At 71.9% G+C, this 461,373-nt stretch carries 390 protein-coding genes, 4 tRNA genes, 3 pseudogenes and 1 riboswitch (1 of these 398 cut by a window edge); of the genes and pseudogenes, 205 read left to right on the plus strand and 192 right to left on the minus strand.

Going from position 1 to position 461,373, the window contains the following annotated elements; translation table 11 throughout:
- A protein-coding gene (locus tag FHU30_RS09675; protein ID WP_253874225.1) for an alpha/beta hydrolase crosses the window boundary here: on the plus strand, positions 1-509 show its 3' portion. It extends 433 nt beyond the left edge of the window; 509 of the gene's 942 nt are visible here — the last part of the coding sequence; its start codon lies beyond the left edge, outside the window; the stop codon is at positions 507-509.
- 101 nt (positions 510-610) lie between these two features.
- Here the strand turns inward: FHU30_RS09675 and FHU30_RS09680 are convergent, their stop codons facing one another.
- A complete protein-coding gene (locus FHU30_RS09680) occupies positions 611-952 on the minus strand; it encodes an MmcQ/YjbR family DNA-binding protein (RefSeq protein ID WP_253874227.1) in 342 nt (113 codons plus the stop codon).
- A gap of 55 nt (positions 953-1,007) precedes the next feature.
- On the opposite strand from FHU30_RS09680, the gene FHU30_RS09685 reads away from it, so the two are divergent.
- Positions 1,008-1,589, plus strand: a complete 582-nt coding sequence (locus FHU30_RS09685; RefSeq protein WP_253874229.1) for a TetR/AcrR family transcriptional regulator — start codon at positions 1,008-1,010, stop codon at positions 1,587-1,589.
- Positions 1,590-1,666: 77 nt separating this feature from the next.
- Positions 1,667-2,902 carry a Cmx/CmrA family chloramphenicol efflux MFS transporter gene (locus FHU30_RS09690; protein WP_253874231.1) on the plus strand — a complete coding sequence of 412 codons (1,236 nt, stop codon included), beginning with the start codon at positions 1,667-1,669 and terminating at the stop codon, positions 2,900-2,902.
- A 35-nt stretch (positions 2,903-2,937) separates the two neighbouring features.
- Here FHU30_RS09690 and FHU30_RS09695 read toward each other — a convergent pair whose 3' ends face one another.
- The gene (locus FHU30_RS09695; RefSeq protein WP_253874233.1) at positions 2,938-4,995 is read right to left on the minus strand and encodes a M6 family metalloprotease domain-containing protein; all 2,058 of its coding nucleotides are present in this window, start codon (positions 4,993-4,995) and stop codon (positions 2,938-2,940) included.
- Positions 4,996-5,179: 184 nt separating this feature from the next.
- The gene (gene rraA / locus FHU30_RS09700; protein ID WP_253874234.1) at positions 5,180-5,662 is read right to left on the minus strand and encodes a ribonuclease E activity regulator RraA; all 483 of its coding nucleotides are present in this window, start codon (positions 5,660-5,662) and stop codon (positions 5,180-5,182) included.
- 85 nt (positions 5,663-5,747) lie between these two features.
- Here rraA and FHU30_RS09705 point away from each other — a divergent pair, with 85 nt between their 5' ends.
- A complete protein-coding gene (locus tag FHU30_RS09705) occupies positions 5,748-6,836 on the plus strand; it encodes a serine/threonine-protein kinase (RefSeq protein ID WP_253874236.1) in 1,089 nt (362 codons plus the stop codon).
- Between the two features lie 23 nt (positions 6,837-6,859).
- Here FHU30_RS09705 and FHU30_RS09710 read toward each other — a convergent pair whose 3' ends face one another.
- Positions 6,860-7,783, minus strand: a complete 924-nt coding sequence (locus FHU30_RS09710; RefSeq protein WP_253874238.1) for a hypothetical protein — start codon at positions 7,781-7,783, stop codon at positions 6,860-6,862.
- Positions 7,784-7,849: 66 nt separating this feature from the next.
- A complete protein-coding gene (locus FHU30_RS09715) occupies positions 7,850-8,314 on the minus strand; it encodes an Lrp/AsnC family transcriptional regulator (protein WP_372503858.1) in 465 nt (154 codons plus the stop codon).
- Positions 8,315-8,496: 182 nt separating this feature from the next.
- Between FHU30_RS09715 and rocD the strand changes: the two genes are divergently transcribed.
- The gene (rocD, locus tag FHU30_RS09720; protein ID WP_253874242.1) at positions 8,497-9,690 is read left to right on the plus strand and encodes an ornithine--oxo-acid transaminase; all 1,194 of its coding nucleotides are present in this window, start codon (positions 8,497-8,499) and stop codon (positions 9,688-9,690) included.
- Positions 9,691-9,863: 173 nt separating this feature from the next.
- On the opposite strand, the gene FHU30_RS09725 is transcribed toward rocD, so the two are convergent.
- Together FHU30_RS09725 and FHU30_RS09730 are read right to left on the minus strand one after the other, a co-directional pair.
- Positions 9,864-10,832, minus strand: coding sequence for an MATE family efflux transporter (locus FHU30_RS09725; RefSeq protein WP_253874244.1), 969 nt, complete (start codon positions 10,830-10,832; stop codon positions 9,864-9,866).
- Between the two features lie 59 nt (positions 10,833-10,891).
- Entirely contained in the window at positions 10,892-11,920 is a 1,029-nt protein-coding gene (locus FHU30_RS09730; protein WP_253874246.1) for a glycosyltransferase family 4 protein, read from the minus strand.
- 267 nt (positions 11,921-12,187) lie between these two features.
- On the opposite strand from FHU30_RS09730, the gene FHU30_RS09735 reads away from it, so the two are divergent.
- Together FHU30_RS09735 and FHU30_RS09740 are read left to right on the plus strand one after the other, a co-directional pair.
- Positions 12,188-12,829, plus strand: a complete 642-nt coding sequence (locus FHU30_RS09735; protein WP_253874247.1) for a PadR family transcriptional regulator — start codon at positions 12,188-12,190, stop codon at positions 12,827-12,829.
- Positions 12,826-14,442: a DHA2 family efflux MFS transporter permease subunit gene (locus FHU30_RS09740; protein WP_253874249.1), complete on the plus strand. Its 1,617-nt coding sequence runs from the start codon at positions 12,826-12,828 to the stop codon at positions 14,440-14,442. The genes FHU30_RS09735 and FHU30_RS09740 overlap by 4 nt, the downstream gene beginning before the upstream one ends.
- Positions 14,443-14,536: 94 nt before the next feature.
- Here the strand turns inward: FHU30_RS09740 and FHU30_RS09745 are convergent, their stop codons facing one another.
- The 4 genes from FHU30_RS09745 to FHU30_RS09760 form a co-directional block, all read right to left on the minus strand.
- Positions 14,537-15,073 (minus strand): flavin reductase family protein, encoded by a 537-nt coding sequence (locus FHU30_RS09745; protein ID WP_253874251.1) that lies wholly within the window; start codon positions 15,071-15,073, stop codon positions 14,537-14,539.
- Positions 15,074-15,085: 12 nt separating this feature from the next.
- A complete protein-coding gene (locus FHU30_RS09750; protein ID WP_253874253.1) occupies positions 15,086-15,577 on the minus strand; it encodes a DUF6113 family protein in 492 nt (163 codons plus the stop codon).
- A 102-nt stretch (positions 15,578-15,679) separates the two neighbouring features.
- The gene (gene mshB / locus FHU30_RS09755; RefSeq protein WP_253874255.1) at positions 15,680-16,570 is read right to left on the minus strand and encodes an N-acetyl-1-D-myo-inositol-2-amino-2-deoxy-alpha-D-glucopyranoside deacetylase; all 891 of its coding nucleotides are present in this window, start codon (positions 16,568-16,570) and stop codon (positions 15,680-15,682) included.
- 124 nt (positions 16,571-16,694) lie between these two features.
- Complete coding sequence (locus FHU30_RS09760) at positions 16,695-18,134, minus strand: serine/threonine-protein kinase (RefSeq protein ID WP_253874257.1); 1,440 nt, start codon at positions 18,132-18,134, stop codon at positions 16,695-16,697.
- Positions 18,135-18,319: 185 nt separating this feature from the next.
- On the opposite strand from FHU30_RS09760, the gene FHU30_RS09765 reads away from it, so the two are divergent.
- Positions 18,320-20,401: a S9 family peptidase gene (locus tag FHU30_RS09765; protein WP_253874259.1), complete on the plus strand. Its 2,082-nt coding sequence runs from the start codon at positions 18,320-18,322 to the stop codon at positions 20,399-20,401.
- Between the two features lie 216 nt (positions 20,402-20,617).
- Here the strand turns inward: FHU30_RS09765 and FHU30_RS09770 are convergent, their stop codons facing one another.
- Together FHU30_RS09770 and FHU30_RS09775 are read right to left on the minus strand one after the other, a co-directional pair.
- Positions 20,618-22,366: an ABC transporter ATP-binding protein gene (locus FHU30_RS09770; RefSeq protein ID WP_253874261.1), complete on the minus strand. Its 1,749-nt coding sequence runs from the start codon at positions 22,364-22,366 to the stop codon at positions 20,618-20,620.
- 52 nt (positions 22,367-22,418) lie between these two features.
- Entirely contained in the window at positions 22,419-24,107 is a 1,689-nt protein-coding gene (locus tag FHU30_RS09775) for an ABC transporter transmembrane domain-containing protein (RefSeq protein WP_253874263.1), read from the minus strand.
- 142 nt (positions 24,108-24,249) lie between these two features.
- On the opposite strand from FHU30_RS09775, the gene FHU30_RS09780 reads away from it, so the two are divergent.
- The 8 genes from FHU30_RS09780 to FHU30_RS09815 all read left to right on the plus strand — a co-directional run bounded on the left by FHU30_RS09780 (position 24,250) and on the right by FHU30_RS09815 (position 34,174).
- A complete protein-coding gene (locus tag FHU30_RS09780; protein ID WP_253874265.1) occupies positions 24,250-25,470 on the plus strand; it encodes a PP2C family protein-serine/threonine phosphatase in 1,221 nt (406 codons plus the stop codon).
- 354 nt (positions 25,471-25,824) lie between these two features.
- Positions 25,825-26,478, plus strand: a complete 654-nt coding sequence (locus FHU30_RS09785) for a succinate dehydrogenase cytochrome b subunit (RefSeq protein ID WP_308211251.1) — start codon at positions 25,825-25,827, stop codon at positions 26,476-26,478.
- A gap of 2 nt (positions 26,479-26,480) precedes the next feature.
- Positions 26,481-28,421, plus strand: coding sequence for a fumarate reductase/succinate dehydrogenase flavoprotein subunit (locus tag FHU30_RS09790; RefSeq protein ID WP_253874267.1), 1,941 nt, complete (start codon positions 26,481-26,483; stop codon positions 28,419-28,421).
- Complete coding sequence (locus FHU30_RS09795; protein ID WP_253874269.1) at positions 28,421-29,173, plus strand: succinate dehydrogenase/fumarate reductase iron-sulfur subunit; 753 nt, start codon at positions 28,421-28,423, stop codon at positions 29,171-29,173. Before FHU30_RS09790 ends, FHU30_RS09795 begins: the two co-directional genes overlap by 1 nt.
- A gap of 399 nt (positions 29,174-29,572) precedes the next feature.
- A complete protein-coding gene (sdhC, locus tag FHU30_RS09800; protein WP_253874271.1) occupies positions 29,573-30,403 on the plus strand; it encodes a succinate dehydrogenase subunit SdhC in 831 nt (276 codons plus the stop codon).
- A 10-nt stretch (positions 30,404-30,413) separates the two neighbouring features.
- Positions 30,414-32,399 (plus strand): fumarate reductase/succinate dehydrogenase flavoprotein subunit, encoded by a 1,986-nt coding sequence (locus FHU30_RS09805; protein WP_253874273.1) that lies wholly within the window; start codon positions 30,414-30,416, stop codon positions 32,397-32,399.
- Positions 32,396-33,166 carry a succinate dehydrogenase/fumarate reductase iron-sulfur subunit gene (locus FHU30_RS09810; protein WP_253874275.1) on the plus strand — a complete coding sequence of 257 codons (771 nt, stop codon included), beginning with the start codon at positions 32,396-32,398 and terminating at the stop codon, positions 33,164-33,166. The genes FHU30_RS09805 and FHU30_RS09810 overlap by 4 nt, the downstream gene beginning before the upstream one ends.
- A gap of 324 nt (positions 33,167-33,490) precedes the next feature.
- Positions 33,491-34,174: a Crp/Fnr family transcriptional regulator gene (locus FHU30_RS09815; protein ID WP_253874277.1), complete on the plus strand. Its 684-nt coding sequence runs from the start codon at positions 33,491-33,493 to the stop codon at positions 34,172-34,174.
- A 169-nt stretch (positions 34,175-34,343) separates the two neighbouring features.
- Here the strand turns inward: FHU30_RS09815 and FHU30_RS09820 are convergent, their stop codons facing one another.
- A complete protein-coding gene (locus FHU30_RS09820; RefSeq protein WP_253874279.1) occupies positions 34,344-35,186 on the minus strand; it encodes a hypothetical protein in 843 nt (280 codons plus the stop codon).
- 504 nt (positions 35,187-35,690) lie between these two features.
- Between FHU30_RS09820 and FHU30_RS09825 the strand changes: the two genes are divergently transcribed.
- Positions 35,691-36,725: a LysR family transcriptional regulator gene (locus tag FHU30_RS09825; protein WP_253874281.1), complete on the plus strand. Its 1,035-nt coding sequence runs from the start codon at positions 35,691-35,693 to the stop codon at positions 36,723-36,725.
- 67 nt (positions 36,726-36,792) lie between these two features.
- Here the strand turns inward: FHU30_RS09825 and FHU30_RS09830 are convergent, their stop codons facing one another.
- Positions 36,793-37,380, minus strand: a complete 588-nt coding sequence (locus FHU30_RS09830; protein ID WP_253874283.1) for a helix-turn-helix domain-containing protein — start codon at positions 37,378-37,380, stop codon at positions 36,793-36,795.
- 139 nt (positions 37,381-37,519) lie between these two features.
- Between FHU30_RS09830 and FHU30_RS09835 the strand changes: the two genes are divergently transcribed.
- Both FHU30_RS09835 and FHU30_RS09840 read left to right on the plus strand, forming a co-directional pair.
- A complete protein-coding gene (locus FHU30_RS09835; RefSeq protein WP_253874284.1) occupies positions 37,520-38,080 on the plus strand; it encodes a hypothetical protein in 561 nt (186 codons plus the stop codon).
- 12 nt (positions 38,081-38,092) lie between these two features.
- On the plus strand, positions 38,093-38,692 hold the full coding sequence (locus tag FHU30_RS09840) for an OmpA family protein (protein WP_253874286.1): 600 nt from the start codon (positions 38,093-38,095) through the stop codon (positions 38,690-38,692).
- A gap of 264 nt (positions 38,693-38,956) precedes the next feature.
- Here FHU30_RS09840 and FHU30_RS09845 read toward each other — a convergent pair whose 3' ends face one another.
- Positions 38,957-39,811, minus strand: a complete 855-nt coding sequence (locus tag FHU30_RS09845; protein ID WP_253874287.1) for a serine/threonine-protein kinase — start codon at positions 39,809-39,811, stop codon at positions 38,957-38,959.
- Positions 39,812-40,167: 356 nt separating this feature from the next.
- Between FHU30_RS09845 and FHU30_RS09850 the strand changes: the two genes are divergently transcribed.
- The 12 genes from FHU30_RS09850 (at position 40,168) to FHU30_RS09905 (ending at position 55,528) form a co-directional block, all read left to right on the plus strand.
- Positions 40,168-40,971 (plus strand): hypothetical protein, encoded by an 804-nt coding sequence (locus tag FHU30_RS09850; RefSeq protein ID WP_253874288.1) that lies wholly within the window; start codon positions 40,168-40,170, stop codon positions 40,969-40,971.
- A gap of 108 nt (positions 40,972-41,079) precedes the next feature.
- Positions 41,080-42,675, plus strand: coding sequence for an LCP family protein (locus tag FHU30_RS09855; protein WP_253874290.1), 1,596 nt, complete (start codon positions 41,080-41,082; stop codon positions 42,673-42,675).
- Positions 42,676-42,968: 293 nt separating this feature from the next.
- Entirely contained in the window at positions 42,969-43,307 is a 339-nt protein-coding gene (locus FHU30_RS09860) for a DUF4282 domain-containing protein (protein WP_253874292.1), read from the plus strand.
- Positions 43,308-43,467: 160 nt separating this feature from the next.
- Complete coding sequence (locus FHU30_RS09865) at positions 43,468-45,648, plus strand: protein kinase domain-containing protein (RefSeq protein WP_253874294.1); 2,181 nt, start codon at positions 43,468-43,470, stop codon at positions 45,646-45,648.
- Positions 45,645-46,844 carry a response regulator receiver protein gene (locus FHU30_RS09870; protein WP_253874296.1) on the plus strand — a complete coding sequence of 400 codons (1,200 nt, stop codon included), beginning with the start codon at positions 45,645-45,647 and terminating at the stop codon, positions 46,842-46,844. The genes FHU30_RS09865 and FHU30_RS09870 overlap by 4 nt, the downstream gene beginning before the upstream one ends.
- 489 nt (positions 46,845-47,333) lie before the next feature.
- Positions 47,334-49,208 (plus strand): AAA family ATPase, encoded by a 1,875-nt coding sequence (locus FHU30_RS09875; protein ID WP_253874298.1) that lies wholly within the window; start codon positions 47,334-47,336, stop codon positions 49,206-49,208.
- A 25-nt stretch (positions 49,209-49,233) separates the two neighbouring features.
- Complete coding sequence (locus FHU30_RS09880) at positions 49,234-49,944, plus strand: 4Fe-4S single cluster domain-containing protein (protein WP_253874301.1); 711 nt, start codon at positions 49,234-49,236, stop codon at positions 49,942-49,944.
- Between the two features lie 23 nt (positions 49,945-49,967).
- Positions 49,968-51,227 (plus strand): FHA domain-containing protein, encoded by a 1,260-nt coding sequence (locus tag FHU30_RS46965; RefSeq protein WP_253874303.1) that lies wholly within the window; start codon positions 49,968-49,970, stop codon positions 51,225-51,227.
- 153 nt (positions 51,228-51,380) lie between these two features.
- Positions 51,381-51,542, plus strand: a complete 162-nt coding sequence (locus FHU30_RS09890) for a hypothetical protein (RefSeq protein ID WP_253874305.1) — start codon at positions 51,381-51,383, stop codon at positions 51,540-51,542.
- Positions 51,543-51,735: 193 nt separating this feature from the next.
- Positions 51,736-52,476, plus strand: coding sequence for a hypothetical protein (locus FHU30_RS09895; protein WP_253874307.1), 741 nt, complete (start codon positions 51,736-51,738; stop codon positions 52,474-52,476).
- Positions 52,477-52,537: 61 nt separating this feature from the next.
- Positions 52,538-53,263 (plus strand): hypothetical protein, encoded by a 726-nt coding sequence (locus FHU30_RS09900; RefSeq protein ID WP_253874309.1) that lies wholly within the window; start codon positions 52,538-52,540, stop codon positions 53,261-53,263.
- A 192-nt stretch (positions 53,264-53,455) separates the two neighbouring features.
- The gene (locus FHU30_RS09905) at positions 53,456-55,528 is read left to right on the plus strand and encodes a DUF8189 domain-containing protein (RefSeq protein ID WP_253874311.1); all 2,073 of its coding nucleotides are present in this window, start codon (positions 53,456-53,458) and stop codon (positions 55,526-55,528) included.
- Positions 55,529-55,693: 165 nt separating this feature from the next.
- Here FHU30_RS09905 and typA read toward each other — a convergent pair whose 3' ends face one another.
- On the minus strand, positions 55,694-57,550 hold the full coding sequence (gene typA / locus FHU30_RS09910; RefSeq protein ID WP_253874313.1) for a translational GTPase TypA: 1,857 nt from the start codon (positions 57,548-57,550) through the stop codon (positions 55,694-55,696).
- Positions 57,551-57,821: 271 nt separating this feature from the next.
- A riboswitch (cyclic di-AMP (ydaO/yuaA leader) is annotated at positions 57,822-57,991 on the plus strand.
- 8 nt (positions 57,992-57,999) lie between these two features.
- On the opposite strand from typA, the gene FHU30_RS09915 reads away from it, so the two are divergent.
- Positions 58,000-59,001, plus strand: coding sequence for a C40 family peptidase (locus FHU30_RS09915; protein ID WP_253874315.1), 1,002 nt, complete (start codon positions 58,000-58,002; stop codon positions 58,999-59,001).
- A gap of 183 nt (positions 59,002-59,184) precedes the next feature.
- Here FHU30_RS09915 and FHU30_RS09920 read toward each other — a convergent pair whose 3' ends face one another.
- The 3 genes from FHU30_RS09920 to FHU30_RS09930 all read right to left on the minus strand — a co-directional run bounded on the left by FHU30_RS09920 (position 59,185) and on the right by FHU30_RS09930 (position 61,752).
- Positions 59,185-59,580, minus strand: coding sequence for a (deoxy)nucleoside triphosphate pyrophosphohydrolase (locus tag FHU30_RS09920; protein ID WP_253874317.1), 396 nt, complete (start codon positions 59,578-59,580; stop codon positions 59,185-59,187).
- Between the two features lie 52 nt (positions 59,581-59,632).
- On the minus strand, positions 59,633-60,403 hold the full coding sequence (locus FHU30_RS09925; RefSeq protein ID WP_253874319.1) for a Mut7-C RNAse domain-containing protein: 771 nt from the start codon (positions 60,401-60,403) through the stop codon (positions 59,633-59,635).
- 77 nt (positions 60,404-60,480) lie between these two features.
- Positions 60,481-61,752, minus strand: coding sequence for an amidohydrolase family protein (locus FHU30_RS09930; RefSeq protein ID WP_253874321.1), 1,272 nt, complete (start codon positions 61,750-61,752; stop codon positions 60,481-60,483).
- 62 nt (positions 61,753-61,814) lie between these two features.
- On the opposite strand from FHU30_RS09930, the gene FHU30_RS09935 reads away from it, so the two are divergent.
- The gene (locus tag FHU30_RS09935) at positions 61,815-62,468 is read left to right on the plus strand and encodes a MarR family winged helix-turn-helix transcriptional regulator (RefSeq protein WP_253874323.1); all 654 of its coding nucleotides are present in this window, start codon (positions 61,815-61,817) and stop codon (positions 62,466-62,468) included.
- A 17-nt stretch (positions 62,469-62,485) separates the two neighbouring features.
- Here the strand turns inward: FHU30_RS09935 and FHU30_RS09940 are convergent, their stop codons facing one another.
- The 13 genes from FHU30_RS09940 to FHU30_RS10000 form a co-directional block, all read right to left on the minus strand.
- A complete protein-coding gene (locus tag FHU30_RS09940) occupies positions 62,486-63,553 on the minus strand; it encodes a C40 family peptidase (protein WP_253874325.1) in 1,068 nt (355 codons plus the stop codon).
- Positions 63,550-64,203 carry a hypothetical protein gene (locus FHU30_RS09945; RefSeq protein WP_253874327.1) on the minus strand — a complete coding sequence of 218 codons (654 nt, stop codon included), beginning with the start codon at positions 64,201-64,203 and terminating at the stop codon, positions 63,550-63,552. The genes FHU30_RS09940 and FHU30_RS09945 overlap by 4 nt, the downstream gene beginning before the upstream one ends.
- Positions 64,203-67,274 carry a type IV secretion system protein gene (locus FHU30_RS45930; RefSeq protein WP_301322939.1) on the minus strand — a complete coding sequence of 1,024 codons (3,072 nt, stop codon included), beginning with the start codon at positions 67,272-67,274 and terminating at the stop codon, positions 64,203-64,205. Before FHU30_RS45930 ends, FHU30_RS09945 begins: the two co-directional genes overlap by 1 nt.
- Positions 67,271-69,775 (minus strand): ATP-binding protein, encoded by a 2,505-nt coding sequence (locus FHU30_RS09955; protein WP_253874329.1) that lies wholly within the window; start codon positions 69,773-69,775, stop codon positions 67,271-67,273. The genes FHU30_RS45930 and FHU30_RS09955 overlap by 4 nt, the downstream gene beginning before the upstream one ends.
- 808 nt (positions 69,776-70,583) lie before the next feature.
- Positions 70,584-75,074, minus strand: a complete 4,491-nt coding sequence (locus tag FHU30_RS09960; RefSeq protein ID WP_253874331.1) for a TcpE family conjugal transfer membrane protein — start codon at positions 75,072-75,074, stop codon at positions 70,584-70,586.
- 90 nt (positions 75,075-75,164) lie between these two features.
- The gene (locus tag FHU30_RS09965) at positions 75,165-75,455 is read right to left on the minus strand and encodes a hypothetical protein (protein ID WP_026414008.1); all 291 of its coding nucleotides are present in this window, start codon (positions 75,453-75,455) and stop codon (positions 75,165-75,167) included.
- 63 nt (positions 75,456-75,518) lie between these two features.
- Positions 75,519-76,532 (minus strand): conjugal transfer protein, encoded by a 1,014-nt coding sequence (locus FHU30_RS09970; RefSeq protein ID WP_253874332.1) that lies wholly within the window; start codon positions 76,530-76,532, stop codon positions 75,519-75,521.
- 437 nt (positions 76,533-76,969) lie between these two features.
- Positions 76,970-77,929, minus strand: coding sequence for a hypothetical protein (locus FHU30_RS09975; protein ID WP_253874334.1), 960 nt, complete (start codon positions 77,927-77,929; stop codon positions 76,970-76,972).
- Positions 77,930-77,967: 38 nt separating this feature from the next.
- Positions 77,968-79,236, minus strand: a complete 1,269-nt coding sequence (locus FHU30_RS09980; RefSeq protein WP_253874336.1) for an MFS transporter — start codon at positions 79,234-79,236, stop codon at positions 77,968-77,970.
- A gap of 79 nt (positions 79,237-79,315) precedes the next feature.
- Complete coding sequence (locus FHU30_RS09985; RefSeq protein ID WP_253874338.1) at positions 79,316-80,245, minus strand: alkaline phosphatase family protein; 930 nt, start codon at positions 80,243-80,245, stop codon at positions 79,316-79,318.
- A gap of 131 nt (positions 80,246-80,376) precedes the next feature.
- A complete protein-coding gene (locus tag FHU30_RS46970; RefSeq protein ID WP_253874339.1) occupies positions 80,377-81,519 on the minus strand; it encodes a helix-turn-helix domain-containing protein in 1,143 nt (380 codons plus the stop codon).
- Positions 81,520-81,896: 377 nt separating this feature from the next.
- Positions 81,897-82,988 carry a redox-regulated ATPase YchF gene (ychF, locus tag FHU30_RS09995; RefSeq protein ID WP_253874340.1) on the minus strand — a complete coding sequence of 364 codons (1,092 nt, stop codon included), beginning with the start codon at positions 82,986-82,988 and terminating at the stop codon, positions 81,897-81,899.
- A 66-nt stretch (positions 82,989-83,054) separates the two neighbouring features.
- Positions 83,055-84,146: an alpha/beta hydrolase gene (locus FHU30_RS10000; protein WP_253874341.1), complete on the minus strand. Its 1,092-nt coding sequence runs from the start codon at positions 84,144-84,146 to the stop codon at positions 83,055-83,057.
- Positions 84,147-84,278: 132 nt separating this feature from the next.
- On the opposite strand from FHU30_RS10000, the gene FHU30_RS10005 reads away from it, so the two are divergent.
- Both FHU30_RS10005 and FHU30_RS10010 read left to right on the plus strand, forming a co-directional pair.
- Positions 84,279-85,610, plus strand: a complete 1,332-nt coding sequence (locus tag FHU30_RS10005; protein WP_253874342.1) for a DNA recombination protein RmuC — start codon at positions 84,279-84,281, stop codon at positions 85,608-85,610.
- Between the two features lie 50 nt (positions 85,611-85,660).
- Positions 85,661-86,185 (plus strand): DUF6542 domain-containing protein, encoded by a 525-nt coding sequence (locus tag FHU30_RS10010; RefSeq protein WP_253874343.1) that lies wholly within the window; start codon positions 85,661-85,663, stop codon positions 86,183-86,185.
- Between the two features lie 165 nt (positions 86,186-86,350).
- Here the strand turns inward: FHU30_RS10010 and FHU30_RS10015 are convergent, their stop codons facing one another.
- Positions 86,351-87,310: a 4-hydroxy-3-methylbut-2-enyl diphosphate reductase gene (locus tag FHU30_RS10015; protein ID WP_253874344.1), complete on the minus strand. Its 960-nt coding sequence runs from the start codon at positions 87,308-87,310 to the stop codon at positions 86,351-86,353.
- Between the two features lie 316 nt (positions 87,311-87,626).
- On the opposite strand from FHU30_RS10015, the gene FHU30_RS10020 reads away from it, so the two are divergent.
- Positions 87,627-88,397, plus strand: a complete 771-nt coding sequence (locus FHU30_RS10020; protein ID WP_253874345.1) for a DUF8129 domain-containing protein — start codon at positions 87,627-87,629, stop codon at positions 88,395-88,397.
- A gap of 172 nt (positions 88,398-88,569) precedes the next feature.
- On the opposite strand, the gene FHU30_RS10025 is transcribed toward FHU30_RS10020, so the two are convergent.
- Positions 88,570-89,532: an ArsR/SmtB family transcription factor gene (locus FHU30_RS10025; RefSeq protein ID WP_253874347.1), complete on the minus strand. Its 963-nt coding sequence runs from the start codon at positions 89,530-89,532 to the stop codon at positions 88,570-88,572.
- Between the two features lie 57 nt (positions 89,533-89,589).
- On the opposite strand from FHU30_RS10025, the gene FHU30_RS10030 reads away from it, so the two are divergent.
- Positions 89,590-90,858, plus strand: a complete 1,269-nt coding sequence (locus tag FHU30_RS10030) for an MFS transporter (RefSeq protein ID WP_253874349.1) — start codon at positions 89,590-89,592, stop codon at positions 90,856-90,858.
- 138 nt (positions 90,859-90,996) lie between these two features.
- Here FHU30_RS10030 and FHU30_RS10035 read toward each other — a convergent pair whose 3' ends face one another.
- The gene (locus FHU30_RS10035) at positions 90,997-92,226 is read right to left on the minus strand and encodes an MFS transporter (protein WP_253874351.1); all 1,230 of its coding nucleotides are present in this window, start codon (positions 92,224-92,226) and stop codon (positions 90,997-90,999) included.
- A gap of 49 nt (positions 92,227-92,275) precedes the next feature.
- The gene (locus FHU30_RS10040) at positions 92,276-92,716 is read right to left on the minus strand and encodes a MarR family winged helix-turn-helix transcriptional regulator (RefSeq protein ID WP_253874353.1); all 441 of its coding nucleotides are present in this window, start codon (positions 92,714-92,716) and stop codon (positions 92,276-92,278) included.
- A 102-nt stretch (positions 92,717-92,818) separates the two neighbouring features.
- On the opposite strand from FHU30_RS10040, the gene xseA reads away from it, so the two are divergent.
- On the plus strand, positions 92,819-94,048 hold the full coding sequence (gene xseA, locus FHU30_RS10045) for an exodeoxyribonuclease VII large subunit (protein WP_253874355.1): 1,230 nt from the start codon (positions 92,819-92,821) through the stop codon (positions 94,046-94,048).
- Positions 94,049-94,118: 70 nt separating this feature from the next.
- Entirely contained in the window at positions 94,119-94,358 is a 240-nt protein-coding gene (locus tag FHU30_RS10050; RefSeq protein WP_253874357.1) for an exodeoxyribonuclease VII small subunit, read from the plus strand.
- A gap of 13 nt (positions 94,359-94,371) precedes the next feature.
- Here the strand turns inward: FHU30_RS10050 and FHU30_RS10055 are convergent, their stop codons facing one another.
- Together FHU30_RS10055 and FHU30_RS10060 are read right to left on the minus strand one after the other, a co-directional pair.
- Positions 94,372-95,112: a DUF4245 domain-containing protein gene (locus FHU30_RS10055; RefSeq protein WP_253874359.1), complete on the minus strand. Its 741-nt coding sequence runs from the start codon at positions 95,110-95,112 to the stop codon at positions 94,372-94,374.
- Between the two features lie 20 nt (positions 95,113-95,132).
- A complete protein-coding gene (locus tag FHU30_RS10060) occupies positions 95,133-95,753 on the minus strand; it encodes a TetR/AcrR family transcriptional regulator (protein ID WP_253874361.1) in 621 nt (206 codons plus the stop codon).
- Positions 95,754-95,893: 140 nt separating this feature from the next.
- Here FHU30_RS10060 and glpX point away from each other — a divergent pair, with 140 nt between their 5' ends.
- A complete protein-coding gene (gene glpX / locus FHU30_RS10065) occupies positions 95,894-96,928 on the plus strand; it encodes a class II fructose-bisphosphatase (RefSeq protein ID WP_253874363.1) in 1,035 nt (344 codons plus the stop codon).
- 89 nt (positions 96,929-97,017) lie between these two features.
- On the opposite strand, the gene FHU30_RS10070 is transcribed toward glpX, so the two are convergent.
- Positions 97,018-97,287 carry a hypothetical protein gene (locus FHU30_RS10070; protein ID WP_253874365.1) on the minus strand — a complete coding sequence of 90 codons (270 nt, stop codon included), beginning with the start codon at positions 97,285-97,287 and terminating at the stop codon, positions 97,018-97,020.
- A gap of 232 nt (positions 97,288-97,519) precedes the next feature.
- On the minus strand, positions 97,520-98,086 hold the full coding sequence (locus tag FHU30_RS10075) for an ABATE domain-containing protein (RefSeq protein ID WP_253874367.1): 567 nt from the start codon (positions 98,084-98,086) through the stop codon (positions 97,520-97,522).
- An 84-nt stretch (positions 98,087-98,170) separates the two neighbouring features.
- Here FHU30_RS10075 and FHU30_RS10080 point away from each other — a divergent pair, with 84 nt between their 5' ends.
- Both FHU30_RS10080 and FHU30_RS10085 read left to right on the plus strand, forming a co-directional pair.
- Positions 98,171-98,665 carry a carboxymuconolactone decarboxylase family protein gene (locus tag FHU30_RS10080; protein WP_253874369.1) on the plus strand — a complete coding sequence of 165 codons (495 nt, stop codon included), beginning with the start codon at positions 98,171-98,173 and terminating at the stop codon, positions 98,663-98,665.
- Positions 98,662-99,099, plus strand: a complete 438-nt coding sequence (locus FHU30_RS10085) for an HPP family protein (protein WP_253874371.1) — start codon at positions 98,662-98,664, stop codon at positions 99,097-99,099. Before FHU30_RS10080 ends, FHU30_RS10085 begins: the two co-directional genes overlap by 4 nt.
- Positions 99,100-99,174: 75 nt before the next feature.
- On the opposite strand, the gene FHU30_RS10090 is transcribed toward FHU30_RS10085, so the two are convergent.
- The gene (locus tag FHU30_RS10090; RefSeq protein WP_253874373.1) at positions 99,175-100,140 is read right to left on the minus strand and encodes an undecaprenyl-diphosphate phosphatase; all 966 of its coding nucleotides are present in this window, start codon (positions 100,138-100,140) and stop codon (positions 99,175-99,177) included.
- 117 nt (positions 100,141-100,257) lie between these two features.
- Here FHU30_RS10090 and FHU30_RS10095 point away from each other — a divergent pair, with 117 nt between their 5' ends.
- Positions 100,258-100,809 (plus strand): hypothetical protein, encoded by a 552-nt coding sequence (locus FHU30_RS10095; protein ID WP_253874375.1) that lies wholly within the window; start codon positions 100,258-100,260, stop codon positions 100,807-100,809.
- A 63-nt stretch (positions 100,810-100,872) separates the two neighbouring features.
- On the opposite strand, the gene FHU30_RS10100 is transcribed toward FHU30_RS10095, so the two are convergent.
- Entirely contained in the window at positions 100,873-101,283 is a 411-nt protein-coding gene (locus tag FHU30_RS10100; RefSeq protein ID WP_253874377.1) for a MarR family winged helix-turn-helix transcriptional regulator, read from the minus strand.
- Positions 101,284-101,376: 93 nt separating this feature from the next.
- On the opposite strand from FHU30_RS10100, the gene FHU30_RS10105 reads away from it, so the two are divergent.
- Entirely contained in the window at positions 101,377-102,027 is a 651-nt protein-coding gene (locus tag FHU30_RS10105; protein WP_253874379.1) for a TetR family transcriptional regulator, read from the plus strand.
- A gap of 66 nt (positions 102,028-102,093) precedes the next feature.
- Positions 102,094-103,449: an SMI1/KNR4 family protein gene (locus tag FHU30_RS10110; RefSeq protein WP_253874381.1), complete on the plus strand. Its 1,356-nt coding sequence runs from the start codon at positions 102,094-102,096 to the stop codon at positions 103,447-103,449.
- On the opposite strand, the gene FHU30_RS10115 is transcribed toward FHU30_RS10110, so the two are convergent.
- The gene (locus tag FHU30_RS10115) at positions 103,418-104,032 is read right to left on the minus strand and encodes a DUF1707 SHOCT-like domain-containing protein (protein ID WP_253874383.1); all 615 of its coding nucleotides are present in this window, start codon (positions 104,030-104,032) and stop codon (positions 103,418-103,420) included. The genes FHU30_RS10110 and FHU30_RS10115 overlap by 32 nt on opposite strands.
- A 349-nt stretch (positions 104,033-104,381) precedes the next feature.
- On the opposite strand from FHU30_RS10115, the gene FHU30_RS10120 reads away from it, so the two are divergent.
- Positions 104,382-105,632: an MFS transporter gene (locus tag FHU30_RS10120; protein WP_253874385.1), complete on the plus strand. Its 1,251-nt coding sequence runs from the start codon at positions 104,382-104,384 to the stop codon at positions 105,630-105,632.
- Positions 105,633-105,769: 137 nt separating this feature from the next.
- Here the strand turns inward: FHU30_RS10120 and FHU30_RS10125 are convergent, their stop codons facing one another.
- Together FHU30_RS10125 and FHU30_RS47610 are read right to left on the minus strand one after the other, a co-directional pair.
- Complete coding sequence (locus tag FHU30_RS10125; protein WP_253874387.1) at positions 105,770-106,003, minus strand: hypothetical protein; 234 nt, start codon at positions 106,001-106,003, stop codon at positions 105,770-105,772.
- A 96-nt stretch (positions 106,004-106,099) separates the two neighbouring features.
- Positions 106,100-108,094: an aminotransferase-like domain-containing protein gene (locus FHU30_RS47610; RefSeq protein ID WP_372503859.1), complete on the minus strand. Its 1,995-nt coding sequence runs from the start codon at positions 108,092-108,094 to the stop codon at positions 106,100-106,102.
- On the opposite strand from FHU30_RS47610, the gene FHU30_RS10140 reads away from it, so the two are divergent.
- From FHU30_RS10140 to FHU30_RS10155, 4 genes are all read left to right on the plus strand, one after another.
- Entirely contained in the window at positions 108,093-109,001 is a 909-nt protein-coding gene (locus FHU30_RS10140) for a DMT family transporter (RefSeq protein ID WP_253874388.1), read from the plus strand. The genes FHU30_RS47610 and FHU30_RS10140 overlap by 2 nt on opposite strands.
- A 43-nt stretch (positions 109,002-109,044) precedes the next feature.
- Positions 109,045-110,685, plus strand: a complete 1,641-nt coding sequence (locus tag FHU30_RS10145) for a fumarate hydratase (RefSeq protein ID WP_253874390.1) — start codon at positions 109,045-109,047, stop codon at positions 110,683-110,685.
- Positions 110,686-111,126: 441 nt separating this feature from the next.
- Positions 111,127-112,443, plus strand: a complete 1,317-nt coding sequence (locus FHU30_RS10150; RefSeq protein ID WP_253874392.1) for a serine/threonine-protein kinase — start codon at positions 111,127-111,129, stop codon at positions 112,441-112,443.
- 122 nt (positions 112,444-112,565) lie between these two features.
- Positions 112,566-113,957, plus strand: coding sequence for a class II fumarate hydratase (locus FHU30_RS10155; protein ID WP_253874393.1), 1,392 nt, complete (start codon positions 112,566-112,568; stop codon positions 113,955-113,957).
- 210 nt (positions 113,958-114,167) lie between these two features.
- Here FHU30_RS10155 and FHU30_RS10160 read toward each other — a convergent pair whose 3' ends face one another.
- The 3 genes from FHU30_RS10160 to FHU30_RS10170 are packed head-to-tail and all read right to left on the minus strand — an operon-like array spanning position 114,168 to position 115,095.
- The gene (locus tag FHU30_RS10160; RefSeq protein WP_253874395.1) at positions 114,168-114,401 is read right to left on the minus strand and encodes a hypothetical protein; all 234 of its coding nucleotides are present in this window, start codon (positions 114,399-114,401) and stop codon (positions 114,168-114,170) included.
- Positions 114,398-114,787, minus strand: coding sequence for a hypothetical protein (locus FHU30_RS10165; RefSeq protein ID WP_253874397.1), 390 nt, complete (start codon positions 114,785-114,787; stop codon positions 114,398-114,400). The genes FHU30_RS10160 and FHU30_RS10165 overlap by 4 nt, the downstream gene beginning before the upstream one ends.
- Complete coding sequence (locus FHU30_RS10170; protein WP_253874398.1) at positions 114,784-115,095, minus strand: hypothetical protein; 312 nt, start codon at positions 115,093-115,095, stop codon at positions 114,784-114,786. Before FHU30_RS10170 ends, FHU30_RS10165 begins: the two co-directional genes overlap by 4 nt.
- A 312-nt stretch (positions 115,096-115,407) precedes the next feature.
- Here FHU30_RS10170 and FHU30_RS10175 point away from each other — a divergent pair, with 312 nt between their 5' ends.
- A complete protein-coding gene (locus FHU30_RS10175) occupies positions 115,408-116,676 on the plus strand; it encodes an NsdA family TPR-like regulatory protein (RefSeq protein ID WP_253874400.1) in 1,269 nt (422 codons plus the stop codon).
- Positions 116,677-116,834: 158 nt separating this feature from the next.
- Here the strand turns inward: FHU30_RS10175 and FHU30_RS10180 are convergent, their stop codons facing one another.
- The 15 genes from FHU30_RS10180 to eccD all read right to left on the minus strand — a co-directional run bounded on the left by FHU30_RS10180 (position 116,835) and on the right by eccD (position 142,119).
- Positions 116,835-117,950 carry a methyltransferase domain-containing protein gene (locus FHU30_RS10180; RefSeq protein WP_253874401.1) on the minus strand — a complete coding sequence of 372 codons (1,116 nt, stop codon included), beginning with the start codon at positions 117,948-117,950 and terminating at the stop codon, positions 116,835-116,837.
- 489 nt (positions 117,951-118,439) lie between these two features.
- Complete coding sequence (locus FHU30_RS10185; protein ID WP_253874403.1) at positions 118,440-118,817, minus strand: autophagy-related protein 17; 378 nt, start codon at positions 118,815-118,817, stop codon at positions 118,440-118,442.
- Positions 118,818-119,065: 248 nt separating this feature from the next.
- Positions 119,066-119,389 (minus strand): apolipoprotein A1/A4/E family protein, encoded by a 324-nt coding sequence (locus FHU30_RS10190; protein ID WP_253874405.1) that lies wholly within the window; start codon positions 119,387-119,389, stop codon positions 119,066-119,068.
- A 242-nt stretch (positions 119,390-119,631) separates the two neighbouring features.
- The gene (locus FHU30_RS10195) at positions 119,632-119,922 is read right to left on the minus strand and encodes a hypothetical protein (RefSeq protein WP_253874407.1); all 291 of its coding nucleotides are present in this window, start codon (positions 119,920-119,922) and stop codon (positions 119,632-119,634) included.
- A 127-nt stretch (positions 119,923-120,049) separates the two neighbouring features.
- Entirely contained in the window at positions 120,050-123,322 is a 3,273-nt protein-coding gene (locus tag FHU30_RS10200) for a right-handed parallel beta-helix repeat-containing protein (protein WP_253874409.1), read from the minus strand.
- A 23-nt stretch (positions 123,323-123,345) separates the two neighbouring features.
- Positions 123,346-124,644 (minus strand): hypothetical protein, encoded by a 1,299-nt coding sequence (locus tag FHU30_RS10205; protein WP_253874411.1) that lies wholly within the window; start codon positions 124,642-124,644, stop codon positions 123,346-123,348.
- A gap of 163 nt (positions 124,645-124,807) precedes the next feature.
- Positions 124,808-135,328 (minus strand): WXG100-like domain-containing protein, encoded by a 10,521-nt coding sequence (locus tag FHU30_RS10210; protein WP_253874413.1) that lies wholly within the window; start codon positions 135,326-135,328, stop codon positions 124,808-124,810.
- Positions 135,329-135,345: 17 nt separating this feature from the next.
- A complete protein-coding gene (locus FHU30_RS10215; protein ID WP_253874415.1) occupies positions 135,346-135,669 on the minus strand; it encodes a WXG100 family type VII secretion target in 324 nt (107 codons plus the stop codon).
- The gene (locus FHU30_RS10220) at positions 135,669-135,962 is read right to left on the minus strand and encodes a YbaB/EbfC family nucleoid-associated protein (protein ID WP_253874417.1); all 294 of its coding nucleotides are present in this window, start codon (positions 135,960-135,962) and stop codon (positions 135,669-135,671) included. The genes FHU30_RS10215 and FHU30_RS10220 overlap by 1 nt, the downstream gene beginning before the upstream one ends.
- The gene (locus FHU30_RS10225; protein WP_253874419.1) at positions 135,862-137,955 is read right to left on the minus strand and encodes a hypothetical protein; all 2,094 of its coding nucleotides are present in this window, start codon (positions 137,953-137,955) and stop codon (positions 135,862-135,864) included. The genes FHU30_RS10220 and FHU30_RS10225 overlap by 101 nt, the downstream gene beginning before the upstream one ends.
- Entirely contained in the window at positions 137,955-138,413 is a 459-nt protein-coding gene (locus FHU30_RS10230) for a hypothetical protein (protein WP_253874425.1), read from the minus strand. Before FHU30_RS10230 ends, FHU30_RS10225 begins: the two co-directional genes overlap by 1 nt.
- A gap of 1 nt (position 138,414) precedes the next feature.
- Complete coding sequence (locus FHU30_RS10235) at positions 138,415-138,711, minus strand: WXG100 family type VII secretion target (RefSeq protein ID WP_253874426.1); 297 nt, start codon at positions 138,709-138,711, stop codon at positions 138,415-138,417.
- A 116-nt stretch (positions 138,712-138,827) separates the two neighbouring features.
- The gene (locus tag FHU30_RS10240; RefSeq protein ID WP_253874427.1) at positions 138,828-139,169 is read right to left on the minus strand and encodes a WXG100 family type VII secretion target; all 342 of its coding nucleotides are present in this window, start codon (positions 139,167-139,169) and stop codon (positions 138,828-138,830) included.
- A gap of 180 nt (positions 139,170-139,349) precedes the next feature.
- Positions 139,350-140,720, minus strand: a complete 1,371-nt coding sequence (eccB, locus tag FHU30_RS10245; protein WP_253874428.1) for a type VII secretion protein EccB — start codon at positions 140,718-140,720, stop codon at positions 139,350-139,352.
- A 10-nt stretch (positions 140,721-140,730) separates the two neighbouring features.
- The gene (gene eccD, locus FHU30_RS10250; protein ID WP_253874430.1) at positions 140,731-142,119 is read right to left on the minus strand and encodes a type VII secretion integral membrane protein EccD; all 1,389 of its coding nucleotides are present in this window, start codon (positions 142,117-142,119) and stop codon (positions 140,731-140,733) included.
- A 171-nt stretch (positions 142,120-142,290) separates the two neighbouring features.
- Here eccD and eccCa point away from each other — a divergent pair, with 171 nt between their 5' ends.
- Entirely contained in the window at positions 142,291-146,283 is a 3,993-nt protein-coding gene (eccCa, locus tag FHU30_RS10255; protein WP_253874432.1) for a type VII secretion protein EccCa, read from the plus strand.
- 44 nt (positions 146,284-146,327) lie between these two features.
- On the opposite strand, the gene FHU30_RS10260 is transcribed toward eccCa, so the two are convergent.
- The 8 genes from FHU30_RS10260 to abmR form a co-directional block, all read right to left on the minus strand.
- Positions 146,328-147,476, minus strand: a complete 1,149-nt coding sequence (locus tag FHU30_RS10260) for a S8 family serine peptidase (protein ID WP_253874434.1) — start codon at positions 147,474-147,476, stop codon at positions 146,328-146,330.
- Positions 147,477-147,611: 135 nt separating this feature from the next.
- Positions 147,612-148,091 carry an aggregation-promoting factor C-terminal-like domain-containing protein gene (locus FHU30_RS10265; protein WP_253874436.1) on the minus strand — a complete coding sequence of 160 codons (480 nt, stop codon included), beginning with the start codon at positions 148,089-148,091 and terminating at the stop codon, positions 147,612-147,614.
- 235 nt (positions 148,092-148,326) lie between these two features.
- Entirely contained in the window at positions 148,327-148,776 is a 450-nt protein-coding gene (locus FHU30_RS46975; RefSeq protein WP_308211254.1) for an aggregation-promoting factor C-terminal-like domain-containing protein, read from the minus strand.
- Between the two features lie 309 nt (positions 148,777-149,085).
- On the minus strand, positions 149,086-150,294 hold the full coding sequence (locus tag FHU30_RS45940) for an aggregation-promoting factor C-terminal-like domain-containing protein (RefSeq protein ID WP_301322941.1): 1,209 nt from the start codon (positions 150,292-150,294) through the stop codon (positions 149,086-149,088).
- A 449-nt stretch (positions 150,295-150,743) separates the two neighbouring features.
- Positions 150,744-152,138 (minus strand): RNA 5'-3' helicase PhoH2, encoded by a 1,395-nt coding sequence (gene phoH2 / locus FHU30_RS10280; RefSeq protein WP_308211255.1) that lies wholly within the window; start codon positions 152,136-152,138, stop codon positions 150,744-150,746.
- A 131-nt stretch (positions 152,139-152,269) separates the two neighbouring features.
- Positions 152,270-153,142 (minus strand): isoprenyl transferase, encoded by an 873-nt coding sequence (locus tag FHU30_RS10285; RefSeq protein WP_253874437.1) that lies wholly within the window; start codon positions 153,140-153,142, stop codon positions 152,270-152,272.
- 45 nt (positions 153,143-153,187) lie between these two features.
- Positions 153,188-153,745 (minus strand): hypothetical protein, encoded by a 558-nt coding sequence (locus FHU30_RS10290; protein WP_253874438.1) that lies wholly within the window; start codon positions 153,743-153,745, stop codon positions 153,188-153,190.
- 94 nt (positions 153,746-153,839) lie between these two features.
- A complete protein-coding gene (gene abmR / locus FHU30_RS10295) occupies positions 153,840-154,361 on the minus strand; it encodes an ATP-binding transcription factor AbmR (RefSeq protein WP_253874439.1) in 522 nt (173 codons plus the stop codon).
- A gap of 116 nt (positions 154,362-154,477) precedes the next feature.
- Here abmR and FHU30_RS10300 point away from each other — a divergent pair, with 116 nt between their 5' ends.
- Together FHU30_RS10300 and FHU30_RS10305 are read left to right on the plus strand one after the other, a co-directional pair.
- On the plus strand, positions 154,478-155,992 hold the full coding sequence (locus FHU30_RS10300) for a DHA2 family efflux MFS transporter permease subunit (RefSeq protein ID WP_253874440.1): 1,515 nt from the start codon (positions 154,478-154,480) through the stop codon (positions 155,990-155,992).
- Entirely contained in the window at positions 155,973-156,617 is a 645-nt protein-coding gene (locus tag FHU30_RS10305) for an acyl-CoA-like ligand-binding transcription factor (RefSeq protein WP_253874441.1), read from the plus strand. Before FHU30_RS10300 ends, FHU30_RS10305 begins: the two co-directional genes overlap by 20 nt.
- Positions 156,618-156,642: 25 nt before the next feature.
- Here the strand turns inward: FHU30_RS10305 and FHU30_RS10310 are convergent, their stop codons facing one another.
- Positions 156,643-157,815, minus strand: a complete 1,173-nt coding sequence (locus FHU30_RS10310; RefSeq protein ID WP_253874442.1) for a C40 family peptidase — start codon at positions 157,813-157,815, stop codon at positions 156,643-156,645.
- 227 nt (positions 157,816-158,042) lie between these two features.
- Positions 158,043-160,043: pseudogene (locus FHU30_RS10315) on the minus strand (thioredoxin domain-containing protein).
- Positions 160,044-160,128: 85 nt separating this feature from the next.
- Between FHU30_RS10315 and FHU30_RS10320 the strand changes: the two are divergent.
- The 3 genes and pseudogenes from FHU30_RS10320 (at position 160,129) to FHU30_RS10325 (ending at position 161,653) form a co-directional block, all read left to right on the plus strand.
- Positions 160,129-160,761: a recombinase family protein gene (locus FHU30_RS10320; RefSeq protein ID WP_253874444.1), complete on the plus strand. Its 633-nt coding sequence runs from the start codon at positions 160,129-160,131 to the stop codon at positions 160,759-160,761.
- Positions 160,734-160,874 (plus strand): annotated as a pseudogene (locus FHU30_RS47615) (recombinase family protein); the annotation flags it as partial. The gene FHU30_RS10320 and the pseudogene FHU30_RS47615, both read left to right, overlap by 28 nt.
- Positions 160,875-161,053: 179 nt before the next feature.
- Positions 161,054-161,653 carry a Uma2 family endonuclease gene (locus FHU30_RS10325; protein ID WP_253874445.1) on the plus strand — a complete coding sequence of 200 codons (600 nt, stop codon included), beginning with the start codon at positions 161,054-161,056 and terminating at the stop codon, positions 161,651-161,653.
- 6 nt (positions 161,654-161,659) lie between these two features.
- Here the strand turns inward: FHU30_RS10325 and FHU30_RS10330 are convergent, their stop codons facing one another.
- From FHU30_RS10330 to FHU30_RS10340, 3 genes are all read right to left on the minus strand, one after another.
- Positions 161,660-163,018, minus strand: a complete 1,359-nt coding sequence (locus tag FHU30_RS10330; RefSeq protein ID WP_253874446.1) for a dihydrolipoyl dehydrogenase family protein — start codon at positions 163,016-163,018, stop codon at positions 161,660-161,662.
- Between the two features lie 28 nt (positions 163,019-163,046).
- Positions 163,047-163,958, minus strand: coding sequence for a glycoside hydrolase family 16 protein (locus FHU30_RS10335; protein ID WP_253874447.1), 912 nt, complete (start codon positions 163,956-163,958; stop codon positions 163,047-163,049).
- Positions 163,959-164,043: 85 nt separating this feature from the next.
- Entirely contained in the window at positions 164,044-164,994 is a 951-nt protein-coding gene (locus tag FHU30_RS10340) for a ribonuclease Z (protein WP_253874448.1), read from the minus strand.
- Positions 164,995-165,088: 94 nt separating this feature from the next.
- Between FHU30_RS10340 and FHU30_RS10345 the strand changes: the two genes are divergently transcribed.
- On the plus strand, positions 165,089-165,562 hold the full coding sequence (locus FHU30_RS10345) for a pyridoxamine 5'-phosphate oxidase family protein (RefSeq protein ID WP_253874449.1): 474 nt from the start codon (positions 165,089-165,091) through the stop codon (positions 165,560-165,562).
- Between the two features lie 64 nt (positions 165,563-165,626).
- On the opposite strand, the gene FHU30_RS10350 is transcribed toward FHU30_RS10345, so the two are convergent.
- From FHU30_RS10350 to mca, 3 genes are read right to left on the minus strand one after another with little or no spacing between them, the layout of a single operon-like run.
- Complete coding sequence (locus tag FHU30_RS10350; protein ID WP_253874450.1) at positions 165,627-166,943, minus strand: low temperature requirement protein A; 1,317 nt, start codon at positions 166,941-166,943, stop codon at positions 165,627-165,629.
- Between the two features lie 13 nt (positions 166,944-166,956).
- The gene (locus FHU30_RS10355; RefSeq protein WP_253874451.1) at positions 166,957-167,268 is read right to left on the minus strand and encodes a BAR domain-containing protein; all 312 of its coding nucleotides are present in this window, start codon (positions 167,266-167,268) and stop codon (positions 166,957-166,959) included.
- Positions 167,268-168,125, minus strand: coding sequence for a mycothiol conjugate amidase Mca (gene mca, locus FHU30_RS10360; protein ID WP_253875292.1), 858 nt, complete (start codon positions 168,123-168,125; stop codon positions 167,268-167,270). Before mca ends, FHU30_RS10355 begins: the two co-directional genes overlap by 1 nt.
- Positions 168,126-168,300: 175 nt before the next feature.
- Here mca and FHU30_RS10365 point away from each other — a divergent pair, with 175 nt between their 5' ends.
- Complete coding sequence (locus FHU30_RS10365) at positions 168,301-168,867, plus strand: DUF4307 domain-containing protein (protein ID WP_253874452.1); 567 nt, start codon at positions 168,301-168,303, stop codon at positions 168,865-168,867.
- A gap of 211 nt (positions 168,868-169,078) precedes the next feature.
- On the plus strand, positions 169,079-169,576 hold the full coding sequence (gene greA / locus FHU30_RS10370; RefSeq protein ID WP_253874453.1) for a transcription elongation factor GreA: 498 nt from the start codon (positions 169,079-169,081) through the stop codon (positions 169,574-169,576).
- Between the two features lie 94 nt (positions 169,577-169,670).
- Here greA and FHU30_RS10375 read toward each other — a convergent pair whose 3' ends face one another.
- The gene (locus tag FHU30_RS10375) at positions 169,671-171,008 is read right to left on the minus strand and encodes a helix-turn-helix domain-containing protein (RefSeq protein ID WP_253874455.1); all 1,338 of its coding nucleotides are present in this window, start codon (positions 171,006-171,008) and stop codon (positions 169,671-169,673) included.
- Positions 171,009-171,147: 139 nt separating this feature from the next.
- On the opposite strand from FHU30_RS10375, the gene FHU30_RS10380 reads away from it, so the two are divergent.
- The 4 genes from FHU30_RS10380 to FHU30_RS10395 all read left to right on the plus strand — a co-directional run bounded on the left by FHU30_RS10380 (position 171,148) and on the right by FHU30_RS10395 (position 174,648).
- Positions 171,148-171,552, plus strand: coding sequence for an ATP-binding protein (locus tag FHU30_RS10380; RefSeq protein WP_253874457.1), 405 nt, complete (start codon positions 171,148-171,150; stop codon positions 171,550-171,552).
- Positions 171,553-171,554: 2 nt separating this feature from the next.
- Positions 171,555-172,607, plus strand: coding sequence for a protein-L-isoaspartate O-methyltransferase family protein (locus FHU30_RS10385; RefSeq protein ID WP_253874459.1), 1,053 nt, complete (start codon positions 171,555-171,557; stop codon positions 172,605-172,607).
- Positions 172,608-172,771: 164 nt separating this feature from the next.
- Positions 172,772-174,010 (plus strand): sensor histidine kinase, encoded by a 1,239-nt coding sequence (locus tag FHU30_RS10390; RefSeq protein ID WP_253874461.1) that lies wholly within the window; start codon positions 172,772-172,774, stop codon positions 174,008-174,010.
- Positions 173,998-174,648 (plus strand): response regulator transcription factor, encoded by a 651-nt coding sequence (locus FHU30_RS10395; protein WP_253874463.1) that lies wholly within the window; start codon positions 173,998-174,000, stop codon positions 174,646-174,648. The genes FHU30_RS10390 and FHU30_RS10395 overlap by 13 nt, the downstream gene beginning before the upstream one ends.
- Positions 174,649-174,704: 56 nt before the next feature.
- On the opposite strand, the gene FHU30_RS10400 is transcribed toward FHU30_RS10395, so the two are convergent.
- Entirely contained in the window at positions 174,705-175,175 is a 471-nt protein-coding gene (locus tag FHU30_RS10400; RefSeq protein WP_253874465.1) for an Lrp/AsnC family transcriptional regulator, read from the minus strand.
- A gap of 116 nt (positions 175,176-175,291) precedes the next feature.
- Between FHU30_RS10400 and hppD the strand changes: the two genes are divergently transcribed.
- The 8 genes from hppD (at position 175,292) to FHU30_RS10440 (ending at position 185,314) form a co-directional block, all read left to right on the plus strand.
- On the plus strand, positions 175,292-176,383 hold the full coding sequence (gene hppD / locus FHU30_RS10405; protein ID WP_253874467.1) for a 4-hydroxyphenylpyruvate dioxygenase: 1,092 nt from the start codon (positions 175,292-175,294) through the stop codon (positions 176,381-176,383).
- 337 nt (positions 176,384-176,720) lie between these two features.
- A complete protein-coding gene (locus tag FHU30_RS10410) occupies positions 176,721-177,227 on the plus strand; it encodes a DUF4190 domain-containing protein (RefSeq protein WP_253874469.1) in 507 nt (168 codons plus the stop codon).
- Positions 177,228-177,309: 82 nt separating this feature from the next.
- Positions 177,310-178,146 (plus strand): RDD family protein, encoded by an 837-nt coding sequence (locus FHU30_RS10415; protein WP_253874471.1) that lies wholly within the window; start codon positions 177,310-177,312, stop codon positions 178,144-178,146.
- Positions 178,147-178,241: 95 nt separating this feature from the next.
- The gene (locus FHU30_RS10420; protein ID WP_253874473.1) at positions 178,242-179,900 is read left to right on the plus strand and encodes a M1 family metallopeptidase; all 1,659 of its coding nucleotides are present in this window, start codon (positions 178,242-178,244) and stop codon (positions 179,898-179,900) included.
- 162 nt (positions 179,901-180,062) lie between these two features.
- Positions 180,063-181,790, plus strand: a complete 1,728-nt coding sequence (locus FHU30_RS10425) for a M1 family aminopeptidase (protein WP_253874474.1) — start codon at positions 180,063-180,065, stop codon at positions 181,788-181,790.
- A gap of 159 nt (positions 181,791-181,949) precedes the next feature.
- Entirely contained in the window at positions 181,950-183,380 is a 1,431-nt protein-coding gene (locus FHU30_RS10430) for a M1 family metallopeptidase (RefSeq protein WP_253874475.1), read from the plus strand.
- Positions 183,381-183,578: 198 nt separating this feature from the next.
- On the plus strand, positions 183,579-184,541 hold the full coding sequence (locus FHU30_RS10435) for an ATP-binding cassette domain-containing protein (protein WP_253874476.1): 963 nt from the start codon (positions 183,579-183,581) through the stop codon (positions 184,539-184,541).
- Positions 184,538-185,314, plus strand: a complete 777-nt coding sequence (locus tag FHU30_RS10440) for an ABC transporter permease (RefSeq protein ID WP_253874477.1) — start codon at positions 184,538-184,540, stop codon at positions 185,312-185,314. The genes FHU30_RS10435 and FHU30_RS10440 overlap by 4 nt, the downstream gene beginning before the upstream one ends.
- Positions 185,315-185,333: 19 nt before the next feature.
- On the opposite strand, the gene ilvA is transcribed toward FHU30_RS10440, so the two are convergent.
- From ilvA to FHU30_RS10455, 3 genes are all read right to left on the minus strand, one after another.
- A complete protein-coding gene (gene ilvA, locus FHU30_RS10445) occupies positions 185,334-186,548 on the minus strand; it encodes a threonine ammonia-lyase (RefSeq protein WP_253874478.1) in 1,215 nt (404 codons plus the stop codon).
- 67 nt (positions 186,549-186,615) lie between these two features.
- Positions 186,616-187,575 carry an ROK family protein gene (locus FHU30_RS10450; RefSeq protein ID WP_301323021.1) on the minus strand — a complete coding sequence of 320 codons (960 nt, stop codon included), beginning with the start codon at positions 187,573-187,575 and terminating at the stop codon, positions 186,616-186,618.
- A 47-nt stretch (positions 187,576-187,622) separates the two neighbouring features.
- A complete protein-coding gene (locus FHU30_RS10455; RefSeq protein WP_253874479.1) occupies positions 187,623-188,789 on the minus strand; it encodes an FIST signal transduction protein in 1,167 nt (388 codons plus the stop codon).
- A gap of 164 nt (positions 188,790-188,953) precedes the next feature.
- On the opposite strand from FHU30_RS10455, the gene FHU30_RS10460 reads away from it, so the two are divergent.
- The 4 genes from FHU30_RS10460 to FHU30_RS10475 all read left to right on the plus strand — a co-directional run bounded on the left by FHU30_RS10460 (position 188,954) and on the right by FHU30_RS10475 (position 193,600).
- Positions 188,954-190,342: a sigma 54-interacting transcriptional regulator gene (locus FHU30_RS10460; RefSeq protein WP_253874480.1), complete on the plus strand. Its 1,389-nt coding sequence runs from the start codon at positions 188,954-188,956 to the stop codon at positions 190,340-190,342.
- 15 nt (positions 190,343-190,357) lie between these two features.
- Positions 190,358-192,448 (plus strand): vWA domain-containing protein, encoded by a 2,091-nt coding sequence (locus tag FHU30_RS10465; RefSeq protein ID WP_253874482.1) that lies wholly within the window; start codon positions 190,358-190,360, stop codon positions 192,446-192,448.
- A gap of 207 nt (positions 192,449-192,655) precedes the next feature.
- Entirely contained in the window at positions 192,656-192,937 is a 282-nt protein-coding gene (locus FHU30_RS10470; protein WP_253874483.1) for a hypothetical protein, read from the plus strand.
- Between the two features lie 165 nt (positions 192,938-193,102).
- Positions 193,103-193,600: a hypothetical protein gene (locus tag FHU30_RS10475; RefSeq protein ID WP_253874485.1), complete on the plus strand. Its 498-nt coding sequence runs from the start codon at positions 193,103-193,105 to the stop codon at positions 193,598-193,600.
- Between the two features lie 40 nt (positions 193,601-193,640).
- Here the strand turns inward: FHU30_RS10475 and FHU30_RS10480 are convergent, their stop codons facing one another.
- Together FHU30_RS10480 and FHU30_RS10485 are read right to left on the minus strand one after the other, a co-directional pair.
- Positions 193,641-194,741, minus strand: a complete 1,101-nt coding sequence (locus FHU30_RS10480) for an alpha/beta fold hydrolase (RefSeq protein WP_253874487.1) — start codon at positions 194,739-194,741, stop codon at positions 193,641-193,643.
- 195 nt (positions 194,742-194,936) lie between these two features.
- Positions 194,937-196,103, minus strand: a complete 1,167-nt coding sequence (locus tag FHU30_RS10485) for a cystathionine gamma-synthase (protein ID WP_253874489.1) — start codon at positions 196,101-196,103, stop codon at positions 194,937-194,939.
- A gap of 193 nt (positions 196,104-196,296) precedes the next feature.
- On the opposite strand from FHU30_RS10485, the gene FHU30_RS10490 reads away from it, so the two are divergent.
- Positions 196,297-198,471, plus strand: a complete 2,175-nt coding sequence (locus tag FHU30_RS10490) for an MMPL family transporter (protein WP_253874491.1) — start codon at positions 196,297-196,299, stop codon at positions 198,469-198,471.
- A gap of 127 nt (positions 198,472-198,598) precedes the next feature.
- On the opposite strand, the gene FHU30_RS10495 is transcribed toward FHU30_RS10490, so the two are convergent.
- Positions 198,599-199,981: a cystathionine beta-synthase gene (locus FHU30_RS10495; protein WP_253874493.1), complete on the minus strand. Its 1,383-nt coding sequence runs from the start codon at positions 199,979-199,981 to the stop codon at positions 198,599-198,601.
- Positions 199,982-200,172: 191 nt separating this feature from the next.
- On the opposite strand from FHU30_RS10495, the gene FHU30_RS10500 reads away from it, so the two are divergent.
- The 7 genes from FHU30_RS10500 (at position 200,173) to FHU30_RS10530 (ending at position 211,096) form a co-directional block, all read left to right on the plus strand.
- Positions 200,173-201,180: an SGNH/GDSL hydrolase family protein gene (locus FHU30_RS10500; RefSeq protein ID WP_253874495.1), complete on the plus strand. Its 1,008-nt coding sequence runs from the start codon at positions 200,173-200,175 to the stop codon at positions 201,178-201,180.
- Between the two features lie 99 nt (positions 201,181-201,279).
- Complete coding sequence (locus tag FHU30_RS10505; protein ID WP_253874497.1) at positions 201,280-202,611, plus strand: outer membrane protein assembly factor BamB family protein; 1,332 nt, start codon at positions 201,280-201,282, stop codon at positions 202,609-202,611.
- 250 nt (positions 202,612-202,861) lie between these two features.
- A complete protein-coding gene (locus FHU30_RS10510; RefSeq protein ID WP_253874499.1) occupies positions 202,862-204,082 on the plus strand; it encodes an acetyl-CoA C-acetyltransferase in 1,221 nt (406 codons plus the stop codon).
- 305 nt (positions 204,083-204,387) lie between these two features.
- The gene (locus FHU30_RS10515) at positions 204,388-204,615 is read left to right on the plus strand and encodes a DUF4287 domain-containing protein (RefSeq protein ID WP_253874501.1); all 228 of its coding nucleotides are present in this window, start codon (positions 204,388-204,390) and stop codon (positions 204,613-204,615) included.
- A 385-nt stretch (positions 204,616-205,000) separates the two neighbouring features.
- Positions 205,001-210,160, plus strand: coding sequence for an HD domain-containing protein (locus FHU30_RS10520; RefSeq protein ID WP_253874503.1), 5,160 nt, complete (start codon positions 205,001-205,003; stop codon positions 210,158-210,160).
- Complete coding sequence (locus FHU30_RS10525; protein WP_253874505.1) at positions 210,153-210,482, plus strand: hypothetical protein; 330 nt, start codon at positions 210,153-210,155, stop codon at positions 210,480-210,482. Before FHU30_RS10520 ends, FHU30_RS10525 begins: the two co-directional genes overlap by 8 nt.
- Positions 210,479-211,096 carry a hypothetical protein gene (locus tag FHU30_RS10530; protein WP_253874507.1) on the plus strand — a complete coding sequence of 206 codons (618 nt, stop codon included), beginning with the start codon at positions 210,479-210,481 and terminating at the stop codon, positions 211,094-211,096. The genes FHU30_RS10525 and FHU30_RS10530 overlap by 4 nt, the downstream gene beginning before the upstream one ends.
- 120 nt (positions 211,097-211,216) lie before the next feature.
- Here FHU30_RS10530 and FHU30_RS10535 read toward each other — a convergent pair.
- The 3 genes from FHU30_RS10535 to FHU30_RS10545 form a co-directional block, all read right to left on the minus strand.
- A tRNA-Leu gene (locus FHU30_RS10535) sits at positions 211,217-211,289 on the minus strand.
- Between the two features lie 184 nt (positions 211,290-211,473).
- Positions 211,474-212,943, minus strand: coding sequence for a class I SAM-dependent methyltransferase (locus FHU30_RS10540; protein WP_253874509.1), 1,470 nt, complete (start codon positions 212,941-212,943; stop codon positions 211,474-211,476).
- Between the two features lie 114 nt (positions 212,944-213,057).
- Positions 213,058-214,452 carry an NAD(P)/FAD-dependent oxidoreductase gene (locus tag FHU30_RS10545; protein ID WP_253874511.1) on the minus strand — a complete coding sequence of 465 codons (1,395 nt, stop codon included), beginning with the start codon at positions 214,450-214,452 and terminating at the stop codon, positions 213,058-213,060.
- Positions 214,453-214,654: 202 nt separating this feature from the next.
- Between FHU30_RS10545 and FHU30_RS10550 the strand changes: the two genes are divergently transcribed.
- Positions 214,655-215,305 (plus strand): DUF4232 domain-containing protein, encoded by a 651-nt coding sequence (locus FHU30_RS10550; RefSeq protein WP_253874513.1) that lies wholly within the window; start codon positions 214,655-214,657, stop codon positions 215,303-215,305.
- A 364-nt stretch (positions 215,306-215,669) separates the two neighbouring features.
- On the opposite strand, the gene FHU30_RS10555 is transcribed toward FHU30_RS10550, so the two are convergent.
- The gene (locus tag FHU30_RS10555; RefSeq protein ID WP_253874514.1) at positions 215,670-216,488 is read right to left on the minus strand and encodes a uracil-DNA glycosylase; all 819 of its coding nucleotides are present in this window, start codon (positions 216,486-216,488) and stop codon (positions 215,670-215,672) included.
- A 168-nt stretch (positions 216,489-216,656) separates the two neighbouring features.
- Between FHU30_RS10555 and FHU30_RS10560 the strand changes: the two genes are divergently transcribed.
- Positions 216,657-217,319, plus strand: a complete 663-nt coding sequence (locus FHU30_RS10560) for a DUF2510 domain-containing protein (RefSeq protein ID WP_253874515.1) — start codon at positions 216,657-216,659, stop codon at positions 217,317-217,319.
- A gap of 13 nt (positions 217,320-217,332) precedes the next feature.
- Here FHU30_RS10560 and FHU30_RS10565 read toward each other — a convergent pair whose 3' ends face one another.
- Positions 217,333-218,022 (minus strand): TetR/AcrR family transcriptional regulator C-terminal domain-containing protein, encoded by a 690-nt coding sequence (locus tag FHU30_RS10565; protein WP_253874516.1) that lies wholly within the window; start codon positions 218,020-218,022, stop codon positions 217,333-217,335.
- A gap of 44 nt (positions 218,023-218,066) precedes the next feature.
- Between FHU30_RS10565 and FHU30_RS10570 the strand changes: the two genes are divergently transcribed.
- Positions 218,067-219,737 carry a CocE/NonD family hydrolase gene (locus FHU30_RS10570; protein ID WP_253874517.1) on the plus strand — a complete coding sequence of 557 codons (1,671 nt, stop codon included), beginning with the start codon at positions 218,067-218,069 and terminating at the stop codon, positions 219,735-219,737.
- An 11-nt stretch (positions 219,738-219,748) separates the two neighbouring features.
- Here FHU30_RS10570 and FHU30_RS10575 read toward each other — a convergent pair whose 3' ends face one another.
- The 4 genes from FHU30_RS10575 to eno all read right to left on the minus strand — a co-directional run bounded on the left by FHU30_RS10575 (position 219,749) and on the right by eno (position 223,432).
- Positions 219,749-220,672, minus strand: coding sequence for a Ppx/GppA phosphatase family protein (locus FHU30_RS10575; protein WP_253874518.1), 924 nt, complete (start codon positions 220,670-220,672; stop codon positions 219,749-219,751).
- The gene (locus FHU30_RS10580) at positions 220,669-221,262 is read right to left on the minus strand and encodes a DUF501 domain-containing protein (protein ID WP_253874519.1); all 594 of its coding nucleotides are present in this window, start codon (positions 221,260-221,262) and stop codon (positions 220,669-220,671) included. Before FHU30_RS10580 ends, FHU30_RS10575 begins: the two co-directional genes overlap by 4 nt.
- A gap of 302 nt (positions 221,263-221,564) precedes the next feature.
- Positions 221,565-222,068, minus strand: a complete 504-nt coding sequence (locus FHU30_RS10585) for an FtsB family cell division protein (protein WP_253874521.1) — start codon at positions 222,066-222,068, stop codon at positions 221,565-221,567.
- A gap of 80 nt (positions 222,069-222,148) precedes the next feature.
- On the minus strand, positions 222,149-223,432 hold the full coding sequence (eno, locus tag FHU30_RS10590; protein ID WP_253874523.1) for a phosphopyruvate hydratase: 1,284 nt from the start codon (positions 223,430-223,432) through the stop codon (positions 222,149-222,151).
- Between the two features lie 262 nt (positions 223,433-223,694).
- Between eno and FHU30_RS10595 the strand changes: the two genes are divergently transcribed.
- The 4 genes from FHU30_RS10595 (at position 223,695) to FHU30_RS10610 (ending at position 228,020) form a co-directional block, all read left to right on the plus strand.
- Positions 223,695-224,744, plus strand: a complete 1,050-nt coding sequence (locus FHU30_RS10595; RefSeq protein WP_253874525.1) for an ABC transporter substrate-binding protein — start codon at positions 223,695-223,697, stop codon at positions 224,742-224,744.
- Positions 224,741-225,535, plus strand: coding sequence for an ABC transporter ATP-binding protein (locus FHU30_RS10600; protein WP_253874527.1), 795 nt, complete (start codon positions 224,741-224,743; stop codon positions 225,533-225,535). The genes FHU30_RS10595 and FHU30_RS10600 overlap by 4 nt, the downstream gene beginning before the upstream one ends.
- Positions 225,525-226,490: an ABC transporter permease gene (locus FHU30_RS10605; protein WP_253874529.1), complete on the plus strand. Its 966-nt coding sequence runs from the start codon at positions 225,525-225,527 to the stop codon at positions 226,488-226,490. Before FHU30_RS10600 ends, FHU30_RS10605 begins: the two co-directional genes overlap by 11 nt.
- A gap of 102 nt (positions 226,491-226,592) precedes the next feature.
- Complete coding sequence (locus FHU30_RS10610) at positions 226,593-228,020, plus strand: sensor histidine kinase (protein WP_253874531.1); 1,428 nt, start codon at positions 226,593-226,595, stop codon at positions 228,018-228,020.
- On the opposite strand, the gene FHU30_RS10615 is transcribed toward FHU30_RS10610, so the two are convergent.
- Positions 228,017-228,772, minus strand: a complete 756-nt coding sequence (locus tag FHU30_RS10615; protein WP_253874533.1) for an alpha/beta fold hydrolase — start codon at positions 228,770-228,772, stop codon at positions 228,017-228,019. The genes FHU30_RS10610 and FHU30_RS10615 overlap by 4 nt on opposite strands.
- Positions 228,773-228,871: 99 nt before the next feature.
- Between FHU30_RS10615 and FHU30_RS10620 the strand changes: the two genes are divergently transcribed.
- Positions 228,872-229,717 (plus strand): hypothetical protein, encoded by an 846-nt coding sequence (locus FHU30_RS10620; protein ID WP_253874535.1) that lies wholly within the window; start codon positions 228,872-228,874, stop codon positions 229,715-229,717.
- Between the two features lie 55 nt (positions 229,718-229,772).
- Here the strand turns inward: FHU30_RS10620 and FHU30_RS10625 are convergent, their stop codons facing one another.
- A complete protein-coding gene (locus FHU30_RS10625) occupies positions 229,773-230,753 on the minus strand; it encodes an ArsR/SmtB family transcription factor (protein ID WP_253874537.1) in 981 nt (326 codons plus the stop codon).
- A gap of 61 nt (positions 230,754-230,814) precedes the next feature.
- On the opposite strand from FHU30_RS10625, the gene FHU30_RS10630 reads away from it, so the two are divergent.
- Both FHU30_RS10630 and FHU30_RS46980 read left to right on the plus strand, forming a co-directional pair.
- Positions 230,815-231,990 (plus strand): MFS transporter, encoded by a 1,176-nt coding sequence (locus FHU30_RS10630; protein ID WP_253874539.1) that lies wholly within the window; start codon positions 230,815-230,817, stop codon positions 231,988-231,990.
- Between the two features lie 171 nt (positions 231,991-232,161).
- Positions 232,162-233,337 (plus strand): thioredoxin family protein, encoded by a 1,176-nt coding sequence (locus FHU30_RS46980; RefSeq protein ID WP_253874541.1) that lies wholly within the window; start codon positions 232,162-232,164, stop codon positions 233,335-233,337.
- A 7-nt stretch (positions 233,338-233,344) separates the two neighbouring features.
- Here FHU30_RS46980 and FHU30_RS10640 read toward each other — a convergent pair whose 3' ends face one another.
- From FHU30_RS10640 to FHU30_RS10665, 6 genes are all read right to left on the minus strand, one after another.
- Positions 233,345-234,103, minus strand: a complete 759-nt coding sequence (locus tag FHU30_RS10640) for a Rieske (2Fe-2S) protein (RefSeq protein ID WP_253874543.1) — start codon at positions 234,101-234,103, stop codon at positions 233,345-233,347.
- Entirely contained in the window at positions 234,100-234,687 is a 588-nt protein-coding gene (locus tag FHU30_RS10645; protein ID WP_253874545.1) for an RNA polymerase sigma factor, read from the minus strand. Before FHU30_RS10645 ends, FHU30_RS10640 begins: the two co-directional genes overlap by 4 nt.
- A 37-nt stretch (positions 234,688-234,724) precedes the next feature.
- A complete protein-coding gene (locus FHU30_RS10650) occupies positions 234,725-235,633 on the minus strand; it encodes a metallophosphoesterase family protein (RefSeq protein ID WP_253875296.1) in 909 nt (302 codons plus the stop codon).
- Between the two features lie 5 nt (positions 235,634-235,638).
- Positions 235,639-236,064 carry a cupredoxin domain-containing protein gene (locus FHU30_RS10655; RefSeq protein WP_253874547.1) on the minus strand — a complete coding sequence of 142 codons (426 nt, stop codon included), beginning with the start codon at positions 236,062-236,064 and terminating at the stop codon, positions 235,639-235,641.
- A gap of 67 nt (positions 236,065-236,131) precedes the next feature.
- A complete protein-coding gene (locus tag FHU30_RS10660) occupies positions 236,132-236,446 on the minus strand; it encodes a DUF397 domain-containing protein (protein WP_253874549.1) in 315 nt (104 codons plus the stop codon).
- Complete coding sequence (locus tag FHU30_RS10665; protein WP_253874550.1) at positions 236,443-237,264, minus strand: helix-turn-helix domain-containing protein; 822 nt, start codon at positions 237,262-237,264, stop codon at positions 236,443-236,445. Before FHU30_RS10665 ends, FHU30_RS10660 begins: the two co-directional genes overlap by 4 nt.
- 165 nt (positions 237,265-237,429) lie before the next feature.
- On the opposite strand from FHU30_RS10665, the gene FHU30_RS10670 reads away from it, so the two are divergent.
- The 7 genes from FHU30_RS10670 (at position 237,430) to FHU30_RS10700 (ending at position 243,085) form a co-directional block, all read left to right on the plus strand.
- Complete coding sequence (locus FHU30_RS10670) at positions 237,430-237,663, plus strand: hypothetical protein (protein WP_253874552.1); 234 nt, start codon at positions 237,430-237,432, stop codon at positions 237,661-237,663.
- A complete protein-coding gene (locus FHU30_RS10675; protein ID WP_253874553.1) occupies positions 237,660-237,992 on the plus strand; it encodes a hypothetical protein in 333 nt (110 codons plus the stop codon). Before FHU30_RS10670 ends, FHU30_RS10675 begins: the two co-directional genes overlap by 4 nt.
- Positions 237,993-238,023: 31 nt before the next feature.
- Complete coding sequence (locus FHU30_RS10680) at positions 238,024-238,941, plus strand: hypothetical protein (protein ID WP_253874554.1); 918 nt, start codon at positions 238,024-238,026, stop codon at positions 238,939-238,941.
- A gap of 150 nt (positions 238,942-239,091) precedes the next feature.
- Positions 239,092-239,304, plus strand: a complete 213-nt coding sequence (locus tag FHU30_RS10685) for a hypothetical protein (protein ID WP_253874555.1) — start codon at positions 239,092-239,094, stop codon at positions 239,302-239,304.
- 162 nt (positions 239,305-239,466) lie between these two features.
- On the plus strand, positions 239,467-240,387 hold the full coding sequence (locus tag FHU30_RS10690; RefSeq protein ID WP_253874556.1) for a hypothetical protein: 921 nt from the start codon (positions 239,467-239,469) through the stop codon (positions 240,385-240,387).
- 262 nt (positions 240,388-240,649) lie between these two features.
- A complete protein-coding gene (locus FHU30_RS10695) occupies positions 240,650-241,888 on the plus strand; it encodes an IS256 family transposase (RefSeq protein WP_372503872.1) in 1,239 nt (412 codons plus the stop codon).
- 468 nt (positions 241,889-242,356) lie between these two features.
- Positions 242,357-243,085, plus strand: a complete 729-nt coding sequence (locus FHU30_RS10700; RefSeq protein WP_253874558.1) for a CPBP family intramembrane glutamic endopeptidase — start codon at positions 242,357-242,359, stop codon at positions 243,083-243,085.
- Positions 243,086-243,168: 83 nt separating this feature from the next.
- Here FHU30_RS10700 and FHU30_RS10705 read toward each other — a convergent pair whose 3' ends face one another.
- The gene (locus FHU30_RS10705) at positions 243,169-243,714 is read right to left on the minus strand and encodes a hypothetical protein (RefSeq protein WP_253874559.1); all 546 of its coding nucleotides are present in this window, start codon (positions 243,712-243,714) and stop codon (positions 243,169-243,171) included.
- Between the two features lie 84 nt (positions 243,715-243,798).
- On the opposite strand from FHU30_RS10705, the gene FHU30_RS10710 reads away from it, so the two are divergent.
- Positions 243,799-244,386, plus strand: a complete 588-nt coding sequence (locus FHU30_RS10710) for a dihydrofolate reductase family protein (RefSeq protein WP_253874560.1) — start codon at positions 243,799-243,801, stop codon at positions 244,384-244,386.
- Between the two features lie 20 nt (positions 244,387-244,406).
- Here FHU30_RS10710 and FHU30_RS10715 read toward each other — a convergent pair whose 3' ends face one another.
- Complete coding sequence (locus tag FHU30_RS10715) at positions 244,407-244,763, minus strand: tetratricopeptide repeat protein (protein WP_253874561.1); 357 nt, start codon at positions 244,761-244,763, stop codon at positions 244,407-244,409.
- A 50-nt stretch (positions 244,764-244,813) separates the two neighbouring features.
- The gene (locus FHU30_RS10720) at positions 244,814-246,229 is read right to left on the minus strand and encodes a glycerophosphodiester phosphodiesterase (RefSeq protein WP_253874562.1); all 1,416 of its coding nucleotides are present in this window, start codon (positions 246,227-246,229) and stop codon (positions 244,814-244,816) included.
- Positions 246,230-246,364: 135 nt separating this feature from the next.
- Here FHU30_RS10720 and FHU30_RS10725 point away from each other — a divergent pair, with 135 nt between their 5' ends.
- From FHU30_RS10725 to tatA, 4 genes are all read left to right on the plus strand, one after another.
- Positions 246,365-246,646 (plus strand): hypothetical protein, encoded by a 282-nt coding sequence (locus FHU30_RS10725; RefSeq protein ID WP_253874563.1) that lies wholly within the window; start codon positions 246,365-246,367, stop codon positions 246,644-246,646.
- 130 nt (positions 246,647-246,776) lie between these two features.
- Positions 246,777-247,712, plus strand: coding sequence for a threonine/serine dehydratase (locus tag FHU30_RS10730; protein WP_253874564.1), 936 nt, complete (start codon positions 246,777-246,779; stop codon positions 247,710-247,712).
- A gap of 25 nt (positions 247,713-247,737) precedes the next feature.
- Positions 247,738-248,280 (plus strand): isochorismatase family protein, encoded by a 543-nt coding sequence (locus FHU30_RS10735; RefSeq protein ID WP_253874565.1) that lies wholly within the window; start codon positions 247,738-247,740, stop codon positions 248,278-248,280.
- Between the two features lie 47 nt (positions 248,281-248,327).
- Complete coding sequence (gene tatA / locus FHU30_RS10740; protein WP_308211257.1) at positions 248,328-248,582, plus strand: Sec-independent protein translocase subunit TatA; 255 nt, start codon at positions 248,328-248,330, stop codon at positions 248,580-248,582.
- 179 nt (positions 248,583-248,761) lie between these two features.
- On the opposite strand, the gene FHU30_RS10745 is transcribed toward tatA, so the two are convergent.
- Complete coding sequence (locus FHU30_RS10745; RefSeq protein WP_253874566.1) at positions 248,762-249,103, minus strand: hypothetical protein; 342 nt, start codon at positions 249,101-249,103, stop codon at positions 248,762-248,764.
- A 363-nt stretch (positions 249,104-249,466) separates the two neighbouring features.
- On the opposite strand from FHU30_RS10745, the gene FHU30_RS10750 reads away from it, so the two are divergent.
- Positions 249,467-249,829, plus strand: coding sequence for an ArsR/SmtB family transcription factor (locus FHU30_RS10750; protein WP_253874568.1), 363 nt, complete (start codon positions 249,467-249,469; stop codon positions 249,827-249,829).
- Positions 249,813-252,653: an HAD-IC family P-type ATPase gene (locus FHU30_RS10755; RefSeq protein WP_308211258.1), complete on the plus strand. Its 2,841-nt coding sequence runs from the start codon at positions 249,813-249,815 to the stop codon at positions 252,651-252,653. The genes FHU30_RS10750 and FHU30_RS10755 overlap by 17 nt, the downstream gene beginning before the upstream one ends.
- Positions 252,654-252,677: 24 nt before the next feature.
- Here the strand turns inward: FHU30_RS10755 and FHU30_RS10760 are convergent, their stop codons facing one another.
- Complete coding sequence (locus FHU30_RS10760) at positions 252,678-252,929, minus strand: hypothetical protein (protein ID WP_253874570.1); 252 nt, start codon at positions 252,927-252,929, stop codon at positions 252,678-252,680.
- 137 nt (positions 252,930-253,066) lie between these two features.
- On the opposite strand from FHU30_RS10760, the gene FHU30_RS10765 reads away from it, so the two are divergent.
- A complete protein-coding gene (locus FHU30_RS10765; RefSeq protein ID WP_253874572.1) occupies positions 253,067-253,369 on the plus strand; it encodes a hypothetical protein in 303 nt (100 codons plus the stop codon).
- On the opposite strand, the gene nhaA is transcribed toward FHU30_RS10765, so the two are convergent.
- The 6 genes from nhaA to mfd form a co-directional block, all read right to left on the minus strand.
- A complete protein-coding gene (gene nhaA, locus FHU30_RS10770; protein ID WP_253874574.1) occupies positions 253,351-255,309 on the minus strand; it encodes a Na+/H+ antiporter NhaA in 1,959 nt (652 codons plus the stop codon). The two genes, FHU30_RS10765 and nhaA, sit on opposite strands and share 19 nt — an antisense overlap.
- The gene (locus tag FHU30_RS10775; RefSeq protein ID WP_253874576.1) at positions 255,309-256,253 is read right to left on the minus strand and encodes an NADP-dependent oxidoreductase; all 945 of its coding nucleotides are present in this window, start codon (positions 256,251-256,253) and stop codon (positions 255,309-255,311) included. Before FHU30_RS10775 ends, nhaA begins: the two co-directional genes overlap by 1 nt.
- 93 nt (positions 256,254-256,346) lie before the next feature.
- Positions 256,347-258,554, minus strand: coding sequence for a transglycosylase domain-containing protein (locus FHU30_RS10780; RefSeq protein WP_253874577.1), 2,208 nt, complete (start codon positions 258,552-258,554; stop codon positions 256,347-256,349).
- A 138-nt stretch (positions 258,555-258,692) separates the two neighbouring features.
- Positions 258,693-259,703: a nucleoside triphosphate pyrophosphohydrolase gene (locus tag FHU30_RS10785; RefSeq protein WP_253874579.1), complete on the minus strand. Its 1,011-nt coding sequence runs from the start codon at positions 259,701-259,703 to the stop codon at positions 258,693-258,695.
- Between the two features lie 3 nt (positions 259,704-259,706).
- Positions 259,707-260,375: a SurA N-terminal domain-containing protein gene (locus tag FHU30_RS10790; protein WP_253874581.1), complete on the minus strand. Its 669-nt coding sequence runs from the start codon at positions 260,373-260,375 to the stop codon at positions 259,707-259,709.
- 10 nt (positions 260,376-260,385) lie between these two features.
- Positions 260,386-263,898: a transcription-repair coupling factor gene (gene mfd / locus FHU30_RS10795; protein ID WP_253875300.1), complete on the minus strand. Its 3,513-nt coding sequence runs from the start codon at positions 263,896-263,898 to the stop codon at positions 260,386-260,388.
- A 257-nt stretch (positions 263,899-264,155) separates the two neighbouring features.
- On the opposite strand from mfd, the gene FHU30_RS10800 reads away from it, so the two are divergent.
- From FHU30_RS10800 to FHU30_RS10820, 5 genes are all read left to right on the plus strand, one after another.
- The gene (locus FHU30_RS10800; RefSeq protein WP_253874583.1) at positions 264,156-264,764 is read left to right on the plus strand and encodes a TetR/AcrR family transcriptional regulator; all 609 of its coding nucleotides are present in this window, start codon (positions 264,156-264,158) and stop codon (positions 264,762-264,764) included.
- Complete coding sequence (locus FHU30_RS10805) at positions 264,761-266,323, plus strand: MFS transporter (RefSeq protein WP_253874584.1); 1,563 nt, start codon at positions 264,761-264,763, stop codon at positions 266,321-266,323. Before FHU30_RS10800 ends, FHU30_RS10805 begins: the two co-directional genes overlap by 4 nt.
- Before the next feature lie 197 nt (positions 266,324-266,520).
- The gene (locus FHU30_RS10810) at positions 266,521-267,336 is read left to right on the plus strand and encodes a class I SAM-dependent methyltransferase (RefSeq protein WP_253874586.1); all 816 of its coding nucleotides are present in this window, start codon (positions 266,521-266,523) and stop codon (positions 267,334-267,336) included.
- A gap of 109 nt (positions 267,337-267,445) precedes the next feature.
- Complete coding sequence (cysC, locus tag FHU30_RS10815; protein WP_253874588.1) at positions 267,446-268,960, plus strand: adenylyl-sulfate kinase; 1,515 nt, start codon at positions 267,446-267,448, stop codon at positions 268,958-268,960.
- 88 nt (positions 268,961-269,048) lie between these two features.
- Positions 269,049-270,020, plus strand: a complete 972-nt coding sequence (locus tag FHU30_RS10820; protein WP_253874590.1) for a sulfite exporter TauE/SafE family protein — start codon at positions 269,049-269,051, stop codon at positions 270,018-270,020.
- On the opposite strand, the pseudogene FHU30_RS46985 reads toward FHU30_RS10820, so the two are convergent.
- The 4 genes and pseudogenes from FHU30_RS46985 to FHU30_RS10840 all read right to left on the minus strand — a co-directional run.
- Positions 270,015-270,746: pseudogene (locus FHU30_RS46985) on the minus strand (hypothetical protein); the annotation flags it as partial. The gene FHU30_RS10820 and the pseudogene FHU30_RS46985 sit on opposite strands and share 6 nt — an antisense overlap.
- 31 nt (positions 270,747-270,777) lie before the next feature.
- Entirely contained in the window at positions 270,778-272,064 is a 1,287-nt protein-coding gene (locus FHU30_RS10830) for an MATE family efflux transporter (RefSeq protein ID WP_253874591.1), read from the minus strand.
- The gene (locus FHU30_RS10835; protein ID WP_253875330.1) at positions 272,064-274,133 is read right to left on the minus strand and encodes a GumC domain-containing protein; all 2,070 of its coding nucleotides are present in this window, start codon (positions 274,131-274,133) and stop codon (positions 272,064-272,066) included. Before FHU30_RS10835 ends, FHU30_RS10830 begins: the two co-directional genes overlap by 1 nt.
- A gap of 142 nt (positions 274,134-274,275) precedes the next feature.
- Positions 274,276-275,412, minus strand: coding sequence for a glycosyltransferase family 4 protein (locus FHU30_RS10840; RefSeq protein ID WP_253874593.1), 1,137 nt, complete (start codon positions 275,410-275,412; stop codon positions 274,276-274,278).
- A 161-nt stretch (positions 275,413-275,573) separates the two neighbouring features.
- Here FHU30_RS10840 and FHU30_RS10845 point away from each other — a divergent pair, with 161 nt between their 5' ends.
- Together FHU30_RS10845 and FHU30_RS46990 are read left to right on the plus strand one after the other, a co-directional pair.
- Positions 275,574-276,719 (plus strand): DUF1972 domain-containing protein, encoded by a 1,146-nt coding sequence (locus FHU30_RS10845; RefSeq protein WP_253874595.1) that lies wholly within the window; start codon positions 275,574-275,576, stop codon positions 276,717-276,719.
- Between the two features lie 227 nt (positions 276,720-276,946).
- Positions 276,947-277,783, plus strand: coding sequence for a phosphotransferase (locus tag FHU30_RS46990; protein ID WP_253874598.1), 837 nt, complete (start codon positions 276,947-276,949; stop codon positions 277,781-277,783).
- A gap of 55 nt (positions 277,784-277,838) precedes the next feature.
- Here the strand turns inward: FHU30_RS46990 and FHU30_RS10855 are convergent, their stop codons facing one another.
- Both FHU30_RS10855 and FHU30_RS46995 read right to left on the minus strand, forming a co-directional pair.
- Positions 277,839-279,488 carry a PQQ-binding-like beta-propeller repeat protein gene (locus FHU30_RS10855; protein ID WP_253874600.1) on the minus strand — a complete coding sequence of 550 codons (1,650 nt, stop codon included), beginning with the start codon at positions 279,486-279,488 and terminating at the stop codon, positions 277,839-277,841.
- 163 nt (positions 279,489-279,651) lie between these two features.
- Positions 279,652-282,933: a LamG-like jellyroll fold domain-containing protein gene (locus FHU30_RS46995; protein ID WP_253874602.1), complete on the minus strand. Its 3,282-nt coding sequence runs from the start codon at positions 282,931-282,933 to the stop codon at positions 279,652-279,654.
- A gap of 209 nt (positions 282,934-283,142) precedes the next feature.
- On the opposite strand from FHU30_RS46995, the gene FHU30_RS10865 reads away from it, so the two are divergent.
- Positions 283,143-283,718 (plus strand): hypothetical protein, encoded by a 576-nt coding sequence (locus tag FHU30_RS10865; protein ID WP_253874603.1) that lies wholly within the window; start codon positions 283,143-283,145, stop codon positions 283,716-283,718.
- Between the two features lie 3 nt (positions 283,719-283,721).
- The gene (locus tag FHU30_RS10870; protein ID WP_253874605.1) at positions 283,722-285,479 is read left to right on the plus strand and encodes a right-handed parallel beta-helix repeat-containing protein; all 1,758 of its coding nucleotides are present in this window, start codon (positions 283,722-283,724) and stop codon (positions 285,477-285,479) included.
- Between the two features lie 69 nt (positions 285,480-285,548).
- Here the strand turns inward: FHU30_RS10870 and FHU30_RS10875 are convergent, their stop codons facing one another.
- Positions 285,549-286,457: a sulfotransferase gene (locus FHU30_RS10875; RefSeq protein WP_253874607.1), complete on the minus strand. Its 909-nt coding sequence runs from the start codon at positions 286,455-286,457 to the stop codon at positions 285,549-285,551.
- 47 nt (positions 286,458-286,504) lie between these two features.
- Here FHU30_RS10875 and FHU30_RS10880 point away from each other — a divergent pair, with 47 nt between their 5' ends.
- Positions 286,505-287,911, plus strand: coding sequence for an O-antigen ligase family protein (locus FHU30_RS10880; RefSeq protein WP_253874609.1), 1,407 nt, complete (start codon positions 286,505-286,507; stop codon positions 287,909-287,911).
- Here the strand turns inward: FHU30_RS10880 and FHU30_RS10885 are convergent.
- On the minus strand, positions 287,855-288,880 hold the full coding sequence (locus FHU30_RS10885) for a YncE family protein (protein WP_253874611.1): 1,026 nt from the start codon (positions 288,878-288,880) through the stop codon (positions 287,855-287,857). The genes FHU30_RS10880 and FHU30_RS10885 overlap by 57 nt on opposite strands.
- A 95-nt stretch (positions 288,881-288,975) precedes the next feature.
- Between FHU30_RS10885 and FHU30_RS10890 the strand changes: the two genes are divergently transcribed.
- Positions 288,976-289,578, plus strand: a complete 603-nt coding sequence (locus FHU30_RS10890; protein WP_253874613.1) for a dTDP-4-dehydrorhamnose 3,5-epimerase family protein — start codon at positions 288,976-288,978, stop codon at positions 289,576-289,578.
- Here the strand turns inward: FHU30_RS10890 and rfbD are convergent.
- The 4 genes from rfbD to FHU30_RS10910 all read right to left on the minus strand — a co-directional run bounded on the left by rfbD (position 289,575) and on the right by FHU30_RS10910 (position 293,049).
- Complete coding sequence (gene rfbD / locus FHU30_RS10895) at positions 289,575-290,402, minus strand: dTDP-4-dehydrorhamnose reductase (RefSeq protein WP_253874615.1); 828 nt, start codon at positions 290,400-290,402, stop codon at positions 289,575-289,577. The genes FHU30_RS10890 and rfbD overlap by 4 nt on opposite strands.
- The gene (gene rfbB, locus FHU30_RS10900; protein WP_253874617.1) at positions 290,399-291,379 is read right to left on the minus strand and encodes a dTDP-glucose 4,6-dehydratase; all 981 of its coding nucleotides are present in this window, start codon (positions 291,377-291,379) and stop codon (positions 290,399-290,401) included. Before rfbB ends, rfbD begins: the two co-directional genes overlap by 4 nt.
- A gap of 62 nt (positions 291,380-291,441) precedes the next feature.
- Positions 291,442-292,509 carry a glucose-1-phosphate thymidylyltransferase gene (locus tag FHU30_RS10905; protein WP_253874619.1) on the minus strand — a complete coding sequence of 356 codons (1,068 nt, stop codon included), beginning with the start codon at positions 292,507-292,509 and terminating at the stop codon, positions 291,442-291,444.
- A 153-nt stretch (positions 292,510-292,662) separates the two neighbouring features.
- Positions 292,663-293,049: a hypothetical protein gene (locus tag FHU30_RS10910; RefSeq protein ID WP_253874621.1), complete on the minus strand. Its 387-nt coding sequence runs from the start codon at positions 293,047-293,049 to the stop codon at positions 292,663-292,665.
- A 251-nt stretch (positions 293,050-293,300) separates the two neighbouring features.
- Between FHU30_RS10910 and FHU30_RS47000 the strand changes: the two genes are divergently transcribed.
- Positions 293,301-294,218 carry an ArsR/SmtB family transcription factor gene (locus FHU30_RS47000; protein ID WP_253874622.1) on the plus strand — a complete coding sequence of 306 codons (918 nt, stop codon included), beginning with the start codon at positions 293,301-293,303 and terminating at the stop codon, positions 294,216-294,218.
- Positions 294,219-294,343: 125 nt separating this feature from the next.
- Here the strand turns inward: FHU30_RS47000 and FHU30_RS10920 are convergent, their stop codons facing one another.
- The 10 genes from FHU30_RS10920 to FHU30_RS10965 form a co-directional block, all read right to left on the minus strand.
- Positions 294,344-295,606: a sulfate adenylyltransferase subunit 1 gene (locus FHU30_RS10920; RefSeq protein ID WP_253875302.1), complete on the minus strand. Its 1,263-nt coding sequence runs from the start codon at positions 295,604-295,606 to the stop codon at positions 294,344-294,346.
- A 29-nt stretch (positions 295,607-295,635) separates the two neighbouring features.
- On the minus strand, positions 295,636-296,553 hold the full coding sequence (gene cysD, locus FHU30_RS10925; RefSeq protein ID WP_253874624.1) for a sulfate adenylyltransferase subunit CysD: 918 nt from the start codon (positions 296,551-296,553) through the stop codon (positions 295,636-295,638).
- A gap of 29 nt (positions 296,554-296,582) precedes the next feature.
- Positions 296,583-297,476, minus strand: coding sequence for a 3'(2'),5'-bisphosphate nucleotidase CysQ (locus FHU30_RS10930; protein ID WP_253874626.1), 894 nt, complete (start codon positions 297,474-297,476; stop codon positions 296,583-296,585).
- A 192-nt stretch (positions 297,477-297,668) separates the two neighbouring features.
- A complete protein-coding gene (locus FHU30_RS10935) occupies positions 297,669-299,189 on the minus strand; it encodes a sugar transferase (protein WP_301322944.1) in 1,521 nt (506 codons plus the stop codon).
- 145 nt (positions 299,190-299,334) lie between these two features.
- A complete protein-coding gene (gene pth / locus FHU30_RS10940; RefSeq protein ID WP_253874628.1) occupies positions 299,335-299,910 on the minus strand; it encodes an aminoacyl-tRNA hydrolase in 576 nt (191 codons plus the stop codon).
- A gap of 158 nt (positions 299,911-300,068) precedes the next feature.
- Entirely contained in the window at positions 300,069-300,701 is a 633-nt protein-coding gene (locus FHU30_RS10945) for a 50S ribosomal protein L25/general stress protein Ctc (RefSeq protein ID WP_253874629.1), read from the minus strand.
- A 580-nt stretch (positions 300,702-301,281) separates the two neighbouring features.
- Positions 301,282-302,262 carry a ribose-phosphate diphosphokinase gene (locus FHU30_RS10950; RefSeq protein WP_308211260.1) on the minus strand — a complete coding sequence of 327 codons (981 nt, stop codon included), beginning with the start codon at positions 302,260-302,262 and terminating at the stop codon, positions 301,282-301,284.
- A 34-nt stretch (positions 302,263-302,296) separates the two neighbouring features.
- Positions 302,297-303,802 (minus strand): bifunctional UDP-N-acetylglucosamine diphosphorylase/glucosamine-1-phosphate N-acetyltransferase GlmU, encoded by a 1,506-nt coding sequence (glmU, locus tag FHU30_RS10955; RefSeq protein ID WP_308211261.1) that lies wholly within the window; start codon positions 303,800-303,802, stop codon positions 302,297-302,299.
- Positions 303,803-304,040: 238 nt separating this feature from the next.
- Positions 304,041-304,112, minus strand: a tRNA-Gln gene (locus FHU30_RS10960).
- 103 nt (positions 304,113-304,215) lie between these two features.
- The gene (locus FHU30_RS10965; RefSeq protein WP_253874631.1) at positions 304,216-305,088 is read right to left on the minus strand and encodes an ADP-ribosylglycohydrolase family protein; all 873 of its coding nucleotides are present in this window, start codon (positions 305,086-305,088) and stop codon (positions 304,216-304,218) included.
- A gap of 206 nt (positions 305,089-305,294) precedes the next feature.
- Here FHU30_RS10965 and FHU30_RS10970 point away from each other — a divergent pair, with 206 nt between their 5' ends.
- Positions 305,295-306,299, plus strand: a complete 1,005-nt coding sequence (locus FHU30_RS10970) for an acyl-CoA desaturase (protein ID WP_253874633.1) — start codon at positions 305,295-305,297, stop codon at positions 306,297-306,299.
- A gap of 17 nt (positions 306,300-306,316) precedes the next feature.
- The gene (locus FHU30_RS10975) at positions 306,317-307,258 is read left to right on the plus strand and encodes a TetR/AcrR family transcriptional regulator (RefSeq protein WP_253874635.1); all 942 of its coding nucleotides are present in this window, start codon (positions 306,317-306,319) and stop codon (positions 307,256-307,258) included.
- Between the two features lie 85 nt (positions 307,259-307,343).
- Here FHU30_RS10975 and FHU30_RS10980 read toward each other — a convergent pair whose 3' ends face one another.
- Together FHU30_RS10980 and FHU30_RS10985 are read right to left on the minus strand one after the other, a co-directional pair.
- Positions 307,344-307,706, minus strand: a complete 363-nt coding sequence (locus tag FHU30_RS10980) for a VOC family protein (protein WP_253874637.1) — start codon at positions 307,704-307,706, stop codon at positions 307,344-307,346.
- A gap of 101 nt (positions 307,707-307,807) precedes the next feature.
- A complete protein-coding gene (locus FHU30_RS10985; protein ID WP_253874638.1) occupies positions 307,808-308,620 on the minus strand; it encodes a trans-aconitate 2-methyltransferase in 813 nt (270 codons plus the stop codon).
- A gap of 75 nt (positions 308,621-308,695) precedes the next feature.
- Between FHU30_RS10985 and FHU30_RS10990 the strand changes: the two genes are divergently transcribed.
- Positions 308,696-309,193: a MarR family winged helix-turn-helix transcriptional regulator gene (locus FHU30_RS10990; protein ID WP_253874640.1), complete on the plus strand. Its 498-nt coding sequence runs from the start codon at positions 308,696-308,698 to the stop codon at positions 309,191-309,193.
- Positions 309,194-309,239: 46 nt separating this feature from the next.
- Here FHU30_RS10990 and FHU30_RS10995 read toward each other — a convergent pair whose 3' ends face one another.
- The 7 genes from FHU30_RS10995 to FHU30_RS45965 all read right to left on the minus strand — a co-directional run bounded on the left by FHU30_RS10995 (position 309,240) and on the right by FHU30_RS45965 (position 315,460).
- Positions 309,240-309,473 (minus strand): hypothetical protein, encoded by a 234-nt coding sequence (locus FHU30_RS10995; protein WP_253874642.1) that lies wholly within the window; start codon positions 309,471-309,473, stop codon positions 309,240-309,242.
- The gene (locus tag FHU30_RS11000; protein WP_253874644.1) at positions 309,473-309,694 is read right to left on the minus strand and encodes a hypothetical protein; all 222 of its coding nucleotides are present in this window, start codon (positions 309,692-309,694) and stop codon (positions 309,473-309,475) included. The genes FHU30_RS10995 and FHU30_RS11000 overlap by 1 nt, the downstream gene beginning before the upstream one ends.
- A 78-nt stretch (positions 309,695-309,772) precedes the next feature.
- Positions 309,773-311,542 (minus strand): ABC-F family ATP-binding cassette domain-containing protein, encoded by a 1,770-nt coding sequence (locus FHU30_RS11005; protein WP_308211262.1) that lies wholly within the window; start codon positions 311,540-311,542, stop codon positions 309,773-309,775.
- 8 nt (positions 311,543-311,550) lie between these two features.
- A complete protein-coding gene (locus FHU30_RS11010; protein ID WP_308211263.1) occupies positions 311,551-312,468 on the minus strand; it encodes a 4-(cytidine 5'-diphospho)-2-C-methyl-D-erythritol kinase in 918 nt (305 codons plus the stop codon).
- Between the two features lie 96 nt (positions 312,469-312,564).
- On the minus strand, positions 312,565-313,665 hold the full coding sequence (locus tag FHU30_RS11015; RefSeq protein WP_253874646.1) for a glycoside hydrolase family 26 protein: 1,101 nt from the start codon (positions 313,663-313,665) through the stop codon (positions 312,565-312,567).
- The gene (gene rsmA, locus FHU30_RS11020) at positions 313,616-314,569 is read right to left on the minus strand and encodes a 16S rRNA (adenine(1518)-N(6)/adenine(1519)-N(6))-dimethyltransferase RsmA (RefSeq protein ID WP_253874648.1); all 954 of its coding nucleotides are present in this window, start codon (positions 314,567-314,569) and stop codon (positions 313,616-313,618) included. Before rsmA ends, FHU30_RS11015 begins: the two co-directional genes overlap by 50 nt.
- Positions 314,570-314,659: 90 nt before the next feature.
- Complete coding sequence (locus FHU30_RS45965) at positions 314,660-315,460, minus strand: resuscitation-promoting factor (RefSeq protein WP_308211264.1); 801 nt, start codon at positions 315,458-315,460, stop codon at positions 314,660-314,662.
- Between the two features lie 240 nt (positions 315,461-315,700).
- Between FHU30_RS45965 and FHU30_RS11035 the strand changes: the two genes are divergently transcribed.
- From FHU30_RS11035 to FHU30_RS11045, 3 genes are read left to right on the plus strand one after another with little or no spacing between them, the layout of a single operon-like run.
- A complete protein-coding gene (locus FHU30_RS11035) occupies positions 315,701-316,708 on the plus strand; it encodes a hypothetical protein (RefSeq protein WP_253874650.1) in 1,008 nt (335 codons plus the stop codon).
- Between the two features lie 9 nt (positions 316,709-316,717).
- Positions 316,718-317,254: a CopD family protein gene (locus FHU30_RS11040; protein WP_253874652.1), complete on the plus strand. Its 537-nt coding sequence runs from the start codon at positions 316,718-316,720 to the stop codon at positions 317,252-317,254.
- A 20-nt stretch (positions 317,255-317,274) separates the two neighbouring features.
- A complete protein-coding gene (locus FHU30_RS11045; RefSeq protein ID WP_253874654.1) occupies positions 317,275-317,703 on the plus strand; it encodes a hypothetical protein in 429 nt (142 codons plus the stop codon).
- Between the two features lie 61 nt (positions 317,704-317,764).
- Here the strand turns inward: FHU30_RS11045 and FHU30_RS11050 are convergent, their stop codons facing one another.
- Positions 317,765-318,595: a TatD family hydrolase gene (locus tag FHU30_RS11050; RefSeq protein WP_253874655.1), complete on the minus strand. Its 831-nt coding sequence runs from the start codon at positions 318,593-318,595 to the stop codon at positions 317,765-317,767.
- Positions 318,592-320,388 carry a methionine--tRNA ligase gene (gene metG / locus FHU30_RS11055; RefSeq protein ID WP_253874656.1) on the minus strand — a complete coding sequence of 599 codons (1,797 nt, stop codon included), beginning with the start codon at positions 320,386-320,388 and terminating at the stop codon, positions 318,592-318,594. Before metG ends, FHU30_RS11050 begins: the two co-directional genes overlap by 4 nt.
- A gap of 240 nt (positions 320,389-320,628) precedes the next feature.
- Between metG and FHU30_RS11060 the strand changes: the two genes are divergently transcribed.
- Positions 320,629-322,260, plus strand: coding sequence for an ArnT family glycosyltransferase (locus tag FHU30_RS11060; protein WP_253874657.1), 1,632 nt, complete (start codon positions 320,629-320,631; stop codon positions 322,258-322,260).
- A 12-nt stretch (positions 322,261-322,272) separates the two neighbouring features.
- Here FHU30_RS11060 and FHU30_RS11065 read toward each other — a convergent pair whose 3' ends face one another.
- Together FHU30_RS11065 and FHU30_RS11070 are read right to left on the minus strand one after the other, a co-directional pair.
- Positions 322,273-324,075, minus strand: a complete 1,803-nt coding sequence (locus FHU30_RS11065) for a hypothetical protein (protein WP_253874658.1) — start codon at positions 324,073-324,075, stop codon at positions 322,273-322,275.
- A 438-nt stretch (positions 324,076-324,513) separates the two neighbouring features.
- On the minus strand, positions 324,514-325,866 hold the full coding sequence (locus FHU30_RS11070; RefSeq protein ID WP_253874659.1) for a glycosyltransferase family 2 protein: 1,353 nt from the start codon (positions 325,864-325,866) through the stop codon (positions 324,514-324,516).
- A gap of 311 nt (positions 325,867-326,177) precedes the next feature.
- On the opposite strand from FHU30_RS11070, the gene FHU30_RS11075 reads away from it, so the two are divergent.
- Positions 326,178-327,848: a hypothetical protein gene (locus FHU30_RS11075; RefSeq protein WP_253874660.1), complete on the plus strand. Its 1,671-nt coding sequence runs from the start codon at positions 326,178-326,180 to the stop codon at positions 327,846-327,848.
- Positions 327,849-327,935: 87 nt separating this feature from the next.
- Here FHU30_RS11075 and FHU30_RS11080 read toward each other — a convergent pair whose 3' ends face one another.
- Complete coding sequence (locus tag FHU30_RS11080; protein ID WP_253874661.1) at positions 327,936-328,238, minus strand: hypothetical protein; 303 nt, start codon at positions 328,236-328,238, stop codon at positions 327,936-327,938.
- 114 nt (positions 328,239-328,352) lie between these two features.
- Entirely contained in the window at positions 328,353-329,198 is an 846-nt protein-coding gene (rsmI, locus tag FHU30_RS11085) for a 16S rRNA (cytidine(1402)-2'-O)-methyltransferase (RefSeq protein ID WP_253874663.1), read from the minus strand.
- Positions 329,199-329,295: 97 nt separating this feature from the next.
- Here rsmI and FHU30_RS11090 point away from each other — a divergent pair, with 97 nt between their 5' ends.
- Positions 329,296-330,861, plus strand: coding sequence for a dolichyl-phosphate-mannose--protein mannosyltransferase (locus FHU30_RS11090; RefSeq protein ID WP_253874665.1), 1,566 nt, complete (start codon positions 329,296-329,298; stop codon positions 330,859-330,861).
- A 226-nt stretch (positions 330,862-331,087) separates the two neighbouring features.
- On the opposite strand, the gene FHU30_RS11095 is transcribed toward FHU30_RS11090, so the two are convergent.
- The 3 genes from FHU30_RS11095 to FHU30_RS11105 all read right to left on the minus strand — a co-directional run bounded on the left by FHU30_RS11095 (position 331,088) and on the right by FHU30_RS11105 (position 333,632).
- Entirely contained in the window at positions 331,088-331,711 is a 624-nt protein-coding gene (locus tag FHU30_RS11095; protein ID WP_253874667.1) for a DUF305 domain-containing protein, read from the minus strand.
- Positions 331,712-331,769: 58 nt separating this feature from the next.
- The gene (locus FHU30_RS11100; RefSeq protein WP_253874669.1) at positions 331,770-332,165 is read right to left on the minus strand and encodes a DUF6153 family protein; all 396 of its coding nucleotides are present in this window, start codon (positions 332,163-332,165) and stop codon (positions 331,770-331,772) included.
- Positions 332,166-332,420: 255 nt separating this feature from the next.
- The gene (locus FHU30_RS11105) at positions 332,421-333,632 is read right to left on the minus strand and encodes an MFS transporter (RefSeq protein WP_253874671.1); all 1,212 of its coding nucleotides are present in this window, start codon (positions 333,630-333,632) and stop codon (positions 332,421-332,423) included.
- Positions 333,633-333,729: 97 nt separating this feature from the next.
- Here FHU30_RS11105 and FHU30_RS11110 point away from each other — a divergent pair, with 97 nt between their 5' ends.
- Both FHU30_RS11110 and FHU30_RS11115 read left to right on the plus strand, forming a co-directional pair.
- A complete protein-coding gene (locus FHU30_RS11110) occupies positions 333,730-334,728 on the plus strand; it encodes a LacI family DNA-binding transcriptional regulator (RefSeq protein WP_253874672.1) in 999 nt (332 codons plus the stop codon).
- 28 nt (positions 334,729-334,756) lie between these two features.
- The gene (locus FHU30_RS11115) at positions 334,757-335,788 is read left to right on the plus strand and encodes a magnesium transporter CorA family protein (RefSeq protein ID WP_253874673.1); all 1,032 of its coding nucleotides are present in this window, start codon (positions 334,757-334,759) and stop codon (positions 335,786-335,788) included.
- A gap of 59 nt (positions 335,789-335,847) precedes the next feature.
- On the opposite strand, the gene FHU30_RS11120 is transcribed toward FHU30_RS11115, so the two are convergent.
- A complete protein-coding gene (locus FHU30_RS11120; protein WP_253874674.1) occupies positions 335,848-338,874 on the minus strand; it encodes an AfsR/SARP family transcriptional regulator in 3,027 nt (1,008 codons plus the stop codon).
- Between the two features lie 321 nt (positions 338,875-339,195).
- Here FHU30_RS11120 and FHU30_RS11125 point away from each other — a divergent pair, with 321 nt between their 5' ends.
- Positions 339,196-342,081, plus strand: coding sequence for an AfsR/SARP family transcriptional regulator (locus tag FHU30_RS11125; RefSeq protein ID WP_253874675.1), 2,886 nt, complete (start codon positions 339,196-339,198; stop codon positions 342,079-342,081).
- 283 nt (positions 342,082-342,364) lie between these two features.
- Here FHU30_RS11125 and FHU30_RS11130 read toward each other — a convergent pair whose 3' ends face one another.
- Entirely contained in the window at positions 342,365-344,023 is a 1,659-nt protein-coding gene (locus tag FHU30_RS11130; protein WP_253874676.1) for a penicillin-binding transpeptidase domain-containing protein, read from the minus strand.
- Between the two features lie 109 nt (positions 344,024-344,132).
- Between FHU30_RS11130 and FHU30_RS11135 the strand changes: the two genes are divergently transcribed.
- The 6 genes from FHU30_RS11135 (at position 344,133) to FHU30_RS11160 (ending at position 352,368) form a co-directional block, all read left to right on the plus strand.
- Positions 344,133-345,086 carry a LysR substrate-binding domain-containing protein gene (locus tag FHU30_RS11135; RefSeq protein ID WP_253874677.1) on the plus strand — a complete coding sequence of 318 codons (954 nt, stop codon included), beginning with the start codon at positions 344,133-344,135 and terminating at the stop codon, positions 345,084-345,086.
- Positions 345,087-345,145: 59 nt separating this feature from the next.
- A complete protein-coding gene (locus tag FHU30_RS11140) occupies positions 345,146-346,009 on the plus strand; it encodes a serine hydrolase (RefSeq protein WP_308211265.1) in 864 nt (287 codons plus the stop codon).
- Between the two features lie 687 nt (positions 346,010-346,696).
- Positions 346,697-349,357: an AAA family ATPase gene (locus tag FHU30_RS11145; protein ID WP_253874678.1), complete on the plus strand. Its 2,661-nt coding sequence runs from the start codon at positions 346,697-346,699 to the stop codon at positions 349,355-349,357.
- Between the two features lie 456 nt (positions 349,358-349,813).
- Positions 349,814-350,710 carry a toprim domain-containing protein gene (locus tag FHU30_RS11150; RefSeq protein WP_253874679.1) on the plus strand — a complete coding sequence of 299 codons (897 nt, stop codon included), beginning with the start codon at positions 349,814-349,816 and terminating at the stop codon, positions 350,708-350,710.
- Between the two features lie 389 nt (positions 350,711-351,099).
- Positions 351,100-351,930 carry a helix-turn-helix domain-containing protein gene (locus FHU30_RS11155; protein WP_253874681.1) on the plus strand — a complete coding sequence of 277 codons (831 nt, stop codon included), beginning with the start codon at positions 351,100-351,102 and terminating at the stop codon, positions 351,928-351,930.
- Between the two features lie 57 nt (positions 351,931-351,987).
- Positions 351,988-352,368, plus strand: a complete 381-nt coding sequence (locus FHU30_RS11160) for a VOC family protein (protein ID WP_253874682.1) — start codon at positions 351,988-351,990, stop codon at positions 352,366-352,368.
- 48 nt (positions 352,369-352,416) lie between these two features.
- Here the strand turns inward: FHU30_RS11160 and FHU30_RS11165 are convergent, their stop codons facing one another.
- Entirely contained in the window at positions 352,417-352,953 is a 537-nt protein-coding gene (locus FHU30_RS11165) for an RNA ligase 1 family protein (RefSeq protein ID WP_253874684.1), read from the minus strand.
- A gap of 64 nt (positions 352,954-353,017) precedes the next feature.
- Between FHU30_RS11165 and FHU30_RS11170 the strand changes: the two genes are divergently transcribed.
- Complete coding sequence (locus tag FHU30_RS11170; protein ID WP_253874686.1) at positions 353,018-354,091, plus strand: lipocalin-like domain-containing protein; 1,074 nt, start codon at positions 353,018-353,020, stop codon at positions 354,089-354,091.
- A 141-nt stretch (positions 354,092-354,232) separates the two neighbouring features.
- Here FHU30_RS11170 and FHU30_RS11175 read toward each other — a convergent pair whose 3' ends face one another.
- Positions 354,233-355,495, minus strand: a complete 1,263-nt coding sequence (locus FHU30_RS11175) for a helix-turn-helix transcriptional regulator (protein ID WP_253874688.1) — start codon at positions 355,493-355,495, stop codon at positions 354,233-354,235.
- A 205-nt stretch (positions 355,496-355,700) separates the two neighbouring features.
- Here FHU30_RS11175 and FHU30_RS11180 point away from each other — a divergent pair, with 205 nt between their 5' ends.
- From FHU30_RS11180 to FHU30_RS11210, 7 genes are all read left to right on the plus strand, one after another.
- Positions 355,701-357,788, plus strand: coding sequence for an ATP-binding protein (locus tag FHU30_RS11180; protein WP_253874690.1), 2,088 nt, complete (start codon positions 355,701-355,703; stop codon positions 357,786-357,788).
- Positions 357,778-358,404: a roadblock/LC7 domain-containing protein gene (locus tag FHU30_RS45970; protein ID WP_301322946.1), complete on the plus strand. Its 627-nt coding sequence runs from the start codon at positions 357,778-357,780 to the stop codon at positions 358,402-358,404. The genes FHU30_RS11180 and FHU30_RS45970 overlap by 11 nt, the downstream gene beginning before the upstream one ends.
- Position 358,405: 1 nt before the next feature.
- Positions 358,406-358,762: a DUF742 domain-containing protein gene (locus tag FHU30_RS11190; RefSeq protein WP_253874692.1), complete on the plus strand. Its 357-nt coding sequence runs from the start codon at positions 358,406-358,408 to the stop codon at positions 358,760-358,762.
- Positions 358,743-359,375: a GTP-binding protein gene (locus tag FHU30_RS11195; protein ID WP_253874694.1), complete on the plus strand. Its 633-nt coding sequence runs from the start codon at positions 358,743-358,745 to the stop codon at positions 359,373-359,375. Before FHU30_RS11190 ends, FHU30_RS11195 begins: the two co-directional genes overlap by 20 nt.
- Positions 359,362-360,705, plus strand: coding sequence for a cytochrome P450 family protein (locus FHU30_RS11200; RefSeq protein WP_253874696.1), 1,344 nt, complete (start codon positions 359,362-359,364; stop codon positions 360,703-360,705). Before FHU30_RS11195 ends, FHU30_RS11200 begins: the two co-directional genes overlap by 14 nt.
- On the plus strand, positions 360,702-361,937 hold the full coding sequence (locus FHU30_RS11205) for a cytochrome P450 family protein (RefSeq protein ID WP_253874698.1): 1,236 nt from the start codon (positions 360,702-360,704) through the stop codon (positions 361,935-361,937). Before FHU30_RS11200 ends, FHU30_RS11205 begins: the two co-directional genes overlap by 4 nt.
- A 189-nt stretch (positions 361,938-362,126) precedes the next feature.
- Positions 362,127-363,044: a MerR family transcriptional regulator gene (locus FHU30_RS11210; RefSeq protein ID WP_253874700.1), complete on the plus strand. Its 918-nt coding sequence runs from the start codon at positions 362,127-362,129 to the stop codon at positions 363,042-363,044.
- 22 nt (positions 363,045-363,066) lie between these two features.
- Here FHU30_RS11210 and FHU30_RS11215 read toward each other — a convergent pair whose 3' ends face one another.
- The 8 genes from FHU30_RS11215 to FHU30_RS11250 all read right to left on the minus strand — a co-directional run bounded on the left by FHU30_RS11215 (position 363,067) and on the right by FHU30_RS11250 (position 370,792).
- A complete protein-coding gene (locus FHU30_RS11215) occupies positions 363,067-363,750 on the minus strand; it encodes an SMI1/KNR4 family protein (protein WP_253874702.1) in 684 nt (227 codons plus the stop codon).
- A gap of 201 nt (positions 363,751-363,951) precedes the next feature.
- Positions 363,952-364,025, minus strand: a tRNA-Ala gene (locus FHU30_RS11220).
- Positions 364,026-364,084: 59 nt separating this feature from the next.
- The gene (sepX, locus tag FHU30_RS11225) at positions 364,085-364,750 is read right to left on the minus strand and encodes a divisome protein SepX/GlpR (RefSeq protein WP_253874704.1); all 666 of its coding nucleotides are present in this window, start codon (positions 364,748-364,750) and stop codon (positions 364,085-364,087) included.
- Between the two features lie 244 nt (positions 364,751-364,994).
- Positions 364,995-365,618 carry a GNAT family N-acetyltransferase gene (locus FHU30_RS11230; protein ID WP_253875317.1) on the minus strand — a complete coding sequence of 208 codons (624 nt, stop codon included), beginning with the start codon at positions 365,616-365,618 and terminating at the stop codon, positions 364,995-364,997.
- A 428-nt stretch (positions 365,619-366,046) separates the two neighbouring features.
- Positions 366,047-366,883, minus strand: a complete 837-nt coding sequence (locus FHU30_RS11235; RefSeq protein WP_253874706.1) for a class II fructose-bisphosphate aldolase — start codon at positions 366,881-366,883, stop codon at positions 366,047-366,049.
- Positions 366,871-368,124: a 1-phosphofructokinase family hexose kinase gene (locus FHU30_RS11240; RefSeq protein ID WP_253874708.1), complete on the minus strand. Its 1,254-nt coding sequence runs from the start codon at positions 368,122-368,124 to the stop codon at positions 366,871-366,873. Before FHU30_RS11240 ends, FHU30_RS11235 begins: the two co-directional genes overlap by 13 nt.
- The gene (nagA, locus tag FHU30_RS47005) at positions 368,121-369,911 is read right to left on the minus strand and encodes an N-acetylglucosamine-6-phosphate deacetylase (protein ID WP_308211266.1); all 1,791 of its coding nucleotides are present in this window, start codon (positions 369,909-369,911) and stop codon (positions 368,121-368,123) included. The genes FHU30_RS11240 and nagA overlap by 4 nt, the downstream gene beginning before the upstream one ends.
- Positions 369,911-370,792, minus strand: coding sequence for an SIS domain-containing protein (locus FHU30_RS11250; RefSeq protein ID WP_253874712.1), 882 nt, complete (start codon positions 370,790-370,792; stop codon positions 369,911-369,913). Before FHU30_RS11250 ends, nagA begins: the two co-directional genes overlap by 1 nt.
- A gap of 89 nt (positions 370,793-370,881) precedes the next feature.
- Here FHU30_RS11250 and FHU30_RS11255 point away from each other — a divergent pair, with 89 nt between their 5' ends.
- Positions 370,882-371,661, plus strand: coding sequence for a DeoR/GlpR family DNA-binding transcription regulator (locus tag FHU30_RS11255; RefSeq protein WP_253874714.1), 780 nt, complete (start codon positions 370,882-370,884; stop codon positions 371,659-371,661).
- 1,126 nt (positions 371,662-372,787) lie between these two features.
- Here FHU30_RS11255 and FHU30_RS11260 read toward each other — a convergent pair.
- The 5 genes from FHU30_RS11260 to galU form a co-directional block, all read right to left on the minus strand.
- Positions 372,788-373,495, minus strand: coding sequence for an SIS domain-containing protein (locus tag FHU30_RS11260; protein ID WP_253875318.1), 708 nt, complete (start codon positions 373,493-373,495; stop codon positions 372,788-372,790).
- A 136-nt stretch (positions 373,496-373,631) separates the two neighbouring features.
- Positions 373,632-374,114 (minus strand): MogA/MoaB family molybdenum cofactor biosynthesis protein, encoded by a 483-nt coding sequence (locus tag FHU30_RS11265; protein WP_253874716.1) that lies wholly within the window; start codon positions 374,112-374,114, stop codon positions 373,632-373,634.
- Between the two features lie 33 nt (positions 374,115-374,147).
- Positions 374,148-374,645, minus strand: a complete 498-nt coding sequence (gene moaC / locus FHU30_RS11270; protein ID WP_372503873.1) for a cyclic pyranopterin monophosphate synthase MoaC — start codon at positions 374,643-374,645, stop codon at positions 374,148-374,150.
- Between the two features lie 2 nt (positions 374,646-374,647).
- Positions 374,648-375,856 (minus strand): molybdotransferase-like divisome protein Glp, encoded by a 1,209-nt coding sequence (gene glp, locus FHU30_RS11275; protein ID WP_253874720.1) that lies wholly within the window; start codon positions 375,854-375,856, stop codon positions 374,648-374,650.
- A gap of 22 nt (positions 375,857-375,878) precedes the next feature.
- Entirely contained in the window at positions 375,879-376,805 is a 927-nt protein-coding gene (gene galU / locus FHU30_RS11280; protein ID WP_253874722.1) for a UTP--glucose-1-phosphate uridylyltransferase GalU, read from the minus strand.
- Positions 376,806-376,823: 18 nt separating this feature from the next.
- Between galU and FHU30_RS11285 the strand changes: the two genes are divergently transcribed.
- The 10 genes from FHU30_RS11285 to FHU30_RS11325 all read left to right on the plus strand — a co-directional run bounded on the left by FHU30_RS11285 (position 376,824) and on the right by FHU30_RS11325 (position 388,857).
- Positions 376,824-377,429 (plus strand): 5-formyltetrahydrofolate cyclo-ligase, encoded by a 606-nt coding sequence (locus FHU30_RS11285; RefSeq protein ID WP_253874723.1) that lies wholly within the window; start codon positions 376,824-376,826, stop codon positions 377,427-377,429.
- A gap of 295 nt (positions 377,430-377,724) precedes the next feature.
- Complete coding sequence (locus FHU30_RS11290; protein WP_253874724.1) at positions 377,725-378,717, plus strand: 2-hydroxyacid dehydrogenase; 993 nt, start codon at positions 377,725-377,727, stop codon at positions 378,715-378,717.
- A gap of 248 nt (positions 378,718-378,965) precedes the next feature.
- Positions 378,966-380,456, plus strand: coding sequence for a potassium/proton antiporter (locus FHU30_RS11295; protein ID WP_253874725.1), 1,491 nt, complete (start codon positions 378,966-378,968; stop codon positions 380,454-380,456).
- 164 nt (positions 380,457-380,620) lie between these two features.
- Complete coding sequence (locus tag FHU30_RS11300; protein ID WP_253874726.1) at positions 380,621-380,959, plus strand: FmdB family zinc ribbon protein; 339 nt, start codon at positions 380,621-380,623, stop codon at positions 380,957-380,959.
- Positions 380,960-381,160: 201 nt separating this feature from the next.
- The gene (locus FHU30_RS11305) at positions 381,161-381,979 is read left to right on the plus strand and encodes an S-methyl-5'-thioadenosine phosphorylase (protein ID WP_253874727.1); all 819 of its coding nucleotides are present in this window, start codon (positions 381,161-381,163) and stop codon (positions 381,977-381,979) included.
- 303 nt (positions 381,980-382,282) lie between these two features.
- Entirely contained in the window at positions 382,283-383,482 is a 1,200-nt protein-coding gene (locus tag FHU30_RS47620) for an SAF domain-containing protein (RefSeq protein ID WP_372503860.1), read from the plus strand.
- 53 nt (positions 383,483-383,535) lie between these two features.
- Positions 383,536-383,943, plus strand: a complete 408-nt coding sequence (mscL, locus tag FHU30_RS11310) for a large conductance mechanosensitive channel protein MscL (protein WP_253874728.1) — start codon at positions 383,536-383,538, stop codon at positions 383,941-383,943.
- 1,814 nt (positions 383,944-385,757) lie between these two features.
- Positions 385,758-386,669, plus strand: a complete 912-nt coding sequence (gene sigJ / locus FHU30_RS11315; protein ID WP_308211285.1) for an RNA polymerase sigma factor SigJ — start codon at positions 385,758-385,760, stop codon at positions 386,667-386,669.
- A 4-nt stretch (positions 386,670-386,673) separates the two neighbouring features.
- Positions 386,674-387,855 carry an NAD(P)-binding protein gene (locus FHU30_RS11320; RefSeq protein WP_253874732.1) on the plus strand — a complete coding sequence of 394 codons (1,182 nt, stop codon included), beginning with the start codon at positions 386,674-386,676 and terminating at the stop codon, positions 387,853-387,855.
- 378 nt (positions 387,856-388,233) lie between these two features.
- Positions 388,234-388,857, plus strand: coding sequence for a hypothetical protein (locus tag FHU30_RS11325; RefSeq protein WP_253874734.1), 624 nt, complete (start codon positions 388,234-388,236; stop codon positions 388,855-388,857).
- A gap of 51 nt (positions 388,858-388,908) precedes the next feature.
- On the opposite strand, the gene FHU30_RS11330 is transcribed toward FHU30_RS11325, so the two are convergent.
- Positions 388,909-389,358, minus strand: a complete 450-nt coding sequence (locus FHU30_RS11330) for a phosphatase domain-containing protein (RefSeq protein WP_253874735.1) — start codon at positions 389,356-389,358, stop codon at positions 388,909-388,911.
- 499 nt (positions 389,359-389,857) lie between these two features.
- Here FHU30_RS11330 and FHU30_RS45975 point away from each other — a divergent pair, with 499 nt between their 5' ends.
- Together FHU30_RS45975 and FHU30_RS11340 are read left to right on the plus strand one after the other, a co-directional pair.
- Positions 389,858-390,724, plus strand: a complete 867-nt coding sequence (locus tag FHU30_RS45975; protein WP_301322947.1) for a nucleotidyltransferase domain-containing protein — start codon at positions 389,858-389,860, stop codon at positions 390,722-390,724.
- The gene (locus FHU30_RS11340; RefSeq protein ID WP_301323059.1) at positions 390,660-391,658 is read left to right on the plus strand and encodes an S-4TM family putative pore-forming effector; all 999 of its coding nucleotides are present in this window, start codon (positions 390,660-390,662) and stop codon (positions 391,656-391,658) included. The genes FHU30_RS45975 and FHU30_RS11340 overlap by 65 nt, the downstream gene beginning before the upstream one ends.
- A gap of 475 nt (positions 391,659-392,133) precedes the next feature.
- Here FHU30_RS11340 and FHU30_RS11345 read toward each other — a convergent pair whose 3' ends face one another.
- The 3 genes from FHU30_RS11345 to FHU30_RS11355 form a co-directional block, all read right to left on the minus strand.
- On the minus strand, positions 392,134-392,901 hold the full coding sequence (locus FHU30_RS11345; RefSeq protein WP_253874738.1) for a hypothetical protein: 768 nt from the start codon (positions 392,899-392,901) through the stop codon (positions 392,134-392,136).
- Between the two features lie 447 nt (positions 392,902-393,348).
- The gene (locus FHU30_RS11350; RefSeq protein ID WP_253874739.1) at positions 393,349-393,822 is read right to left on the minus strand and encodes a hypothetical protein; all 474 of its coding nucleotides are present in this window, start codon (positions 393,820-393,822) and stop codon (positions 393,349-393,351) included.
- 8 nt (positions 393,823-393,830) lie between these two features.
- The gene (locus tag FHU30_RS11355) at positions 393,831-394,853 is read right to left on the minus strand and encodes an NsdA family TPR-like regulatory protein (RefSeq protein ID WP_504928360.1); all 1,023 of its coding nucleotides are present in this window, start codon (positions 394,851-394,853) and stop codon (positions 393,831-393,833) included.
- A gap of 148 nt (positions 394,854-395,001) precedes the next feature.
- Between FHU30_RS11355 and FHU30_RS11360 the strand changes: the two genes are divergently transcribed.
- Positions 395,002-395,787 carry a transposase family protein gene (locus FHU30_RS11360; RefSeq protein ID WP_253874741.1) on the plus strand — a complete coding sequence of 262 codons (786 nt, stop codon included), beginning with the start codon at positions 395,002-395,004 and terminating at the stop codon, positions 395,785-395,787.
- Here FHU30_RS11360 and FHU30_RS11365 read toward each other — a convergent pair.
- Positions 395,674-396,009 (minus strand): helix-turn-helix domain-containing protein, encoded by a 336-nt coding sequence (locus tag FHU30_RS11365; RefSeq protein WP_308211269.1) that lies wholly within the window; start codon positions 396,007-396,009, stop codon positions 395,674-395,676. The genes FHU30_RS11360 and FHU30_RS11365 overlap by 114 nt on opposite strands.
- Positions 396,010-396,812: 803 nt before the next feature.
- Between FHU30_RS11365 and FHU30_RS11370 the strand changes: the two genes are divergently transcribed.
- From FHU30_RS11370 to FHU30_RS11390, 5 genes are all read left to right on the plus strand, one after another.
- Positions 396,813-397,577 (plus strand): hypothetical protein, encoded by a 765-nt coding sequence (locus FHU30_RS11370; RefSeq protein WP_253874743.1) that lies wholly within the window; start codon positions 396,813-396,815, stop codon positions 397,575-397,577.
- 146 nt (positions 397,578-397,723) lie between these two features.
- Positions 397,724-398,224, plus strand: coding sequence for a hypothetical protein (locus tag FHU30_RS11375; protein ID WP_253874745.1), 501 nt, complete (start codon positions 397,724-397,726; stop codon positions 398,222-398,224).
- A gap of 9 nt (positions 398,225-398,233) precedes the next feature.
- Positions 398,234-399,061 carry a phosphotransferase gene (locus FHU30_RS11380; protein ID WP_253874747.1) on the plus strand — a complete coding sequence of 276 codons (828 nt, stop codon included), beginning with the start codon at positions 398,234-398,236 and terminating at the stop codon, positions 399,059-399,061.
- A 198-nt stretch (positions 399,062-399,259) separates the two neighbouring features.
- Complete coding sequence (locus tag FHU30_RS11385; RefSeq protein WP_253874749.1) at positions 399,260-399,754, plus strand: ATP-binding protein; 495 nt, start codon at positions 399,260-399,262, stop codon at positions 399,752-399,754.
- A 738-nt stretch (positions 399,755-400,492) separates the two neighbouring features.
- The gene (locus FHU30_RS11390; RefSeq protein ID WP_253874751.1) at positions 400,493-401,614 is read left to right on the plus strand and encodes a hypothetical protein; all 1,122 of its coding nucleotides are present in this window, start codon (positions 400,493-400,495) and stop codon (positions 401,612-401,614) included.
- Positions 401,615-401,918: 304 nt separating this feature from the next.
- On the opposite strand, the gene FHU30_RS11395 is transcribed toward FHU30_RS11390, so the two are convergent.
- The 3 genes from FHU30_RS11395 to FHU30_RS11405 all read right to left on the minus strand — a co-directional run bounded on the left by FHU30_RS11395 (position 401,919) and on the right by FHU30_RS11405 (position 405,012).
- Entirely contained in the window at positions 401,919-402,737 is an 819-nt protein-coding gene (locus FHU30_RS11395; RefSeq protein ID WP_253874753.1) for a replication-relaxation family protein, read from the minus strand.
- A 414-nt stretch (positions 402,738-403,151) separates the two neighbouring features.
- A complete protein-coding gene (locus FHU30_RS11400) occupies positions 403,152-404,102 on the minus strand; it encodes a hypothetical protein (protein WP_253874755.1) in 951 nt (316 codons plus the stop codon).
- A gap of 136 nt (positions 404,103-404,238) precedes the next feature.
- Entirely contained in the window at positions 404,239-405,012 is a 774-nt protein-coding gene (locus tag FHU30_RS11405) for a transposase family protein (RefSeq protein ID WP_253874200.1), read from the minus strand.
- A gap of 666 nt (positions 405,013-405,678) precedes the next feature.
- Between FHU30_RS11405 and FHU30_RS11410 the strand changes: the two genes are divergently transcribed.
- The 3 genes from FHU30_RS11410 to FHU30_RS11420 all read left to right on the plus strand — a co-directional run bounded on the left by FHU30_RS11410 (position 405,679) and on the right by FHU30_RS11420 (position 411,656).
- Positions 405,679-407,679 (plus strand): recombinase family protein, encoded by a 2,001-nt coding sequence (locus tag FHU30_RS11410; RefSeq protein ID WP_253874757.1) that lies wholly within the window; start codon positions 405,679-405,681, stop codon positions 407,677-407,679.
- A 1,344-nt stretch (positions 407,680-409,023) separates the two neighbouring features.
- Complete coding sequence (locus FHU30_RS11415) at positions 409,024-410,631, plus strand: HAD-IA family hydrolase (RefSeq protein WP_253874759.1); 1,608 nt, start codon at positions 409,024-409,026, stop codon at positions 410,629-410,631.
- A gap of 191 nt (positions 410,632-410,822) precedes the next feature.
- Entirely contained in the window at positions 410,823-411,656 is an 834-nt protein-coding gene (locus FHU30_RS11420; protein ID WP_253874761.1) for a hypothetical protein, read from the plus strand.
- A gap of 63 nt (positions 411,657-411,719) precedes the next feature.
- Here FHU30_RS11420 and FHU30_RS11425 read toward each other — a convergent pair whose 3' ends face one another.
- Positions 411,720-412,442: a GntR family transcriptional regulator gene (locus FHU30_RS11425; RefSeq protein WP_253874763.1), complete on the minus strand. Its 723-nt coding sequence runs from the start codon at positions 412,440-412,442 to the stop codon at positions 411,720-411,722.
- 107 nt (positions 412,443-412,549) lie between these two features.
- Here FHU30_RS11425 and FHU30_RS11430 point away from each other — a divergent pair, with 107 nt between their 5' ends.
- From FHU30_RS11430 to FHU30_RS11540, 23 genes are all read left to right on the plus strand, one after another.
- Positions 412,550-412,693 carry a hypothetical protein gene (locus FHU30_RS11430; protein ID WP_253874765.1) on the plus strand — a complete coding sequence of 48 codons (144 nt, stop codon included), beginning with the start codon at positions 412,550-412,552 and terminating at the stop codon, positions 412,691-412,693.
- Positions 412,694-412,800: 107 nt separating this feature from the next.
- Entirely contained in the window at positions 412,801-413,100 is a 300-nt protein-coding gene (locus FHU30_RS11435) for a WhiB family transcriptional regulator (protein ID WP_253874767.1), read from the plus strand.
- A gap of 1 nt (position 413,101) precedes the next feature.
- Complete coding sequence (locus tag FHU30_RS11440) at positions 413,102-414,256, plus strand: DUF4097 family beta strand repeat-containing protein (RefSeq protein ID WP_253874769.1); 1,155 nt, start codon at positions 413,102-413,104, stop codon at positions 414,254-414,256.
- Entirely contained in the window at positions 414,253-414,690 is a 438-nt protein-coding gene (locus FHU30_RS11445) for a transcriptional regulator (RefSeq protein WP_253874771.1), read from the plus strand. The genes FHU30_RS11440 and FHU30_RS11445 overlap by 4 nt, the downstream gene beginning before the upstream one ends.
- Position 414,691: 1 nt before the next feature.
- The gene (locus FHU30_RS11450; RefSeq protein WP_253874773.1) at positions 414,692-414,868 is read left to right on the plus strand and encodes a hypothetical protein; all 177 of its coding nucleotides are present in this window, start codon (positions 414,692-414,694) and stop codon (positions 414,866-414,868) included.
- Positions 414,865-415,413: a hypothetical protein gene (locus FHU30_RS11455; protein ID WP_253874775.1), complete on the plus strand. Its 549-nt coding sequence runs from the start codon at positions 414,865-414,867 to the stop codon at positions 415,411-415,413. The genes FHU30_RS11450 and FHU30_RS11455 overlap by 4 nt, the downstream gene beginning before the upstream one ends.
- Positions 415,410-415,706 carry a hypothetical protein gene (locus tag FHU30_RS11460; RefSeq protein WP_253874777.1) on the plus strand — a complete coding sequence of 99 codons (297 nt, stop codon included), beginning with the start codon at positions 415,410-415,412 and terminating at the stop codon, positions 415,704-415,706. The genes FHU30_RS11455 and FHU30_RS11460 overlap by 4 nt, the downstream gene beginning before the upstream one ends.
- Positions 415,703-416,155: a hypothetical protein gene (locus tag FHU30_RS11465; RefSeq protein WP_253874779.1), complete on the plus strand. Its 453-nt coding sequence runs from the start codon at positions 415,703-415,705 to the stop codon at positions 416,153-416,155. Before FHU30_RS11460 ends, FHU30_RS11465 begins: the two co-directional genes overlap by 4 nt.
- 8 nt (positions 416,156-416,163) lie before the next feature.
- The gene (locus FHU30_RS11470) at positions 416,164-416,505 is read left to right on the plus strand and encodes a hypothetical protein (protein ID WP_253874781.1); all 342 of its coding nucleotides are present in this window, start codon (positions 416,164-416,166) and stop codon (positions 416,503-416,505) included.
- Entirely contained in the window at positions 416,502-416,768 is a 267-nt protein-coding gene (locus tag FHU30_RS11475) for a hypothetical protein (protein WP_253874783.1), read from the plus strand. The genes FHU30_RS11470 and FHU30_RS11475 overlap by 4 nt, the downstream gene beginning before the upstream one ends.
- A complete protein-coding gene (locus FHU30_RS11480; RefSeq protein ID WP_253874785.1) occupies positions 416,765-417,973 on the plus strand; it encodes a hypothetical protein in 1,209 nt (402 codons plus the stop codon). Before FHU30_RS11475 ends, FHU30_RS11480 begins: the two co-directional genes overlap by 4 nt.
- Positions 417,970-420,201, plus strand: a complete 2,232-nt coding sequence (locus FHU30_RS11485; RefSeq protein WP_253874787.1) for a hypothetical protein — start codon at positions 417,970-417,972, stop codon at positions 420,199-420,201. The genes FHU30_RS11480 and FHU30_RS11485 overlap by 4 nt, the downstream gene beginning before the upstream one ends.
- Positions 420,202-420,348: 147 nt before the next feature.
- Positions 420,349-421,089: a hypothetical protein gene (locus FHU30_RS11490; protein ID WP_253874789.1), complete on the plus strand. Its 741-nt coding sequence runs from the start codon at positions 420,349-420,351 to the stop codon at positions 421,087-421,089.
- A gap of 55 nt (positions 421,090-421,144) precedes the next feature.
- Positions 421,145-421,447, plus strand: coding sequence for a hypothetical protein (locus FHU30_RS11495; protein WP_253874791.1), 303 nt, complete (start codon positions 421,145-421,147; stop codon positions 421,445-421,447).
- Positions 421,448-421,483: 36 nt separating this feature from the next.
- Positions 421,484-421,699, plus strand: a complete 216-nt coding sequence (locus FHU30_RS11500) for a hypothetical protein (RefSeq protein WP_253874793.1) — start codon at positions 421,484-421,486, stop codon at positions 421,697-421,699.
- 32 nt (positions 421,700-421,731) lie between these two features.
- Entirely contained in the window at positions 421,732-422,757 is a 1,026-nt protein-coding gene (locus FHU30_RS11505) for a DUF5131 family protein (RefSeq protein ID WP_253874794.1), read from the plus strand.
- Positions 422,758-422,891: 134 nt separating this feature from the next.
- Positions 422,892-423,281 carry a hypothetical protein gene (locus tag FHU30_RS11510; protein ID WP_253874796.1) on the plus strand — a complete coding sequence of 130 codons (390 nt, stop codon included), beginning with the start codon at positions 422,892-422,894 and terminating at the stop codon, positions 423,279-423,281.
- Positions 423,278-424,879, plus strand: coding sequence for a DNA cytosine methyltransferase (locus tag FHU30_RS11515; protein ID WP_253874798.1), 1,602 nt, complete (start codon positions 423,278-423,280; stop codon positions 424,877-424,879). Before FHU30_RS11510 ends, FHU30_RS11515 begins: the two co-directional genes overlap by 4 nt.
- Positions 424,876-425,052 (plus strand): hypothetical protein, encoded by a 177-nt coding sequence (locus FHU30_RS11520; RefSeq protein ID WP_253874800.1) that lies wholly within the window; start codon positions 424,876-424,878, stop codon positions 425,050-425,052. The genes FHU30_RS11515 and FHU30_RS11520 overlap by 4 nt, the downstream gene beginning before the upstream one ends.
- Positions 425,049-425,975, plus strand: coding sequence for a bifunctional DNA primase/polymerase (locus tag FHU30_RS11525; RefSeq protein ID WP_253874802.1), 927 nt, complete (start codon positions 425,049-425,051; stop codon positions 425,973-425,975). Before FHU30_RS11520 ends, FHU30_RS11525 begins: the two co-directional genes overlap by 4 nt.
- On the plus strand, positions 425,972-427,951 hold the full coding sequence (locus FHU30_RS11530) for an AICE element replication initiation protein (RefSeq protein ID WP_253874804.1): 1,980 nt from the start codon (positions 425,972-425,974) through the stop codon (positions 427,949-427,951). The genes FHU30_RS11525 and FHU30_RS11530 overlap by 4 nt, the downstream gene beginning before the upstream one ends.
- Before the next feature lie 122 nt (positions 427,952-428,073).
- A complete protein-coding gene (locus FHU30_RS11535) occupies positions 428,074-428,247 on the plus strand; it encodes a helix-turn-helix transcriptional regulator (RefSeq protein ID WP_253874806.1) in 174 nt (57 codons plus the stop codon).
- Positions 428,247-429,659, plus strand: coding sequence for a tyrosine-type recombinase/integrase (locus FHU30_RS11540; RefSeq protein WP_253874808.1), 1,413 nt, complete (start codon positions 428,247-428,249; stop codon positions 429,657-429,659). Before FHU30_RS11535 ends, FHU30_RS11540 begins: the two co-directional genes overlap by 1 nt.
- Positions 429,660-429,794: 135 nt before the next feature.
- Here FHU30_RS11540 and FHU30_RS11545 read toward each other — a convergent pair.
- Positions 429,795-429,867, minus strand: a tRNA-Arg gene (locus FHU30_RS11545).
- Positions 429,868-430,462: 595 nt separating this feature from the next.
- On the opposite strand from FHU30_RS11545, the gene FHU30_RS11550 reads away from it, so the two are divergent.
- Positions 430,463-431,497: a D-alanyl-D-alanine carboxypeptidase family protein gene (locus tag FHU30_RS11550; RefSeq protein WP_253874809.1), complete on the plus strand. Its 1,035-nt coding sequence runs from the start codon at positions 430,463-430,465 to the stop codon at positions 431,495-431,497.
- A gap of 195 nt (positions 431,498-431,692) precedes the next feature.
- Here the strand turns inward: FHU30_RS11550 and FHU30_RS11555 are convergent, their stop codons facing one another.
- The 5 genes from FHU30_RS11555 to FHU30_RS11575 form a co-directional block, all read right to left on the minus strand.
- Positions 431,693-432,403 carry an ABC transporter ATP-binding protein gene (locus FHU30_RS11555; RefSeq protein WP_253874810.1) on the minus strand — a complete coding sequence of 237 codons (711 nt, stop codon included), beginning with the start codon at positions 432,401-432,403 and terminating at the stop codon, positions 431,693-431,695.
- Entirely contained in the window at positions 432,396-433,343 is a 948-nt protein-coding gene (locus tag FHU30_RS11560) for an ABC transporter ATP-binding protein (RefSeq protein ID WP_253874811.1), read from the minus strand. The genes FHU30_RS11555 and FHU30_RS11560 overlap by 8 nt, the downstream gene beginning before the upstream one ends.
- Complete coding sequence (locus FHU30_RS11565; RefSeq protein WP_253874812.1) at positions 433,340-435,982, minus strand: FtsX-like permease family protein; 2,643 nt, start codon at positions 435,980-435,982, stop codon at positions 433,340-433,342. The genes FHU30_RS11560 and FHU30_RS11565 overlap by 4 nt, the downstream gene beginning before the upstream one ends.
- The gene (locus FHU30_RS11570) at positions 435,979-439,320 is read right to left on the minus strand and encodes an FtsX-like permease family protein (RefSeq protein ID WP_253874813.1); all 3,342 of its coding nucleotides are present in this window, start codon (positions 439,318-439,320) and stop codon (positions 435,979-435,981) included. Before FHU30_RS11570 ends, FHU30_RS11565 begins: the two co-directional genes overlap by 4 nt.
- Before the next feature lie 128 nt (positions 439,321-439,448).
- On the minus strand, positions 439,449-440,339 hold the full coding sequence (locus tag FHU30_RS11575) for a LysR family transcriptional regulator (RefSeq protein ID WP_253874815.1): 891 nt from the start codon (positions 440,337-440,339) through the stop codon (positions 439,449-439,451).
- A gap of 188 nt (positions 440,340-440,527) precedes the next feature.
- On the opposite strand from FHU30_RS11575, the gene FHU30_RS11580 reads away from it, so the two are divergent.
- The gene (locus tag FHU30_RS11580; RefSeq protein ID WP_253874816.1) at positions 440,528-441,895 is read left to right on the plus strand and encodes an MFS transporter; all 1,368 of its coding nucleotides are present in this window, start codon (positions 440,528-440,530) and stop codon (positions 441,893-441,895) included.
- Between the two features lie 23 nt (positions 441,896-441,918).
- Here FHU30_RS11580 and FHU30_RS11585 read toward each other — a convergent pair whose 3' ends face one another.
- Positions 441,919-442,560, minus strand: coding sequence for a TetR/AcrR family transcriptional regulator (locus tag FHU30_RS11585; protein ID WP_253874817.1), 642 nt, complete (start codon positions 442,558-442,560; stop codon positions 441,919-441,921).
- 75 nt (positions 442,561-442,635) lie between these two features.
- Here FHU30_RS11585 and FHU30_RS11590 point away from each other — a divergent pair, with 75 nt between their 5' ends.
- The 5 genes from FHU30_RS11590 (at position 442,636) to FHU30_RS11610 (ending at position 446,533) form a co-directional block, all read left to right on the plus strand.
- Positions 442,636-443,403: an ABC transporter ATP-binding protein gene (locus tag FHU30_RS11590; RefSeq protein ID WP_253874819.1), complete on the plus strand. Its 768-nt coding sequence runs from the start codon at positions 442,636-442,638 to the stop codon at positions 443,401-443,403.
- 9 nt (positions 443,404-443,412) lie between these two features.
- Complete coding sequence (locus FHU30_RS11595) at positions 443,413-444,174, plus strand: ABC transporter permease (RefSeq protein WP_253874821.1); 762 nt, start codon at positions 443,413-443,415, stop codon at positions 444,172-444,174.
- 91 nt (positions 444,175-444,265) lie between these two features.
- Entirely contained in the window at positions 444,266-444,616 is a 351-nt protein-coding gene (locus FHU30_RS11600; protein WP_253874823.1) for a YciI family protein, read from the plus strand.
- A 132-nt stretch (positions 444,617-444,748) separates the two neighbouring features.
- Positions 444,749-445,981, plus strand: a complete 1,233-nt coding sequence (locus tag FHU30_RS11605; protein ID WP_253874825.1) for an RNA polymerase sigma factor — start codon at positions 444,749-444,751, stop codon at positions 445,979-445,981.
- Positions 445,982-446,065: 84 nt separating this feature from the next.
- A complete protein-coding gene (locus FHU30_RS11610) occupies positions 446,066-446,533 on the plus strand; it encodes a DoxX family protein (protein ID WP_253874827.1) in 468 nt (155 codons plus the stop codon).
- A 109-nt stretch (positions 446,534-446,642) separates the two neighbouring features.
- On the opposite strand, the gene FHU30_RS11615 is transcribed toward FHU30_RS11610, so the two are convergent.
- Both FHU30_RS11615 and FHU30_RS11620 read right to left on the minus strand, forming a co-directional pair.
- On the minus strand, positions 446,643-447,944 hold the full coding sequence (locus FHU30_RS11615) for a lipase family protein (RefSeq protein WP_253874829.1): 1,302 nt from the start codon (positions 447,942-447,944) through the stop codon (positions 446,643-446,645).
- 234 nt (positions 447,945-448,178) lie between these two features.
- Positions 448,179-448,919 carry a poly-gamma-glutamate hydrolase family protein gene (locus FHU30_RS11620; protein WP_253874831.1) on the minus strand — a complete coding sequence of 247 codons (741 nt, stop codon included), beginning with the start codon at positions 448,917-448,919 and terminating at the stop codon, positions 448,179-448,181.
- A 63-nt stretch (positions 448,920-448,982) separates the two neighbouring features.
- Between FHU30_RS11620 and FHU30_RS11625 the strand changes: the two genes are divergently transcribed.
- On the plus strand, positions 448,983-449,750 hold the full coding sequence (locus FHU30_RS11625) for an SDR family NAD(P)-dependent oxidoreductase (protein ID WP_253874832.1): 768 nt from the start codon (positions 448,983-448,985) through the stop codon (positions 449,748-449,750).
- A gap of 55 nt (positions 449,751-449,805) precedes the next feature.
- On the opposite strand, the gene FHU30_RS11630 is transcribed toward FHU30_RS11625, so the two are convergent.
- Positions 449,806-451,224 carry a serine hydrolase domain-containing protein gene (locus FHU30_RS11630; RefSeq protein ID WP_253874834.1) on the minus strand — a complete coding sequence of 473 codons (1,419 nt, stop codon included), beginning with the start codon at positions 451,222-451,224 and terminating at the stop codon, positions 449,806-449,808.
- Positions 451,225-451,511: 287 nt separating this feature from the next.
- Between FHU30_RS11630 and FHU30_RS11635 the strand changes: the two genes are divergently transcribed.
- The 5 genes from FHU30_RS11635 (at position 451,512) to FHU30_RS45980 (ending at position 461,055) form a co-directional block, all read left to right on the plus strand.
- On the plus strand, positions 451,512-452,192 hold the full coding sequence (locus FHU30_RS11635; RefSeq protein WP_253874835.1) for a TetR/AcrR family transcriptional regulator: 681 nt from the start codon (positions 451,512-451,514) through the stop codon (positions 452,190-452,192).
- A gap of 75 nt (positions 452,193-452,267) precedes the next feature.
- Positions 452,268-455,732 (plus strand): AAA family ATPase, encoded by a 3,465-nt coding sequence (locus FHU30_RS11640; protein ID WP_253874836.1) that lies wholly within the window; start codon positions 452,268-452,270, stop codon positions 455,730-455,732.
- A 469-nt stretch (positions 455,733-456,201) separates the two neighbouring features.
- Positions 456,202-457,647, plus strand: a complete 1,446-nt coding sequence (locus FHU30_RS11645) for an outer membrane protein assembly factor BamB family protein (protein WP_253874837.1) — start codon at positions 456,202-456,204, stop codon at positions 457,645-457,647.
- Positions 457,648-457,730: 83 nt separating this feature from the next.
- Entirely contained in the window at positions 457,731-459,215 is a 1,485-nt protein-coding gene (locus FHU30_RS11650; protein ID WP_253874838.1) for a PQQ-binding-like beta-propeller repeat protein, read from the plus strand.
- A 133-nt stretch (positions 459,216-459,348) separates the two neighbouring features.
- Positions 459,349-461,055: a serine/threonine-protein kinase gene (locus tag FHU30_RS45980; protein ID WP_301322949.1), complete on the plus strand. Its 1,707-nt coding sequence runs from the start codon at positions 459,349-459,351 to the stop codon at positions 461,053-461,055.
- The last annotated feature ends 318 nt before the right edge of the window (positions 461,056-461,373 follow it).

Below are 461,373 nucleotides of genomic sequence, written 5' to 3' on the forward strand. Positions count from 1 at the left end.
CAGTTGCCGGTGCCTCGGCGGGCGGATGCCTGTGCGCGGCGCTCTGCCTCGCCGCCCGCGACCGGGGCGGACCGCGCATCGCCTTCCAGACCTTGCTGATCCCCTGCCTGGACGACCGGTGCGACACGCCATCGATGCGCGCCGTCACCGACCCGCGCTTCACGAACGGCGGCCTTGTCTCGCGCATGTGGGACGTCTACCTCGGCGCCGACCGCGAGCAGGGACGCGGGCACGAGCACGGAAGCGGACACGTTTCGCCGTACGCCGCGCCCGCCCGCGCGGACGACCTCTCCGGACTGCCGCCCGCGTACGTCCTGACCTGCGGAGCCGACCCGCTGCGGGACGAGGGCCTGGACTACGCGCGCCGCCTCATGGAGGCCGACGTGCCGGTGACGGTGAAGGACGTCCCGGGCGCATGGCACCTGTTCGAGGCGTTCGCTCCTGATTCATCCCTCGCGCGCGAGACCACCGCGCACTGGCTCGCCGCATTGCGCGACGCGCTGAAGTAACGCCCCTCAACGGCCACTGCAGTAACGCACCCCAGCGGCCGCTGCAGTCACGCACTTCAACGGCCGCTGCGGTAACGCGCTTCAAAGGCGGCCGCGGACCCTCAGAGGCCGAGGTGGTCCGCGGCCACGCGCTTCGGGACGACCATCCGCCACGCGTCGATGACGAGTTCGCGCATCTCGTCGGGGTCGAGCGCGGCCGTCCAGGACTCCACCCAGTTGAAGCGCTGGTCGGACACGCTGGGCATCAGGAACTTGGACGGGTCGGACGCGATGAGCCCCTCGCGCTCCTCCTTGGGGAAGGCGAAGCCCATCATGGTCTCGTCCCGGGAGAACGCCACGTAGACGATCGCGCCCACGCGGAACTTCACGCGATCCCTGATCAGGTGCTCCGTGGTCCGCGGGAGGGGCAGGGCCACGCGCCGGACGTCGTCAACCGTCACCATGGTCCCAGTATGTCGTTATGGAATCTAGGTTCCAAAACGTGCTACCGTCGTCCGCATGGCACGACCGAGGACGTTCGACGAGACCCGCGCGGCCGAGGCGGCGGCGGACGCGTTCCGCAGGACGGGCTACGAGGGCACGTCCACCGACGCGCTGTGCGCGGCGACCGGGCTGCGGCGCAGCAGCATCTACAACGCCTTCACCAGCAAGCACGACCTGTTCCTGCGCGCGCTGAAGCAGTACATGCGGACCGCGACGGATCGCACGGTCGAGCTCATGGAGGACGACGCGGCGTTCGCGACGTTCCGGGAGAAGGCCGGCGAGTTGCTCGACCGGATCATCCGCGAGGAATGCGAGGACGGGCTCGGCTGCCTGGTGGTCAACACGAGCATCGAGCTCGCCGCGCGGGACTCCGAGATCGGACTGCTGCTGGAGCGCGACTACCGGCGGCGGTTCGAGACCGTCCGCGCGGCGTGCGCGCGAGCCGTCCGGGACGGGGAGATCTCCCCCGACAGGTCGCCGGACGCGCTGGCCCACTTCGTCCTGACCCAGGTCAGCGGCCTGCGGATCGCATCCCGGTACGGAGCGTCCCGCGCCGACCTGGAAAGCGTCGCGGCGACCGCGCTGGCCGCTTTGTAGGCAGAAGCACGATGCCCGACCCGGGCTTCGTGCGCCCTGGTTTTGGAATCTGGAATACAGAATGAGGTGAACGAAGGATGCCGCTGGCCGTCTGGGTCCTCGGGTTCGCGATCTTCGCGCAGGGGACGTCGGAGTTCCTGCTCGCCGGGCTGCTGGAGCCCATGGCGCGGGACCTGCACGTGACCGTGCCGACCGCGGGCCTGCTGATCTCGGCCTACGCGGTCGGGATGGTCGCCGGCGCGCCGGTGCTCTCGATGGCGACGCTGCGATGGCCCCGGCGCAGGGCGCTGCTGCTGTTCCTGACCGTGTTCGCGGTGGCGCATGTCGTCGGGGCCCTGACGCCCGGCTATGCCGTGCTGTTCGCGTCGCGGCTCGTCGGCGCGATCGCGTGCGCCGGGTTCTTCGGAGTCGCGATGGTGACGGCCGTGGACCTCGTGCCGGGCGAGGTCCGGGCGCGCGCGCTCGCCGTCGTCATCGGCGGGATCACGGTCGCGACCGTCTTCGGCGTTCCGGCCGGGACGTTCATCGGGCAGTACCTCGGCTGGCGCGCCGCGTTCTGGGCGGTAGCGGCCCTGACCGTCCCGGCGCTCGCGGGCGTCTACCTCACCCTGTCCGGCGGACGGAACGTGGGGCGAACGCCGGCGTCCAGGACCGGAACGCGCGAGCAGATCGGGGACGAACTGCGCTCGATGAAACGGCCCGCCCTCTGGATCGCCTACGGGACGACCGCATTGTCGTTCAGCTCGATGATGGCGACGTTCGGGTACCTCGGGCCGCTGCTGACCGGGCCGGGCGGCCTCGGCGAACGCTGGGTCCCGATGGTGCTGGCGCTGTTCGGCGTCGGGTCCCTGGTCGGGATCACGATCGGCGGCCGGGTCGCGGACGCGCACCCGTTCGCGACGCTCTACACGGGCCTCGCCGGGGTCGTCGCCACCTCGGCGGGGATCGCCCTGACCGCCGGGCACCCGGCGGCAGTGACCGTGCTGGTCTTCCTGATGGGCGTCGCCGGGATGGCCACGAATCCGGCGGTGAACGTCCGCGTGCATGCGACGGCGGGACCGGACAGGACGCTCGCCGGCGCCTCGGTGACCTCGGCCTTCAACGTGGGCAACGCGATCGCGCCCTGGCTCGCCGGCCTGGTGGTCGACGCCGGGCTCGGCTACGCGAACGTCCCGTGGGTCGGCGCCGCGATGGCGGCCGGCGCGTTCGCCACCGTCGTCTGGGCGTCGAGGCTCGACCGGCGTCCGGCAACGCCGACGCCGTCGGCCGAGAGGCGAACCCTCGAACCGGCGGCGACGGATCGTCCAGTCTGAGCAGGCCGTAAAGCGGCCTCAGACGGGGAACGCGGTCAGGCGTGGCAGGTGGACGTGCTGGTCTTGGACGGGTCGGACTCGGACGCGGCGCGCAGCGAGATCGACGCGTGCCGGTCCGCGCCCGCGCCCGGCTTCGCCCAGACCTCGACCTTGGTCGCGCGGCCGTTCTGCGCGGTGGCGAGGGAGTTGGGCAGCCAGGTCGTCCAGCCGCGGGCGGACGTCGCGGAGGTCAGCCGGAAGACGTCGGACGCGGTGTACCCCGCGCCGCCGCTGCCGGTGTTGTGCAGGACGACCGTGCAGCGCCGCCAGCCGTCGGAGCCGGCGCGCGCGCCGCCCGGGGTGAGGCGGACGCCGCGGGACTGCGGGCCCGCGCCGTCCAGCGACCGGACCGCGACCGTGTAGGACAGGACGCCCTTCCTGTCGCGCTTGAGGTTCAGCACGTAGAAGTGCAGCCCGTTGGCCTGGTCGACGTACTCGTACTGGCTGCCGGAGTTGTTGCCCGCGTGGTACAGCGCGTCCGAGAGCTGCCGGTAGTCACCGATGGTCATCTTCTGCGGCGTCCCGTCCGGCAGGACGAAGTCGACCTTGTTGATGTCCTCCGGGTGCGCGTCCTTGATCCAGATGAACGGCGCGCTGTCCTTGTCCTTGGTCTTCGACAGCAGGACGCCGGAGTCCGGGGTGAACGAGTCGAAGCCCGTCCGGTCGACGACCTCGACGGTGTAGTTGTCGTAGCCGCCGCCGTCGCAGAGCGCGTCCTTGGACGTGTCGCACTTGGGGCTCTTGTCCCCGCCCGCGCCGAGCTTCACGTTCACGCCGGTGAGGCCGCCCGATCCGGGGACGGACTCGCGCGCGGTCACGTTCGCGACGACGAGGCCGCCGGAAGCGAGCGTGTCCCGCTGCACCTGGAGGACGTTGTTCGGGTCCACCATGTTCAGCTTCATCTTGTTGCGGAGCATGTGCTCGGCGCCCATGGACGCCCCGGCCGTCGCCGGGATCAGCCAGCGGCTGTGCGGTCCGCCGGGCCCGTTGAAGCTGCCTCGGCTGAGCATCTCCCACGGCCCGGAGTACGAGCGGCGCGGCGGGATGCCGTACGGGTTGTTGTAGTTGTCGCCGATCCCGAGGATGTGGCTGAACTCGTGGGCGAAGACGGCCATGCCGCTGCTCTCCGCCTGGATCGAGTTGCCCGGGATCGCGTTCGGCCACAGGTTCGCGCCGGCCTTCCAGGACGTCCATGGGACGTACCGGGTCTTCACCCAGTTCGGCAGGGCCGGGTCGGGCGAACCCCACTCGCGCGGGACGTCGTCCTTGGACGTGAACTTCATCTGGCCGAACTCCTGCCAGGTGCTGCTCTCGTCCTGACCGGCCGACAGGAAGAACACCATGTCGTACTTCTTGGCGTTCTCCTCGCCGATGTCCTTGATCCAGGCGGCGGTGGCGTCCGTGCGCAGGTCGCGCTGGCACGTGTCGCCCGCCGGGCAGCCGGTGCCGCCCTGGAACGAGTCGATGCCGTACTCGTGGCTCTTGTGGTCCAGGCGGTACGCGCCGAAGCCGGTGAGGTCCACCCCGTACCGGCCGCCGGAGTCCTCCATCCAGTACTCGTGGAGGGTGTGGCCGTGGTTGAGGGCCTGCGGCTTGTTCAGGAAGTCGCGGTAGAACTGCGCCACCTGGGCGCGCGGGACGTCGCCGACCGACGTCGGGTTGCCGTAGATGGTGGAGTTCTTCGGCTTGGTGATCGCGAAGTCCTCGTCCGGGTAGTCGACCAGGACGACCGCGCCCTTGAACGTCTTCACCGAGCCCTTGCGGTTCGGATCGGCCCAGCTCGTGCCGGGGACGGGCTTGTAGTCGTCCCAGGTCATCGTGTCGGGCAGCTCGTAGTTCTGCGGGTCGATCGGCTTCGGTGCGCCCGCCTTCAGCGCGCGCACCTCCGGACCGCGCTGCCACGGCTGGGTCTGCGGCCAGTGCCGCATCTGCCACGGGTTCGGGGTGGGCTTCGGGACGGACGGCGACGGCTGGGCGGACGCGGGCCCCGCCACCAGCCCGATGGCCGCCAGCGCCAGCGCCGCGGGCACCAGGACGATCTTCTTCGCGCGCATGGTTCCTCATGTCTCAGGGGGTCGCCTGAGACCGTAGGACCGGCGCATTCCAAGATCAATGTCCGATTCGGACGAACCGTCCCCCGCAACCCTGGCAAGCCACGCCGGTTTACCTCCCGCTAACCGGAGGTAAACCGCTCCGGACCCCGGACACCCCGCGCGGAGGGCTCCCGGCCGGTGCCGGTCAGGCGAGGAGGTCGCGCGTGGCGAGGACGATGCCGTCCTCGTCGCTGTAGAGCCAGTCACCGGGCGCGAACCGGACGCCGCCGAACTCGACCGGGACGTCCAGCGCGCCCGCGCCGTCCTTGGCCGACTTGCGCGGGTTGGAGCCGAGCGCCTTGACGCCGAGGTCGAGCGCGCGCAGCGCCACCACGTCCCGGACGGCCCCGTTGATCACGACACCGGCCCAGCCGTTGTCGGCGCCCGACTTGGCGATCATGTCGCCCATCAGCGCCGAGCCGAGCGAGCCCGCGCCGTCCACCACCAGCACGCGCCCCTCGCCGGGGGTGGCCAGCACCTTCTTGACCAGCCCGTTGTCCCGGAAGCACCGCACGGTCGCGACCCGCCCCCCGAACACCGCGCGCCCGCCGAGACTCCGGAACTGCGTCTCGCACGACCGCAGCTCGTCCCCGAAGTCGTCAATCAGATCAGCCGTCGCGAACTCCATGCCCGGCAGCCTACCGACCGGTAACGCCCGCGTCCCGCCCGGGATCCCGTGACAGCGGGGCGGCGGTTCGGCTAAACACTCGGACATGTACCTCCCTCATCAGGTCTTCGCGCCTCTCCAGGCGGGCGACCCCCCGCTCGTCGGGGGCTACCGCGTGCTGGCCCGGCTCGGCGCGGGCGGCATGGGCCGCGTCCTGCTCGCCACCGCGCAGAGCGGGCGGCGGCTCGCGATCAAGGTCGTCCGGCCCGAGCTCGCCGGCGATCCCGGGTTCCGCCGGCGGTTCCAGGAGGAGGTCAAGGCGGCGCAGCGGGTGCGCGGGAGCCGCGTCGCGCAGGTGGTCGACGCGCATCCGGGCGCGTCGACGCCGTGGCTGGCGACCGCGTACGTCCCCGGACCGTCGCTGGCCCAGGCCGTCACCGCGCACGGTCCGATGCCATGGGCAACGCTGCGGGTCCTGTTCGCTGGGATCGCCGAGGGCCTGGAAGCCGTGCACGCGGCCGGAATGATCCACTACGACCTCAAGCCGTCCAACGTGCTGCTGGGGGCGGACGGTCCGGTGGTCATCGACGCGGGCATCGCGCGCGCCGCTGATGCGTCACCGGCGGCGCGCGCCGGATCGCCGCGGTTCATGACCCCGGAGCAGGCCCTCGACCACGATCCGACGCCCGCGATGGACGTGTTCGCGCTCGGCTCGGTCCTGCACTTCGCCGCCACCGGCCGGACGCCTTTCGGGGACGGCCCATCCGGTCTGGCCGGTCTGGCCGGTCCGGACGGCCCGGACGTCTTGCTCCGCATCGCGCACGAGGAGCCGAACCTCGACGGCTGCCCGGACGACCTGCGCCCGCTCATCGAACGGTGCCTGGCCAAGGACCCGTCCGCGCGTCCCGCGCCGAGCGGGATCCGTACCGCGCTCGGCTTCGAGGACGACGTGTCGGCCCCGAACTGGCTCCCGGCAGACGTCGCGAGCGTCCTTCCTGCCTACGCCGGTGAGCCTCCGCGTCCCGTGCCGCCGCCCGGAATGACGCCGACCACCCCGTACACGAGCTACATGCCGTCCGGTACCGCGCCCTTCGGAGCACGACGGATCGCAGCCCGGGTCCCGGTGGCAGAACCCCGCGGAACGTCCTGGGATCTTGAAGCGCCGCCTCGGAGCACCTGGCCGGGGTCTAGCTGACCTTTGCCCGCCGCGACACGTGCCTACGAGCTTGCGGGGACGGGCTTGGGGGTGGTTGGGCGGCGGGTTCGCGTGGCGCTGGTGAGGCCCCAACCGGTCAGCAGCGCCAGCAGGACCAGGCCGGTTCCGGCCGTTGCGGTCTGCCAGGTCGCTTTCTGGTCGGCCTTGGTGCCGATGTGGCTCTTGACGGCGCCGGGCGACAGGACGAAGTGGACGGGGACGTGCTCGCCGAGCTTCGGGAAGGACATGCGGTAGAAGCTCGACGGGCAGCCGTCCACTGAGACCTCGCGGCGGGTGCCCGCGTCGTCGTAGGCGACGAGGCAGTGCTGGTGCTCGCTGCGGGTGCCCTTGCCCGTGGTCCAGGCGCGGACGAACTCGCCCTGGACGTCCTTGCCCTTGTACTTCAGGTAGAGGGGCGAGGTGGCGCCGACGACGCCGATCATGACCAGGATGATCGGCAGAATTGCCAGCCACGCGTGCAGGTGCCCGCGGGAGGCGATGAAGCCGCAGGTGAACACGGTGAGGAAGAACGTGCCGAGCATGACGACCGCGAAAACCCAGTACGCGGTCGCGGTCATCACGAGCATCCCGGCCGGGACGACCACCAGCGGGAGGCTCCAGATCAGGGCCCAGGAGGCGATCGCCGCGCCCGGGCCCATCGGGGGCCGTCCGGGCGGCTTGCCGCTTTTTCCGATCTCGGCGGCGAACCTCCGCTGCCGGCGCTTGGCCTCGGCGGCGTTGGCCTCGTCCTCGGGACGCGGGGGCCGGTAGCCGGTCCGAGTGTGCAGGGCGAGGACGCTCTCGACCAGCGCTGCGCCCTCCCGCTCGGACGCCAGGCGGGTCAGGCCGAGCAGGGGCCCGAAGCCGTGCTGGACGAGCTTGGCCTGCTCCTTGCCGGTGAGCCTGCTCAGCGTCCTGCGCACCGATCGGGGGGTCGGCTTGGCCATGGGCCGTCCTTCGTCCAAGGGAGGGGCTGATCGAAGATACGCCCCTCCCTCCCCGTCCGCCACAGGTCAGGCCGGGGTGGCGGCCCCGGTGTCGGTGGGCCGCCCGATCAGGCGGGACAGCACGATCGCGGTCTTGGTGGCGGTGATGTTGGGTTCGCGGCGGAGCCGTTCGAGGGCCTGCTCCAGGTGCTGGATGTCCTGCGCGCGGACGTGCACCAGGGCGCTGGCGTCGCCGCTGACGGTGTAGGCGGCGACGACCTCGGGATGCTTGTGGACGCTGTCGTAGATGTCCTCCGGGGACGTGGCTCCGGTGCAGAACACCTCGATGAACGCCTCGGTCGTCCAGCCGAGGGCGGCCGGGTCGACCACGGCGGCGAATCCGGTGATCACGCGTTCCGCGCGGAGCCGGTCCACGCGGCGCTTCACCGCGGGGGCCGAGAGCCCGATCCGGTCGCCGATCTGGGCGTACGAGGCGCGCCCGTTCTCCAAGAGCTGCGCAACGATTCGACGGTCCAAGTCGTCAAGACGCAACAAATAACTCCCCCCGAGAGCTCATTCGGCACTGTGTGCAGGTAGATCCCGAACATACGCTGGTCGTTGGGCCCGCGCACCACGTTCGCGCGACGCCCACCCCCCATCCGGCACCGGCCGACCTCCGGTGTGGCACACAGTCCCGGCGACGAGGCCGGGCCGACACGGGTGAAGGAGCGTTCGTGACCCGATCCGAGCAGCTGCGGGCGATGTCCGAGGAGCACAGCGCGCACAACTACCACCCTCTCCCGATCGTCATCGCCGAAGCGGACGGGGCCTGGGTCACCGACGTCGAGGGCAGGCGCTACCTGGACATGCTGGCCGCCTACTCCGCGGTCAACTTCGGGCACCGCAACCCTCGGCTGACCGAGGTGGCCAAGGCGCAGCTCGACCGGGTGACGCTGGTCAGCCGCGCGTTCGACCACGACCAGTTCGGGCCGTTCGTGGCCGAGCTGGCCGAGCTGTGCGGCAAGGACATGGTGCTGCCGATGAACAGCGGCGCCGAGGCGGTCGAGACCGCGCTGAAGACCGCGCGCAAGTGGGGCTACGAGGTGAAGGGCGTGCCCGCCGAGCGCGCCGAGATCGTCACCTTCGAGGGCAACTTCCACGGCCGGACGACCACGATCGTCAGTTTTTCCACCGACCCCGACGCGAAGGACTCCTACGGTCCGTTCACGCCCGGGTTCCGGACCGTCCCGTACGGGGACGTGGACGCGCTCAAGAGCGCCATGAACGCCAACACCGTCGGCGTGCTGGTCGAGCCGATCCAGGGCGAGGCGGGCGTGAACGTGCCGCCGAGCGGGTTCCTCAAGGCCGTCCGCGAGCTGTGCACCGAGCACAACGCGCTGATGATGGCGGACGAGATCCAGTCCGGCCTCGGCCGCACCGGCACCACCTTCGCCGTCGAGCACGAGGACGTCGTCCCGGACGTCTACATCCTCGGCAAGGCCCTCGGCGGCGGCATCATGCCGGTGTCGGCGGTCGTCGCGGACTCCGGGGTACTCGGCGTGTTCAAGCCCGGCCAGCACGGCTCCACCTTCGGCGGCAACCCGCTGGCCTGCGCGATCGCCCGCGAGGTCATCGCGATGCTGAAGACCGGCGAGTTCCAGGAGCGGTCCCGCGAGCTGGGCGCGCACATGCACCAGCGGCTGGGCCGGCTGCCGGCCGACCGGGTCCGCGAGGTGCGCGGCCGCGGCCTGTGGGCCGGGATCGAGCTCACCGGCCCGGCGCGTCCGGTCAGCGAGCGGCTGAAGGAGCTGGGCGTCCTCGCCAAGGAGACGCACGAGACCACGATCCGGCTCGCCCCGCCGCTGGTGATCTCCCGCGAGGACCTCGACTGGGCGATCGACCAGCTGGAGATCGCCCTCAAGGGCTGATCACCACCACGCCTTGGGGCCGCCGCCGGCCAACGAAGTCCGGCGACGGCCTCTTGCCATTCCCCCACCGCCATCGCCGCACGGCCATCGCCGTGCGGTCGTCCCCAGGCGGTCGTCCCCAGGCGGTCATCCCCGCGCGGTCATCCCGGCGGTCGTCGCCGGGGCGCGGTGGGTCAGGAGCCGGGCGCGGGGTCCAGGACGGGGTCCGGTTCGGCGGCGCGTGGCACGAGCAGGACGGACGTCGCGGCGAAGTAGCCGAACGCGGCGATCGCCAGCCCCGCCGCCGCGCCCGGAGCGCCGCCCCAAGCGGCCCCGGCGCCCGCCACGACCACCGCTCCCGCCGCTGCCGCGACGCGCAGGGCGTCCAGGCCCGGGACGTCCTGGAACGCGCGCAGCGCCGCGGACGGCCCGACCGCGGCCCCCGCCAGCACCCGCTCCACCGCCACCAGCCCGAGAAGCGGGACGACCGCGCTCCAGGTCGTCCCCAAAAGGGCGTGTCCGGCGGACGACGGAAGCGCGGCGAGCCCAGCTCCCGCGACGAGCCCGGCCAGGGCGAGCGTGATCGACACCAGGGCCGCGGCCCGGGCTCGCCGCTCGGGCCCGACCCGTCCCAGCTCCGCGAGGGCCAGCGAGCGTCCGGCGGCGATCACCACGCCGACCGGCCCGAACAGCACGCGGACCGCCCAGAGCGCCCCGACCGCCCCCAACCCGGCCAAGGCGCCTGCCAGCAGCAGCACTCCGTACCCCGAAGCGGCGACGGCGGCGCGCGCCACGACCTCGGCTCGTCCGCTCCCCGGCCGGAACCCGTCCAGCGAAGGACGCCGCGAGCCGCACGATCCCGCGATCAGCGACCCGCCCAGAAGCAGCCCGCCGATCGCCCACTCGGCGAAAGAGCGCGGCAGCTCGTGCAAGAGCAGGAGCCCCGCGCCCAGCACGGCGCCCCACCCCAGGTCACACAGCGCCCGCCCTAGTCGGCGATCACCACCGGACGCCGCCCGGACAAGTTCGGCCACCAGGAGGTAGTGGCCGTAGAGGAGCGCGAAGGCCCCGAGCTCGGTCGTGGAAAGCCGCCGCCCAAGGAAGACGACGAGCGCCAGGTTCGTGAAGCAGGCGGCCGCCCGCCACCGGTCATCCGGCGGCAAGCCCAGCAAGGACGACCGGAGCGGAGTGCACGAGGTGGCATGGCGCGGGCGCCGCGGGGTCATCGGGCCAGGGAGGTGAAGACGGCGAGGTGGCGGCGGGCGGCCAGGTCCCAGGTGAAGGTGGCGGCGCGGGCAAGGCCGAGGGTGCGGAGCTCGGACGCGCAGGACGGGTCGTCCAGCAGTTCGGCGAGCGCGCGGGCCAGGGCGTCCGCGGAGAGCTCGGGGAGGACGCGGGCGGCTCCCCCGGCGACCTCGGGCAGCGCGCCGCGGTCGGAGACCAGGACCGGCGTGCCGCAGGCCATCGCCTCCACGATCGGCATGCCGAAGCCCTCGTGCTCGGACGGCAGCGCCAGCACGGACGCGGCGCGCAGCAGCGGCGCGACCAGGCCAGCGGGCACCGCGCCCAGGATGCGGACGTTCGGGTACGGCTCGATCGCGCGCATGACCTGCTCGTCCCCGGCGCACGGCACGCCCGCGAGCACCAGCGGGACGTCCAGCCGCGCGGTCGCCTCGGCGAGCATCGGGACGTTCCGGCGCGGCGCGAGCGCTCCCAGGAACAGCACGAACCGCTCGGGAAGCCGGAGCGAGGCCAGCACCTCGCCGTCCCCTATGGAACTGGTGTGGAAGCGCCTGGTGTCCACGCCGTGCGGGATGACATAGAGCCGCGTGGTCGGGACGTCGAAACGCGCGCAGATCTCGTGCGCGGCGAACTCGGACACCGTGACGACGGCGTCCGCTACCGAGACCGTGCTCGCCACCCGCCGATGCCAGAGGCGCTCCCATACGGCAGGACGACCCGGACGACGCGGAGGCAGCCCATTGATCGTCGCGACCATCGGCACGCGCGCGCGCACGAGGGCGCCTGTGTCGTCCGGGTAGTGGAGGAGGTCGAACTTCTTGCGCTTGGGCCAGACCAGCCCGTCCGCTACCGCGTAGGCAAGGGGACGCACCGGACCGCGCGCGCCGCGCGGAACCAGCATCCCCGCCTGGACGCCCATGGGCCGCAGCCGTTCGTACAGGGACCGGGCATACGTGGTGCTGCCGCCGACATGGCGCTCCAGCGCCTTCCCAGATACCCCGACCCGCATAGTCTCCGGACGCTATAGAGGCGGACCGGAACTCCCCGCGCAGGCGCGCGAGCCGTTGGCCTGTCTTGGATCGCCGTTGGCGGACCCCTGTCCGACCCGCACCCCGGCGCGCCCCCTGCACGCGTTCGGCGCGTCCCGGCGAGGCCCGCACGCGGCGGCGACAAGGTGAGACGACCATCACGTAGGCGGGACCCGGAAAACGCACTGACAGTCAGGTCTTTCCGGATTAGTCTAAGTGGACTAATCCACATCAACCAAAGACAGCTGATGTCCAGAAATCTGACCCCCCTGGCGCTGGCCGTGCTGCGCATGCTGTGCGACGGGCCGATGCATCCCTACGAGATGCAGCAGCGCATCCGGTGGCACGCCTACGACCACGCGGTGAAGGTGACGCACGGGTCGCTGTACCACACCGTCGACCGGCTGGCCTCGTCCGGGCTGATCGAGCCGGTGGAGACCAACCGGGACGGCCGCCGGCCGGAGCGGACCGTGTACGCGGTGACGCCGTCCGGCCGGGACGCGGCGTGCGACCGGCTGGCCGACCTGCTGGCCGCGCCCGCCGAGGAGTTCCCGCTGTTCGGCGCGGCGCTCGCGTTCGTCAACCTGCTGCCCGAGGACGAGGTCGCCCGGCACCTGCGCAGCCGCGTGGTGATGCTGGAGGCGCTCGTCGCCGGCCACCAGGCGTCGTTCGACTCGCTGCGCAAGCGGGGCCTGGACCGCTACAAGCTGCTCGACCTCGAACTCAGCCTGGCGCGGCAGCGCGCCGAGCTCGACTACGCCCAATCCCTGGTGGACGACCTCGAAGCGGGCCGCCTGACGTTCACGGACGCCGAGGACTCGCCCTGCTCGCAGCGACACCCCTACGAGAACGCGCCCGGCCACGGGGCGCGCACTGAGGAGAACCCATGAGCAAGTGGCGCGGAAACCCCTGGGCGGTGCTGATCACGCTGTCCCTCGGGTTCTTCATGACGCTGCTCGACCTGACGATCGTCAACGTCGCGATCCCGAGCATGATCGACAAGCTGCACGCCTCGCTGGACGAGGTGCTGTGGATCACCAACGCCTACATCCTGGTGCTGGCCGTCCTGCTGATCACGGCGGGCCGGCTCGGCGACCTGTGGGGCAAGAAGAACCTGTTCGTCATCGGCGTCGTGGTGTTCACGCTGTCGAGCCTGGCGTGCGGGATCGCGCAGGACCCGACGCAGCTGATCGCCGCCCGCGCGGTGCAGGGCCTCGGCGCGGCGCTGCTGATGCCGCAGACCATGTCGATCATCATCGCGACGTTCCCGCCGGCCAAGCGCGGCGCGGCGCTCGGCGTGTGGGGCGCGGTGGCGGGCGTCTCCACCATCGCCGGCCCGACCGTCGGCGGCCTGCTGGTGACCAGCTTCGACTGGCGGTGGATCTTCTTCGTCAACCTGCCGATCGGGATCATCGTGCTCGCGATGGCGCTGCCGATCCTGCCGGGGCACACCCCGGGCGTCCGGCACAAGTTCGACGTGCTCGGCGTCGTGATCGCGACCGCCGCGCTGTTCTGCCTGGTGTTCGCGCTGACCGAGGGCCAGAAGTACGACTGGGGCGCCGGGATCTGGGCGCTGATCGGCGCCGCCGCGGTGCTGCTGGTGCTCTTCCTCGTCCAGCAGCGGTCCCGCCAGGACCGCGAGCCGCTGGTGCCGTTCGCGCTGTTCAAGGACCGCAACTTCGCGATCCTGTGCTTCGTCGGCGCGGCCGTCTCGGTCGGCATGCTGGGCATGTTCCTGCCGATGAACATCTACCTCCAGTCGGTGCTCGGGTTCAGCGCGCTGAAGGCGGGCCTGGTCATGGCGCCGTCCTCGGTGGTGTCGATGTTCCTCGCGCCGGTCGCGGGCAAGCTCACCGACAAGGTCGGCGGCCGGTTCATCCTGATGGGCGGGCTGGTGCTGTACGGCATCGGCATGCTGTGGATGCTGGCGGTCGCGGGCACCGACACGTCCTGGACGGCCTTCCTCGGCCCGCTGGTCGTCTCCGGCATCGGCGTCGGCGGCGTGTTCGCGCCGATGGCGACCGAGGCGACGCGGAACGTTCCGCCGCGCCTGGCCGGGGCCGCGTCCGGTGTGAACAACACGATCCGCCAGGTCGGCTCCGTGCTGGGCGCGGCGGCGGTCGGCGCGATCCTGCAGAACCAGCTCGCCTCGTCCCTCAAGAGCGAGGCGGTCACCCGGGCGCAGGGCCTGCCGCAGCCGTACCACGACAAGTTCGTGGCGGGGTTCTCGCAGGCGGCCAAGGGCGGCATGGAGGTCGGCGCGTCCCAGCACAGCGCGGGCCAGAAGCTCCCGCCCGGGACGCCGGCGAACGTGGCGCACCAGATCCAGGGCCTCGCGGGCCAGGTGTTCAGCCACGGCTTCGTCCACGCGATGAAGCCGACGATGCTGATGCCGGTGGTCGTGGTCATGGTCGGCGCCGCCGCGTGCCTCGCGGTCAAGCGGTACCGGGCGCCCGAGGCGTCCGACACCGTCCAGCCGGAGGCCGCCCCCGCCGCGCACTGACCCGCCGAGCGGACGGCTGAACGACCGGCCCGGCACGACGCATCCCGCGTCGTGCCGGGCTTTTCCGTGCCGTCAGTGCCGTCCGGACGAGCCTTCAGCTCGCGGCGATGCGGCGGTAGCGGCCGTCGTGGAAGATCAGGGGCTCGGCGCCGGGGTTCGGGACGTCGAGCGACAGCACCTCGCCGACGACGATGCTGTGGTCCCCTGCCTCGTGGACGGCGTGCGTGCGGCATTCGACGGCGGCGAGCGCGTCGGACAGGATCGGGACGCCGGTCGCGGGGCCGCGGTGGACTCGGTAGCGGTCCAGCTGCCCGGCGATCGGGCGGCCGCGGGTCGCCAGGTGCTCGGACGCGCCGCGCAGGCCGTCCGGGAGCACCGAGACCGCCCAGGCGCCCGCGGCGAGGACGGTGTCGTGGAAGCGGGCCGTCCGGTCGGCGCAGAACATGACCAGCAGCGGGTCGAGGGACACCGAGGTGAAGGCGTTGACCGTCATCGCGTGGTCGACGCCGTCCGCGACGGTGGTCACGACCGCCACGCCGGTCGCGAACCGTCCGACCACCTGGCGGAACAGCCGTGGGTCGGGCGCGGCGGCGAGGGCGTGGGCTTCGGGGCAGGGGGGCTCGATGCTCACAACACCCTCACACTACCCGCGGGTATCGCCACCGCCTCCGGTGAGCCACTGGCCGGTGAGCCACTGGCCGGGCTCCCGCCTGGAGGGCACGACGGCTATCGCGACCAGGGCCGCGACCATCCCGCCGATGATGTAGACGTACCCCGCCATCGTGCCGGGGATCACCAGATCGCCCTCCGCCTGCTTGGACGACATGACGAAAGTCACGATCATCCAGGCGGCCGCGGGGGCGACCCCGCCGAGCTTGCCGCCCATCCCGAACCCGGCGCCGAGGACGAGCCCGAACAGCAGGACGCACAGCCCGACCGACGGCAGCGGCAGCGACGCGACCGACCAGTCCTGGCAGAACGAGCCGACGGTCCCGGCCACGGCGCCCAGCGCGGCGAGCATCCCGTAGGCCAGGCCGGAGACCAGGGCGTACAGGGCGGGCGGCGGCCCGGTGGCCGGAGCGGGCGGCGCGGCGCGCTCACCGGTCCGCAGCGAAGTGGCGTCGTCCTCGTTCACGCCGCCAGCCTAGCCAGGCTCCGGGCGGCTCCGTCCGCCGAAGCCGCCAGACCGTCCCGGCGAGCAGAGCCCCGGCGGCGGGCAGGGCCGGGCGGTGAGGTGTCAGGTCAGGCCGGCGAAGAGGTCGGTCTCGCGGCCGCCGGGGCCGGACGGGCCGCGCTCACCGTCGAGCAGGACGTAGTACTCGGTGCCGAACGCCTGCTGCGCGAGGTTGTTCGACAGCGCGAAGAACGGCCCGGTCCCCTCGGGCGCGACGACGATCTGGGTGCGGTGCGCGCGCAGCGCCGCGAGCTTGCGCGCCAGGTAGGGGCGGGCGTCCACGACGCTGGTGATCGCGTCGTCCGGGACGCCGGAGCCCAGCTCGTCCAGGGTGGCGACGCGCGGGAACGGCAGCCGCGCCTCGCGCATCACCGCGATCGCCCGGACCAGGACGGTGCGGGGCGTCGCGTACGCGTACAGCTTGGCGACCTTCCAGGGCTCCCGGCCCTCGCCCGTGAAGGACGGGTCGGCGGCCAGCGCGAAGGCGCGGTGGGTGACGCGGTGCGCCTGGATGTGGTCGGGATGCCCGTAGTTGCCGCGGTCGTCGTAGCTGACCACCACCTGCGGCCGGACCTCCCGGACGATCTCGGCGAGCGCCCCGGCGGCCTCGTCCAGGTCGGCGCGCCAGAAGCAGTTCGGGTCGTCGTTGCTGGGCGCGCCCATCATCCCGGAGTCGCGCCAGCGGCCCGCGCCGCCGAGGAACCGGTGGTCGGCCACGCCGAGCGCCGCGCAGGCGGCGGCGAGCTCGCCGATGCGGAACTCGCCGAGCCGGTCCTCCTTGTCGGCGGCGAGGTGGCGCAGCTCGTCCGGGATGACCTCGCCCTCCTCGCCCAGCGTGCAGGTGACGAGGGTGACGTGGGCGCCCTCGGCCGCGTACTTGGCCATGGTCGCCCCGGTCCCGATGGACTCGTCATCGGGATGGGCGTGCACGAACAGGATGCGCGGCTCCTTCATGACCATTGAGCCTACTAACGCGTGGGACCGTTCTCGGCTCCCACCCTTCCCCGGTACGTGCGCGAAACGTCACGCTCCGGACGTGACCGTCGTCACGTCCGGAGCGTCCCGGCCCTGGAGGCGCTCAGTTGCCGCCCGCGCCGCCCGCGCCGCCGCCGCTGGCGGGCGGGGAGGTCGGGCTGTGGGACGGCGAGTGCGACGGGCTGTGGGTCGGGGTGTGCGTCGGCGTGTCCGTGGGGGGGTCGGTGGGCGTGCTCGTGTCGGTCGGGGTGCTGGTGTGCGTCGGGCGGTGCGTCCGAGTGTGGCTCTCGCTCGGCGAGGACGGCTCGGTGGAGTCGTCGGTGTTGCTGTCGGACGGGGTGTCGGTCACCGACGAGTTCTGGTTGCCGGGCGTGTTGCCGTGCCCGCCGCCGCCCATGTTCGCGACCGCGATGCCGACCACGGCCGCGAGGACCAGGATCGCGACGACGGCCGCGATGATCGGGCCCTTGGACTTCTTCTCCGGCTCCCAGTCGCCGCGCCGACCGCCGCCACCGCCGCCGCGGTAAGCGTCCTCGTACCCGGCGACCGGAGGCAGGGTCGCGCCACCGCCGCCCATCGCGTGGGTCGGGGCGTAGCCGCCCTGGTCGTACGCGCCCGCCGGGGCCATCCGGGTCGCGGCGGCGCCACCGGCGGCCGCCGCTGCGCCGCCCGCCAGCAGGGCGGTCGCCTGGGCCGGGTCGTCCAGCGCGGTGGCGCCCGGCACGCCGCCGGTGCCGCCAGGGCCGCCGCTGCCGATGAGCGCCATCATCAGCTGCTGCGCGGTCGGCCGCCGCGCCGGGTCCTTGACCAGGCAGGCGGCGATCAGGTTGTGCAGCTCGGGCGGCAGGCCGTCCAGCGAGGGCGGCTCGTTCATCACCCGGTTGATCACCGCGACCACGGTGTCGTCGCCGAACGGCGGGCGCCCGGTCGCGGCGAACACCATGGTCGAGCCCCAGGCCCAGACGTCCACGGCCTCGGTGAGCCGCTGCCCGGCGACCTGCTCGGGGGCCATGTAGGACGGGGTGCCGATCGCCTTGGTCGCGTTGGTCTGGCCCGCGTCCAGGGCGCGCGCGATGCCGAAGTCGATCACGCGCGGGCCGTCCGGGGCCATGATCACGTTGTGCGGCTTGAAGTCGCGGTGCACGATGCCCGCCTGGTGGATCGCCACCAGCGCGGTCGCGGTGCCGATGGCGAGCCGCTCCAGCGCCGCCCCGGTGATCGGCCCCTGCTCGGTGACCTGCCTGTACAGCGACGGGCCGGGCACGTACTCGCTGGCGATCCACGGCTGGTCGCCCGCGACGTCGGCCTCCAGCACCTGCGCGGTGCAGAACCGGGCGACCTGCATGGCCGCCTGGGACTCCCGCACGAACCGGTGGCGGGCCTGGTCGTCGGCGGCGAGGTCGGCGCGCAGCAGCTTGATCGCCGCCTTCGCGCCGGACGGGTCCACGCCGAGGTAGACGACGCCCTGACCGCCCTCTCCGAGACGTTCGGTCAGGTCGTAGGACCCCAGCCGCCGGGGATCTCCCGGCTGCATGTCCGGCATGGAACTACTCCTTCGGCGGGCGACTGGCGACGCTTCGGCGCTGGGCGAGGTATGAGCTTACGCGAGCACGCGTCCGCCCACCCCGCGTTCACCCTGCGGGACCATACCCATATAAAAGCCGCAAAGCAGCGAGTCGGCCGGGCTCCCGCCCGGAAGGATCGGGGGCGGCTGGCAGACTTCGCACCATGAGCATCAGCTATCCGCGGCAGACCGCCCGCACCCGCCGCTTCACCCTGGGCGTCCCGCGCGCCTTCCAGATCGCGCCCGACGGGTCCCGGGTGGCGTTCCTGCGGACGAAGGCGGGCGACGACCCCGTCACCTGCCTGTGGACGCTCGACCCGGCGACCGGCGCGGAGACGCTGGTCGCCGACCCCGCCGCGCTGTCGGTGGCGGGCGAGGCGAACCTGCCCGCCGAGGAGCGCGCCCGGCGCGAGCGGGCCCGCGAGGGCGCGGGCGGCATCGTCGGCTTCGCGACCGACTCGGCCGTCCGGCAGGCGGTGTTCAGCCTCGGCGGACAGCTGTTCCTCACCGACCTGGAGTCCGGCGAGACCCGCGAGCTGCCCGCGCGGACCCCGGTGTTCGACCCGCGGCTCGACCCGGCCGGGCGCCGCGTGGCCTACGTCTCCGCCCGCACCGTCCGGGTGATCGGCGCGGACGGCACGGACGACCGCGCCCTGATCACGCCCGAGAGCGAGCAGATCTCCTACGGCCTGGCCGAGTTCATCGCCGCCGAGGAGATGCAGCGGATGCGCGGCCACTGGTGGTCACCGGACGGCTCGACCCTGCTCGCCGCCCGGGTGGACGAGACGCCCGTCCAGCGCTGGACGATCGCCGACCCTGCCAACCCCGACAGCCCCGCCACCGAGATCGCCTACCCGGCCGCCGGGACGCCCAACGCGATCGTTTCGCTCGTCCTGCTCAAGGCGGACGGCGAGGGCCGCGCCTCGGTGTCCTGGGACCGCGGCCAGTACCCCTACCTGACCACCGCGTCCTGGGACTCGCGCGGCCCGCTGATCGTCGTCCAGACCCGCGACCAGCGCGCCCAGCGGGTGCTCACCGTCGACCCGCTGAACGGCGAGACCGCGCTGCTGCACACCGGCCACGACCCGGTCTGGACCGAGATCGTCCCCGGCGTCCCGGCCCGCACCGGCACCGGCGACCTCGTCTGGACGATCGAAGACCACCAAGCTGACACGCGGCGCCTCACCATCGGCGGCGAGGCCGTCACCCCGCCCGGCCTCCAGGTCCGCTCGGTGCTGGGCGTCGAGGGCGGCACGGTGCTGTTCACCGCGTCCACGGAGCCGACCGAGATCCACGTGCACCGGTACGCCGACGGGGAGGTGACGCAGCTCACCTCGGGCCAGGGCGTCTTCTCCGCGGTCGCGTCGGGCGACCTGACCGTGGTCACCGGCTCGCGGCTGGACGCCCTCGGCACGCTCACCGAGGTCCGCGGGCCGTCCGGCACCTTCCCGATCGAGTCCCGCGCCGAGACCCCGGTGATCACGCCGCGGGTCGAGCTGCTGCGCGCCGGCGAGCGCGGCGTCCGCACGGCGGTCGTCCTGCCCACCGGCTGGACACCGGAGCAGGGCCGGCTGCCCGTCCTCATGGACCCCTACGGCGGCCCGCACGCGCAGCGCGTCCTGGCCGTCCAGCGCGCCTACTGCGAGCCGCAGTGGCTCGCCGACCAGGGCTTCGCCGTGGTGATCGCGGACGGCCGGGGCACCCCGGGCCGCGGCGTCGCCTGGGAGCGCGCGGTCCGCGGCGACTTCGTCACGCCCGTCCTGGAGGACCAGGTCGCCGCGCTGGAGGAGGCCGCCCGCCGCCACCCCGCCGCGCTCGACCTCGACCGCGTCGCCGTCCGCGGCTGGTCCTTCGGCGGCTGGCTCGCCGCGCTCGCCGTGCTGGCCCGCCCGGACGTCTTCCACGCCGCCGTCGCCGGCGCCCCGGTCACCGACTGGACGCTCTACGACACCCACTACACCGAGCGCTACCTCGGCCTCCCCGAGGAGGAGCCGGAGTCCTACGCCGCCAACTCCCTCATCGAGCTGGCCGCGAAGCTCACCCGCCCGCTCCTGCTCATCCACGGCCTCGCCGACGACAACGTGGTGGCCGCGCACACCCTGCGCCTCTCCTCGGCCCTCCTGGCCGCGGGCCGCCCCCACACCGTCCTCCCCCTGTCGGGTGTCACCCACATGACCCCGCAGGAGGTCGTCGCCGAGAACCTCCTCCACCTACAGGTCGACTGGCTGCGGAAATCCCTGGCCTAAAAAACCAAGCCGTGTGTCCGGGGCCTAGACGGCCCCGGACACACGGCGTAGCAACACCCGTCCCGCAAACGCCACACCGCACCACACACAGGAAGCACACGCGAGGCCCTGGTGTGCTGCGCGGGCTGGAATGGCTCGCATGCACGTGCCAGGGCGCGTGAGACGCGACGCTGCGGGTGTGGTTTGCCGTTGCCGCGTGTACCTGGGTGGGGCTGGTTAGGGGTTGTCGGCGGGTTGGCGGTCGCCGTGCCAGGAGGTCCAGAGGGCGGCGTAGCTGCCGTTCTCGGCCAGCAGGTCCTCGTGGGTGCCCAGTTCGGTGATGCGGCCGCCTTCGACGACGGCTACGCGGTCGGCGTCGTGGGCGGTGTGGAGGCGGTGGGCGATGGCGACGACCGTCCGGCCGTCCAGGACGGCGGCCAGCGAGCGCTCCAGGCGGCGGGCCGCTCTCGGGTCCAGCAGGGACGTCGCCTCGTCCAGGACGAGGGTGTGCGGGTCGGCGAGGACGAGCCGGGCCAGCGCGAGCTGCTGGGCCTGCGCCGGGGAGAGGTCCTCGCCGGCCGCGCCGACCTGGACGGTGAGGTCCGGGCCGTCCCAGTCGACGGCTTCGAGGGCGGCGCGGATCTGGTCGTCGGTGGCGTCCGGGTTGGCCATCACCAGGTTGTCGCGCAGGGTGCCGCGGAAGACGTGGTGCTCCTGGGTGACCAGGGCGACGTGGCCGCGCAGCTCGTCCAGCGGCAGCTCCACGAGCGGGACGGGCGCGTCGTCGCCGACCTCGACCGCGCCGGAGCGCGGGCCGTCGATGCCCGCGACCAGGCGGCCGAGGGTGGACTTGCCCGCGCCGGACGGTCCGACCATCGCGAGCCGCTCCCCCGGACGCAGCGCCAGGTCCACGCCGTGCAGGACGTCGTGGCCGGGACGGTAGGCGTACCGGACGTCGCGGACCGCGATCCGCTCGCCGTCCGGGCGCGCGGAGGTCGGGACACGGTCGGCCGGGACGTTCCCGACGCCGAGCAGGCGGGCCAGGGACGCGCCGCCGATCTGCACCTCGTCCATGCGGGTGAGGAGCATGTCCACGGGGCCGATCAGCTGCTGGACGTACAGGGTCGCGGCGGTGACCTGGCCGAGCGTGGCGTGGCCGTGCGCGTGCAGGAGGCCGCCGATGACCAGCGTCCCGACGACGGGCAGCACGTAGCCGCCGTCGACGACCGGGAACAGGACGGTCCGGAGCCCGAGCGTGTAGCGCTCGCGGGAGAAGGAGCGGGCGATGTCGGCGTCGCCGCGGGCGATCCGGCGGCGCTGGAGGCCGAACGCCTCGACCGTCCGGGCGCCCTGGACGGTCTCGGCGAGGCCGTCGGTCAGCTCCGCCCAAGCCGCCTCCTCGCGCAGGTAGCCGTCCCGGGCGCGCTTCAGGTACCAGCGCATGCCGAGCACGATGGGCGGGACGCCGAGCAGCACCGGCAGCGCGACGAGCGGCCCGGTCAGCACGAGCGCGCCGAGCGTGAGGACGACCGTGACGCTGCCGATGACCATCTCCGGGACGGCCTCGCGGACCACGCCGGACAGCTCCCCGACGTCCCGCGAGGTGCGGCTGACCAGGTCGCCCGTCCCGGCCCGCTCGACCCGCGACAGCGGCAGGCCGAGGACGCGTCCGACGAACTCCTCGCGCAGCTCGGCCATGACCCGCTCGCCGAGCCGCGCGGACGCGAAGTAGGCGTACCGGGTCAGGACACCCTGGACGATGACGAACCCGGCGATCGCCGCGCCGACCGCGTCGATGTGCGCGGTGCCGGTGCGGACGCCGTCCACCAGGCCGCCCAGCAGCCGCGGCGCGACCAGCCCGGAGATCGCGGCGAGGGCGTGCAGGGCCAGCGCCCCGGCCAGGGCGCGCGGGTGCCGGCGCGCGAGCGCGACGGCGTACGCGCGCACCTGGGCGCGGGTGGCGACGGGCAGGATGGCGGTGCTCATCCGGGACCTCCGGGACAGGCGCCCTCCGGGGACGGGCCGCGCGAGCGGCGGATCATGAGGCTCCCCGGGTGACGACGGCGGCATAGCGGGGTTCGGTGTCGAGCAGGTCGCGGTGCGTGCCCTCGGCGACCACCTCGCCGTGCTCGACGAACGCGACGTGGTCGGCGCGGTCGAGGACGAGCGGGCTGGTGGTCGCGATCACGGTCGTCCGGCCGGACCGGGCGCGCCCGATCCGCTCGGCGATCGCGGACTCGGTGTGCGCGTCGACCGCGCTCGTCGGCTCGACCAGGACGAGCACGTCGGGGTCGGCGGCGAGCGCCCGGACGAGCCGGAGCCGCTGCCGCTGGCCGCCGGAGAACTCCCGTCCGGCCTCGGCGACGTGGCCGTCCAGGCCGTCCACCTCGACGATGTCGTCCGCCGCGGCGGCCTCGATCGCGACGTCGAGCCCGGACGCGCCAGAGGCCCCGGACGGCGGGCTGAGCGTGTTGCGCAGGGGGCCGGAGAACAGGCGGTCCTCGTTGACGGCGACCAGGACCTTGCTCCGGACGTCCGCGACCTCGGCCAGCGGGACGCCGTTGTAGGTCACGTCGCCCTCGGCGTACCGGCCCAGCCGGTCGGCCACGGCGGCGGCGTCGCGCGGGTCGGCGGCGGCCACGGCGGTGACGCGCCCCGGCCGGACGACCAGCCCGGACGCGGCGTCCACCAGCTCGGCCGGGCCCTCGACGGCCCGGGTCCCGGACAGGGTGATCTCGGGCTCGACGGCCAGCAGCCGGCAGACGCGCCCGGCGGCGACGCGGCCCTTGGTGACCTTCTGCGCCATCTCCCCGATCGTCCGCAGCGGCTCGACCAGGAAGACCGCGTAGCCGTAGAACGCGACGAGCTGACCGATGGTGATCCTGTGGTCCTGGGCGAAGTGCGCCCCGACCCAGGTCACCAGCGCGACCAGCAGGCCCGGCAACAGCACCTCGGCGCCGCTGATCCGCGACTCGGCCCACGCCACCCGCACCCCGGCCCGCCGGACGTCCTGCGACCGGCGCCGGTAGCGCTCGGCGAACAGGCCCTCGCCGCCGACGCCGCGCAGCACCCGCAGGCCCGCGACCAGGTCGGTGGCCGTCGAGTTCAGCTCGCTGACCAGCTCCCGGTGCGCGTCCTCGCGGCGCTCGTAGGGGCGCAGCAGCGGCGCGGCGAGCGCCAGGATCAGCGGCACCCCGACCAGCACGACCAGGCCCAGCGGCCAGGACGTCACGAGCAGCAGGACGGCGACCACCGCGATCGCGACGACCGAGCCGGTGCCGCGGCCGACGATGTCCAGGACGTCGCCGAGCCGGGCCACGTCGGAGATCCCGACGCTGACGACCTCGCCCGCGGTGAGCCGCTTGGGCAGCGTCGCGCCGAGCCGGGTCGTCTGCCGCGTGACGATCTGGATCGTCCGGTAGGCGGCCGACAGCCAGTTGAAGACGGCCAGCCGGTGCCGGGTGACGCTCGACACCATCTGCAGGACGCCGAGCGCCGACAGCACGCCCGCCCAGCGCAGCAGCGCGCCCGTGTCCTCCCCGGCCACCCCGTCGTCGATGGCGCGACCGATCACGGCGGGCATCAGGGCCGGGGAGAGGAAGAACAGCGAACCGAGCACCGCGACGCCGATCACGCTCCGCCTCTGCACGCGCACGAGCCAGAGCAGGTAGCGCGTCGGGGAGGTGTGGTCGGGGGTGCCCGGGTCCGAAACCGGCAACTCCTTCACCCTGCGAAGGTATGCGGCGGCCTCCGGCCCGCACGACTCATTTTTTCGCCGCCGGACGCCCTGGCGGCACGGGCTTCCGGCCCATTACGGGCATCCTGGGAGGTGCGCGGCACGCGCGGGACCGGCTAGCCTCCCTCGGGTCGTGACCACTCCCCGCCGTCCCGCCCTCCCGCCCGGCCAGCCCGAGACCGTCGAGTTGCTGGCCGTTTTCGGCGACCCCGCGGACGTGCTGATGGTGGAGAAGATGCTCACCGAGGCCGGGCTGGACGTCGCGCTGACCGTCGCCGCCTCGGTGGACGAGGCGCGCCGCAAGGTGTCCCGCCGCACCCAGTGCATCCTGATCGACCTGTCCGGGCCCGAGGACGACCGGCTGACCGGCCTGCGCCGGATGCTGGCCGTTTCCGGAACCGCCGCGGTGATCGTGCTGACCGGGGTGGACGACGTCACCCTCGGTGTCCGCGCGGTCGCCGCCGGAGCCGAGGACTACCTGGTCAAGCGGGAGATCGACGGTCCGCTGCTGGCCCGCGCGGTGCGCTACGGCATCGAGCGGCGGCGCGCGGACGAGAGCGAGCGGCGGCTGGTCGAGGCGCGGCTGATGGCGGCCGAGAACGCCCGGCTGGAGCGCGGGCTGCTGCCCGTCCCGCTGATCGACGACCCGTCCCTCTCGCACCACACCCGGTACCGGCCCGGCCGGTCCCGCGCGCTGCTCGGCGGCGACTTCTACGACACCGTGCAGACCGAGGGCGGCGCCGTCCACCTCATGATCGCCGATGTTTCCGGGCACGGACCGGACGAGGCGGCGCTCGGCGTCCAGCTCCGCATGGCGTGGCGGACGCTCGTCCTCGCCGGGCACACCGGCGAGCAGCTGCTCGGCACCCTCGACACCGTCCTCGGGCACGAGCGGCGCAGCGACGAGACGTTCACGACCCTGTGCATGGTCACGGTCGCCCCGTCCCGCCGGACGGCCCGCATGTACCTGGCCGGCCATCCCGCGCCGCTCCTGTTCAGCGGCTCCGGTCCCGAAGCCGATTCCGGCTCCGGCGGGCGGGTCATGGCGCTGCCGGACTACGCGCACGGCCCAGCGCTCGGCCTGGTGCCGGACGCGGACTGGCCGATGACCGAGGTCGAGCTCGGCGAGACGTGGAGCCTGATGCTCTACACCGACGGCCTGATCGAGGGCCACACCGGGGACGGCACGTCCGCCCGGCTCGGCACCGAGGGCCTGGTGGACCTGGCCCGCCAGGCGTCCGGGCGGGGCCTGGTCGGCCGCGCGCTGCTGGACGACCTGGTCTCCGGCGTCGAGCGCCTCAACGGCGACGCCCTCACCGACGACCTCGCCGTCGTCCTCCTCTCCCACCACTGACCGCCCATCGGCTGTCCTCGCGCCGCCGAACCCGGCCGCCGCCAGACCTCGCGCCGCCGGACGCCGACCGACCTCGCGCCGCGGGACACCCGACCGACCGGGCTGTGACCCACGTCACCTGCGGTTTTATCTACTACAGCGCGTAGAGCATGATGTACTACGGCCTGTAGTTCCCGAGGGCCGTGTGAACTCTGTCACGATGCGTGATCACCGAACGGTCACGACACCCTGGTCGCAGCGGGTCATAGCCGCTGGCTATGGAAACGAGTGCCTCCATGACTTGGCCCTCTTCGCCCAGGTCGCCCTACTTTCTGAGCCGTGGCTATAGCGAGTACTGCGATCTACAGATCGACCGTGGGCAAGAAGGCGGTCATGGCGGTGACGGGGGCGATCCTCGTCGGCTTCCTGATCGCGCACATGATCGGGAACCTCAAGATCTTCCTTGGCGCCGGCGACTTCGACCACTACGCGCACTGGCTGCGCACGATGGGCGAGCCCGCCGTCCCCCGGCGCACCGTGCTGACCCTCCTTGAGGTCGTGCTCGGCGTCTCCGTCCTGCTGCACATGTGGTCCGCGGTCTCGCTGGCCCGGCGCGCGAGCGCGGCTCGGCCCGTGAAGTACCACGGCAAGAAGAAGTCGCACGCGCAGGGCTACGCCACGCACACCATGCGCTACGGCGGCGTGATCATCCTGCTGTTCGTCATCTGGCACCTGCTGGACCTGACGTTCTACGCGGTGAACCCCAAGGGCTCTGACGCCACCCCGTACGACCGGGTCGTCGCCGACTTCGACGCCTCCCGCTGGTACATCACCGTCTGGTACGTCCTCGCCGTCCTGCTCGTCGGCCTGCACCTGCGGCACGGCATCTGGAGCGCCTTCCAGACCCTCGGGCTGCGCTCGCCGCGCAACAACAACGCGCTGCGCGCCCTCGCCGGAGGCATCGCCGCCGTCGTCACGATCGGCTTCATCGCCGTGCCGATCTCCGTCACCTTCGGATGGGTGAGCTGACCATGACCGACGCCATCTTCGAGACCGGCGACCCGATCGCCGACACCAAGGCCCCGGCCGGCCCGGTCGAGAGCCGCTGGACCACCCGCAAGTTCGAGGCCAAGCTGGTCAACCCGGCCAACAAGCGCAAGAAGAAGGTCATCGTCATCGGGACGGGCCTGGCGGGCGGGTCCGCCGGCGCGACCCTCGGCGAGGCCGGCTACCACGTCGTCCAGTTCTGCTTCCAGGACTCGCCCCGCCGCGCCCACTCCATCGCCGCGCAGGGCGGCATCAACGCCGCCAAGAACTACCGCAACGACGGCGACTCGGTGCACCGCCTGTTCTACGACACCGTGAAGGGCGGCGACTTCCGCTCCCGCGAGTCGAACGTGCACCGCCTCGCCGAGATCTCCACCCAGATCATCGACCAGTGCGTCGCGCAGGGCGTCCCGTTCGCCCGCGAGTACGGCGGCCTGCTCGACAACCGCTCCTTCGGCGGCACCCAGGTCTCCCGCACCTTCTACGCGCGCGGCCAGACGGGCCAGCAGCTGCTGCTCGGCGCCTACCAGGCGCTCATGCGGCAGGTGGACGCCGGGAACGTCGAGCTGCACGCCCGGCACGAGATGCTCGACCTGATCATGGAGGACGGCCGCGCCCGCGGCGTCGTCGTCCGCGACCTGATCACCGGCGAGATCAAGCACTACACCGCCGACGCGGTCGTGCTGGCGTCCGGCGGCTACGGGAACGTGTTCTTCCTGTCCACCAACGCCATGGGCTCCAACGTCACCGCGTCCTGGCGCGCACACAAGCACGGCGCCTACTTCGCCAACCCGTGCTACACGCAGATCCACCCGACCTGCATTCCCTACTCCGGCGAGCACCAGTCCAAGCTGACGCTGATGTCGGAGTCGCTGCGCAACGACGGCCGCGTCTGGGTGCCGAAGAAGGCCGGCGACGAGCGCGCCGCCGCCGACATCCCCGAGGACGAGCGCGACTACTACCTGGAGCGCATCTACCCGTCCTTCGGCAACCTGGTGCCGCGCGACATCGCGTCCCGCGCCGCCAAGAACGTCTGCGACGAGGGACGCGGCGTCGGCCCCGGCGGGCAGGGCGTCTACCTCGACTTCGCCGACGCGATCGCGCGGCTCGGCCGCAAGACCGTCGAGGCCAAGTACGGCAACCTCTTCGAGATGTACGAGCGCATCACGGGCGAGAACCCCTACGACGTGCCGATGCGCATCTACCCCGCCGTCCACTACACGATGGGCGGCCTGTGGGTCGACTACGACCTGCAGTCCAACATCCCCGGCCTGTTCGTCATCGGCGAGGCCAACTTCTCCGACCACGGCGCGAACCGGCTCGGCGCGTCCGCCCTCATGCAGGGCCTCGCGGACGGCTACTTCGTCCTCCCGACCGGGCTCGGCGACTACCTGGCCCGCAACACCGGCCTGGACGAGGTCTCCGAGACCGCCATCGCCGAGGCCGAGGAGCGGGTCTCCGCGCAGGTCGAGAAGCTGCTCTCGATCAACGGCACCCGCACCGTCGACTCCTTCCACCGCGAGCTCGGCCACATCATGTGGGAGTACTGCGGCATGGAGCGGACCGAGGAGGGCCTGCGCAAGGCCCTGGAGCTGATCCCGGCGCTCCGCAAGGAGTTCTGGGAGAACGTCAAGGTCACCGGCAAGGGCGAGGAGCTCAACAAGGAGCTGGAGAAGGCCGGCCGCGTCGCCGACTTCCTGGAGCTCGGCGAGCTCATGGTCGTGGACGCCCTGCACCGCTCGGAGTCCTGCGGCGGCCACTTCCGCGCCGAGTCCCAGGACGAGGACGGCGAGGCCAAGCGCGACGACGAGCACTTCTCCTACGTCGCGGCCTGGGAGTGGGGCGGGGCGGGCACCAAGCCCGTCCTGCACCGGGAAGCCCTCGAATTCGAATACGTTCACCCGACGCAGAGGTCGTACAAGTAATGAAGCTCACCCTGCGCATCTGGCGCCAGACGGACCCGAACGACGAGGGCCGGATGGTCGAGTACCCGATCGACGACATCTCCCCGGACGCCTCGTTCCTGGAGATGCTGGACGTCCTCAACGAGCGGCTGATCACCGAGGGCGAGGAGCCCGTCGCGTTCGACCACGACTGCCGCGAGGGCATCTGCGGCATGTGCTCGCTGGTGATCAACGGCACCCCGCACGGTCCGGAGCGGGCGACCACCACCTGCCAGCTGCACATGCGCAAGTTCAAGGACGGCGAGGTCATCGACGTCGAGCCGTGGCGCGCCCGGGCCTTCCCGGTCGTCAAGGACCTGGTCGTGGACCGGTCCGCGTTCGACAAGATCATCCAGTCCGGCGGCTACATCACCGCGCCGACCGGCACCGCCCCCGAGGCGCACTCGGTCCCGGTGCCCAAGCCGGACGCCGACGCCGCCTTCGAGGCCGCCGAGTGCATCGGCTGCGGCGCCTGCGTCGCGGCCTGCCCGAACGGCTCGGCCGCGCTGTTCCTCGGCGCCAAGGTCACCCACCTCGGCCTCATGCCGCAGGGCCAGCCCGAGCGCTGGGACCGCGTCGTCTCCATGCTGGAGACCCACGACGACGCCGGCTTCGGCGGCTGCACCAACACCGGCGAGTGCACCGTCGCCTGCCCCAAGGGCATCCCGCTCGACGTCATCTCGTCGCTCAACCGGGACTTCCTGAAGGCCACCGTCGGCGGCAAGAAGAAGTAGACAAGGGCAGCAGCCGGAGGTGGCACGAAGAAGTAGGCCGTCCCGCTCTCCGCGAAGCCGCGCGACGCTCTCGACGAAGCCCCGCGACCGATCCGGTCGCGGGGCTTCGTCGCGTTTCGGCATCGCTATAGCGCAGTGTCCGAGTTAAACGATCATGCCCGTTCGCGCTCGTCTCGATTCCGCTCAGCCATAAATGCTGGTTATGAGTGAGATGCGGCCGGGAACGGGCAGAACCGCAGGCGGGCATGTGTGCAGGGTCACACGGTGGCGTCGTTGTTATGTGTGTCACAGTCGCGGGACCGTGGCGTAGGGTCACATCCCCCGGAGGCGCGAGAACGGGGAACCACCCCAGCGGGGAGACGACCCCGAGACCCCGACCCGAGCTCAGGAGAGCGATCGATGAGCACAGTGGAGGCGCCAGGCAAAGCGCGCGCCCAGATCAAGGAACGCACGCTCCGCCGGGACAACTGGCGCGTCTATCCGGTCACCACCCTGGTGATCTTCACGGCGTGGGTGGTGTACGCGACCATCCGGGCCTTCTGGGGAGCGGCGTTCTACGTCCCCCAGTACCACTACCTGACGCCGTTCTACTCGCCCTGCTTCAACGAGATCTGCAGCAACGTGCACGCCAACGGGCACACCGGCGACGCCGCCGAGTTCGGCACGTTCCTGCCGTCGGCGACGCGCGGCTGGATCCCGTTCGCGGCGGTGTCGCTGCCGTTCCTGCTGCTCTTCCGGCTGACCTGCTACTACTACCGGAAGGCCTACTACCGCTCGTACTGGGCGTCCCCGCCCGCGTGCGCGGTGGCCGAGCCCCACAAGAGGTACTCGGGCGAGCGGCGGTTCCCGCTGATCGGCCAGAACCTGCACCGCTACTTCTGGATGGCCGCGTTCCTGATCTCGCTGGTCAACACCTGGGACGCGGTCCGCGCCTTCCACGGCAAGGACGGCGGGTTCGGGATCGGGCTCGGCACCCTGGTGCTGCTCGCCAACGTGGTGCTGCTGTGGATCTACACCCTGTCCTGCCACTCCTGCCGGCACATCGTCGGCGGACGGCTGAAGAACTTCTCCAAGCACCCGGTCCGGTACTGGATGTGGGGGCAGGTGTCGAAGCTGAACAAGCAGCACGGCCGGTACGCGCTCATCACGCTCGGATCGCTGGTGGTGGCGGATCTCTACGTCGCGCTGGTCTCCAGCGGCACCATCACCGACCTGCGAATCTTCAACTGAGGACCCCCAGATGACCGAAATCGAGAGGCACGCCTACGACGTCGTCGTGATCGGCGCGGGCGGGGCCGGGCTGCGCGCGGCGATCGAGGCGCGGCTGCAGGGCAAGAGCGTCGCCGTCATCTCCAAGTCGCTGTTCGGCAAGGCGCACACGGTGATGGCCGAGGGCGGCGCGGCCGCGGCGATGGGCAACGTCAACCCGAACGACAACTGGCAGGTCCACTTCCGCGACACGATGCGCGGCGGGAAGTTCCTCAACAACTGGCGGATGGCCGAGCTGCACGCCAAGGAGGCCCCCGACCGGGTGTGGGAGCTGGAGGCGTGGGGCGCGCTGTTCGACCGCACCAAGGACGGCAAGATCTCGCAGCGCAACTTCGGCGGGCACGAGTACCCGCGGCTGGCGCACGTCGGCGACCGCACCGGCCTGGAGATGATCCGGACGCTGCAGCAGAAGGTCGTCGCGCTGCAGCAGGAGGACCACCGCGAGTTCGGCGCCTACGACGCGCGGATCAAGGTGTGGGCCGAGACGACCGTGACCCGGCTGCTGAAGGACGCGGACGGGCGGATCTGCGGCGCGTTCGCCTACGTCCGCGAGTCCGGGAGGTTCGTGGTGTTCGAGACCCCGGCGATCGTGATGGCGACCGGCGGGATCGGCAAGGCGTTCAAGGTGACGTCCAACTCCTGGGAGTACACCGGGGACGGGCACGCGCTCGCGCTGCTCGCCGGGGCGTCGCTGCTGAACATGGAGTTCGTCCAGTTCCACCCGACCGGGATGGTCTGGCCGCCGTCGGTGAAGGGGCTGCTCGTCACCGAGTCGGTGCGCGGCGACCGCGGCGTGCTGCGCAACTCCGACGGCAAGCGGTTCATGTTCGACTACATCCCCGAGGTCTTCAAGGACAAGTACGCGACGACCGAGGAGGAGGGCGACCGCTGGTACGACGACCCGGACAACAACCGCCGCCCGCCGGAGCTGCTGCCGCGTGACGAGGTCGCGCGGTCCATCAACTCCGAGGTGAAGGCGGGACGCGGGTCGCCGCACGGCGGCGTGTACCTGACCGTCGTGGACCGGATGCCCGGCGGCGCGGAGGAGATCCGGCGCCGGCTGCCGTCGATGTACCACCAGTTCAAGGAGCTGGCGGACGTCGACATCACGGTCGAGGCGATGGAGGTCGGCCCGACCTGCCACTACGTGATGGGCGGCATCGAGGTCGACCCGGACACCGGCGCGGCCCTCGTGCCCGGCCTGTTCGCGGCGGGCGAGTGCTCCGGCGGTATGCACGGCTCGAACCGGCTCGGCGGCAACTCGCTGTCGGACCTACTGGTGTTCGGCCGGCGCGCGGGCCTCGGCGCGGTCGAGTACCTGGACGGTCTGGACGCGCGTCCGGCCGTCCCGGACGCGGAGGTCGAGGCGGCCACCGCGGAGGCGCTCGCCCCGTTCGGCCGTCCGGACGGCGAGAACCCGTACGCGGTGCACGGCGAGCTCCAGGCGACGATGAACGAGCTGGTCGGCATCATCCGCACCGAGTCCGAGCTCGTGGAGGCGCTGGAGAAGCTGGACAAGCTGCGCGCACGGGTCGCGAAGGTCGGGGTCGCGCCGGTCGCGGTCGGCGCGGGATCCGACGACGGCGACGGGCGCGGCTACCACCCCGGCTGGCACCTGGCGCTGGACCTGCGCAACATGCTGCTGGTCTCGGAGGCGGTCGCGCGGGCCGCGCTGGAGCGGCAGGAGAGCCGCGGCGGGCACACCCGCGACGACTACCCGGTCATGTCGGCGGACTGGCGCAAGGTGAACCTGATCTGCCGGCTGTCCGGCGACGCGTCCGACCCGGTGACCGGGGCGTCGGTCGAGCTGCGCAGGCAGCCGATGGAGCCGATGCGCGACGACCTGATCGGGCTGTTCGAGACCGACGAGCTGAAGAAGTACCTCACCGCGGCCGAGCTGCCCGGCGGCGGCGCGTCCGAGGCGGCGGAGGCGGCGGGCGAGGAGGACGGCCAGTGAGCTACGAGGCCAAGTTCCGGGTGTGGCGCGGCGACGAGGGCCGCGGCGAGCTGCGCGACTACACCGTGGAGGTGAACGAGGGCGAGGTCGTCCTCGACATCATCCACCGGCTGCAGGCGACGCAGGCCCCCGACCTCGCCGTCCGGTGGAACTGCAAGGCGGGCAAGTGCGGCTCGTGCTCGGCCGAGGTGAACGGCATGCCGCGGCTGATGTGCATGACGCGGATGTCCACCTTCGAGCCGGACGAGGTCGTCACGGTCACGCCCGTCCGCACCTTCCCGGTCGTCCGCGACCTGGTGACGGACGTGTCGTTCAACTACGAGAAGGCGCAGCAGATCCCGGCGTTCGACCCCGGCGACACCAAGCCGGGCGAGTTCCGGATGCAGCAGGTGGACGTGGAGCGCTCGCAGGAGTTCCGCAAGTGCATCGAGTGCTTCCTGTGCAACAACGTCTGCCACGTCATCCGCGACCACGACGAGAACAAGCCGAACTTCGCCGGGCCGCGCTACCTGATGCGGATCACCGAGCTGGAGATGCACCCGGCGGACGTGGACGACCGGCGCGAGATCGCGCAGGAGGTCTTCGGGCTCGGCTTCTGCAACATCACCAAGTGCTGCACCGAGGTCTGCCCCGAGGGCATCAAGATCACTGACAACGCGCTGATCCCGATGAAGGAGCGCGTCGTCGGCCGCCGCTACGACCCGGTCGTCTGGCTGGGCTCGAAGCTCGGCATCGTGAAGAAGGGCCAGGACACCCCACCCGCGTGATCCTGGGGCGCTGCGGCGGCGTCCGGCGACGGGCGCCGCGGCGGCGGTCGGCGCGCGTTGAGGCGGTCGGCTGGCCTCGGGGCGTCGGGGCGTCCGGCGACGGGGCGGTGGTGACGGCGGGCGGCGTGCCCCCGTCACCGCCGCCCGTCGCCACCGCCGTTCCCCGTGAACGCCGTCGGCCACCGTGACAACTGGGCCACCGTGCCGCGCTCCACCCTCGCTCTTGGACGCGGCGGTGAATAGGTAGAAGTACACAGAACCGGGTCTTGATTTGTTCTGGCGTCGTGGGTCCCCTGACGTCGTCCCGCGTCTTAGCGTGGAGGGATGACCGCCTTGGAGCCGGGCTCCTTCCTCGCCGAGCTCACCCCCGCCGAGCGCACCGACCTCGAATCCCGCGGCGGCGTGCGCGCCTTCGACCGCGGTGAGGTGCTGTTCCACGAGGGCGAGGACGGCGCCTGGGTGGCCGTCCTGCTGACCGGGCGGGTCAAGGCGTTCTCCACCCGCGAGCAGGGCGGCGAGGCGGTGCTCGGCGTCCGGGGGCCGGGCGCGCTGCTGGGCGAGGTCGCGGCGATCGACGAGCTGCCGAGGTCGGCGTCGGTGAAGACGCTGGAGCCCGCGCGGGCGCTGGCCGTCGCGACCGAGGACTTCCGCGCCTACCTGTCGTCCAACCCGCGCGTCTCGTTCATCATCATGAAGATGCTGTGCCAGCGCTGGCGCGAGGCGGACCGCGGCCGCGTCGAGTTCGGCATGTTCGACGCCACCGGACGCGTCGCGCAGCGGCTCGTCGAGCTGGCCGAACGGTTCGGCGTCCCGTACACGGGCGTGAACGGCGCGAGCGTCCAGATCACGCTGAACCTGACGCAGGAGGAGCTGGCGGGCTGGGTCGGCGCGTCCCGCGAGGCCGTCAGCAAGGCCCTGCGCACGCTGCGCCGGCACGGCTGGATCGAGACGGGCCGGCGGAGCGTCATCGTCCACGACATCCAAGCCCTCCGCCGCCACGCCCGCTGACCCCGAACGACTCTCGCTTCGCCGTCACGCCCGCTGACCTCGAACGTTTCGCGACATGGTGCAGCGCCGGACCGGGATACAGGCCGGAGGGCGCCTCTCGCGGACGGGGCGGGAATGCAGGACGCCGCGTCCGGGGGAGCGGACGCGGCGCCTGGCGTGCGGGCCTCGGTCAGGAGGCGATCGGGGAGGCCGGGACCTTCGCCGACTTCAGCGACGGCAGGACCTTGCCCGCCGTGATGCCGCGGTCGCGGGCGAACGCGTCGGTGACCTGGCCGAACATGTAGTTCTTGACCCCGATGACGACGTCGATGTCCGCCTTGTTGGCGCCGCTCGGGCTGGGCAGGCCGACGAGCGTGTTCATCACGCCGGTGAGCAGGCCGCAGTTGGTCGCGGCGGGCACCGGGAACGCCGTGTCGGTGATCTTCGCGGGGATGACCCAGGCGCCGTTCACGTTCTTCAACGACAGGTCGGACAGGTTCGGCGTGATCGAGACCGGTGCCGCGTCGCTACCGATGTAGCAATTGTCGCCGAGCAGGTTCGCCTTGGTGTACTCCGTCTTCACCTTCAGCGGGATGCTGTCGGGCAGGACGTACTTGCCGAGCGTGATTGCTCCGGCCTGCTGGACGCGCACCTGGAAGCCGTCCAGGCCGAGCGGCGCCGATTCCTTGGGAATCGAGATCGGGTCGCTCCTGAAACCGCCGTCCGGGGTGCGGATCTGCAGCTTCCACTCGTGCAGCCCCACCGCCACCGGGACGGTGATCGGCGAGGTGATCTTCTGGGTGAGGCCGCCCAGCTTCATCTCGCCGCCGGTCATCACGATGGCGACGCAGTTCCACAGCCAGGACTGCGCGCCCTGGGGGATCGCGGGGCAGTCCTTGAAGTCCGCGCTGCTTGGGGTGTAGCCCGAGGCCCCATCGGCGTGCGCCGCGACGGCGGGCCCGGCCGCGAGCGCGGCCCCGAGACCGGCGGCGCCGAGGGTCCGGGAGAACACCCGGTGGGACAGACGCTTCATGCATGCTCCGAGCACGTGGGGCGGTGGCGGGGCGGACGTGGGGTGATCCGGGAGCGGGTGTGGGGTGGAAAACGCCCGCACGGCGGGCGGGGCAGACGAAGCATAAGTACGGCCTTACCAGGCCCGATACTCCCTGTCGCGAAAGTTTCTCAAGTTGCGGATGTATCAGAAGTGACAAGAAACGCCCGCCGCCTCCATGCCACCCACACACCCCACTCCCCAAAGTGATCAAGAAACCCCGCCCCCGCCCGACCGTCCCGTCCGACCAGAGCGCGCGCCAGCAAGGCACCCGAGCGGAACGCGCGAGCGGGACGCCCTGGAGGCCGGGCGGGAGACCGGGGCAGAGCGGGGCGGTCGGCAGGCCGGGCAGGCCGGAGGGGGCCGAGGCCGGGGGGCCGGGGCTGCGGGGGTGGCGTTGGCGGGAGGCGGGGGTGACCTGGGGTGGAGGCGGGTGGCGCCGGGTCGGGCGGCGGGTCGCGGACGGGCTGCCCCTACCCTGTGAGCGTGCAGTTGCAGCAGCTCGCCTACTTCGTCGCGGTCGCGGAGGTCAGGCACTTCACCCAGGCGGCCGAGCTGCTGCGCGTCGCCCAGCCGTCGCTGTCCAAGCAGATCAGGGCGCTGGAGACCGAGCTCGGCGCGTCCCTGTTCAGCCGGGCGCGCGGCAACATCACGCTCACCCCGGCGGGTGAGGCGCTGCTTCCGCTGGCCAAGCGGATCCTCGCGGACGTCGACACCGCCCGGCTCGAAGTGCAGGAGCTCGCCGGGCTGCGGCGCGGGCGCGTCCGGCTGGGCGCGACGCCGTCGCTGTGCGCGGGCCTGCTCGGGGACGTGCTGCGGCGCTTCCACGACGCCTTCCCCGGCATCGAGCTGCTGGTCGAGGAGGGCGGCTCGCGCGACCTCGTCCGGGACCTGACCCGCGGCTCGCTCGACCTGGCCCTGGTCATCCTCCCGCTGCACGGCGATCCGCCTCTCTCGACGACGGCGATCCTGCGCGAGGACCTGGTCGTCGCCTCCCCCGCCGCCGAGCCCGAGAACCGGGCCGAAACGGGCGTGGGCGGACGGCTCGCCGACCGCGGCTGCCAGCTGCCGCGCCGTCCCTACCTGCACATCTCCGACCTCCGGGACCGTCCGCTGGTGATGTTCCGGCCCGGCTACGACCTGCGCGAGGCCACCATCAGCGCCTGCCGCGCCGCCGGGTTCGAGCCGCGCTTCGCGGTCGAGGGCGGCGAGATGGACGCCGTGCTCCGCTTCGTCGAGGCGGGCCTCGGCATCGCCGTCGTGCCGAGCATGGTGCTGGCCGGACGTCCCGGCCTGCACGGCACTCCCCTGATCATCACCGACGAGGACGACCCGGCCCGCGGCGGCCGGCGAGCCCACCCCGACCACGGCCTGCGCCGGACGATCGCCCTGGCGCACCGCAAGGACGTAGACCTCACCCACGCCGCACGGGCCTTCCAGGAGACCCTGGAGAACTTCCTCGTAGAAGCCGGTTTGGCAGGCGCACTCCCCTCGGGTGTCGAAACCCTCCTCACCCCCTGACCCACGAGTTCTCGCCCCCAGGACGGTTCGGGGTCGGGCCGTCGCGGCGGGTCCCTGGTGGTGGGGGTCATCGCTGGAGGGTGCGCTTGAGGTGGGCTTCTGCGTCGGCGGCGCGGCCGTTGCCGTAGACGCGGAGCACTTCGGCGATCTCGGGGAAGTTCACGTCGATCGTCGCGGCGGCGGCCTCGATCTCGGCGGCGGACGCGACCTCCCTCAGCAGCGCCTGGAGGACGCGGGCGGGTGACTCGGGCGGCGCGGCCTCGTGCCACGCCACGTCCATCACGCCCCCGCCCCGCCCGGACGACGTCGCGCGCCCCTGACCCTCCGCGCGCAGGGTGGACGTGGTGGTCGGTGACTCCTCGCGGATCTCGTCCAGGCGGGCGCGCAGCTCGCCGGGCGGGACGGTGTCTGCCTCGGCGGCCAGCTCCTCGACCGCGAGCAGCCGGTGCAGGACGGCCGGATTGCTGATCTTGGCGCGCTGGCCGGACATCAGCTGGGACAGCATCGGCGCGGACAGCCCGAGCACGCCGGCCAGCCCCGACTGGGACAGCCCCATCCGGTCGAGCACGCGGCGGAACCGGTCGCCGAGCGGCTCGCCGTACCACTCGGTCTGCAGCGCCCGGTTGCGCTCGACGGCGTCCTGCGTGGCGGGCATGCCGAACCTCCCACTTGACGTTCGCAACTGCAAACGCTAGATTCCCATTCGCAGAACATCATACCTCGTGATCGAGGGTCGGCACGGAGGATGGAGTTTGCAGATGCGACTCCGTCGTGATCAAGGAGGGAAGGAAGGCATGCGAGGAACGCGAACGGCGACCGTCCTGCTGGCGGCCGCCCTGCTCATCGGCGGGGTCTCCGGCTGCTCGGGGCTCGGCGGAAAGTCGGACGGGCACACGTCCGGTGTCCGAGCAGCGAACTCGGTCGGACTCGGCAAGCCGTCCGTCGAGACTGCGGGCAAGGTCGTCGTGAAGGGCACGTTCGACTCGCCCTTGGCCGCGGGCGCGAAGGTCGACATCGCCATCAACAGCCTGCATGTGGACGGCAGGCTCGCGACGCTGATCGCGCAGTTCACCCCGCACGTCCCGAACCCGTCGTCGAGCCTGAGCCTCTTCTCGCTGAACGGCCACAACGGCATCGACCCCGCGCTGATCGACCCCGTCAACCTCAAGCGCTACGTCGTGGTGAAGGATTCGGGCGGCCACGAACTCCAGACCAGCGAGATCTTCGCCACCCTCGCGAACGAGCAGCCCACCCAGGTCTTCTTCACCTTCGCCGCGCCACCGGAGAACGTGAAGTCGGTGAACGTCCAGCTCGGCACCTGGCCCACCTTCCGCGCCATCCCAGTGGAGCGCTGACCCGTGCGCCACATGACCGTCACCATCGTCCTCGGCATCCTGCTACTCGCTGCCCCATCAAACGCGTCCGCCGCCACCCCGACCTCGGCCGCGATCGGAGGCCGGTCTCCGTCTCCGTCCCCGTCCGCATCTCCGGTGCCGGACGGCGAGCTGGCGAAGTCCGTCCTGGACGTCAACGCGAACGCCTCGGTGTTCGACATCGACATCGCCAAGTCCGTGTCCCCGCTCGAATCCGAGCAGGCACAGGGCTCGAAGGTCACCGTCAGCCTCTCCGCCGACGTCATGTTCGACTTCGACCAGGCGACGCTGACCGACGCCGCCCGCGGCAGCCTCACCCGCCTGGCCGCACGCCTGCGCAACGCGTCCGGCACGATCCAGGTCGGCGGCCACAGCGACGCCCTCGGCGAGGACGCCTACAACCTCACCCTCTCCCAGAAGCGCGCCGACGTCGTCGCCGCCGAACTCCGCCGCCTGATCGGCGGTAAAGCCGACATCACCGCCAAGGGCTACGGCTCGTCCCGTCCCGTCGCCCCCAACACCGCCAACGGAAAGGACAACCCCGATGGCCGCGCCAAGAACCGCCGCGTCGAAATCACCTTCGAACCTGCCTGACCACCGCTTACCCCGCCACGAACCGAGCCACCATGAGCGTGGACCAGAACCCCAGAGGCGCGGGGCCAGCCCTGCCTCAATCCGTGAAGACCAACCCGCAAGGCATTCGCGCCGAGACGACAGGAGGGGGTGCAGCCGGCGCGCAAGCTCTCAGAGCCGCCCTCCGGTGGCCAGAGCCATCACGCGCGCCAACCATGCCTGCCTGCGAACACTCATCCGCATGGCGCCCATACTCCTTGCGGTCCTGGGCACTCGGCTGCGGCATCAGAGCTGGGGAGACGGGCCCAGGTGGTCGAGGATCTGCAGGGGTTCGCCATCGAGGGTGCGCGCGGGGAGATCGAGGGTCAGTCCGCACTCGGCGAGTTCGTGCCGGGCTGCCTCAGCGGAGACAGGACGGGCTGCCGGGTCCGGTGCGGCAAGGCGCGCGACCAGGGTCCAGAGCTGCGGCGGGACGCCCGGCGGCAACGGCCCGATCCGTTGCCGCGTCTCCGGGTCCCCCGCGCCGGTCAGCATGCGCCACGCGACCATGCCCGCCGCGTACAGATCCTGGGCGGGCCCCGGACGCGCCCACTCCAGCACCTCGGGCGCGAGATATCCGGGCGTCCCCACGACGAACCCGGTCGTGGTCAGCCGCTCCGCGTCGTCCCCGAGCGCGATCCCGAAGTCGCTCAACCGGATCAAGGGCGCGCCGACCGGGCTGGGCTCCAGCAACACGTTCGCGGGCTTGACATCGCGGTGAACGACGCCCTGCGCGTGGATATGGCCGAGCGCGGAGAGCAGCTGATCCAGGATCTCCGCCGCGTAGGACGCGGGAAGCCGCCCGTAGTCACCGAGCAGCGCCTCCAGCGACCCGCCGCGCACCAGCTCCAACGCGAGCAGCACATCGCCGTCCGACGTCGGGCACCAGGCGTACGGCGTCACGACATGCGGATGCGCGAGCCGCAACGTCCGTTCCCGCATGGCGCGCAACACCGCAGTGCCGTCCGTGCTGCGGACGAGCTTGGCCGCGCAATACCGCCGCTCGTCCCGGTCAAAGGCGCGCCAGACGCGTCCGCTACCGCCCGCCCCGATCCGGTCCAGCATGGCGAACCGCCCGCCAACCACCCAACCCCCATGCACCCCCGAATCGTACGCATCCACCCCCCACCCAGCCGACCCCACGACCCTCCGGTCCCCCAACCTCCGGCCCAGGTTTCTCGCCCACCCCCACAACCCAGCCCTCCGCCTCCTCACCAGCACCCCCTCCCACACCCCCTGGCTGTGCTCCCTCCCAACGCCCCAGGCTGTGCGCGGGCTCCCTACGCCCCAGGCTGTGCGCGGGGTGGGTGGGGTGTTCTTAGGGGTGGGGGTGTGGTCTGCTCACGGGTGGGAGCGGGGGTTGTTGGGGTGGGGGCGTGAACCGTTCGGTGGGTTCGGTTGTCAGTAAGAGGTAGGAGGACGCCTTGGTGGTGTCCTCCCTCGGTCAGGAGCATGCGATGTCCTATGGACCTCCCCCTTATCCGGGGCCCCGGTACGCGGAGTCCCCGGTTCGTCCACCCCTTCCACAGACCGTCCAGATCGCGTTCTACCTGATGCTGGCCGGGGCCGCGATGCAGGTCCTCGGGTTCATCGTCACGGTCGTGCGGATCAGCGCGCTGCGCGACCAGCTCCGCAGGCAGCTGATCGACAACGGGACCGCGCCGACCGACTCGTCCCTGAACACGCTGGTCACGGTGGTCATCGCCATCGCCGGGGTGTTCGCGGTGATCGGCGTCGGCCTGTGGATCTGGATGGCGTTCACCAACCGGGCGGGACGCCAGTGGGCCCGCATCACCGGGACGGTGTTCTTCGGCATCTTCACGCTGAGCACGCTGGCCAGTCTGGTCACGCTGGCCGCGGGAGGATCGAGCCGGATCAACGTGGGGTCCAGCACGCCCGCGAGCTTCGCGGTCAGCGCGATCTCCTGGCTGATCGGGCTCGTGACCGTCGTGCTGCTCTGGAACAAGGGGTCCGGCGCTTATTTCAGGCCGGTCCACGCGCCCTACGGGCAGGCGCCGGTGGGGTATCCGTACGGGCAGAGTCCGCAGCCCGTCCAGCCCCAGCCGTACGACATGCAACCGCCGTACCCCGTCGAGGCGCCCCCGCCCGGGCCGCCCCAGGCGCCTCCGCCCGCCGGGGGTCAGGCCCCCTCGTCCGGTCCGGGGCAGTCTCCCCCGGCAGGGCCCGGCCAGGCGCAGCCCGGCGGGCAGCAGGGGGAGGGGCCGCCGCCTCCGCCGCCGAACTGGCAGAATCCGGCCTAACTCTGACAGGGCACCACGAACCCGACTAGGGAACTTTGCCCACTTTGGCCCCATAATCTGGCAGGGCGACCCCGCGCCCCACCAGTGCTGACCTCGAAACGGGACCGAATGAGCCACGAAGACCCCGGCCGCGAGCACCCGCGCGCCGACCTCCCCGAGGACGCGTCCGCGCCGGAGACCCCCGCGACCGCCGAGGGCACCGCCAAGGCGTCCGGGCTGGAGGCCGTCGGGCTGGAGTCGGCCGAGGCCGAAGCCAAGGCCGACGCCGAGGAGGACGAGAGCCGCACCGGACGCCTCGCCCGCCGCAAGGCCCGCAACCGGCGGGTGCTGCGCTGGGTCGCGGCCGGCATGGCGGGCGCCGTCCTGCTCGCCGGGGGCGTCGCGGCCTGGCTCTACCAGGACCTCCGCGGCAACATCCGCCAGGAGCACGTCAAGGGCAGGCTCGGGGAGAACCGCCCGGCGAAGCTGAACAAGTCCCTGAACATCCTGCTGATCGGCTCCGACACCCGCGAGGGAGAGAACGGCCGGTACGGCTCGGCCGCCGAGATCTCCGGAGCGCGGTCGGACACCACGATCCTCCTGCACCTGTCCCCCAACCGCGACCAGGCCGTCGGGATCAGCTTCCCGCGCGACTCGATGGTGCAGATGCCCACCTGCAAGCGCGACAAGGGCGCGGACGTCCCGGCGCACTTCGGCATGATCAACGAGGCGTTCGCCTACGCCGGGCCGACCTGCACCTGGAAGACCCTCGAATCCCTCACCGGCATCCACATCGACCACTTCGTCCAGGTCGACTTCATCGGCTTCAAGCGCATGGTGGACGCGCTCGGCGGCGTCGAGATCTGCCTCGACAAGCCGGTGGACGACCCGCGCGCCGAACTGCACCTCAAGGCGGGCCGCCAGACCGTGAAGGGCGACGACGCCCTCGGCTACGTCCGCGCCCGCTACTCCCTCGGCGACGGCTCCGACCTCGAACGCATCCAGCGCCAGCAGAAGTTCATGGCGTCCGTCGTGAGCAAGGCGTCCAGCTCGTCCATGCTCACCGACCCCGCCAAGACCTACGGCTTCCTCAAGGCCGCCACCAAGTCCGTCACCACCGACGACGAGCTCGACCTCGGCACCATGAAGAAGATCGCGGACGGCCTGAAGGACATGAGCGCCGGACAGGTCCGCTTCGTCACCGTCCCGGTCGAGCCCTACGCCCCCGACCCGAACCGCGTCCAGTGGGACCAGACGCAGGCCAAGGCGCTCTTCCAGGCCGTCCAGCACGACAACGACCTCCCCGCGGCCCCGCCCACCCCCCAGACCGCCGGCCGCCCCCTCCCCGCGAACGCCCCGAAAACCGCGAACGCCCCGAAACCCGCCAAGGTCCACGTCGCCGTCGTCGACGCCGGCGCCAAGCCCGAGGACGTCACCCGCATCGTCCAGCAGCTCCACCGCCGCGGCTTCACCGTCGACGCCAAGGTCGACAAGGCCGCCCCCGCCCAGCAGACCACCCTCTCCTACGCCCCCTCCGCCGAAGCCCAGGCCACCCGCCTGGCCCGCATAGCCCCCACCGCCGTCCTCACCCCCGACCCCAGCGTCCCCCCGGGCACCCTCCGCCTCACCCTCGGCGCGAACGGCCTCCAACTCCTCCCCCCGAAGGCCCTCGACTCCATAACCGGCGGCATCAACCCCACCCAAAACCCCTGCACCCAAAACTGAGGCATATCGGCTGGTCGCCGAGACGCCACCGCGCCACGAGGCCGCCGGAGGCGCTTGGCTGGCAGGCCTTGCGGGCGTGCGCGCTCTAGAGTCGTTCCAACGGTCAGGAACACCTCCAGGAGACGGCGATGACGCACCCTTCCGACCCCGGTCAGTCCCAGCCGCCGGGCGCCTCGGGCCGCCCATATGGTCCGCCTCCGCCGGCCCCCTCCCCTCCGCAGCAGGCGCAACCGCCGTCCTACCAGCAGCCCGGCCCCGTCCCCGGGCCGCGACCGGATCAGGGTCAGCCGCGGATGACCGGGCCGCAGCAGACGTGGACGCCGCCGCCTCGCCAGCAGGGCATCGTCGCCGCGCTCCTGGACGCCAACTTCGACACCCTGGTCACGCCGAAGCTGATCAAGTTCTGGTACATCCTGGCGCTGCTGCTGATCAGCGTGCAGTGCGTGGCGTTCCTGCTGCTCGGGCTGCGCATCGCGACCTGGGACAACTTCTGGGCGTGGGGGGTCATCATGGCCGTCGCCTCGCCGTTCGTCTGGCTCTTCGAACTGCTGATGGTGCGGATCCTCATGGAGGCCGTCATGGTGCGGTTCAAGGGCGTGGAGTACCTGCACGTGATCAAGGACAAGATCTGACGGTCGGGTCGGGTTGGGTTAGGTGAGGTGGGCGGCGCTGGTGGGTGAGAGCGGCGAGGGGCCGGACGGCGGGCTCGGTCGGGCTGAGACTCGGCGGGATGCGGGGGTTACCCGGCGGGACGTTCCGGGGCCGCGTGAGGGTGGCGGGGCGCTGGTTCGGTTGCCGGACGAGTTGGCCTCGCGGTTCTCGGTGGTGGCGGAGCTGCCGGTGCAGGGGGCCGAGTCGGATCTGCTGCTGGTGCGGGACGGCGGCGGGCGCGAGCTGGTGATGAAGGTGTTCCGGCGCGGATACCACGCGGACCGGGACGTCTGGGCGAAGCTGCCCGCGCTGGGGTCGCCGCATGTGGTGCGGATCCTGGAGACGGGGAGCGCCGGCGGACGGGACTACGAGGTCGCCGAGTACGCCGAGCACGGGAACCTGCGGACGGTCATGGACGGTCCGCTCGACGCGGGGACGGTCGGCGAGGTCGTCGGGCAGCTGGCGGCCGGGATCAAGGCGCTGCACGACGCGGGGATCGTGCACCGGGATCTGAAGCCCGAGAACGTCCTGGTCACGTCGGTTGAACCGCTGCGGACGGCGATCACCGACTTCGGGCTGAGCCGGGTGCTGGAGCAGAGCGTGGTGTTCGCGTCGTCGTCGCGGACGCTCGCGTACGCGGCGCCGGAGTCGCTGTCGGGGCAGGTGTCGCCGGCGCGGGACTGGTGGTCGCTCGGGATGGTCGTCCGGGAGATGGCGACGGGGCGGCCGCCGTTCCTGGGGCTGAGCGAGACGGCGGTGGTCGATCATCTGGCGACGCGTCCGATGCCGGTGGACGACGTGGCCGACCCGCGGTTGCGGCTGCTCGTGCGGGGGCTGCTGACGCGCGACCCGCGCCGCAGATGGACGTTCGAGCAGGTCAGCGCATGGCTCGACGGGGAGGCGCCGGAGGTCGCGGAGGAGGTCGGGGGGCCGGGGCTGCCGTTCGACGGGCGGCGGTTCACCGACCGGAAGGAGCTCGCGCGGGCCCTGGTCGAGCGCTGGGACCGGGCCGCGGTCTACCTGTTCGGGCGCGGTGAGGCCGGGGAGGCGTGGCGGGCGCTGCGCGAGTGGCTCGCGGAGATCCCCGACGACAGCCGCATCGAGCTGGTCGACCGGTACCTGACATCGGACCTGAGCGCGGACGGGAAGCTGCTGCACCTCGTCCGCTGGCTCGATCCGCAGCTGCCGCCGCACTACCTGGGACGGCGCGTCACGGCGGACGATCTGCCCGGTCTGGCCGCGCTGGCGAGCGAACCGGGACATCCCGACCACCGGACGGCGTGCCTGCTCGGCAAGGGGCTCTGGGACGAGCGGCTGCTGGACGTCCTCGCCGGGTTCGAGGGCGCGCACGAGCTGGCGCAGGTCGATGTGCAGTGGCGGCGGCACGTGGCGGCCTGGAACGACCTGGCGCGGTGGCTGCGTTCGCAGGACGCGCTGCCGCTGTCGGCGAAGGCGCGGCTGCCGGAGACCGGCGTGTCCGAAACCCCGGTTGCGGGCGAGGTGCCGCCGGACGAGCCGCCGGTCGTCCTGCTGACGCTGCTCGCGCTGGCGGCGCGTCCGGCGGAGACGGCGGAGGCGCTCAGGCGGGCGCTGGCGCGGGAGCACGGGCAGGACGTCCCGTGGTTCGCGTGGCTGGTGGACGGCGCGGCCGACGATGATCCGCTGCGGCTGCTGGCGGTCGTCCGGACGCAGCCGGAGGCAGCCGCGGAGGCGCAGACGCGGCACCGGGACCGGCGCGCCGAGGAGATCAAGGCGGAGGAGATCCGCCGCCTTCGGGACGAGCAGGAGCAGCGGCGGCTGGCGCAGAGGAGCTCGGCCGTCACCCGGGCGGTCGGATGGTCGGTCCCGATCCTGCTGTTCTGGCTGGCCGGAAGCTGGGTCATCGCCGAACTGTCGGGAAGCGGCACGAAGACCGGTCCGACCGGATGGTTCGTGATGCTGGGGTTCGTCGCCGTCCTGGCGTGGGCGGCGGAGTGCGCGGCCGAGGTGTTCGTCGCGCGCGCACAGGGAGGCGAGTACCTGCCGCATGGCCCGTGGGCGCTGCTTTCGCGCGCACTGTCGGCGAGCGGACGCGGCATGAACAAGGTCGGGCAGGCCATGCGCGGCACTCCGGGCAAACGCGGATTGGTACCGTTCGCGCTGGTCTTCGGCGTCATGTTCGCCCTGCTGCTGATCGCGCTGGCCGCCGCGACCCCCGCGGGCGGCCTGCTGTGGATGCTGGTCATGCCGGTCGCGGCCGTCGCGCACGGCGTGGCCGCCGGCGTCCGCCTGCACCGCTGGCGCGCGGCCCGCGCTACCACGTTCGACGGAAGGACACCATGAGCAGCGGCGTCGAGGCCGACATCGTCCTGGACGCGGCGGTCGTCCTCACCCTGGGGATGAACCGCGCGCTCGGCCGCGCGAGCGGCCTGGCCGGACGCGGCGCGGAGGCTCTCGCCGAACGCGCCGCCGGACGTGCCGAGGCGCGCGGCCGCCGCCTCGCCGAGGTCCGGGACCTGGAGCGCGCGCTCCGCGAGGTCGTTGAGCGCAACGCCCGCATCCGGGCCCTGGACGAGCTGGGCGCGGAGAACCTCCCGGCTCCGCTCGCGCCCAGCGAGGACGACGCGGCCGACGACCTGACCGCCTGGTGCGCCGCCACCGACACCCGTCTGGACGAGGCCGAGACCGCCCTCTCCAGAAAGATCGCCGCCGACCTCGGCACCCAGATCTTCGCCGCCACCCCCCTCACCACGGACACATCCGCAACCCCGACACGCGACGCCTCCACACGCCCGGCGGCGTCCTCGTCCGAACGCGGATCATCCGCAACGGAACACAAATCATCTGCAACGGAACGTTCGGCGTCCGGGATCGACGAGGCACTCGGGCGCGTCCTCGCACGACTGCTCCCCGATGCGACCGAGGACGAGCGCCGGGACGTCGTCGAGGCGGCGAAGCTGCTGTCCGGAACCGGGACCGCGCAGGACGCCGAAACCGTCCTGACCGAGGTCCGGTTGCGCGTCCAGAGTGCGAACGAGAACGCCCGCGTCCGCCGCGAGGAGCTGAAGCAGGCAAGGGCGCGGCAGGACGCGCGCGAGCAGGCCGAGGCCGAGCGTCAGTACGTCCTGTCGGAGGTCACCAGGGCGTTCGAGGACCTCGGCTACGAGGTCCAGCAGAGCTTCGAGACCGTCACCGCCGACAACGGCTCGCTCGTGCTGTCCAAGGGCGACTGGCCGGACCACAGCGTCCGGATGCGGCTGGACGGCGACGCGAAGCTGCGCGCGAAGATGATCCGCGAGACGCCCGTCCTGAGCGAGAACGACCGGCGCGTGGACGTCGAGCGCGAGCAGGAGTGGTGCGACGCGTTCGAGGCGGCCAGGGAGCGCCTGGAGGACGCCGGGATCGGCTCCGACGTCACCTGGCGGCTCGCGCCGGGCGTGGAGCGGCTCCCCGTCCGGGCCGAGACCCGGCAGACCGGAACCCGCACCCCCCAGGCACGAGCCCGCGAACGCCAACGCGAACACAACCCCGACCAGTGACCCGCCCCACCGATGATCGGCTCAGCCGTTGGCCCGCCTGGACACCGATGCCCCCCCGGCAGCCTCCTCGGCCAAACAGGTGACCAGATCCGGAGCTTGCTGAACCAGGCAGGTGGCCAGACGGTACAGGCGGCCGGACCGGCCTGTGACTAGACCGGGCAGCCGCCCTTCTGGACAGGTGGCCGGACGGGACGGCAGACCGGGCCGGGCCGGTGACCGAACCAGGCAGGTGACCGAACCAGGCAGGTGACCGAACCAGGCAGGTGACCGAACCAGGCAGTCGCCCTTTTGGGCAGGTGGCCGGACTGGGCAGGTGAGTGGAGCGGGTAGCGCCCGTCCGGGCGGGTGGGCGGGGTGGGTGGTTGGGTGGATCGGGGTGGGTGGGGGCTCGGTCGGGCGGGTGAATGCGGTGAGGGGTGACCGGGGCGGGGCGGGGTGGACGATAATCGCTGGACGACGAGCCCCGACGGACTACCGGAAGAAGTGAGCGTGAGTATCGAGTCCCCCACCCTCGGCGGGCGGCTGCCCGGGTGGCCGCCGTTCATCCGCGAGCTGGACGCGACGCTGGCGGTGCACTCGCAGTACGTGCTGTCGGGGAACCTGTACGACAGCTTCCTCGCCCCCGGGGACGGCACCGCGCCCGCGCGGCTGCTGCCGCTGCGCGACCTGATGTGGGAGTCGCTGCGGTCCAGCGGCTTCTCGTTCATGGTGGTCTACGACGCGGTGGACGGTGTCCAGATCCATCCGGCGTCGGCGGCGGACGAGGCGCAGCGGCTGCTCGGGAAGGTGAAGCCGGACGACAAGCCGTCGCTGGAGGCGCTGACCCGGCTGCTCGCGGCGGTCGCGCGTCCGGCGGAGGACGTCCGCGCCGCGTTCCTGATCGACTCGGCGTCCCGGATCGCGCGGACACCGACCGACCTGGAGCCCGCCGAGCGAGACTTCTTTCGGTTCTGCGCGCGGCTGTCCCGGACGGCGCGTCCGGTGCGGGTGGCGGGGCAGCGGCCGAAGCCGCTCTACAACCCGGTCGTCTGGCTGGTGGACCGGCCGGGCGACCTGCCGCCGTGGCTGACCGCCGAGAACGAGAACGTGCGCGAGATCACCATCCTGCGCCCGCACCTGGGCGACCGCCAGGAGACCGCGCGGCTGCTGGCCCGCGCATTCGGGGTGTCCGACGTCGGAACGGACGAGGTCGCGGCGCGCGCGTGCGACGCGTTCGCCGAGCAGGCGGACGGCCTGACCCTCCAGTCGATGATCGAGGTGACCCGGCTGGCGAAGGAGCGGAACGTCTCGCTCGCCGACCTGCCGGACGCGGTGCGCACCTACAAGCTCGGCGTCCTCGACAACCCGTGGAGCCGCGGGCACCTGCGGCGGCGCGTCCTGGAGGGCGAGAAGAAGGTCCCGGAGCGGGTGATCGGGCAGCCGCAGGCGGTCACCAAGACCCTGGACATCCTGAAGCGGGCCGTGCTCGGGCTGTCCGGGGCGCAGGCGACCCGGTCCGGGTCGCGGCCGCGCGGCGTGCTGTTCTTCGCCGGGCCGACCGGTGTCGGCAAGACCGAGCTGGCCAAGGCGATCACCGAGCTGGTGTTCGGGGACGAGTCGGCCTACCTGCGGTTCGACATGAGCGAGTTCTCCGGCGAGGGCTCCGGGGACCGGCTGATCGGCGCGCCGCCCGGCTACGTCGGGCACGAGGCGGGCGGCGAGCTGACCAACGCCGTCCGGGAGGACCCGTTCCGGGTGATCCTCTTCGATGAGATCGAGAAGGCGCACCCGCGGATCCTGGACAAGTTCCTGCAGATCCTGGAGGACGGGCGGCTCACCGACGGGCGCGGCAACACCGTCCACTTCTCCGAGGCGATCCTGGTGTTCACCTCGAACCTCGGGATGTTCGTCCCGGCGCACGACACCGGCGGCGGCCCGGCGCCGCGCGTCCGCAACGTGATGCCCGGCATGCCGTACGAGGACGTCGAGCAGCGGATGAAGGGCGCGGTCGCCGACCACTTCACCGAGGTGCTGAACCGGCCGGAGCTGCTCAACCGGTTCGGCGACAACATCGTGGTGTTCGACTTCATCGGCGCGGAGGCCGCGGACCGGATCTTCGACCTCCAGTTCGCCAACATCTGCCGCCGGGTGACCGAGGAGCACCGGCTCGTCCTGTCGGTGAAGGGCGAGCCGCTCGGCACGCTGCGCGAGTGGTGCACCGCCGAGCTGGACAAGGGCGGACGCGGCATCGGCATGGCCCTGGAGTCGTTCTTCGTCAACCCGCTCGCCCGCGCGCTGTTCGACCGCGACCTCACCCCGGACGAGAAGATCACCGTCACCGGCATCCGCCGCGAGGGCAGCATCGTCCACCTGGACCTCGCATGAGCGGAAGCGGTGTGAGGGGACGGATGTGACGGATCTCCTGCTCGCCAAGGCGCATTACCCCGTGACCACGCTCGGGCCCGGGACGCGGGCGGGCATCTGGACGCAGGGTTGCACGCTGCACTGCCAGGGGTGCCTGTCGCGCGACACCTGGGAGGCCGACGCCGCCAAGGCCGTCCCGGTGGACGCCGTCCTGGGCTGGCTGCGGTCGCTGCCCGCGCCGCTGGACGGGGTGACGATCTCGGGCGGTGAACCGTTCCAGCAGCCGGAGGCGGTGCTGGAGCTGGTGCGGGGGGTGCGCGCCTGGCAGGCGGAGCTCGGCCATGAGAGCATTCCGTTGGACATTCTCGTCTACAGCGGATATGTCTACACACGGCTCTCGCGCTCCCTCGCGGCCCGCGAGATCCTGAACAGGTGCGACGCCGTCATCACGGGGCCGTACGTCGACCGGCTCAACCCGGAGGGGCGACACTCACCCGGAGGGTCCCTACTCTGGAGGGGGTCGGCCAACCAGCGCGTCGTGCCGCTGTCCGAGCTCGGGCGGCGACGCTACGCGGAGGCGGCCGGCGAGGAAGCGAACCGGGACGACGTGCCCCGCATGCAGGTGTCCGTGGACGAGGGGCCGGAGGGAAGGCGGGTGTACTACATCGGGATCCCGCGACGAGGTGACCTCGATCACCTCATGACGACGCTGGAACAGGCCGGAGTGCGCGCGGGGGAAGTGTCGTGGAGACCATGAACTGCCCATACTGCAATGAACCGGTGCAGCCGGGAGACCTGCTCTGCCTGAGCTGCGGCGCGAACCTGGCCCGTCCGGGTGCGCAGCAGCAGCACCAGCACGGCGGCCAGGGCTACGGCGACCAGGCCCCGCCCCGCACGACGCCGCCGCCCGCGCCCGGCCAGCACGGCCAGCACGGCGGCGGACAGCCCGGCGGCCCGCCGCCGTACGGGCAGCAGGGCGGTTACGGACAGCCCCCGCAGCAGGGCGGGCAGCCCCCGTACCAGCAGGGCGGCCAGCCCGACTACGGCCAGCCGCAGCCGGATTACGGTCAGCCGCAACGTCCCCAGCAGCCGTCGCAGCAGTCGGACCCGTGGGGCCCGCCCCAGCAGCAGTCGCCGGACCCGTGGGGTCCCCCGCAGCAGCAGGGCAGCGGCTTCGGCCAGCCCCCGCAGCAGCACGGCGGCGGCCAGCCCGACTACGGCCAGCCGCAACAGGCCGGTCAGCCGGACTACGGCCAGCCGCCCCAGCACGGCGGCCAGCCCGACTACGGACGCGGCGGGCAGCCCGATTACGGTCAGCCCCAGCACGGCGGGCAACCCGACTACGGCCAGCCGCAGCACGGGGGCCAGCCGGACTACGGACAGCCCCCGCAGCACGGCGGTCAGCCGGATTACGGACAGCCCCAGCACGGGGGCCAGGCCGACTACGGTCAGCCGCCCGCCCCGCAGCAGCAGGACCCGTGGGGCTCCCCGCCCCCGCCCGCGCCGCAGGACCCGTGGGGCTCGCCGCAGCCCGGCTACGGCCCGCCGGCAGGCCCGAACGGCCCCGGCGGCCAGCCGTACGGCCGGGAGCAGACGCTCCTGCCGTCGGACGGCCAGGGCGGGCGCCGTCCCGACAACACAGCGATGATGTGCCCGTACTGCGAGGCGGTGCTGAGCAACCCGTCCGCCGCGCAGTGCGACTCGTGCCTGCGCCCGCTGCCGGGCAAGGGCGCGCCGACGCTGCGGGTGCAGTTCCCGACCGGCGAGCTGAAGATCGCGATCGGGCAGACCCTGGTGCTCGGCCGGGACGCGGGCCAGTCCCCCGTCGCGGCGACGTTCACGCCCTACGACAACGTCTCCCGGCGGCACTCGACGCTCTGGCTCGACCAGCAGGGCACCGCCTGGGTCCGCGACGAGGGCTCCACGAACGGCACGTTCATCAACGGCGAGCGCCTCCCCCCGCGGGTGGACGCCCCGCTCCGCGACGGCGACCAACTCCGCCTGGCCGCCGACGTAGCCGGCACCGTCACCCTGAACTAGCCCACGAAAGCACCAAGTAGTCCACGGAAGCGCCGGGGCCCGCAAAGGACCCCGGCGCTTCCGCACCCCCCAACACCACGCGCGGAACCGCCAGCGGCGGGCGGCGCGTTCACCTTCAAGGGCGTCACCGGGTGCGCCCACGGCTGGTTCCGCGTGCGGTTCGCCGGAAATGCGCGTCCGAAGACGGACGCCAAGGGACACTTCACCGGACGTTTTCGTCTCTACAAGGGCGCGACCTTCGCCTACATCTACGACGGCGACAAGACCCACTACTACGACTCGCCGCTCAAGGGCACCTACGTCTCCGTCCGCTGACGGATGGCATGACCGGCACGAGGTGGCCTGGACGCTCCACGAGGCGGCCGCGACGCCTCGCGGGACGGCGGGCCGGAGCGGTTCGCGTGGCTTTGCAGTTTTGTGATCCGTGTGGGGGCAACCGGGGTGTGAGCTGCGGCGTCTTGCATTCGCGCCTCCGCACCGGGCGCGCGAACGATCAGGAATGAGACCCATGCGCACTGCCTCCTTGGCGCTCGGCGCGGCGACGGTCACGGCCCTTTCGCTGGCCGTCCCCGCCGCCGCCCATGCCGCCCCCGCCGTCCCCACCAAGATCACCGGCCTCACGGTCAGCACGAAGGCGACCTGGCAGCTCAGCCTGTCCGGCAAGCTGACCACGCGGGCCGGGCAGCCGGTGGGCGCCGGACGCAAGATCGTCATCGAGACGGCCGACGACGCGCGCAAGCACTGGCGCGCCATGCCGAAGGCCCTGTTCACCAAGGCCGACGGGACGTTCGCCACCGACGCCCGGCACACCGCCGTGATCTTCGAGGACGGCTACTACCGCGTCCGCTTCGCGGGCGGCCCGACGTTCGCCGCCACCGTTTCCGGCGAGGTCCGGGACCGCCGGATCGCGACCCGCGTCGCCGGCTGGAAGGTCTCCACGACCCGTCCGCGCCGCGGCTCGTCGTTCACCGTCCGCGGCTACCTCCAGGAGAAGCCCGGGACGTCCTGGAAGGCCCTCAAGGGACGGCACGTCTCCGTCGAGTACTGCCTCAAGGGCGGCGACTGCCTGAACGACATGTCGCTCTGGCACGCGTTCTCGAACTACAAGTCCGACTCGAAGGGCTTCTTCCAGACCCGCGTGCACGTCGGCGCGAAGGCGAAGCCGATCTACGTCGCGTACACCTTCTACGGCGACTCAACCCATTACGTCACCTACCTGGTCAAGCCGGTCCTCATCTCGCCCCGCTGACCACTCGCGGACCCGGCCCGCACCCCCGTCTCCCCCGCCGCATCCGATGAAAGTGATGTCCATGCGCAAGTCCCTGCTCCTCGCGAGCACGGCCGCCGCCGCGGCCTCCCTCGTGGCGGCCCCCGCCGCCAACGCGGCCGCCACGCCCGCCGCGAAGACCCCGACCAAGGTCACGTTCGGCATGTCCACCACGTGGGACGCCAAGCTGAAGATCTGGGGCAAGGTCACCGCGACCGGCACGACCGTCCCGGCCGGGAAGTGGCTGGTCGCGGAGTGCTACTCGTACCAGTGGCACAAGTGGCAGGCGGTCAAGCCCGGCAAGGGCCAGAAGCCGCTGATCACGCAGGCCGGCGGATCGTTCTCCAGCGACCTGACCGTGTACTGCTCGCACGGCAAGTACCGGGTCCGCTTCCCCGGCGACCCGACGCTCGCGCCGTCCACCAGCCCGATCGTCCTGGACAAGCGCATCAACGCGCTGACCTTCGGCTGGAAGGTGACGCCGAAGTCGATCCGCAAGAACGGCTACGTCTACTTCTCCGGGACGCTCAAGCACGACCCCACGCCGGGCCACTATGTCCCGTTCAAGGGCCAGCGCGTCTACCTGTACGTGAAGTTCAAGGGCGAGAAGAAGTGGTACTGGTTCGCCCGCCCGAAGACCGATTCGAAGGGGCACTTCAGCGGCCGCTTCCGCATCCCGCGTGATGCCTCGTTCAGCTACGAGTATTTCGGTGACAAGACTCACTACTATGACTCGCCTCTGAAGGCGACGTTCGTTAACGTTCGATAGAGCGCGTTCCGTAGTGGCATCGCGGCGGTCCGGAGTTTCCGGGCCACCGTTGTCCATTCGTGACCTGAGAAGCGCAACCTTACGGCTGACTCGTGCATCCTCCAATATGCATGTTTGTGGCAATTTCATAGCTCGGCGTCACGCGAACGGCACGGTCCGTTCCGGCGAGCCGCTGAACGGCCGGGAGGTCGGTTGAAACGGGGGATCCGCGCCGTCGAGGCGATCCTCGCCCTGGGCGCGCTCGGTGTGATGTCGACGCTGGTCGCCGCGTTCCCGGAGGGCCACAGCAAGGCCAGCAGCACGCATCGCGGGCTGGCCAAGGACGCGCGCGGCGCGTTCGCGGACGGCGTCCACCCGCCGGACGGGCAGGGCGCGCTCCCCGCCGAGCCCGCGGGCGGGACCGGCGGGCGCTGGTCCGCTCCCGGCGGCCGCTTCATGCAGGTCGTCGCGCACGAGGACGACGACTCGCTGTTCCTGTTCCCGGACATGATCCGCTCGGCCGCGGTCGACGCGACGACGGTGTACCTGACCAGCGGCGAGGCCAACGGCCGCCGCTACAAGAACCGCTGCGTCTACGGCATGCACCGCGAGGACGGCGCGCGCGCCGCCTGGGCGCGCAATGCCAAGATGCCGAACCAGTGGACGCGGACGCCGCTGCGCCTCCCCAGCGGCCAGACCGTCGAGCTGGACACGCTTAACGGCTCGTCCGAGATCCGCCTGGTCTTCTTCAAGCTGCACGAGGCCGGGGACCGTCCGGCGATGGACCACACCTCGTCGCTGGAGGAGCTCCAGCACGGCGTCGGCGCGGCGACGACGCTCGGTTCCGAGCACACCGACGGGACGGGCTGCGACCCCCGGTACGTCCGGCAGCGGTACACCAAGCAGCAGCTGGAGAACGCGCTGCTCTGGCTGATGCAGCGGTTCGGCCCGACCGTGGTGACCGCGCAGGACCCGAAGTCGCCGCCGGTCCAGGGCAAGTTCACGCACATCGTCGGGGCGATGGGCGACCACACCGACCACCGCGGCGCGGGCCGCCTGGTCGCCGAGGCCGCCGCGCGCTACACCGGGCCGCAGCGGGACGGGAACGTCCTGGTCCGCTTCTACCGCGACTACAACGTCCGGACGTCCCCGCCGAACCTCGGGCCGATGGGCCCGGTGAAGAAGCAGCTGTTCCTGACCTACCTCGGCGCCAACGGCGTGAACGACCCGGGGCCGAGCCCGAACAACCCGACCTTCTACAACCTGTTCTACTCGCGCCAGTACACCCGCTGGACGAACGGGACGAACTGGGCCGTCCTCGACGGCGCCCGGCGGCTCAACGCGTTCGCCGTCCTGGACGGCCGGATCGCGCAGTGGCAGCAGGCCCGGCCCGGCGGCCCGTGGACCGGCCCGCGGTTCGGCCCGGCCGGCGGCCTGTCGCCGTACGTCACGGCCGTCCGGGACCAGCGCGGCGTGATCCACCTGTTCGCGCTGCGCCTGTCCGACGACGCCATCGTGACCGCCTCGCAGACGCCGGGCGGCGGCTGGACGGCCTGGTGGTCGCTCGGCAACCCCGATCCCGGCGCGGGCCTCATGGTCGGCTCCCCCGCCGTCGCGGTCTCCCCGAACGGCGACATGGCCGTCGCGGTCCGGAACCTGGACGGCGGCGTGAGCGTGAAGGAGCGCCGCGGCGGCGCCTGGGCCGGCCGCTGGGCCTCCCTCGCCGCCAAGGGCGTCCGGGACGGCGTCGCCGCCGTCGCCGACGCGTCCGGCCGGGTGGAGATCTTCGCGCCGACCGACACCGGCGTCGCGCGGTGGCGGCAGCAGGAGCCGGGCGAGCCGTTCGTCCGGGTCGACGGCGGCACGGGCGGCCCGCCCGCCGGGCCGATCACCGGCGTGGTGGACGCGACCGGCGCCGCGCGGATCTACTACCCCGCCGCCGGGGCCGCCTCGACGCTGACCCAGTCCGACAACGGCCAGCGCCCCGACGCGCTCGGCGGCCCGATGACGTTCGAGGGCACCGCCGCCGCAGGCAGCGGGCAGCGGACCGTCCTCGCGGCCCGCTCGACCGACGGCGCGCTCGCCCTGGGTGTCCAGAACGCCCCGTACGGCCCGTACGCGTGGTCCACGCACCGGGCGGACGTCATGGGGTCGCCCGCCCTCGCCTACGACGCCGACGGCCGTCTGGTCGTCCTGGCGTTCGGCGGCGACGCCCACCTCTACACGATGCGCGCGACGACCCCGTCCACCGCCACGTCCTTCACCGACTGGACCCGCGCCGGCTGACCCACCCGCCCGCACGGCTGACCCCAGCCCGCACAGGCCGACCCCAACCCGCACAGGCCGATCCCGGCCCGCGTCGGCAGACGCGTGCCCGCGTCGGTTCGGTCGGAACGCGAAGAACGGCCCCCGCCAAGCTGGCGGGGGCCGTTCTCTGGTTCTGGGCGGGGGTCAGCCGGCGTTGCGCTTGGCGCGGGCGCGGATGCGCTCGCGCTCCTTGCTGTCCAGGACGATCTTGCGGATGCGGACGAAGCCGGGCGTGACCTCGACGCACTCGTCGTCCCGGATGAACTCCAGGCTCTCCTCCAGGGTGAGGATCTTCGGCGGGGTCAGCGTCTCGGTGGTCTCGGCCGTGGAGGAGCGGACGTTGGTCTTCTGCTTCTCCTTGGTGATGTTGACGTCCATGTCGTCGGCGCGCGAGTTCTCGCCGACGATCATGCCCTCGTACACCTCGGTGGTCGGGCCGACGAAGAAGGTGCCGCGCTCCTGGAGGTTCAGGATGGCGTAGGACGTCGCGGCGCCCGCGCGGTCGGACGACAGGGACCCGGTCGGGCGGGTGCGCAGCTCGCCGAACCACGGCTCGTACTTCTCGAACACGTGGTGCGCCATGCCGGTGCCGCGGGTCTCGGTCATGAACTCGGTGCGGAACCCGATCAGGCCGCGCGCCGGGACCAGGAACTCGATCCGGATCCAGCCGGTGCCGTGGTTGGTCATGTGCTCCATGCGGCCCTTGCGGACGGCCATGAGCTGGGTGACCGCGCCGAGGTGCTCCTCGGGGATGTCCACGGTGAGCCGCTCGACCGGCTCGTGCTTCTTGCCGTCGATCTCGCGGGCGACCACCTGCGGCTTGCCGACGGTCAGCTCGTAGCCCTCGCGGCGCATGTTCTCGACCAGGATGGCGAGGGCCAGCTCGCCGCGGCCCTGCACCTCCCAGGCGTCCGGGCGCTCGGTCGGCAGCACCTTCAGCGACACGTTGCCGACCAGCTCGCGGTCGAGCCGGTCCTTGACCAGGCGGGCGGTGACCTTGGTGCCCTTCTCGCGGCCGGCGAGCGGCGAGGTGTTGGTGCCGATGGTCATCGAGATCGCGGGCTCGTCCACGGTGATCAGCGGCAGCGGGCGCGGGTCCTCGGCGTCGGCGATGGTGTCGCCGATCATGATCTCCGGGATGCCGGCGATCGCGATGATGTCGCCCGGCCCGGCCTCGTCGGCGGGCTTGCGGGTGAGCGCCTCGGTCATCAGCAGCTCGGTGATCTTGACCCGCTCGACGCTGCCGTCGTGCCGGCACCAGGCGACCTGCTGGCCCTTCTTGATCGTGCCGTTGTGCACGCGGCACAGCGCGATCCGGCCGAGGTAGCTGGAGGCGTCCAGGTTGGTGACGTGCGCCTGGAGCGGGGCGTCCGGGTCGTAGGACGGCGCCGGGATGGTCTCCTTGATGACCGTGAACAGCGGCTCCAGGTCCTCGCTGTCGGGCATCTCGCCGTCGGCGGGCTTGGTCAGCGACGCGCGGCCCGCGCGGCCGGACGCGAAGACGATCGGGAACTCGATCTGGTCCTCTTCGGCGTCCAGGTCCATGAACAGCTCGTAGGTCTCGTCGACGACCTCGTCGATGCGGGCGTCCGGCCGGTCGGTCTTGTTCACGACCAGGATGACCGGGAGCCGCGCCTCCAGGGCCTTGCGCAGGACGAACCGGGTCTGCGGGAGCGGGCCCTCGCTGGCGTCCACCAGCAGGACGACGCCGTCCACCATGGACAGGCCGCGCTCGACCTCGCCGCCGAAGTCGGCGTGGCCGGGGGTGTCGATGATGTTGATCGTCATCCCGGCGTGCCGGACCGCGGTGTTCTTGGCCAGGATCGTGATGCCCTTCTCACGCTCCAGGTCGTTGGAGTCCATGACGCGGTCGTCCACGTCCTGGTTCTCGCGGAACGCGCCGGACTGCCAGAGCATGGCGTCGACCAGCGTGGTCTTGCCGTGGTCGACATGGGCGACGATGGCGACGTTCCGGAGGTCGTCGCGCGTGGAGAAGGGCATGCGGTCTCGCCTTGGGTTCGAGTTCGGGATCGGCCGCAGACGTGCGACAGCCCTAGTCTACTCGGCCGTCCAAGGAACCCGTCCGTCCACCGGGAGTCGCCCGGGTGAAGACCCGGGTCCCGGCGGGCGTCCGGACCCCCGTCCACCCTCGCGCCCCATTGGTACCAAACGTTCACACGTGGACACTTTGCGTGACTGTTTGGCCATTTTTGAACTTCCTTTGTAGTCTGCCCCGCAGATCCGGCCGTGCCGAAGCCCCGCCCCCGGGGCTGCGACCGGACCGCCGAGTCCCGCAAGGGAACCGGGGACCCACACCCCTGGGGTGAATCGGCGCACGTCACGGAGCGTCCCCAAGAGGGACGGCGAGGTGCCGTGCGGCGTAGGGCGACTCCTGGCCCGAACCCGTCAGCTAACCCGGTAGGCGGCACACGAAGAGGAGAACACCGGCTTTGGCCAAGGACCCCCAGCGCCGCCGCGTGACACTCGCGGCCGCCACCGTCCTCGCGCTCGGACTCGGCGTCGCCGCACCCGGCCCCGCCCAGGCCGCGCCGCCCGCCGCGCCGCCCTCCCCGTCCGCAACGGGCAAGCCCACCGAGTCCGACCTGAAGAAGCAGCTCCAGCAGCTCCAGGACGAGGCCGAGAAGCTCACCGAGCAGTACAACAAGTCCCGCGTGGACCTGGGCAAGGCGCAGAAGGCGGAGCAGGACGCCACCCGCCGGGCGGACGCGCTGGAGGCGCAGGCCGCCCCGGCCCGTGCCGCGCTCGGCCGCGTCGCCGCCAACCAGTACATGAGCGGCGGCGGCCCGGACATGATCTTCGCGTCCGGCGACAACGGCGGCCTGTCCGACACGGCCTACCTGGCGCAGAACCGCGCCGGCGCGGTCGAGCGGCTGCAGACCCTGATCGACCAGGCCAACAAGGCCAAGTCCGACGCGCAGGCGCAGACCGCCAAGGTCAAGCAGGCCGCGGACCAGGCCGACGCGGCCCGCAAGACCACCAAGGGCAAGATCGACCAGGTCCAGAAGCTGCTGGACAAGCTCAACATCACCCGCACCAAGGACCCCACGTCCGGCTACACGGTGACGGTCAAGGGCAGCGGCCTGCCGCAGAAGATGCTGCGCAAGGCCCTGACCAAGCTCGGCTCCCCCTACGTCTGGGCGGCCGCGGGCCCCACCACCTTCGACTGCTCCGGCCTGGTCATCTGGGCCTACGCCCAGGTCGGCAAGCCGGGCCTGCCGCACTACACCGGCGACCTGTTCGACCTCGGCACCAAGGTCAGCCGCGACTCGCTGCAGCAGGGCGACCTGGTGTACTTCGGCTCGGACCTGCACCACATGGGCATCTACGCCGGCGGCGGCCTGTTCCTCCAGGCCCCGCAGACCGGCGATGTGGTGAAGGTCTCCAAGCTGTCGGACCGTTCCGACTACGCGGGCGCCAACCGCATCGAGTAATCCCCCTCCCGGACAGGCCCTCGGGCCGGTCCAGGAAGCCCCACGCCGAAGACCGGTGCCCGCGAACAGCGGCCACCGGTCTTCGCCGTTACGCCCCGGCCCTGTCTCAGCAGGACAGGCAGAGCGCGGTCGTCAGCGGGACGAGCAGGGCGCGCTCGCGAGGCCGTTCCGCCGGGCCTGTCGTCAGCGCGCGAGGTAGGGCGCTATGGCCTCGACGACCGGGAGGTCGCCGGGGAGCCAGTCGACGTCGTAGAGGTCGTCCAGGGCGAGCCAGCGCAGCGCCAGGTGCTCCAGGGCCTTGGGCTCGCCGCCCGCCACGACGGACGCCGTCCAGACGCGCAGGACGGCGCCGCCGAGCACCAGCGGCCAGTCGCCGCCGACCCGGTCGCCGAGCCGGACCTGGACGCCCAGCTCCTCCTGGCACTCGCGGACGAGCGCCTGCTCGTCGCTCTCCCCCGGGTCGACCTTGCCGCCCGGGAACTCCCAGCCGCCGGCCAGCTCCGGCGGTTCGGCCCGCTGCGCCGCCAGCAGCCGGCCGTCCGAGATGATCGCCGCTCCCACCACCACGCTCACGCTCATGGACCGCCATCATGCCGCGTCCTTGACCTTCCCGTGGCGTCCGGGGCGAGCCCTAGGTGGATGACGGAGCGGAGCGCCAGGTGGACGACGGGGCGGCCGCGCGGGACGCGGCGACGGTCTCCAGGGCCGTCTCGACGATCGCTTCGAGGTGGTCGCCGTGCGCGCCGCGCCAGTAGACGCGCCCGCAGTCGGGGCAGCGGCCGTAGGCGTCGTAGCTGCGCCGCGTGCCCTCGGCGAGCTCCCGCTCGATCTCGGCCTTGTCCACCGGGACGAGCACGCCGTTGCAGGCCGTGCAGCGCGTCCAGGGCGCGAGCGGCGGCGCGAACCGCTCCAGCAGGTCGCGCAGCTGGTCGTCCGGACGGGGCGTGCGGACGTACGCGCCGAACCACAGCGCGCGGCGCATCAGCAGCCCGCGGTCCTGGCTCAGCAGGACGCGCCGCTCGGCGTTCGCCTGGACGACCAGCTCCGGGTCGTCCATGTCGTTGTGGTAGGCGGTGTCGAGGCCGAGCAGCCGCATCCGGCGGGCCAGCGTGCCGAGGTGGACGTCCAGCAGGAAGCGCGGGGCCGCCTGCCCCGGCTCCAGCGGGACGTCCTGCGGCCGCGCGACCGGCGCGACCCGCACGACCGCGCCGGAGGGCGGGCGGTGCGACGCCTCGACCGCCGCGCCGTCCACGGTCAGCGTCCCGACCTCGGGCAGCGGGACGCCGAGGGACTCGATCACGTGTCCCAGGCTCGACGTCCCGTCCCAGGCGACCCGCTGCCGCTCCCGGCGGCGCGACGCGGGCAGGAACAGGAGGAGTTCGGGCGCGATTTCCAGTGTCATGTCCGGCTCGTCCACGCCGCCAGCATGTCACGCCCACCCCACCCGCCACCCCTCTATTTCCGCCCCGGCCGTGGGGTTCAGTTCGCGGCTGTTGCTTGGGCGATGTGTTCGGCGGTTGCGGTGAGGTGGTCGAGGGCGGAGCGGACGTCGGCGAGGAGTTCGCCGTCGCGCTTGACAGTGCGGCCCCCGACCAGGACGGTCTCGACGGCGCGGGTGTCGGCGTAGAGGACGGCCGCCGCGACCGGGTCGTGGACGGGGGCGATCCCCGGAAGGTCGGTGCGGAGCAGGACCAGGTCCGCCTGGAGGCCCGGTTCGATCTTCCCGGTGACGCCGTCCAGGCCCGCGACCCGGGCGCCTTCGGCGGTCGCCATGTGCAGCGCGTCGGCGACAGTGAAGCCCAGGCCGGCACCGTCCGGACGGGCGCGTTCGGTGAAGTAGGCGGCGCGCATGAGGGTGAACATGTCGCCGGGAGCGCTCGTGACCGCGTCGGCGCTGAGCCCGGTCGGGACACCTGCGGCGCGCGAGCGTCCGGTGACGGGGAGGCTGAAGTCCATGGCGGTCTCGATCGCGGGCGAGACGGCGACCGTCCCGCCGTGGTCGGCGATGCGCTTGAACTGCTCGTCGGTGTAGTCGTTGGCGTGCACGTACATCGTGCCGGGCGTCCACAGGTCGTTGGCGTCGAGGAAGGCGTGCCCGGCGGTCGCGGCCTCGGCGCCGTGGCCGCCCATGTGCGTGGTGATCATCACGCCCAGGTCGCGCGCGGCCAGCCATTCCTCGCGGGCGCGGTCCAGGTCGCCGAAGTCGGGGCCGAGCGCGGCCACGGCCATCCGGAGGAGGCCGTCCCCGCACGCGTCCTTCAGGCGCCGCGACTCGGCGGCGCGGGTCGCCTCGCCGGCGGTGTGGCAGTACCCGAAGACCGCGCGGATCCCGGCGTCGTGCAGGGCCTGGACGTTCGCGTCGGCCTGCTCGGGCGTGCTCAGGACGTGCGACCAGTCCACGACGGTCGTGACGCCGGAGTCGAGGGCCTCCAGCGCCGAGCCGAGCACGCCCGCGTGGATGTCCTCGGGACGGAACGCGGGGGCGGTCCGTCCGATCACTCGGTCGAGGTAGGCGGACAGCGTCGTGTCCGGCAGGACGCCGCGGACCGCGCCCTGCCACATGTGCCGGTGCGTGTCCACGAAGCCGGGCAGGACGATCCGCCCGGACGCGTCGATCACCTCCGCGCCGTCCGGAACGGGCAGGTCGGGACCGACGGCGGCGATCAGCCCGTCCCGGACGAGGACGTCGGCGATACCGAGGACGCGCGGGGCGAGCACCAGCCCGCCCTTGATCAGCAGAGGGGTTGTCATGCGCGAAAGCTTAGAGAGAAGCTTTTCAGAAAGCAATATCGCCGCCGAGTATCCTCGACCGCGTGCAGAACCACCCGGACCCCCTCGCCGCCGAACAGGGCGGCTCGGACCTCCGCGACGACCAGGCCCGCGCGAGCGATCGCGGCCTTCGGGACGAGCAGGGCCTTCGGGACGAGCAGGGCCTTCGGGACGAGCAGGGCCGGGGAAGCGGCCGGAGGCTCCGGGACGAGGTCGATCCGCTCGTGGACGGGTGGCGCGCCGAGGGGCTCGACGAGACGCTCATCGCCATGCTGGAGGTCGGCAAGCGGGCCGCGCGGCTGCAGGGGCTCGTCCACCAGGCCGTCCGCTCCGACCTGGCCGAACTCGGGCTCACCTATGCCGAGTTCGAGGTGCTCGCCGTCCTGCGCCGCGCGGGCAGCCCCTACCAGGTGCGCCCGACCGACCTCACCAAGCAGGCGCTGCTCACGTCCGGCGGCACCAGCAACGTCCTGCAACGCCTGGAGAAGGCCGGCTACGTCGAACGCGGCACCGACGAGGGCGACGGCCGGGGCCGCTGGGTCCGCCTCACCGCCGACGGGCTCCAGATCACCGACCGCGCGATGGACGCCAGCGGAGCCGCCCACGAGGACGTCCTGGGCCCCGTCCCGTACGAGAAGCTACGCGCCGCCGCCGACGCCCTCCGCGACGTCCTCGCCCCCATCACCCCCCGCCGCTGACGCACGCGGCTGGGCGGTCAGCCTGGTTGGTTGGCGGAGGCGAGGTGCGCCAGCTGGTTCTTGAGCTGCTTGGTGGCCAGCGGACGGGTCACGCCGATCCAGTCGGCGCGGTTGTAGGGCGTCACGCCGATGTTCGGGACGCAGGACGAGCAGCGGGCGACGACCATCCGGTTCTTGCCGATGACCATGCCGACGTGCCCGGGGCTGTCCGACGACGTGCCGGGGCCCGAGTTGAAGAACACCAGGTCACCGGGTTGCTCCTGGCCCTTGGGGATCTTCTGGCCGAACGGCCACTGCTCGAACGTCGTGCGCGGGATGGTCAGGCCGACCGACCTGTACGCGGCCTGCAGGAGGCTTGAGCAGTCCCACGCGTCCGGACCGGCCGCGCCGAAGATGTAGCGCTTGCCGCGCTGCGCCATGGCGAACGCGATGATCTGCCGGATGATGCCGGACGCGTTGGCGGGGAGCTCGTCGTCCTGGCAGTCCACGCCGTTCGACTGGACGACCTTGAAGTTGCCGTTCGCGTACTTCCCCGCCCAGTCCAGGACGAGGCTCACGTAGTCCCAGGAGTGGTTGTACATGAAGATCGCGGTCTTCATCCGCTCCGGGGCGCCGTTGTGCTTGAGGTACGCGCCGGCGGTGTAGATCGCGTCCGCCGGGTCGTAGAGGTTCTTCTTGCCGTCGTGGTCGCCGTCCACCGCGAACGAGTCGAACGTGGGCTTGAGGAACTGCATCGGCCCGCCCGCGCCCGCGTAGTTCGTGCCGCTGGAGACGCCCGTGCCCTTGGCCGTCCCGTGCGCGGTCTCGACCTCGCCGATCCCGGCGAGCACGTTCCACGGGATGCCGTACTGCTTGCCCGCCGCCTGGTACAGCACCAGGTAGTTCGACGGGATGCCGCGGGCGTCGTCCGACGCGCCCGGCTGCCCGGACGCGCCGGAGGTGTCGACGCAGCCGCCGCTGCCCGCGCCGCCCCCGCCGAACATGAACTGGCTCGCGCCGAACAGCACCGGGATCAGCAGCAGCGCGGCGAACAGGGAGCCGGCGGCCACCAGCGCCGTGACGGCCAGCACGCGGGTGCGGGTCATCCGGTCCCTCCTCCGCCGGTGTCGCCCGCCTGGCCGACGTCGGCGGGCTCGAACGCGGAGACCTTCAGCGCGTTGCCGTCACGCGCGATCGTCACCGCCCACTGCTTGCCGTCGGTGCTCGCCTTCCCCGACTGCGTGATCTGCTGCTTCCCGGTGACCAGGAAGATGATCGAGTTGTTGCCGATGTCGCGGACCCGGTCCAGCGTCGCGGTGCAGGTCGCGACAGTCTGCGCCTGCTGCCGCTGCTGCTGGATGCCGGGCGCCGCGAACCCCTGCGCGATCTGCTGCGCGACCTGGTCGGTGACCAGCGGCTGCAACCGCGCCGCGTACGCCTGCGGCTGCTCGTCGAACCGGTACGTCCCGTAGGCCGCGACGAACCGCTGCGCGGTGTCGGCGCCGGTCGCGAACTCCTGCTGGGAGAACGGCAGCAGCCGGTAGATGTCGAAGTTCCCGGGGGTGATCTGGGAGGTGATGCCGGGGGGCGGGGAGGCCGGCGCGGCCGGGCCGCCGCTGGTCGCGGGCGCCGGACGCGCCGCGTGGTGGCTCGGCTTGTGCTGCGGCGACGCCGCCGTCAGGTACACCCCGACGGCGGCCAGGACCACCACCAGCACACCGAAAAGGATCTTCCGCTGCCGGTCGGACAGGTTCATCACTCGTCCCGATCGACCGGACGCAGCCAGAACGGGATCGGCGGTTCGCCGCCGCCCTCGCCGGAGCGCCGTCCGCCCCACAGCGGCGGCGGCTCGGGCGCACTCCCGCCGTTCCCGTCACTGCGCGGCTGCGGCACGCTAGCGTCCCCTCCACCGGACGCCCCGGACCCACCGGACGCCCCGGACCCGCCGGATCCGCCCCCGGACGTTCCTGACGAGCCGCCGCGACCGCCGCCACCGGAGCCACGTCGTCCGCCGGTGTCGCCGCTGCGCCGTCCGCCGCCGTCTCCGTTGCCGGAGTTGCGCCGTCCGCCACCGAACCAGCTCCGCCCGCCGGACGAGGAGCCACCGGACTCCCCACCACCGGACGCCCCGGACCCGCCGCTTCCGCCGCCGTCCGAGTCACCACCGCCGAACCAACCACGTCCACCAGAAGCACCGCCGCCGCCGGACGCACCACCGCCGCCGCCGGACGCGCCTCCGGACGCGCCGCCGTCGCCGGAGCCGCCGCCCCAGGGCCCAGAGCCTCCACCGGCTCCCCCGGCCCCGGCCGCGCCGCCTCCGGCACCCGCCGCACCACGCGCAGGCGACCGACGCGACCTACCGCCGCCGTCCGCCCCACGCGACCGCCGAGACCCGGCCCCAGCCGCGCCCGCGCCGCCCCCGGCCGCGCCGGCACCACCACCGGAAGCACCCGCGCCGCCACCAGACGCGCCAGCGGAGCCACCAGCGCCCCCGCCGGACGAACCGCTACCGCCACCACTGGCGGCGCCTGCGGCTCCACCGGAGCCGCGCAGACCGCCACCTCCGCTACCGCCGCCGTTCGAGGCACCGGCGCTCGGACGAGCCGTCCACGACGTCGGCCCGGACCCGCCACCGCGCGCCCGCGCCCCGACTCCGGCCCCAGCGGCACTACCGCCACCCGACCCGGACTCGCCCGAAGTGCCACGTCCCGCACCGGCTCCGGCCGAAGCGCCGCGTCCCGCGCCAGAACCGCCCGCAGCACCCAGCCCCGGGCCCGCGACACCGCGTCCCGCGACGGCCGCAGAACCACCGCCCGACGCACCCGCGCGTCCGCCCGAAACACCACCTCCCGTGGACGGACGAGCCGTCCACGAAGTGGGACGTCCAGCACCGGTCCCGGATCCGGACGCCGCTTCGGTCGCACCGCCGTCGCCGTCCGCGCGCACGGAACCGCTCAGCGATCCGGCGCGCGTCGGGAGGTTGAGCGGTGGAGCGTCCCGCCGCAGCCGTCCGGTCTCGGCGGCGGCCGCCGCGGCGGATCCACCGCGTGGTTTCGCCGCGAGGACGGGCGCCGAGTCGGGCGAGGGCGCGTCCGCGACCCCGACCGCCCCGGCGCGCCGGTCGGCGACGGTGACACCCGCCGCCGTCCCCGCCGGCTCGGCGGCCGCGTCCGACGCCGCGTCCCGCTTGGCCCAGCGGCCGAGCCGGTACCCGGACGCGCCGGGCACCACGGCCGCCGCGACGCCGACCGTGTTCTTCCGCGCCTCGGCGACCGACTTGTCCAGGTGCGCCTCGCTCTTCTCCCGCGCCCCGACCGCCGAGTACCCGACCGCCGAGAACAGGTGCTGGAACGGCTTGCGGTACACGAACGCCGCGCACGTCACCAGCGCGATCAGCAGGATCTGCAGCCCCCACGGCAGCGTCTCGCCGAGGATCAGCCCGTACGCCCACAGCAGCAGCGACAGCACACCGATCAGCGCCGCCTGCTTCAGCAGCATCGACAGCAACAGCTCAAGCCAGCGGATCGCGATGACGCGTCCGATCCCCGGATGGATGCCGATCCCCAGGAAGATCGGCCCTGCGACAAGCAAGAGCAGGAACGCGATCTTCACCACGATCAGCGCGATCGCGATCACTAGAATCAGCAGCCCCGCGACCAGCGCCGCGAACAACCCGCCGAACGCCACCGCCAGCCGGCTCGTCCAGTTCTTGCCTTGGAACAGCGCGTACGAGCCGGAGTAGTTCTCCTTGACGTTCTTCGACACGTCCTTGTACGCGTCGGCCTTCTTCGCCAGGTCGACCTTCTGCTGCCCGTACGTCTCGGGCAGGTCCACGGCCTGCGACGCGAGCAGCTTGTCCGCGTTGTCCTTGACGATCTTCGCGTTCGGGTCGGTCGTCCCGAACTCGCCCATCAGCCACGGCTTGCACACCAGCGCGACCCACAGCCCGTTCGCGTTCCGCGTCGTCGCGTCCGGCTGCGCCGCCGGCGGCTGCGCGGGCTGCCCCGCGGGCGGCGCCGGCGCCGGGATGCACGTCGACCCCTTGGTGTCGCTCTGCGGCAGCGCCGCGTTGAACGCCGCGCTCGTCGCCCCCGACACCTTCGTCCCGAGCGTGGTGAAGTCCGCCGGTCTCGCGATCAGCCAGATCAGCGCGACCATCGCCGCGACCATCCATATCACGCCCTCGGTGACCTTGCTGGCCCGCTTGCGCACCAGCCCCCACCACGCCAGCGTGATGGCCCCGAGGATCACCACCCACGACCAGTACCGGGCGTTGAACGTCTTGCCCATCTGGCTGATCACACCGTCCACGGTGTTCTTCAGCCAGCTCAGCAGCGACTCGCTCGCCGCCGCCTGGTACACGCTGATCGTCGTCCGGTCGATCGCCCGCACCAGCGTGAACGTCGTGTTCGCGAGGGCGTTCCCCATCATCGCCATCGCGTCCGAGCAACCCATGTCGACCGCGTACCACGACTGCCCGGCCGTCCCGTACCGGTCGTAGTACGTCAACTGCGAAGGCGGCGTCGCCTTCAACTTGTCGTCCGGATAGTTGGGCGGCTTGATCATCCCATCCGCCCCAGCCCCATACTGCTCCGGCGCCGGACTGTCGGACGGGCGGCAGGGGTCCCCGCCGAACGGTCCCGCGCTCGCGATCGGGGTCAGCCCGAACATGAACAGCGCCAGGATGAGCGTCAGCAGCGCCGACCGGCGCGGTCCCCGCCTGCGCCTGCCGTCCCCGCGACCCAGGTCGAGCCCCTGCGCGGGGCTCTGCTGGATGCGAAGGCGGCGGGTGCCCGGGGGGTGGAGGCGGGGGCGGCGGGTCGTCATGGGGCGGCCTCCTCGGTGTGGGCCCCCGCGGCGGTCAGGTCGGACGATCCGGGGTGCTGCCGGGTCGGGTTGGTGTCGAGCCAGGCGCGCAGTTCGGGCGAGACGAGGTCGACGCCGATGCGGCCGGCGCGGCCGTCGAGGTCGCGGAAGACGCACTCGCCGTTGCCGAGGTTGCGCAGGACGGCCTTGTGCTCGTCGGACGGCTCCACCCCCAGCAGGGCCATCACGTTGCCGACCTCCACGCGCTCGGTCGAGCGGAAGGAGAACACCGAGGACAGGCAGTTGGTCACCTGTTCATTCAAGAGGTCCCCGGCGTTCTGCGAGACCAGGATCAACGCAGTGTTGCGAGAACGCCCCATCCGCGACACTTCCGGCACCAGCTTGGCGCCCTCGGGTGTCGATGTGATGGCCCACGCCTCGTCCAGGAAGATCGCCTTCGGGAGGCGGCGGTCGAGGCCGTGCATGAGCCGGCGGGCGAACTGCGACACCAGGTACATCAGGGCCACCGAGAGGCGCTGCTCGTAGGAGTAGTCCTCGCGGCTGATCGACACGTCCGGGAGGGTGAGGCCGCCCAGGGTGAAGACGGTCGTCCAGCCCTCGGTGTCGATGCGCTCGCCGCCGGACGGGTCGAAGCACAGCCGCGCGAGGCGCATCTCCGACATCGAGCGGAGTACGGCGCCGAGGTTCTTGGACGCCGGGTCCGGCGCGGACTCCAGGTGGTCGACGACCTTGCCGAGGGACGGCCGGTCGCCGTTCGCGACCGCGCCGACCGCCTGGATCATCGCGGACTCGCGCTCCTCCGACATGCGCGGGAGGAGGAGGCGGAGGGTCTCGGTCGCCATCGTCTTCTTCGCGGCCAGGTCGTCCCCGAAGGAGAACGGGTCGAGCAGGCCGGGCGCGGCGGATCCGAGGGGCAGCGTGCGGGCCTTGCGGCCGCGCGCCTTGAGCAGCTCGACGAGGGACTCCGCGTCGCCCTTGGGGTCGATCGCGGCGACCGTCACGCCGCGCAGCGACATCTGGTAGATCAGCAGCAGCGCGAGGGTGGTCTTGCCGCCGCCGGGCTCGCCGGTGATCGCGACCGCGGTCGGACGGTTCCGGGCCGCCGCGACCAGCGGGTCGAAGTGCACGATCGAGCGGGCGCGGCCGAGCGTCTCGCCGATGTACGGGCCGATCCAGCCCTCGTTCACCTCGTCCGGACGGTCACCGAGGTCGACCGTCGCGGTCGGCATCCCGCCCGCGATCGTGCGGAGCGGCTGCCGCTGCGCGTATGCGTTCAGCCGGATGCGGTCGCCCGGAAGGGACTCGGAGAACAGGCTGAACTGGTCGCCGGTCGAGTTCACCACGTCGATGCCGATGTCGCGGTAGTGCTCCACGACGGTGTCGACGCGCTGCGCGAGAAGTTCGGCCGTGGGCGCGGACACGATGAGCCGGTGCCAGCCGTACACGAACGGCAGGCGCTCCTTGGTGATGCCGTGCTCCAGCAGGCGCGCCGCGTCGATCTGCTCGGCGAGGGCGATCGGCGCCTCGACGCCTGCCTCGCGGATGTGCTGGTCCATGTCGCGCGCGTGCGCGAGCTTGCGCGAGACGTCCTTGGACGCCTTGGCCGGCGGGATCAGTTTCATGCGCGCGCTGATCTCGACCGGGAAGGACAGCGCGTCCGCGTAGTGGAACCAGGGCTCGCCGTCCGGGAACGGCATCAGGTCCGGGAACCGCGCGAACGACAGGTACGCCACGAACGACTCGGCCGTCGCGCCCACACCCGCGCCGTTGAAGTTCGGCTGCTCCATCCGCAGGAAGGAGCGTCCGTTATGGATCGCTCCCTCGACCAACGCCTCGATCTCACCCCGCCCCCACGTCCGGCGCGGGACGGCCGAGGGCGGCGGATCGGTCAGCGACCCGGTCACCGCATGCTGGAACAGCCACGCGACCTCGGTGGACGTAGCGTGCCGCGCGTACAGCGCCGATCCGCCGAGCGCGCGTCCGATCCGCTCGGCCTGCTCGGTCCAGCGCGCGACCTCCTTGGCGTCGATCGCGTCGTCCTCGATGCCGAGGGCCGACTCGCTGCGCTTGTAGAAGTTCAGCAGCTGCGCGATCGCCCCGCCGGACAGCTGCGCGCCCATGCCGCGCGGGCCGAGCCGGACGCCGAGGTAGATCTCCTTCGTCCAGAAGACCTTCGCCCAGACGTGCCGGTAGGTCTCCTCCAGGTAGTCCGCCCAGCCGGGGCCGCCGTCGGACGTCCGGTCCAGCGCGCGCGCCCACTCCGCCGCCGGGTACGTGCGGTGCGCGATGCGCAGGTGGATCTCCGCGTCCTGCATGCGGATGCCGGCGAGCGCGATGGTGATGTTCGTCGCGAGGGCCTCGCGCTCCTCGCCCGTGGTGAACTCGTACGACACCGTCGGCAGCCGGAAGTACGCCCACGCGGCCGTGTCGGTCAGCAGCACCCGGTCATCGAAGTACCGAACGGGAAGCCGGGTGGACCGCGCCTTCGTCATCCTGCTCATCAGACGCCCCCCCGAACCCGCCGCACCCGCCCGGCCTCCAGCCGCGCACGAGTCGGCCCCGACCACGCACCCGTCCGCTCCGGTCGCCTATGCATCAGCTCCGGCAGGACGTGCTGCCGCTCCGGCCACGCCAGCCTGGCCTCCCGTCGCGCCAGCGGGAGCTCCGGCCACGCCTGCCCCTGCCCCTGCCACGCCAGCGTGAGCTCAGGCCACGCCTGGCTGTGCTCCCGTCGCCCCAGCGGGGGCTCCGGCCGCACCTGCCCGGGCTCCGCCCGCACCAGCGTGAGCTCAGGCCACGCCTGGCTGTGCCCCCGTCGCCCCAGCGGGAGCCCCGGCCGCACCTGCCCGGGCTCCGCCCGCACCAGCGTGAGCTCAGGCCACGCCTGGCTGTGCCCCCGTCGCCCCAGCGGGAGCCCCGGCCGCACCTGCCCGGGCTCCGCCCGCACCAGCGTGAGCTCAGGCCACGCCTGGCTGTGCCCCCGTCGCCCCAGCGGGAGCCCCGGCCGCACCTGCCCGGGCTCCGCCCGCACCAGCGTGAGCTCAGGCCACGCCTGGCTGTGCCCCCGTCGCCCCAGCGGGAGCTCCGACCGCGCCTGCCCGGGCTCCGGCCGCACCGGCGTGGGCTCCTGTCGAGCCAGCCTGGGCTCATGCCGCAACCGCGTGGGCTCCGGTTTCGCCGGCGGGGGCTCATGCCGCGGCTGCCTGGGGTCCGGATGGGCCGGTGTGGGCTCCGGGTGCGCGTGCCTGATGTCCGGTCGCGCTGGCCTCCGGTCCGGTCGCGCTCGTCCGGCCGGACCTGGCTCGGGGCTCATCGGGCGGCCTCCTGCTCCTGCTGCTGCTGCTGCTCGGTGTAACGCTCGGGCACGACGGCGAACCCACCGGCGACCACACCGGCGAGGGCGAGGTAGGCACGCCGCGTCGGCGCCCGCAACGCCTTCAGTTCGTTGCGGGGCGCACGGTCCATGCTGAGGTGATCGTCCCACGGGATGCGGACGAGCGCGCGGCAACGTCCCCGCGCCACCTCCTCGGCTTGTTCAACATCATCCATGCTGCGCCGGCTGACCCCGTTGATCACCGTCACCGCGCGCCGGCGCAGCTCGCCGTAGCCGTGGCCGTCCAGCCACTCGTAGGTCATCGCGACCGCGCGCGGGGCGTCCGCGCTGGCCGGCGCGACGAGGACGACCTGGTCGGCGTACGGCAGGACGCGCGCGACGACGGCGGCGGCAGCGTCCAGCAGCGTCACCGAGTAGAACCTGTCGATCGTCCGGACGGCGAGGGCGTAGTCGCGGTCGTCCAGCGCCTGGAGCGGGTTCTTCCCGGCCGCGATGACGTCCAGGCCGGACTTGGCCTGCGAGGTGTAGCGGCGCATCGCGGTCAGGCTGCCGATCTGGTCCGCGCGCGTGATGAGCCCGGTGAGGGTCTCGTTGGTCTCGCTGCGCGTCCTGCGCGCGAGCGCGCCCGGCCCGGGGTTGATGTCCACGGCCACCACGGGCTCGCCGTTGTGCTGCGCGAACGTGTGGCCGAGCATCAGCGCGGTCACCGTCTGCCCCGCGCCGCCTGTACATCCGAGGACGACGATGTGCCGCGACCCCTGGAACGGCTGCTGGAGCCGCTGCTCGTACTCGGCGTCCGCGTCCGCGTGCCCGCCGCCGACGGCGTGGAACAGCCTCCGCAGGCCGCCGCTGGTGAGCTCGTGCTCGGGATCGGGCGGCGTGATCGCGGGCTCCGGCGTCCGCGGCGCCTCCGGGGGCGGCGGCAGGGGCCGCGGCCGCACCGGCGACGCCGGCCCCGACCGCTCCGCCCGCGAAGGCGGGACGTCCTGCACCGGCGGAGGCGCGGCGGGCGGCGTCACCCGCGCGGACGTCTCGGCTCTCTGCGGCTGCTGCGGGGACGGCGCGGGCGGCGGCCCCGGCGGCGGCACGTCCTGCCGCTGCACCGGCGGCCAGGGCGCGGGCCGCGAAAGCTCCTCCGACCAAGTCCGAGGCTCCCGCCCCCGAACCGGCCGCCACTCCCCTTCCGCATGCGCCCCCTCACCCCGCACACGCTCACTCCGCGCACCCTCAGCCCGTGCGTCCTCCGCCCGCGCGTCCTCAGCGCGCACGCCTTCACTCCGCACGCCCTCAGCCCGCGCCGCCTGGGCCCACGCGTCCTCGGCCCGCGCGTCCTCATCCGAACCGACCCCGGCCCGTCCGAACGCTCCGGGCACGGCCCGCCCTGCCGCGCCGGGCACCGCCCGCTCTGCCGCTCCGGGCGTCGGCCGCTCTGTTGCCCCGGGTGCCGGACGCTCCGTCCGCCGAACCACGTTCCCGCGCGCGACGAGCTTGTCCCCCTCCTCGGGAACCCCCCGGGAAGGCTCTCGCTCAGCCGCGACCTGCGGAATATCAGGCCGAGTAGGCGCCCCGGACGCCCCCTCGCCTGCTTGCGCATACTGCGAAGGCGACGACGACGTAGGCCGCGCGGACTGCGCGGACGCGTCCTCACCCGCCCGATGCTGCGCAGCCCCACTCGCACCCGCAACACCCTCCGCACCTTGCGCGCTGGAAGCGTCCTCGCGCGTCTGCCGTACGGAAGGCCACGCCTCCACCGTCGGCCGCCGCTCCTCCCGAGTGTCTTGGTGCGCGGAGGCGTTCTCGTCCACGCGCGCAGCGCCCTCCTCCGCACGCGAGGCACCCTCACCCGCCCGCACGTCGGACCCATACGCCTGCGCAGCCTGTCCCTGCGCCTGCGCCTGCGCGGGCGGGGCCTCGTCCATACGTCGAACGCTCTCGTCCGCACCCGAGGCATCGTCGCCAGCCCGCGAACCGCGGTGAGGCGCAATCGGAGTCGCGGATTGGGCGGACGCACTCACACCCGCAATGCCCTCCGAACCTTCCGCGCTGGACGCGTCCTCGCGCGGCTGTTGCTGCAAGTAAAGGTTCGCCTCTGCGGCCGGGCGCTGCCACTCATGTGTATCTTGCCGCGCGGGCGCGACCTCGCCCGCATGCGCGGCGCGTTCGTCCGCGTGCACGTGGTGCTGCGGCGCGACATCGCCCGCGCTTGTCTGCGAGGGCTGCGCATCGCGGGTGGAGTGCTGCACACGCGCGTTCCCGCCGACCTGCGCTACCGCCTCGTCCGTCCGCGCGGTATGCGGAGGCATTGGTGGCGTGGCGGACGCGGACGCAACACCCTCGGCGACCTGCGACTCGGACGCGTCCCCAGGAGATGGTTGCTGCGCGACGGGCTGCGCCTCCACCAGCGCACGCTGCCCCTCACGAGTGTCCGGGTGCGCGCGCACGCCCTGGTCCGCTTGCGCGGCGCGTTCGTCCGCCTGTGCGGTAGCTGGAGGCATTGCAGTGGACGGCGCGGTCGCGGACGCAACGCCCTCCGAGTCCTGCGACTCGGACACGTCCCCACGAGGTGATTGCTGCGCGACAGGTTGCGTCTCCACCGGCGCGCGCTGCCCCTCACGGGTGTCCGGATGCGCGCGCACGACCTCGTCCGCGCGCGCGGCCATCTCGCCCGCCTGCGTAGGAGCCGCCTCGCCCACGCGTCGAGCGGCCTGGTCGGCATGCGCGGCGCGTTCGTCAGCGTGCGCGTGGTGTTGCGGCGCCACATCGCCCGCGCCTGTCTGCGAGGGCTGCACTTCGCGGGTGGCGTGCTGCGTACGTGCGTTGCCGTCGGCCTGCGCTGCGGCCTCGTCCGCCTGCGCGGTATGCGGAGGCATTGCAGCGGACGGCGCGGACGCAACGCCCTCCGCGACCTGCGACTCGGACGCGTCCCCACGAGGTGATTGCTGCGCGGCGGGCTGCGCCTCCACCGGCGCGCGCTGCCCCTCGCGAGTGTCTGGGTACGCGCGCACAACTTCGTCCTCGCGCGCGGCGGTCTCGCGCGCCTGCGTGGGGGGCTGCCCGTCCGGGCGTGGGGCGGTCTCGTCCGCGCGAGAGCTTGAGCCTGCCTGCGAACGTTGCAGAGGCGTTGGGGACGCGGACTGCGCGGACGCACTCGCCGTCTCCGCGCCCTGTGCACCAGACGCGTTCCCCTGCGGCTGTTGCTGCGAGGCAGGGCCCGCCTCGGCAGATGCGTGCTGCTCCTCACGGGTGTCTGGACGTGCGCGCACGGCCGCGTCCGTGTGGGGGGCGGGCTCGTTCGCGTGGGAGGAGTCCGAGGGTGGCTGCGGACGTTGCAGCGGCGTTGGCGGGGCGCTTGGGGGGGCGGGCTGCGGGGATGCGCTTGCGGGCTCTGCGTTCTGTGGACTGGATGCGTCCCCCTGCGGGTGTTGCTGCGAGGTGGGGGTTGCCTCGGCGGGTGGGCGGTGCTCCTCGCGGGCGGTGGGGTGTTGGGGGATGTCGGGGCGGGTGGGGGTGGGTTGGACGGGGATGTCGGGGCGGGTGGGCGGGGGGGTGTCCTGGCGGCGGCGGGTTAGGCGGCCGAACATGGACGGGGGGCCTTCGGTGCCCTGGGGGATGCCCGGGTCCCGGTCGGGCGTGGTGTCCGAGGGGGGCTCCTGGGGGTGCGGGGGCTCGGTTTCGGACGGGCCCTGGGGGAGGTTCCGGGTGATACTCGTCCAGAAGTCGGCGGGGGCGCCGGGGCGGCGGACGCCGGAGGCGAGGGCCCGCTTGCCGGAGCCGCGGGCGGGGTTCTCGAGTTCGGGGGTCGCGGGCGGGTGGTCGAGGTCGTCCGCGGTGAAGGTCGCGCCCGCGACGTGGACGTCGGCGTCCAGGGGGACGGGGTGCGGACGGGGCTGGGGTTCGGGGAGGGGCTCGGGGCGGGCTTCGGCCAGGGGCGGTGCCTGCGCCGGGAGAACGGGCTCGGCCAGCGGTGGCGCGTCTGCCAGGGGTGGGGCTTCGGCGGGGACGCGGCGGACGGGCGGGACGGCGATCGGGGTGGGTGTGGTCTCCTCGACCAGGACGTCCGGCTTGCGCCGGCGGGCGGCGGCCTTGGCGGGGGCGGGGTCGCCGCGGCGCCAGACGCGGGCCACGACGACGACCTCGCGGGGTTCGCGGATCGGGGTCAGGCGGCACCAGGTGCGCGGCTCGGCGAGGTAGCGGGTGTGCGAGAGCAGCAGTTCGGTGAGCCGCTTGCCCTCGATGACCGGACGCGTCGCGAGCCATGTCAGCACGCCCGGGGGGACGATGTAGAGGACGTGCCAGGGGGTCTTGAACGGGACGCCGACCAGCCGCAGCATCAGGATCCACGGGATGAACACCCCGGCGAACACGCCGATCTGGACGAGCGGCAGCGGCATGGGCAGCCGCAGGTCGTACAGCTTGTACAGCCGCTTCTCGATGCGCCAGATGTTCGTGTACGTGGGTAGATCCACGCCCCTGCTCCCCTTTGCTGCGCCGGGCACGGTGTCGCCTGCCGGGTCCCCGGACGGGAGGGGGACCCCTGGACCTCGGACCTCGCGGGACTAGGTCAGGTTCACCCCCAGCGCCTTGGCGATCGCCTTCGCCGTCGTCTCGATGATGTTCGGGACGTAGAAGACCACGCCGATCGCGACGGCCAGCACGATGAACTGGACGAAGCGCGTGATCTCGCGGGTGAACAGGAAGAAGATGGCGACAATGGAGACGATCACCAGGAAGAGGGGGCCGAAGATCTGCCGCAGCCAGTCGGCGAGCTGGTCCGTCCTGAGCTGGTCGTTGTTCGCGGGCGCCGCCAGAATCTGGTCGGGAATCGACGCCATGAGGTGATGCAGCATCGACTGCTTACCTTCCTGGTTCGGCCGGGGCCGGTTCTTGTGTGAGGGTCACTTCGGGGACTTTCATGAGGCGTTCGGTTGGGCCGTGCCGCGAATGTCGTGCACGTACCAGGTGCCGTTCTTCTTCACCATGGACAGGTCGTAGGTCTGGTCGAGCTCGCCGCCCGCGGCGCCGCCGGGGGCGGGCATCTGCCAGCCGACGGTGACGGTGACGGTGCGGCTGTCGACCGGGCCCTTCGGCGCGATGACCTCTCTGACCTGCACGAAGGTGACCGTGTCGGCGAGGCCCCGGATCGGGGGGCCGTCCGAGAAGCGCTGCAGCGCGGCCTGGTCGCCGTGCGCGTAGGCCGGGAAGAAGGCGGCCATAACCGAGGCGAGCTCGGTTTCGAGGGCGCCGTCGCGGTCGCGGACCCCGGCCTGCGGGAGGCCGGCCTTCGCGGGCGGGGGAAGCAGCGCCGGGCGCGCGGAGACGACCATCGCGCCGTTCTTGGAGTAGACCGGGACGGCGAGCCGGAACCACTTGCCCTGCGCGCCCGCGAGAACGGTGACGATGGCGTTGTCGGTGTCGCGGACGTCCACTCCGGCGACCTGGACGGACTGCACCTGCAACTGGCCGACGTTGTTCCAGCCGAACTGCGCGGACGCGCCGTCCGGCACGAACGCCTGCAGTTGCTGCGCGCGCGCGTCGGCGGTGCGCGGGTCGTAGTTCAGGTAGACGTTGGCGAACTGGAGCGCGAACGCTCCGGCGGCGGTGGTGGGGAAGCCGCTCGCGGACGCGCCGGAGCCGCCGCCGGAGGAGGTGTCCTTGGCGGTGAACCGCTCGAACGGCGCGCGGACGCCGTTCACCACGATCACGATGATCAGGGCCCAGAGCACGGCGCGGCCGAGCCAGACCCACCAGCGCCCGCCGGATCCGCCCCAGCGGCCGCCGCGCGCCGGCCGCCCGCCGCGCCGCGGGCGCCGTCCGGAGGCCGCCTCCCACGGGTCGTCGGCCGGTCCGAGGGCGTGCTCGGACGGTCCGGCGCCGTCGACGCCGGCGGGCTGGTGGCCGTCTGTCACGGCCGACCTGCGAGCCATCCTGCCTCCGCTCGCGCCTCCCCTCGGACGGCGCGCTCTGTGTGTGCCTGATCCCTGCCGATGTGGCCCATTCCGAACCCACCTCGGGCCCAGCGTAACCACGAGCGTCAATTGTTCCAGCGCAACGCGGTGAAGCACAGTCCCGGCGCGCGGTTGTGGATAATGCAATCCACCTCAGCAGGAACGGGGAGGATTGCCAAACGGTGACGATCCCGTATCGCCGACTCCGAACGGCGCGCGAGGGCCCGTTTCGGACAAGCACCCCGGTACAGGAGGTGCTTGGTTACCCGCGGCGATCTCGCCACGAAATCTCTTTGCGCCAAACCCGGCACGGTGCCCACTCCACGACACACCGCATCAGACGCCACCTCAGCGGACGTCCAGCACGGCGGATTCAGCGCGCTGGACGTCCGCGCGGCGGGTTCAGCGCGGCGGGTTCAGCGCAGTGGGGACGGCGAGTATGCGTCGTGCAGGAGGAGCTTCGGGGTGCCGGTGCCGTCCGCGGGGACGGTCCAGACGTCGGAGTTTCCTCGTCCGCGCGCGATGGCGTAGGCCACGGTGCGGTCGTCGAGCCATGCCGCCTGGTCGTCCACGGAACGGGTCTCGGCGAGCGGCGTCGCGCGCATCGTGGCCAGGTCCAGGACGGACAGTCGCCAGCCGCGCGAAGGGTCACCGCCCACGGCGGACTTGAACGCGACGCGCTTGCCGTCCGGTGACAGTGAGGGGCACTCGACGTTGTCGTGCAGTGTCCGGATCGTCCGGGCGGCCAGGTCGCCTTCGACGAGGTAGCGGTGCCCGCCGGTGGACATGGTGGCGTAGAAGCGGCGGTCGTCGCGGGTGAAGGTGACGCCCCAGAAGTTGGCGTCGGGGACGCGCCGCCGGACACCGCCGACGCTGATCGCCCAGTCCTCCAGAGTCGGGACGAGCGCCTGCGTCCAAGTGTCCAGGATGCCGACGCGGGTGGAGAAGCGCCCGCCGTTGTACGAGTCGCCGGTGACGAACACCGTCCAGGCGACCATGCGTCCGCTGGGCGAGACGCGGGCGCGGTTCGGGATCCCGACGAGCGGGATCGTCCGCTTCTCACGCAACGCGGAGTCCAGGACGACGAGCTGGTACGTGGTGAAGCCTTTGGCGAGGCGCAGGCACAGGCCCGTCCCGTTCGCTGCGTAGAGGCGTTCGCACGTCAGCCCTGTGAGCGCGTGCCGTCCGCCCGATACGGACACGGCCCTCCCCCGGCTCTCAGCGGACGAACTGAGCGCTACCAGCCCCGGCCCTCGCGCAAGCGACAGGCGCGCGTCCCCAACAGCGCGACCGTCCCGCACGGCCGACACCACGGAGAAGACGGCGACGACGGTCAGAACCACCGTCCCGACGACCGCGACCACCGCTCGCTTCACCGAACCTCCACTTCACTGAACCTCTGCTTCCGCGCGCTTCACCGAACTTCCGCTTCCGGTCGCGTTCGGTTGCCGGAGAGCAGCAGGGCCGTCGCCGTTACCGCGACGACCACGACTACAGCCGCGCCCTGCATCGCGGTGGACGCACCCCAAACGCTCCACGCCGCGCCGAATCCCACTGACGACAGCAGGTAGGCGAGCGCTTGGCCGCTCTGCACGAGTGCGAGGCCGGTCGTCCGCATCGCTTCAGGGACGGCCGGCCCGGTCAGCGCCATCAGCACTCCGTCGGTAGCGGCGTAGTACCCGCCGTACAGAACCAGTGCGAGAACCGTCCAACCCGTCCCGCCGAGCGGGTTGGACAGCAGCAGGTAGACGACGAACAGCGCGGCATAGCCACCGAGGACGACGGGCAGGCGTCCTATGCGGTCGGCGAGCATCCCGAACGGAGCGGCGAGAACGAGGTAAGCAAGGTTGGTCCCTACAGCAAGGATCGGAAACCACGCGGCCGTCACCCCCTGCCCACGCATGAGGATCAGGTAAACGAATCCGTCCCCGACCGTGGACAGCCCCAACAGGAACGCAGCACAGGTCAAGCGACGCACAGCAGGCAGCCGCAACAACCCGACAGCAGCACGCCCCGAAACCGCGGCACGCGACGGCGGCGACGCGGACGCCTCCGCAGGCTTCTCGCGGACGGTCAAGAAGAGCAGCAGCACTCCTGCGCACGCGATACAGAAGCTCGTCGTGAACAGGGCATCGAACGTCCGCGCTGTAGCCGCCCCCATGAGCGTGAGGAGCCCGAGCGCGACGAGCGGCCCGGCGAACGCACCCGCGCTGTCCATCGCGCGGTGGACGCCGAACGCGCGGCCGAGGCGCGCCTCCGGCGTGGCCGCGGTGATCATCGCGTCCCGGGGCGCGGTGCGCAGGCCCTTGCCGAGCCGGTCGGCGACGATCACCGCGCCGATCGCCGGGACGGACGCGCCCGCCGCCACGAGCCCCAGTTTCGCGACGGCGGACACGCCGTACCCGGCCCCCGCGACGCCCTTGCGCCGGCGCGTCCGGTCGGCGACGTAGCCGCCGGCGACGCGCAGCAGGGCGGTCGCGCCGGTGTACATGCCGTCCATGACGCCGTAGACGACCGGTCCCATCTGCAGGGTGAGGACCAGGTACAGGGGCAGTACCGCGGTGACCATCTCGGACGAGACGTCCGTGACGAGGCTGACCGCGCCGAGCGCGAGGACGGTCGGGCCGACCGCGGCGCCCGCCCGCGGCCCGACCCGCCGCAGCCCGATCGTGGACAGGTACATGCGCCCTCCCGCGCGTGGAGCGGCCGGCGGCCGGCGGCGGCGCGCGCCGGCCGGCCACCGGCCGGGTCGGGACGGCGGGTCAGCCGGCGGTCCAGAAGTCGGTCAGGGGCGTGCGGCTCGCGGCCGAGCCGAGAGCGGGCAGGCCGTACAGGTCCTCCAGCGTGCGCAGCAGCGTGTAGTGGTCGATCTGCGTGCCCGAGGCGTACCCGGGCTTCACGTACTGGCCGCCGAACGAGGTGTAGATCTGGTTGACGGAGGTGAAGTTGTCCTCGTCGAACGTGGCGACGAGCAGGCTGTTGTGGGTCCGGGCCCACTGGACGTAGCCGTCCAGGTGGTTCTTCAGCCAGGTGTCGCCCGTCTTGATGGAGCAGTCGTGCATGTCGTCGCACATGTTCGGGATGACGAACGACAGCGTCGGCAGCTTGGTGTAGTCGGTCGGGAAGGACGAGAACGGCACGTTGTAGGACGCGCCGCTCACGGTCGGGAAGCTCGCCCACGGCGCGTGCTTGCGGGCGTAGTTCCCGCTGGTGCATCCGGTGTACCCGGCGCTCGGCAGGCTCTCCGAGTAGCCCTTGAACGACAGGCCCGCGCTGATGAGCTGCTGCCCGAGGTTGTCGCCCGTCAGGTTCGTGCACGTGTCGCCGGTGACGCCGTGCTGCGAGCCGGAGAACAGGCCGATGTAGTTCGGCTGGCTGGGATGCGTCAGCCCGAACGAGTTGGTGGACAGCGTGCCCGCCTTCGACAGCGAGTTGAGGTAGGGCGCACTGGAGCTGCCGTTGACGCTGCTGTAGTTCTTGTTCTCGAACATGACCACGATGACGTGGTCGGGCCGGTGCACGGCGGCCGGCGCGGCACCGCGCGCGGACGCCGGAGCGGGAGCGGGGGCGACCGCGGCGGCGGGGACGGCGGCGCGCGGGCTCGCCGAGCCCTGGTTCGCCACCACGGCGGTCGCCGCCGCCGCGGTGGCCGCGGCGGCGAGGGTCAGCGCCGCGAGTCGGGTCGGACGCATCGGGGGACCTCCTGCGGGGAGCGGGCTGGAGACCCCAGGTGTAACCCGCCCGTCCCGTCCGCGATGTCCCACTTCCGCCACTGACAAGAATTCGCCACACGCCGGCCCGCGGACCTTGCCCGCGTCGGCGGTCAGAGCCAGCCGTTGCGGGCGGCGTGCAGGGCCAGCTGGAAGCGGCTCAGCGACCCGGCGCGCGTGTTGAGCTGCTCAAGGTGCCGTGAGAGCGTCCGCCGGCTGATACCGAGCAGTTCGGCGATGGTCTCGTCCGTGACGCCGGTGGCGAGGAGTTCCAGGATGCGGCGCTGCATCGGGTTCAGCGCGGCGGGGGCGCGGTCGTCCCGGTGCATGGGCAGCGCGACCCGCCAGGACGTCTCGAACAGGCCGATCAGCGCGGACAGCAGGCTGGACGGGTGGACGAGCAGCAGCGAGTCGTTCACCTCGGCCTCGACGAAGGACATCGACACCAGCGCCAGCCGGCCGTCGAAGACGGTCAGCTTCACCGGGACGGCGGGCAGCACCCGCGCCTTCTCCCCGGCCGCGACGCAGGGCCGGATGTTGACGCCGTAGTACGCGGAGTCCTCGACGGCCGACTTGGAGTAGACGACCCGGTACTCCACCCCCCTGGCGAGGTTCTCGATCTCGACCGGGTTCGCGCCGCGGCGGGTGTGGTACGGCGGGGAGTCGAACCGCAGGACGCTGCTCTCGACGGCCTCCTCGATGTTCCAGATGCGCTCGGCGATCGCCGTCCCGGTCACGACCTCCACCAGGTCGTGGGTGGCCTGCGGGCTGACCGAGCGCCGGTAGTCCCGGTAGGCGTTGGCCGCCGCGAGGTGCGCCCGGCGCAGCTCGGCCGTCCGGGCGTGCGCGAGATGCTCCAGCGCGATGGACGGCTCGACCGGCGCATGCTCGACCTCCGTCCCCGCGCCCCCCTCCCCGGACGCCTCGGACGTCCCGCTCGTTACGGCCACCTCGCCCGAAGTTCCGGACGTCCCAGACACCTCGCTAGACGTTCCGGCCGTTCCGGACGCCTCGCCCGAAGTTCCGGACGCGCCGGACACCTCGCTGGACGTCCCAGCAGCGGTGACGAGGCCCAGGGAGCGCAGTTCGCCGAGGCGGCGCGCCACGTCGGGGACGTCGTCGGGGGCGCGGCCGAGCTCCTTGGCCAGCCGGACGGCGTCACCCGGGCCGGTCGCGAGCAGCGCCAGGTAGATCTCGGCCTGCGGGCGGGAGAGCCCGAGCCTGCACAGATGGGTGGACAGGTCCGCGTCGTGCACCGCGACACCTCCGGTGGGGGCGGCCGGAAGGCACCGCCGGGCACCGGGCAGGAGTGGCGGACCGGCGGCTCACGCACATCGTGACACGCCCGCCCCCCGCGTGACAGATGCGCGCCCCTCCGCCCCGCGTATGACAAGTGCGTGCCCCGCGCCGGGCGCGGCAGACGCGCGAAGCTCCGTGCCCTTCTGCGCCATTGGCCGCTGTGCGCCACCATGACCGGCGCGCCTGGAGTACACCGGTCTGGCGCTCGGTGTCGCGAGGGTCAGCGCTTCTCCCCATCGGCCGTGAGGCGGCCCTCCCCCTGCCTCCGGCCGGGCGGCCGGTCCCGGCCCCGCTCCGGGACCGGCCGCCGCCCGCCGCCTGCGACCCGCAGGGGTCAGACGTTGAAGCGGAACTCGACGACGTCGCCGTCCTGCATGATGTACTCCTTGCCCTCCATGCGGACCTTGCCCTGGTTGCGGGCCTCCGCCTGGGTGCCGGCGGCGATCAGGTCGTCGAAGGAGACGATCTCGGCCTTGATGAAGCCGCGCTGGAAGTCGGTGTGGATGACGCCGGCGGCCTCGGGCGCGGTGGCGCCCTTCCTGATCGTCCAGGCCCGGGTCTCCTTGGGGCCGGCGGTCAGGTAGGTCTGCAGGCCGAGGGTGTCGAAGCCGATCCGGACCAGCTGCGACAGGCCGGACTCCTCCTGGCCCATGCCCTGCAGCAGTTCGAGCGCCTCGTCGTCGGGCAGCTCGATCAGCTCGGCCTCGATCTTGGCGTCCAGGAAGATCGCCTCGGCGGGCGCGACCAGCTCGCGGAGCCGGGCGCGCAGGGCCTCGTCGCCGAGCTCCTCCTCGTCCAGGTTGAAGACGTAGAGGAACGGCTTGGCGGTCAGCAGGTGCAGCTCGCGCAGCAGCGCCAGGTCGATGCCGGCCTTGGCGGCGCCGGCGAACAGCGTGACGCCCTCGTCCAGGACCTTCTGCGCGTCCTGGACGGCCTGGACGACGGCGAGCTGGTCCTTGTCCTTCTTGGTGCGCGCCTCCTTCTCCAGGCGCGGCAGGGCCTTCTCGATGGTCTGCATGTCGGCGAGGATCAGCTCGGTGTTGATCGTCTCGATGTCCCGGGACGGCGCGACGTCGCCGTCCACGTGCGTGACGTCCGGGTCCTCGAAGGCGCGGATGACCTGGCAGATCGCGCTGGTCTCGCGGATGTTGGCGAGGAACTTGTTGCCCAGCCCCTGGCCCTCGGACGCGCCCTTGACGATGCCCGCGATGTCCACGAACTCCATCGTGGCCGGGAGGATCCTGGCCGAGCCGTAGACGCCCGCCAGCTTCTCCAGCCGGGGGTCCGGCACCCCGACCACGCCGACGTTGGGCTCGATGGTCGCGAACGGGTAGTTCGCGGCGAGCGCGTCGTTCTTGGTCAGCGCGTTGAACAGGGTGGACTTGCCGACGTTGGGCAGTCCGACGATTCCGATGGAGAGGCTCACGGGCGCCAAGTTTATGGGCCCCGGCGGCCACTCGGTTACGTGGCCGCGTCCGGGACCGGTACGGGACTAGGCGTTGGCCAGAAACTCGGCTATATGCCGGAAGGCGGCCTTGCCCTCCGGGACGTACTCGCAGAACACCGGGAAGACGTGCACGAGGCCGTTCCACTCCTGGTAGACGCTGTCCACACCGGCGGCCTTGGCGCGCTCGTGCGCCTCACGCGTGTCGTCCCTGAGAATCTCGCTACCGGACGCCACGAACAGCATCGGCGGCAGGCCCGTCAGGTCTGCGCGCGCGGGGGCGTAGAGCGGGTCGTCCTCCGGCTTGCCGTTGCAGAAGTCACGTCCGAGCCAGGCGAGCTTCTTGGCAGGGATGAGGTAGTCGGTGCGGGCGTTCGTGCGGTGCGAGTCGGCATCGCAGAGGAGGTCCACCCATGGGGAGAGGCACACCGCCGCCTTGGGGAGAGGCAGTTCGCGCTCTTTCAGGGCCAGCAGTAGGGCCAGGGTCAGGTGGCCCCCGGCGGAGTCTCCCCCTACGACGATGTCCTCCGGCTTGTAGCCGCGTCCTAGCAGGAACTCGTAGGCGGTGACCGCGTCCTCTAGGGCGTCCGCCGGGGTGTGCTTGGGCGCGAGCCTGTAGTCGAGGGCCAGGACGGCCCGTCCGGTGGACGCCGACAAGCGCCAGTTGAACGGCCGGTACAGGCCCGGGCTGCCGAAGAAGTAGCCGCCGCCGTGCAGGTAGAGGAAGACCTTGTCCTCGTCGGGCGCGCCCGCGCGCACCCACTCCGCTGTGCAGGCGCCCAGCTCCTGGGGCTCGACCGTCACGCCGCGCGGGAGCGCCCCGGTGTGGACCAGCAGGCTCGACAGGCGGTGGACGAGCAGCAGCCCGGCGTCGGTGGACGGGCTGTACGCCCACAGGTTCCGTCCGATCGCCCGGATGAACTGGTTGGCCACGCGCGCCCGGAGGGTCGGCGGGCCGCCCGGCTCCAGCGCGAGGACGCGGGCGATCCGGCGCTCGACCCGGGTCGTCGCCACCACCCGGACGGTCCGGCGCGCGGGAACCGCGCCCGGTTCGGCGGGAGAGGCGGCGGCGGGGATGCCCGACGTGTCGGCGGGGACGTCGGGGGCCGAGTCGGGGGCGGGACCGGAGGCGGTCGGCATGGCCACTCCTCGCGAGGGGGACGTAAGGGATCTAACTAACAATGAGTCTAATAGTCCGGACATCGCGGGCGGCTCGCCGGGGGAACGGCGCGTCGCGCCGGTGCGCACCGGTTCCGCTGCCACGATTGGCGGATGGATCCCGCGCTGCTCGTCGGCCTGCTCATCGGGGCCGCCCTCGGCGTGGTGGTCGGGTACGCCCTCGCCACGAGCCGCCAGGGTGCGCTGATCGCCCGCGCGAAGGCGGCCGAGGAGAAGCTCGCCTACGCCGAGGACCGGATGGCCGAGCACTTCGAGAACCTGTCCGCCAAGGCCCTGGACGCGTCCAACCAGCGGTTCCTCGAACTGGCCGACGCCCGGCTCAAGGTCGCCGGCGCCGAGGCGGCGGGCGAGCTGGACCGCCGCAGGCAGGCCGTGGAGCACCTGGTCGCGCCGCTCCGCGAGACCCTCGCCAAGGTCGAGGAGCAGCTCCGCGAGGTCGAGACCGGACGCCGCGAGTCGCACGCCATGCTCGCCAAGCAGGTCGAGTTCGTCCGGCAGAGCGGCGAGCAGCTCCGCACCGAGACGCGCACCCTCGTGCGCGCGCTACAGCGGCCCGAAGCGCGCGGACGCTGGGGCGAACTCCAGCTCCGCCGCGTGGTCGAGCTAGCCGGAATGACCCACCACTGCGATTTCGACGAGCAGGCCAGCTCCACCACGGAGAACGGCGTGATCCGGCCAGATCTGGTCGTCCGCCTGGCGGGCGGCAAGAACATCGTCGTGGACAGCAAAGTCTCACTCGCCGCCTATCTGGAGGCCGCTTCCACGGGCGACGCGTCCGCCGAGCGCGACCGGCTGGACGCGCACGCGCGGCACATCCGCGACCACGTGGACCGGCTCGCCGCCAAGAGCTACTGGCAGGGGTTCAGCCCGACGCCGGAGTTCGTCGTCCTGTTCGTCCCCGGGGAGGCGTTCCTCGCGCCCGCGCTCGACCGCGACCCGGCGCTACTGGAGTACGCGATGCGGCGGCGCGTCCACATCGCCACCCCGACCACGCTGATCACCATGCTGCGCACCGCGTCCTACGCCTGGCAGCAGGAGGCCCTCTCGCGCAACGCCCGCGCCGTGTTCGACCTGGGCAAGGAGCTGTACGAGCGGCTCGGCACCATGGGCCGCCACGTGGACGAGCTGGGCCGCACCCTCACCGGGGCCGTCCGCGCCTACAACCGGACGGTCGGCTCGCTGGAGACGCGCGTCCTGGTGACCGCGCGGAAGCTGAACGAGCTGGGCGTGGTGGAGGACAGGCTGGAAGCCCCCGCCCCCGTCGAGGACGGCCCCCGCCCCCTGTCCGCGGCCGAGTTCGCCCCGGAAAACGATCTTCGCGAGGAGACGCGCGCGCACGAGCGGCCCGACCCGGCCGCGGAAGCGGTAGGTTTCGGCGGACGGGCCATCCCTGATCAGACTGATCGGCGAGAGAGGTGGCAATGAGTACTTCGTCGGTTCGTGAGGCGCCGGACGGCGCCGCGGCAGGGGGTCCAGTGCGCCGGAACGCCTCCTCGCGGCGGGCGCCGCGACCCGCCGCCCCGGCCGGGCCGGTCACCCTCACCGGACGCGGCGGCGTGGCGCTCGTCCTCGCCGCGGCCCTGCTCGGCGCGCTGCTGGCCCGCTGGGTCGGGGTCGGGATGCTCGCCGGGGGCCTGTTCATCGCGGGCTGCGTGCTCGCCGCGCTGCTGACCCGCCCGGCCGACCTGCCGACGCTGGTCGTCAGCCCGCCGCTGGCCTGCTTCGCCGCCACGGTCGTCGCCGAGCTCGCCGCCGACGACGGCCCGCTCACCCGGACGATGTCGCTGGGCCTGCTCGCCGCGCTCGCCGCTATCGCGCCGTGGCTGTTCGCCGGGACGCTGATCGCGGTCGCCATCGCCGTCCCGCGCGGCCTGCCCGGCGCCTTCGGCGACCTGCGCGCGCGCCTGGCCCGCGGCCGCACCCTCGCCGAGGACGACGACGTCGACCCCGTCCGCTGGGAGGAACCGAGCCGCCCCCTCCCCCACGGCGACGTCGACTGACCAACACCCGGCGGCAACCGCAACCGGCGCGAACGCGTTAACAACCGTGCGGGACGAAGCCGAAGGCGAGCCCCGCACGGTTGATCGCGAAGCGATGCCGCGTTCGCACGAGCATCCGGGCCGCGCCCCGAGCCGCTAGGCGAGGGACGCGGCCCGGAGGCTCAATCAAGCACTGCGAAGATCCTTGCGGAGTTCGTGGGGGAGGGCGAAGCGCATGCTTTCCTGGACGGACTCGATCTCCTCGACCTCGCCGTAGCCGCGCTCGGCGAGCCAGGCGAGGACGCCGCTGACCAGCTCCTCCGGGACGGACGCGCCGGAGGTGACGCCGACCGTGGTCACGCCCTCCAGCCAGCCCTCGTCGATCTGGTCGGGGTAGTCGACCAGGCGGGCGTCGTCGGCGCCGTGCTCCTTGGCCACCTCGACCAGCCGCACCGAGTTGGACGAGTTGGTCGAGCCGACCACGATCACCAGGTCGGACCGGGCGGCCATCTGCTTGACCGCGACCTGCCGGTTCTGGGTGGCGTAGCAGATGTCGTCGGACGGCGGGTCCATCAGCTTGGGGAAGCGCTCGCGCAGCTTCTCGACCGTCGCGATCGTCTCGTCCACCGAGAGGGTGGTCTGGGACAGCCAGGCGACCTTCTCCGGGTCGCGGACGACGACGTTGGCGACGTCGCCCGGGCCGTCCACCAGGTGGATGTGGTCGGGGGCCTCGCCGGTCGTGCCGATGACCTCCTCGTGCCCCTCGTGCCCGATGAGCAGGATGTCGTAGTCGTCCTTGGCGAACCGGACGGCCTCCTTGTGGACCTTGGTCACCAGCGGGCACGTGGCGTCGATGGTGCGCAGGCTCAGCCCGCGCGCCTCCTCGTGCACCACGGGGGCGACGCCGTGCGCGGAGAACACCACGATCGCGCCCTCCGGGACCTCCTCGGTCTCGTCCACGAAGACCGCGCCGCGCTCCTCCAGCGTCCGGACGACGTGCACGTTGTGCACGATCTGCTTGCGCACGTAGATCGGCGCCCCGTACTTCTCCAGGGCGATCTCGACCGTCTGGACGGCCCGGTCGACCCCGGCGCAGTAACCGCGCGGTTTGGCGAGCAGGACACGGCGCTGGCTGGTGGAGGTCATGCCTCTATCGTACGAGCCGTCCCAGGGGGCCCGAACCGCCCGCACGGGGGCATCGCGCCCCCACGCGACCCAACTCTCACCCCGGCGCCGGACGCACCGCCCGTCCTGCCCGCTCCGGGCCGGGGAAGCCCATGTGAAGCCCGCTGCCCGCGCCGCGGAGGCGGCACTGTGACCCAGCCCACGGCCTTCTTGGACGGAAATCCATTAAGGCGGGGTGACCGTTATCGCACCGATGCGGCAAAGTTGTGGTGGACAGACGGTGCACACCCAACCGGCCCCGGCCAGGCCGGCTGGGGCAGCAGGAGGAGTGACAACGATGACGAGATCGCCGCGCCGCCTCAAGGAGCAGGTCAGGGACACCGTCGGCGAGCAGGTCCGCGACCTTCCGCTGCACGCCGTCCGGCTGGCCATGTTCGGCGTCGGCCGGGCCCTGCTGCTGAGCGACCGGGTGACCCGGGACTACAAGGAGATCACCGAGGGCGGCGGGGTGAAGCCGGTGCTCGGCCGGCTCCGCCAGGACGTGCAGCACACCGCCGTCTCGGTGGTCGGCACGGTGGTGGAGCGCGTCCGCGGCGGCGAGGAGGAGCCCGCGCCGCGCACGGCCCGCGCCCGCACGGCGGCGGCGCGTCCGGCGGCCCGTCCTGCGGAGCGCCCGGCCGCCCGCGAGAAGGAGATCTCGGTGGGCAAGCCCGCCGCGTCCGCCAAGCCCGCCGCCAAACCGGAGCCCGAGGCCGCGAAGCCCGCCGAGCCGAAGGCCGCCGAGGCCAAGCCCGCCAAGCCCGCCGAGGCGAAGCCTGCTCAGGCGAAGCCCGCCGAGGCCAAGCCGAAGGCCGCGGCGAAGCCGAAGCGGGCCGAGCCCGCCAAGCCCGCCGCGACGTCCAAGGCCGCCGGATCCGCCGGTGAGGCCGCCGAGCTCCCGGTGCCGGACTACGACACCGCGACGCTCCCGCAGCTCCGCGCCCGCCTGCGCGGCCTCTCGGCCGACCAGGTCAAGCTGCTGCGCGAGTACGAGCGCGAGCACGAGGCCCGCGCCGACATCATCCGCATGTACGAGAACCGGATCGCCAAGCTCAACGGCTCGCACTGACCCGCACCGATCCGCAGCTCAGGCCCGTCCGAAACCCCTTTCGGACGGGCCTGAGCGCGTCCAGGCCCTCCTCTCGGGACCTGAGCGCGTCCTGGAGAACGTCCTTCCGGGACCTGAGCGCGTCCGGACGTCCTTCGGGGCCTGAGCGCGTTCAGGAACGTCCTCCAGCGGCTCAGCGGACGAGCTGGTCGCCGAGCGGGCTGCGCATGTAGACGACGGAGCGGCCGTCGCGGGTGCGGTTCAGGAGGCCGCCGGCGTGCAGGGCGGTGAGGTGGCGGCTGACCGCGCCCGGCGTGACGCCGAGGCGGCGGGCCAGCTCGGTGGTCGTGGACGGCGCGGCCAGCATGACCAGCAGCCGGGTCCGGGGCAGGCCGATCAGCTCGACGAGGGCGTCCGGCCCTTCGGGTTCGGAGTGGTCCCAGAGCGCGCCGCGACCGCGCGCGGGATAGGTGATCAGCGGCGGGCCGTAATCGTCGATCATGGAGACCGCGCCGCGCAGGAACAGGCACGGGACGAGCACCAGGCCGCGTCCCGCGACGTCCACCACGCGCTCGGGCGCCAGCCCGGACGGGATGGCCAGCCGGACCATGCCCTCGGACCAGGTGACCCGCTCGTCCAGCTCGGCGAACAGCGCGGCGGCGCCGCCGAAGGTCAGCCGCCGCGCGCGGTGCACGAGGTCGGCCTCCAGGACGGCGAGGATCCGCGGCCAGTAAGGGGCGAGACAGGCGTCCCAGTACTCCTCGAACGCCGTGCAGATCCGGTCGAGGAGGGCCGCCGGGTCGCCGCTCAGCACGGGCGGCACCGGGACGTGCCGGTAGGCGACGACGATGTCCCGCCGGACGTCCTCCGGCGGCGTCCGGCGCAGCACGGCCAGGTCTTCGGCGATGTCGGTGACCAGGCCCTCGGGACGCGGCGTCAGGAAGTCGGGCGTCCAGCCGTGCGGCGCGAACAGGGCGTCCAGCAGCTCGACGTCGAGCCGCGCGTAGGCGGCGGCCGTCTCGCGCGCGTAGGGCAGGTGCTCGGGGTGCCGGGCGGGGAAGACTCGCGGGCGCAGGCTGAAGACGAGGTCGAACAGCGGCGACATCCCGAAGGACGTCTCCGCCAGGTCCTGGACGCCCAGCCGGAACTCGTACATTGACCCATAGGGTAAATCCATTCCGTCCCGATATGCCGCGGGGTTGGGATGGACGGCATGACGACGACCTCCCCCGGGTCGCCGAGCATGGCGAGCCTCGCCCGGCATCCGGTGATCCGCGTGCTGTCCGTGGCGATGCTCGTCAACACGCTCGGCAACGGCCTGTTCATGACCACCAGCGCCCTGCTGTTCACCCGCGCGGTCGGCATGTCGCCTGCCCAGGTCGGCTTCGCGCTGGCGCTGGGCGGGGTGTTCGGCATCGCGGCGGGCGTCCCGATGGGACGGGTCGCCGACCGGTTCGGGTCGCGTCCGACGGTGGTGGCGCTGCTAGGCGCCGAGGGCGTGCTGATCCTCGGCTACACCCAGGTCCACTCGTTCTGGGCGGCGGTGCCGCTGATCTGCGGCGTCACGTTCCTGGACCGGGGCGCGAGCGCCGTCCGGAACGCGCTGGTCGCGCACGCGCTGCCCGCCGAGCTGCGGATGCCGGGCCGCGCCTTCCTGCGGATGATGACCAACGCCGGGGTCGGCGTGGGCGCGGCGCTGGCGTCCCTGGCGCTCGTCGTGGACACCCCGTTCGCCTACCGGACGATCGTCGTCCTGGACGCGGTGACCTTCGTCGGCGCCGCGCTGCTGCTCACGAGGGTGCCCGGGGAGCGTCCGGCCAAGGGCGCGGCGGCGTCCGGCGGGCGGGCGTTCGGCGCGCTGACCGACGTCCCGTACCTGGTGATCACGCTGCTGTCCGGGGTGCTGGTGCTGCAGCAGGGGATCATGGAGGTCGGCATCCCGCTGTGGGTGACGCGCGACACGCACGCGCCGCGGCTGCTGGTGTCGGCCTGCCTCGTCCTGAACACGGCCATGGTCATCGCGCTCCAGGTGCGGCTGACGCGCGGCGCCGAGGACCCGGCCCGCGCCGCCCGGATCTGCCTGCGCGCCGGGACGCTGATGGCGGTCGGCTGCCTGCTGTTCGGGCTGGCCAAGGGCCCGGACGCGTGGACGGCGTCGATCCTGGTCCTCGCGGCGCTGGCGCTCCAGACGGTCGGCGAGGTGCTGTGCGCGGCGGGCACCTGGGCGCTCAGCTACGAGCTGGCGGACGAGCGCGCGCACGGCGTCTACCAGGGCGTCTTCAACAGCGGCTTCGCCGCCGGGGTGCTGCTCGGCCCGCTGGTCGTCACGCAGACCGCGCTCCGGTTCGGCATGACCGGCTGGCTGGTCTTCGGCGCGGTCTTCCTGGTGGCGGCGTTCGCCTTCATCCCCGCGACCCGCTGGGCCGCCGCGAACCGCCCGTCCTGGGAGCCCGTCCCCCGGGAGCAGGAAGTCACCGCCTGAGCAGAGCGGACGAGAACGGCCCCGGACGTCCGGGGCCGTTCTGTGCGCAGGGGCCGCGCGGGGGCCGGTCCCTGCGCCGCTCATACCTTCACGGGGAGTCCTGCGCGGGTCATACCTTCACGGGAGGCTCAGCGCTGCTCACGCCTTGGCCGGAAGCGCCTCGTCCTGGAAGGTGTGGTCGATGTCGACGCGCTCCAGGGACTCCAGGTGCCGCCGCCGGACGACCAGGATGCCGATCGCGACGGCGCAGCAGGCCGCGCCGATGTAGTACGGAGTCGAGTCGCTGAACCGCTCGGCGAGCTTGCTGCCGAAGTAGGGCGCGATGCCGCCGCCGAGCCAGCGGACGAAGTTGTAGCCCGCGGACGCGACCGGGCGGGGGTTGTCGGAGACCTCCATGGCCGCCTCGGTGAAGGCGGTGTTGTTCAGCCCGATCGGGATGCCGGACAGGATCGTGGAGACGATGATCCCGGTGTGCCCGAGCGTGGCGAGGCCGAGCTGGAACACGATCAGCAGGGCCAGTGCCAGGTGCATGACCCGGACCGTCCCGATCCGGCGCTGCAGGGCGGGCGCGCCGAACACCGAGGCCAGCGCGACCATGACGCCCCAGCCGAAGAACACCAGGCCGATGCCGTGCGCGTTCATGTGCAGCACGAACGGCGTCCAGGCGAGGACGGTGAAGAACGCGTAGTTGTAGAAAAGTGCGGTGAACGCGGTGGTCTTGAGGCCGCCGTGCCCGAGCGCGCGGATCGGCGCGGACAGCGGGGTCTTCTCGGCGGGCTTCGGCGTCGGCTTCAGCAGCGTGGCGATGAGGACGAACCCGACCGCCATCAGGATCGCCGTCCCGAAGAACGGGAAGCGCCAGTTCATGTCGCCGAGCAGCGCGCCGACGAGCGGGCCGAGCGAGATGCCGATGCCGAGCGCGGCCTCGTAGAGGATGATCGCCGACTCCGCGCCGCCGGACGCCGCGCCGACGATCACGGCGAGGGCGGTCGCGACGAACAGCGCGTTGCCGAGCCCCCAGCCCGCGCGGAACCCGACGAGCTGCCCGACGGTGTCGGACGTCCCGGCGAGCGCGGCGAACAGCACGACCAGGGTGAGCCCGATCATCAGCGTCCGCTTGCCGCCGATCCGGCTGGACACCCAGCCGGTGATCAGCATCGCGACGGCGGTGATCAGGAAGTAGCTGGTGAACAGCAGCGACACCTGGCTGGGCGTCGCCTTCAGGTTCTTGGCGATGGCGGGGAGGATCGGGTCGACCAGGCCGATGCCCATGAAGGCGACCACGGCCGCGAAGGCGGTGGCCCACACCGACATGGGCTGCCGCAGGAGGCCGGGCTTGGCGGCGCCCTCCACTGGCTGTGCGTGCATGGAACCTTCCTTTCGAAGGGGTGCCCGCCCCTCCCCGCCCGGACGCCGGTCAGCCGGCGGGCGGACGGTCGGGGTCGGCGAAGAGCCTCCCGAGCAGGGGCAGGGCGGCGCTCAGGGTCTCCCGCTCCGGCTCGGACAGCTCGGCGAACCGTTCCACGAGGAGGCCGATGCGGCGTTCCCGGGTGCGGTGCAGCTGGACGCTCCCCTCCCGGGTGATGCCGGCGGTGACGACGCGGGCGTCGGAGGCGTCCCGGCCGCGGGCGACCAGGCCGTCCCGCTCCAGCCGGTTGACCAGGGCGGTCATCGTCGGGAGCTTGACGCCGTGCTCGGCGGCCAGCTCGGTCATCCGGCGGGGCCCGCCCTCCAGCGAGCCGAGCACCGAGGCCTGCTGGCTGGTGACGGCCTGGTCGGCGTTGACGCGGCGCAGCATCAGCACCATGTCGCGGAGCCTGGCGTTCAGCGCCTCGGCGAGCTCGCGGTCGGACTGCATCGGTCTCTCCTCAATTACTTAGCCATACTAAGTTAGTTTGTCTAACTTTTCAACCCCGGTGACCTGCATCGTGCCGCGTCGCGCACCGCCTAGGCTGCCGACATGGCGATGGAGACCTCGGCGGAGTCCCCCGTTCCCGTCCGGACGGTGTTGCAGGCGGTCGGCGGCTGGATCGGGCGGCTCGGCCGGATCTGGGTCGAGGGGCAGATCACCGAGCTCAACGCGCGGGGCGGCACGGTTTACGTCACGCTCCGCGATCCGGTGGCGAACATGTCGGTGCCGGTCGTCGGCCGCCGCGAGACCTTCGCCGCCGCCGGGCCCGCCGTGACCGACGGCGCCCGGGTGGTGATCCACTGCAAGCCGGACTTCTGGGTCAACCGCGGCCGGTTCTCGCTCAGCGCGATCGAGGTCCGCCCGGTCGGCGTCGGCGAGCTGCTCGCCCGGCTGGAGCGGCTCAAGCAGCTGCTGGCGTCCGAGGGCCTGTTCCGGGCCGAGCGCAAGCGCGCGCTGCCGTTCCTGCCCGGGCGGCTCGGGCTGATCTGCGGCCGCGACTCCGACGCCGAGCACGACGTGCTGCAGAACGCGCGCCGCCGCTGGCCCGCCGTCGAGTTCACCGTCCGCAACACCGCGGTGCAGGGGAGCAACGCCGTCCCGCAGATCATGGACGCGCTGCGCGAGCTGGACGCCGACCCGGACGTCGAGGTGATCGTGATCGCGCGCGGCGGCGGGTCCATGGAGGACCTGCTGCCCTTCTCGGACGAGGCGCTCGTCCGGGCCGTCGCGGCCGCCCGCACGCCCGTGGTCAGCGCGATCGGGCACGAGCAGGACAGCCCGCTCCTCGACCTGGTCGCCGACCTGCGCGCCTCCACGCCGACCGACGCGGCCAAGCGGGTCGTCCCGGACGTCCGGGAGCAGCTGCAGCTCGTCCGGCAGCTTCGGGACCGGGGGCGGCGCGTCCTGGTGGGCGGGGTCGAGCGGGAGCTGCACTGGCTGTCGGCGATGCGGTCCCGTCCGGCGCTCGCCGACCCGGTGCGGGAGATCGAGCGGCAGGCCGAGCGCGTGGAGGCGCTGCGTGACCGCTCGCGGCGCTGCCTGTCGTCCGCGCTGGACCGGGCGCACGACCAGCTCTCTCATACGCGCGCGCGTCTGCTGGCCCTCTCCCCTGCCGCGACGCTGTCGCGCGGGTACGCGATCGTCCAGCGGGAGGACGACGGGGTCGTGCGGGACGCGTCGTCCGTCGCCGAGGGCGAGGCGCTGACCGTCCGGCTGGCCGAGGGACGCCTGTCCGTCACGGTCACCGACCGCGAACTCCCGGACGCCGAAACTGGCTGAACCGGCTGAGTCCGGTGGGACGTCCCGGCATTGCCGCGAGGCGGTTCGGCATTGGCCCTAGGCTGGGCCTGTGGCGGAGAAGACCGAACAGAGTTACGAGCAGGCCCGGGACGAGCTGACCGAGGTCGTCCGGAAGCTGGAGGCCGGCGGCCTCACGCTGGAGGAGTCGCTGGCCCTCTGGGAGCGCGGCGAGAAGCTGGCCGCCGTCTGCGAGGAGTGGCTGGAGGGCGCCCGCGCCCGCCTGACCGCCGCCATGAACGCCGAGGGCGACGCCAAGGACGATTCGTCCGACCCGTCCGCCCCCTTCTAGCCGGGCCCGCGCCCTAGGAGCGCTGGGTGGGGGCGGGGGTGACGATGCTGGTGTCGTTCTTGTCCAGCGGCTTGAGGGACGCGGCGAGGACGGCCAGCTCGTCGTAGGTGGCGGTGCCCGTGACCACGATGCTCACCCCGTCCTTGAGGGTGCGGGCGAGCGAGTTGGCCTTCTTGTCGCGGCGGTAGTAGGTGTCCCAGGTGATCCCGGCCACGGCCCTGGTGCCGATCGCGGCCTTGCTGTTGGTCATCCGCGGGACGTAGTCCTTGGCCTTCTCGTTGCTCTCCTCAAGCGCCGCGTACTGCCCGGACGGCGTGACGAACCCGAGGTGCCACGCGACCGGCTTCCCCTTCTCACCGAGCCCGTGCAGCCGCGCGCTGGTCGCCCGCCAGCCCGCCGGGAGGCCCTTCGGACCCCACGCCTGGTACGGGCCGCTGTGCGCGAGCGCCCACTCCTGGGAGCCGTAGTCGACCGTCGGGAGCAGCTCCTTGTTCGACCGCGGCGTGATGATGAAGATCACTCCGACCAGCAGCAGGCACGCCGCGATCGCCGTGGCGAACCCGCCGAGCCCGCTGGTCAGCCGCTTGTAGAGCCCCGGCGCGACCTGCACCGTGCCGCGCTGACCCGCACCGGCGGCGGGCACGGCGGAACCGCCGTCCGGCGCGGCCGCAGGGGCGGGCGTGGTGGCGCCGTCCTCCGCGGACGGGCGCGGGTGCTCGGACGTCGTCGTCGGGGCAGGGCTGTCGTCGCTCACCCCACCAGGATCCCGCACGGTCAGCGCTGCTCCGTACGGGGGTTCCTGATAGTGCCGACAATGGCCATGATGTCGTCCGCGAGCCGCCGCGACCCGTCGGCGTCGTCGCTCAGCGACACCTCCGACACCGCGCCCGCCATCGCGCCGGTCAGGACGACGACCAGCGCCTCGTCCACCCCGCCGTCGGCGGTGTGGAACAGCGCGGCGTTGCGCCGGGCCCACTTGTTCAGCCGCTGCCGCATCACCCGGTCGAAGCCGGGCGGGCCGTCGCCGGAGATGAACAGGCGCGAGACGTCCCGCTCCTCGATGCAGCCGTCCAGGTAGGCGCCCGCGCCCGCGATGAACTGCCGCATCGGGTCGGACTCGCCCGCCTCGCGCACCGCGTTGATCGCCTTGCGGGTGCGCTCCTGCTGCCGCGCCTGGAACTCCTCGAACAGCGTGAGGTACAGGTCGGCCTTGCCGTTGAAGTGGTGGTAGAGGCTGCCGACGCTGGCCCCGGCCTTGGCCACGATGTCGGTGACCGCGGCCTGGGCGAAGCCCGCCTCGCAGAACACGTCCCGCGCCGCCGCCAGCAGGGCTCCGCGCGTCGCCGCGCCCCGGTCCGAGGTCCGCGGCGGGGTCGTGTCGATGTCGCTGCTCATGAGCATAGAGATTACGCCGGACGATCCCTGGACACGATCCCGACGGGGGCCTCCGTCCGCTCTGGTCTGGTCCAATTTGGACGGCGGCGCGGGCCGCACGGAGAATCCGGATGAGCCATCGACCGAAAGGGCGTCCCGCCATGTCCGACGACACCACCGTCTCGTCCCCCCTCGTCACCGAGCCCGCGGCCCCGGACCGCAACCTGGCCCTGGAGCTCGTGCGGGTGACCGAGGCGGCCGCGATGGCCGCCGCGCGCTGGGTCGGCCGGGGGGACAAGAACGGCGCCGACGGGGCCGCGGTCAACGCCATGCGGCAGCTGATCAACACCGTCTCGATGAGCGGCGTCGTGGTGATCGGCGAGGGCGAGAAGGACAACGCCCCGATGCTCTACAACGGCGAGGCGGTCGGGGACGGCTCGGGCGCCGAGTGCGACGTGGCCGTGGACCCGGTGGACGGCACCCGGCTCACCGCGCTCGGCATGAACAACGCCATCGCCGTCCTCGCGGTCGCGCCGCGCGGCTCGATGTACGACCCGTCCGCGGTCTTCTACATGGAGAAGCTGGTCACCGGCGCCGAGGCGGCGGACGCGGTGGACATCGAGCGCCCGATCGCCGACAACATCCGCGCGGTGGCCCGCGCCAAGGGCTCCTCGGTGGACGACGTGACGGTCGTCATCCTGGACCGCCCGCGGCACGAGGGCATCGTCAAGGAGATCCGGGAGACCGGCGCGCGGATCAAGTTCATCCTGGACGGCGACGTCGCCGGCGCGATCATGGCGGCCCGCGAGGGCACCGGCGTGGACCTGCTGCTCGGCATCGGCGGCACCCCCGAGGGGATCATCGCCGCCTGCGCGATCAAGGCCCTCGGCGGCGTCATCCAGGGCCGGCTGTGGCCCAAGGACGACCCGGAGCGGCAGAAGGCCCTGGACGCCGGGCACGACCTGAACCGCGTCCTCACCACCGACGACCTGGTCTCGTCCGACGACGTCTTCTTCGCCGCGACCGGCATCACCGACGGCGAGCTGGTGGACGGCGTCCGCTACAGCAAGGGCCGCGCCATGACGCACTCGCTCGTCATGCGCTCCCGCAGCGGCACCATCCGGACCATCCACAGCGAGCACCAGCTCAACAAGCTGCGCGCCTACAGCGCCATCAACTTCGACTCCGCGGTCTGACCCGCGCACGTGCGCAAGCCCTGACCCGCGGACGTGCGCGAGCCCGGCGTGCGTACGCCGGGCTCGCGCGCGTCGTGCCGTGGACCGCGCTACTTCACCGTCCCGCAGGCCGCCTGGATCTGCTTCTGGATCTTCAGCGGGAGGTTCTTCACCTTCACCGCCTTGTAGCGCTTGTAGAACGGGGTCTTGACGATCTTGGCCTGGGCGGCGGGCGTCAGCCCGGCCACGCCCTCGGCGACGGTGTGCTCCCTGACCTTCCCGTAGTCGCACCCGGCCGGCACGGCCGCGCGGGCGGGCGCCGCGGCACCGCCCAGCGCCAGGGCGAACGCGGCGGCGGTCCCCAGAACACGCATCTTCATCTCAGAACTCCCTCGATCTCGAAGCACGTGGCAACGCCATCTGGCTACCCAGCGACATAGATCAACTACCCTCGGTCACGAAACCTCGCAGAAGATCTCCCTGCGCCCCCGCGGCAAACCCGCATCGAGCAGGCGGCACCACCCCAACCGAACGATGCGGGCCGAGCGCACAAGCCCAGGCGATGCCGGATCAGACGGACGCGGGCGGCGGCGTTACGGGGGGCTTCGGCGATCAGGTCTGGCGGCGGTAGTGGCGGGCGGCGCGGGCGCGGTTGCCGCATCGGGTCGAGCACCACTCCTGCTGGGGGTGGCGCTTGATGAAGTACAGGACGCAGCGCGGCGCGGGGCAGACCTGCACCAGCGCGGGAAGCGGGCCGGCGAAGAAGTCGACGGCGGCGTTGGCCAGGGCGGCGGCCAGGCGGGCGGCGTCGCCGTCCACGGTGGGACGGGCGTCCTCCTGCCAGGTGTCGTGCCATTCCAGGGTCCTGACCAGGGGCGCGGCGGCGGCGTTCACGCGCGCGAGGGCCTCGGGGAACGGCGGCAGGTTCGGGGCGTCCGCCGAACTGAGCGGCGACGGCGCGACGGCGCGGGCGAACAGGGCGCGGACGGCCTGGCGCAGCTCGGCGATCTCGGCGCGGACGGGCTCGTCCGCCGTGAACCGGGAGGCGTCCAGGTACGGGGACAGGTCCTGGTCGCGGACCCAGGCGGTGAGGCCCTCGGGGGTGGCGAAGGCGTCGGTCAGCCCGGCGCGGGTCGCGCGGATCGTACTCGCCAGACGCAGGGCCAGAGGGTCGTCCATGTCTCAACTCTAACGGGTTCCCGACCGTTGCGGCGTTATGTTATAACGGCTTTCATCGATGGAGCCCGTGAGAAAGTTGGCGTGATGATCAAGCCGGTGCAGAACGACCCGCGCCTGGACGACCTGGCGAAGCGGCTCCCCCGCGTGCCGAACATGCTCCGCGTCATGGCGAACTCCCCCGCCGTGCTGGACGGCTACCTCGGGCTGGCCCGGTCCCTGAAGAAGGGAAGGCTGCCCGCCGCCACCAGCGAGCGGATCGCGCTGACCATCGGCGCGGCGAACGGCTGCGACTACTGCGTCGCCGCGCACACCTACAGCGGCAGCACGGCCGCGGGGCTGAGCGAGGACGAGATCGAGGCCGCCAAGGCGGGCACCTCGGCGGACCCGCGGGAGGCGGCGGCCGTGGCCTTCGCGCGGGCCCTGACCGAGTCGCGCGGCAACGCCGACCCGTCCGCCGCGCGCGAGGCCGGCTGGAGCGACGAGCAGATCCTGGAGATCATCGCGCTGGTCGCGCTCCAGACCCTGACGAACTACACCAACAAGGTCGCCGAGACCGAGAACGATTGGCCCCCGGCGTGAACACGGTGGTGCGGGCGTCGGGGCTGACGGTGCTGTTCCTGGCGCCGCTGGCGGTGGCGCAGGCGCTGTCGGCGGAGCCGCTGCTGGCGCCGCCGCTCGCCGCGTCCGCCGCGCTGGTCGCCGCCACTCCGGCGGTTCCGGCGGCGCGTCCGGCGACGGTGCTGCTCGGGCACCTGATGTCGGTCGCGGCGGGGCTTCTGGTGGCGCTGACCCCGGCGTCCGCACCGGTCGCGGCGACGATCGCGGCGGGCCTTGCGGTGGCCGCGATGACGGCGACCGGACGCTTCCACGCGCCCGCCGTGGCGTCCGCCGCGCTGGCGGGGGCGAGCGGCTCCCTGCCCAACGCGACCGCGCTGCTGGCAGGAGCGGCCGCGATCACGGTCCTGGCGTCCGTCCCGCTGCTGCTCCCGAAGCCGAACGTCCAGGAGACCTGAGCGGACGAGCCTGTTTCCGGACCCCGGGGGCGTCCGGAAACAGGCCGCCGGGACGGGCCGCCTTCTCGGGGATGATCAGGTGGCGGCGAGGTAGGCGGCGCTGAGGAGGCCGGCTGCGCCGCAGTAGATCGCGAACGGGGTCAGCGTCCGAGTCTCGAAGTACTTCACCAGGAACCGGACGGCCAGGTAGGCGGCGACGGCGGCGGCGACGCTGCCCGCGAGGATCTGGCCGTGGATGCCCTTGCCCTCCGCGCCGGTCAGCTCGGGCAGCTTCAGCACGCCCGCCGCGAGGATCACAGGCGTGGCCAGCAGGAACGAGAACCGCGCGGCGTCCTCATGGGTGAGGCCGCGGGTCAGGCCCGCGACCATCGTCGCGCCCGAGCGGCTGATGCCGGGGAGCAGCGCGAGGATCTCGGCGGCGCCGATCAGGAGCGCCTCCCACCAGCCCAGCCGGGCCAGCCGCCGGTCGGACGCGACGTCCGCGTCCTCGACGATCGGCAGGTCGGCGCGGGTGGCGCGGGACGACGCGTCCCACGCCGGTGCCCCCTGCCGGGCCGGGACGGGCGCCGCCGGTGCGGGCGGCGCGGCCTTGCGGCGCAGGCGTTCGCCGACGAACAGGAGCAGGCCGTTCGCGGCCAGGAACAGCGCCGCCGGGATCGGCTTCCCGAGGACGGTCCGGAACACGTGGTCCAGCGCGAGCCCGGCCGCGCCGACCGGGACGGTCGCGACGATCAGCAGCCACGCGAGCCGCTGGTCGGACGTCGCGATCCGGCGGTCGCGCAGCGAGGTGAGCAGGCCGACCGTGATCCGGATCCAGTCCCGCCAGAAGAAGACCACCAGCGCCAGCGCCGTGGCCACATGCAGGCCGACCAGGAACGCCAGGTAGGGCGACTGCGAGGCGGACACGTCCAGGTCCCTCGCCCAGCGCCCGCCGACCAGCGCGGGGATCAGCACGCTGTGCCCCAGGCTCGACACCGGGAACAGCTCGGTCACCCCTTGGAACAGCCCGACCACGATGGCCTCGGGATACGTCAGCGACATGCCCGAAGCCAAGCACCGCGATCCACGCCTTTCCAGCGGAACAGGCGAACACCGGATGAACTCGGGCTCCGGCCGCGTCAGCCCGGCGCGCGGCGCGGAACGTGCCAGGATCGGCGGATGGAGGCCGAGGACGAGCGGCGCGCGGAGGCCGAGCAGGCGCGGCGTGTGGAGGCCGGGGACGAGCGGCGCGTGGAGGTGGCGGCCGAGCGGCTCAAGGAGCGGATCTACGCCACGATCACCATGGTCGCGGTCACGATCGGGCTCGCCCTCGGCGGGCATGTCGGACCGGCCGGCGCGGCGCTGTCGGTGCTCGGCACGGCGGCAGGCCTCTGGATGGCCACGCTGGTCGCCGACGGCCAGGCGTACAGGACCGTCCACCGCGAGCTTCCGATGTGGCCGGGAGTGCGGCGCTCGCTGTACGTCACCAGCCCGCTGCTGCTGTCGGCGGTGAGCCCGCTGCTCCTGATCGGCGCCGCCGCGCTGGACCTGATGCCGCTGCGGACGGCCCTGCTGACCGCCACCGGCCTGGACGTCCTGTCGCTGTTCCTCTGGGGCTACGTGGGCGGCCGCCGGATGGGCGACCGCCCGATCGTGGCGCTGGTCGCGGGCGTCCTCGACTGCGCCGTCGGCGCGATCGTCGTCGCCGTCAAAGTCCTGGCCGGCCACTGACCCGCCCCGCCCCGGTAAAGCGGGTTCGGCTGCGGCAGGGCCGGGCGGATTCAGCGGCCGAGGTCAGGACAGTTCGGCGTTGGCGCGGTCGGTGATGGTGGTCAGGACGCGCGCGGCCACGGCGAGATCCTCCGGCGCGATGCCGCTGTAGAGGCGGTCGATGATCTGCGCCGTCTCGGCGGCGAGCTTCGCCTGGACGTCTCGTCCCGCGTCGGTGAGGGCGGAGACGGACGGGTCGGCGAGGCCCTGCGCGGGCAGCGAGTCGGCCACGGCGGACGCCTCCGCGCGGTCGATCTTGAGGCCGCCGGCCAGCTGGTCGATCACCTGCTCGCGGTCCTTGCCGGAGGCGAGGGCGTTCAGGGCGAGCGACTGGCGGAAGGTCAGGCCGAGCGCCGGGAGCCGGGACTCCAGGACGGCGCGGGTGGCCTGGTGGGCGCGGCCGATGATCTGGCCGTTCAGGGTGGGGACGGGCATCGCGTTCTCCTCACGGGCGAAATCGTTAACGAGAACCTAATGGAACTCAGTGTCATTTAGCAACGGTTCACGGAATCCGGTACGGTGAGCGGCATGAGCCCACCGAAGGCGCGCGAGGACGGCATGCGCGAGCTGCCGCTGCGCGAGCGGAAGAAGCTGCGGACGCGCCGGGCCCTCGCCGAGGCGGCGCTGCGGATGTTCACCGAGCGCGGCTTCGACGCGGTCACGCTCGAAGAGCTCGTGGACGCCGTCGAGGTCTCCAAGAGCACCTTCTTCCGGACGTTCCCCGCCAAGGAGGCGGCGGCGATCGAGGCCGAGGCCGAGATCTGGACCGCCTACCTCGAAGCCCTCACCGCGCCGGAACGCCTCCCCGAGGGGCCGGCGCTCGACGCGCTCCGGACGGTGCTGGGCGAGGTCGTCGGGGAACTCGGCCGGGAGTGGGGCGAGCGGTACGCGGCGACGCGGCGGCTCGTCCTGACCGCGCCGTCCCTGCTCGCGTACGCGGGAAGCCACCGGCACGGCGTCGAGCGGGAGCTGACCGCCCTGCTCGCCGCGCGGCTCGGCCTGCCGGAGGACGACCTCCGCCCGCAGACCCTCGCGCAGCTCACCACGACCGCGTGGAGCGTCGCCGCCCGCGGCTGGGTCTTTTCGGACGCCCCTTTCGACGCCCTGCTGGACCGGGTGGGACGGGCCTTCGCCGCGATCCCCGGAAGCCTGGAGCTGACCGTCCGCCACCCGGGATGATCGAAGTGTCGCCGCGGAGCGGCAGAATCGCGGGGCGATCTTGATTCCGGACCCGGAGGCCCGCCCATGCCCGCGCTCGACGACTTCGCCACCTGGGAACCCCTGCTGAGGCTCATGTGGGAGGCGCTGGACACCCCGAACGGTGATGGCAAGGCATCCGGCTCGATCTCGAAGGGCGGCTGGAGCGTCCCGGTGAAGCGGCCTCCGATGGTCCCCGGCCGGGCCATGCAGGTCGAGGACATGCGCGCGGAGCACGACGCCGTCGAGCGCGTGATGGGGGCGCTCGGCGAGCCGGGCGTGATCTCGTTCGTCGCCGAGTTCGAGGCGTCCGGACGGACCGTCCTGCGCCTGATCAACCCGACGGAGGCCGCGCAGCCGGGCCTCTCGAACGCCGCGCCGGACGAGTTGGTCCTGGTAGCAGGGTCGCGTCCGGAGCCCTGGCGCCGCCTGCCCGAGCCGAACCCGGACGCCGTGCCCGCCCCCACGGCCGACGCCGCACTTGTTGAGCGGACGCTCCGCGAGCGGCTCCCCGACGCGATCGCCGCCACGGACGAGGAGATCGCCGCCGCCGAGGCCCGTCTCGGCATGCCGCTGCCCGACGAGCTCAAGGCGGTGTACCGCGTCACGCGCGCCCGGTGGAGCGACTTCAACGGCGACTACGAGGCGATGACGCGCCACGCCGACGCCGTCCGCGCGGAGCTCTACTCCCTGGACTCGCTGCGCATCGCGGACGCGGCGTCCCGGGACGCGCCGTGGCAGTTCGCCGCGACGGAGGCGGCGGTCACGCGTCCGGACTCCGCCGTCCAGGGGCTGCCCGGTTCGCCGGGATGGCTCGCGTTCGGGGAGAACGGCGGCGGCGACGTCTACGCGATCGACCTCACACCCGGGCCGGCCGGGCGCCTGGGCCAGATCATCTTCCTCAGCCACGAGGAGAACATCGGCGCGGCCCTGGTCGCCGACTCGCTCACGGACATGATCGTCCACGACGCGGAGCCCGTCTGGGCGCAGCCCGCGGACGGCACGCCCGAGATCGCCTACGTCAACGTCCGGAGCATCCCGGACGTCGCGTCCGCGGCGCATCCCGACCTGGAGGTGCTGAGCCTCGGCGTCTGGGAGGCCGAGCCGACGAGCCTCGCCCCGGTCTTCGGCTGTCCGAAACTCCGGACGCTGTCCGCCTACCCCGGCACGCTCGCCGACCCATTGGAGATCAACCGGCTCGCGAACCTGGAGTACCTCTCGCTGCCGGTCGCGTACTGGCGCGTCCTGCTGGACGCGGACGCCGTGCCGCGGAGCCTGCTCGCCGCGGGCTTCGAGGGCTACGCGGACGACCCGCTGGACCGGGTGGCCGTCGCCAACGAGCTGCTCGCGCTGTTCGCGGCGGGCCCGCAGATCACTGAGACCGTCGTCGAGGGCGTCCTCTAGCGCCGAGCCGCGCCCGGGCGCGCTCGCGCAGGGTGCGCTTCGGCGCGTGCGCGGACACCGAGCCGAAGATCAACGTGCCCGCGATCTCCACGGTCGGGCCGTCCGCCTCGGGACGGGTGCGCAGGTCGCGGGTGGTCAGCGCGCTGCGGCCGGTGACCGTGACGTGCACCCCGTCCGGGACGAGCAGCCGGACGCGCCCGGCGACCAGCAGCGAGTCCAGGACGATGTGCCGGCGCTGCAGGACGGCCTCGCGCAGGTCCAGCTCGACCGTGCCGAACAGCGCGACCAGCGGCAGCTTCACCGGGACGACCCAGCGGCCCTCCCGGCGGGTCCGGCCGAACAGCACCGACACCGGGCGGTCGTCCACCAGGATCGGCTGCGACTCCTCGGGGCTCAGGTCGGCGGTGAGGCCGGTCAGCTCGCCCAGCGTCCGGGCGGTGTAGGCGTGCGAGGTGCGCTCGGCGTGCTCCGCCATGGTGATCCGGCCGTCGGCGAGCGCCTCGCCGAGCACCGCGACCACGCGCTCCCGGTCGGCGTCGGACGCGCGCAGGTCACGCACGCGCGGCGGGCGGCTCCTGTCCACGCCGCCAGCGTAGCCGCCCACCCCCGCCACGCCGAAGCCCTGCAGCCTCCCGCCCCGAACCCCCGCCTCCCGCCCCGAACCCCCGCCTTCGGGCCGAAGCCCCGCCTTCGGGCTGAAGCCCCGGGCGGTCCGTCCGGAGCCGTGGCCGCCGGGCCGGAGTTCTGCCGTGGCCGCCGAGCTGGAGTTCCGGCCGTGGTCGCCGGGCCGGAGTTCCGGCCGGTCGTGGCCGAAGAGCAACCTTTTCGCTATGTTCGCGGGCGTTGACCGCCGAGCATCCAGGTCTCTACCCTCATTTGAAACTCTTTCATGTTTTTCGGCCGCCCGGATTCGCGGTTGGGAAGGGGCGGATATGACTACGGAAGCCGCCGCGGCAGGGGCCGTGACCGGCCGGGACCGCCAGGCCCGCATCGCCGCGTACGCCGCGTTCGCCGTCCAGGGGCTGTGCTTCGCGACCCTCGTCGGGCGCGTCAACCAGCTGCGCGACGCGCACCACATGACCGACGACCAGATCAACATCCTGGTGCTGTGCGTGCCGATCATCGCCGGTGTCGGCAGCGCGGTCGCCGCGCCGCTGATGGGCCGGCTCGGCAGCGGCCCGGTGCTGCGGATCGCGCAGCCGCTGGTCTGCCTGTCCGTCCTCGCCGTGGGCCTCACCGGCCACTCGCGGCTGCCGCTGTACGTCCTGATCGCGCTGTTCGGCCTGTTCGTCGGCGCGGTGGACGCGTCGATGAACGCGCAGGCCGTCCGGGCGGAGCGGGCCTACGGGGTCAGCATCCTCACCGGCTTCCACGCGCTGTGGAGCGCGGCCGCCGGGCTCGGCGCGGTCTGGGCGTGGGCGGCCAACGAGTACGTCTTCCACGGCTCCCTGACCAAGTCGCTCGCCGTCGGGTTCGCGATCCCGGCCGTGCTCGGCATCGCGGTGTCCGCCGCGACCGGGACGCGCCTCTACCGCCGTGCCGAGGAGGCCGCGGACGTCGCCGCGGAGGCGGTGAAGTCGGCCGCCAAGCTCGTCCCGTGGCGCCCGGTGCTGATCATCGGCATCGCGATGGCCTGCTTCTACATCGCCGACTCGATGCTGTCGAACTTCGGCACCCTGTTCTTCGACAAGGACCTGCACAGCAAGTCCGTCGCGCCGCTCGGCCTCGCCGCCTACCAGGTGATGATGGTCGTCAGCCGCGCCGTCGCCGACTTCGGCGTCCGCCGCTTCGGCGCGACCCTGGTCGTCCGGGCCGGGACGGTCGTGGGCGCGCTCGGGCTCGTCCTGGTCGTCGCCGCGCAGAACGCCCCGATGGCCATCGCCGGGTTCGCCGTCACCGGCCTCGGCATGTGCGTGGTCGCCCCGATCTCGTTCTCGGCGGCGGGCAAGGTGGACGGCAGCGGCCTCGGCATCGCGGTCGCGCGGGTGAACATCTTCAACTACGTCGGGTTCGTGGTCGGCGCGGTGATCGTCCTGATCGTCCAGCCGATGTCCAGCTACCAGACCAGCTACATCGTCCCGGCCGTGCTGGCCGTGGTGATCATCGCCCTGGCCCGCGGGTTCGAGCCCGCCGAGGCCGCGGGCGCCCCCGCTCCCGTGGCGGCCGAACGCCCGGTCGCCTGAGTCCCGCCCCCCGTCCCTGCCCCGCGTCCGTCGCGCGCGACCGCACCCCGCTCCGCGCGCGCCGGACGCGGCCACGACGAAGGCCCCCGCACCGGGTGCGGGGGCCTTTCGCGGTCTTCTGCGGGGTTCGTGTGGGGTCAGGAGTTCTCGCTGACGGCCATGACGGCCTTCTCGCCCTCGACGCGGGCTTCGTCGGGTGACAGGTCCTCGGAGGCGCGGTCCAAGGCCGTGATGGTGGCTTCGATCGCGGCGCGGGCGGTGACCGCGTTCTCCTGTGCGCGGTCGAGGTCGCCCAAGCCGATCAGGTCGAACGACACCTGCGCGTCGTGGACGGCCATCTTCAGCTGCCGTGCGGCCTCGTCCAGACTCATCCGTACCTCCTTAGGCGGGAACCCCGTATCTACCCCTGAGCATCGCCTGTAACCGCTCTGCCAGCCCGTTCACGCAAGGGCTGAAGGTCGTTTTCGTCACTCTCGTGCGCGCGCGACGGCGTCGCCCAGAATGCGGGCCGCCTCGTCCAACCTGGCCTCGTTCAGGGCCGCATACCCGAGGACGAGCGCGGGATGCTTCTGACCTTCGCTCCACATCTCCGTCGCGCCGGAGACCCGAACTCCGGACGCAGCGGCCACGTCGATCACGGCCTTTTCGGACGCGCCGGAAGGCAGTTCCAGATACAGGTGGACGCCCGCCGAGATACCCCGGACCACGGCGTCCGGGACGTGCTCGCGAAGCGCCGCGACCAGGGCGTCCCGCCGGGACCGGTAGCGCCGCCGCATCGCCCGCAGGTGCCGGTCGTACGCGCCGTCCGCGAGGAAGCGCGCGAAGGCGTGCTGGTCCAGGACGGGCCCGCCGAGGTCGCTCAGCTCGCGGTGCTCGCGCAGCTCGGCGGCCACCCACGGGGGCGCGACGGCCCACCCGAGCCGCATCCCGGGCGCCAGCGCCTTGCTGACCGATCCGAGCAGGACGGTTCGCTCGGGCGCGACGCCCTGCAGGCAGCCGACCGGATCGCCGTCGTAGCGGAACTCGGCGTCGTAGTCGTCCTCGATGATCACCGCGTCGGCGGCGCGGGCCCAGTCCACCAGCGCGGCGCGCCGCCCGGGGGCCAGCACGACGCCGGTCGGGTACTGGTGCGCCGGCGTGACCAGCACGGCGGACGCGCCGGACCGCGCGAGCGCCGCGACGTCCAGCCCGTCCCCGTCCACCGGTATCCGGACGATCCGGGCGCCGGTCGCTTCGAGCATGGGCAGCTGCCGGTCGCTGGTCGGATCCTCCACGGCGAGCGTCCCGCGCCCCGCCGCGACCAGCGCCCGGACCGCCGACGACAGCCCGAGCGCCACCCCGTTCATGATCACGACCTGGCCCGCGTCCGCAAGCGCCGCCCGGACCCGCCCGAGGTACCCGGCCAGCTCCGCCCGCAACTCCAGGACCCCACCGGGATCCGGATACGTCAACGCACGATGCGGCACGTCCTGCAAGGCCGCCCGATAAGCCGCCAACCACCGAGACCGCGGAAACGCCGCCAAATCCGGCCGCCCCGGCGTCAAATCAAACCGCACCCCAGGAACAACCGCCTCAGCCCACCCATCCAACTCCCCCGAACGCCCATCCGCCGCGCGAACAAGCCACCCTCCCGAGGCATCCTGCGCTCTCATCGCCGTCCGCGCGCCCGAAGCACCCCCCGAACCAGGGACCGCACACGCGTCCGAGGCGCCCCGCGATGCGGCAACGGGCCGCGTCCCCGAGCCGTCCCACGCTTTCGTCCTGGTCCGCGCATCCGAAGCACTTCCCGGATCAGGGTCTGGCAGCGCGTCTGAGGCGCCCGGCGATCCGGGAACGGGGCGCGTCCCCGAGGCGTCCTGCGGTCCCGTCGCCATCCGCGTGTCCGAAGCGCCCCCCGAATCAGGGAGCGCACGCGCGTCTGAGGCGCCCCGCGATGCGGGGACGGGCCGCGTCCCCGAGGCGTCCTGCGGTCCCGTCGCCGTCCGCGTGTCCGAAGCACCTCCCGGATCAGGGACCGGCCGCGCCTCTGAGGTCCTCCGCGATGCGGGGGCGGGCCGCGTCCCCGTGACGTCCTGCGCCGGACGCGGGCTCGGCTCGGGCCGCGGGACGGGGACGGGGCGGGCGTTGGGGGCCACTCGGGTGCCGTCGCCTCGGCGGGCGACGAGGAAGCCTTCGGCGATCAGCTGCTCGTACGCGGTGACGACCACGCCTCGGGAGATGCCCAGGTCACGGGCCAGATCGCGGCTGGACGGCAGGCGCGTGCCCGCCACGAGCCGTCCCGCCCGGATCGCGTCGCGGCAACCGGCCGCAAGCTGCGCGGCAAGGTGCCCGGCCGAACGATCGAGCGCAACATGCAGGTCGGTCACGAGGTGGTCCTTGTCACGTTCGGGGGTTGGTCCTCGTAAAGGGGCAGGGATTGGCCCTGTTTCCAGGACCAAGGGGTTTCTAGCGTTGCATGCCATGACGTTCTCGGCCAACACCCGCGGGGCGGCTCAGGCCGCGCTCGCGATGTCCCTTGTCGGGTCGCTGACCGCCGTGTCCGCGACGATCGCCGACTTCCCGGTGCTCGGCGGGCAGGCCGTCCGGTATGCGGGCGCGGCGGCGATCCTGTTCGGTATCGCGCGGCTGGACGACCGGCGTTCGGGGCGCGCGCCGGTCAGGCCGTCCCGGCGCGATCTCGCCCTGCTGGCGGCGCTCGCGGCGACCGGGCTGGCCGCGTTCAACGTGTTCATCATCCTGGCGACGCACGACACGAGCCCGGCGACGATCGGGACGGTCGTGGCGACGGTCCCGATCGTGCTGGCGCTGGTCGGGCCGCTGCTGTCCGGACGGCGGCCGACCGCGGCGACCGTCCTCGCGGCGTGCGTCGTGGCGTCCGGGGCGGGGCTGGCGAACGGGCTGGGCGGCGGGACGGTCCGGGGCCTGCTGCTCTCGCTCGGCGCGCTGGGCGGCGAGGTGTGCTTCTCGCTGCTCGCCGTCCCCCTGCTGCCGCGGCTGGGCCCGATCCGGGTGTCGGCGTGGTCGGCGGCGCTCGCGGTCCCCATGCTGCTCGGCTCCGGTCTGATCATGGACGGGCGGCACGTCCTGCGGATGCCGACGGGCGCCGAGCTCGCGGGCCTGATCTACCTCACCGTCGTCGTGACCTGCGTCGCGTTCCTGCTCTGGTACGACGCGCTGGGCGTGATGGGCGCCGACCGGGCGGGGCTGTTCGCCGGGATGATCCCGGTCGCCGCCGTCCTGACGACGGTGGTGCTGGGCGTGGCGGCGCCGCGTCCGGCGGAGGTCGCCGGGGCGGCCCTGGTGGCGGTCGGCGTGGCCCTCGGACTGCGGCCGGTACGGGGGCCGGAGGCTCGGTTGAACACGGCGTAACCTGTAGGGCGGCCCCCAACCGGACACCTCACGAGGATCTTCGATGCCTGAGTTCTCCTACACCGACCTGCTGCCGACCGGTCCGGACGAGACCGAGTACCGGCTGCTGACCACGGACGGCGTCTCGACGTTCGAGGCCGGCGGCCGGACGTTCCTCCAGGTCGAGCCGGAGGCTCTGCGGCTGCTCACCGAGACCGCCATGCGCGACATCGCGCACCTGCTGCGGCCCGCGCACCTCACCCAGCTCCGCAAGATCCTGGACGACCCGGAGGCCTCCCCCAACGACCGCTTCGTGGCACTGGACCTGCTGAAGAACGCGGGCATCGCGTCCGGCGGCGTCCTGCCGATGTGCCAGGACACCGGCACCGCGATCGTGATGGGCAAGCGCGGCCAGCACGTCCTGACGTCCGGGCGGGACGAGGAGGCCATCTCGCGCGGCGTGTACGACGCCTACACCAAGCTGAACCTGCGCTACTCGCAGATGGCGCCGGTCACCATGTGGGACGAGAAGAACACCGGCAACAACCTGCCCGCGCAGGTCGAGCTGTACGCGACCGACGGGGACGCCTACAAGTTCCTGTTCATGGCCAAGGGCGGCGGCAGCGCGAACAAGTCGTTCCTGTTCCAGGAGACCAAGGCCGTCCTGAACCCGAAGCGGATGATGTCCTTCCTGGAGGAGAAGATCCGCTCGCTGGGCACCGCCGCGTGCCCGCCGTACCACCTGGCGATCGTCGTGGGCGGGACGTCCGCCGAGTACGCGCTGAAGACCGCCAAGTACGCGTCCGCGCACTACCTGGACGCGCTGCCCACCGAGGGGTCCCCGCTGGGCAACGGCTTCCGGGACGTGGAGCTGGAGGCGCAGGTGTTCGAGCTCACGCAGAAGCTCGGCATCGGCGCGCAGTTCGGCGGCAAGTACTTCTGCCACGACGTCCGCGTGGTCCGGCTGCCGCGGCACGGCGCGTCCTGCCCGGTCGCGATCGCCGTCTCGTGCAGCGCCGACCGGCAGGCCCTCGGCAAGATCACCGCCGAGGGCGTCTTCCTGGAGCGGCTGGAGACCGACCCCGCCCGCTACCTCCCGGACACCACCGACGAGCACCTTTCGGACGACGTCGTCCGGATCGACCTGAACCGTCCGATGGACGAGATCCGCGCCGAGCTGACCCGCTACCCGGTCAAGACCCGCCTCTCGCTCACGGGCCCGCTGGTCGTCGCGCGAGACATCGCGCACGCCAAGATCAAGGAGCGGCTGGACGCGGGCGAGCCCATGCCGCAGTACCTGCGCGACCACGCCGTCTACTACGCCGGCCCCGCCAAGACCCCCGAGGGCTACGCGTCCGGCTCGTTCGGCCCCACCACGGCCGGACGCATGGACTCCTACGTCGAGCAGTTCCAGGCCGCGGGCGGCTCCCTGGTCATGCTCGCCAAGGGCAACCGCTCCCAGCAGGTCACCGACGCCTGCAAGGCGCACGGCGGCTTCTACCTCGGCTCCATCGGCGGCCCCGCCGCCCGCCTCGCCCAGGACTGCATCAAGAAGGTCGAGGTCCTGGAGTACCCCGAGCTCGGCATGGAGGCCGTCTGGAAGATCGAGGTCGAGGACTTCCCCGCCTTCATCGTCGTCGACGACAAGGGCGAGGACTTCTTCGCCGACACCACCGGCCCCGTCCTCAGCATCGGCCGCCGTTAACCCGTCCGGACGGCCGTCGCCCCGCCCCGGCGGCCGTCCGACCAGCACAACCCGTCATCGAGGCCGTCCTGGCAAAGGCCATCACATCGAGGTGCCCTGCCTTCGCCGCAGAGTCCGTCCCTCAACCCGGCCCGTCCCTCAACGCGGCCGTCCCGTGGGCGCGGGCCTTTGGTCGGCGAGGTGCGTCCGGCGGCGCCCCGCGTCCGGCCGCGGTGGCCGCCGGCCTCTTCGCAGGCCAGGGCGGGATCCGAGGGGGACGTTCCGGATGTTCTCCGAGGGTTCGGCGAGGCTTCACCTGGCCCGTCGGAGCTGGGGTGATCGCGGGACGCGGGGGAACGGGACCGGGCGAAGGTGACGGACCGGATACATATCGGCGGAAATTCCAAGTTGGTGCCGAGGTGTAGCCGCTGGGAACCTGGTCACTCCGGTATCTTTTCGGCCATGTCTCAGTCAGAGCGCCTCGTGTTGGCGACGCGCTACCGGCTGGTCTCGGAAATCGGTCAAGGCGCCAACGGAACCGTCTGGAGAGGCCACGACGACCTCCTCGACCGCGCTGTCGCGATCAAGGAGCTGCGGCTGCCCGCGGACCTCTCCGAGGACGACCGGGTGGTGTTCTACCGCCGGACGCTGCGCGAGGCGCGCGCCCCGGCGCAGCTGCGCTCGACCTCGATCGTCGAGGTCTACGACGTGGTCATCGAGCAGGGCCGCCCGTGGATCGTGATGGAGCTGATCGAGTCCCCCAGCCTGGAGGACCTGATCGAGCGGGACGGGCCGCTCCCGCCCGACCGCGTGGCGCACATCGGGCGCCAGCTCCTGACCGCCCTGGAGGAGGCGCACCGCTCGGGCATCGTGCACCGCGACCTCAAGCCGTCCAACGTGCTGCTGGACGGCGACCGGGTGGTGCTCACCGACTTCGGCCTGGCGTTCTCGTCCGGGTCGGTGAAGCTCACCAAGACCGGCCACTTCATGGGGTCGCCCGCCTACGTCGCGCCGGAGGTCGCCGCCGGGGAGAAGGCCACGCCCCGCTCCGACCTGTGGTCCCTCGGCGCGACCCTGTACGCCGCGGTCGAGGGCAAGCCGCCCTTCGAGCGCGAGAACGTGATGGCGACGCTGAGCGCCCTCGCGAACGAGTCCCCGCCTCCCCCGCTGCGCGCCGGGCCCCTGGCCCCGGTGATCGACGGCCTGCTGGTGAAGAACCCGACCCGCAGGCTCACCCACGCCCGCGCCGCGGACCGCCTGGAGCGCGCCCTCAACGGGCCGCGCTCGGCGCGCCGCGCCGCCGTCCCCGCCGCCCCCCGCTACCGGCTCATGATCGTGATCGCCCTGATCGGCGCGACCGTCGCGTCCTGCGGCATCGGCGCGACCGCGCTCATCGTCGGGATGATGAAGGAGAAGCCCGGCCCGTCCCCCACCCAGCCTCCACCCAAGACCGGCGGCGCCGGCCAACCCGGATCCGGCACTCCGTCCGGCGCGGCGACCGCGACCTTCCTCGTGCGCGCGCGGGAGGAGGGCTGCAAGATCTTCGTATCCGTGCCCGGCTCCCGGCTGACCGTCCTCACGGACGAGACGCTCGCCAAGGGCGACGCCCGGCAGTACAACCAGCCGAAGCTGACCGCCGTCCTGACGAACTCGGCGGCCTGCGAGGTCTGGGTGAACGGCCAGCGCAAACCCGAAGGACGCGCCGGAGAACGCCGCACCTACACCGTGGACCGGGCGATCCCCGGCGACGGCACCGCCGACTCCGGCACCGGGGGCTGATCCCGGCCCGGCGCCCGCGGCTGTCTGATCGATCACGTCCGGGAATGGACGGGCCGCCGCGGAGGCTGCGCTCTGACGAGAGTTAACGTCGGAGGACAGCGTCGCAGCGGAGGTGGCTTTCCATGGACTACCGGATCGAGCACGATTCCATGGGCGAGGTTCGGGTCCCGGCCGAGGCGAAGTGGCGGGCGCAGACCCAGCGCGCGGTGGAAAATTTCCCGATCTCCGGCCGCGGCCTCTCACCTGCGCACATCGCCGCGCTCGGCCAGATCAAGGCGGCCGCCGCCCGGGTGAACGCCGAGCTGGGCGTCCTGGACGAGGACGTCGCCGAGGCGATCCGTGAGGCGGCGCTCGACGTCGCCGCCGGAAAATGGGACGACCAGTTCCCGATCGACGTCTTCCAGACGGGTTCCGGCACGTCGTCCAACATGAACGCCAACGAGGTCGTCGCAACGCTCGCCTCCGAGAAGCTGGGACGGGACGTCCACCCGAACGACCACGTGAACGCCTCCCAGTCCTCGAACGACGTGTTCCCTTCGTCCATCCACATCGCGGCGACGGGCGCGGTTTTGAACGACCTGATCCCCGCGCTGCGGCACCTCGAAGCATCCCTCACCCGCAAGCAAGCCGAGTTCGCCGACGTCGTGAAGTCGGGCCGCACGCACCTCATGGACGCGACGCCCGTCACCCTCGGCCAGGAGTTCGGCGGCTACGCGGCGCAGATCCGCTACGGCGTCGAGCGCCTGGAGGCCGCCCTGCCCCGGCTTGCCGAGCTGCCCCTGGGCGGGACGGCCGTGGGCACCGGCATCAACACCCCGCCCCGGTTCGCGTCCCGCGTGATCGAGGAAGTTTCCGCCGCGACCGGGTGGCCGTTCACCGAGGCCCGCGACCACTTCGAGGCCCAGGGCGCCCGGGACGGCCTGGTCGAGACGTCCGGCGAGCTGAAGACCATCGCGGTCTCCCTCACCAAGATCGCCAACGACCTGCGCTGGATGGGCTCCGGCCCGCGCGCCGGCCTCGCCGAGATCCGCCTCCCCGACCTCCAGCCCGGCTCGTCGATCATGCCCGGCAAGGTCAACCCCGTGATCCCCGAGGCCGTCGCCCAGGTCGCCGCCCAGGTCATCGGCAACGACGCCGCGATCACGTTCGGCGGCGCGTCCGGAAACTTCGAGCTGAACGTCATGCTCCCGATGCTGGCCCGCAACGTCCTGGAGTCGATCAGCCTCCTGGCCAACGTCTCCCGCCTCCTCGCCGACCGCACCATCGACGGCATCGAGGCCGACACCGACCGCGCCCGCGAGTACGCCGAGTCGTCCCCGTCCATCGTGACGCCCCTGAACCGCTACATCGGCTACGAGGAAGCCGCCAAGGTCGCCAAGCAGGCCCTGGCCGAACGCAAGACCATCCGCCAGGTCGTCCTCGAACGCGGCTACATCAAGTCCGGCAAACTCACCGAACCCCAACTCGACGCCGCCCTCGACGTCCTCTCCATGACCCACCCACCCCAGCCCTAACCAGAGAGGAGGGCGCCCACTCCCCCGGCGCCCTCCGAACTCCCCGCTCCGCTCTCCTCAAAAGGCCCTCGCTCCGCTCGGACAGCCCTCATTGGGGCTCCCGCCCCAAACCCCGAAGCCGGGGGCTCCGCCCCCAGACCCCCGGAACCACCCATCGCCCGAACCCGTGGCCAGTGGGCGCCGTCCTGCGTCCCACAGGCCACGGGAGCGTCAGCGGAGCCCACTCAGGAACCGCACCACCACCAACTCCAGCGCCGCGAACTCCCCACCGGGCTCGTACGGTTGCCACATCTCGCGGCTCTGTGACCCATCCGGCGTCACGCAGAACCACCAACCGTCCCAGCCTTGGCCCTTCGGGCTGATCTCGGCCAGCCGCACGCCATTCGTCGCCGCGCACACGACGTATCCGGAACGGTCAGTCCGCCGATAAATCTCCGCAGTCATCCCCAGGTCTCACTCCCGAGGAAGAACCAGCGCAACCAATTGCGCATGCGCCGCCGCCAAGACAAATGCAGGACCGAAACCCGCGCCGGACACTCAGCCAGGCAGCCCGTCACGACCGAGTCGTGAACGAGCACACCAGCGGACCGCGCCGACGGATCAGCGCGCCGCACCGGCAGATCCGCGGGCCGCGCCGAGGGCAGCGAAGCGCGAATGGACTCGGCGAGCTGACAGGCATCGCGGGCTTCGACGAGGCGCCCGCGCAGCAGGGCCCACCACGAGCCGGTGAACTCCCCGTGCCAGGTCATCACGTTGGGAAACTCCTCGTGCAGGACGGCCAGCACCTCGTCCGGATCGACGTCCGCCGCCGACCAGGGCAAGGCACTCATCGCCGGTCCCCGTCCCGCTGCGCGGCCAGCCGTCCCTTGATCTCGGTCACCGCGTTGAACATCTGGTCATGCGGCGCGAGCGGCGTTCCGTCCGCATCGAAGAACCACAGCTCGTCCCCATCGGTGGGACGCTCACGACACACCACCCGCACCGACGGAACTTCACCGGACCCCGACCACAATTCGTCCTGCGGGTCCGTGACCAGCGCACTCGTGTCGCTCAGCTCGGTGAACAGCTTGTGCGCGAGAAGGTGTTCCTTGAGCGCCGAAAGCCGCTCGGACGGTCGCGCAGGCCGGCTTTCAGGCACAGGCCCAGTCGAGCCCGCCCCTTCATTACGATCGTTCACGGGTCGGACCTCCAGAGTCCGATCAAGGCCCCGGACCTCCCCGGTGTTAGCGCACCGAGGCCGGGGCCGCCTTGTGTCTCCGGACGGACGCGAGCAACACACGACTTTTCGACCCGCCGACGGATCCCTCGAAAAATCAGTAGTGGTCGGTCGCACCCATCACCGACAGTGAACAGCTGCGCGTGCTGCGAAACCATGGGGAGAATGGGGGAGGTAAGGGGAGGCGGTAGCCCGTCCATCCCTCCCTCGGTTCGGTGAGAGGTGCATTGCGACATGCCCACCGACAAGATCAAGCGAGCCATCGGCGCGCGACTTCGCGCCGCTCGCGAGGCACCTCCGTATTGGTCGCGGGCCGAGATGGCGCGCCGACTCCGGGCGGCTGCCGACCCGGCCGACCGGCAAGGTCTTCCCCATGTCGCATCCCTCGCCGACATGGTCAAGCAATGGGAGCGCGGAGACCACACGCCGGGCGCCCGCTACCGGCCCCTTTATGCGGTCGCGACGGGACTGGCGGAGGACGCACTGTTCGGCGACACCCCAGGCAAGGCGATGGCACTGCCGGCCGAACTCGCACTGGACGACGAAACCGAGGCACTTGAACTCGCGCGGCGCATCGCCGCCAGCGACGTGGGAAACGAGACACTCACCGGCCTTGAGGCCGCAGTGGACGAACTGGCCATCGCCTATCCCCAGACTCCGCCCGCGTCGCTTCTGACAGGCACCCGCCGCCACCTGATCTACGTGACCAGCCTCATGGACGCTCGGATGACGCTTGCCGAACGGCAACGTCTGCTCGTGATCGGCGGATGGCTGTCCTTGCTCGCCGCGACCTGCGGGATCGACCTCAAACAGGACCCCGCGGCAGCGGCCCGGCTGAGAACCGCCGAACAACTCGCCCGCCATGCCGGACACGACGAGATCCTGGCATGGTGCCTCGAAACCAAGGCTTGGCAAGCACTCACAGCCGGAAACCTGGCCATGACGGTCGAGCTCTCACAAGCCGCGCAAGAGATCGGGCCAACCGGAAGTTCGGCCTACATCCAAGCCATCGCGCAGGAGGGCCGCGCATGGGCACGTCTCGGTGACGGCCGCCGAACCCGGGAATCGCTCAGCCGTGTCGAGCAACTCGTCGCACCGCTTCCGATGCCGGACCGTCCCGAACACCATTACCGATACGACCCGGCGAAGAGCGAGGCTTACATCGCGACCACGCTCTCATGGCTCGGCGACCCCGCCGCGGAGCGCTATGCGCGCCATGTTCTCGGACGCCTCGAAGGCGCTGACGGCTCACCTGCCCGCCCGCGCAGGGCCGCTTCAGCCCGCCTCGACCTTGCACTGGCCCTCCTCGCCGCTGATCAACCAGACGAGGCCGCACACACCGCGCTGGAGGCGGTCACAAGCGGACGCCTCGTCCCGTCCAACTACTGGCGAGCAGCCGAGGTCCTGAGCGGCGTCCAGAACTGCGACGCCCCCGAGGCCACCGAACTGAACGAGGCATACCAAGCCCTCTGCAACACCGGAGTCTCGACTCACCAGCCATGAGCGCGGTCACCACCAGACGGCGCAAGGACCACCCCTCACGACCTGGCCACTGCCGATGGCCGATTGGGCGCCCGGTTCGCCCCCGGCCGGTCCTGCCCAGCGCGGATCGCGCCGGTGGACGATAGCGTGTCGCCTGGCGTCGCGGTGTTCTGGCCTGGTCATGCGCGTAGCGGGGTGCGTGGGGAGTCGAGCCAGACGTGTTGGCCGTGGGGCGTGACGCTCAGGCCGAAGCGGTCTCTCGTGGGGCTGCCCAACGCCACCCAGTGCAGGAAGGCGTCGTGCACTTCGTCCCACAGAGCGCGGCGCCCGGACTGGCGGACGGCGGAATCCTTGTAGCCGGGGTCATAGTGGACGTGCGCGGAGGAATCGCTGCTCCAAAGCCACAGATCGAAGGACCCGTCGTCCTCGGTCTGGTGGTTACCGAACAGGTCGGGCACCAGCCCCGCGATCGCCACGTCGGCCCCGGTTGAAGCACGAACCACGCGGCGAGGGTCAAGCGCCGTGAACGACTTGCGCGACTCTCCGCCGGCAGGCGCGGCCGGTGGACGTTGGCTCCGGAGCATCACGAATCCGCAACCACCGTGGAATCGGCCAACGGCCGTCCCGCCTTCACCGACGGTGAGCCTGACGCAGTGCCCCGGCTCCCACCCCGGCATCCAGGGAAAAACGACCAAGCCACCCGGCCGCGTCTGCTCCACCCATGCATGAGGCACGTCGCGTACGCCAACTGTGACATGGACCCGGTCATAGGGCGCTCCCTCAGCCCACCCCTTTGCGCCGTCCGCATGGATCAGGTGCGGAGTACGCCCGGCTGCCAAGAGGTTGGCGCCGGCCACGACGTGCAGAGCCTCGTCGATCTCGATGCTGTACACGTTGTCGTCGCCAAGCCGAGACGCCAGCAGGCCTGCCGTCCAGCCGGTGCCGGTACCGATCTCCAGCACCTCGTCCCCGTCGTACGGATCGAGCAGCTCCAGAAACGAGAACACAATTCCCGGAGCCGACAAGGAAGAGGTGAATTCACCCGGCCCGGACGCCACACTCGCCGAGCCATCGGCGAACTGCGTGATGATAGCCGAGTCGGAGTAGGCAGAATGCACCCATTTGTCGCAGTCCGCCGCTCGATCAATGAGGTAACCGTCGCCCTCCTCCGGCAAACACCACGCCTGGTCAGGAACGAACAGGTGTCGAGGCACGGCCCGCGCCGCTCCCCGCCACTCCTCTCCGAGCCCCGCCATCCGGTCGATGAGCGACTCGAACCCCTCAGCCTGCGTCACTTGCCCTTCTCATGTTTTCCTCCCTTGTCGGGACGGTCCCCGTTCTTGCTCGGCATGATCGGCTGAACCGGCTTGTCCTGGGGCTTGTCACCCTCATGCTTCGCCATAAGGTAGCTCCATCCAGCGGCCCTCAAGCTCCTGCGGAACTCTTCCGAACTGGTGCAGCTGCCAGATTACGCAACGACCACCTGCGACACGATTACTTCGACGATCCGATTCAGTCACCAACAATAAGAGGAACCGGTCTCAACTGGCCACCTCCCTCGAATTTGGACGAACCCAAATTAGCCTCGTCGGTCACCACAGAGGCTCTTCGCGGGCCGCGATCATGAACTCTGGAATTAGGCGGGCCGTCGGGGGTCTGGGGGCGGAGCCCCCAGCTTGGGGTTTGGGGCGGGAGCCCCAATGAGAGGCCCGAGCGGAGCGAGGACCTTTTCACAAGGCGTTGTGGGGGGCTCTTGAGGGGGCGGCGGTCCGGACAGCGCTTGTCTAGCCGGGGCTGTGGTGGGTTTTTAGGTGGTCTCGGGCGTCTTGCTCCAGGCGTTCGAGGAGTCTGGTCATGGGCTGCATCGTTGCGAGCAACTCGTTGCGCAGGCCGTCGAACTTGGCGCTCATCTCCGAGCGGAGGCCGTCGATGCGGGCGTTCGTGCCGTCCATCTTGGCATCCAGTTCGGTCCGCGTGCCCTTGACCTCCTTGCGGACGCCGTCGATCTTCGCGTCGAGTTCGGTGCGGGTGCCGTGGGCCTCCCTCCGGGCACTGTCGATCACCGCGTTGAGTTCGGCGCGGACGAGGCCCATCTGGCGGAAGATGACGGCCAGGAGGGCGAGGGCGGTCGCTACGAGCATGGCGAACTGGGACAGGTGCATGGCTGCGTTCCTTTCATCACTGAATGCTGACGTGACGATGGTCCGAAAGCGTCACTGTTGATCACAAGCCGACGCCGGAACTGTGGATAACTTCGTCCCGCCCGTGCTTTTCCGGGGGTCTGGGGGCGGAGCCCCCAGCTTGGGGTTTGGGGCGGGAGCCCCGATGAGACGGCCCGAGCGAAGCGAGGACCTTTTCACAAGGGCGCGGCGAAGCCTGGCGGGCAGTGCCTGCGCCCGGACCACAGCGCCTAGCCGGAGCTGTGGTGGGTTTTTAGGTGGTCTCGGGCGTCTTGGTCCAAGCGTTCGAGGAGTCTGGTCATGGGCTGCATCGTTGCGAGCAGCTCGTTGCGCAGGCCGTCGAACTTGGCGCTCATCTCCGAGCGCAGGCCGTCGATGCGAGCGTTCGTGCCGTCGATCTTGGCGTCCAGTTCGGTGCGCGTGCCGTTGATCTCTCCGCGGACGCTGTCGATGCGGGCGTTGAGTTCGGCGCGGACGAGGCCCATCTGGCGGAAGATGACGCCCAGGAGGGCAAGAGCGGTCGCCACCAGCGTTGCGATCTGGGGCAGGTGCATGACTGTTTTCCTTTCATCACTGGTTGCTGACGTGACGATGATGCGAAGGCGTCGTTGTCGATCACAAGCCGACGCCTACACTGTGGATTACTTCGTCCTGTCCGTGCTTTTAGGGGGTCTGGGGGCGGAGCCCCCAGCTTGGGGGTTGGGGCGGGAGCCCCAATGGGACGGCCCGAGCGGAGCGAGGACCTTTTCACAAGGGCGCGGCGGAGGCTGGAGTCCCTTCGCCTGGACCACAGCGCCTAGCCCGGGCTGTGGTGGGTTTTCAGGTGGTCTCGGGCGTCCTGGTCCAGGCGTTCTAGGAGCCTCGCGATGGGCTGCATCGTCGCTAGAAGCTCGTTGCGGAGGCCGTCGATGCGGGCGTTCGTGCCGTCGATCTTGGCGTCCAGTTCGGTGCGCGTGCCGTTGATCTCTCCGCGGACGCTGTCGATGCGGGCGTTGAGTTCGGTGCGGACGAGGCCCATCTGGCGGAAGATGACGCCGAGCAGGGCGATAGCGGTGGCTACGAGCATGGCGATCTGGGACAGGTGCATGGGCGTGTCCCCTTCGTCACTGGCTGTTGATGTGACGATCATCTGGGAACGCGGGCATTGATCACAAGCCGATGCCTGAGCTGTGGATAACTGCGTCCTGCCCGTATCTGAGCGATGTTTGTGGGGGTTAGGCGGGGGTCAGGTCTTTGGGGAGTAGGAGGGTGAGGTCGGTCAGGGAGGGGGCTGGGAGGAGGGCTATGCGGCCGGCCTGGCGGGTGATCATGCGGTCGAGGGTCTGGCGGGCGTAGCGGGCGTTGCCGAAGGTGCGGTCTCTCGGGACGGTGGCGAAGTGGGCGCGGAGGGCTTCGCGGGTTTCGGGGGAGAACTCGTAGCCGACGGTGGTGGCGGTGCGGGCGGCGATCTCGACCAGTTCGTCGTCGGCGTAGTCGGTGAAGGCGATGGTGTGGGCGAAGCGGGAGGCGAGGCCGGGGTTGGACGCGAGGAAGCCGGACATCTCGGTGGCGTAGCCGGCGGCGATGACGACGACTTCGTCGCGGTGGTCCTCCATGAGTTTGACCAGGGTGTCGACGGCCTCCTGGCCGAAGTCGCCGGTGCGGCCCTCGGGGGTGAGGGTGTAGGCCTCGTCGATGAACAGGACGCCGCCCCGGGCGCGGTCGAAGACCTCGCGGGTGAGCTGGGCGGTGTGGCCGATGTAGCGGCCGACCAGGTCGGCGCGGGCGACTTCGACGAGCTGGCCGCGGGGCAGGACGCCCAGGGCGCGCAGGAGTTCGCCGTAGAGGCGCGCGACCGTCGTCTTGCCGGTTCCCGGAGGGCCGGAGAAAACGAGGTGGTGGCCCACGGACGGGACGGGGAGCCCGGCGGCGCGGCGGCGGGACGCGGTGGCGGCGAGGTTGACGATGTCGGTGACCTGGCTCTTCACGCCGTCCAGGCCGATCATGGCGCGGAGTTCGGTGAGGAGGCGCGTGGCCTCGTCGGCCTCGGGGGCGCCGGACGGTGCGGGGACGCCGAGGTCGGCCGGTTCTAGGCGGACGAGGTCGGCGGGCAGTGCGTCGGGGCGGGCGGCGAGGCGCTGGGCCTGGCGTTCGACCATCTCCTCGAAGACGCGGCGGGCGGCGCGGCCGTTGCCGAAGTCGTCGCCCTTGTGGAGGGCGGCGAAGTGCGCGAGGAGCGCGCCGCGGGTCTCGGCGGCGAGCTCGTAGCGGTGCTGGACGCAGAGTCGCTCGACGATCGCGACGAGCTCTTCGTCGGAGTAGTCCGGGAAGGTGATCGTCCGGGTGAAGCGGGAGGTCAGGCCCGGGTTGGACGCGAGGAAGCGTTCCATGTCGGCGGCATAGCCGACGGCGATGACCACCACGTCGTCGCGGTGGTCCTCCATGAGTTTGACCAGGGTGTCGACGGCCTCGCGGCCGAAGTCGTGGCCGCTGCCGGGCTTCTGCGCGGTGAGGGTGTACGCCTCGTCGATGAACAGGACGCCGCCGACGGCCTTCTGGAACGCCTCGGTGGTCTTGATGGCCGTCCCGCCGATGACCTGCGCGACCAGGTCGGCTCGGGACACCTCGACCAGGTGGCCGCTCTTGAGGACGCCGAGTTCGGCGAGGATGCCGCCGTAGAGGCGGGCGACAGTGGTCTTGCCGGTGCCGGGCGGGCCCGCGAAGATCAGGTGGCGGCTCATCGGCGGCGCGGGGAGGCCGACCTCCTCCCGGCGGCGGGCCAGCTCGATCAGGTTCACCAGGCCGGTGACCTCGCGTTTCACCGCGTCCAGGCCGACCAGGGCGGCGAGTTGCTCGCGCAGCGCCAGCGGCTTGGCGGGCTCCTCGGCGGGCGCCGGGACGGCGGACGAGGCGGGCGTCTCGACCGTGTCCCCGTCGCCGTTGCCGAGGACGGTCAGGTTCTCGGCGCTCAGGTTCGCGCTCGGCTGCGTCTGCCGGAGCCCGGCGCCCGAATTGTCCCGGACGACCAGGTCCCGCAGCGCGACAGGTTCGGTGCTGTGGACGAGCAGCCCGTCGCCGCCGTTGCCGAACACCTCGGAGTCGCTCACCGCGGCGCGCGCGCCCGCGACGACCAGCACTCCGGCCAGGCGCGCGCCGTGGATCCGGGTGCGGGCGACGACCGCCTCGCCGCCCGCGCCGATGCGCAGGCCCTCGGCGCCGGCGGTGTCCAGGTCGCAGTCGCGGACGGTCGCGTGCGCGTCCTCGATCCGCAGGCCGGCGCCGCCCGCCTCCCGGACGGTCAGCCCGGCGAGGTGCGGCCGCGCTCCCCCGGCCGCGCGGACGCCGGGACCGCCGGTGCCGGTGATCTCGCCGTCCTCGACGCGGCCGTGCCCGCCGTCCAGGTCCAGGCCGGGACCGCCCGGCGCGGTGATCATCGGACGGCGCAGCAGCGGGTTCGCGCCGTCGGTCACGAGCACGCCGGTCCCGGCCGGGCCGGTGACGCGGAGCAGGTCGAACTCGGCGGCACTCTCCCCGGACAGCACGACCCCGTCGCCCGTCCCGCCGTCCACGGTCAGGTCGGAGAACACCGGCGAGGCGGCTTCAGTGACGACCACACCGGCGCCGGCATCTGCAACCCGGCAGCGCTCGAAGCGGCCCCGGGAACGGGAGGTCACTTCGATACCGGTGTCCGAGGTTCCGGACACTTCGCAGTCCACGAGCAGCGGATCGGTACCGCCCGCTAGGCGAATGCCCGGGGCGGACGCGCCCGCTACACGGATCCCCTCCAGCCTCGCGCGCCCGCGCGTAGCGAGGTGGACACCGGCGTCCGCGCACTCGCGCACGATCGTCCGCCGGACGGTCGTGGACGAGTCCTCCTCCAGCGCGATCGCGGGCTTGGCCGTCCCGGTGATCTCGCAGTCCTCGACGGTGCCGCGTCCGTGCCCGTTGGCGCACAGGCCGTTGCCGCGCGCGTCGCGCAGCACGCAGCGGCGGACGAGCGGGTCGCCGTGCCCGCCGATCACCACGGCGGACGTGCCGAGGCCCTCGACCACGCAGTCCTCAACGACGCTCTCCCCCGGCGCGGTCACCACGACGCCCGCGCCGGACGGGTTGGAGATGCGGCAGCCGCGCATCGCGAGGGTGCCCTCGTCGCGGCAGAGCACGGCCGTCCAGGACGCGCCGGTGATGCGGCAGTCGTCGATCGCGGCCTGGCCGACCGCCACGTCCACCGCGGGGGTGTCGGCGTCCTCGCCGGTGACGGTCAGCCCGGACAGCATCACGGCCTCGGCGGCGAGCAGGAACGCGCTGCCCTCGGCGGCGGCGATCTCGACCGTGCCGGGGCCGTCCGCCGCGAGGATCGTCACGACCCGCGTCACGACCAGGCTCTCCCGGTACCGTCCCGGCCCGACCGCGATGACCGCGCCGGACGGCGCGGCGGCGAGGGCCGCTTCGAGGGTGGAGTGGTCGGCGTCCGGGCCGGTGCCGACCCGCAACCGCTGCCGTGTCATTCAGGTGTCTCCGAAAAGGGGGTTCAGGGCTTGCAGATGGCACGCATGGCGCCCGCGGCGAGGTGCGCGCCGCTCCGGCTGCCCCAGTCGATGCCGCGGTCGTGCAGTTTCACGGTCAGGGACCCGCCGCTCACCGGGTACGAGCCGACGTCGACCCAGCTGTCCTGGTTCGAGGTCTGGTCCACGGTGAAGGCGGACCCGCCGACCGTGTAGTACGCGGGCGCGCCGCCGACGTCCTTGATCCCGCCGGACGGGACGTACACCGACAACTGGCAGGTCCCGTTCTGGACCTGCCCGGTGTCGAACGTCCAGAGCACCGAGTTCTCGCCGTCCTTGTTAGAGGCGCCCGTCATCGGGACGGTCGAGAACCGGCCGCTACATCCATTGCCCGGGGAGCTGCCGATGCGCGTGTGCCAGTCCTCGTTGTGCCCGATCAGCCGGTAGCCGCCGCCGGTGGAACTCGGGCAGCCGGGGCCCGCGAGCGCCGTGACGGAGACCGAGTGCGCCTTGTCGCCCTTCGGCGCGCCCGCGTTCGGCGCGCCGCCGGGCTTCTCGGGCGTCCCGTCGCCCGCCTTCCCGCCCGCTCCGCCGGACGGGCTGGTGGACGGCGCGCCGCCGCCCCCTCCGCCGCCGTTCCCACCGTTCCCGCCTCCGCCGCCCGTGCCGTCCGTGGGGGCGGGGCCGAGCTTGGGGTCGGTCACGCCCGGGACGTAGCCGGAATCGCCGGGCTTGTGCAGGCCGCCGAACGCGACCGGCTGCTCCTTCTTGCCCGAGTGGTCGCCGCCGCCCACGGTCGCCACGGCCAGCGGCACCGCGAGCAGGACGAGCCCGACGAGCACCGCCCCGGCCAGCGCGGGCTTGCTCGGCTTCCCGACGGCCTGCTCCTTCGGCTTCGCGGCGGCCGTCGTGGCGAGCGCGAACCCGCGTGCCTTCGCCTTGCCTTCGGCTTTCGCCTCGGCGTCGGCATCGGCTTCGACGTCCGCGACGGCCTCGGCTTTGGCGTCGGTTTTGACTGCGGCCTTGGCCTTCGCTTTCGCTTCTGCTTCGGCCTTCGCGGCCACCTTCGCCTCAGCGTCCGGCCCGAACCTGCGTCCGCCCTCAGCGCCCGTCCCTGCCGACGCGACCGGTCCGGCTTCCGCCTCGGTGCTCGTCCCGGCTTCCGCTTCGGCCTCGGTCTCGGGCTTCGCTTCGCCCTCCGCGCTCAGCGCGGCCGAGACCGCCTGGGCGTCGGCGGTCCCCGGCGAGGGCGCCGTCTCGTCCGGGACGGCCTGGTCACCCGCGTCCGTGGGACGCCGCGATCCGCGAGCGCCGTCGTTGTCCATCGCCGCTACCTCTCCCTGTCACATCCGCCGCGCCCGGCGGCGGACCCCGTCCGGTCGGCGCGCCGCGCCGGACCATCATTCCGATCTTGGACGTTCCGCGCGATCCGCCCTCGGCTCACGTGCGGGCTCCGCTCCCGGCTCACGTGCAACCACCGCCCCCGGCTCACGGGTGGCCTCCGGTGCCGCGGCCGGTCCGGGCCGGGGCGGGCTCGCCCGTGGCCGTGAGGATGAACTGGCCGTAGGAGTCCGCGTTCATGAGGCCGCGCAGCCCCATCGCGTACCAGTTCGCCTGCTTCTTCTTGATGTCCGCCTCGCTGGACCCGGTGTACGACCCCGGGTCCCGGACGTTGCGGTCGTCGTTGGGGATGACCACGTCCTCGGGCATCCCGTCGTAGAGGACCTCGTCGTTGTACGAGGAGTACTGGTAGTCGAGCGTCCCGGCGAAGCGGTGCGTGGCCTCGTGGATGAGGAGCCAGGTCAGCTCCGTGTGCCCGCCGATCTGCGCGAGCCGGATCGAGCTGGTCCGCTCGAACATCGGCGCCAGCTCGTCGCGTTCCATCTGCTTCGGGTCGGTGAGCCGCTGCCCGATCTCCGTCCAGGTCGGCTTCACCCAGCCGAGGTGGGTCGGGTTGCCGCCGGGGACGATCTTGATGCTCGCCTGCGCGGAGTCCAGGCCGTCCCGGACGCGGGTCAGGACGTCCACGACCCGGTCGACGTAGGTGAGGATCTCGTGCTGCGGCTTGTCGCGCAGCACCGGGAAGCTCGAATCCAGGGCCTTGCGGACGGGGTGGTCCGGGTGCAGCGGATGGTCGGTGGAGCGCATCGTCTGCGGGGTCCGCAGCTTGGATCCGAGCAGGTCGACGACCTGGTCGATCCTGCGCTTGGCGTCGGCGACGGCGTTACGCGTCCGCTGCTCCTTGACAGCGTAGTTCTCGACCGTGCCTTCGGCTTTGATCGACACGTTGGCGCTGCTGTAGAGCTTGCCGGTGGCCTGGTCGAACTGGTCGCCGTGCAGCGGACGCGGCGGAACCCCTTCTGGCCCGCCGTCCGGGTGCGTCTGGTGGGGAGCGTTCACGTTCACCCACTGGCCGGTACCGCCGTCGTAGCGCCAGACCGGCGACGGGACGAGCGGCGCTTGGTCGAGCGGCGGCGCGGACGGGGTGTCCGTCGTGTCGTCCGGGCGCGGAACGTCGTGGTGCGCCTGCTTCGCGATCTCCTCGATGCGCGTGAGGTCGTGCTCCGTCAGCACCTTGTCCTGCGTAGCCGCGACGGAGTGCATGACCCCCTCAGACGAGACGGACGAGGACGAGTGCAGAACCGCGCCGCGCTCGTAGTCGTCCGGCAGCCCGAGGTAATGCAGGAGTTCGTGCGTGAGCTGCCGGTGGTCGTTCTCCACGAAGACGTGGTCCTGCTTCGGGGTGCCCGCGCCCGGCGACACCTTCATCCGGACGTGCGCCCGGTCGGGGTCGCCCACGCGCTCCACGCGGACGTGCAGCTGGTTGCCGCCAGTAGGCAGGTGGAATCGCTGGTTCACCAGCAGGTCCAAGCCGTCCTGCATCCGCTGGTGCAGGCCGTCAAGCTCGCCGCCCGAGACGCCCGAGACGCCCGAGTCGGACGAGTCGAAGTGCACGCGGAGCGTGAACTCGCTGACACTCTTCCCCTCGATCTTGTATTCGCGCAGGTCGTAGCGGATGCGCGTGGTCTCCTGGCGCAGCCCGCCGAGCGCGGAGACGATGTCGTCGTAGAGCCGGTCGCCGCCTTGCGGGTGCAGGAGTTCGGTCCGCTCGGTCCAGAGCGACTTCGGGGTGGTCTCGTCCCGAAGGTGATCCCAGGCGTCGGGGTGGAGGTTTTCCGACACGGCTTCCACGGTCGGGTGGGCCGCGTGGAACTTGCCGTCCTTCAGGACGACCGTGACGTCGCGTCCGCCGCCGGACTCGTTGAACGTCTGGAACGTGCCGTCCTCCGCGACGACCGTGAGCCGGACGCCGAACTCGCGCGCGGCGAGGTCGGGCAGAAGGTCGGCGGCAGAGTGATCCCAGCCGTCGCCGCCACGGGACAGCATCGTCCGCGCGAGGGCGTGGCGCTGTGCACCCGTGAGCGGCTGCGAATGCGGCATGACCTTCAGCGCGTCGAACTCGTTCTGCTGCGGCCCGCCCAACCGGATTCCGGCGGCCTCCAACTCCTGCGGGGTGAAGGTGTCGGTGTCGTCCACAGCCAGAACGTCGGCGTAACGCCGCTGGTTGGCCGGACGATCGAACGCGCTGAGCAGCTTCGCATGGACGTCCTCGGAACTCCCCACCGAGGGAAGCAGTTCGCTCAGCGCATGCTGGAGCGAACGCCCTTGAGGCGAAACCGAATCCGACAGTTTCAGCAGAGAACCGGTAGGCGAGGTGACCTGGTCGTCCGCGATGGTGAAGCGTGGCGGCTGGTCGTCCTCGTCCTTGGAAACGGTAAGGACAGCAGGCTCGGCGGACGGATCAGCGGTGAGCCGGGCCGCGTTGGCCCGGGCGTCGCGCCAGCGCTTCTCGGCGTCCGCGACGGCCAGCCGGGACGCATCGGTGTCGATCCGGGCGAGGTTCTCGCGGGCGCGCGCGGCGGCTTGGAGCGCCTCCGCCTCGGCCTGCCGCGCTGCTGCCGCCTTACGCCGCGCCTCGCGAAGCTCCGACGCGGCCCGGTCACGACGCCCGGCGGTCTCCGAAAGGGCATTCCGGTCGCGATCGAGCAGAGTTTCCGTCTCCCGCAAAGCCGCGGACGAACGGTCCGCCCGAACCTCCGTCTCGCGGATCTTCCGGTCGCCGTCCTCGACCGCGGTAAGCAGCCGCTCGTGCCGGGATTCGGCCTCGGCGACCCGTGCATCAGCGTCCCCAGCAGCCGAAGTCAGCTCCGAGACGCGTCGCGAGGCCGCCGAAAGGTCGCGTTCGGCGTGCTCGAACGCGGTGCGTGCGTTGTCGGTGCGGCGCTGCGCCTCGTCCCGGGCGGCCGGAGGCTTCGTCACGTCGTTGATGTGCGCGTCGCGTTCGGCGATCGTGTCGGCCCAGCGGCGGTAGCGGCGCGCGTACCGCTGCCGCGCCTGCTCCTCCTCGTCGCGGGCCCTGCCCAGGGAGTCGCGGGCCTGATCACGGATGGACCGCTGCTCGGTCAGGTCGCGAGTCGCGGTGTCAAGATCGTCCTGGTGCCGCGTCTGCTCGTCGCGCAGGCCGCGGAGTTCGGACTGCGCGCGGTGCAGGTCGGCACGGTGCAGGTCCCGCCGCCTCTCCAGCTGCCCGATCGAGTCCTGGAGCTTCGCCGCCTGGTCGTCGAGGTCGCGATGCCGCCGGTCGAGCCGGGAGGCGTCCGACTCCGCGGTGCGGCGTTCGTCGCGGCGGTTCTCGTGCGTCAGGTTCGCGCGGTCGCTCGCCGCCCGCGCCTCCTGGAGGACGGTCGCCGGGTCGCGGTCCCCGGCGTTCTCCTTGAGCCGGTGGACGGTGTCGTCGTGCTCGCGGCGCTTCTCGGTCCACGCGTCCTCGGCCTCGCCGTCCGCGTCCCACGCCTTCTTGACGGCGTCCGGGTAGCGCTCCTCGGTGAGCAGCCCGAACCGCTTCGCCTCGGACTCGCTGAGCCACAGCGTGACGTGCGTGTCCGCTTCCGTCTGCCGGGCACGCAGCGAACGCGGCGTATAGAACGGCGTGTGCTGCGCCATCCAGGTAGCGGCGTCGGAGTCGCGGACGCGCCGGTGCGCCTGCGCAACGGTCGTCAGCCGAACCGGAACGCGGAACAGGAACGAGCGTTCGGCGGGCGGCTCGTTGGACGTCGCGGTCGTCGTGCCCGGTTTGCGATTCCCGGTGTCGCCGCTGCCCGAGCCGACGATCCCCGGGTTGGGCGCGCCGGTCGTCTGGAAGCCGTCGTGCGCATCGTCCCCGGTCAGGACGAGCGTGGGCGACGCGGTGCTGCTCGCCTCGGTGCCGAACTCGATGTCGGAGCCCGCCGCAGCCTTGGTCGTCCCGCCGAGGGTGACCTTGTCGGACGCCGTGAGCAGCTCGGCGCCGGACACGTCGATCTCCGGACGCAGCGAGACGGTCAGGTCCGTCCCGCCGATCAGCGCGCGGTCGGGTAGCCGGGGCAGGACGACCGGCTCGCCCGTGGACAGCGCCTTGTACAGCAGCGCCTTGAACCCGGTCGCGTTCAGCAGTCCGGACAGCGCCTCACCTGCGGCGCTTCCCGGACGCGTCAGGTTCGGCGACCCGACCGGCGGCGGGGTTCCGGACGGCCCGTCCCGGCGCGTGCTGGTCGCGGCCCGGACGGCGGTGTGGACCGATTCGCGCAGGTCAGAGATGTGATCCAGGGCGTGGATCGCGAACTTGTCGGACGACAGCTTGTCCCACGTGCCGCCCTTGCCGTCCCGGACGAGCGGCCCGGGCGCGCCGGGTTCGGTCACCTTCGCAGCCGCGTGCTCCACCGGATTCGGCGCGTCGTGCCGTAGCGCGCCGCCGGGACGCAGCAGGCTCGTCGAGATGTACTCGCGGACGGTCCCAGCGGGGATCGTCCGCGGCAGCTCCTTGCCGTCCAGGGTGAAGGTGATCCGCAAGGAGACGTCGGTGTCGAAGCGTGCCTCCGAGCCCTTGTAAGTGATCGTGCTGGACGTCGTGTGCGTGCTCGACTCGGTCGTCCCGTCGGTCTGCTTGCGGCCGCCGTCCACAGTCACGCTCGGGCCGGCGCCGACGAGCTTCGGGTCGGGGGTCTTGATCGCCTCACCGAGCGTCATGTTGGCGTTGAGGCCGCCGACGCTCTTCGACACGGCCTTGTCCTCGGCGGACGCCAGCTCGGACGCGACCTCCAGCTCGGTGTCGTGCCCGAGGCCGTGGAACTCCGGTTCGCCGTTCCGGACGAGTTCCAGCGTGAGGCGTCCGCTCGAACTGCTCAGCTTGAGGTCTTTCAGGTCCTGGATCGGGTCCCAGCCTCCGTCGGTTCCGGTCTTGCGGTCGCCCTCGAACTTCCACAGCAGGCGGTTCGCGGTGCGGAGCCGCGAGGTCAGGCCGCCGCCCTCCATCGCATCGGCGAGCGACGGCAGCGCGTGGTCGGAGATCAGCGCGCGCAGCCGGTCGCGGCTCGGCGCGTCCAGCTTCACGCCGGCGTCCGCGAGGAGCTTCTCGGCCTCCTGCACGACGGTGTGCGCGGACGGCGGGTGGGTCATGTACGCGGGCGAGCGCGTCCAGTCCTCCTGGTGCCACGGCTCGTCCTTCACCGGAGCGACGTCCGGCGCCCCGTCGAGCCACAGGTGCAGCTCGTTCTCGGGGACGTAGATCAGCGCGCCCGCCTCGACGTTCACCTCGCGGCTCGCCGCCGGGCGCGGCGCGACCTCGGTGAACGCGAGCGGCCCGGTCTTGCCGACCTTCGCCGCGAGGGCGAACGACACGTCCGCGACGATCGGCACCATCCAGCCGGTGTACTTGCGGGACTGCTTGCCCGTCGCGGTGAGCGACAGTCCCTTGGACACGCTCTTCGCGACGTCGAGCAGGCTCGCGCCGGGCCCGTAGGACGCCAGGTCGTTGGGGCCGTGGTTGCCGCTGTAGCCGAGCGCGGCCGTGATCTTGTGGGTGAGGCCGGTGCCGGTCGTCCTGCCCGCCACCTGGTCCAGCCCGGCCGACAGCTTGGTGCTCATACGCACGGGCGGGCCCGCCAGGCGGTGGTTGGTGAGCGCCATCCGCAGCCCGACGTCGGCGACCATGTCCCGGAACGGGCCCTCCGCGCGGACGCCCGGCACCTGGAGCCCCTCGGCGAACCGCTGCGGCGCGCTGCGGACGACCGGCTGGCTCAGCAGCGCCTCCAGCAGGTCGTGCGGCCCGGAGCCGGGCTCGGTGTACTGCCACTGGTCGCCGGACGCCTCGCGCAGCACCTCGGTCAGCGCGTGGTTCAGGCCGTCGGTGACGATGTCCTCCAGCTTGTAGGACTCGCCGAGCAGCTCGTCCTTCGGGCCTTTGCCGAAGGTCCCTCCGGCGAGCTGGTCTGCGGTCTCGGTGAAGGTCCGCCGGTTATCGGTAGGACGCGGCGTGATGTCCTGGAACCGCGCCGGGTTGTGGTTGTGGGTGAGCCGGTCGGGGACGAGCAGGACGATCTCGTCCTTGTGGGTCAGCGGCGCGTCGTCGCCGCCGGTCAGAGGCCGCGTCTCCGAGCGGTTCACGAACTGCTCCAGCGCGCCGACACCGAGCACGCGCTTGAGCTTCCGGGGACGCGAATAGGTCGTGACGTCGGCGGTGAGGTTCGCGTTGTACTTCCAGCGGTTCGCCGGGCCGTCGAAGGACGACTCCCCCGAGGACGAGTACGTCGTGCCGTAGGCGGTCTTCTCCGTCCGCTTGCCGCCGCCCTTGTAACCGGCGGCCGCCTGGACGCCCTGGCTGGTCTTGTCGCCCTGGTCGTGGGCGAGGCGGAGCGTGACGTCCAGGCCGGCCTCGAACCCCTGGGTGTCGGTCTGCGAACCGTCCGCGCGGCGGGTCGCGGCGGCCGTCCGGGAGAGCGACGCCACGTCCCGGGACGCGCCGTCGAAGGCCCGGTCGGTCAGCTCGGCGCGCAGCCTGACCACGACGGTGTGCATGCGCCCGTCGTGCATCTGCTTCAGCTTGACAGGGACGCCGTCGTTGACCAGCGAGCTCAACTGCCCCTGAAGCTGCGCCTGCCGCATCGCGGTCCGGAGCCGCTGGGTGTTCTCCTGCGCGCGCCGGTAGGACAGCTCGTTCGGGAAGTCGTCGCGGCGCTGACCTGGGCGGACGACCAGGTGCGGCGGCAGGTCGCTGCCCGGCCGGGACAGCGCGTCCAGCAGCTCGTGGTGGAAGTCCTCGGCGTGGTCGAGGCCCTCGACGGCGTGCGGGCCGAGCAGGCGCGGCCGGTCCTTCGGCAGGTGGGACGGGGCGGGCGGCTCGGAGCGGTCGCGTCCGGCGTCCCATCCGGCGAACGCGCGCGCATCGGACGGGGTGAGCCGGTCGAGCGTGACCACCGGCCGGGTCTCGCTCGTGCCGTCCGGCAGGTGGACCGTGATGTCGCGCCGCACCCGGTAGAGCGGCAGCTCGGAGTACTTGACCTTGGACGTGTCCGCCGCCGACGCGCCGCCCGTGGACGCCTGCTCGGACGAGTTGGTCACCTTCACCGACGCCGCGGCGCGTCCGGAGAGCTGGAGCGCCCCGAAGGAGTGCGAGACGGACGGCCCGCCCGACACGTCCAGGCTGACCGAAAGGGTGTCCTTGGTTCCGGTCTCGGCCTTGACCTGCGACGCGACCGATGTACTGCCGGTCACCTTCGTCCCGGCGCCGACCAGTTCGATGCCCGTGACGCGCGACCGGACGCCGAAACGGCCGTCCAGGCCGGGCAGGTTCGCGGTGGTGAGCATCTCGTGCTGCGCCGCGTTCTGGTTCGCGAGCAGGTTGTCGGCGGACAGCAGGCGGTTGACCTCGCTCCGGTGAGCGCCCGGCCGCGCCAGCTCGGGATGGTTCCTCGCCAGCCAGTTCATGGCGGTTTCGCGGAGTTCGCGAACCGAGCTCATCCCTTCCGAGTGGACGACCGTCAGCGGACGGGACGTCGCGGGCTCGTAGGCGAGCGGGATGCGGCTCGGGCGCGCATCGACGTCCTTGGTGGAGGTCAGGTCGTCCGAGATGCGGGCCGTGATGCCGTGCCGCATCCCGAAGGACGCGGTGTGCGAGGCGCCCTTGGACGGCGTGATCGTCAGCTCGAAGAACGCGTCGCCCCGGAACAGGTGCGACAGCCCCGCCGAGGTCTCGCCCTTCGCCTTGACCTGCGAGTTCAGGACGTGCGAGACGCCCTGCGCCTGCGAACCGGTGAGGCCGGCCGACACCATGCCCGCGACCTTGGTGTCCGCGACGGCCCCGGACGTCGGCAGGCCCGAGACCGTCATGCCCGTTTCGGACGCCTTCACCGCGACCTGGAAACGCGTGCTCGCCTGCTTCGCCGTGCTCGCGATCGCGTCCGCGCCCTCGTGGGACGAGACGACCTTCGTCTTGTCGCCCTGCGGATCGGCCGCCGTCCAGTTGCCGCCCTTCAGCGTCAGGCGGACTTCGTGCGGACGCCCCTTCGCATCGGTGTAGGTGAATGCGCGCCCGTCACCGGCGAGCGTGCCGGGCGCGGCATGGACCGCGTGCCGCAGGTCGGCGGGGAGGCGGTCGACCGGCACGCCCGTCCGCTCGCTGATCGCGTTGAGCACCTGGGACGTGCCGAGCAGCTTGACCTCGGCGCCGCCGAACGTCTCGTCGAACAGGGCGGGCAGCTTGCGGTCGCCGTCCTCGAACGTCACGGTGCTTCCCGCGACGTTCTCCGGCTTCGGCATGGTCCGGACGAGCCTGGGCTGCTGCTGATCGGTGGGCAGCGGTTCGAGTCGGGTGCCTTCCTGCTCGTCCTCCGGCGCTTGGCGCGGATGCTGCGGGCTGGTCGGCGGGTGTTCGGGCGCTGCGTGCGTCGTCGTCGTGGCGCCGGGGCTGAGCCAGGCGTCGCTCTGGTTTTCGATCTTCTCCAGGTGGCCGGGGAGCAGGCCCGGCGCGTCCTCGTCGTGGAGGGCGCCGCTCATCAGCCCCTCCCCTTCGAGCGCCGCGCCGCCGCCGAGCAGGCGGTTCGGACGGGCGTAGCCGTCGCGCAGGCCGAACGAGTGCATCACCTCGTGCACCCACGCGCGCGGCGGAGCCCCTGCGAACCAGGTCGCCGTGTCGGACCGTCCGTTCCCGGGGACGACCTTGACCTGCGTGTGCGCGCCGGAGTCGACGAACTCGACCCGCACCCGGAACTCCTCGCGGCTGCGCGGTAGGGCGGACCCGACGTTGACGAGCCGGTCCAGCTCGTCCGCGAACGAGGTCTTGAGCGCTTCGAGCTGCTCGGGCGGGAGGCCGCCGCCGTCCAGCTGCACCCGGACGACGTGCTCGCGGACCATGCCCCCGCCGCCGAGCGGATCCGGGACGCGCCGGACGGCGTACCGCACCGGATCGGGCGAGCCGAGTTCCTTGACCGCCTCGGACAGGCCGCTCGCCCGGGAGTTCCGCGCCGAGGCGAGCGGATCGAAGTCGTCCGTGGCGATCTCGGTGTAGCGCGCCGGCGGCTCGTCCGACGTGGAGGTCGTGGACGTGGTCTTCGGGCGCACGTCGGGCTGGTTCGGCGTGCCGCCGACCGTCTTGGTCTCGTTGACCGGCGTCGGGACCGTCTTCGCCTCGGTGCTCGTCGGCGTCGAAACGGTCTTCGTTTCGTTGACCGGTGTCGAGACCGTCTTGGTTTCGGTGATCGGGGTGGAGACGGTCTTCGGCTCGTTCAGCGGGACGGGGTGGTCACCGGGCGGGAGCGAGGTCAGGTGGGACGTGTCGAAGGCGACCGCGAAGTGGCCGGACGAGCCGAGCGGGGTGACGCCGAGCGCCTTCAGGCCGGCGAGGCTGCCGTGGAGCATCACCTCGTGGACGCCGCCCATCGCGGCCCCGGCGACACCGCTCAGCCAGGACGTGTGGAACTCGTGGCTCGGGTCGAAGACGAGGTTGTACATGCCCTCGGTGAGCATCCCGGCCCCGGCGTTGCTGACCGCGCGCAGCCCGAAGCCGCCGATCTTCGGCAGCACGTCATTCGCGGCGCCCGCCAGCGCCTTGTTGATCGCGCCGGGCAGCTCGTGGGCGAACAGGTCGCGGGTCGGCGGGGTGAGCTTCCCGGCGCTGCCTCCGAGGTCCCGGCCGAGGTCCCGGCCGAGGTCGCGTTCGAGGAGGTTGCCGAGATCCTTCTTGCCCCAGTTCTCGGCCAGGTTGCGTCCGTAGCGGCTGCCGAGGTCGCGGGCTGCGTCGTTGCCGAGCGTCCCGCCGAGGTGCTGGGTGAACAGGTCGCCGAAGCCCCGGGACATGTTGTCGGCAGCGGACTTCGGCAGCGGCGTCCGCTCGGTGAGGTGCTTGAAGAAGTCGCTGCCGTGCGGCTTGAGGACGTTCCCGAGGTCGTGCTGAAGTTCGGGCCCGAGCCCTTTGAGTCCCTTGAGCTCCTTGTCGAGGTTCTTGCCGAACCGGCTCAGGAAATGGCTGAGGTACTGGGCGAGCCTGCCGAGCGGGCCGCCGACGAGCCCACCGAGCAGGCCCATCTCCGCGCTCTGGATGGTGAGCTGGGTGTCCCAGTCGGTGCGCGAGCCGTTCGCGATCTGGATGCGCTGGATGATGGCGTCCATCGCCAGCATCCCGGCCTCGCTGATCACGACGTGCTTGATCATCCACTCCCAGAGGAACTGGAAGACCTTCTGGATCACCGTCCGGGAGACCTCCTCGGCCACCTCGGCCTCGGCCGCCGCGGCCGGGTTGAACCACCAGGTCGCCAGCGCCCACGCGATCTCCAGCGCGAGCTGGATCAGCTGCGCGATGATCATGTACTTGGCGTACTCGACGTTCGCCGCGGTGTCGCGGGCGAACTTCGCCAGCAGGTCGGACGCCTCGGCGGCGGCCGACAGGTAGCCGGGCCGGCCGTCCACGAACACCGACATCGAGTCGCGGAACTGGTCGGAGGTGTCGGCGTCGAACTCCGACTGCACCTCGTTGATCGCCTGGACGACCAGCCCCGGCAGGACGCCGCGCAGGTCGTGCGCGGTGTGCTGGTAGACCGCGGCGAGTTCCCGGAGGGCGTCCTCGTTCGCCTTCGGGAACTCCATCCCGGTCAGCCCCTTGAACAGGCCGATCAGGCCGTCCGGCAGCTCAAGCGCCATGCGTGTTCCCGCCGTCCTCAGCGGCGGGGGTGGAGGTCATGGCCCAGCTCGGTGTTCTCCATCTCGGTCTTGCCGAAGCGCTTGGCGGTGCCGAGCAGGACGTCCGCGCTGGACTCGAACCCGTGCGGGAGGCTCTGCATGAGCCTGCCCAGGTTCTCCCGCGCGGGCCCGTACACCTCGTGGAACTTGCCGCCGGTCTCGTCGTCGCCCCAGCACGCGCCGAGCAGCTCCAGGGACGTCGCGTGCCGGTCGGCGATCGCCCTGGCGACCCTGGCCAACTCGGCGACGGCGCTGCTGCGGTCGGCCAGGCCGTCCGGGTCGACGGACAGGAAGTCGGCCATCAGAACGCCCCCAGGAACGAGCGCAGGCGCTCCTTGTCCGCGCGCAGCGGCTCGAACGCCTCGCTGACCTGCTCGGCCATCGTCCGCTGCGCCTCGACGACGGTCTCGCTGACGGCCGCGGCGAGTTCCGCCGGGGCCATCGTGCGGTACCGGGTGGTGTTGAAGGTCAGGCCGACGAGCCCGCCGCGCGCGTCAACCGTCGCCGTGACCAGCCTGTTCGCGGACGTCGCCGACGCCGTCCGCTCCCGCAGTTCGGCTCCCGTGCTGCGCAGCCTCGCCGTCTGCTCCGCCAACTGTCCGAGCGCCTGCTGGAGCTGCTCCTGGAACGACGTACTCATATTCGGCTTCCGTCCTGCTTCTGCGCTTGGCGCGGCGGCCGAGGACCCCGGCACTGCGCTTACCGTCCTGCCAGGTCCCCTCGTCCTCCGACACCCATGTCGTGCGTTCGCGTTCGGCGTTCTGCTGCCCGCCCGCGCCGCCGCCCTGCGCGCCGGCGGTCGGCGGGTAGAGCGGGACGCCGCCCTGGCCCTTGGCGGCCGAGCCGTCCGCCTGCGGGGACAGGCTCGGGTCGGCGACGGTCTTCGGGAGGCCGCCGGTTCCGTTCCCGGTGCCGAGTTCGCCGCTGCCGCCCGTCCCGCCGGGGATGCGGCCCCCGCCGCTGCTGGTCGGCACCTTGCCCATCTGGTTCTGGAGGCGGCGCAGTTCCTTTTCGGCCTGCTTCCGCGCGTCCTCCTGCGCCTTGGCGAGCGCGTCGGCCTGCTTGCGCGCCTCGTCGCGGAGCCGGGCCGCGTTCTCCTCGGCATTCTTGCGGGCCTGCTCCTCGGCCTTCTTCAGGTCGTCGAGGTACTTCTGCTGGGCCTTGCGGCGCTTCTCGTCCTCCTTGGCGGCGTTCTTGTTGCCGTTCGGGTTGTTCGTGCTCGGGACGAACCCGTGGCCGCCGCCTTTGGGGTTGTTCTTGCCCTGGCCGGGTCCGGTGCCCGGGCCGTTGCCCGGGCCGTTCTTGCCCGTGCCGTTCGTATTGTGCGAGCCGCCCGGCGTCAGGCTGCCGGAACCGCCGCCCTGCGGGCCCTTCGAGCCGTTCGGGCCCTGGCCGTTCCCGTTCCCGTTGCCCGTTCCGTTGCCGTTACCGTCGCCGGTGGTGCCACTGCCGGGGCCTTTGCCGTCGGGGCCCTTGTCACCTGATCCCGGGCCATTGCCATTGCCGGAGTTCTTCGGGTCGAACGGGTTGCCGGAGCCACCGCCGCCCGCCAGCGGCGAGGACGGCAGGTACCGCTGCATGTGGCCCTCGGCCGTCAGGTAGGCGTTGTTGAGCGTGGACATGGCGGAGGTGGCCGGGACGTCGAGCTTCTCGCCGACCGACGTCAGCCACTTCAGCTTCGCCGCCGCGGACAGCGCCTCGTAGAAGGACGGGAGCGACGCGTCCATCCCGTTGCCGAAGCGGTACGGCGCGTTCGCGTTGGTCGGCGGGGACTGCATCCACTCGTCCACCACGGCGCTCAGCGCGCCCATCGGCATGGACAGCGGGTCCGCGCGCCAGGTCCAGTAGGCCGTCCGGAGCGAGTTGAGCGCGGTGACCAGGTTGTTCTTCGCGGTGAGCAGCGCGACGCCCATCGGCGGCTCGGCGCTCATGTGGTCGTGCAGGAGCGTGAAGCCGACCGACAGCCTGTCGATCAGCTTCCAGATCTCGTCGGCGGCCTCGCCCTTGAGCGCGGCCTCGTCGCCGCCGAGCCCGCTCTGCCAGCCCTTCACCTTGGCCTGCGTGGTCTCCAGCCAGGAGATCACCTGGCCGAACTGGGTGGCCAGCTCGTCGAACGAGCCGAGCCGGACGGCCTTGGTGTCCTCGCCGCGCGCCGCCGAGTCGAGGATGTTGATCGCGTTGACCGAGTACTGCTCGATCGGGCTGTTCGCGCCGTTGCCCAGCTCGTGCTTGGGACCCTCGCCGCCCTTCGGCCCCCACGGGTAGTCGAAGGTGAAGAAGTAGGTGTAGCCGCCGACCGACCACGTCCTGACCATGTCGTGGCTGCCCGCCGACGAGGTGGACGAGCTTCCGTAGGAGTAGTAGCGGATCCACTGCACCGACGGGTCCGACACGGCCGACCGCGTGGGGACGGCCGGCAGCGTCTTGCCGTCGGTGAAGCTGTTGATCGCCAGCTCCCAGGTGCCCATCCCGCCGGTCGCGGGACCGTCGCCCTGGTTGTCGGTGAGCGGGTCGCCCGGCTTGATGCTCTTCGTGTTCGTCCCGTCGTCGCCGAACGTGGGCTCGTGCGAGTCGATCGGCTTGGTCATCAGGACTTCCCGGACGGATCTCCGGACGACCCGCCGGGCTGGTTCGAGCCCCCGCCCGGCTGGTTCGAGCCCCCGCCGGGCTGCGTCGAACCACCGCCGCCGGACGTCGGCGCGAGCGTGTTGAGGATCGCGTCGACCTCGGCGACCGTCAGGCCGTTCTCCAGCTCGGTCTTGTCGGCGGTGGCCAGCGTCAGCTCGATCGCGTCGACCATCTGGCCGAGCGTGCCCTTCAGCGCGTCCCGCCAGGTCACCACGCTCTTGGCGGCGGTCTGCACGGCGGTCGCGAGCCCGGCGCCGCCCGGCAGCAGCGTGCCCGCGCCCGGCTCCAGCGTCTTGTCGGTGACGTTGCCCATCGACACGAGGCCCGGGGCGGTGGTGACCTCGGTGGCGAGCGGCGTGACGTCCTTGCTCTCGAAGTCCCTCAGCCAGGCTTCGTCGATCTTGATGGTCTCCGCCATGTCAGCGGATCTCCGACCACTGGAAGGACAGCTTGGCGTCGGTGCCGGAGTAGTTCGCGCGGATCTCCACCAGCGCCTGCTGCGCCTTGGTGAGGACCGTCCGCATGTCCTCGACCTTGGCGTTCCAGGCGTTCTGGACGGCCTGGTAGGTCTGCGGGTTCTCACCCAGCCACTGCGACTTCAGCGGCTCGATCTGGTCGTTGAGGTGCGCGACGATCGCGCCGACGCGGAGGGTGGCCTGGGCCAGGTCGTCGGTGACGCTGTCGACGGTGCCGGTGTGGACGGTGTAGTCGGGCATGGATCTCTCCTTCGGGAGGCGGGGGGAAGGCGGGGCGAGGCGGCGCGGCGGGTCGGTCCGCGGCGCGCGGCCGGCGGCGGCGGGTAAGCCCGCGGCGCGCGGCCGGCGGGGGCGGGTCAGCCCGCGGCGCCGAGCTCCTTGCCGATCCAGGCCATCGCTTGGTCGATGTTGTCGTTCTCCATGCGCTTGTAGGACGCGTCGTGGCTCATCAGCAGGTTGCCCATCTCCTCGATCTTGGAGATCACGCCCTGCAGGTCGGTGAGCCACTCGTGCACCGCGTTCTGGTAGCGGGTCGCCGCCTCGCCGGTCCACCCCGCGCTGAGCGAGCCGCGGATCTCGTCCACCATCAGGTGCACGCCCCGGCAGTCGCCCGCCGCGGTCTCCAGCGCGCGGATGCCGGTGGTCATCGCCTGGTCGGTCGTCTGGAGCGTTCCGGGCACACCCTGGTCAGCGGTCATGGCGGATCCTTCTCGCGGGGGGTCGAGCGGGGTCGTGGGACGCGGACCGCCGGGCGGGCCGCGGCAGGCGGTAGTTGATCACAGCCGCCGGGGCCGATTCCAGAGCCCAGACGAAAATTTGAAACAACGTTCACCTATCGGGCGGAACCCGACGTTCCCCTCGCCCGTCACGGCGTCGGCCTACCAGCCCATCGCGCACGGGAGCACCGGGGCGGACGCCGAGCCGGACCGGACCGCGCCCGCGTCCAGCACCGGACCGGTCGGCAGCAAGTCCAGGACAGTCCCGGGGAGCATGACGTCGCCGGAGTAGCCGAGCGCCTTCGCCGCGTCCGCGTTCGGCACGGGGTACTTCACGCCCTCGTCAGTGACCAGGTAGTCGGTCGCGACGCGGGGCCGTCCGGCGGCGGGCAGTGCGGCGGCCAGCACGCCGTGGCCGGGACGCGTCCCGATCAGGTCGGGGGCGGCACAGGACGGCGCGGTGTTCGGCTGGGCGGTGACGGACCGTCCGCCTACCCGGTCCTGGGGCACGAGCGATACGGCGACGTCGGCGGTGTCCGCGCCGGGCGCAATCCGCACGCACGGGAGGCCGCCGGAGCCTGCCGCGGCCGGAGCGGGCGGGGCCGGAGGGAGGCCGTCGTCCGGAGGCGGCGCTACCGAGGTCGTCGCCGACGACAGGACGCGCGGCTCCCCCGCGTCCGTGCGGTACAGGTCGAACAGGGTCGCGGTGAGCGGGGTGAGGCCCTCGCGGCGGAGTTGGTAGTACTGGTCCGAGCCGCCCGCGACATGCAGGACGAACAGCTGCCCGACCTTCGCGGGCCGTCCTGCGACCGGGGTACCGGGCTTGCCGGCGCCGGGCAGGACGGGCGCGGCGAGTTCCGGCCCGGCCGCCACCGCGTTCAGGAACGGCGCGCCGACCGGGTAGGGCGTGACCGCGCCGTACCCGAGCGCACCGAGCGCGGCCTGGCCGATCTTCAACCGGTGCCCGCGCCACAGCAGGTAGCGGGCCTTGTCCGGGCCGCTCACCACCAGCGCATGCTTGTCATCGAGCGCCCCGCCGGACGGCGCGGACGCCACGTCCAGCACGGTCTTGCCGCCGTCCGAGCAGACCTGCCACGGGTCGGCGGTGAGCCGGGACTGCGGCGGCAGCGCGTCCGGCGCGCCGGGAATGCCGAGCGGCGCGCCGCGCGGGACGTTCCGCAGCGCGTCGCGCCCGACCCTGTGCATCTCGGGCTCGTGCCCGGCCAGCAGCCGCGCCGAGGAGTAGTTCAGCAGCGGGTGCAGCGAGCCGTCGAGGTAGACGAACCGGGCGCCGGTCTCGCTCTCGGTGACGACCGTCCCGGCCTTGCGCCAGGCGTCGCCGCCGCCCGTCACCACCCCGTACACGACCGCGCCGACGCACACGATGACGGCGAGGCACGCGCCGACCAGGAGACCTTGCGTGGTGCGGACGGTCGGCGGTTCGGGGACGTCGGGCTCGGCGCGCAGCATGCCGGTGGTCAGCCGGTTCACCACGAACCGGTGCGCCTGGACCTGGTCGCGTCGGGTCTGCATGGCCGTCCCCTCAGCTCAGCGCGCCGCGCAGCGCGTCGTACACGCCGAGATTCCACAGCACGAGCGGGATCAGCCCGATCGCGGCGAGCGTGTGCAGCACGTCGGCGGCGCGTCCCCAGTACGGCAGCGTCCGGCGGCCGGGCAGCGACCAGGCCGCGACGGCGAGCGCGGCGGCGGCGAGCATGCAGCCCGCGAGCGCCGCGCCGCGCGCCGGGCCGTGCGCGGTGACCGCGAGGAGGCCGAGGCCGAACGCGGCGGGCAGCACCATCGCCAAGCGCTGCCAGGCGCCGCCGAGCGCGCGGGCGTGCAGCAGGAGCAGCAGGCACAGCACCCCGGCGATGCCGTCCCGCAGCCCGGTCCGGTGCCCCGCGAGGACCAGCACGCCGAGGCAGGCCGCGCACAGCGCGCCCGCCGCCGCGTACAGGCCGGTCATGTACCCGTCGGCGACGGCCGAGCGGCGCAGCGTGTCGGCCGCCGGATGCGGCTCGATGCCCTCCTGCAGCTGGTCGGCGTTGGTCGGGAGCGGCGGCAGCCGGAAGCCCGCGAGCCGGAACGCGAGCACCGGGACGAACGCGCCGAACACCATGACCAGCACCGCGACGGCCCCCGCCGCCTGCGACGGGCTGTAGTCGCCGAGCACCATGAACGTCCCGCCGAGCACCGACGAGAGCGTGATCACCGCGACCGCGAGGAACAGCGGCGCGCATACGGCGACTCCTGCGAGCGCCAGCGCTGCTGCGCCCGTCCCGGACGCGCCGCCCGCCAGCAGCCGCGCGCCAATCAGCTTGTCCCCGGCGGGGCCGTGCGGGACGAGCGCGCCAAGCGCCGCCGCGTACGGGACGGCCGCGAGCCCGAGCGCGGTGGCCGAGCCGCCGTCGCCGAGCGCCCGCGCCGCGAGCGTCGCGCCGATCAGCAGCAGGACGGCGAACGCCGCGCACAGCGGGACCCGCGCGGACGCCGGGCCGGTCAGCGCCGCGATGCCGAACGCGGCGGCGAGCGCGGCGACCGACAGGCCGATCAGCAGGTGGTGGGTGAACGCGGGCCGCCAGGCGTCCGGCCGCTCGCGCATCCCGGTGGCGATGCCGTCCACCAGGTCGTCGAAGTGGATCCGCGGCAGCCGGTCGGCGCGCGGGCGCAGGTGGACGGTCTCGCCGTCGCGCAGGCCGAGGTCGGCGGCGCCGCGCTCGGTGTCCAGCGGGTCCTCGCCCAGCCGTTGCAGCACCCAGCCGCCCGCCGCGTCGGCCCGGGCCTCGCCGGGGGCGGCGCCGGCGCGGGCGTGCTCGACCAGCACGGGCAGCAGCTCGGCGAGCGGGACGTCCGCCGGGACCGCCAGCTCGAAGCGGCGGCCGGGAGCCCGGACGGTGAGCCGGCACAGGCCGGCCGTCGTGGTGTCGGTCACCTGGAGTCACCCTTCTCGGTAGGACACGGCAGGGCACGGTGGGGCGGGAGGCCGCGCGCGGTGCACGAACGCGCAGCGCGCGGGGCACCGCGGAGTGCACGGTGACACGGTGTGCGCGGAAACTATGGCATGGCATGATCTGTCCCGCTCTCCCCGGTGGAAGGATCACGAGTGAGCCTGGTGCTGTTCCGGCGTCCCCCGCGCCTGCCCGGACCGCCTCCCCCCGCCGGCGGCATGGAACTCCAGGAGCCGCCCGCGCTGCCCGAGCAGCAGGCGAACCTGTCGGCGTTCCTGACCTACCTGCCGATGGGCCTGGCGTCCGCCGCGACCGTGCTGATCTTCATCCATCCGGGCGGCGGTGGCGGCACGTTCATGTACCTGGCCGCCGGGCTGATGCTGGTGTCGACGCTGGCCATGCTGGTCGGCCAGCTCGCCCGCGGCGCGGGCGACCGCAAGCGGCGGCTCGCCGGGGAGCGCCGCGACTACCTGCGCTACCTGGCCCAGATGCGGCGCCGGGTGCGGTCCGCGATCGCGGCGCAGCGCGCCGCGCGGCAGTGGCGGCACCCCGACCCGGACGCGCTGTGGACGCTCGTCGGCGGCCCGCGCCTGTGGGAGCGGCGGCCCGAGGACGAGGACTTCGGCGAGATCCGGATCGCGACCGGCGAGCAACCGCTGGACGTGGACCTGGAACCGCCGTCCACCAAGCCCGTCGAGGATCTCGAACCGCTGTGCGCGCACGCGCTGCGCAGCTTCCTGCGGGCCTACTCGCACGTCCCGGACCAGCCGGTCGCGGCCTACCTGCCGGGCTACCCGGTGGTGCGGCTGACCGGCGACCGCGAGGTGGCGGCGGACCTGGCGCGCGCGATGGTCGCGCAGCTCGCCGTCCTGCACGCGCCCGACGACCTGCGGCTGGTGTTCTGCGTGTCGGACGCGCGGCGCGGCGCGTGGGAGTGGGCGAAGTGGCTGCCGCACGCGCTGCATCCGACCGAGCAGGACGCGGCGGGGCCGGTCCGGCTGTTCACCGACGCGGCCGCCGAGCTGGAGAGCCTGATCGGCGGCGAGTTCCCGGAACGTCCGCCGTTCGACCCCGACGCTTCGCCCGACCGTGACGAGCCGTACACCGTGGTGGTGCTGGATGGCGGGAACGTTCCACCAGGTGGGCGGCTCGGCGCGGCCGGCTACCGCAACACGACCGTGCTGGACGTCGGCGGCACCCTCGAACCGCGCGGCGAGTGGGACGCGCTGCACCTGGACGTGGACGCCGACGAGGTCCGCGTCCTCGGCGAGCAGGACGCGGACGCGGGCGTCGGCGTCGATGTCGGCGCGGGCGCGGACGGCGCGGGCGGCGCGGACGCGGACGGCTCGGAGGCGGCCGGTGTCCTCGGCCGTCCGGACCGGCTCGGTCCGGCCGCCGCGCGGGCCCTGGCCGTCCGGCTGGCGCCGTACCGGATCAACCTGAACGCCGAGGTGTCCGACCCGCTGACCACCGACTTCGACCTGACGTCGCTGCTCGGCGTCGGCGACCTGGCCGTCCACGACATCGGCGCGCTGTGGGCCGGGCGCGGGCCGGCCGAGCGGCTGCGCGTCCCGATCGGGTACGGCGCGGACGGCCGCCCGGTCGAGCTGGACATCAAGGAGTCGGCGCTCGGCGGCAGCGGCCCGCACGGCATGCTCATCGGCGCGACCGGCTCGGGCAAGAGCGAGCTGCTGCGCACGCTGGTGCTGACGCTCGCGCTGACCCACTCGTCCGAGACGCTGAACCTGGTCCTGGTCGACTTCAAGGGTGGCGCGACGTTCCTCGGGCTCGACACGCTCCCGCACACCTCGGCGGTCATCACCAACCTCGCTGACGAGACCGCGCTGGTCGCGCGCATGCAGGACGCGCTGCACGGCGAGCTGATCCGGCGCCAGGAGCTGCTGCGCGCGGCGGGCAACTACGTCAACATCCACGAGTACGAGGCGGCGCGCGCCGCCGGGACCGCGCTGCGCCCGCTGCCGACGCTGTTCGTCGTGGTGGACGAGTTCAGCGAGCTGCTCGCCGCGCACCGCGAGTTCATGGACCTGTTCGTGATGATCGGACGGCTCGGGCGGTCGCTCGGCGTGCACCTGCTGCTCGCCTCGCAGCGCCTCGACGAGGGCCGCATGCACCAGCTTGAAACCCACCTGTCGTACCGGATCGGGCTGCGGACGTTCTCGGCGATGGAGAGCCGCGGCGTGCTCGGCGTCCCGGACGCCTACCAGCTGCCGCCGGCGCCCGGCAACGGCTACCTGCGCGGCGACACCGCGACACTGACCAGGTTCAAGGCCGCCTACGTGTCGGGTCCGTACCGTCCGCGGCGGCGGGCGGGCGCGATGGCGGCCGGGGCGGGCGAGGTCACCGCGTACGGCACCCGCTACCTCGCGCCGCGCACGCCGCTGCCGGCCGTCCCGGAGCCGGAGCGGGACGAGTCCGCGCCGTCGCTGCTGGAGCTGGCGGTCGACCGGCTCCGGGACGCCGGGCCGCCCGCGCACCGGGTGTGGCTGCCGCCGCTCGCCGAGCCGCCGACGCTGGACCTGCTGCTGCCGTCGTCGGTCGTTAACGGGCGGGGCCTGTCCGCGACCGGGCAGCCGCCGCTGACGGTTCCGGTCGGGATCGTGGACCGCCCGTTCGACCAGCGCCGCGACGCGCTCGTCGCGGACCTGTCCGGCGCGGGCGGGCACGCCGGCGTGGCGGGCGGCCCGCGCAGCGGCAAGAGCACGATGCTGCGGACGCTGGTCACGGGGCTGGCGCTCGTCCACACGCCGGTCGAGGCGCAGTTCTACTGCCTGGACTTCGGCGGCGGCGGGCTGTCCGCGCTCGCCGGGCTGCCGCACGTCGGCGGCGTCGCCGGACGGCTCGACGCCGAGCGCGTCGCCCGGACGGTCGGCGAGGTCACCGGCGTGCTCGCCCGGCGCGAGCGGCTCTTCGCCGCGCGCGGCGTGGACTCGATGGCCGACTTTCGCCGCCGCCGCGCCGCCGGGGAGTTCCCAGACGAGCCGCACGGCGACGTGTTCCTGGTCGTGGACGGCTGGTCCACCTTCCGGCAGGACTTCCAGGACCTGTCGATGTCGGTGGCGCAGCTCGCGCAGCGGGCGCTCGGCTACGGCGTGCACCTGGTCGTCGCCTCGCCGCGCTGGAACGAGATCACCCCGGCGCTGCGCGACCAGATCGGCACCCGGATCGAGCTGCGGCTCGGCGACCCGATGGACTCGCTGATCGAGATGCGCAAGGCCCGCGAGGTGCCGCGCGTCCCCGGCCGCGGCCTCACCGAGGACGGCCTGCACTTCCTCGGCGCGCTGCCGCGCGTGGACGGCTCGGGCGACGCGTCCGACGTGGCCGCCGGGCTCGCCGCGCTGGTCGCCGCCATCGCGGACGCGTGGGACGGGCCGTCCGCGCCGCGCGTGCGGATGCTGCCGGACGAGCTGCCCGTCGCCGCCCTGCCCGAGCCCGAAGGCGCGCTGCGCGTGCCGCTCGGCGTGGAGGAACGCGAGCTCGAACCGTTCTGGCACGACTTCTCCGCCACCCCGCACCTGATGGTCGTCGGCGACGCGGAGAGCGGCAAGACGAACCTGATGCGCCTCGTCGCGCGCGCGATCACCTCGCGCTACTCGCCCGCCGAGGCGCGCGTGATGACGATGGACTTCCGCCGCGAGCTGTACGAGGCGGTGCCGGAGGAGTACCGGCTCGGCTACGCCGTCTCGGCGGACGTCGCGCGGCAGATGGCCCGCGCCGCCGCCGACGCCATCGGCAAGCGGATGCCCGGCCCGGAGATCACCCCCGACCGGCTGCGCAGCCGCGACTGGTGGGAGGGCCCCGAGCTGTTCCTGCTGGTGGACGACTACGACCTGATGACCTCGCCGATGGGCGGCAGCCCGTTCGAGCCGCTGCTCGACATGCTCGCGCAGGGCGCGGAGGTCGGGCTGCACGTCATCGTCGCGCGCGCCGCCAACGGCGTCGGCCGCGCGATGAACGAGCCGCTGCTGCGCCGCCTGACCGAGCTGAACACCCCGGCCGTCCTGCTGTCATGCCCGACCGCCGAGGGCGTCCTGTTCGGCAACGTGAAGCCGCGCCAGTTCCCGCCCGGCCGCGGCCTCTGGCTGTCGCGCCGCACGCAGACCCAGGTCCAGACCGCCCTCCTCGACTGACCCGGGGCGTGGGGGGAGCCGGTCAGGCGGGTGGGCGCGCGGCGTCAGGCGGGTGGGCGCCAGGAGCGGCGGTTGCCGCGCGGGACGACGACGGCGCCGACTCCGACGGCCACCACGAGGCCGCCGAACACGGCCGCTACGGCCAGCGCGTCCCGGACGGCCCCGCCGTCGCCGCGGGCCTTGCCGGGTCCGTAGGTCGGAAGCGGCGGCGCGACGACCACCTGCCCGGACGACCCGGACCCCACGGTCGTCAGCGCCGCATACAGGTCGAGCCCGCCCGCGCCGCCCACGGCGTTCCTGTAGGCGGTGGCCCGGAGCCGTGCAGCCGCCTGAACAGCGGTGAGTTTCGGCTCGTGCGCGCGCAATAGCGCCGCCGCGCCCGCGACGAAGGCCGCTGAGAGCGACGAGCCCGTCCCGGCGAAGTTGCCGGAACCGCGCGGTCCGATGCCCACGACCGAGACGCCGGGGGCGAGCAGATCGGTCCTGGCTTCGGCGGGTTCGGCGACGCGTCCGTCCGGTCCGAGCGCGCCGACGCACAGCGCGCCCGGCACGTTCGGGACGCAGCTGACCGGGCCGTGCTCGGCGTCGGCGGGCGTGACGGCCGAGACCACGAGCACGTCGGCCTCGGCGGCGGCCTTGACCGCACGGTCGAGATCGCCGCCGCGTCCCTGCGCGAGCGTCACCGCGATGACCTTCGCGCCGCGTCCCACGGCGGTGGTCACCGCTGCCGCGATGCGTTTCGGCGAGCTTTCGCCGGTGTTGTCGGTGGCCGGCACATCGATGATCCGGGCGTCCGGCGCGACTCCGGCGAACGGGCCGCCGCTCCCCCGCCGGGCCGCGATGAGCCCGGCAACGAACGTCCCGTGCCCGACGCAGTCCTTGCCGGCGCCTTCGACGCGTCCGCCCAGCCACGAGGACCCGGCGTCCACGCCGGTGTCGACGACCGCGACCGGAACGTCCCCGCGCGTCAGGGGCCAGGCCCGCTGCGGCGCGAGGACGACCTGCTGCCACGGCGTCTGCGACACCACGACCGCCGAGCCCTGGACGCACCCGCTGCGCTCGGGCAGCTTCTCCGGGATCCCGGGGAGCGCGCCGGGCGCGGGCGCGCCTGCGAGAGCCGCACCGGGCGCCAGGACGCCTGCCAGCGTGACCGCCGCGCCCGCGGTCGCCACCGCGCTGAGCCAACTTCGCACCCCCGCATCGTAGGGCCGCCGTCCACCCCAAGATCCACCAAGCCGGGCAAAACGCGGAGCGTCCCACCGGTGAAGGCGGGACGCTCCGGGCGGGTCGGCCGGGTCACGCGTCCCGGGGCGCGCGCACTACCGGACTCAGTACCAGCTGGACGCCTGCCAATGCCCCCAGGCCGTGCAGGGGCTTCCGTAACGGCCGCGGATGTAGCGGAGGCCCCACTTGATCTGTGTACGCGGGTCGGACTGCCAGCTCGGGCCCGCCGCCGACATCTTCGAGCCGGGGAGCGCCTGCGGGATGCCGTGGGCGCCGGACGGGCTGTGCGCGTGCTCGTTCCAGTGGCTCTCGCGCGTCCAGAGCTGTTCGAGGCAGCGGAACTGCCGGTCGGAGCCCCAGCCGAGCCGGGCCATGAGGGCCCGCGCGAGCGACTGGTTGCGCTCGGCGCGGTCGGTCGTGGAGAGGGTGCTGGCCTCCGCGGTGGAGGTGGTGCTCTTCACCGGGTCGGCGAGCAGCGGCGCGGCGACGAGGGCCGCGGCGGTGCCGACGGCGGCCAGGCGGGCGGTGGCGCGGATGCGGCGCGACCGCCCTCGGACGTTGTCGGTGCTTCGGTGAGTGGACACGGGTCGTAGCGTGCTCCGGGCCCGGGCCGGGACGCGGGGAGATTCCGGAGCACCGCACCGGGCTTTTGCCGACCCATGGACGAGCGCTTCCCGAGCGGGCGGACAAAAGGGGACGGACCGAAGTCCGTCCCCTCGCGTCCGCAGCAGGACATCTCGCCCACGTAGGGCGTAGCGCTACAGATCAGACGTCACAAACGCTCATCGACGGACATGCCGTCCGATCGGGGCGTAGTGGTTAGTACCACCCGCGCGCGTTGGAGTGGCCGAGCGCGCGGCAGGGGGTGCCGTAGCGGCCCTTGATGTAGCGCAGACCCCACTTGATCTGGGTCTGCGGGTTCGTCCGCCAGTCCTTGCCGGCGCTGCGCATCTTGCTTCCGGGGAGCGCCTGCGGGATGCCGTACGCGCCGGACGGGTTCCCGGCCTTCTGATTCCAGTGGCTTTCCCGATTCCAGAGCTTCACCAGGCACTTGTACTGCCGGGTGGACCAGCCGCGCTTGGCGACCATGCGCTTCGCGATCGCCTGGTTGCGCTGGGCCCGGGTGAGCTTCTTCGCCGTGGTCTTCGCCGTCACCGCGGTGCGGGTCGGAGCCGCCGCCTGCGCGGGGACGGTCTCGGCGACCACCCCGAAGGCCAGGGACGCGGCGAGCACGAACGTGGCGGAACGCCGGAGGGGCTTGACAGCCAAAGCAGACCTTTCGTCATGCCGGACGGACCGGTCGGTCCGGCGGAGGGCACCTCGGGCGGGCGCGGCCCTGTCCGTGCGGGCGGGGCGACCGGGCGCCGGGGCGTCTGGAGACGCGATGGCCGTGCGGCGAGAACCGTCCCCTGGAGGGAGACGGCCCGCACGTGCTGCCGAGGTGGAGACCGGCCTCAAGAGGGAGGACCGGCCTGGGGGCGCGGACTCGCGCGCCGGGGGACCCCTCCCCTCCGTTGAATGGGGAGGGCGTCCCGCACGCGGACGGCCCGCCTTACGGGCCGTCCGATGTTTGTGGAGTTAGTACCAGCCGGTGGACTGGCTGTGCGCCCAGGCGCCGCAGGGCGTGCCGTAGCGGTCCTTGATGTAGCCGAGGCCCCACTTGATCTGGGTCGAGGCGCTGTTGCGCCAGTCGGAGCCCGCGCTGGCCATCTTCGAACCGGGCAGCGCCTGCGGGATGCCGTAGGCGCCGGACGGGTTGGAGGCGTGGGTGTTCCAGCCGCTCTCCCGGTTCCAGAGCTTCACCAGGCAGCCGAACTGGCCGGAGCCGGAGAAGCCGAAGCTCGGCAGCAGCTGCTTGGCGATCGACTGCGCCTCGCCCGCGGGCACGGGGTCGCCGCTCGGGCCGTTGTCGCCTCCGCCGCCGCCGGACGAGTCGGCGGTCTTGGACGGCGACGGGACCGGCTTGCCCTTGGGCATCAGCTTGGTCGGGTCGGTCTCGCCGCGGGCGGCGCGGGACGCGCGGTCGAGGGCCTGCTTCTTGCGCAGGGCTTCGAGCTGCGCGGTGTCCATCGCCGGCGGCTTGGCCGTGTTCGGGCCGGCCGCGAGGGTGGTCTTGTCCGGGCCCTTCTTGGCCGGGCCGGAGTCCGAACCGGTGAGCGCGAACGCGGCGGCGGCACCGCCGCCGATCACCACGGCGGCGCCCGCCGCGACGGCGGCGATCTTCACTCCGGTGCGCGCGAACGGGCCGCCGGACGAGCCGGACCGGCCGGGGCCGGACTTCGGCGCGGGACGACGGCCGCCGCGGGCGCGGCGCGGAGCGCGCGGGGCCGGGGGCTGGTCGCTGGAGATGACCTCGGTGGCTCCGGGGAAGCCGGACGCGACGGGGGGCAGCTCGCCGGTGTCGCCCGCCCCGCCCTCACCGGGCCGCCGGGCCGAGCCCGCGACCTTCACGTCGTCGTCGTGCGCCTGCGTGGCGTCGGACGCGGCTCCGAACGGCTCAGCGGCGTGGGGGTCCGCTCCGAACGGTCCGGCGGCGTGGGGCTCTGCGCCGAACGCGCCAGGGGCGTCTGCGCCGAACACGCCGGGGGCGTCCGCGCCGAACGCGCCGGGGGCGTCTGCGCCGAACTCGCCAGGGGCGCCGAACGGCTCGGAACCGGTGGGCTGGGCGTGGGGGGCCGCGGCCGACCCGAACTCCGGTGAGGCGGGCGAGCCGTGGCCGTCCTGCCCCAGGGGGTCGGAGTTGTGTCGATCGTCTCGCCAAGAGGAGCCAGAACGGTCTCCGGACAAGGCGGTCCTTCCGACGGTCGTTCCGCACATGGACGCGCGGACGAGACTTCCACCCCTGGGCCGTCGCGGGACCCCGCGCGCGGCGGCGTCCCGGCCCGAAGCGGCCGCGGGACAGGGGCGCGTCAGGGGGCCGCCCGCCGTCCGCACACCGCTCGGGGGTGCTTACGGGGACTCACAATGCCCGACCCGATCGGGTGCTTCGCAACCAAATCGAGATTGATGGTCTTTGTGGGACGGTTGTCAACTCGTCCCCGGAATGGCCCGATGCGCTACGGGACCTGGGATTCCTTATGTTCGCCATATGTTCTGTGACGTTCGTCACAGTTACACGCGGTGATGTTTACTGATCACTTTGCGTGGTGGAAACATGGACGCCCCGATGACCCTCGGGCCATCGGGGCGTCCACGGAACGTCGCTACATGATCACTCTGCGCCTATCCGGCGGCCGTCACACGCCGACGTCTCCCAGCATGTCGGTGACCAGCGCCGCGATCGGCGACCGCTCGGACCGCGTCAGCGTCACGTGCGCGAACAGCGGATGGCCTTTCAACCGTTCCACTACGGCCGCGACACCGTCGTGCCGTCCGACCCGGAGGTTGTCGCGCTGCGCCACGTCGTGCGTCAGGACGACCCGGGAGCCCGCGCCGATCCGCGACAGCACGGTCAGCAGGACGCCCCGCTCCAGCGACTGCGCCTCGTCCACGATCACGAACGCGTCGTGCAGCGACCGGCCGCGGATGTGGGTGAGCGGGAGCACCTCCAGCATCCCCCGGTCGAGCACCTCCTCGATGACCTCGGGCGTGGTCACCGCCGAGAGCGTGTCGTAGACCGCCTGCGCCCACGGCGACATCTTGTCGTTCTCGGTGCCGGGCAGGTAGCCGAGCTCCTGCCCGCCGACCGCGTACAGCGGCCGGAACACCACGACCTTGCGGTGCGCCCGGCGCTCCAGGACGGCCTCCAGCCCCGCGCAGAGCGCGAGCGCCGACTTGCCCGTCCCGGCGCGCCCGCCGAGCGAGACGATGCCGACCGTCTCGTCCATCAGCAGGTCCAGCGCGACCCGCTGCTCGGCGGACCGGCCGCGCAGCCCGAACACCTCGCGGTCGCCGCGCACCAGCCGGACGGACTTGTCCGGCGCGGTCCGGGCGAGCGCCGAGCCGCGCTCCGACAGCAGCCGCAGGCCCGTGTGGCAGGGCAGGTCGCGGGCCTCCTCCAGGTCGGCCCGGCCGCCGTCGTACAGCTCCTCGACGGCCGCCGCGGTGACCTCGATCTCCCGCATCCCGGTCCAGCCGGACTCCACGACCGCCAGCTCCGCGCGGTACTCCTCGGCCGCCAGCCCCACCGCCGACGCCTTCACCCGCATCGGCAGGTCCTTGGAGACCAGCACCACGTCGCGGCCCTCGTGCGCCAGCCAGCTCGCGACCGACAGGATCCTGGTGTCGTTGTCGCCGAGCCGGAACCCGTCCGGCAGCACGCTCGGGTCGGAGTGGTTCAGCTCCACCCGGAGCGTCCCGCCGAGCTCGCCTATGGGCAGCGCCTCGTCCAGCCTGCCGTGTGTGAGACGCAGGTCGTCCAGGGTGCGCAGCGCCTGCCGGGCGAAGTAGCCGAGCTCGGGGTGGTGCCGCTTCCCTTCGAGCTCGGAGATGACGACGATCGGAAGCACGACCTCGTGCTCGGCGAACCGGGTCATCGCCCCCGGGTCGGCGAGCAGGACGCTGGTGTCGAGGACGTACGTGCGCCGGTCCGGAGCGCCGTCACGGCCGCCGGTCGCGCCGGCGGTGTCACGGTCGCCGGACGGCCCGGCGTGGTCGCCGGACTCGGGACGGCGCGGGAGGGTTGTGGCCACTCGATCTCCCTGATCGTGGGGGATGAACTCGTGGCGCGGCGGTCCGCTCCCCTGGCACGCCGAAGCCGCCCATGCGCGGGCATGGACGGGACGAGCCCGGAGCGGTGATCGCGGGGGTGGGGCAGCGACCGTCAGGAACCGTAGCGCCGGTGCCGCGCGGCGTAGGAGCGCAGGGCCCGCAGGTAGTCCACCTTGCGGAAGTCCGGCCAGTGGACCTCGCAGAAGTAGAACTCCGAATGCGCGCTCTGCCACAGCATGAACCCGGACAGACGCTGCTCACCAGAGGTGCGGATGACCAGGTCGGGGTCCGGTTGGCCGCGCGTGTAGAGATGCTCGGCGATGTGCTCGACGTCGAGGATCTCGGCGAGCTCCTCGATGCTGGTTCCCTTACCCGCCTGCTCAACGAGCAGTGAGCGCACCGCATCAGCGATCTCACGCCTACCTCCATACCCAACCGCGACGTTCACAATCAGGCCTGGACGGTCAGATGTCTCTTCTCCGGCCTTCTTGAGCACCAAAGCGGTCTTGTCGGGCAGCAGATCGAGCGCGCCGACCGGTTTGACGTGCCATCCCTCGGCGGCGAGGCCCTCCACGGTGTTCTCGATGATGCGCAGCAGCGGCTCCAGCTCGCCCGCCGGCCGCGACAGGTTGTCGGTGGACAGCAGCCACAGCGTGACCACCTCCACCCCCGCCTCGGTGGACCAGTGCAGCAGGTCGCTGATCTTGTCGGCGCCGCGCTGGTGGCCGCGGTTCACGTCGTCCATGCCCATCGCGCGCGCCCAGCGGCGGTTCCCGTCCAGGATCACGCCGACGTGCCGCGGGACGACCTCGATCGGGATGTACCGCTCGACGCGCCGCGCGTAGAGCCGGTAGACCACGTCGCGGAAGGCGACGTACGGGGCGCTGTGCCGGATCGCGCCGATGACGCCGTCCTCGGCCGGGGCCCGGCGTGGACGGTGCCGCCGGATGGCCCGGCTCCTGCCGGCCCTCCGCTCGTCCGCCATGTGTGGGCACCCCCTCGCGCGACCGTTCCTTGACGGAAACGACGCTCAATTATGGCCCACGGTTCGTCCCAGACGATCTGCCTCGGCGAGCAGATCCGCGAGGAAGTCGGCCAGCTGCCCCGCCGTCAGCACGGACCGGACGCCCCGTCCGCCCGCGCCCCACGCCTCCACGACCGCCCGCCTGGCGAGCCGCCACCGCCCGTCCGGCGACCCGTGCGGGCCGACCCAGGCCGCCGACGTGCGGACGCTGCACCGCAGCTCCCCCGTGCTGGCCAGGTCGCCGCGGTCCCGGTAGCGGAAGGCGAACAGCTCCGGCTCGGCCGCCGCGAACGGCCCGGAGATCCACCGCTCGTGCGCAGGGTCGGGAAACCGGTCGTCCGGATCGGGCCACGCCTCCGCCTGCGGCGACCCGTCCGCCCGCGCCGCCGCGAGCCGCCGCTCGAGATCGCCGAGGAAGTACCCGCAGCGCTCCCCGACGCGTCCGAACAGATCGCCGTCCCGCCGGAGCTCTAGCGTCACCTCGTAGGCGAGCCCCCGCCGGTCCCGCGCCGCCACCGGCACGACCGCGAGCGCCGAGCCGTCAAGGCACCGAAGTCCACCCACATCGCCACCCTAGGCACCCCCCGCCCCAACCCCCCACCCCCCGAAAGCGAAGATCCCGCAAATCCCACCCCACCCACGTTGACCAGCGGATTCGTCAGGGGGTGGGGCCGGCGGCTCGGGCTCGTTCTACGTGTTCCAGGGCGGTGCGGAGTTCGGTGAGCCACTCGTCGGTGTTCTTGCCGACGAGGCGGACGCACCAGGCGAGGGCGTCGCTGCGGCTGCGGGCCACGCCGGCGTCGACCAGGGTGTCCAGGACGCGGCGCTCGGGCTGGCGCAGGCGGGTCATGACGGGGACCGAGAGGGTCGTGAACATCTCCTCGTGCTCGCCGCAGGCGGCGCCCCAGGAGACCTTCTGGCCGAAGCGGTGCTCGGCCTCGCGGGCGATGGCGATGCGCTGGTCGCGGGTGCCCTCGCGGAACTTCTGGACGTGGCCGGCGAGCACCTCGGCGCGCTCGGTGTCCGAGACGCCGGTGGCGGCGGACGGCTCGGGCAGGCGGCCGATGACGCCGATCTCCTCGCGGTCCAGCACGATCTCGGGCGCGGCCTCGAACCAGCCGTCCGGCAGGCGCCCGGCGAACCAGCCGCGCACGGCCTCGGTCGCTTCGCTCGTAGTCATGTAATCAAAATTACACCTGCCCGGGAGGGCGTGCCAGGGCGGGATCTGGATTGACAGTCGCCATCTTTTGAGAGTTACTTTCATTTCATAGGGACACTCAAAGGAGGGTTGCTGTCATGGTGATGTCCGCGAAGGCGCGGCGCTGGTCGGGGCTGGGCGCGCTCGCGCTCGCCCTGCTCGCGCTGGGGTTCGACATGACGATCCTGAACGTGGCGCTGCCGACGCTCTCGGTGGAGCTGCACGCCGGGACCAGCCAGCTGCAGTGGATCGTGGACGCCTACATCCTGGTGTTCGCAGCGCTGCTGCTCCCCGCGGGGCTGCTCGGCGACCGGTTCGGGCGCAAGCGGCTGCTGCTCACCGGGCTGGCCCTGTTCGGCGCGGCGTCGCTCGGCGGCAGTCTGGTGGACGGCGCGGACGGCCTGATCGTCGCGCGCATGTTCATGGGCATCGGCGCCGGGATGGTGATGCCGCTGTCGATGTCGATGCTGCCCGCGATCTTCCCGCCGGAGGAGCGCACCCGCGCGGTCGCGGTCTGGTCCGGCGCGATGGCGCTCGGCCTGCCGCTCGGGCCGCTGCTCGGCGGCATCCTGCTGGAGCACTTCTGGTGGGGCTCGATCTTCCTGATCAACGTCCCGGTCGTGGTGGTCGGCGGGATCGCGGTCGCGCTGCTGCTGCCGGAGTCGCGCGACCCGTCGGTGCCCCGGCTGGACCTGCCCGGCGCCGCGCTGTCGGCCGGCGGGCTCGCGCTGCTCGTCTACGGCGTCATCCAGGCCCCCGAGAACGGCTGGACGTCCCCGGCCGTCGTCGCCGCGATCACCGGCGGGGTCGTGCTGCTCGCCGCGCTGGTCGTCCGCGAGTCGCGGATCGCGCAGCCGCTGATGGACCTGCGCCTGTTCCGCTCCCCCGCGTTCCTCTGGGGGACGCTCGCGGGCGCGGTCGGGACGGTCGTGATGTCCGGGGCGCTGTTCGTCCTGCCGCAGTACCTCCAGGCGGTGCGCGGCGCGGACGCGTTCGGCACCGGGCTGAGGATGATCCCGATGATGGCCGGGCTGCTGGTCGCCGGGATCGCCGTCGACCGGCTCGCGCCGCGCGTCGGGCACAAGCCGATCATCGTGGCGGGGCTGCTGCTGGTCGTCCCGGGCCTGCTGCTCGGCGCGCTGAGCCGCTCCGGGTCGTCCTACGCGTTCGTCGCGACGTGGCTGGCGATCACCGGGCTCGGCACCGGGTTCGCGCTCGTCCCGGCGATGGACATGGCGCTCGCGGGCCTTCCGGACGACCAGGCCGGGCGCGGCTCGGGCCTGGTGCAGACGATCCGGCAGACCAGCGGCGCGCTCGCGGTGGCCGCGCTCGGCAGCGTCTCGTCGGCGGTGTACAGGCACCGCCTCGGCTCGGACGTCCCGCACGCGGCCCGCGAGTCGATCGGCGTGGCGGCGGCGATGGCCCGGAAGACCGGCGACGCGGCGCTGCTGCACTCCGCGCGGGACGCCTACACGGCCGGGATGGACGCCGTCCTCGCGGTGTCCGCCGCGGGGTCGCTGCTGATGGCGTTCCTGGTGTGGCGGCTGCTGCCCCGTCCCGCCCGTCCGGACGTCGATGCACCAGAATCGGACCATGAGCACATCGCCTCCTGACCAGCGGGCCGCCCGCGCCGACGACCCGCTCGACCGGCTGCCGCTCCGGGAGCGCAAGAAGCTGAAGACGCGGCGGGCGATCCAGCACCACGCCCTCCGCCTCTTCGAGCGCCAGGGCTACGACGGCACGACCGTCGAGCAGATCGCGGCCGCCGCGGAGATCTCGCCCAGCACGTTCTTCCGCTACTTCCCCACCAAGGAGGACGTGGTCGTGTCGGACGAGTACGACCCGGTCATGGCGGCCGACCTGCGGCGGCAGCCGCCGGAGCTGCACCCGGTGGAGGCGATCCGCCGCGTCCTGCGGGACCTGCTGCCCGAGATGCTGGACGGCGGCGACGGCGACACCGTGCTCACCCGGATGCGGCTCACCGCGACCGTCCCGTCCGTCCGGTCGCGGACGTTCGAGGCGATGCGCTCCGGCACGCAGGCGATGCTCCGGGACGTCATCGCCGAGCGCGCCGGGCGCGCCCCGGACGACCTGGAGGCCGACGCGCTCGCCTGGGCGGTCGTCGGCGTCCTCATGTCGGCGATGTACGCGTGGCTGGACGGCCGCGTCGGCATGGAGGACATGCCCGAGCTCATCGACCACAACCTCGCGTTCCTCGCCGCAGGCTGCCCCATCTAGGGGCAGCGCGGCGCGGGCGCAGTCGTCAGTCGGCGGCGCGGGCGGCCATCTGCGGGCTGACCCGGACGGCGCCCTTGAAGTTGCGGAAGTAGACGCTCTGGATCTGGACGTTCGTCCCGGTGTGCGGCGCCACGATCATCTTGCCGTCGCCGATGTAGAGCGCGATGTGCGAGATGTAGCCCGGCGCGGTCGGGTCGTTCGCCCAGATGAGCAGGTCGCCCGGCTGCGCCTGGCTGAACGGGATCACCCAGCCGGTGCGGGCCTGGTCGGCGGCCACCCGCGGCATGTGGATGCCGGCCTTGGCGAACGCGTAGAGCAGCAGGCCCGAGCAGTCGTAGCCGCCCTCGGACTCCGACTCGCCGCCCCAGACGTAAGGCCAGCCGATCCGGGACGCGGCGGCGCGGATCACCGTCTGCACCTGGTTCGCGGTCATGACCTTGCCCGGCACGCCGGAGTTGCCGCCGGCCGACGGGTAGTCGATCTTCGGGTCGACCTCGACCGCCTTGAGGCCCTTCGGCAGCACCTTGCGGACGGCCTTGAGCAGCTTGCCGCTGTCCACCTTCGGCGCGCTGACGAGCATCGCGTTGCCGGACGGGAGCCCGAGCGCCATCGCGGTCTGGTGCGAGACCACCGCGTCCACGTCGCCGATGCCCATCGTGGCGTACGCGCCGACGCGCAGCTGGGTCTGGTGGTCCTTGCCGCCCGCCGGGACGCGGCTGCCGAGCGCGACGCCGCCGTCGTTGCCCATCGTGAACGAGATCGCGACGTCGCCGCCGGCGATGTTGCGCCACAGCGGGTCGGACTTGGCGGTCGGCTCGGGCGTGTAGTTGCGGAAGGTGGACGGGTTGACGCCCATCAGCCCGACCCGCTTGCCCGCGATCATCGCCTGGACGGCGTCCACGGTCTCTACGCCCTGCACGCCCTTCAGCTTGCGGATCTTGTCCAGGACGTCCGCGGGGAGCGTGGTGGCGCCCGCGACCATCACCTGCGGTTCGAGTCGCCTGCCGGCCGGCTGGACGGACTGCGGCGTGATCGCCGAGTCGCTGGACGCGGCGACGAACCCCCCGGTCATCGTCTGGGGAGCGTGGTGGCGCGTACGCCCGTCGTAGGCCACCACCACGGCCGTGTTCACGGCCAGGGTGGTCACGACCGAAACGCCGATGATCGTCGGTAGAACCCGGCGGTTCGGCTTGCGCACGGCATCGCTCCCTCTGTCGTTCGGCGGGACCCGCTCGGGTCGGCATCGAGCCATCCGGCATCGACTATGGCGCAGATTCGCGACCAGAGTCCAGATACCCGGCGTCTCCGGCGACACCCTGCCCATAGGGGCCGCATTGGGTCAGTCCCGTCTCCGCTACCAAGTGGTAACACCAACCACAGAAGAGATCAAGGTCACCCCGTGACAAAAATGGACTCCCGGTCCAATTACTCCTGTAGTTCGCGGGCCAGGGCGGCGGGGGTCGTGACCGGCAGGCGGCACACGAAACCCTTGCACACGTAGGCGGTCGGCGCGCCGTCGACCAGCGGGCGGCTCGCCAGCAGCGGGACGTCCTCGACGCCCGGTTCGCCGATGCTGACGACCGCCCCGGCCGACGTCGCCATGAGCGCGGCGCGGTGCAGCTCGTGCGTGCGCGGGTCGTCCGGCGGTCCGAGGATCCCGATCTCCAGCGGACCCGCCAGGTTCGCCTCGGCGACCGCCAGGCCCCACCCGGCGAACCGCGCCGCGCCCCGCTCGGCCAGCACCGCCGCGGGAGCGAGCGCGCCCGCGGCGGACTCGCGCGCCCACGAGGACGCGGTCAGCGCCGCATACGAGAGCAGCGCCCCCGCCGCGGCGAACTGCCCGGACGGCGTCGCGTTGTCGGTCGGGTCCTTGGGACGCCGGAACAGCCGCTCGGCATCGTCGGCGGTGTCGTAGAAACCGTCCTGGCCGTCCGAGAAGCGCTCCTGAACCGTCTCCAGAAGTTCACCCGCCAGCCGCAGGTGCGCCGGGTCGCCCGTGACGCCGTGTAGCGCGAGTAGCCCTTCGGCCACATTTCCATAGTCGTCCAGCACGCCGGTATTGGCTCCGGCGACACCGTCCCGGGACGTGCGCGTCAAGCGTCCATCGCGCAGATGGACGGTCAGCAGCAGCCGGACCGCGTCCTCCGCCGCCGCCACCAGGTCCGGGCGCTCGAACAGCGCGCCGCACTCGGCCAGCGCCGCCACGGCCAGCCCGTTCCACGACGCCACGACCTTGTCGTCCCGCGCTGGCGGCACCCGCTGCTCCCGCGCCGCGAGCAGCGCCGCGCGGACACGCTCGTACCGCGTGCGGTCGTCCGGGTCGTCGAGCAACTGCAGGACGGACGTCCCGTGCTCGAACGTCCCGGTCACGTCGAACAGCTCCACGGCGAACGCCGCGTCGTCCGGGCCGAGCACCTCTTCGAGCTGCTCGGGCGTCCAGACGTAGTAGCGGCCCTCTTCGCCCTCGCTGTCGGCGTCCAGCGCCGAGGCGAACCCGCCCTCCGCCGTCCGCAGGTCGTGGACCATCCAGTCGCACGTCTCCAACGCGATCCGCCGCGCGAACGGACTCCCGGTAATACGCCACCAATGCGCGTAGACCCGCGCCAGCAAAGCGTTGTCGTACAGCATCTTCTCGAAATGCGGAACGACCCAATGCGCGTCGACCGAATACCGCGCGAACCCGCCGCCGAGCTGGTCGTACATCCCGCCCCGCGCCATGGCCTCCATCGTGTGCGCGGCCATGGCGAGCGCGCGGTCGTCCTTCGTCCGGACGTGATGCCGAAGCAGGAACTCCAGCACCATCGACGGCGGAAACTTCGGCGCACCCCCGAACCCGCCGCGCGCCGCGTCGTAGTTCTCCGCCAACGACTCGACCGCGTCGATCAGCAGCTCCTCACCAGGAGCCAGCCCCCCGGCCAAAGCGGCACCGGTCGGCGTCAGCGCATCAACGACATGCCGCCCCTGCTCCTCGACGTCGTCCCGCTGCTCCGTCCACGCCTTCTGGACGGCCCGCAGCAGCGCCTGAAACCGCGGCCGCGGAAAGTACGTCCCGCAGTAGAACGGCGCGCCGTCCGGCGTCATGAACACCGTCATAGGCCAGCCGCCCTGCCCGGTCATCGCCTGCGTGGCCTCCATATAGACCGCGTCGATGTCCGGCCGCTCCTCGCGGTCCACCTTCACGTTGACGAACATCTCGTTCATCAACGCCGCCGTCTCGCCGTCCTCAAACGACTCATGCGCCATCACATGACACCAGGAAGATCAGCGAAGCTACCAATGGCAGGACGCGTACCCCACTGATAGCAGTATGGGTACGTCCCGCCTCTTCGCTTCGCTGATCGCCTCCTCTCCCCACTCCCACCAGTCCACGGGATTGGTGGCGTGTTGCAGCAGGTACGGAGACGTCGCCTGCGCTAGCCGGTTCATGCGGCCAGCCTCTCACACGCGCGATCAGGCACGGACAGCGACCGAGCGAGAACGGACTGTCAGTGACTTCTGCTGCACTGGCGGCATGAGACGCCTCCACCTCATCGCCTACGCCCGGATCAGCGACCTCTCCGGCAAGCGGGGCACCGAACGCGCGGAGTTCGGTGTTCAGTCCCAGCACGCCCTGATCGAGCGCATCGTCCAGCCCGAGGGCGGATCGATCGTCCACCGCTACACCGACAACGACCGGTCGGCGAGCCGTGACGCCCCCAGGCCGGGCTTCGATGCGCTCCTGCTCGCCCTCTATCGGGACAGGACGGACGACGGGCGCTCCGTGGACGGAGTGGCGTGCACGGACGAGGACCGCCTCTTCAAGACACCGGCACAACTTGAGCGCTTCCTCTGCGCCTTCCGTTCGCGCCCCGGGCGGCTGCTCGCTGTCGAGGAGGGGCGCGTGGACCTCGACTCAGCCGGGGGTTATGCCCTGGCCGCAGAGGGCGTCGCCGTGTCCGTCTGCGAGAACATCAGGCGGAAGGCCGCACGCGACGCTGGCACAGGGCCCAGGCTGAGAGGGGAGCCGCCCATACGGGCGGACGCTTGTTCGGCTACCAGCGCTCCCCCGGCGTCCCGGGAACGATCCTCATCGTCCCGGAGGAGGCCGCAGTCATTCGACGAGCGGTCGCCGCCTGCATCGCGGGCGAATCGTGGGCCGAGATAACCCGGATCTTCGTCCGGTCGGGTCTCCCCACCCGGCGCGGCGGCCCCTGGAGGGCTCAGACCATCAAGCAGATCGTGTCCAGTCCACGCAACGCCGGGCTTCGCATGCTGGACGGCGATCTCGTCCGGAACGACGACGGCCTCGTCCTCGGCGCATGGCCGGCCATCATCGAACCGTCTCGAAATCAGCCGACCAGTTCGTTCGATCGACGGACAACCGAAACACTCATCGCGACCCTGGGTGATTATTCGGACACGTTGCGCCCCCGACGTCTGGAGGGAATGATGCTGCCATGGCCAAGGTCCTCGAACGCCCGGTGGTGGTGGAGACGAACGACGCCGATGTGGACATCGATGAGATCTACGCCGAGCTCTGCGAGCGGCATCCGCGGGCGCGGATCCAGATCGTCGGCGGCCGGATCCAGGTAGGTCCGATGCCCACCTGGCTCCACGAGAAGATCATTTCACGGCTGCTCAAAGCCCTGATGGCGGTGGTATGCGCGAACGACTGGGAGTTCTCGTCCACCATCGCCGTGTACCTCGGGCCGCAGCGTGACAGGTACCGGCCCGACCTGACGGTCGCCCCGCCGGACGCTCCGCTCTGGGGGAAGGACCATCTCCACGGCGACGGCGTGGTGCTCGCGGTCGAAGTGGTGTCCGCGAGCAGCACCGGCGACGACCACAAGGTCAAGCCGGCCGGTTACGCGGCGGGCGGTGTCCCGATCGTCGTGATCATCGACAGCTTCGAGCAGAGTCTGACGTTGCTGTCGCACCCGCTTCCCGAGAAGGAGAAGTATCGGGACGTCCACGTGATCCCGCTCGGCGAGAAGGTGACGCTGCCCGCGCCGTGGAACCTCGCCCTCGACACCGCTGGCCTGGTTCCTGAGCAGTAGGGGTGGCTAGCCGAGGTCGGTGAGGGCGGATTCGATGGCTCGGTGGAAGGTGGGGTAGGCGTAGATCATGGTCTTCAGGGTGGCGGTGGGGACTCTGGCGTGGACGGCGGTGAGGAGGAGGCCGAGGATCTCGCCGCCGTAGGGGCCGGCGGTGGTGGCGCCTACGAGGATGCCGCGGTCGGCGTCCTCGATGAGCTTGATGTAGCCCTCGTTGCCCGGGGAGCCGTGGATCCAGCCCCGGGACGAGTCGGGGATCCGAGTCGTGCCGGTGCGGATGTTGAGGCCCTGGTCGCGGGCCTGGGCCTCGGTGAGGCCGACGGCGCCGATCTCCGGGTCGGTGAAGGTGACGCGCGGGACGGCGTGGTAGGAGGCCCAGGGGCCGTCCTCGCCGAGGATGGAGCGGGTCGCGATGGCCGCCTGGTACATGGACATGTGGGTGAAGGCGCCCTTGCCGGTGATGTCGCCGATGGCCCAAAGGCCGTCGGTGACGCGGAGGCGGTCGTCCACGGGGAGGGCGCGGGCCGTGTCGTCCACGCCGTAGTGGTCGAGGCCGAGGTCGCGGATGTTGGGACGGCGGCCGGCGGCGACGAGCAGGCGTTCGGCGGTCAGGTCGCCGTCGGGAAGGGACAGGGTGAAGGACGAGCCGTCGTGGGAGGCGGCCGAGACCTTCGCGCCCGTCCGGACGGTGATGCCCTGGTCGGTGAAGACCCGCTCGATGAGGTCGGACGTCTCGGGTTCGTCCTGGGCGAGGAGGCGGTCGGCCACTTCGACGATGGTGACCTCGGTGCCGAAGCGGGCGAAGATCTGGGCCAGCTCGGCGCCGACCACGCCGCCGCCCAGCACCAGGAGCGAGGCGGGGGCTTCAGTCACTTGGACGATGTCGCGGTTCGTCCAGTAGGGGAGGTCGGCGAGGCCGTCGATGGGGGGCGCGGTCGGGCTTGTGCCGGTGTTGAGGAGGATGCCGCGGGTCGCCCGGAAGGTCTGGTCGTCCACGGTGACCTCGCCGCGGGCGGTGATGCGGCCGCGGCCCTTGACGACGCGGACGCCCTTGTCCTGGAGGCGGTCCACGGCGACCTGGTCGTTCCAGTGGTCGGTGGCGTCGGTCGCGATGCGCTCGGCGACGGGCGTCCAGTCGGGCGCGACCGTGGTGGTCCCGGCGCGTCCGGACGTGCGGCGGGACTCGGCGAGCAGGTCGGACGCGCGCGCCATCATCTTGGTCGGGACGCAGGCGTAGTACGGGCACTCGCCGCCGACCAGGCGCGACTCGACGGCCACGACCGACAGGCCCGCCTCCGCGAGGCGGCCGGCGGCGTCCTCGCCTCCGGGGCCGGTGCCGATCACGACGATGTCCACCGATTCGCTCATGCGGCCATCCTGCCCTACGGCATCCGGGTCAACCGGGAGCGCGGTAGATCTTGATCCAGTCGACGTACATGGTCACCCACTGCGGCGTGGAGCGGGTGCGGCAGAAGCCCGGCCCGCGGTCGCAGACCTGGTCGTTCTGGAGCGCCAGGCCCATCTGCGAGCGCTCCGGGGTGAGGTCGCCCTGGTAGTCCCAGACCTTCTGGCCGTCGAGCCAGAACGTGAGTCGGTGCGGCAGCCAGTCGAGCGCGAAGACGTGCCACTGCGTGAAGTCGGCCTTCAGGACGTTGTGCTTCTGCGTGTCGTTCGGCCCGTAGTGGATGTACTGGTCGCTGCTCTGCTTGGTGGGGTCGATCATCTCGGCGAAGTCGATCTCGGCCTTCTCGGGGTCGCCGAACACCTTCGGCCACAGCAGCGCGACCGCCGAGTACCCGGCGCCCTTGGACGCGCGCATCCGCACCTCCCAGCGGCCGTGCGTCTGCGTGAGCCGGGACGCGATGCCGCCCGAGAGGTCCTTGCCGCCGTAGATCCCGCCGGTGAGCTGCAGCGTGCCCGCGTCCTCCTTCGTCGCGGCGGCGGTGCGCGGGTTCACCCGGTCGTTCGGGCTGTCGTAGACGATCCATTTGGACGCGTCGACCGACGTCCCGTCGAAGCCGTCCTCGACGACCGGCCGTCCCCAGAAGGCGGGCGTGGGCGGGTCGGTCGTCTGCACGGGACGCGGGATCGGGGAGCCGGTGGGCGTCGGGGCCGAGGCGGCGACCTGCCCGGACGACGGGACGCCGCCACCGCCCGGCGCGGACGGCGGCTCCGCGCGATCCGGGCCCGGCCCGGAGCCGGAGCAGCCGGCGGCGAGCGTCGCCATCAGCAACGCCGACACCCCGATCCGGGCAGACGCCCGGCTCCGGACGCACGCCCCGACCCGGGTGGACGCGGAGATCCCCATCCCCACATCAGAACCCCGCTCGGGCCGCCCGTCACCAGAAATGCCGATTGTTGCCGCGGCCTTGCAATCGCCCGCCGCGCGGCGTTCAATCCGCCCCTTTCACCCCGATTGCCCGGCGGGACGGCAGCGGGATGCGGTCCAGGTCGTGGACGAGCGTGATCTCGCCGTCGAAGACCCGTGCGGCCTGCTCGGTGAAGCGCGGCTCGTCGGACGGCCGGTACCGCTCGGAGAAGTGGGTCAGGACGAGCCGTCCCACACCCGCCTGCTTAGCGACCTCCGCCGCCTGCCCGGCCGTGAGGTGGCCGTAGTCGGCGGCGAGCGCGGCCTCCTCGTCCAGGAACGTGGACTCGATCACCAGCATGTCCACACCGTCGGCGAGCTCGAACACGCCGTCGCAGAGCCGGGTGTCCATGATGAACGCGACCTTCTGGCCGGGCCGGACGACCGAGCACTCCGCGAGCGTGACCGTGCGGCCGTCCGCCGTGCGGACCTCGCCGTCCTCCTGGAGGCGGCGGACGAGCGGCCCGCGCACGCCCAGCTCGGCGAGCCGCGCGGGGAGCATCGTCACGCCGTCCGGTTCGGCGAGCCGGTACCCGTACGCCTCGACCGGGTGGGACAGGCGCCACGCGGTCAGCGTGAACGGGTCGCCGGTCGCGAGCGTCGCGGACTCCCCCGCGACGGGCAGCTCGACGATCACGTCGCTCTCCCGGTGCGGGGTGGCGTGCCGCAGCCGATCCCAGTACACCGCGCCGCTCGCAGGGAACACCGCGCGCACCGGGTGGGCCACGCCGTCCCGCGCGATCCGCTGGACCATGCCGGGCACGCCGAGGCAGTGGTCGCCGTGGAAGTGCGTGACGCACATCCAGGTGACGTCGTTGGCGGCCAGCCCCGACATGATCATCTGCCGCTGGGTGCCCTCCCCGGGGTCGAACAGCACGCCCTGCCCGTCCCAGCGGAGCAGGTAGCCGTTGTGGTTGCGGTGCTTGGTGGGGACGGCGCTGGCGGAGCCGAGGACGACCAGTTCGCGAACGGACACCCGACCATGATGCCGGTGATCGACCGAAATAAGCGCTTGGTTATCCTGGGCACGTCGTCCGTCCGGGAGCAGGAACGTTCGCAGGGAGGCCGCCGTGGCGAGCAAGCGCGAGAAGATCAGGATGTCGGACGAGGAGGTCGCGGCCTTCCTCGGCGGCAGCTACAAGGTGCAGGTCGCGACCGTGGGCAAGGACGGCGAGCCGCACCTGGTCACGATGTTCTACGCGCTGCTCGACGGGAGGATCGCGTTCACCACCTACCACTCGTCGCAGAAGGTGCTGAACCTGCGCCGGAACCCGGTCATGACCTGCCTGGTCGAGGACGGCGTCCAGTACGGCGAGCTGCGCGGCGTCGCGCTCTACGGGCGCGGCCTGGTGATCGAGGACCGCGAGCCGCTGCTCAAGGTCGGCGCGGTCGTCGGCTCCCGGATGGCCGGGCTGCCCGTGCCCGAGATCGGCGAGCCGGTCGACCCGGAGTTCGCCGCCGGGCTGGAGCAGGCGCTCGCCAAGCGCGTCCTGATCGTCATGGAACCCGACCGCGTCGTCAGCTGGGACCACTCCAAGGCCTAGCCCCGCGCGGCAAGGCGAGGCCCACGCGACAAGGCGGGGCCCGCGCGGACCCGCGCGCGACCCGTCAGAAGGGGCGCTCGGCCTCCGCGTGCGAGGAGTCGCCGAGGTCGAGCTCGCCCCGCGGCGCCGGGACCCGCATGTCCTCCGCCGTGACCAGGCCGTGCTCGGCCTCGGCGCGCTCGCGGCGGGCGCGGTGGTAGGCGCGGACGTCCCAGAGGGCCAGCGCGGCGATGACCAGCGTGGTCGCGAGGCCGAGGACGAGCGGGGTGAACCGGTCGGCGACCAGGCCGCACGCGCCAAGCGCGAGGATCGTGACGACGCGCGCGGTGGTGAAGTGGCCGAACACCACGCGCTTGAACAGCGCGTGCCCGGCCACGAACAGCACCGGGCCGCCGAGCGCCACCGCGACCATCCCGCCGGACACGTGCCCGGTCGGATGCGCGATCACCATCTCGTCCGCGACCGCGCCGACGATGATCCCGGCGACCATCGGGATGTGCATGAAGGTGTAGGCCGAGCGGCCGAGCCGCCCGGGGTCGTCGGACGCGGCGATCCGCTCGGCGGCGACGTCGGCGGTGTGGTCGAAGTAGATCCACCACAGCGCGACGCTGCCCACGAACGCCGACGCGAACGCCGCCACGTGCGCCGCGTCCACCGGCAGGCCGCTGATCGTCGCGCCGGTGACCAGCACCGACTCGCCCAGCGCGATGATCACGAAGAGCTGGCAGCGCTCGGCCATGTGCGCGCCGTCGATCGTCCAGTCCCGGGTGGACGAGCGGCCGAGGCCCGGCACGTAGAACCCGGCCCACGGGGCGGACTGCTCGACCGCGATCGCGGCCACCCACAGCAGCGCCCGCTCGCCCGGGGCGTCCACCAGGGCGCCGATCACCCACAGCGCGGACGCGACCGACAGCCACGTCAGGACGCGCTGGAAGTTGCGGCCCAGCTCGTGCCGCCGGGTGACCCACGCCACGAACAGGGTGCGGCCGACCTGGATCACCGCGTACGTCGCCGCGAACCAGATCCCGCGCGAGCCGAACGCGCCGGGCAGCGTCGCCGCCATCAGCAGCCCGGCGATCATCACCACGACCAGCATGATCCGGACGGCCGGGTGGTCAGGGTCGAACCAGTTGGTCGTCCAGCAGGTGTACATCCACGACCACCAGACGGCCATCAGCAGGATCAGCGTCTCGCCGGCGCCGCGCCAGGACAGGTGCTGGAGCAGGCCGTGCGAGAGCTGGGTGACCGCGAAGACGAAGACCAGGTCGAAGAACAGCTCGAAGAAGGTGACCTTGCCGCCCTGGTCCCCGTCCCTGGTCCGCAGGGCGGGGATCGCGGCCGCCACGCCCGCCGGGCGCGCCTGGGGGGTGGGCGCGTTCATCGGGGCGGGGCGGTCAGCCGTCGGAGTCGGACGAGGCGGCCGCCTTGTCCTTGTCGGCGGTGTCGCCGCTGCCACCGGCCTTCGCGGCTTCGGCGCGCTCCCACTCCTGCTGCTTCAGGTCGGCCTCCTTGGGCGCCTGGATCTTCTTCATCTGCTTGTTCATCGAGCGGACGAGGAAGAACAGCACCACGCCGAGGGCCAGGAACACCCCGAAGCCGAGGAAGCCCGGGCTCACGGTGTCGTTGTTCAGCGGCAGGTTGTTGTCCGCGAGGACGGTGGTGGCGAGCGCTGGGCTGGCGAGGGCTGTGGTGGCGAGGGCGAGCATCAAACAGACACCTTCTCCCGGATACCGGCGAACAGGTCGTCCTCCGGCAACTCGGTGTCGACCAGGGACCTTGCCAAATGGTAGTCCTCGGTCGGCCAAGCCTCGCGCTGGACGTCCAGTGGCACCGCGAACCAGAAGCCGTTCGGGTCGATCTGGGTGGCGTGCGCGAGCAGCGCCTTGTCCCGGGTCTCGAAGTACTCGCCGCACGGGACGCGGGTCGTGACCTCCCACTGCTCCGGGCGCTCGGCGGCCCGCTTGCGCCAGTCGCCGTACGGGGACTCCAGGCCGGCGGCCTTCATCGCCTCGTCCAGCGCCTCGATCCGGCCGTGGTTGAAGGTCATGTGGTAGTAGAGCTTGAGCGGCTGCCAGGGCTCGCCGCCGACGCCCGGGTAGCGGTCCGGGTCGCCCGCCGCCTCGAACGCCTCGACCGACACCTCGTGCGTCTTGACGTGGTCGGGGTGCGGGTAGCCGCCGTTCTCGTCGTAGGTGAGGATCACGTGCGGGCGGAACTCGCGGACGGCCTTCACCAGCGGCTCGGCGGCCTTCTCCAGCGGCTCCAGCGCGAAGCAGCCCTCGGGCAGCGGCGGCAGCGGGTCGCCCTCGGGGAAGCCGGAGTCGACGAAGCCGAGCCAGCGCTGCTCGACGCCGAGGATCTCGCGCGCCCGCGCCATCTCCTCGTTGCGGACCCGGCCGATGTCCTCCTTGACCTCCGGGCGGTCCATCGCGGGGTTCAGGATGTCCCCGCGCTCCCCGCCGGTGCAGGTGACGACCAGGACCTCGACACCGTCGGCGACGTAGCGGGCCATGGTGGCCGCGCCCTTGCTCGACTCGTCGTCCGGGTGGGCGTGCACCGCCATCAGCCGCAGCCGGGGCTGGCCGGGGCCGGTGTTCGCGGACGGGCCGGTGGTGAGCTCGGACACCTTGGGTCTCTCCCTCGTGGCACGGTTCGACGGGACCCGGTGCGGAGCATCCCCCGGGACCGAAGAGAATTGTTCCTGACAACACCGCCGCCCCGCACGGAGATTCCCCGCCATGAGCGCCAGCGTCCCAGCAGACTCCGCGCCCGAGCCGTCCGTCCCGGACGCCGCTCCGGCGCCGGAGGCGTCCGCGCAGGTCATGGACGAACCGTCCGCGCAGGCCGCGGGTCCGTCCGTGCCCTCCGTGGACGGCTCGTCCGTGCCCACCGCGGACGCGACGTCCGCGCAGGCCGCGGACGAGGAGTCGTACTCGCCGTTCCGGCGGCGGCCCGACCGGCCGCGGCTGGGCTGGCTGGGCTGGGTCGTGATCGGCGTCCCGACCGCGGTGCTGGCCGGGGGCTGGGCGATCATCATGGCGCATGTGGGGCAGACTCCGGGAATCTCCATGGAGACCCGGACCGTTGACCTCCACGACAACGCCGCGGTCGTGACCTACGCCGTCGGCAAGCCCGAGGACGAGCAGGTGCGGTGCGTGGTGGACGCCTACGACGAGAAGCTGAGCGTGCTCGCGCAGCGTGAGATCACCGTTCCGAAGGGGACGGCGAAGGTGACCGCCCGGGAGACGCTGGCCACACCGAGGAAGGCGACCGGCGGGCGCATCCGCGACTGCCACCGGGTCTGACCGGGGAAAACACCCCAACAGGTCGGACATACCCGGATTAAAAGGACCTGGCGAAGCCGAAACCCCCGCGGCAGATTGCGGGGGCCCGCATCAGGGAACCTTTACCGCACACACCGGATAGGCTAGAGGTTTAACCCGGCCGCACTTCATGTCGATGTGTCGCTGTCCCAGCCGGGAGAGCGAGATCGCAACATGTGGATGAGGAGTACCCGTGACCGAGACCCGCGCTGACAACGTCACCTGGCTGACCCAGGAGGCGTACGACCGGCTCAAGGCTGAGCTGGACCACCTGTCGGGCCCGGGCCGCATCGAGATCGCGCAGAAGATCGAGGCGGCGCGGGAGGAGGGGGACCTGCGCGAGAACGGCGGCTACCACGCGGCCAAGGAGGAGCAGGGCAAGATCGAGGGCCGCATCCTCCAGCTCCAGAGCATCCTGGAGAACGCCCGCGTCGGCGAGGCGCCCCGCTCCGCCGGTGTGGTCGGCCCCGGCATGACCGTCACCATCGCCTTCGAGGGCGACGACGAGGAGGTCACCTTCCTGCTCGCGTCCCGCGAGGAGAGCGGCGTGCCGATCGACGTGTACTCCCCGAAGAGCCCGCTCGGCTCGGCGATCAACGGCAAGAAGGTCGGCGACAAGGCCAGCTACACCCTGCCCAACGGCCGCGGCATGACCGTCGAGATCCTCGACGCCACCCCGTACGGCGCCTGATCTGCACGCCTGATCCCTGCGGCTGAGCCCCACGGACGACCGCGGCGCCCCGTCCCATCCCGGGTCGGGGCGTCGCGCATTACCGGGCGGACGGTCAGCCCGACCGGGTCTCCTCGGCGACCTCTTCGCGGAACTCGCCGGAGACTCGGTCGTCGGGGAGGCGGTCCAGCATCAGGTAGAGCTCGTCGCCGACCCGTCCGGAGTCGACGGAGCGGAGCAGGGCGAGGGCCCGGCGGCCGGTCGCGACGGCGGCGTCCACCTGGCCCATCTGGATCTGGGCGGTCGCCACGACGGTGAGGGCGAGGGCGTGGTCCCGCGGGTACTCGCCGCGGTCGAGGTCGACCCAGTGGGCGAGGTTCCTCGGGACCTCGGCGGGCTGCCCGAGCTCCAGCATGGCCAGGTTCGGCTCGATCGTGGTCGAGGGGCGCTGCATCCAGTAGATCCAGGCCGGGTCGTCCTCGGGGTCGCGGCGCTCCCAGTGGGCCTCGGCCCGCGCGAGCGCCCGCCCGGCGAGGACGCGGTCGCCGAGCTTGGCGTACGCGCGCACCTGCCAGGTGTCGAGCATCGCCAGGACGGTCCGGCTGAGCCGTCCGCGCGAGCCCCGGGACGCCTCCAGCAGCTCGACCGCCGCCGCGCCGTCGCCCGCGTAGAAGCGCTGCATGGCCATGTTGGACAGGATGTAGACGCCGCCGTCGACGTCCCGGGCCTCCTTGGCGGCGCGGAGCCCAGCGTGCCAGTAGCGCTCGGCCGCGGCCGGGCGGCCCGCGTCGAAGGCGCCCCATCCGGCCTGCCGGCACAGCCCGCCGGCGACCTTGAACAGCCGCCGCTCGACGTCGAGCGTGTAGGAGCTGCCGGTCAGCAGTCCGGTGACCAGCTCCAGGTCGTTCACCGCGAGCCGGGCGGTGATCTCGCCGCCGACCAGGTCGTCCAGCGTCCACAGGTCGGCCAGGCGCTTCTCTATCGCCGAGACGAGCTCGTGGTCGGTGCGCCCGCCGCGCAGGGACCGCGCGACCTTCTCCTGCGGGACGAGCCGCCACGGCTCCGTCCAGCCCGCGGCGATCACGCCGATCGCGGCGCCGGAGAGGGTGAGGAAGCCGCGCCGGTCGGTGAGCGCCGAGACCGTCCCGGCCAGGGTCGACCGGGCGTGCTCGGCGGACCAGGCGGCCGAGACGGGCGAGTCGTCGGCGTAGAGCAGCCACTCCGGCCAGGGGTGCGCGTCCACGAGCCGGGGCGGGACGCCCAGCGCCTCGGCGAGGGCGCGCTGCGCGGAGGGCTCCGGCCGGACGCCGCGCCGCTCCCAGCGGTTGACCTTCTGCTTCCAGGTGGCCATGTTCCGGCCCTGGGCGACGACCGACGCGACGTGCGCCTGCGTCCACCCCCGCTGCTCCCGGACATAGGTCAGCGGATGCGCGACAAGGCCCGGCTGAGTCATGGGCGGCTCCCTGTGTGACCGCGGAGGCTACCCGAGGCTACTCCCGCGGCATTGCCCGGCACCGGCGGTCGCGCTTTTCTTGCTGGGAGCACCGACCCGTGAGTGATCCGCCCCCGCCGCGCGCCCGAGGATCCAGGCAATGGCCACCATGACGATCAACGCGAGGCACGTCCTGCTGTCGATGGACTACCCGGCCGTGCCGTCCGCGGTCGGCATCGCCCGCAAGTCCGCCGAGCACGTCCTCGCCTCGCACGGTTTCGCGACATCGCTGGCCGAGGACGTCGGCCTGGTGGTGTGCGAGCTGGTGACCAACGCGGTGAAGGCCGCGGGCGTGGCCACCGTCGGCCTCGTCCTCGCCGAGGACGCGCCCGGCGAGGTGACCGTGGAGGTCTGGGACTCCTCCTACGAGGAGCCGCACCTGCGATCCCCCTCGCTGGAGGACCCGGGCGGCCGCGGGCTGGTGATCGTCGCGGCTCTGGCGCACCACTACGGGGTCCGGCGCGAGGCGGACGGCAAGACCGTGTTCGCCGTCCTGCGGTCCTAGGGGTGAGCGGTGTGCGGGACGCGGGCGGGCGGCCGGAGCGGGATGCGGTACCGAAGGCGCGCCGCGAGCCTGATCCGCCGCCGGCGGGACGCGGGGCGGATCCGGTCGCGCAGGGACGACGCGGGACGGATCCGGTCGTGGAAGGGCTGCGCAGGGCGGATCCGGTCGTGGAAGGGCGGCGCGAGGCGGAGCCGGTCGCGGAGATCGGCGAGCTGCTGGGGCCGCTGCCGGGCGACCGCGTCCTGGAGGTCGGGACCGGGTCGGGCCGGACGGCCTGCCTGCTCGCCGAGCTCGTCGGCCCGCACGGACGCGTCGTCTCCCTGGAGGCGGACGCCGGGACCGCGGGCGCCGCGACCGAGCGGATCGCCGGACGCGGGTTCCCGAACGTCCGCGTGGTCCGGCAGGACGCGCTGAGCTTCGAGGCGGCGGAACCGTTCGACCGGCTGCACGTCCGGGTCGGGATGGCGGGGATCCCGTGGAACCTGCTCGCCGCGCTGCGTCCGGGCGGGCTCGCGGTCGTGCCGTGGTGCCCCGCCTGGGGACCGGGCCACCGCCTCACGCTGATCCGGCTCGGCCGGGAGGCCGTGGGACGGATCGACACCACGCCGGGCATCCCGCCGCCGCAGGGTCCGCGTCCGGATCCGCCCGCGCGCGCCAGGACGGACGTCCGGCGCTACGCGACCAGGATCAACCCGCTGACGGTCGGGCACGCGCCCGGCTCCCGCACGTACGGCGGCGGCGTGGTCATCGCGGCGATGGCCCCCGGCGTCCACCACGATCTGTCCGGGGAAGGCGCCGGACGCGCGACGCTCCGGCTCCACGAGACCGGATCCGGCGCGCCCGTACCGCCCTCCTGGGCGACGGTCGCCTTCGAGCCGGACGCCGATGACTACGAGGTGACCGTCTCCGGCAAGCGCGACCTCTGGGAAGAGGTCACCAGCGCGTGGATGTACTGGAACTCCCTCGGACGGCCCGAACGCGGCCGGTTCGGCATGACGGTCTCGCGCGACGGCCAGGAGATCTGGCTCGACAAGCCGTCCCACATCATCGCCTGACCTTCTTCGTGTGGGACCAGGCACACGAGTGGGTGGGGCCGGCCCTACTCGTGGCCCGCTTCGCGCGGTTCGCCGCCCGCTGAGGTGCAAAGTGGGAGCTCCAAGCCATAACGTCCGTTCCGGCACCGCGCCGCGGCGGCGTCGTGAAGCGAGAAGGAACGGTCATGCGTCCAGTGGTGTCGTGGGTTCGGGAAGCCTGCGCCGGGTCGGCCCGCGCGGGAGCCGTGGCGGCCCTCGGACTACCCGTTCCGATCTTGTGGGCGGGGATCGCGGCGGGCATCTGGTTCCTCGGGAACCCGTGGGCGTGGACGGCTCCGATCGTCCTCACCCTCGTCGCGACGCTGCTCACCTCGCGCGGGCTGTGCGCGATGTTCCGGAAACTCGTCGCGCAGTGGACGGGGACCGTGATCCCCGGCGGGCACTGGGAGGCCCGGCCGGTGACGCGGATGTCCACCGGCTACTGGTGGAACGGCTACTCCTACTCGCGCTCGAACAAGGAGGCAGCCGAGGACCAGCGGCTGCGCATCCTCTGGCACGATCCGGCGACCTGGCGCGACCTGCGCTTCGTCCCGATTGCGGCGCTCGCCGGGCTCGTCGCGGCGGTCCCGTTCGCCGGGTTCGTCACCGCGGTGGTCGGATTCGGGGTGGTGTCGCCCCTGCTCGGGGTCGCCGGGCTGGTCGTGGCGGTCGGCAGCGCGCCTTACGCGTGGCGCGCGACGCCGCCGCTGACCGTCCGGTTCCTGCGTCCGTCCCGCGCGATGCTGCTCGCGGGCCGGGTGGACGAGCTGACCGCCCAGCGCGCGGACACGACAGTCGCGCAGGCCGCCGAGATCCGCCGGATCGAGCGGGACCTGCACGACGGCGCGCAGGCGCGGCTGGTCTCGCTCGGCCTGGCGCTCGCGACCGCCGAGAAGCTCATGGAGACCAATCCGGAGGCGGCGAAGGCGCTGATGCGGGAGGCGCGGGCGGGCGCGGCATCGTCGCTGACCGAGATCCGCGACCTGGTCCGCGGCATCAACCCGCCGGTGCTGACCGAGCGCGGGCTCGTCGACGCCGTCCGCGCGCTCGCCCTGGACACGCCGCTCGACGTGACCGTCAGCGCGGACGCGCTGCCCCGGCTGGACGCGCCGATCGAGTCCGCCGTGTACTTCGGCGTCGCCGAGCTGCTCACCAACGCCGTCAAGCACGCCCGCGCGCACGAGGCGCGGGTCTCGATCGTCCTGGACGGCGCGGTCCTGGTCGTCGAGGTCGAGGACGATGGGCGCGGCGGCGCCGATCCGGGACCCGGCGGAGGTCTGGACGGCCTGCGGCGCCGGCTCGCCGTCTTCGACGGGAGCCTGGAGGTCACCAGTCCCGAGGGCGGCCCGACCCGCGCGAGAATGGCGGTGCCATGCGGATCCTGATCGCCGAAGACCTGTACCTGCTACGGGACGGGATGGTGCGGCTCGTCGAGGCGTTCGGCCACCAGGTCGTCGCCACCGCGTCCACCGGTCCCGAAACGCTCGACGCGCTGCTGCGCTGGCGTCCGGACGTGTCGATCGTGGACGTCCGGATGCCGCCGAGCCAGTCCGACGAGGGCCTGCGCGCCGCGCTCGCGGCCCGCCGCGAGGCGCCCGGCCTGCCGATCCTGATCCTCTCCCAGCACGTCGACCAGCTCTACGCGCGCGAGCTGCTCGCGGACGGCGCGGGCGGCATCGGCTACTTCCTCAAGGAGAGCGTCTTCGACGCCGACCAGTTCGTGGACGCGCTGGAGCGCGTCGCGGCGGGCGGCACGGCCATGGACCCGGCCGTCATCGCCAAGCTGCTGTCCACCGGGCCGTCCCGCAACCGCCTGGACGAGCTGACCGAGCGCGAGCGCGAGGTGCTGGCGCTGATGGCCGAGGGCCTGTCGAACCAGGCCATCGGGAAGCGGCTGTTCCTGAGCGAGAGCGCCATCGGCAAGTACACGACGTCGATGTTCGGCAAGCTCGGCATCACCGACAGCGAGAGCGACAACCGCCGGGTGCTCGCCGTCCTCGCCTACCTCAACTCCCCCGGGTAGACCCGTCCCCCGGGTAGGCCCGCAGGTCAGGACTCGCGGCCGGGGGCCCGGACAGGTCAGGACTCGCGGCCGGCGGCGCGGACGAGCGGCAGCGTCCGGGCCGGGATCTGGTTGGCGAGGGAGATGACGGACGCGGCGCGCTCCACGCCCTCGGTCGCGACGATCAGGTCGATGACGCGCTGGAGGTCGGCGTTGGAGCGGGCCACGACGCGGCAGAGCATGTCGCCGGGGCTGGTGATCGTGTGCGCCTCGATGACCTCCGGGATGCCCGCCAGGCCCGCCGCGACCGGGTCGTGGCCGCCCGCCTGCCGGAGCTGGAGGGTCACGAAGGCCGTCACGGTGTAGCCGAGCGCGGCGGGGTCGATCTCGGGGCCGAAACCGCGGATGACTCCCGTCCGGGCCATCCGGTCCAGGCGCGCCTGGACGGTGCCGCGCGCGACGCCGAGGCGCCGGGACGCCTCCAGCACGCCGACCCGCGGCTCGGCGGTGAACAGCTCGATGATGCGGCCGTCCAGGGCGTCGATCATCTCGGGCCTCGTCAGGTTGCTCGGTTTGCCGGGTCGCGGCGCTGATCCGCTGTACAGGTTGCACAGTGATCCGATCCACTCTTGCGCATTCTGTGGTGGCTGTCGAGATTGGCGCTATGGACGAGTTTCCGGTCAAGGGCATGGACGCGGTCGTGTTCGCCGTCGGCAACGCGAAGCAGGCCGCGCACTACTACTCCACCGCGTTCGGGATGCGCCGGGTCGCCTATCGGGGGCCGGAAACGGGGTATCCGGACGAAGCCGTGCACGTCCTGGAGTCGGGTTCGGCCCGGTTCGTCTTCCGCGGGCCGGTGCGCGCCGGGACCGGGATCGGACGGCACATCGCCGAGCACGGGGACGGCGTCGTCGACCTGGCCATCGAGGTCCCGGACGTCGAGCACGCCTACCGGCACGCCGTCGCGAAGGGCGCGCGCGGGATCGAGGAGCCGCACGTCCTGGAGGACGAGCACGGCAAGGTGACCATCGCGTCGATCGCGACGTACGGCGAGACGCGGCACTCGCTGGTCGACCGGTCCAACTACCACGGGCCGTACCTGCCGGGCTTCGAGGCGGCCGAGCCGTTCGTCGCGCCGCCCGGGAAGCGGTACTTCCAGGCGATCGACCACTGCGTCGGCAACGTCGAGCGCATGGATGAATGGGCTGACTTCTACCACCGCGTCATGGGCTTCACCGACATGGCCGAGTTCGTCGGGGACGACATCGCGACCGAGTACTCCGCGCTGATGTCGAAGGTCGTCGCGGACGGGACGCGCAAGGTCAAGTTCCCGCTGAACGAGCCCGCCGAGAGCCGCCGCAAGTCCCAGATCGAGGAGTACCTGGAGTTCTACGGCGGCCCGGGCGTGCAGCACATCGCGCTCGCGACCGGCGACATCCTCGCCTCGGTGGACGCGATGAAGGCCGCCGGCCTGGAGTTCCTGGAGACGCCGGACTCCTACTACGAGGACCCCGAGCTGCGCGAGCGCATCGGCACCGTCCGCGTGCCGGTGGAGGAGCTGCAGAAGCGCAAGATCCTCGTCGACCGGGACGAGGACGGCTACCTGCTGCAGATCTTCACCAAGCCCGTCCAGGACCGTCCGACGGTGTTCTTCGAGCTCATCGAGCGGCACGGGTCGCTCGGCTTCGGCAAGGGCAACTTCAAGGCGCTGTTCGAGGCCATCGAGCGCGAGCAGGAGCGCCGGGGCAACCTGTGAGGACCGTCCTCTGAGCGCGGCGCGCCACACCTCCCGGCGCGCCGAGCCCGCGGTGGGGCGTCCGCGTCGGGCCGACGTCCACCATCCCGTCCCGTTCGGGCGGGCGGCCCACCGCGACCCGCCGGTCCCGCGTCCCGCCGACCCTCGTCCCCGGCGGGCCGCGGGGCCGGACGGCGAACCCGGACCCCGAGGAGCGGTCGTCGGGGGCGGACGGCTGGAGCGGACCGTTCCCGCAGGTGATCGCTTTCCGCCCGGCCGCGCCGGACGGACCGCAACCGGGCCCGGAACGGCCGCCCGGACAGGTTTGAGGAGGCTCCCGCGTGCCGAGATTGAGGGCATGACGCAACCGCCGCAACCACCACCCGGGGAGCCGCCGGAGCACGGACAGTCCGGACAGGACCCCTACGGCAACCAGCCGCCGTCCCAGCAGGGCTGGGGCGGCCAGCAGTACGGGCAGGGCCAGCAGCAACCGCACTACGGGGACGCCTACGGCGACCCGTACTCCTGGCAGAACCAGCAGAACCAGCCCTACGCCTACGGCCAGCAGCAACAACCCCAGTACGGCCCCTACAGCGGACCGCCCGCCGGGTCCGGCGGCGGGACGAACGGGATGGCGATCGCCTCGCTCATCACCGGCATCGTCGGCCTGTTCTGCGGGATCTCCTCGATCCTCGCGGTCGTGTTCGGGCACATCGGGCTCGGCAAGATCCGCAGCACCGGCGAGGGCGGCCGGGGCATGGCGATCGCGGGCCTGATCCTCGGCTACATCGGGCTGATCGGCTGGATCCTCTACCTGATCGTCGTGATCGCGGTGGCCGCCAACCACTCGGGATCGAGCTACTGATTCCCGCAAGCCCGGGCAAAGATCCGGCTATGAGGCGGCGGGGTGGCGTTTGCCCCCGTCCCGTCCGGCACACCTTGACGGCATGACGCAACCGCCTTCCAACCCGCCGTCCGGCGACGACGACAAGCCCTGGCAGCCTCCATCGCAGGAGCCCCCGCAGCAGCCGCAGCAACCCCAGCACCCGCGACCCGGCTACGGCGGCGGAGGCCAGGGCGGCCAGGCGCCGGGCCACGGCGGAGGACAGCAACCCTACGGAGGCGGCGGCCAAGGCGGCGGCTACGGAGGCCAAGGCGGTCAAGGCGGCTACGGCGGCGGCGGCCAGGGTGGTTATGGCGGCGGCGGGCACGGCGCGGGGCAGGCGCCCTACGGCGGCGCGGGGCAGGACCCGTACGGGTCGCTGCCCAGCTACGGCGGTCCGCTCGGCGGCTACGCCGACCCGGCGGCCGGGCTCGCGAGCCCCTGGCGGCGGCTCGGCGGGATCATCATCGACTACATCATCGTCGGCATCGTCGGCTGGCTGATCACGCTGCCCTTCGGCGAGCTCGTCGAGGTGACCGGTCCGAGCGGGGACCAGCGGGTCGTCTGGCACGCGGGCGGCGGGATCGCGAACCTGATCGTGTTCGTGCTCGCCCTCGCCTACTACACGATCCTCCAGGGCAAGTTCGGGCAGACCGTCGGGAAGATGGCGGTCGGGACCCGGGTCGTCCGCGCGGAGGACGGCGGGCCGGTCGGCTACGGCGCCGCGCTGCTGCGGACGTTCGTCATGTACGTCCTGTGGGCGATCTGCTGCATCGGCGGGATCGTGGACGGCGTCTGGCTGTTCGCCGACTCGCGTCGCCAGACCTTGCACGACAAGGCCGGCCGGACGGTCGTGATGCGGGTCGACCCGGACGCGCCGAACCCGTACCAGGACCGCTGATCCCGTTCCCCGGACGCGCCGCGCGGATGGCCGTTCGGGGCCGGGGAGGGCCCGCGAGTTGCCCAGCCCGCCGCAAGACGGGCAGGCTGGGCCTCGTGCAGCAGGACGCCCGCTCCCCCCGATTCGTCCGGTTCCCCCGTGCCGCCCGGCCCGGACGACCCGGCCCGCTCCCGCGAGGTGTCGCGGGCCTGGCCGCGTTCGCGCTGGTGGCGGGCTGTTCGGTGTCGATCCGCACCGGCGGCAAGGAGGGCTCCGGCGAGCCTCCCGAACGCGCGCCCGGCGGCCTCGCCACGGTCGGCGACCCCTACACCCCCGGGGACGGCAACGCCGGGTACGACGTCCAGCACTACGGGCTGAAGCTGGCGATCGTCCCGGACGACGAGGCCAAGCAGCTGGACGGCACGGCGGAGATCACCGCCGTCGCGACGCAGCGGCTCACGATGTTCGACCTGGACCTGACCGGCCTCACGGTCGCCGAGATCAAGGTGGACGGCCAGGCCGCCAAGTACCACCGGGACGGCTCGGAGCTGGTGATCGAGCCGGGCAGGGCGCTGGAGAAGGGCGCGCGGTTCGTCACGACCGTCCGGTACTCGGGGACGCCGCAGCCCGTCCGGGACAAGGTGCTCGGCAAGTACGGCTGGATCCGCACCCGCGACGGCGTGTTCGTGGCGTGCCAGCCGAGCGGCGCGCACACCTGGTTCCCGAGCAACGACCACCCGAGCGACAAGGCCACGTTCGACATCCAGGTCTCGGTGCCGCAGGGCCTGACCGCGATCTCGAACGGCGAGCCGGCGCCGGGCACGCTCCAGGGCGGCGGGACGAACCCGGGCGGCGGCGACGCGCCCGGCATCCCGGACACCCCGCCGCCCGGCAACGGCCCGGGCCAGACCCCGCCGCCCGGCCAGTCCCCGCCGCCCGGGCAGCCGCCGAACTCGCCGCAGCCGACGATCACGACGGTCGCCTACAAGCAGCGCGCGATCAAGCAGCGCGCGATGGCGACGACGTCCTGGCACGTGGCGCAGCCGATGGCGACCTACCTCGCGACCGTGGACGTCGGCCGGTTCGACGTCCGGCAGGGCCGCACGCCCGGCGGGATCCCGTACCTCACGGCCGTCGACCCGACCGTCCCCGGGCCGGGCGTGGACGCGGTCGCCGCCAAGACCGCGCAGATCACCGACGAGTGGACCCGGCTGTTCGGGCCGTACCCGTTCTCGTCCACCGGCGCGGTCATCGACGACGCGGACGTGGACTTCGCGCTGGAGACCCAGACCCGGCCGGTCTACGGCTCGTTCGGCCCGGACGAGACGATCATGGCGCACGAGCTGGCGCACCAGTGGTTCGGCGACAGCGTCAGCCTGGAGCGCTGGAAGGACATCTGGCTCAACGAGGGCTTCGCCACCTACGCCGAGTGGATGTGGGGGCAGCACGCCGGCGGCCCGTCCCCCCAGCAGCGGTTCGACCAGCTGTACCGGCAGGGCAGCGCCGAACTGTGGGGCGTCCGCATCGGCGACCCGGGACGCACCGACCTGTTCGGGCGCGCCGTCTACGACCGCGGCGGGATGACGCTGCACGCGCTCCGCACGAAGGTCGGGGACGCGGTGTTCTTCAAGATCCTGCGCACCTGGACGGCCGAGAAGCGCGGCTCGAACGGCACGACGCCGCAGTTCATCGCCACCGCCGAGCGCGTCTCGGGCAAGAAGCTCGGCCCGTTCTTCGACGCCTGGCTCTACCAGCCGCACCGCCCGGCCCTCTGACCCGCGGCCCTGCCGCCGCCCGCCCGCCCAGCCGGCCGGCCGCCCGGCCGCCCGGGGCGAAGTTGATCAAGCGTCCGGCGGGGGTGAACGAGCGGCAAGGGGACGTCAAAGACCCGGTCCGGCTACCGGCCCGAAGCGCCCGGACCGTCCAGGCTGGGACGGGTGACTGGGCAACGAGCACGTGCGACCGGGCGGCGGATGACGGCGGGCCTCACCGCCGCGACGACCGCCGCCGCCCTGCTGGCGGCCGTCCCCGCCCCAGCGTCCGCGACCCCCGGACCGGCCGGCACCCCGCAAGCCGCCCCCGGCACACCGCTGGCGGTCCCCGGGCGGCCGCAGGTCGTTCCCGGCACGCCGCGGGCGGTCCCGGGCGCGGCCGCGAGCCCTCCCGGTAAGCCGGGGGCGCTGGTCGGGAAGCCCAACATGGCGATCGGCGCGCCCGGCGGAGCACAACGCAGACCCGACGCGGCAGGGTTGCCCTCGGCGCTCGTCGGGGGGCCTGGCGCGGCGATCGGCACGGCGGTCGGGTCGTCCAGTGCGGCGGTGGGCACGCCCGGATCGGCCGGTATCGGGGACGCCTACTACCCGGCGGCCGGCAACGGCGGTTACGACGTGTTCCACTACGACGCCGCGCTGGACTACGCGGGCCGCGAGACCGGCAAGGTGGACGCCACGGTCACCATCACCGCGATGTCGACGCAGCAGCTCTCCCGCTTCGACCTGGACTTCCGCGGCCCGCAGGTCACCGGCATCACGGTGAACGGGCGTCCCGCGTCGTTCACCCGGAGCGGCCAGGAGCTGGTCGTCACGCCGTCCGCGGTGATCCCGTCCGAGACGAAGTTCACCACGGTCGTCCGGTACTCGGGGGTTCCCGGGCCGGCCAGCGACGGCTCGCTCGGCACCTACGGATGGGTTCCGACCAAGGACGGCGCGGTCGCGCTCGGGGAGCCGGACGGCACGCCGACCTGGCTGCCCGTCAACGACCACCCGCGCGACAAGGCCACCTACGCCTTCCACGTCACGGTGCCGTCCGATCTCCAGGTCGTCGCGAACGGGACGCCCGGCGCGTCCACGAGGCGCGGCGCGAAGACCACCTACGAGTGGACCGAGACGTCCGCCATGGCGAGCTACCTGGCGACGATCGCGATCGGGAAGTTCCAGATCAGGCGGACGAAGGCCGGGAAGGTCCCGGTCATCACGGCCGTGGACCCGAAGTACGCCTCGTCCGCGAGGAAGCTGGAGCGGACGACGGTCGCCGCGCTCAAGTGGGAGGCGTCGCAGTTCGGGCCCTACCCGTTCGCCACGGCGGGCGGCACCATCGACGACCCGCGGCTCGACTACGCGCTGGAGACCCAGGAGCGCCCGGTGTACGCCGGTTTCGCGCCGGACGAGACGTTCGTCGTGCACGAGTTGGCCCACCAGTGGTTCGGCGACGCCGTGAGCCTGCACGACTGGAAGGACATCTGGCTCAACGAGGGCTTCGCCACCTACGCCGAATGGCTGTGGGCCGAGCACAAGGGCAAGGACACCACCAGGCGCATCTTCAAGAAGTACTACGCCCAGCCCGCCGAGTCCCCCGTGTTCAACCCGCCGCCCGGCTCGCCCGCCCGCCGCGACCTGTTCGGCTTCTCGGTCTACATCCGGGGCGCGATGTGCCTGGAGGCGCTGCGCGAGCGCATCGGCGACGCGCGGTTCTTCAAGCTGGTGAAGGCCTGGGCGGCGCGCGGCTGGTCCGCGTCCGCCAGGAAGAGGTCCGGCACCCGGTCCGCGAAGTACGGAGCGGCCACCACGGCGGGCTTCATCGCCCTCGCCGAGAAGATGTCCGGCAAGTCGCTCGACCGGCTGTTCCAGGCCTGGCTCTACCAGAAGGGCAAGCCCAAGAAGTGGTGACTCCGGGGGCCGAACGAGACGCCGGAACCTCGGCCCGGCCGGCGGTGCCCAGCCGGATACGGCAGGTTAACCGCCGATTTGATACCAAAACGCGCTTGATCGCGGAGTGACGGCGGGGAAATTCTGATGCGGACGATAACCCTCGCAAGGATGAGGCGAATGAGCAGAGTCCCCAGAGCGCTCACCACCACCGCCGTCGCCGCCGGCCTCGCACTGGCCGCGACCACGGCCGCCGCGCTGCCCGCGAACGCCAAGCCGCCCCGGTTCACGCCGGGCGCGGCCGGTGCGGGCGACCCGTACTTCCCCGAGATGGGCAACGGCGGCTACAGCCCGATCCACTACGAGATCGGCCTGAAGTACGACCCGAAGAGCAAGGGCATCGACGCGGTCACGACCGTCCAGGCCCGTGCCACGCAGAACCTGTCCCGGTTCGACCTGGACTTCCAGGGCCTCACCATCAAGTGGCTCGCGGTGGACGGCCACCGCGCGTCCTACAAGCGCGTGGGCACCCAGGAGCTGGTGATCACGCCGCCCAAGGGGCTGCGCAAGGGCAAGAGGTTCACCGTCACCGTCGCCTACTCGGGCGTCCCGCAGACCATCAACGACCCCGCGCTCGGCGTGTCCGGCTGGGTCCCGACGGCCGACGGCGGGCTCATGCTGAACCAGCCGATCGGCGCGGCGGCGGTCTACCCCGTGGACGACCACCCCACCGAGAAGGCCACCTACGGCTTCACCCTCTCCGCGCCCAGCGCCCTCACCACGGTCGCGAACGGCGACCTCAAGGGCAAGTGGTCGCGCAACGGCTGGACCACCACCCGCTGGGTGATGGACCGGCCCATGGCGAGCGAGCTCGCGATGATCGCCATCGGCAGGTACGACGAGGTCAAGGGCCGGACGGCGCACGGCGCGCCGAACCTGACCTACACCGACGTGAACATGAAGATCCCGGCCGACAAGGCCAAGCTCTTCAACACCCAGACCGCGCAGATCACCGACTGGGAGTCCTCGGTCTACGGCCGCTACCCCTGGTCGTCCACCGGCGGCATCACCGTCGCCGCGCACGTCGGCTACGCCCTGGAGACCCAGGGACGCCCCGTCTACGACCTGTACAAGCACCCCGGCAACATCCCGTCCGGCGACCTCCTCGCGCACGAGCTCGGCCACCAGTGGTTCGGCGACAGCGTCTCCCCGTACCGCTGGTCCGACATCTGGCTGAACGAGGGCTTCGCCACCTACTCGGAGTGGCTCTACCAGGAGAAGTTCAACAACACCCCGGTGGAGAAGAGCTTCCAGGGCGTCTACTCCACTCCGGCCACCGACGACCTCTGGAAGGGCGTCGTCTCCAACCCCGGCCGCGACCACATCTTCGACAACCTCGTCTACGACCGCGCCGCCGCCGCGATCCACGTCCTGCGCAAGCAGATCGGCGACAAGGCCTTCTTCACGCTGCTGCGCACCTGGCCCGCGATCAACCGCTACGGCAACGGCTCCACGGCCCAGTTCGTCCGCGTGGCGCAGCAGGTCTCCCACAAGGACCTCTCCAAGTGGGCCCACACCTGGATCTACAGCGAGGGCAAGCCGTCCCTCTAGCTTCGACCAGGCCCGGCGCTCCGGGCGCAGAGCGCCCTCCGCGCCGGGCGTAAAAGGGCGGCCCCGCAAGAAAAAGGGGCCGCCCTTCCCCATGCCCTCGACGCTCCCTGGCTCTCTGCGATGTGAAGGCCGGGCAGCCGGCTCATGTCGTGGAGTAGTTGGTTGATGACTCTATGATGTTGGGTTTAAGGGGGCGGTGTGGGCGAGGACGTGATCGTCGCTGAGGGGCTGGTCAAGCGGTTCGGGAAGGTCGACGCCGTGAACGGGGTGGACCTGAGCGTGCCGGCGGGGACGGTGATGGGGGTGCTCGGGCCGAACGGGGCGGGGAAGACGACCACGGTCAGGATGCTGACGACGCTGCTGCGGCCGGACGGGGGGCGGGCGGTCGTCGGCGGGCACGACGTGGTGGCCGAGCCGGACGCGGTGCGCACCATCATCGGGCTGTCGGGGCAGTACGCGGCGGTCGACGAGTACCTGACGGGGCGCGAGAACCTCGCGATGTTCGGGCGGCTGTACCACCTGTCCAAGCGGGACGCGAGCGCGCGGGCGGACGAACTGCTGGAGCGGTTCCGGCTTGACGAGGCCGCCGACCGGCCCGCCAAGACCTATTCGGGCGGGATGCGGCGGCGGCTCGACCTCGCCGCGGCGCTGGTCGTCCGGCCGCGGATCATCTTCCTGGACGAGCCGACCACCGGCCTCGACCCGCGCGGCCGGATGGGCATGTGGGAGGTGATCCGCGACCTCGTCCGGGACGGCGCGACGCTGCTGCTCACCACGCAGTACCTGGAGGAGGCGGACGAGCTGGCCGACGAGATCGCCATCATCGACCACGGGCGGGTGATCGCGCGCGGCACGTCCGACCAGCTGAAGGCGCAGGTCGGCGGCGAGCGGGTGCAGTTCACGGTGCCGAGCCCGGCGCTGGTGCCGAAGGCGTCCGCGGCCGTCCTCGACGTCACCGGCGAGACGCCGGAGATCGACACCGAGACCAGCACCGTGTCCGCGCCCGTCCGGGAGGGCACGCGCAGCCTGGTCGCGGTGGTGAACGCGCTGGACCGGCTCGGCATCGAGGCGCACGACGTGGGGCTGCGCCGTCCCACGCTGGACGAGGTGTTCCTCGCGCTCACCGGGCGCAAGGCCGAGGACGGGGCGGTGGAGCGGTGAGCTACGTGCTGTCCGACAGCTGGGAGATGACCAAGCGGCAGCTGCGGCAGATCCCGCGCATCCCGGAGCTGTTCTTCTTCTCGCTGATCCAGCCGGTGATGTTCGTGCTGCTGTTCCGGTACGTGTTCGGCGGCGCGATCAAGATGCCGCCCGGCGTGGACGCCGTGCAGTACATCATGGTCGGGATCTTCGCCCAGTCCATGACGTTCGCGACCGCCGGGATCTCCACCGGGCTCGCCGACGACATGCAGAAGGGCCTGATCGACCGGTTCCGCTCGCTGCCCATGGCGCGGTCGGCCGTGCTCATCGGGCGGATGGGGTCCGACCTCGTCCGCAACATGTTCGTCGCGGTGGTGATGGTGCTGGTCGGGCTGCTGGTCGGGTTCCGGTTCAGCGGCGGGTTCTGGGGCGCGGTCGGCGGGTTCGGGATGTTCGCGATGACGATCCTGGCGTTCGCGTCCATCGGCGCGTGGATCGGCCTGTCGGTGCGCAACGCGGAGGCGGCGAACATCGCCGGGATGGTCTGGCTGTTCCCGCTGACCTTCACCAGCAACGCGTTCGTCCCGCTGCAGACGATGCCGGGCTGGCTGCGCGCGTGGGCCGAGGTCAACCCCATCACCAAGATCGTGGACGCGACGCGCGGGCTGTTCATCGGCCCGCCGGTCTTCAAGGTCGCCCCGGCCGTCTGGGAGGCGCTCGCCTGGTGCGTCGGCCTGATCGCCGTGTTCGGGTTCCTGGCCGTCCGGCAGTACCAGCGCGCCTCCTCCCGCTAGGCGGCGTGCGCGAGGCGGGTCAGGTGCCGAGGGTGAGGGTGTAGCCGCGCTCGCGGAGGCGGCGGGTGACCTCCTCGCTGTGCTCAGTGCCGCGCGTCTCCAGCTGGAGCAGCACCTCGGCCTCCTCGACGGGGAGGCGCGGGGCGATGCGCTCGTGCACCACGTCCAGCACGTTCACGCCGAAACCGGCCAGCTCGCCGAGCAGGGTCACCAGCGCGCCCGGACGGTCCTTCAGGCGGCAGCGGACGACCAGGTACCGGCCCGCGCCCGCGAGGCCGTGCCGCAGCACCTTGGTCATCAGCAGCGGGTCGATGTTGCCGCCGGACAGGATCGCGACGACCGGCGTCTGGACGGCGTAGGAGTGCTCCAGCAGCGCCGCGACACCTGCCGCGCCCGCTGCCTCGACGACCTGCTTGGCGCGTTCGAGGCAGAGCAGCAGGGCCTGCGAGATGGACTCCTCGGTGACCGTGACGACCGCGTCCAGCAGCTCGCTGACCAGCTGGTACGTCAGCTCGCCGGGACGTCCGACGGAGATCCCGTCGGCCATCGTCGGGCGCAGGTCCACCCGGACCGGGCGCCCGGCGGCGAGCGAGGCGGGGAACGCCGCCGCGCGCTTGGCCTGCGCCCCGACGATCTTCACCGGGTGGTCCGCGGCCGCCTTCACCGCGGTCGCGACGCCGGACATCAGCCCGCCGCCGCCGACCGCGCCGACGACCGTCCGGACGTCCGGGCACTGCTCCAGGATCTCCAGGCCGATCGTGCCCTGCCCGGCCACCACGTCCGGGTGGTCGAACGGGTGGATGAGCACCGCGCCGTGGTCCTTGGCGAACGCGGCGGCGGCCTCCAGGCAGTCGTCCACGGTCGGGCCGGGGAACACGACCTCCGCGCCGTAGCCGCGGGTCGCGGCGACCTTCGGCAGCGGCGCGCCCACGGGCATGAACACCGTGGCCTTCGTGCCGAGCATCGACGCGGCGAGCGCGACGCCCTGCGCGTGGTTGCCCGCGCTGGCCGCGACCACGCCGCCCGCCCGCTCCTGCTCCGACAGCCGCGCGATCCGCACGTACGCGCCGCGGATCTTGAACGACCCGGTGCGCTGCAGGTTCTCGCACTTGAGCAGCACCGGCCCGCCGACCGCCTCCGACAGGACGCGGGACGGGATCAGCGGGGTGGGGACGGCCACGGCGGTGAGCAGCTCCCGCGCGTCCTGGACGTCCTCAAGCGAGACGGAGACCACTCCCGCATCCTGCCACGCCCCCGCCCGCTCCCCACGCACCCCGCCCGCTCTCCACGCACCCCGTCGGCTAGTCGGCGCCGGTCCAGTACTTGTCGGGCTCGAAGATGAGGGCGGCGGCGCCTACCAGGCCGGATGTCTGGCCCAGAGCGGCCGGGACGACGCTGACGCGGCGGGCGAACTCCATCCGCGCGTAGGTGCGGAGGGTCTCCTCCAGCGGGTCGAACAGCAGCGCGCCCGCCTGGGAGATGCCGCCGCCGATCGAGACGACCTCCAGGTCGCACAGGTGCGTCGCGGACGCGATGGCGAGGCCGAGCGCGTGGCCCGCGCGGCGCATCGCCGACTGCGCGACGGGGTGGCCGCGGCGGGCGTCGGCCGCGAGCGCGACGCCGGTCGTGCCGTGCCAGCCCTCCTCCCGCGCCCACGCCACCAGGCCGGGCCCGCGCGCGATCGCCTCCAGGCAGCCGCGTCCGCCGCACTCGCAGGTGGGGCCGGTGGGATCGACGACGATGTGCCCGATGTGTCCGGCGTTGCCCGAGGCGCCGTCGATGAGCCGCCCGTTCAGGATCAGGCCGCCGCCGACACCGGTGGACACGACCATGCCGAGCATGTTGTCGCGGCCGCGGCCCGCGCCGCGCCAGTGCTCCCCGATGGCCAGGCAGATCGCGTCGTTGTGCACCCGGACGGGCAGCCCCGGGTAGGTCTCGCGGAGCCGGTCGCGGAGCGGGAAGTCGCGCCAGGCGGGGATGTTCAGCGGCGAGACGTGCGCGTCCGGCCAGGTCATCGGGCCGCCGCAGCCGACGCCGACACCGGCCAGGGCGGGCCCGCCCGCCTCGGCGACGAGCTTGTCGAGCATCGCGGCGAGCGTCCGCCACAGGCCCTCGGCGTCGGTTCCGGGGTTGTTCGGCGTCGGGATGCGGTCGGAGACGGCGATCCGCCCGCCCGGCTCCACGACGGCGGCGGCGAGCTTGGTGCCGCCGATGTCGACGGCCAGCACCGGCGCGTCCGCCGGGGTACCGCCCGCCTCCAGGGCCGCCTCCGCCGGACGCGGGACGAGCGTCGTCGCGGTGGTGGCGGTCACTGGTCGTCTCCCGCGGCTCCGAAGGCGAGGATGGAGGCGGTGAAGCCGTGCACGTGGTTGCGGCCGCCGACCGGGCCGATCTCCCCGGCGGCGAAGAAGCCGCCGACACCGGCCGCGCCGCCGAACGCCCGGTGCAGGACGCGCGCGTCGTGGTCGGAGTCGGGGAACATCGCCCGGCCGCGCCCGTTGCAGGAGAACAGCAGCGCGCCCTCGACGGGCGCCAGGTCGAACCGGTCGAGCAGCTCGGCGAGGTCGTGCTCGGCCGCCGCCGCGTCCCGCACCTGGAACCGGACGGTCCGCCCGACGTCCACCACGTCCCCGATGGAGATCGCGCCGGTGTCGGTGTCCGCGCCGACCACGCCCCGGACGAGGAAGTCGCCCTGCTCGTGCCGGTCGGCGTACTCGTCCATCGCGACGCCGATCAGCAGGCCGCGCCCGGCGAGCTCCTGCTCGTCCGGTGTCAGGCCGAGCACGACCTCCTCCAGCTTGGACAGCGCGGGCGCGCCCGCCAGCTCGTAGAGGACGTTCTCGTCCGCCTTGGTGACGACCATGTCCGGGCCGATCGGGCGCGCGCCCTGGCTGACCACGGTCGCGGCGTGCACCTCACCGCCGAGGACGACCCCGACGGCGCCCTCGTCGAACTGCTCGCCGTTGACGAACACCCGCGTCATGCCGCGGCCCGGGCCGTCCGCGAGGCCGCCGACCAGCGGCAGGCCCGGCATCGCCTCGCCGGACCGCTCGACGAACGCGTCGATCGGGAAGCTGTAGGGGTCGGCGAGCAGCACGCCCACCACGTCGTCCTCGTTCGCCTCGGGCATGCCGACCACGACCAGCCGGTCCTCGGCCTTCAGCGTCTCCAGCCGGAACGGCGTCAGCCGCGCGTCCGGCAGCACCCCGGCCCAGGCGCTGACCGCGCCCTGGCCCTCGATGCCGCGGCCCGCGCCGATCACCCCGGCGGCCGAGCAGCCGAGGAAGACCCGCGCGCCGGCCGCCTCGTGCGCGCGCCGCGCCGCGGCCTCGATCGCGTCGGTGTCGCCGCCGGAGACGAAGACGCAGACCAGGTCGGGCGGCTCGGTCAGCTCGGCGCGGGCCTGCCGGACGGCCGTCTCCGCCGCCTCGGCCAGGTCGGGGCCGAACGCCAGCCCGTCACCGAATCGGGCCATCGGTGCCCCCCATTCTCCGTACGGTCACACCCCCAGTCTCCCCGCTGGACCGGGCACGACGCGAACGCCGGGCCGGACGCGGCGCCCCGGAACCGGCCGCGGCGGTCCGAACGGCCGCCCGCAAGGGGGTTCCGGACGGCCGGACGCGACGTAGGGTCGGTCGCGTGCGTGCATCCACACCTCGCGAGAGCACACTGGGCGAGCTGCGCACCAGCGGCCACCAGTTCGAGACCGTGAAGGAAGAAATCCACCGGAACCTGCTGACCCGGCTGAGATCGGGGCAGCCCAGGTTCCCCGGCATCGTGGGTTTCGACGACACCGTCCTCCCCCACCTGGAGCGCGCCCTGCTGGCCGGGCACGACCTGGTCCTGCTGGGCGAGCGCGGCCAGGGCAAGACCCGGCTGATCCGCACGATCGCCGGGCTGCTGGACGAGTGGACCCCCGTCGTCGAGGGCTGCGAGATCAACGACCACCCGTACGCGCCGGTGTGCGTGCGGTGCCGCCGGCTCGCGGACGAGCTGGGCGACTCCCTCCCCGTCGCCTGGAGGCACCGGGACGAGCGGTACGGCGAGAAGCTCGCCACGCCCGACACGTCCGTGGGCGACCTGATCGGCGACGTCGACCCGGTGAAGGTCGCCGAGGGCCGCACGCTGGGCGACCCGGAGACCGTCCACTACGGGCTCGTCCCGCGGACGAACCGGGGCGTGTTCGCCGTGAACGAGCTGCCCGACCTCGCCGAGCGCATCCAGGTGTCGCTGCTGAACGTGCTGGAGGAGCGGGACGTGCAGATCCGCGGCTACGCGCTGCGGCTGCCGCTGGACGTGCTGCTCGTCGCGTCCGCCAACCCCGAGGACTACACCAACCGCGGCCGCATCATCACGCCGCTGAAGGACCGGTTCGGCGCGGAGATCCGCACCCACTACCCGGTCGAGCTGTCCGACGAGCTGGACCTGGTCCGCCAGGAGGCCGAGATCGGCGCGGACGTCGAGGTGCCCGAGCACCTGCTGGAGGTCGTCGCGCGGTTCACCCGGCTCGTCCGGGAGTCCACGGCGGTGGACGCCCGGTCCGGCGTGTCCGCGCGGTTCGCGCTCGCCGGCACCGAGACGGTCGCGGCCGGGGCGGTCCGCCGCGCGGCGCTCGCCGGGGAGGACCGTCCGGTCGCGCGCGTCTGCGACCTGCCCGCCGTCGTCCCGACCCTGATGGGGAAGGTCGAGTTCGAGGTCAGCGAGGAGGGCCGCGAGCAGGAGGTGCTGGAGCACCTGCTGCGCCGCGCGGTCGCCGAGACCTACCGGCGCACGCTCGGCGGGGCCGACCTGTCCGGGCTGCTGGCCAAGTTCGACGGGGGGCAGACCGTCGAGTCGGGCGAGCTGGTCCCCGCGGCGGAGCTGCTGCGCCGCACCGGCCCGGTGCCGGGGCTGGCCCGGATCGTCGAGCGGCTCGGCATGTCCGGGGAGTCCCCCGGCCAGGCCGCGGCGGCCTTGGAGTTCGCGTTGGAGGGGCTGTTCCTCACCCGGCGCCTGTCGAAGGACGACACCGGCACCTATTCCCTGTGACCCGTTGAGGTTGGAATGAGCCGTTACCGGTATGGGGCCTACCACGAGGGGCCCGACCCGCTCGCCGCGCCGTACGACGTCCGGGAGGCCCTGGACGCCCTCGGCGACTCGGTCCTGGAGGGCACCCGTCCGGGCGACGCGCTGCGCGAGCTGCTGCGCCGGGGCCTGCCGAACGACGCGCGGAACCGGCGCGGGCTGGACGAGCTGCTCCGCGAGGTCCGCGAGCGGCGGCGCGAGCTGCGCCGCCGCGGCCGGATGGACGGCACGCTGGAGCAGGTCCGCGCGCTGCTCGACACCGCGATCGGGCAGGAGCGGGCCGAGCTGTTCCCCGACCCGTCCGACGACGCGCGCCTGCGCGAGGCCGAGCTGGACGCGCTGCCGGACGACACCGCGCAGGCCGTCCGGCGGCTGTCGGACTACCAGTGGCGCTCGGACGCCGCGCGCCAGACGTACGAGAAGCTGAAGGACCTGCTGCGCAGCGAGGTCCTCGACTCGCAGTTCGAGGGCATGCGGCAGGCCCTTTCGCAGCAGGACCCGGCCGCCATGGAGCGCGTCCGCGACATGATGGCCGCGCTGAACGACATGCTCGACAAGGACGCGCGCGGCGAGCACACCCAGGAGGACTTCGACCGGTTCATGCAGGAGTACGGCGAGTTCTTCCCGGAGAACCCCGCCGACCTGGACGAGCTGGTCGACTCGCTCGCCCGCCGCGCCGCCGCGATGGACCGGCTCATGGCGTCCCTCACCCCCGAGCAGCGCGCCGAGCTGGCCGGGCTCATGGACCAGGTCATGCAGGACGCCGGCCTGTCGATGGAGATGACCCGGCTCACCGAGTCGCTGCGCGCGCGCCGTCCCGAGCTGGGCTGGGGCACGCCCGAGCAGATGACCGGGGACGACCCGCTCGGCATGAGCGACGCGACCGGCGCGCTCGCCGAGCTGGCCGACCTCGCCGAGCTGGAGACCGCGCTCGGGCAGGACTACCCCGGCGCGCGGATGGACGACATCGACGAGGAGGCCGTCCGGCGCGCGCTCGGCCGCTCCGCCGTGGACGACCTGGCCGCGCTGCGGCGGCTGGAGGCCGAGCTCGAACGGCAGGGCTACCTGCGGCGCAACCGCGGCGAGCTGGAACTGACGCCCAAGGCCGTCCGGCGGCTGGGCGAGACCGCGCTGCGCCGGGTGTTCTCCAAGCTCACCGCGGGCCGCGCGGGCGACCACGACCAGCGCGACGCGGGCCAGGCGGGCGAGCTGACCGGCTCCACGCGCGAGTGGCGCTTCGGCGACGAGCAGCCGCTCGACGTCGTCCGGACGGTCTCCAACGCCGTCCAACGTTCCGCCATGACCCCCGCCGCACCCGCCGAACCGCAGCCGACCGACGCGTCCACGCTGAGGTCCGTCGACACGCCCGCGGCGAGGCCGGGCGGCGCGTCCGGGCTGGAGCGGGGCGGCGCGGCCGCGGTGAGGCGCGGGGGCGCGCGCGGGGTGAAGCTCAGCGTGGACGACTTCGAGGTCAAGGAGACCGAGCGGCGCAGCGCCGCCGCCGTGTGCCTGCTGGTCGACCTGTCCTACTCGATGGTGCTGCGCGGCACGTGGGCGGCCGCCAAGCAGACCACGCTGGCCCTGCACACGCTGGTGACCAGCAAGTTCCCGCAGGACGCCATCCAGATCATCGGGTTCTCCAACTACGCCCGGGTGCTGCACCCGACCGAGATGGCGGGCCTGGACTGGGACATGGTCCAGGGCACCAACCTGCACCACGCGCTGATGATCGCCGGACGGCACCTGGACCGGCACCCGGACTTCGAGCCGGTCGTCCTGGTGGTGACCGACGGCGAGCCGACCGCGCACCTGCGCCCGGACGGCCGGTCCTGGTTCGACTACCCGCCGTCCGCCGACACGCTCGTGCTCACCACCGCCGAGGTGGACAAGATGACCCGGCGCGGCGCGGCGCTGAACTTCTTCATGCTCGCCGACGACCGCCGCCTGGTCGCCTTCGTGGACGAGGTCGCGCGCCGCAACGGCGGCCGGGTCTTCGCACCGGACGCCGACCGGCTCGGCGAGTACGTCGTCAGCGACTACCTTCGCGTCCGCCGAGGCGGCCGCCGCTGAGCGCCCACCTCTGGCCAACCGAGCGCGGGCGGGCGGGCGGGCCCGGGATCAAGGAAGCGGTGGGATCAGGCGGACACCGGGGTCAGGTGTGATCTGGAGGCACCTAACCGCCCCTTTGCCGACAATCTCGATTAGTGCCCGACCGCACCGGGGAAGCCACTACGCGGAGTGAATATTCCCGCACCAGAAGTGCCTTCGGGGGTTTCTGTGACGACACATCGACGGCTGCCCGCGAGCGCCGCGGCCAGGGGCTCCGCCGCCGCGCTCGCCACCGGGTTCGCGGTGGCGGCCGTGCTCGCGCTCGGCTCCGGTCCGGCTCTGGCGGACCACGAGCCCGGCCACCACGTCCACTCCTCCGGACACCACCCCTGCCCGCCCGCACCCCCGAGGGACAAGGGCCTGGGAGGCGGTGCGGTCCATGGCGGGGCCGCGGCGAAGCCCGCGAAGTGCCCGCCGCCGGTACTGGACGACCCGCCCGGCAAGAAGTGACCCGGCCCGCGCGAGGCCGGGGTCCCACGGACTAATCGGGGATGCCCCATTCGGCCGGTCGACGCCGCCCGCGGACCGGCCGGGAAGCCGCCCGGCGCCCGCGCGCCGGGCGGCTTCCGCAGCTCTTCCGCCGTTCCGGGGAACCCCGCAGGCTAGGGTCGTGGCATGTCGAGTTCCGATCGCCTGCTGCTGATCCTGCACATCGGGTTTGCGATCTTCACCCTGGGACCGCTGACCGCCGCCACGATGTCCACCCCGCGCTACATCCGCAAGCGGGACGTGACGATCCTGCGGTACCTGAACCGGACGACGGCGATCTACGCGTTCGGCGCGCTGGGCGTGTTCCTGTTCGGGCTGTTCCTGGCCAAGGGCGACTTCGCCAAGTTCTGGCTCTCGGCGTCCATGACGCTGTTCGTCGTCGGGCTGGTGCTGCTGTTCATCGTCGAGCGCGACCAGCGCAAGGCCCTCAAGCTGCTGGAGGCCGCCGCCGCGCCCGCACCGGAACCGGCCGAGGCGGCAGAGGACGGCGAGAAGGACGAGCCGGCGGCCGAGTCCGGCGCGTCCGGCGACATCGCGGCCGTGGAGCGCGGGCGGATCGCCGCCTTCTCCGGCGTGATCGCGCTGATCTGGATCGTCATCCTGGTCATGATGGTCTGGCACTGACCACCAGTCTGGCACTGACCACCAGGGGCGTCCGCGCCGCTCAGGCGGTGCGGGCCTTCAGCCAGGACAGCAGCGCCGGGTAGACGGTCGGGTCGACCATCAGGCCCATACCGTGCATGGCGCCCGGGACGGTCCGGACCGTGGCCGGCACGCCCGCCACGCGCAGCGCGCCCGCCAGGGCGGTGCTGTGCGTCACCGGGACGAAGTCGCGGCTGCTGTGGAAGAGCAGCATCGGAGCGTCGCCGCGCGAGACGTGCGCGGCGGCGTTCGCGTCGTCCAGCCGGTCCCAGCAGCCGGGGACGGGCCCGGCCGGGACGCAGCCGACCAGCTTGGCGACCGCGCCGCGCAGCTTGCGCTGGGCCGCCGTCGCGTCGGGGTTCCCGCCGTCCTGGTAGGCCAGGTAGGGCGTGTTCACCGGAGACAGCGCGACCACGCCGCGGACCCGCTCGGCGCCCTCGCCCAGCGTCCCGACCTGGGTGGCGAGCAGCCCCCCGGCGGACGACCCGACGACGGCGATCCGCTTCGGGTCGAGGTTGACGGACTTGGCGTGCTTGCGGACGTACTCCAGCGCGGCGACCGAGTCGTCCCGCTGGGCGGGCCAGCGCGCGGTGGTCGCGAGCCGGTAGTTCGGCGCGATCACGGTGAAGCCCTGCGCGGTCAGGCGGCGCGCGAAGTACTTCCAGCCGCTCTTGTCGCCCTCCAGCCAGTAGCCGCCGTGCAGCAGCAGGACGCCGGGGCGCGGCTTGGCCTTCTTGTCCTTGGGGTTCGCGGGCTGCCAGTAGACGTCCACGCGCTGCCGTGCGTCCTTGCCGTAGGCGAAGGTGTGCGTCTTGGGCAGCTTGGGCGTGACCATGACTGCCTTGCCGGTCACGTTCGCGCTCGGGTCGGCGTCCGGTGTCGTGGACGGCGTCGTCGGCCCGGACGGCCCGGTCGAGGGCGCGCCCGTCGGCGACCCGGACGGCGTGCCCGTGGCGGACTGGGTGCCGTCCGGCCGGGTCGGGGACGGCAGCGTCGGCGGGGACGCGGGCCCGACGGTGGAGCCGGGCGTCGGCAGCGGGGCCGCGCCCGCGCTGCCCGGAACCGATGCGGCGGACACGCACACCGCGGCGAACGCCGCACCGCCGACCAGAACTCTGCGCACTCCAACCCCTTTCGGACACCCGCTTCCGGGCGATCCCGGGCACATCATACGACTTTGATCATCATCGCAGGCGTCCCCCGCGCCGCCCGCCCACCGAACCGCTCCCCTACCTGCCCGAACGCCCCAGGGGAGCGCTGCGCGCGGAGGACCCGGCCCGGTGCGTCCGGCCGGCCGGGTCCTCCTGGCTCCTGCGGGTCAGGAGAGGGCGTGCTCCAGGTCGGCGATCAGGTCGGCGACGTCCTCGATGCCGACGGAGAGGCGGACGAGGTCGGCCGGGACCTCCAGCGGGGAGCCGGCGGCGGAGGCGTGCGTCATGCGGCCGGGGTGCTCGATCAGCGACTCGACGCCGCCGAGCGACTCGCCGAGCGTGAACAGGGTCGTCCGCTCGCAGATCCGGACGGCGTCCTCGGCGGACCAGGCGCGGAAGGAGATCATCCCGCCGAACCGCTTCATCTGCTTGACCGCGACGTCGTGGCCGGGGTGGTCCGGCAGACCCGGGTAGAGCACCTGCTTGACCGAGCGGTGCGCGACGAGCATCTCGACGATCTTCTCGGCGTTGTCGCAGTGCCGGTCCATCCGGACGCCGAGGGTCTTGATCCCGCGCAGCGTCAGCCAGGAGTCGAACGGCCCGGCGACCGCGCCCATGGCGTTCTGGTGGAAGGCCAGCCGGTCGCCCAGCTCGGCGTCCTGGACGGCCAGGGCGCCGCCGACGACGTCGGAGTGCCCGCCGACGTACTTGGTGGTCGAGTGGACGACGATGTCGGCGCCGAGCGCCAGCGGCTGCTGGAGGTAGGGCGAGGCGAAGGTGTTGTCGACCACCAGCAGCGCGCCGCCCTCGTGCGCGATCGCGGCGAGCGCGGCGATGTCGGACACGCCGAGCAGGGGGTTGGTCGGGGTCTCCACCCAGACGATCTTGGTGTCCGGGCGCATCGCGGCCCGCACGGCCGACAGGTCGCCCAGCGGGACGGGGTCGTAGGAGACGCCCCAGGGCTCGGCGACCCTGGCGAACAAGCGATAGGTGCCGCCGTAGGCGTCATTCGGGATGACCACGTGGTCACCGGGGCGCAGCAGGGTGCGCAGGATCGCGTCCTCGGCGGCGAGCCCGGACGCGAACGCCAGCCCCCGCGTGCCGCCCTCGATCGCGGCGAAGCACTCCTCCAGCGCCGTGCGGGTGGGGTTCGCGGAGCGTGAGTACTCGTAGCCCCCGCGGAGCCCTCCGATGCCGTCCTGCTTGTAGGTGGAGACCTGGTAGATCGGCGGGACGACGGCGCCGGTGGTCGGATCCGGCTCCTGCCCGGCGTGGATCGCCAGCGTCTCGAACCCCTGCTGAGGGACGTTGCCCTGCGGAACCTCGTTGTCCATAGGCACGAGGTTATCCACCCGCGAACCCTCCCAGAGGATGAGGCCATCCCCCCCAGGTATGGCCTCCCATTTCGACACACCGGGTGACCAAATCCGGGCGGGGGATCTCTACTGTTTGAGAGGTAATCGCGACGCTTGACCTCACCGCGTCTCCAGACCTCACCACTCACCGCCCTACCTGAAGGACGCTTGCATGTTCGCACGGCTCGCGCGCTTCGTCGTGAGACATCCGTGGTACACGATCGTGGCCTGGTTGATCATCGGCGCTCTGGTCGTCTTCCTCGCCCCCGGGGCGAAGAAGAAGTCCGACCAGAAAGACTTCATGCCCTCGAAGTACGAATCGATCCAGGCCGCGAAGGTACTGTCGGAAGCCTTCCCGCAGCACGCGGACGCCACGGCGTTCGTGGTGGTGAAGCGGACCGACGGCGCACCCATCACCCCGGCCGACAGCGCGAAGGTGGCCGCGGCCGCCAAGACGCTGACCGACAAGCACTACAAGCGGGTCCAGGGCTTCATGGCCGGCCCGCAGACGGTGGCGCCGAACAAGGCGGTCCAGGTCATCAGCGTCCCGATGTCGGGCACCGACAGCAAGGCGCAGAAGGACCAGGGCCAGGCCATCAAGGACATGCGCAAGGACCTGCCGTCCGCGCTCGGGTCCGGCCTGACCGCGAAGGTCGGCGGTGACACCGCCGCCTTCACCGACAACGAGAAGTCGTTCCAGCAGTCGTTCGCCATCGTGTCGGGCGCGACCTTCATCCTGATCATCGGCCTGATCCTGCTGATCTTCCGGGCGCCGATCGCGGCGTTCCTGCCGATCCTGGTGATCATGCTGACGGAGGTCGTGACGACCAAGCTGATCGGCGCGGCCTCGCACCTGCTGAACTTCTCGACCGACGACAGCCTCCAGATCATCCTGACGATCGTGCTGTTCGGCGTCGGCGCGGACTACTACCTGTTCGTCCTGTTCAGGTTCCGCGAACGGCTGCGGCTCGGCGAGGACCGCAAGACCGCCCTGATCAACGCGGTCGAGCGGGTCGGCGAGGTCATCACCTCGGCCGCCGCCGCCATCGCCGCGACGTTCCTGGTGCTCATGCTCGCCTCGTTCGGCCTGTTCGCCGCCTGGGGCCCGTCCCTCGCCATCGCCGTCGTCGTCATGGGCATCACGGCCCTGACCCTCGTCCCGGCGCTGCTGTCGCTGCTCGGCACCGCGACGTTCTGGCCGTCCAAGGCCTGGAAGAAGCAGCCGAAGGCGCGCGCCTCGGTCAAGATCGGCGCGCTGGTCGGCGGCAAGCCGCTGCTCGTGGCCCTCGGCACCGGCGCGATCCTGGTCGTGCTCGCGGTGGGCGCGTTCTCCTTCAAGTCCGACTACGACTTCCAGTCCGGGTTCCCGCAGAACACCGAGTCCGCCCAGGCGGGCAAGGACATGCAGAAGGGCTTCCCGCCCGGCCTGACCACCCCGGTCCAGGTGCTGCTGAAGTCCACCGACGGCGGCACGGTGTCCAAGGCCGAGGTCGCGCAGTTCCGCGAGAAGGCCAAGTCGCTGCCCGGCGTCGGCACCGTCCAGCCCGAGGTCCGCAACGCCAAGGGCGACGTCGTCCGGGTCGACCTGCTGCTCAAGCAGAACCCGAACGACAACTCGGCGATCACGCTGGTCAAGGACAAGCTCGGCCCGGCGGCGCACCAGATCACGCCGCAGGGCACCAAGATGTACGTCGGCGGCGCGACCGCGATCTACAGCGACATGAACAAGGTCGTCAACCGCGACCTGTCGGTGATCCTCCCGGTCGCCGCGGCGCTGATCGCGCTGATCCTGCTGGCGCTGCTGCGGTCCATCGTGGCCCCGCTCTACCTGGTCCCGGCGGTGCTGCTCGGCTTCGCCGCCACGCTGGGCTCGGCGGTCTACATCTTCCAGGGCCTGCAGGGCAAGGAAGGCGAGATCTTCCACCTGCCGATCATGCTGTACCTGTTCGTGCTGGCCATCGGCACCGACTACAACATCCTGATCACGGCACGGCTCCGCGAGGAGGCCAAGGAGGGCCACCACCCGCGCCGCGCCGCCGCCCTGGCCGTCCAGCACAGCGGCCCGACGATCGCCGCCGCCGGACTCATCCTGGCCGCGACCTTCTCGGTGATGCTGCTGGCCAAGGTGTCGATGCTGCAGCAGATGGGCTTCTCCATCGCCATGGGCATCGCGCTCTCGGCCTTCGTGATGGCGATGTTCCTGGTGCCGTCCATCACCGCCCTGCTGGGCCACAAGGCCTGGTGGCCGGGCCACGGCGACCGGGCCCGCAAGGCCCCGGCCCGCCAGGCCCCGCCGCAGGACCCGATGGCCGACAACCCGTACGCCCCGACGGGCAGCCGCTACTAGACGTCGGGACGCGCGCCGGGACTATCCAAGCCGCCCACACCCCCCGGCGCGCGCCCCGACCCAAAGGGGAAGACGACAAGGCCCCGGAACCACCAGGTTCCGGGGCCTTGCCGCATCCATGCTCAGCTCAGTGGGCGGCTAGGAAGGCGATGAGGTCCTGGCGGGTGATGAGGCCCTTGGGCTTGCCGTCCACGAGGACGACCGCCGCGCCGGACTTCTCCAGGATGGGGACGGCCTTGCTGACCGGCTCGCCCGAGCCGATGGTGGGCAGCGGCGCGGACATGTGCGACTCGACCGGCTCGGAGAGCCGGCCCCGGTCGCGGATCAGCAGGTCGAGCAGGTCGGACTCGCTGACCGAGCCGACGACCTCCGCGGCCATGACCGGCGGCTCCTCCTTCATGACGGGGAGCTGGGAGACCTCGTACTCGCGCATGATCGCGACGGCGGTCTGCACGGACTCGTGCGGGTGGGTGTGCACGAACTCGGGCAGCGTGCCGCCCTTGCGGGTGAGCACCTCGCCGACCGTGGACTCCTCGGTCGGGGCCGACAGGAAGCCGTAGTTGCTCATCCAGTCGTCGTTGAAGATCTTGGAGAGGTAGCCGCGGCCGCCGTCCGGGAGCAGGACGACGATGACCGCGTCGTCCGGGGCCTCCTCGGCGACGCGCAGGGCGGCGACGACCGCCATCCCGCAGGAGCCGCCGACCAGCAGGGCGTCCTCGCGGGCGAGGCGCCGGGTCATGGTGAAGGAGTCCTTGTCGGACACGGCGATGACCCGGTCGCAGATCTCGCGGTCGTAGGTCTCGGGCCAGATGTCCTCGCCGACGCCCTCGGTGAGGTAGGGGCGGCCGGACCCGCCGGAGTAGACCGAGCCCTCGGGGTCGGCGCCGACGATCTGGACGCGGCCGCCGGACACCTCCTTGAGGTAGCGGCCGGTGCCGCTGATCGTCCCGCCGGTGCCGATGCCCGCGACGAAGTGCGTGATGCGGCCCTCGGTCTGCTCCCAGAGCTCCGGGCCGGTGGTCTCGTAGTGCGAGCGCGGGTTGTTCGGGTTGGTGTACTGGTTCGGCTTCCAGGCGTCCGGGATCTCGGCGGCGAGCCGGTCCGAGACCGAGTAGTAGGAGTCCGGGTGCTCGGGCGAGACGGCGGTCGGGCAGACCACGACCTCGGCGCCGTAGGCGCGCAGCACGTCGATCTTGTCCTTGGCGACCTTGTCCGGGCAGACGAAGACGCACCGGTAGCCGCGCTCCTGCGCGACGATGGCGAGCCCGACACCGGTGTTGCCGGAGGTCGGCTCCACGATCGTCCCGCCGGGCCGGAGCTCGCCCGACTTCTCGGCGGCGTCGATCATCCGGACCGCGATGCGGTCCTTGACCGACCCGCCGGGGTTGAAGTACTCGACCTTGGCGAGCACCTGCGGCCCGTCCGGCCGGGTGTGGCCGCGGGTCACGTTCCGCAGCCGGACCAGCGGCGTGTTGCCCATCAGTTCGACGAGCGAGTCATGCACCTGCATCGCGACGTCCTTGTCGTGATCAACAACGATGTGAAACCTGGATGACATCCCGTTGCGGCAATGTTTAACCGCTATAGGCGGGAATGCGGTTTCGGATAGATTTCGGTTCCCGACGGTAGCCCAGATCGGCGTGGCCGGGCATCACCACCCTATGGGGATGGGAGTCCTGTTCGGACGGGGGGTGACTGACGATGTTGAGAGCGCTGACCGCTCGGCGCGTCGCCACGGCGGCCGCGTACGGCGGCGGGGGGATCACGGCACTCGGCGGGATCACGGTGGGCCTGGTGATGGCGGAGGTCCGGCTGGCGCGCCGCATCATCCAGGCGACGCCGAACGGTGACCCTCCCCACGTGGACGGCCTGTACGGCCGCGGCCTCCCCGGTGAGCCGCTCTCTTTCGCGATGCTCGGCGACTCCACGGCGGCGGGGCTGGGCGTCCACACCCCGGACGAGACGCCGTCCGCGCTGCTGGCGGACGGCCTGTCGGCGATCTCCGGACGGCCCGTCCGGCTGGTGAACGTGGCCGTGTCCGGGTCGCGGTCGGAAGCGCTGGCCGGGCAGGTCGAGCAGGTCCTCGCCGCCGCGCCGGACATCGCGGTGATCATGATCGGCGCGAACGACGTGACCTCGCGGGTGCGCGCCGCCGACGCCGTCCGGCACCTGGCCGGGGCGGTGGAGCGGCTGCGCACGGCGGGCTGCGAGGTCGTGGTCGGCACCTGCCCGGACCTCGGCTCGGTCAAGCCGCTGATGCAGCCGCTCAAGTGGGTGGCCCGGCGGGCGAGCCGGCAGCTGGCCGCCGCGCAGACGATCGCCGTGGTCGAGCGCGGCGGGCGGTCGGTGTCGCTGGGCGACCTGCTCGGCCGCGAGTTCGCCGCCGACCCGGCCGGGATGTTCAGCGAGGACCGGTACCACCCGTCCGCGCGGGGCTACGCGGCCGCCGCGATGGCCCTGCTGCCGTCGATGGCCGCGGCCCTGGACCTCGATCCCGACCTGGACGAGATCCTGCCGGACGCGCGGCGCGGCGAGGGCGTCCTGCCCGTCTACCTGGCCGCCGCCGAGGCCGCCGAGAAGGCCGGCACCGAGGTCGCGGGAACGCGCGTCGCGGGCCGGGACCGGGGGCCGCGGGGCCGGTGGGCCACGCTCCTGCGGCGCGTCCGCCGGGCACCGGCCGAGCCGATGGCGGACTCCAGCGCCGCATAAGGGCGGTCAAGGAGATTTTGCGAAAGCGCCTCCGCAGCGTGTTCACGCTGCTACGTTCCGCATGGATCGGTATGTCCGGCGTGGGGAGCGGGGGACGCCATGGGCGCGTGCGGGGTGCGGAAGGCGCGGTGGGTCGGTGCGGCGGCGATGTGCGCCGCGCTGGCCGGGTGTTCCAGCGGCGGGAACGACGCCCTGGGCGCCCAGGGCTGGTCGGCGCCCGGGCTGGACGTGGTGAGCAAGGCCGCCGTCGGCAACGGCATCGCGGCCGTGACGGCCCTCCGGACGGACGGGACGCTCGAAACCGACACGTTCGACCTGGCCAGAGGCAAGCGGCTGTGGGCCAAGCCCGCCGCCATGCGCGGCCGGACGCCCGATCAAGGCGTCCAGCCGCCCGCGGTGTCCGGACGCGTCGTCGCGGCGGTCGAGCCGCAGGGGCAGGGCGCGGTCCTCGTCGCACGCGACGCGCGGACCGGCGCGCTGCGCTGGACCCGGGACGTCCGGACCACGTTCGGCCCGCAAGCCTGCGGCCCGATGCTCTGCCTGGCCGAGCGGACGGCCGATGCGGACGCCCGTTTCGTCGCGCTCGACCCGTCCGCCCAGGGCAGGGAGCTGTGGCGGATGGACGGCGTCGCCGAGGTCGAGTGGGCGGACGCGTCCCGCGTGATCGTCTTCCGCATGGCGAAGCACCCGGCCCTGGAGGCGCGCGACCTGCGCAGCGGCCGGGCGCTCTGGTCCCTTCCCGTCGAGAACGCCGTGGGGAACGGCGTGAACCTCTCCGGCGGCTGGGCGTTCGGCTCGCTCGGCGACACGCTCGTCGGCTACCTCGGCCCGCACCAGACCGGGCGCGGGCAGCCGCTCACCTCGTTCGGGTTCTTCGCCGTCAGGGCCGCCGACGGCGCGCTGACCTGGTCGCGTCCCCGGCTGCTGCGCGTTTACCCGAGCGCCAGCCCGGCGGTCGCGCTGATCGCGCGGCAGGTCACGCCGGCGGGCGGGTACGGCGGCTTCGAGCAGGTCGACCCGCGCACCGGGCGGACGGCCGTGACGCTCCCCGCGGACCGCGCGCCGCGCTCGTCCTGGTGGCTGTCGCTGCCGTCCGACCTGGCGCAGCTCGGCTTCCTGACTCCGGACCGTCCGGGCCGCGCGGTCGCGCTGCGCGACGCCGCGCCGGTCCCGGCGCACGGGTTGCGGATGTGGTCGTTCTGCACGGTCACGCCGTCCACGCTGAAGATCACCGGACGGCCCGGCTTCTACCCGGTCGCCCCGCTGTGCGCCTTCGACCTGGGCAGCGGCCGCCGGATCGGCGACCCGGGCGCGCCGCCCGGCTGGTACACCGGCGCGACCGACGGCTGGCGCGTCTGGCGGGACGAGTCGGGCACCCTGCACGCCCTGCACGACGCCCGCGGCACCGCCCCCGGCATGTACGGCCCCTGACCGCCGACCATGCTCCGGCCCTCGCCCTGGCCCGCGCCCGCCCGGCGACGACCGTGTCCGTCTGGTCTCGGCTGAGTATTCGGGCGGGGTGTCCGCGCACTTCGGGACAACGGGTTCGCGCCGCGCGGGACCCGGCGTGTACGCGCCTTCCGGCAGCGGCTACATTGCGGAGGTGACCGGCGAGTAACCCAGGTACCGAAGGCCGGTACGAGACCGGACCGGAAGGTCCCGCAGAACAGGGAGTCACGCAATGCCCGAGGCAGTCATCGTCGCCACCGCGCGTTCCCCCATCGGACGGGCCTTCAAGGGGTCGCTGAAGGACCTGCGCCCGGACGACCTCACCGCGCGCATGGTCGAGGCGGCCATGGCCAAGGTCCCGCAGCTCGGCCCGGACCAGATCGACGACCTGCTGCTCGGCTGCGGCCTGCCCGGCGGCGAGCAGGGCTACAACATGGGCCGCGTCGTGTCGGTGCTGCTCGGCTGGGACAACGTGCCCGGCGCGACGATCACCCGGTACTGCTCGTCCTCGCTCCAGACCACCCGGATGGCGCTGCACGCGATCAAGGCCGGCGAGGCCGACGTGATCGTCTCGGCCGGTGTCGAGATGGTGTCGCGGTTCGCCAAGGGCAGCTCCGACGGCCTGCCCGACACGCAGAACCCGCTGTTCGCCGGGGCCGAGGCCCGCACCGCCAAGCGCGCCGAGGGCGGCGCCGAGGTGTGGTCCGACCCGCGCGAGCAGGACGAGCTGCCCGACGTGTACATCGCGATGGGCCAGACCGCCGAGAACGTCGCGGCGAAGTACGGCGTGACCCGCGAGGCGCAGGACCACTTCGGCGTCCGCTCGCAGAACCTCGCCGAGAAGGCGAACGAGAACGGCTTCTGGGCGCAGGACATCACCCCGGTCGAGCTGCCGGACGGCACGGTCGTCAGCAAGGACGACGGCCCGCGCGCCGGCACCACCTACGAGAAGGTGTCCACGCTCCAGCCGGTGTTCCGGCCGGACGGGACGGTCACCGCGGGCAACTGCTGCCCGCTGAACGACGGCGCCGCCGCGGTCGTCGTCATGAGCGACACCAAGGCCGCCGAGCTCGGCATCACCCCGCTCGCGCGGATCGTGTCGACCGGCGTGTCCGGCCTGTCCCCCGAGATCATGGGCCTCGGCCCGGTCGAGGCGTCCCGCAAGGCCCTCGCCAAGGCCGGGATGAGCATCGGCGACATCGACCTGGTCGAGATCAACGAGGCGTTCGCGGCGCAGGTGCTGCCGTCCGCCGAGCAGCTCGGCATCGACATCGACAAGCTGAACGTCAACGGCGGCGCGATCGCGGTCGGCCACCCGTTCGGCATGACCGGCGCGCGGATCACCTCCACGCTGCTGAACAGCCTGAAGTTCCACGACAAGCAGTTCGGCCTGGAGACGATGTGCGTCGGCGGCGGCCAGGGCATGGCGATGGTGGTCGAGCGCCTGTCCTGACGGTCCGTACGGCATCCGTGAGGCATCCGTGCGGCATCCGTGCGGCATCCTCGCGGCGGTCCTGGTGGGCGTCGTGCGGACGGTCTGACGGTCGGGAAGGCTGATCGTCCGGCCGCATGATCACTAAGCGTCATCCCAGCGTGGCCCGGGTTTGCAGGGACAACCCGGGCCACCTGCGCGTTCGGGGCGAGTATCGCTTTACGAAGGATCTACGTTACGTGATGGATAGGTCCCCGTTAGGGGGTTGTCACATCCGGGTCCGTGTTGCACAGTCGGCTGAAGAGCCCCGCGACATGGAGGTGCCTATGTCACTGAACCACTCGTCGGAGACGCACACCAAGCTCATCGCACGCATCCCGCAAGTCACAGGACGTGACATCCCCGAGTGGTTCACCACCATCGAGAACGGTCCCTCGTTCCTGCGCTGCGACGAACGCACGACGTGGCTCGCCGCGGAACACGGACTCTCCCACGGCTACGCCGCCGCCCTCGTGCGCGAGCACGAGCGGACGCGGCGCGCGCGCCACTACTGAAAGGCCGCGTGTCGCGAGGCGGCGCCCTTTCGCTCGTCGCCGCCACAACTGAAGAGCTTCGCGGGAACCGGCCACCGGACAGCCCCCGCTGTCGCGCCGCTGCGCGTGCGCGATCGTGGCGCGGAGTTCCCGCCGACGAACAGCCCCTCGCCGGTCTCCGCTTCCGGCGAGGGGCTGTTCGGTTCCCCGATTCCCCACGCCCTGGCGCTGGTCGGTTTCCCGGTTCTCCACGTCCCGGCGCTGGTCGGATCCCCGCTCCTCCACGTCCCGGCGCTGTTCGGCTTTCCGGGTCCTTCCGGCATGGCGGAAGGTAAATTCGCGCTCAACGATCGCGTCCCCGCCGCGAACGCCCATCACCGTCGTTGCCGTGAAGGTGCCGTGAGCCGTGCCCGTCGTCGCCGTGCCCCGCGTTGCAGACCGCCTCGCCCTGTTGATCGGCGTCCCCGCGTGCCCGGAGGCCGCGTCCGTCCTGCCAGGTGATCTGTCGGACGTCGTCCCGCGCGACGTGTCGCTGATGGCGGACGCGCTGTCCGGCTCGAACTACGACCTGCGCGTTCTGGGCCTGGACGATGACGCCTCGGGCGGACGGATGCGCGGCGAGCTGCGCCGGGCCTGCCAGGACGCCCCGGCCGGCGGGACGCTGCTCATCTACTTCTCGGGGCACGGCGTCCACCTGAACGGCGCCGACTACCTAGTCCCCTCCGACGCCCAGCTTTCCGGACCGGACGAGCTGGACATCAGAACCCTCCTCCCGCTCGACCTCAGCGAGTTCCTCGACCAGTGCCCTGCGCGGACGGTCCTTGTCGTCACGGATGCCTGCCGCGAGGGCCCGACGCGCGGATTCGGCGCGGTCACCTACCCGAACGCGTCCGCTTCGCTGGACGTGGGCTTCTTCTTCGGCTGCGCCGAGGGGCAGGTCTGCGGATCGGACGAGCACGGCAGTTTCTTCACGCGCGCCCTGGCGGACGCCCTCGCCCCACACACGCCTACGCGAACCGTCGAGCGCCTCGTGCGCGAGGCAACGGGCGCGACCGTACGCGCTTCCGCTATGCAGACCCCGCGGTTCGTGCGGAGCAGCGTGATTCCCGATCGCCTGGACGCGGCGGAGATCTGCGACGGTCTGGAACTCATCGACCGCTGGCGCGATGCGGTTTCGTCCAGCCCTCTATGGGATCTGGCGTCCGGGCCAGTGGACGAGATCCGCACACGCGTGGTGAAGGTGGTCGAGGAGTTCGCACGCCAGCGCCACGACGCCATGGCAGCGCTACCCGATCCCTGGGCGGACGACGAATACCCGGTACGCGTCCTAGAAAAGGGCCTGCTGCCGCTCTGCCGTGCCGAATTGAGTCCGGCCGAGGTCGCAGCCTTGGTCGCCGTCCCGTTCCTGCGCGAGGCCGTGTTGGCGGTCGGACTCTTGGAAGCGCGCGAATGCGAGCCGCTAGACCTGGAAGCGCAACCGCAGGCATCGGCCATACGAACCGAGCTGGAATCCGTCCACCGGGCGTACCAGATCGTGTGGCGACGCGCGTCCGGGCGGGCTCCCGGCTCGGCCCGCGACGCGCTCGCCATGTGGCTGTGCCACCGCTGGCTGGTCGAACGCGCCGAACTGTGGCGCTCGTCCCGTCCGCGCGAGCTGACCGGACGGCTCGCCGCCGCGCTCCTCGGCACGGACGCCGCCGACTGGAACGCCGACGACCTCACCGAACTCCTCCTCGCGCTCGGCCCCTCGGTCGGCTCGGACATCGTGGAACGCCACGCCGGCGGCGAACTCAGCCCGTTCCCTACCGGCGGCGTCCGGATGCCCGGTCGCGCCGACCAGCCTTTCCGCCTCCTCGGCCTCGCGGTGCTGCTGGCGTTCGCTGGCCAGCTCGCCGCCGATCCGCGCGCGCTGCCGACCGTCCTCGCCGATCACGTCGGCATCCCGGACGGCGTCACCCCCGACGATCTCCGCACCACGCTCACCCAGCCCGGCTTCGCGTGGACACCGGTCGGCGACGACCTGGATCTCCAGGCCGTCTGCCCGCACCCGGCCGTCCATGCCGCGCTCGAAGCCCTGATGCTCCGCGTGGACGAGATGCGCCAGGCCATCCCCGAACTGCAAGCCGCCCGCGGCTCCGAGGAGCTGGCCCCGGCCGCGGACCTCCCCTCCCGCTTCACGCGGCGCGGCCTGCGTCCACGAAAGCTGAAGGGCGAGCCGACCTACGACGTCCCGCTGCTGCGCTTCCGCCTGGCGGACGACGAGGTCCGCGAACTCCTCATGGGCGCGCAGCTCTACGGCGAGCGTTCGCTCGCCATCCGCGAGCTGTACCAGAACGCACTGGACGCCTGCCGCTACCGCGAAATGCGCCTGCGCTACCTGTCGAAGACCGGCGCTCCCGGCGCGTCCTGGCACGGCGAAATCCGCATAACCCAAGGCGTGGACGAGGACGGCCGCGCATTCATCACGTGCGAGGACAACGGCATCGGCATGGCCGAATACGACCTCAAGCACACCTTCTCCCGCGCCGGCCGCCGCTTCGAGCAAACAACGCAGTTCCGCCGCGAGCAGGCCCAATGGAAACGCAAGGATCCGAGCCTGCGCCTGTACCCGAACAGCCAGTTCGGCATCGGCGTCTTCAGCTACTTCATGCTCGCCGACGAGATCGCCATCGAGACCCGCCGCCTCAACATGGACGGCCACGGCGGTGGCACCGGCCTCCGCGTGGACGTGTCGAGCAGCGGCAGCCTCTTCCGCATCCGCCGCTCCGACCAGGCCGTCCCCCACTCCGGCACGCGCGTGACGCTGTACCTCCCCGACGACATTGCCCAGTCCACCTCCGTCCTCAAAACCCTGGGCGACCTCCTGAAAGTCGCCGAATACGACGTCATCATCAAGGAAGACGACCGAAAAAAGGTCTGGCCCGCCGGTTGGCTCCACTACCCACCCGGAGGCTATGAGGCCGGTCGGCCAGCGGTTTACTCTTCGGCGCCGACGATCGACGCGCCGCCACGGCCCCCCGCGGTCCCTCCTTACCCGAGAGAGTTCTCCACTGATGATCTGCCCGACTGGTACGGCCCGGCGGAGAGCTTCTGGTGGGTGAACGGCCACGGCGCGATACTGGCGGACGGGCTCCTCGCCAACCGGCGCAACTTCGGCTACGTCGCGGACTTCGGACGTGAGCACCTGCCGCAAATGAGCGTCAACCGAACCCAGATCCTCGCCTACGACCGCAGGCGCTTGGACGAACTGTTGCGCCGGGGGCTGGAGCAGCTGCCCCAGTGGCAGGAGCTGACCCTCGCCTGGCTGTGGCGGCTCGCACTGGCCGAGCCCTCGCTGGCCCAAGCGGCCGTGGAGGCGCTCATCGAGCAGAACGTGGTGGTCGCGGCAGGTCTCCAACCCACGACACACATGACGCCCGTGACGCGCGCACCTGCTCCGGCATGGTCGCCGCCAGTGTCCCTCCGGGCCGTGGGCTGTCTGAACCTCGACGCGAAAGGTCTGGCAGCCGCACTGCCCGACCTTTCCAAGGGGATACCGATCGCCTGGCTCGCTTCCGGCTACTTCCAACCGGTCCCCCTGTCGCCAGCCGCCCCGCAGGGGGACTTCAACCAATTGGAGACCTGGGTGTCGGCCTGGCGTCGGGTCGTCCACATCGAGGCCGGGATGACCCGGGCGGACCCGGAGGAGGATCTCGTCCTGCCGGAACGGGTGGACGGGTACCCAGTGCCGACGCCTTTGGAGCAGGTCCTCCTTCAAGAGCCGGAGATCACCCTCCACCGGGTGGCGATCGCCGCGGGCACGGTGAACAGGACGATGGAAACCGCGCTCCGGCGCGCCCGGCGGCTCGCGTTCGTGGGCCGGGTCTGCACCCGGCTCCCGCGGGTCTTCCAGGGGCCCGACTTCGTGCCCGACCGGTTCGACTGCTCGGTGCTCGCCTGGCCGGACGGGCGGGGGGCCGGCGCCCGGCTCACCCGCGCGCGGTTCTGCGCGATCCTCATGATGCTCGACGGAATGGACGTCGAGACGTTCTTGAAGGAACGCCTGCCCGGCTACCGCGCGTGCGGCGTGCCGCTCACCGAGCGGGACATCCAGGACGCGGTCGCTTCGCTGACGCCCGAGATCACCCATCTCATCCGGGACTGGGTCGCGGTGAACCAGGGACTGCCGCGCGATGGCTCGCTCGACGAGCGCGGCGTCAAAGCCCTCGCGACCCACTGGGGGCTCTCCCGGAGGATGGCGTTGAAACGTCTTGCTCCGCTCGCGCGTATCGGACTCGCCGTCGCTCATCGGACGGACTTCGGTCCCCTGCTGGGCTCCGGCCGCTTTGTCCACGCCGCCCCTGCCCCCCGGGCGTTCGCCGCCGTCCCCGCTCGGGAGATCGTGGACCAGCTCGATGCGGTGGCCGTGACCGACCTGGACGTCCTGCGCCTGGCCGCTCGGTATATCACCTCGGTAAGAGTGGTGCGCGAACGGCTGAACGGGCTCGCTGCGTCACGGGGACTCACCGTCCCCCCGCCGACCGAGGCCGACCATTTGCGGCCGCAAACGCCCGAGATGGCGGCCCTGGGGCTGCAAACCCAGGCGGACGAGTACTCGTGGGAACAGGAAGGACCTTCTGGCAACGGCCGAGTGACGCTCGGGTGTCTGATCTTGGCCGCGGCGAAGACGCGGATCCCGATTTCGGAATTGCGGGCCCGGCTGGAGCAGTACCGGCCGCTCGGGATCCGGTTCACCGAGTGGAGCGGGAAGACCGACCTGGTCGAATCACTGCGTCAGCCCGACTGGCAGTTGCTCGCCGACAGCGTCGACCGGGAATGGGACGGCGGCCCCCTGCCACTCAGAGCCATCCTCCAGCTCGCCACCGACCGACGGCAGACGGTGAGCAAGATCTCCGCCATGCTGGCGTCCCTCGGCGCCCAGCTGGGGATCACATACTTCGTGCCGATCCTCATCGGCGACTTCGCCGAGCTGATCCCGACTCATGACGAACTGACGATGCTGGAGCGTCACCGCCACCGGGGCCTGCCGACCTTCCTTCTCGCCCGGTTCGCCCACATGGCGCACGCTCCGCTCGGTGAGGTGGTCAAGCGGTTCAAGCACTATGAGCAGCTCGGGGAGTACCGGGTCTGGCCTGGGGCTTCGCCCGAACTGCCCGAGGACGCGGCCGCTACGCGGCCGGACGGGTACGACGTGATCGCGCTTTCTGAGGATCTGCTCAACGTCGAGGCACGGTCAACCCCTGTGGACGGGCTGGAGCTGGTGCGGATCGCGGGGCGGTTCGGGTGGACGTTGGGGAGGCTTTGGAAGCGGTTGTGGCCCTACACGTTCCTTGGGTTGGAGCTGACTGCGCCTGAGCCGGTCGGGAAGTTGGCGGAGCACATGCCGGACTGGCGGGAGTTGTTGCTGATCACGCGGAACCTGGACGGGGCGCGGCCTGTCGCGTATCCGGTTCCGGACGATGATCATGTGGACGACGCCGCTTTCGTCGTCGAGGAATCCGGGGAGTATGTGCAGGAGCGGCTGCGGTTCTATGCGCCGCTGTTCGGAGGGGGCGGGGATGGCTGAGGGGCATGACACCGACCTGGAGTACACGATCGACGACCTGGACGTCCTGGAGGGCTTCGACGTCACGGTGAGCGCGGACGGGCGGCGGTACACGGTGTCCGGGAAGTGCCCGCAGTGCGGCGGGAAGACCGATTACACGGTGTCCCGCGGCACACCGGAGATCGCCAAGGGCCTGGGATGGCGGCGGGATGCGCCGGCGCTGCCGCAGGTCGGGTTGAGCGAGGTTCCGGTGAACTGCTGCTGCGGGTATCCGCACGCGCATCGTCCGGACAACGAATACTTTCCCGGTTGCGGGGCGCGCTGGAAGGTGCGGTTGCCGTGAGCCTGTCGGACCGGCGGTGGGACGCGAAGGCGGCCGAGCTGGAGTTCGGGCAGCTGGAGGCCGTCCGGGCGCAGGCGGTGAGCTGGCGGAACGGCCTCGGCGGGCTGACCGCGCTGCTGGCCGCCGTCGTGATCGTCAAGGGCCGCGACAACATCGGGGACCTCGGCGGTGCCACCAAGTACTGCGTGATGGCGCTGCTCTGCGTGGCGTTCCTGGCGCTGCTGGCCGGGTCGCTGCTGGCGATGACGGCGGCGTTCGGCTCGCCGGGCGAGGACATCCTGCTCACCGGCGACGAGCTGCGCGTCTGGACGAACGCGGCGGTCCGGACGGCGCGGCGGCAGCTGGACCGGGCCCGGGTGCTGCTGGTCGGCGGGGTGGTGCTGGTGGCGGTGGCGACCGGGGTGACCTGGACCGCGCCGAGTCCGGCCGCCAAGAAGGACGCTCCGGCGCGGATCTATTCGGTGGAATTGTCCGTGGGCGGGACGGTTTGCGGCGAGTTGTCGGGCGGAGATACGACCGGCTTGACCCTCCAAACCGGAAAGTCCGGGAAGAAGGCGCCCGTCACCATTCCGTACAGCCAGGTCAAACGGGTCGGAGTCGTCAGCTCCTGCTGAGACCGACGCGCGCTGGCGCCTGCCGATGCGCCTGGTGCGCCGGACGCGTCGGGCCTGGCGGGTGGGGGCGTCCGGACGGGATCGAGCCCCCGGCCGCGGGTGCGGCCGGGGGCTCGCCGGTGCCCCTGGTCGGATTCGAACCGACACAAAAGCTCTTTTAGGGAGCCTGCCTCTGCCATTGGGCTACAGGGGCGCGCGTCAGCATACCGGCGGCACGCGGAATCCACCGGTAGTAATTCCCAGCCGAGCGCGGTTCAACGGTCCGATTCGGAGGTCGAGCGGCGCGATGTTCCGGCCGAACGGACGGTTTCGGTGGATCGGCGGACGTGATCGGCGGTGCGGAGGTCGTTGACACGGTTCCGGAGCGATGAGGCGGTTCAGCGGCGAAGTACGGCGCGGTCCTCCACGAGGGTGGTTCCGGCCCGTCCGTCACGATCGCGGCGGACGGCCGTAATGGCGTGCACGCCGATCCGCCCGCTCTCGCAGGCGAGCGCGGAGGCGGCGAGGTAGAGCAGCCAGACGCGGGCGCGTCCGGCGCCAGCCTGCTCGACGGCGGTGGGCCAGTGCAGGCGCAGCGCCGCCGCCCATGCGCGCAGCGTCCGGGCGTGGTGCTCGCGGAGGGCGAGCGTCCCGCGCACCTCAAGGCCGGATTCTTCGAGTCCGGCGACGATCGACCCCAACGTTCTGAGCTCGCCATCCGTTGGAAACATGTAGGAGGTGGTGAAGGTGCGGCGGATCTGGTGGGGTCCGGGGCGGCGGGTCTGCTGCTGGAGGAGCAGCCGTCCGCCCGGGGCGAGCAGCGAGTACAGCCGCTCGGCGGGCGGGTCGAGCGCGTCCACGCCCGCGAGCCCGGCGATCGCGTCGTACGGGCCGTCCCCGGCGACGGCGAGGTCGCCGACGCGCGGGTCCACGGGCAGGTCCGCGCTGCGCTTGCGGATGTGCTCGGCCTGCTCGGGTGTCCGGACGAGGGCGACGACGCGAGCGCCGTGCTCGGCGGCGGCGTGGTGGGCGAACGCGCCCCAGCCACCGGAGAGGTCCAGCACGCGCGCGCCGGAGAACAGGCCCAGCCGGTCGGCGACGGCCTCCAGGGACGCACGCTGGGCGTCGTCCAGGTCGACGGCCTGGTCCCAGAGCCCGGTCGAGGTCGCCAGGGACGGCCCGAGCATCTGGGTGAAGAAGTCCGCGGGCGCGTCAAGCGGCCCAAGCCCCGCACGGGCATCTCCGGAGCGCCTGTCGCCAGAACGGCCTGCGCCAGGGCTCGTGTCGCCAGAGCGGCTCGCCGCGTCGCGGGCGTCGCTGGAGCGGCCCGTGGAGGAGCGGGCGTCGCCGGAGCGGCCCGTGGCGGAGCGCGTGTCGCCGGAGCGGCCTGCGGCAGGGCTCGTGTCGCCGGAGCGGCTCGCGGTGGGACGCGCGTCGCTGGAGCGGCTCGCGGAGCGGGTGTCGCCGGGGGTGAACTCCTCGGCGGGTGGGCGGGGCTCGGTGCCGACCGCGCCGAGCAGGACGGCCGTCCGGACGATCTCGCGCTTGTCCTCGCCGGTCAGCCGGATCGGCTCGTCGCCGATCCGCATCACCTGCTGGACGGCCTCCAGCGCGTCGAAGACGTCGCCCTCGATGTCGAGCTCGCCCGCGACGTACGCGCGGACGAGGCCGATCTCGCCGGGCTTCCACAGCAGCCGGCGCAGCGCGCGGCGGTGCCGCACGACGAACACCGGCGCGCCGGACGGCCCGACCGAGCTGCCGTCCCACGCCCGGACCCGGATCGGCAGGTCCGCGACCGGCGCGTCCGCCTCCCCGAGCATGATCCTCGCCAGCAGCGGCCCCAGCCGTCCGGCCACACCCTCGCTCACTCCCCAGCCCCTTCGCCGTCACCGTCGGGTGCCGCAAGGAGGCGTACCGTGATCATCGGCGGGGACCGGGACGGCGGGCGGGTGGTCGGGTCACGTGCGCCTCCCCGGGCGTGGTCAGCCGTCCTTGGGCCGATGCTCGGTCGCGAGTTCGAACTCCGCGCGCGGGCTGGACAGCTCGCCCAGGGAGACGATCTCCCGGCGGAAGAACAGGGCGAGCGACCAGTCCAGGGCGACGCGGAACTTCCGGTTGACCGTCGGCATCCGAGACAGATGGTATGTCCGGTGCATGAACCAGGCGACCACTCCGCGGAGTTTGAGCCCGTAGACGTTGGCGACACCCTTGTGCAGCCCGAGGCTGGCGACCGAGCCGACGTAGGCGTGCTTGTAGGGCGTGAGCGGCTTGCCGTGCAGGTCGGCGGCGATGTTGTCGCCGAGCGTCCGGGCCTGCCGCACGGCGTGCTGCGCGTTCGGCGCGGTGAACTCGCCGAACCCGCTCAGGTCGGGCACGCGCGCGTTGTCCCCGGCGGCGTAGACGTCCGGCAGCCCCTCGACGGCGAGCTCGGCCGTGGCCTTCACACGGCCCTTCTCGTCCAGCGGCAGGTCGGTCCGCTTCAGCATGGGGTGCGGCTTGACGCCGGCGGTCCAGACGAGCGTCCCGGCGTCGAACGACTCGCCGTCGCTGAGCACGATGTGCCCGCCCTCGGCGGTCTTGAGCAGGGTCTCCAGCTTGACCTCGATGCCGCGGCCGCGCAGCGCCTCGACGGTCCAGCGGCCCATCTCGGGCCCGACCTCGGGCAGGATGCGGTCGGCGGCCTCGACCATCATCCAGCGCATGTCCTCGTGCCGGACGGACGGGTACCAGCGGCAGGCGTCCCGCGCCATGTCCTCAAGCTCGGCGAGGGCCTCGACACCGGCGAAGCCGCCGCCGACGAACACGAAGGTCAGCGCCCGGCGCCGCACCTCCGGGTCGTCGTTGGACGCGGCGATGTCGAGCTGGTGCAGCACATGGTTGCGCAGGTAGATGGCCTCCTCGACGGTCTTGAAACCGATCCCGCACTCGGCGAGGCCCGGGATGGGCAGCGTCCGCGAGATGGACCCGAGCGCGATCACGAGCCGGTCGTAGGGCACCTCCTGGACGCGCGCCTCGCCGCTCGCCCCGACCCCGTCCCAGCCCTCGGGCCCGGGATCGGAACCGGCCGGGTGGACGAGCGCGACGCGGCGTTCGGCGGAGATCCCGACGACGTGCCCGTTCAGCACGCGGCAGCGCTTGAGCACCTTGCGCAGCGGCGCGACGACGTGCCGGGGCTCCAGGTTTCCGGCGGCGGCCTCGGGCAGGAAGGGCTGGTAGGTCATGTAGGACTGCGGATCGACCACGGTGACGGCGACCTCGCCGCGCCGCAGCTCCCGCCGCAGCCTGCGCTGGAGCCGGAGCGCGGTGTACATCCCGACGTAGCCCCCGCCGACGATCACGATGTGCTTGGCGGCCGGGGGGATCTGCTCGACAGACATACCGCTCCCGGTACCCGGGAGCCGGTCGTCCTCACCTCATGCACCACACATCCGAACAACTCCCCCCTATCCGGCATCTCACTAGGTGTATCGGGAAAGACGGCGGGACAGGGCCGGACGGGGGCGCCAAGCGGGCGGCTTCGGGGACGAGCCGCTTGGCCAAGGCCCTGCCCCGCCTTTCACAGTCCAGGGGAGACGCGAAATGTCACGGATCGTCCAGGGGTCGCTCATCGCCGCCGCCGTTGCCGTACTGGCGACCGGGTGCACCTTCTCGCTCGACGGCAAGTCCAGCAACGGCAAGACCACGGGCGCCGGAGGCACGACCAGCCCGTCCGCCGGGAGCGGCGGAGGCGGCGGGAACGGCGGCGGCACCGGTGGTGGCGGCGGCAACGGCGGCGGCGGTGGTGGTGGTGGGACAGGCGGATCGTCCGGCACCCGCTGCACCGCGGCCCAGCTCCGCGCGACCGTCATCGGCCTGAGCCCCGGCGCCGGCCAGCGCTACGCGCGGCTCACGCTCACCAACATCTCCGGCCGCGCCTGCCGCGTCTACGGCTTCCCAGGCCTCGGCCTCGCCAGCCCGTCGAACCCGAGCATCCCGACCTCGACCCGGCGCACCGGCTCGCCCGCGGCCTTCGTCGTGAAGCCCGGCGGCCACGCCTACTCCCTGCTGCACTGGACCGCCGTCCCCGGCGACGGCGAGGCCGGCTCCGAGTGCGAGCCCTCGCCGACGGCGCTGCACGTCATCCCGCCGGACGAGCGCTCCTGGGTCCGCGCCTCCTGGACGCTGGGCCCGGTCTGCCAGCACGGCCAGATCGACCTCCAGCCCCTCTCCCCCGCCGCCCCCGCCCAGTAACCACCAAGCGGCCCCGTGTGGGGGCGCGTCCCACACAGGACGCGCCCCCACACGGACGCAACCGCTCGTCCACGTAGGACGCAACCCGCACGGCCCCAACCCCGCGCGGCCCCAACCCCGCGCGGGACGCGACCCCGCGCGGGCGTAGCTCCGCGGAGGGGCTGCGCAACCCGCACGGCACCACTCCCGCGCCGGGCGACCCCGCGCGGGTGAAGCTCCGCAGGGGTGGCTGGTACCTCGGGGATGCGGCCCAGGGCTGGTGTATGGCGCGGGGGCCGGGGCGGACGGTCACGATGCTGCGCTTCACGGCGGGTCGGAGCTTTATGCGCACGCATCCGGCCCGCCGTGATCTTGCCCGGACGGGTCAGATTTCGGCGAGGGTCTTGGCGCGGGTGAACAGGGCGTCGAGCATGGTTTCGGTCACGCGTCCGGTGAAGGTGTTCTGCTGGCTCGGGTGGTAGCAGCCGAGGACGGTCAGGGAGACACCGTCCGGGCCCGCGATCTCGACCTCCGCGCCGTGGCCGAACTTGGGACGCGGACGCGGGATCTCATAGCCCGCGTCCTTCAGCACCGGCCAGACGTTCTGCCAGGCGAAACCGCCGAGGCAGACCACGCAGCGGACGGACGGGGCGACGTCGGCGATCTCGCGGGCCAGCCACGGCAGGCAGGTGTCGCGCTCGCCGGGCGTCGGCTTGTTGTCGGGCGGGGCGCACCGGACGGTCGCGGCCATCCGCGTCCCGATCAGGCGCAGCCCGTCGTCCGCCCGGACGCTCGTGGGCTGGTTCGCCAGGCCGACGCGGTAAAGCGAGGCGAAGAGCCAGTCGCCGGAGCGGTCGCCGGTGAAGATCCGGCCGGTGCGGTTGCCGCCGTGCGCGGCGGGGGCGAGGCCGACGACCATGATCTTCGGGTCGGGGTCGCCCCAGCCGGGGACGGGCCGTCCCCAGTACGGCTCGTCGGCGAACATCCGGCGGCGCTCGACGGCGACCTTCTCCCGCCACGCGACGAGGCGGTCGCAGGCGCGGCAGACCGACTGCCGGGCGACCAGCTCGTGCAGCGAGGCCGCGGACGCGGCGAGCGAGGCGACCTCCCCGGCGTCGTGCGCGACGGGCGTGCCGGGGTCGGCGAGGTCGTCCGGCCACCCGGTTCCGGGCGGCACGTAAGGCGCGTTGGCGGCGTCGCTCATGTTGCGATCCTCGCACGTCAGAGCGGCCGCAGGTGGCCCGGCCCACGATCACGACGTGGTAGGACAAAACGCACATCACGGGCACGGCGCATCGGTACGATGCCGTCCACGCCGGAGGGGGGCGGGAGCCCGTGCGCGGGGGCCCGCGCGGAGCGGAGGGCAAGGCCGATGACCCAACCTGGTTGGTATCCCGACCCGTTCGGCGAGAGCAAGCTGCGCTGGTGGGACGGTGAGGCGTGGACCGAGGCCCTCAACCCGCAGCCGACCCGCCCGTCCCGGCTGGCCGCCGCGCAGCGCCCCGGCCCCGGCCTCGCCGCCGAGGTCCGCGGCCTCCGGCTCTACCTGGACGACCAGGTCGTCGCCTACGGGAACACCACCCTGGCCTGGGCGCACGTCGAGTGGACCGCCTACTGGAAGACGGCGCTGCCGACCCAGTGGATCTTCCGCGTCGGGCGCCACCCCTTCCAGGGCGGGCCGCGCGTGGAGGTCGCGCTCGACCCGTCCGGCGAGTACGACGCGCAGGGCCTGTGGACGCGGCTGGTCGAGACCTGCCGCGACCGGGCCGAGGCGCGGCTGATCGCCGAGATCGTCGCGCGCGTCCGGACCGGCGAGGCCGTGGAGGTCGCGCAGGGGCTCGTCCTGCACCCGGGCGGGCTGCGCGGCGGCCGCGCTTCGCTCTCGTGGCCGATGGTGGCCGACGCCGTGATCGAGCAGGGCCGGGTGCTGATCCGGCCGTCCGGCGGCGGCTCCGCCGTCCTCTACGTGCCGCAGCAGAGCCCCAACGCCATGATCATCCCGGCGCTGATCGCCACCCTCCGCAACGACTTCTAGCCCGCCGGAACCCTCAGCGGACGAGGCCGTCCAGCAGGCGTCCCAGCAGCCGGTCGAAGGTCTCGTCCGGCGGCGGAGGCGGGGTGGGGTCGGCGTCCAGCAGCGCGGACAGCTCGGACAAGCCGCCCTCCTCGGCCGCCCTGCGCAGGTATCGGACCTGGGACGCGGCGTCCCCGGCGGCGACGTCCCGCTGCCCCACCTCGAACCCGACGTGGCTCGCGACAAAGCCGGTGACCAGCGAGAACACCTCCAGCGCCGCACCCGGCGCCAGACCGGCCGGGGCGAGCACGGTGATCGCGTGGTCCATCACCCGGAGCGTGTTCGGGCCGAGCGTGCGGCGCGCGGGCAGGGCGGCGGGCAGCCAGGGATGCGCGAGCATGACCGCCCGCTGCGCGTGCGCGAGCGCCCGCATGTCCGCGCGCCAGTCGCCGGTGCGCGGCGGGACGGCCGCGCCGGCCGCGTGGTCGATCATCAGCTCCAGCAGGGTCTCCCGGTCCGGGACGTAGGTGTAGAGCGACATCACGCCCGCGCCGATGTGCGCGGCGACCTTGCGCATGGTCACCGCCGCCGCGCCCGCCGGCCCCGCCGCGTCCGCGACCGCCACCGCGGCCTCGGTGATCTCGGCGCGGCTGTGCGCGGGCGGGCGGCCGACCCGGGGCCGGTCCGCGTCGAGCCAGAGGGCCTCGGGGTCCATGCGTCCCATCCTGCTATTCTCGTACTAAGTACGGAAACCCTCCGGAGGTGCCCATGGCCGCCATCACCCCGACCGCAGACACCGGACGCCTCTCCCGGGCCGACCGGCGCGTCCCGCGGCACACCCGGCTCGCTCGGCGCACGCTGCGGGGTCTGCCCGAGCCGCGGCACGCGGTCGGCTTCGAGGGCGGCATCGACGTTCCCGCCGCTGACGGCAGCCCTTTGAAGACCGACCACTACTTCCCATTGGACGCGGGCGACTTCCCGACGCTGCTCGTCCGCACGCCGTACTCGCGGGGCTTCCCGTGGGCCGCGATCTTCGGCGTCGCCTTCGCCGAACAGGGGTTCCACGTCGTCCTGCAGAGCGCGCGCGGGACGGGAGGCTCGGGCGGGACGTTCGACCTGTGGCGGCACGACGCGGCGGACGGGCACGCCGCCGTGGCCTGGCTGCGCGAGCAGGAGTGGTTCACCGGCGTCCTCGGGACGATCGGAGCGAGCGCGCAGAGCCACGCGACCGCCGCCCTCGCCCAGGATCCGCCGCCCGAGTTGCGGGCCTCCGTCGCGCTCGTCCCGCTTCACGACCCGCACGCGTTCCTCTACACCGGCGGCGTGTTCAACCTGGAGAACGCGCTCATCGCGTCCACGACGCTGGCGCACGAGGGCCGGATGACGCCCGCGCACGTCGCGGCGCTCGTCCGGCTCGCGCGGCGGCTCCGGAAGGGCGTCCGCCCGGACGAGATCACCGAGCCGCCCTTCCTCCGCGACGCCATCGCCCACCCCGACCCCGCCGACCCGCACTGGACGGGCGCGAGGGTCACGCCGCGCGTCCCGACCTGCCTGGTCAGCGGCTGGCAGGACGTGACGCTCGACCAGGCCGTCCGCGAGTACGAGTCCCTGCGCGAGGCGGGCATCGCGGCGCGCCTGGTGATCGGGCCGTGGACGCACTCGTCCGCGCTGAGCCGGGGCCTGCCCGAGGTCTTCGACGCCGCGCTGGCCTGGCTCCGCACCCACCTCACCGGCGAAACGCCCGCGCCGGGCAAACCCCTGCGCCTGCACATCGCCGACACCTGGCGCGACCTCGACACCTGGCCCGCCCCGCCGGAACCCGCCCGCACGGACGAGCCGGAACCGCCTGCAACGTCGCGCGAACCGGCGCATCCCGCAAGGCAGCGCGACTCGCGGCGGAACACGACGCCGCGCGACCCGGCAGTCCCGCCGGTGCAGACCGGCGCGCAGGTGTCGGCGACGGCGCGCGGGCAGGTGGTGCGCGTGGATTCGCGGGGGCCGGGACTGCCTGCGACGTTGCGGCACGATCCGGGGCGTCCTCCGGCGTCCGTCGGCGGGGCGTTGCTGTCGTCGCGAGGCGGGGTGAGGGAGGACCGGCGGGGCGCGCGGCACGGCGGGGCGCTGGCCTTTGAGAGTGCGCCGCTTGATGAGCCCCTTGAGGTCGTCGGGGCGGTCGGCGTGCGGTTGCGGATCTCCGGGAACGGGGTGATCTTCGTCCGGCTCAGTGACGTGGACGAGCGTGGGCGTTCCCGCAACGTCAGCGACGGCGTCGTCCGGACGAATGGGGGCGAGGCGGTCGTGCCGCTCGCCACCACGGGGCATCGGTTCGCCGCCGGGCACCAGGTGCGGGTGGTGGTGAGTGGGCCGCCGCATCCCAGGTACGCGAAGGGCGGCGCCACCACGTTCACCGTGGCGGCGCCGCCCGAGATCGTCTACTGAGACCCGGCGGGTCAGCCGGCGAGGGACCAGGCGATGCCGTCGAGGATGTCGTGCTCGCTGACGACGACGGCGCCGAACCCGTACTCGCGCATGATGCGGTCGATGATCAGGGAGCCGGCGCCGATCACGTCCACCCGGCCGGGGTGCATGACGCCGATCGACGCGCGCTCGGCGCGGGTGGCGTGCAGCAGGTCGCGGGTCACGTCGTGCACCTGGGCCGCCATGATCCGGGACAGGTGGATCCTGGTGGAGTCGTACTCGGGCAGGCCGAGCGCGATCCCGGCGACGGTGGTGACCGAGCCCGCGAGGCCGACCAGGGTGCGCGCCTCGTCCACCGGGACGGTCTCCCGGACGGCCGCGAGCGCCGCGTCGATGTCGGTGATCGTGTCGGCGATCTGCTCGGGGCTGGGCGGGTCGGCGTCCTTCAGGTGCCGCTCGGTGAGCCGGACGCAGCCGATGTCCATGGACACCGCCGCCTCGACGCTCGACGACCCGAGCACGAACTCGGTCGAGCCGCCGCCGATGTCCACCACCAGGTACGGACGGGCCGGACGCAGCGCCGCGAGCTCGCGGGTCGCGCCGGTGAAGGACAGCCGCGCCTCCTCGTCCCCGGTGATCACCTCGGGCACCACGCCGAAGATGTCGACCACGCCGCCCACGAAGTCGGCGCGGTTCTCGGCGTCGCGGGTCGCGCTGGTCGCGACGACGCGGACCTTCTCCGCCGCGTGCCGGGTGATCAGCTCGGCGTACTCGCGCATGGCGGTGAAGGTGCGGTCGAGGGCCTCGGGCGCGAGCCGTCCGGTCCGGTCGACGCCCTGGCCGAGCCGGACGATCCGCATCTCGCGCTCGACGTCGGTGAGCGTGTCGCCCTCCACGTCGGCGATGAGCAGCCGGACCGAGTTGGTACCGCAGTCGATGGCGGCGACGCGCGTCACCGTTCCCCCTCCTGGTCTGTCCTCGTGTTCTCCTGGTCCGCGGAAGCGGCGGCGGTGGCTGCCCGGTCGGCGGCCTGGTCGGGGGTGTGCGCGGGCGGGCAGACGCACGGGCCGTTGCGCCACCACTCGGGGAGCGCGGCGAAGGCCTCGCGGCCGAACGGGTTGACCCCCGGGACGGCCAGCTCGTGCGCGATCAGCGCGTGCAGGCATTTCACCCGTTCGGGCATGCCGCCCGCGCTCTGCATGCCCTCCGGAAGCGGCTCGACGCCCTCCTCCTTGGTCGCCTCGTCGCGGCGGCGCAGGTAGTCGGCGTGCGCCGCCTCGTAGGACACCTTCAGTTCAGGGTCGTCGGCCAGGCGGGCCTGCATCTCCCGCATCATCCCGCCGCCCTCAAGCGTCCCGATCGCGGACGCCAGTTTCGGGCAGGTCAGGTAGAACAGCGTCGGAAACGGCGTGCCGTCCGGCAGCCGCGGCGCCGTCTCGATCACGGCCGGGTTGCCGCACGGGCAGCGGTAGGCCACCCGCCGCACGCCGCGCGGCTCGCGTCCGAGCTGCTCCGCGATAGCGGCCTTGTCGCGTTCGTCGATCATGTCCCGTCCCCACTGGCGGGCCGCGCACCGGCCCGCGCCGTGCCGCCTCCCCGCGGCACCTCCCGCGGCGCGCCCGAGAACGGGCCGCCGTTCTTTCCCGCACCCTCACAGGGCGCGCATCTCTTTCCCGCACCCCCCACAGGGCGCGCATCTCCTTGCCGCGCCTCCACAGGGCGCGCATCGCCGTGCCGGGCGTCACCGCCCGGTGCGGCCGTGGCTCCGTCCGGTGCCCGCCGGTCCCTCAACCGCCGGGCTCCGCCGGTCCGCCCGCCGTCCCGCCGGGACGCGCCCGGCGCGGCGGGTCAGCGGGTGCGGTCGGCGGTCTCCACCGACCGCCAGAGCGTCTCGTACCACGGCGGACGCCCGTCCGCACCGCTCCGCCGGGCCTGCTCCCCGTCGCTCGCGCCACCGTCCAGGACGATGTAGCACTTCTCGTCGGGCATGCAGTAGTGGAGCCGTCGCTTCGCCTCACGTTCAATGTACGACTTGTCGGTCAGCCGTTGCTTGCGTTGCGAGAGTTCCGCGACCTGTTTCTGCGCGACCGACTGCTTGTGCTCCAGGTCGGCGATCTCCTGCCGCTGCGCGATGTACTCCCGGACGGGGTAGGCGAGCGTCAGGGCGATGGCGCAGACCACGACGGCGAGGATGGCCGCCCGTCCGGTCAGGGCGGACCCGCCGCCCTGCCTGCCGCGCTGCCGCCCGGAGCCACCGCCGCCCTTGGCGTCCGCCTTGGCACCGGCCTTACCCGAAGCGCCCGAAGCGCCCGCAGGGCCCGAAGTGGGTCGCTTGCCGTCGTCCGCCGCCATCACCGCTCCCTCGTTCGGGACCGCCGGCCGGGACGGACCCGGCCGGCGCTCCGGCACGTGCTCAGCACTCCCGGACGGGCTCAGGCCCCCTGGGTGAAGCGCGGGAAGGCCGCCGCGCCGGCGTAGCGGGCGGCGTCGTCCAGGATGTCCTCGATGCGGAGGAGCTGGTTGTACTTGGCGACGCGGTCGGACCGGGCGGGCGCGCCGGTCTTGATCTGGCCGCAGTTGGTCGCGACGGCGAGGTCGGCGATCGTGGTGTCCTCGGTCTCGCCGGACCGGTGGCTCATCATGCAGCGGTAGCCGTTGGTCTGGGCGAGCGCGACCGCGTCGAGCGTCTCGGTCAGGGTGCCGATCTGGTTGACCTTGACCAGCAGCGCGTTCGCGATGCCCTCGCGGATGCCGCGGTCGAGGCGCTCGGGGTTGGTGACGAACAGGTCGTCCCCGACGAGCTGGACCTTCGACCCGATGGCGTCGGTGAGCGACTTCCAGCCGTCCCAGTCGTCCTCGTTGAGCGGGTCCTCGATGGAGACGACGGGGTAGGCGTCGACGAGCTCGCCGTAGTAGGCGGCCATCTCGTCGGCGGACCGCCGGTTGCCCTCGAACTGGTAGGCGCCGTCGGAGTAGAACTCCGAGGCGGCGGCGTCGAGCGCGACCGCGATGTCGCGGCCCGGCTCGAACCCGGCCTTCTGGATGGCGTCCATGATCAGGTCGAGCGCCGCGCGGTTGGACGACAGGTCCGGCGCGAAGCCGCCCTCGTCGCCGAGGCCGGTGTTGAGTCCCTGCGATTTCAACACCGCCTTCAGGGCGTGATAGGTCTCGGCGCCCCAGCGGACCGCCTCGGCGAACGTCGGCGCGCCGATCGGCGCGATCATGAACTCCTGGACGTCCACGTTGTTGTCGGCGTGCGCGCCGCCGTTCACGATGTTCATCATCGGGACGGGCAGCACGTGCGCGTTCGGGCCGCCCACGTAGCGGAACAGCGGCAGGCCGGACGACTCGGCGGCGGCGCGCGCGACGGCCAGCGAGACGCCGAGGGTCGCGTTGGCGCCGAGGTTGGCCTTGTTCGGCGTGCCGTCGAGGTCGATCAGCGTCTGGTCGATCAGCCGCTGCTCGGTCGCCGGGTAGCCGACGAGCTTCTCGTCGACGGTCTCGTTGACGGCCTTGACGGCGTTCCGGACGCCCTTGCCGCCGTAGCGGTCGCCGCCGTCGCGCAGCTCCACGGCCTCGAACTGGCCGGTGGACGCTCCACTCGGGACGATGGCGCGGGCCTCGGTCCCGTCCGCGAGCAGCACCTCGACCTCGACGGTCGGGTTGCCGCGCGAGTCCAGGACCTCACGGCCGAGGACGGCCTCGATCGACGACACGGGCATCTCCCCTGTTGCTTCGACAAGCTCAGAATCGGCGCACCCGCACGGGCGGATGCTCCCCGAGCCTATCGAGCGCCCCGTCCGGACTTCGAACTGGCACGCCGCCCTTACCGGACGCCCCATGACAAACCCTGTTCGAGTCCGCCGCGCCGCGACGCGGTCCCGGCGCAGATCCGTATCGCAAGCCGCTTGACGAAGGCATTACCTACATTGTCTACTGTGCACGTCAATCCGACCTGCTTAGTAGGGAATTATGCCGATGCACCGAACGTTCCGCCTGCGCGCCGCGGCCGCGGCCCTGACCGTCCTGGCCGGCGCGTGGACGCTCAGCGCCTGTGGCGGCGACGACAAGGGCGGGAAGGACGGCGCGGCCGCCCCGCTGAAGCTGGGCTACTTCCCGAACATCACGCACGCGACCGCCCTGGTCGGCATCCAGAAGGGGATCTTCGCCAAGCACCTCGGCGTCGCGCCGAAGACCGCGACCTTCAACGCGGGCCCCGCCGCGGTCGAGGCGCTGTTCTCCGGCGCCGTGGACGCCACGTTCGTCGGCCCGAACCCGACCGTGAACGCGTGGGCCAAGTCGCACGGCAAGGCCGTCAAGGTCATCTCCGGCGCGGCGTCCGGCGGCGTCTCGTTCGTCGTCAAGCCCGGCATCAACGGCCCGCAGGACCTCAAGGGCAAGAAGATCGCCACGCCGCAGCTCGGCAACACCCAGGACGTCGCGCTGCGCTACTGGCTGAAGAAGAACGGCCTCACCGCCAACAAGGACGGCTCGGGCGACGTCAAGGTCGTCCCGCAGGAGAACGCGCAGACCATCCAGACCTTCCAGCAGGGCTCGATCGACGGCGCGTGGGTGCCCGAGCCCTACGCGTCCCGGCTGGTGCTGGAGGGCAAGGGCAAGAAGCTGCTGGACGAGTCGTCCCTGTGGCCCGGCGGCAAGTTCGTCATCACCAACCTGATCGTCCGGCGCGACTTCGCCGACAAGCACCCGGACCAGGTCAAGAAGCTCCTCGCCGGAGTGGTCGAGGCGACCGACTACATCAACTCCGACAAGGCGGGCGCCGAGCAGGCGACCAACGACGCCCTGACGAAGCTGTCCGGCAAGCCGATCAAGCAGAACGTGCTGGACGCGGCGTTCAAGAACATCACCTTCACCACCGACCCGGTCGCGCCGTCCCTGGTGGCGGGCGCGCAGCACGCCGAGGACATCGGCCTGCTGGACAAGGTCGACCTGACCGGCATCTACGACCTCGGACCTCTCAACGACGTTCTCAAGGCACAAGGAAAGGCACAGGTCAGCGACAAATGACACAGGCCGTCGAGGCCGCCGCGAGCCGGGCCGTGCCCTCCGGGGCAGCGGTCCGGCTCGACGGCGTCTCCAAAGCGTTCGGGTCCCTGCCGGCCCTCGACGACGTCTCGCTGCGGGTCGAGCCGGGCGAGTTCGTCTGCCTGCTCGGCGCGTCCGGCTGCGGGAAGAGCACCCTGCTCAACCTCGTCGCCGCGCTGGACCGGCCGTCCGCCGGGACGATCGACACCGCCGGGCGGCGCGTCGCGCTGATGTTCCAGGAGCCCGCGCTGTTCCCGTGGCTGACGGTCACGGCGAACATCGAGCTGGCGCTGAAGACGCGCGGCGTCCCGCGGGCCGAGCGCCGCGCGCGGTCCGCTGAGCTGCTGGCGTCCGTCCACCTGGCGGGGTTCGAGAAGAAGCGCCCGCACCAGCTGTCGGGCGGGATGCGGCAGCGCGTCGCCCTCGCCCGCGCCCTCGCCCTCACCATCGACACCGAAGGCACCGGAACGCTCCTTCTGATGGACGAGCCGTTCGGCGCGCTCGACGCCATGACCCGCGACCTGCTGCACGACGAGCTGGAGCGGATCTGGCGGGAGCGGAACCTGAGCGTGCTGTTCGTCACGCACAACGTCCGCGAGGCCGTCCGGCTGGGCGACCGCGTGGTGCTGCTGTCGAGCCGTCCGGGCCGGGTCGTGGAGGAGTTCCCCGTCCCGATGGACCGGCCGCGCCGCATCGACTCCACCGAGGTCGCCGCGCTCGCCGCGACCATCACCGACCGGCTGCGCGAGGAGGTCGGACGCCATGGCGCTTGACACCGAAGCGGCGAACGCGGACGGAACCGCCGCGCGCCCCGAGCCGAACGGCTCGGCACCAACAAAGCCGGACGGCGCGCCGCGTCCCGGGCTGAACGGCTCGGGACGGCCGGAGCTGAGCCGGCAGATCTCCGGGCTGGACGCGCTGGAACTCGGCGGAACGGCGGGCCGCAACCCGCTCGCCCGCGCCTGGTCGGCGGTGTGGCCGATGGCCAGCGCCGTCCTGATCGCGCTGCTGGCCTGGCAGATCGTGGTGTGGTCGGGCTGGAAGCCGTCCTACGTGCTGCCCGGACCGGCCGACACGCTGCCCGTGCTCGGCGACCAGCTCGGCAAGGGCTCGTTCTGGGGCGCGGTCGGGCTGACCATGCAGCGCGCCGTCGTCGGGTTCGCGGTGTCGGTCGTGGTCGGGACGGTCGTGGGCGCGCTGGTGACGCAGTCGTCGGTGCTGCGCCGCGCGGTCGGGTCGCTGATCACCGGGTTGCAGACGATGCCGTCCATCGCCTGGTTCCCGCTGGCGATCCTGCTGTTCCAGCTGAGCGAGCAGGCGATCCTGTTCGTCGTGGTGCTGGGCGCGGCGCCGTCCATCGCCAACGGGCTGATCGCGGGCGTGGACTACACGCCGCCGATCCTGCTGCGCGCAGGGAAGGTGATGGGGCTGCGCGGGCTGAACCTGTACCGGCACCTGATCCTGCCCGCGTCGCTGCCGTCGTTCGTGGCGGGGCTCAAGCAGGGCTGGGCGTTCGCGTGGCGGTCGCTGATGGCGGGCGAGCTGCTCGTGGTGATCTCCTCGCACACCTCGCTCGGCGTGCTGCTGTCGCAGGCCCGGGAGTTCTCCCAGACGGACGCGATGATCTCCTACATGATCGTGATCCTGGTGATCGGGATCGTGATGGACCGGCTGTTCGGCCTGGTGGACGGCGCGATCCGGACCCGCTGGGGCCTGGACGGCGACTGACCCCTCACATCCCCGTCCCGGCAGGGGTCCCTTACTCCGCGTAACGGATCTTTGCCGGGGGCGGCGGGTCACGTTTACCCAGGTAGGGGAACTTTCCGGGGAGTGAGCGGTCCGTCGGCGCGGCTGTGGCACCGGGTGCTGCGCGACCCGTCGATCCGGACCGGGGTGACGGTCCGGGCCGTGGTGTTCGCGCTCCTCCTGGTGATTCCGCTGTACCTGGTGGCGATGCTGCTGGTCACCGCCGAGGCGCGGCACTCGCTGGAGCGCCGCGTCGCGCGGCGGGCCCGCGTCGTCGCCGAGCTGGCCCGCGAGGGACGGCTCCCCGCGCACGTCCCCACCAGCGAGAACTCGCTCGCCCAGGTTGTGGACGCGTCGGGCAGCGTCGTCGCCGCGAGCGACTCCATGTGGGGCCGTCCGCCGGTGCGGTTCCCCGCCCCCGAGGGCCTGGACACCCGCCGGGACGGCATCAGCTGCCACGCCACCGCCCCGTACGGGCGCTGCTTCCAGGTGGTGGCGCTGCGGGTGCACGACGGGCACCGGAACCTGGTCGTCTACGGCCTGGAAAGAACGCGTCCGTGGCTGCCCGAACCCGGCGTCGCGCTGCTGTCGGCACTGGTGTTCCCGCTGGTGGCGCTGGTCGTCGGGGCCGGCGCGTGGCGGGCGGCCGGGCGGGCGCTGCGCCCGGTGGACGCGATCCGCCGCGACCTGGACGAGATCACCGCGACCGACCTCGAACGGCGCGTGCCCGAGCCGTCCCGGAAGGACGAGATCCACGCGCTCGCCCGCAGCATCAACCAGACGCTCGACCGGCTGGAGAAGGCCGTGGCGCGGCAGCGCGCGTTCATCTCCGACCTCTCGCACGAGCTGCGCAGCCCGCTGACCGGCCTGCGCACCGAGCTGGAGCTCGCCCGCTCCGACCCGCAGGGCACCGACCTCGGCGAGTCCACCGAGGCGATGCTGCACAACGCCGACCGGCTGGAGCAGGTGCTGAACGACCTGCTCGCGCTCGCCCGGCTGGAGTCCGACCAGGGCCTGCGCCGCGAGGTGCTGGACCTGCACGAGATCGCCGACCAGGAGGTGCTGCGCCGCCCCCGCCGGACGAAGGTCACCGTCACCGGCGACTCCCCGGTGCTGGTGCGCGGCGGGCGGCTGGAGCTGGCCCGGGTGCTGACCAACCTCATCGACAACTCCGACCGGCACGCCGCGTCCACCGTCACCGTCCGGGTCGGCGAGGAGGGCGGCCAGGCGGTAGTCGAGGTCGTGGACGACGGCGGCGGCATCCCGCCCGGCGACCGCGAGGACGTCTTCAACCGCTTCACCCGGCTCGCCGAGTCCCGGCACAAGGACGCCGGCGGCACCGGCCTCGGCCTCGCCATCTCCCGCGACATCGTCGAGGCGCACGGCGGCTCGCTGGTCATCACCGACCGCATCGACGGCACCCACGGCGCCCGCTTCGTCCTCACCCTGCCCAAGGGCGACCCCGTGGACCAGCCGCAGAAGCGCAACGGCCACCGCCCCAAACCGGGCTAGCCTTCGAGGAACTCCACGATCGCCTCGGCCAGCTCCGGACGGGTCACGGCGCTCATGTGGTTGCCGGGGATCTCGACGTACCGGCCGTCCGGCAGCGCGGCCGCCAGATCCTTCGCGGAGCCGTTGTCATGGTCGTCCACCCCGGCCACGACCAGCGACGGCAGCGTGAACTTCGCCAGCTCCTCGCGCGGGGTGTTCACGAACGTGTCGAGCACGCCGAGCAGCGCGAACCGGTCACCGCCGACGGTCTTCAGGAACGCCTCGGCACGCCACTCGGCCGTGCCGCGCTCGAACGTCCCGGGGTTGGTCAGCACGTCCCGGAAGTGCTCGCCGCGCCCCTCGGTCTCGGTGATGCCGGTGAGGCCCATCCCCCCGAAGATCGCCCGCACCGGGTTCGCCCCGCGCGCCAGCATCCGCGCGACCGTCCGCGCGCCCAAGGAGTACCCGCCGAGCACGTAGTCGGTGAGGTCCAGGTGCTCCAGCAGCGCGAACCCGTCGTCGGCCAGCACGTCCGGCGGGTAGTTCGCCGGGTCGTGCGGCTTCCCGCTGTCCCCGTGCCCGCGCAGGTCCGGCATGATCACCCGGTACCCGAGGTCGGCCAGCGCCTCCGCGTGCCCGTACCGGATCCAGTTCACCGTCGCGGTCGAGAAGTACCCGTGGACGAGCACCAGCGGCCGCCCCTCCCCCAGCTCCCGGAACGCCATCCGCACGCCGTCCCGCGCCGCAAAGTACTGAACAGGCACGTCGATCATCCCCCCAACCTACCCGTCCCCGCCCCTCCCCCCGCCCGCGATCTCCGGCCTACAATCCGTCCTGCTGATCAGACTCCCCCGCTGAAGGCGAGCGTGAGCATGCGCGGATTCAGGATCGTCGCGGCCTCGGCGGGAGCGGCCCTCGGGGTCGCCTGCCTGACCGTCCCGGCGGACGCGGCGACCGGCGGTTCGCTGACCGTCCGCACCATCGACCGCCACGGCCGCACCGTCCGGACGTCCGTCGACCTGGTGAACCCGTCCACCGAGGCCGAGAAGCAGTTTTCCAGTGGCAAGAGCAAGAGCCTCCGCAAGGGCCGCTATGCGTTGGGCGTGGTGATCTCGACACCGGACGACGGAATGCTCGGCAGCCAGACCCTCGCCGCCCGCACCGTGACGATCGGCTCCAAGCATGTGGACGTCACCCTGGACGCGCGCAAGGGCAAGCGTTTCAGCGTCTCCCCGCGAGGCGCGACCCTCGGGAGCCTCAGCAAAGCGGCGGTGTGCGCGGGACGCAGCATTCTCGGCCAGCTGGATTCTGACGGCCGGGCCATGTATCTCGTGCCCAACACCGACCGGGCGCTCGACTTCGGATACAGGGCAAGTTGGGTCACGGGCGAGAATGGGCCGTTCTACTGGGTCAGCGGCTCCGCACGAGGAGTTCCCGGCGGGCTCGTGCGCGACCAGGCACACCTGCATTTCGCCACGATCCGGGCAAAGGTCACGACGAAGCGCTCCAAGCGGTACGCATCGACCCTGCTCATGGGGACCAGGGACTGCCCGGGTGGAACCGACGGCTGGAGCTACTTCTCGGCGCCCCGCACGGTGACGGCGTACGTGACGACGGGGCATTGGAGCGGCTATGTCTGGAACTCGCGCGGCGTCAGCAATGACGTCGACGGTCGGTTCGTCGCGGGCCATACCTACCACGTGACGTTCAAGGCGTGACGCGGGTCTGATTCCGTGAGCCGAGCGTGCCCGCGGTTGAGGGGCGTGCTCTCCTTCACGGGGTGCGTTGGGCGTTGATCAAGGTGTTGCCGGCTTCGGTTCGGTAGTAGAGGACGGAGCGGCCGGAGCGGCGGCGGTCGGCTAGGCGGGCTTCCAGGAGGATTTTCAGGTGGCGGCCTACTGAGCCGAGGGGGAGGCCGGTGAGGGCTACCAGTTGGGTGGTGCTCTTCGGGTTGTCCAGGAGGGTCAGGACGGCGGCGCGGCCCTCGCCCAGGAGGCGGGCGAGGGCCTGGGGGGTGCGGATGGGCTCGGGGTCGGCGAGCTCGCCGGCGCAGGGGTAGACGATGCCGTGGCGGGGCTCGTCGTTCCAGGTGACCCAGCCGCGGGACGCGGTGATGGGGACGAGGCAGAGGGTGCCGCCGGAGATCTCGCGCGGCGGGTAGTCGAAGGCGTTGATGCGGAAGCGGCCGTCGCCGAGCCAGCGGGTGCCGGGGCGCAGTCCCTCCAGGGCTCCGGCCCAGCCGTCCCGGGAGAGCTGCCGGGTGCGGGCGATGATGTCGGCCTCCAGGACGCGGCGGCGGCGCGGCCAGTACGGTTCGACGGCCTCGTGCCAGAGGCGGGTGAGGGCGTCGGCGGCTATGGCGGGGAGGTCGTCCCTGCGCAGGATGTCCGGGAGCGGGCCGCCGATCGAGACTTCGAGGTCGGCTCGTGCGCGTGCGGGGGGCGTCGCGCGGATGTCTTCCAGCTCGTCCTCGAAGGACGGTTCGAACTCGCCCGATGGGGGTGGGGTGAGGAAGTCGGCGTTCCACTTGGTCTTCAGGGGGACGAGGCCGCTGCGGAAGATGGCGTGCGCGACCGGGTTCTCGCTCATGTGCGCGCGGTGGCCGGGCAGGACGGCGTCCATCCAGGCGCGGCGTCCGGGGTGGACGGCCTTCTCCAGTTCGAGGTCGCGCAGGCAGCCGATGGTCTCGGCCAGCGGCGACAGGACGAACCGTCCGGTCGCCATCGTGTCCACGTTGATCAGCCACAGGCCCATGTCGTTTCGCCTCCCTGCGAAACATTAAGGGCGGCGGCCGGGTGCCCGGACACTTCGAACCATGCGGACCTACAGGGAGCTGTTCCGGTCGCCGGAGTACACGCCGCTGTTCGCGGCGGTCTCGGCGCAGTCGGCGGCGATGACGGTGAGCGGCCTCGCGCTCGGCACGCTGGTGTACGAGGTGACGAGGTCGCCGCTGGCGTCGTCGCTGGCGATGTTCGGGCCGTCGTTCGCGCAGCTCGTGGGCGCGACGACGCTGCTGTCTGCGGCGGACCGGCTGCCGCCGCGCGCCGCGCTCGCCGGGACCGGGCTGCTGTTCGCCGCGGTCACGGCGCTGCTGGCGGTTCCGGCGCTGCCGATCTGGGGGCTGTTCGCGCTGCTCGCGGTGCTCGGCCTTGCCGGGTCGGTCGGCGGCGGCGTCCGGTACGGGCTGCTCACCGACATCCTGCCGAAGGAGGGCTTCATCCTCGGCCGGTCGGTGCTGAACATGTCCAACGGGCTCATGCAGATCGGCGGGTTCGCGGCGGGCGGCGTCCTGGTGGCGTTCCTGTCGCCGCGCGGGACGCTGCTGGTCGGCGCGGGCCTGTACCTGGTCGCGGCGCTCGCGGCGCGGTTCGGGCTGGCGGCCCGTCCGCCGCGCGCCGCCGGGCGCCCGTCGGTCGCCGAGACCTGGCGAGGCAACGCGCGGCTCTGGGCGTCGCCCGCCCGCCGGTACGTGTACGTCGGGTTGTGGGTGCCGAACGGGCTGATCGTCGGGTGCGAGTCGCTGTTCGTGCCGTACTCGCCGTCCCACGCGGGCCTGCTGCTCGCGGTCTCGGCGGTCGGCATGCTCACCGGGGACGTCCTGGCCGGACGGTTCGTCCCGCCCGAGTGGCGCGAGCGGATCGGCCCGTACATGCGGCTGCTGCTCGCCGCGCCCTACCTGGTCTTCGCGATCGACCCGGCGCTGCCGGTCGCGGCGGTCGCGGTCACGCTCGCGTCGGTCGGGTACTGCGCGACGCTGCTGCTCCAGGAACGGCTGATGGCCGTCACACCGGACGACCTCCAGGGGCAGGCGCTCGGGCTGCACTCGTCGGGGATGCTCGCGATGCAGGGCGTCGGCGCGACCATCGCAGGCGGCGTCGCGCAGGTCACCGGGCCTGCGGCGGCGATGGCGGCGGTGGCGGCCCTGTCGGTCGCCGTCACGCTCGCGATCGCCCCCGGCCTGCGCCCGGCGATCGTCCCCGAGCCCGGCTGACCCCTCGTCGGCGCGAAGCCGGCCGACCCGCGTCGGCGCGAAGTTGCCTCGCCCGCGTCGGCGCGAGGTCGGTCGGCCCGCGTCGGCGCGAGGGTCGGCTGATCTCCAAGTCGTGGCCATTTTTCCCGCAGGTCCGGTATCAGCGGCCGGACGGGCGGAGATCACCGTACGGTGAGCGAGCAGAGCAACAGCGAGTACGACGAGCGGCTGTGGAACCGGGGCGACGTGGTCCTGCGGTTCCCGGCCGACCGCTCCGTGGGCGAGGTCCAGATCGTCGCCGTCGGCGACGAGGACGAGGACGTCGAGATCCGGGACGCGCGCGGCGAGGTGACCGTCCCGGCCGGGCACATGGTGTCGCTGGAGATGCCGGACGACAGCCCCGCGGGCGACCTGGCGTTCCTGGACGACCTGCCCGCGGACGCGCTCGCCGGGTTCGCCGCGTCCGGGGTGAACGCGGCCGGGCTGGCCCGGCTCGCCAAGCAGAAGGAGCTGTTCCAGGTCGTCCTGGAGGAGCCGGAGCCGGACGACCACGCGCTCGCGGGCCTCGCCGGGCTGTCGGAGCTGGAGATCCTCGGCATCGAGGACGACCGGAGCCCCGGTACCTGGTTCGAGCGGTTCGGCGGGTCCGGGCTGATGAACCTGGAGGTATCGCGGCCGCGGACCGACACCGACGCGCTCGGCGGGATCGGCGCGATCGACGCGCTCTACTCGCTGCGCCTGCTGTCGGACGAGCTGGACGGCGTCGGCCTGGAGGCGCTCGGCGCCCTGGACGGCCTGGAGTCCCTCACGATCTGGACGGACAGCACGCTCGAACCGTCCCATTTCACCTTCGCGGCCGACATGCCGGAGCTGGACGTCCTGGAGGTCAAGTCGGCCGACGGCGGCGACCTGCTCATGCCGGACCAGATGCTGGAGCTGCTCCGGATGCTGCCGGACGTGGAGATCAACGGCCTCTGGTACACCGCGGAGAAGCTGCCGTCGCTGACCGCGCGGGACATCGCGCACGTCGGCGACCAGGACGTCATCGCTATCGAGAACGTGGACGACTTCGACCGGCTCGTCGCGCGGGCCGGCGACACGGCCGTCCTGGCATATTTCACCGCGAAGTGGTGCGGACCGTGCAAGCAGTTCGGCCCGATCGTCGAGCGGTTCGCCGCCGACAACGCCGACCGGGTGATGACCGCCCGCATCGACATCGACGCGGCTCCCGAGCTGGCCGAACGCTACGAGATCCAGGGCGTCCCGACGCTGCTGGTGATCGTCCAGGGCGAGGTCGTCGCCGACCACGGCGGCTCCCTCCCCCGCCGCGACCTGGAGCACTTCGTCAAAAACGCCCTGGACGGCTGATGCGATGTCAGGCGCGTCCTGTGGAGTTCGGGACGTAGACCTCGACGTTGGCGGCGTTCTGCCGGACGGCCAGTCGCGGCAGCGGCGCGAGCGGCCGCTTGAACCGCTGCTGCAGGACGGCCCCGTCGAGCGAGAACAATGACTCGTGGCAGGGGCAGCGCAGCCCGTCCCCCTGGTGGAACAGCGCGCAGCCCTGGTGCGTGCAGATCCCGGATACCGCCTGGAACCTTCCATTCCGCCTGGTCAGGAATCCGGGCACGCCGCCCGCCTCGAACCGGCGCACCGCGCCCTCGGGCATCTCGGCGACGGCCGCGACCGGATGCCAGACGCCGTGCAGCGGCGTGAGATCGCTGTCCGGGGGCGCGGACGCAGCACCCCCGGACAGCGCGTGGTCGGCGACCGCGCCCGCAGCGGCCCCTCCCACGGCCAGCGCCCCGCCCGCCAGCAGGGCCCGTCTAACCGGCGAGCGCGGCGCGGGCGCCTTCTCCTTCGAGCCGCCCTGCGCGCCGACCTCAGCGTCGGCCTGTGTATTGACCTGCGCATTGACCTGCGCATTGACCTGCGCGTTGGCCTGCGCGTTGGCCTGGGCGAGCTTGCGGTGCAGGGACGTCACGAACTCCTCGCGGGGTGCGTCGGCCCCCGGACGGGCCGCGCGCAGCTCAATCGCGGCGCGCAGCTCCTCGGCCTCGGCCTCGGTCGGGCGGAACCGGCGCGGACGCCGCCCGCGCAGCAGGTCGCGGACGTGCCGGCGCAGGCCGTGGCTCATCGGGCCTCCCCCGGGTTCTCGCGGGCGGCGTCGGCCGCCAGCCGCAGCGCGCGGTGCTGCATGACCTTGGCGTTCCCGGTGCTCACGCCCAGCTCGGCGGCCGTCTCGCGGACCGAGTAGCCGTTCAGGAACCGCAGTTCGAGGACGCGACGATACCGCTCGGGCAGCGCGCCGAGGATCCGCCGGACGCGGTCGGGCGCGGTGCCGCCGCGGTCCGGCTCGTCCTGCGGGGGCGCGGGCAGGTCGGTGTCCTCGATCCGGGTGATCTCGCGGCCGAGCGTCCGCCGCCAGTGCGCCGCGAGGACGGTCCGGGCGGTGGCCGCGAGGTAGGCGCGCACCTCCTCGGCCGCCGCGCTGAGCCGCAGCGGGCCGAGCGCGGCGAGGAACACCTCGGCGGTGAGGTCCTCGGCGTCCGGGCGGTTGCCGACCTTGGCGAACATCAGCCGGTACACCCAGCGGACGTTGTCGTGGTAGACGGCCTCCCAGTCGGGATACGCCCCGTCCCGCACCAGGCAGAGGTGCACGCCGGCGTCGCGGGGCGGCGGGACGGCACCGCCGCCGCTGCCGCGGAGCCTGCGGCGCATCGCGGATCCTCTCTCCGACGCCACCGTACGCCCGTCCCTAGGCGAGTTTCTGGTCGCGGACGGCGAGACCCGCCCGTCCCCGGACATAGCCGACCTCGCGGATGCCGAGCGCGTCCTGAAGCTTCCCGGCGGGCAGCGTGACCGGCGCGGGCGCGGGCCCCTGGCCGGGCTTCGGCAGCGGGTAGGCCGTGGTCGTCGCGCTGTGGAACGTCACGTTCCCCTCGGTTTTCGTGAACAGCTGGTGGATGTGCCCGTTCAGGCACGTCACGGACGAGAACCGCGCGAGCATCTGCAGCACGCGCGCCGCGTCGTCCGTCCCCCAGCCCCACGCCGGATACAGCGCGAAGAGCGGGATGTGGCTGAACACCACGATCGGCGTATCCGAGTGCAATCCGGCGATGTCGCGCTGCACCCATGCGATCTGGTCTTCGCCCAGGTGGCCGAGCTTCTTCAGGTTGAGGGTGTTCACCAACCCGATGAAGTGGACGCCCTGAAGGTCGAAGCTGTACCAGCCGTCCCCGACCGTCCCCTTGCCGAACGCGGCCCGGTACTTCTGCCCCGCGTCGTCGATCGAGTCGTGCTCGCCGGGAACGAACACGACGCGTCCAGCCTTGAGCTCGGAGGTCATCTGCTTGACATGGTCGAACTGCGCGGGCGTCGCGAGATGCGTCAGGTCGCCGCTGTGCAGGACGAAGTCGGGCCGGTGCTTCAGCGCGTTGACCTGCTTGACCGCCCGGTGGAACGACCCGGCGACGTCGGTGTTCGCCGGTCCGGTGAACCCGATGTGGCTGTCGCTCACCTGGACGAACCGGAGCGTCGCGTCCTTCGGGAACGGATCGGGAGCGTCCGCGTCCACGACCCGGCTCACCACCTCGCCGCCCGCCACGGCCAGCGCCACCGCCGCCCCGAACCACGCGCCGTGCTTGATGAGCTGCCGCCGGTTCATCTCGATCACGGCGTCACCACCACCGTGCCGTGCATGAACGGGTGAATCGTGCAGATGTAAGTGAACGTGCCGGGCTTGGTGAAGGTGAACCGGAACGAGGCGCCCGCCACCAATGCGGGGGAACGTGGACCGCCGGTTGCGGAGGCGGTCACGGTGTGCGGGTCCTCGTCCCGGTTCGTCCAGGTGACGGTGGTCCCGCGCTTCACCGTCAGCTTCGCGGGCCCGAACGCGAACCCGCCGATGGACACCTCATTGGGCCCGGCCGCAGGCGGCGCCTGGGCGGCCGAACTCGACGGCATCTTCATGCCGCCCATCGGCGACGCCGCGGGAGCGGCCTTCCCGCCGCCACCCCCGCAGGCCACCGCCGCGAAAAGGATCAGTGCGCCCCCGGCGGCCAACCCCGCCGCCCGCGCCCCAGACGCCGCGTCCATCCACGCCCCCTCCAGGAGATCCCGCCGACTGCGGAACCCTCACAAGGAGATAGGCGAGGGGGTTACATCACCCCCGGGCGCGCGAGAGCAGCTCCGTCCAAGCGGACGCGCTCAACAGCAACTTCGGCCCCTCCGGATCCTGAGAATCCCGAACCGCCACTACAGCCGCAGCCCCCGCAACCTCAACACAGTTGCCTCCAGCGCCACTGTGCGAGCTCCTCTGCCAGGCAACGTCCCCAACCTCGACGCACTGACCACCGGTGTTAGTGCTGTGGGAGCTCGTTCGCCATGCGATGTCAGCGACCTCAACGCACTGGCCGCCGGTATTGCCACTGTAGGAACTCTTGCGCCAACGCGCCGCCGACCAATCAGCAGTGCTCACAGGGCCTCCAGTGCCTCGCGAAACAGCTTCAGGGAGTCAGAGGCGGATTTCGCCACTCCCCTGATCAGGTCGAAGCTTACTTCGTACTCCCGCACCGCTGGCCTGTGTTCCGTAAGCAGCCCTCCGACGTGCCCTTCGCTATAGGCAACGTTCGGTCCACTCTCGAACCCGAGGACAGAGAATGAACCCATGATGCCGGGATACGCCCCTGCCTCCATCGGAACGACCTGCACAGATACGTTGAACAGCTGTGATACCTCGATCAGGCGCTTGTACTGACCACGCATCACATCGCGATCCCCGATCCGCCGAAGGACAGCGCTTTCGTCGAACACCACCACCGTTGTCGGCGGCTTCTCACGTTCGAGTATTGCCGCACGCGCCATGCGCATCTCCAGAAGGCTTCGGGCCTTGTCCGGCGGGTAACTGATCTTCAAAATCTCGTAGGCATACTCGGGCGTTTGGAAGAGACCAGTGATGATGCTCGCCTCGTAGACGTGGACGACGGTCGCCTTCGCCTCCCGGGCCAGGAAGTCCGGGAAGCCTGGGGGGAGCAGGCTGAGGTCACGCTCCTCTTCGATGTCGTCCCAGTAACGCACGAAGGCTCCCGCACATGGGAAGAACGTGTCACAGTCCTCGGCGAACTTCCTGGACGGGATGTTCTTACACGCCTCGATCTGACCGACAAGCGAGGCGTCGTAACCGAGCCGTGCGGCCAGTTCAGCCTTGCTAATGCCCAACTGCTCGCGCCAAGCCGTCAGCTCGCGGGCAAATGCCCTGATCGCCCGTCCTTCGTAAGGCTCCCTACTAGCAGTCATCGCGTCTCCGTGTGGGGGTTTTGGGCGCGCGGTCTAGCGGCGGTCCAGCCTGGTCAAGTTGCCGGTCCAGTAGCGGTCCGTTGCGGTCTGTCGCCGAGCGTAGCCGAATGCGGAAAGCTTGGTGATGCACATCACGAACGACCGACACGGCAGACAAGGCCGCATATGAGCACCCGAACCATCAACGACGAGCAGGCATTGGACGCCCTGCGCCGCGAATACCCCGGTCACAACATCTGGCGGGCCCGTCGCAGGGACGGCCTGGCGGGCGACTGGTGCGCGACCCTCCTGAACCCGAACGAGGGCATCGACCCCACCGTCATCCGCAGCGCCGCCGACGACCTCTGGGACGAGCTGGCCCAGGAGCGCCGCCGCGCGCGGAACCGGGGCTCGCTGTGATCGCGCGCATCCCGTTCCCCGGCCGGCTGCGCCGCCGCTGGATGCGCTGGCACCTCAACCGCATCCGCGCGCACCTCCGCCGCGAAGGCTGGATCGTCGACCGGCGCTACAACACCCCGATCCCGCTCCTCCACGTCCGGTCACCATCCACTCCCCACATCGGCGAGAGCGTGCTGCTCCTCAAGAGCCGGCACGGCTGGCACTACCGCTCGTCCAACGGCGACTGCCTCGCGTCCCACCGCAACCCCGCCCTCGCCGCCGACCAGCTCAGCGCCATCCTCACCTTCTGGACCGGCACGACCCCCCACTCCCAAATCAACGCAAAGTAAACTGTCAGACACGAGAGGTAACGTCCCCCACATGCTTACAAGCCCCCACGAGGCGCTCCACCAGATCTTCCGCGAAGATCACGGCCTCGCCTCCCGCCTGTTCGAGCGGCTCTCCAAGTCGTCGCCGCCCCCGTTCGAGGACGTAACCGTCCTGAACACCGATCTCACCAGCATCAAGCTGGTCGAACGGCGCGCCGACACTGTCCTCATGCTCCGCGGCAAAGTCCGCGGGAAGGACCACATCCTCGTCTGCGAGGCCCAGCTCAACATCGACAAGGCCAAGCTCAGGAGCTGGCCGCACTACGTCGCCTACCTGCACGACAAGTACGGCTGCGATGTCGATCTTCTGGTCGTCTGCCAGAAGCAGAAGACGGCCGACTGGGCGAGGAACGTCATCAAGATCGGCCGCCTCAAGAAGCGTCCGACGCTGCGGCTCAACGCCTGGGTGCTCGGACCGGACAACGCTCCCAAGATCACGGACGCCGACGAGGCGTTGCGCGACATCTACTTCGCGACACTCTGCGCTATCACCCACGCGTACACCCCGGCCGCAGAGGTCATACTGAAGGCGCTGGCCTTGGCCTTCAACCCGTTGGAGGCCGAGACCCGCGACGTCCTGTACTACTTCGTGGCGTCCGGACTCGTCGAATCGCCCGCCCGCTTCGTCTGGAGAGAACTCATGAAGGACACGGAGACCTACAGCTACGCCAAGGACCTCGCCGACATGTACAGCCCCCTCGCCTACGAGGCAGGCGAAGCCGACGGCAAGGCTGAGGGCACGCGGAAGGCCAAGATCGAATACATCCTCGACATACTTCGCGTGCGCGGCGTCCCGTTGTCCGCCCACGACGCTGCCAAGATCAAGGCGTGCACGGACGAAGCCACGCTCGACCTGTGGCACACCAGGTCCGTCTCCGCCACCACGATCAAGGACGTCTTCCGCGACTGACCCCCGGCCGTCTCACGCTCTGAACATCGCTCGACCGTGCCTGCGCCGCGCCCGCAGCCACGTCGAGGCCGTTCACAATCGGCCCGGCCAAGGCCCTGGAGTTCCGTGAAGGACACAGAGGTCCACAACTGCGCGAGGGATCTCGCGGACATGTACAGCCCCCGGGCCTACGAGGAGGGTGTAGCCCGCGGAGAGGCCAAGTCCCTGGCCAAACCACTGCTCACCGTTCTTGAGGCACGGCGCATCCCGGTTCCGGACGACGTCGCCGAGGAGATCGCGAACTGCCCGGACGCCGACACGATGCTGGCCTGGCTGCGCCGCGCTGCCCTCGCCACCCACATCGCGGACGTCTTCCGCGTCTGAGCCCGCAGCTTGAGCTCCGAACATCACCCCGACCGTGGCTGCGCCGCGCCGCCCTCGCCGCCGGCCGGCTCAGCGCCATCCTCACCTTCTGGACCGCACGCCCCCTTCACCCACGCGCCCACGCAAAGTGAACTGTCAGACACGAGAGGTAACGTCCCCCGCATGCCGAAAGCCCCCCACGAGGCGCAGCACCGCATCATGCGCCGAGACCCTGACCTGATCCACCGTCTCGTCGGAAGGGACCATAAAACAGGCTTCACGCTGCGCCCGTACAAGTCCTACAAGATCCTCGACAGCGACCTCACCCAAGGCGAACCGCTGGAACGGCGAGTCGACACCCTCATCGGCTTCGAGGGCGAGGACGGTGCGCCGTTCATCGTCATCTGCGAAGCCCAGAGCAAGACCGATCCGAACAAACTGCACAGCTGGCCCTACTACGTCGCCTTCGTCCGGGCCAAGTACAAGATCGAGGACGTCTACCTCCTCGTCGCCTGCCGGGACGAAGAGACGGCCAAATGGGCGCGTATCGGGTCGGTGACCGGATGGTCAGCGGTCGGAAAGAAGTACTTCGTCACTCAGTCGACCCGGCCCTATGTGCTGGGCCCGACGAAGGTGCCCGAGATCACCGATGCGGGGGAGGCGGCCGAGGACATCATCCTGGCCGTGTTCGCTGCCATCACTCACGCACTGTCTCCGCAGGTAGGTGCGATACTGGAGGCGCTCGCAGACGCGCTCGCCACTCAGGACACCGAGTCCGCCCAGTTCTTCGCGCAGTACCTGAACGTCGCTCTGGAAGACACCGACGCACAAGCGATCTGGAGGGAACTCATGGCTCTCAAGGACCACCCCTACGCCAACGAACTCCGCGACCTCTTCGAAGAGCCCGCGCGCAAGGAAGGCCTCGCGGAGGGCAAGCGGAAGACCACGATCGAACACATCCTCACCGCGCTCCGCTCGCGCGGCATCCCGACGTCCAGCCACGACATCGCCAAGATCAAGGCCTGCACGGACGAGACCACCCTCGACACCTGGTTCACCCGGTCCATGTCCGCCACCACCATCAAGGACGTCTTCCGCGACTGACTTCCGAGTCGGAGCTCCGAACGACGCTCGACCGTGCTTGCGCCGCGCCCGCAGCCACGTCGAGGCGACTCACCCGGCCCGGCCAAGGCTCTGGCGTTCCGTGAAGGACACAGAGATCTACACCTGCGCGACGAATCTCGCGGAGATGCACAGCCCTCTCGCTCATGGGGACTGTAGAAATTTCGGTGTAACTCCTGAGGTGTAGGAGACACCTGTGACGAACGTGAGCAAGCCGGTTGATGGCGGTGAGTCCGCTGGTGAGGTGCCTTCGGCTGTGGCTGGGCAGGTTGCTGATCTGGTGGCGCAGTTGCAGGCGCAGGGTCTGCCGGTGTCGGGTGAGGGTGGGTTGCTGCAGCAGCTGACCAAGCTGGTGCTGGAGTCTTCGCTTGAGGGCGAGCTGGACGCTCATCTGGGCTATGCCAAAAACGATGCCGCTGGTCGCGGCAGTGGGAACTCCCGGAACGGGAAGCGGTCCAAGACGGTGCTGACCGAGGCGGGTCCGGTCCAGATCGAGGTGCCGCGGGACCGGGACGCCTCGTTCGAGCCGCAGATCGTGCGGAAGCGGCAGCGGCGGTTGGACGGGATCGACGGCATGGTGTTGTCGCTCAGCGCGAAGGGGCTCACGACGGGTGAGATCTCGGCGCATCTGGCCGAGGTGTATGGCGCGTCGGTGTCGAAGGACACCATCTCGGCGATCACCGACCGGGTGCTGGAGGGCATGGCCGAGTGGCAGTCGCGTCCGCTGGACGAGGTGTATCCGGTGGTGTTCATCGACGCGTTGCGGGTGAAGATCCGGGACGGCCAGGTCGCCAACCGCCCCATCTACCTCGCCCTGGGCGTCACGGTCGACGGGCAGCGCGACTTCCTCGGGCTGTGGGCCGGTGAGCACGGTGACGGTGAGGGCGCCAAGTACTGGCTGCGTGTCCTCACCGAGTTGAAGAACCGCGGTGTCAAGGACGTCCTGATGCTGGTCTGTGATGGGCTGAAGGGGCTGCCTGACTCGGTTGCTGCGGTCTGGCCGCAGACCGTGGTGCAGACCTGCGTGGTTCATCTGCTGCGCAACAGCTTCGCCTATGCCGGCAGGCAGGACTGGTCGAAACTCGCCAAGGATCTCAAGCCCGTCTACACCGCCCCGACCGAGGCCGCGGCGTTCGACCGGTTCGCCGAGTTCTCCGAGAAGTGGGAGCGCAAGTATCCCGCGATCGTCAGGTTGTGGACCAACGCCTGGGCCGAGTTCGTGCCATTCCTGGCCTTCGACGTCGAGATCCGCAAGGTCATCGCCACCACGAACGCGATCGAGTCCATCAACGCCCGGCTCCGCCGGGCCGTGAGCGCCCGCGGCCACTTCCCGACCGAGCAGGCCGCGATGAAATGCCTCTACATGGCGCTCATGGGACTGGACCCCACCGGCAAAGGCCGTGGCGCCTGGGTCCGCCGCTGGAAGCCGGCCCTCAACGCCTTCGACATCCACTTCGACGGCCGCCTGACCAGGAACAACTAACCCATCCAAGATCGACTTACACCGAAAAATTGACAGTCCCCGCTCATGAGGAGGGCGAGGTTCGGAACGTGGCCGAATCACTGCTCAGCGTCCTTGAGGTCCGGAACATCCCGGTCTCGGACGACATGGCTGAGAAGATCGCGAACTGCCCGGACGTCGACACGATGCTGATCTGACTGTGCGTGGCTGTCGTCACGTTGTGTGCTCACATGAGCGGTCGCTGTGAGATCAGTACTTGCCTGCGTTCGTTCAGCTCACCGTGCTGCAGCAAGTCCTGTTCGTGTGACTTGCGGTGAATAATTCTCCTGGTGGGGTGGTTGCTCCGCCGCGAGGAAAACGTCCGTGCGGCACGGGCGTCTCGCCGACCATGACCACCCGATGACGGAGCATCCGATGACCACACCTGCCACCCACGCACGCCCCGCCCCAGCGGGGCGGCGGCTGTCGTATCCGTTGTTCGCTGTGATCGTGCTGGTCTATCTGGCCATCATCCAGGGAGTCGGGGCGCTGGTGGGGGTGGACACCAGCGGCTCCAAGAGCCAGTTCCCCACCACCGAGGCGATCGTCCGCAACGCGCTGATCCCGATCGGGTTGTCGATCGTGTTCGCCGCCGCGGTGGTGACCTGGCTGGGCTGGTGGCCGCACGTGCTGCGCTACCGGGCCCCGGTGCGGCGCTGGGTCTGGTTCGTGCCGATCTCGATGCTGGTCGCCGGGGTGGTCGGGTTCAACTACGTCCACGCCGCCGACCAGAAGCTCGGTCTGGTGGTGTGCCTGCTGGTGCTGGGCGTGTTCGTCGGGGTCGGGGAGGAGTTGATGTTCCGCGGCATCGGCGTGCAGGTCTTCCGCCGCGCCGGCCTGAGCGAGGGCAGGGTGGCCCTGTACTCCTCGGTCGTGTTCGGGCTGGTGCACGTCAGCAACGCCATCGGCGAAGGGCCCCAGGCCCTGGCACAGGCGGCGATCGTGGCCACCTCGGGCTACTTCTTCTACCTGTGCCTACGCGTCGGCGGGACCCTGCTGCTGCCGATGCTGGTCCACGGCCTGTGGGACACCAGCCTGGTCTCCAACCTCATCGGGCCCGAAACCGGCGCGGGCCTGGGCATGCTGTTGCCCATCCTGCTCCAGGTCGTCCTGGTCATCGTCCTGCTCATCCGCCGCCACGCCATCAATCCGGCCCCCACCTCCGCACCCGCTGCGTGATCTCCTGGCCGGTCGCAAGGCCACCTGGACGACGTCGATGTCGCCGAGGGGTTTGCCCGAAGGCCGCGGGGAGCCGTTGATGATCACCTTGTCCGTTCGGTCTCTGCTCGGGCCAGGGTGACGCAGGCCTCGGACAGTTCGTTGACGAAGTTCGAGGGGATGGTCTGGCGTCTCATCAACTCGCCCAAGGAATCCGGCACGGTTCTCCAGGCGACCGGCTCGACCAGGTCTCCGTACTCTTCGGGGTTCTCGCCAGGGAGGCCGAGGGCGACGGCCATCCAGGGGAGGCACTCTGCCAGGTTCAGGTACTGCCACCACTCGGCGTCGCCCCAGCCGCCTCGCTCCAACACGTCGTCCCAGGCGTCGTGGCAGAGGTGGGTTACGACGTTGGGAACGCGCTCGATCGGTGGGCGGCCTTCGACCGGCACGGCCGCCATGGCCGTATGAACAGCGCGGATGCAGTGGACGACGAAGTCGAACCGGTTCCCGTCCACAGTACGGAGAGCCATGGTCTCGTCCGCTGGGCGAGCGAGGAACGCTAGGTCGATGATCAAGGGGTCGCCTGCTGGTCGTCGAGCCTGCGGAAGCAGGGTGCGGTACGTCCAGTCCCATCGTGCGCGCGTGTCCACGGGAGTCATCGTGTCAGTGGCGATGAGTTTTGGTGGGGGCGGTGGGTCTGTTGGGGGGTGGCGGAAACGGGAAGGGCTGTCGGTATGGGCAAGGTCATCGCGATGGAGCATGTGACGCTGGACGGGGTGATCCAGGCTCCGGCCCGTCCGGATGAGAACGCGCGGAACGGGTTCGTGCACGGCGGGTGGGCTGCTGAGAGGCAGGATCCGGCGATGCAGGAGGCGATGGGCGCGCGCATGTCGGACGCCTGGGCCCTGCTCGTCGGGCGCGTCACCTACGGCGATCTCTACGGCTACTGGCCCAAGCAGCCGTCGAATCCGATCAGCGACGCGTTCAAGCGCGTCCGGAAGTACGTGGTTTCGAGGACGTTGCGGGAGCCGCTGCCCTGGGACGGGTCGACGCTGCTCACGAGCGAGGACGACGTCGCGCGGGTGAAGCAGGCGCGGGACGAGAACCTGGTGGTCTTCGGCAGCGGTGTGCTCGTGCGGTCGCTTCTGCGGGCCGGCCTCGTGGACGAGATGGTGCTGATGGTCCATCCCATCGTCGTGGGTAAGGGCGAGCGGCTCTTCGCCGACCAGGGGGACGACCTGACCGCGTTCGATCTCGCCGAGTCGGCGGTGACCGGGAACGGGGTCTTCATCGGGACCTACACGCTGCGAGCCCGCCCCTGAGAGAGGCGGGCTCGCGTTCGTCAGGCGAGGTTGGCGGCGGTTACGGAGACTTCGATTTCTTCGGTGGGGGTTATGCCCATGGCGGCGGCCAGCTTGCGGTAGCGGGTGGCTTCCGCGGGATTGTTGCGGCGCTCCAGGGTGCGGGCCAGGGCCTCGTACGCCCAGCCGTTGCCCGGGTCGAGGTCGATCAGGCGGTGGAAGGCGTCCTCGGCGCGGCCGAGCTGGGCGCTGTGGAAGTAGGCGCGGGCGAGCAGCTCGGCGACGGCGCCGTTGCGGGGCTCGGCCTCGGCGACGGGGGCCAGGATGCGGGACGCCGAGATGTAGTCCCGGGCGTCGAAGAACATCCGCGCGCGCTGGAACTCGTCGTAGGTGGTCATCTGGGTCCTCCCGCTCTGTTGTTGAACCTTCAACCAGAGCGGGAGCGGGTTCATTCCACGGCGATGTCGCGGAAGGAGAGTTGCGGGCCGTCGTGGCCCGGACGGTTGATCCGGCCCAGGTAGAGGTAGTGGCCGCGGTAGGACGTGTCGGAGATCGTGGCACCTCGGGTGCCCGCTCGCTGGACTGTGACCGTCCATGGGGCGACCGTGATCGTCAGGCTTGCCGCTGTGGCGGAGCGGGTGATCGGCGGGGTGCGGACGGTCGTCAGGAGGCGGTGGTCCTTGTAGAGGTCCAGGTGGCCGTCCTGGCGCAGGACGAGATCGTAGCCGCGGGTGTGGGCGGTGAACGGGTCGTCGGTCGGCGCTGCGAAGTGGACGGCGGCGGCGTCGGCCCGGCGGGAGCTGAGGCGGTCGAAGCGGACGGTCGCGCGCAGCGTGTAGGAGCGTCCCAGGTAGGCCCAGCCCTGGCGGGTGTAGAGGTCGGCGCGGCCGTACGGGATCGTCCACCAGTTCGGGGCGGTGAAGCGGCCGCGCTGGTACTGGGTCATCGCGGCGGCGGTTTGGGTCTGGCCCATATGGCCCGGCGCGTACGTGCCGGTCGTGAACGGGTCGGTCGAGCGGCGGTAGCGGGTGCCGTGCAGGTAGACGGGGTCGTCGGTGTCGATGCCGCGGACGCCGAGCCGGTAGAGGTCGTCGCGGCGGGTCTGCGACTCGACGTTGAAGCACGCGACGATCAAGCCCTCGCGGACATATTTGGCGATGAGCGAGTCCGGCAGCTGGGAGTTGATCGAGACGCGCTGGATTCCGGCGCGCCGGACGGTGCGCGGAGAGATGGCCTCGCGCTCGGTGCCGATGAGGAACTGCGCGGTCATGCCGGCGCGGCGGGCCGCGACCGCATCTGACAGGGTGTTCGTCTGCATCTGGACGTGGCCCGTGAGGTGCCGCGCGACGACGTGCTTGATGACGAGGCGCGCCGCGCGGGAGTCCTTGGGATGCGCCAGGAGTTGCTTGCGTTTCGCGTACTTCGCCAGCACCTCGTCCAGGAAGAGCGGGTGCGTGTCGCGCGCGGTGCCGCCGAACCAGGTGTGCGCGTCGATCCGCAGCTTCTTGAACTGCTTGCTCGTGCGCGCGTCCACCCGGCCGTGGGACGGCGTGATGCGGTCGACCGAAAGGTCGTGCCAGACGCCGCCGACCCCGTCCTTGAGCACCTGGACGTCGAATTCGAGCAGGTCCGCATCGGGGTCGTGGATGCCCGACTCGAACGCGGCGGCCGTGTTCTCCGGCGCCAGGAACGACCCGGACGCGCGGTGCGCGATGAAGAACCGCTGCGGCAGCCGGAAGCCCCCTTCGGCGCTCGCGGCGGGTGTCCAGATTGGGACAAGCGCGACCGCGGTCACGGCGGCGACGAGGGGACGGCGCATGGCGACCTCGCAGGTGGGGAGCGTCTCGGCGGAGACCCTACTCACACCGGGTGATCCATCGATGACGATCAGGTGAACGCGGGCGTTCTGCCGGATTCATCGCCTTCGCCCGCATCGCCGCGCTTCTCCAGTTAGATGTGCTCACTTCCCCTCCGCACACCGCACCCCACGAGGAGCTCGATGCTCACGAAACTGCTCGTCACGGCGTCCGCCGGACTCGTCGCCACCGCCGTCGCCACCGCGCCCGCGAGCGCCGCGCCGTCCCCGACCGCGCCCAGGACGCCGGCGGTGACCGCCGCGCGCTGCCACTCGCACAAGGTGCACCAGCACTGGGAGTGCGTCACGCCCGGTTCGTACTGCCCGAAGGCCGCCCACCTGAAGTACGGGTACGCCTACAAGACCGGCAAGCGGTACCGCTGCGTCCGGTACACGAACGGCCAGTGGCGCTGGAAGCGCGCCTGAGAAAGCGCCGAACCACACCGCCCCGACCCGTCCGGGGCGGTTTCTTTATGCCCGCATCGAGCGGTCACGGCCGCTAGGCAAGGACGGTCGGCATGCATGATGGGACGTGATCGCAACCGAGGGGGCTCGCATGATCGAGAAGTCGGACGTCCGCGCCGCCGCCGCACGGATCGCCGGGCACGTCCGCCGGACGCCGGTCCTGGAGAGCGACGCGTTCGGCGCGCCGGTATGGCTGAAGCTGGAGCAGACGCAGCACAGCGGGTCGTTCAAGGCGCGCGGCGCGTTCAACCGCCTGCTGACCGCCATCGAGGACGGCACGCTGCCAGCGTCCGGCGTGGTCACGGCGTCCGGCGGGAACGCGGGGCTCGGCGTGGCCTACGCCGCGTCCACGCTGGACGTTCCCGCGCGGGTGTTCCTGCCGCGCAACGCGCCCGAGGTGAAGGTCGCCAAGCTGAGCGCGCTCGGCGCGGACGTGCGTCCGGTCGGCGACAAGTACGCGGACGCGCAGGAGGCCGCGCTCAAGGACGCCGCCGACACCGGCGCGCTGCTCTGCCACGCCTACGACCAGCCCGAGGTCTGCGCGGGTCAGGGCACGATCGGGCTGGAGCTGCTGGAGCAGACCGGCGGCGCGTTCGACACGGCGCTGATCGTGGTCGGCGGCGGCGGGCTGATGGCCGGGATCGCGACCGCGCTGGACGGCGAGGCCAAGGTCGTCGCGGTCGAGCCCGAGCGGTGCCCGACCCTGCACACGGCACTTGAGCAGGGCGAACCCGCGACCGTCGCGGTGTCGGGGGTGGCGTCGGACTCGCTCGGCGCGTCCCGGATCGGGGAGATCGCGTTCGCCGTCGCGCGCCGGACGGGTGTCGGTTCCGTCCTGGTTCCGGACGAGGCGATCGTCGAAGCGCGGCGGGCGCTGTGGGAGCGGCACCGGCTCGTCGCCGAGCACGGCACCGCCGCCGCCCTCGCCGCGCTCCTCTCCGGCGCCTACAAGCCCGCGCCGGACGAGCGGATCGCGATCGTCGTCTGCGGCGCGAACACCGACCCGTCCGATCTGGTGCGCCCGTGATCACAAGGGTGCGACCATGGGCGACATGAGCGAGCTTGAAGTGACTCCTGACCGGACGGCGCTGGTGGCGATCGACCTGATGGAGCGGATCGTCGCGCTGCCGACCGCCCCGCACAGCGGCCCGGACGTCCTCGCGCGGACGGTCGCCATAGCGGACGCGCTGCGCGAAGCGGGCGGGACGGTCATCTGGGTCCGCGTCGAGCGTCCCGGCGTGGACGAGCAGCCACCCGGCAGCGGCCTGTGCCCCGAGATCAAGGTCGCCGAGTCGGACGTGGTGATCGTCAAGCGGACCTGGGGCGCCTTCCAGGACACCGGCCTGGACGCCGAGCTGCGCCGCCGCGGGATCGACACGATCCTGCTGACCGGCCTGGTGACCAACTTCGGCGTCGAGTCCACCGGACGCGCCGCCGACGACGCGGGCTTCCGGACGGTCTTCGTCGAGGACGCCATGAGCGGACTGGACGCGCACGCGCACGAGTTCGCCGTCGACTACGTGTTCCCCAAGCTCGGCCCGGTGGTGTCCACCGAGGGAACTCTCGGGGCCATTTCTTGCTCGTTTGCGCGATAGCTTTACAGTAGGTGGGTCGGAATCAGCCCGGGAAGGGGAGGGTGGCCATGGGAGAGCTGTCGCCGTCGCACTGGCTCATCGTGATCATCGTGGCTCTGCTGCTGTTCGGCTCCGCGAAGCTGCCCAAGATGGCGCGCTCGCTGGGGCAGTCCGCGCGGATCCTGAAGGCCGAGATGAACGGCCTGCACGACAAGGACAAGGACGAGCCGCAGGTCGAGGCCGCCGCACCGGCCGCCGCACCGGCCGATTCGCCGCGCCTGGTCAGCCAGGACGGCCAGGCCGTCGACCGGCAGCAGCGCTGACCGCCTGCTGCTCAGCCGCCCCTCCGGCGGCCGGTCGCCGAACCTGACCTTCCGGCCCGAGCCCCCGGCATCGCACCCCGCGATCCGGGGGCTTCGCGTTACCCGCCCGGCCCGTCCGCCCGGCTCGTCCGGGAGCCCGGCCCGTCCGCCTGGCCCGGCCGGGAGCCCCGCCCGCGCCGTTAGTGCGGGTCGGGGCGGCTGCGGGTGATGATCCAGTCGACGGTGTGCTGGGTGCGCGTGATGCGGCGCCGGACGCGCGGCTTGACCGGCGTCGCGGAGTGCCCGACCACCACGCGGCCCGGCGGCGGGACGGCCGGCCGGGCGGGCTTGCCCGCGGACTCGGCGGCGACCTCGGCCAGCGCGGACAGCAGCCGGGCGGCGCGGCCCAGCTCGTGCAGCGCCGCGGCCTCGTCGGCCGCAGTCTCCGCGGTCAGCGCCGCGGTGTAGAGCGCCTCGACCTCCGCCATCCGGACGCCCAGCGACAGCATGGCGCCGTCCTCCGCCTTCTTCCCCCGCTTCACGATCCGTGCTGCTCCCCTCCGCGTGCCCCCGTGGATCCCCAGTGTCTCCGCGATCAATTGTTTGCACAATCGCTTTAGTGTTTGTGTCCTCTGACACGTTTGATGCGCGGCGGCCCCCGGAGGTTGCCCTCGCGGCCCGGCGAGATTGCCCGGACGGTCAGATCGCCCCTGCCCGCCGACCCGATCGGCTCTGCCCGCCCACCCCCTCCCGGTCCCGGCGGGCTTCCCTCCTGATCCGCACGGGCTTCCCTTCCGATCCTTACGGGACGGCCCGGCGGATGGGGATACCCTCGTAGCGGAGCCGCACGGCTCACCAGCGGAACCCCGCCCGAGGGCGGGGCACGAACGGCGGGAGGCGCACCGGTGAAGGAGCGGACGCGGGACACGGCGCGGCCCCCGGAGACGCTCTCGCCCGAGCTGCTCCAGGAGGCCGCGGGACGCTTCGGCATGCTCGCCGCGACCATGCGGCTGCACATGGTGTGGGTGCTCGCGCAGGGCGAGCAGGACGTCAGCTCGCTCGCCGAGCGGGTCGGCGGCACGGTGCCCGCGGTCAGCCAGCACCTCGCCAAGCTCAAGCTCGCCGGGCTCGTCCGGTCCCGCCGGGAGGGCCGCCACCAGGTCTACGTGGTCGACGACCCGCACGTCGCGGCGATCGTCGCGCAGATGGTGGCCCACCTCCAGGGCGACCCCGTGGAAGCGGCCCCCGTCCGTGGCCTCGGCGCCTGAGTCCGAGCCGTTCGGCGTAGCGAGGCCGCTCGCCGAGGAGCCCGGTCTCGTCCCGTCCCCACCGGACGGGCCGGACGCGCTGCCCGACGTCCCGCGCACGCACGCGCTGCTCGCCGGGTACGCCGACCGCCCACCGCTGTCGGTGCTGCGCGGCCTGGAGACCTCCGCGCGCGGCCTGACCGAGAGCGACGCCGAGGACCGGCTGCTCCGCCAGGAGGCCGCGCCCGCGGACGGCGGCCCCGGTCGCGCCGCGACGCTGCGCCACCTCGCCCGGCTCGCCGCCGACCCGTTCGTGCTGGTCCTGGTGCTGCTGAGCGCGGTGACCGCGGTCACCCGCGACCCGCGCGGCGCGGTGCTGATCGGCTCGCTGGCCGTGCTGAGCTGCCTGCTGCGGATGCGGCAGGAGCGGCGCGGCGGGCGCGCCGCCGCCGAGCTGCGCGCCCTGACCACCACGACCGCGACCGTGCTGCGCCGCGCCGACTCCGGGTCCGCCGGTGTCGAGCGGGAGGTGCCGGTCGAGCAGGTCGTCCCCGGGGACGTGGTGCGGCTCGCGCCCGGCGACATGGTCCCGGCCGACCTGCGGCTGCTGAGCGCGACCGGGCTGCGGGTCGACCAGGCCGTGCTGACCGGCGAGTCGCTGCCCGCGCCCAAGCGCGCCGCGTGGACCGCCCAGTCCCCGCCGCCCGAACCGGACGTGCCGCTGTTCGACCGTCCCGAGCTGTGCCTGATGGGGACGAGCGTGGTCAGCGGCACCGGCACGGCCGTGGCGGTCGCGACCGGGCCGCGCACCCACTTCGCCGCGCTCCAGCGGGACGTGCCGCGCGCCGCGCCCGAGACCGCGTTCGACCGGGGCGTCCGGGCGGTGTCGTGGGCGCTGATCGCGATGGTCGCGGCGGCCGTCCCGGTGGCGCTGCTGTTCACCGAGCCCGGCCGCACCCCGTGGTCGCACGCGCTGCTGTTCGCCGTGTCGATCGCGGTCGCGCTCACCCCCGAGATGCTGCCGCTGGTCGTGACGACCACGCTCGCCCGCGGCGCGGCGACGCTGACCCGAGACGGCGTGATCGTCAAGCGGCTGCCCGCCGTGCACGACCTCGGCGCGATGAACACGCTCTGCGCGGACAAGACCGGCACGCTCACGCTCGACCGGCTGTCGCTGACGTCCTTCCTGGACGCGTCGGGCGAGCCGTCCGACGAGGTGCTGCGGTGGGCCCGGCTGAACGCCTGGTTCGCCACCGAGCTGGTCCCCGAGGCCGCCGGCGACACCATGGACGACGCGCTCCTCGACGACACCGACCCGCCCGAGGACGGCTTCCACGCCGTGGACGCCGTCCCGTTCGACTCCGACCGCCGCCGCGCGACCGTCGTGCTCCGCCAGGACGGCCGCCTGGGCCGCGACCTGCTGGTCACCAAGGGCGCCGTCGAGGACGTCCTGCCGCTCTGCGACCGCGTCCGCACCGCGCCCGCGCCCGCGCCCGTCCCGGCCCTCGGCGCGGCGACGGCCGTCTTCGCCGCCGGTGCCGAACGCGACGGATTCGCGGACCCTCCGCCCACCTCCGCGGACGCTCCGCCCACCTTCACGGACGTCCCGCTCACCCCGGACGAGCGGGACCGCCTGGCCGCCCTGACCGACGAGCGCTCGGCCACCGGCGAGCGCCTCCTCGCGGTCGCCGTGGCGGACCGTCCGGCCGCGCGCCGCGACTACGCGCCCGGCGACGAGCGCGGCCTCACGCTGGTCGGCTTCGTCGGGTTCCGGGACGAGCCCGACCCGTCCGCGCCCGCCGCGCTGGAGCGGCTCGCCGGGCTCGGCGTCGCGCTGGTCGTGGTGACCGGCGACCACCCGCTGGTCGCCGTCCGCACCTGCCGCGACGCCGGCCTCACGCCGGGCCGGGTGGTGCTCGGCGCGGAGCTGGCCGACCTCCCCGACGCCGAGCTGGACGCCCTGATCACCCCGCCGGACGGCACCACCCCGGTGTTCGCCCGCGTGGACCCGCGGCAGAAGGCGCGGGTCGTCGGCGCGCTGCGCCGCGCGGGCCGGACGGTCGGCTTCCTCGGCGACGGGATCAACGACGCGCCCGCGCTGCGCGCCGCCGACGTCGGGATCTCGGTCACCGGCGCGGTGGACCTGGCGCGCGAGTCGTCCGACGTGGTGCTGGCCGGACGGGACCTGTCGGTCCTCGCGCACGGCATCACCGAGGGCCGCCGCACGTTCGGCAACGGCGTCAAGTACATCCGGATCGCGGTGACCTCGAACCTGGGGAACGTGGCGTCCATGCTGGCGGCGAGCGTGCTGCTGCCGTTCATGCCGCTGCTGCCGCTCCAGGTGCTCGCGCAGAACCTGCTGTTCGACCTCTCGCAGCTGTCGCTGGCCCGGGACCGCGTCGACCCGGCCGACCTGCGCGGCCCGCGCACCTTCGACCTGCGCGACCTGGCCCGGTTCGCGGCGGTCTTCGGGCCGCTCGGCGCGCTGTTCGACCTGATCGCGTTCGGGCTGTACTGGTGGCTGCTCGAAGCCCGGACGGGCGCGGGCGGCGAGGCGCTGTTCCACACCGGGTTCCTGGTCGAGAACCTGCTCGCGCAGGCCCTCATGCTGCTGGTGCTGCGCGGACGGGGCCGGGGCCGCGGGTCGCCGCGCGCGAGCCGGACGGTCGTCACCGCGGCCTGGCTGCTGGCGGTCACCGCCGTGCTGCTGCCGCTGTCGCCGCTGGCCGGGCCGCTCGGGCTGGTGCCGCTGCCGATGGCGGCCGTCCCGGTGCTGGCGATCGTCCTCGCCGGGTACGGGGCCGCGCTGGTCTTCGTCCGGAACCGCTACCTCAAGGCCGCCTGAGCCGCTGAGAGGCCCGCAGGCGGCTCAGTGGCCGGATCGGCCGGTCGCCTCCGGACCGGCGTCCGGGCCCAGCTCGGCCTTGATCCGGTCCCGCTCGGCCTCCAGGTCGGCGATCTGCCCCTCCAGCTCCTCGCGCATCTGGAGGTCCTGGCCGGAGTCGCCGAAGTCCTGCGGCACCGAACCGAACTCGGAGCCCAGATCAGCGTCCTCACCGCGCAACCGGCGCAGCGAGGCCTCGACATTCTCCAGCCGTTGTCGCAGGTCAGAAGAGCTCATGCGGGTTGATATTCCCGTGCGTCCCGGTACATAACGCAAGCAATCCCCGGGAAGCATCAAAGAAAGGGCGTAGCAGGGGGGACACCATGGTCCGTCGACATGAGTCAGAGGAAGAGCAGGCCCGGTACGAAGCGGAGATGGGCGACGACGAGCAGGAGTACACCACCCGCGCGACCGAGCGGTACATCGAGGACCCGCCCGCCGAGCTGGTGTTCCAGGACGACCCCGACCCCACCGAGGGCAGGATCGGCATCTTCCGCGAGTCCGGGATGCAGTACCGGCGCGGCGACCGGCGCCGCGAGGAGGACGAGTGGGACGACCGCCCCGCCGAGGTCACGGCCGTGAGGGACACCCGGGGCAACCCGCCCGACGAGGACGCCTTCGCCGACGACCTGCGCGAGGACCGCTCCGACGACGGCACTCAGGAGGACCGGGACTGACCGTCCCCGCCTCCGTCCCCGTCCCCGTCCCCGTCAACGGGCCTCTCGGTCGGATCAGCCGCCGCCGCCCCTTCCGCGGTCTCGGCGGCTGATCTCCGCGCGGCCTCGGCCATCACGTCGATCGCGGCGACGAAGGGCTCCAGCTCGTGCGGGCCCTGGTACTCGGCGCCGTTCAGGAAGAAGGTCGGCGTCCCGCGGACGCCCGCGCGCCAGCCGGCCTTCTTGACCTTGTACACCCGGCGCTCCAGCTCCTTCACGTTCTCCCAGGGGAAGAAGCCCATCCGCTCGGAGTAGCCGAGCAGGTCCCGGTCGTTCAGTTCCAGCTGGTGGGAGAACAGCACGTGGTGCATCTCCCAGAACTTGCCCTGCGCCGCCGCCGACTCGGCGACGAGCGCGGCGGGCATGGCGTGCGGGTGGATCTGCTGGAGCGGGAAGTGCCGGAACACCAGCCGCAGCCGGTCGCCGTAGCGCTCCCTCAGCTCGTCCAGGACGGGTTGGACGGCCCCGCAGTACGGGCACTCGTAGTCGCCGTACTCGATCAGCGTGACCGGCGCGTCGGCCGGGCCGAGCACGTGGTCGTGCTCGGTGACGGGCGGCAGCGGCTCGGCCTCGAAGTCCGGCTCGTCCGCGGTGCCGGGCGGCGCGCACACGCCGCCGCGGTTCCAGGCCATCCGGAAGATCAGCCAGCCGAGCGCAGCGGCCAGCACCGACCCGGCCAGGATGCCGATCTTCGCCTGGGACTCCAGCTCCGGCTTGTCGCCGAACGCGAGGTCGGTGATGAACAGCGACACCGTGAACCCGATGCCCGCGACGGCCGCGCCGCCGAGCAGCTGCCCCCAGACCAGGTTTCCGGGCAGCTCGCCCCAGTTCAGCCGGAGCGGGATCCAGGTGCCGAGCGTGATCCCGACGAACTTGCCGACGACCAGTCCGAGCACGATGCCGATCGTGACCGGCGAGGTCGCGGCGCGGCGCAGCGACTCCGGGTCGAGCCGGACGCCGGCGTTGGCCAGCGCGAACAGCGGGACGATCACGTAGCTCGTCCAGGGGTGCAGGATGTGCTGGAGCAGGTCGTTCACCGAGACGGTCGAGGCGACCGAGCGGCGCGCCTCGCGGGCCAGCTCCGGGCTCGGCTCGCGCTGGAGCCGCTGCACCAGCTCCCCGGCGCGCAGCTTCTCGGTGTCCGGCGGCGCGTACACGTTGACCAGGACGCCGAGCAGGATGCCCGCGATCGTCGGGTGCACGCCGCTGCGCAGCACCGCCGCCCACATCAGGAAGCCGAGCAGCAGGTACACCGGGCCGCGCCCGACCTTCAGCCACCGGACGGCCACGATCAGCGCGAACAGCACCACCGCGAGGACCAGCGGCGCGAGCTTCAGGTCCTCGGTGTAGAAGATCGCGACGACCGAGATCGCGCCCAGGTCGTCCACCACGGCCAGGGTGAGCAGGAAGATCCGCAGCGGCTGCGGGCAGCGCGCGCCGATCACCGCGAGCAGGCCCAGCACGAACGCGGTGTCGGACGCCATCGGGATGCCCCAGCCGCCCGCGCCGGGCCCGCCCGCGTTCACCGCGTAGTAGAGCACCGCCGGGACGACCATCCCGCCGAGCGCGGCGACCGCCGGGACGGCCACCACCCGCCGGTTCCGCAGCTGCCCGACCTTGAACTCGCGGCTGATCTCCAGCCCGATGACGAAGAAGAACAGCGTCATCAGGCCGTCGTTCACCCACTCCTTGAGGCCCATGCCGAGCTCGTGGGAGCCGACGACGAGCGCGAAGTGCGTCTCCCAGAAGCGGTCGTAGGTGTCGTGCCAGGGCAGGTTCGCCCAGACCAGCCCGGCCAGCGTCGCACCGAGCAGCAGTAGCGTGCTGCCGGTCTCGGTGGCGAGGAACGAGCGCAGGCCGTCCGGGACGACCCGGGCGGCCACCGAGCGCTCGGCGGCCATCAGACGCGGATCACCGTCTTGCCGCGCGCCCCGCCGCGCTTCGCGTCCGCGATCACGTCGGGCACGTCGGTCAGGTCCACCTCGCGGGTGAGGTGGACGGTCAGCCTCCCGGTGTCGATCATCTCGGAGATCGTGGTGAGCAGCTCCCCGGACGCCCTGTTCTGGAAGTTGATTCCCTTGATGCCGCGCTTCTTGAGGCCCTCCACGTCGGCCGCGCCGATCGTGGACGCGACGACGCCGCCCTTCTTCACGGACTCGGACAGCAGGTCGACCTTGCGCTTGTCGTTGACCATGTCGAGCAGGACGTCCACGCCGTCCGGGTGCTCCTCCAGGACGGCGTCGGCCACGTCGACCTCGTGGTAGTCGAGCGTCTCGTCCGCGCCGAACTCCCCCATCCGGTCGGCCATGTCGGGGCCCGCGGTGGCGATCACGTGCGCGCCCTTGAGCGCGGCGAACTGCACCGCCTGCTGCCCGACGCCGCCGGTCGCGCCGACGACCAGGACGGTCTTCCCCTCGTCCACGCCGGCCTCGTCCACCAGGTTGAAGGCCGTCATCGACGCCATCGGCACCGCGGCGGCCTGGCTGTAGACCAGCTTCTGCGGCATCATCGCGATCTGGCCGTCCTGCGGGGACAGCGTGAACTCGCAGTAGCTGCCGAGCCCGCGCGCCGCGCCGAAGAACGACCCGTACACCTGGTCGCCCGGTCTGAACCTCTCCACGCCGTCCCCGACCGACTCGACGACGCCCGCGCCGTCCTGGCCGAGGATCAGCGGGAACCCGGCCGGGATCATGTCCCCGAAGTCGCCGGCCGCGAACTTCCAGTCGAACGGGTTCATCCCGGCGGCGACGAGCTTGATCAGCACCTCCCCCGGCCCGGGCTCGGGCCAGCCCACGTCCATGATCGACGGCGTCGCGCCGAACTCCGACACGGCGATGGCACGCATGCGTCTCCCCCCGTTCACCCCGTCGGAGTCGATCTACCCAGGGGTGCCCGCCCGCACACGACCGCGCAGCTCAGCGGCTCGCGGTGGGGGTGGTCAGTGCTTCGGGCCGCCCGGCTTCGGGCTCGGGGACAGGGTCGGGGGCGTGCTCGGGGACGGCGACGGATCGCCCTTCTTGTCCCCCTTCTTCTTGTCCTTCTTGTCCTTCTTGTTCGGGTCGGTCTCGCCGTCGCCCATGCTGAAGTAGTGCGAGGGCGGGCTGTGGAAGTCGGTCTCGGACGTCCCGTCCAGCGCGGCGGACATGGTGTCCTGCCAGATCGGCGCCGGGATCGTCGCGCCGAACACCTCGCCGTAGCACTCCCCGTTCATGCACAGGTCGTCCATCGGGTACTTGTAGCCGCCGCGCGGGTCGCCGACCCAGACCGCGGACGCCAGATCAGGCGTGTACCCGGCGAACCAGGCGGCGGAGAAGTTGTCCACGGTGCCGGTCTTGCCGGCGGCCGGGCGCCCGATCCCCGATCCGGCGGCGGTGCCCTTGGTCAGCACGCCCTGCAGCACGTAGTTCACCGCGTCCGCCACACCCTTGTCGATCACCTGCTTGCAGCTCGCCGCCGGGACCTTCAGCGGCTTGCCGTCCGTGCCCGTGATCGACGTGATCGCGATCGGCTTGCAGTACTTGCCGCGCGCGCCGAACGTCGCGTAGGCCGCGGCGAGCCGCAGCGGCGACACCGGGTTGAAGCCGAGCGTGAACGACGGGTACTCCTCCAGCGGCTTGCCGTTCGCCTGCCGCATCCCGAGCTTCTCGGCCATCTGCACGGTGTCGCAGAGCCCGACCTCCTTCTCCAGCCCGAGGAAGAAGGTGTTCACCGAGTGCCAGGTGCCGGTGACCAGCGAGAACGACTTGCCGCCCTCGCCGTCGCCGGCGTTGCGCAGCGACGCGTTCGGGTCGCCGACGCGCTTGCCGTCGCAGTCCCGGTAGCCGGTCGGGGTGAACTCGGTCGGCGCGTCCATCATCGTGCCGAACGGCATGTCCTGCTCCAGCGCGGCGGCCAGCGTGAACGCCTTGAACGTCGATCCGGCCTGCATGCCGATGCTGGAGCCGTGGTCGGCGTCGGCGGCGAAGTTGATCCAGGTCTTGCCGCGCTGGCTGTCCGGCCCGAGGTCGCGGTCCACCGCCATGCCCTTGATCTGGCCGGTGCCCGGCTCGACCAGCGCCTCGGCGGCGGCCTTGTGCGCGGAGTTCTTCGGCGGGACGTGCGAGTCCACGGCCTTCTGCGCCGCGTTCTGCACCTTCCAGTCGAGCGTCGTCCGGATGGTGAGGCCGCCCTGCTTCAGCAGCTTCTCGCGGGCCGCCTGCGTCTTGCCGAACGCCGGGTTCGTCAGGATCTCCCGCTGGACGTAGTCGCAGAAGAACGGCGCGCCGCTGCTCACGCAGCCGTTCCGCGCCTCGTGCACCCGCAGCTGCACCGGCTGCTTGGCGGCGGTGTCCGCGGTGGCGCGCGGGATCCAGCCGAGGTCGGCCATCCGGGTGAGCACCACGTCGCGGCGCTGGCGCGCGGCGTCCGGGTGGTTCACCGGGTCGTAGGCGTAGGGGTAGCGGACGACGCCCGCGAGCAGCGCCGACTCGCCCAGCGTGAGCTGCGAGGCGTTCTTGGAGAAGTAGTGCCGGGCCGCCGCCTCGATGCCGTACGCGCCGTCGCCGAAGTAGGCGATGTTCAGGTACCGGCGCAGGATCTCGTCCTTGGAGAACTTCTTCTCCACCGCGACCGCGTACCGCAGCTCGCGCATCTTGCGGCCCGCCGAGACCTCGGTCGCGCCCTTGCGCTGGTTGTCGTTGGTCGCCTGGGTCAGCAGCAGGTTCTTCACGTACTGCTGGGTGATGCCGGACCCGCCCTGCGTCACCTGGCCGCTGCCGAGGTTGCTGATCAGCGCGCGGAGCGTGCCCTTGGAGTCGAGCGCGCCGTGCTGGTAGAAGCGGCTGTCCTCGATCGCGAGGACGGCCTGCCGAGCGACCGGCGCGATCTGGTTCAGCGGGACGTCGATCCGGTTTTGGTAGTAGAACGTGGCGATCGAGCTGCCGTCCCGCGCGAGGATCGTGGAACGCTCCGGCACGCCGCTGGTGTCGAGCCCGTCCGGGACGTCCTCGAACCAGCCGGCGGCGTCGCGGGTGGACACCCCGGCCGTGAACGCCGTGGGCAAGACCAGGAGCGCGACCAGCACACCGGCGAGCGCGCCGAACCCGAACAGCCCCCGCACGGCCCGGAACTTGTCCGGCGCTTCGTCGTCCCGCAGACCAGGCAGCACGCGCCCCAGGGTAAACGGCGGACCACGGCCCGGCCAGACCTTCGCCGATCTTCGCCCCGCTGGTCCGGTTCCGGACGCCGTGTCAACCTTGTGCCGGTTCGTCCGACATGGGGTGGGGCGCGGGCGCCGGGCGGACCGCTACTCGCCGGACGGCGCGGGGTGCTCCCGCTCCCAGGCGCGGACCCGGTCCGCGAACTCCCGGGACGCCGCGCGCAACTCGGCCTCGGCGTCCACACCCTCCGCCTGCGCCTGCCTGACCAGCGAGAACAGTCGCGCGACCAGGTCGGAGCCGGTCACCTCGTAGGCGTCCTCGGGCAGCTCGACGCGGGCCGCGCGGCGCTGCAGCTGCGCGGCGAGGCTCAGCGCGGGCTGCCCCATCGGGACGCCGTCCAGCACCGACGCCTCCGCGCCCTTCTTCTCCGCGCGCTCGGCCGCCTTGATCTGCTCCCAGTTCGCGTTCACCTCGTCGGCGTCCCGGACGGTCACGTCCGCGAACACGTGCGGGTGGCGGCGGACGAGCTTGTCGACGATCCCCGCGGCCACGTCGTCGACGGTGAACGCGGTCTCGTCGTCCCGCTCGGACGCGACGACGGCGTGGAACGCGACCTGCATCAGCACGTCGCCGAGCTCCTCGCGCAGCGCGCCGTAGTCGCCGCTCGCGACGGTGTCCTCGACCTCGTAGGCCTCTTCGAGCAGGTACTTCACCAGCGACTCGTGGGTCTGCTTGCGGTCCCACGGGCACTCGCGGCGCAGCGTGTCCATGACCGAGACCAGGTCGAGCAGCCGCGCGCCCGGCAGGTCGTAGGAGCCGTGCAGCACCTCGACGTCCAGCGGGTCGGCCACGATCCGCTGCCCGATGTCGCGCATCAGCCGCTCGTCGCCGTCCTGCGCGGCGATCCACACGACGCCCGCCCGGCCCTCCGGGCCGGGCCCGCCTTCCGGGGACTCCCGGCGCGCCAGCTCGACCAGCGCGGCCGGGTCCGGGTCGGTGACCTGCTCGGCGTGCACCCCCGCCTCCGCCAGGTACGGCAGCAGCGGGTGGTCCGCCCGCGCCAGCACGCGCGGGGCCGAGCGGAGCGCCTCCCAGGCGCGCCAGGTCAGCAGGCCCGGCGCGACGCGGTGGGAGGTCGCCAGCAGGATGAGGCTCATGGCTTAACGCACACCCGATTCGTTGGCGGACAACCGGTACACGATCGGGTTGATCGTGACCCTCGTCGGATCGAACGTGCCGAACCGCGGGTTGACCTGGATCTTCAGCTTGCGCGCGGCCGCGCCGAGCGCCTGGTCGAACTGCTGCATCGCGCGCTGCGCCGCCGGGGAGTCGCGGGTGTGGTCCCAGCCGAACCGGTCCATCAGCAGCAGCTGGATCGCGTTGAACCGGGCCACGTCGCGCACCCGGTCCTTCGGCAGGCCCGCGGCGAGCGTGGTGGACACCGCGTTGGAGTTCGGCTGCTGGTCCATCAGCGCGATGGCCTGGTCCACGTCCCCGCCGGACGGCGACACGCCGTTGTCCTTCGCCGCCTGGTCGCCGACCTTCAGGAAGACCAGCGTGGTCAGGGTCGCGCGGACGTCGTTCTCGCTCGCCGCGTCCCCGCCCATCTGCTGCTGCGCCGGCGGCTCGGCGCGGTTCGCACTGGCCTGCGGGTCGGCCTTGAACTCCGGCCACCAGTCCCGGACGGTCTGGTCCAGCCCGGCGACGCTGATCCGGTCGTCCCCGACCAGCGCCGCCGCGCCCGCCTTGACCGGACCGCCGCCGCAGCCGGACAGCAGGACGGCCGAGAGCGGCAGCGCGGCGAGTGCGGTGATCCTCGTCAGATTCATGATCGGAACCCTAGGCCCGCGCGGGTTCGAGGAACAGTGCCTCGACGAGGTCGGTGGCCCATCGCAGCAGCTCCTGGTCGCGCAGCGGGGTGCCGCCGAGCGGCTTGGTCTTCGGCATCGGCACGAGCAGCGTGTTCGTCGCGGGCTTCAGCAGGCTCTTCGGGTAGAGCCGCTGGAGCCGGACCTGCCGCGAGTCGGGCAGATCGACGGGAGCGAACTTCACGAAGTTGCCCTGGAGCGTGACGTCGCTCAGCCCGGCCCGGCGCGCCTTCGCCCGGAACCGCGCGACCTCCAGCAGGTTCAGCACGGGGACGGGCAGCGGGCCGAACCGGTCCTTCAGCTCGTCCGCGACGGCCGTGATCTCCTCGTCGGAGGTGATCGCGGCGATCCGGCGGTAGGCGTCCAGGCGCAGCCGCTCGCCCGGGATGTACTCGTGCGGCAGGTGCGCGTCGACCGGCAGCTCGACCTTGGTCTCGGGCAGCTCCTCGGCCCGCGCCCCGCCCTCCTTGAGGTCCCGGACGGCCTCCCCGACCATCCGGACGTACAGGTCGAACCCGACGCCCGCGACGTGCCCGGACTGCTCGGCACCGAGGATGTTGCCCGCGCCGCGGATCTCCAGGTCCTTCATCGCGACGTACATGCCCGCGCCGACCTCGGTGTGCTGCGCGAGCGTCGCGAGCCGCTCGTGCGCGGTCTCGGTCAGCGGCGTCTCCGGCGGGTACAGGAAGTAGGCGTAGGCGCGCTCGCGGCCGCGTCCGACGCGTCCGCGCAGCTGGTGCAGCTGCGACAGGCCGTACATGTCGGCGCGGTCGACGATCAGCGTGTTGGCGTTCGGGACGTCCAGGCCGGACTCGACGATCGTGGTCGCCACGAGCACGTCGAAGTTCTTCTCCCAGAAGTCGACCATCACCCGTTCCAGCTCGTGCTCGTTCATCTGGCCGTGCGCGACCGCGACCCGCGCCTCCGGGACGAGCGCCTGGAGCTGCGCGGCGACCTTGTTGATCGAGCGGACGCGGTTGTGCACGAAGAACACCTGGCCCTCGCGCAGCAGCTCGCGCCGGATCGCGGCGGCGATCTGCTTCTCCTCGTACGGACCGACGAAGGTCAGCACCGGGTGCCGCTCCTCCGGCGGGGTGAGGATCGTGGACATCTCGCGGATGCCGGTGAGGCCCATCTCCAGCGTGCGCGGGATCGGCGTCGCGGACATCGCCAGCACGTCCACCTGGGTGCGCAGGCGCTTCAGCTCCTCCTTGTGCTCGACGCCGAACCGCTGCTCCTCGTCGATGATCACCAGGCCGAGGTTCTTGAACCGGGTCTGCGCCGACAGCAGCCGGTGCGTGCCGACCACCACGTCCACGGTGCCCTTGGCCAGGCCGTCCAGCGTCTCCTTGATCTCCGCCTCGGTCTGGAACCGGCTGATCGGCTTCACGCTGACCGGGAACGCCGAGAACCGCTCGGAGAAGGTGGACAGGTGCTGCTGGACGAGCAGCGTCGTCGGCACCAGCACCGCGACCTGGCGGCCGTCCTGGACGGCCTTGAACGCGGCGCGGACCGCGATCTCGGTCTTGCCGTAGCCGACGTCGCCGCAGATCAGCCGGTCCATCGGGACCGGCCGCTCCATGTCGCCCTTGACCTCGTCGATGGCGGCGAGCTGGTCGGGCGTCTCCACGTAGGGGAAGGCGTCCTCCAGCTCGCGCTGCCACGGGGTGTCGGCGCCGAACGCGTGCCCGGGGCTCGCCATCCGCGCCGAGTACAGCCGGATCAGCTCGCCCGCGATCTGCTTGACCGCCTTGCGCGCCTTCGACTTGGCCTTCTGCCAGTCCGCGCCGCCGAGCCGGTGCAGGCTCGGCGCCTCGCCGCCGACGTACCGGGTCAGCTCCTCCAGCTGGTCGGTCGGGACGAACAGCCGGTCGCTCTTGGCGTACTCCAGGATCAGGTACTCGCGGGTCGCGCCCTGCACGGTGCGGCTGACCATCTCGACGTACCGGCCGACGCCGTGCTGCTCGTGCACCACGTAGTCGCCGGGCCGCAGCTGGAGCGGGTCGATGCCGCCGCGCCGCCGGGACGGCATGCGCCGCATGTCCTTGGTGGACGCCTTCTGCCCGGACAGGTCGGTCTCGGTCAGGACGGCGAGCTTCACCTCGTCCCAGACGAACCCGTTCTCCAGCAGGCCCGTGGACACGTTCACCAGGCCGGGCCTCGGCTCGTCCTTGAGGTCGGTGAGGGTCGCGCCGAGCCCCTCCTCGCCCATCAGCTGGACGAGCCGCTCGGCGGGACCGTGCCCGGCCGTGACCAGGACGACGCGCCAGCCGCCGCCGATCCACGACTTCAGGTCGCCGATCATCCGGGCGGTGTCGCCGCGGTACGCCTCGGCGGGGTGGACGTGCAGGTCGAGCTCGTCCTCCTGGGTGAGGGCGGAGACCGTCCAGCGGTAGAGGCCCAGCTCGTCGTTGTGCTCGACGACCTCCTCCAGCGACCGGAACGCGGCCGCGCCGAGGTCGATCGGCGCCTCCCCGCCCGCCGCGGCGTTCACCCAGCTCGCGTCGAGGAACTCCTGGCTGGTGCGGACGAGTTCGACCGAGCGGGTGCGGATGCGCTCCGGCTCGCACACCAGCAGCGCCGAGCCCTTCGGCAGCAGGTCGGTGAGCAGCTCCATGCGCTCGGCGAGGACGGGCGAGAACGCCTCCATGCCCTCCACGGTGTCGCCGTCGGCGATCCGGGTGAGGATCTCCTCCAGCGCGGGATGCTGGTCGGCGAGCGACTTGGCGCGTTCCCGGACGGCCCCGGTCAGCGGCAGCTCGCGGCACGGCGGCGCCCACAGGCCGTCCTGCGCGATCTCCAGCGAGCGCTGGTCGGCGGCCTTGAAGTAGCGGATCTCCTCGACCGTGTCGCCCCAGAACTCGACCCGGAGCGGGTGCTCCTCGGTCGGCGGGAACACGTCCAAAATGCCGCCGCGCACGGCGATCTCGCCGCGCTTCTCCACCAGGTCGACGCGGTGGTAGCCCGCGTCCACGAGCCTGCGGACGGCCTCGTCCAGGTCGGCGTCGTCGCCGGAGCGCAGCCGGACCGGTTCGAGGTCGGCCAGGCCCGCGACGATCGGTTGCAGGACGGCCCGGACGGGTGTCACCACGACGTCCAGGCGCCCGCCGAGCGCCTCGTCCGCGCCGGGGTGGACGAGCCGCCGCAGCACCGCGAGGCGCTGGCCGACGGTGTCGGAGCGCGGCGACAGCTTCTCGTGCGGGAGCGTCTCCCAGGCCGGGAAGTGCGCGACGCGCTCGGGGTCCATGAGGCTGCTCAGCGCGGCGGCGAGGTCTTCGGCCTCGCGGGCGGTGGCGGTGACGGCCAGCACGACGCCGCCGTCGCCGTTCGGCGCCACGGCGTGCAGGGCGCGGGCTAGCGAGGCGCCGAGGATCGGCCAGAGGGACGGCGGAGCTACGACGGACCGGGGGTCGTCGGGCCTGGCAAGCGCGGTGCGCAGCGCGTCGTCGGAATACGCGAGATCAACAAGTCCAGAAAGCGTCATCACTGCCTGCAACGTCATCGCCCCGCCGGAAAGTCCGCGGCGTCGCCTGCCGCGAGCCGGATTCGGGGCAGCCCGAAAACCCGGGAATCCGATCGTCCTCCCGGTGTCCGTCCCCACCCTACGCGGCACCCCCGACAACCCGCGCGGACTCTTCCCCAACCGTCCCGGCGCGTCCCGGCGTGGAAAATCGCTTGCCGGTACGACAGCGACGTCTAACATGAGACATAAATGTCGCATCTGAGGCGTTGGGGTTGGACATGCGGACCACGGACGAGATCATCGGGGCGGCGATCCGCTGCCTGAACGCCGAGCCCACCGCCTCGATGGCCCGGCTCGCCGAGGCCGCCGGGGTCAGCCGCGCCACGCTGCACCGGCACTTCGCCAGCCGCGAGGACCTGCTGCGGGCGCTCGGCGAGCGCGCCACCCGGCGCTGGGAGGAGTCCCAGGACGCCGCGGGGATCGACGCCGCCGCCGCGTCCGGCGATCCGGGTCGGCTGGCCGCGGCGCTGCGCGCGCTGCTGACCGCCTTCGTGGCGGACGCCGACGACTTCGGCTTCGCCCTCACCGACCACTTCGTGAACGGGATTCCGGAGATCGTCGCGTGGGGCGAGCGGCTGGAGGAGCGCGAGATCGCGTTCTACACGGCCTGCCAGCGCGCCGGGGTGCTGCGCGCGGACCTGCCCGTCCGCTGGATGAGCAACACCGTCTACGGACTCATGATCAGCGTCCGGGAGAGCCTGCGGCGCGGCGACGTGGCCCGCCGGGACGTCCCCGGCCTGCTGATCGACACCTTCCTCGCCGGCGCCGGAACCGCGCCGCCGAGCACCGAGAACGCGAACACCGAGAACGACGGAGGAACGAGATGACGACCGCCGAGCCGGTCGAGACCGGGGCCCGGGTGCCGCAGGGCGGCCGAGCGGCGGCGCCGGACCCGCGGCGGTGGGCGGGGCTGGCCGTGCTGTCGGCGAGCCTGCTGCTCGTCGTGATGGACATGACCGTCCTGAACGTGGCGCTGCCCGGGATCGCCGCCGACCTGCGGCCGTCCTCGATCTCGCTGCTGTGGATGGTGGACGTCTACTCGCTGGTCGTCTCGGGGCTGCTGGTCACCTGGGCCGCGGTCGGCGACCGGTGGGGCCGCAAGCGGATGCTGCTCACCGGGTTCGCCCTGTTCGGGCTGGCCTCGCTCGCCGTGCTGTGGGCGGACTCGCCCGGCGCGGTCATCGCGGTGCGCGCGGTGCTCGGCGTCGGCGGCGCGATGATCATGCCGTCCACGCTGTCGATGATCCGGAACCTGTTCCCCGACCCGCGCGAGCGCGCGACGGCGCTCGGCGTCTGGGCGACCACGGCCGCGCTCGGCGGCGCGCTCGGCCCGATCCTCGGCGGCGCGCTGCTGGAGGCGTTCTCCTGGCACTCGGCGTTCCTGGTGAACGTCCCGGTGATGGCGGTCGCGGTCGTCGCGGCCTGGTTCCTGCTGCCCGAGTCGCGCAACCCGCACCCGGGCCCGTGGGACGCGGTCGGCGCCGTCCTGTCGATCATCGGGATGGTCGCGCTCGTCTACGCGATCAAGCACATCGGCAAGGACGGCCTCACCGGCGGGGCGCTCGCCGCGACGGCCGTCGCGGTCGCCGCGCTGGGCTGGTTCGTGCGGCGCTGCCTGAACCGCGAGCACCCGCTGCTGGACGTCCGGCTGCTGCGCGGGCGGGCGTTCTCCGCCGGGATCGTCACCGCGCTGACCGTGAGCACCGCCGCCGCGGCCACGATGCTGCTGCTCGCGCAGTGGATGCAGGTCGTCCAGGGGTACTCGCCGCTGGAGTCGGGCGTCCGGCTGCTGCCGGAGGCGGTCGGCGCGGCGGTGTTCTCGCCGCTCGCCCCGGCCATCGCGCACCGGATCGGCGCGCGGGCCGTGCTGTCCGGCGGGCTGCTGCTGATCGGCGCCGGGTTCGTGACGCTGTTCCTCGGGCCGCGCCCGCTCGGCTACCCGACCGTGGCGGTGGCGCTGCTGGTCGTCGGGATCGGACTCGGCGCCCTCGCGGTGGCGTCCGCCGTGATCATGGCGGGCGCGCCGCCGGCGCGGTCCGGCAGCGCCGCCGCGTTCGAGGAGACCAGCTACGAGCTGGGCGGCGCGCTCGGCGTCGCGGTGCTCGGCAGCCTCGCCGCCGCGGTGTTCCGGCACGGCCTGCCCGCGTCCGACCTGGCCGCCGCCGGGATCACCGGGCCCGCGGCGGGCCAGGCGCGCGAGTCGATCGCGGGCGCGGTCGAGGTGGCCCGGCCGGTCGGCGCCCACCTGGTCGCCGAGGCCGAGCACGCCTTCACCACGTCCCTGGAGTGGACGGGCCTGGCGGGTGGCGCGCTGATGCTGGCCGCGGCCGTCGCCGTCTGGCTGCTCACCCCGCGCGACCTGGACCTCGCCGACTCCGAGCACTGAGAGAACCTGGGCCTCGTCGGCTCCGAGCACTGAGAAGACCTGGACCTGGCCGGCTCCGAGCACTGCGTGCCGGGGTCGGCCGGGCCCCGGAATCGGGTCGGAAGCGCGGCGGGCGGGGCGCATCGGCGCCCTCACGACGCCGCCAAGAATCGGCAAATGACGGACGCTGCGCGATCTCCCGGTTACGCTCCGAAGCTGTGACCGAACTGCGCACGACACCGGTCAACTCCGGCGAGCTGTTCTCCGCACGCGTCCGGCAGCACGGCGCCGAACGCCCGCTGCACCGGCTGCACCTGCTGGAAGCGGGCTGCGGCTGGGCGCACCCGCTCGACCTCGGCGGCCTGGACGTCCACGTCACCGGCGTCGACCTCGACCTGCCCGCGCTGCGCGACCGCACCCGCGCCCGCACCGACCTGGACGCCTGGCACCTGGGCGACCTGCGGGACGTCCCGATGCCGCCGCGCGCCTACGACGTGGTGCACGCCCCGTACCTGATCGAGCGGCTCCGCAACGCCGAGCTGGTCCTCGACCGGATCGTGGCGTCGCTGCGGCCCGGCGGCCTGCTCCTGGTCCGGATGCGGGACCGCGACACCGCGTTCGGGTTCCTCGACCGCAAGGTCCCGGGCGCGCTGCGCCGCTCCGCCGTCCGGACCGCCGTCCGGGCCGCCGCGCTCCGCGTGCCGAGACCGCGCGGGGCCTCGGACGGCCCGCCCGGCGGCCCGCCCGGCGGCCCGCCCGGGCAGGGCGTGCCGCTCCCGCCGCCCGCGCCGACCGCCTACAACCGGGTCGCCTCGCGCGCCGGGATGCAGTGGTACTGCGTGATGCGCGGCCTGGTCATCGCCGAGGAGTACACCTCGCGGGACTGCATGACCGCGCTCGGGGCCGGAACCGGCCTGCTCCCCGCGGCGTGCCGCGGCGTGGCGGCCGCGAGCCGGGGCCGGCTGCCCGCCACGCACTCCGAGGTCACGCTGGTGGTCCGCAAGCCGCAGAACCGGTACGCCAGAGTGATCTGACCGACCGCCCCGCGAGGTGCGCGAGGGCCCGCCGGCTCGGTAAATTTCTGCGGACACCCCAACTGACCTGGATCGGCCCGGCCCGCGCCGGGCCGGATCGGAGACCGCGGTGACCGCCGAAGCCGGCCTTCCCGACATGCTGCGCGACCTGCCCGCCTGGACACCCGACCCGGTGGAGCTCGCGGACCTGGAGCTGCTGCTCTCGGGCGTGTACCGGCCGCTGCCGGGGTTCCTCGGGTCGTTCGACACGGCCATGGTGATCGCGGGCGGGCGGCTCGCCGACGGGACGCCGTGGCCGGTCCCGGTCACGCTGACCGTCCCGAAGGAGCTGACCGCGCACGAGCGGGTCGTCCTGCAGGACCCGGAGGGCGTGCCGCTCGCCGCCCTCACGGTCACCGAGGCCTGGCAGGACCCGACGTCCCAGAGCTGGCGGCTCGCCGGCCCGCTGGAGCCGCTGCGCGCGCCCGCGCACGGCCCGTTCCACCGGCTGCGCCGCCGCCCGGACGAGGTCGAGCCCGCCGACGGGCCGGTCCTCGCCGTCGCCACCCGCGAGCCGCTGCACCGCCGGGGCCTCGGCCAGGTCCGCCAGGTCGCCGAGCGGCTCGGCGCGCGGGTGCTCGTCCTGCCGCTGCTGAGCGGCGTGCACGACGAGTCCCTGGTGCGGGCGCTGCTGGCCGTCCGGCGGGAGCTTCCGGAGGGGACGCGGATCATCCCCGTGCCGCTGCCCGTCCGCCCGGAGGTCGCCGAACTCGCCCAGGACGCCGCGTCCGGCCGCGACGCCGGCGCCGAGCGCGACGTCCGGCTGCGCGCGCAGGTCGCCGCCGCCTACGGAGCGACGCACCTGCTGGCGGACGCCGAGGTGGAGGGCACCGCGATCCCGGTGGTCGTCGCCGAGCCGTGGGCCTACGACGCGGACGTGGAGGTGTGGCGGCCGGTCGCGCGGATCGAGCCCGACCACGTCCAGGCGGAGCTGACCCCCGAGCAGCTCGGCGACCTGCTCGACCGCGGCGAGCCGGTCCCCGACTGGTTCACCCCGCCCGCCGTCGCCGCCGAGCTGGCGGTGGCGCGCCCGCCCAAGCACGAGCGCGGGCTCACGGTCCTGTTCACCGGGCTGTCCGGGTCGGGCAAGTCGACCGTCGCGCGCGGCGTCTGCGACGCGATCGTCGAGCGCGGCGGCCGGACGGTCACCCTGCTGGACGGCGACGTCGTGCGCCGCATGCTGTCGGCGGGCCTGACGTTCTCCCGCGCCGACCGGGACCTGAACATCCGCCGCATCGGGTTCGTCGCCGCCGAGATCACCCGGCACGGCGGCGTCGCCGTCTGCGCGCCGATCGCGCCCTACGCCGCGACGCGCGCCGAGGTCCGCCGGATGGTCGAGGCGGCGGGCGACTTCGTCCTCGTGCACGTCGCCACGCCGCTGGAGGAGTGCGAGCGCCGCGACCGCAAGGGCCTCTACGCCAAGGCCCGCGCCGGGATCATCCCCGAGTTCACCGGCGTCTCCGACCCCTACGAGGTGCCGGACGACGCCGACCTGACCCTCGACACGTCCCGGTTGACCCCGGACGAGGCGGTCGCGCAGGTCGTGGAGCTGCTCACCTCGGGAGGCTGGCTCCGCCCCGAATAGGCCCGACGCGCAGGGGCGGGGTTTTCCACAGGAGCGACGCCCCTTACCCTGTTCTCAGGATTTCCTGTATGTCTGGTAGGTCATGCCGATGCACTTCGATTGGGCGATGGCGGGCGGCTCCTTCCTGGTGGCCGTCGTCGTCGGGCTGACCGGGATGGGCGGCGGGGCGCTGATGACCCCGATGCTCGTGACCTTCTTCGGCGTCAGCCCGCTCGCGGCGGTGTCGAGCGACCTGGTCGCGGCGGCCGTGATGAAGCCGGTCGGGAGCCTCGTCCACCTACGGCGCGGCACGGTCAATCTGCGCCTGGTCGGGTGGCTGTGCGTGGGGTCGGTGCCGTCCGCGTTCGCCGGCGTGCTGGTGGCGCGGGCGCTCGGGCACGGCGCGGACGTGCAGGACGTCGTCCAGAAGGCGCTGGGCGTCGCGCTGCTGGTCGCCGCCTCCGGGCTCGTCCTCAAGGCGTGGATGAGCCGCCGCAGCGCGACCGAGGACGCGCCGGACGCGCAGGACGGGACGCCGCAGATCAGCGTCCGGCCGCTCCCGACGGCGCTGGTCGGCCTGCTCGGCGGGCTCGTGGTCGGGATGACCTCGGTCGGGTCCGGATCGCTGATCATCGTGGCGCTGCTCGCGCTCTACCCGGCGCTGCGCGCGAACCAGCTCGTCGGCACGGACCTGCTCCAGGCGGTGCCGCTGGTGTTCTCGGCGGCCCTCGGCCACCTGCTGTTCGGCGACTTCCACATGGAGGTCACGGCCGCGCTGCTCGTGGGCTCGATCCCCGGCGTCTACCTCGGCTCGCGGATCTCCTCGCGCGCGCCGGGCGGGATCATCCGGCGCGTGCTGGCGTTCGTCCTAGTGGTGTCCGGCCTGAAGATGTTCGGCGTCCCGGCCGTCCCGCTGGCCTGGACCATGGTCGGCCTGGCGGCGGCCGGAGGGCTCCTGTGGGCGGTCGGCGCGGCCCGTCGCCCACGGCAGGACGGCCCCGGCGGCGAACGTGAAGCCGGTCACGAGCAGGCCGGAGACCAGCCAGCCGCCGGCCACGTCGGTGATCCAGTGGCGTCCTAGGTCGAGCCGCGTGTAGCCCTCGACCGCGCCCGACAGCACGACGAGCGTGACCGCGGCGGTGGTCCAGCGCGGGCTGGACGCCCACCGCATCCCGCGCGCGCGGGCGTAGTAGAAGATCAGGAAGACGCAGAAACCGCCCTGCGCGAGCAGCCGGATCGTCGCCCCGGACGGGTAGGTGCCCGGGTTCGTCGGCGGGTGGCCGCGGTCGACCAGCGCGGCGAGCGCGAGCTGCCCCCAGTACTGCGCCACGAACATCACCGCGATCAGCAGGACCGGGACCCACCGGCGGCGCCGCGCCAGCAGCAGCGTCACCGCCATGGAGAAGACCGCGAAGTACCGGGTCGCGGGACGGTCGCCGACCTGGGTGACCTGCGCCATCAGCGACGCCCAGCCGCCGTGCAGCCGGTGCGCCTCGATCCAGTGGTAGACCGGCCAGTCGATCGCGTGCTGCCCGAACCGGAACGCGACGATCCGGCCGAAGGGCCAGGCGACGACCAGCGTCGTCCCGATGGCCGCCATCGTCAGCAGCAGGTACGCGCCCCACGGCCCCAGCGTCCGGACGAGCCCGGAGCGGGCGTCCAGGAACCTCCGCCGGACGGCGCCGACCGGGTTCGTCCCGTTGACGGCGGCTGCGAGCCGTCCGACCAGCGCGGGGCGCGCCAGGAACGTCAGCCCGGCAGCGAGGAGGGCGGCGAGCACGACCGCACCGCAGAGCAGAACTGGCATGCGGCAACAATAGCCACTCGAAACGCCGGAACTATCCGGAAACTCCCTGCATGGCGGCGACCTCGGCCTGCGCCTCCACCGGACGCGGATCGTCCCGGCGCAGCAGGTACCAGAGCAGCGCCGCCGAGACGAGCCCGCCGCCGCCGAGGCAGTACGGCGCGAGGGCCGCGTGGCTCGGCGCGGCCGCCAGCAGCCCGAGCAGCACCAGCAGCCCGAACGCGCTCTCCACGCCCCGGACGGCGAACACCATCCGGGACTTCTTGCGCGCGGTCGCGAGGCTCGCCAGCGGCAGCGTGCAGGCGAAGCACACCGCATAGACGCCCCAGCCCGCCAGCGCAGTCTTGTTCACATCGAACGAGCCGCCCGTGACGACCGGGCCGAGCCAGTCGACCAGGACGATCCCGCCGAGGCTCAGGACCAGGGCGATCCCCGCCATCAGCCCGCACGCCTTCAGCGCCGCGCGGGCGGGCATCGGCGTGCCCTCCCGCTCGGCCTTGGCGAAGTCGCCGAGCAGGAACCAGCCCGCGCCGTTCACGAACGTCATCGCGGGCGCGAGCAGCAGCCGCGCCGCCTCCACCCCGGCCAGCGCCGCCGTGGACGCGAACGCCGCGATCATGATCCGGGCGAGCAGCAGCGCGCCCGGCCGGACCCCGGCCTGCACCGACCGCCACCACGCGAACTCCAGGATCTCCCGCAGCGCCGTCCCGCGCAGCGGCGCGCCCGCGTACTCCTCGGCGGGCAGCCGCAGCCGCGCCAGCCCGATCGAGCCGACGCAGCCCACGCACATCGCGCCGAGCAGCAGCTCGACCGAGCCGTCCGCGCCGAGGCCGACCGCGATGCCCAGCGCGGCCAGCGTCACCACCAGGTAGGACGCGTCGTTGAGGGTGAGCCGCCAGAACTCCATCCGCGCGGTGAAGATCCGCCGCCCGGTCTCGTTCAGCAGCCAGAGCGCCACCAGCAGCGCGAACAGCGCCGTCCCGGCCGCCCCGGCGAGGCCCATCGCGACCGACACGACCGCGCCGACGACCGCGCCCGCCGCGACCGTCCCGATCACCGACCAGAGCAGCGCGCCGCGCACCCGCGGGTCGAACCGGTCGAAGACGGTCAGCGTGTCGCCGACGAAGCTGGTCTGCACGGACGTGATCATGACCAGCACCGCGAAGAACAGCGCGTACGCGCCGTACCCGGACGCGCCGAGCGTCCGCGCCGCGAGCGACTGCACGACCAGGCTGCCGCCCGCCGTCACGAACTGCACCGCGACCGCGCCACCCGCCGACGACAGCAGCTTGGCGGCCTTGCCCTTGAGGATCGCGCGCATCAGTCGCGGTCGAACCCGCGCAGCGGCGAGTCGCCGGACAGCACCCCGGCCCCGTTCCCGGACGCGTCCTTCGCCGCCTCGTCCTCGCCGGAGCCCTTCGCCTTGCCCGAGCCATTCCCGTTGGACGAGCCATTGGACGACCCGTTGGACGAGCCGTTGGACGGGCTCTTGGACGGCTTGGCGGCGGCGAGCATCGCGTCATCGACGATCCGGAGGTCCTCGATCGTCCGCCCGGGGTCGGCGCTCGGATCGGCCGGGGCGGGCTCGCTCTTCGCCTCGTCCTTGCCCACGGGCTTCTCCTCGGACTTGCCGGTCGCGGGCGGCGTCATGGCCAGGCCGGTCTCCAGCGCCTTCGCGGGGTCGCGGAACGACCCGTCGTCCCGGGTGGAGCCGCGCGAGTGCGCACCACCGGAACCGGACCGCGCGCCGCTCCCCCGCCGTCCGCGCCCGGACGCGACGGCCACGCCGTCCTCGCTGGTGGCCGTGCTGCCCAGCGGATCGTCCAGAACCCGCCCGCTGTCCTTGGTCTTCAGGGGGTCGGCCGCCAGAGGATCGACGGGCTTCGCAGAGCTGCCGGCCCGCGCGGAGTCGTCGCCTCGTGGCGGGGAGGGTTCGGCCTTCGCGGGAGGCGCGGGCAGCACGGGGTCTGCGGGCTTGGCCGGCGCGGTCGGGGTCGTAGGCTTCGGTGTCGAGGCGGCGGACGGGACGCCGAGTTCGGGGGCGCGGCCGTAGCCGGATGTCGAGGCGCGGTCGGCGGAGTGGCGTCCGCCTCCGCTGCTCGGGGTGCCTCCGGCGACACGGCGCCCCTCGGGCTCGACCGAAGGCTGCGGGGCGCGCTCGCCCGCGGAGTGCGTGGGGCGCTCGCCCGCGGTGTGCGTCGCGCGCTCAGCCGCGGAGGGCGTGGGGCGCTCGGTGGGGGGCTGGGGGGTGCGGTCGGCGGACGTCCCGTAGCCGTTGCTGCTGGGAGCCGCGGACCGCGGGGGCACGTAAGGGGCGTCCGTCCGGGGCGCGGGCTCGCTCGGGCGCGAGTGGCTCGGCGCGTAGGACGCGTTCGGAGCCGGCGGGTTGCTCTGGCGCGGCGCCGGCGCCGGCGGGTTGTAGCGCGGCTCGGGACGCCGCGTGTTGTCCTGGATGATCCGGTTCGGGCCGGTGTTACCGGCGGGCAGGGCCGGACGGGCGCTGGGCCCGTAGACCTCCTCGTCCGTCCAGACACGCTCGATGCGGCGCTCGGCCCCGCCGGGACCGGAGCCCGGACGGCGGGACGAGCGCGGCCGGAGCGGCCCGCCCGAGGTGGCGCGCAGGAAGGACACCACGCACGCGAGGATCGCGCCGATCGCCAGGCCGATCACCGCGTTCTGCGGGATCTGGTTCGGGGTGGAGCCGCCGGGGTCGGCGTTGTCGACGAACTGGACGCCGTCGTTGGCGTTCGCGCGGGCCGACAGCACGCCGCTCTCCGCCGACTGGAGCTTGGTGAGGTTGGCCGCCAGCACCTTGCCCTCGCGGGTGCTCGCCGGGGTCGTCTCCAGGTTGCGGGTGATCTCGCGCTCGCTGTCCTGGATCTTCTTGAGCTGCGCGTCCAGCTTGGCGGTCGCGGTCGCGATCGTCTGCTCCTGGTACGCCTGCACGACGGCGTTCGCGACCAGCGCGGCCTCCGGCACGCTGCTCCCGGACGCGGTCACGATCACCACGCCGCTGTCCGGCTTGGTGGACGTCTTGACCCGCCCGCGCAGCGCCACCGCGGTCAGCGCCGGGCCGTGCTTGGACTTGATGATCTCCGCGGCGCGGCCGAGCACCGGCGCCGAGCCCGCGAACGCGGCGCGCTGCGCGGTGTAGGCGGCGTAGCCGGGCCCGGACACCACGCCCTGCCGCAGGACGTTGTTGTTGTTCGTCGGGTCGGTGACGGCGAACCGCGCGGTGGCGGACGCGCCGCCGAGCAGGAACGCGGTCGCCGCGACCGAGGCGAGCACGCAGGCCACCACGATGAGGGACGACATCAGCCGGTAGCGCCAGACGGCCTCGACGAGACTGATCTCGGACGGGGCCGCGGAGGCGGAGGTCGGTGCGGTCATCGGGTTGCTTCTCATCCCCTGGGGAGTCGGGCAGGTCCTTGCGGAGGATAGGCGGTGGCGGGAGCGGGCCGGGCCGGGCGGCAGGTCGGACGGCTTGTCGGGCGTCGGTTCGGGCGTCGGTTCGGGCGTCGGTTCGGACGGTTCACGAGGCCGGGACGGTCAGGGCGGTGACGGCCTCGCGGAGTTCTCGGTGGTAGCGGGCGGTGCCGAAGCGGGCGGCCGCGTCGGCCCCGGCCCGCTTGGCCAGGGCCAGGGCGGCGTTCCAGTCGTCCAGGAGGCGGACGACGCCGTCCGCCAGGGCCTCCGGATCGTCCGGGACGACCCGGACGCCGGTCTCGCCGTCGACGACGATCTCGGTGAGGCCCTGCGTCGCGGAGACCACCACGGGCCGCCCGGCCAGCATGGCCTCCACGGCGACGTTACCGAACGGCTCGACCCGCGAGGGCACTATCGCCAGGTCCGCTTCGGCGAACGACTCCCACACCGACGGCCGGAACCCGGCGAACTCGATCGCCGGGCTGCCGCCCGCGAGGTCGCGCAGCTCCCGCTCGAACCACTCGTAACCAGGGAAGACGTCGCCGACGAGGGTGAGCCGCACCGGGACGCCGCGCTCTTCCAGCAGCCGGACGGCCCTGACCGCGACATCGGTGCCCTTGCGCGGGGAGAGCCGTCCGACCAGCACGATCCGCGCCGGACCGGTCAGCTCGGCGCGCGGCTCGGGGACCGGGTTGGGCGGCTCGTCCACCCCGTTGTAGATCACCTGGGCGCGGCGGCCGGCCGCGCCGAGGGCGGCGGCGCTCGCGCGGCTGTTCACCACGACGGACCGGGCGAGCCGCAGCGGCGCGGCCAGGGCGGCGCGGACCGGGCCGGGCACGCCGTCCTCGGCCTCGTGCACGTGGCAGAGCGCCGGGACGCGCGCCAGCCGCGCCGCGACCAGCCACAGCGGGATCGTCACGGTGTTCACGTACAGGGCGGCGGCGCGCTCCCGGCGCAGCAGCCGCCAGGCCGCGGGCAGCGCCCGGAGGGAGCCGAGCGCCAGCCGGACCAGCCCGACCGGTCTCATGTACGCCTTGCGCAGGACGGGGACGGGCAGCACCTCGACCCGCGCGCCCGCTTCGCGAAGCGCCTGCGAGAGCGGGCCGTCCGCCGGTAGCGTCACCAGGACGCGCCAGTCGCGGGCGAGGCCGCGGACCGACTCGACCAGCATCCGGTCGGATCCGTAGAGGTCGGGCGACGGATGCGCCAGCACCACGACAGGTCCGGTTTCTCCCTGGCCCACTCTTCCCCTTCCGCCGCATCTGGCAGGCTTTGATAAAACAGACTCCCGCAACCCTCAGATTAACTCCGCATTACCTCTGGACGCGCGGAGCCCATCCGGTCCTCCCCCGCCGGCCCGGGCAGCGGCCCAGGGGAACGGTACCGACGCATCGGAGGCTCCCCGTGCGCATCGCCATGATCGGCACCCGCGGCGTCCCGGCCCGCTACGGCGGGTTCGAGACCGCCGTGGAGGAGATCGGCCGCAGGCTGGCCGACGCCGGGCACGAGGTCACGGTCTACTGCCGCGGCGAACGCCATCCGGACCGCACCTACCTCGGGATGCGGCTCGTCCACCTCCCCGCGGTGCAGCGGAAGGTCGCCGAGACGCTCAGCCACACCGCCCTGTCCGTCACGCACGCGGCAGGCCGCCGCCTCACCGGCCGCGGCCCGGACGCCGCGCTGGTCTTCAACGCCGCGAACGCGCCGCTGCTGCCGGTGCTGCGCACGCTCCGCGTCCCGGTCGCCACGCACGTGGACGGTCTGGAGTGGAAGCGCACCAAGTGGAGCGGGTCGGGCCGCCGCTACTACCTGGCCGTCGAGCGGCTGGCCGTCCGCTGGTCGGACGCGCTGATCGCGGACGCCGTCGGCATCCGTGACTACTACCAGGAGAAGTTCGGCGCGCAGTCGGTCTTCATCCCCTACGGCGCGCCCATCCTGGAGAGCACGAACACGGCCAAGCTTGCCGAGGCGGGCTACAAGCCGGGCGGGTTCCACCTGGTCGTGGCCCGGTTCGAGCCGGAGAACCACGTCCACCTCGCGGTCGAGGGCTACCGGCGCAGCGCCGCCCGCAAGCCGCTGGTCGTCGTCGGCTCGGCCCCCTACGCCGACGAGTACACCGCCCACCTGCGCGAACTCGCCGGAGACGACCCGCGCATCACCTTCCTCGGCGGCGTCTGGGACCAGGAGCTCCTGGACGCCCTGTACGCGGGCGCGCTCACCTACGTCCACGGCCACTCGGTGGGCGGCACGAACCCGTCCCTGCTGCGCGCGATGGGCGCGGGCGCGTCCGTCCTCGCCTACGACGTGAACTTCAACCGCGAGGTGCTCGGCGAGGACGCGGGCCGCTTCTTCGGCGACCCGGCGTCCCTCGCCCGCGAGATCGAGGCCGCCGAGTCCGACCCGGGCCTCGCCGCCGACCGCGGCGAGGAGGCCCGCAAGCGCGCCGCCGAACGCTACGTCTGGGACGACATCGCCCGCGACTACGAGCGCCTCTGCGAAGACCTCGCCGCCCGCCGCCTAACCCGCCGAACCATCCGCCCCAAGCAATGACCCCGCCCGGAGACATGCCGTCCCCCGCGAACGCAACACCCCACGCGGAAGCAACACCCCACGCGGAGGCAATGCCGCACGCGGGAGCTGCGCCCCACGCGGGAACGGCAGCGCACGCGGGAACGGCAGCGCACGCGGGAACGGCAGCGCACGCGGGAACGGCAGCGCGCGGGGGGACGGTGCCGTCTGGGAGGTTCGTGCGGGCGCCGGGGGGCGGGAACGTGTTGGTGCCGGTTTCGTCGCGGCGGGGGGCGCTGGCCGGGGTTTCGCTGCTGACCAAGTCGAAGCCGGTCGCGGTGGCGGCGCAGTGGGCGATGTACGGGGCCGTGGCGGTGGCCGGGCCTCGCGTTCTGCCTGGTCAGCGTCTGTCCTGGGACGCGCCGGGCGATCCGGAGCTCTGGCGGGACGTCGCGGACGGCGTCGGCGGCTTCGACGGTGTGGCCGTGTACGAGCGGCCGCAGGCGTCGCGCGAGGGAGTGGCGGCGGTGCTGCTCCGCGCGGGACGACCTGCGGGTTTCCTGAAAGTCCGGCCAGACGCGGGCGAGCTGGATCGCGAGGAGCGCGCACTGCGGGCGTTCGCGCACGGCTGCTCGGCGGCGTTCCGCGTGCCGATGGTGCTGGGCCGGGGCGAGGCAGGGGGTCGGCACTGGATGGTCATCGAGGCCATGCCGGCGCGTCCGGCGCGTCCCGTCCGGCGCCCTGACCTCGAAGGTGTCGTTGAGGCCGTCCAGGACGCGCTGGCCCCCGCGCTCCCACCTGTCCCAGAGGCCACAGAACACTGGCGTCCGATGCATGGTGATCTCACCGCGTGGAACCTGCGGGTCTGCGGGCGCGGGCTGCCGTGGCTGATCGACTGGGAGGACGCGGCGTGGGCGCCCCCGCACGCCGACCTGGTCTACTACCGCGCGACCGCGAGCGCCGCGCTCGGCGCGCCGCTGGGCACCCTGCCCCCGGACGCGGACGAGGCCGCAGCCTTCTGGGCGAAGCGCGTCGAGCAGCGTTCGGGCGGCGACCACGACGCCGCCCTCAACCAGCGCCTCCTGGACATCCTCCGCACCCTCTGAACACGCCGAAGCCGCCGCTCCCCGGGGAGCGGCGGCTTCGGCGTGTTTCAGGCGGTCAGCGGTACACGGTGTTGGACGCCGCCGAGGTGGAGGTGTTCCCGAGCGGGTCCTTCACGCGGATCTTGTAGGTGTGCCGGCCCCTCGGCGCGGACGTGTCGGTGAAGCTCAGCGTCGGCATCGCCCAGAAGTTGGACGGCTTGGCCAGCGTGCCGATCGCCTTGGTGCCGTTGTCGCGCAGCACCTCGTAGGTGAGGTTCGCGTTGTCCATGTCCCAGGTGGCCGTCCAGCGCAGGCTCACCTTGCCGCCCGAGGCGTAGGCGCGCGGCGCGGACGGACGGGCCGGACCGGTCTTGTTCGGCGCCTTCGCCCGGATCGCGAACCGGACCAGGCCCTGCTGCGGCTTGCCGTTCACCGAGGGGAACTCGCCGCCGAGCGCGATGGTGTTCGCGTTCCCGGTGACCGCCCAGGCGGCCTGGAACTGCTTGGTGAAGGTGCCCATCGCGAGCGTCGGGAACCAGTGCAGCAGGCTCGGCACCGGCTGCTTGCTGTAGTTGCTGTTGCTCCCGGGCTCGGCCTGGTCGCGGCCGGTCGGCGCGGCGGTCTCGGCGAGCGTCCGGTGGTAGGTCTCGGGGGTGGTGTCCTTGAACGCGCCGAGGGACGAGCAGTCGTGCGCGTGCGAGACGCTGTAGACGGCCTTGCCGAGCGGCAGGATCGAGTAGGTCGCGCCGTAGCAGTTGTCCAGCCAGACCAGGTCGCCGCCGCTGGCCTTGGCCGCGAACCGGCCGTCGTACCAGTGGTAGCCCTCGCCGTCCGCCGCGCCGTACACCGTGTCGCCCTGGACGTGCAGGTCGGTGACGTAGGAGAACTTCGTGCCCTGCCGGGACGGCACCGGGCGGCTGCTCCACGGCGCGAGCGAGCCGTTGGCGGTGTAGACGGCGCCGACGCCGACCTTGTCCTGGCCGTCCAGCTTCTGGAAGCGGCCGCCGACCACGACGGTCTTCTCGCCGGGGGTCAGCGCGAGCGCGAACACCTCGTCGTCGTCGGCGGTCGGGCGCCAGGTGTCGATGTTGGCGCCGTTGGCGGCCTTCACCGCCGCGAGCCGCGTGCGCGGCTTGCCGTTGACGCTGAAGAAGTTGCCGCCGAAGTAGACGGCGCTGTTCGTGGCGGCGATGCCGCGGACCTTGTTGGACACGACCGGCTTGAACGCGTCGACGAGCTTGCCGGTCTTGGTGTCGAACGCGGCGAGCCGGCTGTGCGCCTTGCCGTCCACGGTGGTGAACTCGCCGCCGACGTAGACGCGCTTGCCGTCCGGCGAGGCCACGACGCGCAGGCCCTGGCCGTTCAGCTTGTGGTTGAAGGTCGTGACCAGGTTGCCGGTGCTCAGGCTGAAGGCCAGCAGGTTCTGCCGCGCGACCTGCTTCTTGTCGCCCGGCTTGGTGCCCGGCGGGCGCGCCTTGGTGAAGTTCCCGGTCACGTAGACGGTGTCGCCGACCGTCGCCATGCTCCAGACGACGCCGTCCACCTGCCAGGTCGGCAGCGGGTCCGCGCTCATCGTCGCGGGCGTGCCGGACGCGGGGGCGGTGTCGGCGGTGGCCGCGTCCATCGGGACGAGCGCCGCGCCAACGAGGGCGGTGCCTGCGGCGAGCGCGGCGGCGGAGCGCCACGGACGGCGGGTGGACGGTACTGGTCGCGTGTGAGCCCTCACGAATCGCTTCCCTTGGTCCCCGGAGCCTCGGTGGCCCCCTGGCCACCACAGTCGGGGGAGATCGTAGTACTTGTCCGCATTGCCCTCACGGCAACTCGGCGAACAAACAGCGAAGAGGACGGATCCCCCTAACGGGGACCCGCCCTCCTCCGTGGCCTTCAGGTTAGGGGGCCAGCCGGTCCGCCCGCAGGTCATCCAGGGAGAGGCGCACCGGGACGGCCGTGGTCTTCGCCGTGTAGGCCCGCACCCCGACACCGCCGGCGCGCTGGAGCGCGGCCGTCGTGTCGGTGGCGGACACCTGCCACGCCGAGGGCTCGGACTGCCCGGCGACCCAGACCTTCGCGCGGAGCGTGGTCGGAGCCGTCCCGACGGCCTGGACGCGCACGCGCAGCCGCGTCCACGCCTTGAACGCGATGCCCGGAACCACCTTCTCGCCGCCGATCGCGGTCTCGACACCCGACGCGTTCGTCCTGCTCAGGCGCATGTAGACCTTGCCGAGCGCGATCCGGACGCGGGCCCGGTACTCGCCCGCGCCGCCGATCGTGCGCGGCGTCCCGTACAGCGCGACACCCGAACCGGTCGGGTTCCGGTCGGCCGAAAGCTGGAACGCCAGGTCGTTGCTGGTGGACGACACGGCCTTCAGCCCGGCCCCGCCGAGCGCGCCGGTCTTGGTCATCTTGATCCAGCCGACACCGCCGCTGGCCGAGAACGCGCCGCCGTAGACCGTCCAGGCGCCGCCCGGCGACGTGCTCCCCCAGCCGGACGCGACCGTCCGGGTGAACGAGTCGGTGACGATGTTCTGCGGCTTGACCGCGACCGTCCCGGTGTTCTCGGTCGTCACGCCCTGGTCGTCGGTGACCTTCAGCGTGACCGTGTAGCTGCCGGCCGCCTGGTACAGGTGCGTCGGCTTCGCCCCGGTCCCGGCTGCCTTGTCGCCGAAGTCCCAGGCGTAGGACTTGATCGAGCCGTCCGGGTCGGCGGACTTGGCCGCGTCGAACGTGCACGACAGCTGCGCGCAGGCCGGGGTGAACGCGGCGACCGGCGGCAGGTTCGGCTTCTCCGCGCCCGAGCCGATGCCGAAGTGGTGGTGCAGCGTCGCGGAGGTCAGCGCGGACGGGTAGACCGCGACCTCGTCGATGTCGCCCTTGAAGTACGAGCTGCGCGGGGCCTGCGGCCAGCCGGAGAGGTTGTCGCCGCCGATCCGCCAGTAGCCGTCGTAGTTCTGCCCGAACGTGGTGTTCGCGTCCTCGGCCTGCTGCTCGCCGTCCACGTACAGGCGGATGCCGGCGGTCGAGCTGAGCGTCGCGGCGACGTGGTGCCACTTGCCGTCGTTCAGGCCGTCCTTGCTGCGCAGCGTCTTGGCGTCGCCGTCGTAGACGCCGAACATCACCGCGCCGTCGTTGGTCATGTACAGCTGCCGGTCGTAGGACGAGCTGCTCCCGGTCGCGCTGCTCCCGAACCCGACGATCTTCCCGCCGGTGTCCGCCGAGGTCTTGATCCAGGCTTCGAGGGTCAGGTCGTCCGGCGAGGGCGTCGGGGCGCCCCCGGCCGTCCCGGAGGACGAGCCGTCGAACGTCGCGGCGTGGTCGTCGTCGTTGGCGATCGCGCCCTGCGCGCCGCGCTGGACGCCCGAGCCCACGGTCAGGTCTCCGGCGCCCGCGTAGTCCATGGCTTTGCCGGAGTCCTCGCCGAGCCGCCAGTAGCCCGCCGGGGAGTCCGCGGCGATGATGTCCGCGTACGACCCGACCTTGCCGTCCCCGGGCTTGGCCGCGTTGGACGGCACCGTCCGCGTCGCATTCCCGGACGCGTCCTTAGCGCGGACCTCGTACGTGTGATCGACGCCCGGCGCGGCCGTCTTGTCGATGAACGCGATCGTCGGACGGCTCCAGAACGTCGAGGTGCGCGTGACCGAGCCGACCGGCGTGGCGCCGCCGTCCCGGAGCACCTCGTAGGTGACCGCCGGGTCGTCCATGTCCCAGGTCGTCTGCCAGCCGACGCGGATGCGCCCGCCGGGCAGCGGTGTCGCGGTCGGCGCGGGACCGTTCGGCTTGGCCCAGCCGTCGGACTGCGGGCCGGTCTTGTTCGGCGCCTTCGCGCGGCTCGCGAACCGGACGATTCCCTGCTGCGCCTTCCCGTTCACGGTCGGGAACTCGCCGCCGAGCGCGATGTAGTCGTCGTTCCCCGTGACCGCCCAGGCGGCCTGGTACTGCTTGGTGAACGAGCCGGGGGCCAGCGTCGGGAACCACTGCATCAGGCTCGGGACGGGCTGCCGCTTGTAGTTGCTGTTGCTGCCAGGGTCCGAGTGGTCGACACCGGTCGGGTCGGCGGTCTCGGCGAGCGCGCGGTGCCAGGTGACCGGGTTCGTCTCGCGGAAGTCGCCGAGCGAGGCGCAGTCGTGCGCGTGCGAGACGCTGTAGACCGTCTTGCCGCGCGGCAGCATCGAGTAGGTCGCGCCGTAGCAGTTGTCGAGCCAGACGAGCTTGCCGTCGTCGGCCTTCGCCGCGAACCGGCCGTCGTACCAGTGGTGGCCCTCGCCGTCCGCCGCGCCGTAGACCGTGTCGCCCTGCACCTGGAGGTCGGTCACGTACGAGAAGTTGCCGCCCTGCTTGGACGGGACCGGCTTGGCCTCGAACGGCAGCGTCCCGCCGGTGGTCGGGTCCACCTCGCCGACGCCGACGTGCGGCTCGCCGTTGATCGTCTGGAACCGCCCGCCGACCAGGATCCCGCCCTTGGGCGCGATGGCCAGCGCCATCACCTCGTCGTCGTCCGCCTTCGGCGCCCACGGCAGGAGCGTCCCGTCGGACGCGTTGACCGCGGCGAGCCGGGTGCGGCCCTTGCCGTTCACGTTGAAGAAGTTGCCGCCGAAGTAGACGGCCGTGTCGGTCGCGGCGATGCCGCGGACCTTCTGGCTGACGTCCGGCTTGAAGCCGTCCACGAGGGCGCCGGTCGCGGTGTCGAACGCGGCGAGGCGGTTGTGCGGCTTGTCGTCCACGGTCGTGAACTCGCCGCCGACGTACACGCGCTTGCCGTCCGGCGAGGCCGCGACGCGGAGGCCCTGGCCGTCCAGGGTGTGCGCGAACGACGTGACCAGGTTGCCCGTGGTCAGGTTGAACGCGAGGAGGTTCTGCCGCGCGACCTCCTGCTCTCCGGGCGCCGCGCCCGGCGGGCGCGCCTTGGTGAAGCTGCCGGTCGCGTAGACCGTGTCGCCGACCGTCGCCATGCTCCAGACCACGCCGTTCACCTGGACGGTCGGCAGCGGGTCCGCGCTGACCGTGGGCGGCGTGGCGGCCGAGTCGGCGGCGGTGCCCGTCACCGTGGCCGAGTCGTGCGGGTCGATCAGGGCGACCGCGCCCGCGAGGGCGGCCGTCAGCGCGACCCCGCCGGCGAGCGCCGCGCGCCGGCGGCCGGGCCGCGAGGGGAGTCGTCTTCTCGGACGAACGTTCACGAGCTGGGATCCTCCGCGGAAAGGGAGCGGGGCGTCACATCAACCCCAGAAGTAAGCGTCAGGTTAACCAGTTGGTGACGATCACCGGCCGACATCGCGGGCAATGCGCCTGAATCGTGACCGGGCGTCCCGCCCGGCCGCCTAGACTCGTGCGATACCCCAAGGCGAACCGCGCCGCCGCGCGCCCCGAACTGCGAGGAGTCCCCCACATGGCCGTTCCGCGCTCGCTCCGAGTCGCCCCGGTCGCGGTGCTGACCGTGGCGCTGGCGCTGACCGGTTGCTCGTCCTCGGGGAAGAAGAAGGACGCCAAACCGGGCCCGCCGCCCCCGGCCCCCTCCGAGCAGCCCGAGTCGCAGGCCAACGCCGCGCCCGGCGCGAAGGCGGTCACGATGTCCGGCGGGCTGAAGAAGCCGGTCACCTACGACGACAAGGTCACGGTCGCGATCAGCGGCGTCCGGTACGTGAAGAACACCAAGCACGGCCCGGGCGAGCTGACCGGCCAGACATTGACGATCTTCACGCTGAGGTTCAGCAACGGGTCCGGGCAGCCGCTCGACCTGAACGGCGTCCGGGTCGTCGCGAAGTACGGCGCGGGCAAGCAGACCGCGAGCCCGACGTCGTACGCGAACCTCAACGACTTCTCCGGCACGGTCAAGCCGGGCGCGAGCCGGTCCGCCTCGTACGCGTTCGACCTGCCCAGCCAGGGCTACAAGTCGGTCATGCTCGGCGTCACCTTCGACGGCAAGCACAAGACCGCCCTGTTCTCCGGCGCGATCCACCCGTAGCGCGTGGCACTCACCCGATCCGCCCGCCTCTGGATGGCCGCGGCCATCGCCGTCCCGGTCGTCGCGGGCGGCGTCGTGGGCTGGCAGCAGGCGTTCCGGCAGAGCTCCGAGGCCACCCCGCAGGCCGTGCGCACCGCGCCCGCCGCGCAGGCGGAGGCCGGAGCCGGCTCGGCGCCGGTCGGCCGGACGGCCTACCGCGTCCCGCGCGGCGCGGTGATCGTCGCGCCGGACGGCAGCGACGGCGCGCCCGGAACGCCGTCCGCGCCGCTGCGCACCCTCGCCGCCGCGATCTCCCGCGCGCCCGACGGCGGCACGATCGTGCTGCGGCGCGGCGTCTACCACGAGTCCGTGACCGTCCCGGAGGGGCGGCGGCTCACGATCCAGGCGCATCCCGGCGAGCCGGTGTGGCTGGACGGCAGCTCACGCCTCGCGTCCTGGAAGCCGTCCGGCCAGGTCTGGCAGGCGGACGGCTGGAACCACCGCTTCGACGACAGCCCCAGCTACACCAAGGGCGCCGACGACGGCGACAACCCCGCCTTCAAGTTCCTCGACCCCGCGTACCCGATGGCCTCGCACCCCGAGCAGGTGTGGGTGGACGGCGCGGCGCAGCAGCAGGTCGCGTCCGCCGACCAGGTCAAACCGGGCACGTTCTTCGTCGACCTGGACGAGCACCGGCTGCTGCTCGGGACCGACCCGTCCGGGCACGAGGTGCGGGCGAGCACGCTCCAGGAGGCCGTCACGCTCCAGGGCGAGGGCTCGGTGCTGCGCGGCATCGGCGTGCGCCGGTACGCCACGTCCATCCCGCAGCTCGGCTCGGTGAAGGTGCTCGGCCCCGGCATCGTCGTCGAGAACGTGGTGATCACCGACTCCGCGTCCACCGGGATCTCGGTGGACGCCCCGCACGCACGGCTGCGCGGGATCACCGCGCTCCGCTCCGGGATGCTCGGCATGCACGCCAACTACGCCGACGACCTGCGGATGGTGAACGTCCTCGCGCGCGGCAACAACACCGAGCACTTCCGCGCCGCGCCGGTCTCCGGCGGCATCAAGATCACCCGGTCCCGGCGGATCGCGGTGCTCGGCGGCGTGGTCGCCGACAACCGCGGCAAGGGCCTCTGGTTCGACGAGTCGGTGCAGGACATCACCGTCACCGGGCTCCGGGTCGTCCGCAACACCGACCACGGCCTGGTGCTGGAGCTGTGCGCGCAGGCCGTGATCGCCGACAACGTCGTCGGCGACAACGGCGGCGACGGCCTGAAGATCAACGACACCTCCGAGGTGCGGGTCTGGAACAACACCCTGACCCGCAACACCCGGAACCTGCACCTGATCCAGGACCACCGCGGCGACGACCCGACCGCCCCCGCCCACGCCACCGGCCGCGACCCCCGCCGCCCGCCCAGCCCCGCGATGACCTGGCGCATCGGCCGCGTCGTCATCGCGAACAACCTCATCGCCCTCGGCCGCGACGGCTCCACCTGCCTCCTCTGCGTCGAGGACACCACCCACCAGCGCCCGGCATCCCAACTCGGCCTCACCGTAGACGGCAACACCTACACCCGCAGCGACTCCACCGACCCGTCCGTCCTGGTCATCTGGCCAGTCGACCAGGGCGACCCAAAAAGCTTCAAAGACGAAGACGAGTTCCGCAACGCCACCGGCCAAGAGAAGTCGAAGGGCCCCCTCCCCCTCCCCGCCGACATAGCCCGCCTGATCGGCAGACCCGCCGGAGCCCAGCAACAAGGCGCCTGGCGCCCCTAACCCAATCCCCACAAGGCCCGCCCGATTACGCCGCGCATCGCGGAGCGATGCGCGGCTTTGACAAGGCCGTTAGGGCTTGGTCCAGGGGAGGGAGCGGCCTAGGAGCTTTTCTAGGTCGGCGTTGAAGGGGGCGTAGTGCTCGGCTAGGGATTGGCGGGTTTCGGGCTTCAGGTCGGCGCTGGGGGCCGGGTTCCAGACCTTGGAGGCGGCCTTGGGGAGGGGGGCCTTGGGGAGGCCCAGGAAGGTCGCGACCTCGTCGATGGCCTTCTGCTGGTCGGCGTAGAACTCCTCGGCGACCAGGACGTGGACGCGCTCGGGCGGGAAGTGCAGGAGCCAGCGGCGCAGGTGGGGGGCGTACTCGCTCTGCGCGCGGTACGACTGCTGCTCGTGGGCGTAGCTGCGGTAGCCGGGGCAGGTGCGGATCTTGTCCGCCTCGCCGGCCAGGCGGTCGGCCTCGGCGGCCAGGGCGTCCTCGAAGGTCGGGAGGTCTTCGGCGTTCTGGCGGCGGCGCTCGCGATAGTGCGAGAAGGCGCGCTCGACCGGGTCCCGCAGGATGAGCAGGATCTTGGTGTCCGGGACGTCGCGTCCGGCGCGTTCGGCGGCCAGTGGGTGGAACAGGTAGTAGGGCGAGCCCTCGCCGACGAGGACGCGGCCGCCTGCGCGGCGGGACGCGGCGCGGCGGGCGGCGACGGCCGGGAAGTGGGACCGGTACCAGGCGTCGCCCAGCTCGTAGTGCGAGTCGAAGTAGTGGACGCCCTTGGTGTCGTTCCGCTTGGGCAGCAGGCGGGCGCTCGGGAACAGCGGCATGATCCGCGGGTGTTCGAGCAGGCCGTAGTACAGCGACGTGGAACCGCCCCGTTTCGCGCCGATCAGCAGGAAGTCGGGTCCTGGCCGGAGGGCCGCGGTCGTCATCCCGTAGCGGCGGATCAGGGTCCGGCCGGCGCCGATGACCGGGGCGGGGAGGTGGTCGCGATTCACGCTGACAGCGTAGTTGCGCGCGCGACCCCGCCTATCCTGTGGGAGCGATGCCTTCCCTTTTCCCCCGTCCGGCCGTCCGCCGCCCGGCCGTGGTCCTCGAAGCGGGCCACCGCTGGGCGGTGCTGCTGCCGATGGCGCTGATGCTGGCCAGCGACTACAAGCTGCGCAGCCGTCCGGTGGACGAGACGGTCGGCGGCAGCCCGGACCTCACGGTCTTCCTGGAGATCGGCGTCTACGGCCTCGCCGCGCTCTACCTGTACTGGCGGTTCGGGATGCGGCCGCCGGTCCGCCGGACGACCGGGCTGCTGTTCGCGGCGTGGGCGTTCACCGGGTACGTGGCGATGTCGGCGCTGTGGTCGCCGTTCATGTCGCTCGGCGTCGTCCGGGGCGCGCAGCTGCTGGTCACGATGGCGCTGGTGCAGGTGCTCGCGACCCGCGCCACGGTCGCCGACCTGCACCGGCTCGCGCACGCGTTCGTGATCGTGGTGCTCGGCTCGGTCGCGATCGGCGTGGCGCACCCGTTCCCGCGGACGCCGCAGACCCTCACCCGGTTCAACTGGCTGTACGTGCACCCGGTGATCGCGGGCGTGTACCTCGGCATCGCGGTGCTGCTGGTGTTCGGGCTGCTGATCCGCAGCCGCCGGTACGGCGAGCAGGCGCGCGGCTGGCCGCCGCTGGTGTACGCGGCCGTGCTGCTGGTGCTGATGGGCGCGCTGGTCGCGACCGGGACGCGCGGTGCGGCGGCCGGTGCCGCGGCCGGGCTGCTGGTACTGATGGCGACCGCGCGCGGCCCGCGCGGCCGGATCGACCTGGTCGTGATCGGCGGGGCGGTCGGCGCGGTCGGGGTGCTCGCCTTCGCCGACAAGATCATGAACTTCGTGGCGCGCGGCGAGACGGCCGACAAGCTCGCGTCCCTGAACTCGCGCACCGACCTGTGGACGCTCGCCATGCGCGCCTACCAGGAGAAGCCGATCTTCGGGCACGGGCTGGGCGCGTCGCGCGGGCTGTTCCTCCAGGACATCGGGCTCGGCGGCGGGCACAACGCGTTCGTGAACGCCCTGGTCGACAACGGGACGGTCGGGACGGCCCTGTTCGTCGCGCTGCTGCTCACGCTCGGCACCGTCCTGGTCACCCTCGTCCGGCGGCGGGAGCTGCGCGGCGACGCCGGGACGCTGCTCGGCATCCTGGCGTTCTTCCTGGTGGACGGCATCACCACCGAGGGCCTGGCGATGCCCGCGAACGTGTCGGGCATCTGGCTGCTGCTCCTGGTCGCCTTCACCGAGGCGCTGCGCCGCGGCCGCTTCCGGACGGCGGACGAGCCCCCGCGCGTCCTGGTCTCCGTCCCGGGCATCTCGGTGCCGGGCACCACGTTGCCGGGCGCCTCGGTGCCGGGTGTCTCAGTGGCGGACGCGCCGGCGGCCCCGGAGATAGAGTCCGCCCCCCACCGCACCTAGCACGACGAGCCCGGCCAGCGAGCCGGTGCCGAGCATCCCGCCCGGCAGCGTCTGCTTCACCGGGCGGTACTCCCCGCCGCCCGGCATCGGATCGGCAGCGGCGCGGCCGGGCACCGGGGTGGCGCTCTCGGTCTGCGGGCTCGGGGCGTCCGACAGCGGCAGCGCGAACACGCGCGGATGCGCGCCGGACTCGGCGATCAGCACGTGCCGCCCGTCCGGGGCGACGGCGACCGCATCGCCCTTCGCGGACGTCCGCAGCACCTGGGTGACCTTGTCGCGGATCCCGGCGAGCACCCGGACGTCGCCGGTGCCGCGCAGCACGACGCGTCCGTCCGGGGCGAACGCGCCGCCGCGCACGCCGAACGGCAGCCGCCGCACCCGCGTCAGCCGGTTCACCACGCGCGAGCCGAGCGCGGCGGGCAGCGCGTACACCGACGCCGCGCCCGCCGCGCGCGTGACCACGTACAGCCGCTGCTCGGACGGGTCGCCGAGGACGGTGCCCGCCTCGTGCGCACCGTCCGGATAGGTCACCTGGTACGCCTTGGCGGCCAGCGCGCCGTCCGCGAGCTTGGCCGGTTCCGGCACCTTGTAGAAGGTGAGGGTGTCGTGCTTGGCGCCCGTCCCGTTGAGGTCGGCGAGGTAGAGCGTGCCCGCGCCGCCGTCGCCCTTGACGACGGCGAGCGTGTCCCAGCCGCGCGTCCCGGGGACGGTGAAGGACGCCTTCGTCCGGCCGTCGTCGCCGACCGCGAACACCCGCGCCTTGCGGGCGTCGAGCGTCCACCACACGTCCGGATGGGCGATCCCCCTGGCCAGCGCGCCGGGGTCGGAGAGCCGCGCGTCCTCGGCCCGGAACGCCTGCGACGCCTGCGGGGACGAGGTCGGCACGGGGTTCGGCGCGGCGGCCGCCGCGGGTGTCCCGGCGAGCGCGGCCGGCAGGACCGCGCAGCCGGCGAGGACCGCGGTCCTCACGACGAAGGAGGCCTCCGTCCGCGCGACGCGCGGGGCGCTCGATGGCACGATGTGACCTGCCTCTCCACGACCGACCGTGTGGCATTCTTGCGCATGTGGAACCACTTGGCATCAAAGGGGCGTTTCTCGTCTCCCCCCGCGTTCACGGCGACCGGCGCGGGTCCTTCCACGAGTGGTTCCGGGCGGACGCCATGCGCGAGCGGCTCGGCCACGACATGAAGCTGGAGCAGGCGAACTGCTCGGTCTCGGCGCGGGGCGTGCTGCGGGGCGTGCACTTCGCCGACGTCCCGCCTGGCCAGGCCAAGTATCTCAGCTGCGTGCGCGGCGCGCTGCTCGATGTCGCGGTTGACCTGCGCGTCGGCTCGCCGACCTTCGGCCAGTGGGACGCGGTCCGCCTCGACGAGGACAACCGGCGCTGCATGTACCTAGCCGAGGGCCTCGGCCACGCGTTCCTCTCGCTGGAGGACGGCACGACCGCGATGTACCTGTGCTCGGAGCCGTACACGCCCGCGCGTGAGCACGGCGTCCACCCGCTCGACCCGGACCTCGGCATCGAGTGGCCGTCCGATGTCGAGATCGTGATGTCGGACCGGGACGCCGCCGCGCCGTCCCTCAAGGAGGCCCTCGACGCGGGCCTGCTCCCCGACTACCGGGACTGCCTCGCCTACTACGCCAAGCTCGGCGCGACGTTCGTCTAGCGGAGTTCCGGCCAGGCGGCGTGGAGGGCTTCGCGCCAGTCGCGCATGGGCTCCATGCCCGCGCGGTCCCATCCCTTATGGCCGAGGACGCTGTTGGACGGTCGCCGCGCCGGACGCGGGAACCGGTCCGTCGTCGTAGGCCGCACGCGCTCCGGATCGTGCCCGAGCAGCGCGAACACCTCGCGCGCCAGGCCGAACCAGGTCGTCTCGCCCGCGTTGGTGCCGTGGTAGATCCCGAAGGGCGCGTCGGACGCGACCAACCGGACGATCCGGTCGGCGAGGTCGCCCGTCCAGGTGGGCTGGCCGCGCTGGTCGTCGACGACGTCGACCGTGTCGCGCTCGGCGGCCAGCCGGGCCATGGTCGCGACGAAGTTCGGCCCGTGCGCGCCGTACAGCCAGGCCGTCCGGACGACGTAGGACCGCTCGTACGCGAGGGCGGCCTGCTCGCCCGCGAGCTTGGTGCGGCCGTAGGCGTTGATCGGCCCGGTCGGGTCGTCTTCGCCGTAGGGGCCGTGACCTGGGAAGACGTAGTCGGTCGAGAGCTGGACGAGGCGCGCGCCGGCCTCGCGGCACGCCTCGGCCAGGTGCCCGACTGCCGTGCCGTTGATCGCGAGCGCGTCGTCCTCGCGGGCCTCGGCGTCGTCCACGGCCGTCCAGGCGGCGCAGTTGACGACCGCGTCCGGCCGGTGCACGGCGACGGCCTCGCGGACGGCGTCCGCGTCGGTCAGGTCGAGGGACGCGCGGTCCAGCGCGACCGCGCCGGGCAGGCGCGCGGCGAGATCGGTGCCGAGCATCCCGTCGGCACCGGTGACCAGGCACTTCACCGCGCGTCCTCGGCCCGCTTCTTCAGCGGCTCCCACCAGTCGCGGCGGTCGGCGTACCACTGGACGGTCTCGGCGAGCCCGTCCTCGAACGCGACCTGGGGCGCGTAGCCGAGCGCGCGGAGCTTGGTGTCGTCGAGCGAGTAGCGGCGGTCGTGGCCCTTGCGGTCGGGGACGCGCTCGACGCGGTCCCAGCCCGCGCCCAGGGCGTCCAGGAGCCGCTGCGTGAGCTCCAGGTTGGTCAGCTCCGCCGTGCCCGCGATGTGGTAGACCTCGCCCGGCTCGCCGCGCTCGGCGACGACCTGGATGCCCCGGCAGTGGTCGGCGGCGTGGATCCAGTCGCGGACGTTCCCGCCGTCGCCGTAGAGCGGCACGGTCAGGCCGTCCATCAGGTTCGTCACGAACAGCGGGACGACCTTCTCGGGGAACTGGTACGGCCCGTAGTTGTTGCCGCAGCGCGTGATCGACACCGGCAGGCCGTGCGTCACCGCGTACGCCCGCGCGATCATGTCGCCGCCGGCCTTCGCCGCCGAGTACGGCGACCGGGGCGCGAGCGGCGCGGACTCGTCCCACGAGCCCGCGTCGATGCTGCCGTACACCTCGTCGGTGGACACCTGGACGACCCGGGGCACGCCCGCGTCCAGGCACGCCTGCATGATCGCCTGGACGCCCTGCACGTTCGTCCGGACGAACTCCCCGGCGCTCGCGATCGACCGGTCCACGTGCGACTCGGCCGCGAAGTTGACCACCACGTCGTGGCCCGGCACGACCTCGGCGAGCAGCCCGGCGTCGCACACGTCGCCGTGCACGAAGTCGAACCCGCCCTCGACCGGGTCGAGGTTGGCGAGGTTGCCCGCGTAGGTCAGCCGGTCGAGCACGGTCACCCGCGCCCCCGCGAACTCCGGGAACGCCCCGGACACGACGTCCCGCACGTACTGGGACCCGATGAACCCGGCCCCGCCGGTCACCAGAACTCTCATCGCCCGCCAACCCTCACTGCCCGCCAACCCTCACCGTCTGGTCACCCTCACTGCTTGCCTCCTCACTGCCTGATCTGCACCTTGCTGTGGTCGCCGAGGACGAGCCGGTGCGCGCGGGGCACGTGCGGCGCGGGCGTCACCTCGGCCTCCCGGCCGATCAGCGAGCACTCGATCCGGCCCACCCCGTCGATGGACGCGCCGCGCAGCACGATCGAGTACTCGATCTCGCTGTCGATCAGCCGGCAGTCCCGGTCGATCGAGGTGAACGGCCCGAGGTAGGAGTCGCGCACCACCGACCCGGCGCCGACGATCACCGGCCCGACGATCCGGGACCCGGTCACGGTCGCTCCCGGCTCGACCACGACCCGCCCGATCAGCTCGGACGACGCGTCCACGGTGCCCTGCACGGACGGCTCGACGCCCTCCAGCACCAGCCGGTTGACCTCCAGCATGTCGGTGACGTTGCCGGTGTCCTTCCAGTAGCCGGAGATCACCGTGGAGTCGACCCGGTGGCCCGCGTCGATCAGCCCCTGGATCGCGTCGGTGATCTCCAGCTCGTCCCGCCAGGACGGCTTCAGCCGGGCGACGGCCTCGTGCACGCGCGCGCCGAAGATGTAGACCCCGACGAGCGCCAGGTCGCTCTTGGGCCGCCGCGGCTTCTCCTCCAGGCCGACGACGCGCCCGGCGGCGTCCAGCTCGGCGACGCCGAACGCGCGCGGGTCGGAGACCTTGGTGAGCATGATCTGCGCGTCGGGGCGCTCGTCCCGGAACCGCTGGACGATCTCGTTGATCCCGCCGACCACGAAGTTGTCGCCGAGGTACATCACGAAGTCGTCGTCGCCGAGGTACTCGCGGGCGATCAGGACGGCGTGCGCGAGCCCGCGCGGCGCGTCCTGCGGCAGGTAGGTGACCTCCAGGCCGAACGCCGACCCGTCGCCGACCGCGTCCTGGATCTCGGCGGCGGTGTCGCCGACGACGATCCCGACCTCGCGGACACCGGCGTCCCGCAGGGCCTCCAGCCCGTAGAACAGCACCGGCTTGTTCGCCACCGGCACCAGCTGCTTGGCCGAGGTGTGCGTGATCGGCCGCAGCCGCGAGCCGGAACCGCCCGCCAGGACGAGCGCCTTCACGGCGCTCCCCCACCGGGCCGGGGGGAAACGAGAGGGTACACAGCGGCTCCAGGGACCCCGAGGGAAGGACTCCTCGACAGTACCGGCCCCGAAACGCTTCCCCGCCACGCTTCCCCCTGACCACAAGCAGCCAGCGGCGCGGGTCGCCCGGGCTCAGATCGTGAGCGTCGGGCTCAGGCTCGTGATCACCGCCGTGGACGTCTGGTAGGTGCCCCGCGCGGTGTACGAGCCGGGCGCGGCCGGGATGGTCTTGGTGACGGTCCCGGTCGTCCCGGTGACCGTGGCGCAGTTCTGCGGCAGGTTGTTGATCGTCACGCAGATCCGCATCCCGGCCGCGTTCGTGCCGGAGACGCTCGCGCTCGCCACGATGGCCGGTCCGGACGTCCCGATGCAGGTCCGCAGGTACTGGCCGCCCGAGGTCAGCAGCGTGGTGCAGCCACCGCCGGACTCGGCGCCCGCCGGGCCCGCGAGGGCCGTCCCCGCCAGCGCCAGCCCCGCCGCCAACCCCGCGGTGCCGACCGCCAGGTGCGCTCGTCGCATGATCGTTCCCCTTCCGTGCGGATGGTCGTCCCGTCGAAAGAGTGCGCCGGGGCGGAGCGATCATCCACCGATTAGGGGCTCGGCCTAATCGATGGACAGCCCGGGGCGCTCGAAGGACGGCAGGTCGCACACCCCCAACACCGAATTGGGCGGTATTTGCGCGTTTGCTTGCGTCCTGAAGTGGCCGCGCCGGAGGGGCGGTTCCTGACGCATGATCCATTCGGGCGGATCACGGGGAAGGGAGTGCGGGGGTGCCGATCATCCGGTTCGACGCGGCCGATCTCGCGAACACGCGGTTCGCCATCTCGCCGCTGGGCCACCTGGTGCACGGGGTGCAGGGCAGCGCGTGCAGCGTGCGGTCCGGGCTGCGGCAGCAGTGGTGGCGGACGGCGCGCAGGAACGTGCCAGGGACGAGCGCGCGGCTGGTGGCGATGCTCGCGGCCGATCCCGAGCGCACACCGTCCTCCCTGCTGCCGCCCGCGGTGGACGGCGTGCTGGAGCCCACGCTCGACCAGGAGCTCGAACGGCTGGAGGCGGCCGGGCCGCACGACGTCCCGGGCCTGGTGGACTCGGTCCGGGCGCTGTTCAGGGCCTGCATGGCCGACGACTGGGCGGACATCCGCCGGACCCTGCGGGCCGACCTCGGGCACCGCACCGAGACGATGCTCACCGGCGGGCCCGTCGCGGTGCTGCGGACCCTGCACCCGGAGCTGACCTGGCAGGACGGGCACCTGGTCGCCGGAACGACCGCGCCCGGCCTCGAACGCCATCCGGACGGCGCCGGGTTCCGGCTGATGCCCTGCGCCTTCGGCCGGGACGGCCTGCACCCGGTCATCGACGCCGCGCACCAGCCGATCCTGATCTACTCGGCGCTGCCGGAGGCCGGACCGGCCGGGGCGGGCGGCCTGGAGGCCCTGCTCGGCACCGGACGCGCCCGGACGCTGCGGGCCCTCGACGGCTCGCCCGCGTCCACGACCGAACTGGCGCGGCGGCTCGGCGTCTCCGCGCCGACCGCGTCGGTGCACGCGGCGCGGCTGCGGGACGCCGGGCTCACCACGTCCATGCGGGACGGCCGCAACGTCCTGCACTGCGTGACGCCGCTCGGCGCCGGCCTGCTCGCCGCCAACCCCGGCACCGACCGCGAACGCGCCGTCAGCGTCCCGCGATGACCCCCGTCCCGCGCGGACGTGAGGAGTCCCGAGACGACTCCCGCCCGGCGCGTCGGCGAGGCGTCCGGAGAAAGCGCCGGCTCGGCACGCGGACGGAGGTCGGCGTGCCGAGCCGGGACCACCCGCTAGCGGGCGGAGATGATCATTCCGGCCGCGACCGTGTTGTTGGTGGCCTCGTCGATCAGGATGAAGCCGCCGGTCAGCCGGTTGCGGGAGTAGTCGTCCACGAACAGCGGCTGGGTGACGCGCAGCGAGACGCGGCCGATCTCGTTCAGGCCGAGGCCGGTCGCGTCCTCGTCCCGGTGCAGGGTGTTGACGTCGAGCCGGTAGTGCAGGTCCTTGACCATCGCGCGCGCCGTGCGGGTGGTGTGCTTGAGGGTCAGCTTCGAGCGCGGCGTGAGCTGCCGGTCCGGGGTCATCCAGCAGACCATCGCGTCGATGTCCTGCGCCACCTCGGGCCGGTTGTTCGGCCGGGCGATCATGTCGCCGCGGCTGATGTCGATGTCGTCGGCCAGCCGCAGCGTCACCGACATCGGCGCGTACGCCTCGTCCACCGGGCCGCGGGGGCCGTCGATCCGGGTGATCGTGGTGGTCAGGCCGGACGGCAGGTGCACCACCTCGTCGCCCGGCTTCAGCACGCCGCCCGCGACCTGCCCCGCGTAGCCGCGGTAGTCGTGCAGCTCGGGGTCGGTGCTCTTGTGCGGCCGGATCACGTACTGCACCGGGAACCGCACGTCGATGAGGTTCCGGTCGGACGCGATGTGCACGTGCTCCAGGTGGTGCAGCAGCGAGCTGCCCGCGTACCAGGGCATGTTCCCCGAGCGCTCCACCACGTTGTCGCCGTGCAGCGCCGAGATCGGCACGAAGGTCAGGTCGGTGATGTCGAGCTTGGCGGCGAACGCGGTGAACTCGTCCACGATCCGCTCGTAGACCGCCTTGTCGTAGTCGACCAGGTCCATCTTGTTCACCGCGACGACCAGGTGCGGCACCTTCAGCAGCGTCGCCAGGAACGCGTGCCGCCGGGACTGCTCCAGGATGCCCTTGCGCGCGTCCACCAGGATGATCGCCAGGTCGGCGGTGGACGCGCCGGTGACCATGTTCCGGGTGTACTGGATGTGCCCCGGGGTGTCGGCGATGATGAACTTGCGGCGCGGCGTCGCGAAGTACCGGTACGCCACGTCGATGGTGATGCCCTGCTCCCGCTCGGCGCGCAGGCCGTCGGTGAGCAGCGCGAGGTTGGTGTACTCCTCGCCGCGGTCGGCCGAGGTCCGCTCGACCGCCTCCAGCTGGTCCTCGAAGATCGACTTGGAGTCGAACAGCAGCCGCCCGATCAGCGTGGACTTGCCGTCGTCCACCGAGCCCGCCGTCGCGAACCGCAGGATGTCCATGGGCTTCCCCGCACTCGTCATGGTGCTCACTAGAAGTAGCCCTCCTTCTTGCGGTCCTCCATCGCGGCCTCCGACGACCGGTCGTCGGCGCGGGTCTGGCCGCGCTCGGTGATCCGGGTGGCCGCGATCTCCTCCATCACCTGCTCCAGCGTCGCCGCGTTCGACTTCACCGCGCCCGTGCAGGACGCGTCGCCGACCGTGCGGTACCGGACGACCGCCTCGAACTCCGGCTCGTCCTCGCCGCGGTTGGCGAAGCCGGTCTCGGCGTCCAGCAGCATGCCGTCGCGCTCGAACACGCGGCGGGTGTGCGCGAAGTAGATGGGCGGCAGCTCCAGCCCCTCGCGCCGGACGTAGTCCCAGATGTCCAGCTCGGTCCAGTTGGAGAGCGGGAAGACCCGGACGTGCTCGCCCTGCCGGATGCGGGTGTTGTAGAGGTTCCAGAGCTCGGGGCGCTGGTTCTTGGGGTCCCACTGGCCGAACTCGTCGCGGAAGGACACCACGCGCTCCTTGGCGCGCGCCTTCTCCTCGTCGCGGCGGGCGCCGCCGAACGCGGCGTCGAACCGGTGCTCCTCGATCGCGTCCAGCAGCGTCGTGGTCTGCAGCCGGTTGCGGGACGCGCGGCGGCCGGTCTCCTCCACCACCCGCCCGGCGTCGATCGAGTCCTGCACGGACGCCACGACCAGGCGCAGGCCGAGGTCGGCCGCCCGGCGGTCGCGGTACTCGATGACCTCGGGGAAGTTGTGGCCGGTGTCCACGTGCATCACCGGGAACGGGATCGGCGCGGGCCAGAACGCCTTCTCCGCCAGGCGCAGCATCACGATGCTGTCCTTGCCGCCGGAGAACAGCAGCACGGGCCGCTCGAACTCGGCGGCCACCTCGCGGATGATGTGGATGGACTCGGCTTCCAGCACGTCCAGCTGTGACAGCAGGTAATCGCAGCGCTGCATGGGTGAGGACTTCCTGACTTCGGGGCCAGTCATGAGGCAACGTCCCGGATGCCGGTCAGCAGCGTCGGTGCCGACACGGGATGGCACACCAGGATATCCGGCAGGCGCGGGTCGGCCCGGTTGTAGACCAGGGGGGACCCGTCGATCCGGGACGCGTGCGAGCCCGCCGCGAGCGCGACCGCGGCCGGTGCGGCCGAGTCCCACTCGTACTGGCCGCCCGCGTGGACGTAGGCGTCCACCTCGCCGAGCAGCACGGCCGAGATCTTCGCGCCCGCCGACCCGATCGGCACGAGATCGAGCTCTCCGGGGACGCGCTTGGCGAGGTCTTCGAGGAACGCGGGCGGCCGCGAGCGGCTCACCGCGATCCGCAGCCGACCGGGGTCGGCGGGCTCGGGCACGACCAGCGGGCCCGCTTCCGGCCCTCCGGAACCGGCCGTATCGGACGTCCATCCGGACGCGCCGGGACCGGTCGGCAGCACGGCGGCGCCGCTCCCGGTCGTGTGCAACGTCACGCCGCGTCCGGGCAGGGCGACGGCGCCCGCCGCGAGGCGGTCACCGGTCCAGAGCGCCACGTGGACGGCCCAGTCGAGCCGTCCCTCCTCGGCGAACTCGCGGGTGCCGTCGAGCGGGTCGACGATCCAGACGCGCGGGGAGGCCAGCCGGTCGGCCAGGGACGAGTTCGCGGTCGGCGCCTCGGACGACCCGGCGGACCGCTTGCCCGCGACCGACGCGCGGCCTTCCTCGGAGAGCACGGCGTCGCCCGGACAGCGCTCGGCCAGCCTCGCCATCAGGTACTCGTGCGCCCGGAGGTCGCCCGTGTCCTTCAGAGCGCGCGCGTCGGCGAAGCCCAGCCCGTCCCGTACGTCCAGGAGGAGCCGACCCGCTTCCGACGCCAGCTCGGCGGCCAGCGCGTGGTCCGTCATCCCGCTCGTCACACCCCAATTCCCGACTCAGCCGATCAGTTGGGTTAAGAATCTCATGGGCACCGGGGAGCGACCCACGCCGGGGGCCGGGTAAGCCGCCCGGTAAGCGCAGGGTACGCGGCCGGAGCCGGTGCCCAAAGCCGCGCCGTTGGACGGCCCGGGTCGTCAGCGCGGGTCGATGGCCCGGCCCGCCTAGTAGGCGCCGGAGCCCCGGAACACCGCCGACCAGGTCTTCCACATGATCTGCAGGTCCATCGCCAGCGACCAGTTGTCCACGTAGCGCAGGTCGAGCCGGACCGACTCCTCCCAGCTCAGGTCGGACCGCCCGCTGACCTGCCACAGCCCGGTCAGCCCCGGCCGGACGACCAGCCGCCGGTACACGTCGCCGCCGTACCGGGCGACCTCCTCCGGCAGCGGCGGGCGCGGGCCGACCAGCGACATCTCGCCGCGCAGCACGTTGATCAGCTGGGGCAGCTCGTCCATCGAGTAGCGGCGCAGCATCCGGCCGACCCGGGTCACCCGCGGGTCCGAGCGGATCTTGAACAGCACGCCGTCGTGCTCGTTGTCGCCCAGCAGCGCGGCCTTGCGGTGCTCGGCGTCCTCCACCATCGTGCGGAACTTCAGCACGGTGAACTCGCGCCCGCCGCGCCCGACCCGGACCTGCTTGAACAGCACCGGGCCGCGGTCGGTCAGCTTGATCATCGCGGCGACCGCCAGCAGCAGCGGGCTCAGCACCAGCAGCGCCACCGCCGCGCCCATCCGGTCGAGCAGCGTCTTCAGCGCCTTGCGGACGCCGTCCAGCTCCGGATGCTCCACGTGCAGCAGCGGCAGCCCCGACACCGGGCGGATCGAGATGCGCGGGCCCGCGACGTCCATCAGCGCGGGCGCGACGGCCAGCTCCACGTCGTCCCGCTCGATCTGCCAGGCCAGCCGGCGCAGCGCCACGCCGTCCATCTCCGGGCAGGCCAGCACCGCGACCGAGTCGGCCCCGAGGCGCTCGACGACCTGCGCGACCTGCGCGAAGTCGCCGCCGACCGGCACCTTCTCGACCGGGCCGCCCTTGTCGTTCGGCGGCAGGCACACCGCGACCACGGCCATCCCGTGGTAGCGCTTCTGCCGCAGCAGGCGGATCAGGTCGGCCAGCGCCGCGCGGTGCCCGACCGCGACCACCCGGCGCATGCAGTCGCCCTTCCAGCGCCGCGCGTGCAGCCGCTTGCGCAGCCGGTACCGCGCGGCCAGGCAGAGGAAGACGCCGAGCGGCAGCGCGAGCACCACGTACCCGCGGGCCACCTCGATCTTGAACGCGTAGGACACCATCGCGACCGACGCGATCAGCAGGAACCCCGCGCGCAGCACGCGGTGGAACTCCTCGTACCCGACCCCGGTGTAGCGCGGCTGGTAGGCCCGGCACAGCACCAGCGCGACCAGCCAGAACACGGGCAGGAGCAGGCTGAACACCGCGTACGGCAGGGTCATCCGGTCGGGGAAGCCGGGGAAGCGCGCCGCGAAGGCCACCCCGCCCGCGACGAGCATGGCGAGCGCGTCGAGCGCGACCGCGGACCGCTGGTAGGCGCGCGTCCACTGCTGGACGGCCGACCGGGCGCGGATCGCCCCGGACGACCGCGTGCCGCCGGAGGAACGGCCGTCCCCGGAGGACGCGCCGTCCTCTGAGGTCTCGCCGTTCGCAGACCGAAGCCCGTCCACCACGGCCATGCCGACATCACCCGCCTTGCAACACTTGCCCCGGAACGCGGCTCACACCCCAGTGACGGTCGAATACCCCACAGGGTTCACATGCGCCCACATGCACCACGTTGTGATGCATCTTACGGGCGATCTCCCCGCGGGGAAGACCTTCTCAGGAGGCGTGGAACTCGTTCTGCGCGGCGTCCAGACCGCCGGTGATCAGCGCCTCCACGGCGTCGCCCGCGCGCTCGGCGTTCAGGTCGAGCTCGCGGCGCTCCACCGCGGAGAAGTCCTTGAGGACGAAGTCCGCGGCGTCCATTCTGCCGGGCGGGCGGCCCACGCCGAAGCGGATCCGCAGGTACTCCTTGTCCCCGAGGGACTTGGTGATGGAACGCAGCCCGTTGTGCCCGTTGTCGCCGCCGCCCTTCTTGAGGCGGATCGCGCCGTACGGGATGTCCAGCTCGTCGTGCACCACGATCGTCCGCTCGACCGGGACCTTGTAGAAGTCGCGCAGCGCCTTCACCGGGCCGCCCGACACGTTCATGAACGAGCGCGGCTTGGCCAGCACGACGCGCGCGCCCGCGAGCCGCCCTTCGAGGACGTCCGCCCGCGCCTTGTGCGACTTGAACTTGCCGCCGACGCGCCCGCCGAGCACGTCCAGGACCATGAACCCGGCGTTGTGCCGGTTGCCCGCATAGGACGGGCCGGGGTTGCCCAGCCCCACGACCAGCCACAGATCAGTGCTCACCACGGTTCCTCGGGAAACGGGCACGGCCCCTTCCGGTGCGGACGCACCGGAAGGGGCCGTGCTCTCAGCTGTTCGAGCGCCGGGGACCGGGTCTCAGGGACCGGGCCTCAGAGACCGGGGTCCCGGCGGCGCTGTTCGAGCGGCGACCGGAGCGGTCGTCACTCGGCGGGCGCCTCGGCGGCCTCGGCCGGGGCCTCCTCCTCGGTCGCGGCCTCGCCCTCGGCGGCCTCGCCCTCGGTGTCGCCGGCGGAGACCGACGCGTCGTTGATCTGCAGGATCAGCGTCTCGGGGTCGGTGACCAGGGTGGAGCCGGCGGGCAGCTTCACGTCGGAGGCGTGCACCTGCGCGCCGATCTCCAGGCCGTCGATCGAGACGTCGACACCGTCGGGGATGTGGGTGGCCTCGGCCTCGACCGACAGCTGCACGGTCTCCTGCGCGACCAGGCCGCCGGAGACGACGTCGCCGGTCAGGTTCACGGCGATCTCGACGGTGACCTTCTCGCCGCGCTTCACCGCGAGCAGGTCGACGTGCTCCAGGAAGCCCTTGATCGGGTCGCGCTGCACGTCCTTCGGCAGGGCCAGCTCGACGGCCTTGCCCGGGATGTCGATGGTCAGCAGCACGTTCGGGGTCTTGAGGGCGAGCATGAGCTCGTGGCCCGGAAGCGCGATGTGGACGGGGTCGGTGCCATGGCCGTAGAGGACGGCGGGCACCTTGCCGGCCCGGCGGGTGCGCCGCGCGGCACCCTTACCGAACTCGGTGCGCGGCTCGGCGGCGATGCGTACCTCGGACACGGCGAAAACTCCTCGTTGTTGCGATCCACGGCCGACCGGCACGGTCGTCCGCTACGGACAGTGCGAATCAGGCGTTGCTCGATGCGTCGTGCGCCTCGAAGACTCGTTACGCGTTCCTCCGGGGAGTGCGGAACCTGCCCAGGTTCCACTGCCAGGGCCGCACTGAACCGACCCGGGGGCATACGCGGATTCAAAGAGTCTAGCCGATGGCCGGAACGCCCCGGGCCACCAGTCCTCAAGCCGCCGTTCACCGAACGCGTCTACAGGGCCCCGGCGCCGCGCGTTCCGCCCCTCGGACGGCCCGTCCTACCCCTCCGGCGGCCGCGTCCCCGCCCGGACGCGCGAGCGCCCGGCCCGCATCGCGGACCGGGCGCTCGGCAACGCTCAGCAGAGGGCGTCCTAGGGCCTGTTTCGAAGTGGCCTCGGCCACCCGCGAACGCGTGACCAGCGCGATGCCGCGACGCCGGAGGCGAGCGGCACCGCGCTGATCGCGAAGCGATGCCGCGTTCGCCCAGGCACGGTCACGGAGCGAGCCGCCAGGCGAGCGCAGTGGGCCGGGACTTTGAAACACAGCGTCCTACTAGCTGTGACCGCCGAACAGGCTGGTCACCGAGCCGTCGGTGAAGACCTCGTGGATCGCGCGGGCGACCATCGGGGCGATCGACAGCACGGTCAGCTTGTCGAACTGCTTGTCCTCCGGGATGGGCAGCGTGTTGGTCAGCACGACCTCGGAGATCTTCGAGTTCTTGAGCCGGTCCACGGCCGGGCCGGACAGCACGCCGTGGGTGGCGGCGACGACGACCTTGGTCGCGCCGTGCTCGAACAGCGCGTCCGCGGCCTTCACGATCGTGCCCGCGGTGTCGATCATGTCGTCGACCACCACGCAGGTGCGGCCCTCGACGTCGCCGACCACGTCGAACACCTTGACCTCGTTGGCCACGTCCGGGTCGCGCTTCTTGTGGATGATCGCCATCGGCACGCCGCCGAGCCGGTCGGACCAGCGCTCGGTGACCCGCACCCGGCCCGCGTCCGGCGCGACCACGGTGACCTGGGACAGGTCCAGCTTGTCCTCGAAGTGGTCGGCCAGCAGGTCCAGCGCGAACAGGTGGTCGACCGGGCCGTCGAAGAAGCCCTGGATCTGCGCGGTGTGCAGGTCCACGGTGATCAGCCGGTCCGCGCCCGCGGTCTTGAACAGGTCCGCCATCAGCCGGGCCGAGATCGGCTCGCGGCCGCGGTGCTTCTTGTCCTGCCGCGCGTAGCCGAAGAACGGCGCGACCACGGTGATCCGCTTGGCGGACGCGCGCTTCAGCGCGTCCACCATGATCAGCTGCTCCATGATCCACTGGTTGATCGGCGCGGTGTGGCTCTGGATCACGAACGCGTCGCTGCCCCGGACCGACTCCAGGAACCGTACGAAGGTCTCACCGTTGGCGAAGTCGTAGGCGGAGGTCGGCGTCAGCTCGACGTCGAGGTTCGCCGCGACCTCTTTGGCCAGTTCCGGGTGGGCGCGGCCGGTGAAGAGCATCAGCTTCTTCACGCCGCTGGTCTCGATCCCACTCACTTGGACGACTCCCCCTCAGAAATCGTTGCGCCGCTCACTCGCCGGCCTTGTTCTCGTCACGCTGCCCGGCCGGCTGCTGCTCGGGCACGGCGCCCTCGCGCTCCCGGGCCAGGCGTGCCGCCTCGGCGTAGGGGGTGCCGGCGCGCCTGCGCTCGACCCACCCCTCGATGTTGCGCTGCCGCCCGCGGGCGACGGCGATGGCGCCGTGCGGCACGTCTCCGGTGATCGCCGACCCGGCGGCGGTGGTGGCGCCGTCGCCGACCGCGACCGGTGCGATCAGCACCGTGTTGCTGCCGACGAACGCGCGGGTCCCGATGCTGGTGCGGGCCTTGGTCACGCCGTCGTAGTTGGCGAAGATCGTGCCCGCGCCGATGTTGGCGCCCGGGCCGATCTCGGCGTCCCCGGCGTAGGTCAGGTGCGGCACCTTGGCGCCCTCGCCGACGTGCGAGTTCTTCACCTCTACGTAGGTGCCCGCCTTGGCCTTGCGGTCCAGCCGGGTGCCGGGGCGCAGGTAGGCGTACGGGCCGACCTGGGCCTCCGGGCCGATCTCGGCCTCGACGCAGACCGCGTTGACCACGCGGGCGTCCTCGCCGACCACCGTGTCGGTGAGCGTGGTGCCCGGGCCGACCTCGGCGCCCGCGCCGAGGCTCGTCGCGCCGCGCAGCTGGGTGTTCGGGTGGACGACCGCGTCCGGCTCGGCGGTGACCTGGACGTCGACCCACACCGACGCGGGGTCGACCACGGTCACCCCGGCGCGCATGAGCGCCTCCAGGAGGCGGTCGTTGAGCTGGCGGCGGGCCTGCGCGAGCTGGACCCGGTCGTTCACGCCCTGGGTCTCGACCCAGTCGGCGGCGAGGTGGGCGCCGGCGCGGTGGCCGTCGCCGCGCAGGATCGCGACGACGTCGGTGAGGTACTCCTCGCCGCTGGCGTTGTCGGTGCTCACCCGCTTCAGCGCGTCGGCGAGCAGCGTGCCGTCGAACACGTACATGCCGACGTTGATCTCGCGGACGGCGCGCTGCTCGGCGGAGGCGTCCTTGTGCTCGACGATCGCCGCGACCGAGCCGTCCGGCTCGCGCAGGATGCGGCCGTAGCCGGTGGCGTCGGGCATCTCGGTGGTCAGCACGGTCACCGCGTTGCCGTCGTCCTCGTGCGTGCGCACGAGCTCGGCGAGCGTCTCGCCGCGCAGCAGCGGGTGGTCGCCGTTGGTGACGACCACGGTGCCGCGCAGCTCGCCGACCTGCTCCAAAGCAGTGCGGACGGCGTGCCCGGTGCCGCCCTGGCGCTCCTGGACGACGGGCTCGGCATGCGGCGAGGTCAGCTTCAGGTGCTCCACCACCTGCTCGCGCCGGTGGCCCACGACCACCAGCGTCCGCTCGGGGGCGAGGGCGTCCGCGGCGGCCAGCACGTGGCCGAGCATGGAGCGCCCGCACAGCTCGTGCAGGACCTTGGAGGTTCGGGACTTCATCCGGGAGCCCTCGCCTGCGGCGAGGACGATGACGGCGGCCGGGCTGGCCCACTCCCGTGGACGGCTGGCACTCACTAGGAGGCTCCTCGGCATCGCGGACGGGTGGGTGCCGGGATGCGGGCGCCTGCGGCGGTTCACCGCCCGTCCACCCGAGTGTGAGGACGGCGCGGCAGGTCAGAGCGCACCCGACACCGGAAGGATACCGTCCGGACCGGATCTGTCAGCCAGCACCCGGGCGCATCGGACCCGCGGCGGGCCCGCCCGGCGGACCGGGACGGACCCGGACGGCCGGCCGCGCGGCTGGGCCGCTCGGCTCCGGCGCAAGGATTCGAACCTTGTCTAAGGGCACCAAAAACCCTTGTGCTGCCGATTACACCACGCCGGATCGCACGGCGGGACAGAGCGCCCCGCCGATCACGCCAAGGATACCGAAGTGCGCCCCCGTCTCCGGTACGCCTTTTCTCAGCCGTCCTCTCCCCGGGCCGGGCTCACGCGCCGAGCCATTCGGGCAGCGGCTCGCGGGCGTCGAGCCACTGCCGCGGCGGCGCGGTCCGGACGCCCAGGATCCCGCCGACGATCGCGGCCGTGGTGTCCATGTCGCCGCCCGCCGCCGCGCACGTGCGGACGGCCCGCTCGTACTCGTCCAGGTGGTTGGCGACGACCCACAGGCAGAACGGGACGGTGTCCTGCGCGGAGATCCGCGAGCCGTTCCCGAGCTCGTGCGCGGCCTCCTTGGCCGGGTGCCGCAGCAGCGCCAGCGCGCGGCGCAGCCCTCGCCGCACGTACTCGCCCGACCCCGGGGTGTGGTCGAGAGCGATTTCGATCACATCGCGCGGGGACGGGTCGCCCGTCCGGGCGACGTAGGCCGCCGCGACCGCCACGGCCACCGCGCCCGCGACACCCTCGGGATGGACGTGCGTCACCTCGGCGGACAGCTCGGCCTCCTGCGCGGCCCGATCAGGGTCGTCCGCGAAGTACGCTCCGAGCGGGGCGACGCGCATCGCCGCGCCGTTGCCGTAGGAGCCCTTGCCGTCGAAGGAGTCGCAGGCCGCGACACGCCAGTCGTGGCCGGACCGGACGCGGGTGAGCAGTTCCAGCGCGCCGACGCCGTAGGCGCGGGCGACGGTCATCCGCTCGGCGAAGCGGGCGGCCAGGTCGTCCTGCTCGATCCGGTCGTAGCGGGCGAGCACGTCCACGACCGTGCAGGCCATCTCCGTGTCGTCCGACCAGGCCCACGGGGCGGGCGGCAGGTCGCGGTCGGGTGACAGGCCGCGGTTGTCGAGCTCGAAGAAGCGGTCGCCGAAGGCGTCGCCGACCGAGAGTCCGTCCAGGGACGCGAGGGCGCGGGTGAGAGGGGCCATGCGGGCTCCGTCCAAGCGTGAGGCTGCCGAGTGTCCTGCCGGGGGCCCCGCCCGGGACGGGCAGGGCGGGCGGGTAACCGCATGGTGACCGTAACGCGAGTTTCGGGCGCTGTGCGCGATTTTACCTTCGGGCGCTGTTTACTTACGGGAGCGTAGGTTACGTTGACGTAGGTAAGGGCTCCCTGAGCAGGAAGAAGTGGTGACGCATGACTACAGCCCCCGTTGTCGACGCTACGAAGCGACGCAAGGCACAGCCGGAGTTCGCCGCAGAACCCCAGGGCACCATGGAGAAGATCCTCGTAGGGGTCTTCACCGGGCTGCCGTTCCTCGCGCTCTTCGCCGCCGTCCCGATGCTGTGGGGCTCGTTCCTGAGCTGGACGGACGTCATCCTGACCGCGGTCTTCTACGTGCTCTCGGCCGGCGGCATCACCGTCGGGTACCACCGGTACTTCACGCACGGCTCGTTCAAGGCCACCCGCGGCCTGAAGATCTTCATGGCGCTCTGCGGCAGCCTCGCCGTGGAGGGTCCGGTCATCACCTGGGTGGCCGACCACCGCCGGCACCACAAGCACTCCGACATGGAACTCGACCCGCACTCGCCGTGGCGGTTCGGCTCGGACTGGAAGGCCCTGACCAAGGGCCTCGCCTGGGCGCACTACGGCTGGCTGTTCGACGGCAACCGCACCAACAAGAACCGCTACGCCCCCGACCTGCTGAAGGACCGCGACATCGCCGCGATCCACCGCTGGTTCCCGGGCATGGTCGCGGTCACGCTGATCCTTCCGGGCGTGCTCGGCGGCCTCATCACCATGTCCTGGATGGGCGCGGTCACCGCGTTCTTCTGGGCCGGCGTCGTCCGCGTGACCCTGGTGCACCACGTCACCTGGTCGATCAACTCGATCTGCCACACCTTCGGGCAGGAGCACTTCGAGACGCGCGACAAGTCCCGCAACGTGTGGTGGCTCGCCATCCCGTCCCTCGGCGAGTCCTGGCACAACCTGCACCACTCCGACCCGACGTCCGCGCGGCACGGCGTGCTGAAGGGCCAGATCGACATCAGCGCCCGGATCATCTGGGCGTTCGAGAGGCTGGGCTGGGCCACGGCGGTCCGCTGGCCGAACGCCGAGCGGCTCGCCGCGCGCCGGCTGGACGGCCGGGACGGCGTCGAAACGGTCTCCGATCCCGCCACCGGCGGCGAGAAGGCCGCGTGACCGTCACAATTGACGACGTGACTGAACCCGCTCCCAGGTCGCGCAGGAAGCGCATGACCGGCAAGGAACGACGCGAGCAGCTCCTCACCATCGGGCGGACGCTGTTCGCCGAGCGGGGCCTGGACGGCACCTCGGTGGAGGAGATCGCCGCCGCGGCGGGGGTCTCCAAGCCCGTGGTGTACGAGCACTTCGGCGGCAAGGAGGGCCTGTACGCGGTGGTCGTCGACCGCGAGTTCGAACGGCTGCTCTCGCTGGTCACCGAGGCCCTGAACTCGGCGCACCACTACCGGTCCAAGCTGGAGAAGGCCGCGCTGGCGCTGCTCGCCTACATCGAGGAGAACCCGGACGGCTTCCGCATCCTGGTGCGGGACTCGCACGGCGGCACCGGCACCGGCTCGTACGCGAGCCTGCTCAGCGAGATCGCCGGTGAAGTCGAGCACATCCTCGCGCAGGAGTTCAAGCGGCACGGCTACGACGACAAGGCCGCGCCGATGTACGCGCAGTCGCTCGTCGGCATGGTCGCGCTGACCGGCCAGTGGTGGCTGGACGTGCGCAAGCCCGGCCGCGAGGAGGTCGCCGCGCACATCGTCAACCTCGCCTGGAACGGCCTGTCCGGGCTGGAGCCCCGGCCGTACCTCGATCCCAAGCAGCGCCGCAAGGAGCTGGAGCGGATGGAGAAGCAGCGCGAGAAGGCCGCCGCGAAGGCGGAGAAGGCCGAGGCCAAGGCCGAGCGCGCCGAGGAGAAGGCGGCCGCCAAGGCCGAGAAGGCCGAGGCGAAGGCCGAGCGCAAGGCCCGCAAGGACGACCCGCGCGCCGACGACTCCGAGGCCGACGCCGACACCGGCTCCGGCGGTGAGTTCGCCGGGGACGCCGCCGACGACCTCACCGAGGGCCTCCCGCAGGACGAGATGCCGGCGGACGCGACCCTCCGCAGGGCCACGGAGAGCGTCAACTACTGAGCGGTATGAGAAGGGCGGCTCCCGCGTGCTGCGGGAGCCGCCCTTTCCGCTGTTCAGGCGGGCTGCTGCACAGGCGGGCTGCTGTTCAGGCGGGCTGGAGGAACTCCAGGCGGTTGCCCGCCGGGTCCGTGGCGTAGAAGCGCCGGTAGCCGGGGAACAGGCCGTCCGGGGTCACCTCGTGCCCGGCCGCGCGCAGCTGCTCGGCAAGGGCGTCCAGGTCGTCCACGAGGAAGGCGGGGTGGGCCTTCTTCGGCGCGCGGAACTCCGCGTCGATGCCGACGTGCAGTTCGAGACCGGGACCGCGGAACCAGGCGCCGCCGCGCTTGGCCAGCTCCTCCGGCTTCGGGATCTCGGTGAAGCCCAGGACCCCGCCGTAGAAGCCGCGCATCGCGTCCTCGCTCCCGGCGGGAGCGGCGATCTGGACATGGTGGTAGCCCTTGATGGCCATGGGGTTCTCCTAGGAGGGTGATGGGATGCCGTCCGCCGCACGGGGTGACGCACCGCAGGGGAACGGAATCGTTTCCCCCGCACGGCGGACGGCATCCTGCTCTAGGGGCCGGTGCGCTTCCCGGCGACCACGAAGATGCGCCGGAAGGGGAACACCGTTCCGTAGGACGTGCGCGGGTACGCCTGCCGCAGGCGTTCCCGGTACTCGCCGATGAACTCGTCCGCGTCGGACGGTCCGAGCGCGGTGAGGACGGGCCGCAGCGCCGTCCCCTTGACCCACTCCAGCACCGGGTCCTCGCCCTGCAGCACCTGGGCGTAGGCGGTCTCCCAGGCGTCCACGGAGCAGCCGAGGCGCGTGAGGACGTCGAGGTACCCCGCGGGGTCGAGCACCGGGTCGGGCCGGACGACGCCGCCGAGCCGGTCCCGCCAGCGCGGCGACTCGCACAGCTCCCGCAGGATCACGTGGCTGGGCGCGCCGAAGTTGCCCGGAACCTGGAAGGCGAGCCGCCCGCCGGGCGCCAGCGCGTCCAGCCAGCGCGGGAACATCTCCACGTGGCCCGGCACCCAGTGCAGCACCGCGTTGGACACGATCAGGTCGACCGGACGCTCCGGACGCCACTCCGCGACGTCCCAGACGCCGAAGGAGAGCCGTCCGGGGATCTCGTGCGCCCGCGCGGCCTGGACCATCTCCAGCGAGCTGTCGTAGCCGTCGAGCACGGCGTCCGGCCACCGCGCGGCCAGCGCCGCGGTCAGCTCGCCCGACCCGCACCCGAGGTCGACCACGTAGCGCGGGCTCTCCAGCCCGGCGCGCGCGACCAGTTCGAAGAACGGCCTGCCGCGCTCGCCGCCGAAGGCCCCGTACTGCGCGGGGTCCCAGACGGCCGCGGGCGGCCGGTGCATCGCTTCTCTCGACATCAAGACAAATGATGCCCGGCGCCTATCTTGATGTCAAGAAAGTCATCTCGATATCAAGACAGGTAGGGTGACCCCATGCACGACGAGGTCGATCGGCTCGTCGAGGCGTGGCGCGCCGAGCGCCCGGACCTCGACGTCTCCCCCCTGCTGGTGCTGAGCCGGGTCTCCCGCCTCGCCCGCCACCTGGACCGGGCCCGCCGCGCCGTGTTCAACGACCACGACCTGGAGTCCTGGGAGTTCGACGTCCTCACCGCGCTGCGCCGCGCGGGTGCCCCCTACGAGCTGTCCCCCGGCCGCCTGCTCCGCGCCACCCTGGTCACCTCCGGCACGATGACCAACCGCATCGACCGCCTCACCGCCGCCGGCCTGGTCGAGCGCCACCCCGACCCCGCCGACAAGCGCGGCGTCCTCGTCCGCCTCACCGACGCCGGCCGCACCCGCGTCGACGCCGCCTTCGCCGCCCTCCTGGAACGCGAGCACGCCATCCTCGACGCCCTCACCCCCACCGACCGCGAAACCCTGGGCGCCCTCCTGAGAACCCTCCTGGTCCCCTTCGACACCAACCAGGACTGACCCGCCTCCCTTGAGGAGGCGGGGCGACGGATGAGACGGGTCAGCCCTAGGCGCGCTCGATCTGCGTCAAATAGATCGTGAACTCGTGCTCGGTGAAGTGGAGCAGGTACTTGCCTGCGGGGACGATCCAGGCCCCGTCATCAACGCCGGGCTCGGCCCGGTCGGGAATGCCCTCGTGCATGAGCGCCATCACCCCGTCGGCGACCGCCAGCCGCTCGTCCGAGGGGATCTGGTCGTATGCCTGTCGTGCCAGCCGCTCCCACTCGACGTGGTACGACATCAGTCGGCGTACTTCTCACGCAGCTGCCGCCGGTCTTCCTCGGAGAGTCCGGAGAGCATCAGGAACTCCTCCGGAGAGGTCCGGACGCGCCCTTCGCTCTCCCGCCATTCCTTCTGCTTGCGCAGGTGCTTGTACTCGTCGAGGGGGACGATGACTGCGGACTCGCCGCCGAGGTGGATCACCTGGTGCTCGTCGCCCTCGGGAAGCATGCGCTCAGCCATGAGTCCCATGGTAGGTGCCATGGGACTCAGGGTAGGGATGGTGGCCCTGTTGCGACATGGGAATGCCTTGATGTCCGGTTATCCGACGTCTTCGGCGAGCATGAGCCACTCTTCCTCGACTTCGGCGGCCTCGGTCTGGAGGGCCTTGAGCTCGGCGTCGAGTTCCTGGAGCTTGGCGTAGTCGGTGGCGTGGGCGGCGAGCTGCTCGTGGAGGGCGGCCTGCTGCTTGGCGAGCTTGTCGAGGCGGCGCTCCAGGCGGTCCAGCTCCTTGCGGGCCTTCCAGTCCTGGGCGTTGCCCTTTGGCTTGGCGGCGGGGGCCGCCTCCTGGGCGCGGACGGCCTGGGCGGTCTTGGTGGTGGCGCCGCCGGACGCGCGGCGGGACAGGTACTCGTCCACGCCGCCGGGCAGGAAGGAGATCTTGCCGTTGCCGAGCAGGGCCACGACGCGGTCGGTGACGCGCTCCAGGAAGTAGCGGTCGTGGCTGACCACGACGAGGGTGCCCGGCCAGCCGTCGAGGATGTCCTCCAGCTCGGTGAGGGTCTCGATGTCGAGGTCGTTGGTCGGCTCGTCCAGCAGCAGGACGTTCGGCTCGGCCATGAGCAGGCGCAGGACCTGGAGGCGGCGGCGCTCGCCGCCGGACAGGTCGCCGACCGGGGTCCACTGGCGGTCGCCCTTGAAGCCCAGGCGTTCGAGGAGCTGGGACGCCGTCCAGTCGCGCTTGCCGACGGTGATGCGGCGCTTGATCTCCTCGACGGATTCGAGGACGCGGCGCTCGGGGTCCAGCTCGTCCAGGTTCTGGGAGAGGTGGGCCAGCTGGACGGTCTTGCCCCGGACGAGCCTGCCCGCGGTGGGCTTGACGGCGCCGTCGAGCAGGCGGAGCAGGGTGGACTTGCCGCTGCCGTTCACGCCGACCAGGCCGAGCCGGTCGCCGGGGCCGAGCTGCCAGGTCAGGTGCTCGAAGATGTCGTTGCCGCCGACCGTGACCGTGACGTCTTCGAGGTCGAAGACGGTCTTGCCGAGGCGGGCGGTCGCGAACCGGGTCAGCTCGACGGTGTCGCGGAGCGGGGGCTCGTCGGCGATCAGGGCCTGCGCGGCGTCCACCCGGAACTTGGGCTTGGACGTGCGGGCCTGCGGGCCGCGGCGCAGCCAGGCCAGCTCCTTGCGCAGCAGGTTCTGCCGCTTGGCCTCGGTCGCGGCGGCGATCCGGGAGCGCTCGGCCTTGGCCAGGACGAACGCGGAGTAGCCGCCCTCGTAGCGCTCGACCGAGCCGTCCACGACCTCCCAGGTGCGGTCGGTGACCTCGTCCAGGAACCAGCGGTCGTGCGTGACGACGAGCAGCGCGACGCGGCGGGACCGCAGGTGCCGGGCCAGCCAGTCGATCGCCTCGATGTCGAGGTGGTTGGTCGGCTCGTCCAGGACGAGCAGGTCGGACTCGGGCACCAGCAGCCGGGCCAGGGCGACGCGGCGGCGCTCCCCGCCGGACATCCCGGCGATCGGGGCGTCGAGCGTGAGGTCCGACAGCAGGCCGGACAGGATGTCGCGGACGCGGGTGTCGCCCGCCCACTCGTGCTCGGCGCGGTCGCCGACCACGATCGAGCGGACGGTCGCGTCCGGCGGGAACTCGTCACGCTGGGTCAGGTAGCCCATGCGCAGGCCGCGCGCGTGCGTGACGCGGCCGTCGTCGGGTTCCAGCTCGCGGGCGAGGATCGAGACCAGGGTGGACTTGCCATCTCCGTTGCGGCCGACGACGCCGATGCGGTCGCCCTCGTCCAGGCCCAGCGACACCCCGTCCAGCAGCGGGGACGGTCCGTACGACTTGCTGATGTTCTCTACATTGATCAGATTCACGGCGACACTCAGACTACCGTCGCGCCGGGCACCGGACCGGACGCCCGGACGACCTGCTTCGCCACACCCGTCCCCGCGAGCGCGGCGGCGAGGTCGGCCGCGTGGTCGGCGGACTCGGCCAGGAACGCGGTCGTCGGCCCGGACCCGGACACCAGGGAGCCGAGCGCGCCCAGCTCGCGGCCCGCGTCCAGTGTGCGGCGCAGGGACGGGCGCAGCATCAGCGCGGCGGGTTGGAGATCGTTACTGAGCGCGGCGCCGAGGGCCCGGGCATCGCCGGACGCCAGCGCCTTCACCAGCTCCTCGGACGCCCTGGGCCAAGACACCTGCTGGCCCTGCGCCTCCCGCAGCCGGTCGCACTCGGCGTACACGGCGGGCGTGGACAGGCCGCCGTCCGCCGTCGCGAACACCCAGTGGAAGCTCCCGGACGTCTCCAGCGGTGTGAGCCGCTCGCCGCGGCCGAGCCCGACCGCGGTCCCGCCGAGCAGCGCGAACGGCACGTCGCTGCCGATCTTCGCGGCCAGCTCGGGCAGCGACGGGAGGGCGAGGTCGGCCTTCCAGAGCCTCGCGCAGGCCAGCAGGGCGCCCGCGGCGTCCGCGGAGCCGCCCGCCATGCCGCCCGCGACCGGGATCGCCTTGCGGATGCGCAGCTCCACGTTCGGCTCGACGCCCAGCTTCGCCGCCAGCAGCCGCGCGGCCCGCAGCGCGAGGTTGTCGCCGTCCAGCGGGACGCTCTCCATGGCGATCCGCGCGTCCGGGGCGGCCTCGGCGGTCACCTTCGGCGCGTCCGCGGGGACGGCGGTGACCTCGTCGAACAGCGACACGGCGTGGAACACGTTGACCAGGTCGTGGTAGCCGTCGTCGCGGAGGGGCCCGACGCCGAGCTGGAGGTTCACCTTCGCGGGGACGCGCACCGTCACGGGATTCACGCTTACCGAGCGTACGGGAACCCCGCCCCGCCCCGAGCCGCCAGCCCCGCGATCCGGACGGCCGCGCTCACTCCGCCGGCGGCCGACGGACGGGGGTCAGGAGCCGGGGGTGACGGGGAGGTTGCGGGGGTTGAAGAACGGGGCGGTGGCCAGCTCGCGGAGCGCCAGGATCGCCCGCTTGTCGCCCGCGACCGAGTACATGTGCGAGCGGTCGCGCGGCTCGTCGGCGTCCTCGTCGGAGTCGTAGTAGGCCACGGCCTTCACCTGCGGGTGCTCCTGGAGGTATTGGCTGGCGTTGCGCAGCCACTCGGCCCGCCGGGACCCGTAGGACGCCGGGACGCCGAACTCGCCGATCATCACCGGGCGCGGGTGGTGGTGCGCCCATTCCAGGAACTTCCGGGACGCCTCGGACAGGTCGCGGTAGTCGTAGTCCGCGCCCGGGTAGACGTCGGCGCAGATCCAGTCGACCGCGTCGTCCCCGGGGTAGTAGCTCGGCGCGATGTCGGGGAAGCCCCGCGCGGACGGGCACCAGACCCAGGCGACGTTGTCCACCTTCTCCTCGGTGAAGATCAGCCGCAGGTGCTTCCAGGCCGCGATGTAGTCCACCGGGTCGTGGATCTTGGTGGTCGGGCCGAGCCGGTCCATGTCGCGCTGCCAGCGCAGGAACACCGGCTTGCGGGTCGCCTTCAGCGCCCGGGCGCGCTGCCGGATCATGTCGTCGAACTTGCCGCCGAGGATCTGCTTGGTGTCGCCGGACGACCAGGACAGCAGCAGGGAGCGGTCGCTGGCGAGGACCGCCTTGTCCGCCTCGTCCGGGAACTGGGCCTTCCAGCCGTGGTAGCTGGACGCGAAGTCCAGCTTGCGGCCGAGCTGCTGCTCGAAGCCGTCCAGCGCGGCGGTCGAGGCCGACGACGAGGACGACTCGTCCGGGCTCGGCGACTTCGACGGGCTCGGGGCGCCGCTCGGGAGCGCGGTGCGCTCGTCCGGCGAGACCCACGCGCCGAAGTACGCGCCGCGCTGCGGCGGGGTCGGGGCCACGCCCTGCTTGACGGTGGTGGTGATCCTCGGGGTCGCGCGGGCGCCGTCGGAGCAGCCCGACGCGGCGAGCGCCAGCGCCGCCGCGACCGCCGTCCCCGTCAGGACGCGGTCACGTGCCCGCACCGTCCGGAAGGCCCCCGTCACCCGCGCGCTCAGCATGATCCTCCGCCTCTTCCGGTCCCGCCGACCGCCCCTGGCCGGGTACCTCGCCCACAGGACGATACTGGGCGATGCGGGCGAACGCGGTCACGTCGAGCTGCTCGCCCCTGATCTTCGGGTCCACTCCGGCGGCGCGCAGCGCCTCCTCGGCCGCCGCCGCCGAGCCCGCCCAGCCCGCCAGCGCGGCGCGCAGCGTCTTGCGGCGCTGCGCGAACGCCGCGTCCACCACGGCGAAGACCTCCCGGCGCGAGGCGGTCGTCTCCGGCGGGGCGGTGCGGGTGAACGCGACCAGGCCGGAGTCCACGTTCGGGACGGGCCAGAACACGGCGCGGCCGACCGGCCCGGCCCGGCGCGCGTCCCCGTACCAGGCCAGCTTCACCGACGGGACGCCGTAGATCTTCCCGCCGGGCGCGGCGGTCATCCGGTCGGCGACCTCGGCCTGCACCATGACCAGCACGCGCCGCAGCGACGGCAGCGCCTCCAGCAGGTGCAGGACGACCGGGACGGCAACGTTGTAGGGCAGGTTCGCGACCAGCGCGGTCGGCTCCGGCCCGGGCAGCTCTGTGATCTTCAACGCGTCCGCGTGCACGACCTCCAGCCGGCCCGCCAGCTCCGGCTCGCGCGCGGCCACGGTGACCGGCAGCGCCCGGGCGAGCGCCGCGTCGATCTCCACGGCCACCACCCGGGACACCTCGGGCAGCAGCGCCAGCGTCAGCGAGCCCAGCCCCGGCCCGACCTCTACCACCACGTCGTCCGGCGCCAGCTCCGCCGTCCGGACGATCCGCCGGACGGTGTTGGCGTCGATGACGAAGTTCTGCCCGAGCTGCTTGGTCGGCCGGATGCCGAGCGCCCCGGCCAGCTCGCGGATGTCGGCCGGGCCCAGAAGTCCCTGAGATTCCCCCACGTCCCCAAGTGTTCCAGGTGTTCGGCGATGCTCCGGGACACCCCGCACCCGCCCCGGGCGGGAACGGTCCCGGCGCGGGCCGGTCAGGGCTCAGGAGAACAGGTAGCGGCCGCAGTTCGGCCACTGGCCCTGCCACCGTCCGCCGACCCGCTTGTAGAGCAGCTGCGCCCGGTAGGTCTGCTCGGCGGCCGGGGCGTCGCTCGGCCGCCCGGAGCCGCCCACCGACGCCCACGACGACAGGGAGAACTGGTAGAGCCCGTAGTACCCGGCCGGGTTCACCGAGTGCGGGTTGCCGCCGGACTCGCACTGCGCCAGCCCGGCCCAGTTCAGCTTCGCGACGTCCCCGCCGACCCCGCTCTCCGGCCCGACGCCGAGGATCCGCGGGACCGCCTTCTGCTTGACCTGCTGCGAGATCACGGCCTTGACCTTCTTGCCGTGCCGCTTCACGTAGGCGACCTGGACGATCTTGATCTCCGGCCTGCCCTTCCGCAGCTCCTTCTGGCTGAACGGCGGCAGCGACGACATCTTCTTCTTCACCGTCGGCGGATCGGTCGTGACGGTCTTGGTCTGCGGTTTCGACAGCAGCCGCAGCACCTTGATCAGGTCTGTCGGCGCGGCGTCCTTGGCCGGGTTGACCAGGTCGAACTGGCCGAGCGTGATACCGGCCTGGTCCAGCACCTGCTGGACGGTCTGCCCGCTCGTCATGACCTCGGTCCGGGCCTGGTCGACGACGATCGTGATCTTCCGCTTGGCCGGGGCGGACGGCGCGGCGGCGTCGCCCGCCGGGTTCGCTTTCCCGGACGGAGGCGCGGCCTTCGCCCCGGAGCCGCAGGCGGCGGCGAGCAGCGCGAGGGCGGCCAGGGGCACGACGAGTCTCGGGTGAGGGCGCACGAGGATCTCCTCTGGGGGCCGGGACGGTGACAGGAGGGGTCGCCGGGCCCGGACGCCTGTCGTGGGGGGACGTCCGGGACGGCCTGGGGTTTGTCGTCCCGATGGCCGATGAACCTAGCGCCACCCGTGCCCCGCACGCCACTGCCGGTCCGGAACGTCCGCATCGCATCCGGGCCGAAACGGCGAAACCGGGTCGGCCGCCCGCGCGTCCCACTACCGACGTGATCATCCGGAGGCCCGATGCCGAAGCCCCCCGTCGTCCAGACCGTCCTGTTCGGGCTCCTCACCCTCGCCTTCCTCAGCTGGCCGACCGGCGTGGCGTACACGCTGCTGGCGGGCGAGCGGGCCACCGCCCACGTCGCCGAATGCCACACGGTGTCGAAGGGCAGGGGCACGAGCCTGGCCTGCACCGGAACCTGGCGAACGCCCGACGGGCGCGGCGGCTCGGGCGACCTCTACAACCTGGACCGGGACGAGGCCGGCCACGACGTCGCCGTCCGGAGCGGCCCGTTCGGCCTCTACGCCCACGGTTTCGGCCGCGCCTGGCCGCACCTGCTCTTCTCGCTCTTCGGCCCCGTCCTCTTCGGCGCCCGCTTCGTCGGCCTGCTCGCGCGGGTGCGCGCCCTGCGCCGGGAGGAGCGGACCCGGCTCGCCGGCCTGGCGCGGGAGGGCGCGATCATCGTCACCCGCGACCTGGTCCGGACGGCCGAGGGGCGGACGCTGGTCGCCGCCGTCCGCTCCGCTGCCGGACGCCTCTGCCTCGACGGCCCGGACGGCACCACGCTCGTCCAGTTCGAGGGCGACGGTCCCTGGACCCTCTACGACCGGGACGGAAGCCCGCTCGGCAGCCTCGAATCCGAACTGGGCACCTTCCTGACCCACCTGGCCACGCCCTCGTCCACCCCAGACCCGCCCGACGAGCCGGACTCGCCCGCCGCCCCAGCCCCGCCCGGCGAGCCGGGCTCGCCCGCCGCCCCGATCCCGCCGGACGAAGCGGGGCTGCTCATGAGCGCCGTCGACGGTAGCGGATACGCGCTCACCGACCCGTCCGGGACGCCGCTCGCCAGGTTCGCACCGGACCACCTGGACGGCCGACCGGGGTACGCGGTCCGCGACGCGGCCGATCGGGAGATCGGCTCCCTCTACCGGGAGGGCGACGAGTGGATCATCCGCTTCCCGGACGTCGTCCAGGCGCGTCTCCGAAATGCCGCGATAACCTTCGCACTCATCCAGGCCCGGGCGTTCTGAGGAGAGCCGATGCGCGCGCTGTTCTCGTTCGTCCCGCTGCTCTGCTACGCCGTCGCCGCCGCACTCGCCGCCTGGCCCGCGGGCGTCGGGTACACGCTCGTGGCAGGCGACAAGGCCACCGCCACCGTCCAGTCCTGCCGCATGGTGACCACCCGCCACTCCCACACCAGGATCTGCGAGGGCGACTGGCGCAAGCCGGACGGGACGACCGGCTCGGGCAGGATCTACAACCTGGACTCCCGCGACGCCGGGCACGACGTCGCCGTCCGCCTCGGCCCGTACGGGCCCTACGCCCACGGCTTCGGCCGCTGGATCTGGCTCAAGCTCGTCCTGTTCGGCGCCGGCATCGCGCTCTGCTTCGGCGTCGTGGCGGCGGTCATCCGCTTCGCGCGGCAGCAGGAGGAGATCAAGCGCCGGACGGCCGCGGAGCGGGCCGTCCGCAGGCTCAGGGCCGAAAGCCCCAAGGACCCGACCGGGAGCCGGCTCCGGAGCCGGACCCGCGCCCGCCGCAAGCGGCGCGCCAAGCGCAGGCGCGCCGGACGCTGACGGCCCGGAGGAGATCACCCATGCGCGTCTTCCGCTCGCCCGCCGTGCTGCTTCCGCTGCTGGTCGCGGCGCTGATCGCGATCTGGCCCGCCGGCGTCGGCTACACCGTCCTCGCGGGCGACAAGGCCACCGCGCGCGTCCTGGTGTGCCAGCGGTCGCACACCGGCAGCGTCCGGACGACCCAGTGCCGCGGCACCTGGATCAAGCCCGACTTCACCACCGGCTCCGGCCACATCTACAACGTGGACGAGAGCGACTACGGCCGCGACGTCCCCATCCGCTTCGGCCCGTTCGGGCCGTACGCCCATGGCTTCGACCGCGGCCTCACGGCCCGCTTCGCCGGTTTCGGCTTCGGTATCGGCATCTGCCTCGTCCTCGCGGTCGTCTTCGCCCGCGACCGCCGCAAGAAGGCCGCCGCCGCAGCCTGGCGCGCCTCCCAAAACCCCTGACCCGCCACCCCACGACGTCCGGCGGACCGGGGTGGTGTGGCCGAGTTTGGCGGCGGTGGGGTTACCAGGGGCCGAAGGTGCGTTCGCCGGTGGCGGCGATGGCCTCGCACAGGTCTTCGAGGCGGACGCCCTTGTAGTCGGCCATGAAGCGGACGGTGTGCGGGATCAGGTAGGAGGCGTTCGGCTTGCCGCGGTTCGGGACGGGCGTGAGGAACGGCGCGTCCGTCTCGACGAGGATCAGGTCGAGCGGCGCGACGTCCAGGGCGTCGCGGAGCGGCTGGGCGTTCTTGAAGGTGATGTTGCCCGCGAAGCTCATCACGTAGCCGCGCTCGGCGCAGACCTCGGCCATGGCGGCGTCGCCGGAGAAGCAGTGGAACACCGTGCGCTCCGGCGCGCCCTCCTCCTCCAGCAGGCGCAGCACGTCGTCGTGCGCCTCGCGGTCGTGGATCACCAGCGCCTTGCCGGTGCGCTTGGCGATCTCGATGTGCCCGCGGAACGAGCGGTGCTGGTCGTCCTTCGGGGCCCAGTCGCGGTAGTAGTCGAGGCCGGTCTCGCCGATCGCGCGCACCTTGGGGTGCTTCGCCAGCTCGGCGATGTCGTCCAGGACGGCGTCGGAGATCCCGGTCGTGTCGTTCGGGTGGATCGCCACACCGGCGTAGACGTCGTCGAACTCGCTCGCGGTCTCGACGCACAGCCCCGAGGACGCCAGGTCGACGCCGATCGTGACGATCCGGGCGATGCCCGCCGCCTTCGCGGACGCGAGCTGCTCCTCCACCGGCAGCCCGACCAGGTCGAGATGGCAGTGGCTGTCGAAGACGTCGACGGGCAGCCGGTCGGGCAGCGGCGGGAACGTGCGCGGGGCCTCGGCGTCCGTGCCCCGGTTCGTGCTCACGCGCCCTCCAGCCGGGCCAGCTCCTCGTCGACGACCGCGTCGTCGAGCTTCTTGAACAGCGGCGTCGGCTTGACCAGCGGCACGCCCGGACGGATCGGACGCGACTCCCAGACGGCCTGCTCGGCGGCGTAGTCGCCGGTCAGGATCGGGTAGTCGGGGCCGCCCTCCTCCGAGACGGTCTCCAGCCGCGGCTGCGCCGCCCACACGCCCTCGCCGCCGAGCATCTCGTGCACCTGCTGCGACGAGGTCGGCAGGAACGGGGTGAGCAGCGACTTGGCGTCGTCGACCACCTGGAGCGCGGTGTAGAGGATCGACTGGACGCGGGCCGGGTCGTCCTTCAGCTTCCAGGGGGCCTGGTCGGACAGGTAGCGATTGGCGTCGCGGACGACGTCGAGCGCCTCCCCGATGCCGTTCTTGAACCGGGACCGTTCGAGCTCGGCGCCGACCTTGCCGAACGCCTCGCGGCTGCGCGCCAGCAGCGCCCGGTCGGCGTCGTTCAGGTCGCCCGGCTCGGGGATCGCGCCGTAGTTCTTGGCGGCCATGTTCACCGACCGGTTGACCAGGTTGCCCCAGGCCGCGACCAGCTCGTCGTTGTTGCGCCGGACGAACTCCGACCAGGTGAAGTCGGTGTCGTTGTTCTCCGGGCCGGCGATCGCGATGTAGTACCGCAGCGCGTCGACGTCGTAGCGCTCCAGGAAGTCCTTCACGTAGATGACGACCTGGCGGGACGAGGAGAACTTGCGGCCCTCCATGGTCAGGAACTCCGACGACACGACCTCGGTCGGCACGTTCAGCGCGCCGAGCGAGCCGGGCGTGCCGCCCTTGTCGCCCTTGCCGTCGTAGCCGAACAGCATCGCCGGCCAGATCTCGGCGTGGAAGACGATGTTGTCCTTGCCCATGAAGTAGTAGGACAGGGCGTCCGGGTCCTGCCACCAGGCGCGCCAGGCCTCCGGGTCGCCGGAGCGCCGGGCCCACTCGACCGAGGCCGAGAAGTAGCCGACGACCGCGTCGAACCAGACGTACAGCTTCTTGGCCGGGTTCTCGCGCCAGCCGTCCAGCGGGATCTGGACGCCCCAGTCGAGGTCGCGGGAGATCGCGCGCGGCTGGAGGTCGTCCAGCAGGTTGAGGGCGAACTTCAGCACGTTCGGCCGCCACTGGCCCTGCTTGGACTTCAGGTACCGGCCGAGCACCTCGGTGAACGCGGGCAGGTCGAGCATGAAGTGCTCGGTCTCCACGAACACCGGCTTCTCGCCGTTGATCCGCGACACGGGGTTGATCAGGTCGATCGGGTCGAGCTGGTTGCCGCAGTTGTCGCACTGGTCGCCGCGCGCGCCGTCGTAGCCGCAGATCGGGCAGGTGCCCTCGATGTAGCGGTCGGGCAGGGTGCGGCCGGTGGACGGCGAGATCGCGCCCATCGTGGTCTTGGGGAAGATGTACCCGTTGTCGTACAGGCCCTTGAAGATCTCCTGGACGACCGCGTGGTGGTTGAGCGTGGTCGTCCGGGTGAACAGGTCGTAGCTCATGCCGAGGCCGCGCAGGTCCTCCGCGATGGCCAGGTTGTACCGGTCGGCGAGCTCGCGGGGGGACACGCCCTCCTTGTCGGCCTGGACCTGGATCGGCGTGCCGTGCTCGTCGGTGCCGCTCACCATCAGGACCTTGTTGCCCGCCATCCGCTGGTAGCGGCTGAACATGTCGGCGGGCAGCGCGAACCCCGAGACGTGCCCGAGGTGGCGGGGCCCGTTGGCGTACGGCCAGGCGGGCGCGGTGAGGATGTGTCGGCTCGACGAGGACATGTCTCAAGGGTAGAGGTCCCGCCCCGCCCGTCCGAACCGATATCCGCCCTGTGGATGAACCGGTCCGGCGACGGGAACGGGATGGAGCGTTCCCCGGAATCCGAACGGACGTTCACGGAAAGGGGGACGGTTCCTGAAAGGTCACTGACGGTTCGGCGTCGTCACGGGGCCCGGCCGGGGGCGTGCGGCTACCCTGCTGATCAGGCCGATGACATGCGCAGACGCTGGTGGGAGCGGGTTTTGGCAGACACGGACACGGCCCGGACGGCGGTCTCTGGACCCTCGGCCGGCCCGGCCCGGACCGGCTGGTCCGGACGGCTCCGGAGGCACCGGCTCGCCCTGGCGCTGAGCGCCCTCGTCGCGGTCTGCGGGGTCGGGCTCCAGTACGTCCTGATGGTGCCGCCGCTGTACTTCGACCCGTACTACGTGTGGCTCGCGGCCCGCGACTGGCCGGACGTCCCGCTGGAGCAGTGGCCGTTCTCCGAGGTCCCGCACCAGGTGACGCGGGTCGGGCTGGTGCTGCCCGCCCGGCTGGCGCAGGAGGTGCTCGGACCGGGCCAGATCGCCTACTTCACCGTCACGGCGTTTGGCGTGGTGCTGTTCTTCGTCGGGTGCTTCCTGGCCGTCCGGTCCCTGTTCGGGAACCTCGCGGGCCTGGCGTCCGTGCTGGTCATCCTGGTCAACCCGCTGTTCACGATGACCAACCCGTACGGGCACGAGCTCGGCTGGTCCACCGGCGTGATGCTGCCGGACATGCCCGGCGCGGGGCTGTTCTCGCTCGGGATGGCCGCGCTGGTCACCGCGTCCCGGCGCGGCGGGCGCGACCAGACGCGCTGGCTGGTGGCCGCCGGGACCTGCTACGGCCTGGCGTTCCTCAGCCGCGAGTTCGTGGCGCTGCTGTTCGTGGTCATTCCGGTCTTCCTGCTCCCGCTGCGGATCCCGTGGCGGCGCAACCTCACGGTCGGCATCCCGATGGCCGTGATCCTCATCGCCGACTTCGTGCACAACCAGATCGTCTGGGGCAACCCGCTCGCCGGGCTGATCTCGGCCGCCGAGCACGGCGGCCTCTCCCGCGACCACGTGACCCGGAAGCTCGCCGCCGAGTCGTTCACCCGCGCCTTCCACGACTGGAGCGCCCTCGGGTCGGTGTTCATCGCCGCCCTCGCCGTCACGGTGGCCGGCTGGCTGATCACCCGGGACCGGCGGCTGCTGCTCGTCCTGGTCTGGTTCCTGGCGCTCGGGATCCCGATCACGCTGCTGTCCGGGGTGCTCGACCCGGAGTCGATCTCGCTGCGCGCCTGGCTCCCCCGGTACTGGGACGCCGTGCTCCCCGCCCTGCTGGCGGGCGGTTTCGGCACGGTCGCCCTGCTGTGGCAGCGCGTCCCGGAGCGTTCCAGGCGGCGGCTGAAGGCGCCCGCGGCCGTCCTCGCGCTGGCCGTGGCCGCCTCGTACGTCGTGGTGTGCGTCCGGGCCGTCCCGGACCTGCCGCGCGACACCGCCTGGAACGAGCTGCGCATCTGGCTGCGCGGACGCAACGACATCACGACGATCTACTCCGACCGGCGGCTCGCGCAGACGCTGACCTTCTACGTCCGCGACCCGTGGGGCCGCAGGACGTGGAACGGGCAGATCCAGTCCTGGCCGCACGACCACTACAGCCTGCCCGTCGAGGCGTTCAGCGCGCCCGTCCTGTGGACGCGCTGGCGCGGCCAGGAGTCGCAGGTCCTCGGCGGATGGCGGCCCAAGCAGTCCAAGGGCTGGCAGCGGCTCTGGAAGTCGTCCGACGGGATCCTGCAGGTCTGGGACCACCCGTCCACGCTGGGCCAGACGCCACCGAAGCCCACCTCGCCCGACCGCTCCGACCTGCACTGACGCTCTGGAACGTCAGTCGCGGCGCCAGGCGACCCAGCTGCCTTCCTTGCTGATGCGGGTCGCCACGATGTGCCAGCCGGGCGGCGGCGGGCCGTGCTTCCAGGACTGCTCGGGCGGGACGTGCTTGGGCCGCCGCCAGTTCAGGATGATCAGGTTCGCCCGGCGGGTCGGCGGCTTGTGCCGGTTCCCGTCGAACTCGATCGGCCGGTGCCGTCCGGCGTCGTAGAGCATCGGCAGGCGCAGCTTCCAGGGCACCTGCCAGTCCACCGCGACGCGGTCGTGCGGGCGGGCCAGGCCGTCCAGCCGGGCGATCGGGCTGAACTGGCGGACGAGCGGACGGCCGATCTGCGCCGTGGCCGTCCCGGTCATGCCGATCTCGACGGCGACGAGCGCCCCGGCGAGGACGACCATGGCCTTGCGGCCGCGCAGCCCCCAGACGATCAGCACGGCGAGCCCCAGCAGCACCAGCCCCGCGACCGTCGCCCGCCACAGGTGGAACCGCTGCCAGTCCCACATCAGGAAGGACGACTCGGGGAAGTCGAACTGCGTGAACACGTACTTGCTCAGCCGGTCGCCCGCGTACCCGTACACGACGGCCGCGGAGGCGGCGGCGAGCACGGCCGTCCCGGCCGCCGCGAACGCCACCGTCCGGCGGGCCGCCAGCACGAGCACGGCGATCCCGGCGGCGACGAGCAGCGGCGCGAAGCAGGCCAGGTAGCGCCCGTACACGTAGTTCCCGACCCGGACCTCGTCGGGCAGCGCGGCGGACGTGGCGACCGCGATCCCCCCGATCGAGCCCAGGACGGCCAGCGCCAGGAACCGGAGCCGGGCGCCGGTCCCGCGCCGGACCGCCAGCGAGCCGCAGCCGAGCAGCCCGATACCGGCGAGCCCGCCGGTGCCGACGACCAGGTACCAGATCTGCCCGACCGCGAGCGAGAACGTCCAGGCGAGGCCGCCCGGCGTGGTCAGCCGGCGGCGCAGGTTGCCCTCAAGGTCGTTGTCGCCCATCGGGTAAAGCACGTGGAAAAGGTGGGTGTTCAGCTTCGTCCCGGCGGCGAACACCGCCGCCAGCGCCAGCGCCCCGAGGACGGCCTGCCAGACCGGGCGCCACCGCAGGGCCGCGGCGACCAGGATCAGCCCGGCGTGCACGACGATGATCACGACTCCGCGCGAATGCGCCGCGCAGGCGTACGCCGCCAGCAGCGACGCCCCGACGCACCCGATCGCCTGAATTCGCGGATCATCACTGGTGAACCACGTATGCGTGAGAAGCAGCCAGCCCAGAACGACCACCGGGAGGATGGCGTCGGTCAGCACGAACTCGCTGTAGAAAACGGCGGCCGGAAGCAGCGCGACGACATTGGCGAACAGATAGGAGCGTCCGCGGGTCAGGCCGAATCGGCGGAGCAGCACATACGCCAGTGGCAAAACCAGCGCTCCGACCAGCGCATTCGTCACCAGGCACAGCCGGTAGACGGTTTCCGGATCATGCGCGAGTTTGAACGCGGGCACCAGCAGCATCGGATAGCCGCCGCGGTAGACCGTCCCGTAGGACATGTCCGCGGGCGGCCCGCCGGTGAGCACCCGGGCCGCGAAGAGGTAGCCCGTCTCGTCCGGCGTGGCGACCGGCATCGTCTGCCCGCTCGCGAACGCCAGCCGGATGCCGACCTGGACGACCCAGCCGATCAGGAGCAGGACGGCCCAGCGCCGTCCGCCTTCGGAAATGCCGAAAATCGCGTCGGCCCGCGTCCCCGACGCGGCCGGCCGCTCGGCCTGCCCTTTTTCCCCTGTCGCCGCGGCGGGATCGGTCAGCATCGGACCTGCGGCCGGGCGCGGACGGTCGCAAACGGTTGATCCATTGCCTTCTCAGGCTGCCACAGCCCCGCGAGGCGGGCGTACTCGGCCAGGAAACACTCAGCAACTTCTCGGCATACGCGACGGACCGTCATCCACGCTTCACCTGCACGTCACTCGGGCGGGACCGACCCGGGTACTCGCGCGGGGGACGACCCGATACGGCCATTCACCCCGGCACGTTCCCGGGTTCGGCCCGGAAATGCCGGGAAGGACGAACGAGCCCCGGGCCGAGGGGCCCGGGGCTCGTCAGGGGTGTGAGATCGCGCGGTGTCGAGAGTGCGTGCGCGGTGGTGCGATGCGGTTGTGCTGTGCCGCGATGCGGTGCATCTGTGCCGCAGTGCGGTGCGGCGACGACGGTGGCGCTGTGCGGTGCGGCGGTGTGAGGTGACCTTGCGGTCAGGCCCCGGTCTTCTTGGAGGCTCCGGTCTTCTTCTTCGAGTCCGCCTTCGCGGCCTCGGCCTCAGCGGCGACCCCGGCCTCGGCCTGCGCCCCGGTCCCGGTCTCGGCCTCGGCCGAACCGGCCTTCTTGCGCTCGCCGGCGACCTTCTCGACCGCGGCGTCCACGACACCGGCGGCCTCCTCGGCCGCGTCCACGATCGGCGGGTGCATCCGGCGGCGGATGCCGAGGATGGAGACGAACATCGCGCCGAAGATCGTCTGGAAGCTCATCACCAGCGCGGTCGCGGACGGCACCACGATGCGCAGCGAGTGCCGCGGGTCGAGCTCGCCGAAGTTGTTGACCCGCCAGTGCATCACCGACGCGACCAGGCCGGCCAGGCCCGCCAGGGCCAGCAGGCCGCCGAGCACCAGGCCCTTCTCCATGCTCAGCCACGAGGTGAGCTTGCGCACCCGCGTGTCGGTCGGCAGGAAGCCCTCCTGCGCGGCATAGACCTTGGTGAGGACGGCGAAGATCACCGCCTGGAAGCCGATGACCATCGCCGCGCCCGCGCCGACCAGCGTGTCGACGTCGAACGCGATGTCGCCGATGCGGACCGGGCCGAAAGCGAGGGCGATCCCCGCGACCAGGCCGAGCGTCATAAAGACGAGGCCCGGGATCAGGAACAGCCAGCGCGGGCTGTAGAGCAGGAGGAAGCGCAGATGGCGCCAGCCGTCCCGCCAGGTGTTCAGGTGCGGCGGACGCGACCGGCCGTCCTGCGACAGCGTGGTCGGCCGCTCGCGGATGTCCAGCTTGGCGAGGGTGGCCTTGACCACCATCTCGCTCGCGAACTCCATGCCCCCGGTCTGCAGGCCGAGGCGCAGGATCGACTCCTTGTTGAAGGCGCGCAGCCCGCAGTGGAAGTCGCCGATCTTGCTGCCGAAGAACAGCCGCCCGACGAAGCTCAGCACCGGGTTGCCCAGGTAGCGGTGCAGCGGCGGCATGGCGCCGTCGGCGATGCCGCCCTGGAACCGGTTGCCCATGACCAGGTCGGCGCCGTCGCGCAGGTCGTCCAGGAACGGCCCGAGGGTCGCGAAGTCGTACGAGTCGTCCGCGTCGCCCATGGCGACGTACTTGCCGCGGGCGGCGCGGATGCCGCCCATCAGCGCGTTGCCGTAGCCCCGGTCGGCGACCGGGACCACCCTGGCCCCGGCCTCGCGGGCGATCTGCTGGCTGCCGTCGGTGCTGCCGTTGTCCGCGATGACGACCTCGCCATCGATCCCCTGCTCCGCGAAGAACGCCAGCGTCTTGCGGATGCAGGTTTCGAGGGTCTCGGCCTCGTTCAGACATGGCATCACTACGGAGAGTTCCACACGATCTCCTTCGTTACCCCTGGTGACCGTCTGCGGTACTTTCAACTACTCTCGACTTGTTCCGCTGGACGGCCCGTCATAGTTCATGATGCCCGCCGGAGCCGGATCATGCGGGCCGCACCGCTCAAGAGCACCCGTATCGTGTTGCCTGTTCGCAACTCGAAGGCCCTCTCCGCGGCGGCCGCCGGCGGCACTCTAGGGGCACAAGCATACGGGCACCTCGGCCCGGAAGGGGTGGGGCCGCTGTGACGCAGGCGGGAGAACGGGGCACCGCCGGGTCCGGCCCGGGAGCGCAGTCAGGAGGCGCCGCGATGGCGAAACCCCCGGTGGACGGGGCGTCGCAGGGCCCGGCACCGACCGCCGGGACGGTCGGGGACGCGCCCCCCGCGGGCGACGGCGAGCAGGTCGCCGAGACCGAGATCCAGGCGGTGATCGACGCCGCGGAGCAGGCCGCCGAGCAGGACGCGGCGGCCGCCGACCCGGCGCGTGACCAGCGGGTTCCTTTCGGTGACCGGTTGCGGCGCGGGGTCTCCTACCTCGGCGGTTCAGTTCGCCGCAACCCATTGTTCACTGTGATCCTCGTCATAGCGGCGGCGCTGCGCGGGATCGCGATGGTCGGCTACCGGCCGGCGATGTTCTTCAACGACAGCTTCGACTACCTGCACGTGGCGCTGTCGCCGTACCCGCACCAGCTGCGGCCGGACGGCTACTCCTTCTACCTGTGGCTGCTCAAGCCCTTCCACAGCTTCGCCCTGGTCGTCGGCGTCCAGCACCTCATGGGCCTCGGCATGGGCCTGATGGTCTACGCGCTGCTGCGGCACCGGTTCTCGCTGCCCGGCTGGGGCGCGACGCTCGCCGCCGTCCCGATCCTGCTGGACGCCTACCAGATCCAGCTGGAGCAGCTGGTGCTGTCGGACGTCCAGTTCACCTTCCTGACTGTGGTCGCGGTCACCCTGCTGCTCTGGAAGGACCGTCCGTCCTGGCGGGTCGGCGCCGTGATCGGCCTGCTCATCGGGGTGTCCTGGCTCACCCGCTCGGTCGGGCTGCCGGTGCTGCTGGGGGTGCTCGGCTACATGGTGATCCGCTGGATGAACTGGCGCGTCCTCGCCGCCACGGTCGTCGCCTGCGCGATCCCGGTCGTCGCCTACATGTCCTGGTACAAGGCCGAAGAGGGCAAGTTCGCGATCACCGAGAGCAACGGCTTCTTCCTGTACGCCCGGGTCTACAAGTTCGCCGACTGCCACAAGATCAAGAACCTGCCGGTGGAGGAGATGATCCTCTGCACCGAGAAGGACGGCACCCGGCTGCCCAACTCCCAGGACGGCATCTGGAACGAGGCGTCCCCGCTCAACCGCTACACCGGCACCCGCTGGGACCCGGAGAAGAACCGCCTCGGCAACGACTACGCCAAGCGCGTGATCATGGCCCAGCCCGGCGACTACGCCAAGACCGTCGGCCACGACTTCCTGCGCGTCTTCAACTGGAACCGGACGGTCTTCCCCGACAAGTCCACCTACTCGCAGTACGAGTTCGGCAAGAAGGCCCGCCCGCTGGCGACCTGGCCCATGGGCAGCGGCGCCACCGCCGCCGAGGAGGCCAACGCCTACGAGCACGGCCCCGCCCGCACCCGCCTCACCCAGCCCTTCGCCGGCTTCATGCACCACTACCAGCACTACGTCTACCTGCGCGGCACCCTGGTCGGCGCCCTGCTCCTGGTCGGCCTCGCAGGCATGCTCCCGCTCTGGCGCCGCTTCGGCGGCCCGGCCATCCTCCCCCTGGTCCTAGCCGTCGGCCTCCTGCTCGCCCCAGCGGCCACAGCGGAGTTCGACTACCGCTACGTCCTCCCCGCGGTGCCGCTCGCCTGCCTCGCCGCAGGCATGGCCTTCCAAGCAGACGTCCGCACCAAGTACGCCCGCCTACTCTTCTGGCGCAAACGCCAGGCCCCGGCCACCAAGCCCGAGCCGGAGACCGCCAGCGCGTAGAAGGCGTGCGGAAGCACCGACAAGCCGCCGGTCACGACGGCCGGTCGGTGCTTTCACATGTTGCCCAGCCCAGCTGCCGTACAGGCCTTAGTAGGCATGTAGTCGGCGGAGGCGGAAGACGAGTTCGAGGTCGTCTCCTTTGCGCGTTGGGGGGACGGCGCGGTGGCGGCGCCAGGGGGCGGGCCATGCTTTGACCCTGGCGCGTTGGCAGTCCGGGCACATGTGGTCTGTCCATGGTGTGGTGCAGGAGTGGCCGTCGTGCTCGTAGGCGACCGCCTCACCGCCGTGCCCGTCCGCGACGTGCCGGGCCTCGAACTCTTCGTCCCAGGTACGGCCGCAGTTCTGGCACTCGTACACCCAGACCTCGTGGTTCGACCATGCCTCGTGCACGGCCCCCACCCCCTCGGTGAACGCTTTTCAGGCGGGTTCCATCCTTCTCCCGATCCGGAGCCCGAGGTGTTTATTCCCCACAATCCTACCTTTGGACCGTTCCGGGCGTAGTGACTATTTACTGGCCGTGACGACGGCGTCGTAGACGACGCGCTTGGGCAGGCCGTTCTCCTTCGCGATCTCCGAGATGGCCTGCTTGCGCGCGACGCCGGACGCCTCGCGGTCGGCGACCGCGGCCGCCAGGTCGGACGGTTCGGTCAGGCCCTCCCGCTCGGGCGCGCCGCCGACGACGACGGTGATCTCGCCCAGGACGCCCTCGGCGGCCCATTTCGCCAGCTCGGCGAGGCTGCCGCGGCGGACCTCCTCGTAGGTCTTGGTCAGCTCCCGGCACACCGCCGCCGGACGGTCCCGTCCGAACGCCTCGCCCATCGCGGCGAGGCTGTCGGCGAGGCGGCGGGGGGACTCGAAGAACACCATCGTGCGCGGCTCGTCCGCGAGGGAGGCGAAGCGGCGGGCGCGCTCGCCCTGCTTGCGCGGCGGGAAGCCCTCGAAGCAGAACCGGTCGGTGGGCAGGCCCGACACCACCAGCGCCGTGGTCACGGCGGACGGTCCGGGCAGCACGGTCACCGGGACGCCCTTCGCGACGGCCGCGCGGACGAGCCGGTACCCCGGGTCCGACACGCCCGGCATCCCGGCGTCGGTGATCACCAGCACGTCCCGGCCGGCGAGCAGCTCGGCGAGCAGGCCGTCCACGCTGGCCCGCTCGTTGTGCTCGTGGTGCGCCAGCACCCGCCCGGCGATCTCGACGCCGAGGTCGGCGGCGAGCCGGCGCAGCCGCCGGGTGTCCTCGGCCGCGACGACCGGGACGTCCGCGAGCGCCGCGAGCAGCCGCCGCGAGGCGTCCTCGGGCCGTCCGATCGGCGCCGCCGCGAGCAGAAGGGATCCGGTCTCAGGGCTCATCCCCCCATTCTCGCGGTTCCCCGCGCCCCGGCGCGTCCGGGGCGCGCGGTCCGGAAGGTCCGCGTTTGCGCGCGGAGGCTGCCCGTACGATGGCCCAATGGCGATGACGGACTTCACGCCCGCCGAGACCGCGACGGCCCCGCCGCATCCGCGCACGCCGAGGCTGCGCGACTGGCTGGCGCCGCCGGTCCCGGGAAGCGCGCTGCTCGGCTGGGCCGGGCCGCTGCTGGTGACGGCGCTCGCCGCACTGCTGCGGTTCTACCGGCTCGGCTCGCCCAAGGCGGTGGTCTTCGACGAGACCTACTACGCCAAGGACGCGCTGTCCCTGCTGAAGTTCGGCTACGAGCACACGACGGTGAAGGACGCCGACAAGATGCTCATCGCCGACCCGCACGCCAACATCTGGACGGACGGCGGCAGCTTCGTCGTCCATCCCCCGGCGGGCAAGTGGATGATCGCGATCGGCGAGCAGCTGTTCGGCGCGACGCCGTTCGGCTGGCGGTTCATGCCCGCGCTGTGCGGGACGCTCGCCGTCCTCATCCTCGCCCGCGTGGTGCGCCGGATGACGGGCTCGACGCTGCTCGGCTGCGCGGCGGGCCTGCTGCTCGCGCTGGACGGCCTGTCCTTCGTGACCGGACGCGCCGCGCTGCTCGACGTGTTCGTCATGTTCTGGATCCTCGCCGGGTTCGGCTGCCTGGTCGTCGACCGCGACCGGGCGCGGCGGCGCCTCGCCGACCGGATCGAGCTGGGCGACACCTCCCCCTACGGGCCGATGCTGCTGCACGGTTGGCGGATCGCTGCCGGGGTCTGCCTCGGCATGGCCGTCGCCACCAAGTGGACGGGCGTGTTCTACATCGCGGCGTTCGGCCTGATGGTCGTCTGCTGGGACTACGGGGCGCGGCGCGCCGCGGGCGTGCGCGAGCCGATGGCCGGCACCCTGCTGCTGGACGCGATCCCGGCGTTCCTCCAGCTCGTCGTGGTGTCCCTTGCGACCTACCTGGTGACCTGGTCGGGCTGGATCTTCAACGCGGGCGGCTGGGACCGGGGCAAGCCCTCGTCCAACCCGCTGTGGCGTCCGTTCGAGGCGATGCCGAAGCTGTGGAAGTACCACAAGGAGATGCTGGACTTCCACAACGGCCTGCACGACCACCACCCGTACCAGTCGTGGCCGTGGGACTGGCCCGTGCTGCGGCGTCCGGTGGCGTTCTACTACACCGAGCCGTCCGGGTGCGGGGCGAGCAAGTGCTCCAGCGAGATCCTCGGCATCGGGACGCCCGCGCTGTGGTGGGGCGCGATCCTGGCGCTGGTCGTGGTGCTCGGGATCTGGCTGGTGACGCGCGACTGGCGGGCCGGCTCGGCGGTGCTGGGCTTCAGCGCGGGCTGGCTGACCTGGTTCCCGTCGGCGTTCGACGACCGGACGATGTTCCTGTTCTACGCCACCCCGATGGTCCCGTTCATGATCATCGCGATCGTGCTGGCGCTCGGCTACCTGATGGGGCCGGAGCGCCCGACAGGGCCGCGCCGGGTGATCGGCGCGGCCGTGACGGGCTCGTTCGTGCTGGTGGTGCTGGCGAACTTCGCCTACTTCTACCCGATCCTGTCGGCGCAGGTGATCAGCTTCGACGCCTGGCATGACCGGATCTGGTTCAAGTCCTGGATCTAGGCTGTGTTTTCTCAGTCCCGGCCCACTGCGCTCGCCTAGCGGCTCGCTCCGTGACCGTGCCTGGGCGAACGCGGCATCGCTTCGCGATCAACCCGGCTTCGCTCGCCTTCGGCTTCGCTCCGCCGGGTTGGTCACGCGTTCGCGCGCGTGGCCGAGGCCACTTCGAAACAGGCCCTAGTTCCAGGACGGGGCGGTCAGGACTCGGATCCAGCCGCCGGAAGGGCGGTCAGGACTTCGCGAGGCCGCCCATCTCGGTGATCTCGGCCTGCTGGGCCTTGATGATGTCGCCGGCCAGGGCCTTCGCCTCGGCGGACGCGCCGGACTTCCGCTCCTGCTCGGCCATGGTGACCGCGCCCTTGTGGTGCTCGATCATCATGGTCAGGAACATCCGGTCGATGTCCTTGCCGGACGCCTTCTCGAACGCGGCCATCTGCTTCTCGGTCATCATCCCGGGCATGGGGTGGTCCATCCCCGGCATCGAGTGGCCGCCGCCCTCGGCCGGGACGGACTCGCCCCACGCCTTGAGCCAGCCGGACATCTTCTCGATCTCCGGCGCCTGCGCCTTCTCGATGCGTCCGGCGAGGTTCTTCACCTTCGGGTCGCTGCCCTTGGCGAGGACGGTCTTGGCCATCACCACGGCCTGCCGGTGATGCGGGATCATCATCTGCGCGAACATCACGTCCTGCGCGTTGTGCCCGCCCTGCGACGCCGGCGCCGTGGCGCTGGGCATGGACATGCCCTCGTGGCCCGACATCGCCTTGTCGTCCTTCTTGTCGTTCCCGCCGCAGGCCGCTGCGGAGAGGCCGAGGACGACCGCCATGCCGGCGGCCGCGATGCGCTGCTTGTTCATTTGTCGATCTCCAGAAGTGCTGTGGGGATAGGTCGTTCGCCGGGGGACGGACGGACCTCTACAGCCGCAGCACGCAGAGTCGATGGAGATCGGGTGGACGGGCGGACGGCGGTCCCCGGCGACGCGTCCAGGCTTCGCCGGACGGCGGTCGCGCGGGCAGCAGGGCGACGGACCGTCCGGCCAGGGCGACGGCGAGGACGCCGAAGACCAGCAGGGCCAGGCAGACCGTCCCGCCGAGGCATCCGCCCATGTCGTGGGCCATGGCCGCGTGGGCGGACACCGAGGGCCCGGGCATGCCGTCCGGCATGTGGTGCGCGGACGCCACCTGGACGGGGTCGGAGAAGTGGATCGGGGACGGGCTGGCGGACACCCCGTGCATGAGGAACAGGCCCGCCAGCAGGGCACCGAGCAGCAGCGCCAAGGCCGCTCCCCGAGATACCCCCCGCCCGTTCATGCCCGCGATCCTACCCGCCGCCAGGAATCCCGCCGCACCGCCCGCCGCCAGCCCGCCGGCGCACCGGCCGCCGTGGCGCAGCGTGCGGTGCGCTCGTCCGCCACAAGGCCGCGTGGCCGCGTGGCCGCGTGGCCGCGTGGCCGCGTGGCCGCGTGAGGTGCGGTCGTCCGCCACAAGACCGCTTGACCGCGTGGGGTGCGGTCGTCCGCCGCGTGCCGCGGGGGGTGCGGCGCGCCCGGTCCGCTGAGGGGTGGCTCAGGGGACCGGGGCGCCGCAGATCGGGGCGTCCGCGCGGACCGGGCGCGGGCGGAGGGTGCGGTGGCCCAGCAGGCAGACGATCAGGGCGAGCAGCCCGCCGAGGCCCGCTCCGGCGAACGCGCCGGGCACGCCGCCGAGGTGCTCGCCGTATCCGGAGACGAACGAGCCGAGCGCGCTGCCCGCGCCGATGGCGGCGACGATCCAGGCGAACGCCTCGGTGACCGTCCCGGTCGGGGCGAGCCGGTCCACCAGCGAGAACGAGCAGGCCAGCGTGGGCGCGAGGAACACGCCGCTGACGAACGCCAGGACGGTCATGACCGGCAGCCCGGGCGCCCAGGTGAGCGGCGCGTACCCGGCGGCGAGCAGGGCCAGCAGCCAGGGCAGCCGGACGTGCAGCTCGCCCGGCCAGTCGCGCGCGCCGTAGACGAGCCCGCCGACCAAGGCGCCCGCCGACATCGCCGCCAGCAGCACCCCGGACGCGATGCCCGAGTCGAGCCGTTCGGCGTAGGCGACGACCGCGACCGCGTAGACGCCGAGCGCGATGCCCGCCATGGCCAGCGCGGCGAGCAGCACCCGCAGCCCGGACGAGCGCAGCGGCCCGGCCCAGTCCCCCGCGCGGGGCTCGCCGCGCCAGCGGCGGGACGGCCCGGACGTGACGACCACGAGCGTCCCGGCGATGCCGAGCGCCCCGGTGAGCAGCAGCGCCGTCGGGGTGTTGATCGCGGCGGCGGCGACCACGAGCAGCGGCCCGACGGTGAACAGGATCTCCTGCGCGGCGGCGTCCAGCGCGTAGGCGGCGTGCACCTGCTCCGGACCGTCCAGGACGGACGGCCAGAGCGCGCGCAGCCCCGCCTCCAGCGGCGGCGTCGCGAACCCGCCGAGGACGACCGCGAGGACGGTCACCGGCAGCGGATCGGCCCCGAACGCGGCGAGCAGCGCGAACCCGGCGGCCGACGCGAACGCGGCCGGGAGCAGCACCGGCGCCTGGCCGAAGCGGTCCATCGCGCGGCCGAGGACGGGCTGCCCGACGGCCGTGGCGAGGCCGAGCACCGCGCCGAGCGCCCCGGCCAGCGGGTACCCGCCGCCGGACGCGCGGACGTGCAGCACCACGGCCAGCATCGCCATGCCGTTGGGCAGCCGCCCCAGCAGCGTCCCGCCCAGCAGCCGCGCCGCGAACGGCACGCGCAGGAACTCCAGGTAGCCGCGCATCACACTCCGAGGTCAGTCATACGTATTACTGGATGGCTAGTCATACGTACCACGTCGGACGGCCCGGCGTCGAGTCGGATACCGCTAGCCTGCTCTCATGCCGATGACCAGCCGTCCTACGAGCAAGGACGTGGCGAAGGCGGCCGGGGTGTCGCAGTCCACGGTCTCGCTCGTGCTGGGCGGGAAGTGGGCGGGACGCGTGTCACCGGCGACCGTCGAGGCCGTGCACGACGCCGCCGGACGGCTCGGGTACCGGCCGAACCGGGCCGCGCGCAGCCTGCGGATGGGCTCGACCCGGACGGTCCTGCTGATCGTTCCGACGCTGACCGCGCCGTTCTTCGGCGCGGTGCACGACGGCGCGGCGCGGGTCGCGGCCCGGCACGGGTTCGGGATCGTCGCCTACCCGTGGCCGGAGACGGCCGGGCCCGCCGACAGCCCGTTCGCCGCGCCGGACGAGGCGATCGACGGCATCCTCGCGTCGTCCCTGGCCGAGGACGCCATGATCGGGTTCGCCGGGACGCCGGTCGTGATGCTCGACTCCGACCCGTCCGCCGCGGCCCCGACCATGGTCTTCGGCGTCGAGGGCGGGATGAGGGCGATCGTGGCGCATCTCACGTCCCTCGGGCACCGCCGGTTCGGGCACGTCGCCTCGTCGATCGACCAGTGGACGTTCCACGCGCGCGGCGAGGCCCTCACGGACGCCGTGGCGGCCGTGCCCGGCGCGTCCCTGGTCCGCGAGGACGCCGCGCTCGACGTCACGGCGGCCAAGGACGCCGCGGCCCGGCTGCTCGGCCGCCCGGACCGTCCGACCGCGCTGGTCTGCGACGACGACGTGATGTCGGCCGGGGCGTACAAGGCCGCGCGGGCGCGCGGGCTGGAGATCCCGCGCGACCTGTCGGTGACCGGGTTCGACGACGTCCTGCTGGCCACGGCGCTGGAGCCGGAGCTGACGACCGTCCGGCTGCCCGCGGGCGAGCTGGGCGCGGCGGGCATGACCGCGCTGCTCGAACTGCTGGAGGGCGGGCGTCCCGAGTCGCGGTCGCTGCCGGGCGAGCTGGTCGTCCGGGGCTCCACCGGGCCCGTCCCGGCAGGGTAGCCGCCGGGCCGCCGGGTACAGGGACGGCATGACCGATCAGCGCTCGACGGCCGGTTCCGAGGACGAGGTCTATACCGAGCCGCCGCGCACCCGGGCCTGGCACGACGGCGTCCTGGAGGCCGAAAACTTCCCGGTCGACGACGTCAGCGAGTACCTCAAGAAGGACGGCACGACCGTCTGGCTCGACCTGTGCGGCCCGCAGCGGACCGCGATGCACGTGATCAGCCGCGAGCTGGACCTCGACCGCGTCGCCGTGGAGGACGCGGTCTCCCGGCACGAGCGCACCAAGCTCGACCGCTACACCGACTACGTCTTCCTGAACCTCTACCTGCCCAAGGTCGACGGCGTGCGGATGACGCTGTACGAGCTGTCGGCGTTCGTGACCGCGAACGCCCTGGTCACCGTCCGGGAGGACCCCGGGTTCCCGATCGACGAGCTGATCGGGCGCTGGGACCGCAGCCCCGACTTCAAGCGCGACGAGCTGGCCGGAAGCACCGTGGCCCTCCTGCTGTACGGGCTGCTCGACCTCGTCGTGGACTACCAGCTCACCGCCGCCCAGTCCTTCGACGACGAGGCGGACGAGCTGGAGGAGCTGGTCTTCCGCGACGACTTCCCCGTACGCGAGATCCAGCAGCGCAGCTTCACACTCCGCAAGAACCTGTTCACGCTTCGCCGGGTCTCCCTCCCGATGCGGGAGATCCTGAACACCCTGCTGCGCCGCGACCTGAAGTTCGTGTCGCAACCGCTCGTCCCGTACTACCAGGACGTCTACGACCACTCCCTGCGCGTCGGCGAGTTCACCGACGCCCTGCGCGACCTGATCGCCAACCTCCTGGACACCCGGATCGCCCTCCAGGGCAACCGGCTCAACGAGGTGATGAAGAAGGTCACCAGCTGGGCCGCCATCATCGCGGTCCCGACCGCGATCACCGGCTTCTACGGCCAGAACGTCCCCTACCCCGGCTTCGGCCAACACTGGGGCTTCTGGCTCAGCTCCGCCGTCATCATCACCCTGAGCGGCCTCCTCTACACCCTCTTCAAAACCCGCGACTGGCTCTAACCCCCTCCGCCGCCAACCCTGAGCCCGGGGTCCGCGCCCGGCGCTGGGCGGGATGGTGGTCAGGATTCGTGGCCGGCTCGGAGGGCGTTCAGGAGGCCGCGGGCCTCTTCGGTCTCGGCGACGCCGAGGCGGGTGAAGATCGCGAGGGCGTCGGTCCAGCAGGCGCGCGCGGCGGCGGTGTCGCCGAGCGCGGCGTGCGCCCGGCCGAGCGCGACGCGGGCGCGTCCGACCTGGAACTCCTCGCCGATCTCGCGTCCGATCGCGAGCGACTTCCCGGCCGTGCCGAGCGCCTCCTCGGGACGGTCCCGGCGCAGCTGCGTCTCGGCGAGCCGCAGCAGGACGTAGGACTCGCGAGCGCGCAGCCCTTGGGACCAGCAGATCGCGAGCGCGTCGTCGTAGCGGGCGACGGCCTCGTCCAGGCGTCCGGCGCGGTCCAGGGCCATGCCGAGGGTGTAGAGCGCGTACGCCTCGCCGGCGCCGTAGCCGAGTTCGCGGGCGAGGGCGCGCGCGTCCTCGGCCCAGTCGATCGCGCGGTCGGGCTCGTCCAGCTCGACGTGGGTGTAGGCGAGGCTGGCCAGGCGCTCCATCTCGCCCGCGCGGTCCCCCACCTCGCGTCCGAGGGTCAGGGCGCGTTCGAGGTGCGCGGCGGCCTCGCGCGGGCGCAGCCGGTAGAACGCGACGTGCGCGAGCAGGTCATGGGACGCGACGCGTAGCGCGGTGTCGCCAACCAGCTCGGCGAGTTCGGCGGCGCGGGCGGCGGCGCGCTCCGCCTCGTCCAGGCGGCTGGTGTGCACGGCCACCCTGCCGAGGACGTACCGGGCCCGGCCCTCCGCGTACGGGCCGCGTCCGGCGTCGGCGAGGGCGCGCGCGGCGGGCTCGACCTCGGACCAGCGGTAGCCCTCCTCCAGCAGCGGATCGAGCGCGAACAGCAGGTCAGCGGCGGTCGCGGCGGCCGTCCCCGCGCGAGCCGTCTGCCGGACGACCGAAAGCATCGTGTCGAGATGGTCGAACGTCCAGTCCCGAGCCCGCGCCGCCGACCCGAACCCGGGAACGTCGCCCGCCCCAACGCCGCGCGCACTCCCCGCGCCGAAGGCGGGGCCGGTGTCCGCGCCGAGGCCGGTAGCCGCACCAAAACCTGGAACGGTGTCCGCGCCGCCGAAGGCGAATAGGCCCGGGCGGACGAGGCCGGTCACCGAACGCTGGACGGTCAGCAGGTACGTGAGCAGGCGGACGGGGACGGCGGCTCGCTCGGACGCGGGGTCGGTGCGTTCGGCGGTCTGGCGCGCGAAGAGCCAGAGCAGGTCGTGGTAGCGGTAGCGGCCCGGGGCGGGCGAGTCGAGCAGGCCGAGGTCGACCAGGGACTCCAGCACGTCCTCGACGGCGAGCACGTCGTCCTCGCCGAGCGCGGCGGCCGCGGCCTCCGCTGGCAGGCCGTTCGCCTCGGGTAGCGCGAGCAGCCGGAACGCGCGGGCCTGCGCCGGGTCGAGCTGGTCGTAGCCGAGTCGGAAGGTCGCCTCGACGGCGAGCGAGCCGATCCGCAGCTCGGCGAGGCGGCGGCGGCCGTCGGCGAGCCGCGCGGCGAGCGTGCCGACCGTCCAGGACGGGCGGGCGGCCAGGCGCGCGGCGACGATCCGGACGGCGAGCGGCAGCAGCCCGCAGAGGCCGACCACGTCCACCACGGCGGCGCGCTCGGCGGTGACGCGCTCCGGACCGGCGATCCGGCCGAACAGCTCGATCGCCTCCACCGGGTCGAGCACGTCCAGGTCCACGTGCCGGGCGCCGGACAGGCCGGCCTGCCGGGCCCGGCCGGTGACCAGCACCGCGCAGCCGCGCTCGCCGGGCAGCAGCGGCCGCAGCTGCGCCGCGTCCCGGGCGTTGTCCAGCAGGATCAGGACGCGCCGGTCGGCGAGCCGGGAGCGCAGCAGCGCGGATCGCTCGGCCTCGCCGTCGGGCATCGCCTCCTCGCGGACGCCGAGCGCGCGCAGGAACCCGGCGAGGACGACGCGCGGGTCGAGCGGCCTGTCCCCCACGCCTTGCAGGTCGACGTAGAGCTGGCCGTCCGGGTAGGCGTCGCGGACGGCATGTCCGACATGCACGGCGAGCGCGGTCTTCCCGACGCCGCCGACGCCGCTCAGGCACACCACCGGCGGCGCGGCGCGCCGGTCGGCGGGCTCGGTCAGGGCGCGGACGAGGTCGGCGGCGAGGGCCGTCCGCCCGCTGAAGTCGGGCAGGTCGGCGGGGAGCGCGGCGGGCTTGGGCAGGACGGACCGCTCCGGCTCGGGCTGCGGCCCCGGGACGGGCAGGGGCCCGGCGTTGTGGTCGGGCGCGTCCAGCGACGGGTCGTTGCGCAGAATCCGCTGGTGCAGGTCGGTCAGCTCCGGACCGGGCCGGACGCCCAGCTCGGCCGCGAGGACGCGCCGCGCCTCCCCGTACGCGGCCAGCGCCTCCGCCTGCCGCCCGCACCGGTACAGCGCGGTCATCAGCCGCTCGTGGACGCGCTCGTCCAGCGGGTTCTCCCCCGCGAGCAGGCCGAGCTCGGCGACCGCGGCGGCGTGCCGTCCGAGGGCGAGGTCGAGATCGAGGCGGGTCAGCAGGACGTCGAGGCGCCGTTCGGCCAGGCGCGTCCGCCACGCGTCGGCGTCCGGGCCGGGGACGCCGGTCAGCGGCGCTCCGGCGAACGCCCGCAGCGCCTCGTCCAGCAGGTCCCGGCGGATCTCCGGGCACTCCTCGGCCTCGGCGCGCGCCACGCACGCCTCGAAGACCCGCGCGTCCACCGCGTCGTCCGGGACGTCCAGGGCGTACCCGTCGCCGTCCGAGCGGAGGATCTCCGGCCTGGTCCGGTCGCGCTCCAGCACCTGGCGCAGGCGGGACGCGTACGTCCGGACGGTCCCGACGGCGCGCGCGGGCGCCTCGTCACCCCAGAGCGCGGCGACGATCCGGTCCATCGGCAGGCCGCGTCCCCCGGCCGCGAGGAGGGCCGCCACGAACGCCCGCTGCTGCGGTCCGCCGAGCGGCAGCTCCACGTCGTCCCGGAAGGCCCGCACGGGCCCCAGCACCGCGAACCGAAGCCTCCCCCCACCGTCCATAACCTCCCATTCTGGCCCATTCCCCGATTCCTCCGCCCGCCGTCCCACGAACGCCCCCACCGCACAGCCACATCCCCGACCCCACTCACGACTGCCTCCGCCCCACCAAACGAACAAATCCCTCGCCCAACCACCGCCCCAACCAGCACAAACCAATCCACACCCCGCGGCAACGCCGGGCCGCAGGCCAGGGTGGAGGGTTAGGCGCGGGCGGGTTGCAGGCTCGGGCCGAGGGCTGGGGCCAGTGGGGGCGGTTGGGGGTTAGGCGGCGAGGGTGGGGTGGGGGTGTGGGGTGAGCTGGGGCGATCTACGCTTTGGGCGATGGAGGGGCGGATGGCGCCGTTGCGGTTCAGCCTGCTCGGGCCGCCGCGCGGATGGCGCGGGGAGGACGAGCTCGATCTCGGCTCGCCCCAGCAGCGCGCGCTCCTGTCGATGCTGCTGCTCCGAGAAGGAGCGCCGGTCTCGACGCCGGAGCTGGTCTCGGCCGTCTGGGACGGGGATCCGCCGCCGCGGGCGGTCGGCACGCTGCGCACGTACGCGTCCCGGCTGCGCCGCCTGTTCGAGCCGGACCGGGGGGCGGGCCGTCCGTCCGAGGTGCTGGTCACGGTCGGCGGCGGGTACGCGCTGCGGGTTCCCGCCGAGTCGCTGGACGTCCTCCGCTTCACGCGCGGGATCGCCGAAGCCGAGCAGGCGAGCGCCGCGGGCGACCTCGTGCGCGCGCGCGAACTGCTGAGCGAGGCGCTGGGGCTGTGGCGCGGCGAGGCGCTCGACGGCGTCCCGGGGCCCTATGCCGAGGCGCAGCGCGTGCGGCTGACCGAGCGGCTGGTCGCGGCCCAGGTGAGCAAGCTCGACCTCGACATCCAGCTCGGCCGCCACGATGAGGCGATCGCCGGGATCCGGGCGCTGGTCGTCCGGTATCCGCTGCGCGAGCGGCCGCGCGAGCTGCTGATGCTGGCGCTGTGGGGGGCGGGGCGTCCGGCCGAGGCGCTCGACGTCTACCTCGACGCGCGCCGGACGCTCGTGGACGAGCTGGGCATCGAACCCGGCCCGACGCTGGCCGCGCTGCATGAACGCGTGCTCGCCGCGTCCTCGCCGACGCCCGCGACGAGCGCCCGTCCCGCGCAGCTTCCAGGCGCCGTCGCCGACTTCACCGGACGGACCGCACAGATCAACGACCTGCGGCGCGCGCTCGCCGGGGGCGGCGTAGCGACCGTCGCCGGGGTCGCGGGCGTCGGGAAGTCGGCGCTCGCGCTGCGCGTCGCGCACCAGATGCGCACCGACCATCCGGACGGCCAGCTCTACGCCGACCTGCACGGCGCCCACGAGCGGCCCGCCGATCCGCACCTGGTCCTCGGCGCGTTCCTCAAGGCGTTCGGCGTGACCCCGGAGGCGGTCCCGAACGATCTCGACGACCGGGCCGAGCTGTTCCGGCGCGTCACCGCCGGACGCCGCGTCCTCATGGTCCTGGACGACGCGCGCGATGCCGAGCAGGTCCGTCCGCTGCTCCCGGACGGCCCGGGCGCGTCGGTGATCATCACCAGCCGGGCCCGCCTCGACGCCTTGGCGCCGGCACACCACCTGGACCTGGACGTCTTCGACCCGGACGAGGCGCGCGACCTGCTCGTCCGGGTCGCCGGGCCGGACCGCGTCACCGCCGAGCCGGACGCCGTCCGGGCCCTGCTGGAGGCGTGCGGGCAGCTCCCGCTCGCCGTCCGCGTCGCCGCCGCGCGGCTGGCGGCCCGGCCGTCCTGGACCGTCCGGGCCCTGGTGGACCGGCTCGCCGACCGGCGCCGCCGACTCGCCGAGCTGCGCGTCGCCGACCTGGCCGTCGAGTCGGTGTTCCAGCTCGGCTACAACCAGCTCGACCCGGTGCTGCGCCGCGCGTTCCGGCTGCTCGCCCTGCCGGACGGGCCGTCCTTCTCGGTTCCCGCCGCCGCGGCCGTCCTCGGCGTCCCGCAGGACCGCGCGGCCGAGCTGTGCCGCGCCCTGGAGAACGCCAGCCTGCTCCGCTCGACCACGCCGGGCCAGTACCGCTACCACGACCTGCTGCGCCTCTACGCCCGCCAGCGCGCCGACGCGGACGAGCCCGCTGCCGAACGCGCCGCCGCCCTGCACCGCCTGGTCGGCTTCTGCCTGACCAGCGCCCAGGCGGCCCACCTGACCATCAATCCCGGCGACGCCCGCGCCCACGTCCCGGGCGGAAGCGAGATCGGGATGGAGTTCTCGGGTCAGGCGGAGGCCCGCGAATGGCTGTTCAGCGAGGCCCCGATGCTGCTCGCCGTGATCGGCCAGGCGGCGCGGGCCGGGCTGACCGGACCCGCCGCCGACCTGCTGTTGATGACGGACACGCTGGTCAACTCGGGTTTCCATGCGCGGGCGTGCGAGCAGGCCGCGCACGCGGTGATCGACAGCGCCTGGGAGCGCCGCGACCTGCGCAGCGAGGGCCGCGCGCACCTGCTGCTCGGCTGGCTCTACTACTACGCCGACCGGATCGGGGACGCCGAGGCCGTCTGCCGGGTCGCGCTGCACCGCGCCCGCGAGACCGGCGACACCTGGACCGCCGCGGACGCCCTCAGCCGCCTCGGCAACTGCGCCTACCTGCTCGGACGGCACGAGGAGGCGCTCGGACTCGACCGCGAGGCGCTCGCCGCCTTCCGCGCCCACGGCGACCGGCACGGCGAGGGGATCACCCTCGCCGCCATGGGCCGCGCGCTCCTCGACGTCGGCCGTCCCGCCGAGGCCGCCGACGCCGTCACCGCCGCACTCGCCCTGCACCGCGAACTGGGCGGCGAATTCGGCATCGGCTACGCCCTCTACCAAGCAGGCGTCGTCCTCCGCACTGCCCAACCCCCCGATGCGCTGCCCGCGGGTGGCGAGGTGTTGGGGATGCTTGTGGAGGCTTTGGGGCGCTTTCGGGCGGGTGGGTATCGGGTTTGGGAGGGGTTGGCGCTGTTCCGGGTCGCGCTGGCGCGGCTGGACCTCGGGGACGCCGAGGCGGCCGAGGCGGACGCGCGGCAGGCGCTGGCCGTCCTGCGCGAGATCGGGGACCCGTGGGGGCAGGGCATGGCCCTGGACGCGCTCGCCCGGTCCTTCGCGGCGCGGGGCGACGCCGAGACCGCACGGACGCACTGGACCGAGGCATTGCGGATCTTCGAGGAGCGGGGCGTCCCGGAGGCCGACGCCGTCCGCGCCCGCCTGCATCCGTGACCCGGCGGGTTCCGGGCCGGCCGTAAGTGGCGGGTGCCGAGAAGGGGCGCCTCACTGCTAGGAGAGGACGTGCCTTCCGGCACCCGGCACCGGGGGGTGCGGGCCGGGCGCGCCCGTAGCCGACGGAGATCCTGACCCCGCCCCCGCCAAGAAACGAGGTCGACCGTCATCGCGCCCGGCCCGTCCGGACAGCTTGCCGAACCCCGATCAACAACCGTTCAACGCCGGTAAGCGCAGGTAGCCGACGGTTTCAGGAAGCAGGGTTTCCAGAGAGCACGGGTGTTCAGGGGGCGACGGTCTTCAGGAAGGACGCGGCGATCGGGGCGGCCGCCTCGGCGCCGGTGCCGCCGCCTTCGACGATCACCGCGAACGCCAGGTCGCCCTTGTAGCCGATGAACCAGGCGTGCGTGGGCGGGTTGTCTCCGGTCCCGAACTCGGCCGTGCCGGTCTTTCCGGCCGTCCCGGACGGGAAGTCGACGCCGTGCGCGGTGCCTTCCGTGACGACGGCGGGCATCAGCGTGTGCAGGGCCTTCTTGACCGCCGGGTCGAGCTGGTGCGGCGGCTCGGGCTTGCGCCCGGCGGCGTCCACGGCCTGCGGCGCGAGGTCGGCCGGGACGATCCGGGGCGTCCGCCAGGTGCCGTCCGCCGCCGCGCCCGCGACGCTCGCCATGTTCAGCGGGCTGGTCAGCACCTCGCCCTGGCCGAACGACTCGGCGGCGAACGCCGTGTCGTCCTTGGCGGCCGGGAACGCCGCCCGGACGGCGGGGAGCCCGCCCACGACCGGCGCGTTGAACCCGAACTGCTGCGCCACCGAGGTCAGCTTGGCCTGGCCGAGCTTCTGCACCGCGAGCTGCGCGAACGTGGTGTTGCAGGAGTGCGCGAAGGCGTCCCGCAGCGGGATCGTGCCGAAGCTCTCGTTCTTGTAGTTCTTGAACGTCCGGCCGCCGACGTTGATCGTGGCGGGGCAGGGCACCGGCGTGCTCGCGTCCATCCCGCCGGCGACGAGCGCCGCGGCCGTGACGATCTTGAACGTGGAGCCCGGCGGGTAGTGGCCGAGCAGCGCCCGGTTCAGCCCGCCCGGCTTGTTCGCGATCGCGAGGATCTCGCCCGTGGACGGCCGCAGCGCGACCAGCGACGCGGGCTTGTCCACACTGGACAGTGCCTGACCTGCTGCTTTCTGCGTCTTCGGCTCGATCGTGGTCTGGATCGGCTGCCCGTCCGTCCCGCCGAACCGCTTGATCGTCGAGATGGCCTTCCCACTCGCGTCGACGATCTGGACGGTCAGCGCGGGCGTTCCGGCGAGCCGCTTCTCGTACTGCTTGTTCAGGCCGTCCAGCCCGATCGGGTCACCCTTGCGGTAGGGCGCGCCGAGCTTCCTCGCCGCGTCGTCCGGCGCCGGGCCGACCGGCCCCACGAGCTGCTGGACGGACCCGGACGGCGAGCCCTCCATGGACGTCCCGTCCGCGTACCCGATCTGCGCGCGGCCCGGCCAGGCGCGCGCCGCCGCGAGCCGCTGGCCCTCCTTGAGCGACGGGTAGAGGATCCGCGGCGACCACGCGATCTTCCACGTGCCACCGGACTTGGTGAACTCCAGCGTCCCGTCGTAGCTCCAGGCGCGTCCCCCGGCGAGCGTGAGCTGCGCGGAGTAGGCGCCGCCGGCCTCGCCTCCCTTCGGCTTGCCGACCGACGCGACGGTGTACCTCTGCGCGGTCGCGCCGAGATCGTCGCGCTGCTTGGCGAGCCGGGTCGTGAGGTCGGCGGGCGGGTTCGCGGTGAGGTCGCGCATCGCGGCGAAGTCCCCCCGGCTCCACGCCGCGACGAACTTCTGCGCGGTGCCCTTCGGACCGTCGTCCCCGCCGAGGAGCCAGAAGGCCCCAGCCCCCACGAGCACGACGGCCGCCACGGCGACGGCGGCGGCCGCCGCCCACCGGGATCGGGTCATGACTTCCCCCTCTTGGTGCGGTGAGCCCATAGAACACCAGGTCAGCGCCGCCATGTCCAAGAGTCATATCGATCCGGCAGCATGATCGGAATTGGTATCGTTCCTGGTCATGGACATCGTCGGGCATCTCGCCCACTTCGTCGCGGTGGCCGAGGAACTGCACTTCGGCCGCGCGGCGGAGCGGCTCGGGATGGCGCAGCCCCCGCTGAGCCAGCGCATCCGGCGGCTGGAGGACGAGCTCGGGGTCCGGCTCTTCGACCGGACGAGCCGCCGGGTCGAGCTGACCGCCGCCGGACGGCTCCTGCTGCCCGAGGCCCGCGACGTCCTCGGCCGCGTGGACCGCATCCGCGAGCTGTCCGAACGCGCGCGCAGCGGCGAGGTCGGCCTCGTCCGGGCCGGGCTGCCCGCCGACCTCGGCGGTGACGTCGTCGCCGCGCTGGTCTCGGCGTTCCGCGACCGGCGCCCCGACCTGCGGCTCGCGCTGCGCGAGACGGGCACGGCCGAGCAGGTCGAGGCGCTCGCGGACGGGTCGCTCGACGTCGCCGTCCTGCGCCATCCCTGCGACACGCGCGGCCTCGCGCTCGGGCCGGTGCTCGCCCAGCCGCTCGGCGTCCTGCTCGCCGCGGACGACCCGCTCGGCGCGTCCGGCGAGGTCCGGGTGGACGCCCTGGCGGGCCGCGACCTGGTGCTCTTCCCGCGCGAGGAGGCGCCGGGCGCGCACGACGACCTGCTCGCCGCGTGCCGCCGCAACGGCTTCGAGCCGCACGCGGTGCACGAGGCGCGGCACCCGCAGTTCGCGCTGGGGCTCGTCCTGCTGGGGACGGCGGTCGCGCTCGTCCCCCGGCTGACCGACTGGGGCGGCGCCGTGTGGCGCCCGCTGGCCGGCTCACCGCTGGCGCTGCGCACCTCCTGCGCCTGGCGGCGCGACGCCGGGGACGGCCCGGTGGCAGACTTCGCCGCCGTGACCACCGACGTCCTGCGCGAGGTCGCCGCCATGCGGCCGCTCGACGCCGTCCCGCCGCGCCGCGTCGTGCTGCGCCCGTCCTCCGGCTTCCTCTCATGACCCCCCGCAACCCCGAGCTCGACCGCGCTGCGGCTTCTTCGCCTGCTCAAGTGGTGGGGGTGATCGAGAGGGCGTTCCGGGAGGCGGGGGTTTGGGGGCGGCTGCATGCGGTGGACGTCGACACCGGGCGCGAGATCGGCGTCGGCGCGGACGATCCGGTGGTGCTCGCCTCGGTCTACAAGGTGCCGCTGCTGGTGGCGTTCTGCCGGCTGGCCGCGGACGGCGCGCTCGACCCGGCCGAGCGCGTCACGCTGCGTCCGGACGAGCGGACCGAGGGCGGCACCGGCCTGTCCGTCCTGCTGGACGAGGTGACCATGTCGCTGCGCGACCTCGCCTGCCTGATGATCACGGTCAGCGACAACGCGGCGGCCGACACCGTGTACGGGCGCGTCGGGCGGGACGGCATCGCCGCCGCCCTCGACGCCCTCGGGCTGCGCCGGATCCACGTGGTCGGCGACGGCCGGGACCTGTTCGACGCGCTGCTCGCCGACTCGGGCATGGCCGACCTCGGCGAGCTGTGGCAGCGGCTCGACGAGCCCGGCGTGCTCGACCGGCTCGGCCCGCTCGACCCGTCCCGGACCAGCGACGGCACGCCGCGCGAGCTGACCCGGCTGCTCTCGATGATCTGGCGGGACGAGGCCGCCCCCGCCGCCGAGTGCGCGCTGATGCGCCGGATGCTCGGCCTCCAGGTGTGGCCGCACCGGCTGTCGTCGGGGTTCCCGCGCGACGACGTCCGGGTCAGCGGCAAGACCGGGACGCTGCTGACCGTCCGCAACGAGATCGGCGTCGTGGAGTACCCGGACGGCGGCCGCTACGCCGTGGCCGTCTTCACCCGGGCGTTCGAGGCGGTGGCCGTCCAGCCCCGCGCGGACGCCGTGATCGGAACCGCGGCCCGGCTGGCCGTCGAGGCCCTGCGCGCGTGACCACGCCTGCCGGAGAGTGAGGGGGTTCGGCGGGATCCCGGACGGTGTTGGCCGTCCGGGATCCGCGCTGAGGGAGTGCCTGGCCTTTACGCAGCGGTCGTAATCAGGCCAAGCCAACGCTCGGCACGCCTGCCAACCCCCTGGAGGCGCGCCGACGCTGACGACCCTGGCACAAGTCGATCAACGCTGGATTGCCGCGCAGGTCAGGAGCTCTTCTCGGGACGCCGGCGCTTGAGCCACGGGGTCTCGGGCCGACCTTCGGCGGCGGCCGTTCGGCGGCCCTTCGACGGCCGTTCGGCGGCCAGGAAGGCCATCAGGCCGTCTCGTTCGTTCTCTACGGGTTCGTCTCAGCGCAGGCCGTCCGAGCGGACGGTCCCATCCTCCCACCCGGGACCGGCATTCCCCCGGCGGCCCGGCGGATACCCGCGCCCAGGGACCGGACCAGGGGCCCGGCAGGGCGGCCGGTAACCGCCAACCGCGCGAAACGCTCTCGACGGGGACGGGCGGCAGGGCGGAAACTGGCGGGGTCCGGCGGCGGGCGGGAGATCGCCGGACGCGGCCGGAACGCGCGGCCGGTCCGCGGGGCGCCGTTCCGGAAGGCGGGGCGGAGTTCCCGAGACCGGTCGGGCGACACGTCCGGAAACGTAGGCTGTTATCCCTGTTTTGGACGTCCCTGGGGAGAATGCGTTGCGGCTGCCGGAGCACCTGGAACTGCTGCTCACCGACGAGCCGGTCCTGGACGTGTACGCGCACGGCCCGTGGCGCGTCCCGGACGGCCTGTTCGAGGAGGTCGCGGCCCGGATCGACGCGCTGGCGGCGGACCCGCGCGCGGCCGGCCTGACCACCGACGAGCACAAGCTGCTCACGCTGCCGGCGTCCCTGGTGACGGCGGAGATCTTCGCGATCCTGGCGTTCCTGCCGGGCGGCGGCGCGATCAAGGCCGGGTCCTGGTCGCAGCTGCCCGAGCGCCTGCTCTACAAGCACCTGGCGAACCCGGCGCCGCTGAGCACCCGGATGACGCGCTGCGACGCGCCCGGCGGCCGGTGGCGCCCGCCGCTGGACTGGCTGGTCGAGGCCCCGGACCGCGAGCTGGCGATCGAGCTGGCCCGCGACTGCCTGGTCGCCCTGGAGGGCATCGAGCCGCTGGAGACCCGCCGCCGCGCGCTGATCGAGCTGTACGACGCGCCGCCGTCCGGCGAGGTGAACCTGCCGAAGATGGAGCTGCGCGAGCAGTGGCACGCGCACGCGCCGGAACGCGTCCTGACGGCCGTCCCGGAGCTGCTCGGCCCGGTCGGGTACCTGGAGTGGGTGTGCGAGGGGCTCCTGGCGGCCCGCGAGCACCTGATGGCGGTGGCGCCGCGCGAGGAGTCGGTCGAGACGCACCTCGTCCAGCTGCTGCTCCAGGGGAGCATGGAGCAGGTGCCGCCGGAGCTGGCGGTCGCGGTCGGCGAGGACCGGTACCGCGAGGTCCGCGCCCGGTTCCCGGTCGAGCGGCGCGGGTTCAAGGCGGCCGCGTGGCAGGAGCAGACCCGGTCGTGGCTGGTCGCGGCGCTGGTGTCGGGGGCGGCGGACGCGTGCCGCGCCTGGCTGGACATGTCGATGCGGTTCGTCGCGATCGTCCAGGGGCTGCCCGGCGACCCGTGGTTCCCGCGTCCGGAATGGATTCCGGTCGTCCAGTTCCAGACGGACCTGCGGCGCCTGTTCGCGCCGCGCCGCCGGGTCCCGAACCCGCTCGCGGACCGGCTGAAGATCGCTCCGGGCGAGCCCGCGGCCGTGCCCGCCGCGCCGTCCACCGGGCTGGTCGACCAGCCCGAGGTGTCCGCCGCGCTGGACGAGGTGCTCGCGGGCGCCGGGACGGCCGGGACGCCGCGGCCCGGTGTCCGGCTGCTGCTCACCGGCCCGGACGGCACGGGCAAGCGGGACGCCGCGCAGGAGCTCGGCCGCGCCCTCTCGCTCGGCCGCGACCCGCTCTGGCTGACCGCGAACCTGCTGGTCGGGCAGCGCCTCCCGGACGCCGTCGCCAAGCTGCACGCGGACGTGCGGGACTGCGGCGCCGACCGGCTGCTGGTGATCGAGGGCCTGGACACGATCACCGGCGACCCGAGCCTCGGCGAGGCGGTGGCCGAGGAGCTGCACCGGCTGCTGGCGATCCATCCCGAGCTGCACGTCGCCGCGCTCTGCGACGCCGAGGGCGACCGCCGGATCGGCGAGGTCAACCCCGTCCTGCCGCAGCGGTTCCGGATCGCGCGGACGCGCCCGTTCAGCCCCGAGGGGCATGCCGAGCTGTTCCGCCGGGCGCTCGCCGCGCGCGGCGCCCGGGCCACCCGGCACGCCCTCGCCGCCGCCGGGGCGCTGCTCGCCGCGACGCCGCCCGTCCAGACGCTCCGGAACGCGCGCCTGGCGCCCTACCTCGCCGATCTCGTCCTGGACGGGCTGAAGACCGCCGACGGCGAGCAGCCGGTCGTCCGGAAGGGCGACATCCCGGCGACGCTCGACACCGCGAAGGCCGCGGGAGACCCGATGGCCGAGCTGGCGGAGCTGACCGGGCTGGAGAACGTCAAGCACGAGATCGCGCTGCTCGCCGCGACCGCGCGGGTCGACCGCGTCCGCGCCCGGTCCGGGCTGCGGGTGACCGCGCCGACCCGGCACATGGTGTTCACCGGCAGCCCCGGCACCGGCAAGACCATGGTCGCGCGGCTGCTCGGCCGGATCTACCGGCGGCTCGGCGTGCTGTCGTCGGGGCACCTGGTCGAGGCGTCCCGCACGCACCTGGTCGGCGAGTACATCGGCCAGACCGCGCCGCGCACCCGCCGCCTGGTGGAGCGCGCGGTCGGCGGCGTGCTGTTCATCGACGAGGCGTACACCCTCACCCAGTCGCCGCTGAAGGGCGACTACGGGCACGAGGCGATCGCCGAGCTGGTCAAGCTGATGGAGGACCACCGCGAGGACCTGGTCGTGATCGTCGCCGGGTACCAGCGCGAGATGGCTGAGTTCCTCGCCGCCAACCCGGGCCTGGACTCGCGCTTCCCCAAGCAGATCCACTTCCCGGACTACACCGACGACGAGCTGGTCGCGGTGTTCGGCGCGCTCGCCGCGGGCGACGGGTTCCGGCTGGACGACGAGCTGCCCGGGATCCTGGCCGGGATGCTCCGGCGCGTCCCGCGCGGCGAGGGCTTCGGCAACGGGCGACTCATGCGGAACCTGCTGGACATGGCCGTCGCCAACCAGGCCCAGCGCATCGCCGCCCTGCCCGAGCGTCCGGAGCGCGAGGACCTGATCACCCTCGTCCCGGACGACATGCCCCCGATCTGGGACCACCCCGAGGAGCTGTACGGCCTCTACCTGTAGCCGGGAGGTGGTCCCGTGGCGAGGGGCCGGTCGGACGCGGCAGGCTGGTCGGACCCGGTAGGCCGGTCGGACCCGGTAGGCCGGTCGGACCCGGTAGGACGGCTTAGGGCGCTCGCGGCGCGCTACGACTGCCTACCGCCCGACCAGGGCGACGCCTTCGCGATCGCGCACGAGCTGGCCCACGCGTTACGCCCGGACGACCGTCCTGACCGCGGTCGTCCGTGCCGAGGCCAGCGGAGGGTCGAGGCGGATTTGGTCGCGCACTGGGTCCTGACCGAACTGGGCCTCTCCCCACGTCCGCCCTACGCCGGATCCGCCCCTTGGGGTCCACCCGATATAGGCGACCGGGTCGTCGAGCTGGCAGAGGCGATCCTTCGGGAATCGCGCTCTCCGCATGCGGGGTCGGTTCTGGGGGATGCGCTGGCCTTCTTTTGCTCATGCGCGCGCGAAGGATGGGTGCCGTCGTACCTGGTTTCGCGCGGGTTCAGCGAGGACGTGCAGGGGCGATGGGAGATCGGGTGGGCGCCCCCTGGCCCGGCCTCGTTGACAGCACGGCTGCGGAGCCTCGGGTATCCGGACGCGTCGATCGTCGCGGCGGGCCTGGCCCGTCCCGGACGCGCCGGACGCCTCCGGGACGTGTTCCGCGACCGCGCGATGTTCGCCCTCCGCACAGCGGACGGGACGATCGCGGGATTCATCGGACGCCGCGCCGACGACGGCCCCGGCCCGAAATACCTGAACAGCCCCGCCTCGGCGCTTTTCCACAAGAGCGAACTACTTTTCGGCCTGCACGAATCGCGTGAGGCGCTCGGTCGCGGCGCGCGTCCCGTCCTCGTCGAAGGACCGCTGGACTCCGTCGCCGTCGTCCTCGCCGGGCACCCGGCCGTCGCGACCTGCGGCATCGCGTTCACCCCCGGCCAGCTCTCCGCTCTCGCGTCCGTCGCCGACCTCGACCGGACGGGCCTGCTCGTCGCGTTCGACGGCGATTCCCCGGGACTGCGCGCGGCCCGGCGCGTCTGGCGAGTGGCCCGCGGCCTGGACGGCCCGCTCGACCACGCGTCCCTCCCGCCCGGCACGGACCCCGCCGACATGCTGGCCACCGCCGGGCCGTCCGCGCTCCGGGAGGCCCTCCGCACGTCCCGTCCGCTGCTCGACCTGATCGTGGACGACGCCCTGGACCGTCCGCTGGAGACCGTGGAAGCCCGGCTGGCCGCCGCCCGCGCCGCCGCCTCGGCGATCGCCGCGAGCCGTCCCGCCGATGCGGCGCGGCAGGTCGTCCGGGTGGCCGGACGGCTCGACATCCCGGCCTCCCTGATGACCGGAATCCTCGCGGACGCCGCCAGCCCGCCATGACCGAACGGATGGGCCAGCTCGCCGTGAGAGAACGGATGGGCCAGCCCGCTGTGACCGAACGGGTGGGGCGCGTGGGTCGTGAGATGTTCAGGCGCCGTCCATCCTGCGTGACCGACCACTCACCGCACGTGACCGACCGCTCGGCGACGCGGCCGCGAAGGGGGTGAACCCGCGCGCCGTCTCCCACTAACTTCGTGCGAACCCAAGTGGAGACGTTCGCCGAAGGCCCCGAGGGGGGCGGAGCGGAAGCGCGGGAGGGCGCGTCCGCTCCGGGCCTGAAGCGCCGGGTCCGCCTGCGGTGGTGGGGGGACGGGGTCACGGCGGTGCACCGCCCGCCGTGACTCCCCACACCCCCGTTTCTGTCGGTGACGTCGCCTAACCTGGACGGGATGGAACCGGAGTACGTCCGGTACCGTCCGGCGGCCGCGCTGAGGCCGTGGGTCTCGGGCGGTTCGGGCTATCGCATGGACGGCCCGCCGGGACGGCACCAGGGGCTGCCGTCCGGCCGGCTCACCCTGATCTTCTGCCTGTCCGGCAGCGTCGACGTCGTGGAAATGCCCGATCCCGCCCGCGCGCCCGGCTCGTTCCCCACGCTGCTCGGCGGGCTGCACGACGCACCCGCCGTGATCGAGCACGACGGGCGGCAGCACGGAGTCCAGCTTCAGGTGACGTGGCGCGGGGCGCGCGCGCTGTTCGGCGGCCCGGCCGGTGAGCTCGCGGGCGACGTCGTCGACCTGACCGCCCTCGTCGGGGCGCGCGCCACGGAGATCGCCGAACGCCTCGCCTCCGCCCCGACCTGGGACGACCGCTTCGCCGTCCTCGACGCGTCCCTCCTCGCCCTCGCAGACCGCGACCGGGCGCCGGGCCCGCCCGACCAGGTGGCCCGGGCATGGGAACGGCTCGAAAGCAGCTCGGGCGCCGTGCCCGTAGGCGCGCTCGCCGCCGAGCTGGGCTGGTCCCGCCGCCACCTCACCGGACGGTTCCAGCGCGAGTTCGGCCTGTCCCCGAAGGCGGCCGCGCGGGTGATCCGGTTCGAGGCCGCCTGCCGCCTGCTGCGCACCCCGGCCCCGCCGCCGCTCGCCGACGTCGCCGCCCGCGCCGGCTACTTCGACCAGGCGCACATGGCCCGCGACTTCCGCGACCTCGGCGGCACGACCGCGACCGCCTGGCTCGCCGAACTCCGCGCCACGATCCTGCCCGGCGCCGCGGCACCGGCCTGACACGCCGGTTCCCATCCGTCCAAGACCTGGCGGACGCGCCGGGCGCATGCTGGATCCATGAGCGAAACGAAAGTCTGGCCCTGCTTCAGCTACCCCGACGCCCGCGCCGCCATCGACTTCCTCGTCGAAGCGTTCGGGCTCGTCGAGCGCGCGGCCTACACCGACGACCGGAAGATCGTCCACGCCCAGCTGGACTGGCCCGCGGGCGGCGGCGTCATGATCGGCACCAGCGACCCGGCCAACGAGTGCTCGCAGCCCGTCGGCGGCGGCTCGGTCTACTTCGTCACCGGCGAACCCGACGCCCTGTACGAGCGGGCCACGGCCGCCGGAGCCAAGATCGTCCGCGGCCTGCGGGACGAGGACTACGGCAGCCGCGGCTTCGTCGCCCGCGACCTCGCGGGCAACCTCTGGAGCTTCGGCACCTACGGCGGCGAATGACGCCCGCCCGAGCCGCCCGGGCCGGGGGCGACCCGGCCCGGGCCGCGCTCATTGCGGCATGTCGCGGCGCTTGAGCTTCGCCATCCGCCCGTCCGGCGCGTGCCAGACGATGCCCTCGTAGGGGTGCGACAGCAGCCACTCGCGCAGGCCGTCGAAGTCCAGCGGGACGCCGACCAGGCGCTCGGACCCGTGCAGGACGAGCCGGTGCTCGTCCACGCCCTCCGGGTTGCCGTTGACCTTCGGGCCGATCAGCTCGTACGTCCCGTCCTCCCAGGCGCCGTCGCCGACGGCCGCGCGCAGGTACTTCCAGAAGGCGGACCCTTCGGCGGGCTCCCAGCCGACGGTCCTGCCGGTGGCCGTGTCCGTGCCGAGCGGGACGAAGCCGTCCGGGGCCGTCCGGCCCGCGCGGACCTCGCGCCGCGCCCACCAGCGCGTCCCGTCGAAGCGGACGCAGGTGCCGTCGAACTTGCGGGTCGGGACGCCCTCGCCGGCCTGCACCCACCCGCAGTCGGGGTGGGGAATGCGGGTCACGAACTTCGGATCCGCGTCCCAGTCGCGGACGAAAACGGTCGGAATCTTGCGCATGACCCCGATTGTGCGATGGATCTGGGCCTTCCTCGACCGGTTTTCGCACGGCTAGGGTTCGCCCATGATCCAAGATCACCAAGGCCGGGCGCGGCGGCTGACCGCGCTGTGGACGGCGTCCGCGGCCGCGCTGTCCCTGCTCCTGGCCTCCCCCGCCTCAGCCTCCGCCGACACGGTGGGGATCACGATCCCCAAGGACGAGTCCCCGCACAACGCCACCCGCGAGTGGTACTACTACACCGGCCACCTCACCGGTGTGGACAGCAAGGGCAAGCGCCACAACTACGGCTTCGAGCAGGTCTTCTTCCGCAACCAGATCCAGTACCCGAGCCTGTCCGGGTACGCGGGGAACATGGCGGTCACCGACCTCACCGCCGACAAGTTCAAGTGGGAGTCGCGCCAGGCCGGCCAGCCCGACAACATCCCGGCGGACGGCGGCTACGACATCGCCGTCCAGGACTGGAACATGTCCGGCAAGAGCGGCAGCTACAAGCTCGGTGGCGGCTTCCAGGACGGGTCGTACAAGCTCGACCTGTCGCTCAACCAGAGCACCCCGCCCGCCCTGCACGGCAACTACCTGGGCACGCGCGGCCTGATCGACTACGCGCAGTGGGGCCAGTCCTACTACTACTCGTACACCAACCTGAAGACCTCGGGCACGGTGTACGACCACGGCGAGGCCGTCAAGGTCACCGGGCAGTCCTGGTTCGACCACCAGTACGGCGACTTCAAGTCCGCCTACGGGCGCTGGGACTGGTTCAGCATCCAGCTGACCAACGGCAGCCAGTACATGGTCTACCTGATCAGCGACAAGACCGGCCTGGTGCGGCGCGCCGGGACGCTCGTCCGGCCGGACGGCACGACCGCCGACCTCGACCCGTCCAAGCTGTCCATGACGCCGACCGGCAGCTGGACCAGCCCGGTCACCAAGCTCACCTACAGCAGCGGCTGGAAGGTCAGCGTCCCCGGCGGCCAGTTCACCGTCACCCCGCAGCGCCGCGACCAGGAGGTCGCCTGGGACAGCGCGCCCGGCGGCGGCTACTGGGAGGGCGCCTCGACGGTGACCGGCACCGTCAACGGCTGCCGCGTCGCGGGCCAGAGCTACGTGGAGATCACCACCCCCGACACCGTCTTCTGACCCCTGCCCGGGGCGGCGGCAGCACCCGCCGCCGCCCCGGCCGCGGATCAGCCGTCCGCCACGGGCAGGGGTCAGCCGCCTGCCCGGGCGCGGGTCAGCCGTCCGCCACGGGCGCGGGTCAGCCGCCCACCCGGGCGCGGGTCAGCCGTCTACTACGGGACGGGCGAGCGGGGTGCGGCACCATTCGCGCAGCAGGGCGCTGTAGCGGGCGGCGTGGGTCTCCTCCGCCCAGGGCGCGGCGGCGGCCTCCAGGTCGCGGGCGCGCTGCCAGACCGAGCGGATCGGCACCGGACGGGTGAGTTCGAGCGCTCGGCAGCCGAGGCCCATCGCCTGCCGGACGTCGTCCGCCAGCAGCGCCTTCGCGACGTCGAGGCCGACGAGCGCCTCCGTCCAGCGGGAACCGGAGCTGCGGACCATCGCGTCGATCGTGGACGCGTATTCGAGCGCCCGGTCCGCGTCGCCGATGGACACGTGCACGCTGACCGCGCTGGCCAGCGTCCGGGCCGTGCTGTACGGGCCGAACGAGACGCAGGGCGGGAACCCGGTGGGCAGGCCGTCGCGGCGGCGCTCCGACAGCTCGATCGCCTCGTCCAGCATGCGTTCGGCGCGGGCGTGCGCGTACGAGCCGCCGAGCCGGGCCAGGGCGCGGGCCCGTCCGGTCGCGAGCAGCCTGATCGCCTGCGGACCGGACGGGTCGAGCCCCACGGCCGCCTCGGCGACGGCGTCGGCGTCCTCGAAACGTCCCTGGTCGTAGAGCGCGAGCGAGCGCGTCCCGCCCGCCCACATGCGCATCTCGACGTCCTCGGCGTGCCCGGCGAGCAACTCGGCCTCGGCGAGGTACGCCTCCGCGACGACCGGACGTCCCAGGTGGACGGCCATGTACCCGAGCAGTCCGGCGGCCCGCGCGGCGGTGGCGAACAGCTCGCGGCGCTGCCTTGGCGGCTGCTGGCCGCGCAGCAGCGCGTGCAGGGACCGGCGCAGCTCGCGGGCCTCGGGGGCGAGCGTCCAGGGTCCGAGCTCCTCATAACGGTCCACGATGCGGCCGAGGGACATCCGCGCGATGCGCAGCACCTCCGGATCGGCGTTGGACGCGCCGAGCGACCGCGCGTCCGCGAAGATCATGATCGGGTCGCCGAGGTCGGGCAGCGGCCTTTCGGCCTCGGGGACGGCGCGTCCGGACGCCTCGTCCGGCTCGTCCGGGCTCGCGAACCAGGACCGCACCCGCGCCGCCGGGACGTCCAGCACCCGCGCGATCTCGGCGATGTGCTGCGTCCGGGGCGCGCGCTCGCCCCGCTCCCACCGGGCCCAGGTCGAGGTGGCCACGTACAGCCGCTCGGCCGCGTCCGCCTGCGTGAGCCCCTGGAGCTCCCGTGCCCGCACGAGTTCCCGCCGCTGGTCGCTCATAGGAACCGCATTCTCACGCACCCGCGCGGCAGGATGCCCGCAAAGTGCCTACTTTGTTGGTAAATGATCAACGAGTGCGCAGTGCCGGGCAGCGGATGCTCTCGCGCCCGGGACGCACGGCCGCCACGATGGGACGCCGAGGGGCCGCCCGCCGCGCCGCCGGGCCCGCCCGCCAGCCCCCGCCCGCGCTACCCCGAAAGGGATCATGAGTCCTTCCGCGCCCGCGCCGGACCCGTCCCTCTCCCCCAGGCCGCTCTGGTACGCGCTCTGGACCTCCGCCGGCGCCACCCTCGCGCTCACCGCCGCCGGCCCGTGGCTCTTCGCCGCCGGCGCGCCCGCCCGCTGGCCCGGCTTCGCCCTCGCCGTCGCCGCCGCGCTCGGCACGGTCGTCCTCGCCGTCCTGACCATGCTGCGGGCGAGCGCCTGGCAGACGCGGCTCGCGCGCCGCGCCACCTCCCTCGCCGCCGAGCGGACCACGCTGATCTCCGAACGCGACGCGCTCACCGCCGACCGCGTCCGCCTGCACGAGCAGTGGCGGCAGTACGCGGCGACGCTCACCGACGCCAACGGCCTGCTCCGCAAGGGCGTGGAGCACCTGCTCACCGACGCCCTCCCCGCCGCGCTCGCCGACCGCGACGCCCCGCTCCCGCCGCCCGAGCAGGACGAGGCCCTCGGCGCCGACCTCACCGACCTGCGCGCCCGCACCCTCCAGGACCTCCGCACCACCGCCCGCGCCGCCGAACTCTCCCGGATCACCGCCGAGAGCGACGCCCGAGCCGCTCGCCGCGCCGCCGAGGAAGCGGCCGACGCCGCGCAGGCCAAGGCCGACGAGACCATCCAGGCCGCCAACCTCCAGGCGGACGAACGCGTCCGCGCCGCCCAGGAGGCCGCGCAAGCCGAAACCGACGAACGCGTCCGCACGTCACAAGCCGAGGCGGACGAGCGCGTGCGCGCATCACAAGCCGAGGCGGACGAGCGGGTGCGGGCCGTGCAAGAGGCGGCGGACAAGCGACTGGCGGAGGCACGCGAGGCTGCGGACGAGCGGTTGGCGGAGGCGCGCGAGGCGGCGCGGGCCGCTGAGAGTGCGCTCGCCGGCGTCACCGAGGACGCGGACGGACGCCTCGACTCGCAGCGCATGGTCCTGGTCGCGCTCGGACGCCGCCAGCAGACGCTCATGCACCGCGTCCAGGCCGCCGCCGAACGGCTCGCGGAGTCGCGCCGCGACGATCCCGAGGTCTACGCCGCCGGGCAGACCGTCGACCATCTCGCCGCCCAGGCCGCCCGCCTCGCGCAGAGCCTCGTCGTCGCGTGCGGCACCTGGGAGGGCCAGCACTGGCCCGACCCGATGCGGCTCGCCGAAACCGTGCAGGCCGCGACCGCGCGGATCGAGGACTTCCGGCGCGTCCGGATCGAGGGCGACCCGCTCGTCGCCGTCCGCCCCGCCGTGCTGGAGCCGGTGATCCACCTGCTGGCCGAGCTGCTCGACAACGCGACCACCCTCTCCCCGAGCGCCACCGACGTGATCGTCGGCCTGTCGGCGGGCGCGTCCGGCGCGGTCGTCCGCATCGACGACCAGGGCACCGGCCTGGAGGAGCCGCGGCTGTCCGAGGCGCAGGCCCTGGTGTCCGGCGAGCGGCCCGTCGACCTCACCGAACTCGGCGAGGTGCCGCGCCTCGGCTTGGTCGTCGTCGGACGCTACGCCCGGCGCCACAACCTCCACCTGGCCCTGGAACCCTCGCCGTACGGCGGGTTGCGCGTCGTCGTCCGCATCCCGGACGGCCTCACCACGACCGTCCGCCCACCCGCCTTCGAGCCCGTCGCACCGGAACCCCCGCGCGAAGAACCCCGCCCCGCACCCGAGCCCGCCCCAACGGTCGTCGAAGCCGCCGCCGCTCCCGTACCGGACGCCGAGGAAGCGTCCGACGGCCTCCCCAAGCGCACATCCCGCCGCCGCAGCGAAGCCCGCCCGTCCGGCCCCCTCTCCGAACTCGCACCCCCACCCTCCAGCCCAGACGAAGCCGGCGCCTTCATAGCCTCCCTCTTCACCACCCCCACCCCTGGCACGGATCCCGCGCCCAACGCTGAGGCCAGCGCCAGCGACAAGCGCGCCCCTGACCTTGAGGCCACGCCCGGCACGGAGCCCGCTACCGGCGCTGAAGCCACGCCCGGCGGCGAGGCCGCGTCCGGTGTTGAAGCCGGGGCCGGCGCTGGGGGCGCGTCCGGGGGTGGGGGCTTGGGGACGTCCGCAGCTGTAAACGACATGCCGTCGCAGGGAGACGATCTTGACCGCTGACCAGGACTGGATGATCGACTCGCTGGCCCGGGTCGCCGGCGTCCGCCATGTCGTGCTGTGCTCCCGGGACGGCCTGGTCATCGCGCGCTCGGCGTCCCTGGCCCGGGACGAGTCGGAGCGCCTGGCGGCGACCTGCACCAGCCTGCTGTCGGTGTCCCGGTCGGTCGCCGGGACGTACGGCACCGGCGCGCGGGCGCTCTACCAGGTGATGGCGCAGTACGAGGGCGGCGTGCTGTTCCTGCGCGGCGCGGCCGAGGGGACGTGCCTCGGCGTCCTCACCCAGGGCGTGATCGATCCCGCGCTGGTCGGGCAGGAGATGCAGCGCCTCGTCCTGCGGTACGGCGAGTCCGTGCTGCGGACACCCCGCCGCGACACCCCCGGCGTCCCGACCGGCACCGCCCCAACTGGCGCAGGCGTTCCCGGCACCGGCATGCCAGGTACGGGCATGCCGGGCTCGGGCATGCCGGGCTCGGGCCCGCCCACCGGCGCGGGCATTCCGGGTGCGGGCTCGGCGACCGGCGCGGGGATTTCCGGCACGAACATTTCGGGCGCTGGCGCGAGCGGGGTGGGGAGAGTGGCCGGGCCTTCGGCGGCGGCCGGTGGGCCGGGGGTGTGAGATGGCCGGACCGGACGAGGCCCGCGACACCCCGCTGCGCCCGTTCGTGCTCACTCGTGGCCGCACCGCGGCCGGCCGCGGGCTCACCGTCGACACGCTGCTCGCCGCCGCCCCCGCCGACGCGCCGCTCCGCGTGGACGCCCCGCCGCAGGCCCGCGACCTGCTCGCGCTGTGCCGCCGCGGCGTGCTGTCGGTCGCCGAGGCCGCCGCGCACCTGCGGCTCCCGGTGAGCGTGGTGCTCGTGCTCGCGGACGACCTGATCGCCTCGCACCACCTGACCGCCCGTGCGGGCAGCGGCTCGGACGCGCCGCCCACGGCCCTGCTGCAGGAGGTGCTGGATGGCCTCCGCCGGCTCTGACGCCGACGTCCGGTTCGTCCCGGGGACGGTCGAGCGCACCGCGAAGATCCTCGTCGTCGGGTCGTTCGGGGTGGGCAAGACGACCTTCGTCGGGGCGGTCAGCGAGATCGAGCCGCTGCGCACCGAGGAGCCGCTGACCACGGCGTCCGTCGGCGTGGACGACCTGCGCGGCCTGCCCGGCAAGACCACCACGACCGTCGCGCTCGACTTCGGCCGCGTGTCGCTGTCCGAGCGGCTCGTCCTGTACCTGTTCGGGACGCCCGGGCAGCGCCGGTTCTGGGACATGTGGGCCGGGCTCGCCGAAGGCGCCGTCGGCGTCCTGGTGCTGGTGGACGTCCGGCGGCTCGCCGACAGCTTCGAGGTCCTCGACCACCTGGAGGACGCGGGCCTCGCCGCGTTCGCGGTCGCGGTGAACCGCTTCCCCGACAGCCCCGAGCACGACCCCGCCGCGCTGCGCGAGGCCCTCGACCTGCTCCCCGAGACGCCCGTGCTGAGCTGCGACGCGCGCGACCGCGACTCGGCCGTGGCGGCGCTGGTCCGGCTGGTCGAGTACGTCCTCACCAGGAAGCCGAGCATGCCCGCGACAGGAATGAGACCCGGTGACCTCCGCTGATCTGTACGCCTTCCCGCAGGTGACGCCGCTGGCCGCGACGACCGCCGACCCGGACGCCGCGCTGGAGCGGCTCTGGCGCGAGCACGGCCCGGTCGCGCCCGTCGAGCTGATGCCGGGCGTCCGCGCGTGGCTGGTCATGGGGTACGCCGAGATCCGCCAGATCACCACCCAGGACCACCTGTTCAGCCGCAACGCCGACTCCTGGAGCCTCGTCCAGGACGGCACGGTCGGCCCGGACTCGCCGCTCGGCCCGATGATGTTCCACCGCGACAACGTGATCGGCGCGGACGGCGAGGAGCACCGGCGGCTGCGCCGTCCGATCGAGCAGGCCCTAGCCGGGCTGGACCACCGCGCGCTGCGCCGCACGGTCGAGCGGCTGTCCGCCGAGCTGATCGACCGCATCGCGCCGTCCGGACGCGCCGACCTGATCGCCGACTACGCCGCGTCCATCCCGCTCCTTGCGATCGGCGAGCTGATCGGCCTCGACCCGGGCCGCGCCCGCGAGCTCCTGGAGGCCATGAACCTGCTGTTCTCCAGCGGCCCGCGCGCGCAGGAGGGCAACGCGAAGTTCGAGGCCCTCCTGAACGAACTGGTCACCTCCCGCACGAACCTCCCCGACACCGGTCCCGGCGCCTCCGGGACGAGCGGCTCCGAGCCCAGGCCCGACGCCTCCGGGACGAGCGGCTCCGAGACCGGGGCCGGCGGGGCCGCGGACGACCTCACCGGTTTCCTGGTCGGGCACGAGGACCTCGGGACGACCAGCGAGATCCTGCAGACGCTGGTCGTGGTCGTGTCCGCCGCCAACCACACGTCCATCTCGTGGATCGCCGAGACGCTGCGGCTGATGCTCGTCGACCCGCGCTTCGCCGGGCGCATCAACGGCGGACGGCTGTCCATCGACGACGCGCTGGACGAGGTGCTCGCCCGCCAGCCCCCGATGATCAACTTCCCGGCGCGGTACCCGCTCGCCGACACCGTGCTCGCGGACCGCCCGGTGCGGCGCGGCGACGCGCTGATCCTCGGCCTGGCCGCCAGCGCCCGCGACACCCGGGTGCACGCGTCCGACTGGTGGACGCGCGGCAGCCGCGCCCACCTCGCCTGGTCGGTCGGCCCGCACGCCTGCCCCGGCCGCGACCCCGCGCGGACCATCGCCCGCACCGCCGTCGCCACCGCCCAGCACCTGCTCGGCGGGCTGCGCCTCGCCTGCGACCCGGCCGAGATCCGGTACCAGCCGAGCCCGTGGATCCGCACCCCGATCAGCCTCCCGGTGACCTTCCACCCCCACGCCCCCGCCGCCGTCTCGCGGACGACCGCCCTGGAGCAGCCATGACCGCAGTCCCGTCCCCCGCCGCCGAGATCCCCGTCATCGAGCTGGACCCGACCGCCGCCGACCACCACGGCGAGGCCGCGCGGCTGCGCGCCGCCGGGCCGGTCGTCCGCGTCGTCCTGCCGGGCGGCGTGCGCGCCTGGGCCGTCACGACGCACGAGCTGGTCGAGCGGCTCGTCCGCGACCCCGACGTCAGCAAGGACTACCGGAACTGGACGGCGGTGAGGACCGGCGAGCTGGCCGACGACAACCCGATCATCGGCATGATCAAGGTGGACAACCTGGTCACCGCGGACGGCGCCGAGCACACCCGGCTGCGGCGCCCGATCGTCGGCCAGTTCACCCGGCGCCGCGTCCAGGACATGGTCCCGGCGATCACCGGGGCCGCGACGGCCCTGGTGGACGCGCTGCCCGCGACCGAGGTCGTCGATCTGCGCGCGCACTTCGCCGCGCGGCTCCCGCTCCAGGTGATCTGCGAGCTGCTCGGGGTGCCCGCCGACCAGCACCCGCGGCTCCGCCACCTGGTCGACGCGATCTTCCGCACCGACACGACCGCCGAGGAGGTCGCCGAGGTCCAGGCCGAGATCCCGCGGCTGCTCGGCGACCTGATCGCGGCCCGCACCGCCGAGCCCGGCGGCGACCTGACCAGCGCGCTCATCGGCGTCCACGCGGGCGACCCGGCCGCGCTGTCCGCCGAGGAGCTGGCCGGGACGCTCTGGGTGCTGCTCACCGCCGGGCACGAGACGACGATCAGCCTGATCTCCAACGCCGTCCGCGCGATGCTCACCCACCCCGACCAGCTCGCCGCCGCGCTGTCCGCCAGCGACGACCCGTGGCCCGCGGTCGTGGCCGAAACCCTCCGCTGGGACGCCCCGATCGGCAACTTCCCGGCCCGCTACCCCCTGACCGACCTGACCATCGGGGACGTCACCATCCCCGCGGGCGACGCGATCATCGCGCCCTACACGGCCGTCAACCGCGACCCGGCCCACCACGGCCCGGACGCCGACCGCTTCGACCACACGCGCGCGCAGAAGGGCGATCTGGCGTTCGGCGCGGGCCGGCACAGCTGCCCCGGCTCCTTCCTGGCCGAGACCGAGGCCTGCATCGCCCTGTCCGTCCTGTTCGACCGCTACCCGAAGATGACCCTGGCCGTCCCGGCGGACAGCCTCCCGCCCGTCCCGAGCCTCTTCACGAACAGCATCGCCTCCCTCCCCGTCCGCCTGACCCCCTGAACCCCGGCCCGGCCCGCGCGGACGTTCGAACGTCCGTTGGACGGCCCGTCCGCACGCCTGCGGAGCGCGGCCGTCCGGCCCCTTGGACTCCGCCGACCGCGCTGGCCGCAGCGATCCACGGCGCTGAGCGCAGCCGTCTCGCCCTCTGGTGTTGAACCTCCCCCAAGGGGAGGTGCCAAGGTGGGGCGCATGCAGGGCGACGACCACTCGATCGGCGAACTGGCGCGGACGGCCGGGGTGACGGTGAAGGCCGTCCGGTTCTACACCGACCGCGGCATCCTGCCGTCCCGCCGGACGGCCTCGGGCCACCGCCGCTACGGACCCGACGCGGTGGCCCGGCTGGCCCTCGTCCGCACGCTGCGCGACCTAGGCCTCGACCTCGCCACCATCCGGAAGATAGTCGACCGCGAGACCTCCCCCGCCGAGGCCGCGGCCGCGCACGCGGACGCCGTGGCCGTCCAGATGCGCATGCTCCGCATCCGGCACGCCGTCCTGACCACCGCCGCCCGCCGCGACAGCACCCCGAGGGAGCTCGAACTCATGCACCGCCTCGCCCGCCTCTCCACCGCCGAGCGCGACGACCTCGTCAACGACTTCCTCGACAACGCCTTCGGCGCCCCCGACGGGCCGCTCCCCGGCGTCCTGCGCCGCTCCCTCACGCCCGAGCTCCCGGACGACCCGACCTCCGAACAGCTCGCCGCCTGGGTCGAGCTGGCCGAAATGGCCCAGGACGAACCGTTCCGCGCCCTCATGCGGTCCCTCTTCAACGACCACATGACCGGCGGCGCGCCCACCCCACCGCGCAAGCACGCCGTCGGCCTGATCCGGGAGATCGCCCCTCCCCTCCTGGGGACTCCGCCCGACTCCCCAGAAGCCTCCGCCGCGGTGACGACCGTGGTCACCGCCTACGCCGAATCCCAGAACCTCCCGGACACGCCGTCCCTGCGCGCCCGCCTCGCCGCCTACCTGACCGCCGCCAACGACCCCCGCCGCGAGCGCTACCTGACCCTCCTCGCGACCGTCAACGGCTGGCTTCCACCCGACCACCCCCGCCGCGAACTCACCTGGTTCCTAACCGCCCTGGCAGCAAACTCCCCTGACTCCTGACCGCCCCTGACGCACTCCAGCGTCACGGCGACGGGACGTGCCCGGCGAGCGTCCGGGTGGCTTCGTCCAGCCAGTCCATGTACCAGGCGAAGAACGTGACCGGCTCGCCCTGCGGTCCGACCATCGGGGCGAGGTCCTGGTCGTCCACCCGGTAGTCCGTCCACATGTGACCCGCCTCGGGCCCGCTCACGACGAGCCAGAGCCGCTGCGCGCACCCCTGATGGCAGAGGACGATCGCGCCGACCGTCCGGTCCGGGTTCCAGAGCAGGTCGGCCAGGCGAGCGTCCCACGCCTCGTATGCCTCGTCGAAGCCGTCGATGCCGTCGAAGGCCTCCTCGTCCGGACATTCGTCGTGCAACGCGTCGATGTCGGCCTGTGCCGGGCCTTCGACCGGGAAGGGTTCGGCCGTCCGCGCGAGATCGGCCAGATCCGCCCCGTCGCCCGCCCAGGCCCAGAGCCCGTCCTTCTTCTGCACTGGGAAGACGCCATAACAAGGCCCTGCGCCACCCGCCCCCACCTGGAGCAAGAAGTCGCGATAGTCCTCCGGCAGCCTGACGCCGAGCTGCGCCTCCAGGTCGGCCAGCTCCGGCTCCGTGAGCGGCTCCATCAGGACGAACCGGTGCCCGCGCGCCCCGAACACCTCGTGACCCCGAGGGTGCGCCGCCAGAGCCTCCACCCGCTCCCGCACCCCGCCCCAGTCGCTCATGCCCGGAGCCTACGAGCCGCCACCGACAATCCGGAAGCCGGCTGATTCGTGCGGGCGAATCCGGGGTCCGTTCGCCGTGTCCTACGTCACCCATTGCTGAAAGCGCCGTTGCGGCCTGACCGGCGACGCCGTCCGCGGTCGGTCCCCGGATATGACAGAGGCCCTGCTTCCCTTTCGGGAGGCAGGGCCTCTGGTCTGCGGTGGAGCTGAGGGGATTTGAACCCCTGACCCCCTCGATGCGAACGAGGTGCGCTACCGGACTGCGCTACAGCCCCGCGGACGTGCATAAGGTTAGCGCACTTTGGCAGTGGTTCGCGCGCTGGAAAACGGCGGGTCACTCGCCGACGGCGCGGCGGTCGTCGGCGGGGCTGTGGGCCTCGGGGGCCTGCGCGTCGTCGGCGTACTGGTCGAACACCTCGTCCTCGGGACGGGCGACGAACTCCAGCACCTCGGCGGACGGCTCGGGCGCGACCGGCTCCGCAGCCTGCTCGGCCACCGCCTCGGCCTGGGCGCGGGCGGCTTCGAGGCGGGCGGCCTCGGCCTCCTCGCGGGCGCGCGCCTGGTCCATCTGGACGGCGACGCGGAGCAGGGCGAGGTGCCCCGCCAGGAGCAGGACGGGCGGGGCGGAGATCCACCAGGGGGCGAGGCCGGTCGCGGACACGGTCACGGCCGTCAGGACGAGCAGGGTCAGTCCGACCGTCCGGCGGCGGCGGCGCGCGATCACCGCGGCGCGTCCTGGACGCCGGTGGACGGCCGGGGCCTCCTCCTCGGGGGCGGGTTCGGGTTCCGCCTCCTCCGGGACGTCCTCGGACTCGTCCGGAGTCTGCTCGATTTCGACCATTTCTTCGTGATCGTGGTCGAGATCCGCTTCGTCCTCGTCAGGACGCTTGTGAAGAAGGCGCGAGATGCCGGTCGTCTCCGTGTCCCGGCGCAGCCACATGGGGACGAGGACCACGGCCCACACCGCGACGATGGCGAGGTAGAGGAAGGCGCTGCTCACCGGCTCACCACCCGCCCGGCCCGTTCCCGGGCACGACCGGATCGCGAGCCGACTTTCGGCCCGCGCACGTGCATTGGGAACAGGGTCACGCCCCGCACGGTACGAGCCGGTGTCAGAGATTGACGAGTATTAGGGGCGGTGTGTCGCGAGATCGATCCCGCGGTTACTCTCTGTTTGCCAAGCCTTCTCTTCCGGAGGATTCTTACGGGACGGGGGTTCCCGAAAGTCTCCGTGCCGGTCAGGGTCACGAGGGAGATCGCGGAAAGGCCTGCCTGGTGCTCGCGAGCCACCTGGACCGCAGGCCGCCCGGGACGTCCTCGACGGTCAGCGCGTAGCAGATGTGGTCGCGCCACGCGCCGTCGATGTGAAGTTGGCGACGCCGAATTCCCTCTTCCCGGAATCCGAGCTTTTCCACGACCCTCCGGCTCGCGGTGTTCTCCGGCCGGATATTGGCCTCCACCCGGTGCAGGCCGACGGTGAAGAAACAGTGGTCGACGGCCAGCGCCACGGCCGTCGGAATGACGCCCCGGCCGGCGACCGCCTTGTCCACCCAGTAACCGATCTGCGCGGAACGGGCCGAACCCCACACGATCGCGCCAATGGTGAGCTGCCCGGCGAAGTTCCCGTCATAGGTGACCACCCACGGCAGCGCCAGCCCCTGCCGCGCCTCGCGCCGCATGGTGTGCACCATGCTCACGTACGGCCCCAGCCCCGTCCGGAACAGCGGCGTCTCCGGATTGGTCGGCTCCCACGGCCGCAGCCAGTCGGCGTTACGAACCCGCAGGTCACGCCACACCGCCGCGTCGCGATGCCGCAGCGGACGCAGCCCGACCGGGCCCTCGCTCAAGGTGACCGGCCACCCACGCATCCGTTCCACGGCTCCCATGATTCCCCGGACGGCGGCCCGGACGCCATCAATTGTCCCCGACAACTCCTCCCACCCACCGATCCACCCCCACCACCCCCTCCGAGCCCCCGCGCTCCCACGACACCGCACCCCCTCTAGAGCAGGGCGACCACCCCGCCCGCCTCCTGACACGCGCCCTACAGACCCACATCACCCCGCGCCCCAGGAACCGAAGCAACCGCCCCCGGACGTCCCGGCTCTCCTCGCCCCCAGCCGCGAACGGCCCCGAACGCACACGCCCCTGACCCGGACCGCCCTGAGCGCAGGCGACCCCAGCCACAAGCACCGAAGACACCCAGGCGTGAACAATTCGATCCCGCAGGACAGTGAATACGGCCGCCCCGGCCGGGCCCGGCAGGACCGGCCGGGGCCTGGCGGACGGACTTGGATCAGGTGATGTGGAGGACGTGGAGAAGGCGGGTGATTTCGGCGGCGACGGCGGTTCGGGCGGGGGACGCGTACTTGCGGGGGTCGACCATGTCGGGATTCTCAGCCAGCACCCGGCGCAACTCGCTCGTGTAGACCTTGTTGAGCTGCGTCGCGATATTGATCTTCGTCATTCCGCGCTCGACGGCGGCGGTGAGGGTCGCGTCCGGCACGCCGGACGATCCGTGCAGCACCAGCGGCACCGGCACCGCGGCCCGCAGCTCCGCGATCAGGTCGAGATCGAGAACCGCGTCCCGCGTGAGCATCGCGTGCGAGCTCCCCACCGCGACGGCCAGCGCATCCACGCCGGTCGCGGCCGTGTAGGCAACGGCCTCGGACGGCTTCGTGCGAACGCCCGGCGCGTGCACGCCGTCCTTGCCGCCGACCTCGCCGAGCTCCGCCTCCACCCATACGCCCTGCTCATGGCACCAGGCGGCGATCGCCGCGGTCTCAGCGACGTTCTCCTCGTACGGCAGGGTGGACGCGTCGAACATCACCGATCCGACGCCGAGCCGCACCGCCTCGCGCACGAGATCGGTGGACGTCGCGTGATCGAGATGGACGGCGACGGGCACGCCGGCCGCGCGCGCGACCGCGAGCGTCCCGGCGAGGATCGGTTCCAGTTCGCCGTGGTAGCGCACGCAGTTCTCGCTGATCTGGAGGATCACGGGCGCGCCCGCGGCCTCCGCTCCGCGCGCGATCGCGGTGGCGTGCTCCAGATGGATGACGTTGAACGCACCGACGCCGAGCCGCTCGGACGCGGCCTTCGCGACGATCTCGCCGGTTCCTACGAGGGGCATGGAAGTCCTTCGATCATGATTTCGGGGAGTAGGCGGACATACAGATCGGGGTCGAAGTCCCCCGCGACCGGAGCGGCGACCGCCGCGGCGGACAGCGCGACGGCGTCTCTCAGCAACGCATCCCAGGGACGTCCGAGCAAGAGGGCACGCGCGGTGGCGGCAACGGCCGCGTCGCCCGCCCCGGTGGGGTTCCCTGCGACGGCCCTTGGCGGGACGGCTCGCCAGACCCCATCGGCGGTAACGGCGAGCATCCCGTCCGCTCCGAGGGAGACCAGAACAGCCCCTGCCCCGGACGCCCGCAAAGAGTCAGCCCGTCCAACCACCTCACCGAACCACTCCCGCCCAGCCAAACCACCTCCCAGCACACCCCCGGAAACAGCCCCCCGCATGGAGTCGCCTTCGGAACCCGCCCCTCCCGCGGACCCGCCTTCCGGCTCACCTCCGGCGACCGCCCCTCCTGCGGGCGCAACTCCACCCTCACCTCCGGACTGCGCCCCCCTGGAAGCACCTCTCACGGAAAGCCCCTCCGGCCCACCCCCGGAGGCACCCTCCGGCTGATCTGCGGAGAGCGAGCCTCTCGTCGAAGCGGGCTCGTCCTCGGACGGCTTCGCGATGTCGCGCCCACCACCCACGTCCGGATGCCCCGGCTGAACGTCCGTGCCCGCACCTGCTGTCGCTCGAAGCAGTTCCTCGGCGTTGGGTTTGATCACGTCGGGCCGGCCGGCGACGCCGCGCGTCAGCGCCCCGCCGTCCGCATCGAGGACGACCTTTCCGGGCGCTAGCCGCACGAGCTCGGCGTACGCGTCCGCCGGCAGCCCAGGCGGGAGGCTCCCCGACAACACGACGACCGACGCGGACTCGGCAAGCGCGCGGAAATGATCGAGGAACGCCCGCCACTCCTCCGGCCGGACCTGGGGCCCGGCCTCGTTCAGGACGGTCGCCTCGCCGGTTTCGGTCTCGACGATGGTGAGCGTCCGGCGGGACGGCCCGGAGATGGGCAGGAAGTCATGGGCAAGCCCCGCCGCGTCCAGATCGTCCCGAATGAGGTCACCGACCACCCCACCGAGCAGCCCGGTCGCGACGACCTCGCATCCCAGAGCACCGGCGACGCGCGCCACGTTGATCCCCTTGCCTCCCGCCCGCTCCCGGACGGTCCGGACACGATGCGAGCCGCCCTGCTCCAGCGCTCCGACCTCGTACGTGACGTCCAGCGCCGCATTCAGCGTGACGGTGAGGATCATTGCCACCACCCGTCCTTCATCACTCGCTCGACGGCCCACCCGTCACCAAGAACGACCAGGTCAGCACGCTTCCCGACCTCCAGGGACCCGATCTCCCGATCAAGCCCCAGCGACCGCGCCGGAGCCAGCGAAGCGGCGCACGACGCGTCCTCGACCGCGACCCCGACGACCTCGATCGCCCGCCGGAACGCGTCCGCCATGGTGATCGTGCTGCCCGCGATGGACGACCCGTCCGCGAGCATCGCCCGTCCCTCGGAGACGGTGGCGGTCATCACTCCGAGGTGATAAGTGCCGTCCCCTATCCCGGCGGCGGCCATCGCATCCGTGATCAGCGCGACCCGTCCCGGCGCCGCGGCGAACACGAGCCGGACCACCTCCGGCTCCACGTGCACCCCGTCATTGATCAGCTCGACGGTCACCCGCGCGTCTCCGAGCGCCGCCGCAACGGGCCCGCCTTCCCGGTGATGCAGCGGCCGCATCCCGTTGAACAGATGCGTCGCCACACGCGCACCCGCGTCGAACGCCTCCCTGACGCAGGCCCCCGACGCGTCCGTGTGTCCGACTGCCGCAACAACACCTGCCTGGACGGCATCCCGGATCAGCTCGACCGCCCCGGGCAGCTCCGGCGCCAGCGTGATCATGCGGACATGACCACGCCCCACCGCCACCAGCCGCCCGAACTCCTCCCGATCGGGCGCCCGCAGCAACGCCGGATCATGCGCCCCACACCGGCTCGACGCCAGGTAAGGCCCTTCCAGGTGGATTCCGGCGATGAGCCCTTCGTCGGCGACCTCCGCAAGCCCGGCGACCCCGGCCGCCAAAGCGTCCGGCGATCCCGTCACCAGGCTCGCGACGGTCGTGGTCGTCCCGTGCCCCAAGTGGTACTCGGCGACCCGCCGAGCCTCATCCGCCCGCCCCGACTGGTACGAAGCCCCCGCTCCCCCATGGACGTGCATGTCGACAAACCCAGGCACGACATACCGCCCACCCAGATTCTCAACAACCTCCCGCACGCCCCCAGCAAGCACCCCCGCCGCGTCCTCGCCCCGAACCAGCTCCCCCGCACCAAAGCCACCCCGAGCTGGCAAAGCAACATCAGCCAAGTCGCCGGAACGCATAGAGCTGCCCCAAGACGACGGCGGCGCCCCCGCCCCAAGCGCCACAATCCGCCCGCCCTCGACCCGAAGCCAGCCGTGCACAACCCCGTCCGGCAACACAAGCCGAGCATTAACCAGCACCAACGCCCCCGCCGCAGGCGTCAGCGCGGACGCAGAACCCGACACGGACAAAGACTCCACCTCAGCCGCAGCCCCCACCCCAATCAGAGTCTCCGACCCAGTCGGCCTCTCCGACGCGGATTGAGGCTCCAGTCCGCTCCCGGACCCCGCCTCACCCGGCACCCCCGGCACAGCTGGGGGCACCGACGCGGACCGAGACTCCGCCGCAGCTGAAAACTGGGCCGCGCCCAAGGCCCCTGCCGCAGAACGAGACTCCAGCCCAGTCACGGATGGCGTACCAACCGCCGCCCCCGACAGGGCCGAAGGCTCCGGCGCAGCCAGCAACTCCGACGCCGAACGAGACTGCAGCGCAACTACGGACTCGGCTCCAAACGGGGACTCTGCATTAGCTGAAGACTGCGCCGCTTTGGAGCGCTCCGGCACCACTGGAGCACCCGACGCGGGACGAGGCTCCGGCGCGGTTGGGGGCCCCGACGCAGCGGCGGGCTCCGGAGCGGCCGGGGGCTCGGTCCTCCGGGAGGACGGGGAGGACGGGGGTGCGGGGGGCATCAGCCGAGGATGACGGAGCGGGTGAGGTTGCGGGGGGTGTCCGGGTCGTGGCCGGCCTGCCGGGCGAGGTGCAGGGCGAGGCGGTGGACGCGGACGAGGTCGGCGAGCGGGTCCAGCGGGCTGACGATCATCGTGCCGCCGACCCCGGCGACCTGCTCGGCCAGGCCGGCCGGTGGTTCGCCGAACATCCAGGCGACCCGGCCGGGGCCGGTGATCGCGATGGGGCCGTGCCGGTACTCCATCGCCGGGTAGGACTCGGTCCACGCCGTGGCGGCCTCGCGCATCTTCAACGCGGCCTCGTGCGCGAGCCCGACGGTCCAGCCGCGGCCGAGGAAGGTGAACTGCTCGGCTGTCAGCGCCGCCTCGGGGAGCGGCTCGGCGAGAGCGCGCTCCGCGTCGGCGATCGCACCGCTGAGGTCCTCCCCCAGGTGCGCGCGCAGGAGGACGAGCTGGCTCGTCGCGAACCGGGTCTGCACGACCGACTGCTCGTCCGCGTAGTCGAGCACGATCACCTCGTCCGCCGCCGTCATCACCGGGGTGGACGGGTCGGCGGTGATCGCGACGCTCGGGAGGTCCGTGCGGTCGAGCAGTTCCAGGACCTCGGTCGTGGTTCCGGAGCGGCTGAGCGCCAGCACCCGGTCGTAGCGCCGCCCGAACGGGAACTCCGAGGCGGCGAAGGCGTCGGTCTCGCCGAGACCGGCGGCCTCGCGCAAAGCGGCGTAGGACTGGGCGATGAACCAGGACGTTCCGCAGCCCACCACGGCGACCCGTTCGCCCGGACGCGGCAGCACGGCGCCGACGCCGCCCGCCCCGTCGCGGGCGGCCCGCCGCCACAGGTCCGGCTGCGAGCCGATCTCGCTCTCGGTGTGGTTCCCCGTCATGGTGACCTTCCCTCGATGCTCATTAATGCTCGTTTCTTATCTCAAACAGACACAAAGAAACAAGGCCGCGCACGGCTAGACTCCCCTCCGTGACCCGTCACGAACGCTTGAACGCGCTGCTGGAACTGCTCGCCGACGCCGGGCAGCTGAGCGTGGAGGAGGCCGCCGCGCGCATGGCGGTGTCCGCCGCGACGATCCGGCGCGACTTCGACGAACTCGCCCAGCAGCAGATGCTGACCCGGACCCGCGGCGGCGCCGTCGCCAACAGCGTCAGCTACGACCTGCCGCTGCGGTACAAGACCGCCCGGCACGCGTCCGAGAAGCAGCGCATCGCCGCCGCGACGGCCGGGATCGTCCCCATGGGCGCGATCATCGGCCTGAACGGCGGGACCACGACCACCGAGGTCGCGCGCGTGCTCGCCACCCGCCCGGATCCGGGCGGCGGCCGGCCGGCCCTCACCATCGTGACGAACGCCCTCAACATCGCCAGCGAACTGGCCGTCCGCCCGCACGTGAAGATCGTCCTCACCGGCGGCGTGCCGCGCCCCCAGTCCTACGAGCTGACCGGACCGCTGGCCGCCGGCATCTTCGACCACGTCACCCTGGACATCGCCATCCTGGGCGTGACCGGCATCACCGCCGAGCACGGCGCGACCTGCCCGAACGAGGACGAGGCCGCCGTCAACCGCCTCCTCGCCGACCGCGCCGACCAGGTCGTGGTCGTCGCGGACGGCTCAAAGGTCGGCCGCCGGGACTTCGCCCGCATCTGCGACACCGTGACCGTCGACACCCTCGTCACCGACGAGACCCTCAGCGACGAGGACGCCGCCGCCTTCACCGAAGCAGGCGTGGTGGTCATCCGCGCCTAACCCGCCCCGGCCCACACCCCCGCGCACGTCCGGATCCCCCACCCCTGGGTGCTTGAGCGCCCACGCCCCACATCCCCTCGGACGTTTCGAAGCACCCACCAGAGCGCCATACATCGCACCCCACGCCACCCAGCCCAATCCACCCCGCAGTTCCCCACTCCGACATCACCCGAGCCAACAACCAGGAGGCCGGGGAGCGACGCGCGCACGAACAGCACGCCGACCACAGAGGCGCAAGCGAGCTGCAGCCCAACGTCAATCGCGCGGACGAGCCGCAGCCAAGCGGCAGGCGCACAGCCGAGCATCAGCCCGGCACCAGACGCACAGGCGAGCAGCACCCCACCACCAAACGCGCGGGCGAGCGGCAGGCTGGGGAGCGCCACACGGACGCGCTGCAACCCAACCACAGGCGCCCGAGCGAACGGCAGCCCGATGGCACACGCACAGGCGAGCCGCTGGGTCGGGAGCGACGCACGGACGCGTTGCCAGCCGACGACGGGCACCCGAGCGAACGGCAACCCCATGCCACACGCACAGGCGAGCCGCTGGGTCGGGAGCGACGCACGGACGCGTTGCCAGCCGACGACGGGCACCCGAGCGAACGGCAACCCGACGGCACACGCCCAGGCAAGCCGCAGGCTCGGAAGCGCCACACGGACGCGCTGCAACCCAACCACGAGCACCCGAGCGAACGGCAACCCGACGGCACACGCACAGCCAAGCCGCAGGCTCGGAAGCGCCACACGAACGCGTTGCCAGCCGACGACGGGCACCCGAGCGAACGGCAGCCCGATGGGGCACGCACAGCCGAGCGGCAGGGTGGGCAGCGACGCACGGACGGATTGCAGGCCGACGGCGGACGCACAGGCAGGCAGCAGCCTGGCGGCGGACGCGCGGGCGGGCGGCAGTCTGGCGGCGGAGGCGTGAGCGGGACGCAGGGCGGCGGCGGACGCGTAGGTGGGCAGTCGGTGGGGGTTGGGTGGGGTGGCTTGCAGCGAGTTGGGTGGGGTGGCGGCTTCGGGCGGGCTGGTCGTGGTGCCGTCGGCAGGTCGGCAGGCCGTGCTGGTGTCGGTTGGGCAGCTGGTGCTGGCCAAATGCGTCGCGTTCGGGGGTGGGTGGTTGGGGGTTAGAGGTAGAAGATGCGGTCGGCGTTGGCGCGGAGTTGCTGTTTGTTGCGGTCGGCGCCTCCGGGGAGGTTGACGGAGCGGAAGACGGGTGGAGCGAGGCCGCGTGCCGCCAGGCGTTCGATGACGGCGGCGGTCAGGGCTTGGAGCAGCGCCGTGACGACCACGCCGGACGTCGCGCAGAAGGGCTCGGAGACGGACGGGTCGGTGAGGATCGCGTCGCCGATCGGCACGTGGTTGTCCAGGACGATGTGCGCCACTTCGGCCAAGCGCGTTCCATAGGCGCGCGAGGTGACCGCGACAACGACCAGCCCTCGTGCGGCGGCGAGCGAGGCCAGCTCGACCGGGAGCGCGTTGCGTCCGGAGACCGAGACCACGATCAGGACGTCGCCCTCCTGGACCGGCGAAGCGTCCAGGAGTGCCGCGGCGTAACCCGGTAGGCGTTCGAGCGCCGTGCCCAGCGTGGCCGGTCGGGTCTCGACCCCGGAGAGGCCCGGGGCCGGCAGCGGGTTGACCAGCATCAGGCCACCGGCGCGGTAGACGATGTCCTGGACCGGGAGTGCCGAGTGCGAGCTGCCGAACGCGAACAGCCGCCGCCCGGAGGCGAGTGCCGAGGCCGTCGCATCGGCGGCCTCGTCGATCCGTTCGCGTTCGGCATCGCGGACGGTTCGCAGCAGTTCGGTCACCGCGTCGAAGTACGCGTCGCTCATCCGGCTCACACCGGCATGTTCCGCCCTGACGGCGGTCTCGTGAACTCTCTCTCGCAGCCATGTCCACGAGCCTAGGAAGCCCTCCCTGCTTCCGAAAGCTCGCGGCCGATCTGTGGATAACTCACATCCCCGCAGGTCAAGCGGGGCGAGGATGGTCTCCACCGGCGATCTGGTCGACGGCATGGGCCAGCACCGGGGCCAGCACGGCCATCCCGTCCCGGACGCCGCCGGTGGACCCGGGCAGGTTGACGATCAAGGTCCGCCCGGCGGTCCCCGCCAGCCCGCGGGACAGGATCGACGCCGGGACGGTGTCGCGGCTGACGGCCCGGACGGCCTCGGCGATGCCCGGAATCTCGCGTTCCAGGACGCGCCGCGTCATCTCGGGCGTCCGGTCCGTAGGAGTAAGCCCCGTTCCGCCTGTGGTCACCACGACGTCGTAGCCCTCGGACACGGCGGCCCGCAGAGCCTCCTCGACGGGCTCGCCATCCGGGACCACGCGCGGACCGTCCACCTCGCACCCGGCTTCGGCGAGCAGCGAAACCAGCACCGGCCCGGACCTGTCCTCGTACACGCCTGCAGAAGCGCGGTTCGAAACGGTCACCGCCAACGCGCGAATCACTGGATTCCTCCTCTGCCTACCAAGCCGAACCCGTCAGCGCGCGTTTGAAGACTTGCGTTGCCAGAGGCCGGTTTTGCCCCCGGTTTTCTCCTCCACGCGGACGTCCGTGATGACGGCGGCGGGGTCGATGGCCTTCACCATGTCGATCAGCGACAGCGCCGCAACGGAGACCGACGTGAGCGCCTCCATCTCGACGCCCGTACGGTCGGCCGTCCGGACGACCGCCTCGATGGCCACGCCGCCGTCCTCGACGGCGAGTTCCACCTCGACGCCGTGGAGAGCGATGGGATGGCACAGGGGCACGAGGTCCGGCGTACGCTTCGCGCCCATGATGCCCGCGATCCGCGCGACGGACAGGGCGTCCCCCTTGGGCACCTCGCCCACGCGCAGGGCGGCCACGCACTCGGGAGACAGCCGGACGAAGCCGGTCGCCGTCGCGGTGCGCATCGTGACGGACTTGGCCGAGACGTCCACCATGCGAGCCGCGCCCGCATCGTTCAGATGGGAGAATCCGGCGAATTCCGAACCCATGCTCATGACGGCAACCTCATCACCTCGACGTGGGACCCCGCGGACGCGCTTTCGACGGCTTCAGGCAGGACGATCAGCGCGTTAGCCGAGGCCAGCGAACCCAGCTGGTGCGAACCCTGCCCTTCGGCAGGTGACACCGCGTATCCCGCAGGTCCGTAGCTCAACCGCGCGCGCAGGTAGTGCCGGATACCCGCGGGCGACTTCAGGTCACCGTCCAGGACGGCCGAGACGGTCGGCAGCGGTTCGGGAGGCAGCCCCTGCATCGCGCGTAGGGCGGGCCGGACGAACACCTGGAACGACACGTAGGCGCTAACCGGATTACCCGGCAGCGTGAAAATCGGGGTGCCGCGCAGTAGGCCGAAGCCCTGCGGCTTACCCGGCCGCATGGCGACCTTGTGGAACTCCACGGTTCCGGTGCCGGTCAGGACTTCCTTCACCACGTCCCTGGTGCCCATGGACACTCCGCCGGACGTGACGATCGCGTCCGCGCGCATGAGCTGGTCCTCAAGCGTCTCCAGCACCTTGTCGGGTTCGTCCCCGACCGTGGTCTGCCGGTAGCCGACGCCGCCCGCCTCGATGACGGCGGCGGTGAGCATGAAGCTGTTGGAGTCCCAGATCTGGCCCGGCGCGAGGGGCGAACCCGGTTCCCGCAACTCGTTCCCTGTGGACAGGACGACCACGCGCGGACGAGGCCGGACCACAACACGGGACTTTCCTACAGCGGCCATCATGCCGAGCTGTGCAGCACCCAGCCGTGTACCGGCAGGCGCCACGACCTGCCCTTCGAGGACGTCCTCCCCCGCGCGCCTGATGTAGTTCCCGGACGGCGCGGAGCGATGGATGCGGACGGACGTGCTACCGCCGTCGGTCCACTCGACCGGGACGACCGCATCCGCGCCCGCGGGGAGCGGAGCGCCCGTCATGATGCGCGCGCTGAGTCCCGCACGGATCGCGGCGATGCCGTCGTCGCCGGCCAGGATGTCGCCGACGACGGGCAGCGTCACCGGCGTGTCCTTGGACGCGCGCGCGATGTCGGACGCCACGACCGCGTAACCGTCCATCGCCGAGTTGTCGAACGGCGGCAGTGGCATTGGTGAAGCGACGTCCTCCGCGAGAACTCCGCCGCCCGCTTCCAGTAGCGCCAGGTCTAGCGGCGGGAGCACCGGCACGGCGTTCAGGATCCCCGCCAGGTGCTCTTCGACCGTCCTCATGGTCCGTCCTCCAGGCGGGTGGTCAGGCGTCCTTCGCGGCGTCGGCCCCATCGTGCGCGCGCACGAAGTCGCGCAGCCACGCCATGAACTCGGCGGACAGGTCCTCGCGCTCCGAGGCGAACTGCACGACGGTCCGGAGGTACTCCAGCTTGTTGCCGGTGTCGTAGCGGCGGCCCCGGAACTTGACGCCGTAGACGCCTCCGCCCTGGTCGGCGGGCATGTCGGCGAGGGTGCGCAGCGCGTCGGTGAGCTGGATCTCCCCCCCGCGCCCAGGCGGGGTCTTCTCCAGCACGTCGAAGACCGCGGGGTCGCAGACGTAGCGGCCGATGATGATCCAGTTGCTCGGCGCCTCGTCGCGCGCGGGCTTCTCGACCAGGTCGGTGATCCGCACGACGTCGTCCTCGCCGGTCGCCTCGATCGCGGCGCAGCCGTAGGCGGAGACCTGGTCGGGCTCGACCTCCATCAGCGCCACGACGCTGCCGCCGTACCGGTTGCGCACCTCGATCATGCGCTTGAGCAGCGGGTCCCGGGCATCGATCATGTCGTCGCCGAGCAGCACCGCGAACGGCTCGGTCCCGACGTGCTGGCGCGCGCAGAACACCGCGTGGCCGAGGCCGCGCGGCTCGCCCTGCCGGACGTAGTGCATGATCGCGAGGTCGGCGGACTCGCGGATCGCGGCGAGGCGCTCGTCGTCGCCCTTGGCGTTCAGCGCCTCCTCCAGCTCGTACGCGCGATCGAAGTGGTCCTCGATGGAACGCTTGCTGCGTCCGGTGACCATCAGCACGTCGGTGAGTCCCGCGTCCACCGCTTCCTCGACGACGTACTGGATCGCAGGTTTGTCGACGATGGGGAGCATTTCCTTGGGAGTCGCCTTGGTGGCGGGCAAGAATCGGGTCCCGAGCCCTGCCGCCGGAACGACGGCCTTGCGTACAGGTGCGAAGTCGGCCATGTAGAGACCCTAGTCACCGTGAAGGACCAGAGCGTGCACGACATCGGCTCCAAACCCGCCCTGCGGGCTGAACTTCTGGCCAACCGCGCGGAACTGTCCGCCGACGTCCGTTCGGCGGCGGGACGTTCCCTTCGGGACACCCTGCTAGGCATGCCCGAGGTGGAGATGGCCGGAACGGTCGCGGCGTACGTCTCCATAGGCACCGAGCCGGAGACGCATGGGCTGCTCTTCGCTTTGTGGAAGCGCGGCACCTATGTGCTGATCCCCCGGCTGCTTCCGGACGGCGATCTCGACTGGGCCTCCTACGAAGGTCCCGATTCGCTCGTTTCCGGCCCGTTCGGCTTGCTGGAGCCCAGCGAGCCCGGACGCGGCGTGGAGGCCATCGCGAGTGCGGATGTGGTTGTCGCACCGGCCCTGGCCGTAGACCGGACGGGCGTCCGCCTTGGCAGAGGCGGCGGTTCCTATGACCGCGCCCTCGCGCGCGTGAGCCCGGCCGTCCTCACGGTGGCACTTCTGTACGAAGGCGAGTTGCTGGACAACATCCCCAAGGAGCAGCACGATCGCACGGTTCGCGCGGCCGTGACCCCGGACGAGGGGCTTCACCTCCTGGGAGACGGCAATTAAGGTGGCCCCCGCACACCGAGATCCGTAGGCCGCTTCGGATCGTCGCGCGTCCCCACCCTGGCGCGACGGCCCGCATGGAGCGGTCTGTCCAACGCGGCTGCCCATCGGCGATGCCGACGTGCGCACGCACGAGGCAAGCGCCCGATCTGCTGCGGGCAGGACGGCCGTCTGACCGGAATCGGCCGTCCACATGCGGCTTCTGCTGCTGAGCCGGGAGTTCTGGCGGCGTCCGTCCCGGCAGCGGATCCTCGTGCGCACGCGGCCGGGCATGGGCGGAAGGGATGGCGAGGACGGAATGACGACGAAACCGTGGAACGTGCTGGCGCTGGCGCCACTGGACGAAGGCATCGTCCGGGGGCTGTTCGCGCCATTGGGGGAAGCGGTACGAGTCTCGTTCCCGTCCTCGCGCGACCGCGCGGGAGTGCACGCCGCGATCGCCGACGCCGACGTGGTCGTCTCCGACTTCTCCGGTGCTCTGCCCCTGGACGCGGAAACCGTAAGGGCGGCTTCCCGGCTCGCGTTCGTGCAGTTGCCGCAGGTGGGTTCCGACAACGTCGATCTGGACGCGCTCACGGACGCGGGCGTCCCCGTGGCCAACACCGCCGGGGTCAACACGCGCGCAGTAGCGGAGTGGGCCGTCGGAGCGGCGTTCGCGCTCTGCCGCGGCCTCGTATGGGCGGACCGCGCCGTCCGCTCGGGCGGCTGGCCTCAGATGGAGGCGCTCGTGCGCGGGGGACGCGAGCTGCACACCCAGCGTGTCGGGATCGTCGGCTACGGAGCGATCGGCGCGGAAGCGGCACGGCTGTTCTCTGCGCTCGGCTGCCCCGTCTCGTACTGGACGCGCCGTCGGCGTCCGGAAGCGCCCGCCACGTACCGTGAACTGGACGACCTCCTGGCGCACTCCGACATCCTGGTAATCGCCCTGCCCCTGACGGACGAGACGCGGAACCTGCTGGACGACGCCAAGCTCGCCCTGCTTCCGCCCCGGGCGCTGCTCATCAACGTCGCGCGCGCGGGGATCGTCCCCGAGGACAGCGTCGTCGCCGCTCTCGATTCGGGCCACCTCGCCGCGGCGGCGCTCGATGTGTTCGAAATCGAGCCTCCGGAGCTCGACAACCCCCTGCGCACGCACGAGAACGTCCTCCTGTCCCCGCACGCCGCCTGGGCCACCTCGCAGGCGCAGGTCAACAGCGCGATCGTCATCCAGGACAACGTGAAGGCCGCAGTGGAGGGCCGCCCGGTGCGCAACGTCATCAACGGCCTGCCGCCCAAAATCGACCGCCGCTGAGGCCGCGCGCCCACCCCGCCTCAACTGCACCGGCCGGCCTGGCTCAACTCCACCGGCCGGCCTGGCTTAACTCCACCGGCCGGCCCAGCTCAGCTCAACCGGCTGGCCCGGCTCGTCCCGCCGACTTCCCAGCTTGTCCTACCGGCTTCGCTTTCGCCCAGGTCAGAGGGATTGCTGAACGCCCGTTATGAGATCGATGGGCGAACTGCATAGGATCTCTTAACGATCACCTAGGCGAAGGGTGGGATGTGCAGCTCGACCTCTGGCTACTCCTCGGAGCCACGCTCATACTCTGCGCGATCGTCGCCGTGCGGTTGTCCACGAGTGCGGGTCTCCCCACGCTCCTCGCCTACCTCGGCCTAGGCCTGCTGATCGGCGAGTCCGGTTTCGGACTGCGCTTCGACAACGCGGAGCTCGCCGAGGTGCTGGGCCTAGCGGCACTGGTGCTCATCCTCGCCGAGGGCGGCATCACCACGGACTGGCAAAAAGTGCGCCGATCGGTGCCCGCCGCCCTGTCGGTGTCCACGATCGGCACTCTCGTCAGCATCGGCGTCGTCGCCGTAGCGGCCAACTGGCTCCTCGGCATGGACTGGCGCCTGGCGTTCCTCCTGGGCGCGGTACTGGCGCCGACGGACGCGGCGGCAGTGTTCTCAGTACTGCGACGCCTGCCGCTCCCCCCGCGCCTTACGGGCCTGCTAGAGGCGGAGTCCGGTTTCAACGACGCGCCAGTGGTAATCGTCGTCGCCACGCTCAGCGCATCGGAAGCCGCACACGGCGTACCGAACCTCGCCGAACTCGCCGGGGTCATGGTCTACGAGCTGGTCGTCGGCGGCCTCATCGGCTTCGCAGCCGGATGGGCCGGTGTCTTCACCCTCCGTAGGATGGCCCTCCCCGCATCCGGCCTTTACCCCATCGCGGTGCTGTCCCTAACGGTCGACTCTTACGGCGCAGCGAACCTGATTCACTCCAGTGGCTTCCTCGCGGTTTACGTCAGCGCCCTAGTGCTGGGCAACGCGCGCCTACCGCACCGCCCCGCAACCCGGGGCTTCGCCGAAGGAATCGCCTGGCTGGCCCAGATCGGCCTGTTCGTCATGCTCGGCCTACTCGCCTCGCCTAGCGACCTGCCCGCCCAGATCGTCCCGGCCATAGTGATCGGCTTCGTGCTGCTTCTCGTGGCGCGCCCCTTGTCGATCCTGATTTCCACGGCCGGATTCAAGCTTTCCCTTGGGGAGAAGCTGTTCGCCTCGTGGGCGGGCCTGCGCGGCGCGGTTCCGATCGTCCTGGCGACGATCCCCTGGGTGAAGGACGTGCCGGGCGCGACCCGCCTCTTCGCGATCGTCTTCACCGTCGTGGTGCTGTTCACGCTCCTTCAGGGCCCGACACTGCCCCTGGTGGCGCGCTGGTGCGGCCTGAAGGACGACTCGCGCGCCCGCGAACTGGGCGTCGAAGCCGCCCCCCTTGAGGAACTCCATGCGGACCTCCTGGAGATCCGGATTCCTGACGACTCCCACCTGAACGGTGTCGAGATCTTCGAGCTGCGCCTCCCGCATGGGGCGTCCATCACACTTGTCGTCCGGGACGGCGAAAGCTTCGTGCCCGAGCCCACCACCACCCTGCGCGCAGGAGACACCCTCCTGGTCGTGACCACGGCGGACGTCCGGGACGCGGCGGAACGCCGCCTGCGAGCGGTGAGCCGCAGGGGCAAGCTCGCAGGCTGGTTCGGCGAGACCGGAATCTAGGGACCCAGGGGTCCTGACCTGCCCGAACAGTCTTCGGCATAGGCCGGCACGGAGGCGCTGGGAACAGATCGGTTGCGAATCCTGTTCACTACATCGGTACCATTAGCAGTCATCTAAGGTGAGTGCCAGTCCGGATACCCGGTCTGAGGCAGCAAGGAGGGACCGTGCCGACGTATCAGTACGTTTGCACCGAGTGCGGCGAGCCTCTGGAGGCCGTGCAGAAGTTCAGCGACGACGCGCTGACCGAGTGCCCGGCATGCCGCGGCAAGCTCCGCAAGGTCTTCTCGGCCGCCGGCATCATCTTCAAGGGCTCGGGCTTCTACCGCACCGACAGCCGCGGTGGCTCGTCCTCGACGGTGAGCACCCCGGCCGCCGGCAAGTCGTCCTCGGCGGACGGCTCATCTGACAAGTCCTCGGCCTCGACCACGTCCTCTTCGGACTCGTCGTCCTCCTCCTCGACGTCGACGAGCAGCTCGTCCTCGTCGTCCGAGAAGGTCGCCTAACCGCGTTCAGCGGTTCCCATAGCTTCCCCACAGTCGGGGTCTCTCATAGGCAGAGACTCCGGCTGTTGTCGTCTTGGCCAGATGCCGTGCGGACGGCCCCATCCCCGCGCACGCGAGTAGCGGAAGCTCGGTTGTCGACGAGTTATCCACAGTTGGCGGCCGGACTTCGTTGATCTTGGCCGGGCTGGTTAGTGTCGGCGCATGTCCACTCCTGATTCCGCGTCCGCCGAGATCGGCGTCATCGGCGGCTCCGGCTTCTACTCGTTCCTCGACAACGTCACCGAGGTGGAGGTCGAGACCCCGTTCGGCCCGCCGAGCGACCCGATCACCCTCGGCGAGCTCGGCGGCCGCCGCGTCGCCTTCGTCCCCCGCCACGGCGCCGACCACCGCTTCCCGCCGCACCGCATCCCCTACCGTGCCAACCTGTGGGCCCTGCGCTCGCTGGGCGTCCGGCAGGTCCTCGCGCCGAGCGCGGTCGGCTCCCTCACCCCCGCCTACGGCCCGGGCACCCTCGTCGTGCCCGACCAGCTCGTCGACCGGACGTCGGGCCGTCCGCAGACCTTCTACGACGAGGGCGCGGCGATCCACGTCTCGTTCTCCGACCCCTACTGCCCGGTCGGCCGCAGTGCCGCCCTGTCCCAGGGGCAGGCCGCCGGCTGGCCCCCGGTGGACGGCGGCACGCTGGTCATCATCGAAGGTCCCCGCTTCTCCACCCGCGCCGAATCCCAGTGGTTCGCCGCCCAGGGCTGGACCCTCGTCGGCATGACCGGCCACCCCGAGGCAGTCCTCGCGCGCGAACTCGCCCTCTGCTACACCCCGCTCTGCCTGGTCACCGACCTCGACGCCGGCATCGAGTCCGGCGACGGCGTGACCATGGACGAGGTCTTCCGCGTCTTCGCCCAGAACATCGGCCGCCTCCGCCCCCTGGTCGCCGACATCGTCTCCACCCTCCCCACCGAACGCACCTGCCCCTGCGCGAACACCCTGGACGGCATGAAACTCCCCATCCAACTCCCGTAACCCCGCACGCCCCCGCCGAACGCCACCCCTCACGACCGCCCCAAAGCCACAAAGCCTTTCATCAAACCCCGGTGAGCAAGATCCTGGCGCTTTAAGCGCCATCATCACCTCACCCCATGCCCCATACCCAAATCCAACTCCACACCGCAACGTGCCGATCACAGAGAGCACCTCGTCATCCATGCACCCGTTGCACAACCACGAAAGAAGTCATGAAACTCAACCTCTTCACGCCGCCCACAGCGAAGTACGCCCCAACCAATGGGCTCCACAGAACCGAGTCGAGCTTCCTCGGAGAGAACGATGAATGACGGATTCGGACGGAAACGACGCCTGTTAGCAGCCCTGTTCGCTGCACTCGGCACGGGACTCGTCCTCTTGTCGATCCGACCGTCTGCCCCACGAACCGTCCACATCGCGGTCGCGTCACGAGACCTCGCCGCCGGGGCGACGCTTCGCCCGAGCGATATTCGAATCGTCGCGCTTCCGCCGGCGGTTCGTCCCGATGGGGCGCTCCGCGATCCGCCTGTCGGTCACGTCCTGTCGGGGGCTGTCCGAAGAGGCGAGGCACTCACCGATGCGCGCCTGCTCGGACCGGGACTTCTGGACCAGCAACCCCCAGGCACGGTCGCCACCCCGATCCGGGTAGCCGACGCGGCATCGGCGCGCCTCCTGCGTCCAGGCGACCGAATAGACGTGCTGACCGCCACACCTCCCGGTTCTTCACAAGACCCGCCACCCGTACCGGACGAATCCGCCCCAGGACCCAGCCCCGACGGACCGAAACCCCCACCACCCGGCAAGCCGTCCACCAAAACCGCGACACCCGGCATCAACACAAGCCCCGTTCCCCGGGTATCACCCGCCACCAAGCCTGTCGGCAACCTAGAACTGGAGCCCCCTCTCGCAGCACCAGCGCTCCCGGCCCAGACACCCAGGCCCATCCAGACCTGGCCTCCAACGTCCATTGCGGCGGCATCTACGGCACCCTCCCAAGGCCAACCCGACGCACTGCGAAAACAACAGAAAGCAACCGCTCTCTGGATTCAAATACCGCCACTCCAGGGCCACACAGCCGCGCGCACCAAGCACCGAGATACAACGCCCCCACCGCCCAGTTGCGCCACTCCGATTTCGCCCGCGCCCGAACGACGAGAGACCCAGTTCAAGGGAAGCAAGGAGACCAACCTAAGTCACTGCCAAACAAACGATGCATCAACCGGATATGCCTCCGCGGAGATCACCTCCTACCGAAGACAGGACGCACAACTCGCAAGAACGGAGGATGGCCTTCGCTTGGAGCCAAGCCCATTGAGGATTGGCCTCGCGGGCTGGTCCCGGGTCGTGGTCTCGTCCGCTGTCGTCCTGGCAGTGCCTCATGAGGAGAGTGGACTCGGCAATGCTGGGCAAGGTGCATTGGTCGTGCTGGCGACCAGTCGCGCACAAGCCGCCGCGCTGGCGGGGGCCGGAGGTCCACTGCTCGTGACACTCGTGCGCGATTGACCGCGCCACTGTGTTACGGTCTGACGACTCTAAGCGACGAAAGGATACGTTTTATGGATGGGTTCAAGAAGTTCTTGTTCAGGGGGAACCTGGTCGAGCTCGCCGTGGCCGTCGTCATCGGCGCCGCGTTCAGCGGCCTGGTCACCGCCTTCGTGAACTCGTTCATCGGCCCGCTGCTGGCCCTGATCGGGGGCAAGCCCAACTTCGACGCCCTCGGCTTCACGATCAACGGGACGCTGTTCCCCTACGGGAAGTTCCTCACCGCCCTGATCTCCTTCCTGATCACGGCCGCGGTGATCTACTTCTTCATCGTCCTGCCGATGGCGAAGCTGCTCCAGCGGCTCACGCGCAAGGAAGAGGCTTCGGAACACCCCTGCCCGCACTGCCTGAGCGACATCCCGATCAAGGCGACCCGCTGCAAGTTCTGCACCTCCGAAGTCCAACCCATCCTCCCCGCCTGACCAGCCCACCCCCTCTCCCGTTCCCACACCAAACCCACATCCGCCCCCTGCCTCCCCTTCAATACACCGCACCAGCACCCCGTTCCCCAGGCTCCGCAACACCTGACATGCCTAACCGCATGCGCCCTGGTTTGGGCGACAGAGCGGCCAAGTTAGTACGGCACAGCGCCCAGGCCAGCACGCCCGCACGGCATCTGACCTCCGCGACCGCTTACTACCTGGTCTGCGAGCTGCGGCGCCCCTGGCACGTGCGGCGGTGCGCGGAACTGCGCGCCCGTACGCGGCCTGGCTTGCGGGGCGCTGCGCCGGACCGACGCGACCGCTCACCCCTGGCTCATGCGGGGCGGCATCCGCACCTGTGCGGCGCGGCGCCCGGAGCTGCGCGACCGCAGGCGCCCCTGACACGTGCGGCGGCGCGCAGAACTGCACGTCCGAATGCGGCCTGGCTTGCGGGGCGCTGCGCGGGACCAGGGTGCCCGCGCGGCGGCTGACCCGGTCGGCCGCTTACGCTCGGCTTGGACGACGCGCGCTCGGACTCGCGCCACCCACCCACGTTCTGGCTCGTGCGGCAAAGAGGATGGCCTTGCGAACGAGTGCACCCTGACGTGGGCAGCGCGGCGCCTCCTCCAGCTCGTCGCCTCCCGCCCGTCTGATGTGCTTGACCGTATACGTCCTGCATGCGCCCGGCGCGACGCACGGATCTGCATGCCCGCCTGCGGTCCGGCTTGCGTGACGCTGTGCCGGACCAGCGTGCCCGTACGGCGCTTGGCTTGGACGGGCGCTCGCGTCCGGCTTGTACGAGAACGCCAGCGAGTTTGTCGGTTCCGCGCCCAGGCCAGCGTGCCCGCACAGCGTCTGACTTTCGCGACCGCATACGACCGGCCTACCGGATGCGGCGCCCTGGCATGTGCGGTGCAGCGCGCAGGCCTGCGCTTGCGTCTGCGGTTGGCTTACGTGAGTCTGTGCCAGATCAGCGCCCGTACGGCGCTTGGCCTGGGCGGGCGCTCGCGTCCGACTCGTACGAGAGCGCCAGCCAAGTTGTCGGCTCGGCACCCAGGGCAGCTTGCCCGCACGGCATTTGGCCCTCGCGACCGCTTTCGACCTGGCCTGCCGGATGCGGCGCCCTGGCATGGGCGGCGCAGCACGCAGCCTGCGCTTCCGACTGCGGCCTGGTACATGCAGCGCAGCGCGCGGAGCTGCGCCGCACGTATGCGGCCTGGTTTGCCTGGCGCTGCGCGGGACCCGCGCGACCGCCCGCCCCTGGCTTGTGCGGCGCGGTGCCCGGAGCTACGCGACCGCGAGCGCCCTGGGGCATGCGGTGTTGCGCGTGGAGCTGCATGCCCGTATGCGGTCTGGCAGCGCGGGCCGGTGTGCCCGTGCGGCGCCCGGCCTGGGCGGTTACTTACGCCCGGCTTGTACGGCAGGCCGCTCGGACGTGCGTAACCGCTTCCGTTCTGGCTCCTGCGGCACGGCGGGCTGGCATGCATGCGCTGCGCGGGACCAGGGAGCCTGCTGGGGTGGACGGTGCGGCGTTCGCTTCGCTTGGCGGCGTGTCTTCCTTGGCTGCGGGGCGCGGTGGTCTGGCCTTATACGGGATGAGGGATGCGAGGTTGGGCGCCCGCGGGGCGGCTTGGCTCGTGTGTGGCGCCCTTGGTTTGCGATGCGCATGAACTGGGTTGTGCGGCGCAGCGTCTGGTCTGCGTGGGCAGATGGCGCCTGGTTTGTGAGGGCGGGTCTGGGGGCTTGGGGGTTGGGGTGGGTTGAATTGGGCGGGCATGGTGTGGTTTGGGTTCGTTCGTGGGTGGGGGGGCTTGGTGGACTCGGGTGGGGTGGTTTTTGGTGGGTATCGGGAGTTGTTGTTTGGCGTTGCCTATCGGGTTCTGGGGCGGGTTACGGATGCTGAGGACGTTGTCCAGGAAGCGTGGTTGCGGTGGTCGAGGGCCGACGGGGTGGACGATCCGGAGGGGTTCCTCGTCACGGTGACGACGCGGTTGGCGATCGACCGGTTGAGGCGGATTCAGGCGCGGCGGGAGGCATATGTCGGGGAGTGGTTGCCGGAGCCGGTGATGACCAGCGAGGACGTCGCCGAGGATGTGGTGCGGGCCGAATCGGTCTCGCTGGCGCTGCTTGTCGTGTTGGAGTCGTTGTCGCCGCTTGAGCGGGCCGTGTTCGTGCTTCGGGATGTGTTCTCGTTCTCGTACGCGGAGATCGCGGCCGCGCTGGAGAAGACCGAGCCGGCCGTCCGGCAGGTGGCGGCGCGGGCGCGGGCGCACGTGCGGGAGCGGCGGCCGAGGTTCGAGGTGGATCCGCGGGTCTGGCGGCAGGTGAACGACCAGTTCATCGGGGCTTGTCTGAATGGTGGCGTTGAGGGGCTGATGGAGTTGCTCGCCCCGGACGTCCGGCTCATCGCGGACAGCGGGGGCAACGCGGTCGCGCCGCGCCGGATGCTGGTCGGAGCCGACCGGGTCGCGCCGTTCGTCCTCAAGATCATGCAGTTCGGCACGTCGTTCCTGCGGTCGGTCGACGTCGGGCCGGACGCGCACATCGAGTACCGGCTGGTCTACGCGAACGGCGGGCCGGCGATCCAGGCGGTCGCGGACGGAAGGCCGTTCGTGCACTTCCAGGTCCAGGTGACGGACGGCAAGGTCAGCGCCTGCTATCTCATCGTGAATCCCGAAAAGTTCAGCGGGGTGATGTCACAGAACGGGTGGGTTCTGCGTCCTTGACGGCATGACGACCAACAGCACCACCATCACCATCGTCGGCGGCGGGCTGGGCGGGCTGACGGCGGCCATCGCGTGCGCCGAGGCAGGCGCCTCCGTCGTTCTGCATGAGGCACATCGGTCACTCGGTGGGCGGGGGCGCGCGACGTCACCGGCGCCGTATGTGGTCCACGACGGCGCGCACGTCTTCTACGCGGACGGCCCGCATTACCGCTGGCTGGCGAAGCGCGGCCTGGTCAAGGGGCTGGGCTGGCCGAGCCCGCTCGGATTCTCCCGCGTCCGCTTCCGGGTGGACGGCAGGCTGCGGCTCGCGCCGCCGGTGAGTGTGCTACGCGCCCAGTCGCATCGGTGGCTGAAGGCGCCGGTGGACGAGGATTTCCACAGCTGGGCGTCCGGCCGCTGGGACGAGCGGACCGCGCGGCAGATGGCCAGCATGATCGGTGTCGCCACCTACGACGCCGACACCGGACGCCTGTCCGCCGCGTTCGTCTGGGACCTGTTCCAGCGCGTGTACGGCCCGCGCATGCCCGGCGTCCGCTGGGTGAAGGGCGGCTGGCAGACCGTCCTCGACCGCATGGTCCAGCGCGCGCGAGAGCTTGGCGTGCGCATCGAGACGTCCTCGCGCGTGGACGCCCTCCCCGAGGACGGCCCGGTGATCGTCGCCACGCAACTGGCCTCGGCCGCCCGGCTGCTGGGTGAGGACAACCTGTCCTGGACGAGCGGACACTGTGCCCTCCTCGACATTGCCGTCCGCGCTGACGCCAAGGACCGCAACCTGGTCTTCGACCTGGACGAAGGGGCCTTCCATGAGAGCTACACCATGCAGGACGACTCGGTCGCGCCGCGCGGCGAGTCCCTGTACCAGCTCCAGATGCCCGTCCGCCGGAACGAGAAGCACGCGGAGACCCATCGGCGGCTGCGCGCCTTCGCCGATCAGGTTCTGCCGGGTTGGGGCGACCGCGTGACCTTCGAACGCACCGCGATCGCCAAGGGCCGCATGGGCGCGCTCGATCTCCCCGGACAAACCTGGCGAGACCGGCCCGCCATCGACCGCGGCAACGGTGTCTACCTCGTCGGCGACATGGTGGCCGCCCCCGGCATGCGCGGCGAGATCACCATCAACAGCGCTATCACCGCCGCCCACCAAGCCCTCGGCGCGGCCACCCACGAGCGCAAAGTCCGCACCTGACGAGTCCGCACCTGAAGAACGAGCCCTCGGCGCGGACGAGCCCAACGAAGTCCTCGTCCTCCCCGAAGCCCCCGTATCGGCCGAGCCATAAGCCTGTCGGCCGGGCTCGTCCGCCCGACAAGCCGGTTCGGCCGGGCTCGTCCACCCGACAAACCCTGTCGGCCAAGCTCGTCCGACCCCGGCCCCGGCCCACGGCCGTCGGCCTCGCGGTCTGGACGGGCTCAACCGAGCCCGACAGAACACCGTCGTCATCACGATGCCCTGCCCCCGAGGCGTGAGTTGATGGTGCATAGATGCCGATCGCACATTTTCCTCGCTGACCATGTTGGCTCCGGGTGACACTGGACGCCTCTGCACGCTGCACCGGTGGAGGCGTCCATGGGGTTTCGCGAGGAGTTCGACAAAGCGCAGAAAGCCAAGAAGGAGATCGCAGAAGACCTTCGTATCCATGAAGAAGGTCTGAAAGGACGACGCAGGCACGACCTCGCGCTGACAGCGCAACTCGTCGAAGCGGGAAAGGTCGTCGCCGCGGACGCCGTAGGGCTCCGCATCCCCTTCGACGTGATCGCAACCGAGACAGCCCAGGTCAGAGGGGCCGGGGTGGTGTCCCGCTGGATCCCCAGGACGGAGCGTCGCGTCGCGTTCGGCGCCTGGGTGATCTACTACAGGAAGGTCTTCCGTAATCCGGATCGGCTCGGCGGGCCTGTGGGAGAAGTCTGGCTCCTCTGCCAGGACGGCACGTTCCGGCACCACAGACTCACGTGGGCGTACCACGGCGAGTCCTTCCCCGAACGCACGGAACCCGTCCAGATCAGCGCCGATGCCGAGCTCCCGATCCTGTCAGTGGAGTACGTCTCCCAACAGCCGCTCGAACCTTCGATCTATGACTACGAGTGGCCCAAGCAATGGCCGCTGGCGGAACTCGTCGAACACTTGGCCGCCAAAGCGGCCCACTGGGAAATCGACCCCGCGCGAATCATGCCCATCTTCGACAAAGGATGATCCCGCCGCGCACCGGAAAGCCGGCACCGACCAAGAGGCCGCCGAAAGAGATCAGAAGTTTCCCTCTGCGACCTGCAGGACGGTGAGGCCGAGGCCGCGCCACATCGCGACAACGGAGGCGCGGTCGTCCAGCACGGCGGTGACCGGCCCGATCGGGCGGACATGGCGCCGGTACAGCTCGCGTTTGACGACGGTGTCACGGCGCCGGTCGCCGTCCGCGCGCATCAGGAGCGCTTCGCCCTGAATGCCGACGTGTCCGGCGAGCCACGCGTTGGTCGCGGCACGGCAGGCGTCCGACCGGCCCGACAGGTAGATGATGCGGTGGCCCGCGACGGCCAAGGCTTGGACGACGGTGATGACGGCCTCGTTGGGGAGGTCTTCTCCAACACGGTGCCAGTCATACGGACCGCGCTCGTTCGGACCAGTTCGGCGAAGCGCAACCGTCCCGTCGATATCGACCAGAAACAGCCCCTTCGAGCCAAGCCGGCCGGGTTCTGTCATGTGTTCACCTCAGTGGGAGGGCTGAGGACGGCCGGCAGAGGCATGGGAGGCCCTGCGGAGGGACCGCCCGGGGAGCGGAGGGGCTCCCCCGGGTCGACACCCGTCCTCGCAGGTAGACGGTGCCCCCGGAACGGCCCTGCACACATGGCCCCGCTCACCCACCCCCACCCAACACCTGACAATCACGGGGTCGTTCCCCGTCCCCGGCAGGACTGCGCGCCCGTGAACCCGTGGTGGCGGGCCGCACCTTTCAGGCGCTCAGGCACGGGGCCGGGCTCTCGGGATGTTAAGGAGTCGGCAGTCTCGGTGACGCGGGGGGCCTCTGGCAGCACTGTCCCACGGGTCGCGGGATCCGCGGGATACCTCCCGACGTCATTGTGCTGACACAGTCGTACGTCACGTGAACTCCGATACTGGTATCCATTATGGGCGTCCTCCCTGTAAGATGTGCCCAGTCCATGGGGATCTTGGATGTGTGTCGCGGTAAATGAGGCGCAGTATGCCATTGTCCGTAGGTGAAGGCTTTGAGACCTTCCTAAAGCGACTGATTCCCTTGCAGTCGCAGCGCGAGGCGGCCGCAAAGCACCGATCGAGCGTTGAGACGTCTTTGTCGAATGCACTTGACGTCATCCTCTTCCGCGAGACTGGTTCCTTCGCCCACGGGACCGGGGTCCGGAACTACTGCGATAGTGACCTTCTTGTAAGTTTGCGAAATGGGCGACCGGGTTCTTCGGATACGGCTCTCCGCTGGATAAAAGATGCACTGCAAGCGAGTTTCCCCTACACGTCCGTGAGGGTAAGCCGACCAGCCGTAGTTATCGCCTTTGCTGGCGGTACCGAGACGTGGGAGGTAATCCCGGGTTTCGTCAAGGCAGCAAACAGCACTCACTCTGTTTATGATATACCTGGCGCTGCGTCAGGATGGCTTGAGTCTTCCCCTTTGTCTCACCTCGACTATGTCAACACCGCAAATAAGCAGGAGGGAATCGCGGGCGGCGCCAAGAAGCTGGCTCGTCTGATGAAGGCCTGGAAATATTATAATAAAGTGCCGATCTCCTCTTTCTATCTCGAAATGAGAGCTGCCAAGTATCTGACCACGCAAAGTTCTTTTGCTCCGGCGTGGGACTTGTGTTGGCTACTGGAGAAGTTGGAGAGTTCTGAGCTGGCGGCGATGAACGATCCGACTGGAGCTTCAGGCAGGTTCTATCCGTGTTCTAGCGAGTACAATAAGGCTGAAGCACTATCGAAGGTGAAGACAGGAGCTACGAGGGCGCGTAAGGCGCTAACCGCCTACCAGAATGATGAGCCTGCTATGGCTTTCTACTACCTCGATCTCTTGTTCGGCAACAAGTTTCCCGCACGGTAGCGAAGATTGGTCTCACGTGACAGCTGTCCGGCAACCAATTAGCAGTCGGCAGAACGATCCGAATATGATCGATCTCCGCAAAGCGTCCGCTGCAGTGCATGCTCGCGCACTCCGTCTGGAGTCTCTGCGCGTCGGCGTCTCCGCGACACTTGCCATTGCCGGTGTTTTGGCAGCTTTTGTTCAGATTATCATGCCGCCCATTGCGGCCATGGGCGCTCTATGGGCACTTGTGCTTGCCGTGGGCGTAAATCCCTGGGTGCGAGGACTTGCGAAGCGTGCAGCTACTCTCCAAGAGATGTTTGATGTAGAGCTATTCGGTTTGCCGTGGAATAAAACCATCTGCGGCTCTACTCCGGCGCGCTATGAATGTAATCGGTGGACACGAAAGTTCTCTACACGCAGGGGTGGTGTGGAGCGGCTACGTGATTGGTATGTGGACGTCGGAAGCATTCCGCAGCCCTATGACATCCTATTCTGTCAACTGCAGAACCTCGCGTGGGACTCTCGACTGAGACGGCGGTGGGCGCGTACCGTCTTGGCACTTGTCATTGTTTGGGTCGGCCTTGGTGCGCTCGTTGGATACCTTGCCAGCCTGACAATCAAAGAAACTCTCGTTAGCTGGTATCTTCCAGCAATGGGAGCTTTCCTTTTGGGCTTCGACAATTATCGTGGTCAACTTGAAATCGCTTCAGAAAGGGAGCGCCTCACTCAGATAGTGCAGGCTGAACTTGACGGCGCGAGAAGACCTCCTTTGAGCAAAAAGGAGTCTCTCAGGCTGAGCCAAGTTATGCGCGAGATTCAGGATGCCATCTTCTCTACGCGCAAGCACACCGCTCGGGTTCCCGATTGGTTTTACCGTCGCTTTCGGGGTAGTGACCAGAGAGATTTTCAGCTAGGTGCTGATGTCCTTCGAGGGAAGCTAGTCGGCCCGTAATAGATAACTTGGGGATACCGGTCACCATCGGTTGGCCTGCAGATTAGATTTTATCTCTTCTTACGCCGCTCCGGAGCCACCACCTTAACTCGAACCCATGCCTCCCTCACCTCGGCTACTTTCTGAAGGATGTCGCGAAGCAACATTAAAGCCAGGCCCGCAAAGGATGAGAAGCCCAAGATCCAAAAGGTCAGCGCTTCCCAATTCATCGCACATCCCGCTTCGGACCTGCAACGGAATGTTGCGGCAGAACTCTATCCAGCCACGGAGATCCCGCCCCGGCTCGCGGCAATCGGTCACGAAGTTCTGCCGAATCTCCATACGCTGGATTGCGACCCCATCTAAAACGTAGCTGCAATCGTCCCCTGCTACGACCAGGACTCGAGAGAACATAAGTACACTGAGCCCCCGACACATCCTCCTTCCCCCAGAGCTCACAGTTGCAGTACGCCTGAGTTTCAAGCAGAAGTGTGCCTCAGGTATCATCCTTTAGGGCCTTAATAAACTCATCGTGGTTGGGGTGCACTGAGGGATAAAAATCTATCTCGAAGATCCAATCAATCCCATTGTTCCACGACCTGGTCGAGTAAGCATTGCTGGTCGTGTGAAGCAAGGCAATTCGACGCAACAAGAATGAGCCGAGCCAGGCGAGATCCCGCCACCCTTGATCCACTAGGGGATAGGTGCCCTCATCTACTTTCTCGTGCTTTGACACCCCTTTCTTGTCCCACAAAGGCACATGACCATCACTTTCCAGGTCAGCCCGTCGATGCCTGATAGTCGCAACCCAACTAGCCTCATCCTTGCTGCGGAGAACAACTGAAGCATCATTCCCAGCGAGCCCCAGCCGGAGATCGCATCCCTTGATGCCCTTGACGCGCAGTCGCCCTATTCCGTGAACCTCGACTCCATCTTCGTACCACGGCAGCAGGCATGCGGCAGTGTACTCGCTTATCGGATAGAGCCGCGCTGAGCTCGTAACAAAGTAGCCGTCAAGCAGTACGACCAAGGAAGACGGAGCAATCATCACGCCAGCGATTCCGAGGGGATGTGCGCTCCATTCGCTGCCCCGCCCAAGTTCGGCGAGAACGCGAGCCTCAAGGAAGGCTTGGTCACCGTTAGAGTCTGGAAGCAGTGGAAGATTCCGCCTCTGCTGCAATGACTGCTTTGCGTACTGGAAAGGCTCGCCCGTGTACTTGATGCGGGTGCGTGTACGCTTCCCCAGCTGTCCACTTGCTGACACTTCGAATCCGTTCCCGAGAACCGCCGCCTCTAGGTACCCGAAACCGACCGAAGCGTCCTCTCGGACGCATTTGTGGCACATTTCACGCCAAGGATGGAGCCCAAGCTTCTTCGTCCCGTCTAGGGCATCACAATCGAGGCGGCGTGACACCGGAACAGGCCGTCCTGACGGCCTGCCCCCAGGATGGGGTATAGACGCACCGAGTGCAAGCGGATCGCCTAATCCCATCGGAGCCTACTGAGGCCAGCAATGGACGGGGCAAGCAGTGCAACTGTCTCGGCAGGCCCTGCACCTACCAGCCGACCACTAGATCGGCGTTGAACTCTCACCACGATCGAACCAGTCCTGGTACCTTTCCCGATCGGCTCTCACTACGCCGTCAGTGGGTGGACGACCATGTCCGTTGGATGCCGAGTGGGTTGCACTCGTGGGACTCAGAGAAAGAGCTCAACTTCGCGAGGCTCCGTCTGGCCAGATGATCTTTATGGGGAGGCCTGCGTCTCGTGCGGCTTGGACGACGTCGGCGGTTCCGCCGTAGCCGCGTGCGGGCTTTCCGTCCCAGACTGCCCACAGTTCGTCTGCGAGAGTGAGCATGAGGTTGCTGGCCTCCATGTGGGCGTTGCTCTCCGACTCTCTGAAGGGGAGCCGGCGGACTTCCTTGGCGGCTGACAGGAGGTGGTCGTAGGTGGCGTGGTGCTGCTCGGGCAGGCCGTCTCTGTACTCGGACGCTGGGACCACGGCCACCAGCTCACCGCCGTGGGCGAGGACGGCCTGAGCGAAGAGCGCATCAGCGCCGTCTGCCAAGCAGGAGATGCCGATTACCGGACCAGCCTGAGCGGTGAGGAGCTTGTCCAGCTCTTGGCCGACGAGGCGTTCGGTCTCGGCTGGCAGGAGGCGGTGGCCTGTGATGGCAATGCGCATTGCTCTCCCTACACGAGTGTGGTCCTGAGGCGATCGTCGAAGCGGGTGATGGTCGGGTTGACCGGGCCTGAGTAGTCGTAGCGGAACTGGCGGGCTTGCTGAAGGACACGTTCCGAGCGCAGGGTGATCCCGGTGTCGAGTGCGCCGAGGGCGAGGCGGAAGGCGTCCTCAACTTCGCCGCGTTGGCAGGTTGCCGTGGCGACTTCCAAAATGGTGAGGGCCGCTTGTTTCGGAGCTGGCTGGGGCGAGGGCAGCGATTCGGCGAAAGCTCGGGCCGCGGCTTCGCCTTGGCCGAGCCGAACGGCAACGGATGCACGTGTCCGGGCGAGCTTGGCGTGGTCGAACGGGTAGACCCAAGGCCATGGGGGTGGTCCGTCGGCCGTCTCGATAGCTCGCTCTGCTCGGAGCAGGGCTTGGGTGGACGCGAACTCGTCGCGTCGTGGGCCGGAGGCATGTGCCAGTGCTTCCAGGGACTCCAGCCAGGCTGTGGGTGTGCTGGACTCGGGGCCTCGGTTCAGGAACGTTCTCGCTTCCTTGAGCATGGCCAGGCCGAGAAGAGGGTCGGCGGCGGCATCGATCTCGAAGGCGGCCAAGCTGCCTGTCATGTACGCCGCGAGAAGGCTGTTCCCAGCGTCCCTGGCACTTGCGATCGCCTGCCGGTAGTAGCCGCGAGCGCTGCCGAGGTCCAGCATGTCCATGGACAGCCACGCCGCGAAGCCGGCGGCCTCGCTCACGGCCGCCGCGATGCTGGCGGCGTGATGGCCCGCGTGCTGGCGGGCTCTGAGTGCTAGGTCGAGGTGCGCTCTCACACCGTCGATGAGGTCCTGAGACCGGAGCACGGCGTCCAGCCGCCGTTGCTGACCAGTGATGGAGGTGAGCGTCCTCGCAGTGCTTTCGTCAATGGCGCTGGCGGAGTGAGGGACCGGCAGGATGGTAAAGAGCGCCATCATGCCGAATTGTCTGCGGTTCGTGGGGTCGTCCTCTTTCTTACTCTCGCTGGGATCGCCCAGGCGAAGCAGGTTGAGGGGGATGTCGAGAGTGAACCCATTTCATCCGCCGGTGAGGTCTCGCAGGTCACAGCATGATCGCGGGTTACGGATTCGGTCCATGAGGCAGAGAAGCCCCTGGTAGACGGGTTGATCACCACAACCACCACGTCCAGGAACCAGGGGCTTCTGCGTGCTGTTCTATCGTGCTGCCGTCGATTTGTCGCGTTCAACGCTGAACTACGTCGCTGGGCTGATTCGCCGCCGTCGCAAGGCGATCGGGTCGGTGTGGCGGCTGCTCAACCCCGGCCGGCAGGCTCTGCTGGTGCTGGTCCACCTGCGCAAAGACGAGACGTTCGCCGAGATCGCCGCGGGCTTTGAGGTGTCGGTGTCAACGGCGTGGCGGTATGTGGAGGAGACCGTGATGCTGCTGTCGGTCCGCTCACCCAAGCTCACCCAGGCGCTCGGGAAGGCCCGCCGGGACGGGCTGACCCACGTCATCTTGGACGGGACGCTCATCCACACCGACCGAGTCAAGGCCGACCGGCCCTACTTCTCTGGCAAGCACCGCGTCCACGGCATGAACATCCAGGTCATCGCGGGCCCGGACGGGACGATCCTGTGGACATCGGGGGCGCTGCCGGGCAAAGCCCACGACCTGGCCGCCGCCCGACTGTGGGGCATCCTGCGCGAGTTGGAGCGGGCCGGAATCCTCACCCTGGCCGACAAGGCCTACCAAGGCGCCGAGGCCACGGTCGTGATCACGCCCTACAAGGGCAAGAACAAGCCGGAGTCGCAGAAGCAGGCCAACCGCTCGCACGCCAAGCTGCGCGGGCCGGGCGAACGCGCGAACGCGCAGCTCAAGTCATGGCGCGTCCTGCGGAAACTGCGCTGCAGCCCGAGCAAGACCGGCCACCTCGTCAAGGCCATCGCCGTCCTCCAGAACCACCGCGCCGCTCAAGCCACCACCCGAGGATGAAATGGGTTCAGTGCGGCTGACCACGCGCACCTGGTCCAGGGTCAGCGAAAGATCTCCCCGCAGAACCTTCGATGCCCAACTCTGGGTGTATCCCAGGGCTTCGCCGAGGTCTGCCTGAGTCCATCCCCGCGCCTTCCTGATCTCCTCCAGGAGCGTCGCCATGTCGCAGGTGGCGAGAGCACGTGCGACGACCGGATGAGACCAGAACTCGGGCGGCTCCATGGAATCTACGTTAGAGCGAGGCGAGCCACGCGGGGCTAGTCGTCAGCGGAATGTCCAGGAGCGAGCTTTAGTCGGCGCAGTAATACCGCCTACCGCGCATGGCAGCAGAGGGCGAGCATCAAAGACATCACGCCTGACGAGTTCCGCCGCTGAGCCCACGTCGAACGCTTTGGCCTCAGATGTGGCGGTGCGCTCCGAAGGAATCCCCGCATCAGACAGAGGATCACCATGACCTTCGATGCCTCTCAGCGCACTGTGGCCATCACGCTCAGTTCGATGGCGGCATGACATGTCGGGCCGCCATGCAACCAGAAGGGGCGGGCCGCGCCTTGCGCCGCCCGTGCCAGAGGCCAAGGACGCGGTTGGGCTTGTGGTGCCCAACCGCGAGCGCTTCGCTTACCTGACTCACCTCGCGGAGCAGCTCCCGGCGGGACTGTCGGCGAGCTACAGCTATCGAGCGCACGAAGTCGTGATGCACGTGGTATTGGTGACCACCATCGAGTGCGCTAAGGATGGTCCACCCCCGAGTGCGGGAGTGACGGTGGGATGCCGTTACGAGGCCGGTGCCTGGTGGTTCGTCCGCAACGGAAGCGGTACTCGGTTCGCTGCCGCAAACAACCTGGCTGAGGCCGCGGGGGCCATCGTCCGCGCGATCGCCGAGCAGCTCCGCAGACGAACGATGCCGCGTGAGCGAGCGGTGGGTGTAGGAGCGGGCCGGTGAGTCGGATCTGCACCGCGAACAGCCGGAGCGAAGCGGCCCCTGGGAAGTCATCCGCTGGCGGTGAAGGGGCGGGTGCTGACGGATGAGTGAACCGGTTGGCAAGATCTCCGCCGTGACGGCTTGGCACCTCTCGACGCCGAAGCGGATGGCTGAATCCGTGATGGAGCGCTATCGCGGCCTCCTGCTGGATCACGGCGAAGGTGCAGACAAGTTAGGCTTGATCAACGCCCTGGCGGCCGAGAAGGCCGCGCCTGCCTCGGTCGGGCTTCCCGAACTGCCCGCGGACGAAGCCCTGCGGGTCGCGCGCTCGGTGATCGCTGACGCCTACAACGCGGCGCTGCGGGCGTTCAAGGTGCCGTCGGTGGTGATCAACGCGATCGAGGATCGGGTGTTCGCCGACCTTCAGGTGGCGATCGAGATCCGCGCCCGGATGCTGGCCGCGCCCATTGATGAAGAGATCAGACGGCTTCGGAAGCGTGGTGACGTCGCACCCCGGGCAGCCGCCAGCGACGCCTCTGCCGGGCGCGACGATCAGCATGCGACCAGGCGGGATCTCAAGGACCTGCCCGCTGAGGACGAGTGGGTCGCGGCCGATTCGGCCGGCGAAGTACCGACGGACAGGAAGACGGACGCTCTGAGGCGAGTGACCACGGACGTAGGAACCCAGCTTGCTCCATTCGGAAGCGTGGTGACGTCGCACCCCGGGCAGCCGCCAGCGACGCCTCTGCCGGGCGCGACGATCAGCATGCGACCAGGCGGGATCTCAAGGACCTGCCCGCTGAGGACGAGTGGGTCGCGGCCGATTCGGCCGGCGAAGTACCGACGGACAGGAAGACGGACGCTCTGAGGCGAGTGACCACGGACGTAGGAACCCAGCTTGCTCCATGAAGTTCTGGAGTAGTTCCCCGGCCTGCTCCGTGGAGTTTCCGGAGCAGGCCGGGCGCCAGACCCGGTGCGCGGACAGGCCGCGCAGGGAGGCTCTAGGAGGAGCCCGTGACCGTCACCACTGAGAAGGCCACCAACCAGGTGGATCGCCCGCGCGAACTGCTCGCCGACTGGCCGGGTCTGTTCGAGAAGGTGGTTGAGCGCATCCAGGACGACTACTCCACCGTCGCGACGTTCTACGCCGAACTGGTGGTTGAGCAGGCGCTCGCCTACATCGCGACCTGTGCGGTCTACGACCAGGAGAACCCGCCGTTCGAACTCGAGGACGGCTTCAACATGCTCACCCCGTCCAGGGCTGTGGACGTGGGCATCCATGCCTTCCTGGACTTCACCAAGGACTGGCGGGAGTTCACGGCCAAGCTGACCGGCGGCAAGTTCCTCGACCACATCCCGGTCACCAACGACTCGATCACCTCGGGCCGTTCGCTCGACCTGACGGTGCGCGTCATGCGTCACTACGGGTGGAGCGTCGATGACAGGATGTGGGAGCGCGGCGCAAGCTGCGGCTCTACGGACAACTGCGGCCTGTCGGCCGTGATGCTCGCTTAGAGGTGACTCATGCCCCGTAGCGGCTGGACCGACCTACCCGACGAAGTCCGGGGCGCCATCGAGGCGCGGATCGGCCCCGTTGTCGGTGCCAGATCGGCAACCACGGGCAACCACGCCGACGTGGCCGCCACTTTGGAGACGGCCGACAGCAAGGTGTTCGTGAAGGCCGCGCGGAAACTGGACACCGATCAGGACGGTCCTGAGGTCTGGTCGCTACGGCGCGAGTCCCTGATCGCTCCACATGTCAAGCAGTTCGCTCCCCGGCTCCTTTGGCAACAGGAGTCGGGGGGATGGCTCGTCTTGGGCTTCGAGCACGTTCCCGGCCGGGCCGCCGACTTCGCGCCCGGGTCGCCCGATCTGAACGAGCTGGTGACGATCATCCACCGTCTTCAGGCCGCCCACTGTCCTGACGTGGTGGAGCTGCGGGTGGAACAACGCTGGGCGAGCCTCGCCGACGACGTGTCCCCTATGGCCGGTGACGCGCTCCTGCACACCGACCTCAACCCAAAGAATCTGATCATCAACGATGATGACGGGAGCATCCGAGTCGTGGATTGGGCGCTGGCCAGCCGGGGCGCGGCATGGGTCGAGGTCGTCCAGCTCATGCCGTGGCTGATCATGGCTGGCCACGCCCCCAACGAAGCCGACATGCTCGGCAGGCGGCTCCCGTCATGGCGGAACGTCGCGCCCGAAGCCGTCGCACTGCATGCAGGTCTTGCTGTGTCGTTCTGGGAACGACGCAGTCGCAATCATCCCGCCGCCTGGATAGCGCCCTACCTGGCAGCGTGGCGAGTGTGGGCGGATTACGTCTCCAAGGCATACGCGGCGCCGCACTAGAAGATTGCACGATCTCTTGGTCGGCAGATCTTGATTGCCAGCATCGGCAGTTCAGTGACGGCCCATCCCGGAGAGTTCCGGAAGAAGCGCGAGGACTTGACCTCGGATATCAAGGTGCGCACTAATCGCCATTCGTCCGCCCGTGTCATTGGGGCCGGGTTCCGGCGGCGGGTGGTGAGTCAAGGAGGAACGCGCAAGGTGGAAAATGTGAAGTGGACCGGCGGGAGTGCGTCGGAGTGGTTGTGGTCGCCCCCGCCGATGCGCTGGAGGCGCGTCTACTCGGGGCATGCGGGGCAGGTTCGGTCGGCGCGGAAGTTCGCCGAGGAGCTGTTCGCCGGGACGCCGTGCGTGGACGTGGTGGCGTTGGCGGTGAGCGAGCTCTCTGGCAACGCCGTTCGGCACTCGCGCTCGGGTGAGGGGAACGGCGGCTGGTTCGGCCTGGAGCTGACCTACGGCAACCCGGTGTATGTCGCCGTCACCGACCTGGGCGGGCACGGCGTCCCGACCGTCCTGCCCGAGGGGTACGGCAACCAGAACCGCGAGAACGGCCGGGGGCTGCGGATGCTGTACGAGCTGGCGGTGGCGCTCGGCGTCCACGGGAACAGCGACTTCGGCCACACGGTCTGGGTCGACCTGGACCTTCGCGCCAAGCTGGAGGCCGACACCGAGACGTCGGCGCTGGTGGCGTCATAAGGGAGGGCCCAGCCTGATCCAACCAGGCTGGCCCCTCGGGCCAAGGATAGACACCACGCGGTAAAGCGGCCCTGGCTTCGCCCGATTCGGGTGAAACCAGGGCCGTTGGCCTGCTTGTGGCCTGTGACCGTCTCCGCCCCTTGCAGGCGGCGTCGCATGGGCCTTCTCCTCGATGTTCTGCTGGAGCTTCTCCTGGGGCTTCTCGTTATGACGAGAAGCCCCAGGTGGGTGCACTGCCGCAGGTAGAGGCCACTATGAGCAACGCGACGCGCTCCCGACTCGTCCCTCAGGACGACCAGTAGTAGTAGCGCGGGAGCTGATGATGAAAAAGCCCACGAGCAGCCCTCCCGACATCTACATCGGAGCCTTCCGCAAGCCGGCTCAACCTCCCGAGATGCATTGCCGGGCAACGACCCAAAACACGAGGCGCTTCACCGTCGAAGCGAGCCGCACTCACTCTGCAGATGCGCTCGAGGACCAGGCGGTGGTCAGCGCTCAGAAGCACAGTCGTGAGCTGCAGATCAGGCCGTCAAGCTTCTTGTTACCGCCGGTCGCAGATTCCACCTACCGCATTTTTGTTAGGGAAGCCTCTCCAGCCGTTCCGGTGACGCTATTCCTCGCGCATTCGGGCTGTGGTGCGACAACCATCGAGGGATGATGAACGTAGAACGAAAAACGACACCGGGTCCGGCGGAACGTAATCCGACCGCTGGAACAACGGAGAAAAGGAGTCCCGAAATGGCCGCGAACACCATCCCCGCCACCGCGAACACCGCGACCACCCCCACCACCGGCCCCGACGTCCCGGCGGCCGTTCCGGCGTTCCCGGACGGTTTGAACGACGACGGACGGCGGGTGTGGGATGCGCTGACCGCCACCGGCGGCGGTACGGTCGCGGTGATCGCGAAAGCGGCGGGGACCACGCAGAAGATCACCCGCGACGCGATCAAGATCATGTTCGCGATGGACCGGGTCGTCCGCGACGGGGATGTGTGGCGTCCCGCGCCCCCGGCCGACGCCGTGGCGCACGGCGCGGCCACCGACGTCGCGGCCACCGACGACACGCCCCCCGCTGACACGACGACGGACGCGCCCGCCACGGACGCGCCCGCGATGGACGGTGCGGACGCGGACGGTGCGGACGCGGACGGTGCGGACGCGGACGGTGCGGACGCGGTGGTGCCGGATCGTCCGGCCCCGGTGTTGACGCCGGAGGCGATTGCTAGCGCGATGCAGATCATGCAGGCCGAGTCCGATCGGCGGGCGGCCGCTTCGGCCGAGTTGGAACGGCGTCAGGCCGAGGAGGACGCGCGGCGCGCGGCGATCGAGGCGGAGTTGGCGTGGGCGCGGGCGGCGGAGGCGGCGCGTGAGGGGTTGGCGGATCTGTTGGCGGCGGTGACGGCGGCGTATGCGGCGGTAGCCGACGGCGCGGATCAGGCCGCGATCGGTGCCGCGCTTGCGCCGGTGTTCGATGCGGTGGGTGCGTTGGGGGTCGCGACCGGGCACGCGCGCCCGCGCCGCGCCCGGACTTCCACCGGCGGTGGGGTGGTGCCGTCGGGTGGTCCGGTCGCGGTCGGGGACCGCAAGCCGCCGACGCCGTTGCGTCCGCTGGTGGCCGCGCACCTGAACGCCCACCCCGGCATCGAGTTCACCCCGGGCGAGATCGCGCGGGTGTTGGACCGGTCGTCCGGCGCGGTCGCCAACGCGTTGACCACGATGGCCAACCAGGGCGAGGCCGTGCTGACGTGTGAGAAGCCGATGCGGTACCGCGCCGCCACCCTGGCCACGGCGCCCACCGGTGCCTCGACCACCGGCGACGCGCCTGCCACCGGCGCCCCCGACGCGAGCACGGCCGCCTAATCCGGCGCAGGCGAGCCCGAGCGTCCCGTCCCCAACTGTGCCGTTCACCGGCCCCGCCACGCCCTGACCGCGTGGTGGGGCCGGACCCATTGCGCGGGCGGGCCTGTCCGGGGGCCGTACGGTCCACGTGCCGCGTGTGGGGTGCGGTTGCCGGGCCCATCCGCCGCTGGACATCACCCGGCCGGACACGCGGCACGGGGCCGTGCGCGCCGTAGGGGGCGGGCGGGGCGGCGGCGTCCAATACCCGTTCCGCCCGCCGGTGATCGGGCGTCTATGGTCACGTCAGGGCCCGTCCTCCTGACGATCACGCCGGGTACTCCCATGCGTGTCCCAGGCACGCAAGGCGGTGTCGTGCTCCGTTGACCCCGGCGGGGAGCCAGACGGGCCCGGCGGGCCCCTCAGGATCGGTTGTGGGTGTGTGGACGGCTGTGGCCACAGGGACTTTAGGGGTGTCGAGAATCGTCCGGAGATTGGCCTCGCGTGCGGCGCTAGGCAGCCAAAAGAGGACGGGTACGAGTTCGCCGGTCTTGCGTGCGAGAGCGGCGTAACCGTCGATCTTGGCCGCGACGCTGGCCAGACGTTCGGTTCCAGTGTCGTGTTCGAGGAAGAACTTGATCCTGGACCTCTGCCGGCATCGGTCGGTCTCCTGCCAGTAACCATAGGCGTCTGGACGAGCGCGGTCGCGCCACTGGGATTGGCACTGCCGCTCTGACAGCCATCTGATCAGGCGTGTGCCCTCGTCGTGCTTGCGGGCATGGGCACGGAGACGGACAAAGAAGTCGTTTACGCCCAGCTGGTGTCCAAGTCGAGGCGAGACGGCGATGGCCAGCGCCGTCTCAAGCCGGTAGCCGAGTTGCTGGATGTGAACGCCCCGCTCGACCGCGAGGACGTGGGCACCGGCCGGGCCGAGCACCCAGTGATTTGCGGCGGTCCCGACCGGTGTCCAGGGCCGGAACGAGGACAGCGCACGGTGGCGGTGGAGTTCACGTAGACGCTGCTGGGTGCGTTCGGGCGTGCGGAAGAACAGGGCGGTGATTTGGTCGGTCGTCAGGACCTTGTGTTCCCAGACCAGGCCGAGGATCGCGCGATCACGAGGCGTCAGCCGATGGGCGAGGTCGGCCAACGCCTCGGGCGTTACCTTTCCCGGATACGTGGTCGGGCCTTGGCGGAGCCGAGTAGCTGGCTTGCGCGGCCTTGTCACAGGCTCCCTCCGTCTTCGACTGCATCGTCCGCGGGATCGTCGTCATCTTCGGCGGGGACGAGAGCCGACTCGGCGACTGTCCGCGGGCGGACGGCCCGGACGGGAGCTTCGTCGGCGGGCGTGTAGGCGTCTCCAGAGACCTGGCGGACCGCCCCGGCGTGTCCGGGAATTGGGTCGGCAAGCGGACGTGTCTTCAAAGTGAGGGTGCCGCCGGGAGGGCAAGGTCCAGGGAACCTCGGGGCGGGGCTGGGCTCCGAGACGTTTACAGGGGACAAGGACGGACCTGCCTTCTGTGTGTGGTGACCGTGTGCAGTGCGTTCATGCGCGAGCGGCTCATCAATGGGAAAGCACTCCGCCGGACGCGCTGTTCGGCACGTGGCCGACCGCCCTTGCCGAAACTTGACCCGATGCCATTGCAGTGGCCAAGCGCGCTTCGGCCCGCTCGCGCTGCGAGTACAGCTTGGATTCCGCCTCTCCTCGACCGCGGGCGACGTGACGCAGGCTCTGTCCCTGCAACCTTGTCGCCCGGATCAACTCGGCGTCCTCGGCGCGGATGATCCCCTGGCGGATGGCCAAGCCCAGTAGGTCAGCAGGCTCTACTGGTGACGAACACACTGAGCCCTGTAGACCGCCATCGGAGGCGGTCTCGTGTTGGTCGGCCCGCTCTAGGGCCTCGTGCGGATCGCGCGGCTCCACACGCAGACCCCGCCCACGCTCGCGCAGCGCCCCTTTACGTCCCCACCACAGCAGACGGGTGGCGATCCTCGGACGGTCCAGGTCGATACGCGGGAGCTGTGCGAGGAACTCCGTCAGCATCTCCGATACGACGTCATCGGCGAGACGCTCCGGACTGTGCCGCAGATTGCGGGCAGCGGCGGCGCGCAGACCAGGCAACGCCATTCCCACGCAGGCTGTCACCCAGGGCTCCCCGTCGGCACGAGCGCGACGCACCAACGCCGCCCACACCAGATCCTTCAGGTCGCCGCGGGTCTCGGGGCCGAGGAGCATGGCGCGCAGTTCCCCCAACGCCAGCGGTCGAGACGGCAGCACCTCGCCGATCTCGCAGCCGTCCAAGAGCAAGGCGCCTGGTCCTGTGGCGAGTTGGCGGAATTCGGTTTCCAGCCTGCCCAGTACACCTCCAGCCGCCGAGTCGCACCTGACCTGCGAGTTGCCCGCCGATGCGGTCACGCTGCGTCGTTCATCGTTCGCCAATTCACCAACCTCCTTCGCTATGTAGAAGGGGTGGGCGAACCTCTGATTCGACTCGCCGGCCTCGACCAGGTCCAAATCACGACCTGCACAAGAGGGCCCCTTCGCTCCCTAGAAGCCCACCGGGAACGCGAATTCCCTTTCGCTGCTCTGGATTTTTGCCACGACTTTGATCACACGGCTGCGCAAACCGGGACGCACTGAGCCTTTTCCATCACGGGGCGAGGGCGGCCTCGCGGTTTTGTAGGACGCTGATGGCCTTGGCGAGGTGGCCGGCGCGGTAGGGGCAGCAGCGGAGCTTGGTGAGGATCTTCCATGACTTGAGCTGGGCGTTTCCGCGTTCACCTGGTCCGCGGAGCTTGGCGTGGGCCCGGTTGGCTTGTTTCTGGGAGGCGGGCTTGTTCCTGCCCTTGTAAGGAACGATGATCGCGGGACCGGCGCCGACGTAGCCCTTGTCGGCCAGGACCGGCAGCCCGCACGCTGCCAGGGCGCGGATGATTCCCCAGTTCCGGGCCGCTTTCAGGTCGTGGATCGAGCCGGGTACCGCACCCGACACCCACACGATCTGCCCGTACGGGCCGGCAATTACCTGCAGGTTCACGCCGTGCTTGTGATGCTTGCCCGAGTAGAAGAGCCGGTCGGCGCGGAGGCGGTCGGTCGCGATGAGAGTGCCGTCCAGGATCAGATGTCCCAGCCCGTCTTTCTTCGCCCTGGCGAGTGTGGTGCCGAGCTTGGGTGAGCGGGCCGACAGCCAAGCCACGACCTCGTTCACATACCTCCACGCGGTCGTCGTCCCGACCCCGAAACCTGCCGCGAGCTGCGCGAACGTATCGCCCTTCTTCAAGTATGCGAGCGTCATCAGCGCCTGCTGCCCCGCGTTCAAAGCCCGGCCCTTGCTCTTCAGCTTCGTCCGCTCCCGCCGGACGAGACCGGTCAGGTAGTTCAGAGTCGAACGCGACAACGGCAGCGAAGCACGATAGAAAAGCACGTGAAACCTCTGGTTGTGGGGGGCGGAGGTCAGAGACCCCTCTCCTACCAGGGGTTTCTTCACGTCCACGGCCAGCCACGCCGCCCGCGATCATGCTGTGATCAGCAGCCTTGAAGAGGCTGCTGGAAAAGGTTCACTGGCAAGTCGAGCCGAGTCGCTCGCCCACGAGAGGGCGGCGAGCTCATTGGCAGGGCCAACCTCCGAACTTGGCTGACGCTTGGCCTCGTTGTTCGCCGAAGTTCGGTCGATGGGCGGTGCTTCATAGGCGAAGGGGGAACGACCGGCCACCGACCCAGCCGTCCGACACATGACAGACACCTCGCGCAGCCCGAAATCCCATCTCGGCTCGTTCAGACCACGCCGCTCCTCATCGGCACGCGACCAAAGCCCGTTCCCGGCCGACAGGTCAGCCCGGGAGCAGGCCTTGACCTCCAGCGGCGAGACGGGCGTGGATGCCCACCCCGGCACCGCGCCCGTTGCGGAACCGGTGCCCCGGCCACGGACAGAACGGTCCACCGAGCCGACGGCAGCCGGGGATCGCACAAGCGGGACCGGAAGTCATCCCGGCACGAAAGTCGAGTTCACCTGGACCGTCGTCACCGCTGACAGCGCAATCGCGGACCAGCTCCAAACGGCACAAACACAAGCGATCAAGGAGGCCCTGGCTTGGCTGAGCCAGCACGCGCACCCATCCCGTCCCACCTGCTCCGATCCGGCTCCCGAGCCAAACCGCGGCGAAATCTGACTGGCCCCACAGCCGGACGTGGCTCGGCCGATCGGCTACGCCTCGCCTTCGCCGGACGCACGTCGACCGAAGACCAACAGGACCCCACGCTGTCGATCCCGCGCCAGCTCAACAACTGCCGCAAGGTGCTGCCCGACGGCGCAGAGATCGTCACGCACTTCTACGACATCGAATCCGGACGCATGGACCTTGCGGCACGCGGCCGGAGCCGAGGACACGAACGCTTCGCAATCCCCGTCCCCCGCGACGGCGGCATCCAGGACCTGCTGGAGGAGGCCGAACGTCCGGACCGGCGCTTCGACGCGGTGATCTGCGAGTCGATCGACCGGATCTCGCGCCGGACCTACATCGGCACCCTGATCGAGAACCGGCTCGAACAGGCCGGAGTGCTGCTCCTGGCGGCCGACGAGCCGATCAACCTCACCGGCAGGCGCGCCTCGCAGATCCTCACCCGTCGCGTCAAGCAGGGCGTCGCCGAGTGGTACGTCCTGGAAATGCTGGAGAAATCCTGGGGCGGGTTCGAAGCCCACACCGAGCAGGGATACAACGTGGGCAAACCGCCTTACGGCTATATGGCCCACCGGATTCCGCACCCCGTGCCAGCCAAGCGTGCCGAGGGTGCCACCAAGCACGTCCTCGTCCCCGATCCCGAGCGCGGACCGGTCGTGCAACACATCTTTCGACTGCGCGCCAGCGAGCGGCTCGGCTACCAGGTCATCGCCGATCGCCTCAACCTCAACCTGGACCGGTTCCCTCCACCGAAACCGATCGGCTCACACCGCGCCGTCGGCAAATGGACGGCTTCCTCTGTCCGCGAGATCATCGTCAACCCCAAGTACACCGGCTACATGGTCTGGAACCGGCGCGCCACCAAGACCGGCGGAGGACGGCACAACCCGCCCGAGGCGTGGGTCTGGTCGGACAAGCCCACCCACCCGGCCCTCGTCAGCCTCGACATCTTCATCGCCGCCCAAGAGGTCGCCAAGGTCCGCGAACGATCCCGCTCTGCCGCCGGAGCCAACTCCGCCCACCCGTCCACGCGCCGCGTCTACCGCCTTCGCTCCTTCCTGACCTGCGCCATGTGCGGACGCCGCATGTTCGGCAAGACGCGTCGTGACCACGCCTTCTACGCCTGCGCGCCCGACCCACAGCACATCCCCGAAGGGCACCCGAAAAGCATCTGGATCTCAGAAGCCCCGCTCATCGACGGTGTGGCGGAGTTCTTCGCCACCAACATCTTCGGTCCGCACCGCCGAGCCCGGCTGAACAATCTGCTCCTGGAAGCCGACAATCAGGCCGCGCGCGATCACCAGGAGAAGATCAGCGCGGTCCGGCGCACGATCGACGATCTCGACGCCCGCCAACGCCGCCTCGTCCACAGCCTCGAACTCACCGATGATCCGCCTGCGGCTCTCATCCGCAACATCAAGACCCGATCGCAGGAGCTGACCACCGACCGCGAAGCCAAACAGGCGGAGCTCGCCGAACTGGAGGCGGCCCTCCCACCGCGGCATTCGCCCGAGCTCCTCGATGCACTGCCAGCCGGCCCAGTCGACATCAGTCTGCTGCCCGACGAGATCACACGGAAGCTGTTCGACGTCTTCCGCCTGGAGGTCAGCTTCGACAAGCGGACACGGATCGCTCACTGCCGGGTCACCCTGGCAGGAACTACGATCGAAGATCAGGCACGCGTCGCGCATGAGGTGATGTCGGCGTCCGCCCGGACGCACACCGCCCGCGCCGGTGGCCGGGCGGGCGGTTCCTATCAGTGTGGTGCCCCCGGCAGGATTCGAACCTGCGGCACCCGCTTTAGGAGTCAGCATCGCACTAGACGACGATCACGTGCTCTACCTGCATTTATGCACTACACCCACCAACATCTCGCCAGGTTTGGGCAGGCATTGGGATCGCAGGCGCCCTGAGTCGTCATTTCCGCGGCCCGACTTGCCAGGCATGCTTGGACCCCTGAAGAGTTGCGAACCCGCCTCTGTGTTCGTTTCAGGGATCGAGTTTGCCGGACGGTGAACCCCCTCGCGTGTCCGCCAACGTCCAGCGCCAGTAGCACCTCCGTATGATCCTGTAGCTTTCGCGGCGCGTGTGGACCTGACGGTGCCTTCACTCCACGCCGCTGATATTCGCCACAGGCTACGGGAGGGCTCCGGGGCCGATCCGCTCTGAGTCTGGCCCGCTTCAGTCGGTGCCGGCAGGGGCAGGGCCCGCCTTCGTGCGGCCGATCTTGGCCAAGGGGCAAGGGGAGCCCCATGCCTGGTGACGTTAGAGCAGCGAACCTATTGGCTTGGAACACGTGCCTCACCTGGGCTTATGAGGCCATAAGCCATTGGCACCTACTCGGCCCAAAGCGATTTTGTCACTGCACCGGACTAGCTTCGAACGTATGTGTGGTTCATCCGCTGTAGTGGACTGCCCGCCCACGGCTGTGAGCGCGGCGTACCCTAGCTGCGACGAGCACGCGAGCGGAGGGTCATTGGCAGTGACATACCGCAACATCCCGCGGCCCGCAGGGGCTGCAAACTGGACCAAGACGTCACAGTGGGTCGGCTGGGTGAATGACGAGGGATTGGCACCCTCCGTCGCTCCTGCACTTGAAGGTACATGCGCTTTTTGCTACGGCGCTGTCGGAACACGATTTGATGGCGAGACTTTTCCAACTTGCCAACACTGCCCTACCTACCGAGGGCATATTACGGCGGTCGTACCCGCAGTCTATTCAGTAGATAGTGGCCTAGAGTCACTGCTTCATCGATATAAAGATTTCGGCATTCACTATAGATGGATGTCGGCCCCCATTGGAAGCCTGGCATATGACTTCTTTGCACGTCATTTGAGCTGCATCGAGGAGCGATATGGAGAGATAGACATCTTTTCTGTAGCCCCGCAAGGCAACTCTGGTCGTGGCTTTGATCACCTTGGGAAGGTGCTTTCGACCGTCTCGGGGTGGCCTATGGACTGGGACACAGATCTCCTGGTGAAAGTTCGACAAAAGCAGGACATTCGGGGTACAATAGATCGTTCATGCTACAAGTTGAACGATGGCAAGTCCGTTGCAAAGAAGAACGTTCTACTCTTTGACGACACATGGACGTCTGGCTCAACGCTCGCCAGTGCGGCCGCTACTTTGAAAAGGAACAGCGCACGTAGCGTCGTTGCTGTGACCGTTGGTCGGCAGGTGAGTGACTGGGGAACAGGGCCAGAGATCAAGGAAGCTATCCGGTACCGACGTTACGATCCCGAGAGGTGTGTTATCTGTGGGTGACGCTCGTGATCTAGAGGCTGCCCAGATCCTGCTGATGCTTGATGCGCCATCCGTCGGGCCGACGAAGCTGCTGGCCCTCCTGGAGGAGTACGGGTCTGCGGATGCCGCTCTGCGCAAGCTTTACTCTTCAGCATCCGAGCGTGTCCGGGAGTATCTAGACACGGCGCTTATCGATTCGTACATCGAAAGCATTTCCTATACATACAAACTCAATGCAGAGTTCAAACTTTGGAAGGACGAGGATTACCCTCAGAACCTTCGGCAGTGGAATGGTCGACCCCCCATACTTTTCTATCGCGGAGACCTTTCAAGCCTCGGCGATCGATCGCTAGCTCTAGTGGGACGGGTAGACCCAACGCCACTCGGCCTGGATTCTGCTCATAGATTTGCAAGAAAATGTGTAGACAATGGCATCTCCGTAGTCAGTGGACTCGCTAAAGGCATAGATGCCGCTTCGCACAACGGTGCTTTGACCGATCCGTCAGGAGAGACGTACGCCGTTGTCGGGCACGGCCTCGCTCATGCCTACCCGAAGGAAAACTCTGAACTTTATAAGAGCATTCCACATCATGGCGCAATCGTCTCGCAATTTAAAACAGAGATGAAGGCGCAAAAATGGACTTTTCCGGCACGCAATGAGGTAATGTGCACCCTCGCTCTCGGCACCGTGATCGTTGAAGGTAAGCCTGGTTGCGGATCGATTATTCAGGCTGACTTCTCCTTCAAGCACGGCCGCCCGGTATTCATTCTCTCTAGAAATCTCAAGTCAGATGATCCTGGATGGGCTCAGGAACTAGTACGGCGCGGAGCGCATGTAATTGAGCGGTTCGAGCAAGTGCTTGAAGTTGTAGAGCCTATGACTCAGCGTTCTTGGCGAGCTTCGAAGCCACAACTTCAAACGCTATTCGATGTAGAGGGCGATCGGAGGTCCCTGCCTGGCCAGTCGGCTGATGTCCCTCCTTCGCCTTCATCGGCCGCTCTGTTTGACCTAGATGGCGTAGTGATAGATAGCCGTAATGCAACGGCTGTTGCTCTTGCCAGAATCGCTTCGAGGCATTTGGGGCAGCAAGTCGATCCTAAGAATGTTCTGGTCACCGGCCGCCCACACGATGCCCTAGCCAGGCTGGGTGTCGTGGACGCATATCGCGTCTACCGCGCCGAATATGACGCTGCGTTCAAAGAAGCCACGGGAGCCGTCCAGGTCTTCGAGGAAGTAGTTGACGGAATCAAGGCGCTCAAGGCTTCTGGTATCAGAGTTGGCGCGATAACAGCCCAGCCGGCTCGCCGAGCAAACTCGATGGTTCCTCGCGAAGTAAAGAACCTTTTTGAGGAATTCCTCTGCTACAACGATACTGGCAAGAATAAGGAAGTGGGCATAGCGGCTGCCCTGTCAAGATTCAATGTACCCAAAACGCGGGCTGCATATATCGGAGATTCACCCACGGACCTTGAGGCGGCTCGACGTGCAGGAGTTAAGGGCGTGGGCGTGCTCTGGGGATTCAACAGCGAAGAGGAATTGCGTCGGTGGCCCCATGACGTTTTGCTGGCAGAACCCCACGAGATCGCCTCATCGCTTCTGCGTATCCTATCTGACGGCTAGACCCGCCTGGCAATTTGAGAGCGTCCACTAGCGCCGGTGGGGGGCAATAGCGACTCGGGGGCCTGTCCATCCCTCAAAGAGCCATTGGATCTCTTCGCCTGACAGCCTCTCATCCGGACCAGTTTCTCTCACAATGTGGGGATGCTCACGGCAGGTCTGGACTGGCTGTTGCAAGTGTAGGAGGATGGGGCATGGCCAAGTTGTCCATGACGTCGCAGCGCTGGGCGGAGCTGACAGAGCTTCTGAAGGACGAACCAAGGCTTCAATCGACCTTCCCGCTGGTGGCTGAGTATCTGAGCATGGCGGCACGGTTGCGAGGGACCGGAGATGAGCAGGCCGACGCCCAGTTCGATCTACGGCTGGTGCATTACATGACTGGCGGCAGTGCCGTTGCATTAAATCCATACTGGGAGATCGTTCAACCGTTTGTGACCGAGCGGCACGGCCGTCGCATAATCAACGGCGGTCGGGGTACTGGAAGCGCGCGACTCGCATTTGCCCAGATGGTGTTGCAGGCGACGTATGCTTACGCGGTACCTTCACCTGAGACCATCGAATGGGTGACAGGTTTCTGCGGTGACTGCCCCGTCGTGGAGCTTGGTGCGGGACGGGGCTACTGGGCCGATCAGCTGGCGCGGGCCGGGCTAGCTATCGAGGCGTACGATTCAGAGCCTCCAGACAAGGGGGCGAACGTCTCGTTCCCCAGAACAGTCGGGCAGGCAGATGTCTGGCACCCGGTCCGGAGCCTTGATGAATTCGCGGACCGCAGTCGGCCGGCGGACTACTCGCTGTTTCTCTGCTGGCCCCCTGGATGGGGTGACACGATGTCGTCTGAGGTACTCGCCTTGTTTGAGAAGGCTGGAGGCGAGCGACTCGTGTATATCGGAGAGCCAAGGGGCGGCAAGACTGGGAATGACGATTTTTTTGCTGCCTTGTCCGCTCGATGGAAGTTGGAGAGCGAAGACCCGCATTTTGTTTCGTGGTGGACGGATGCGGACGTGGCACAGGGCTGGGTTCGAGGCTGAGGTAACGAATAGCAAGACGAAGGGGCGCCGACCACGGTCGGCGCCCCCTTTCACTTTCCCTCCCTACTTGAGATTCATGCGGAAGACGAACGCGTCGTAGCGATCGCGAGGGTATGAGACGTCAGAGACCATGATGATTCGTTTGTCGCTTGCAAGGAAGCGCTGGTGGACGGTCTTGACGAGATCACCGGGCATCGTCCGTAGCCAGTCAGCATGCGCCGGCGACGGTAGCGCATCGGCAATCGTCTCTTCGAGGAACGCGGCGTCCGAGACGTCTGCGACGTCCAACGGCGTGTAGGTGTCCGAGATCGAGATCGGCCGCCCGCCTTCACTGGCGCGGGTGATGACGTGCCTGATCTCTTCCCCAACCGAGGTACCGAGAGCCTCCGCGAGTTGGCTTGTAGCTGGGACCTGTTCACTGTCCCGTTCGACCACAATCTGTTGGTCCGACTCGTTCTCGAATGATCGTTCCGCAGGCTCCATCTGACGTTCGGGCGACACACGAACGAGGTTGGGGCGGTCGGCAACGAAGATGCCACGCCGCCGCACAGAACGAACGAGGCCCTGACTCTGAAGGAGTTCGAGGGCCTTACGGACCACGATGTCTGACACGCCGTTCTGCCGAGCCAGCTCGGCGTAGCTCGGTAGCTGGGTGCCAGCCGGGAGCACTCCAGCTCGGATGCGGCGAGCGTAATCACCTGCGATGCGGACGTAGGCCGGTTCTGCCACTGCCTGATCAACCCCTTCGACGCTCTTGTGACACTCCCACCAGCGTATACGCATCATCGTATACCTAGGTCTTGTGCGTATACGAAGCTACGTATACGCTGCCCTCAGTTGCTCGCCCGCACTGGTGAGTCACTGGCAGTAGTCCGGCGATCAGGAGGTCTCCGATGCTTCCCCAGTCCCGACGGATCTGGCCTTACCTCGCGCTCATCGCGGTTCTGGCGTTCGCGATCAAGAACCCGGTCGGCGCCGCGCACGGTGTCAACCACGTGGCTCACAGCGCGCTCGCCTTCATGGGCGCGCTGGGCTGAGCCCCTTGCCCTAGCGGGCGGCACCGGTCAGCCACCAGGCCCCGTCCCGCGCCGATGGCCGCCCGCTGCTCCGACCGATCACGTTCCCGAACTCGAAGGAGTCCGCTGTGAGAACCCCCTTCCCGCCCGGATCGGGCACCCGGCTCCGGGAGGAGTTGGCCGAGCAGGTCGCGTGCCGGTTCGACCCGGAGCTGCACGACGGTCCGAAGCTCTCGGCCAGCGAGTCGCCGGAGGGCCAGGCCGCGCGTGAGGAGGTCGCGCGGCAGGTCTGCGCCGACTGCCCGCTGCGGGAGACGACGTGCCTGGCCTACGTGCGGCGGGTGCGGCCCAAGCGCGGTATCTGGGCCGGACTAACGGCGGAACAGATCGCCGAGTTGCCGAACCGGGGATCGCGGAAGGCGGCCTGAGATGCGTGTCCGCGTGATCGGCCTGCCGGACGAGATCGCCCCGATCGTGGAGGCCCTCAACCTCGCCCTGGACGTGGTGGAGGTGTCGGCCCCGTACCCGTGCCGCGGTTCGTCCCACAACGTCCGCGTGTACGCCGAGCTTCGTCCGCTGCCGGAGTCGGGCGGCGGCATCGCCGCTGAGTTGCGGCAGACCTGCGAGCGGATCGAACGCGTCGTTCGCGCCGGACGCCGACAAGCACGCCGCCGACAAGCACCTGACGCTCGAAGACGTCCACGGCAGCCTGACCGCCCTGACCGCTCGCCTGAAAGGACCCGAATCGCGATGACCACTCGTACCTTGACCGCCCCTCGCACCGGACCGGTGCTGCTGTCGGTAGACCTGCCGCACGGCGCCGTTAAGGCGCGCACCGAGCCCGGTCGCGCGGTCGCCGAGGTGACCGTCACGACCGATGACCCGGCGCTGGCCGAGGCCGTCCGGGACACCGAACTGATCTGGAACCCCGGCCGTGACGAGTTGATCGTGCGGGTGCCCGACACCGGCGGCGCGCACACCACGGTGATCTCCCACGGTGGTGGTTCGGTCGACATCGGCGACGGCACCGTCACCATCAACGGGATGACGATCACGGGCGGCACCGTGGTCGGCGGACCGGTCGGGACGGTCACCGTCACCGCGCTGCTGCCGGAGCGGTCCGGGCTGGCGACCTACACCCGCAGCGCCGACGTGGACGCCGATGGCACCTTCGAGGGCGTCAAGGCCACTTCCACCTCCGGTGCCGTGGGCGTAACCAGCGTGCGGTGCCTGATCGCCAACACCGCCTCGGGCAGCGTCTGCGCGGACGTCGCCGAAATCGTCGCGGTGCACACCAAGTCGGGCACCGTGAACATCGGTCACACGGTGGACGTCTCCGTGTCCACCAAGTCCGGCGCGATCACGGTGACGCGCTACGCCAGTTTCGGCGCCGGAGGCACCGCCCACCTGGAAGCCGTCTCGGGTCACATCGCCCTGACCGCGTCCGGCCCCGGCGACGTCACCGCCCGGTCGGTGTCGGGGCACGTGGACATCGACGCCGGTCCGCACCTGGACCCGGCCACGCTGACCGTGCGGGCGTCCTCCCGCACCGGCCGCGTGCGCACCCCGGCAGGTGCCCGGTGAACCCCGGCGCCGTGGTGTTCGCCAGCGTGTTCGTCGCGCTGTACGCCGCGCATGAGCTGGGGGACTACTGGTTGCAGACGCACGGGCAGGCGTGCGGCAAGGGTGCCGCCGACTGGGCCGGTCGGCTGGCGTGCGGGCGGCACGTGGCGACCTTGACCGCGGCCAAGACGGTGTTCGTCACGGTGACCGCGCTGGCGCTGCACCTGCCGCTCAGCCTCGGCTGGACCGCGCTCGCGCTGGCCGCCGACGCTGGCTCGCACTGCTGGGCCGACCGCCGCACCACCCTCGCGAAGCTGGCGGCGCTGCTGGGCCGCACCGTCGTCCCCGGCAAGGGCGAGTTCGTCACCCTCGGCGCCCCGCGCCCCGGTCACGACGACAACCCCACCCTCGGTACCGGCGCCGCCGCGCTGCTGATCGCGCTGGGGGTGGCCTGAGATGCCCGCGCTGCTGCTGACCGCCTGCATCGGCTTCGCCCTGGCCTGCCTGATCGCGCCACTGATCTGGTTCGCCGCGACCGGGGTCCTGGCGGTCCCGCTCGCCCCGATCTGTCTGTTCGGTTCGGTCACCGGCCTGACGGCCCTGGCCGCCCGCCGCTCCGGAGGTACCCGATGACCGCCTATCCGCACACCGCACCCCACAACCCCGCGCCCCGGACGGGCCCGGACACGCCGCCGCGCTGCCGGAACGCCGAGCGGCTTTGGTTGCGCGGCACCTGGACCCGCCTGCACCTGCGGTACGGCCGCGCGCTGCACGAGTTGTCGAAGGTGTCGACCCCGCTGGCGCTGGGCCAGTTCGCCGCCTTCCCCGACGGGCAGGACGCGCGGGACGCCGCCGAGGCCATCGAGACCGCGGTGCTGGCCGCCTACAGGGAACTGGACCGGATCCTGGCCTACGTCGGTGCGGTGCTGGACCCCGGCCCGGCCACCTGCCAGACCTGCGGCGGCGGCCTGTGGGCCACTCACGGCCAGGGCCCGGCCGTCTGGCAGCACTGGCGCCGGCTCAGCGACACCATGCACGGCTTCGAGCGCTACACCGCCGACCACCCGCCCGCCGTCACCTTCGGCCAGCCCGACCGCCCCGACTGGGCCGACGGCGACGCCGACCTGACCCCGCCGCCCACCAACACCCCTGCCAACCAGGAAGAGGCCACCCGATGACCGAGACCCGTACCGTCCCCGACGCGACGACCGCGCGCAGCGTCGAGCTGCACTACGTGGTCACCCTTCAGTGGATTCCCGGCCCCGGCCAGACCGCGACGAACACCCAGACCGGGCCGCTGACCGTCCCCGACGGCGCCTCGCGCGCCCAGGTGGTCGAGTACCTGCTCACCTTCGCCCGCCAGGGCGCGGAGATCCCGCCGGGCTTGCCCGCCACGGTGCTGTTCCTGTCCATCGAGCCCGTCACCATCACCGCCGAGTCCACCCGGACGGGAAGCGAGTTCATCCGATGATCGAGATCCGTACCGACGCCGACGCCAAGCCCGCGCGCCTGGACGGCGGGCACCACCCGGCCCAGACCATCGCGATCGCCGACGGCATCACCGAGGCCGTCCGGCTGCTGAACTACGCCACCGACCCCGGCAAGCACGGGCTGCGGTACCCGTCGGAGGTCTACAGCGTGCTCGGGGCGCTGGCCAGCGCCCTGGGCATGCTCCCGCAGGCCCTCACCCAGATGAGCCAGTTCATCGGCCACGGCGTCACCGACCGGCGCATCGCCGAGAACCCGCACTACGGCTCGCACGGCGGCGACGCCCACGCCGCGCACGCCGAGATGCACGACGCCATCACCACGGCCGTCGGCCGCCTGGGGACGGCGCTGGCGAGCCTCCAGACCGCGCACGCCGCGCTGTCCGGCCTGGAAGCCGCCGAGCCGCCCCGCCGCTCCACCTCCCTGGACTGACCGGAGGCATGACCATGACCGGCTCGCCCGCACCCGCCCGGCACGGCGTTCAGCCACCAAGCACGACGCCGCCCCGGACGCTCCGACCGATCACGCTCCCGAACGAGCCCCACGCCCCGGCCACCCACCCGGCCACCGACCGTTCCGCCGGTCCGGCCGTCCGGGCTGGCGCCGCCAAGACGTGCCCGACCTGCCACACCGCCCTGGACGGCGGACCGGTGCACTTCCGGTGCCCGACCTGCCAGCGCGCCGTGATGGCCGCCGACATCGACCACGAGACCCACGCCCCGCTGACCGTGCCCGCCTGGGCACTCGCCCCCGTCCGCTCCGACCTCGGGAGGGCCGCATGACCGCCGTGCTGTTGCTGCTGACCGCGCTCACCGCGCTGGCGGGGTGGCTGTGCCTGTCCCCGATCCGCCTGGCCGCCGCCGGATCGGTGCTGCTGTTCGCCCACCCCGTACTGACGGTCACCCTCACCACCGTGGCCGCCTTGGCGCTGACCGTCGCCGCCGTCCGGATCGTCCACCGATCTCTGCGCGACGGCGGCTGGCACCTGGTCACCGTCCAGCGGCCCGCGTTCGCCGTGAGCAGGGCGGGAGGCATGGCGTCATGACCTCCTTCACCCCGCCGCCGGAGTTCGGCCGCCCCGACCGTGCGGGCGGCTGGCAGGCCGAGGCTGCCGGAGCCACCTCCGACCGGAACGGCCGCCCGGTACAGGTGTTCAATCTGCGCTACCTGCCCGGCTTCCTCAACCGGCGCCGCACCACCGCGACCGACCCGGCCGCGTCCGGTACGGCCGACCGGGTGGGGGGCTGGCTGCTGGCCGGCGCTGCGCTGCTGCTGCTGGCGCTGGCGCTGGCGCAGGGCTACGTCTCCTACCGCGCGCAGTACCAGTTCGTTCACGCGGTCAAGCGCGAGCACCTGGCGTCCACGCTGGAGGCGCTCGGGCTGGACGCCGCCGCGGTCATCTTCGCGCTGCTGGCCCTGGCCCAAGCCCGGCTCGGGCGTCCGGCGGTCGCCGAGCGGACGCTGAACCTGGCGTGCGTGGCCGGCTCGCTGCTGATGAACGCGCTGAGCGCGGACGTCGGCTCGGCCAAGTCGGTCGCCGCGTGGGTGCTGCCGGCCGCGCTGTACGCCGCCGCCTCCGACCGCCTGATCGCTGTGGTCCGGCGCCGCGCCCTGGCCGGACGCGACAACGCCGACACCACCTCGCCGTTGGCCGCCGCGCGTGGCATCGGCCTGTGGGTGCTGCGTCTGGGGCTGGCACCGGTCACCACCTGCAAGGGGTTCCGCGCCTGGGTACTGGACGAAGCCCCCGTCGCTCCAGGCCGTCGCGCCCTGCCCGCGCCCGGAGCGGGCACCGGACCGTCCGCGCTGCCGTCCGCTGAGCGTCCGGCTCTGGAGGCCGGACCGTCCACCGCCCCCGAGACCGGACCGTCCGGCTCATCGTCCACTCCGTCCACGTCTCCGACGGCTGGACCGTCCACCGTTACCGGGCGGACGGGACGCGGGACGCGCAAGGCTCCGTCCGGCGGACGGTCCCGGCGTTCGTCCCGGACCACCGCCCGCACCGAACCGGACGTGACCGCGCTGCTGCCGCTGGGACGGCGGATCGCCGCCGACCTGGCCGCGCGGGGTGAGGCGCTCACCCGCGACACCCTGGCCGCGCAGTTGCGGCAGGCCGGACACACCGCCGGAAACGCCCGCGTCGGCGCCCTTCTCACCCACCTGAAGACCGACGCCCCCGCCCCGTCCACCGCCGACCCCAACGCATCCCCGTCCGAGACGACCACGGCCACGGAAGGACAGGCCGCATGAACACCCCGAACCCCGGCACCCCGAACCCCACGCCGTCCGATGACGACCTGGACCCCACCGTGCGCCGCCACAACCCCGACGGCCCGGCCGCGCCGCAGCGACGGTTCGACGCCGAGGTCATCCCGCTTCGCCCGGACGACGACGCGCCGGACAGCAACGGCGACGCTGGCCCCGCCGACATCGACACCTCGTTCGAGGTGCAGTTCGACCCCGAGCCCGACACCGGTCCCGAGCCGGTGGACGACGGCATCGGGTACCTGCTGGACGACCCGGACGGGGACGCCTACCCGGTCATCCCGGAGAACCTGCGCACGCTCGGTGGCGTCTGGGAGGCGATCGGGCGGCACTCCCGCCGGTTCGGGCACCGGGTCGCCTTCCACGGCGTCCGTGCGCCCCGGTACCTGCTGCTGGCGCTGCTGTGGAGCGTGGTCGGGGTCTGGCGGCTGATCAACCGCCAGCTCGCATGGTGGTGGGTGACCGAGAACGACTACCTGCGGTCGCTGGCGGTCGCTTCCGGCGACTCGCGCGAGTGGTACAAGCTGCACCGGGAGGTGAAGGAGACCCGCCGCGTGCGCGGCACCATCCTGGCGGGGCAGGCGTTCGCCCTGCTGGCCGGACTGCTGCTCATGGTGAGTGTGGCGCCGTGGTGGGGGTGGGCGCTGCTGCTGGCGGTGGCGGTGCCGTGGCTGGCACACCAGGGCCGACCGGAGGATCAGCCGATCATCGTCCCGGCGATGACCGTCCCGCGGTTCCGGCTGCTGAACCACGATGTGGTGTTGCGCGCCTACTACGCCGCCGGGCTCGGACACCCCGACAAGCCGAACCAGCAGGTCACCTTCGAGACCACCATGTCACGCACCAAGGAAGGGCATGGCTCGCAGGTCAAGGTGGTGCTCCCGTACGGCAAGGGGTTCGACGCCGCGGTCAACGCCAAGAAGGAACTGGCGTCCGGGCTGGATGCGGCGCCGTCGCAGGTGTACCTCACCCACGACCCGTCCAGCCACCGCCGGCACACCCTGACCGTGATGGACCGCGACCCGCTGGCGGTCCCGGCGGGCAAGACGCCGCTGCTGGACTGCAAACCCCGCAACATCTGGCAGCCCGCGCCGTTCGGACTGGACGAGCACTCCCGCAAGGTCGCCCTGTCGCTGCTGTGGATCTCGATCCTGATCGGTGCCCAGCCCCGCAAGGGCAAGACGTTCGCCGCGCGGCTGCTGGCCCTGTACGCCGCGCTGGACGCGCACGTGCGGATCAGTGTGGTGGACGGCAAGAACTCCCCGGACTGGAACAAGTTCGCGCTGGTCGCCTACCACTTCATCCGCGGCACCGTGCCCAATCGCGCCGGTGACCCGGTTCGGCAGCTCATCGACGCCCTTGTCGAGATCAAGCGGCACATCATCGACACCAACGAGTTCCTGTCCACCCTGTCCCCCGAAGAGTGCCCCGAGGGCAAGCTGACCGAGGAACTGTGCCGCAAGTACCCCAAGCGGCTGTTCATCTGGATGCTGGTCATGGAGGAGTTCCAGAACTACTTCGAACTCCCTGACCAGGACGACAACAAGCAGGTCGCCGAGCTGCTGTCGTTCATCCTGGCGGTCGGCCCGTCGTCGGGTGTGATCCTGCTGTCGTCGTCGCAGAAGCCGTCCGGCGTCGGCGCCGGCGACGTGCAGCGGCTGTTCAACCGGTACCGCGACAACCACGCCGTCCGGTTCGCGCTGCGCTGCGGCAACCGCAACGTCTCTGACGCCATCCTCGGCGGTGACGCCTACTCCGAAGGGTTCGACGCCTCCGCGCTCCCGGTCGGCAAGCCCTACCTGGGGGTGGGCTACCTGTACGGCGCCACCGACCACACCCCGACCGTCCGCACCCACCTGGCCGACCACGGCGACGCCGAGAAGATCCTCACCGCCGCCCGCCGCATGCGTGAACGCGCCGGCACCCTGACCGGCTACGCCGCCGGGCAGGACTCCACCACCCCCGACCGCGACGTCCTGGCCGACGTCCTGGCCGTGTTCGGCTCAGACCCCGGCCTGCACTGGACCGAACTCGCCGACCGGCTCGCCGGCCAGATCAGCGACCGGTGGGCCGACGTCACCGCCGATGCGATCTCCGCGCAGTGCCGAGACCTCGGCGTGCCGAGCGTGGACGTCAAGCGCGCCGGAGTGACCCGCAAGGGATGCCGCAAGCAAGCCGTCCAGGCCGCCGCCGACACCGCCGCCGCCAGCTGACCCGGCCCGCTACCCGGTAGCGGCACCGCTACCGGCCCGACCTGCACAAACCCGACCGGCCGCGACCTGCCGCTACCCGCACACCCCGCTGACCTGCCCGGTAGCGGGTAGCGGCACCCGGCCCCACACCCACCAACAGGAGACCCCATGGCCCTGAAGATCCAGGTGTTCAAGTGCGGACGCTGCGGCAAGCCCCGCGGCCTGACCCACACCTGCGTCACCCGCCTGAACCGCCGCACCAAGCCCGGCAAGACCCGCATCAAGCCCCGCGCGGCCCTCACCACCACCTGCCGCACCTGCGGCCAGCCGCGCGGCCTGCTCCACACCTGCCATGTCTCCACCGACTTCAAAAAGCGCAAGGCCGAAGCCGCCCGCAAGCAGGCCGCCGCCCGCAAGCGCAAGCAGGCCGCCCGCCGCAAGGCCACCGCCGCGGCCCGCCGCAACAGCGCCCCGGCCAAGCCCGGCCGCGCCCGAACGGCCACCAGCAGCAAGCCCACCGCCCAGCCCACTGCACAACCCACCGCCAAGGCCGCGGGCAAGGCAGGCGCGAGCAAGCCGACGCACGACCACCGCACCTGCCAAGACACCGACTGCCGCCGGTACGCCTGCCAGATCTGGAAGGAAGCCTTCGCCGAGGCCATGGCCATCGGGTTGGAAAACGGCTACCAGCAGGCCGCCGAACAGCGCCAGCCCATTCCGCAGGACCGTCCCGGCGGCAAGCCCCGCATGTCGGAATGGCAGATCAAGTCGCTGGTAGCCGACCACTTCGCCGAAGACAACGTACGCCCGGACGAAATCGTCCTTCTGCCCAACGGCGACATCCTCATCGACCGCCGCAAGACCGTCTCGTGGGCCAAGCCCCACGTGGTCGGCCGCTGGAAGCCCTGACCAACCAACCTCGTTCAACCCGACCCGCAACGCGCGCCTGCTGAGGAGAACCCGCATGGTCACGCTGCTGCTGATCGCCATGGCCGGCTTCGTGCTGTGGGCGGCCAGCGTCTACACCTACCCCTTCCGCCCCTGCCGCCGCTGTAGCGGGACCGGCCGCAAAACCGGCAGCAACCGCCGCCGGTTCGGGCCCTGCACCCGATGCGGCGGAACCGGCCGCACCCAACGACTCGGCTCCCGCACCGCACACCGCACGGTCCTGTCCGTCCGCTCCGAACTGGCCAAAGAACGCCAACGCAAACGCGACCGCAAAGCCACCGACCGCGCCACCCACCCCCGCCGACTGGAAGACCGCTGACCCAACGCCCCGCCCACACAACGCTGAGGACACCGCATGGACCTCACCATGACCCAACACGCCGCCCAACACGCCACGGCCCCGCCGGTGGACCTGCTGTCGGTTCTGATCGCCATCGCCGCGACCATCTGGTTGGTCCGCTGGGCCCTGCGCGGACGCGGGGTGTGTGGTCGCTGTCAGGGCACCGGCGTACACCGGGGACTGCTCGGCGACAGCCGGTGCCGCCGCTGCGGCGGCACCGGTCACAACTGACCATCCGTCCGCCGACCCGAAGGACATCGGCCATGTCCGACCACAGCGCCATCGAATGGACCGACGCGACCTGGAACCCGGTCACCGGCTGCACCAAGGTCTCGCCGGGCTGCACCAACTGCTACGCCGCCACCTTCGCCGAACGCTTCCGCGACGTGCCCGGCCACCACTTCGAGCACGGCTTCGACCTGACCCTGCGCCCGACCAGGCTCACCCAGCCGCTGCACTGGCGCCGCCCTCGCCGGATCTTCGTCAACTCCATGTCCGACCTGTTCCACGCCGACGTGCCCGCCGACTACATCACCCGCGTGTTCGCCGTGATGGCCGCCGCGCCCCAGCACACCTTCCAGGTGCTCACCAAGCGGCACGCCCGCATGCGCACCCTGCTGAACCTGCCCGACTTCGCACCCACCGTCCGCGCCCTGGCCGCCACCGACTACGGCGCCACCAACACCGTCGGATGGGCGTGGCCGCTGCCCAACGTCTGGCTCGGGGTGTCGGTGGAGAACCAGAAGTGGGCCGACCTCCGCATCCCCGCCCTGCTGCGCACGCCCGCCGCCGTCCGGTTCCTGTCGGCCGAACCGCTGCTGGGACCGATCGACCTGAAGCAGGCGGTCCGGACGATGGGCAGCGAGCGCGGGCACGGCCTCACCGCCTCGTTCGTCCACGCGGGCGGCTGCTGCCAGCGCCGCTTCCACGGCATCGACTGGGTGATCGCCGGAGGCGAGTCGGGCCCCGCCGCCCGCCCCGCGCACCCCGACTGGTTCCGGTCGCTGCGCGAGCAGTGCGACAGCGCGCAGGTGCCGTTCTTCTTCAAGCAGTGGGGGATGTTCGCCCCCGCCTCCGAAGAGCAGCCGCGCGGCCCGATCGTCCTGGTTGACCAGCTCGGCCGCACCCACTCGCCCCGCATCGGCGTGTTCGCGCCCGCCGACGCCGTCCGTATGAGGCGCTTGACCAAGCACCGCGCCGGCCGCGTCCTGGACGGCCGCACCCACGAAGCGTTCCCCGCCCCGCCGACTGGCCGCGCCGAGGCCATGCCCGCGCGCGGCGCTGCCTGAAGCCCGTCCCGTCTCTGAAGACGGAGCGACCCCCAGCGGTCAGCCACCAAGCACGCCGCCAGGGGTCTACTCCAACCGATCACGTCCCCGAACGAGCCAGGCCCATCCGAGAACCATGAAGGAGCCCCACCATCATGACGCACAACCGTCCGCAACGCCCACCCTGCGAACAGTGGCCATCACTGGCCCTGGCGGACTGCCCGACCTGCCGCACCGACCACCGCGTCCGCTGGATCGCCTCGGCCAACCGGCTGACCGACGGCGCGCCGGTGCAGGTCTGGCTCTGCGCCGCCTGTCAGGACGTGTTCACCACCCCGGTCACCCGCTGGCCGGTCCTGGACGGCCCCGACTGCCCGATCGCCGGATGCGGCGCGGTCGGCACCCGCTGGGACACCATCGACCCCGACCACCACGCCGACGTGTGGTCCTGCCCGTTCGGCCACCGGTTCCTGCTGGACCCCGAGGGACTGGTGTCCCCGCTGCCCGCCGACGGCTCCGAGGTGGCGGACGGAGGTGCGGCGTGACCGTCACGCTGTATGACGAGTTCGCCGGTGGAGGCGGCTCCACCGACGGCGCCGCGAACGTGCCCGGTGTCGACCCGGTCCAGGCCGCCAACCACAACGTGGTCGCGCTTGAGACGCACGGTGCCAACTTCCCCAACGTCGACCACATCCTGGGGGACGTCACCAAGACCGACATCGTCCGGTTCGCGCGCGCCGACCTGTTCTGGGCATCCCCGGCCTGCCCGCCCTGGACCGACGCCCGCGGCAAGAAGCGCGACTTCGACAAGTCCACCTTCCAGGCCCTGCCCGGCATGCCCGACGACCCGGCCACCGCCGACGCGCAGACGCTGCGCGCCCGCAAGCTCATGGAGGAGATCCCCCGCTACCTGGCCCACTGGCACCTGCGCGGCCGGCCCGTGCTGGCCGGAGTGGTCGAGAACGTGGTGCAGTGCCGCCGCTGGGCCGAATGGCACCGCTGGCTCGGCGAGATCCAGGCCCTCGGCTACCGGACCCGCCTGATCGCGCTGAACAGCATGCACGTCCGGCCGGTCCGCACCGCCCGCGCGCCGCAGTCCCGCGACCGGCTGTACCTGGCGTACTGGCTGGACAAGCTGCCCCACCCCGACTTCGACAAGTGGCTGCGGCCCCGCGCGTGGTGCCCGTCCTGCGATCAGGTCATCGACGCCATCCAGGTGTTCAAGAACCCCCGCAACGACATGGGCCGCTACGGCGTCCGGCACGGCCAGTACGTCTACAAGTGCCCCCGCCACACCTGCCGCGGCCAGGTGGTGGAGCCCGAAGCGCTGCCCGCGCTGACCGCGATCGACTGGACACTGCCCGCCGCCCGCATCGGCGACCGCGCCGACTTGGGCAAGGAACCGCTGGAAGCGGCCACCCTGACCCGAATCCGCGTCGGTATCGCCAAGTACGCCGTCCCGCTGCTCACCCCGGCAGGCGGGACCTGGCGTGACACCGCGCTGCCGGTCACCGCGCCGATGCCGACCCGTACCACCCGCGAGAACGACGGCGTCGCCGTCCCGCCGCTACTGGTCCCGGTCGAAGGCCGCCCCGGCAAGACCGCCGCCCCCGCTGCGGCTCCGCTGCGGACCCAGACCGCTCGGAACGAAACGGGCTTGGCGTGGGTGCCGTTCATCGTCCCGATGCGCGGCGGTGGCGACAAGGAACGCGCCCGCGACATCGGCCAGCCCCTGCACACCGTCACCGCAGGCGGCAACCACCACGGCCTCACCCTGCCCGAACCGCTCGCGCCATGGGAACACCTGTTGGTGCCCTACAACGGCAAGGGCTACGCCCGCCCCGTCACCGGCCCGGTCGGCACCCAACCCACCCGCGACCGGTGGTCCCTGGCCTCCGGCATCGCCGCCGACATCGACCTGGACGACGTCCGGTTCCGGATGCTGGAACCCCACGAGATCCAACGCGCCATGGCCTTCCGCGACGACTACATCATCTGCGGCACCTCCAAGCGCGCCAAGGTCCGCCAGCTCGGCAACGCCGTCACCCCACCCGCCGCCGAAGTCATCGTCTCCGCGCTCGTGGAAGCCATCACCGGACACGACCTCGAACGCGACCCCCAACCCCGGACGGAGGCCGCATGACCATGATCGGACGCACCTACCTCGAACGCGGACACCCCGTGGTCGTCCTGGCCCGCTGGGGCACGGGCGGCGGGCCCCGCAACGTCCTCATCCGCCGCGCCGACGGCACCCTGACCATCCGCCCGTTCCGGGGACTGCGCAGGCCCAAGACCACCGACCGGGACGCCGCATGAACACACCCACCCCGCACTCACACCAGGCCGAAGACCTCGCCGAGGCCGCCCCTGGCCCGGACACCGTCACGGTGGCCCGCTGGCTGATCGCACGCGGCATGTACGTGTTCACCGTGGACCATCCGGCGCTTCCGGACTGCGTTGGGGCGCACCGTCCCGGTGCGCCCTGTGACGGCGACCGCGGCAAGCACCCGGTCGGTAGGTGGAGCCAGCGCGCCACCCGCAACGCGGCCGCCATCGTCCGCGACCTGGCGCGCGGGCCCCGGAACCTCGGCATCGCATGCAAGCCGTCCGGGCTGCTGGTGATCGACGAAGACCGGCCCGGTGCGTTCACCGACTACGCCGCCGCCCTCGGGCGACAGGTCCCGGCTACCTTCGTCGTCACCACTGCCAAAGGCCGCCACTTCTACTTCGCACAGCCCACCGACGGGCAGCTGGGCAACAGTCCGGGTGCCCTTCCTGACGGCATCGACGTGCGCGGCGCCGCTGGGCAGGGCGGCTACGTGGTCGCGCCTGGCTCCCTGCATCGGACCGGTATCCGGTACACGCCCGTGGACTCCTCCGCGCCCGTCCTGCCCGCCCCCGCCTGGCTCATCGATGCTCTGCGCGTCCGCTCGGGGCCCCAGACCGCCCGCCAACGGCCCACGCCGCAACCGGCGCCGCTCACCGACGGCGGGCGGCCGTTCCGGGTGCTGTGCGCCCTGGTCAACACCGTCCTGTCCGCCACCACCGGTGACCGCAACAACCGGCTGTACTGGGCCGCCTGCCGCATGTACGAACACGCCGACCGCGGCCTGTTCGACCCGGCAGCGGCCCGCGCCGCCCTCACCGACGCCGCCCACCACATCGGCCTCGGCGAGGCCGAGACCGAACACACCCTGGACTCCGCCCGCGCCATGACCGCCCACGGAGGCGCCGCATGACCGCCCCGGCCGAGCACCCGCCCGCCAACACCCAACCGACTGGCACCGAACCCACCGACCACAGCGAGCCCGCGCCCGCAGGTGCCGACGCCCACGCCGCCGAGACCGCTGCGGACATCGTCGGGCGGCACGTCGCCAAGGAGGACAAGGGGCCATCGCAGGCCGCGATCCTGGTCAAGATCGCCAAAGAGCGGTTCACCTTCTGCGTGTCCGGGGACGGCCGCCCCTACGCCGTACCCATCCAGGGCCCGAACGTGGCGCTGCCGCTGCGCGGCAAGAACGGGCTGCGGTCCCAACTTGCCCGCATCTACAACGACGAACAGAACCAAGCCGTCTCCTCCCAATCGGCCCAGGCCGACGCCATGACGGTGCTGGAAGGCATCGCCCAGACCGCCGACCTGGCCACCCCGCACCTGCGCGCCGCCCGCACCCCCGACGGCATCCACCCCGGCGACAGCAACGGCGTGGTGGTGGACCTGGGCACCCCCGACGGCCGCTGCGTGGTCATCACCCCGGCCGGCTGGCAGCGCGTGCCGCGCTCCCCGGTGCTGTTCCGCCGGTCCGGCGCCATGAAGCCGCTGCCCGACCCGGTCCGCGACGGCGACGGCCTGGCCCGGCTCGGCGCGCTGCTGAACCTGGACGAAGACGCCTTCCACCTGCTGGTCGCCTGGCTGGTCGCCGCGTTCATCCCCGACCTGCCGCACCCGATTCTGACCTTCCGGGGAGAGCAGGGCACCGGCAAGTCCAAGTCCGCGCAGATGGTGATCGGGATCATCGACCCGTCCGGGGCGCCCAAACGTACCGCGCCCCGCGACCTCAAATCCTGGGCCACCCAGGCGTTCAATTCATGGGCGCTGTGCCTGGACAACATCTCCTTCATTCCCGACTGGCTCAGCGACGCGCTGTGCCGCGCGGTCACCGGTGACGGCATGGTGGACCGCGCGCTGTACTCCGACGACGACGTGGTGGTCCTGGAATTCCGCCGCGTGCTCGCACTGACCACCATCGACGCCGGAGCGCTCGCCGGAGACCTCGCCGAGCGTCTCTTGACGCTCGAACTGAACCTGATTCCCGACCACGCACGGCGCGAGGAAGCCGAACTGGACGCCGCCTACCGCGATGCCCATCCCGCCATCCTCGCGTCCTTGTTCGACCTGCTGGCCGAGGTTCTCAAGGCACTGCCGGATGTGGAACTCACCCACCGGCCGCGCATGGCAGACTTCGCCCGCGTCCTGGCCGCCACCGACCACGTCACCGGCTGGCACACCCTGGACACCTACGCCGCCGGAGCCCGCGACGCCGTCGCCGACGTCCTGGACGGCGACCCCTTCGCCCAGGCCCTCATCACCCTGGTTGACCAAGCCGGACCCGAAGGCGTCGCCGCCACCGCCCAAGAAATCCTCGACAAGGTCCCCACGCCCGAACGCCTGCCCAAGAAATGGCCCAAAGACGCCACCCGCGCCGGAGGACAGATCAAACGCCTCGCGCCCGCCCTCCGCCACGTCGGCATCAACGTGGACGACTCCCAACGCCAACCCACAGGTAACCGGTCCCGGATCTACCGCCTCACGCCAGCCTTGGAGAGAAGCCGCATTCCAGCGCCCGCAGCACCCGCAGCACCCGAATCTGTGCCTGACCAGCACCAACGCGCGGGTGCTGCGCGAAACGGCAGCACCCGTGCGGGTGCTGGCAGCACCCGCACGCCCCACGGCGCGGGCGCTGCGGGCGCTGCTGCGGGTGCTGACCGGGTGCTGGCCACCGAGGCCAGCACCCGCACGCCGCACGCCGAGCGACCTGCGACAACGCCACAGGCTGCGGGTGCTGCGGGTGCTGCGGGCGCTGGAATGCCCTACTCCTCAGATGTCGGTACCTGCACCGTCTGCCGACAGCCGATGACACTCGTCGAGCCCGACCAGGCCACACACCCCAACTGCCAGCCCGAACCCTCTACCGGAGCCGCCCACGCAGCAACCTGACGACCCTCACACTCGACCCGCGAAGCAAAGGCGCTCAGCCACCAAGCACGGCGCCCCAACCAGCCAACCGATCACGCGCAAGAGAGCAGGCCCCCAGGATGAAAAAGCCCTCCAACGGCCAAATGCTGACCGTGGACGAGTTCTGCCAGAACCTCCAGATCGCCCCGCGCACCTTCTACGAATGGCGTGCCAAGGGCACGGCCCCGCGTTGCATCAAGATCCCGAACGGGCAGCTTCGTATCCGCCTGTCCGACTATGAGCGCTGGCTTGACGCCCGACAGGAGATCGCGGCCTGATGCGCACCACCTACAAAGTCCGGGTCTTCAAGACCGAGGTCCGCCAGAACAAGCACGGCAAGGTGACCTCCTACCGCGTCCGCTGGCAGACCGACAACCTGCCTGAATGGAAGCGAAGCTTCCCGAACGTAACGCAGGCCGACTCCTTCCGCAGCAGCCTGGTCACCGCCGCCCGCAACGGCGAGGCGTTCAACCTCGCCACCGGCGAACCGGTGGCCTGGGGCCGGCGGGACAAGCAGGACATGAGCTGGTACGAGTTCGCCTGCAAGTACGTCGACATGAAATGGAAGCCCGCCGCAGGCCGGTACCGGGAAGACATCGCCCGCGCGCTGACCGCCACCACTCCGGCGCTGCTCACTACCCGACGCGGAAAGCCGGACGCCAGCAAGCTGCGCACCGCCATGCAACGCTGGGGATACAACACCAAGAATCGGGACAACGCCCCCGCCGACGTGGCTAGGGCACTCGCCTGGCTGGCCGACAGCACCCTGCCGGTATCGGCACTTGCCGATCAGGAGACCGCCCGCGCCGCGCTGGATGCCGCGATTTCAAGACTGGACGGCAGCGCTGCCGCAGCGACCACCGCCCGCAAGCACCGGATGATCCTGGCCAACGCTCTCGATTACGCCGTGGACCTCAAGCTTCTGGACTCCAACCCCATCCGGGCACTGAAGTGGAAACCTCCGCGCATCACCGGCGAAGTGGAACGGCGCCGCGTCGTCAACCACGCCCAAGCCCGCGCGCTGCTGGCCGCCGTCGGACGTCAGCCCCGAAGCGGAAAACGCCTGGTCGCCTTCTTCGCGGTCATGTACTACGCCGGACTTCGCCCCGAGGAAGCCGTGAACCTGCGACGTGACCACATTGTCCTGCCGGACCTGGTCACCAACCCCGAGACCGGCGAGGAGGAAGAGCCCGCCGACGGATGGGGCGAGATCATCATCTACAAGGCGGCACCATTCGTCGGACGCGACTGGACCGACGACGGCGAGCTGCGCGAGGAGCGGGCACTCAAGCACCGAGCCGACGACGAAACCCGGCCTGTTCCGTGCCCGCCAGAACTGGTCAAGATCCTGCGTAGCCACCTGGAGGAGTTCACCGCGGGGGCCGACGGTCGCGTGTTCTACGGCGTGCGCGGCGGCGACCTGCCCAACATCACCTATCGCAGGTCATGGCGCGCAGCCCGGCTGGACGCCCTGACCGCCGAGCAGGCCGCATCCCCGCTGGCCGAACGCCCCTACGACCTGCGGCACGCCTGCGTCTCCACCTGGCTCAACGGGGGCGTCGCACCGGCCCAGGTCGCCGAATGGGCCGGCCACAGCGTCGAAGTCCTCCACCGGGTCTACGCCAAGTGCATCGACGGAGAGGACGTGACCGCCAGACAGCGGATCTCCGACGCGCTCCGCAGGTCCTGAGCCCTCGCCCGTGGGCACGCATTGGGCAGAACCGGCCGCATGTGGCTGCATGTAGCCGCATACAACCGCACACAACAAGGACCCCCTGACCGACGTTCACGCTGGTCAGGGGGTCCTTTTCGCTGGTTGATCTTGTGCCCCCGGCAGGATTCGAACCTGCGGCACCCGCTTTAGGAGAGCGGTGCTCTATCCCCTGAGCTACGGAGGCTTGTCGTTCGCGGTAGAGCGTAGCGGACGGCGGTACCAGGGTAGGGGACGGGAGGGGCTGGGGTGGAACCCGTTTTGGGGACTAGGCCGGGTGGGGCGGGGGTGAGTACAGTTCGGTGCCGTGGTGGGTCGGCATCGTGGGTCGGCGCGGCCCGGGGGTAGTGGCGTTGGGCGGACGCCTCGGCGGATCTGGTTGGTGGCCGGGGGGATCGTGGTTCCCGTGGCGCTGGCCGGGGCCGTGCTGGTGGGGTCGTCGGGTGGACGGCCCGAAGCGGCGCCTACCGTGGCGGCGACTCCGGAGAGTAATCCCACGGTCGGGGGTTACGTACCGCCGCAGCCCAAGCCGGCGACGCAGTCCCCGGTGCCGGAGAGGACCGTCCGGCCGAAGGCGACCACCAAGCCGCAGCCGCCTCCGGCGAAGCGGACGCGGAGGCCGCCGGGGCAGGAGCGGCCCGGGTGCCCGCCCGGGTGGCAGGACTTCCCGTTCCTGCGGCACTGGTGTGACAGGCATGGGCGCTGAGGCGACCTGATCACGGGGTCGGCTGTAGTAGCGTTCCTGCGGCTCTTCGGCTTCGGGCATCAGGAGGAAACTGGACGTGCCGATTCCTCGGTCGGGCGTGCTGGCCGCGGTCGTCCTGATGGTGGTGACGCTGTCACCCGGTGGTACCGCGGCGGGCGGCACCCGCGACGGCGACGCGGCGGCGCAGCTGCGGAAGGCCGCGAACAAGGCCCGGACGGATCTGCAGGCGGCGACCCGGCAGATGGAGGACCGGCGGCGGGCGCTGGCGGGCTCCCAGGACAAGCTGCGGGCGACGCTGAAGGACCTCGCGGCGGCGGACGCGCAGTTCGACCGCATCCGGGGGCCGCTGTCGCGGCTCGCGAACGCGTCGTACCAGCAGCCCGGAGTCGTCGGCTCGATGGCCGTTTTCGGGTCGGGTGGGGATATGTCGGCGCTGCGCTCGACGGCCGACGTGGACCATCTGGCGGACGCGCAGCAGTCGCTCATCAGCCAGGCGGACCGGTTGCAGAAGCGGAAGCAGGAGCTGGCGTCGGCGGCGCAGGAACTCCAGTCGGAGAACGCGGTCGCGCAGACCAGGCTGAAGCAGCAGATCGACGGGTTGAAGCAGAAGTCGGCGCAGCTCACCGCGCAGCTGGAGGGGATGCTGCGCAAGCTCGATCCGGACAAGCGGCTCGAACTGGGCTGCGACAAGAGCCTGGCGTCGGAGTCCACCAAGTTCCCGAACGGCCTGATCCCGGACAAGTTCCTGTGCCCGCTGCCGCAGAAGGGCATGAAGCTGCGCGCGGACGCGGCGCTGGCGTTCTACAAGGTGAACGCCGCGTACCGGCGCAGGTTCGGGCACAACATGTGCGTGACGTCCAGCTACCGGAGCCTGGCCGACCAGCACCGGGTGTACGCGGAGCGGCCCGGGTTCGCGGCGGTTCCGGGCACGAGCAACCACGGCAAGGGCCAGGCCGTCGACCTCTGCGACGGCGTGGAGAACCAGGGCTCGACCCAGTTCAACTGGATGAAGGCCAACTCCGGAAAGTACGGCTGGTTCCACCCAACGTGGGCCTACAGCAACCCGTTCGAGCCCTGGCACTGGGAGTACGGCACCGACAGCGAGCATTAGGCCGTGTTCCAAGTCCGGCCCACTGCGCTCGCCTAGCGACTCGCTCCGTGACCGTGCCTCGGCGAACGCGGCATCGCTTCGCGATCAGCGCGGTGCCGGGACGCCGGAGGCGAGCGGCACCGCGCTGGTCACGCGTTCGCGCGCGTGGCCGAGCGCCGCTTCGAAACAGGCCTGGGGCCCGCTTCGCCCGCGCGGTCAGGTTCTTGCCGGTAGGGGCTCCTCGGTCACGACGCCGTCGGTGATGGCGAGGAGCCGGTCGGCGTGGTCGATGACGATGGGGTCGTGCGTGGCGACCAGGACGGTGACGCCCTCGGCGGCGATGACGGCGCGCAGCAGGGGCATGATCGCGCGGGAGGTCTCCGAGTCGAGCTGGCCGGTCGGTTCGTCCGCGAGCAGGAGGCGCGGGCGGGACGCCAGGGCGCGCGCGATCGCGACCCGCTGGCGCTGCCCGCCGGACAGCTCGTAGGGGCGCTGCCGGGCGTGGTCGGCGAGGCCGACGAGGGCGAGCAGCGTCGCGACGCGGCGGTCCCGCTCGGCGGGGGCCGTCCGGGCCAGGCGCAGCGGGACCTCGACGTTCTCGGCGGCCGACAGCACCGGGATCAGGCCGTGCGACTGGAACACGAAGCTGATCGTCTCGCGGCGCAGCCGGACCAGGGCGTCCTCGTCCAGGGACGTGACCTCGCGGCCGTCCAGCAGGACGGTGCCGGAGTCGGCGGTGTCGAGGCCGCCGATCAGGTTGAGCAGGGTGGTCTTGCCGGAGCCGGAACGGCCCTTCAGGACGACCAGCTCACCGCGCCCCACGCTGAACGAGACGCCGCGCAGGGCCTGCACCTCGACCTTGCCCGTCCGGTACGTCCGGACCAGGTCGGTCACCGCGAGAATGGGGTCGGCGGTCGGGTCAGTCACTGTCCGGTCCCTCCTCCGCCCGGTGGACGGCGACGTGGTCGGGTTCGAGGTTCAGCCGGACCCGGTCCCGCATGCCCAGCTCGTCGATGAAGCGGCGCGGCAGCTGGACGCGGCCGACGCGGTCGAGGACGGCGTACTCCTCGGCGATCCGGACGGTGCGCCCCTCGGCGTCGACGGTGCTGCGCCGCCGGACCTCGCTGCTGGTGCGGCCGTCGCGGATGCCGACCGTCCGGTCGACCTCCTCGGCGACGTGCGGGTCGTGCGTGACGATCACGGTGGTGGTGCCGAGCTCGGTGTTGACCCGGCGCAGCGCGTCGAAGACCTGCTCGGCGGTGGCGGAGTCGAGCTCGCCGGTGGGTTCGTCGGCGAGCAGGACGTCCGGCTCGTTGGCGACGGCGACGGCGATCGCGACGCGCTGCTGCTGCCCGCCGGACAGCTCGGCGGGGCGGCGTCCGGCCAGCTCGCCGATGCCGAGGACGCCGAGCAGCTCGGCGGCGCGGGTGCGGCGGTCGCCGCGGGCCCGGCCGGCGAACCGCATCGGCAGCTGGACGTTCTGCTCGGCGGTCAGGTAGGGCAGCAGGTTCCGGGCGGTCTGCTGCCAGACGAAGCCGACCTTCTCGCGCCGGAACGTGAGCCGCTGCGCGGCCTTCATGGTCAGCAGGTCGATGCCGCCGACGCGGGCGACGCCGGCGGTCGGGACGTCCAGCCCGGACAGGATGTTCAGCAGCGTGGACTTCCCGGATCCGGACGCGCCGACGATGGCGATCAGCTCGCCCGGGTCGACCAGCAGGTCCAGGCCCTGGAGCGCGACGACCTCGATGCCGTCCGCCTTGTAGATGCGGACGAGGTTGTCGCACACGATGTGCGCGCCCTCGCCGTAGGCCGGGCCGCGGTCGGTCGCGCGGCGTTCCAGTTCCGCGAGGCTCGGGGTCTCGGTCATGTCTCCTCCCCCGTTCGAAGCACTTCGCCCAGCCGGTGGCGGGCGTCGAAGAGCCGGTCCACGGCCGTCGCGGCGAGCCCGGCGACGGCGAGGACGGCGGCGAGCGCGGCCAGGTGCAGGGGTTCGACGGCGTGGTTGGAGGCCGCGAACCCGAGCGTGTAGGGGCGCAGGTTCACCACCGGGCCGGTCAGGCGCGGCAGCAGCATGCCGACGAGCCAGCCGATCAGGACGGCGCAGAGCACGACCGGTCCGATCTCGATGAGCGCGAGCGTCCGGCGTTGCCGGCGGCTCAGTCCGAGGACTTCCAGGTGCGCGATGGCGCGTCCGCGTTCGCGCGCGCCCACGAGGAGGACCAGCAGAACCGACAGCAGCGCGTAGGCGGTCACGATGAGCGCGCATTCCGCGAACGCCTTGTGGACGACCTGGACCATCGGCCCCTGCTTGAGCTCGTGCTCGACATCGCCCCGGTACCGGACGAACGACGGCCCGATCGAGTTGGTGGCGAATTCGGGAACGGCCCTGCGCGCGGTCTTGTCAAGGGCCGTCCGGTCGATGCCGTTCCCCTGGACGAACACGCGGGTCGGGAACGAGTCGATGTCGGTGAGCATCCGGAACGGGATGATCACGTACGGGGTGGTGGCGTCCTGGCCGGGGAACCGGTTGACGATCCCCGCCGGGTGGACGGGCAGGGACTTGTTGAACCAGTTCAGCGTGGTCGGCTTCGTCCCGACGGACTGGACGGCCTCCGGGGAGACCAGCATGCCGTTCGGGTCGGCGGGCGCGGCCGGGACGAACCGGGCGGCGCCTCCCGAGACGCCGCGCAGCGCGTCCAGGTCCACGGCGATCACGGTGATCTCCGGCTTGCCGTCGCCGACCGCTCCGCCGACGCCGGCGTCCGGGATCGTGCGGAGCGGCACGGCCGCGGTGACGCCGCGCACGGACTTGAGCCACTGCGGCAGGCGGTAGTCGAACTGGGTGGCGTTGAGCTGCGCGTCGGAGCCGACCGAGTACCAGGCGGCGGTGCCCTGGCCGCGTTCGAGCGCGGCGTCCACGGTCGCGCCGAACCCGGCGACGGACGCCGCGAGCAGCAGCACGACCAGCGGCAGGACGGTGACGACCTGCTGCCGGGACGCGCGGGCGAACCCGACGAACCCGACCATGGACCGGCCCCGGCGGAACAGCCGTCCGGCCAGGCGCAGCGGCCAGGGGAAGCCGCGCAGCACGACCAGCCCGGCGGCGATGCCGAGCAGGACCGGGACGGCCCAGATCAGCGGGTCCGCGCCCAGCTCGGCCTGCGCGGCGAGGCCGCGGCGGCGCAGGATCACCAGGCTGACCACGGCGAGGCCCAGCACCAGCAGTTCGAGGACGAGCCGCCGCCGGGACGTCTTCGGCGTGGTCGTCTCCGGTCGCCGCGTGGTCAGGACCGCGCCGCGGTTCCAGCGCGCCGCGAGAACGCAGGGGAACCCGATGCCGATCAGAGCGACGACCGCGGCCAGGTAGATCGACACCACTTGTGGGGGCCCGGCATGGATGAGCAGTCCGACACCGCACCCGGCCGCCGCCGCTGGCAGGAGTGTCGGCGCGGTCAGCCAGCTGATCGTCCGGAACAGCTGGAAGAGCGACGAGCCTCTCGCGCGCTGCACGGCGAGCGCGCTGCGGAGGCGTTCGGTGAACAGCGCCAGGCCGAGCAGCAGCGCGCCGACGAGCACGGCGGCGAGCCCGCTGAAGGCCAGCCCGGTGATCACCTGCGCGGTGGCGTACTGGCCGATGAAGTCCTTGATCCGGGCGTCCAGCGGGGTCTGCATCTGGCAGGGGAAGATGTCCTGCTGGCTGGAGACGGCCGACCGGTAGCGGTCGAGGTCCCGGGCGAGGTCCCGCACGCCGGACGCCTTGATCCCAGCGGAGTTCACCGGGAAGCGCCAGGTGAAGGTGAACTGGCCGTTGGTCTGGTTCAGGTACTGGGAGTAGGCGGCGTAGTTCATCAGCGCGCCGCCGACGAGCCACTCCGCGCCGTCGTTGTCGACCTGGACGTGCGGGTTGGTGGTCGAACCGCGGTCCGCCCAGTAGCCGCTGCCCGGGTCCTCCGGCTTGAAGATCAGCCCGACGGTGACCGGGAGGCTGCCGTCGCCGTTCTTGTACCGGACCACGGAACCGATCTTGAGGCCGAACAGCTCCGCGGTCTCCTGGGTGACGGCGATCTGCGGCACCGCGGGGTCCATGTAGCCCGTCCCCTGGAGCACCTTGTAGGGGCCGGCGAGCACTCCGTTGGCGATGAGGTCGAGCACGGCGCGGCGCTGGCCGGGCGGCCGCCGGACGGGCACCTTCGGCGCGAACGCGAACGGGTCGGCCTCCTGGGTGGCGTGGCCGAGCCGCGCGGGCATCAGCCCGTGCCAGGCGGCGCCGCGCGGCACCATGGCCGTCGGGTTGGCGAACAGGTTGAGCGCGTTCCTGCCGCCGGCGGCGCCGCTGACGTTCACCGAGGACCCGGTCCCCAGCACGCCGGTCGCGGCGTCGTCGTAGCCGTGCACGGCGCGCGCCGGGAACACCACGGCGAGCGCGGTCGTGACCGCCGTCAGGACGGTCACCGCGAGCAGCGCCGCCCAGTGCGTCCGGACGAGCCGGAGCCGTGGCCCGTTCATCGGTCCTCCCCCGCGCGCAGGTCCCCGCCGAGGCCGCGCCTGCGCAGCATCCTGATCACGACCAGCAGGACAAGGCCGAGCATCGCCGCCACCCCGGCGGTGAGGCCGCCGACCGCGAGCCACGGGACGACCAGCGTCGCGGGCGGGTAGGGCGGCGCGGCCTGGACGGTCAGCACGATGTGCGGCACGACCAGCTTCGCGACGACCAGGCCGAGCGCGAGCCCGCCGAGCAGCCCGAGGCCGACCAGGATCGCCTGCTCGACCGCGAGCATCCCGGAGACCTGGCGCTGGTCGAGGCCGAGCGCGCGGAGCACCGTGAACTCGCGCGCCCGCTCCCGGACGGCCACCGCGGCGTTCACGGTGAAGGCGATCAGTGTGAAGGCCAGCGCGGCGCCGAAGCCGAGCAGCAGCGCGCCCTGGAGGGACGCGGCGAGCGGCGCGTCCCGCAGGTTCTTGCGCAGCTGGACGCGGTCGGCGGCGACGTCGCCCCAGCTCTCGTGGAGGCGCATCGCCGCGGCGGCGGGCTCGGTCCGCGTGTCGCGCAGCGACAGCCACCACTCGTCGGGGTTCGCGCCCGTGTCGGAGGAGCCGCCCGAGGCCTGCCAGCGGTCGGCGAGCGTCGGCAGGTCGACCAGCGCGCCGTCCGTCCCGGTGTCCAGGCCGGGCAGCGCGGGCACGATCCCGGCGACCTTGATCGGTTGCTGGCCGGTGCCGAGGTGCAGTTGGACCGTGTCGCCGACCTTGGCGTGCGCCCGGTCGGCGAGGGACCGGTCGATGACGCCGGTGACGACCGGCAGCGGCGGGACCGCGCCCGACGTCTCGTTCTCGTGCGGCGGCGCGTCACCGTGCGCGACGAGCATGTTCACCCGCGCGGTCGGCGCGCCGTACGAGAAGCCGCCGGCCAGTTCGGTCGCGGGGATCGCGGAGGCCAGCAGCACGCCGGAGCGCTGCGCGGCGGTCACCTTCCGCTGCTGCGCGCCGGGTCCGGTGCCGTCGTCCCACCACTGGTCCCAGCCCGCGCCCGCCGGCAGCGCGGCCGGGCCGCCGCCGGGGCCCTCGCCGCGGATGCCGAGCACGTCGAGCGACAGCGGCCCGTGCAGCGGGTTGTCGCCGTCCGCCCAGCGCAGGCCGCGCACCGACAGCGGGTAGGAGATGACGCCCTGCGGTCCGGACAGGGACGTGACGTCCACGGTGAGGGTCTTGTCCTTGCCGTCGGCCTTGAGGCCGGTCAGGTCGACGGAGTAGGCGACGCCGCGCGCGTCCTGGAGGAGGGCGGTGACCTCGTAGATGGAGGCGAACGGGTCCCAGGGGCCGAAGTAGCTGTCGCGCGGGATGCTCGGGGCGGTCCCGTCCGAGGTCAGGCGCAGGTCCATGCTCAGCTTCGTGGGCCGTCCGGGCAGCGGGATCAGGTGCGTCGCGGGACGGGCGGCCGCCAGCGCGCCGAGCCGCAGCGAGCGGGCGAGGCCCGGGGACACCCGCAGCACGCGTCCGAGGTTGCGGGCGTCGGCGGCGAGCAGGAAGCCCTCGGCGTTGCCGTAGGTGGCGGGCCGCCGCGCGACGGGGAGGGCGTCCTTGACGCCGGGCAGGGACGCGTAGCGCGCGCCGCGGCCGAGCGGGCCGAGCGCGACGTCCCCGGCGGGCTCGTTGATCCGCATGTCGGCGGCGGCGCGGAAGTCGGCCTGCTCGGTCTGCGAGCGCCGCCACGTGCTCATCGTCGTCGCGGACAGCACCCCGACGGCCATCGCGAGGACGAGCAGCAGCGCGGGTCCGGCGTACCGGAGCGGCCGCCGGGCCACCTGCCGGGCACCGAGCGCGGGCGCGAGGCCGCGGCCGCGCGCGGTGAACCTCTCGGCGGCGCGCGAGCTGACCGGGACGAGCCGGAGCATCAGCACGCCGCCCGCGAGCAGCGCGAGCGCCGGACCGGACACGATGAACGGGTCGATCCCGCCCGCGCCGGACACCCGGGGCGTGCTGCCGTAGCGGGTGAGCTGCCAGACGCCGAGCCCGGCGACGACGAGCAGCGCGAGGTCGGCGCCGGTGCCCGCCCACGCGCTGCGGCGGCCGCGGCTGATCGCGGCCTCGGTCTCCACGAACGTGCCGCGGACGGCGCGCAGCGTCGGAACCGTCACGGCGGCCACGAACACGAGCGCGGCGACGATGGCGACCGTCCAGAGCGTGCCCGGTGATCCGGCCGACAGCCGCATCCCGGTCGCTTTGACAGCGGGCGCGTGCCCGGCGAGTTGGAGTAGCGGGTTGGCCAGCAATGGCCCTATGAGCAGGGACGGTAGGACGACCGCGAACCCTTCGGCGACCGTGATTCCGGCGAGTTGCCGCATCCCGGCACCGCGCGTGCGCATGAGGGCGAGTTCGGTGCGCCGGTGGTCGGCGAGCAACCGCGCGACCAGGAGCCACGCGTACCCGGCAAGCAGGATGAGCTGGAGAACCGGCACGAACATCGTGGACCGCGCCACCAGCACCGCGCTCGTCAGCTGCTCGGCGAGCTGGGGCAGGTCGCTGGTGACGGCGAACGTCGTGCCGTCGCCGTACTTGCGCAGCGAGACGGTCGCGTCCTGCATGCGGTGGCCGAGCGTCCGGAGGCCGGAGACATCCAGGTGGGACAGGTCGTTGCGGACGAACCAGGTGACATCCCCGCCCGCCGCCGCGAACCGGGCCCGGTAGACGTCGGGCGGCAGCACGAGCGGCCCGTAGGTCGTGTAGTTCTGCTGCTCGGAGCCCGTCGTGACGAGCCGGTCGCGGTGCCAGAGGTAGTCGTCCTGGCGCAGCACGTCGAACGTCCCGGCGAGCCGCACCTTGATCGCGGACGACTTGTCGACGCGTCCGCGGACGGTGAAGACCGCGCCCGGCTTCAGCCGCATCGCGCGGGCGGCCTGCGTGGGCAGGACGGCCTCGGCGGTGCCGTCGGAGGTGGCGGCGGGCCAGCGCCCGCCGGTCAGCTTGGCGTGCTTGTCGATGTCGGCGTAGGTGGCGAACTTGGTCAGCTCGGGGTGCTGGGCGCGCTCCTGGCCGGGCAGCGTGTAGGTGTCGCTGTGCGCGGTCTGCTCCAGCCGGTACGGGACGTTCCCGTAGGTCGCGCGGAGCGTCCGGTCGAGCTGCCTGCCGGTCTCGGCGTTCTGGCCGGGCAGCACGGTCACCACGACCGCCGCCCCGATCTGCGCGTCCTGCGCGAGCGTGCGGTGCAGCCCGTCGCGGGTCACCGCCCCCGCGTAGCCGACGAGGGCCGCGAGGACCGTGGTGGCGAACAGCGCGGTCGCGCACGCCGCCATCACCAGGGTCCGGTCGCTGGCCATCCGCCGCAGTACCAGCCCCGGATGCCACATAGACGCCGATGATCAGCTGAACGTGAACCGTGCCACAAGCCCCTGTCATCGTTTCTTGGGCAAACCGCAACCTTCACCAGAAATGCCGCGACGGGCCGGCGGCTATCGGCCTGTCCTTAATCCGGTGCTCAGGCGACCGGAGCGGCGGCGCAGGCGTACAGCAGCTCACGGAGCCCGGGAAGCGCCTCCCGGTCCGACCGCCACACCAGTCGCAGGCTGATGTCCGGAACCGGCAGGTCGAGCCCGACGAGCGCGCCCGCCCGCAGCGCCTCGGCGACGGCGAACGCGGGGAGCAGCGCGACCCCGAGGCCCTGCTCGGCCCAGGCGCGCTGCACCGGCACTCCCCCGGCCCGGACGCGCGCGACGTCCGGCCCGAGGAACCGGTCGGCGGCGAGCCGGAAGGAGCAGTTCTGCACGTTGACCAGCAGCGATTCGCCGCGCAGGTCGTCCCGGACGAGACCGTGCCGCCCGGCGAGGGCGTGGCCCGGCGCCGCCACGAGGACGAGCGGGACGGGCTCGACATCGACGAACGTCAGCGGTTCCTCGGGCGGCGGGAAGCCGAGGTCGCCGAGCGAGTCGCCGGTGTCGAGGAGCAGCGCCGCGTCGAGCTTCCCGTCCGTGACGTCGGCGAGCAGCTCGTCCCGGAAGCTCGACGCGGCCACCTCGGCCGCGATGCCCGGCGAACGGGCCGCCAGCCGGGCCAGGACGCGCGGGACGTGCGTCGCGGCGATCGTCTCCAGCGCGCCGAGCCGCAGCGCCGAGGCCGCGCCGACGACCTCGCTCCGCGCCTGCTCGGCCGCGTCGAGCAGGCGCCGCGACCACGCCAGCATGCGCTCGCCGGACGCGGTGAGCCGCATCCCGCGGGCCGTCCGGTCGAACAGCGGGACGCCGAGGGACTCCTCCAGCGCGCGGATCCGGGCCGAGACGCTGGACGGCGCGAGGCCGAGCGCGACCGCCGCGTCGGTCACCGTGCCGTGCCGGACCACGGCCTCGAACACCCGCAGCTGCCGAAGCTCCATGCCGCCCCCTCAGCTCTCCGCGCTCTCCGCGCTCTCCCGCGCTCTCCCGCGCTCTCCGCGCTCTCCGCGCTCTCTCACGTTCTCCCGCGCGCTCGCGTGCTCCCGCCGCGCGACCGTTCGGATTTTCCGAACGCAGCGTACGCGACGGCCGGTGGAGCCCGGCGCGCCGTCCGCCGAGGCTGTGGGGCATGACGATCACCGCTACGGCGACGAGGGCGCCGGCCGGCTCGCGGACGGTCCCGCTGCTCGGCGTCTCGCTCGGCTACTTCATGGTGCTGCTCGACATGACCGTCCTGTCGGTGGCCGAACCGGACCTCGCGTCCTCGCTGCACGCCTCGACGGCCGGTCTGCAATGGGCGACGACCTCCTACACCGTCGTGTTCGCGGCGCTGCTGCTCACGTCCGGCGCGGTCGCGGACCGCTTCGGCGCGCACCGGATGTTCCGCGCCGGGATCGCCGGGTTCGGGGCGCTCTCGCTGCTCTGCGCGGCGGCTCCCGGATTGTGGGCGCTGGTCGCGCTGCGCGGGCTGCTCGGCATCGCCGCGGCGGCCTGCGTCCCCGCCTCGATGGCGATGATCGCGCGGCTGTACCCGGACGCGCCGGCCCGCACCCGCGCCCTGGCGACCTGGGCGGCGGTCAGCGGCAGCGCGGTCGCGGCGGGCCCGGTGCTCGGCGGGCTGCTGGTAGGCGCGGCGGGCTGGCGCGCGGTCTTCGTGGTGAACGGCCCGATCGCGGTCGCCGTCCTCGCGCTGACGGCGGGCGCCGCGGTCCGCGTCCCGCGCGGGACGCGCCGGATCAACGTCCGCTCGCAGCTCGCGGTCTGCGCGACCCTCGGCCTGGCGACGGACGCCCTGATCGCCGCCGGCGCCCGCGCCTGGCTCCACGCGGCACTCTCCGCGGCCGCCGCGATCGCGGCCGCGTTCACCCTGGTGTTGCTCGAACGCCGCAGCCGCATGGGTGACGCGCCGCTGGAAGATGGTCGCGGCGAGGCACGCGAGCGCCGCCGGGTGGGGCCGGTGGTCGATCCGGCTCTGCTGCGGAGCCGGGGGATGCTGGTCGGATTGGGCGTGGGGGCGGCGGTCAACTTCACGCTGACCGGGGACCTGTTCGTCCTGCCGCTGACGCTGCACCGCGGGCCGGTCGCGACCGGGCTGGCGATCCTGCCGATGACCGTGCCGTTCGTCCTCGGCCCTCCCATCACCGGACGGCTCGTCGCCCGCTTCGGACCGCGGCCCCCGCTGCTCGGCGGGACGGCCCTGCTGGCGGCCGGCGCGGTGCTGCTCGCCTCGCACGTCCTGACGGTCGGGCTGCTGCTCACCGGATGCGGGGTCGCGCTGGCGCTGCCGTCGCTCGTCGCCGCCGTGATGGCCGCCGCGCCGGACGGCACCGCCGGATCGGCGGGCGGGCTGCTCAACGCCGTCCGGCAGTGTGGCGCGACGCTCGGAGTGGCGGTCGCCGGAGCCTTCGCGACCTCGCATCCGTCGATCGCGCTACTGGTGCCGGGTGTGCTCTGCGCGGCGGCCGGGCTGGCCCTCGCACTCACCGGCCGCGACTGACCCTCAGCGTTTCAACAAGGTGCTCATTCGGGTTCCCTGGTGGCGTAGTCGAGGACGCGGTCTCCGAGTAGGGACTCCATGACGTCCAGCAGGTCGTGCATGGCGGCGGCGATGTCGCCGGGGGGCTCGTCGCGGGCGGTGCGGTCGGCGATCTCGGCGAACATCCGCTCCTGCACCCAGGCGATCTGCGCGGCGACGAGCCGGGTCACCAGGTCGTCCGGGGACGCGCCGGTCGCGGCGGCCAGCTCGGCGGCGAGGGCCTCGCGCATGTCCGTGCCGACGCGGTCGAAGCGCGCGAGCAGCGTCGGCGACTCGCGGACCATCCGCATGAACCGGCCGTAGCCGAGGGTGAGGCCCACGGTGCGGTCGCGGCGGCTCAGCTCCGCGCGCAGGTTCCGCAGGACGGCCCGGGCCGCCGACTCGCCCGGCGTGCGGTCGCGGACGAACGCGGCGAGCCGGTCCGCGGACGCCTGGCCCTCGGGGAGGACGAGATCCTCCTTGGCGCCGAAGTAGTTGTAGACGGTCTTGACCGACACGTCCGCGGCCTCGGCGACCTCGGCGATCGTGACCGCCTCGAAGCCGCGCTCCACGAACAGCCGGGTCGCGACCTCGGCCAGGTGCCGCCGGGTCGCCGCCTTCTTCCGCTCGCGCAGGCTCTCCGTCACGGCGGCCAGCTTACATGCCATACGAAACTTTCAGTCAGTTGTAATTTTCTCATCCGTTGTGCTTTCCTGTCCGGCATGACCTCCCCTGTTCTCGACGTCCACGGGCTGAGCCGCACGTTCCGGCTGCGGTCGGGGCCCGTCCACGCGGTGCGCGGCCTCGACCTGTCGGCGGAGCGCGGCGAGGTCCTGGGCGTCCTCGGGCCGAACGGCGCCGGGAAGACCACGACCGTCCGGATGCTCGCCACGCTGCTGCCGCCGACCGGCGGCCGGGCCGTCGTCGCGGGCCGCGACCTGCTCGCCGACCCGGCCGGGGTGCGCGCCCGGATCGGCTACGTCGCGCAGTCCGGCGGCCTCGACCCGAACTGCCCGGTCGGCGAGGAACTCGTCACGCAGGGCCGGATGCACGGCCTGCCCCGGGCCGGGTCGCGGGCGCGCGCCGCCGAGCTGGCCGCCGACCTGAACCTCGCCGACCTCCTGGACCGTCCGACCGCCGCGCTCTCCGGCGGCCAGCGCCGCCGCCTGGAGATCGCGCTCGGCCTGGTCAACCGCCCCGAGGTGCTCTTCCTGGACGAGCCGACCACCGGCCTCGACCCCGGCAGCCGCGCCGACCTGTGGGACCTGGTCCGGCGCGTCCGGCGCGAGCACGGCACGACCGTCCTGCTCACCACGCACTACCTGGACGAGGCGGACGCCCTCGCCGACCGGCTCGTCATCGTGGACGCCGGAGCCGTCGTCGCCGAGGGCACCCCGGCCGACCTCAAGGCCCGGCACGGCGCCGCCACCCTCCAGGACGCCTTCCTCGCCATCACCGGACGCGCCACCGACGCGCCCGCCGCCGTCTAGGGAACCCTGATGAACCGACTCATCGCCGACACCGGCGTGATCTTCGGCCGCTCGCTGCGGCAGACGCTCCGCTCCAAGACCGCGTTGACCTTCGGGATGCTCCAGCCGCTGCTGTTCCTCGCGCTGATGGGCCCGCTGCTGTCCAGGCTGGACCTGCGGACGGGCGGGACGGCCTGGCAGGCGTTCGTGCCGGGGCTGCTCGTCCAGCTGGCGCTGCTGGGCGGGATGTTCGTCGGGCTCGGGATCCTGATCGAGCGGCAGGTCGGCGTGATCGACCGGATGCGCGTCACGCCGCTGCACCCCGCCGCGCCGCTGCTCGGCCGGATGCTGCGCGACGTGGTCCAGCTCGTCGTCCAGTCCGCGCTGCTCGTGCTGCTCGGCGTCGCCTTCGGGCTGCGCGCGCCGGTCGGCGGCGTCCTGCTCGGGTTCGTGTTCGTCGCGCTGCTGTCGGCGGCGCTGTCGATGCTGTCCTACGGGCTGGCGATGAACGTGCGGACCGCGCCCGAGTTCGCCGCGATCGCGAACACGACCGTCCTGCCGCTGATGCTGCTCGCGGGCCTGCTGCTGCCGATGACGCTCGCGCCCGGCTGGCTGGACGCGGCGTCGCGCATCGTCCCGTTCCGCTACACCGTGGACGCCGTCCGGCACCTGTACCTCGGCGAGTACGCCGACGGGACCGTCCTCGCGGGGCTCGCCGTCACCGCCGCGCTGGCCGCCCTCGGCCTCGCGGGCGGCCTGGCCCTTTTCCGCAGGTCAGGACGTACGCCATGATGCTCTGAAAAAAGTTTGGGTGTCATGTCGATCCGGCCGCGCTCCGATCGACGCGTTGGTGCAAGCGACACCGCGAGCGAAGGAGAACGAGATGCGGTTCCTGCTGATGACGGTCGACGACGGTACCGAGCAGGGCGAGCTGGACGCCGAGCTCCAGGCCCGGATGGGCGCGTTCATCGCCGAGATGAGCAAGGCGGGCGTGCTGCTCGCCACCGGCGGCCTCGACCCGCGCGCCACCCACATCGTCGCGAAGGACGGCAAGGCCGAGGTCGTGGACGGCCCGTTCAGCGAGGCCAAGGAGTTCGTGGCCGGGTTCGCCCTTATCGAGACGCGGAACGAGGAGGAGGCCATCGAGCTGTCCCGCCGCTTCTGGGCCATCGTCGGCAGCGGCCGGGGCACCATCCAGCGCGTCTACGGCCCGGAGGACATGCCCGGCCAGTAGTCCGTCCCCCCTCACTCACGCCCGTCGCGCGCCCGCGCGGCGGGCGTGTTGCCGTCTGGGCGCCGGTGGCTCTGCCGGATCGCGCGGCGGGTGTGTTGCCGTTTCCGGTGCTCAGGTGCTCTGATCGGGCGCGTGAGGGATGTGAACCGGACGATCGACGCGGTCTGGCGGCTGGAGGCGCCGCGGATCATCGCGGGGCTCGCGCGGCTGGTCAACGATGTCGGGCTGGCCGAGGAGCTGGCGCAGGACGCGCTGGTCGCCGCGCTGGAGCAGTGGCCGGACCAGGGCGTCCCGGACAACCCGGGCGCCTGGCTGATGTCGGTCGCCAAGCGGCGCGGGATCGACCGGATCCGGCGCGAGCAGACGTTCGCCCGCAAGGTGGAGGAGATCGGGCAGGCGCTGGACGAGGCCGCCGAGATGCCCGAGCCGGACGAGATCGCCGACGACCTGCTGCGCCTGGTGTTCACCGCCTGCCATCCGGTGCTGTCGCGGCCCGCGCGGGTGGCGCTGACGCTGCGGATGCTCGGCGGCCTCACCACGGACGAGATCGCGCGGGCGTTCCTGGTGCCGGAGGCGACCGTCGCGCAGCGGATCGTCCGGGCGAAGAAGACGCTGAGCGCGTCGGGCGTGCCGTTCGAGGCGCCGGAGGGCGCCGAGCGCGCGGCGCGGCTCGACTCGGTGCTGGAGGTCGTCTACCTGGTCTTCAACGAGGGGTACGTGGCGACCGCCGGATCCGACTGGCTCCGCGTGGACCTCTGCCAGGAGGCGCTCCGCCTCGGCCGGCTCCTCGCCGAACTCGCGCCGCGCGAACCCGAGGTGCACGGGCTGGTGGCGCTGATGGAGATCCAGGCTTCTCGCACGCGCGCACGGGTCGGCGAGGACGGCGCGCCCGTCCCGCTACCCGAGCAGGACCGTGGACGCTGGGACCGGCTGCTCATCGCACGCGGCTTCGACGCCCTCCTGCGGGCGCAGGAGATCGGCGCTCCGCCCGGCCCGTACGTGCTGCAAGCGGCGATCGCCGCCTGCCACGCGCAGGCCGCGTCCGCCGAGGAGACCGACTGGACGCAGATCGCGGGCCTGTACGAGCTGCTCGTGCGGGCCGAGCCGTCCCCGGTCGTCCAGGTGAACCGGGCGTTCGCGCTCGGCATGGCGTTCGGCCCGCGCCGCGGCCTGGACGTGCTGGACGCGCTGGCGGACGAGCCGTCCATGAGGAGCTACCACCTGCTGCCGAGCGTGCGCGGCGACCTGCTCGCGCGGCTGGGAGAGCGGGCCGCGGCGGCGCGCGAGTTCACCCGCGCGGCCGAGCTGACCAGGAACGATGCGGAGCGGGTCGTGCTGCGGAAGCGGGCCGGCGAACTTTCTTAGAAAAAACTTCCGGCGGATGTCGATCCGGGCGGCACCCGATCGACGCATGGGCGAAACGAGAAACAGAACCGGAAGGACGAAGCCATGACCACCGCGACCGCCACCGCCGCCCACGCCACCGCCGCCTCCGCCCAGACCCGCTCGCGCCGCCGGACCGTCCTGTGGGTGCTGCAGATCCTCCTCGGCCTGTTCCTGCTGATCGCCTCGGCGATGCCGAAGTTCGCCGGGCAGAAGGACGCGGTCGAGACGTTCGCGAAGATCGGCGTCGGCCAGTGGTTCCGGTACGTGACCGGGGCGATCGAGGCGGCGGGCGCGATCGGGCTGGTCGTCCCGCGGCTGGCCGGGCTCGCCGCGACCGGCCTGATCGGGCTGATGATCGGCGCCGCCGTGACGCAGGTCGTCTGGCTCGTCCCCGGCTGGGCCGCGTTCCCGCTGGCCCTGGGCGTGATCTTCGCTCTGATCGCCTACGACCGGCGCGCCGAGACCCGCGACCTGCTGCGCGGCCTGCGCGGCTCGCGCGGCCCGCGCGGCCCGCGCGGCGCCCGGAAGTGAGCGACGCGTCGAGCAGGACAGGCGGACGGCCCGGGCACCCCACGCGCCCGGGCCGTCCGTATCCGAGATGGTCGATGGACCGCGGAATCCGCGGTTCAGGAGCCGCCGCTCAGCAGTTGCTCTGCACCGGCTTCCCGGCGAAGCGGTCGGCGAGGAAGTTCGTCACGTCCCCGGCCGCGCCCCAGTCGGTGGTCAGGTGCTCGGTCGGGTAGGTGTTCTTCCAGGTCGTGTTGATGCCGGCCTTGCAGTAGGCGTCGTGCGTGGCGTCCTCGGTCTCGTGCGGGATGATCTCCTCCAGCCAGCCGCGGTACTGGAACACCGGGAAGCCGATCTTGTACTTCGCGCCGGACGACGCGGGCCCGATGTCCACGCCGAGCTTCTGCCGGTCGACGATCTCGCCCCAGGACGTCCCGTCCGGGCCCTTGAGCGCGTAGATCTGGTCGAGCGTCAGGTGGTCGGTGGAGAAGTTCTCCACGTGCTGGCCCGCGAACACCGCGAGCGTCCCGTAGAGGCAGTTGGACTTGACGTCCTGGACGGCCTTCTTGCCCGCGTCGTTCATCAGGCTGTCGAACGGCATCTCCGGGTAGGCCGAGTGCAGCCCGACCAGGGCGTCCGCGGCGAAGCCCGCGAACGCGCCGCCGTTGAGGAACTTCGCGGTGACCTTGAGGTCGCCCGGGACCCCGCCCGCCGCCGCGCCGACGACCTTGAGCTCGGGCGCGTAGGACGCGGCGAGCTGCGCGCCCCAGAGCGCCGCCTGCCCGCCCTCCGAGTAGCCGGAGATGCCGACCTGGCCGTCCGCGGTGAGCGTCCCGCCGGGGATCTTCCGGGACGCGCGGACGGCGTCGAGCAGCGCGTGCCCGGCGTTCGCGCCGACCACGTAGGTGTGCGTCGACCCCTTGAGGTAGCCGACGCCGTCGGTCGCGGCGACCGCCATCCCGGCCTTGAGGAACAGGCCGAGGTTGCCGCCCTCGTACATGTCGACGAAGTGGCCCGCGAGCTGCTTGGAGAACGCGCACTGCTCGCCGAGGCCGAGCGTGCCGGGGTTGAACGCGACCGTCGGGCGGGCGCCGCCGCCGGGGGCGGGCGCGTCCGGGACGGCGACCGTCCCGGAGACGGCGATCTTCGCGCCCTTGGCGTCGGTGGAGACGTAGCGGACCTTCCACGCCTTCATCGGGATGTCGCCCGGGATGTTCGACAGCTTGGCCGGGGCGCAGGCCAGCAGGTCGCCCGGGTCGCCGGAGATGTTCTCCGACGGCGCGTAGATGTCGTCGTCGGTGGCGGTGCACCCCGAAGGGGCGCCCGACGGGACGGTACGCGCGGGGGCGGCCGCGGCCGCCTGCGGGGACGCGGCCAGTCCCGCCACGCTCGCCGTCCCGAGGACGGCCGCGCTGATCATGGACCGCAGTTTCATCGTCACTCACTCCTGGGAGCCGGAAGGTGAACGGTGACGACTGTGTCCTACGTGATCAGCGCGGCGGTACGCAGCCAGGCAACAGGAGTGCGCCGCGCGTTAGCAGCGGCTCACAACGTTGAACGAGCACCGGCGCGCCGCATCGGAGCGGCTCAGAGCCCCGAATCGGCGCGGAGAGGCTCAGCGCGGCAGAGCGGCTCGGAGTGGCAGGGCGGCTCGGAGCGGCAGGGCGGCTCAGAGGGAGGCGAGGACGGAGTCGACCGCGCGGACGTAGTTGTAGAACGCCGCCGTGCGGTGCCGCGGGTCGGCGATCCAGGCGGCGTCGAGCCGCCCGCCCTTGAAGAACGCCTTGCGCTGCGCGGTGGTGATCTCCAGCTGGACGCCCTTGCCGCGCGCGTTGCGGTTGCAGATGTTCTTCGGGTCGTTGCCGTCGATCCGCCCGGGCGGGTTGGACACCTTGAAGCCCTTCGCGCGCAGCGCGCGGGTGATCTTCTGCGAGAGGACGGTGTCGCGGCCGCCGATGTAGGTGGTCGCGGTGTCGCCCTTCGCCGCGTGCCAGGACACCGTGTACTTCACCGTCTTCAGCAGCTTCAGCGCGCGCGGCTCGTCGAAGTGCGTGGAGGTGATGTGCAGCACCTGGTTGCCGGACTTCTTCAGCCCCTCGAACGAGTAGAACGCGTCCTTGCCGGTCGCGGACGCGTAGTCCGCGAGCTGCGTGGTCGGCGGCTCGATCTGCCCGCCGTGGATCGCGATCTGCGCGACGCGCGCGCCGCGCGGGGTCCGCTGGACGCGCTTGTAGTCGCGCCCCTCCTTCTCGTGCCGGGCGAGGTCGGCGTAGTTCCGGTACCTGTCCGCGGCGGCCGTGACCTGCGCCGCGACCGGCCGGGCGTGGGACGGCGCGGCGGACGCGGCGCCGCACGCGGACAGCGGCAGGACGGCGAGGGCCAGCCCCGCTACGGGCAGCAGCTTCTTCACAGGGGGTACTCCTTGATCGAAAAGGTTCGGCCGGAACACTACTCCCGGACGGAGACCCCCACGATGCAGACCACCCACGTCGTCACCGGAGCCGGCCGCGGCATCGGCCGCGCCGTCGTGTCCCGCCTGCTGGACGTCCCGGACGCCGTCGTCGTCGCGGTCGAGCGCGATGCCGGCGCGCTCGCCTGGGCCGCCGGCGAGCCGCGCGTCCGGACCGTGACCGGCGACGCCGGGGACGCCGCGACCGCCGAGCGCGCCGCCGACCTCGCCGAGGAGGCCGGGACGCTGGCCGGCTGGGTCAACAACGCCGCGGTGTTCCGCGACGCGTCCCCGCACGACACGTCCGCGCGAGAGCTGATGGACCTGGTCGCGCTGAACCTCGGCATGCCGATGACCGGCTGCACCACGGCGATCCGGCGCTTCCTCGCGGCCGGGACGCCCGGCGCGATCGTCAACGTCACCTCGCACCAGGCCCGGCGGGCCGTCCCGGGCTGCGTCCCCTACGTGACGGCCAAGGCGGCGATCGAAGGGCTGACGCGAGCGCTCGCCGTCGAGTACGGGCCGCGCGGCATCCGCGTCAACGCCGTCGCGCCAGGCTCGGTGCGCACCGAGCGGTACGAGGCGTTCCTCGCCGACCTCGGCCCGGAGCGCGCCGCCGACGTGGAGCGGCAGATGGGCGAGCTGCACCCGCTCGGCCGGGTCGCGCTGGCCGCGGAGGTCGCGTCGGCGGTCGTCCACCTGCTGTCGGACGAGGCGTCCTTCATCACCGGCGCGACCGTCCCGGTGGACGGCGGACGCTCCGTCCTGGCCCACGACCCGGAAGCCCATTAGGTCCTCGGCGGGCTTACGGGTTCGGGCTTACGGGTTCGGGCTTACGGGTTCGGGCTTACGGGTTCGGGGTGAGGAAGGTGAGGGGCAGGAAGCGGGTCGTCGTCGCGGACGCGGTCGCGTCGGAGGGGTCCGAGGGGCCGCAGAGCGCCTGGATGACGTGCGAGCCGAGCGCGTTGTCGATCGGGTCCGCGAGGGGCACGCCCTCGCCGTCGAGGCGCTGGTACCGGCTGCGGTTGCCCGCGACCGTGAGCTGGCGGGTGCCGTCCTGGCTGGTCAGGGACTGGGTCACCGCGCCCCAGACCGTCCCGTCGTGGCCCCAGAAGCGGCCGCAGGGCAGGTTCAGCGCGTAGACGCCGAGGCCGTAGTCGAGGACGGTCCGACCACCCGCGTCCTTCACCGGGACGGTCTTCTGCATCTCGGCGAGCGCGTTCTTGCTGGTCAGCTTGCCCGTGAGCAGGTCGCGGTAGAAGTGGTTCAGGTCGTCGGGCGTGGAGACGAGCGAGGCCGACGCGAACGCCCAGCTCATGTCGTACTCGCTGTAGTCGCGCGGCGTGGTGAGCACGCCGTGCAACGACTCGTACATCTTCGGGTGCGGGGCGCGGATCGCCGCGTCGTTCGGGAAGAACGTGTGGCGGAGGCCGGAGCGGCGGATCACGTTGTCGGTGATGTAGTCCGACGCGCGCTGGCCGGTGACCTTCTCCAGCAGCAGGCCGAGGATGACGTAGTCGGTGTTGGAGTACGACCAGGTCTGCCCGGGGTCGCCGGCCGGCTTCGCGCCGAGGCCCCACGCGACGAGCTGCTGCGGTGTCAGGTGCCGGTACCGGTTCGCGTCGATGCTCGCCGCGGACGGGTCGTCCAGGGACGGGAACGCGGCGGGCATGTAGTCGCCTATGCCGCTGGTGTGGTTCAGCAGCATCCGGACGGTCACCTGGCGCCCGCGCTGGCCGGGGACGAGGTCGGGCAGATAGCCGCCGACCGGGTCGTCCAGGTGGACGCGTCCCTGGTCGACCTGCTGCAGGACGGCCGTGGCGACGAACGTCTTGGTGATGCCGCCGACGCGCTGCCGCATGTCCGGGCGGACGGGCCGCCCGGCCGCGGTGTCGGCGACGCCGGACGAGCCCTGCCAGGACGTCTCGCCATCCCGGGCCGCCGAGGACAGGCCGGGCATTCCGGCCTCGTGGGTGGCGTCGAGGGTGGCTTGGAGCTTCGCCGGGTCCAGGCCGTCCAGGGCTTCCTGTCCGGGCTCGGACCGGACCGCGGTGGGGCCGCCCTGCTCGGGGGCGAGCGGGCTGCCCGCGGCGGCGGGCATCGGGGCCGTCCACGGAAGCGGGGGCGCCAGGCCGGGCGCGCCCGCCCGCAGAGCGCCTTCCGAGGGGGCGGAGGCGGGCAGGACGGAAGCCGCCGTCCCGGCCGTGACCGCCGTCGTCGCCAGCGCCGCCGCGGCAAGAAGCCGCCGGAGCCGCCTGGTCTCCATCCCGCCACTCCAGTCCCTGAACCACCCGGGCGTCGCACCCGGTAGGCGTCCACTGTGGCACCACAACTCAACGCAAGTCCGACATCAAGGCGAACCGGACATGGAGATGTGACGAGACGGTGATCCCGCCGGGTTCATCGTGATCGGCATGAGACCCGTCACGGGAACTTTCCGGCCCGCCGTGAGCCCGGTCACGCCCTCATTTCTGGGTTCGTCCTAGACATAGGACTGGGCCAAGTTCATGCCAGAATGGACGCCATGACGGCCAAGACGGAGGGTGGCCCGCCGTGACGAAGACCGAGGAGCCCAGGGCCGGGGAGCCCAGGGCCCAGGAGCCACGGGCGGAGGGGCTGCGGGCTCTGAAGAAGCGCCAGACCAGGCTCGCCATCTCGCACGCGGCGACCCGGCTGTTCCTTGAGCGCGGCTTCGACAAGGTCACGATCGCCGAGATCGCGGAGGCGGCGCAGGTCGCCAAGATGACCGTGACCAACTACTTCCCGCGCAAGGAGGACCTGGCGCTCGACGTGCACGCCGAGTTCGTGGCGTGGCTCGCCGGGACCGTCCGGGACCGCGCGCCCGGCGAGTCCGCGCTGGCCGCCCTCCGCCGCGCCTACCTGGACGCCGTGGACCGGCGCGAGGCGCTGATCGGCTTCAGCGGCGAGCCGTTCGCCCGGATGCTCACCGGGAGCCCCACGCTGGTCGCCCGCATCCGGGAGCTGCACGAGGAGCGCGAGGCCGCCCTCGCCGAGGCGCTCGCCGAGACGTCCGATCAAGGGGGCCTGACCGCCCGGATCGCGGCGGCGCAGTTCGGCGCCGTCCACCGGGTGCTGTTCGACGAGGCCCTGCGCCGGACCGTGGACGGCCAGACCCACGAGGAGATCGCCGCCGCGCTCACCGGGGCCGCCCACGAGGCCTTCGACCTCCTGGAACCCTCGCTCGGCGGTTACACCCCGCGGGCAGACCCGTAAACCTGGCCACAGCTGTCACGGGGACGGCCTAACCTTTACGCCGGGTTTGCGGGTTTGTAGGCGAGGGGGTCTTGCGTGGCGCTGCCGGAGCATCTGGAGCTGCTGGTCACCGATGAGCCGGTCTGCGACTACTGGGCTCACGGTCCCTGGCGGGTACCGGACGGGCTGTTCGCGGAGATCCGCGAGCGGGTCGAGGCCCTGGTCGACGATCCGCGCTGCAAGGGGCTGACCACCGACGACCTGGAGCTGCTCAAACCGCCCGCGCCGCTCGTCCTCGGCGACCTGGTGCTCGCGCTGGAGTTCCTCGGCGGCGGCTCGGCCGTGTGCACCGGGTCACACTCCCGGCTCCAGTACCAGTTCTTCGGCAAGTACCACCGCGAGCAGCGCGACCTGCTGCTGGAGTTCCCGTCCTGGATCGTGACCAGCGGCAACTTCCGCCCGCTGGAGTGGCTCGGCGACAGCGGCGACAAGGAGCTGGCACTCACCCTGGCCCGCGAGTCCCTGGACGTCCTGGCCGGGATCGAGCCGCTGGAGCCCCGCCGGCAGGCGCTGATCAAGCTGCTCGAGGACCCGCCGCCCACCCTGGACATCACCGACCACCTCGTCGACCAGCGCCAGGCATGGATGGACCACGCGTCCGACGAGGTGATCGCCGCGCTGCCCGAGCTGGCCGGACCGATCGGCTACCTGGAGTGGATCTGCGCCGGGCTCGCCCCGGTGCACGAGCACCTGCGCGCCGCCGCGCCGCGCGAGGAGACCGTCCAGGATCTCTACGTCCACCTGCTGCTGCAGGGCGGGCTGCGGGAGGTCCCGGCCGAGCTGTCGGCCGTGCTCGGCGAGGACGCCTACGGCGAGCTGCTGGAGCGGTTCGCCCGCGTCCGGGACGCCGGGTTCGAGGCGGCCGAGTGGAGCGAGGGCGTCCGGGCGTGGCTCGCGCGGGCGCTCGGCGCGGGCGAGGCCGACGCCTGCCGCGGCTGGCTCGACATGGCCGTCCGGTTCACCGGGTCCGTGCAGGGCCTGCCCGCCGACTGCGACATCCCGGACCCGCAGCACGTGCCGGTCAGCCAGTTCCAGTACGACCTGCGGCGGCTGTTCCGGCCGCGCCGCCGGGTCGTCAACCCGCTCGCCGCGTCCGTCGGGAAGGGCACGCCCCGCTCCCGCCGCCCGCGCGCGTCCGCCGAGATCGGCTCCAACCTGGTCGGCCAGCCGGACGTGGTCGCCGCGCTCGCCCGCATCGGCGAGGGCGACGCGCCCGTCCGGCTGATGCTGGTCGGCCCGGACGGCACCGGCAAGCGGGACGCCGCCCAGGAGGTCGCGCGGCTGCTGCTCGACCGCGGCGTCACCGCGTCCCCGCTGTGGCTCGCCGACGACTTCTTCGCGGGCAAGGAGGTCTCCGCCGCCACCACGCACCTGTACAACGACGCGCGCGAGTCCGCCGGGTCCCGGCTGATGGTGATCGACGGCCTGGACGACATGTCCCGCGACCCGCGCAGCGGCGAGGCGATCGTCGAGGAGCTGCACCGCGCCCTGGACGTCCACGACGACCTGCACGTCGTCGCGCTGTGCGAGCCCGGCGGCGACGAGCGGATCCGCGAGGTCAACCCGGCGCTGTCGCTGCGGTTCGAGGTCGTCCACACCCGCCCGTTCGCCCCGGACGCCTTCGCCGAGCTGTTCTCCCGCGCTCTCGCCGCGCGCGGCGCCCGCGCCCACAAGCGCGCCCTGACCGCCGCCGGCGACCTGCTCGCCCGCACCCCGGCCGTCCGGAACCTGCGGAACGCCCGGCTCGCCCAGCGCCTCGCGGACGTCGTGGTCGCCGACGTCCGCGCCCGCACCGCGCCCGGCGAGGAGCTGGTGGTCAAGCGCGCCGACGTCCCGGCCCGCTTCGACGCCGCCGGCACCGCGTCCGACCCGCACGGCGAGCTGGCCGCGCTGGTCGGCCTCGCGCCGGTGAAGCGCGAGATCGAGCTGCTCGTCGCCGGCGCCTCGGCGCTCCGGCTGCGCCGCGACGCCGGGCTGCCCGCCGCCGCGCCGTCCCGGCACATGCTGTTCACCGGCAACCCCGGCACCGGCAAGACCGAGGTCGCGCGGCTGCTCGCCCGGCTCTACAAGGACCTCGGCATCCTGTCGTCCGGGCACCTGGTCGAGGTGTCCCGCGCGCAGCTGGTCGGCCAGTACCTCGGCGAGACGGCCGTGAAGACCCGCGAGGTCGTCCGGCGCGCGGTCGGCGGCGTGCTGTTCATCGACGAGGCCTACTCGCTCGCCCAGTCCGACCTCGGCGAGGACTACGGTCCCGAGGCCGTCGCCGAGCTGGTCAAGATGATGGAGGACCACCGGGACGACCTGGTCGTCATCGCCGCGGGCTACGAGCGCGAGATGCAGCGGTTCGTCTCGTCCGACCCGGGGCTGTCCTCGCGGTTCCCAGTGACCGTCCGGTTCCCCGACTTCACCGACGCCGAGCTGCTGGAGATCTTCGTCCGGATGTGCGGCGCGGCCGGGCTCACCCTGACCGACGACGCGTCCGCTAAGGTCTCCGACCTGCTCCGCCGCGCCCCGCGCGGGCGCTCCTTCGGCAACGCCCGCCTCATGCGCAACCTGTGCGAGCGCGCGCAGTCCCTCCAGGCCCGCCGGATCGCCGCGCTGAAGCGCCCGTCCGCCGAGCGCCTCGCCGAGCTGCTCGCCGCCGACATCCCCGACTCGCTCACCGGCGCGTCCCGCGTGGTCGTCGGCGCCGACCCGCTCGCCGCCCTGGACGCCCTGGTCGGCCTGCGCGACGTCAAGACCGAGGTGCACCGCCTGGTCGCCGAGGCCCGCAGCGCCGAGCTGCGCCGCGCCGCCGGGCACCCCGCCGCCCCGCCCACCCGCCACATGGTCTTCAGCGGCGGACCCGGCACCGCCAAGACCACCGTCGCCCGCCTCGTCGCCGCCGTGCACGCCGACCTCGGCCTGCTCTCCTCCGGCCACCTCGTCGAGGTCGGACGCGGCGACCTCGTCGGCGGCTACCTCGGCCAGACCGCCCCGCGCGTCAAGGCCGCCGTCGAGCAGGCCCTCGGCGGCGTCCTGTTCATCGACGAGGCCTACGCCCTCGGCGCCGACCACTACGGCGCCGAGGCCGTCGCCACCCTCGTCAAGCTCATGGAGGAGTACCGCGGCGACCTGCTGGTCATCACCGCCGGCTACGAGCGCGAGATGTCCGCCTTCCTCACCGCCAACCCCGGCCTCGAATCCCGCTTCCCCAAGCGCCTGAGGTTCCCGGACTACACCGACTCCGAGCTCGTCCAGATCTTCGAGCTCCTCGCCGCCTCCGACGGCCTCACCCTCGCGCCCGGCGTCCGCGAGGCCCTCGGCGCCCTCCTCCGCACCGTCCCCCGCGGCCCCTCCTTCGGCAACGGCCGCTTCATCCGCAACCTCCTGGACGCCGCCGTCGCCACCCAGTCCGTCCGCCTCACGTCCACCACCCCCGGAGACCCCGCCGTCCTCCACCCCGAAGACCTCCCCACCACCCTCCCCAAAACCGCCACCACCCCCGGCCTCTACCTGTAGAACTCGGGATTACTAAGGGCTTGTCTCGACAAAGCACCTTCTGTCAAAGTGGCCGACCGTGGTCGCCCACAGCTCCCGAACGTCACCGCTAGAACCTTCCGTCCCCGCCAGCGGGCTCGACTCGTTACGCAGACCGCACCTCTGGCTGCGCTACTCCTCCCCGCCTGTGCAATGGGCGGTTCTCACCATCGTCAGCGGTGCGGGGTGCGGCTTGGGGAGTTGGCTGTCCGGTGCCGACGCCCAGGCCGCCGCGCGTGTGGGCGTCCTGTTCGGTTTGGCGTTCGGCACCGTGGCCTCGTTACTCCTCGCCTGGTCGATCCGGCGAGTTCTGGCGCAGTCGGAAGCGGAGAACCGAGTAGTACTCGGCGTTCTCGCCAGCGCTGTTTCCCAAGGCCTCCTTCCGGACGATCCCGCGCTGGACCCTGCGTTGGCCCGCTACATCGCTTGGCGCCGAAACCGGCTGCGGCCGATGCGGTGGTCCGTTCTCTGGCTGGCCTGCGCCGCCGTATTCGGCCTGGCCACATCCCTGCTGACGCACAGCTTCAGCGGCTACCTGACCGGTGCGGTTCTTGCGCTGGCGTTCGCCGCGTCCTTGGGCGAAGTGCGGCGGAGCAAGGTTCGGATGGACGTCCTCGAAGCGGCCATGGCGAACCGGGGCGCGTCCGGCGGCCCAATGTCCTCGTCTGATCGTTCGGCGCGGCGCACTCGGCGGGAACGCGCCTGCATCGTCGTGGTCGCGCTCTTGACGGCCGGTGTCGGGGTGGCCGTCGTCCTCATCCCCCACGGCGGTGAGCTGCACGGGCCGTACGGGACGTTCCCCTCGGCGATCACGCCCCCGACCAGCGGGATGTTGCGCACCGGTGCCGCGGTCCCCGACAGTGCGCTCGCCTTCCAGGGGCTCGCGATCGAGGAGGATCGGGAGGTGGGCGATGACAACCCGAACCGCTTGTCCATCGCCGACCTGCGGACCGGCAGGCCCTACTGGATCCGGGACCTGCACGAACCGGTCTTCGTGGCGAAGGCCGTGGACGCCGCGACGGGCGGGGTCGCGGTACTGACTCGTTCGGCGGGCTCCGATTATCGGCTTTCGATGTTCGATCTGCGGTCCGGGCGGCAACGGTGGCGCGCCACTGTGTCAGGCAGCGCCGGGGCGCCGTTGCTGGACGAGGGCGGTGTCGTGGTCGTCTCGTCCTCGGAAGGGCTCACTGCCTTCGACTCGCGCACCGGTCGGCAGCGCTGGTTCACGCGCTTCCCATCCGGATGTGTCATCCGGCCGTTCTCCCAAGGGCTCAGCGGGGTTCTGCTCGTGGGCCTGTTGTGCCCTGACGGTTCCCGGCTCAACGCCTACGAGCCGCGCGACGGACGTCGGCGGTGGTCAGCGCCCACGACCTGGCTCACCGGTGACGATGTGGACTGGAAGTCGCAGGGACGCCAGTTCACCACGTCCGGTAACTCGCTCGTGGTGTCGGACTGGAACACGACGGCGGCCTTCGATCTGACCACCGGAGTCCTCAGCCGCGTCGCCGCGGCCCAGCGAGGGGAACTGGCCGGGACGATCGGCGGCGGAGCCGAAGTCACCGGCTGCATGCAACCGTCCCGGCGGGAGGCACCGGAAGGGCTCTGCGCCGTCGCCCCCGCCACAGGTCGGCCTCTGTGGCAGTACCGGATGCCGAAGGGCTGGGAACTGGCGGATTCCACCAGCGGGATAGTCGAAGCGCGCGGCCGGGTGTACGTGATGGCAGTTGCCGCTGGGAAGAAGCGTTCGCTGCTTGTCGTGGACGTCCAGACCGGACGGCAGCTCGGCGAGCTGAACATGGCCGGATCTGACGGGACGGAGCTGAAGGTCACCTCGGGTGGGGACGTCGTGTTGAGCGGCTTCCTGGCGCGGTCTTCGCAGGTGCTGGTCGGGTCATGACAGGAGAATCGGTGAACGTTCCGGCGCGGCACCTCCAAGCTCCCACGCGGCGCCTCCAAGCTCCGACGCGGCGACGCCAGGTGATGACGACCGTGCTGGCCGTGCTGACGGTGGCCTGCGCCGCCGGGCTGTCCCTGTTCGCGACCGGCTACGGGGACGACGGCCCGTCCTTGGCGGCCGAGCACGGCACGTCCGGCCCGTCGCGATCACCCGCGCTCAGCGGGCCGGGGCCGGGAGCGGGCAACCTCACAGCCGACTGGTCGACCACCCTGATCGCCGACAGGCCCTGGTTCGCCGCCCGCCAGGACGTCCTGCTGGTCGGGTCGTCCTCGGGCATCGACGGCTACGACCCGCACACCGGAACCCGCCGCTGGTACTTCCACACCTCCAGCCCCGACGCCAAGGACTGGAGTTACAGGATGAGCGGTCCCGTGCTGACCATCGACCGGGGCTACGCCCACGGGACGTCGGGGCCCGACCTGCGGACGGCGCTGGACCCGTCGTCCGGGCGCGTCCTGTGGAACAAGCTGAGGTCTGAGCAGCTGCGCGGCAACAGCGCGCTCGGCAATCTGGAGAGCGCCCCGTACACGCCGTCCATCTCGGCGAAGGGTGAGGTCTCCGGGCCGGACTGGCACACCATTGGAAGGGTTCCCGCCGGCTTCGGCACCAACCGGTTCCAGGCCCGAGTGTCCGGCGACTACGTCGTCATCCCCGGCGAGGACACGTCGGAAAAGAGCCCGGGCAAGGGCACGACGGACCAGCATTATCTGGCCGTCATCAACACCCGCACCCGCAAGTCCCGCGTTCTGCGAACCGGCATTCCGCGTGCGTTCACCGTGAGCGGCACCCATGCCTACCTGGTGACCGGGAACGTCGGCTCGGGAACCGGCCTGCCGATGGCCTCTCCAACGATCGAAGCCGCGCTCCTACCGGCCGGTCTGGACGTGATCGACCTGACCACCGCGAAGTCGCGACGGCTACCGCTACCGGTTCTGGGCGGCAACGCCGTCGCCAGCCCCACGCAGAGCTACCCGCAATGGATCGCCGCCGGCGGCGGACACCTGTTCCTCGCTTCCATGTCCCAGCAGGGCGGATCCCGCGTGCAACTCAGCTCGGTTTCGGTCTCGGACGCCAAGGAGCCCTTGGCCTTGGGAGGCGTCCGGCCCTCCGACTGGCCCGACCCCTGCCGCCTGGCGCCACACCACTCCAGCGCGCCTAACGAGACCGACCCGGGCCACCTCACGATCGACGGGACGACCCTGCCGAGAGTCGGATGCACTTACAAAGTGGCGAGCGGCGAAACGGTCAACGTGACCGTCGGCTGGGTCGCTGCGAGCGACCGCGCCGCGCACCAGCTGTTCAGCGGCCTTCCGGCCGGTCAACCGCAGAACGTCGGCGACGAATCCGCCACCTATCCGGGCTCGAACGGCGCGGGTGCCAGGACGATCGCACGCGTGGGCCGCACGGTCGTCATCTTCCTCGTCAACCACCGTCCCTCCCCGCCCGACGCCGCTTCCCAGAGCTTGATGACCGAGGTCGCCGCCACCCTGCGCACAGCGAACCCCTGAACAGCCACACCCCGTATAGGCAGGCGTTCTCGCGCGAACGCTCCGAGATCCCGAATTCCACTGACTCCCTGACCTTGACCTTCCCGACGTGTAAGGTCTTCCGCGATCTTCTGGACGGCGCGGGAGGTACCGGATGCAGGCGGAGCAGTCTCCGTGGACCGGCGTCGAGCCGCTGACCTCGGACGACCCGTCCTCGGTCGGCGGGCTCCGGTTGCTCGGCCGGCTCGGCGAGGGCGGGATGGGCGCGGTCTACCTCGGGCTGTCCGACTCCGGCCAGCGGGTCGCGGTCAAGGTCGTCCGGCGGGACATGGCGGCCGACCCGGGCTTCCGCGCGCGGTTCGACACCGAGGTCGCCAACGCCCGCCGGGTAGCCTCGTTCTGCACCGCCCGCGTCCTGGACCACGGCGAGTCCGACGGCGTCCCGTACCTGGTCACCGAGTACATCGCGGGCCCGTCGCTGGCCGACCACATCGAGGCGGAGGGCGCGCTGGGCGGCGGGTCGCTGCGCGGCCTGGCGGTCGGCGTCGCGACGGCGCTGGCCGCGATCCACGCCGTCCGGCTCGTCCACCGGGACCTCAAGCCGCGCAACGTCATGCTCGCCGAGGACGGCCCGCGCGTGATCGACTTCGGCATCGCCCGCGCGCTGGACGCCGACGACCACCACACCCGCACCGGCGGCTTCGTCGGCAGCCCCGGCTGGTGCGCCCCCGAGCAGGTCTTCGACGGCCGCGTCTCCCCGGCCGTCGACGTCTTTGCCTGGGGCACCCTCGTCGCGTACGCCGCCACCGGCCGCCACCCCTACGGCGTGGGCAACCTCCCCACCCTCGCCGCGCGGGCCCAGCAGGCGCAGTTCGACCTCTCCGGCGTCCCGCCCGAACTCCTCCCCCACGTCCAGGCCGCCCTGCACCCCGACCCGTCCGCCCGCCCGACCTCGTACGACCTGCTCCAGCGCCTGGTCGGCACCGACAACCCCCAGGCCGCAGCCAGCACCGTCATCAACCGCGAGTGGTCCCCGGCCCTCCAGCCCGCCACGCGCCCCGCCCCACCACGACGCCGCACCTGGCTGATCACCCTCATCGCCGCCGCCACCACCGCCCTCGTCGTCGCCGGCGTGACCGCGGGGGCCCTCGCCCTGGCCTCGGACTCCCACGGGAAGAAGGGCTCGGCGCACTCCCCTGGCGCAGCCCCGAAGCCGGCGTCCAAGCCGGCCGGGAAGGCGGAGTTCGTCCGCATCGCCCGCCCCTGCGACCTGGTCTCCCCCGCCCTCCGCGACCAGATCACCCCGCAGGCCCTCGTCGAGCCCCGCAGCAACTCCAACCCGCAGGACCTCGCCACCGACGGCGCGCAGACCGGCTGCACGCTGACCTCGGAGAAGTACGACTCGGAGGACCCGTCCACGGTCGGCGACAAGCAGCTCATCCTGTCGATCAAGCTTCGCCGCACCGGCCCGGGCCGCGACGGCACGACCGAGGCGGCCCGGGACACCGCCGCGTACAAGGCCGACCTCCTGCGGAAGGCGGGGACGAACGCCGGCGGGATGCGCTTCGACGACGTGCGCGTCCTGCCCGGGCTGGGCGACGAGGCGTTCGTCAGCGGCGCGCACGGGACGACCGACGGCAAGGGCGACGACCAGCGCTTCCGGACCGCCTCGGCCGCCGCCTTCGTCCGGACCGGCAACGCCGAGATCAAGGCGATCTACGCCTTCAGCTACCCGCTGTCGAACAAGCCGTCCGCCGGGTACGACCTCGTGGCCCGCGAGCAGATCTCCCGGCAGCGCGCGGCGCAGGCCCTCCGGGACGTCCTGGCGAACCTCCAGGGCTGCGCCGACTGCAAGGGATGAGCATGCGGCACGATCCGACGAACCACGACGCCACCAGCGCCGACGCGACCCGGAGCGACAACGCCCGGACCGGCGCCCGGCCGTCCGGCGCCGCGAGCCTCCGGAGGCCGTGGTTGATCCCGGTCGCAGCCTCGGCGGCGACCGCCGTGGTGACGGCCGCCGCCGTGACGCTGATCATGATCTCGACCGGTTCGTCACCCTCGTCGGAGCGGACGGCGGGGAACCGGCCCGTCCCTCCCGCCGTGACATCGTCGGTGAGCGCGCTGCCTCGGCCGCCCGCAGGGATACTGGCCTCCGCGCCTCCTCCCTGCACGCTGG

The organism is Actinomadura rupiterrae (assembly GCF_024172125.1).
Classification (GTDB): domain Bacteria; phylum Actinomycetota; class Actinomycetes; order Streptosporangiales; family Streptosporangiaceae; genus Spirillospora; species Spirillospora rupiterrae.

Coding starts and splice junctions, on each gene's coding strand:
- FHU30_RS09680 (WP_253874227.1), bottom strand. CDS start 952: ATGGTGACGGTTGACGACGTCCGGCGCGTGGCCCTGCCCCTCCCGCGG.
- FHU30_RS09685 (WP_253874229.1), top strand. CDS start 1,008: ATGGCACGACCGAGGACGTTCGACGAGACCCGCGCGGCCGAGGCGGCG.
- FHU30_RS09690 (WP_253874231.1), top strand. CDS start 1,667: ATGCCGCTGGCCGTCTGGGTCCTCGGGTTCGCGATCTTCGCGCAGGGG.
- FHU30_RS09695 (WP_253874233.1), bottom strand. CDS start 4,995: ATGCGCGCGAAGAAGATCGTCCTGGTGCCCGCGGCGCTGGCGCTGGCG.
- rraA (WP_253874234.1), bottom strand. CDS start 5,662: ATGGAGTTCGCGACGGCTGATCTGATTGACGACTTCGGGGACGAGCTG.
- FHU30_RS09705 (WP_253874236.1), top strand. CDS start 5,748: ATGTACCTCCCTCATCAGGTCTTCGCGCCTCTCCAGGCGGGCGACCCC.
- FHU30_RS09710 (WP_253874238.1), bottom strand. CDS start 7,783: ATGGCCAAGCCGACCCCCCGATCGGTGCGCAGGACGCTGAGCAGGCTC.
- FHU30_RS09730 (WP_253874246.1), bottom strand. CDS start 11,920: ATGCGGGTCGGGGTATCTGGGAAGGCGCTGGAGCGCCATGTCGGCGGC.
- FHU30_RS09735 (WP_253874247.1), top strand. CDS start 12,188: ATGTCCAGAAATCTGACCCCCCTGGCGCTGGCCGTGCTGCGCATGCTG.
- FHU30_RS09740 (WP_253874249.1), top strand. CDS start 12,826: ATGAGCAAGTGGCGCGGAAACCCCTGGGCGGTGCTGATCACGCTGTCC.
- mshB (WP_253874255.1), bottom strand. CDS start 16,570: ATGAAGGAGCCGCGCATCCTGTTCGTGCACGCCCATCCCGATGACGAG.
- FHU30_RS09760 (WP_253874257.1), bottom strand. CDS start 18,134: ATGCCGGACATGCAGCCGGGAGATCCCCGGCGGCTGGGGTCCTACGAC.
- FHU30_RS09765 (WP_253874259.1), top strand. CDS start 18,320: ATGAGCATCAGCTATCCGCGGCAGACCGCCCGCACCCGCCGCTTCACC.
- FHU30_RS09770 (WP_253874261.1), bottom strand. CDS start 22,366: ATGAGCACCGCCATCCTGCCCGTCGCCACCCGCGCCCAGGTGCGCGCG.
- FHU30_RS09790 (WP_253874267.1), top strand. CDS start 26,481: ATGACCGACGCCATCTTCGAGACCGGCGACCCGATCGCCGACACCAAG.
- FHU30_RS09795 (WP_253874269.1), top strand. CDS start 28,421: ATGAAGCTCACCCTGCGCATCTGGCGCCAGACGGACCCGAACGACGAG.
- sdhC (WP_253874271.1), top strand. CDS start 29,573: ATGAGCACAGTGGAGGCGCCAGGCAAAGCGCGCGCCCAGATCAAGGAA.
- FHU30_RS09805 (WP_253874273.1), top strand. CDS start 30,414: ATGACCGAAATCGAGAGGCACGCCTACGACGTCGTCGTGATCGGCGCG.
- FHU30_RS09815 (WP_253874277.1), top strand. CDS start 33,491: ATGACCGCCTTGGAGCCGGGCTCCTTCCTCGCCGAGCTCACCCCCGCC.
- FHU30_RS09820 (WP_253874279.1), bottom strand. CDS start 35,186: ATGAAGCGTCTGTCCCACCGGGTGTTCTCCCGGACCCTCGGCGCCGCC.
- FHU30_RS09830 (WP_253874283.1), bottom strand. CDS start 37,380: ATGCCCGCCACGCAGGACGCCGTCGAGCGCAACCGGGCGCTGCAGACC.
- FHU30_RS09835 (WP_253874284.1), top strand. CDS start 37,520: ATGCGAGGAACGCGAACGGCGACCGTCCTGCTGGCGGCCGCCCTGCTC.
- FHU30_RS09840 (WP_253874286.1), top strand. CDS start 38,093: ATGACCGTCACCATCGTCCTCGGCATCCTGCTACTCGCTGCCCCATCA.
- FHU30_RS09850 (WP_253874288.1), top strand. CDS start 40,168: ATGTCCTATGGACCTCCCCCTTATCCGGGGCCCCGGTACGCGGAGTCC.
- FHU30_RS09855 (WP_253874290.1), top strand. CDS start 41,080: ATGAGCCACGAAGACCCCGGCCGCGAGCACCCGCGCGCCGACCTCCCC.
- FHU30_RS09860 (WP_253874292.1), top strand. CDS start 42,969: ATGACCGGGCCGCAGCAGACGTGGACGCCGCCGCCTCGCCAGCAGGGC.
- FHU30_RS09870 (WP_253874296.1), top strand. CDS start 45,645: ATGAGCAGCGGCGTCGAGGCCGACATCGTCCTGGACGCGGCGGTCGTC.
- FHU30_RS09895 (WP_253874307.1), top strand. CDS start 51,736: ATGCGCACTGCCTCCTTGGCGCTCGGCGCGGCGACGGTCACGGCCCTT.
- FHU30_RS09900 (WP_253874309.1), top strand. CDS start 52,538: ATGCGCAAGTCCCTGCTCCTCGCGAGCACGGCCGCCGCCGCGGCCTCC.
- typA (WP_253874313.1), bottom strand. CDS start 57,550: ATGCCCTTCTCCACGCGCGACGACCTCCGGAACGTCGCCATCGTCGCC.
- FHU30_RS09920 (WP_253874317.1), bottom strand. CDS start 59,580: ATGAGCGTGAGCGTGGTGGTGGGAGCGGCGATCATCTCGGACGGCCGG.
- FHU30_RS09925 (WP_253874319.1), bottom strand. CDS start 60,403: ATGACACTGGAAATCGCGCCCGAACTCCTCCTGTTCCTGCCCGCGTCG.
- FHU30_RS09930 (WP_253874321.1), bottom strand. CDS start 61,752: ATGACAACCCCTCTGCTGATCAAGGGCGGGCTGGTGCTCGCCCCGCGC.
- FHU30_RS09940 (WP_253874325.1), bottom strand. CDS start 63,553: ATGACCCGCACCCGCGTGCTGGCCGTCACGGCGCTGGTGGCCGCCGGC.
- FHU30_RS09945 (WP_253874327.1), bottom strand. CDS start 64,203: ATGAACCTGTCCGACCGGCAGCGGAAGATCCTTTTCGGTGTGCTGGTG.
- FHU30_RS45930 (WP_301322939.1), bottom strand. CDS start 67,274: ATGACGACCCGCCGCCCCCGCCTCCACCCCCCGGGCACCCGCCGCCTT.
- FHU30_RS09955 (WP_253874329.1), bottom strand. CDS start 69,775: ATGAGCAGGATGACGAAGGCGCGGTCCACCCGGCTTCCCGTTCGGTAC.
- FHU30_RS09965 (WP_026414008.1), bottom strand. CDS start 75,455: ATGCTGCATCACCTCATGGCGTCGATTCCCGACCAGATTCTGGCGGCG.
- FHU30_RS09970 (WP_253874332.1), bottom strand. CDS start 76,532: ATGGCTCGCAGGTCGGCCGTGACAGACGGCCACCAGCCCGCCGGCGTC.
- FHU30_RS09980 (WP_253874336.1), bottom strand. CDS start 79,236: ATGTACCTGTCCACGATCGGGCTGCGGCGGGTCGGGCCGCGGGCGGGC.
- FHU30_RS09985 (WP_253874338.1), bottom strand. CDS start 80,245: ATGCGTCCGACCCGACTCGCGGCGCTGACCCTCGCCGCCGCGGCCACC.
- FHU30_RS10000 (WP_253874341.1), bottom strand. CDS start 84,146: ATGCCGACCGCCTCCGGTCCCGCCCCCGACTCGGCCCCCGACGTCCCC.
- FHU30_RS10005 (WP_253874342.1), top strand. CDS start 84,279: ATGGATCCCGCGCTGCTCGTCGGCCTGCTCATCGGGGCCGCCCTCGGC.
- FHU30_RS10015 (WP_253874344.1), bottom strand. CDS start 87,310: ATGACCTCCACCAGCCAGCGCCGTGTCCTGCTCGCCAAACCGCGCGGT.
- FHU30_RS10020 (WP_253874345.1), top strand. CDS start 87,627: ATGACGAGATCGCCGCGCCGCCTCAAGGAGCAGGTCAGGGACACCGTC.
- FHU30_RS10025 (WP_253874347.1), bottom strand. CDS start 89,532: ATGTACGAGTTCCGGCTGGGCGTCCAGGACCTGGCGGAGACGTCCTTC.
- FHU30_RS10030 (WP_253874349.1), top strand. CDS start 89,590: ATGACGACGACCTCCCCCGGGTCGCCGAGCATGGCGAGCCTCGCCCGG.
- FHU30_RS10035 (WP_253874351.1), bottom strand. CDS start 92,226: ATGCACGCACAGCCAGTGGAGGGCGCCGCCAAGCCCGGCCTCCTGCGG.
- FHU30_RS10040 (WP_253874353.1), bottom strand. CDS start 92,716: ATGCAGTCCGACCGCGAGCTCGCCGAGGCGCTGAACGCCAGGCTCCGC.
- xseA (WP_253874355.1), top strand. CDS start 92,819: ATGGCGATGGAGACCTCGGCGGAGTCCCCCGTTCCCGTCCGGACGGTG.
- FHU30_RS10060 (WP_253874361.1), bottom strand. CDS start 95,753: ATGAGCAGCGACATCGACACGACCCCGCCGCGGACCTCGGACCGGGGC.
- glpX (WP_253874363.1), top strand. CDS start 95,894: ATGTCCGACGACACCACCGTCTCGTCCCCCCTCGTCACCGAGCCCGCG.
- FHU30_RS10070 (WP_253874365.1), bottom strand. CDS start 97,287: ATGAAGATGCGTGTTCTGGGGACCGCCGCCGCGTTCGCCCTGGCGCTG.
- FHU30_RS10075 (WP_253874367.1), bottom strand. CDS start 98,086: ATGGACGACCCTCTGGCCCTGCGTCTGGCGAGTACGATCCGCGCGACC.
- FHU30_RS10080 (WP_253874369.1), top strand. CDS start 98,171: ATGATCAAGCCGGTGCAGAACGACCCGCGCCTGGACGACCTGGCGAAG.
- FHU30_RS10090 (WP_253874373.1), bottom strand. CDS start 100,140: ATGTCGCTGACGTATCCCGAGGCCATCGTGGTCGGGCTGTTCCAAGGG.
- FHU30_RS10095 (WP_253874375.1), top strand. CDS start 100,258: ATGGAGGCCGAGGACGAGCGGCGCGCGGAGGCCGAGCAGGCGCGGCGT.
- FHU30_RS10100 (WP_253874377.1), bottom strand. CDS start 101,283: ATGCCCGTCCCCACCCTGAACGGCCAGATCATCGGCCGCGCCCACCAG.
- FHU30_RS10105 (WP_253874379.1), top strand. CDS start 101,377: ATGAGCCCACCGAAGGCGCGCGAGGACGGCATGCGCGAGCTGCCGCTG.
- FHU30_RS10110 (WP_253874381.1), top strand. CDS start 102,094: ATGCCCGCGCTCGACGACTTCGCCACCTGGGAACCCCTGCTGAGGCTC.
- FHU30_RS10120 (WP_253874385.1), top strand. CDS start 104,382: ATGACTACGGAAGCCGCCGCGGCAGGGGCCGTGACCGGCCGGGACCGC.
- FHU30_RS10125 (WP_253874387.1), bottom strand. CDS start 106,003: ATGAGTCTGGACGAGGCCGCACGGCAGCTGAAGATGGCCGTCCACGAC.
- FHU30_RS10140 (WP_253874388.1), top strand. CDS start 108,093: ATGACGTTCTCGGCCAACACCCGCGGGGCGGCTCAGGCCGCGCTCGCG.
- FHU30_RS47610 (WP_372503859.1), bottom strand. CDS start 108,094: ATGGCATGCAACGCTAGAAACCCCTTGGTCCTGGAAACAGGGCCAATC.
- FHU30_RS10145 (WP_253874390.1), top strand. CDS start 109,045: ATGCCTGAGTTCTCCTACACCGACCTGCTGCCGACCGGTCCGGACGAG.
- FHU30_RS10150 (WP_253874392.1), top strand. CDS start 111,127: ATGTCTCAGTCAGAGCGCCTCGTGTTGGCGACGCGCTACCGGCTGGTC.
- FHU30_RS10155 (WP_253874393.1), top strand. CDS start 112,566: ATGGACTACCGGATCGAGCACGATTCCATGGGCGAGGTTCGGGTCCCG.
- FHU30_RS10160 (WP_253874395.1), bottom strand. CDS start 114,401: ATGACTGCGGAGATTTATCGGCGGACTGACCGTTCCGGATACGTCGTG.
- FHU30_RS10165 (WP_253874397.1), bottom strand. CDS start 114,787: ATGAGTGCCTTGCCCTGGTCGGCGGCGGACGTCGATCCGGACGAGGTG.
- FHU30_RS10175 (WP_253874400.1), top strand. CDS start 115,408: ATGCCCACCGACAAGATCAAGCGAGCCATCGGCGCGCGACTTCGCGCC.
- FHU30_RS10185 (WP_253874403.1), bottom strand. CDS start 118,817: ATGCACCTGTCCCAGTTCGCCATGCTCGTAGCGACCGCCCTCGCCCTC.
- FHU30_RS10190 (WP_253874405.1), bottom strand. CDS start 119,389: ATGCACCTGCCCCAGATCGCAACGCTGGTGGCGACCGCTCTTGCCCTC.
- FHU30_RS10195 (WP_253874407.1), bottom strand. CDS start 119,922: ATGCACCTGTCCCAGATCGCCATGCTCGTAGCCACCGCTATCGCCCTG.
- FHU30_RS10200 (WP_253874409.1), bottom strand. CDS start 123,322: ATGACACGGCAGCGGTTGCGGGTCGGCACCGGCCCGGACGCCGACCAC.
- FHU30_RS10205 (WP_253874411.1), bottom strand. CDS start 124,644: ATGGACAACGACGGCGCTCGCGGATCGCGGCGTCCCACGGACGCGGGT.
- FHU30_RS10210 (WP_253874413.1), bottom strand. CDS start 135,328: ATGGCGCTTGAGCTGCCGGACGGCCTGATCGGCCTGTTCAAGGGGCTG.
- FHU30_RS10215 (WP_253874415.1), bottom strand. CDS start 135,669: ATGGCCGACTTCCTGTCCGTCGACCCGGACGGCCTGGCCGACCGCAGC.
- FHU30_RS10225 (WP_253874419.1), bottom strand. CDS start 137,955: ATGACCAAGCCGATCGACTCGCACGAGCCCACGTTCGGCGACGACGGG.
- FHU30_RS10230 (WP_253874425.1), bottom strand. CDS start 138,413: ATGGCGGAGACCATCAAGATCGACGAAGCCTGGCTGAGGGACTTCGAG.
- FHU30_RS10235 (WP_253874426.1), bottom strand. CDS start 138,711: ATGCCCGACTACACCGTCCACACCGGCACCGTCGACAGCGTCACCGAC.
- FHU30_RS10240 (WP_253874427.1), bottom strand. CDS start 139,169: ATGACCGCTGACCAGGGTGTGCCCGGAACGCTCCAGACGACCGACCAG.
- eccB (WP_253874428.1), bottom strand. CDS start 140,720: ATGCAGACCCGACGCGACCAGGTCCAGGCGCACCGGTTCGTGGTGAAC.
- FHU30_RS10285 (WP_253874437.1), bottom strand. CDS start 153,142: ATGGCGGACGAGCGGAGGGCCGGCAGGAGCCGGGCCATCCGGCGGCAC.
- abmR (WP_253874439.1), bottom strand. CDS start 154,361: ATGACTACGAGCGAAGCGACCGAGGCCGTGCGCGGCTGGTTCGCCGGG.
- FHU30_RS10300 (WP_253874440.1), top strand. CDS start 154,478: ATGGTGATGTCCGCGAAGGCGCGGCGCTGGTCGGGGCTGGGCGCGCTC.
- FHU30_RS10305 (WP_253874441.1), top strand. CDS start 155,973: ATGAGCACATCGCCTCCTGACCAGCGGGCCGCCCGCGCCGACGACCCG.
- FHU30_RS10320 (WP_253874444.1), top strand. CDS start 160,129: ATGAGACGCCTCCACCTCATCGCCTACGCCCGGATCAGCGACCTCTCC.
- FHU30_RS10325 (WP_253874445.1), top strand. CDS start 161,054: ATGGCCAAGGTCCTCGAACGCCCGGTGGTGGTGGAGACGAACGACGCC.
- FHU30_RS10330 (WP_253874446.1), bottom strand. CDS start 163,018: ATGAGCGAATCGGTGGACATCGTCGTGATCGGCACCGGCCCCGGAGGC.
- FHU30_RS10335 (WP_253874447.1), bottom strand. CDS start 163,958: ATGGGGATCTCCGCGTCCACCCGGGTCGGGGCGTGCGTCCGGAGCCGG.
- FHU30_RS10350 (WP_253874450.1), bottom strand. CDS start 166,943: ATGAACGCGCCCACCCCCCAGGCGCGCCCGGCGGGCGTGGCGGCCGCG.
- FHU30_RS10355 (WP_253874451.1), bottom strand. CDS start 167,268: ATGCTCGCCCTCGCCACCACAGCCCTCGCCAGCCCAGCGCTCGCCACC.
- mca (WP_253875292.1), bottom strand. CDS start 168,125: ATGGCGGTGCACGCCCACCCGGACGACGAGTCGAGCAAGGGCGCGGCC.
- FHU30_RS10365 (WP_253874452.1), top strand. CDS start 168,301: ATGAGCGCCAGCGTCCCAGCAGACTCCGCGCCCGAGCCGTCCGTCCCG.
- FHU30_RS10375 (WP_253874455.1), bottom strand. CDS start 171,008: ATGACTCAGCCGGGCCTTGTCGCGCATCCGCTGACCTATGTCCGGGAG.
- FHU30_RS10380 (WP_253874457.1), top strand. CDS start 171,148: ATGGCCACCATGACGATCAACGCGAGGCACGTCCTGCTGTCGATGGAC.
- FHU30_RS10390 (WP_253874461.1), top strand. CDS start 172,772: ATGCGTCCAGTGGTGTCGTGGGTTCGGGAAGCCTGCGCCGGGTCGGCC.
- FHU30_RS10395 (WP_253874463.1), top strand. CDS start 173,998: ATGCGGATCCTGATCGCCGAAGACCTGTACCTGCTACGGGACGGGATG.
- FHU30_RS10400 (WP_253874465.1), bottom strand. CDS start 175,175: ATGATCGACGCCCTGGACGGCCGCATCATCGAGCTGTTCACCGCCGAG.
- hppD (WP_253874467.1), top strand. CDS start 175,292: ATGGACGAGTTTCCGGTCAAGGGCATGGACGCGGTCGTGTTCGCCGTC.
- FHU30_RS10410 (WP_253874469.1), top strand. CDS start 176,721: ATGACGCAACCGCCGCAACCACCACCCGGGGAGCCGCCGGAGCACGGA.
- FHU30_RS10415 (WP_253874471.1), top strand. CDS start 177,310: ATGACGCAACCGCCTTCCAACCCGCCGTCCGGCGACGACGACAAGCCC.
- FHU30_RS10430 (WP_253874475.1), top strand. CDS start 181,950: ATGAGCAGAGTCCCCAGAGCGCTCACCACCACCGCCGTCGCCGCCGGC.
- FHU30_RS10455 (WP_253874479.1), bottom strand. CDS start 188,789: ATGGCCCGATTCGGTGACGGGCTGGCGTTCGGCCCCGACCTGGCCGAG.
- FHU30_RS10465 (WP_253874482.1), top strand. CDS start 190,358: ATGAGCCGTTACCGGTATGGGGCCTACCACGAGGGGCCCGACCCGCTC.
- FHU30_RS10475 (WP_253874485.1), top strand. CDS start 193,103: ATGTCGAGTTCCGATCGCCTGCTGCTGATCCTGCACATCGGGTTTGCG.
- FHU30_RS10485 (WP_253874489.1), bottom strand. CDS start 196,103: ATGGACAACGAGGTTCCGCAGGGCAACGTCCCTCAGCAGGGGTTCGAG.
- FHU30_RS10490 (WP_253874491.1), top strand. CDS start 196,297: ATGTTCGCACGGCTCGCGCGCTTCGTCGTGAGACATCCGTGGTACACG.
- FHU30_RS10495 (WP_253874493.1), bottom strand. CDS start 199,981: ATGCAGGTGCATGACTCGCTCGTCGAACTGATGGGCAACACGCCGCTG.
- FHU30_RS10500 (WP_253874495.1), top strand. CDS start 200,173: ATGTTGAGAGCGCTGACCGCTCGGCGCGTCGCCACGGCGGCCGCGTAC.
- FHU30_RS10505 (WP_253874497.1), top strand. CDS start 201,280: ATGGGCGCGTGCGGGGTGCGGAAGGCGCGGTGGGTCGGTGCGGCGGCG.
- FHU30_RS10510 (WP_253874499.1), top strand. CDS start 202,862: ATGCCCGAGGCAGTCATCGTCGCCACCGCGCGTTCCCCCATCGGACGG.
- FHU30_RS10515 (WP_253874501.1), top strand. CDS start 204,388: ATGTCACTGAACCACTCGTCGGAGACGCACACCAAGCTCATCGCACGC.
- FHU30_RS10525 (WP_253874505.1), top strand. CDS start 210,153: ATGGCTGAGGGGCATGACACCGACCTGGAGTACACGATCGACGACCTG.
- FHU30_RS10545 (WP_253874511.1), bottom strand. CDS start 214,452: ATGTCTGTCGAGCAGATCCCCCCGGCCGCCAAGCACATCGTGATCGTC.
- FHU30_RS10550 (WP_253874513.1), top strand. CDS start 214,655: ATGTCACGGATCGTCCAGGGGTCGCTCATCGCCGCCGCCGTTGCCGTA.
- FHU30_RS10555 (WP_253874514.1), bottom strand. CDS start 216,488: ATGAGCGACGCCGCCAACGCGCCTTACGTGCCGCCCGGAACCGGGTGG.
- FHU30_RS10560 (WP_253874515.1), top strand. CDS start 216,657: ATGACCCAACCTGGTTGGTATCCCGACCCGTTCGGCGAGAGCAAGCTG.
- FHU30_RS10565 (WP_253874516.1), bottom strand. CDS start 218,022: ATGGGACGCATGGACCCCGAGGCCCTCTGGCTCGACGCGGACCGGCCC.
- FHU30_RS10570 (WP_253874517.1), top strand. CDS start 218,067: ATGGCCGCCATCACCCCGACCGCAGACACCGGACGCCTCTCCCGGGCC.
- FHU30_RS10580 (WP_253874519.1), bottom strand. CDS start 221,262: ATGATCGACGAACGCGACAAGGCCGCTATCGCGGAGCAGCTCGGACGC.
- FHU30_RS10585 (WP_253874521.1), bottom strand. CDS start 222,068: ATGGCGGCGGACGACGGCAAGCGACCCACTTCGGGCCCTGCGGGCGCT.
- FHU30_RS10595 (WP_253874525.1), top strand. CDS start 223,695: ATGCACCGAACGTTCCGCCTGCGCGCCGCGGCCGCGGCCCTGACCGTC.
- FHU30_RS10600 (WP_253874527.1), top strand. CDS start 224,741: ATGACACAGGCCGTCGAGGCCGCCGCGAGCCGGGCCGTGCCCTCCGGG.
- FHU30_RS10605 (WP_253874529.1), top strand. CDS start 225,525: ATGGCGCTTGACACCGAAGCGGCGAACGCGGACGGAACCGCCGCGCGC.
- FHU30_RS10615 (WP_253874533.1), bottom strand. CDS start 228,772: ATGATCGACGTGCCTGTTCAGTACTTTGCGGCGCGGGACGGCGTGCGG.
- FHU30_RS10620 (WP_253874535.1), top strand. CDS start 228,872: ATGCGCGGATTCAGGATCGTCGCGGCCTCGGCGGGAGCGGCCCTCGGG.
- FHU30_RS10625 (WP_253874537.1), bottom strand. CDS start 230,753: ATGGGCCTGTGGCTGATCAACGTGGACACGATGGCGACCGGACGGTTC.
- FHU30_RS10630 (WP_253874539.1), top strand. CDS start 230,815: ATGCGGACCTACAGGGAGCTGTTCCGGTCGCCGGAGTACACGCCGCTG.
- FHU30_RS10640 (WP_253874543.1), bottom strand. CDS start 234,103: ATGAGCCACGGCCTGCGCCGGCACGTCCGCGACCTGCTGCGCGGGCGG.
- FHU30_RS10645 (WP_253874545.1), bottom strand. CDS start 234,687: ATGCGCCGCAGGCTCCGCGGCAGCGGCGGCGGTGCCGTCCCGCCGCCC.
- FHU30_RS10650 (WP_253875296.1), bottom strand. CDS start 235,633: ATGAACCGGCGGCAGCTCATCAAGCACGGCGCGTGGTTCGGGGCGGCG.
- FHU30_RS10655 (WP_253874547.1), bottom strand. CDS start 236,064: ATGGACGCGGCGTCTGGGGCGCGGGCGGCGGGGTTGGCCGCCGGGGGC.
- FHU30_RS10665 (WP_253874550.1), bottom strand. CDS start 237,264: ATGACTGCTAGTAGGGAGCCTTACGAAGGACGGGCGATCAGGGCATTT.
- FHU30_RS10670 (WP_253874552.1), top strand. CDS start 237,430: ATGAGCACCCGAACCATCAACGACGAGCAGGCATTGGACGCCCTGCGC.
- FHU30_RS10680 (WP_253874554.1), top strand. CDS start 238,024: ATGCTTACAAGCCCCCACGAGGCGCTCCACCAGATCTTCCGCGAAGAT.
- FHU30_RS10685 (WP_253874555.1), top strand. CDS start 239,092: ATGTACAGCCCCCGGGCCTACGAGGAGGGTGTAGCCCGCGGAGAGGCC.
- FHU30_RS10690 (WP_253874556.1), top strand. CDS start 239,467: ATGCCGAAAGCCCCCCACGAGGCGCAGCACCGCATCATGCGCCGAGAC.
- FHU30_RS10710 (WP_253874560.1), top strand. CDS start 243,799: ATGGGCAAGGTCATCGCGATGGAGCATGTGACGCTGGACGGGGTGATC.
- FHU30_RS10715 (WP_253874561.1), bottom strand. CDS start 244,763: ATGACCACCTACGACGAGTTCCAGCGCGCGCGGATGTTCTTCGACGCC.
- FHU30_RS10725 (WP_253874563.1), top strand. CDS start 246,365: ATGCTCACGAAACTGCTCGTCACGGCGTCCGCCGGACTCGTCGCCACC.
- FHU30_RS10730 (WP_253874564.1), top strand. CDS start 246,777: ATGATCGAGAAGTCGGACGTCCGCGCCGCCGCCGCACGGATCGCCGGG.
- FHU30_RS10735 (WP_253874565.1), top strand. CDS start 247,738: ATGAGCGAGCTTGAAGTGACTCCTGACCGGACGGCGCTGGTGGCGATC.
- tatA (WP_308211257.1), top strand. CDS start 248,328: ATGGGAGAGCTGTCGCCGTCGCACTGGCTCATCGTGATCATCGTGGCT.
- FHU30_RS10760 (WP_253874570.1), bottom strand. CDS start 252,929: ATGAGCTCTTCTGACCTGCGACAACGGCTGGAGAATGTCGAGGCCTCG.
- FHU30_RS10765 (WP_253874572.1), top strand. CDS start 253,067: ATGGGCGACGACGAGCAGGAGTACACCACCCGCGCGACCGAGCGGTAC.
- nhaA (WP_253874574.1), bottom strand. CDS start 255,309: ATGGCCGCCGAGCGCTCGGTGGCCGCCCGGGTCGTCCCGGACGGCCTG.
- FHU30_RS10775 (WP_253874576.1), bottom strand. CDS start 256,253: ATGCGTGCCATCGCCGTGTCGGAGTTCGGCGCGACGCCGTCGATCATG.
- FHU30_RS10785 (WP_253874579.1), bottom strand. CDS start 259,703: ATGAGCCTCATCCTGCTGGCGACCTCCCACCGCGTCGCGCCGGGCCTG.
- FHU30_RS10790 (WP_253874581.1), bottom strand. CDS start 260,375: ATGAATCTGACGAGGATCACCGCACTCGCCGCGCTGCCGCTCTCGGCC.
- mfd (WP_253875300.1), bottom strand. CDS start 263,898: ATGACGCTTTCTGGACTTGTTGATCTCGCGTATTCCGACGACGCGCTG.
- FHU30_RS10800 (WP_253874583.1), top strand. CDS start 264,156: ATGCGGACCACGGACGAGATCATCGGGGCGGCGATCCGCTGCCTGAAC.
- FHU30_RS10805 (WP_253874584.1), top strand. CDS start 264,761: ATGACGACCGCCGAGCCGGTCGAGACCGGGGCCCGGGTGCCGCAGGGC.
- FHU30_RS10820 (WP_253874590.1), top strand. CDS start 269,049: ATGCACTTCGATTGGGCGATGGCGGGCGGCTCCTTCCTGGTGGCCGTC.
- FHU30_RS10830 (WP_253874591.1), bottom strand. CDS start 272,064: ATGCGCGCGATCCTCAAGGGCAAGGCCGCCAAGCTGCTGTCGTCGGCG.
- FHU30_RS10835 (WP_253875330.1), bottom strand. CDS start 274,133: ATGACCGCACCGACCTCCGCCTCCGCGGCCCCGTCCGAGATCAGTCTC.
- FHU30_RS10865 (WP_253874603.1), top strand. CDS start 283,143: ATGGCCGTTCCGCGCTCGCTCCGAGTCGCCCCGGTCGCGGTGCTGACC.
- FHU30_RS10880 (WP_253874609.1), top strand. CDS start 286,505: ATGCCTTCCCTTTTCCCCCGTCCGGCCGTCCGCCGCCCGGCCGTGGTC.
- rfbB (WP_253874617.1), bottom strand. CDS start 291,379: ATGAGAGTTCTGGTGACCGGCGGGGCCGGGTTCATCGGGTCCCAGTAC.
- FHU30_RS10910 (WP_253874621.1), bottom strand. CDS start 293,049: ATGCGACGAGCGCACCTGGCGGTCGGCACCGCGGGGTTGGCGGCGGGG.
- FHU30_RS10920 (WP_253875302.1), bottom strand. CDS start 295,606: ATGGACATCCTGCGGTTCGCGACGGCGGGCTCGGTGGACGACGGCAAG.
- cysD (WP_253874624.1), bottom strand. CDS start 296,553: ATGCAGCGCTGCGATTACCTGCTGTCACAGCTGGACGTGCTGGAAGCC.
- FHU30_RS10930 (WP_253874626.1), bottom strand. CDS start 297,476: ATGACGGACCACGCGCTGGCCGCCGAGCTGGCGTCGGAAGCGGGTCGG.
- FHU30_RS10935 (WP_301322944.1), bottom strand. CDS start 299,189: ATGGCCGTGGTGGACGGGCTTCGGTCTGCGAACGGCGAGACCTCAGAG.
- FHU30_RS10965 (WP_253874631.1), bottom strand. CDS start 305,088: ATGGCCCCTCTCACCCGCGCCCTCGCGTCCCTGGACGGACTCTCGGTC.
- FHU30_RS10970 (WP_253874633.1), top strand. CDS start 305,295: ATGACTACAGCCCCCGTTGTCGACGCTACGAAGCGACGCAAGGCACAG.
- FHU30_RS10980 (WP_253874637.1), bottom strand. CDS start 307,706: ATGGCCATCAAGGGCTACCACCATGTCCAGATCGCCGCTCCCGCCGGG.
- FHU30_RS10985 (WP_253874638.1), bottom strand. CDS start 308,620: ATGTCGAGAGAAGCGATGCACCGGCCGCCCGCGGCCGTCTGGGACCCC.
- FHU30_RS10990 (WP_253874640.1), top strand. CDS start 308,696: ATGCACGACGAGGTCGATCGGCTCGTCGAGGCGTGGCGCGCCGAGCGC.
- FHU30_RS10995 (WP_253874642.1), bottom strand. CDS start 309,473: ATGTCGTACCACGTCGAGTGGGAGCGGCTGGCACGACAGGCATACGAC.
- FHU30_RS11000 (WP_253874644.1), bottom strand. CDS start 309,694: ATGGCTGAGCGCATGCTTCCCGAGGGCGACGAGCACCAGGTGATCCAC.
- FHU30_RS11015 (WP_253874646.1), bottom strand. CDS start 313,665: ATGCTGAGCGCGCGGGTGACGGGGGCCTTCCGGACGGTGCGGGCACGT.
- FHU30_RS11035 (WP_253874650.1), top strand. CDS start 315,701: ATGCCGAAGCCCCCCGTCGTCCAGACCGTCCTGTTCGGGCTCCTCACC.
- FHU30_RS11040 (WP_253874652.1), top strand. CDS start 316,718: ATGCGCGCGCTGTTCTCGTTCGTCCCGCTGCTCTGCTACGCCGTCGCC.
- FHU30_RS11045 (WP_253874654.1), top strand. CDS start 317,275: ATGCGCGTCTTCCGCTCGCCCGCCGTGCTGCTTCCGCTGCTGGTCGCG.
- metG (WP_253874656.1), bottom strand. CDS start 320,388: ATGTCCTCGTCGAGCCGACACATCCTCACCGCGCCCGCCTGGCCGTAC.
- FHU30_RS11065 (WP_253874658.1), bottom strand. CDS start 324,075: ATGCTGACCGATCCCGCCGCGGCGACAGGGGAAAAAGGGCAGGCCGAG.
- FHU30_RS11075 (WP_253874660.1), top strand. CDS start 326,178: ATGGCGAAACCCCCGGTGGACGGGGCGTCGCAGGGCCCGGCACCGACC.
- rsmI (WP_253874663.1), bottom strand. CDS start 329,198: ATGAGCCCTGAGACCGGATCCCTTCTGCTCGCGGCGGCGCCGATCGGA.
- FHU30_RS11090 (WP_253874665.1), top strand. CDS start 329,296: ATGGCGATGACGGACTTCACGCCCGCCGAGACCGCGACGGCCCCGCCG.
- FHU30_RS11095 (WP_253874667.1), bottom strand. CDS start 331,711: ATGAACAAGCAGCGCATCGCGGCCGCCGGCATGGCGGTCGTCCTCGGC.
- FHU30_RS11100 (WP_253874669.1), bottom strand. CDS start 332,165: ATGAACGGGCGGGGGGTATCTCGGGGAGCGGCCTTGGCGCTGCTGCTC.
- FHU30_RS11105 (WP_253874671.1), bottom strand. CDS start 333,632: ATGCGCGGCTACCTGGAGTTCCTGCGCGTGCCGTTCGCGGCGCGGCTG.
- FHU30_RS11110 (WP_253874672.1), top strand. CDS start 333,730: ATGCCGATGACCAGCCGTCCTACGAGCAAGGACGTGGCGAAGGCGGCC.
- FHU30_RS11115 (WP_253874673.1), top strand. CDS start 334,757: ATGACCGATCAGCGCTCGACGGCCGGTTCCGAGGACGAGGTCTATACC.
- FHU30_RS11120 (WP_253874674.1), bottom strand. CDS start 338,874: ATGGACGGTGGGGGGAGGCTTCGGTTCGCGGTGCTGGGGCCCGTGCGG.
- FHU30_RS11125 (WP_253874675.1), top strand. CDS start 339,196: ATGGAGGGGCGGATGGCGCCGTTGCGGTTCAGCCTGCTCGGGCCGCCG.
- FHU30_RS11130 (WP_253874676.1), bottom strand. CDS start 344,023: ATGACCCGATCCCGGTGGGCGGCGGCCGCCGCCGTCGCCGTGGCGGCC.
- FHU30_RS11135 (WP_253874677.1), top strand. CDS start 344,133: ATGGACATCGTCGGGCATCTCGCCCACTTCGTCGCGGTGGCCGAGGAA.
- FHU30_RS11155 (WP_253874681.1), top strand. CDS start 351,100: ATGGAACCGGAGTACGTCCGGTACCGTCCGGCGGCCGCGCTGAGGCCG.
- FHU30_RS11160 (WP_253874682.1), top strand. CDS start 351,988: ATGAGCGAAACGAAAGTCTGGCCCTGCTTCAGCTACCCCGACGCCCGC.
- FHU30_RS11165 (WP_253874684.1), bottom strand. CDS start 352,953: ATGCGCAAGATTCCGACCGTTTTCGTCCGCGACTGGGACGCGGATCCG.
- FHU30_RS11170 (WP_253874686.1), top strand. CDS start 353,018: ATGATCCAAGATCACCAAGGCCGGGCGCGGCGGCTGACCGCGCTGTGG.
- FHU30_RS11175 (WP_253874688.1), bottom strand. CDS start 355,495: ATGAGCGACCAGCGGCGGGAACTCGTGCGGGCACGGGAGCTCCAGGGG.
- FHU30_RS11180 (WP_253874690.1), top strand. CDS start 355,701: ATGAGTCCTTCCGCGCCCGCGCCGGACCCGTCCCTCTCCCCCAGGCCG.
- FHU30_RS11190 (WP_253874692.1), top strand. CDS start 358,406: ATGGCCGGACCGGACGAGGCCCGCGACACCCCGCTGCGCCCGTTCGTG.
- FHU30_RS11195 (WP_253874694.1), top strand. CDS start 358,743: ATGGCCTCCGCCGGCTCTGACGCCGACGTCCGGTTCGTCCCGGGGACG.
- FHU30_RS11205 (WP_253874698.1), top strand. CDS start 360,702: ATGACCGCAGTCCCGTCCCCCGCCGCCGAGATCCCCGTCATCGAGCTG.
- FHU30_RS11210 (WP_253874700.1), top strand. CDS start 362,127: ATGCAGGGCGACGACCACTCGATCGGCGAACTGGCGCGGACGGCCGGG.
- FHU30_RS11215 (WP_253874702.1), bottom strand. CDS start 363,750: ATGAGCGACTGGGGCGGGGTGCGGGAGCGGGTGGAGGCTCTGGCGGCG.
- FHU30_RS11230 (WP_253875317.1), bottom strand. CDS start 365,618: ATGCGTGGGTGGCCGGTCACCTTGAGCGAGGGCCCGGTCGGGCTGCGT.
- FHU30_RS11235 (WP_253874706.1), bottom strand. CDS start 366,883: ATGCCCCTCGTAGGAACCGGCGAGATCGTCGCGAAGGCCGCGTCCGAG.
- FHU30_RS11240 (WP_253874708.1), bottom strand. CDS start 368,124: ATGATCCTCACCGTCACGCTGAATGCGGCGCTGGACGTCACGTACGAG.
- nagA (WP_308211266.1), bottom strand. CDS start 369,911: ATGCCCCCCGCACCCCCGTCCTCCCCGTCCTCCCGGAGGACCGAGCCC.
- FHU30_RS11250 (WP_253874712.1), bottom strand. CDS start 370,792: ATGACGGGGAACCACACCGAGAGCGAGATCGGCTCGCAGCCGGACCTG.
- FHU30_RS11260 (WP_253875318.1), bottom strand. CDS start 373,495: ATGAGCGACGCGTACTTCGACGCGGTGACCGAACTGCTGCGAACCGTC.
- moaC (WP_372503873.1), bottom strand. CDS start 374,645: ATGGGTTCGGAATTCGCCGGATTCTCCCATCTGAACGATGCGGGCGCG.
- glp (WP_253874720.1), bottom strand. CDS start 375,856: ATGAGGACGGTCGAAGAGCACCTGGCGGGGATCCTGAACGCCGTGCCG.
- galU (WP_253874722.1), bottom strand. CDS start 376,805: ATGGCCGACTTCGCACCTGTACGCAAGGCCGTCGTTCCGGCGGCAGGG.
- FHU30_RS11290 (WP_253874724.1), top strand. CDS start 377,725: ATGACGACGAAACCGTGGAACGTGCTGGCGCTGGCGCCACTGGACGAA.
- FHU30_RS11305 (WP_253874727.1), top strand. CDS start 381,161: ATGTCCACTCCTGATTCCGCGTCCGCCGAGATCGGCGTCATCGGCGGC.
- FHU30_RS47620 (WP_372503860.1), top strand. CDS start 382,283: ATGAATGACGGATTCGGACGGAAACGACGCCTGTTAGCAGCCCTGTTC.
- mscL (WP_253874728.1), top strand. CDS start 383,536: ATGGATGGGTTCAAGAAGTTCTTGTTCAGGGGGAACCTGGTCGAGCTC.
- FHU30_RS11320 (WP_253874732.1), top strand. CDS start 386,674: ATGACGACCAACAGCACCACCATCACCATCGTCGGCGGCGGGCTGGGC.
- FHU30_RS11325 (WP_253874734.1), top strand. CDS start 388,234: ATGGGGTTTCGCGAGGAGTTCGACAAAGCGCAGAAAGCCAAGAAGGAG.
- FHU30_RS11330 (WP_253874735.1), bottom strand. CDS start 389,358: ATGACAGAACCCGGCCGGCTTGGCTCGAAGGGGCTGTTTCTGGTCGAT.
- FHU30_RS45975 (WP_301322947.1), top strand. CDS start 389,858: ATGCCATTGTCCGTAGGTGAAGGCTTTGAGACCTTCCTAAAGCGACTG.
- FHU30_RS11340 (WP_301323059.1), top strand. CDS start 390,660: ATGAGCCTGCTATGGCTTTCTACTACCTCGATCTCTTGTTCGGCAACA.
- FHU30_RS11350 (WP_253874739.1), bottom strand. CDS start 393,822: ATGCGCATTGCCATCACAGGCCACCGCCTCCTGCCAGCCGAGACCGAA.
- FHU30_RS11365 (WP_308211269.1), bottom strand. CDS start 396,009: ATGGAGCCGCCCGAGTTCTGGTCTCATCCGGTCGTCGCACGTGCTCTC.
- FHU30_RS11370 (WP_253874743.1), top strand. CDS start 396,813: ATGAGTGAACCGGTTGGCAAGATCTCCGCCGTGACGGCTTGGCACCTC.
- FHU30_RS11380 (WP_253874747.1), top strand. CDS start 398,234: ATGCCCCGTAGCGGCTGGACCGACCTACCCGACGAAGTCCGGGGCGCC.
- FHU30_RS11390 (WP_253874751.1), top strand. CDS start 400,493: ATGGCCGCGAACACCATCCCCGCCACCGCGAACACCGCGACCACCCCC.
- FHU30_RS11420 (WP_253874761.1), top strand. CDS start 410,823: ATGGCCAAGTTGTCCATGACGTCGCAGCGCTGGGCGGAGCTGACAGAG.
- FHU30_RS11425 (WP_253874763.1), bottom strand. CDS start 412,442: ATGATGCGTATACGCTGGTGGGAGTGTCACAAGAGCGTCGAAGGGGTT.
- FHU30_RS11430 (WP_253874765.1), top strand. CDS start 412,550: ATGCTTCCCCAGTCCCGACGGATCTGGCCTTACCTCGCGCTCATCGCG.
- FHU30_RS11440 (WP_253874769.1), top strand. CDS start 413,102: ATGCGTGTCCGCGTGATCGGCCTGCCGGACGAGATCGCCCCGATCGTG.
- FHU30_RS11450 (WP_253874773.1), top strand. CDS start 414,692: ATGCCCGCGCTGCTGCTGACCGCCTGCATCGGCTTCGCCCTGGCCTGC.
- FHU30_RS11455 (WP_253874775.1), top strand. CDS start 414,865: ATGACCGCCTATCCGCACACCGCACCCCACAACCCCGCGCCCCGGACG.
- FHU30_RS11460 (WP_253874777.1), top strand. CDS start 415,410: ATGACCGAGACCCGTACCGTCCCCGACGCGACGACCGCGCGCAGCGTC.
- FHU30_RS11465 (WP_253874779.1), top strand. CDS start 415,703: ATGATCGAGATCCGTACCGACGCCGACGCCAAGCCCGCGCGCCTGGAC.
- FHU30_RS11470 (WP_253874781.1), top strand. CDS start 416,164: ATGACCATGACCGGCTCGCCCGCACCCGCCCGGCACGGCGTTCAGCCA.
- FHU30_RS11475 (WP_253874783.1), top strand. CDS start 416,502: ATGACCGCCGTGCTGTTGCTGCTGACCGCGCTCACCGCGCTGGCGGGG.
- FHU30_RS11480 (WP_253874785.1), top strand. CDS start 416,765: ATGACCTCCTTCACCCCGCCGCCGGAGTTCGGCCGCCCCGACCGTGCG.
- FHU30_RS11485 (WP_253874787.1), top strand. CDS start 417,970: ATGAACACCCCGAACCCCGGCACCCCGAACCCCACGCCGTCCGATGAC.
- FHU30_RS11490 (WP_253874789.1), top strand. CDS start 420,349: ATGGCCCTGAAGATCCAGGTGTTCAAGTGCGGACGCTGCGGCAAGCCC.
- FHU30_RS11495 (WP_253874791.1), top strand. CDS start 421,145: ATGGTCACGCTGCTGCTGATCGCCATGGCCGGCTTCGTGCTGTGGGCG.
- FHU30_RS11500 (WP_253874793.1), top strand. CDS start 421,484: ATGGACCTCACCATGACCCAACACGCCGCCCAACACGCCACGGCCCCG.
- FHU30_RS11505 (WP_253874794.1), top strand. CDS start 421,732: ATGTCCGACCACAGCGCCATCGAATGGACCGACGCGACCTGGAACCCG.
- FHU30_RS11510 (WP_253874796.1), top strand. CDS start 422,892: ATGACGCACAACCGTCCGCAACGCCCACCCTGCGAACAGTGGCCATCA.
- FHU30_RS11520 (WP_253874800.1), top strand. CDS start 424,876: ATGACCATGATCGGACGCACCTACCTCGAACGCGGACACCCCGTGGTC.
- FHU30_RS11525 (WP_253874802.1), top strand. CDS start 425,049: ATGAACACACCCACCCCGCACTCACACCAGGCCGAAGACCTCGCCGAG.
- FHU30_RS11530 (WP_253874804.1), top strand. CDS start 425,972: ATGACCGCCCCGGCCGAGCACCCGCCCGCCAACACCCAACCGACTGGC.
- FHU30_RS11535 (WP_253874806.1), top strand. CDS start 428,074: ATGCTGACCGTGGACGAGTTCTGCCAGAACCTCCAGATCGCCCCGCGC.
- FHU30_RS11540 (WP_253874808.1), top strand. CDS start 428,247: ATGCGCACCACCTACAAAGTCCGGGTCTTCAAGACCGAGGTCCGCCAG.
- FHU30_RS11560 (WP_253874811.1), bottom strand. CDS start 433,343: ATGACCGAGACCCCGAGCCTCGCGGAACTGGAACGCCGCGCGACCGAC.
- FHU30_RS11565 (WP_253874812.1), bottom strand. CDS start 435,982: ATGAACGGGCCACGGCTCCGGCTCGTCCGGACGCACTGGGCGGCGCTG.
- FHU30_RS11570 (WP_253874813.1), bottom strand. CDS start 439,320: ATGTGGCATCCGGGGCTGGTACTGCGGCGGATGGCCAGCGACCGGACC.
- FHU30_RS11575 (WP_253874815.1), bottom strand. CDS start 440,339: ATGGAGCTTCGGCAGCTGCGGGTGTTCGAGGCCGTGGTCCGGCACGGC.
- FHU30_RS11580 (WP_253874816.1), top strand. CDS start 440,528: ATGACGATCACCGCTACGGCGACGAGGGCGCCGGCCGGCTCGCGGACG.
- FHU30_RS11590 (WP_253874819.1), top strand. CDS start 442,636: ATGACCTCCCCTGTTCTCGACGTCCACGGGCTGAGCCGCACGTTCCGG.
- FHU30_RS11595 (WP_253874821.1), top strand. CDS start 443,413: ATGAACCGACTCATCGCCGACACCGGCGTGATCTTCGGCCGCTCGCTG.
- FHU30_RS11600 (WP_253874823.1), top strand. CDS start 444,266: ATGCGGTTCCTGCTGATGACGGTCGACGACGGTACCGAGCAGGGCGAG.
- FHU30_RS11610 (WP_253874827.1), top strand. CDS start 446,066: ATGACCACCGCGACCGCCACCGCCGCCCACGCCACCGCCGCCTCCGCC.
- FHU30_RS11615 (WP_253874829.1), bottom strand. CDS start 447,944: ATGAAACTGCGGTCCATGATCAGCGCGGCCGTCCTCGGGACGGCGAGC.
- FHU30_RS11625 (WP_253874832.1), top strand. CDS start 448,983: ATGCAGACCACCCACGTCGTCACCGGAGCCGGCCGCGGCATCGGCCGC.
- FHU30_RS11630 (WP_253874834.1), bottom strand. CDS start 451,224: ATGGAGACCAGGCGGCTCCGGCGGCTTCTTGCCGCGGCGGCGCTGGCG.
- FHU30_RS11645 (WP_253874837.1), top strand. CDS start 456,202: ATGCGGTGGTCCGTTCTCTGGCTGGCCTGCGCCGCCGTATTCGGCCTG.
- FHU30_RS11650 (WP_253874838.1), top strand. CDS start 457,731: ATGACGACCGTGCTGGCCGTGCTGACGGTGGCCTGCGCCGCCGGGCTG.
- FHU30_RS45980 (WP_301322949.1), top strand. CDS start 459,349: ATGCAGGCGGAGCAGTCTCCGTGGACCGGCGTCGAGCCGCTGACCTCG.